Raw genomic sequence first — 425,511 nt, 5'->3', positions numbered from 1 at the left:
TCATCAGCGACTGGATCCAGTTCTACAACCATCGGCGCCCTCACCAGGCGCTGAAGATGAAAACACCCGCTGAAGCATTTGCTTTAGCGGCATGACCTGTGCAGGTTTCGGTGGGTCATTACACGAGCCGCAACGCATCCCGGAGAATCATGCAGCCACTGAACGCAGGCAGATCATCCATAGTCGGTCCGAAAAAGATCGTTCAGTACAGACTGCATTCCCGGCGGGTTGCCGTTTTCCATCACTTCACCCGATGTCAGGCCCTCACAGAGCTTGTCGCCCCCCCCCCGCAGCCATGCATCTGCCAGTTCGAGATTGTTGAGATAGAGAGGCTGGAGCAGCCTGAATATCGCCATCAGCATGTCCACATGTGAATGCCGTTAGTCCTGCTACCCGAGCAGGGCACCAATCACATTGTCCGGGACGTTCCATTTCGTGCGCGCACACGATGCCAGGTGCTCCCTCTCCGACGCACTGGACGGAAGATTCAGCTACGACGGTATGTCTGCATTGCTGATCATCGCCCTATTCCGACGTATCACGCCGATGAACCCTACTCCGCTTCGTTCTCAAATCTTGAGACAGCGCTATTGAAAAGTATCCATCGCGTATCTCAGAACGGCTCGGACATCTCCACCCTGAAGCAGAAACTCCCTGGGCGAAACTCCCCCGGCAAGATCCTCATTGGGCGTCACCCACCACGAAAGCACTTCCACGGCATCCATGCCCTGGGGAAGCGCACGTAGGACATCGCTCAAGTTTGGAACCTCCGCGCCGTGATCGAACTGCAGTGCCGGAATGCGAACTTGGCCGTTCGATGAGATGGCCAGCAGCGTTCCGGCTTCGACACGCCTGAGTACCTGCTCCGAATCGATCGCAAGCAAAGTTGCCGCTTCATCGATCGGGAGTGCTGTCCGGAACAGGTAAGCGACGACTTCCTGCGCCTGCCACCTCGCCGTTCTCGCGTCCTCATCCGCAGATGCATTCCGGACCATTCCGACAACGGCCAGCGTCCCCTGCTCCGCAAGCGTGAACTGACCCGCGTGAGGATTTGAATCCTCGGCGACAGGGAGGTTGATCCGTTCACGGGACTTCCCGTGTTCACTCTCGGTCAGTCCTGCCATTTCCAGCAGGACGTTGTTCCGCCGCTTTGAGCTCACGATCGCTCACCATCATCCTCAGCGTCCGATTTCACTCGGACCTGTCTGATCGCCCATGGCTCCGACTCGATCTCGAACATGCTCATGAGCTCGTCTTTCAGGTACGGACCAAAGTCGGGTGTCCCCATCAGCCGATAGATGTAAAGCCACCCCTCATCATCTTCGAGAACACGTAACTCCTGGTCCGGAACATTGCGCAACCGGAAGTGAAGCATCCGTTGAAAGTTCGGCATCTTGGACTGGGACATCAGTCTTTCTCCGCTGCAGGCGCGCTGCACCTCGCAGCACGCAGATCAATGAGATAGCTGTAAAGGTCGCCCCGCAACTGACCCGAGGACTGACGTCGTGACCGCCCTTCCCTCTCGCCTGTTGGCCCGGCGCCCTTCGGCGCACGCCCTCCTCGTTCTTAAAATGCACTTCCTCCTCAGTACGGGAAGGCATCCCGCAAGCAGCTCAACCGACGGTTGAGTCGCTTGGACAACTCATCAAGCGCACCCACGTCCTGCGTGGCGCGGTCTCCCTTGATCTGGCGAAGGGTCCAGTGTCGAAGGGCTTCCTCGTTGTTCCGGCATTTCGCATTGGCCAGCCAGCACACCAGATCGATGCCGCATGGATTGATCTGGAACTGCCGCATCAGCGTCGCGGCCAGCGCCACTGACCGCTGTTTCAGATCACGATCCTGGCGATCCTGTTGAATGAACGCAGCAACTTTGGCCTTAGACATGACTGTTCTCCTGGGAAGAAATGGACGTGTACTGATTTGCACTGGGCTGTGTCTGCAATGCGGCTGAAACCATGTGATCGAACGCGGATCCATCACGGCGCGTGAGGTTTGGAACAAATCGGCTGTAGACGCGAAACAGCATTTCGGTAGTGGTGTGGCCAAGCTGCCGGGCAATCCATTCCGGATTTTCTCCAGCACCCAGCCACAAGGTCGCGCAGGTGTGGCGCATCTGATACGGGCGTCGTGGCTTCAGGCCGAGGTGACGGAGCAACGGATTCCAGACTCGATTGACGAAGTTGTGGTTGTCGATCGGCAGTCCATTCCTGGAGCAGAAGACATAGGCACCGATCGCACGTGTTCGCGCTTCCATCCGCCTGAGGGCTTCGTACACCGGGTTGGACATTTGAATCTCGCGTTGCGAACCGTCCGTCTTGGTGTACTCCGTCCGACCTCTGACGAACGTTTCGCGAATGCGAATCTCGCGACGCTCAAAATCAATGTGTTCCCACCTCAGCCCGTTGGCTTCGCCGCTGCGCATGCCGGTAAAGAAGCGCACCGCGAGATAGTCCGAGTAGTCCGGTCGCACACGGCTGATCAGCAGGCGAACCTCGTCGATCGAGAAGGGTTCGATGTCGACACGCTGGACCTTGAGTCGCTTCACGGAAACCAGCGGATTGGCAATGCCATGCCGCAGGTTGGCCTCGTCGCAGATCATGCTCAGAATGCCCATGATCCGATTGACGGTGGCGGGCTTCCTGGCCTTGCCCCCTTCCCGCTCTGTTCCCGATGCGAGGCGGGCGCGCAATGCCATTACGCTGGAACGATCAATCTGTCCAAGGCGCTTGTCGCCAAGCGCAGGCAGGAGGTGCTTGTTCAGGATGCTTTCGACCGATTCGCGATAGCTGTGTCGCCACTCGACGCTTCTATCCCGCATCCAGTCGTCGACGAAATCCCGTAGCAGCGGTGTGCCATCGCTCAATCCGGGATCGGATTCGGCCTTGCTTGCTGAATCCAGATCCCTGAAGTGCTGGGCCATCGACGAATTCGGAAAATATTTTCCGTAGTCGAACGTACCCAGTGCGATGTCCTGCTCGATCTTCTTGAGCACGCCCTGAAGACGGTTGCGATTGGCAGGTGTATCGCCCAGTGCGGTCAGCTCGCGACAGCGAACGCCGCGATACCTGAAATCAAAAAAGAGCCGTCCCTGCCGAGTTCGAATACTAGCCATGGCACACCCCACCCGACGCCATGGGAATCATGCAGACGCGATCATCACGTCCTCCGATGTCCTCGCGAATCGCCTCCCAAATAAAGAGGATCTTTCTCCCTCCGAATGGACGGATGTAGTGCCGCCCCTCCAGCAGTACCGAGTCCTTCAGCCGCTCCCGAATCGTTCGCGGGTCGTACTTGATCCGTGCCGATAGCTCCTCGGTTGTCAGGTATGTCTGCTCTTGCATTTCGACGCCCTCCAAAACATGATTTCGACCTGGACGCATTTAAGTCGATCTTTTCGACTTGATGTCATCCTGAACGACATCCTACTCGTCAAAACGACGTTGTCAAGAACTTTTTGTCGTTCTGTTCGACTTTTTGGAGACTAAAGTGATTCGATGCCATCTATCTCGCATGATGGGCGAACGAAAACTGCGCGTAATAGACGTTTCGCGCATGACGGGCATTCACCGAAATATGGTGACGCTGCTCTATCGGGAGACTGCCACTCGCGTCGACATTGACGCACTCGATCGGCTGTGCCGCTTGTTCAACTGCACAGTTGGAGACTTACTCGAGTTCGTTAACGAACCCGATCAGAACTAATGCCCGCAGCTAAAGCTGCATGGTCAACACGGGCACGGGAAGCGAGGGTCAATTCTGCTTCGTTCGCAAATCACATGGGCACGGATGGGCACAGTTTGGGCACCAGATGGGCACCGGCGGATCACGCCTGACTTTCGTGTGCAGGTAAAATGTTGAGCGCCCATCATTGATGCAAGCAGTTGGTAGAGCGCAAGTGATTGAAACAAAAAGCCCCCGGCACATCGCTGTGCCGAGGGCGTCTTGTTTGAATTCTGGTGGACAGTACAGGGATTGAACCTGTGACCCCCGCCGTGTGAAAGCGATGCTCTACCGCTGAGCTAACTGTCCAGAAAACTTCCCCGATTCGGGGGGCGGAATGATAGTGAGGAGCCGCGCGTCCGTCAATCCGGCGGCCTCAGGCCCGGTCTGCCCCTGCGGCGCCGCCCGGACCGGCCGTTTCAGCCAGCCGGCGTTGCAGAAATCGCCGCTCCGGCGCCTGATGTGCCAGGGCCAGGGCCTGTGTCCAGGCCGCCCGTGCGTCGGCATGGTGACCGATGCGATGACACAGTTCGGCGCGGGCCGAATGGGCGAACAGATAGCCGTTCAACTCGCCGCGAGCGAGCAGCGCGTCGATCAGCGCGAGGCCTGCCTGCGGTCCGTCGCGCATGGCGACAGCAACGGCACGGTTGAGCTCGATCACCGGCGACGGCTCGATGCGCAGCAGCAGGTCATACAGGCCGACGATCTGCGGCCAGTCGGTCTCGGCGGCTGTCCTGGCTTCGGCGTGCACGGCGGCGATGGCCGCCTGCACCGTGTACGGCCCGAACCGGCGCGAACGCAGAGCGCGCTGCACCAGCGCCGAACCTTCGGCAATCTGCGCCTGATTCCACAAGCCGCGATCCTGATGCTCCAGCAAGACGACATCGCCGTCAGCGGTGCTGCGTGCGGCGCTGCGCGATTCCTGCAGCAGCATCAGTGCGAGCAGACCGGCCACTTCCGGATCAGGCAGCAGCTCCAGCAACAAACGTCCGATCCGGATCGCCTCGACCGACAGGTCCTGCCGTGTCACGGCGTGACCGGAAGACGCCGAGTAGCCTTCGTTGAACACCAGATAGATCACCCGCAGGACGCTGTCGAGGCGTTCGGGCAACTCGGCGCGATCGGGCACCGCATACGGAATGCGTGCATCGCGGATCTTGGCCTTGGCGCGCACGATGCGCTGGGCCAGGGTCGACGACGGCATCAGAAATGCCCGGGCGATCTCCTCGGTGGTCAGACCGCAGACCTCGCGCAGGGTCAGCGCGATCTGCGCGTCCGGCGTCAGCGCCGGATGGCAGCAGGTGAAGATCAGCCGCAGGCGGTCGTCCTCGACGCTGTCATCGTCTGCGGTGGCCGGATCACCGGCACTCAGGTCCATCTGATCGATCAGGTGCTGCTGCGAGGCATCGAAGCGCGCACGACGGCGGATGTTGTCGATGGCCTTGAAACGCCCTGCCGACACCAGCCACGCACGCGGATTCGACGGGATGCCGTCCCGCGGCCACTGCTCGATGGCGGCGGCGAAGGCATCGTGCAACGCTTCCTCGGCCAGCTCGAAATCGCCGAGCAGACGGATCAGTGTGGCGAGCACGCGGCGCGACTCGTTGCGGTAAACCGCCTCGGCCTGCCGGTGCGCCTCGCTTACGTCGCCCATCCCCTGCGTCCTGCTGCCGATGAGGACGCCGATTACGCCGTCTCGCGGTCGATAATTCAAGCCGCCGAGCCGGAGCTACAGATCGACCAGCCCCTTGAAACCGCCATAGATCATGCGCTTGGCATCGAACGGCATGCACTGGGGCTGCATCATGTCGCCAAGCCTCGGGTCCTGCATCACCCTGGCATTGACCTTGTCGCGGTGCGCGCGATTCCTGAACACGATGTAGGAGAACATCACCGTCTCGCCCGGCTTCAACTTGACGCTCTGCGGGAACGAGGTCCACTTGCCCGGCTTGACGTCATCCGCCACCGATTCAAAGAAGGCCAGCGCACCATGTTCGCGCCAGATCCTGCCGGCCTTGCGCGCCATACGCGTGTAATCCGGCAGCCGCTCCAGCGGCACCGGCACAATGAATCCATCCACATAGGCCATCGAAGGTCTCCGCTTGATTGAACGATAGGGGCGAGCTACATCTCGCGCATCGCGCGCTGCATGTCGTCGAATGTCAGGTCACGCTGATGCGTCGCCACCGACCAGTGATGTCCGAACGGATCGATGACGATGCCGTAGCGATCACCCCAGAACATGTCGGCGACCGGCATCATCACGGTGGCACCGGCGGCCACCGCCTGCGCCACCACCGCATCGACATCCTCGACGTACAGATGCACCGTCACCGGCGAGCCCTTCAGGGATAGCGGTCCGAGCGCACCGTGCTCGGGCATCTCGTCGACCAGCATCACCACCGAATCGCCGATCCGTACCGCGGCGTGCATCAGGCGCCCGTCCGGTGCCGGCAAGCGATGTAGTTCCTCGGCGCCAAAGGCCTTGGCGTAGAAGTCGATGGCGGCTGCTGCGCCGGCGCAGACCAGATGCGGCGTCACCGTGTGCATGCCTTCGGGCCGATAGTTCACTGTGCTCATGTCCTTGTCTCCGTTGAATGCGGTCTTACGGCTGTGTCGGCATCGCCGTCATGTCGACGTACGCCAATTCCCAGACGTGTCCATCGAGATCGCGGAACGCATGGCCGTACATGAAGCCGTGATCCTCGGGCTCGCGAAAGGTCGAACCGCCTGCGGCCAGCGCCTTGCGCACGAGTTCATCCACCTCGTTGCGGCTGTCGCAACTCAGGCACACCAGCACTTCAGTGCTTTGCCTGGCATCGCAAATGGGGCCCGGGGTGAATCCGGAAAATTTCTCGTGCGTCAGCAGCATCACGAAAATGCTGTCGGAGACGACCATGCACGCGGCGGTGGCGTCGGTGAACTGCGGATTGAAGGTGAAGCCGAGCTGCCCGAAGAAAGCCTTGGCCCTGTCCAGATCCCGGACCGGCAGATTGACGAAGATCTGTTTTGACATCGTGTCTCTCCAAATCAGCTGATGACTGTGTGCGCGGGACCGGCGCTCAGCGCTGACCGATCGCCTCCTGCATGTCGCGAAAACCCGCCGCGGCCTGTTGCACGTCGTCCGGAAATTCCTCGAACTCCTGGACCTGACGGATCTCAATGATTTCGTTGTCAGACGCCGGGCAGCGCTTGGCCCATTCGATCGCCTCCTCGCGCGAGTTCACGCGGATCATCCAGTAGCCGCCCAGCACTTCCTTGACCTCGGCGAACGGACCGTCGGTGACCACCGGCTTGCCACCCTTGAACGAAACCCGCGCGCCGGCGGACGGCGGATGCAGGCCGTCCAGGCTCACCAGCACGCCGGCCTGCTGCAACGCCTCGTTGTACTTCATCATCGCCGCCACAGCGTCGGCGTCCGGCATCGTTCCCGGTGCGGCGGTCTCATATCCCTTGGGGATCATCAGCATCATGAATCGCATGTCTGTACTCCGGATCAATGAGTGTTTGGCACCCGACTCGCGATGCGCCCGGCGGCGGTGCTGCAGCGCCTCCCCATATCGTCGAATCAGCACGCCGGAAATCGACATCGCATCACGCTAGTTCGGCATCATCGCCAGATACGGCTGCGCCTCCGCCAGCACGCGCGCGTACGACGGGCGCGCACTGAGGCGCTGCAGATACGCCGCGGCGATCGGATGGCTGTCGGCGAACGGCTGCACAACATTGGCGTAGTACAGGGCGGGCGCGGCCGCGCAGTCGGCCATGGTGAAGGTCTCGCCCATCACCCAGGTTCGACCGCGCATGTCGTGCTCGATCATGTCCAGCGCCGTGTACAGCTGGGCACGCGCCTGCGCCACCCCGAAGGCGTCGCCCTGCCCTTCCGGCCGCAGGCGGTCGGTGACGATCTTCTGCATCGGCGTATTCACGTACAGGTCAAAGAAGCGGTCGTACATGCGCATCTGCCGCGCCCCGCCGGGATCCTTGGGAATCAGCGGCGTCGGCCCGGGATAGTGCTGATGCAGGTACTCGATGATGATGCTGGCTTCGGGCACGACGTGATTGCGCGCCGCGTCGTGCAGCACCGGAAACTTGCCGATCGGCCACAGGGCCAGCAGCCGCGCACGCGATGCCGGGTCGGACAGATCGATGAACTCCGGCGTGAATGGCACCGCATTCTCGTACAGCGCGATCAGCGCCTTGTGGCAGAACGACGACAGCGGGTGGAAATACAGACTCAGGGACATCGGCTTCACTCCGGTTTACTCAGTGCAAAGGTCGCCTGCGGCGGGTTCAGCTGGGTGCGCCATAGCGGCTTTCGGCGCGCAGTGCGTCGGCCAGCGGACGCACTTCAATGCTGCCGAAGCGTGCCGACGGCCAGCGCCCCGCGATCTGGATCGCCTCGTTCAGATCGCGGGCCTCGATGATGAAAAACCCGCCCAGGGTCTCCTTGGTTTCGGTGTAGGGACCGTCCGTCGCGGACAGCCTGCCATTGCGGACGCGCACGGTCGTTGCCGTGCGCACGGACTCCAGCGGCGCCGACGCCTGATGGTGACCACTGCGCGTCAGCGCCTCGACGTACTCCAGCGTCTCCTCGCGCAGCGCCGCCCATTCCTCGGACGACAGCGCATCCAGAATCGCCTCATCCTCATAGGCCAGACAGATGTATTTCATACCTCGGAACTCCTGCTGCGTATCGATTGATACGCCTGGATGGATATCCCTGGTCGAACACGGCACGCTGATTTCGACAGCGGCGAGAAAACTCCCGCTCCCGCCTCAGGGCGCCAGCTGCCGGATCGGCCGTACCTCGATGCTGCCGACCCGTGCCGGTGGAATCTTCGCGGCGATCTTCAGCGCTTCGTCCAGATCCGCCGCCTCGATCAGATAGAAGCCGGCCAGCTGCTCCTTGGTTTCGGCAAACGGGCCATCGGTGATCGAGACCTTGCCGTCACGCACGCGCAACGTCGTCGCCGTCGCCACCGGCTGCAGCGCCTCGGCCGCAATCATCTGCCCGCTCGCACGCAGGGCGTCGCCGCAGGCCATGCATTCGGCATCGGGAAACCCTTCCAGCGCGCGTTCGTCGCTGTAGACCAGACACAGATATTTCATCATCGCCTCCACTGGGTCGTTGCACGAGCGTGTTGCCCGGACTTTGCCGCGGCTTTCAGGGCCACTCCCGCATTGTCGTTCGGCGGACGGGTAAATCGACATCCCACGTCCACTCATTGGACGGCGGTTTGGATACCATCCCGGCCCACAGATCGCCCCGACAGCGGGCGGCACCTAATGCGCCCTGGAGGAGACCCGGCGATGCAATTCAGATCATCTGTGGCGCTGGCCGCACTGGCACTGCTGTTGGCCGCCTGCGGCGGCAGCGACACGGGCGCAGAGAAAATGGCCCTGCGCGATGACGGCTGGGTCGGCGTCTGGGCGGCCGCGCCGTATGGCCCCTATCCGGCCGGTCCATTGTCCAGTGCGCTGCCGATCGACCCGCTGGGCTTCACCACCTATTTTCCGGACAACCAGGCCAGCGACCAGAGCTTCCGCATGGTCGTGCATCCGACCCGGGGCGGCAGCACGCTGCGCATCCGCCTGTCCAACCTGATGGGCACACAGCCGGTGCACTTTGAACCGGTGCGCATTGCCCGCCGCGCCGCCGGCCCGGCGCTGGTGCCGGGAACCGACACCGCCGTGCCGTTCGGCGGTGCCGACGGCGTGACCATCGCGCCGGGCGCCGAAGCCATCAGCGACGCCGTCGCGCTGTCGTTCGCCGACGGCGACGATCTGGCCATCAGCTTTCGCGTCGTCGGCAACAGCGGACCGATGACCTGGCATGCAGTGTCGTTCGGCCTGAACTACGTCAGCCTGCCGGGCGGCGGTGACGTCACCCTCGACCCGACCGGCGCGCAGTTCACGCAAGTCAGCGTCGGCTGGTTCTTCGTCAGCGGTGTCGATGTGCTGGCGCCCGAATCCGACGGCGCCATCGTCACGCTCGGCGACTCGATCACCGACGGCGCCTACGAGGTGCCCGAAACCAACACGCGCTGGCCCGACTTTCTGGCGCAGCGTCTGGACACTGCCGGCGTCGACATGGCGGTGCTGAACCAGGGCATCAACAGCAACACTGTGACCGAAGCCGCGGTGTTCGACGGCGAAGTGTTCAAGGGTCCGGCGGCTGAAGCGCGCTTCGACCGCGACGTGCTCGGCCGCTCCGGCGTGCGTGCGATCGTGATCTTCGAAGGCACCAATGATCTGACCTCCGGCATCAACGGCGACGCGGTGTATGCCGGGCTGCGCCGGCTTGCCGACCGCGCCCAGGCCGCTGGCCTGTGCGTGGTGATGGGCACGCTGATGCCGCGCGACGATCTGATCTTCGGCTGGGATCGCGCGACGATGGAAGCAGAGCGGCAGACCGTCAACGCACGGATCCGCGCCGATGCAAACCTTGAAGGCCTCGCCGACTTCGACGCCGTGATGAGCAATCCGATCGATCCGACGCGTCCCAACCCGCTGTACTACTCGCCGGACCTGCTGCACCCGACGTCGATCGGCTTCCAGGTCATGGCCAACGCCGTGCCGCTTGAAGCGCTGGTGCCGCCACCGCTCGGACGCTGCCCGCGCTGATCAGACCGCCGACCTATCAGGCCGCGCTTTCACGCAAACGCGAGGCAAGGCGGCTGGCAAAGCGTTCGGCCAGCGCGGTGATGGTCAGGCTCGGATTGACGCCGAGATTGGCCGCGACCACCGAGCCGTCCATCACGTACAGGCCCGGATAGCCGTGCACCTCGTGATCGCTGTCTATCACGCCATCCGCCGCACTGTGCCCCATCCGGCAGCCACCGAGAATGTGCGCGGTCACCGCCGTGCCGAACAGACTTTCCGGCGCCACGTTGTAGGCCTCGCCCCCGCAAGCCTGGGCCAGTGCCCGGGCTGCCGCGTTGGCCTCGGGGATATAAGTCGGCGCTTCGTGCCCCGGCACCGCCTGCGAGTACAGACCGCGACGGCCGAACGCAAGCCAGCGCCTGCCGAAGCGCAGCTGCAACTGGTTGTCCAGATGCTGCATCACCGTCAGCACACTGATGCGACGCGTCCAGTGGCGGCCGAACCAGTTGCGCCAGAGCGGTTGTTTCAGCCCGGCCCACAGCGTGCGCAGCGCGCGTCGCAGAGGGCGATCGTCGTCGACCAGGCGCGTCATGTACCAGCGCATGAAGTGGTAATTCTCGGGAAAGCGGTTCTGTGTGATGTGCGTGTGCGGATTCGGATAGAAATCCGACGACACCGCGATGCCGTCGCTCAGATCCCGCTGTGCATCCGGATGCAGCGCGGCGACGATCGCCTCGCTGTTGGTGCGCACGCCGTCGCCCAGCCGCGGTGACAACGCCGGCAGGCTGCGCGCGGCATCGCGCGCGCTGAACAGCAGACGCAGGGTGCCGACCACCCCGGCCGACAGCACCACCCGCCGCGCCCGCAACTCACGGCCCTGGCCGAAGCGCCAGGGATGCCGCACCCGCAGCGCATAGCCTCCACCGTGCAGCGGCCGCAGCCCGACCACCTGCTGCTCGGGCAGCACCCGCGCGCCATGGCGCTGTGCCAGATGCAGGTAGTTGTAGTCGAGGGAATTCTTCGAACCGTAAGCGCATCCAGTCAGGCAGCTGCCGCAGAACCGGCAGGTCGTCCGCTCCGGACCGTCTCCGCCGAAGAACGGATCGGGCACCCGTTGTCCGGGTAACTGGCCATCCCCGGCAAACAGGATGCCGACCGGCGTCGCGCCGAAGCTGTCCTCCGCGCCCATCGTTCTCGCGGTCTGCCGCAGCAGTTCGTCCATCTCGGTCAGACGCGGATTGCGCGCACGCCCGAGCATGCGCTTGGCCGTTTCGTAGTGCGGCTGCAGTTCGGCGTGCCAGTCGACGCCGAGCTGCGACCACGCAGGGTCCTGATAGAACGCCGGCTTGGGTTCGAGCAGCACGCTGGCCCAGACCAGCGAGCCGCCGCCGACGCCGACACCGCCGACCAGTCCGACGTGACGGAACAGCGTCTGCGCAAAGAATCCGCGCAGGCCCAGCGCGGGCATCCACAGCAGCTTGAACAGATTGCGTTTGGCCGCGGCGATCTGCTCGGGCCCGATGCGACGCCCCTGCTCCAGCACCAGGACCGACTGCCCTTGCTCCGCCAGTCTCAGTGCCGTGACGGCGCCGCCGAATCCGCTGCCGACAACGATGACGTCAGCGTCAAAGTGCGCGGTCATCAGGAACCCGGCGCAACAGGAAGGGCAGCCCCAAACGCCGCAGCAGCGGCAGACGGAACGTCATCATGCCGAGCAGGGTGTCATCGCCGAGCTGGCGGAATTCGTCTTCGACATAGCGCAGCGACAGCGGCGTCTCGTTGCCATAGGTCGCGACCACTGCCGGCAGACCGTCCAGCCTGGAGGGCTGCCGCACTTCACGCATCGGCACGATGCCCAAGACGCGGCCGTCGCGGCGCACCAGATTCTCGCCGTAGCCGGACGAATCGAAGCGCTTGCCGCACCAGCCGCGCAGCACCGACAGCGGCATGAACCACGACGCCAGCCGCGGCAGCCAGCGCGGCCCGACCAGCTCCGCGCTCCAGACACCGGCGAGTGCGGACGGCGGCGACAGCTGTGCAAACAGTGCGCGGGCGGAGGCCAGGGATTGATGCAGCCGGGGATCGAGTTCATGCATGGCGGCGGCAGTGTACGCAAGGCCTTTTGGTCAGGGGGATTACCCAAAAAACGACGATCCGGCTACCCTGCGCACCCTGCCATTCCGCCCGATCGCCTGGAGCCCCCCCATGAGTGCCGTCCGCCCGCTGATGCTCGCTATTCAGAACCGCGACGCCGAAGCCGCGCGCGCCGCGCTGGAGCGCGACGCCAGCCAGGCCACTGATCCGCTGCCCGGTGGACTGTCGCCGCTGATGTTCGCGCTGTACAACGGCGCACACGAGATCGTCGAACTGCTGAAGCCCTTTCGCGCACTGGACGTCTTCGAATGCGCCGCCAGCAATGATGCCTGGGGTCTGACGCGACACCTGGTCGATGACCCGGCGCTGCTGCAGGCGCACAGCGTCGATGGCTGGACACCGCTGCATCTGGCCGCGTTCTTCGGTGCGCGCGAAACGACGCTGACGCTGGTCGGGCTCGGCGCTGAGCTGGATGCCGTGTCAACCAACCCGATGGCCAATACCCCGATGCACGCGGCGATCGCCGGCGCCGCCGGAGAAAGTCTGGCGCCGCTGCTGATCGCGCTGGGGGCGGATGTGAGCTACGTCGGTGGCAGCGGCGTCAATGCGCTGCATCTGGCCGCTTCGCGTGGCTTCGAATCGCTGTGCAATCTGCTGACAGCCCGCGGCATCGACCGCACCCAGGTCACCGAAGATGGAAAGACCGCCGCAGAGATCGCGCGCGAGCGCGGCCACCTCGCGGTGGCGGCGTCGCTGGATCTGCTACCGGGCTGAGCCCGGCATCGCCACCGCGGTCGGACGCGCCTCTGGCAGCACCTGCGCGGTGCCGGAGGCGATCTCGACCCGCTCCAGATTCTGCTGCGCCAGCGCGTAATAGCTTGGCGACAGTGCGATGGCCTGCTGCAGGTACTGACGCGCGGCAGCCAGATCGCCCTTCATGTACAGCAAATAGCCGACGTTGTTGTAGGCCTGATACGGCTTCATCGTTTCGTTGAAGGCCTGCACGCCACCGCGATAGTCGCCCATGCGCACACGCGCCAGCGCCAGGTTGGACCACGCCACGGCATAGTCCGGATTGATGGCCAGCGCACGTTCGAAGGTCGAAGCCGCAGCGCGATAGTTTCCGGCGAGGTACATCGAGTAGCCGTAGTTGTTCAGCAAGCTCGCGTCGTTCGGCCGCTGCTGCATCGCGGCGCGATAGTACGTCTGCGCCTGCATCGGCAGATGTCCCAGATCCGACAACACACCCAGGCCCACCTGCGCACGCCAGCATCGCGCATCGGCCGCGACGGCCTGCTGCAGATAGCTGCGCGCCGCATCCGGCTGATGGCTCTTCAGCAGAATCAGACCGACGCCTTCGAGTGCGGGCGCCAGACGCGGATTGATCTTCAGCGCATCCTCGTACGCCTGCCGGGCAGCGGAGAGATCGCCCCGCTGCTCATGCAGCGCGCCAATGCTGGCGCGGATCTCCGCGCTGTCCGGACGGATGCGCAGCGCCTCGACGTAGTCGACCAGTGCGGCATCGACGTCGCCGTTGCGCACCGCCAGTTGCGCGCGCTCGATCAGCGGCTGCGCCTCGGCGGGATTCATCGGCTTGTCAGCCTTCGCATTGCGAGTCGCGTCCGTCGAATGGTCTGAATCCACACGATGCAGCGCGCAACCGCTGCTCAGCAGCATCAGACTCGCGGCAACAACGGCTGCGGAAAACTTGTTGAACGGATTCATGTCGATGTCCGGTTAGAAATCGGAAGCAGCGAGCGCGCGAATCGCGCCGATCACCGCGGGGCCGACGGCGATGATGAAAAAGGACGGAAAGATGCAGAAGCACAGCGGAAAGATCAGCTTGGTACCGACCATCGCCGCCTGCTCCTCCGCGCGCTGACTGCGCTTGTCGCGAAACTCGTCCGCATAGATGCGCAGAATTTCGGCAATCGGACTGCCAAAGCGCAGCGACTGCGACAGCAGCGACACCAGTCCCCGGATCTCGTCCAGCCCGGTACGCTCGGTCAGATTTTTCAGGGCCACGATGCGGTCGACGCCGCCACGGATCTCGGCATTGACCTGCTCCAGCTCCTGCGCCAGCAGCGGGCTGCTAAGACCCAACTGACGCGCCACACGTTGCAGCGCGCCATTCAGACCCAAACCCGCCTCGGTGCAGGACACCAGCAGATCCAGGGCATCCGGCAGGGCATTGAGCATCTCGTTGTGTCGTGTCGAGATGCGCGCATTCAGATACGCATTCGGCAGCATCATGCCAATAAAGGCGGCGAGGAAGCCGAACAGCGGCAGGTACACCCAGGGCAGATCGCGTTCGACCACCAGCCACACCACCAAGACCAGCGGAAACACCACGCCGAGCACCGCTTTCAGCGCGTAGAAGCCAATCGCCGCGATGTCCGAACGCATTCCGGCACGCAGCAGTTTCACGCGCAGCGTCTCACGCTCTTTCTCTTTCTTCGGCAGCAGATATGGCGCCAGCGGCCGCAGTACATTGCGCAGTCCCGACGCGCGACTGTTGTGGCCATGCGTCTCGACCTTGCCAAGCGCAGCCAGGCGCCGGCGCAATGGATCGCCGCGCATTCCCGCCAGACCGAAGACTGCACTCGCCGCGAGCATCACCACCACACCGACCACTGCAGCCAGTGCCCAGGTCATTGAACTCCCCGCAAGCCATTGGACCATGGTCGTCTCCCTCAGTAGCGCACGCGGATCACGCGGCGGATCCACAACACACCCACGCTCATGATCACCAGCGCCGCGACGATCATGCGTACCCCCGCCGGATCGTCCACCAGCAATGGCAGATAGTCAGGCGACGTGATCGCGAGCACCAATGCCAGCACGAACGGCATCAGCACCAGAATCCACGCCGACATGCGGCCCTCCGCGGTCAGAGTGCGCAAACGCCGCTGAAAACGCTGACGCTGGCGCAGCGTATACGCGACCCGATCAAAGATCTCGGCCATGTTGCCGCCGGTTTCGCGCTGCACCAGCACCGCGGTCACCATCGCCGACAGGCTGATGCTCGGCACACGCTCCAGCAGCGCCATGAAGCCGGACTTCACGCTCAGGCCATAGTTGATATCCGAAAAGGTGATGCCGAGCTCGGTCGCGACCGGATCACTCATCTCCTGCGACACCACCTTCAATGTCTCGTTGAACGGGTTGCCCGCGCGCAATGCCCGACTCATGACATCGAGCGCATCCGGCAGGTCGGCCTCGAACTGCTGCAGGCGCTGGTTACGGTCCCTCAGCAGCTTTGCGTACGGCAGCGGCAGCACCAGCAGAAACAGCACTGCACCCATCAGCGGTCGCCCGGCGAGCGTGAATCCCAGCCCCACCAGCAGCGCCAATACCAATGAAAGAAGCACCAGCCGATACGCCGGCGCCGGCCTGCCGGCCTGTTCGCACAAGGTTTCGACCCTGCGCATGCCCGGCAGACTTTCGAGCCAGAGCTCGAATGGATTGAGATCGCGCAGATACTGCTCGCGCAACAAGGACTGCGCCTTCTCGCCGTCAGCCTGGTTGACGCCAATGCGCTGCATGCGATCCCGCAGTTGCTGCTTGCGATCGCGTCCGGTGAATGCAGCCACGGCCAGGGTCGCTGCGAACACCGCAGTGAATGCAAGAACGGGAATCAGCCAGGGCATATGCGTCAGAGTCATGGCGCGTCTACAGTTTGCGATCCGGATCAAACATCGCCAGGTCGAGCTCCAGACCGCGGCGGCGCAGATGATCGTGAAAGTGCGGCACCAGGCCGGTGGCGACGAATGCGCCGACGACGTTGCCATCGGCATCCAGGCCCTCGCGCTCAAAGCGGAAGATTTCGGCCATGGTCACGATGTCGCCCTCCATGCCCTGGATTTCCTGCAGGCTGACCAATCGGCGACGACCATCCTCCATGCGTTCAAGCTGGATCACGATGTCGATCGCCGAGGCAATCTGTGAGCGTACTGCCTTGGTCGGCAGATCCACGCCGGCCATGGCGACCATGTTCTCGATACGGGACAGCGCGTCACGCGGGGTATTGGCGTGGATCGTCGTCAGCGAACCATCGTGCCCGGTGTTCATCGCCTGCAGCATGTCCAGCGCCTCACCGCCACGAACCTCGCCGACAATGATGCGATCCGGCCGCATGCGCAGCGCGTTGCGAACCAGATCGCGCTGGGTGACGTTGCCGCGACCTTCAATATTTGCGGGCCGGGTTTCCATGCGGCCGACATGCGGCTGACGCAGCTGCAGCTCGGCAGAGTCCTCGATCGTCAGAATGCGTTCGTTGGCGGGAATGAACCCTGACATCACATTCAGCATCGTGGTCTTGCCGGAACCGGTTCCGCCGGAGATCAGCACGTTGAGGCGACAGCGCACGATGCCTTCAAGCACGCGCGCGATCGGCTCGGTCAGCGTGCCGATGCGGATGAAATCCTCGATCGCCATGCGGTCACGCGCGAAGCGACGGATCGACAGCATTGCGCCATCCAGCGCCAGCGGCGGAATGATGGCATTGACGCGGGAACCGTCCGGCAGACGCGCATCCACCATTGGCGAGGCTTCGTCGATGCGGCGGCCAACCCGGGTGACGATGCGGTCAATGATCGTCATCAGATGGGCTTCGTCGCGAAAGCGCAGCGCCGTCGGCTCCAGCTTGCCACCACGTTCGACGAAGACCTTCTCCGGCCCGTTGACCAGAATGTCCGACACCGTCGGGTCCAGCAGCAATGGCTCCAGCGGACCCAGGCCCAGGATTTCATCCTCGATGCGCTGCGCCATCTGCTGGCGTACATGCACCGACAACGGCACCGACAAGTCAGTCATCATGCGCAGGGCTTGTTCACGAATCTCGCGACGCGCCGCCGCTTCATCGAGCAAACCCAGACGCGACAGCTCCAGCTGCTGCAGCAGAGCCTGATGAATACGCCGCAGCCATTCCTCCTCCTGCGGCGTCGGTATCCACGGTTCGATCGCGGCCGGAGCCGGCGGCGCCGTCGGACTGGCACCCGGCCTGACCGGCGCCGGGCGCATCGGAGCAGATTTGTTTCCGAATCCGAGCATGGTCGATTACCGCATGCCCAGCACGCGCTGCAAGGCGCGCTTGACCGGCCGCTCGGCCTGCCGCGGCGGCGCGTCCGCCGCAGCAACACCGGCGTCGACGCGCTCGGCAATCGCACACAGCGCGCGGGTCAGCGGTGCATTGCGCGCACCTTCGTACACCGGCACACCGAGGTTCTGCGCTTCGGTGGCGACGACAAAATCATTCGGAATCAGCACCAGATTCTGCGGGCGAACCGCCGCACGAATGTCGTCGGTGGTGATCGGGTTCTTCTCGACGTAGCGGTTGACCACCAGGGAAATGCGTTCCGGCGGCACCCCGACATAGCCCTGCAGCAGTTCGAACATGCGCTTGGTATCGCGCAGATGCGAGAAGCTCTGCTGGCTGACCACCAGCACGTTGTCGGCGGCGCCGAGCACCATGGTGGTCAGTGCATCGATCTGTCGAGGCAGATCGACCACCACATGCTGGTAGGTCTGCAACGCCAGACCGAGCAGGCGATGTACCGCCTCCACCGACACTTCGGATGGAATCGCCAGCTGATCCGAGATCGCACCCAGCACATGCAGGCCGCTCTCGTGCTTGGTCATGTACCCGGTCAGTGCCACCGGATCGAGCTGATCGACGGCGGCGATCGCATCGAACAAGGTGTCGCGGCTGTGCAGATCCAGCGACAACGGCAAGGCGCCGAACTGCAGATCCATATCGATCAGCGCGACGCTGCGCTGCTGATGCACAGTCAGGATGTGCGCCAGATTGCACGCCACAAACGAGCCGCCTGAGCCGCCCTTGGCGGTGATCACTGCGGTGAGCTTGCCGCCGGTACCGGGCGCGTGGCTGATGATGCGTTCACTGAGGACCTGGCGAATCGCACTGACTAACAGCTCTGATGTCAGCGGCGGCGACAGATAGTCGCGCGCGCCCAGTTGCATCGCACGCCGCATCGTCTGCGGATCGTTGGCGGGACCGATGACGATCAACGGCGTGTTGGCGCCGCGCAAATCCCAGTCGTTCAGCAACGCGCCGCCGCGATCACCGAGGTCAGCAATGACCAGATGCGCCGCGCTCTTGCCGTCGCCGAGCGGATCGATATGACCATCAATCACCACCTGCGTCCGCACATCCAGGTCGCGCTCGGCGGCGAGCATGGCGGACACCTGCTCGGCTGCGGCCAGGGTCGGCGCGGCCACCAGCACGATGGCTCTGTTGGATGCAGTCAGTTCGGATTGGGCGCTCATGAGCATCATTCCGCAACCTTGATTTTCATGGTCTGCTGCACGTCCTCGGGATTGCCGACGTATTCGCGATAGGTCTTGAGGACCGCCTCACTGTGCACGCCATCCAGCCCTGTCACCACCGGCGCCGGTGTGCGCGCCGCTTCAGGGTTGTAGGTCTGCGCCGAGATCATCTGGCGCACCGACTTGCCGAAATCGTCTTCAACCTTGGTCGGATCCGTCGAGGTCACACAGCCGCCGAGCAACAGCGCCGGCAGGCAGATCGCAGCAGGCAGGAATTTCAGGTTCATGGCAGTTCCTCGATCAGAAGTCGTGTCCGAAGCGAGCCGCTTCGGGGCCGCCCTTGGAGCTTTGAATCCGATGCGGCAGCAATGCGGCGCCTTCTTCCATGCGACCCATCAGGTAAAAGTCGCGATCGCTCGGCGGCACAAAGCTGTCGGTCGGCAAGCGCGGGCGACCACTGGCGATGGGTTGCGCCAGATGCGGCGTGACAAAGATCACCAGCTCGGTCTGGCCAGACAGAAATTCCTGGCTGCGGAACAGCGCACCGAGGCCCGGGATGTCGCCGAGGCCGGGCAGCTTGTCGACGAACTCACGAACGTTGTCGCTGATCAAGCCGGCAATGCCAATGGTCTGGCCGTCGCCCAGCTCGACCGTGCTCATCGCGCTGCGCTTGCTCAGCGAGGGAATCACGAAACTGCTGGTCGTGCCAGACGACGACAGCGCAACGTTGTTGTCCTGCGACAGTTCGCTGACGCTGACGTTAAGCTTGAGATTGATGCGTCCTGAATCCAGCACCACCGGTAGAAACTTCACGCCGACACCGAATTCCTTGAACTGGATCGTGACCGCGTTGTTGGAGCCGCCCTGCGGTACCGGAATCGGAAATTCGCCGCCGGACAGGAATTCAGCTTCCTGGCCATTGAGCGTGGTCAGCGTCGGCTCCGACAGAATCTTGGCCAGACCGTTGCGGCGCGAAATATCCAGCACCGCCTGCAGGAACAGATCGCCCTTCAGATAGTTCAGGAAGATACCGGCCGACTCGATCACCGGCATTGATGGATCAAACTTGTCCACCACCGGACCGATCGCCCCGGCAGAGCCATTGAGCGACCCCAGAATCGGCGTTTCGAGTCCGTCGGGATTCAGCGCGTTGGGAAAGCTCGCCCCGCCCTGCACCGCCCCGATACCGCCGTTGCGACCCAGATTGAAGATGTTGAAGTTGGCGTCCATGCGCTTGAGCACCGTGCGCGCCATTTCGGCCACGGTAATGTGCAACATCACCTGCTGCGCCCCGCCGACCTGCATCAGGTTGACCACCTTGCCCTTGTCGCAGTCCTGGCCTTCGCCGGTGCCGGGCAGCACTTTCTGGACCGAGCCACCTTCACTGGTCTCGGCCTTGATGCATTCCGGCAAAAAGCTTTCGGCCAATGCAATCGCCGCCTGCAGGCGCGCCATGTTGCCGACCTCTCCAGACAGGATGATGTTCTCCTGTGCCGATCGGACTTCGATCGGGTCGCCCGGCAGCAGCGCGTGCAGCTTGCTCTTCAGCGTATTGAGGTCATGCACGACCTCGATGTTGTAGACCGACAGCACGCGACCGTCCTTGCCCCACAGCATCAGATTGGTCGCGCCCAGCGCCTTGCCGACAATCTGCAGCTCGCGATCGCCCAGCACCACAATGTCGGCGACACCCGGATTGCCAACCGAAGCGCGCTTGGCCGGAGCGTTCAGGCTGACCGAAACCGACTTGTTCATCGGCACCGCCAGCTCGATCGCGGCGCCGGCAGCCCACGACGCCAACGGCGCCCACAGCAGTGCACAGGCCAGTGCCATCGATCCAAAGTGACGACGGCGGAATGAAATTTTCATGGACGGGAGCTCCTTATGCGCACTGCATCAGTTGCGGCTGTCGTCGACGCCGTCGACGCGAGTCCCGCGGATGACGGTCATTCCCGCCTCCTTGCGTGGGCGCACCGTCTTGGGCGTGGACTTCGACACCGGCGGCTGCACCATGGCCACCTCCGGCACCGATTCATCTTCGGGATTGCGCAGCGCCAGTTGCACGCTGCCTTCGATGGTCGCCTGCACCAGCACCTCCGCCTCGCTCGGATCGGTTTCCAGGGTCACCGCGCGCACCACCACCGGCTTGTCCTCAGCACCGGCCGATGCGGTCTGGTCCACAGCCAGTACCCGCAAGTTGTGCAGGATCGTTCGCGTCTGATACTCCTGCCGCTCGTTCTGCTTGGACGCCACTACGTCAACGCGACTGCCCGGCAGCAGGAAGCCGCCGACACCCACGACGTCATCCACGCGGACCGTCACCGCTCGCTTGTTGGGTCCGATCAGGCTTGCCATCAAGGGACTGGTGGCTGGGTCGGCAATGCGCTGCGCGAGGACCGGTTCGCCGGGAAAGATCTGGTACTTCGACACCATGCCGACAACCTGGTCGATCTGATTGAAGGCACCCTTCGGCACCGCATCCGCCGGCCAGCGCGCGGTGCGCAACTGCCCGGCATCAATGCGTTTGCCGAACGCCAGTTCCTGATCGGCAACGACGACTTCTGTGATGTCACGGCTCGCCTGCGCTTCGGCTGCGGCCATGCTCTGCCGTGCCCAGCGCTGTGCGAACATCGCCGCGGCGATGCCCAGCACCAGGGCTACGGCGAGAAAAATGAGGGAATTGCGCTTGTTGCTCATGAACCCTGCTCCCTGCTGCGCACTACGCCGTGACCGGCGTCGCGTGTGTGACGCGCCACAGCGCGACCGTCATGCAACCCATGGCAATGGCTGCGGCGTAGGGAAACCGCCGTGCTGCGGCGCTGTCCGCCGGCGCCGGCACCCAGACCCTGGCCATTGCGTAATCGAAAAACTGGCGTCCTGTAGCAAGTACGCCGCGACGCAGGCCGTCGCCGTGCAGCAGGATCGCGAACGCCATCACACCGCCGGCAATCAGAGACCAGCCGGTGGCCCAGGCCGCATCGACCGGACCCAGAAACGCACCAGCGGCCGCCATCAACTTGACGTCACCAGCCGCCATGCCGCCGCGCGCATAAAACGGCAGCAGCAATAGCAGCCCGACCGCGAGCCCCCCTAGCGACGAAGCAATGCCGGGGAGTCCGGCAGCAATGGCATTCAATGTCAGGGCCGCAACGATGCCGCCCAGAACAATGCCGTTGTCGATTCGATGCCAGCGCAGATCGCGCCAGACTGCCGCGATCAGCAGCAACGCCAGTGACCACTGCAGGATCGCATTGGCGGCGAACGTGGAGTCGAGGTCAGGCATCGTCAGTGCTTTTCTTATTGGTGTTGGCGATCGTGGCGCCCGGTGACCGGACCGTGGAATACGCCCCACGGTCCGATTCCGGCCAATGCCTTACTTATTCAGCTCGGTGTTGATGCCGGTGATCTTCTTGTCGACGGTGCCGCCCAGCAGCGCGAACGCCGCAACAACCGCAGCTGCGATCAAGCCGCCGGCGACCGCGTACTCAACGGTCGTGAGGCCTTCTTCATCACGCAGAAACCGCACAATGCTTTCCCGAATGGACATGGTGAATCTCCTAGAACCCTGCTCAGATGCTCAAACGAGAGGCCCATGCCGCCAACGCCAGAATCACCCCGCGTGGAATACGTCTATGGCCTGCTCTCTTCGGTTGCGACGCCGTCAGACATCAGTAGCGAACGGCGCCGTAAACCTTGCAGCCAAGTTAAGCGGCGGTTCAGAGAGCGTCAAGGGTATACCCTGTAGATATTAATGCCCAGCCATGGCTTTCCATGTAGTCGCGTTCGAAGATGTTCTTCGCCAACACAAGGACTTAGCGAAACAAGCGGACGATTGGCCGCAGAATCGCGTCATTGCAGGCGTGTGAAAGCTATGGCTATCATTCGCTCAGTCGAGGGTATACCCGGTATGACAAGCAACGGCACCATTCACATCATCGAGCCAGACGACGCACTCCGCGGCTCGCTGCAACAGTTCCTCTCCGCCATGGCACTGGAGACCCGGACCTATGCGCGCGCTGAGGATTTCGTTTCGCAAGACGGCAGTGCCGAACCGGGCTGCGTCGTCACCGAAGTGTTCTTGCCCGGCATGACCGGGCTGGAACTGCAGCAGCAGCTCAACGGTGCGGGCGAATCGATGCCGATCATCTTTGTGTCGGAATTTGCCGACGTCGATACGGCTGTGCGCGCAGTGCAGGCCGGAGCGGTCGGATTCCTGACCAAGCCTTTCTCGCGTCACGCCCTGCTGGAAAATGTGCGGGCCGCGCTGGAGCGCGATCAACTCCGCCGCCGCCGTGAGGCCGAGCGCAGCGTGGCGCTGGCGCACATTGACAGCCTCAGCACCCGCGAACGCGAACTGCTCGATTGCGTCATGCAAGGCATGAAGAACCGCGAAATCGCGGAAAAGCTCGGCCTGAACCTGAAGACCATCGAGATGCACCGCGGTCGCATGATGTCCAAGATGCACGCCGACAATCTGATCGACCTGATCAAGCACTACCAACTGGCCTATCCGGCGATGCTCGCCGATGGCAGCGCCATCGATCGGCGTACGCGCAACGCCTGAGCGTCACACTGTCGCGGACGCTGCGCAGCCGCCATAATGAAGCCTGACATTTGAGGCCCGGCGTCAATTCGACGCGGCGAATCGCTTCGGATTGAACATGGCGTCGATCGAACTCTCCACCGAAGATGCAGCGCTGATCGTGCTGGCCCTGGCATCCGACCGCTTCGGTGCCGCCGCGCAGCTGGACGTCGGCATCCTGCGCGAGCACTGGCGCAACCTGGGGCTGCGCGCCGACGATCTGATCCAGGGGATCGCCGCACTGGCTCGAGATGGTCGCGCAACGGCGCATAGCCGCGATCAAAATCCGTTCATTGCCCTGTCCGCCGATTGCGCCGATTCCCTGTGTCCCGATCAGGGGGTCTCTGGCCTGCCGCAGCGCCTGCGCGACATGCTGTCCGTCGCCGCTGAACGCGGCACCCAGCCGAGCGAAAACCAGTCCGGCGAGCGCCGCGACGGCTTCCGCTAGCCCGGCTCGAAAAGCCGGACATGCCGGGACCGACGTCCGGCATAGCGCAAATTCTCTATAGCGCAATACAGGGTTTACCCTGAAACTGACCGCTGTCGATCGTGGGCAACCCGTGTGCGGACCACGTTCCAGCGGAGTCGCTTCATGCAATCCAGAACTCAGCGCAAATGCGCAACACCCGTCCAGCGATGCCATCGTCGGGGCCGCGGACTGGTCGTGGTCGAACTGGCGATCCTGATGCCGGTGTTCATCCTGATGATCTTTGCCATGCTCGATTTCAGCCGCATGATGTTCACCAAGATCACCTTGCAGCACGCGATGCGCGAGGCCGGTCGCTTTGGCGTGACCGGCCGCAGCCTGCCGGATCCCAATCACCCGGAAACCCTGCAATCGCGGCTCGCCTCGATCAAGCAGGTCGTGCGCGAGAAGGCGATTGGCGTACAGGTCGATCCCAACGCCATCTACATTTCCAGTGTCAGCGGTGGCGCCAACAACGCGGGCGGCCCGGGCGACACTTTCACGCTTTCGCTGGACTACGAATTCCATTTCATCACGCCGTTTGTCGGCAAGTACTTCGACAACGGCGGCCACGCGTTCACGGTCAGCACGACGTTCCGCAATGAGCCATTCCCGCCGGGAGCCGAACTTTGAACGTGCCGGCGAAAACCCGGCGCCGGCATCGTGCGATGCGCGGCGTTGCTGTGGTGGAAATGGTGATGGTGTTGCCGATCCTGCTGGTGCTGATGTTCGGTGTCATCGACATCGGCCGTTCGATCCTGTCGCATCAGGTGCTGATCAATCTCAGCCGTGAGGCCGCCAATCTCACCTCGCGCGGCACCAGCCTGGATGATGCCATCGCGGCGATTCAGGTCTCCGCCGCACCATTGAACATCGAACGCGACGGTTATGTGCTGATCACCGAAGTACTGCGCGATGCGAGTGGCCGCCTCAGCATCGTGCAGCAACGCGCAGCCGGTGGCGAAGTGCACGCCAGCCGCATCGGCACCGGCGTCGGCAATACCGCTGTACTGCCACCGACCTCCACCGCCATTCCTCCGATCGGCCGCAACCTGTTTGCCGCAGAGGTGTTCTACCACTCGGAGCCGATCACCCCGCTCGGCAGCCTGGTCGACATCAACACCGGTGGCGTCTACTACGACGTCGCGTTCTTCTGAGGCGCGCCGCCATGCCTGCAAACCGATCCACTCCCAACCGACAACGCGGCGTCATCCTGGTGACGTTCCTGATCAGCGCCATCGCCATGCTGCTGTTCTTCGGTCTGGCCATCGACGTCGGCTTCCTCTACATGAGCCGCGCCGCACTCGCCAAGAGCGTCGACGCCGCCGCCTTGACCGGCGTGCGCAATCTGTCGGACGGCGACGCCACCGCGCGCGCGATCGCCGAGAGCGCGTTCGGAATGAACTACGCCGCATCCGGCATGACCACGCGCCAGTCGTCAGAACCCACGGTCAACGTCACCTTCAGCACCGACGAACTCGGCAACAAGCGCGTGGGCGTCGAAGCCAACGTCCTGCTGAATACCTATTTCATCCGTCTGCTGCCGCAATGGCAGACGATCAACGTCAAAGCCTACGCACAGGCCTCACGGGCGCGACTGGTCATGGGCATCGCCCTCGATCGCTCCGGCTCCATGAGCAGCAACGGTGGCGCAGCCGCGCTGCCGGGCGCGGTCACCACCTTCATCAACTACTTTGACGACGCCAACGACCGCGCCGCGCTTTCGAGCTACGCAGACCATGCACGGCTCGATGTGTCGATGCGCCATAACTTCAAGGCGCTGATTCGCACCGCTGCTAACAATCTGCGCTTCGGTGGCTGGACCTATTCGCACGGGGGTATCGACATTGCCCGAGACCAGATCGTCAATGCGCCGCTCGAACTCAACGAGAACGTCCTCAAGGTGCTGATCTTCTTCACCGACGGCTACGCCAATTCATTTCTGGGCGATGTCGAGTGCTCGACCAGGAACGTGTTCCGCAGTCTGGTACTGGTTCCCGGCAGTGGTGAATACGATTTTCGTGATCCATCCAGCGGCGACACCGTTCGCTGCAGGCGCGACCCGGCCACCTTCTATTCGCAGGAGTACGCGGCAAACCGCACGCGCAATAGCGGCAATGTCACTGCCGAAGGAAAATTCCGCGCCGAGCAGGCGGCCGCGCAGGCACGGGAGTCCGGAATCCTGGTTTTCGCCATCGGCCTGGGCAACAGCATCGATCGCGACTCGCTGCGCAAGATGGCCAATGATCCGGCCAGCGGCAGCTTCAATCCGGACCAGCCCGCCGGCGTCGCCGTCTTCGCACCCACGGCGGCGGACCTGGATACCGCGTTCCGTCAGATCGCCGCGAAGATCCTGTTGCGCCTGACGCAGTAGCGCGATCGGCTAGCCGCGGCGGCTTCGAAAGAAGGTGCGCAACAGCTGCGCACACTCGTCTTCGAGTACGCCCCCGCGCCAGAGCAGGCGATGGTTCAGCCGCGGCGCGGCGATAACGTCGTACACCGACGACACCGCGCCGGCCTTGGGGTCGTAGGCGCCGAACACCAACCGCGAAACGCGCGCATGCACGATAGCGCCGGCGCACATCACACAAGGCTCCAGCGTGACGTACAGCGTGGTATCGAGCACCCGGTAATTCTGATCCGCCGCCGCCGCGGCGCGCAGCGCAACGATCTCCGCATGCGCGCTGGGATCGTGCGTGCCGATCGGACGGTTCCAGCCCTCCCCCACGACGCGATCCCCGCGCACCACCACGGCACCGACCGGGACTTCACCCGCCGCCTCGGCGCGGTGCGCCAGCAGCATGGCATGCCGCATCCAGTACAGGTCGCGCGCCTGCGGATCGATGTCGTCAGTCCGGTCCATGCCCTCAGGAATCCAGATACCCGCGACGCCTCCTTGCCGGCAGCGACGCGCAAATGATTGTCGGAACGCGTTCGAGATCCATGATCGGAATGTCCCGCTTCACCGGTCCCCGAAAGCCGGCGCGCACGGTAGCAGAGTCGCCGCGCGCGGTCAGGCCGCAGACGCCTGCCGCCACCGTGAACCGCGTCAAACCCGGCGGTGCACCGCATCGCGCCATGAACGGACGGGCGTGATCAGATTCAGGCCCCGGAGCTTCCGTCAATCCCGGTGCGTCAGCAAATCAGCGACGGGCGGAAGCGGCTCATCCTTCATAGCGGGGTGTTCTGAAAAAGTTAACAGTGTTAGATTAACAGTGTCAATATTATTCCAGATGCATTGTCCAGCTCCGCTTGCGAAGGAACAGGTCGTGGCCAGAACACCGTATTCAGTGGGTGTGTGCAGTCAACGCCGGGAGGCGATCCTGGACCTCTGCACCCAGGCCATTACCCGCCACGGGTTCCGGATCGGGGGCATGGGCGGGTTTGTTTGGAATGGTCCGGTCCGTCCGGACCGGGGCGTGACGACGAGACCCTCACGCCAGTGGTGATTCAGACCTTGTGTGCTGGCAGGAAGATGACTTCCCCGGCAGATACCGCTGCGCACGGCCCGCTCATGGAGACGACACGATATGCATAAGCCATCGACTCGCCAGTACCCCATCCCCCAGCCCCGCAAAATCCCCTTCGAGTTTCCGGATGATCTGCAGCCGGTCTGGAAAGCACACGATCCGGAGTTCTGCGCCATGGTCAACGGGGCGTCGATCACCATGCCGTATCTCGAGCCGTTTCTGATCAAGACGGTGCGCGAGGCCACGGCCGATATGGACGACGGCTACGTCAAGGACTCGGGCCGTGCCTTCAACACCCAGGAGCAGTATCACTTCACGACCCACCGTCGCTTCAACGAGCTGCTCAAGGCCAAAGGCTATGCCGAACTGGCGGATATCGAGCAGGACCTGACGCGTCATTACGCCAAGCTCCAGCGCCAGTCGCTGCGCAAGCGGATGGCCTACACCGCCGGCTTCGAAGCCATGACCCTTGGGGTGACCAAATGGCTGATCGAACAGCGCGTTGATCTCTTCAGCGGTGCGGATACCCGCGTGGCGTCCTTCATCCTGTGGCACTTTGTGGAGGAGTCCGAGCACAAATGCGTTGCCCACGACGTCTATCAGACCCGATTCGGCGGCAGCATTGGCGCCTATTTCGTGCGCATGCTCGGCGTGTTCCATGGCTCCGGTGCGGTGGCGTGGTATTCCATGCGCGGCTACAAGACGATCCTCAAGAAGGATGGCCGCTGGCACAGCGTGCGCTCACGTCTGCGCCTGGCTCGCCGACTGTGGGGCTTTATCCGCTATGTCGCGCCCTATCTGCTGCGTGCCGCCCTGCCGGGGCATGACCCGCGCAACGAAAAAGAACTGCGCTGGGTCGAGGACTGGATCGCCGGGTACCGCCAGTGGCCGGAAGACCAGGTGCCGCTGCTCGACACGCGCCATCCCGACATTCCGGTGCCATTTCTGGCCCGCACGGCGTAGCACACCCCGTTTACGACAGGAGCACGCGCGGCATCTTTGCGGCGCGCAAAAACACGAGGAGAAAAAATGCGAAATCAATTGTGGGTCACAACCGCGGGCGGATTCACCGATCAGATCAACGGCAAGTTGCTGGTGCACTGCTTTGTGATGATGTTCCTGGGTTTTTTTGGCGGCTTCGCCTGGCTGATTTCACTCGCCGACAATGTGTTTCACATCCTGCCCCTGCCGCGGATGGAAATCCCGGTGCCGGATCAGAAGGAGCTGCTGCGCAACACGCATACCGGGCCGCTCATGAATGCGATGTACGTCATGATCGTGGTGCTGCTGGGTCCCATCCTCAAGTTCACCGCGCGTCAAGCCAAGTGGGTCTACTACGGCGCCATCGTCACACTGTGGGGGAATGCCGTGGGCTACTCCGCCGCGGTGTATGCACCGGAACGCGGTCTGCAGCCGATCGGGGACTGGCCCAATCTGCTGTCCTACGCATCCTTTTACGTCGCCGTCGTAGGGGTCACGACACTCACCGCGATCTGCTTGTTCAGCGCGGTGCGTCTGGCCAGAGTCCGGTCACTCGGGTAACAACCAGCTCCGGCACCGTCGCGCGCAACCGGATCGCCGGCCGGCATACAGGTGCGAGTCTCGCGGTCGGGCGCGATGCGGCGGGCGCGATGCCCGTGCGCTCGGGATGCGATGCATCCCGGCTCACGGGTGCCGTGAGGCCAGTGAGACAGGCTCGTCCGGTGACGAGGGTCTTATTCCCACTCTATTGTAAACAAGACATTTTTATCTTTTATATTCAATGGCTTATTTTCCTGCTAATTGGTAATACCATGAAAAATACCATGCTCAGAAAAGGCTTAACAATATTTTGAAAAATTGCCTACTGAGCGCTGCCGCACAGCTCCATAGGCCGCTTTCCTGGCTTTGCTTCCAGATGTATGCTCTTCTGCTCCTGCAGCTAATGGATCACCGCAAACAGGTTACTCGCCTGGGGATTCCCTTTCGACCCGAGCATCCGTATGAGACTCATGCTCGATTATTATTATTATAGAAGCCCCCATGAATAAATCGCTCATCATTTTCGGCATCGTCAACATAACCTCGGACAGTTTCTCCGATGGAGGCCGGTATCTGGCGCCAGACGCAGCCATTGCGCAGGCGCGTAAGCTGATGGCCGAGGGGGCAGATGTGATCGACCTCGGTCCGGCATCCAGCAATCCCGACGCCGCGCCTGTTTCGTCCGACACAGAAATCGCGCGTATCGCGCCGGTGCTGGACGCGCTCAAGGCAGATGGCATTCCCGTCTCGCTCGACAGTTATCAACCCGCGACGCAAGCCTATGCCTTGTCGCGTGGTGTGGCCTATCTCAATGATATTCGCGGTTTTCCAGACGCTGCGTTCTATCCGCAATTGGCGAAATCATCTGCCAAACTCGTCGTTATGCATTCGGTGCAAGACGGGCAGGCAGATCGGCGCGAGGCACCCGCTGGCGACATCATGGATCACATTGCGGCGTTCTTTGACGCGCGCATCGCGGCGCTGACGGGTGCCGGTATCAAACGCAACCGCCTTGTCCTTGATCCCGGCATGGGGTTTTTTCTGGGGGCTGCTCCCGAAACCTCGCTCTCGGTGCTGGCGCGGTTCGATGAATTGCGGCTGCGCTTCGATTTGCCGGTGCTTCTGTCTGTTTCGCGCAAATCCTTTCTGCGCGCGCTCACAGGCCGTGGTCCGGGGGATGTCGGGGCCGCGACACTCGCTGCAGAGCTTGCCGCCGCCGCAGGTGGAGCTGACTTCATCCGCACACACGAGCCGCGCCCCTTGCGCGACGGGCTGGCGGTATTGGCGGCGCTGAAAGAAACCGCAAGAATTCGTTAACTGCACATTCGGGATATTTCTCTATATTCGCGGTTCAGCAGGCATGTCCCCTTTGAGGGCGACCCGACGACAGGATAATCGACCTTATGGTGCGCAAATATTTCGGCACAGACGGTATTCGTGGCAAAGCCAACGAAGGCGCGATGACGGCGGAAACCGCCTTGCGCGTCGGCATGGCGGCTGGCCGTGTCTTTCGTCGCGGTGACCACCGCCATCGTGTCGTGATCGGCAAGGATACGCGCCTGTCGGGCTATATGCTTGAACCCGCGCTCACAGCCGGTTTCACCTCGATGGGCATGGACGTATTCCTTTTTGGCCCGCTGCCGACAACGTATAGGAAGAATAAACGCCCTTTTCACCCAAGTCCAACAGCTTTGGACCGCAGTTGACTCTTTCGACACCCCTGCGATGCAACCCAATCCGGCTGACGGGGAGCCAGCAACGCTGAAAATTTACCCTCCTCTTTCCCACTAGCGGCTCCTTTTCCGACAACCAGCACGGCGGATCCCTGCCGCGGCGCTGTGAACGCAGCATTTTGATTGGTATCGTTGGCCTTCAGGCTCGTCAGTCAAACAGACCCAGGAGCAGCTCAGCCGGTGGCGCCCGGCTTTCGGGTAACGCCCTGGTCCCGCTGGTTTCGGCTTTGTGCTTCAGGTGATCAAGGATCTGCTTGATCACTATAGGGTCTTCAATGCAGGCGATGACTTTCATGGCGCCGCCGCAGCCGCTGCAGGTCTCGATGTCGATATTGAAAACACGCTTGAGCCGTTGCGCCCATGTCATCGACGCTCGCCGTTGTGCTGGTGTTGCCGGTTCATCAGCCACCCTGACCTTGTTGCCCCTGCCCCGTTTTGCCGGCGTGACCAACGCCCGGTGCCGACTGTTGGGTGCGAACACCCCGTGGAAGCGGGTTAGGTTGACTCTGGGCTTCGGTACCAGGGCGGCCAGCCTTGCAATGAAATCCAATGGTTCGAAAATGACGTGCGTGGTGCCGTCCCGGTACGGCGTCTTGAGCTGGTAGCGCACGTTGCCGCCTCGTGTTAACGACAGCCGCTTCTCGGATACCGCCGGGCGGCTGATGTACCGGCACAGCCGTTCGAGCTTCTTGCGTTCATCGGCCCTGGCCGCCACGCCGGCGTGCAGGCTGGACCCGGCTACCTTGCCAATCCCGTCACCGAACGGATCACCACTGGTCGGCAGAGTTTGCAAAGTGAACACCTTTCGCCCCGCCTGTGAACCGACAGCGATACGGTAAGTGATCGAGTGCCCCAGCAGGGGTGTCATCGGGTCGTCATCCACCGCATCCGAGGCCAGATAGCTGTTTTCGACATCCCGTTCCAGCAGGCCTTGCCGTTCCAGATAGCGACCCACCCGGTGGGCGATGGTGTGCGTCAGCTGGGTGAGCTCTGGGCTGGTCGGCGCCTTGACCCAGCGGAAACGCGCTGAGCCGTGGGATTGCTCGACATACACACCGTCGAGAAACAGCATGTGGAAGTGAACATTCAGATTGAGCGCCGATCCAAAACGCTGGATCAGGGTGACCGCGCCCGTCTTGGCCACTTGGTGGGTATGGCCCGCTTTCTTGACCAGGTGCGTGGCAATGACGCGGTAAACGATGCCCAGCACCCACCCCATGATCTCGGGCCGGCTGGCAAACAGGAAACGCAGCTGAAACGGGAAGCTCAACACCCACTGACGCATGGGTTGTTCAGGCAGTACTTCATCAACCAGCAAGGCGGCACTTTCGGCCATCCGCCGCGCCCCACAGCTCGGGCAGAAACCGCGACGCTTACAGCTGAAAGCGACCAGGTGCTCGGCGTGGCAAGACTCGCAGCGAACCCGTAGAAAGCCATGCTCCAGCCGCCCGCATTGGAGAAATTCTTCAAATTCCCGTTGCACATAGCCCGGCAATTCCTTTCCCTGCTCTGCCATAAGCGCAGCGAATGCCGGGTAATACTCGTCAACGATCTGATAGAGAAGGGTTTGCTCGGGTCGGTGGCTCTGGTAACGACCAGTATCCCGATCCCGGCTGGCCGTCCTGGCCGCCACATGAGGCATGTTCCGCGTCCTTGCAATACTGTGTTTACATACAGTCTATCGCTTAGCGGAAAGTTCTTTTACCCTCAGCCGAAATGCCTGCCGTTGCTAGACATTGCCAGCCAGTGCCCGTCACTCCCACTCGATTGTAAACAAGCACACAAAACCCTTTAGTGACAACAATTTGCAAGAACTATCAGGCTCAGTGCCATGAAAAATACCATGACCAGATCATGAGGTTGAACACGGCTTGCGCCGGCAGCGTTCACGCTCCTGGTCGGCGATCTCGCCCGGCTGCAATGCTAGCTCAGCATCGGTCATGCGCTCCAGCACGTCGCGTAGGCGGATGGTGCAAGGAATGGGCGGCAGCTCGAACTCATAGCCGCCGGCGATCATTTCGGCCGCAATCTCCTCGGTGATGAAAAACGGCTCGTCGTCTTGGTTCGGCTTCTTCATGCCCTTTCCTCCTGGCGCTCATCCTGGCCGACAGCGGCCAGGGCATCGGCTTCCGTCAATGCGTCCTCCACGAACGCGCCGTGCTGCTTCGCTTCGGCCTGGCTGACCTCGGCCCATATCCGTTTCACCTGGGCCGCACTGTACCCGGCCAGCTCGGCGGTCTTGTTGATGCTGTAGCCGGACTTGCGCAGCGCGACAACTTGGGCGCGGCGCTTCGGATCAGCACGGCGGCCCTTGTACCGCCCGGCCTGGCGGGCCAACTCAATGCCTTGGCGCTGGCGTTCGCGCCTGTCCTCGTAGTCGTCGCGGGCCATCTGCAAGGCCAGGCGAAAAAGCATGATCTGCACGGCTTCCAGCACGATCTTGGCGACGCCCTGGGCCTCGGCCGCCAGGTCGGATAGATCGACCACGCCAGGGACGGCCAGGCGTGCGCCTTTGGCCTGTATCGAGGCCACCAGGCGCTCGGCCTCGGGCAAAGGTAGGCGGCTGATGCGGTCGATCTTCTCGGCAATGACCACCTCGCCGGGCTGTAGGTCGCCGATCATGCGCAGCAGCTCAGGCCGGTCGGCGCGTGCGCCGGATGCCTTCTCACGGTAGATGCCGGCGACGTAGTAGCCGGCGGCCTTCGCGGCCGTAGTGATCGCCTCTTGGCGTTCCAAGTCCTGCGCGTCGGTGCTGACGCGCAGATAGACCCGCGCCACCATCGGCGCGGCTACTGGCTTCGTCCTGCGCATACTTGCGGGCTCCTTTGGGCATACTCAAATGCACCCATCTTAAACTGGCAGGCCAATTTATCACATATCGATCTAAATGCGCCTAGCTCATTTTTACAGCTTAAATGAGCTATTGAGCACACTCCATATTTCGACTATTATTGAAACATGGAAACGATAAATGCTGTAGCCGCCCTGGCGGCCATCGCTCAAGAATCGCGCCTCGCGGTGTTCCGGCTTCTCGTCCAGGCCGGCCCCGCCGGCATGGCCGCCGGAAAAATCAGCGAAGCGGCCGGCATCCCGCCGTCTTCGCTATCCTTCCACCTGAAAGAGCTGGCACACGCCGGCATGGTCACGTCGCGGCAAGAAGGCCGATTTGTGATCTACGAGGCGAACTTTTCGACGGCCACTAACCTGGTGGCCTTTCTCACGGAAAACTGCTGCGGCGGCCAGGTGTGCAACCTGTCTTGCACCACGGAAGCCGGGAAGGTGTTGGCATGAGACTTCGCCATCTTTCCGACCCCGATTCTTTGCCCGCTTTGGACAAATCCTTTGCCATCGAGCGCCCGGCGCTCGGGCTGGCACCCGACGCCCCGCCGGTGCGTATCCTGCTGCTGTATGGCTCGCTGCGCGCCCGCTCGTTCTCACGGCTGGCCGTCGAGGAAGCGGCCCGGCTGCTGCAATTCTTTGGCGCAGAAACACGCATCTTCGACCCGTCCGATTTGCCGTTGCCCGATCAAGTGCAAAGCGACGATCACCCGGCCGTCAAGGAGCTGCGCGCCCTGTCCGAGTGGTCAGAGGGACAAGTCTGGTGCAGCCCGGAACGCCACGGTCAGATTACCAGTGTCATGAAGGCGCAGATTGACCATCTGCCGCTTGAAATGGCCGGCATCCGGCCGACCCAAGGCCGCACCCTGGCCGTGATGCAGGTATCCGGCGGCTCGCAGAGCTTCAACGCCGTGAACACCTTGCGTCTGCTCGGCCGCTGGATGCGAATGTTCACCATTCCGAACCAGTCGAGTATCGCCAAAGCGTTCCAAGAGTTCGACGCGGCGGGCCGCATGAAGCCCTCGCCGTACTACGACCGAATAGCCGATGTGATGGAAGAACTGGTGCGCTTCACGGCGCTGGTACGGCCGCACCGTGAAGCACTGACAGACCGCTATTCCGAACGGAAAGCGGCCGGCCACGTCATCGACGAGGCCACCGATCTTTCATCCATCGCCATTGCTCCCCAGCCACTACCAGAAAGCGAAACATCATGACCGAAAGAATCTATAACGTCCTCATCCTCTGCACCGGCAATTCGGCGCGCAGCATCATGGCCGAAGCTCTCATCAACACGATGGGGCAAGGGCGCTTCCGCGCCTACAGCGCCGGCAGTCACCCAACCGGCAAGGTCAATCCCTTCGCCGTCGAAAAGGTGGAGTCGGTGAATTACCCGACCGAGAATCTGCGCAGCAAGAGCTGGGACGAGTACGCCACGCCCGACGCACCGAAGATGGACTTCATCATCACCGTCTGCGACAACGCCGCCGGCGAAATGTGTCCGGTGTGGCCTGGTCAGCCGATCTCGGCGCATTGGGGATTTGAAGACCCGGCCGCCGTCGAAGGCACTGACGCCGAGAAGCGCCGGGCCTTCGAACAAACCTTCCGGCACATGATGAACCGCGTCCGCCTGTTCGTGAATCTGCCTCTCAAAATGCTTGACCAGACGGCCATCAAGCGCGAGCTGGCGAACATCGGCAAGACCGAGCAGGAAGCATGAGCGCCGGCGCACAGGCCATCGCCGCGAAGCCGCGCCAGGCCCCGATGAGCGGCTTCGAGCGTTACCTGACGCTGTGGGTGGCCCTGTGCATCGTCGCCGGTGTTGCGCTCGGCCAGGGCCTTCCTGACGTGTTCCAGGCCATAGGCCGCATGGAAGTGGCCCAGGTCAATTTGCCGGTGGGCCTGCTGATTTGGGTAATGATCGTCCCGATGCTGGTCAAGATCGACTTCGGGGCGCTGCACCAGGTCAAAGAGCATTGGCGCGGCATCGGCGTCACGCTGTTCGTGAATTGGGCCGTCAAGCCATTCTCGATGGCCCTGCTGGGGTGGCTGTTCATCCGACAAGTGTTCGCTCCGTTCCTGCCGGCCGATCAACTGGACAGCTACATCGCGGGCTTGATCTTGCTGGCCGCCGCGCCCTGCACGGCAATGGTGTTCGTGTGGAGCCGCCTTACCAACGGCGACCCGCTTTTCACGCTCTCGCAAGTGGCTCTGAACGACGCCATCATGATCGTGGCCTTCGCGCCCATCGTCGGCCTGCTGCTGGGCATGTCCTCGATCTCGGTGCCTTGGGACACGCTGCTGATTTCGGTCGTGCTCTACATCATCGTGCCGGTGATCCTGGCGCAGCTCTTGCGGCGGCATCTGCTCAAGCAAGGACAGGCCGCCTTTGAACGGGCCATGCAGAAGATCGGGCCGTGGTCGATGGCCGCGCTGCTGCTGACGTTGGTTCTACTGTTCGCCTTCCAGGGCGAGGCCATCATCCGGCAGCCGTTAGTGATCGCCATGCTAGCCGTGCCGATCTTGATTCAAGTGTTCTTCAATTCCGGGTTAGCCTACTGGCTGAACAAGCGGGCGGGGGAAAAGCACTCTGTCGCCTGTCCTTCGGCCCTGATCGGTGCCAGCAACTTCTTCGAGCTGGCCGTGGCGGCCGCCATCAGCTTGTTCGGTCTGCACTCCGGCGCTGCATTGGCAACCGTGGTCGGCGTCCTGGTCGAAGTGCCGGTGATGCTGCTGGTCGTGCGCGTGGTGAATCGCTCGAAGAGCTGGTACGAACGAGGTTGAACATGAGTAGGAAAAAACTGAGGAAATGATTGCAGATTGCCGCGCCGGCCGCTTCCTGGCGCATTCGATCACTGACCTGGAACACCTAGTATCCATGCTTGCTGAGGTCGCCCGATGACAGACCCAAAGAACCTAGAGAACAGGCTGCATGAGAAGGCCGACCCGGCCCGCGCCGTTTCCACTGGTCGGGTGCGCTACACACTGGCCGAACTACTGGCCGACGCGGAAGCATCCGGGGCTTACCCGCTGCCGCCGGAGGAACGCGAATGGATGGATGCGCCGTCTGTGGGTCGGGAATGGCCAAACAGTGAAGATTGAAAAAGGCGGCCAGTTCGAGTGGCCGCCCTTTCGTCATTAGCTGCACGCTTGGCGCAAGGCGTTCATTGCTTCTTGAAAATCAGCCTGTGTCGCCCGGCCCGTTTCAGCTTGGTAGTACACCACCATAAAAGCATTAGCGACGGCTTCGGCCAATGGCCCAAGGCTCCGCGCTTCCGCTTGGTTGATGTACTCCAAAGAAGAAAGAATAGCCGCTGCTTGATGCACTGCTTGCCCTGGTTCGATAATATGTTGTGTTGTCATAATTCACCTCTCCAGTAGGTGTTGATTGAAAGTGCCGGGCTGGTTGTGGCCAGCCCGGTGCGCCTACAGGTACAGCCCCGCCGCCTCCGCGAATGCTGACCGCTCATTCCTGCCGCCATTAACCTCAATACTTATCGGCTTAGTTTCGCTCTCTCTCATAGGGTCTGGCCGTGATACAAAAGCGGCTGTTTCTGTCTCTGCATCGACCTCGGTCGATTGATCACCCAGCGGCGAAATAAATACCTGGCTGACTTCTTCCCTTGGCGCTTCATCCAGGGCCGCCAATGCGGCCATGTATGTTGATGTCGTCATCGTGCTAACTCCTGACTTCGTTACTATCTGGGCCAGAATCGGCGCCCAAGCTATTGCCCTCGAACTGGCCAGATTGGCTTGCTTCTTTCGGCTCCATGCTTTCGCGTATCGAAGCAGCCAGTTTTCCGCCTGTGGTTTCGCTCACTCGCTCCTGGAATCCCTGCTTCACTTGAGAGCCGACACCCTTGGCTAACTCGGAGGCCGTGCCTGTGGCCAGCTTCGCGGCCTTGGCAAAGCCGCCACCGCTTGAGCTACTGCCGCTGTCACCAAAGCCAGCCGCTTGGGCGAATGGGCTACTGCCAGCAGTACCCGCTTCACCACCACCGTTTCCGCCACTGCTGACAACTGACCCCATGCTGGACATGTCACCGCCGGTTTCCATACTCGCTGATGCTTTCTGAAAAGCCGCTTGGAGTGCACTTGCACCTCCGGCTGCACCGGCTGCGGCACCCATAACCGCTTTACCTGCCAGGGCAGCGCCGCCAGTTGCCATACTGGCCGCCGTCACCGCCGCCCCAACTGCCGCACCCGCACCGAAGTTTCCAATTCCACCGGCTGCGCCAATACCACCACCAGACACAAGACCAGAAATCATCGGCGGAACTTTGTTGACCAAGAAAAGCAAGATGACCGATATAACCAACATCACGGCCAGTTCCTGGGATGCCATGTTCTCGCTGATTTGCGTGTAGTAGTGATTGATGAACTCTTTGCCAATCGCAACCAGAAGCACCATTGCCATAAGCTGTGCGGCCAGGCCCAGCACGGTCTTGTAGTAATTGATCGCCATGTCGGAAGTCCAACGACTTCCACCAAAGCCAAGGAAGAACACACCGGCATACAACAGAATCCAGGCTGATGCGAGCAACAGCAACAGGTTGACCGCAATCAACGCCAGGACAAACAAAACAGCCAGGGCCATTAGCTCCATGACCAGAGCAGTTGCCATCTGCCGCCATCCCAGCTCCGAGGTGGCCTGTACTGTGCGGTTGTATAACTCGAAACCAAGATCAAGGATGCTGGAGGGCCCAAGATTGCTATTGGAAAGTCCCCCCGCCTGCGCGCCCAGAGTTTGCAATGACTGAACAATCGTACCGGCGATATTCATGCCCTGGTTCGCATTCGTCAGCAACCACCAGAAAAAGCCGGTGAAGATCGTGAAGCGAACGAACTCCGCGAAGAACTCGCCAATGTCGGCCTTGCGCAAAGCCATCATGCCGAATGTCCAGACCATCGAAATCACAACCAGCGTCCAGAACAAACGCGATGCAGCGGACTCAATAGCTGGCCCCCATGTTGCGGCAGCATCATGAAAACGCTTGAGCACATCATTCATAACACCGCTGCTACTTAGCTCCTGCGCCATTGCAGGTTCAGCCAGCACCATTGTGGCGACCATCATCAAGCCACCTAGAGCAATTTTCTTTCTCATGGCGACCACCTCAATAATCATCTTTAGGGCTGGGCTTGAACTCCCACTGACGCATCTGCTTGGCCTTCTGGAATGCTCTGCATTCCTCGGTAAAGGCCTCTCGGTTCGCTTCGCTGCGCATTTCATTCAGTGCTGCCTGGAACGCATCGGGGGCACACGTCGCCGCATTTGGTTCGGGCATCCTTTCCTGTTCACATCCAGCCAACAACAGCAACGTAGCCGCGGTAGTAAAAAAGATTTTTTTCATCTCACCGCCTCCCTAGTAGTTGTCTGCCGGACTCGGGCGAAACGTCCAGGTACGCATTTGCTCGGCCCTGGCATCACCTCGCGCCTCGGCATCGAGTTCTGCTGCAATCCGGGCTGCCTCCGCGTTGTGTTGGGCGGTCAACATGGTGCGAATCTGCAAGAGCTGATTGGCCTGCTGGCTGGCGAGCTGGTTGGCGTAGCCGATGGCCTGTAGCTGGCCAGTTGCACCCTGGGCCGCGCCTTGCAGCCGCTCCAGGGTACGGGCGTCATCCTTCAAAGCCTTTTGCTGGTCGGCAACGGTCTGGAACAGGGCATCGTTGGCCTTCTTTTGCGACTCTGACGCCAGGCGGCGGTTCTCTTCCATCGCTGCCTTTTCGGCCGGCGTGCATCCGCCGCTGCCGTTGAAGCATGGCGAGCTGCGGTAATAGGCCACGTCCTGAAACTTGGCCAGGTAACGATCCAGGCTGCCTAGCTGGTTCTCGTAATAGGCCAGCGTGTTTTGCGCGGCAATCAGCCGGTTGATCGTAGTCTGCGCCTGATCCCAGATATACGCGGCTGGGGCCATCGTGTTCTGGAGCTGATTTTCGTACTGCTGCAACTGGGTCTGGTACTGCTCAATCTGCTTGAGCGTCTGCGCCACCGACTCGATGGCCGTCATGATGTTCTGGGCCAGGTTGCCGCCGTCGATGACGGGGATACCAGCTTGCACAGGGGCGGTGGTAGTGGTGATAAAGCCGGTTGCGAGTGCAACGGCTAGAGCGGTTTTTTTAGCCGCTAAAATTTTGGACTTCATGGTCGTACTCCGTCGATGAAAAGAAGGCATTGCCTTGACCAAGCGTTGTGCTTGTTCTCGGCAACGTTTCATCGAAGAGCTACGCCACTAGCTGATCGGTATTGCCCTTGGCGCTGAGGCCCGGACTTACAAACGTAAAACTACTCTGTTTTTTTATCGCTTTCGGACAAGCCAACTTCCCGGCCAATCTCTTCAAGCTCTAGCGGCTGTACTGCCGCCGTCAGTATTTCGCGTATTTCCGCGTCGGTGCTCCTATCGTTGAGCGCTGCTCGAACTTTCAACGCACGGTGCACCTCGGCGGGTAAATTCCTGATAAGCACATTTGCCATATCAATACCCTTTTGGTGTACCCGACAACCATGCTATCAAAGATATTAAAAATAGCAAGACCTATACTCTTGCAACCGGCGGTAGCCGATCAGCCCCGCAGGGCAGGATTCCCGTTGAGTGCCCCCGGCGCGAATAAGGGACAGTGAAGATAGATAACCGGCTTGCCGGTTAGCTAACTTCACCCATCCTGCCCGCATTTCACCCACTATTGAAAATCTAGCGCATATCGAACGTAAAGCGTTTTATCGTCAAACAAACACCGATTCTTGGCAACATAACCGTAATCGTCACCAAATCGGCCTGCAATCGACATAGTCGCTTCAAAATCGCTGCTCAATCGGCTTTAAATCGGAACCTAAAATGCCAACAATCGACACAAACCATTCGCCCCGATGGGGCGAGTTGGACGCCAAAAAAGAAGGGCATAACCCGCCCCTCAAGTGTCAATGAACACAAGAAATTTGCCTCCCCTCCCGTCATACCACTAAGGCGACGTATTGATACTTGAGGGGCAACCTTTCCTGATGTTGACACCTTCACGCAGGTTACTGGTTATGGGCGTCCAACACACACGGCTCATTCCTGCTTGGTAATAATAAGAATAATAATCTTCTTATTATTCTTACCGAACGAATGGGCACTGCTTAGCCATTTCACGTTTCGAGCCAAGGTTTCAGTACAGATAACTACAAGTGCACACAGCGGCCCTCCAGCACCGTTAGACGCAGATTCTGCTTCAGCTCATGGAATAAGGGACTCCGGGTTGTTTTCCCCTCTCACAAGGCGTTTCAGCGGCCACTGAAGCCGCCTTCTCTTCTTGGCGTTAAACCATCGGCCTATGGCCGATTGATAAAGCCCGCCAGGGCTTTATTGGCAAGGTCAGAACGCGCCCTCAAGGCGCGAGCTGCACCGCGCATGATGGATTATCTTTAGATAATCTTGGATGGATTTCCCAAACTGCCCGCAAAGCAGCGCACCGTCTGGGTTTTCCAAATTGGGACGGGGAACGTTACGACGGCAGAAGGGGAGCGTTACGACGGTAACAAGGGAACGTTACGACGGTAAACGGGTGCAGTTGCCGTGGGGCCAGGCCTCTTGATCTCCCATTTTCCCTTGGCGTATTCGTTCACTACCCAACCCACGGCGGCAAGTTCGGCCAGTGCCTTCCGGGCAGTCTGACGGCGTTTTTTCATAGCTTCGGCATTGGCTTCATCTGGCCAGACATAGCCGCAAAGCGTGTCCAGTTCCACGCGCCCGGATTTGCCGGGGTCGATCCAGCCGCATAGCCGTTGGTGCATCAGCCGTGCCGGATCAGTCTGTAGCACCCGCACTTCCGCCATGTCGATACGGGCATATGGACGATGCCCCAGGATCGCTTCGGCAATACGCGGATTCAGGGCAACCCATAGCCTGCCGTCCGTCTCGTCAAAAGCATGACTCATCAGGTGGAACGCGGCTTGCCGCCGTCCCTTCGTCACAAGGATGGTGACGTTCGACATGCGCAGCAGGCTGGCTTTGAGCGCCTTGATGTTGTCGCCGCTATCCGTCATGCCCGTTTCTGAGAGCAGTTTGGTCAGGCTCTCACGAACCACCAAGCCGTCTTGCTCAATGGCTTCGAAACGGGGTTCAAGGAATAGCCGTAGCTGTCGCCCCGTCTCACTGGTCGGTTCCGGGGTTAGCAAGATGCCGTTCGGGCCGCCAAGGGCCACGATGCCTTGCAAAAGACGCATATCATCGGCCCCGAGAGGTTCGAATCCGACGAAACGCATGGATTCGTCCTCGCCAAAGGTGTAGGTCACGTCCAGCTTGCAGCGTTTGCGATCGCCACGCTTGAGGCTGCGGAACAGGCCAGGTGCCAAACAGTGCGCGGGATCATGTCGGACGTGGGTCAGGTCATGCTTAGGCTTCTTCACGCTGTCTCCTTTTCACCTTGCACTGCCGCTCCAGTACAGCAGGCTTCAACACGCCGCCGTCGTGCCGTCTAAACCAGAGTTCTTGAAAAGGTGCGCCATAGTTGGCCTTGCTGACGCCAAAGCGGACAAAATACCCACGCTGACAATCATCGACCCCCAGTATCTCGGCCTCGCCTTGCGTCATGCCGGATAGGTACGATTGCCAACGGATGTTATCAACCAGTACGGACGATCCACGACTGGCCTGCTGTTGATCGCCCGACCCCATCATGGCTGCGCTTTTACTCGCGTGGTGCAGAAACACAATGGAGCAGCCTGTATCAGCGGCTATGGCCTCCATGTGCCCAACAACCTGCGCCATCGGCCCGCTAGCGTTCTCCTCCTCAATGTGGAAGCGCCGCAAAGTGTCCAAGATCATCAAGCGACGACCTTCAGCGGCTCGTTTGAGAGCATCGAACCAGCTAGCAGCCATGATGTTTGGGCATTTACCGATCAAGGGTTCAATGAGCAAACCATCAGCCACGGCTTGCCGTTCCGCTGCGCTGAGGTGTGCCCCAAGGGCGTGCAGACGATGGTGAATAGCGGCCGGTGGATCTTCAGCAGGCAGATAGACCACTTGCCCGGTGGGAAACTCGCCTATTTCAAGTAAATCAGGCCCGCCTGCAATCTGTGCAGCCAATTGAAGGGCCAACATGGATTTACCAGCCCCACCAGGCGACACAAGAGCACCAACAGTGCCAGCAACCATATTAGGCAGAACATAATCAATGGGTGGCGGCAATTCCGTGAAAGCCGCCATAAGATCAAGAGCCATATAACTAGCCCTCTATAGGGCCAGGTCGCGCAGCTTGATCACCCGATGATTTACGTGCCTCAATCCACTCTTCGACCTCTGACAAATCCCAGGCGACATTTCTACTGGTTAACGCGATACGGCGTGGAAAATCCCCTCGCTGCTCCAGGTTATAAATTGTTCGTGTCGAAAGCGGGATCATCTCCAGGAGCTTCTTCCTGTTGATGAGGGTCTTTATATTTTGCATGGGTCAATACCTCTCAAATGAATAGTTGCTATTCATCGAGTAGCTGCGCGAAGCAGCTAATCGGTAATTGACCTGCCCGATGCCAATGGCGGCCTTATTTATAAATTCACGGCATCAACTTCAATGCTATCAAAGATAGCAAAAACATCAACCCTTACTGCCTCCCGAAGTCCACTCATCAATCATATCGGCCCAATCCTGCAACATCGCCGCCCGCTGCTCGCGGTACTCAGCCTTGTTGTAGACAGCCCTCACGCCCTTCTGCTCGTGCGCCAGGCACTTCTCGATCCAGTCGGTGTTGTAGCCGGCCTCATGCAACAGCGTGCTGGCTGTGCGCCGCAAATCATGCGGTCCGAACTTGGTAAGTGACTTCCCATCTTTCTGCGCCGCCTTGTAAGTCAGCGTCAGCACCTGGTTAAGTGTGGCAGCGCTCATCGGCGCATCCGAGTCGTACCGTGATGGCAAAACGAAGTCGGAACCACCGGCAAAGGTTTTCATGGCAATGAAAATATCCAGAGCCTGCTGGGACAGAAATACCAGGTGCGGGTTACGGCGTTTCATCCGCTCCTTTGGAATCGTCCACAACGCTTCGCTGAAATTGATCTCGCTCCAGGTCGCATTGGTCAGCTCGCTCTTGCGCACCATCGTCAGCAATAACAGCTTGGCCGCCGCACGGTTTGTTGGGCTTGTGCCCACTCGCTCCATGTACTGGTACATCAGCCCAATTTCTTCTGGCGTCAACGCTCGGTCACGTGGCTCGAATCGAGCGATGCTTGTTGGGCGCACCAGTTCTGCCGGGTTTTCGACCTTCTGCCCACGCTCGATGGCCCAGCGAAATACCTGCAACACGATTTCACGCACATGAACGGCGGTGGCCGGTGCGCCTCGCTCAACAATGGCATCAGCCAGCGCCCGCAAGTCTTCGTGGGTGATCTCCACCAGCTTCTGATTGCTGAATTTCGGCTTCAGCTCACGCTCATAAACCGAGCGGCGCATATCGCGGGTGGAGTCGGCCATCTGGTAGCCACGCAGCCACTTCTCCGCCCAGGCACCGAACGTCTCTGCATCTTTCACCCGCGCCTTGTCTCGGGCTTTCTCCTTGGCCGGCGACTTGCCCGCCGCAACCATCTTCTTGGCGTCACCCAACAGCTCGCGGGCTTCGGCCAGGGTGATGCCACCGACACCATAACGCCCAAAGGTGATGGTCTCCTGCCGACCGTTGATTGAGTAGTTGTAACGGAACGAGATGGAGCCGGCTGGAGTCACTGCCACATAGAGACCTTCCCGGTCATTCACTTTGTAGAGTTTGTCCCTGGGCTTGAGATTGCGCAGCTTGGTATCGGTCAGCATGTACCTTGTCCTTCTTCGTCTCCGATACCATGCTGAAAAAATCTCGAATTTATCGTATTTTTTCTTACGAAACAGTAACTTATAGAATATTAATACCATGAACACACAAAAGAACGCAGCATGGTATCGGCATCAATCATGGCATCGCCAAACCATAATACCAGCTTTAATGCCATGCTCAAACGGTGCTTGGCGCTTCCTCCCGTTGCCAGATCGTGCCAAACACAAACAAAAAAAAGCCCGCAATTACGCGGGCTTAGCGGCATTTCATGCCATCAGGTGCCTGGCTGTGCCAGACGCGGAATCATTCCCACTCGATCGTCGCCGGCGGCTTGCCGGAGACGTCATAGACGACGCGGGAGACGCCGGGGATTTCGTTGACGATGCGCCGTGAGCAGACGTCCAGCAGCTCATAGGGAAGATGCGCCCACTGTGCGGTCATGAAGTCGATGGTCTGCACCGCGCGCAGCGCGATCACCGGTTCATAGCGGCGGCCGTCGCCGGTCACACCGACCGACTTCACCGGCAGGAACACGGCGAAGGCCTGACTGGTCTTGTCGTACCAGCCGGACTTGCGCAGCTCCTCGATGAAGATGTGGTCGGCCAGACGCAGTGTGTCGGCGGCGGCCTTGGTGACTTCGCCCAGAATGCGCACGCCCAGACCCGGACCCGGGAACGGATGACGATAGACCATCTCGCGCGGCAGACCGAGTTCGACACCGATCTCGCGCACTTCGTCCTTGAACAGTTCGCGCAGCGGCTCGACCAGCTGCATCTTCATGTGCTCGGGCAGACCGCCGACGTTGTGATGGCTCTTGATCACATGCGCCTTCTTGGTCTTGGCGCCGGCCGACTCGATGACATCCGGATAGATCGTGCCCTGCGCCAGGAAGTCGATGCCTTCGAGCTTGTTCGATTCCTGCTCGAACACTTCGACGAACAGGCGGCCGATGATCTTGCGCTTGGCCTCCGGGTCTGCCTCGCCTTGCAGTTCACTCAGGAAGCGCTCTTCGGCATTGACGCGGATGACCTTCACGCCGAGATGATCGGCGAAGATCTTCATGACCTGATCGCCTTCCTGATGCCGCAGCAGGCCGTGGTCAACGAACACGCAGGTCAGCTGATCGCCGATCGCGCGATGCAGCAGCGCGGCGACCACCGAGGAATCGACGCCGCCGGACAGGCCCAGCAGCACCTTGCGGTCACCGACCTGGGCGCGCACGCGTGCGATCGCATCCTCGATGATGTTGTCCGCGGTCCAGGCATTGCCGCAGCCGCAGATGTCGTGAACGAAGCGCGAATAGATGCGCTTGCCCTGAGTCGTATGGGTGACTTCCGGATGGAACTGCAGCGCGTAGTAGCCGCGATCCTCGTCGGCGATGCCGGCAATCGGCACGTCCTTGGTCGAGGCGATCAGCTTGAATCCGGCCGGCAGTTCAGTGACGTGATCGCCATGCGACATCCAGACGTCGAGCAGCCCGTGGCCCTCGTCGTTGACGCGGTCCTCAATGTCCTTCAGCAGCTTCGAGTGCCCGCGCGCACGAATCTCGGCGTAACCGAATTCCTTCACCGTGCCCGGCGCCACCGCACCGCCGAGTTGCGCGGCCATCGTCTGCATGCCGTAGCAGATGCCCAGCACCGGTACCTGCAGATCCCACACCGCCTGCGGCGCCCGCGGCGAACCGTCTTCGAGCACCGATTCGGGCCCGCCGGACAGGATCACACCGCTCGGCGCAAATGCGCGGAGTTCGGCGTCGTCCATGTCCCAGGGATGCAGTTCGCAATAGACCCCGAGTTCTCGCACCCGGCGCGCAATCAGCTGGGTGTACTGACTGCCGAAATCCAGGATCAGGATCTTGTCGGAATGGATGTTCTTCAAGCGTGTGGTTCCCAACTGAAAAGCCCCGGCGAACCGGGGCGGAGGCCAATCATTCGACGCGGTAGTTCGGCGCTTCCTTGGTGATCGTCACGTCGTGTACGTGCGACTCCTTGACGCCGGCCGAGGTGATCTTGACGAACTGGGTCTTGGTCCGCAGCTCTTCGATGCTCTTGCAGCCGGTGTAGCCCATGCTGGCACGCAGGCCGCCGACCATCTGATGCACGATCGCCGACATCGGACCCTTGTACGGCACGCGGCCTTCGATGCCTTCCGGCACCAGCTTCTCGACTTCCGAGGTGGTGTCCTGGAAGTAGCGGTCCTTGGAACCCTGCGCCATCGCACCCAGCGAGCCCATGCCGCGGTAGGACTTGTACGACCGGCCCTGATACAGCTCCACCTCGCCCGGCGCTTCTTCGGTACCGGCCAGCATCGAACCGACCATGACCACATAGGCCCCCGCTGCGAGCGCCTTGGAGAAGTCACCGGAATAGCGCACGCCGCCATCGGCGATCAGCGGCAGGCCCTTGGACTTGAGCGCCTCGGCCACCTGCATGACTGCGCTGATCTGCGGCACACCGACGCCGGCGACCACACGTGTGGTGCAGATCGACCCCGGGCCGATCCCGACCTTGACCGCATCCGCGCCGGCATCCGCCAGCGCCAGTGCCGCGTCGCCGGTGGCGATGTTGCCGCCGATGACCTGCAGTGCGTCACCGTACTGCTTCTTGATCTGCGCCACGCGCTGAATCACACCCAGCGAATGGCCATGCGCAGTGTCGACCACGACCACGTCCACTCCGGCTTCGACCAGCGCTGCGACGCGCTCGTCGGTATCCGCGCCGGTGCCCACCGCGGCACCCACGCGCAGCCTGCCCTTCTCGTCCTTGCAGGCGCTGGGAAAGTCGGTCGACTTCTGGATGTCCTTGACGGTGATCATGCCGCGCAGTTCAAAGCGGTCATTGATCACCAGCACCTTTTCGATGCGATGCTCGTGCAGCTTGGAAATGACTTCTTCCTTGGACGCGCCTTCCTTGACCGTGACCAGACGCGCCTTCGGCGTCATCACGCGCGACACCGGCTCGTCGTAGCGGGTCTCAAAACGCAGGTCGCGGCTGGTGACGATGCCGACCAGCGCCTTGCCGTCCACCACCGGCACGCCGGAAATGCGGTTGGCGCGAGTCAGCTTGAGCACTTCACCGACGGTCATCGTCGGCGGCACCGTGATCGGATCGACGATCACGCCGGATTCGTATTTCTTGACCTGGCGGACTTCCAGCGCCTGGCGCTCGGCCGACATGTTCTTGTGAATGATGCCGAGGCCGCCTTCCTGTGCCAGCGCGATCGCCAGCTTGGCCTCGGTCACCGTATCCATCGCCGCGGAAACCAGCGGAACGTTCAGGGTGATACGGCGGGTCAGCGCGGTGCGCAAATCAACCTGGCGAGGCAGAACATCCGAAAACGCCGGGAGGAGGAGTACGTCGTCGAAGGTCAGAGCTTCGGTCTGGATCCGCATGGCAGGTCCGGGAGGAGATGAAGCGGCTCATTATAGGCGATGACGGGGCGCTTGCGCCGCTCCGACCGTTCCGATTGGCGCGCAAACACCACCAATAGACACTAAGCTGTGCGCCCCCATGAGCCGACTTGCCGATCAAGCCGCCCCCACCGGCAACCGCACCGTTTACCAGGTCTCCGAACTGGCCGAGACCTTGCGCGCACTGATTGAAGGCGCGCTTCCGCGGGTCTGGGTCCAGGGCGAGATCTCCAATCTGTCGCGACCGGCGTCCGGACATTGGTATTTCACGCTAAAGGACGCCAATGCACAGTTGCGCAGCGCGATGTTCCGCAATACCAATTTCCATGTGCGTCCAGTGCCCAGCAACGGCGACCAGGTCCTGGTCCGCGCCCAGGTCAGTCTCTACACCGCCCGCGGCGACCTGCAGCTGATCTGCGAGCACATGGAACCGGCCGGCGAAGGTGCGCTGCTGCGCGCTTTCGAGGAGCTCAAGAAACGTCTGGCCGCCGAAGGCCTGTTCGCGCCCGAACTCAAGCGCCCGATTCCGGCCGTGCCGCGCGCCATCGGAATCATCACTTCGGCCACTGGCGCGGCGATCCAGGACATCACCAGCACGCTGGCGCGGCGCTTCCCGCTGGCCCCGGTCTATCTGTATCCGGTGCCGGTCCAGGGCAGCGAAGCGGCGCCGGCGATCGTGCGCGCACTGGCCGAACTGCCGCGGCGGGTTGCGGTGGACGTGATCCTGCTGGCGCGCGGCGGGGGCTCGCTAGAAGACCTGTGGGCGTTCAACGAGGAAACCGTCGCGCGCGCAATCCGCGCCTGCACAGTGCCGGTGGTCAGCGGCGTCGGTCACGAAACCGATACCACCATCGCCGATTACGTGGCGGACCTGCGCGCACCGACGCCCACCGGGGCGGCCGAGCGCATCAGCCCGGATATCGCCGACTGGCACCGCAACCTAGTGCAGCAACAGACCCGTGCGCAGGCTGCGCTGCAGCGGCGCCTGCGCAGCGATGCCGAACGCCTGCACGGTCTGCTGCAGCGCATGCATCATCAGCACCCGGAACGCCGACTGCAGGAACGCTCGCAACGCCTGGATGAATCGGCACAGCGCAGCGCGCAAGCGATCAGCAAGCTGTTGCGCGAACGCGAACGTCATCTGCAGCAGTTGCAGGCGCGCCTGCACGCCAGCGCGCCGGCAACCCGCCTGCAACTGCGCCGCGCCGAACTGGCCACGCTGCGGCATCGACTGCTAGCGGCCGGTCGCCGCCGCATCGAAACCGCTCGGGCGCAGTGGCAGCGTCAGCAATCGGCGCTCGATTCCCTGAGTCCGCGCGCCGTACTGGCACGCGGCTATTCAATCGCGCTCGATGCCGACGGCCGCGCGCTGACCGACACCGCGGGCCTGCAGCGCGGCGACGCACTGCGCGTGCTGCTGGCACGCGGCGCCGTCGATGCCACCGTGCAGCACACCGATCCCGATCAATCCCCTTCCATCAGCCGCGAGTCCTGACAATGGCCTGGCTACAACTGCGGGTTCAAACCGCACACCCGGAATTTGCCGACGAACTGCTGCTGGCGCATGGCGCCCAGGCGGTCAGCTTCATCGATGCCGAGGACAACCCGGTACTGGAGCCGGCGCCGGGCGAAACCCGGCTGTGGTCGCGCACGGTCACCATCGGCCTGTTCACGGACGACACCGATCTCAACCCGGTGATCACCGGTCTGCGCGAACTGCTGCCGGATGGCGCCGACGCCGCATTTGCCGACGAATTGATCGAGGACCAGGACTGGATCCGCATCTGGCTCAAGGACTGCCCGCCACTGAAATTCGGCGAACGCCTGTGGGTGGTGCCACACGAGAAAGCATCCGAAGTCACCCAGTCCGATGCCGTGCTGCTGCGCCTGGACCCCGGCCTGGCATTCGGCACCGGCACCCACCCCACCACTGCACTGTGCCTGGAATGGCTGGCGACGCAGGACCTCAGCGGCAAGACCGTGCTCGACTACGGCTGCGGCTCCGGTGTGCTGGCGATCGCCGCCCTGCTGCTTGGCGCTGAACGCGCGGTCTGTGTCGACATCGACCCGCAGGCACTGACCGCCACGCGCAGCAACGCCGCCGACAACGGCGTCGCCGACCGCGTCACCACACTGCTGCCGGCCGACTTCGTGCCGTTCCCCGCCGACATCGTTGTTGCCAATATTCTCGCCGGCCCACTGCTGCAACTGGCGCCGCTGCTGGCCAGCAGCATTACACCCGGCGGACGGCTGGCACTGGCCGGGCTGCTCGATCGGCACGCACAGGAAATCCGCGACGCCTACGACGCCTGGTTCGACTGTGATGACGATGTCTCGCGCGAAGGCTGGACCCGGATCAGCGCGCAATGCCGCATGCCGGCGCTGATCGCGCTGCACCGCTATGGCCCCTTGCTGGCATCGGCCGGGCAACCGCAGCCACTGCACTTCCCGGTGCTGGCGCAGGCCGGCTACACGGCGGTGATCAATCTGGCGATGCCGACGTCGCCGAATTATCTCGACGACGAAGCGCAACTGTGCGCGAACGCTGGCCTCAGCTACCACGCGATCCCGGTGCCGTTCGATGCGCCGACGCCGCAGCATGCACAGCAGTTTCTGGATCTGATGAAAACCCTGTCCGGGCAGAAAGTGCTGGTGCACTGCGCCCTGAATCTGCGCGCGTCCGCGTTCGTCTTTCTCCATCGCGTCCTGAACTTAGGCGACAGTGTGGAAGCAGCTCGCCAGGAGTTGCACACGATCTGGCAACCCGCCCCCGCATGGTCGAAGCTGATCGAAACCATGCTGGCAACGGACGCCAATTGAGTGTCACATCTCGCGCCCGGAAACGACTCAGGAAAATCCCTGCTTTTTCCGGCACCGGCTTGGGGGTATGATTGCCGCCCTTTTCGCCGAGCCGCCGCAGCGTTTGCGCGTGTTTGAGAACGAAACCCATGTCCTCCCTTCGATCTTCAGACATCAAACCCTTGGGCCATTCGGTTCAGGATTCTCTGGATGATTTCTTCCGCACGCTGAACGGGCACGCGCCGAAGAACCTCTACGACCTGTTCCTGGATCAGGTCGAGCCCCCCTTGCTGCTGGCGACCCTGCGCTATTGCTTCGGCAATCAGTCGCGCGCCGCTGAGATGCTGGGGCTGAACCGCGCCACGCTGCGCAAGAAACTCAAACAGCACAAGATCGATCCCGACACGCTCAAGCTCTGAAGCGTGATCGCAGCCGGCCTGCGACGGTGTCGCACCGGCATTAATTACTCTTTTCCTGACTGACTACGGACACTGCGGCCCATGAAAACTCCGGTCCGACGCGCACTCCTTTCTGTTTCCGACAAGGCCGGCATCGTCGAATTCGCGCAAGAACTGGCGCAGCGCGGCGTCGCCCTGCTCTCCACCGGCGGCACCTACAAACTGCTGCGCGACAGCGGCCTCGAAGTCACCGAGGTCAGCCGCCACACCGGCTTTCCCGAGATCATGGACGGCCGCGTCAAGACCCTGCACCCGAAGATTCATGGCGGCCTGCTCGGCCGGCGCGACATCGACGAAAGCGTGATGGCCGAGCACGGCATCGCGCCGATCGATCTGTTGGTGGTGAACCTGTATCCGTTCGAAGCCACGGTCGCCAAATCCGACTGCACGCGGGAAGACGCGATCGAGAACATCGACATCGGCGGTCCGGCGATGCTGCGCGCGGCCGCCAAGAATCATGCGTGGGTCAGCGTGCTGACCGACCCGGCGGACTATCCGCAGGTGCTGGCTGAAATCGACGCCGGCGGTGTCGAGCAGGCCACACGCGAACGCCTCGCGCTGAAAACCTACGCGCTGACCTCCCGCTACGACGCCGCAGTCTCGGCCTATCTGTCGAGCCTGCTCGACGATGGCACGCGCAGCGCCTTCCCTGGTGTGTTCGGCCTGCAGTTCGACAAGCAGCAGGATCTGCGCTACGGCGAGAACCCGCACCAGAACGCCGCGTTCTACCGCGAACGCAACGCCGAAACCGGCACGATTTCGGCGGCGAACCAGTTGCAGGGCAAGGAACTGTCGTACAACAACATCGCCGACGCCGACGCCGCGCTGGAATGCGTGAAGTCGTTCGATGCGCCGGCCTGCGTGATCGTCAAGCACGCAAACCCCTGCGGCGTCGCTGTGCGCAGCACGATCGGTGAAGCCTATGAACAAGCCTTCATCACCGATCCGACCTCGGCCTTCGGCGGCATCATTGCCTTCAACCGCGAACTCGACGGCGAGACCGCCAAGCGCATCGTCGAACGTCAGTTCGTCGAAGTCATCATTGCGCCGAGCATCAGCGCGGCCGCACGCAACGCCGTCGCCGCCAAGCAGAACGTACGCCTGCTCGAATGCGGCCAGTGGCCGGCACAGCGCGCGCGCAGTTTTGACTACAAGCGCGTCGCCGGCGGCCTGCTGGTGCAGGATGTCGACGCTGCCGTGGTGCAGGCGGGTGAACTCAAGGTCGTCAGCAAGCGCGCACCGACCGAAGCCGAACTGCGCGATCTGATCTTTGCCTGGCGCGTCGCCAAGTTCGTCAAATCCAACGCGATCGTCTACGCACGCAATGAAATGACCATTGGAGTCGGCGCCGGACAGATGAGTCGCGTGTATTCGGCCAAGATTGCCGGCATCAAGGCTGCCGACGAGAAGCTCGAAGTCCCGGGTTCGGTGATGGCCTCGGACGCGTTCTTCCCGTTCCGCGACGGCATCGACGCCGCCGCTGCGGCCGGCATCACTGCGGTGATCCAGCCCGGCGGCTCGATGCGCGATGCCGAAGTCATTGCCGCGGCCGATGAGGCCGGCATGGCAATGGTGTTCACCGGGATCCGTCACTTCCGGCACTAAGGGCTCGAGTCGCAGCAAAAAGCCCGCGCTGAAGCGCGGGCTTTTTTGTGTACGCAGCCCGGCCGCGGTTCAGCGCTTGCCGAGTCGGATGTCGCCACTGAAGCTGTGCAGATCGATCTGGCCCTTGCCGTCACCCAGCACGGCGTCGAACTTGCGCGTATCCCCGCTTTGGGGCCCGAACTCGCCGCCCAGCTCGCCGCTGAAAGTCTTCAAAGAGATCGAAGCGTTCGGCGTCTGCGCCAGACGGACGTTGATGTCGCCGGAGAGGGATTCGGCGCTTAGCTCACTGCGGCCGCCCAGCGCGCAGTCAACAATGATGTCACCGGACACCGCTTCAGCCGACACCGACTCGAACGGTCCGCCTGAAATTTTTACGTCGCCGGACACCGACTCGCTCTTGACGCTGCCACGCCCGCCCTCGACATTGATGTCACCGCTGACCGTGTGCAGCTCAGCGCGCTGCGAGGGTGCACGCAGGTTGATGTCGCCACTGACGGTTTCCAGTGAGATATCCCTGGATTCGACCTCGGCCTGCACTTCGCCACTGACGCTGCTGGCGTGCAGCTCGCCCTCGATCCCATTGATCCTCAGATCGGCGCTGACCGCTTCAAGCGTGACCGCCGCAGCGCGCGGAACATTGAGCTTCAGCAGCGTCTCCTCAACCCGATTGCGGTTGTTGCGCGGATAACGCACATAAATCTTGAGACTGCCGGCATCGCCGCTGATGTCGAGCTTCTCGACGTCGGCGCCGAGTTCGCCGGAGATCGAGACCTCCTTCTTGTCCCAGGCGCTGACAACAATTTCACCGGCGAGATTGTTGACGCTGACACGCCCGTCCGCCTGCAGCGGCCGGGTTTCATTGATCGGGGTGCCGGCCCAGGCCGGAGCCAGTACGGTGCCGGCAATCACTGCGGCAATGATCCAATCCAGTTTCAACATGGTTTTTGCTCCGAAATGCAGGCTCTAGATGGCCTGCTGCAATTGCTGGTGCAGCTCGCTGCGCTGTTCACGGACCGATGCCAGCAGGCGCTGCAGAGACGCCGACTCCGGATCGCTGTCCAGTGCGTAACGCAGCTGACGTTCCGCGTCCTTGACGATCGCCAGATTCGCCTTCAGCAGGGCTTTTTCCTGCGGCGCCACGACGCCGGCGACCCGCGCGACCACCGCCGGCGTCGCAGTCGAAACTGCCTCAGTCGCAGGCCGCTGCAACCAGATGCCGGCGGCCATGATTCCGGCAAACCCGGCTGCGGCCGCGTAGCCGAGCCAGTCGCCCAGCGACCGGCGACGTCGCAGCCGCGGCGCGATCGTCAGCCACAGATCGCGCTCCGGCGCTTGCGCCAGATCCAGCCGCTGCAGCGCCGCGATGACATCGTCGTCAGCGTCGGCCCGCGCGTCCGGCGGCGTCTGGGTCCTCATGCGAGCCACTCCTTCATCAATTTGCGTGCGCGATGCAGCTGCGCCTTGGACGTACCGACCGCGATGCCGGTCAGCGCCGCGATTTCCTCATGCCGATAGCCCTCGACGTCGTGCAGCATGATCACCGCGCGTGCACCTTTAGGCAGCCGCGCCAGTGCGCGTTCGACATCGAGCCGTTCTCCGCTCGATCGATGCGGATCGTGACCGGGCTCGTTGCCCGCCTGCTCGGCCAGATGGTCGTCAAAACTGACCCAGCGACGCAGCAGTCGATACTCGCCGAGCACCAGATTCACCGCCAGGCGATGCAGCCAGGTGCTGAACTGAGCTTCGCCACGAAAGCTGCCAAGCTTCTCCCAGGCCCGCACGAATACATCCTGCGTGTAGTGCTCGGCCTTGCCGCGATCACCGTCGACCAAACGCACGCACAAGCCAAAAACGCGGTCGACGTGGCGCCGGTACAACTGCTCGAACGCCGCCGCATCGCCGGCCACTGCCGCGCGAACCCAGTCCGCATCTGTCGGTTGCGCTGCCTGCGCGACATGTTCATTCGCCCGAGCTGACTGCACGCCGGTCCCCCTGCCGTCTGCCCATCCGCTGGTCCATGTCGGTGTGATCATCGCCGATATGACGCCCGACAGGCGAAAAGGGTTTGAACCGGCCGGTTTTTTGCCCACACGAGCCGGCTTCACCGCAGCCCCTTTGGCGTCCGCAACGGCCGCAGCCTTGCGGTCGGTCCGTGCATAATGGTCGACTCGACACCTGCCCGACCGGAGACCGTCCATGCAGCATGCGCTCAACGTCGCCAGCTCCGTGCTGACCAGCACCGCTGCACTGTGGCGCGGCACCGATGCGTTCCGGCCGGCACGGAAGCAGCCCGAACAGCCGCTCGCGCTGTACGAGTTCGAAGGCTGTCCATATTGCCGCATGCTGCGCTCGGCGCTGACCGAGCTGGATCTGGACGTGATGATCTATCCGTGCCCCAAGAACGGGACGCGCTTCCGCCCCAAGGTTGCAACCCTCGGTGGCAAGACCCAGTTCCCGTTTCTGCACGATCCGAATACCGGTGCGCGACTCTACGAATCGGCTGACATTGCCGAATATCTGGCGCGCACCTACGACGGGAAGCTCCGCGCCGAGCGCGCGCTACCGCATTCACTGAGCCTGCTCGGAAGCATGACTGCGAGCGCGACACGTCCGCACGCCGGCATGCGCGCACGGCCGTCACGCGCACCGGAGCAACCGCTGGAGCTGTACAGCTTCGAATCCAGTCCGTACTCGCGTCTGGTACGTGAAAAACTCTGCGAACTGGAACTGCCGTACCTGCTGCACAACACCGGCAAGGCACGCTGGAGCGACATGGGTCCGCCGCAGATGCGCGACCGCCTGTTCAAGGGCCCCAAGGACGGCAGCCGCAATCGCCGCGCACTGCTGGAGCGCACCGGACGGGTGCAGGTGCCCTATCTGATTGATCCGAATACCGGCAGCGAGATGTACGAGTCGGCCGCGATCATCGATTACCTGCAGCGCACCTACGCGCTGTAGCCGGTTGCTGCCGTGGGCTTCAGCGTCGACCCGCGACTCACGCCCGGTGCCGCGCTGCACCAGGCCGCACGGCGCGAACTGGACCTGGCGCTTGCGGGCCTGCGCGAACCATCGGCTGAAACAGTCCATCAGGCCCGCAAGAGCCTGAAGAAGCTGCGCGCGTGGCTGCGGCTGCTGCGCGGTGAACTCGCCACGCACTACGTGCTGCTGAACCGTCTGCTGCGCGATGCCGGACGCAGCCTGTCCGGGCAACGCGATGCCGTTGTTGCGCTGCAGACCTTGCGGCGCCTGCGTCTCGGGCGTCAGCTGACACAGCCGCAATACCACGCGCTGCGCAGCTTGCTGTCGCGCCAGATCGAAGCCAGCGACCTCAGTGCAGCAGCGTCGCGCTCACGTCAGCTGATGAAGGCGGCGCGGCTCTATCTCGATGACATTGACCTCGGCTCCCTGGATGCCGACAGCGGCGACCTCACGCTGCGGCGCCATCTGCGCAACCAGCATTCACGCTGCCGCCGTCAATTGCAGCGCGTCGGCGCACGCCCGCAGGCTGAACTGCTGCACAACTGGCGCAAGCAGGTGAAGTACCTCGGCTATCAACACGGCCTGCTGGCCCCGCGTCTGCGCGAAGCCGGCGCTGACGTTGGCGCGCTCAAGGCCCTGGGCGAGACCCTGGGCCTGCATCACGATTTTCATGCACTGGCGCAACGGCTGGAGCGCTGCGCGCAGCAACGCGACGCCGACCAGCTGGTTCTGCTGCGCTCACGCGAACTGATCCAGCAGCGCCTGTCCAGCCTGAGTGACACCGCATTGCGTCAGGGGCACGCGCTGTTCGACACCACGCCGAAACGATCGTCGACACACACTACCAGCGCCCACAGCAATCCCATGCACAACCGCACATGAGCCAAGCTGTCACCACCTGGTATCTGGAAATGCGCACGCGCGCGGCACTGCGCCGCGCCGACGTGCCGAGCCCCGCGCCGCTGATCCTGCGAGCGCAGCACGCGCAACCGGCCCTGAATCGTTTTCTGTACACCGCGGTCGGCGGACACTGGCACTGGCGCGACCGGCTCAGCTGGTCGCACGCGCGCTGGATGCGTTATCTCGATCGGCCGGAGGTACAGACCTGGGTGATGTATTGCGACGGCACGCCGGCCGGATACATCGAGCTTGAACGCCAGTACGACAACGACGTCGAGATCGCCTACTTCGGGTTGATGCCCGAGTTCACCGGACGCGGCCTCGGCGGACACCTGCTCAGCGTCGGGATCGATCGCGCCTGGTCGATGGGCGCGGTGCGTGTCTGGGTCCACACCTGCACGCTCGACGGACCGCACGCACTGGCCAACTATCAGGCGCGCGGCATGGAGCTGTATCACCAGGAGACGCGCCAGCTCGTCCTGCCGGTCAATACGGACGGACCCTGGCCGGGCTGGGACACCGAAGCAGCGGAATGAGCGCGCTGACCGAATCCTCAGGCTGGGCAATCTTCAGCGCGGTCGCTGCAGCACACGCGCTGGGCGTGATGTCGCCAGGTCCCGACTTCGCCATGGTGGTCCGGCAGTCGCTGGCACAAGGACGCGGCGCCGGCCTGTGGACCGCAGCCGGCATCGGCAGCGGCATTCTGTTTCACGTCAGCTACGGCTTGTTCGGCCTCAGCTGGCTGGTCCACAAGCTGCCGGGATCGATGCGCGTGATCGCCGTCGCTGGCGCGCTGTTCCTGTTGTGGATGGGCATTCAGGCGCTGCGCGCGGAGCCGCTGACAGCGCAGTCGGAAACCGCCGGCGGCACCCCACAACGCAGCAGCGCACAAAACTACTGGATCGGCCTGGCGACCAACGTACTCAATCCCAAGGCGACACTGTTCTTCGTTGCGCTGTTCACCGCGGTGATCAGCGGCCCCGTCAGCACTGATCTCAAACTGGCGCTGGCACTGTGGCTGCCGCTGACAACCTTCGGCTGGTTCGCGACCGTCGCATTGATGCTGTCGCATCCGGCCCTGCGTCGCGCACTGCGCGCGCACGCCCATCAACTCGATCACGCGATGGGCGTGATCCTGATCGCGCTCGGCACCATGGTCCTGATCGAAACACTGCGCAGTCTGTAGCTGCGCAGGCCGCGGCGGCGCTCGAGTTCAGGCGTTCTGCTGCAACCACTCCAGCCGCCGCTGCAGACGCTGCCGGCGTTCCGGCGCCAGGCCCGGCGTTTCAATCACACGCTGCATCTGTGCCGCACTCGGACGATGCAATGCACGCAGATCCCAGAACGCGCGCAGGCTGACCGGATCAGTGTTGCGTTCGACCAGCGTGATCGCATCACCGGCGCGAACCTGCCCGCGCTCGATCACGCGGTAGTACCAGCCGGCAATGCCCTCGCGCTCGATGAACTGCGCCATGCCGTCGACACCGTGGCGCGCGTCGATCTTCCAGCACGGCGAACGCGGCTGCCCCAGCTGCAGCAACACGGTCCCGGCGCGAAAAATGTCGCCGATACAGACTTCCGCCTCGTCCCAGGCATCCGTCGAAAAATTCTCGCCCATGCAGCCCGGTACCAGCTGCGCGGCAATGTCCGGAAACTGCGCGCGCAGACGCTCGAGATTGCGCGCCGGAAAATGATGCACCGCCTTTTCCAGCCCGCCATGAACGCGGAGATCCGCCTGCGTATCGCCGATCAATCCCTCCGGCCCAACATCCACAACCGTCGTCACCGGCTGCTTGAAGATCGCGGTCGGCCGTCCATCGTCCGGCATCGGCTGCACCCGGCCGAGATAGACGCTGTTGATGCATGTCGATTGCATGGCGGGAGTCTAAGGGTTCACCGCGGTGTCACGGACTGAGAGGCGCCTCGAAACCGGCATTGCGCGGCTGCGGCAGCGGTATCTGAGCGCGAGCCAAGTCGGCCGGCGCCATCTCCGCTGGCACGCCGACCAGACTGATCTGGTCGACATGGACCTCACCCTGACCGCGCTGCAAGGTCACTCCCAGCGCGATCGCCTCAGCATCAACGGGCACATCGAGAGTGACATCAACAGGCTGCCAGTCCTGTATGCCGGTCACGATCACTACCTGAGAATCAGTGCGATCTTGCGCGGCAACGACGTCAGCAGCGCCGGCGCGCAGCCACAGTTGCGCGTATCCCTGAACCAGATTCGGACGCAGCATGCCGCGCAGACGCAGACGCAGGCCGCGATACGGGGCAGCCGGCAATGTCTGGCGCAGTTCGATCCACCCCAGACCCGACCCTCCCTGCAGCAGCGCGGCTGCTCCGCCGGCATACGGTGCTGAAAGATCGACACCGACCCGGTTTTCACCCTCCGGCGACTGCGCAACGATCCACGCCGCAGGCGCGACCCAACGCTTCGTGTCGGCGCGATTCTCGTCCGTTTCCTCGCTCAGAACCGGTGCTGCGGCCGCATCCGCCATTTCGCTGCGTGACGCTGTCGTCAATGATTGCATCGCAACCGCAGGGGCAGCTTGTGCCGACGGCGTGGCGGCCCGTGCAGCAACAGCAGGCACCTCTCGATCAGGCGTTGACGGGAGCACCGAGGGCTCCGGCGCAGCGGCAATCTGCGCGGAACGCTTGAGGGATCGCTGCGGTGGCGGCATCTCCTTTGCCGGCGACTCGGCGGCGGCACCCAGCGCTGCACCAGCGTCGTCACTCGTCGTGGCACCTCCGCTGCGTTCGAATGCGTCCAGTGGCTGCTGCGGCGGCGCCGGAGCCATTGCGACCGACTCTTCATGCACGCGCGGCGCCTGCCGCGTGACGTTCCACGCCAGCGGCACACCGATCAGCAGCGTTGCCGCAAGCGCCAGCGGCAGCTGCCAGCGCGATGCGCGTCGACGACGCGGCGCCGCAGCCTGCGCCATCCGCAGCACCGCTCGGTCGAGCTCCGGCGGCGTGACTTCGCGCGATTCGTCACGGTAGCCACGACTCAGCGAAGAGACGCCCGCCAGATACTGCTGCAGCTGATCGTCGTCCGGCAGCTGCGGTGGCGATTGCTTACTCATCGAGCACCTCCCGCAATTTGGCCAGCGCGTAGCGCAGGCGGCTCTTGACGGTTTCACGACCGACGCCCTGGATCTGCGCAATCTGCTCCAGCGTCAGCTCGCGCTCTTCGCGCAACACGATGATCTCGCGCTGCTCCAACGGCAGAGCGTTCAATGCCGACAACACGCGGCCAACCGTCTGTTGGCGCTGAGCGATGGCTTCGGGCTGCAGCGTCGCATCCGCCGGCATCATGTCGTTCAACTCCGCGCCGGGCCGACTACGCCGGAAGTGATCCATCAAACGATTGTGTGCCAGCGCAAACAGCCAGGCACGAAACGGCGCGTCGGGACGGTAGCGCGCACGCGCATTCACCAGATTCCTCCACACGTCCTGAAACAGTTCGGAAGCGTCGGCCGCATCGACGTGGCGCAGGAAGTAGCGGTACAGCGCATCCTTGTGCCGGCGATACAGCGGCTCGAACGCTGCCGCATCGCCGGCGGCATAGGCCAGCATCAGTGATTCATCGGCTGGGTCCGGCGCTTCGGCAACGCCGGCACCCCAGTCCGCCTCAGCCGCAGTCGTCGGATTCACACCCGATCGCGCTCCCTGGTTTCACGGTGGTGGCATCCAGGCTGGCCGCGAGCTGCACCAGTTGCAGGAACTCGCCGCGCCAACCCTGATCATCGGACCCACGTGCGTTGCGCGCCAGCGCCAGCACGTCGTCGTATCCGAAGGATTCAGTGTAGCGTCCGCCGCGCAGCAGTTGGCCGAATCCAGCCACCGCCGCCGCGAAGCGGAAGTCGGCATCGGTGCGGTCGACACCGGCCAGCTGATCGCGCAAACGCAGTGGCCGTTCAATCAACTGGCTGCGATCTTCACCGGGACGCTTGTACCGCAGGCGCAGGAACGCCAGCTCGTCGGACACGGCTTCCGTCCCGGGCGTGGCGCCGTAGCGCAGCGGATCGACCTGCGTGCCTGCACTGCCAACCAGCGCGATCTCATACAGGGCAGTCACACTGTGCCCGGCGCCGATCTCGCCGGCATCCACCTTGTCGTTGTTGAAATCCTCGCGCGCCAGCGCACGGTTCTCGTAACCGATCAGGCGATACTCGGCCACCACCGCCGGATTGAATTCGATCTGGATCTTCACGTCCTGCGCAATCGTCTGCAGCATGGCTGCGCGCGAATGCACCAGCGCGCGACGCGCTTCTTCCAGACTGTCGATGTAGCTGTAGTTGCCGTTGCCGGCATCGGCCAGCTGCTCCATCAGCTGATCGTTGTAGTTGCCGCCGCCGAAGCCCAGGGTTGACAGCGCCACACCGGTCGCGCGCTTGCGCTCGGCCAGATCCTTGAGCTGTTCGAAGTTCACCGTGCCGACATTGAAGTCGCCGTCGGTCGCCAGCAGCACGCGATTGATTCCGCCGTCGATATGCGCCTGCTGTGCCAGCGCGTAAGCGGTTTCGATTCCTGCGGCACCGTTGGTACTGCCGCCGGCCTCGAGCTGGTCGATTGCGGCGATGATCTCGGCCTTCCGATTTCCCGGAGTCGGCGGCAACACCACACCGGACGCCCCGGCATACACCACCAGACTGATGCGGTCGCGCGCATCGAGCTGTTGGGTCAGCAGTTTCAGCGCCGACTTCGCCAGTGCCAGCTTGTCCGGTGACTGCATCGAACCGGAGACATCGACCAGGAACACCAGATTCGCCGGCGGCAATGCGCCCGACGGCTTCCAGCCCTGCACACCGATCCGCAGCAATCGCGTGTCGCGATTCCACGGCGTCGGCGCGAGCTGCGTATGCACCGCGAAAGGCGTCGCGCGATCGCTCGGCGGCGCATAGTCATATTCAAAGTAGTTGATCAGCTCTTCCACTCGCACCGCGTCCTGCGGCGGCAGCCGGCCCTCGCGCAACATGCGCCGCAGGTTGGCGTAGGCCCCGGTATCGACATCGATACTGAACGTGGACACCGGATGCTCCGCCGCGAGCAGCACGCCGGCATCGTCAAAATGCGCATAGGTTTCCCGGTCCTGCGACGGCATTGCGGCATACGCTGGCGCGAAGCCGCCGACCTGCTGCTTGGACAGCATCAGCGTCGGCGCGGCGCGCAGCGATTGCACTGCGGCGGCTCCAACCTCCGCCATCGCGTCCGTCATCTCCGCCGGCGCAGGGGCCGCAGCAGCGGTCGCTACATCCTCCTCTACAACGTTGCGCGCTTCACGCTCGGCCGGCGTCTGCGCGCAGGCGACTACGAGGACCGCGACGAGGGCGGCGTACGACATCTGCATTATTTTCATGGATCGCTCCGGTCAAAATTCGGTAGGGACAGGATCGATAACGCGGGCAACGCGCGAATGGGGTTAAATGTGGGCTCAACTTTTTCAATTCAGCGCCGCATCGCGCCGAACGCCGACGGAGTCCGCATGAGCAAGCCCTTCAAATCGGTCGAGTTTTTCAGCCACGGCACGACGATCCGGGGCGCCTGGTTTCCGGCCGCCGACAAGTCCCTGCTCAGCGCGCGCGGCACCCCCTGCGTGGTCATGGCGCATGGCCTCGGCGGAACCCGCGCAGCACGGCTGGACGCGTTTGCCGAGCGCTTCGCAGCCGCCGGCATGAACGTGCTGGTATTCGACTACCGCTGCTTCGGCGCCAGCGACGGCGAACCGCGCCAGCATCTGAACATCCGCGCACAGCTCGACGATTGGGCGGCCGCCATCGCCTACGCCCGTTCAGTCGATAGCGTCGACACCACGCGCATCGCGTTGTGGGGCAGTTCGTTCTCGGGCGGGCATGTCGTCACTGCGGCGGTCGAGGACGGCACGGTTGCAGCGATCAGCAGTCAGGGCCCGATGATGGACGGCCTGGCCGCGTTCACCAACCTGATCCGTTACGCCGGACTCGGCAATGCGCTGAAGCTCACCGCACACGCCGCCTGGGATGTATTCGGCACCATCGCCGGTCAGCGCCACCTGATCCCGATCGTGGGTAAACCCGGCGAACTTGCAGCGATGACCTCCAGCGACGCCGACGCCGGCTATCGTGCGATCGTGCCGGATGACTGGAGCGACCAGATCACTGCCTCGTGGATGCTGGAACTGCCGTTGTATCGGCCCCTGCTCAAAGCGGCGCACCTTCCATGTCCGGCGTTGATCTGCATCTGCCTGCGCGACTCGGTGGCCCCGGCCCAAGCCGCCGAAGCCGCCGCCGCCCGCGCGGGCGACAAAGCCGAGGTCAAACGCTACGACATCGGCCACTTCGACATCTATGTCGGCGACGGCTTCGAGCAGGCGGTCAGCGATCAGGTGGAGTTCTTTACCCGCGTGCTGAAACCGGCGGAGTGAAGGCAGCGCATCAAACCGGCTTGGCGATCGCCCGCCACAGCATCTCGAACAGGATGTTGGCCTGCTGGGTCAGCGGCTTCTTCATGCCACGCAACACATAGCTCTGACCGAGCCGGAACAGCACGCCAAAGATGTAGTCGAGCAGGATCTTTTCATCGACTTCGTCGGTCAACACGCCCTTGGAGCGACCTTCGCCCAGCACCTTGATGAAAGTTCCGAACAGCTCAGGGTTCTGGTACTCGCCCTGCTCACGCCAGGTATTGATGTAGACCGAGCTCATCACCAGCTGCACGATCTTGGGGTTCTTCTCGATGAAATCGAGCGCGACCCAGAACACTTTGCGCAGGCGTTCCTTGTAGTCCTCGATACCCTGCAGGTGATCGATCATGCGTTCGGCAAGCTTGCCGAGCCAGGTATCCAGGCTGGAAAACAGCAGCGCTTCCTTGCTGCCGTAGTACTTGTAGATCGTCTGCAAGGAGACGTTCGCGCCGCGCGCGATCTCGATCAGACCGACGCGGTGAAACTCGCGCTCGGCAAAGATATCCAGCACCGCCTGCTCGATCCGCACCCGCGTTTCGGGGTCGAGATGATGACGATCCACTGTTACCGATTCTGTCCTGCGCATGCATCCATCCCTATTTGTGTAATAACTGTTACTGCAAGTACCTCGACATCTTTCTGTAGTGCATTGACCGCTCGATCAAGCCTCACTTAAGCTCGGACCCGTGTTTGGTGCACCTGCAGGCACTCCGTCCCGCGAGCATCAATGCCATCGATGGCTGAATGGTAATTTACCTTACCAGCTGTCGCAAGTACTCCCAACTGACGAGGGCCCCATGGCCGAAGCATTCATCTACGACGCCGTGCGCACGCCGCGCGGCAAAGGCAAGAAAGACGGCAGCCTGCATCAGGTCACGCCGATCCATCTGGTAGCGACCTGCCTGAACGCGCTGCAGCAGCGCAATGGCCTGGACACCGCGTACGTCGACGATCTGGTGCTAGGCTGCGTGACGCCGGTCGGCGAACAGGGCGCAGATCTGGCGCGCATCGCCGTGCTGTATGCCGGCTGGGATGAATCGGTTGCCGGCGTGACGCAGTCGCGCTTCTGCGCGTCCGGCCTGGAATCGGTCAACCTGGCAGCGATGAAGGTTCTGTCCGGCTTCGAGGATCTGGTCGTCGGCGGCGGTGTCGAGAGCATGTCGCGCTGGCCGATGGGCAGCGACGGCGGCGCCTGGGCCATGGACCCGAAAGTCAACCAGATCACCGGCTTTGCGCCGCAGGGCATCGGCGCCGACACCATCGCCACGCTGGAAGGCTTTTCACGCCAGGACGTCGATACCTTTGCACTGCGCTCGCAGCAGCGCGCGGCGCGGGCCTGGGCCGAAGGCCGCTTCGGAAAATCGATCGTGCCGGTCAGGGATCTCAACGGTCTCACCGTGCTCGATCACGACGAATTCATCCGGGCGGATACCACGCTGGAAGGCCTGGCTCAGCTCAAACCTTCGTTCGAGCAGATGGGGCAGATGGCATTCGACGCCACGATCATGCGCAAGTACACGACGCTGGAGAAGATCAACCACGTGCACCACGCCGGCAACAGCTCCGGCATCGTCGACGGTGCCGCCGCGGTCCTGGTCGGCAACAAGAAAATCGGCAAGAAGCTAGGCCTGACGCCGCGGGCGCGCATCCGCGCCACGGCGGTCATGGGCTCGGAGCCGACGATCATGCTGACCGGCATCGGTCCCGCCTCGAAGAAGGCGCTGTCCAAGGCCGGCATGAGCGCCAGGGACATCGACCTGTTCGAGATCAACGAAGCCTTTGCTGCCGTGGTCATGCGCGCGGCTCGTGATCTTGAGATCGACATGGATCGGGTCAACGTCAACGGCGGCGCCATTGCGATGGGCCATCCGCTCGGCGCCACCGGCGCAATGATTCTCGGCACCGTGCTCGACGAACTCGAACGCACCGGCAAGCAGACCGGCCTGGTCTCGCTGTGCGTCGGCGGCGGCATGGGTATCGCCACCATCATCGAACGCGTCTAACGCCAACCGGGAACAAACATGACTGCAGTGCAATACAACAAGGACGCAGACGGCATCGTCACGCTGGTGCTGGACATGCCTGGCCGTTCGATGAACGTACTCAATGAGGAACTCACCGGCCCGTTCGGCGACGCGATCACTCAGATCGAAAACGATGCTTCGGTGACCGGCGTGATCCTGACCTCCGGCAAGAAGGAGTTTCTCGCCGGCGCGGACATCGAGAAGGTCTACGCGATGACCGATCCGCAGCAGGCCTTCGAGATGGCCGAAGCCTATAAGGCCTTCCTGCGCCGGCTGGAAAAATGCGGTCGCCCGGTGGTCGCGGCGCTCAATGGCACGGCGCTGGGCGGCGGCCTGGAACTCGCTCTGGCCTGCCACTACCGCGTCGCGATCAACGATCCGAAAACCAAGATCGGCCTGCCCGAGGTCAAGCTCGGCCTGCTGCCCGGCGGCGGCGGTACGCAGCGCCTGCCGCGTCTGATCGGCATCCAGGCGTCATTGCCGCTGATGCTCGAAGGCAAGGAGCTGAATCCGGAGAAAGCCAAGGCGGCCGGCATCATTCATGAACTGGCCAGCGACCACGACGACATGCTGGCCAAGGCGCGCGCCTGGATCGTCGCCAACCCGAAGGCGATGCAGCCGTGGGACGACAAGAAGTTCAAATGGCCTGGCGGTGATTCCAAGAGCCCCGCCAACGTACAGATGTGGGCGATTGCGCCGTCGATGGCCAGCGCCAAGAGCCAGGGCAACTATCCGGCGCTGACACACATCATGTCCTGTGTCTTCGAAGGCGGCATCACCGACTTCGAAACCGGCTGCCGCGTCGAGTCCCGCTACTTCGCCGCCTGCGTGGTATCGCAAGTGTCGAAGAACATGATCGGCACCCTGTGGTTCCAGCTGGGCGGCATCAACAAGGGCAGCTCGCGGCCGGACGGCATCGAGCGCTCGAAAGTCGGCAAGCTCGGCATCCTCGGCGCCGGCATGATGGGCGCCGGCATCGCCTATGCCGCAGCCAAAGTCGGCATCGAAACCGTACTGCTCGATACCAGCCAGGACAACGCCGACAAGGGCAAGGCCTATTCAGCCGCACTGCTCGACAAGCAGATCAAGCGCGGACGCATGACGGCGCAGGGCAAGGATGAGTTTCTGGCGAGGATCAAGGCCACGACCGACTACGCCGATCTGAAAGGCTGCGACCTGGTCATCGAAGCAGTATTCGAGGACCGCGGAATCAAGGCCGATGTCACACAGAAGGCCGAAGCCCTGTTGGGCAAGAACGCGATCTTCGCGTCCAATACCTCAACGCTGCCGATCACGGGGCTGGCGCAGGCCTCGGTGCGGCCGAGGAACTTCATCGGCCTGCATTTCTTCTCGCCGGTCGACAAGATGCCGCTGGTCGAGATCATCAAGGGCAAGAAGACTGCACCTGAAACGCTGGCACGCGCCTTCGACTTCGTGCAGCAGATCAAGAAGACCCCGATCGTGGTCAACGACGCGCGCGGCTTCTATACCTCGCGCTGCTTCGCGACCTACCCGATGGAAGGCATGACCCTGCTCGCCGAAGGCCAGCATCCGCGTGCCATCGAAATGGCTGGCCTGCAGGCGGGCATGCCGGTCGGTCCGCTGGCGGTGCAGGACGAGGTCTCGCTGTCACTGTCGATGCATGTACTCGAACAGACGCGCAAGGACTACGCCGCCGAAGGCAAGACGATGTCCGAGCACCCCGGTGTCGCCGTGGTCGAGAAGATGTGCAAGACGCTCGATCGTCCCGGCAAGAAGGCCGGCAAGGGCTTCTACGACTATCCCGCCGGCGGACAGAAGCACCTGTGGTCCGGACTGACCGAACAGTTTCCGCTCGCCGAGCAGCTGCCGCAGCAGGAGCTGATCGACCGCCTGATGTTTGCGCAGGCAAACGAAGCGGCGAAGTGTTACGAGGAAAAAGTGGTGGAGTCCGTCGCCGACACCAACATCGGCTCGATCTTTGGTTGGGGCTTCGCGCCGTTCCAGGGTGGCGCCCTGCAGTTCATCAATGCCTACGGCGTCGACAATTTCGTCAAGCGCTCGAAGGAGCTGGCGAAGCAATACGGCGAGCGCTTCAAGCCGGCACGCATCCTCGTGCGCATGGCGAAGGAAGGGAGCACATTCAATGCATAACAAGCTACTGGCGCAGGGCGCCTACATGACCGACGAGCTGCGGATGTTCCAGGACACCGCACGCCGCTTCATGGAAGCCGAGGTCGGGCCTCACGTCACACGCTGGGACGAGCAAGGCTGCGTCGATCGCGAACTATGGAACAAGGCCGGTGAGCTCGGGCTGCTGTGCCCGAGCATTCCCTCCGAGTATGGCGGTGGCGACGGCAATTTCGCGTTCGAGAAGATCCTGATCGAGGAACAGGCCAAGGTCGGCTGCAGCGCCTGGGGACTGTCTCTGCACAACGGCATCGTTGCGCACTACATCCTCAACTACGGCACCGAGGCCCAGAAAAAGGCGTGGCTGCCGAAGCTGGCGTCGGGCAAACTGGTCAGCGCGATTGCGATGACCGAGCCCGGCACAGGCTCCGATCTGCAGAGCGTGCGCACGACGGCCATTGCGGATGGTGACGACTACATCATCAACGGCCAGAAGGTGTTCATCACCAACGGCCAGCAGGCGGGCCTGATCATCGTCGTCGCCAAGACCAACCCGGAGGAGAAAGCCAAGGGGGTGTCGCTGATCGTGGTCGAGACCGACAAGGTCGACGGCTTCCGCCGCGGACGCAATCTGGAAAAGATCGGCATGCACGGCCAGGACACCTCGGAGCTGTTCTTCGAGAACGTGCGTGTGCCCAAATCCAATCTGCTTGGGCCGGGCGAAGGCATGGGCTTCGTGCAGCTGATGGAGCAGTTGCCGCAGGAGCGCCTGATCGTCGCCATTGCAGCGGTTGCGGCGATCGAACTGGCACTCGACATCACCACCACCTACGTCAAGGACCGCAAGGCGTTCGGCAAGCGCGTGATCGACTTCCAGAACACCCGCTTCCAGCTCGCCGAGGCGCGCACCGAGGCGACGCTCGGCCGCGTGCTGATCGAACGTTGCACCGAATTGTTGCTGGTCAAGAAACTCGATGCCGTCACTGCGGCCATGGCCAAGTACTGGACCACTGACAAACAGTTCGAGATCGCCGATCTGTGCCTGCAGCTGCATGGCGGCTACGGCTACATGGACGAGTATCCGATCTCGCGCCTGTGGCGGGATTCACGCGTCCAGCGGATCTACGGCGGCACCAACGAGATCATGAAAGAGTTGATCGGCCGCTTTCTCTAGTCAGTCATCACCGGGGCGACGCGCGAGCGTCGCCCCTTGCTGATGCCATCACGGCTTCGCGCAGGCCATGGCGGCCTGTCCCTTCCCTGAGCAAACACGACGTCGCGCCATCGCCGCACTGCGCCCAATGCCTGGCTCCGCATTCGCGTCGTCAACACGCATCTCGCGTCTGCCGCGCTTGGTGAACGCAGGACAGCCATCGGGACGGCAGGCGCACACGTTCAGTGCCGCGGGGTTCAGTGACGCAGGTGCTCCGCCCAGCGCTGAGCGAACAGAGGAATGCCGGTTGCCGGGACCGGGCGCGCGGCAACATAGCCCTGGGCAACGTCACAGCCCATATCCTCGAGCAGATGCCAGTCGACCCACGCTTCAACGCCCTCGGCGACGACATCCATGCGCAGACGTCGGCCGAGGTCAACGCTGGTTTCCAGAATCGAGCGCATGTCCTCATCACTGGACGCACCATTGACGAAAGAACGGTCGATCTTGAGCTCAGTGAATGGCAGGCGCTTGAGCCGCTTCAGGCTCGAATGTCCGGTGCCGTAATCATCGATCGACAGCTTGAAGCCTCGCAGGCGGAAGCGCGAAACAATGTGCAGAATCTCGGCACTGCCCATGACCTGACTCTCGGTCAGCTCCAGGGTAATGCGGTCGTTCGCTACGCCGGCACGCTGAGCCATCTCCTCAACGATGTCGGGAAGATCGAGCCGGCGGATCGCCAGGGTCGACATGTTGATCGCCATGCCGAGATCGAGGCCGCTGCGGTGCCAGATTCCCGCCTGGCTGATCGCCCGCTCCAGCACGCTCAGCGTCAGCTTGGTGATGCGCTGCGGGGATTCTTCAGCCAAGGGAATGAAGGCATCGGGCTCGATCACGCCATAAGCCGGGTGATGCATCCGCGCCAGGGCTTCTACGCCAGTGACGACGCGATCGGACAGGCGAATCTTGGGTTGGTAGTAGACATCGATGCGATCCGAGTGCAGGGCTTCATCCAGCTCCTCGCGCGTGATCATCAACGCCGGTCGCCGTGACGGAATCGCGCGCGCGCGACGAAAACGCTCGATCATCGCGGCGATCTGCGGCTGGCGGAACGGCTTGGAAATGGTGCCCAGCACCCGCAGACCGAGCTGCTCGGCCATATCCGCCACGGTCGCCATCAGCTTCGGATCCATGCCCGACAGCAGCACAATGCCGGCTTCCAGGCGACGCGTTGCCAGTCCCCGCATGGTTTCGACGCCGTCGACACCGGGCATTGCCAGATCACAGAACAACAGATCCACCGGCCATTCTGATTGTTCGATCCGCTGAAATGCCGAGACGCCGTCCTCCGCCTGCATCACCCGCCCGACGCCGAGGTCCTCCAGCATGGCGCTGACCAACTCGCGAATCGACGGGGAATCATCAACCACCAGAGCAGTCAGATCAGCATTGGTGGTTAGCATGGCGAAGCTCCAGGTAGACAAGCGATGACGTGCGGGCGCCTCACCACGGTGGGAACCCTGTCCGCACGGTAACGCCCGGACGCTGTGCCGTGACAGCGGTCAGCAGCGCGGGCGGGCATGGTTCGGCGTCGAACGGTGGACAAGCGGAGCAGACTCATCCGCACGCCGTTCACCGCCGCTCCAGTCCCTCGCCCCAGCTTCGGTACGACGACGGGCCTGACGCAGACTGCGCAAGTCTTCAAGATCTTCTTCTGCCGTGGGCAATCGGTAGGCCGCCGCCAGCAGACGCGCTGAGCCGGCTGCAGTCAGCACGACGTAGTTGCTGCCGTCGACCGGCTGCAGCGCCAACAGGCCGCGATGCAGCAGCAACCGCAGCGCATCACGGAAATCATCGTTGCGCAGGCCGGTCTGGTGCCACGCCTGCTCCAGCTCGTGCAACGAACGGCCTCGTTCAGGCACGGCCAATTTCGCGCTGCACAAGTCCAGCAACGCCCGCTCCAACGTCGTATCTGCCACCCGCATGGCGGTCTCTTTCTGGGTATCTGCAGATACAGCGGCCGCTGCCGTCAGATCTGAAGACCGCGGCAGACACAAAAAGGCCCCGGGCGAGCCAGTCGACCGGGGCCGGTATACCGCTTGTCGCTGACTAGAAAATCGAGCGGGTCAACGTCGTCGAAGCGTTCTTGCCGGAGGCGGCTGCGGTGATCGTGGTATTGCCGGGACTGCTTCCCGCTGTCGCCAGGCCTTTCGAACCATCCGCATTGGAGATCGTCGCAACGCTGGTGTTCGACGAACTCCAGATGGCGTCACGGGTGATGTCGAGGACCAAGGTGCTGCCGCCGTCGTCAAAATTGCCCGTCGCGGTGTACTGCAGCGTGTCACCGACTCCGAACGTCGCGTCGAGCGGCGAAACGGTGATCGACGTCAGGCCTCCGGGGATCACCGTCAGGCTCAGCGTTCCGGTCTTGCCGGCGTAATTGGCGACCACGGTGGTGGTTCCGGCGGTCACGCCCGCTGCGAGGCCCTTGTCGGTATCCGAATTGCCCACCGTCGCGGTTGCCGCACTCAGCGTGCTCCAGTCCACGTTCTGGGTGATGTCGATCTCCTGACCATCGCTGAACGCGCCAATCGCACGATGCTGCAGGTGGTAGCCGATCGCCACCTTGCGCTCGACCGAGGACTGCACCTCGATGCCCTGCAACACGGCCGCACTCACCGTCAGCGGCTGCGAACCGGACTTCATCGTGCCCGGATCCAGTGCCGTGATCGTGGCACTACCGGCCGCCTTGCCGAAGACCAAGCCCTTGCTCGTGCCACTGTTGCTGACCTCGGCAACCGCAGTATTGCTGCTGCTCCAGGTCACGGTATCGGTCAGATCCTGGGTCGTGCCATTCGAGTAATGTCCGGTCGCCGTCAGTTGGGTCGACAAACCCGCCGGCACGCTGGGATTGACCGGCGCAACGGTCACCGAATCAAGCACCGCCGCGGTTACCGTCAGGTCGGCCGTGTCGGAAATCGCCGCCGTTCCCGGCGCCGTCGCGGTGATCGTCACCACGCCCTCCCCGGTACCCGTCGCAAGTCCCGATTCGCCGGCAGCATTGCTGATCGTTGCGATCGTCTGATCTGCCGACGTCCACTGCACCAGCGAAGTCACATCACGCGAGCTGCCATCGGTGTAGGTCCCGGTCGCGGTGAACTGCGCGTTGCGACCGTTGGCCACACTCGTTGCCGCCGGAGCCACATCGATGCTGACCAGCTCTTCGGCGGTGACATTGAACGTCGCCGTACCTGAGACGTCGGTTGCCGTGTCGAGTGCGCGAATCGTGGCCGACCCGACTTCCAATGCTGTTGCCAGACCCTCACTGCCGCCGGCGTTGCTGACCTGCGCGACCCCGGTGGCACTGCTGCTCCAGGTCACAGAGGTGGTGATGTCCTGCACCGATCCATCGGTGAAGGTTCCCATCGCGGTGTACTGCTGCGTTTCGCCCTTCGGCGCCGTCGCCGTGGCCGGAGTCACTGCAATCGCCTGCACCACTGCCGCGGTGACCGTGACACTGGCGGAACCGCTGACCGCGTCACGCGTGGCAGTGATGTCGACCGGACCGCCGGGTGCAGCGGCCGTCACCACACCCTTTGATCCATCCGCATTGCTGACGCTGGCGGTCATGGAATCACTGCTGCTCCACGAGACCTGGGTGGTCAAATCCTGCGTCGTGCCGTCCGAGAACGTGCCCGTTGCAGTCAAAGCCCGGGTCAGTCCCTTGGGCAGGGTCACTGAAGCCGGAGTCACGCCGATCGCGGTCAGCGTGGCGTTGGTCACCGTCATCACGACCGTGGTGTACAACGAACCCGCCTGCGCACCGATCCCCACGATTCCAGGCGCGACGCCGGTGGCGACGCCTTCACTGCCGGCAACGTTGCTGATGGTTGCAATCGCGCTGTCGGAAGTGCTCCAGATCACGTCGCTGGTCACATCGCGGTGCGTGTTGTCGGAGAACAGGGCGGTCGCCGTGAACGGGCGATCAAATCCTGCGGCCAGCTTGCTGTCTGCCGGAGAAATCTGAATCGAGGTCATGACCGCGTCATTGACCGTGACCGTGGTGCTCCCGGTCATGCCATCGAAGCTTGCGGAAATGGTGGTTTCGCCGACCATCTTCGCTGCCGCGAGGCCCTTGGAGCCGTCGGCATTGCTGACATCCAGCACGTCGATGTCGCCGCTGACCCACGCGGCATCGTCGGTCAGATCCTGATTGCTGCCATCGGAGAACACACCAATCAGATTGAACTGCTGCGTGCTGCCGTTCGGAATCTCTGCATTCAGCGGCGTGATGTACACCTCTGTCAGCGCCACCGGCGTCACCGTCAGACCCGCCGAACTGTTTCGGCCCTGATAGCTCGCAGTGACCGTCGTCGTGCCCTGCGCAATCGCCGTTACGCGCCCACGCGTGCCCGCCGTGTTGCTGATCGTCGCCGCGCTGGAGTTCGAGGAAGTCCAGGTCGCCAACTCGGTGACATTCTGGGTGGACGAGTCGGAGAACAGGGCCGTCGCCGTGTATTGCAGCGTCGTGCCTTGTGCGGTCGTGGTCGATACCGGCGTCACCTCCAGCCGGGTGATCAGGACGCCCGAAACATTGACCACGGCGGTCGCGCTGAAGCCGGCAAACGAGGCGGTCACGGTAGTGCCGCCCGCGCTGACCCCGGTCACAACTCCGCGAGTGGATGCGGTGTTGGATACCGTGGCGACAGCAGGGTTACCGCTGATCCAATTGGCCTGTTCGGTGATATCCGCGAACGAGCCATCGGCGTAGTACAGCGTCGCGCTCAGCGCCTTGGTTGCGCCCGCCTCGATCGTCGAACTGACGGGCGTCACCGCAACATGATCGATATGGGCCGAATCGTTGCTGCTACTGCCACTGCTGCAGCCACTGACCAAGGTCAGCGCCGTCAGTCCCAGTACCCAGGCCTTGCCCAATGAAAAAAGCGCTGCTCGCATGGAATCCCCTCCAGAACCGCCCAATTTGAACGGATTAATCTCGCGAAGTGTACTCGACCTATCAGAAAACGAGCAGCCCGGCAGCCATTGAATTCAGTCTTGAAGCATTATCCCAGCAGCATTGCGGCCCGGGATTCCACTGACGCCGCCACCCGGGTGCGCGCCGGCGCCACAGAAGTACACGCCGGCGACCGGCGTGCGATAGTCGCTCCAGCCGGGCACCGGACGGAAGCCGAACAGCTGATGCAGGGGCATGGCGCCGTGGAAGATGTTGCCACCCGTGAGGGCAAAGCGACGTTCCAGATCCAGAGGCGACAGCACCTGCCGATGCAGCACTGCATCACGGAAGTTCGGCGCATAGGCGTCGACCGCATCGATGCAGCGATCGGCGAATGCGTCCTTGATCTCGTCCCAGTCAGCACCGGCCAGCTTGTAGGGTGCGTACTGAACAAACATCTGCACGATGTGATGCCCTGGCGGTGCCAGTGTGGTGTCGACCGAGGTCGGGATCGTCAACTCGATCACCGGATGACGTGACGGCAGACCACGGCGCGCGTCCTCATACGCGGTCTCGATGTATTCCAGGGTCGGGCTGATATGGATCGTGCCTCGATGCTGCGGGCCGACCGCATCCTTCCCGGGGCAGCAGCGGAAATCCGGCAGTTCGCTGAGCGCCAGATTGATCTTCATCGATGCACTGGAATAGTCGATTCGCGCAACCGCCTCGCAAAAGGCCGGCGGCAGCACCGCCCGATCGAGCAGCTGCGTGAATGTCACCTCCGGTGTCGCATTGGACGCGATCTGCGCAGCGCCAATGCGCTCACCCGAAGCCAGCCGCACGCCCGTTGCGCGCCCGCCCTCGGTCTCGATACCGACCACCGCACAGCCTGTCCGGATTCGGGCTCCAGCATCTTCCGCCGCCTGGCGCACTGCCGCGGTCAGTGCGCCCATGCCGCCCTCAACATAGCCCCAGACCCCACGCGCCCCACCCGCCGTACCCATGACATGGTGCAGCAGCACATAGCCGGTCCCTGCAGCCGAAGGCGGCGCCATCGCGCCGATGATGGCGTCCGTCGCCAAGGTCGCCTTCAGCACGTCGGACTCGAACCAGCGGTCCAGAATCGGCCGTGCGGGTCCACTGAGCAGTTCCAGCGCCGACGGCAGGTCTGCGCCCAGCCGCTTCAATGCACGATGAAAGCGCCAGCCACGACGCAGGTTGGCCCAGCGTTGCGACAGGCTGCGCTGACGAAAATCCGCGGGCAGTGGCAGCAAATCCGGCGGCACGTCGTCGAGCACCGTCTCCAGCGCCTCTGCGATGCGCGTCAGCCACGCCTCGTAGCGCGGGTACGCCGCCGCATCGGCGGCCGAAAACTTGCTGATTTCCCGTTGATTCAGTTCAGCGTCCGGTCCCAGCAACAGATACCCGTCACCCGCCCCCGGCAACGGCGTGAACGACGACGGATTGCGCCCCAGCACACGATAGCCGTAACGGGCCAGCTGCAGCTCGCGCTCGATCGCTGGCTGCAGTAGCGAGATCAGGTACGACGCGGTTGATGCCCGGTAGCCCGGCGCAATGGCTTCAGTGATCGCAGCGCCGCCAACCACATCGCTGCGCTCCAGCACCAGCACCTTGCGGCCAGCACGAGCCAGATAGGCGGCGCAGACCAGACCATTGTGCCCGGCCCCGACAATGATGCAGTCGTAGTCCTCGGGCCGCTGCGGCATCAGCGCGGAACGTCCGCCAGCGGCCAGCCGAGGCGACCGATCGCCGTCGCGGTCAGGCTGCCGAAGTACAGCGCATCGCCAAATGCCTCGACGCTGGTGATCGGCGCATACGCGCCGTCGCTGGCGTCCTGCAGGTTGGCGACAACCTTGCCATCGAGATCCAGCGCCAGGGCCCAGCCGTGCATCACCGGCCCCGGCTGCAACGCCTTGGGCAAGCGCGACACAATTTTGCGCAGCGCCGGACGCGGCAGCAGCTCATCCAGCATCGCGGTGCGCGGCGCGTAGATTGCCAGCCAGAAGCGATCGTGTCCGTCAAAATTGATGTTGTCCGGAAAGCCGGGCAGATTGTCGATGAAGATGTCCGAGGTTCCCGCCTTGTCGCCCTTGAGCCAGTAGCGGCGGACGCGGTAAGCCGAGGTCTCATTGACCAGCACGTAGGCATCATCCGGGCCGACCGCGACTCCATTTGCGAAGTACAGATCCTTCAGCAGGGTGGTCGTCTGCCCCGTATCGAAATCGTATTGCAGCAAGCGACCGTTGGCGCCGTGCTCGAGCACGTCATCCATGACCTCATGCACGCCGAAGCGCGACGAAGCATCGCTGAAGAAAACCTTGTGTCCGTTACGCTGCGCGTCGACGTCGTCGACGAAGCGGAACGGCACGCCATCAGACTCTGTCGAAAGAATGTGCTGATTGCCCTTGGCGCTGATCTGCAATAGTCCTTTGACCGCGTCCGCCACCAATACGCCGCCGCGCGGCCCGAACCCGATTCCGAGCGGACGCCCCCCGGTGTTCGCCAGCTCCAGCCCACCGCTGCCATCCCGGTTGAACATCATCACGCGGCCGTCATCGTAGCCCGCGTAAATGCGCCCTGCGGCGTCTATGGCGATCCCCTCTGGTCCGCGGCCGACGCCCCCAGCCAGCCGCTGCATCGGCTTGAGCGCCTCGTTATACGCATAGGTCGGACCACTCGGCAGCACCGACGGTGTCCACGCCTGCGGGGCAATCCGCGCCGGCCACAGCAGCAGATAGGCCACCATTGCAATTAACACCAACGCCAGAAACCCCAACAATCGCATCCGCCCACTCCTTATATATATAGATTCCGGCATCGACCGGGACTCGGCGCAAGACCGTCACATGGCATCCACAGTCGCAGCGGCCCCCTGCTTTCCCACTTATAATGCCAGCCCTGTCGCGACCGGCACATGATGCCCGGCCCACGACACCGGTGCGACGTCTGGGGGAGACGACGCAGCGCGCTTTTTTTTGCCAGATCCAATCGTAACGGGGGCATGCATGTCGCTTAAGAATCCGGTTGAAATGTTGCTGCACTGGGCGCAGGAACGTCCCAACCAAACCTGGCTGCATCAACCGGTAGATGGGGTCTGGAAGAAGTACAGCTGGGCGGAATGCGACGCGCAGGTGCGCTCGATGGCCACGGCACTGCGACAATTGGGCCTGCCGGATGGCGCACGCATCGCGATCTCCGGACGCAATACCGCGCACTGGTTCATGGCCGATCTGGCGATTGCCATGGCCGGCTATGTCAGTGTCGGGCTGTACCCGAAGCAGGCGGCGGACGCCGTGCGCTACATTCTCGAGCACAGCGAAACCAAGGCATTGTTTGTCGGACCGATGCCCGACGTCGATGAATTCATGGGCGCGTTGCCCCAAGGCATCACCACGATTGGCTTCCCGTACGCGGATGTCCCCGGATGCGACAAGCAATGGGACGATCTGGTGCGCGCCAGCGAGCCGTTTGCCGGCTACCAGGCGCCGGACCCGGACTCGCTGCACACACTGATCTACACCTCCGGCACCACCGGCCACCCCAAAGGCGTGATGATCACCGGCGCGAATATGATGTTCGCGACCCAAGGGCTCCTCAAGACCATGCCGGCGCAAGGCCAGGAGCGCTTCTTCTCGTATCTTCCGCTGGCACACGCCTTCGAACGCGGCGCACTGGAGCTGGCCTCGCTGTATCTGGGCGCCGAGGTGTTCTTCCTCGAAAACCTCGACAAGCTCGCAGAACAGCTCAAGGAAGTCGCACCGACACGCTTTTTCGGCGTCCCGCTGGTCTACAACCGCATTCAAGCCGGCATTCTGAAGAAGATGCCGCAGGCCAAGCTCGACCGCCTGCTGAGGATTCCGGTGCTGTCGACCTACGTCAAGAAGAAGATCCGCCAGGGTGCCGGCCTGCAGAACGCACGCTACCTGTTCGTCGGCGCCGCACCAATGCCGATTCCGCTGATGCAGTGGTTCGAGAAAGTCGGCATCACCGTGCTGCAGGGCTACGGCATGACCGAAAACAATATCTACGCGACGGCGAACCTGCCCGGCGCCAATCGCATCGGTTCCGTCGGTCGCGCGATGCCGGGCGCGGACATGCGGATCGCCGACGACGGCGAGATCCAGTACAAGCACCCGGCAGTGACACCCGGTTACTACAAGGACCCGGAGAAAACCGCCGAGCTGTTCACCGCCGACAGCTGGCTGCGCACCGGCGACAAGGGCCGCATCGACGAAGACGGCTATCTGTACATCACGGGCCGCACCAAGGACATCTTCAAGACCCTGAAGGGCAAATATGTCGCACCGGCACCGATCGAAGGCGCGCTGTCGCGCAATACCGATATCGATCAGCTGTGCTTCGTCGGCGCAGGCCTGAAGCAGCCAATCATGGTGGTCACGCTGTCTGCGGGCGGCATGACCAAGCCGCGTGAAGCAATCGAAGCCGAACTGAAGGCCGACATGGATGCCGTCAACGCATCGCTGGAGCCACACGAGCAGATCGCCAAGGTCATCGTGGCACGTGAGCCGTGGTCGATCGACAACGGCATCATGACGCCAACGATGAAGGTCAAGCGCAACGAAGTCGAGAAGAAATTCACCGCGCTGCTGGAACAGCACGCCAACGACTACAAGACCAAGGTCGTCTGGGAGTGAGCCCGGGATTTCAAGGATGGCCTGTGGCCATCCTTGCTGGGTGAACGGACGGGGTTGGTGCCCCGCCCAGAAGTCGAAGCAAAATGCCGCCTCCCAGGCCGCACTTTCATGTCCGCAACGCCTAGGTGAACACGATCGTCTTGTTGCCGTTGACGATGATGCGATCCTCGACGTGCCAACGCACCGCTCGCGCCAGCACCTGACGTTCGAGATCGCGCCCCAACTCGCGCAAGTCCGGGACTTCACGACGGTGGGACACACGCGCCGTGTCCTGCTCGATGATCGGTCCCTGGTCCAGATCCGCGGTGACGTAGTGCGCCGTCGCCCCGATCAGCTTGACGCCGCGATCATAGGCCTGGCGGTACGGATCCGCTCCGGCGAACGCTGGCAGAAACGAGTGATGGATATTGATGATGCGGCTCGGAAAGCGCTCGACAAAAGCCGGTGACAGGATGCGCATGTAGCGCGCCAGCACCAGAAAATCCGCTGACGATTCCAGCAATGCCAGCATCCGCTGCTCGGCATCCGCGTGTGTGGCGGCATCGATCGGCACGTGCTCGAAGCGCACGCCGAAGCGCTCGACCGCATCGCGCAAATCCGCATGATTCGAGATCACCAGCGGGATATCGACCGCCAGCTCCCCGCGCTGCCAGCGCCACAGCAATTCCATCAGGGCGTGGTCGTGTCGCGACACCAGAATGGCCATGCGCGGACGCTCGACCGCATAGCTGACGTGCCAGTTCATGCCGAAACCCTGGGCAACCGTCTGATCGAACGCTGCCGGCAGCACGTCACGCGGGACGTCCAGATGTGGCGTCTGGAACTCCAGCCGCATGAAGAAGCGCCCGCCCTCGGGATCGGTCGAATGCTGGTCCAGCTCGGTGATGTTGGCGCCGTGATCGAACAGAAAGCGCGTGACCGCGGCAACGATGCCCGGGCGGTCCGGACAGGCAATCAGCAGACGTGCGGTGGTATCAACTTCGACAGTCATGGGCTCGACATCAATCCTCGCGGTCGCGCTTTATACCGCTTCCGCGACGACTCCGCGATTCGGTCGCACACGCCCTACCCTTTGGGGTCGAGCAAAGCCTTGAGCGCCGCAGCCTCGGCCTCGAACCAGGGACCATTGGCCTTCAGGGTCTGCGCCACAACTTTTCGCGCGTCGCGATCACGCCCCAGCTGCTGTAATGCCTGCACCCGTTGCTCGGCGACCTTGAGGCGATTGATCCCGTACGCCTGCTTTGCCGCGCGTTCCAGATACGGCAACGCGGCTTCGGCAGCGCCGCGCGCCAGCAGACTGCGGCCGTAGCGGAACGGATAGACGTAGTCATCGGGATAGGCCTTGATCAGCTCGACCATCAGCGCATCGAGTTCATCAACGCTGCCGTAGCGTTCCAGATAGACCCGCAGGTTGTCAGCCAGATTGCGGTCAGACGCCAGGTTCTCGCCAACGCTGCGACGCGCCTGGTCAATAGCCCGTTTGAGCAATGCGTCGGCCGCGCCGGTATCTCCAATGGCCTGATACAGATCGACCGCGGTCAACACGATCGAGCGCTGATCGGCACAGGCTTTCGCCCCGAACACCCCGGATTCAACCAGCTGCGACATCGCCGCTCGCTGGTTCCGCAGCAGATCGCGTGAGTCGGACTGCTCACCGGCGCACGCCAGGTAGCGCTGCAACTCATACGGGCGTTCACAACCGAGATCGCCTGCCAACACCTCGGAGCCGTCAGCCAGACAGGCCCACGTGTCCTTGGCTGCGGCATCCTGGATCAGCTTGAGCCGGGCCAGGGTCAGGCGCACACCCGGATCCTGGTCCAGCTTTGCACGCAGTTCCGGTGTCAGCTCCGCATACCAGTCCAGCCCACCATCGGCATCCTGCCGGGCCAGAAAGGCCGCGAGCACCTTGTGCGCGGCGGCAGGCGCGGCTGCATCGCCGCGACGCGCTGCAAGCTTCAGCGCATCGACGCTGTCGCCATGATCCAGCAACGCCTTCAGCGTCGAATAGAAATCTGCGCGGGTCTGCTCGCCGAGGATGCGTCCGATTTCGCCGCCCTGAGCATCCAACACCAGATATGCCGGCAGCGCCTTGATATCCCACCGCGCCATCAATGCAGCGCCGTCCGGCGCATCGGCATCGGCTTCAATAACCACCGCACGTTTGCCGACCGCAGTCCATTCAGGGCCGGTCAATACATGGCTGGCCATGTAATAGCAGGAATAGCACCATGGGGCATGGAAATCGACGATGACCGCCGAACCCTGCACACCCGCACGGGCCAGTGCCGCCTGCAACGGATCAGCCGCAGATGAGGTGCCGGCCGCAGCAGCACCCTGTGTGACAACGGCAAGGGTCATCAACAAACAGCTGAGGAGGTTTCGCACTCAAGCTCCAGCGGCGGCAGTTGCGCCACTTCTTTGGGAGGCTTTGAATAGTACGCGATGCGCGCCACATAGGCCTCGCCTGTCGCAGGATCACGCAGATTCGAAATGCCGCGATATTCCAGCAGATCCCGTGTCTGCGGATCGTAAGTCAGCTCCAGTGGATCAATCAGCAGCCGGAACAGGGAGTCGAGCTCGACCTTGAAGCGGACAGCGTCGCGACCCTCGAAGCGAGTGTCGTCAATCCGGCGCGCGCGGAACTTGAACGCATCCAGACTGCCGGCGACCACCATGCGGAAATGCACTGTCTCGCCGCGCATCAAATCACCGAAGTGCGCAAGCAGGTAGCTGTGAAACCCGGAATCAGCCGTCATGTCCGCACCTTGCTCGAGCGGCTTCTGCTCCAGCTTTCCGCCGGCGCCGACTCGCCGCTGCATCTGGATCATGCTGCCGTTGTCGGTGATCGCCTCGACATACATTGGGCGCTGCAATGCCATCCGATAGACCGGAACGAACGTATCACCACTGAAGTCGAGCCGCTTGATGCCCAGCGAGCTGCCATCGGGTGCGTAATAACTGATCGTTCCCCCGACCCACTGATCGCCCTCGATGCGCTGGCGATGTACCTCGGTATACAGATAGCGGCCACTCTGCAGGTCATAGGCATAGCCGTAGAACGCCCGGACTTCAGTCTGCGCGGAACCGTCTGCAGCGGCGAGCATCGGGATCAGCGTCAATAGAACCAGTGCACGTCGAAGCCTCAGCATCACTTCAGCCTCCGCGGCTCGAACAGATAGTGGGCGACACCCCACTCGTTGCCGCCGGCGTAACCGAACAACTCGGCCACAGCCATGTAGAACATGCGCCAGCGCTGAAACCAGACGGTGGCATCGCGCTCGCCGTAGCCGCGCCGGAACACGTCCATGATGGCGTCGCGATTGGCATCCATCCCTGCCAGCCAGTGGTTTGCGGTGCGCTCGTAGTGCGTACCGCTGACCCACCACTGCTGCTGCAGTTTCAGATCATCCTGAAAATTCAACAGCAGATTCTCGCTCGGCATGGTGCCCCCGGTGAAAAAGTACTGGCTCATCCAGTCAGTCTGATTCTCCACCTGGAAATGGTAGGCCAGCAGCTTGTGCACGAAGATATGAACGAACAACTTGGCGTCCGGCTTCATCCAGCGCGCGATCTTGGCCAGCAGCAGGCCGTAGTTCTTCATGTGCTCGAACATTTCGATTGACAGCACGCGATCGAACTGGGCCTGATCGGCAGAGAACTCAAAATCGACGATATTGCCGGTGACGATCGACAGATTGCCCAGGCCACGTTCCGCAGCACGCGCGAGGATGTCGGCGCGTTGTCCATGGGAATTGGACAGACCGATCACCTGTGAATTCGGGTACCGTTCGGCCAGCCACAGCGACAGCGAACCCCACCCGCACCCGAGATCCAGCATGCGCTGGCCGTCGACCAGCCCCGCTCGTTCTGCGTAGAGCCGGAACATCAGTTCCTCGGCCTGCGCCAGGGTTTCGCGGCCGGTCGGATACAGCGCACAGGAGTACTTCAACCTCGGTCCGAGGTGCCGATGGAAGAACTCCGCCGGCACCTCATAGTGCTGGTCGTTGGCAGCGCCGGTTTCCACTGCAATCGGACTGGCGCGCAGTTCGGCCAGAAACTGATTGAAGCGCTGTGATCTGCGCTCCCCGTCACCGTTGTTCTCATCCCGCAGGCGCCGTTTCATCAGCTGCTGCATGCCCAGTCGGGCCAGACGATCGGGCACACGCCCGCGCTCACACCAGTCGATGAGATTCATCCAAACACTCCGCTATTTCGAATTGCGCGCCCGAAGACGGGCCGCGCCGTGGGATTAACCGGTCGGCGTCGCGGCGGTCAGCCGTGCCGTGGCGGCCATGGAATCAATGCGTTGGTCGTGCGCACATAGTCGGCGTAGCCGCGCTTGCGCTGAATCATTTCCGCTTCCAGCAGCGGCACCCCGGACAGTCGCATCAACAGAAACGCCATCACCGCGGGGGCCGCCAGCGAGATCCAGCCCCACGGCGCACCCCAGGCCAGCGGCACATACGCAAGCCAGTGCAGACACTCGAAGAAGTAGTTGGGATGCCGCGAATAGCGCCACAGTCCGCGCCGGCAAACACGTCCACTGTTCATGGGGTCGGCACGAAAACGGGCCATCTGCAGGTCAGCCACTGCCTCGCCGACCACAGCCAGCACCCAGATCGCGATCGCCGCCCCGAAAGCCGCTGCGGTGGGCAGGTCGGGACGAAACGCAACCGGCGCAAACGCTGCTGCCGACAACATCAGAGTGAACAGGTTCTGGAACTGAAAGAACCAGAACATGTTGCGATCGGCATGCATCCCCCAATCGGCGCGAAAGCGGGCGTAGCGCCAATCTTCCGGCTGCCGGTAATTACGGCGCCACAGATGCCATCCCAGTCGCAGACCCCAGACACCGCCCATCAACGCGAGCACCAGGCGCAGCTGGGGATCAGCGGTACCGAATCCGGCATAGACCAGCGCCAGAAAACCCAGTGTCCAGGCCCAGATGGCATCGACCAGACCGGCGTTGCGGCTGCGCAGCTGCCATCCCCACGCTGCCGATTTGGCAGCAACGGCAATGCAGGCGGTCAGCAGGAGTGTGTTTGAAAAAGTCATGGCATCGAGAAGTCCCAGATGCCTCACTATACGAAGCGGCCTGCACGCCGGATGCAGCAGCCGTACGTCCGCAAGGCCCCGGCCGCCGAACGGATGGGGCGGTACCGGCCCGGGGCTGCTCAGCGGGATATCAGACCGGCAATGCGCTGAGCGCTGTCCGAAAGGGCCTTGGCCCAGGGAAGTCCGACGATCTCGCGTCCGGTCTCGGCGTCGGTGAACGGCAGCCGCTCGCCGTCGCCAATGACATAGCGATAGTCCATCGTCACCTCGGTGCCGGCAGGCAGATCGCTCAGCGCAAAGATGAAGCCCAGGTGCCATTGCGCGGTCGGCCGGAACGAGTGGTTGACGTAGCACTCGTCCGACCACTCCGGCGTCAGCGAGAACTGGTCCTCGAACCAGCGCACGCTGGATTCGACTTCGATCGAATCCGGTGCGTACTGGCGCAGACGCGACTCCGACCACACCGTGTGCACATTGTCCGGCGCCACGATCACCGAACCGCGCGGGACCGGCTGATCAAGAAACAATCCTTTGCCCGCACCGGGAATCCGTGACGGTTCAATCTGATAGCGAGGCAGGATCATGCGTGAGTGAACCGGCGGCTCAGTGGCGGGTCAGGCTGTCGGGCTGCATCCGCGCAGCCAGGAACAATTCGTCCACGTCAGCACGGGTGAACTGGTACTCGCGACCGCAGAACTCGCAGGTCACGTCGACCTGGGCATGCTCTGCCAGATGCTCATTCAGCTCGTCCTCTCCCAGCGACAGCAACATCACCGCAATGCTCTTGCGGCTGCAGCGACACATCAGATTCACTGGTCGCGGCTCGTAGACGCGCAGCGCCTCCTCATGGAACAGCCGGCGCAGCAGGGTCTCGGCATCCACCGCCGCCAGCTCGGGCTCGCCCAGCGTGCCGAACAGGGCACAAACGTGATCCCAGTGATCCACACTGCTGTTCTTTTCACCCAGCGGCAGACGCTGCAGCACAATGCCGCGGATGCGACCGCCGTCGCTGGCCAGCAGCAGGCGTGACGGAATCTGCTCGGAGCGCTCGTAGTAGGCTTCCAGCGCCGACGCCAGGCTGTGTCCCTCGATGGCGACAGTGGCCTGATAATTCTGCTCGCCACGCTCCGGTTCCAGCAGCAAGCCCAGCAGACCGCCGTGCATCAGCTCTGCGAAATCTCCACTGGCATCGGCGTCCGCCTTGGCCATCGCGCGCACCTGCAGTCCGGCATCGATCTGCGCCACCAGCATCTTCAGCGCACGCTTGCCCTGAAACTGCAGGCTCATGCGCCCTTCGAACTTGGTATTGGCCGACAGCAGCGCCATCGCCGCCAGAGAGTGCGCCAGCAGGCGGCGCACGTCGGGTGGATACGGCCGCGCGCCCAGCATGTCCTCGACACCGCTGTCGAACTCGACAATGGCACCGCGAACCCCGAGCTCAGGCATCAGGAATTCATGCAGCGTGTTGGCCATGCTTCAGCCGGCAAGCTTGTCTTTGAGCAGACGATTGACCGCATCCGGGTTGGCCTTGCCGCCGCTGACGCGCATGACCTGGCCCACGAAGAAGCCGAACAGCTTGTCCTTGCCGCCGCGATAGTCAGCGAGCTGTTTGGGATTGGCTGCCATCACCTCGTCGATGACCTTGACGATCGCCGACTCGTCGGTGATCTGCACCAGTCCCTTGGCCTGGATGATTGCATCGGCATCGCCTTCGCCCGCAAGCATGGCCTCGAATACATCCTTGGCGATCTTGCCGGAAATGGTGCTATCGACAATGCGCGCGATCAGACCCGCCAGCTGCTCGGCACTGACCGGCGAGCTTTCAATGTCCTTGCCCAGCTTGTTCAGTGCGCCCAGCAAATCGGTGGTGACCCAGTTCGAGCAGGTCTTCGGGTCGGCGCCGGAAGCCTTGACCACGACTTCGTAGTAGTCGGCCAGCGCCTGCTCCCCGGTCAGGACGGTCGCGTCGTATTTCGGCAGCCCGAACTGCTCCATGAAGCGGTTGCGCTTGGCCTCCGGCAGCTCCGGCATCGTCGCACGCACGCGCGCGATATCGTCCTGTGTGACCACCACCGGCAACAGGTCCGGATCGGGGAAGTAGCGGTAATCGTTGGCGTCTTCCTTGGTCCGCATCGAGCGCGTTTCGCCGGTGCCCGGATCGAACAGCCGGGTTTCCTGCACGATGGTGCCGCCGGCCTCGATCACTTCGATCTGGCGCTCGATCTCGTATTCGATCGCCTTTTCAACATAACGGAACGAGTTGACGTTCTTGGTCTCGGTGCGGGTGCCGAACTTCTCGGTCCCGCGGCGACGCACCGAAACGTTGGCATCGCAGCGGAACGAACCTTCCTGCATGTTGCCGTCGCAGATGCCGAGATACACCACCAGCTGATGCAGCTTCTTCAGGTAGGCGACCGCTTCGGCGGCGGTGCGGATATCCGGCTCCGACACGATCTCGATCAACGGCGTGCCGGCGCGGTTGAGGTCGATGCCGCTGGTGCCGACGAAGCCTTCATGCATCGACTTGCCGGCGTCCTCTTCCATGTGTGCGCGGGTAATGCCGATGCGCTTCACCGAACCATCGCCGAGTTCGATGTCGAGATGGCCGTTACCGACGATCGGCAGCTCGTACTGCGAGATCTGATAGCCCTTGGGCAAATCCGGATAGAAGTAATGCTTGCGCGCGAAAACGCAGCGCTCGGCCACTTCGGCGTCCACCGACAGGCCGAACTTGATCGCCATCTGCAGCGCGGTGCCGTTAAGCACCGGCAGCACACCGGGCAGGCCCAGGGTCACCGCATCGGCCTGCGTGTTCGGCGCAGCGCCGTAGGTGGTCGAGGCGCCCGAGAAAATTTTCGTGTTGGTTCGCAGCTGGCAATGGACTTCGAGTCCGATCACCGCTTCCCATTCAGTATTGTGCGTCATGCTGTGCCGGGCCCCTGTTATGCGTAGCCGTGGGGACGTTGGGTGTGCCAGTCCGTTGCCTGCTGATACTGATGTGCAGCGTTCAGCAAACGTGCCTCGTCGAAGAAATTGCCCATCAGCTGCAGGCCGACCGGCAGGCCGTCGACGAATCCGCAGGACAGGCTCATCGCCGGAATGCCCGCAAGATTGGCGGCGATGGTGTAGATGTCGTTCAGGTACATCGACACCGGATCATCCGTCTTGGACCCGAGCTTGAACGCAATGTCCGTCGCGGTCGGTCCGAGAATCACGTCAACCGACGCGTAGGCGCGGCGGAAATCCTCGTAGATCAGCTTGCGGACTTTCTGCGCCTGCAGGTAGTAGGCATCGTAGTAGCCGTGACTCAGCACATAGGTGCCGATCATGATGCGACGCTGCACTTCGGCGCCGAAGCCTTCGCCGCGCGATCGCTTGTACAGCTGCTCCAGCGTCTTGACGCCGTCCGCACGGTGTCCGAAACGAACGCCGTCGTAGCGCGACAGGTTCGAGCTGGCCTCTGCCGGCGCCACGACATAGTAGGTCGGCACCGACAGCGGCGAGTTCGGCAGCGAGACTTCGGACACGACTGCCCCCAGCGCCTTGAACTGCTCGACCGCCGCCATCACGCGCTCGCGCACGCCGTCCGCCAGTCCTTCGGCGAAGTATTCCTTCGGCAGACCAATGCGCAGGCCCTTGATGGATTGGCCCAACCCACTGACCAGATCGTCGACCGGACGTTCGATGCTGGTGGAGTCCTTGGTATCGAAACCGGACATCGCCTGCAGCACATAGGCGGCATCCTCGGCGGTGCGCGCGACCACCCCCGCCTGATCGAGACTGGAGGCGAACGCGATCATGCCGAAGCGCGAAACCCGCCCGTAGGTCGGCTTGATGCCGGTCAGATTGGTCAGGGCAGCCGGTTGGCGGATCGATCCGCCAGTGTCTGTCGCCGTTGCCGCGGGCGCGAGGCCCGCCGCGACAGCCGCCACAGAGCCGCCAGACGAGCCGCCGGGCACGCGCTCAAGATCCCAGGGATTCTTGACCGGACCGTACCAGCTGGTTTCGTTGGACGAGCCCATGGCGAATTCGTCCATGTTGCACTTGCCCAGCATCACCATGCCGGCGCCGTCCGGAGCGTGCAGCTTGTCGACGATCGTCGCGTTATACGGCGCGACGAAACTGTCGAGCATCTTCGAGGCGCAGCTGGTACGCACGCCCTCGGTGCAGAAAATATCCTTCTGCGCCAAAGGAATACCCGTCAGCACGCCGGCATTGCCTGCAGCCAGTCGCGCGTCTGCCGCGTCCGCCTGCGCCAGCGCCACATCGGTGGTCACGGTGATGAAACTGTTGAGCGCCGGATCGAGGGACTCGATGCGGCCAAGATAATGCTGGGTCAGCTCGCGCGAAGAAAACTTCTTCGCCCGCAAACCCTCGGAAAGCTGCTTGATCGATAGCGTATGCATGGACATCACAGGTAATGATCAGGAGTGCAGTCGGCGCCGGCGGAGGAGGAGGACCGCCCCATCACCGGCCGGCTGCTCTATTCAATGACTTTGGGAACGATGTAGAGCCCGTCTTCCACCGCCGGAGCGATACTCTGGAAGACCTCGCGACGGTCGGATTCGGTCACCACATCCGGCCGCAGCCGCTGATGCATCTCCAGCGGGTGCGCCATCGGCTCGACCCCCGCCGTATCGGCACGCGTCAGCTGGCCCACCAGCTCAAGAATGCTGGAAAGCTGCTTGGCGTAGTGATCGGCCTGACCAGGCAGCATCTCCAGCCGGGCCAGGTGGGCAACTTGATTCAATTGTTCGATGCTCAGGCTCATGCGTGCGCTCTGGAGACTCTTTGTAGATCAATTATTTCAATGCCTTGGGGGCATGTATCGCGATGTAATGCCGGCACTTCCCCGATTTTGCGGGGCGCACATGCATCAATGCCTGCCCGGCCGGAAAAATCGTTTAAGATGTGCGGATGCACAATTCTAGCCCGAATGCTTGGCCTAGGGGGTCGCACTGCGATACAGGCCGGCATTCCAGGGTGAAATCTTGCTGACGTCTTCCATTCAAACTCAATAACTGCATCAGGCCCACCGCGATGTTCGACGCCGTTCGCCGTCTCTTTGTCAACGATCTTTCCATCGACCTCGGCACTGCCAACACTTTGGTGTATGTGCGCGATGAGGGCATCGTTCTGAACGAGCCTTCGGTCGTGGCCATCCGTATGGATGCCCGCGGCGCCAAGAAGGTTGAAGCTGTCGGTATCGAAGCCAAGCAAATGCTGGGCCGCACGCCGACCAACATCACCACCGTCCGCCCGCTGCGCGACGGCGTCATCGCCGACTACACCGTCACGGAGAAGATGCTGCAGCATTTCATCCGCAAGGTGCAGAAGGGCCGGATGATGCGCCCGATGACCCGCGTGGTCGTCTGCGTGCCCTACGGCTCGACCCAGGTTGAACGCCGCGCGATCCGCGAATCGGTCGAAAACGCTGGCGCGCGCAAGGTATGGGTCATTGAGGAGCCGATCGCCGCCGCACTGGGCGCCGGCATCCCGATCGGCGAGGCCCGCGGCTCGATGGTCGTCGACATCGGCGGCGGCACCTCGGAAGTGGCCGTGATCTCGCTTAATGGCATCGTCTACGCCGAATCCGTGCGCATCGGCGGCGACAAGTTCGACGAAGCCATCGTCAGCTACGTACGCCGTCAGTACAACATGCTGATCGGCGAAGCGACCGCCGAGCGCATCAAGATCCAGATCGGCACAGCGTTTCCGGGCCATGAAGTGCAGGAAATCGACGTCGTCGGCCGCCATCTGGCCGCCGGCGTTCCGCGCAACTTCACCATGAACTCCAACGAGATCCTGGATTCACTGCAGGAACCGCTGTCCGGCATCGTCAAGGCGGTCAAGCAGGCGCTGGAACGCACCCCGCCGGAACTGGGTTCCGACGTCGCCGAGCGTGGCATCGTCCTGACCGGCGGTGGCGCGCTGCTGCGCGACCTGGACAAGCTGATCTCCGAGGAAACCGGCCTGCCGGTCATCATCGCCGACGATCCGCTGACCTGTGTCGCCCGTGGCGGCGGCATGGTGCTCGACATGCTGGATCGGCAGTCCGATTTCTATAGCCTGGACTGATCTGAACACGGCACGCGCGCGGCCGGCCAGCCGCGCGTTGCCGCAGATCGCTGCGCCCCCTATCCTTTTGGCCACACCATAACGTAGCCAACCCAGCGCGCGATCTTGAACACGCTGCCCGAGACTTATCGCCGACCCCTATTCCCGCGCGGTCCGGGCCTGGGATTGAAGACGATTCTGCTGATCGTGGTATCGCTGGTGCTGATCTTCAACGACACCCGCGGCCCCGGACTGCAACCTGTGCGCTCGGCGCTGTCGGTGGTGCTGTCACCGCTGATCTGGCTGGCCAGCATGCCCAGCGACATGCTCAATGCCGCGGGTGACATCGCCACCCGTGAGACCCTCGAGCGCGAGAACCGCGAGCTCAAGGAAAGCCAGCTGCTGCTTGAGGCGCGGCTGCAGAAGTTCCAGGCTCTGGAAGCCGAAAACCGCCGTATCCGCGAACTTTTGGCGTCCGCCGCACGTATCGACGATGAAGTCCTGATTGCAGAAATCATTGCAATCAATCAGGACCCCTACCGCAGCCAGATCACGCTGAACAAGGGCGAACGCGACGGCGTGTATGCCGGGCAGGCACTGGTCGATGCGCATGGAGTACTCGGGCAGATCACTCGGGTGGGCCGCACTCGCTCGCAGGCGCTGTTGATCATTGACCCGGATCACGGCATCCCGGTCGAGATCAATCGCACTGGCATGCAGACCATCGCGGTCGGTGGCGGCACCGAACGCGGGCTGCGGCTGCCTTTCCTTGCCAGCAACGCCGATATCCAGGTGGGCGACCTTCTGGTGTCGTCATCGCTGGGCGGCCGCTTTCCCGCCGGGTATCCGGTCGGCACGGTCTACGATGTACGCCACGTCGCCGGCGAGCATTTCATGGAAGCCTATGCCTCTCCGGCGGCACACATGAATCAGGGGCGCCAGGCGCTGCTGGTCTGGAGCGAGAACCAGCGCTCGTCGGATGGCAACGTCGAGGTCGATGACAAGCCGGCGGAAACCGACCCCGATGCAGAAACTCCCGCCGCAGCCGGGACCGCGCCATGATCACAACCCGCGGACTGTACCTGGGATTCACTTTGAGTCTGCTGCTGGCGCTGATCTTCAGTCTGCTTGAGCTGCCGGATCTGCTGGCGGCAGCGCGACCGATGTGGGTGCCGCTGATGCTGGCCTACTGGGCCCTGCGCGAACCGCGCCTGTCGGCATTGTTCCCTGCGTTCATGCTCGGCATTGCGCTGGATGTGATGTTTGCCACGCCACTGGGCCAGCATGCGATGGGACTGGTCATCCTGGTCTATCTGGTCGAGCGCCTGCGTGGAATCTTCATCCTGTTCCCGCTGTGGCAGGCAACCTTTGCCCTGATTCCAGCCTGGGCTCTCTACAGTTTCCTGATGTTCTGGATCGACGGCGCCTCGCAACACCAGGCCTTCAGCTGGCTGCGCTGGCTGCCGGTGGTCTCAACCACGCTGTTCTGGCCTCTGCTGTTCAGCGTCATGGAGCTGATGCACCAGCAGCTCGACGATGAGTAGGCCCATCTGATGATCTTTGGCTCCCGCCGCCGTCGCGATGCGCTGAAGAACGTCCACGCCGAACGCGACACGTTCACCGGACGCGCCGTCGCTGCCGTCCTGTTCTGCATGGTCTGCATCGTGCTGCTGGTCATGCGCCTGGTCGACCTGCAGGTCGTAGAACACGCGTATTTCTCGACGCGCGCCGACGAAAACCGCATGCGCGTCACGCCGGTCGCCCCGGTACGCGGCCTGATCTACGACCGCAACGGTACCGTCCTGGCCCAGAATCAGCCGGCCTTCGTCCTTGAAATCACGCCCGAGCAAGTCAAGGACATGGATGCCCTGCTCGCACGTCTGGCGCGGATCGTGACGATCAGCGAAGCCGATATCGAGCGCTTCAAGGATCGCGCCCGCAAGACGCCGCGCTACCGCGGCGTCCCGCTGCGCAACAACCTGTCGATGGAAGAGGTCGCGCGCTACGAGATTCGCCGACACGAATTCCCGGGCGTCGAAGTCACGGCTGGACTGTCGCGCAACTACCCTCTTTCCACCAGCGCAGCGCATGTCGTCGGTTACGTCGGCGGCATCACCGAGGAGGAACTGCAGAAGGTTGAAGAGCGCGCCTACCAGGGGATCAATCAGATCGGCAAGGTCGGCGTCGAGAGAAGCCAGGAAGACGAACTGCGCGGCGCGCCGGGTGCCAAGATCATCGAGGCCAACGCCTACGGCCGGCCTTTGCGCGAACTCGATTACCGCCGTGGCTATCCTGGCCGCAACGCCTACCTGTCGCTGGACGCCAAGGTGCAGCTGGTCGCAGAAGAAGCCCTTGGAGAACTCAATGGCGCAGTCGTCGCGCTCGACCCGCGCAACGGCGAAGTCATCGCCCTGGTGAGCAAGCCCGGCTTTGATCCGCACTACTTCGTTGAAGGCATCAGCTCGGCAGACTACAAGACCCTGCTGAACGACCCTTCGCGACCGCTGTTCAATCGTGCTTTGCAGGGCACTTATCCACCCGGGTCCACGATCAAACCGGCGATGGCCCTGTCCGGACTCGAATTCAACGCCGTCGATTCACAGCATCGCGAATTCTGTCGCGGTCAGATGTCGCTGCCGGGCTCCAGCCGCAAGTACCGCTGCTGGAAACGCTCCGGGCACGGCTGGGTCGACATGCACACCGCCGTGATGCGCTCCTGCGATATCTACTTCTATCAGCTCGCCATGACCCTCGGCATCGATCGCATGCATGAGGCGATGACCGGCTTCGGGCTCGGACATCTGACCGGGATCGATCTGCCCCTGGAAAAGGCCGGCGTTTATCCGTCACGCGAGTGGAAACAACGCACACGCCGCGAAAACTGGTACCCGGGCGAAACACTCAGCGTCGGCATTGGCCAGGGATATACCAACGTGACCCCGCTGCAGCTCGCACAAATGACTGCGCGCATCGCGATGCGGGGACTGGGCTTCGTCCCGCACGTGCTGCATTCCACGGAGGATCCCATCACCAAGGAAGTGCGCACGATCGAATCCGAGTCCCTGCCGAAGGTTGTGCTGAAAAACGAGTCCGATTGGGAAACCGTGATCTCTGCAATGCAGGACGTCGTGCACACCCAGTCCGGTACCGCCTACAGGATCGGTCGTGACGCGCCGTACCGGATCGCCGCAAAAACCGGCACTGCCCAGGTTGTCGGCCTCAAGCAGGACGAAGCCGCGCCCAAGGAACACGAAATTCCACTGCGCTTCCGCGACCACGCACTGTTCATCGCCTTTGCCCCCGCAGAGGCGCCGACGATTGCCGTGGCGGTCATTGCCGAGCACGGCAGCCACGGTGGCTCCACGGCCGGCCCGGTTGCGCGCAAAGTGATGGATCAGTATCTGCTGGGGAAGGTTCTGTACGATGAGCCGGCACCCATCACGGTTCCCGCCCCGACCCCACGTCCCCGGGCAACACCCGGCCCCACGGAGAGCACGGAATGATTGCCGACCTGCTGCACTCGGGGCGCAAGCGCAAGCCCGAGCCCGGCATCAGCGACTGGCTGACCGCATGGCATATTGACCTGCCGTTGCTGTTTCTGCTGGTCGCTGTGGCCAGCATTGGCCTGGTCGTGCAGTACTCGGCTTCAGGTCACTCCATGGATGCAGTCTGGAGTCAGACCCAGCGTATCGCGCTCGGGCTGTTCGCGATGTTTGCGGTGGCGCAGGCGCCCCCCGATGTGTACCGCGCTGTGGCCCCGTGGGCCTATGCCCTGACCTGCGTTCTGCTGGTGCTGGTGCTGGTATTGGGCGATACCGCAAAAGGCGCTCAGCGCTGGCTCGACTTCGGCGTGTTGCGATTCCAGCCCTCCGAGCTGATGAAACTGGCGATGCCGATGACTGCCGCCGCCTTTCTGCACCATCGGCGCCTGCCCCCCAGCCTGTTCACGATCGGCCTGACCCTGATCATCATCGGTCTGCCTGCCGGCTTGATCATCGACCAGCCGGACCTCGGCACCGCCTTGCTGGTGCTCACCTCCGGAGGCTTTGCACTGTTCTTCGCCGGCCTGCAATGGCGCTGGATTCTGGGCAGCCTCGGTGCCGCAGCCGCCGCAGCGCCGCTGCTGTGGGAACGCCTTCACGACTATCAGCGCCAACGCATTCTGACCCTGCTGGATCCCGAGAGCGATCCGCTCGGCACCGGCTATCACATTACCCAGTCTAAGATCGCGATTGGCTCCGGCGGCATCTTCGGCAAGGGCTGGATGCACGGCACCCAGGCCAATCTCGATTTTCTGCCCGAGGCTCATACGGACTTCATCTTCGCCGTCTTCGCCGAGGAAATGGGACTGCTCAGCGTGCTGTTGCTGCTGACCTTGTACATGGCGATCGTCGGGCGCTGCCTGTGGATCGCCTTGCGCGCGCAGGACACTTTTCAGCGCCTGCTGTGCGGCAGCCTCGCACTGACTTTCTTCATCTACGTCTTCATCAATGTCGGCATGGTCATCGGGCTGCTACCCGTCGTGGGCGTGCCTCTGCCGCTGGTCAGTTACGGCGGCACCTCCGCGGTGTCATTGCTGGCCTGTTTCGGCATGATGATGTCGGTCCATACCCATCGGAAATTACTAACCAAATGAGGATTGCCCGACCGACCTGCGCCATGGGGCTGCTGACTGCAGCACTGTGCGCACCGGCATTCGCCGACTACAGCACAGCGCCGGAAACACCGGCGCTGCTGAAACGCCTGCAGCACGACTATGGCTTTTCCAAACAGGACCTGAATCAGGTCAAGGTCGCGCTGGCCGATGCCAAGCGGCTGCCACAGCTGGTCGAACGCGAGCAGAAGGCTCCGGAAAAAACCGAAACCTGGGATGTCTATGCACGCCGCATCGACGACAGTCGCGTTCAGCGCGGCACCGAGGTCCTGCAGGAGCTTCAATCGGCTTTTGCTCAGGCCGAAACCGAATACGGCGTGCCCCCCGCCGTGATTGCCGGCATTCTCGGGATTGAAACCCGTTACGGGCGCATTACCGGATCAGTGCGGGTCCTCGACTCGCTGGCGACGCAGGGCTTCGATCATCCCACCCGCAACCGCTTTTTCATGAGCGAGTTGGTCGAGTTTTTCGCATTCTGCCGTGACTTCGGCTATGACCCGAAATCTCCGCTGGGGTCCTATGCCGGAGCGATGGGCGCAGCACAGTTCATGCCCAGCAACTATCGCCGGCTGTCGGTGGATTTCGACGGCGACGGCAAACGTGATCTATGGTCGTTGCCGGATGCGATTGGTTCGATTGCACTCTATCTGACGCAGTACGACCCGGCACGGGCGTGGCGCCGTGGTGAACCCCTTGCAGTACCGGCGACACTGACCGTCGCGGCATTGCCTGCCGGCACCGAAATCAACGGCCGTCAGGTGCGTTACACCGCGGGCGAGCTGAAACAACTGGGGCTCACGCCGTCGGTGGAACTACCCGCCGAAACGCCGGTCGGAATCGTTCAACTGCCATTGCAGGATGGCAGCGTCGAATACTGGATCGGCTTGGCGAATTTCTATTCCGTGATGACTTACAACCCGCGGGTGTTTTACGGCATGGCCGTGACACAACTGGCTCAACGCATTGAACAGCGCGTCGCAACATTGCGCACCGAGGATCCGAACAGGTGAAAAGGCTGCGGTGGCGACCGCTGCTGGCATTGAGTGCCAGTATCGCCGCAAGTCTGGCAACTGCCTGCACAACACCGCAGCCGCGCGCTCCGGATTCCGGCGTGCGCACCGTCCCGGTGGCGCATACGACCAACGCCGGGCGTTATTCGATGCAGACCGACGCACCGCCCGAGAGCAGCGAAATTCCGGACGATGTCGCCTCGGTGCCCGACGCAGTGCCCCAGATCGAGCCGCGCTCGGCCAGCGGGAATTCCCCGATCTATGAAGTCTTCGGCAAGAAATACCGCGTGCTCGACTCTGCCAAGGACTTCAGCCAACGTGGAACGGCCTCCTGGTATGGAAAGAAATTCCACGGCCACCAAACCGCCAGCGGAGAGCCGTACGACATGTTCAAGATGACAGCGGCACACAAGTCGCTGCCGCTGCCGAGCTATGTTCGCGTGACCCGGGTCGACGACGGTCGCAGCATCGTCGTCCGCGTCAATGACCGCGGCCCGTTTCACTCGGGGCGCATCATTGATCTGTCCTATGCCGCAGCCTCCAAGCTCGACATGATCCAGCATGGACAGACACTGGTCGACATCGTCGCACTGACGCCGGAACCCGATGATGCTCCGCCCGCGATGCCCACCGGAATCGCTACGTCCGCTCCGTCTGCGCAAGCGCCGGCCGCACCGGAATGGTTACAGCTCGCGGTTTATGCGGATCCGATCAATGCGGTGGCAATGCGTGAACAGCTCAGTCAGAAAGGTGTCGACAACGCAAAAATCCTGACTGGCGAAGAGGACGGCGTAACCGTGCATCGCGTGGTCCTTGGACCGTTCCGCGATCGCGCCACGGCCGACGACGAGCGCAATCGCCTGCGCACTCGCGGCATCGGCGCGGTCCGGCTGGCGCAATAGAGCGCACTGCATGCGCTAGACTGCGCCACACCTGCACTGACGCGCCTGCACTGACGCGCCTGCACGTCAATCCCTGATTTCCCTTTCGATTCCCACTGAAATCGCAATGAAGTTTTTCACCACGATCCTGCCGCTGTTACTGCTTTCGCTGACTGCAACCGCAGCCGTACCCGAGCCACCGCAGCTCGAAGCCAAAAGCTACGTGTTGCTCGACTTTCAAAGCGGCCAGGTTCTCGCGCAGAGCAACGCGCACCAGCGTGTCGAGCCGGCCAGCATCACCAAGATCATGACTGCCTATGTGGCCTTCGACGAGTTGCGTCAGGGACACGTGTCAATGGACGATCAGGTCCTGATCAGCGAGAAAGCCTGGCGCACACCCGGATCACGCACCTTTGTCGAGGTCGGCAAACGCGTCGCCTTCAGTGACCTGCTGCATGGCAGCATCATCCAGTCCGGCAATGACGCCACCGTTGCGATTGCCGAGCACATCGCCGGCGACGAATCCGTCTTCGCCCAGCTGATGAATGAGCACGCATCCAAGCTCGGCATGAAGGACACCCATTACGTCAACGCCGACGGCCTGCCAGACCCGGATCACTACACCAGTGCCTATGACGTCGCCCTGCTATCGCAGGCGCTGATCCGAGATTTTCCGGAAGGCTACAAGCTGTTCAGCCAGCGGACGTTCACGTTCGGACATCGCAGCGAGATCACCCAGCACAATCGCAATCTGCTGCTGGACATGGACAGTTCGGCCGACGGCATCAAGACCGGACATACCGACAGCGCCGGCTACTGCCTGGCCGGATCGGCGATCCGCGACGGCCGCCGCCTGATCACCGCGGTGATGGGCACGGGCAGCACCCAGCAACGTGCGCAGGCGTCCAAGGCATTGCTGGACTACGGCTTCCGCTTCTTCGACACCGTGGCTCTGTTTGGACCCGACAAACCCGTCAATACCGTCCGCATCTGGAAAGGCGAAAGCGAGTCGCTCCCGGTCGGCGTCGCTGAGCCCTTGATGCTGTCACTGCCACGCGGCAGCGCCGACCAGCTCACAGTGACCCCGGTGATCGACGGCATCATCGTCGCTCCGGTCGCCGCAGGCCAGACCGTCGGCAAGGTGTCGGTTTCGCTGGACGGAGAGACACTGCGCACGGTGCCTCTGGTTGCCCTGCAGCCCATCGCCGAAGGCGGCCTGATGCAACGCCTGATTGACAGCGTTCGCCTGTGGATCGACAGCTGATTCCAGCGTCGTACTCGGGTCCGCCACCGGTCCTGCGGAATCTCGGAACGGTCGCCTACGCGGAAACGTTTGCGCGCATGCGCGCGCTGACCGACACCCGCGATGAACACACGGCCGACGAGATCTGGCTGCTGCAGCACCCGCCAGTGTTTACGCAAGGGCAGGCCGGCCGGGCCGAACACCTGCTCGCGCCGGGCGACATCCCGGTGGTGCAGTCGGACCGCGGCGGCCAGGTGACCTACCACGGCCCTGGGCAACTGGTCGTGTACTTCCTGCTGGATTTGCGCCGGCTCGGTTACGGCATCCGCAGTCTCGTTACCCATATCGAACAGTCGATGATCGACTTGCTCGGTGGCTACGGGATCAGTGCCTACGCGGATCCGCAGGCGCCGGGCGTTTACGTCGACGGCGCCGAGGGCCTGCCGGGCCGAGCCAAGATCGGCTCCCTGGGACTACGGGTCCGGCGCTGCTGCACTTATCACGGACTGTCGCTCAATGTGGCAATGGATCTGACCCCGTTCGAACGAATTAATCCCTGCGGGTACAGTGGCTTGCGGATGACTGACGTGGCACGGCTGGGCGGCCCCGCCGACATTGATCAGGTCGGCGCCGAACTCCGGCCGCTGCTGCTCAGACACCTGGGCTACCGCGTGTCCGATTCGACGGCGAGCGCAGTCAGCTCCGCATCCGGATCAGGTCACACTGCGTAACTCGGTTGCAAACAGTGTGTCGGCTACACTACGCGCACAACAAAATTCGAACCCGGCGCTTTTCCGCACCCCCATGAGCGGCGAACAAACTTCCGAAGACCTGCTGGTCAGCGTACGCGAGCTGAATTTCGGCTACGCCAACCGCGTCATTTACGACGGCATCAACGTCGATATCCGGCGTGGCAAGGTGACCGCAATCATGGGCCCGTCGGGTACCGGCAAGACCACACTGCTGCGTATCATCGGCGGCCAGTGGCACCCGAGTCATGGTCAAGTCCTGTTTGACGGTGTCGATGTGCACCGTGAAAGCCGTCGCGGCCTGTACCGCCTGCGACAGCGCATGGGCATGCTGTTTCAGAACGGCGCGCTGCTGACCGACCTAACCGTTTTCGAGAACGTCGCCTACCCGCTGCGCGAACACACCAAACTGCCCGATTCGATGATTCGCGACATCGTCCTGATGAAGCTCGAGGCGGTCGGCTTACGCGGAGCCCGCGATCTCTACCCCGAAGAGCTGTCGGGCGGCATGGCACGGCGCGTCGCGCTGGCACGCGCGATTGCGCTGGATCCGGACATGGTGATGTACGACGAACCCTTCACGGGCCAGGATCCGATCAGCATGGGCGTGCTGATGCGTCTGATCCGCTCACTGAATCAGTCCCTGGGCATTACAAGCATTGTCGTGTCGCATGATGTCGGCGAGGTGCTGTCGATCTCGGACTACGCCTATATCGTGTCCGCCGGCAAAGTGCTCGACCATGGCACGCCGGATCAGATCCGCAATTCCAAGTCGGAGTTGGTGCAGCAGTTCCTGCAAGGCAGACCGGACGGGCCAATCCCGTTCCACTACAAGGCCGAACCGCTCACCAGCGAGCTGATGGGAGACGCGCAATGACCGGCTCGATCGCAATCATCAGCAATCTGCTGTCAGGCCTCGGCCGCGCACAGTTCTTCCTGTTTAACATTCTTTCGGCAATCGGCCCGGCGCTGTTGCGTCCGCGCATCATCGTTCGGCAGATCTACATGATTGGCGTGCAGTCGCTGGTCATCATCGTGATCTCCGGCATGTTCATCGGCATGGTGCTGGCGCTGCAGATGGCGAACACACTGGACCGCTTCGGCGCTGAAGATTCGGTCGGCGTGATCGTGGCGCTCGCGGTTATCCGCGAGCTCGGCCCGGTCGTGGCAGGCCTGTTGTTCGCAGGACGCGCCGGCTCGGCACTGGCCGCCGAGATCGGACTGATGCGCGCAACTGACCAGCTCTCGGCAATGGAAATGATGGCGGTTGATCCCATGCGCCGCGTGGTTGCACCTCGATTCATCGCCGGACTGATCTCGCTGCCGTTGCTGACTGCGATTTTCTCACTCATGGCGATTGGCGTTGCCGGTGGCCACCTGATTGCGGTGGACCTGCTTGGGGGCGATTCCGGCACCTATTGGTCGCAAATCCACGCCAACGTCGAGCTCAGCGATCTGCGCCAGTGCTTTGTCAAAGCCGGCGTGTTCGGCATGGTCGTCAACTGGATCGCGATGTATCAGGGATACAACGCGCCGCCGACGTCCGAGGGCGTGTCAAACGCCACCACTTCAACCGTCGTTGTCTCGTCGCTGAGCATCCTCGCGCTGGACTTCGTTCTCACAGCATTCATGTTCAGTTAAGTCGAACAAGGTAGACATCGATCATGCAAACCAGATCATTGGAGATTCTCGTTGGCTTCTTTGTCTGTCTCGGCGTTGCCGCGGTGTTCGTCATGACCTTTCGTGTCGCAAGCCTGGATACGGTCGGTCGCGGCGAAGGCACCTACAGCGTCAGCGGCGTGTTCCAGAACATTGGCGGCCTCAAGGTCGGCGCATCGGTCACCATGGCCGGCGTCAAGATCGGCCGCGTGCGCGACATCGAAATCGACCCGTCTAGCTTCCAGGCCCGCGTGTCGATCGACATTTCCAAGCGCTACGACAAGATCCCGGAAGACACCAGTGCCAAGATCCTCACCGCCGGGTTGCTGGGCGACCAGTACATCGGGCTGGAACCGGGCGGCATGGACGACTACCTGGCTGACGGCTCGGAGCTGACGCTGACCCAGGGCGCACTGGTGCTTGAAAATCTGATCGGCCAGTTCGTCGCAGGGCAATCCGATTCCAAGGAAGACAAACTGGCAGAGGCCATTGGCCAGCTGGCCGATTCGCTGAAATCATCATCCGAGGCAAAGCAAGGAGCACACCCATGAACACAGCCATGCAACGATTTGCGCGGACGGCATTGTTTGCGGTGGCTGCGGTATTGAACACCGCTGGAGCTGCGTGGGCGATGGACACACCGGAAAAGGTGATTGAGTCCACCACCAGCACCATTCGGGAAGACATCTCGCATCACGTCGAGACCTACCAGACCGACAAGAACGCGTTCTACACCATGGTGGATGCGGCGATCGTGCCGCATTTCGATACCACCTACATTGCCAAAGTCATCCTTGGCGCACATCTGAAAGACGCCTCCGCCGAGCAAATCGGCCAGTTCGAACGTGCATTCAAGGACATGCTGGTACACAGCTATGCCGACAAGCTGCTGGAGTACTACGACAGCGTCGAAATCGAGGTCAAACCGGCACGCATCGATGGCACCGGAAAGAAGGCCAGCGTCGATACGACCATCGTCCGCAAGGATGGCAAACCTCCGATTCCGGTGACCTTTTCGATGCGCCTGGTCGACGGTTCCTGGAAAGTCTGGGATATCAAGGCGGAGAACATCTCGCTGGTCCTGAATTTCCGAACACAGCTCGACGGCGAGATCCGCAAGACCAGCGTTGCCGACGTCATTCAGCGCCTGACCGCCAATCAGTTATCGGTTTCCACCGATGCCGTCGCCGACCCGGCGACCACGCCGGGCTCATGATTTCAATTCACGGCAGCCTCAGCTTTGACACGGTGTCGCAGTGGTTGCCGCAAGCCGATGCCATCGTCACGGATGGCACGCTGGACCTGGCTGAAGTCAGTCAGTGCGACAGCGCCGGCGCAGCACTGCTGCTGGAGTTGGCGCGGCGTTCGAAACAACGTGGCAGCCCTCTGCAGTTGATCAACGCACCAAAGCAGCTGCACGATTTTGCGGTGTTCTTTGGAATCGATACCATGCTGGGACTGCCGTCACAGTAAGCAGCGACCGAACGGGGAGCTGGGGGAATCACATGAAGCAGTTCATGCAGGCGGGGGCTGTGTGTCTAGTTGGCGCGTTGCTTGCTGCCTGCGCCCACAATTCACCGTACGAACCGGCAGATCCGCTGGAAGTCGTCAATCGGCCGATTTTTGCCTTTAACCAGACGGCGGACAAATATGTGCTGCGTCCGGTCACCTTAGGCTATGTCGCGGTGGTGCCATCACCGGTGCGTGGCTCGGTCAGTAATTTCTTCGACAATCTGACCTACCCGACGGTCATCATCAACGACCTGTTGCAGGCCAAATTCGTCCAGTCGGGCAAAGACCTGACGCGGCTGCTTCTGAATACGACCTTCGGCCTCGCCGGCTTTTTCGATCCGGCGACAATGGTGGGGCTGCACAAGAACGACGAAGATCTTGGACAAACCCTGGGCCACTGGGGCGTCGGCGAAGGCTGGTATCTGATGCTGCCTCTGCTCGGCCCGAGCACCAATCGCGACCTGGTCGGCCTCGTTGGCGACAACTGGACCGGGCCACTGCAGTACGTGGAAGAACTCGATACCACCGACCGTATCGTTATTTTTGCGGCGCAGTCGGTCGATAATCGATCGCATCTGCTCGACCTCGACAGCCTGCTGGCGCAGCAGCTCGATCCGTATCTGTTTGTCCGTACCGCGTACTTGCAGTCGCGCCTCAACGATATCTACGACGGCAACGTCCCCGACGATCTGCTGGACCTGGGCCTGCCTGAATAGCCGAAACAGCAGCGTCCGTCAGCGCACCCACTTGCGTGCGTTGACGAACATCTGGAACCACGGCGTCTTGGCACCGCGCTGCTGCGGCCACCACGATCCAGCGACACCGTGCACGGTGCGTTCCGGATGAGGCATCAACACGGTAATGCGCCCATCGGCGTTGCATACCGACGTGACGCCTTCAGGCGAACCATTCGGGTTGTACGGATAGCGACTCGCCGGAGCACCGTCCGGGCCGAGATAGCGCATCGACAGCTGTCCGGCCGCACGTAGCACATCCAGATCGGCAACCGAATCAAATACCGCGCGGCCCTCGCCATGCGCGACAGCGATCGGCAGCTTCGAGCCTTGCATACCGGCAAAGAACAGCGATTTCGATTCGGTAATCTCGACCTGGGACCAGCGCGCTTCGAACTGCTCGCTGCGATTACGTCGGAATGTCGGCCAGTGCGCAGCCCCGGGAACAATTTCCTTCAATGCGGCAAACATCTGGCAGCCGTTGCAGACCCCGAGCGCAAAGCGGTCGTCGCGTGCGAGAAACTCGGCGACCGCGTCACGCGCCTGCGCGTGGAACAGAATGGTCTTGGCCCAGCCCTGCCCGGCGCCCAGCACATCGCCATACGAAAAACCGCCACAGGCGACCAAGCCGCTGAAGTCGCTCAGCTGCACCCGTCCGGCAAGGACATCGCTCATGTGCACATCGACCGACTCGAAGCCGGCCGCGTGGAACGCATAGGCCATCTCATACTGGCTGTTGACGCCCTGCTCACGCAGGATCGCCACCTTGGGCCGCCCGATCAGTGCCGGCGCGGAAACTTCAGCCGGATCGAAGCTCAACACGACCTGCAGACCGTGATTGTCGGCGGCTCCGATCGACTCGAACTCCTCCGCAGCGCATTCCGGATCATCACGCAGCGCCGCGATGCGGTGGCTGGTCTCGGCCCAGCGACGATGCAGCGCGCTGCGCGCCTCTGCATACAGGCGACGCGCACCGGCATCAATGCTCAGCTTATCCTCAGCGGTCACCGCACCGATGTCGTGCACCGGCACCCCCGCGGCGCGAGCTGCCGCCAGCACCTCTGATACATCATCCGCGCGAACCTGCAACACGGCACCGAGCTCTTCGGCGAACAGCGCCGCAACCGGATCGGGGCCGAGATCGGCAATCTGCAACGTAACACCGCAATGTCCAGCGAATGCCATCTCCGCAACCGTCACCAGCAATCCACCGTCGCTGCGATCGTGGTACGCCAGCACGCGGCCATCCTGATTCAGCGACTGGATCAGCGCGAAAGCCTGTTTGAGCTGTTGCGGATCGTCGAGATCCGGCGCACGGTCACCCACCTGTGCATACACCTGCGCGAGTGCCGAACCGCCGATGCGATTCCGCCCCGCTCCGAGGTCCAGCAGCAGCAGCCGGGTGTCACCGGCATCGGTACGCAGCTGCGGCGTCAGACTCATCCGCACATCCGCCACTGGCGCAAACGACGAGACAATCAGCGACAGCGGCGCCGTCTGCGCCTGTGCCGTCCCGTCCTGTGACCACACACTCTTCATCGACAGCGAATCCTTGCCCACCGGAATCGCAATGCCGAGTGCCGGGCACAGCTCGGCGCCGACAGCCTTGACCGTATCAAACAGGCGCGCATCTTCATCGCCCTGTCCGCACGCGGCCATCCAGTTGGCCGACAGCCGGATATCACCGATGCGGCCGATCCGCGCGGCCGCGATATTCATCACCGCCTCACCCACGGCCATGCGCCCGGACGCCGCCGCATCGATCAAGGCCAGCGGCGTGCGCTCGCCCATCGCCATGGCTTCACCGGTGATCGCCTCGAACCCCGTCGCGGTCACCGCACAGTCGGCCACCGGCACCTGCCACGGCCCTACCATCTGATCGCGCACGGTCAGGCCGCCCACCGTTCGATCGCCGATGGTGATCAGAAAGCTCTTTGACGCCACGCTCGGCAAAGCCAGCACACGCTGCACGGCTTCACGCAGGTCGATCTGCGCGGTATTCAGACCGTCGAATTGCTGCGGCGCACGCCGCGTTCGGCGTTGCATCCGCGGCGGCTTGCCGAGCAACACGGGCATCGGCATATCGACTGCACGGTTGCCGTCCAGAGCGTCCTCAACGATCAGCTGGCGTTCGGCGGTCGCGGTGCCAACCACTGCGTAGGGGCAGCGCTCGCGCGCGCACAGCGCCACGAAACGCTCGATGTCCTGTGGTGCGATCGCCAGCACATAGCGTTCCTGCGATTCGTTGCACCAGATCTCCATCGGCGACAGCGCGGGATCGGCACTATTGACCTCGCGCAGCTGGAAGCGCCCGCCTCGATCGTCAGCATCAACCAGTTCCGGCAGCGCGTTGGAAATCCCGCCGGCTCCGACGTCGTGAATCGACAGGATCGGATTGGCGTCGCCCATCGCCCAGCAGGCGTCCACCACTTCCTGACAGCGCCGCTCCAGTTCGGGATTGGCACGCTGTACGGACGCGAAATCCAGGGCTTCAGAGCTGGTGCCAGTCGCCATTGACGAGGCCGCACCGCCGCCCAGACCGATCAGCATCGCGGGGCCGCCCAGCACCACCAGCTGTGTGCCTTCGACCACCTCCAGCTTTTCGACATGCGGCGTACGGATGTTGCCGTAGCCGCCGGCGATCATGATCGGCTTGTGATAGCCACGATTGCGGCCATCCGGCGCGATCAGTTCGAAACTGCGGAAATAGCCGTTGAGATTCGGCCGACCGAATTCGTTGTTGTAGGCCGCAGCGCCGATCGGGCCCTCGAGCATGATCGACAGTGCCGATGCCATCCGCTGCGGGCGCCCACGCGAAACCAGCTCTGCCGTCTGCTCCCAGGGCTGCTCGAACCCGGGAATGCGAAGATTCGAGACGCTGAATCCGCTCAAACCGGCCTTGGGCTTGCCCCCGCGCCCCGTCGCAGCCTCATCGCGAATCTCGCCGCCGGCACCAGTGGCGGCGCCCGGATGCGGCGAGATACCCGTCGGATGGTTGTGCGTCTCGACCTTCATCAGGATCGCGACGTCTTCTTCGTGCGCGCGCCAGATGCGGTCGGCGTCCGGGAACCAGCGCATCGCCGACCAGCCTTCAATGACGGCTGCATTGTCCTTGTACGCCGACAGCACGCCCTGCGGCGCAGCGGCGTGTGTCATGCGAATCATGTCGAACAACGAATGCGGTTGAGCCTCGCCATCGACGGTAAATTCGGCGTTGAAGATTTTGTGCCGGCAGTGCTCGCTGTTGACCTGCGCGAACATCATCAGCTCTGCGTCGGTCGGGTTCGCGCCGGTACTGCTGTAGTGCGCTGCCAGATATGCGATTTCGTCCTCCGACAGCGCAAGCCCCCACTCGGTGTTGGCCGCGGCCAGTGCCGCAGCACCGCCGCCGAGCACATCCACCGTGCGCAGCGACCTGCGTGGCTGGGCATCAAAGATATGCTGCAGCGCTGCAACGTTGTCCAGCACCGATTCCATCATCGGATCATGCAGCAGCGCCAACGCCTCGGCCGGCAGTGCAGTCACTCCGTGGAGACGATAGGCACGGCCATGCTCGATCCGGCGCACGCCGTCGAGCCCGCAGACTCGGGCGATGTCGGTGGCTTTGCTCGACCATGGGGACGTCGTGCCCAGACGAGGGACTACATACAGCACCAGATCAGCCGCTTCGATTTCCGCCGGCCCGTCGCCCAACAGCTGGCGCAGTGCCGCTGTGTCAACGCCGTCCGCGTCGATCAGGAACAGATCGCTCTCGACTACCGACTGCAGATTCGGCGCGAAGCGGCGCAACTGCGCGAGCAGACGGGCGATACGGAATGCCGAGAGCGTTTCGGCACCGGGGAGCACGGTCAGAGCCATGAAGTTCCTTGGGTCGGCCCCCGCCAGCCGGGCAGATAGGGCCAGGTGACGGGATGTGGGTTCGCGAGCGCCCTATTTTCGCACGTCCGGGCCGAAAACCGTCAGACCAGTTCGCGCCATTGCAGTCCATCGGCCTGATCGGCACAGACCAGCCAGGGCGCGTCGCCTTCCAACGCAGAAACTACGGCCGCACGCGCAAGTTCAGGGGTATTGTTGGCCTCGGACAGGTGGGTCAGCACCAGATGCTGCAGCCGCCGGCGCGCCGCGGGACTGAGCAACTGCGCCGCCTGCTGATTGGACAGATGCCCGCGGTTGCCGCCAACCCGGCGCTTCAACGCATCAGGATAGGGACCGTCGCGCAGCATGACGGGGTCGTGATTGCATTCGAGCAACAGCGCGTCACAATCAGCCAGAACTTCGCGCACGTGGGCCGTGATGTGGCCCAGATCCGACAGCACGCCCAAGCTCAGAGAGCCCGCGCCCAGTCGGTACTGACAAGGCTCTCGGGCATCATGGGGCACCGGATACGGCTGCACCTCCAGTGCCCCGATGCGAAATGCCTGGTGCGGGCTGAAACGCAGACAGTGCGGAACCTGGGTATCCTTCCATGCCGCGTAAGTGCCGTGCGTCATCCACACCGGAATCCGATGCTTTCGCGCGAGCCGCCCAACACCGCTCAGATGATCGCCGTGCTCGTGCGTGACCAGAATCGCGTCCAGCGACGCAGCCTCCACCCCCAGCCTGGCGAGGCGCATTTCGGTTTCTGCCAGAGTAAAGCCGCAGTCGATCAACAGACGCGTGCCTCCGGCCTCGATCAGCGTCGCATTGCCTTTCGAGCCACTGCCCAGCATCGCAAATCGCATCAGGCTCCCACTTTCAGGCGCGCCGCCGTCGCATCACTGTTTTCCATCGCCACCAAAGGTGTAAAGCGGAAACGGCGTCACCTTTGAGCCGCTTTCGCTGCCGCCGACGATGCGTGCGGGGCCCTGCTTGCTGACCTCGTCGATCCGGATCACCGCATGGACTGGAACGTAGAAGCGTTCGACATTGGAAAATTCGTCCTTCAGCTTCTCTTCGCTGGTATCCACCACCACGGTGGTTTTTTCGCCAAATACGAGCTTGGCCACCTCGACAAAGCCGAGCATGCCGCCATGACTCACTTCGCGGGCATAAATCTCGTAAACCTGCCCCTGATTCATGAACGAAACACGATAGAGACGTTGCTTGGCAGCCATGTGCGTTGTTTGACCGGCAGAGCTATGGAGTGATGACGGCAGGCTCAAAGTGTATGCCATTGCGACAGGCGTCGAAGCACACACTAGCCCCTCCCGCGAATTCGTCCATCCCCCACCGAACCGGGCGAATCCTGAGGGCATTGGCCATCATGTGAGCCCTGAGCCAGCATGACTCAAACAAAAACGGGCCCGATGGGCCCGATTTCGTTTGTATGGCGGAGAGGGTGGGATTCGAACCCACGGTACGTTTGCACGTACGCCTGATTTCGAGTCAGGTACATTCGACCACTCTGCCACCTCTCCGTAAGACTCGAATACCGCAAAGACGCTGCGATATCGCATGCCCGGCAGCCCAGCACGCGGCGCATAGTGTAGCTGATGTGCATCGCAACAGCCTGCACAATACTCACTTCAGAACAACCGTTCGACCTGCCCGGAGCGTCGCTTGCGACAGCCAGAGCACGCGTTGAGGAAACCTGTTGTGCTAGCGTGCGGTCGATACGGCAGCCCGACCGGGCGCGAATTCTAAATGACCCGAACCGCGAAAACCAATACCGATGTAAATCCCGCGCCCAAAGCGCTGCGGATGGCTGCATTCGCGGTCATGGCCGCATGCATCACGGTGGTTTCGACCTGTTCCCCGAGACAGTCCCTCGTCGACGAAATCCGCGCGTCCGGCACGCTGAAAGTGGCCACGGTCAACAGCCCGACCACCTATTACCTCGGGCCGGATGGCGAACCGACCGGATTCGAATACGATCTGGTCTCCGAACTGGCGCAGCTGATCGGCGTCAAACTGGAGTTGGTTCTGGCATCGACGCCGCCCGAGGCCATCCAGATGGCACTCTCGGGGAAAGCGCAGATGGCTGCTGCCGGCATCGGGGTCAATCCGGAACGCAGCGCTGAAATCCGATTTGGCACCCCGCTGCACGAGGTGGTTCCGTTGCTGGTTTACCGCAACGGGACACCGAAGCCGAGTTCTCTGGGCGATCTGAAGGGAACGCTGGCCGTAGTCGATGGCGGCATTCACGCACAACGCCTGCGCGAACTGCGCACTGCCGAGTTCCCGAATCTAAGCTGGCAGGAAATTCCGGACGTCGAATCCGAGGAATTGCTGTTCCGGGTCTCCAGCGGCGACCTCGACTACACGATCGCCAATTCTGATTTGCTGGCAATCAACCAGCGCTACTACCCGAATCTGCGCGTCGCGTTTCAAGTCGCCGAGTCACAGCCCCTGGCCTGGGCATTTCCGGCCAATCGCGATGACAGCCTGTATCAGCTGGCCAACGAATATATTGGCCAACTGGAGAAGTCAGAACTTTCGCGCCTGCGCGACCGCTACTTCGGGCACATTGATCAGGTCGACAGCTACGGCGCGCTGACGCTAGCGAACGATGTCGAAAGCCGTTTGCCACGCTATCGGGCCCAGTTCGAGAAAGTCGCCGAGAAGGTCGGACTGGATTGGCGCCTGCTGGCCGCGATCGGCTACCAGGAATCCCACTGGGATCCTTCGGCCACCAGCCCGACCGGGGTGCGCGGCATCATGCAGCTGACGAATGCCACCGCCAGTCTGATGAAAATCGACAACCGCGACGATCCGGCACAAAGCATCAGCGGCGGTGCCCGCTATTTCCGCATGCTGCTTGACCAGCTTCCGCCCGAAGTGCGGGAACCCGATCGCACCTGGTTGGCTTTGGCTGCTTACAACATCGGTTACGGCCACCTGCTCGATGCCCGCACATTGGTCCGTCAACAGGGCGGCGACCCGGACCGATGGCTCGATATCCGAGAGCGGCTGCCTTTGTTGACGCAGAGCCGCTGGCATAGCAAGACGAAATACGGGTATGCGCGGGGTCACGAAGCCGTGACCTACGTCGGCAATGTCCGCACCTACTACGACATGCTGGTCTGGATGACCGGCGTGCCCGTGACGCCACCGCAGCCGGCGACCCCGGCGGTAGAGGCGCCGCAACAAAACGACACCAAGAACCCGCTGGGCATCGACTCCCCGATCCTCTGAGCTGGAATAAATGCGCGCCTGGATAGCGCGGGACCTCGGCTTCTACTGATCGGGCAGGCGCAACCGATCAACGATCTCGCCGTCACGCAGATGACGTTCGACGATTTCGTCGATGTCTTCCTCGTCGAGATAGCGATACCAGACACCCTGCGGATAAACCACGATGCAAGGCCCCAGCTCGCAACGATCAAGACAGCCGGACTGATTAATCCGCACCTTTCCGGCTCCGCTCAGCCCCAGTGCCTTGACCTTTTCCTTGGCGTAGCCCCGCAGCTCACTGGCTCCTTTGTCGTTACAGCACGTGCGTGCACCCGGCGCGCGCTGATTGCAGCAGAAGAACACGTGATGCTGGTAGTAGCTCATGGTTCAGTTCCTTGAGACGCTCATTTGCCGAAGCTGTAGGACAGATTCACCGCGGTAAAGGTGTCGGTCTTTTCATTCCCAGGCGGAACATCGCTGTTGTGATGCACCGTATACGACAGTACCGCGTACAGTTGGCCGACAATCGCCAGCTTCAGTTCCGAGAGAAATTCGACATAGGTGTTCGATTCACCCGACTCGGCCTTGAGTGACTGCCGAAACCGGCTGGTCTCAGACAACGCGAGCTGGTAGGCCGCCTTGCCCCGCACGATCGTGTCGTTCTGCCGTTCGCCGGTGTCATTCGCCTGGGTCTGACGCACACCAGCGCCAAACTCGACGTCCAGCTTGTGCGTCGGTCCCATCAACACATGGCGACCGTAACCTGCCGACTCAGACAAGCGTTCCCGCACGCCGCCGAACAAATCCTTTTCCCAGTCCACCGCTGCGAACAGATAGTCACGTGCAGTCACATCGCAGCTCAGCGTATCAGCCGCGGCATAGCGTTCAGCCGAGGTTTCGCCTTCATCGGTGGTGTACACACCGGAAGCGATCAGCGCGTTCTTCCACTGATCCCCGGCATAGTCGAGTCCGAACTTGCCGTTGAGCGACTCGGTCTGCGTATTTCCTGAACTGGCCAGATAGCCGAACTCCAGCTCCCCGGACCAGCCGGCATCGGCCGGCCCCACGCACAGCAGACCGCACAACAACAGCAACCGTCCCAGCACACCAATCTCCCTGAAGTCGAATCTAGAACTAGAGTTTTACGATGACGGGGCCCAATTCGATGCACCCTGCCGCGCTGCAATCAATCACAACGGTCAGTGCGCGGCATCGGCTGGGGCATCGGCGGCCAATGCCGCTCCTTCTTCACGGTGGCTTGCCTGCGTCTCCAGTCGCAGCATCATCAACTCGGCGAGCTGGGTCTGAATGAATTCACGCAAGCGCGCTTCCTCAGCTTCCTTGGCCAATACCTGCGCCGGCTGGAAGCTGTAGTCGCGGGTCAGCCGCAGCTCGTCAGGCCCTGCAAGAACTCGCCCGCCCGCGTAAGCGGCATAACGAACGCTGGTCACCAGCCGATACTCAAGCGCCTTGCCATCGATGCCGATCGACAGCACTTCTCGCCGCTCATTCAGGTCGCTCAGGCGAATGATCGTGGTGCCGGCGCCGGCACTCCCGCGGACCGTTGCCCCGCGACGCTGCAATATCGAACGCAGCGAGCTTTCAAGTGGCGGCGGCACCACCTGATAGGGCGTGATGACTTCAATATAAACATCGCGCAAGGTCTCGGGCAGCGGCCGTGTGCCCGCCAGACGAAATCCGCAGCCGCTCAAGAGCAGTGCAGCGAGACAACATGCGGCGAGACGGAGGCTCACGACGTCAGACCACGAAGTTGACGAGTTTGCCCGGAACCACGATCTGCTTGCGAACAGGCTGATCTCCGATGAATCGCTGGACATTCTCCTGCTGCATCGCAGCCGCAAGAATGTCCTCTTTGCTCGCGGCAACGGGCACCGTGATATTCGCGCGCAGCTTGCCGTTGACCTGCACCACCATCGCAATCTCGTCCTTCTCGAGTGCATTGCGATCAACCTGCGGCCAGGGCTGATCCAGCAGCGACTCGCCACCGCGCAGCGCCTGCCACAGCGCGTGGCAAACATGCGGCACGATCGGCTGCAGCATCAAGGTCACCGACTCCCACAGCTCCTGCAGCACGGCACGACCCTGTGGCGTGACGTCATCGAAGCGACTGGCGTCGTTCATCAACTCCATGATTGCCGCAATGGCGGTGTTGAACGTCTTGCGCCGTCCATAGTCATCGCTGACTTTGGCGATCGTCTCATGCAGCTTGCGCCGCAGCGCCTTCTGTTCGGGATTCAATGCACCCAGATCCAGCGCCACTGTGGCGCCACCCGTGACCTGTGTGTGGACGCCGCGCCACAGCCGCCGCAAGAATCGTGAAGCGCCATCGACCCCGTCATCGCGCCATTCCAGCGACGCATCCGGCGGCGCTGCAAACATCGCGAACAGGCGGACGGTATCGGCACCGTAGCGACTGATCAGAGCCTGCGGATCGACGCCGTTGTTCTTGGACTTCGACATCTTCTCGACGCCACCGATGACCACCGGCTGACCGTCGCTACGCAGCACGGCACTCAGCGGCTGGCCCTTGGCGTCGAGTTCCAGATCCACATCCGCCGGACTCAGCCAGAGCTTCTTCCCGGCCTCGTCTTCGCGATAGTAAGTCTCCTTGATCACCATGCCCTGGGTCAGCAGGTTGGTGAACGGCTCATCAGAACTGACCAGACCTTCGTCACGCATCAGCTTGTGGAAGAAGCGTGCGTACAGCAGATGCAGAATCGCGTGCTCGATCCCGCCGATGTACTGGTCCACCGGCAGCCAATAGTCGGCGCGCGCGTCAAGCATCTGCTCGGTGTTGTCCGGACAAGCGTAGCGCGCGAAATACCAGCTCGACTCCATGAAGGTGTCGAAGGTATCGGTCTCGCGCGTGGCCGGGCCGCCGCAGCACGGGCAGGTGGTCCGCGCCCAGTCCGGATCGGCCTTGATGGGTGATTTCACGCCGGTGAACTCGACATTCTCCGGCAACACCACCGGCAGCTGATCCTCCGGCACCGGCACCGAATCGCAACTGGGGCAATAGATCATCGGGATCGGACAGCCCCAATAGCGCTGACGCGACACACCCCAGTCGCGCAGGCGGAAATTCACCCGCCGCTGCCCCTTGCCATCGCGCTCGAACTGCTCGGCCAGCGCGTCGAAGGCCTCGCGGTAGCTCATGCCATCGAAGGCGCCTGAGTTGACGACCTTCATGTGCTGGTGCGTCTTGTCGGCGTACCAGTCCTGCCAAGCCGCGGGATCGTAGGTCTGACCTTCGATCGCGATCACCTGCTTGATCGGCAGGCCATACGCGTGAGCGAACGCAAAGTCACGCTCGTCATGCGCCGGCACTGCCATCACCGCACCGGTGCCGTACCCCATCAGGACAAAATTGGCCGCCCACACCGGCACCTTTTCGCCGGTGATCGGGTGGATCGCGGAAATGCCCAGGGCCATGCCCTTCTTTTCCGCCGTTTCCATTTCGGCCTCGGCGACGCCACTGCGCGCGGCATCCTTGAGGAACTCCGCCAATGCGGGGTTCCCGGCCGCCGCCTTCTGCGCCAGCGGATGCTCTGCCGCCACCGCAACATAGGTCACACCCATCAAGGTGTCGGGCCGCGTGGTAAAGACCGTCAACGGCTCGGACTCTCCCTCGACCGCAAACTGCAGCTCCAGACCTTCCGAGCGCCCGATCCAGTTGCGCTGCATGGTCTTGACCGCGTCCGGCCAGCCCTCGAGCCGGTCCAGATCGTCCAGCAACTCCTGCGCGTAGGCCGTGATCTTCAGGAACCATTGCGGGATTTCCTTGCGCTCGACCAGGGCGCCTGAGCGCCAGCCACGGCCATCGACCACCTGCTCATTGGCCAGCACGGTCTGATCAACCGGATCCCAGTTCACCACCGCGTTCTTGCGGTAGACCATCCCCTTCTTGAACAACCGCGTGAACAGCAGCTGCTCCCAGCGGTAGTATTCCGGCCGGCAGGTCGCCAGTTCACGTGACCAGTCATACGCCAATCCCAGCTGCTGCAGCTGGGTGCGCATGTAGTCCATGTTGGCGTAAGTCCACGTCGCCGGCTGCGTGTTATTCGCAATCGCCGCGTTTTCCGCCGGCAAGCCGAACGCATCGAAACCCATCGGCTGCAGCACGTTCTTGCCCAGCATGCGCTGGTAGCGGCTGATCACATCGCCGATCGTGTAGTTGCGCACGTGCCCCATATGCAGCTTGCCGCTGGGGTACGGGAACATCGCCAGGCAATAAAACTTCTCCCGCGACGAATCCTCCGTCACTTCAAAGGACTTGTTCTGGGACCAAAATGCCTGAACCGCCTGTTCGATCTCGGCGGGGGTGTACTGCTCTTGCATGGATACGCTGCGACCAAGGGCTTGATAAGTCGGCTAGTTTAGCAGCGTGAGCCACCAGTTCGATCACGCTGTCTGATATCCCCGAAGCCCCGCAGGTCTCCCCGCCGCGTGACCAAAACTGACATTTAGCGTCATCAACTGACAATAAAGTCACGGCTTCGGACATGCCGAATCAAGTTGTCCACATGGCAACTCATTGCTTTATCTAGGTTTGAAGCGGATTCCGCTCAGTGGCACAGCCCCTGCTGTAGGAATATACGCACAGGCACAATTCCTGCGGCGCCAATCGTCCACCTTCTGGAGAGTGTTCATGAAGAAGCAGCAAGGCTTTACCCTGATCGAACTGATGATCGTCGTCGCCATCATCGGCATTCTGGCCGCCATCGCGCTGCCGGCGTATCAGGATTACACGGTGCGCGCACGCGTCTCCGAGCTCGCCGTGATGGCGTCAGGTGCAAAAGCCACCATTGGTGAGAACATTGCAAATGGCGGCGGAACGATCGACGCCACCGCCTGCAACGGCGTCAATACTTTTTCGACTGCCACCAAGAATGCAGCCTCACTGGCATGCGCCAGTGGAGTGATTACGGTCACCGGCACAGCTGCCGCGAAAAGTGTTGTCCTAACCTACACACCTAGCACTGTCTCGGCAGGTATCGCATGGCTCTGCGAAGTTTCGGATGCTGCAAATAATAAGTATGTCCCGGCCGAGTGCCGTGTCTAAGATGATGCTTGGCAGTTACTCTGTCTAGCAGTTTGGACGCCGCCACTTTGGCGGCGTCTTCATTTGAGCCTGCGCGCACGGCATGACATTACATCAACGCACAACGCTGTTGTTACTTGTAGCGATATCCGCATATGCGCACTGGGCCCTAGCAAGCACAAGTTTTTCGATTCAACTGGATAGCACAAAAGCCGCAGGCTTTGCCTGGAATACCTTCGTCTCACAGCCACACGCCTTTATTGATTTCGGCTCGCAGATCATCTTTGCGCTTGCCCTGTATGGCGCGTATTTCTGGGTAATTGCACAACTTTCCCGCCCAAGCAATAGTTTTAACAGAAGTTCGACCCGCCCGGTTGCTCTCGTAATCGCAACCTGGACTGCGGTTAGTTGGCTGATCCTCAGGTGGAACCAGCTTTGGTTTCCTGGTTCAGTCTGGGCATGGGCAATTGAACCCATAACTCAACAAAATTCTGCGCTTGTACTCGATTTTGCATGCATAGTTTGGACGTCCTGGCGAATTGGGTTACGAACCCACGCATCTATTCGAACTATGCGGTGGCATCGGTCCATGCCATCAATGCGCGTCTCCCTTCTTATGATTATTGTTGTCGGCGCGACACTTTACGGAACTATAAGCGCGCGATTTTCAACACCCACACAAAGTGCATACGCCTCCCAGCGCAATCAGCCCAACGTCGTAGTCATCGGATTGGACTCACTACGCCGCGATGTCGCGCTGTCGGACGATCCGGTGCAGATGCCAACGCTGCAGAGGCTACGCCGTAATTCTTTTGTGCAAAGCAATGTTGTTTCACCGCTAGCACGCACATTCCCAGCATGGGTAACAATGCTGACTGGGAAGTCCGCCCGTGATTCAGGTATTCGAGGAAATCTCGTTACTGCAGGCAATGCAGGCAAAAGCAGCGTAGCGTGGAATTTCCGCCAGCATGGATACCGAACCATTTATGCAACGGACGAAACTAGATTCAGCAATATTGAAGAGAAGTTTGGCTTCGATCAGGTCGTTAGCCCGCTTCCGGGCGTGTCCGACTTCCTGCTAGGACAATTCGGAGACCAGCCACTGATCAATCTCGCGATTCAAGCGCCAGGAGCCGAATTCCTTTTCCCGTCGCTGGTTGGGAATCGGGCATTTTCCCAGGCATACCGACCCTCGCGATTTATTAGACGCCTGAAAGCGGCAATCGGACCGGCAGGGAATCGGCCAACGTTTATTGCGATACATCTGTGTCTCGCTCATTGGCCTTACCACTCCTCCATGGACGAGACTCCCGGAAGCTCGTACTACAACTCCACCAGGGTGTTGGATGATCAGCTGAATGAGCTCCATCAAGCTTTAGAGGTGCTGAACTATATCAACAAAAATACCATCGTCGTCTTGCTTGCTGATCATGGCGAAGGACTCCAGCCATCTAGTAATGGATCAAAAGTCCAACAAACGCTTTATGGAGCGCGGCACCCGGTCACACCGCAGATGGGCGGGCACGGAGGGACACTACTGGATGCAATTCAATGGCAGGTATTCTTCATGTTTAGCGGCCGGTCGGTCGCCGGAAAGATTCCACCTGGGCAGTCAGATCAACTACTCTCGCTACAGGATTTGCCGATAGCACTTGAAGCTCTTGCGGGAATTCCTATCCAAACAGCACTCGATGGAGTGACGCCAGATGTCGTCTTCAAAACGATAGGAACTAACAAGGCGCCTATAGGCAGAATTCGAACCGAGGTTGAAATCGAAACGGGCTTTACGCCAAAAGGATTTAATCTGACTCATCCAGACGGAGATGCTGCTCTACGAATTGCTGAGAGCACATACGATATTACTGAGGATGGCCGCCTGGAAATGAAGCAGACCGCGCTTCGACAAGCGACTAATCTGAAGGACTACGGCGTAACTGACGGACAGCGCGTACTTGCTCTAATGCGTAACGGTCCAGAACCTCAACTGGTCTTTGCAAATGGCCCCAATTGGGATGTCTATCCAGTCGACGTGAGACCTGCTGGCGTCGAGAACCCACCGCTGCTTGAGGCTGCCTGTAAGAATCCTGACATGCGCCCCCGAATTGAGGCATGGTGCGATTCGATGCCTTATTCAGCGCCGCCGGCCTTGCTGCGCGGCCAGATAGGCGCAGGTCAGCACGACAAGGGTTAGGGGTATCGCGTGGTAGAAAATTCCGTCGACCAATGCGTACACCAGCAGTGCCAGCAGCAATGCCGCAGCGGTCTTTTGCGAACTGAGCTCCGAATTACCGGCTAGCACCCCCAGTGCCTGCCTGCAAGATGTAGCCAAAACACCAACAATGGCCAATGTCCCCACGACGCCAAACTCAAGCAACCATTGAATGATGGCGCTGTGTGGCTGCACGATTCCGCCGTTGCCGGGCAAGTTTGCTGGAATTCCGAGCCGAAGTAACGCATCCGGCCCGTATCCAAAAAAAACTGCTGGGGTTGACTGCATCAGCCGTTCGAGGCTGCCGGTCCAGATGCCAATCCTTCCGGAAGAGATGTGATTTACCGATCCTGAAAGAGTTTGGTCAACTCGCATCGCCAGTCGGTCGGCATTGCCATCCAGCGTCGTCAGCAGGCATCCGAGCAAAAAGAACCCGAATGGAAGTAGATTCCGCCCCCCCCAGAACTCACGCTTGCTGGAGGCAACAAGCACAGCAACAAAAACAGCAAGAGCGAGCATGCCCCCACGCCCAGCCGACCAAGTAGTGAGATAGCCCAAAGCCAAAAATAATAGGGCAAACTGCCAGCGCGTCTTGGTCGGAGCAACAGAGCTGAAATAAATTGCCAGCGCTGTCACTGCAAATAGGTCGTAGCTGAGATGTCGAACATGCCGGTATATCGGTGTATGTCGAAAAATCCTTTGCCCGTCGGCTGTGTCGTCAAGCAGCCACCATGTCAGCCCGATCCATACCATCGCGACCACCAAAGCGACCGCCTTGGCGCGGAAAACCCACTCAAATCCCGTATCCTTCACTTGACGGAACCAGCCTACCGCTGCGGCTGCGAACAGAATAAGCACGAGATAGTCGCTGCTTCTGGGAATTGCCAGAAATGGCCCCTGGAAAAAGTGCCAAGATGCCATGCAGAGCATTGACGCAAACGCTGCGATACGCATGACCCTGAACGACCAAGCATGCTTAAGCTCTATCGCCGCTTCTGGCGCCATGACTAGCACAAATGCAAACTGCAGCGCAGCTGCAAAATCGTTTGTGCTTACGCTACCAAGCCAGACAGTTCCAATAACTGGCAAGACGACCGCCAGCCAGAGCAAACCGCTGGCAATGGTGATCCGAAGCGGCGCAGGCGATCGCCCCAATGCTGCGGCCTCCATTCCTAATGAATTCATTGATGGGCCTTCCAAGTGTCGCGCTTTCTATATATTTAATTCGCCACGTAGTACCAGTGCGCCGGAACCTGCGGAGCACCAATTCGCGAGAAAAAACATTTTTGACGTCCCTTCAGACTGACATCATCAGGGATAAAGACCCGAATTGACGCTTGCCCATGGCCTGCTTAGAGTCACCGTATACCTAGGCGTCAGGAACGCGTCAACAAACATGGCAACAGGACAGCAACCCGTCAATCCTTCGTTCCTTGGAGGCTTGGCACGACGTCTCGTCGCTGACAAGCTCCTCACAGAGGATCAGGCGCGCGACGTGCAGCAGAAGTCCCTCAAGGGCGGCAAGCCGTTGGTGTCCCTCCTGGTTGAATCCAAGATCGTCACACCAAGTGCCATCGCAGAGGCCGCAAGCCAGGAGTTTGGAGCACCCCTCATCGATTTGGGCGCAGTCGAGATCGATCCGGAAATCGCACGCCAGGTCAGCGAACGAGTCCTTCGCAAGGTCCACGCGCTTCCGATATTCCAGCGCGGAAAAAAGATCTATGTCGCAGTTTCCGATCCGACAAATTTACAGGCCCTGGACGAAATCAAATTTGCCACTGGGTGCCAGACTGAATCCGTTCTGGTCACCGAAGACAAGCTGATCCGGGCCATTGATGTCGCTGCAACCGCAGCGGAATCTCAGCAGATGGATCTCGGCGACGAGGATCTCGAGAACCTGGAAATTTCCGAAGGTGGCGAGGAAGGTGGCGGGCACGATGTTACTCGAGCGGATGCTGAAGATGCACCGATCATTCGTTATGTCAATAAAATCATGGTCGATGCCATCAATCAGGGAGCGTCTGATATTCACTTCGAGCCATATGAAAAGACATACCGCATCCGGTATCGGCGTGACGGCGAGCTGAAAACTATTGCCACGCCTCCAGTCAGCCAAGCCGGCCGCTTGGCTGCTCGCGTCAAAGTGATGTCGCGACTGGATCTCGCGGAACGGCGCGTCCCCCAGGACGGCCGAATCAAACTCTATATTTCCAAGACTCGCGCCATCGACTTCCGTGTAAGTTCCTGCCCGACGCTTTTCGGTGAAAAAATCGTCTGCCGTATTCTGGACCCGTCCAGCGCCAAGCTCGGAATTGATGCATTGGGCTACGAGCCTGAGCAGAAAGCGGAGTTCATGAAAGCCCTGGACCGCCCCCAAGGAATGATTCTGGTCACGGGACCGACCGGGTCAGGCAAGACCGTTTCGCTCTATACCGGGCTGAACATCCTGAATACCGAGGATGCGAATATTTCCACAGCCGAGGATCCGGCTGAAATTAACTTGCCAGGCATCAATCAGGTCAACGTCAATCCCAGGGTCGGACTCACCTTCGCAGCAGCGCTGAAAGCGTTCCTCCGCCAGGATCCTGACATCATCATGGTTGGCGAAATTCGCGACCTGGAAACAGCCGAAATTGCCATTAAAGCCGCTCAAACCGGCCATTTGGTCCTCTCGACCTTGCATACGAATGACGCCCCGCAGACGATTGTGCGTCTGATGAACATGGGCGTACCGGCATACAACATCGCTTCCACGCTGAGCCTGATCATCGCCCAGCGGTTGGCGCGCAAGTTGTGCAGCAGCTGCAAACGGCCGGCGAGCATTCCGAAAGCAGAGTTGATTAAACAAGGGTTTACCGAGGAAGAACTCTCTGCGTCGGATTTCACCATCTTTGAAGCGGTGGGCTGTGATCAGTGTGACAGCGGCTACAAAGGCCGCACAGGTATTTATCAGGTCATGCCATTTTCAGACGAAATGGGACGCATCATCATGGAAGGCGGCAGTGCCATCGAAATCGCGGACCAGGCCAAGAAGGAAGGTGTCGCCGATCTTCGACAGTCCGCACTGAAGAAAGTGCGCCACGGCGTCATTGATTTACTGCAGGCCAACGCCTGTACCATGGGCGAATAGTGCGGGCACCCTGAGGCATTGAACCAATGGCGACAGCAGCAACGGCGGCAGTCAAGGAATATACCTTCAAGTGGGAAGGTACGGATCGCAAGGGCAACCGCGTCAAGGGAACGTCTGGGGGGCCATCGGACCACTTCATCAAGATGCAGCTGCGCAAGCAGGGCATCAATCCGATTTCCGTTCGCAAGCAATCAACATTGCTCGCACCGAGAAAACGGAAGATCACTTCTGGTGATATCGCGATCTTCTTACGCCAAATGGCAACTATGATGGCGGCTGGAGTCCCCTTGGTTCAGTCGCTCGAAATCGTGGGGCGCGGCCATGAAAATCCCAGCATGGGTGAAATGATCATGGCGATCAAGGGCCACATCGAAGGAGGCGCCTCATTCACTGAAGCGCTGAAAAAATTTCCGCTCCATTTTGATGATCTCGTAGTAAATCTAGTTGATGCAGGAGAGAAGTCCGGAACATTGGAAGCGCTGCTCGACAAAATTGCGGTTTACAAAGAAAAGACGGAAGCCATCAAGAAAAAAGTTAAGAAAGCCATGACCTATCCCGCGGCAGTGATGGTCGTCGCCGTTATAGTAACGGGCATCTTGTTGTACTTTGTTGTGCCACAATTCAAAAGCTTGTTCGAAGGCTTTGGTGCCGATCTTCCGGCATTCACCCAAATGGTTGTGAGTCTTTCGGAGTTTGTTCAGAACAAGTGGTGGTTGGTGCTGCTCATCGTAGGCGGTGCGATTTTTGCGTTCCTTGAGTCGCACAAGCGATCAGCGACCTTCCGACGCTTTCTTGACCGGATAATGCTAAAAGTTCCAGTGGTCGGCGACATTCTTTATAAATCGGCAGTCGCCCGATTCGCACGCACTCTATCAACCATGTTCGCAGCGGGCGTCCCGCTTGTCGAAGCCATGGAGCCAGTAGCAAAGGCCGCAGGCAATATTGTATTTACCGATGCGATTTTGGTCATGCGCGACCAAGTATCAACTGGGCAACAGCTTCAATTGACCATGCAGCAATCCGGCCTGTTCCCGAATATGGCAACCCAAATGGTCGCCATTGGTGAAGAATCCGGATCTCTCGACGCGATGTGCGCAAAGGTGGCCGATTTTTACGAAGCCGAGGTCGACAACCTCGTCGATGCACTATCCAGCCTACTGGAGCCAATGATCATGGTAATTCTTGGCGTTCTTGTAGGCGGATTGGTCGTAGCAATGTACTTGCCAATCTTTAAGATCGGCCAAGCAATCTAAATAAGAAGGCGAAATTTGCCGGTATGACCTTACTTGACGGGCTGCGCGACAGCCCCGCCCTTCTGCTCGCCTGTACTGTCGTGTTGGGCTTGCTCGTCGGCAGCTTTCTGAATGTCGTGATCCTGCGGGTTCCACGCATGCTGGAGCAAAGCTGGCGCCGCGAAGCTCGGGAGATTCTGGAACTCGCTCCGGTCTCCGAGGAGCGCATTTCGTTGGTCCGACCGGCGTCGCGCTGCCCCTCGTGCTCGGCACCCATCAGGCCGTGGCAGAACGTTCCGATCATCAGCTGGATGCTGCTCCGCGGCCGCTGTGCCGCCTGCCGCGCGCCAATTTCAGTGCAATACCCGCTGGTGGAGGCTGCCTCAGGAGTGCTGGCAGGTCTCTGTGCGTGGCACTTCGGCTGGGGGCCCCAACTGGCTGCGGCGCTGATCATCACGTGGATGCTGCTGGCCTTGGCGTTGATCGATTTGCACACCCAGCTACTGCCCGATGACCTGACCTTGCCGCTGCTGTGGCTGGGCCTGGCCGCGAGCTTGGTTCCTGTATTCGTCGCGCCTGAAACCGCGATTATCGGTGCCATGGCCGGATATCTGAGTCTGTGGGCGGTATTCCACCTGTTCCGCCTGGTGACCGGCAAGGAAGGCATGGGCTACGGCGACTTCAAGCTGCTCGCCGCCCTCGGAGCCTGGCTGGGCTGGCAGGCGTTGCCGATGGTGATTCTGCTGTCATCACTGGTTGGGGCAACGATTGGCATCGGGCTGGTCGTTTTTCGTCGGCACGATCGGCAAGTACCGATCCCGTTTGGCCCCTATCTGGCAGCAGCGGGCTGGTTGGCCATGGTCTACGGCCAACAGATTCAGTCCGCATATTTCCGCGTCAGCGGCCTAGGCTGAGGCTGAGGCACAGACGGTGGCCACAATTCTGCGCGTTGGCCTTACCGGCGGCATCGCCAGTGGCAAGTCCACCGTACAGGACGAGTTCATTCAACTCGGCGTCCCGGTGCTGGACGCGGACCAGGTGGCCCGTGACGTCGTCGCCCCCGGAAAACCTGCTCTGGCGCAAATTGTGGCTGCTTTTGGCGCAGATATGCTGCTGAAGGACGGCTCACTGGATCGAGCACGCATGCGTCAACGCGTGTTTGCACACCCCGACGCGCGACGGCAACTCGAGTCCATCACCCATCCCGCAATTCGCCAACAGATGACCGCTTGGCTGGCGCAGCAGCAGGGCCCCTACTGCATCCTCAGCGTTGCCATCCTGGTGGAAGCCGGCATGCGTCCGCTGGTTGACCGCGTACTGGTGGTGGATGCCGATGAAGCGGTCCAGCTCCGGCGACTGTGCCAGCGCGACGGCATCGATGACAGCCTGGCCAGGCAGATGCTTGCCGCTCAAGCCTCGCGCCAGCAGCGTCTGGACGCGGCTGACGATGTGATCGTCAACAACACCGACCTCGCCACTCTGCGAGAAGCGGCGTCGACGCTGCACCAGTTTTACCTGCGCCTCGCGGCCGAGGGAGCGCCGAATGCGGCCGGCCTGCGATTGCCCATGTCCGTGATCTAAGTCACAATGTTTTTTTTCCACGTGGATGTCTGTGCGCTGTGCCGGAGGCCGGAGAATTCATCACCTTCGAGCAACCCCTAACGGAGCGGGTTCGCACCTTCTTGCGCCTCGAATTCCTGTTTGCGCAGCACCGTCACCACCGGCAGGACGCCAGCGAATTTGGCATTCGCGCAACGCTGAACACGCTGCTGGATACCCTCGTCGTACTGTCGCGATCGGATCTTAAGAATGACATCCTCAAAGAGCTGAGTGATCAGCATGCGCACTTGACGCGCCTGGCGGCCCGACCCGGCATTGATCAGCAGCGGCTGGACAGCATCCTGTCCGAAATCACCCGAACCCAGAATGGCCTGCAGCAGCTGGCAACGCAGTTTGCCGGCTCGCTACTGCGTGAAAGCGATTTCCTGACCGGCATTCTGAATCGCTCCGGCATCCCCGGCGGCACCTGCGGCTTCGACCTGGCGCACTACCATTACTGGCTTTCGCAGCCGCGCGAACGCGTGCACCGCGACCTTGACGCCTGGCACGCCGATGTTCAGCCGTTCGAGGACGCGATCAACCTGAATCTGCGCATGCTCCGCGCGAGCGTCGAAGCTCAGCCGGCAATCGCACGCAGCGGCATGTACGTAATCACCCCGCCCGGACCCTGCCAGCTGATCCGGGTCTTGGTTCCTTATGATGCCGGTGTATACCCAGAGATCAGCGCCGGCAAGCATCGCTGCACCGTACGCTTCATGGACGCCCGCGACGCCAATGCTCGCGCGCATCAGGCGATGCACGATATCGCATTCCGTATCCAGTTCTGCGCGCTGTAACCCGATGTCATCCTCGGCTGAACGATTGCGGATCGCCGCATGCCCTCAATGCGGTCAATCGACCCGACTGGACCCAAGCAATCGCTGGCGTCCGTTCTGCAGCGAGCGCTGCAAGCTGATTGACCTGGGTGCCTGGTTCAGCGAGCAGCGCAGCCTGCCGGCAGACGACGCACCGGATGCCCTGGACCCGGGCACCACTGACGACCGGAATTAACGCCCCGGCAGGGACCTGCGGTACCGCCCCGACTCAGCGCCAGTAAGCAGAAATCCCGGCCACGCCCTGCGCATAGGCCGAAAATGCCGCGGGCAGATCTGCCGACCCCACCCCGCCGATCGCGTAAACCGGCATCGGCACGCCAAAGGTTTCGCGCTCGAATCCTGTCCAGCCCAACGGCGGCGCCTTCGGATGGGTTTTCGTCACGCCGACGTTACCCAAAACCGCGGCATCGCAGCCCAGCTGCACGGCACGTTCCAGGTCGCGACGATGATGCGCGGAGGCAATGACCTTTAGCCCCTCAGTATTCAACGCCTCCGGCTGATACAACCGCGCCGCGGACAGGTGCAAGCCCCAAGCTCCAAGTTCAACCGCCATGCTCGCATCGCGATCCAGCACCAGGCGGACTTCCGTGCCGCGCAGGGCATCAGCCAGGCGCACGGCAACCTCCCGATAAGCTGCATCGTCAAGCGACGGCAGGCGCAGTCGCAGCAATGCGTCGCTCGGAAGTCGGGATATTCCGGACTGCAGCTGCGCCAGCGTCGCATCCGGCGGACTGAAAACGTACTGCTCCGGCAACTGCAGAGCCCGAACAATCGGCGCATCGGCGGCCAACAGCGGGTACTGCGTCAACGCCTCTGGTCGGCACCACGCGAACGCCTGCTGTTCGCGCCCGTGCGGCTCTCCGCGCCACGCCCCAACCTTCCAGACGTCAAGCAGCACGGTACGACTGGAGTAGGCGTGCTGGAGTCGCATCAATGGCCGAGCCGCCTCAACTTCGATACCCAGTTCCTCATGCAGCTCACGATCCAGTGCCGCCCGCGGACTTTCGCCCGCTTCAATCTTGCCGCCGGGAAACTCCCACAGTCCTGCGGCAATCTTGTCGGTCGGACGCTGTGCGATCAGCACCGCTCCGGAATCCGCCATTAGTACACCGCAGGCGACGGCGATGACCGCGTCCTTGGCCGGCGTCATGTGCGGTATTCGGCGTTGATCTTGACGTAGTCGTAGCTCAGGTCGCAGGTCCAGATCCGAGTTTGCGCATCACCGCGACCAAGCCTGATCGACACGGTGTATTCGGATTTGGCAAACACCGCCGCCCCCCGCGCCTCCGCGTAGGCCGGGTCCGGTTCACCGCCTCGGATCAGCGCAACATCATCGATATCGATATCGATGCGGCCCACATCCAGCTCAGGCACGCCGCTGCGTCCGACCGCCGCAAGTATGCGGCCCCAGTTGGCATCACCAGCGAATGCGGCCGTTTTGAACAACGGGGAATGCGCCAGGGTGTAGGCCACCATCCGGGCTTCAGCCTCGGAACCAGCACCTGAAACCTCGACGGTAATCAGCCGCGTTGCGCCCTCGCCATCACGGATCACCGCCTGTGCCAGTTCTATGCAAACCGCAGCGACGGCATCACAGATCAGCGGAAAATCCGCGTCGTCCTGCGCCAGCTCGCGACCGCCAACCGCTCCGGTAGAAAACAGGACGACACTGTCATTGGTCGAAGTGTCGCCATCCACGGTCACGCAATTGAACGACTGCGCCACCGCTGCTTGCAGGCACCGCTGGGTTGCCTCGGCACTCAAACGAGCATCGGTACCAATGAAAGCAAGCAAGGTCGCCATATCCGGACAGATCATGCCCGCACCCTTGGCAATGCCGGTCACGGTCACGGTTCCCGCCGCGGTCTGGACCTGACGACTCGCGCCCTTCATCACCGTATCGGTGGTCATGATCGCCTGGCCGGCAGCAATCCAGCCGTCTCCGACAAGGCCGGACTGAGCCCGCGGCATCGCTGCAGTCATGCGCTCGTCCGGCAGCGCTTGTCCGATCACCCCTGTCGAAAACGGCAACACTTGGCCGGCGTCGCAGTCCAGCGCCGCCGCTGCAGCCGCCAGACTGCGACGCGCCCGCAGCAGACCCTCCTGGCCTGTTCCTGCATTGGCGTTGCCAGAATTGATCAGCAGGCCGCGCACCGGGACCCCCGTGGCCAGAACTTCACGACAGATCTGTACCGGAGCGGCGCAAAAAGCGTTGCGCGTAAACACGCCGGCCACCTGCGTCCCTTGCACCAGCTCGATCAGCAGCATGTCCTTGCGACCCGGGCGCTTGATTGCAGCCTCGGCGACACCCAGTCGGGCGCCCGCGATCGGCAATAGGGTCGAAGGAGCTTGAAGATTGACGGCCATGGCTGCATTCCCGATTCAGGCAAAAAAGAAAGGCGCCCGGTAACCCCGGCGCCTTTTCTTATTCTGCGGTCTTCGCGCCCGCGGCACCAGTGCCGGGGCGATGAATCAGATCAACGCACCGTGACAGTGCTTGAATTTCTTACCGCTGCCGCAGGGACAGGGATCGTTGCGCCCAACCTTGGGCATGTCCCGAACGACGGTTTCCGGCCGGGGAGTTACAGCCGTAGCGGCCTCGAGACGGCGGCCGCCCGCAGCCTGTGCGCCACCACCTGCCTCAAAATCACCGGAAGAAACCTGCGCGTCCACTGCAGGCGCAGCCTCATGCTGCATGCGCATTTTTTGCTCCAACGCCTCGGCCTGACGCCGGCGCTGCTCCTCGACAGCACGCACTTCCTCTTCACTCTGGATGCGCACACGCGCCAGCAGCGCAGTAACGTCATGCTTGTAGCGCGACAGCATGTCGTTGAACATGGTGAAGGCTTCGCGCTTGAACTCCTGTTTCGGATCCTTCTGCGCATAACCACGCAGGTGAATACCCTGTCGCAGGTAATCCATCGCGGCCAGGTGTTCGCGCCAGAGATTGTCTAGGGTCTGCAGCATCGCGGCCTTCTCGAAATGCTCCAGCACCGCTGCGCCAGCCTGATCCTTCTTCTGCTGGTAGGCAGATTGCAGGGTCTCGATGATCCGCGCACGCAAGGATTTCTCGTTGAGATCGCCTTCCTTGTCCAGCCATTCACGGATCGGCAGGTCGAGCGCGAAGTCACGTTTAAGCGTGTCCTGCAGCCCGTCGACATTCCACATGTCTTCAATCGTCTGCGGCGGAATATAGGCATCAATAACTGCGTTGACGACGTCGGGACGAATGTCGTCGACCATCGAAGTCACGCGCTCGGCGCCCATGATTCCGTTGCGCAGCTCATAGATTGCCTTGCGCTGATCGTTGGCGACGTTGTCGAATTCCAGCAAGTGCTTGCGGATGTCGAAGTTGTGCGCCTCGACCTTGCGCTGAGCGGTTTCGATCGCACGCGTCACCCAGCGATGCTCTATCGCTTCGCCTTCCGCCATGCCCAGACGCTGCAGCATCGCCCGCATCCGCGGGGGCGTGAAGATGCGCATCAGGGTGTCATCCAGCGACAGGAAGAAACGCGACGCCCCGGGATCACCCTGACGCCCGGAACGTCCGCGCAGCTGGTTGTCGATACGCCGGGATTCGTGACGTTCCGAGCCGATCACATACAAGCCGCCAGCCTGCAGGACCTGATCGTGACGCTGCTGCCAGGCATCCCGCGCAGCATCCCGTGCCGCTGCCTCCTCGACCGGAATCGCCGCCAGCTCCGCCTCCAGGCTGCCGCCCAGCACGATATCGGTACCACGGCCAGCCATGTTGGTCGCGATCGTGACCGCTCCCGGACGCCCGGCCTGCGCCACGATGTCTGCCTCGCGCTCATGCTGCTTGGCGTTGAGAACCTCGTGAACAATGCCGGCCTTGGTCAACAGGGACGACAGCAGCTCGGAGGTCTCGATGCTTGCAGTACCGACCAGCACCGGCTGCTGCTTGGCATGAGCGTCCTTGATCTCGGAAATAACGGCCTCGAACTTCTCCTTGGCGGTCATGAACACCAAATCGCCGAAGTCCTTGCGCAGCATTTCGCGATTGGTCGGAATCACCACGACTTCCAAGCCGTAAATGCTCTGGAATTCGAATGCCTCGGTATCCGCAGTGCCTGTCATGCCGGACAGCTTTTCGTACAGCCGGAAATAGTTCTGGAACGTGATGCTCGCCAGCGTCTGGTTTTCCTGCTGGATCTGCACGCCTTCCTTGGCTTCGACCGCCTGATGCAGGCCATCGCTCCAGCGACGACCGGACATCATGCGCCCGGTGAACTCGTCGATGATGATGACCTGACCGCCGCGCACGATGTATTCGACGTCGCGCTTGTACAGATGATGCGCACGCAGCAGTGCGTTGAGGTGATGCAGCAGGATGACATTGGCCGCGTCGTAAAGGCTGTCTTCCTCGCCGAGCAGCTGCGCAGAACGCATCAGCTCCTCGACCTTCTCGTGCCCTTCTTCGGTCAGATGAACCTGCTTGGATTTTTCCTCCAGCGAAAAATCACCCGGGCCTTCCTCTTCCTGCTGCGGCACCAGCTTGGGAATCAGCGCGTTGATGCGGCGATACAGTTCCGGATCATCGTCCGCCGGACCGCTGATGATCAGCGGCGTGCGCGCCTCGTCGATCAGAATCGAGTCAACCTCGTCGACAATGGCGTAGAACGGCGGTCGCTGGACCTTGTCGTCCAGCGAAAACGCCATGTTATCGCGCAGATAGTCGAAACCCAGCTCGTTATTGGTGGCGTAAGTAATGTCGCAGGCGTAGGCCTCGCGCTTCTCGGCGCTGGTCTGTCCCGACACCACGACGCCGACCGTCAGTCCGAGGAAGCGGAAGATCCGCCCCATCCACTCGGAATCGCGTCGCGCCAGATAGTCGTTGACGGTAACAACATGCACGCCCTTCGCCGGCAGCGCATTCAGGTAGGCCGACAGGGTGGCAACCAGTGTCTTGCCCTCACCGGTGCGCATTTCGGCGATCTTGCCCTGATGCAGCACCGCCCCGCCGATGAGCTGGACATCAAAGTGGCGCATGTTGAGCACGCGCTTGCCCGCCTCGCGCACCAGGGCAAATGCCTCTGGCTGGAGCTGATCAAGAGTCTCACCCTTGGCCAGCCGCTCACGGAACAGACGCGTCTGATCGGCCAGCTCAGCATCGCTAAATCCCGCAAAGCGAGCCTCGTGTGCGCCCACATCGACGACAAGGCGATCAAGCCGCTTGAGAATACGCTTGTTGCGGCTCCCGAATACGCGAGCCAGCAGATTGTTAACCATAGGTATCGTCGGTAAAGCCGCGCTCGTTGACGCGGATGGGCGTGTGAACCGTCGTGTGCGGCGTATTATGCCTAACTGGGGACGGCTTCCGGCCCGTTCAAGTTCACGTTGAGCGCCACGGCCCGGCCGGAATCAGCGCGCCGCGTGAATGTACTGGTCCGGGTTGACCAGCGAGCCGTTGTACAGAACCTCGAAATGCACGTGCGGCCCGGTGGAACGTCCCGTCGATCCCATCAGGGCGATCCGTTGTCCCTTGGCAACCTTGTCGCCAATCTTCACCTTGATCGCCTTGTTGTGCCCGTAACGCGTCGTGTAGCCGTTGCCGTGATTGATTTCGACCAGGTTGCCGTAGCCATCATGGGAACCCGCCTCCGTCACGATTCCGGCGGCGACCGCCATCACATCGGATCCATCGCGACCCGCGAAATCGATACCCATGTGGCGCGTCAGACGTCCGGTGAACGGATCGGTCCGCACGCCGAACAGCGAGCTGATGAAGCCGCTGCGGATCGGCCAGCCGGACGGCCGGACCTGACGCTGCATCCGGCTGGATAGCAGGAGATCTTCCAAAACCCTCAACTGGCGTTCGCGGTCGGCGAGCTGGCGCTCGAAACCGTCCAGCGACGTGAAGACTGAGCTGACATCGCTATCAGCAAAAGCGACCGATTCGGGGCCACCAACTGGCGGATTCTGGTCGAAGTTGAATTCGCCCTCGTCCAGTCCGGCAATCTCGGTCAGGCGCTGACCCGCGGCGTCGAGACGCATCACATGGGCCTGAAGCTGGGCGATACGTCGCGCCAGTGCCGCCGAGTTCTGCTCGGCCTCGGAACGCGCGCTGGCGAGCGCCTCGCGCTGCTGCCGCACTTCCTGTGCCCAGTCGGCCACCAGCGATGAGGGCAGCGCGGTATTCTTGCTGCTCAGCAGCGGTACTGACTCGAAAAACTGACCGGCCTTGAAGGACACCGCCGCAATGGCGAAAACCACGGCAACCAGCGGCAACCACACGAAGACATGGCGCGGATTGAGCGCAAACTTCCAGGTGCGACCGCGTCGGTGGCTGACGACAATAATGTCCATATTTATACGCTTATGATCCCCGATCCACGTGAGCCTAGAAGCGTCAAGCAACTGCCGAGCCATGACCAACAGTCGATCGGCAGCCTGCTACGGCGGGCGCAGACTTTTGCGGACATCAACCGGACCCTGAGCGAATGGTGCTCTGAACCCTGGACCGACCACGTCAGACTGGCCAATGTGCGCGACGAAACCGCCGTGCTGTACGCCACAACCGCTGCGGCGCTGGTGCAGCTGCGCCACCGAAATCGTTCACTGCTTGCTTGGCTCAATGACCGTCACCATCTGCATTGCACCCGCATCGAGGCGAAGGTGCTTCCCCCAGCAACGGACATCTGACCGAGTTTACTGCCCGCATCCAGGTGACGCAAGGCAAGTGGCTGAAACTGCGCAATTTCCCGCTGGGCGGCTGCACCTGGGGTTCAAACCGCCGCTCAAGCTGCCGCCAGACTGCCCCTGACGAAGGTGATCGGCGCCGGCTGGTTCTCGTCCTCGAAGGTCACGATCTCGAACGCAGAGCGATCTTCCAGCACCGCCCGGACCAGCTTGTTGTTCAGGGCGTGTCCCGATTTGTAAGCGGTATATGCCCCAATTACCGGATGCCCGAGCAGATAGAGATCGCCGATCGCGTCCAGAATCTTGTGGCGGACAAACTCGTCTTCGTAGCGCAGGCCATCGTGATTGACGACCCGGTACTCGTCCAATGCCACCACGTTGTCCAGGCTTGCACCCAGACCCAGATTGGCGGCACGCAAGGTGTCGAGTTCGCGCATGAAACCAAAAGTCCGCGCGCGGCTGACCTCACGGACATAGGTCGCCGAGGAAAAATCGATGACCCGATTCTGCGCCGAGGCGCGAAACGCCGGATGCCGGAAATCGATGGAAAACGACAACCGGAACCCATCGAACGGCTCGAATCGCGCCCACTTGTCCCCTTCGGCCACCTGCACCGGCTGACGGATGCGGATGAAGCGCTTGGGCGCGTCCTGCTCGTGGATTCCGGCAGACTGGATCAGGAATACGAACGGCCCGGAACTGCCATCGAGAATCGGCACTTCAGGCGAGGACAATTCGACCAGACAGTTATCAATCCCCAGGCCGGCAAAGGCCGACATCAGGTGCTCGACCGTCATGATCTTGTCGCCGGCGTCGCTGACCAGCGTGCTGCACATCACCGCCTCGCGCAGCAGATGCGCCTGCGCAGGAACTTCAGCGTGCGGATTGAGATCGGTGCGCCGGAACACGATTCCAGTGTCCGGACCGGCGGGCAGCAGGGACATGTACACCTTGCGGCCAGAGTGCAGACCGATGCCGCTGGCGCGGACCGCCTGCTTGAGCGTGCGTTGTCGGATCATCGCGTATCAATTGGGGAAAAAAGTCGGGCGCAGCACGATGTGCACTGCGCCCAATTGACACGGAAGTCTAACACGGGTTTCTGAATTCGCCCTGAATCCCGAACCGGCGTTCAGGGCAAACCCGTTGCGTTGCGGAGGCCTGCGGAGGCCCCTTTAGTCCGCCTGGTTCCGCAGAAACGCGGGAATATTGATGATGTCTTCGTCCAGCAGCGGGAATGCCCCGCCATTGCCGCCGACGGCGACCTTGCGCTGCTGACGATGCACGGCTGGAATATCGAGACTCGGCGAACCCAGATTCGGCATCACCGGCATCTGCATCTCAGGCCGCACAAACTGTGCAACGCGCGGGTTCTGCTGCGCCATCTGCGGCGACTGCTGCTGTGAGTGCTTGTTGCCCGGCAGTCCGGTTGCCACCACCGTCACGCGCAGCACGCCATCCAGGTTCGGGTTCATCGACATGCCGCACTTGGCGTCGGCTTCATCGGAAGCAATCTCGGAAACACGCGAGTTGATGTACTCGAGCTCTTCCATCGTCAGCGACTCGTCGCAGGTCACGTTAACCAGCAAACCGCGTGCGCCGTGCAGCTCGATGTCATCCAGCAGCGGGCTCGACAGAGCCATTTCAACTGCTTTCTCGGCGCGGCTCTCACCGCTGGCCTCGCCGATACCCATCATCGACATGCCGCGGTTGGACATCACTGTGCGCACGTCCGCGAAGTCGACGTTGACCAAACCAGGACGCGTAATGAGGTCCGAAATGCCCTGCACTGCGTTCTGCAGCACGTCGTTGGCAGCCTTGAAACAGTTCAGCACGGTGATCTTGGTGCCCAGCACCAAGCCGAGCTTCTCGTTCGGGATCATGATCAGCGAATCGGTGTACTGACGCAGATCGTCGACACCCTTCATCGCCACCGCCATGCGCTTCTTGCCTTCGTGTGTGAACGGCTTGGTCACGACCGCGACGGTCAGGATGCCCAGTTCCTTGGCGATCTCGGCAATCACCGGCGCAGCGCCGGTACCGGTGCCGCCACCCATGCCCGCCGTAACGAATAGCAGGTCGGTGCCCTGGATCATCTCGCGGATGCGATCACGGTCTTCTTCGGCAGCCTGGCGCCCGACTTCCGGATTGGAGCCGGCACCCAGTCCGCGCGTGATCTCAACGCCGAGCTGAATCTGGTTAGTCGGCACGCAGCGTTCCAGATGATCCCGATCCGTGTTGGCACAGACGAAGTCGACACCTTCGATGCCCGCCTGCGACATCTGGTTGACGGTGTTGCACCCACCGCCGCCAACGCCGATCACGCGAATCACAGCGCGCTTACGTTGGCCGTCCTCTAATTCAAAAATCTCTCTTGCGTGTCCCATGTTCTTGCTCCTGCGCGTGAACGCGATTTCCGTGTGTGTCGTTTACCCGTCCGCAACAACTGCGTTGGTCGTGGCGTCAGGTGTTTTTTTATATCTACTAATCCGCAATCTTAGTGTGTTTAAAAACTGTGTAAATGTCAATAATTTAGTAATGAAATTGTTTAATAAAAAACAGCAGCTTGATACGCAAAATGTGTCGCGGCGCGGCGCTCAGAAACTGCCCCGGAACCAGTCGCCGACGCGCTGCGCCCAGTAGCCCATGCCTTGCGTCGGCGCCTTCGCGATTTGCGGCTTGGAGGAACGGCCATACAGCAGCAGGCCCACCGCTGTGGAGTACGCCGGGCTGCGCGTCACATCCTTGAGTCCGTCGACGTTGTGCGGCGTCCCCAGACGCACCGGAAGCTCGAAGATCTCCTCGGCCAGTTCAACCACACCGGGCATTTGCGCAGAACCGCCGGTCAGCACGACACCCCCAGCGATCAAGTCGTACCAATCGGAACGGTGCAGCTCCTTGCGAATGAAGCGGAACAGTTCCTCGTAGCGCGGCTTGATCACCTCCGCCAGGGTGAGACGAGACAGCCGCCGCGGCGGCTGATCACCAACGCCCTTGACTTCGATCTCGTCGTCGCCGGCCGCAAATTCCGGCAGTGCCACGCCGTACTTGACCTTGATCTCCTCCGCGTAGGGCGCCGGGGTGCGGAATGCCACACTGATGTCGTTGGTGACCTGATTGCCGGCGATCGGCAGCACAGCGGTATGCCGGATCGTGCCGCCCTTGAACACCGCAATATCCGAAGTACCGCCACCGATGTCGACCATGCACACACCAAGGTCGCGCTCATCTGGCAGCAGTGTCGCGTAGCTCGATGCCAGGTGCTGCAGGATCAGCTTGTCGACCTTGAGCCCGCAGGACTCGACGCATTTGTGAATGTTCTGCGCCGCCGAGATCGAACCCGTAACGATGTGCACCTTGGCTTCCAGGCGCACGCCGTGCATGCCGATCGGATCGTGAATGCCCTCACGGCCATCGACGACGAATTCCTGCGGGATCACATGCAAGATCTTCTGGTCGGCCGGGATTGCGATCGCGCGTGCCGCATCCATTACGCTGTCGACGTCACGTTCCGACACGCTGCCCGCACGCACCGGCGCGACGCCGGTCGAATTCAGGCTGCGGATGTGAGTCCCCGAGATTCCAACGAAGACCGACTGCGCACGGCAGTTCGCCATGTGCTCGGCATTCTCGACCGCGCGTTTGATCGCCTGAGTGGTCAGCTCGATATTGACCACATCGCCGCGATTCATGCCGCGCGAGACATGCTCACCGCGACCGACCACTTCTACCTGACCTTCCGGTGTGACCTGGCCGACTACCGCCACGCACTTGGATGTACCGATGTCGAGTCCGACCAGGAGATTGCGCTCCTCACGTCGTGCCATGTCTATTTCCCCTGTGTAGCGGAGGACGGCTCACGCCAGCCCACCGAAAAACCATTGGTGTAACGAAGATCCACATGCGCAACCTCGGGCAGTCGTTGCGACAAGGTCTGCAGCACGGGACCCAGCAGTGTTGGCAGTGACGCGGTCGGATCGCTGCGGCCGAAGCGCAGCTCGATGCCGGACACAGTGATGCCGGTCCAGTCACCGCGCGCATCCTGGTGCAGTCCGTTCAGCGCCAGCGGCGTATCGCCGAGTTGCGCCTGCATGCGGCGATACATCCCGATCACCTGCGATGCGGTTCCGGACGCCCCCGACAGCAGCGGCAAATCCGCCGGGACCTCTCGCTCGCCGGGATCGAAGACCTGGGCATCGAGGTCAAGCAGAGAATGCTCGCCCCAACGTGCAACCGGCTCGCGCTCCCAGACGTGCAGACGCACCGTCGCCGGCCAGGCGCGCTCCACCCGGACCCGTGCGATCCACGACAGCGCGGCCACCGCCGCGTGCACCTGATTCAGATCGACTTCGATGAATCGGGTATCCAGCAACGGCCGCACGACGGTATCGATGTCCTGTGGCCGCACGCGGTCCAGATGCCCTTCGATGCGCAGCTGCGACACCGTCTGCGTCCCGGTGACACGAAATACCGCCCAGCCGCCGAGACCAATCGCAAGCAGGGCGGCCGCGCCCAGCAGCATCCGCCCGAGACCATAACGATCGGTTGCCTCGCTGTCGCGGAAGTCGTCGGCAGTCATGGTCAGCGCGCTCACGCAGCCTCGCCCTGATCGCACAACGTGGTCTCGAGAATCGCCCAGCACAATGCGGCGTAGTCCATGCCCACTGCGCGTGCCGCCATCGGCACCAGACTGTGCGAGGTCATCCCGGGCACCGTGTTGACCTCGATCAGCCACGGCTGCTGCGCAGAATCAAGCATGAAATCGACACGACCCCAACCCTCGGCGCCGACGAGCTCGAAGGCCTGCAGACAAGTCTGCTGGATCTGCGCCTCCAGGCGCGGATCGAGACCCGCGGGACAGTGATAGCGCGTCGCGTCGGACAGATACTTGGCGTTGTAGTCGTAGAACTCGCCATCCGGTTCGATCCGGATCACCGGCAACGCAACGCCATCCAGCATTGAACAGGTGTACTCGCTGCCGTCGACAAAACGCTCTGCAATGACCGTGCGTCGCATACCCGATGCGCTGCGCGCGGCGTTCTCGAATGCAGCGACCGCAGTGTCGGCGTGCTTGACCTTGTTCACCCCGACGCTGGAGCCCTCTTCGGCGGGTTTGACGAAATAGGGGTAACCCAATCGCGAACCGGCAGCGCGGGCGTCATCGGCGGTATGCAGCACCATCCAGTCCGGCGTTGGCAGACCTTCGGCTTTCCACATGCGCTTGGTCCGCAGCTTGTCCATCGCCAGCGCGGATGCCAGCACGCCACTGCCGGTATACGGAATGTTCTGCAGATCCAGCACCGCCTGCACGGTGCCGTCTTCGCCGCCGGTACCATGCAACACATTGAACGCCCGGTCGAAGCCCAGCTCGCCCAGGCGCAGCACGGTGGCACGATCGGCATCGACCGCTTTCGCATCGACGCCAAGCGACTTCAATGCGTCGGTCACGCCCTGCCCGGACCACAACGAAACCTCGCGCTCCGATGACCAGCCGCCCATCAGCACGGCAACGCGCCCGAATGCAGCGGGATCGGTAACACGTCTACGCATGAACTGGTTCTCCAACGATACGAACCTCGGGGTGAAGCTCCACACCGGTCTGCAGCTGCACGGTGCGGCGAATGTGCTCGATCAATTGCTCGATGTCGGACGCGCGGGTTCCGACTTCGGCAATGATGAAATTGGCGTGCTGCGGGGATACTTCGGCACCGCCAACGCGGTGCCCTTTGAGGCCGCAGGATTCGATCAGGCGCGCAGCGTGATCACCGGGCGGATTGCGGAAGGTGCTGCCAGCACTGGGCTTGCCGACCGGCTGCGATGCCTTGCGCCGCGCCAGTGACTCACGGGTATAGCGCGCATGCTCACCATCAGGATCCTCGCTGACGCGCAGCCGCGCCGCCAGAAAGCCCAGCGCCTGCGACGGCATCTCGACGTGCCGATAGCCGTAGTGAAAGTCCGCTGCCGGCAACCACTGCGTGCTGCCGTCACGCCGCACCACTTCAGCCACTTCGACCTGAGCCCAGGTCTCGCCGCCCCAGGCGCCGGCATTCATTGCCAGAGCGCCGCCGACGCTGCCGGGAATTCCAGCCATGAAGCCCAGGCCGGCCTTGGCGTGCTGCTGCGCGAACTTTGCCAGCCGAGCGCAATGCACACCGGCCTCGGCGTAGATCATCGACTCCGATTCCAGCCGCAGTTCATCGACCGCGCCATGCAGTGCGATCACGGTGCCGCGCCAGCCCCCATCGCGCACCAGCAGGTTGCTGCCCAGCCCCAGCCAAAGCACCGGCTCGTCGGCCGGAAGCTGCTGCACAAATGCGATCAGGTCGGCACGATCCGCAGGCTCGAAATAGGTTGCCGCCGGTCCGCCGACGCGCCACGAGGTGTGACGCGACATCGGTTCGTCGTGGCGCAGCACACCGCGCGGCTTCAGATCTCGCGCCAGCGCGTTCATGGCTTTTCCGCCGCGGACTTGAGCAACAATGCCGGCAGGCTGCCGATATCGCCGGCACCCAGGGTCAGCAATACGTCACCGTCGGTCAGGATGCGCGCCAGCACCGCCGGCAGCTCGCCCACGCCGCCGGGCACGAACACCGGCTCGACCTGACCGCGTGCACGAATACCGCGTGCCAGTGCTCGCGCATCGGCCCCTTCGATCGGCTGTTCGCCCGCGGCGTAGACCTCACTCAGCACCAATGCGTCAGCCCCGCCCAGAACCGCGCAGAAATCGTCGAACAGATCGCGCGTACGGCTGTATCGATGCGGCTGGAACGCGACCACCAGCCGTCGGTCCGGATACGCCGAACGCATGGCCTGCAAGGTCGCCGCAATCTCGCGCGGGTGATGCCCGTAATCGTCGACCAACAGCGCAGTGCCACCGCTGACAGCAATGTCACCGTGCTGTTCGCAGCGGCGGCCAATACCCTGGAAGCCGCTGAGCGCGCGTTGCATCGCCTGGGCGTCGACGCCCAGCTCGCGCGCGATTGCTATCGCAACCAGCGCGTTCTGCACGTTGTGACGCCCCGGCAGATTCAGGTGAAAGGTTTCGCGAAAACCGTCGCTGCCAACGGCAACAAAATGCGCGCCACTTCCCTCCGGGCGCAGATCGATTGCCCGCAGATCAGCATCTTCGGAAAAGCCATACGTCAACACTGGGCGACCCACTTCCGGCAGCGTCTCGCGAATCACCGGATCGTCGATGCACATCACCACCAGACCGTAAAACGGCAGGCGGTGCAGGAACTCGACAAACGTTGCACGCAGCCGTCGAAAATCGCCGCCATAGGTTTCCAGATGGTCGGCATCGATGTTGGTCACTGCCGCCATCATCGGCATCAGATGCAGGAACGAGGCGTCGCTCTCATCCGCCTCTGCAACCAGATAGCCGCCAGCGCCGAGACGGGCGTTGGCGTCGGCTGATTTCAACTTGCCGCCGATCACATACGTCGGATCCAGGCCCCCTTCGGCCAGCACGCTGGCCACCAGACTGGTTGTCGTGGTTTTGCCGTGCGTGCCGGCAATCGCGATGCCGTAGCGAAAGCGCATCAGCTCCGCCAGCATTTCCGCACGTCGTACCACCGGAATCCGGTGTTCGTGCGCGAAAACCAGTTCCGGGTTGTCCGCCTTGACCGCGGTCGACACGACCACGACGTCGGCGCCGATCGCATTTTCGGCGCGATGGCCAAAATGAATGGTGGCGCCAAGAGCGCTCAGGCGCTGCGTCGCCGCGCCGTCCTTCAGATCGGTTCCGCTGACGACATAACCGAGATTGATCAGCACTTCGGCGATGCCGGCCATGCCGGAACCCCCGATGCCGAGCATGTGAATCCGGCGCACGCGGCGCATCGGCCGCGTCATCAGGGCTTCAAGTGTGTCGCTCATGCGCGTACTCCTTCAGCGCAGCGCAGGCAGGCATCGGCAATGCGCGCGGTGGCGTCGGGCCACGCCGTTCCCCGCGCCGCCTCGGCCATGCGCCGCAGTCGCTCGCGATCTCCCAGCAGCTCTCGCAGCTGACTCGCCAGCCGGGCCGGCGTCAGCTCGGATTCCTGGATCATGACCGCGGCGCCAGCGCCGACCAGGTAGGCGCCGTTGCGGGTCTGGTGGTCGTCGACCGCGTAGGGAAACGGCACCAGCACGCTGGCAACGCCCGCTGCACTGAGCTCGGCCACGGTTGACGCACCGGAGCGGCACACCACCAGATCAGCCCATGCCATCGCCGCCGGCATATCGTCGATGAAGGCGTCGATCTGCGCCTCGACACCGGACGCGCGATACGCCGCCTGCGCGACATCCAGCGTGCGCCCGGCCTGGTGTCGCACCAGCGGGCGTTCAACCGGCGCCAGCAATGCCAGTGCCTCGGGCACGCGTTCGTTTAAAGCCTTGGCGCCCTGACTGCCGCCGATGACCAGCACATGCGGTTCACCCGCGTGTGCCAGGCGTTGCTGTGGCTGCGGCAACGCACTGAAACCTTCGCGCACCGGATTGCCGACGGCCACGCCGCGCTCGAAGGTATTGGGGAACGCCTGCAGCACGCAGCGAGCGATCCGGCTGAGCAGGCGATTGGTCATGCCCGGTGCCGCGTTCTGTTCGTGAATCACCAATGGCGTGCGCAGCAGCCACGCCGCAACGCCGCCGGGACCGGCCGCAAAGCCACCCATGCCCAGCACCGCCTGCGGTCGTTGCCGCCGCAGCACCGCGGCGGCCTGCCATACCGCACGCAGCAGCAACAGCGGCGCGGTCAGCAGCTTGCGCACCCCCTTGCCACGGAGGCCGCTGACGCGGACGAATTCAATCGGGAAGCCGTGTGCCGGCACCACGCGCGCCTCGAAGCTGTCGGGCGCGCCCATCCACACGATCTGATGCCCTTGCGCACGCAGGTAGTCGGCGACGGCGAGCGCCGGATACACGTGTCCGCCGGTGCCACCCGCCATGATCAGAAGTTTCATGACGGATCCTCGGCAGACGTGACACCGAACGCTGCAGCGCGGTTTTCGTAGTCGACCCGCAACAGCAAACCGAGCATCGCGCAGACAGTCAGCAGCGACGAGCCGCCATAGCTGATCAGCGGCAAGGTCAGGCCCTTGGTCGGCAACAGGCCCATGTTGACGGCCATGTTGATCAGCGCCTGCAGACCGATCCATCCGCTCAAGCCGTAGCTCAGGTACGCCGCAAACAGGCGACCGTTGACCTCGGCGGTGCGTGCGATCGCGAAGCCGCGCCAGATGATCACGGCAAACAGCGCCATCAGGATGGCGATGCCGACCAGTCCCATTTCCTCGGCCAGAATGGCGAAGATGAAATCGGTGTGCATTTCCGGCAGATACAGCAGCTTCTGCACGCTGTTGCCAAGACCGACGCCAGCCCAGTCGCCGCGGCCCACCGCGATCAGCGATTGTGCAAGCTGCCAACCACCGTTCTCGACATCAGCCCAGGGATCAGTGAAGTTCAGCAGACGTCGCAGCCGATACGGCGCCGCAATCGCGATCAGGCCCAGGCCGACCAATGCCAGCAGCAGGACGCCGGCGTAGTAACCCAGCCGCGCGCCGCCCAGGAACAGCATCAAAAACACCACTCCAAGCAGGATCGCAGTCGCTCCGAAATCGGGCTCGGCCAGCAGCAATGCGCAGGGCAACAGCAGTGCCGCAACCGGCACGATCAGCCCCTTGGGGCTGTGCTGCAGCACCACCTGACGTCGCGTGATGTAGCCGGCGACGAACATGATCAGCGCCAGACGCACCGGCTCTGACGCCTGCAGACGGAATACGCCGAGATCGATCCAGCGTCGCGCGGCATTGACGGTCACACCGATGCCCGGAATCAGCACCATCACCAGCAGGAACAACGCAAAGAAGTACAGCCAGCGACTACTGCTCTGCCACTGCCGCATCGGCACGCAATACATCACCACACCCAAGGCGACGCCGAGGCCCACAAACAGCAGCTGCCGATAGAAAAAGTAGAACGGATCGCCGGTAATTTTCTCCGCCTGCGCGACCGACGCCGAGGCCACCATGATCAGCCCCCAAGCCAGCAGCGCTGCCGTCGCGCCGCACAGCCAGGCGTCGAGGCCGAAGCGCGCCTGCGGCATCGGCAAACGCAGATCCAGCTGACCGAGCTTGGGCAACTGCAGGCCGGGCAGATTCATGCAAGCGCTCCGACCATCGCGCGAAACTGATCGCCGCGGTCCACGTAACTGCGGAACTGGTCGAAGCTGGCGCAGGCCGGCGACAGCAGAACCTGGTCACGCGGCTGCGCCAGAGTTCGCGCGCGCGCCAACGCCGCTGACATATCCGGCTCACGGTAGATCGGCAATGCACCGAAAACATCCGATTCGATCCGTTCGGCGTCTTCTCCGAAGACGATCGCCGCACGGCCCTTGCCGGCTAGCGCCTCACGCAGCGGCGCAAACGACTGCCCCTTGCCCTGTCCTCCGCCCAGCCAGACGATTAGCGCCGGCAGGCCATTGAGCGCTGCCAGGGTCGAACCGACGTTGGTGCCCTTGGAGTCATTGAAATAGCGCACGCCGTCGAGTTCGCGCACAAACTCGCAGCGATGCGGAAGGCCTCGGAATTGCCGCAGCGCCTGCAGGCACGCCGCGCGCTCGATCCCGGCAGCCTCCGTCAGCGCCAGCGCGGCCAATGCGTTGCTTAGATTGTGCAGGCCGAAGATTCCCAGTTCGGAATCGTCCAGCGTGAAACTGCGTTCGGCGTCGGTCAGCGTGTAATCGCCGCCGTGCTGCAGCAATCCGTACTGCCGCGGCAGCAGCGGCATGTCGGTTCCGAAACTGAGCACGCGATGGCCAGCGGAAGGCGCCAGCATCGCCATCACCTGCGGATCATCGCGATTCACCACTGCGGTGTCGCAATGCTCGAAAATGCGGGCCTTGACCGCAGCGTAGTGCGCCATCGTGTGATGGCGATCGAGGTGATCCTGCGACAGATTCAGCACCGTCGCCGCAACGCAGTGCAGATGCTGGGTCGTCTCCAGCTGGAAGCTCGAAAGCTCCAGCACGTAGAGCTCGACGTCGTCGGCCAGCAGATCGAGCGCGGGCGTTCCGAGATTGCCGCCAACGGCCGTGCGCAACCCGGCCGCACGCGCCATTTCGCCGACCAGGGTGGTCACGGTCGACTTGCCATTGGAGCCCGTGATACCGATCACCGGTGCGCCCGCGGCGCGAGCAAACAGCTCGATATCGCCGACGATCTCGACACCCGCGTCTCGTAGCGCAGCCACAAACGGCTCATCCAGAGAAACGCCGGGAGACAGCACTGCCAGCTTGAACTGAGTCAGTGGCTGCGGTGCCGAGAAACTTCCGAGATGAAATTCAACTTCGGGAAATTGCGTGCGCAGCACATCGATTCCCGCTGGCGCCGCGCGCGAGTCGGTAACGACCAACTGCGCACCGCAAGCCGCAAGGTAACGCAATGCAGAGGTTCCGGACACGCCCAAGCCGACCACCAGCACGCGCTGGCCGTCATAACGACGACAATCGACGTTGGCGGAGTCAAGACTGGGCATGGCTGGCGTCATCAGCGGACTTTCAGCGAAGCCAGGCCGATCAGCACCAGGATCAATGTCACGATCCAGAAGCGCACGATGATCTTCGGTTCCGGCCAGCCCTTGAGCTCGTAGTGATGATGCAGCGGCGCCATGCGGAAGATGCGCTTGCCGCCGCTGTACTTGAAATACAACACCTGCAGCGCGACCGACAAAGTTTCGGCAACGAACACGCCGCCCATGATCGCCAGCACGATTTCCTGGCGCACGATCACCGCGACGACGCCAAGTGCGGCCCCGAGTGCCAGCGCACCGACATCACCCATGAATACCTGCGCCGGGTAGGCGTTGAACCACAGAAAGCCGAGACCGGCGCCGGCGATTGCGGTGCAGAAAATGGCCAGCTCACCCACACCGGCGATGTAGGGAATGCCGAGATACGCCGCGATCTTGACGTGTCCGCTCGCGTAGGCAAACACGCCCAGCGCCGACGCCACCATCACTGTCGGCATGATCGCCAGACCGTCGAGGCCGTCGGTCAGATTGACCGCATTGCTGGAGCCGACGATGACCAGATACGACCACGGAATGAAGAAGATGCCCAACGAAATCGCGATGTCCTTCACGAACGGCAGGATGACGGTGGTCTCGACCGGTTCCTTGGCCATCATGAAGATCAGGGTCGACACCCCGAAGCCGGCCAGTGACAGCCAGAAGTATTTCTTGCGTGCCGGCAGGCCCTTGGGGTTCTTCTGCTTGATCTTGATGTAGTCGTCGGCAAAGCCGACCGCACCGAACGCCACCGTCACCAGCAGCGCGAACCAGACGAAGCGGCTACCCAGATCGGCCCACAGCAACGTGGCGACGCTGATTGCGGACAGGATCAGCACGCCGCCCATCGTCGGCGTTCCGGTTTTCTTCAGATGCGTCGCCGGTCCGTCCTCGCGCACCGGCTGGCCGAACTTGAAACGATACAGGCGTTCGATCATCCACGGCCCGAATGCGAACGAGAAGGCCAGTGCGGTCAGAATGCCCAGCACGCTGCGCAAGGTCAGATAGGTCAGCACATTGAAGCCGCTGACGTATTGCTTCAGATACTCGGCGAGTGCGTAGAGCATCAGTGCGTGTCCCCGTAAACTTGTTCTGTCAGTGCTGCAACGACGCGTTCCATCTGTGCGGCACGCGATCCCTTGACCAACACCACCGTGTCGCTGCCCAGCTGCGTACGCAGCGTCGCGATCAGCGCGTCGATGGATTCAAAATAAATTCCGGCATCTCCGAAGCCCTGCACGGCATGGCGTGCCAGCTCGCCGTGTGCGTAGAGCTGGTCGATGCCGAGCGCGCGCGCCTGCTGCCCGGCTTCGTAATGCCGCTGCACCGCGTCGGCACCGACCTCAGCCATCGCGCCGAGCACCAGAACGCGCCGGCCCGGCAGGCTCGCCAGCAGCTCCATCGCGGCACGCAGGGACGTCGGATTGGCGTTGTAGCTGTCGTCGAGCAGACGACCGCCCTGTGCCAGCGCATGCCAATTCAGACGACCACGCGCCGCCTCGACCCGCGACAGGCCCTCGGCGATCTCCGTCGGATCCATTGCCAGTGCGACACCGCATGCAGCAGCGGCCAGCGCGTTCATGACGTTGTGCCGACCCGGCAGCGGCAGATGCACGGCAGCCTTGCCGGACGGCGTGCGCAAGGTGAAACGCGTTGCGTCGGCATCGCCGTGCAGATCCAGCGCCTGCACGTCTGCGGTATCGGACAGACCGAATCCGAGGACCGAAGCCTTCTGCGCCATCTGCCGCCAGAGCGGCGCATAGACGTCATCGACATTGATCACGGCAACGCCGCCGTTGAGCGCCGTGAACATCTCGCCCTTGGCCTTCGCCACCCCGTCGCGCGAGCCGAAGCCCTCGAGGTGTGCATCGCCGGCATGCGTAACCACGCCGACGTCCGGCCGGGCCAGCTCGCACAGCTGCGCGATCTCGCCGGCGTGATTGGCGCCCATCTCGATCACGGCGGTGCGATGCGACTCGCGCAGTGCCAGCAAGGTCAGCGGCACCCCGATGTGATTGTTCAGATTGCCCTGCGTCGCCAGCACCGGTCCGCGTGCCGCAAACACCGAAGCCAGCAGCTGCTTGGTCGTGGTCTTGCCATTGCTGCCAGTCACCGCCACCACAGGCATTGAAAAACGCTGACGCCAGCCGGCGGCCATCTGCTGCAGACCGAGCAGGGTGTCGTCGACACGCAGCTGCGGTATCGATGCATCAACCCAGTCAGAAACCAGCGCGGCCACGGCACCCGCCTGCAGCGCGCGCTCGACGAAGCCGTGGCCGTCATGATGCTCACCGCGCAAAGCGACGAACAGGTCACCCGCCGCAACCACGCGACTGTCGATGACGACACGCTCGAAGCGCACATCCTCGCCACGGCACTCGCCGCCGATCATCGCGCTCAATTCGGACAGACGCATCATGCCGTCAGCTCCGTTCCCAGCAGCTCGGCGACAAAGTGACGGTCACTGAAGGACCGCACCTCGGCTCCATAGGTTTGCGTCTGCTCGTGACCCTTGCCGGCAATCACAACGATGTCGCCCGCGTCTGCCGCGGCCACCGCGCGACGGATGGCGTCGGCGCGGTCATGCACGGTGGCAACCCGTTCGCGCTGGGCCGCGTCGATACCGGCGACGATCTGGGCAGCAATCTGTGCCGGATCTTCGCTGCGCGGGTTGTCGTCAGTGACGATGATCCGGTCAGCCAGCTCCGCCGCAACTGCACCCATCAGCGGACGCTTGCCGCGATCGCGATCACCGCCGCAGCCGAACACGCACAACAAGCGCTGCGGCGCATGCGCGCGCAGCGCGCGCAGGATCTGGCCGAGCGCCTCAGGCGTGTGTGCGTAGTCGACAACCACCAGCGGACCGGCTGCACCGCGGATGCCCTCGATGCGGCCCGGCACGGTGCGCAGCTGCTCGATCGCAGCCAAAGCGTCGGCGAGTGCGACTTTTCTGCTCAGCAGGACGCCCAGCACCGCCATCAGGTTGTAGGCATTGAAGCGTCCGAGCAGTCGGCTGCGCAGCTCGGCCTCCCCCCAGGAGGTGCGTAGCTGCAAACGCAGGCCGGCAGGATCCAGTTCGAGCGCATCGCCCAACACATAGGTGCCGTGTTTCGGCAACTCGCCGCCGAGCCCGTAATGCATCACCGGCACATTCAGTTCGTCGGCCCAACGCGCGCCGCAGGCATCGTCGCGATTGAGCACCGCAACTTCCAGTTCCGGACGCGCAAACAGCTGGCGCTTGGCAGCTGCGTAGTGCTCAACGGTGCCGTGATAATCCAGATGGTCGCGTGTGACGTTGGTCAGCACCGCAACATCGAACGCAACGCCGGACACGCGCTTCTGATCCAGGGCATGCGACGACACTTCCATCGCGCAAGACCGTGCTCCGGACGCCAGCGCTCGCGCCAGTTGCGACTGCAAGGTCACCGCGTCGGGGGTCGTGTGAGTAGCCTGATCAAGTTCACCGATCCGCCCGAACCCCAGTGTGCCGACGTAGGCGCATGGCAAGTTCAGTCGATCCAACGCCTGCGCCAGCAGGTACGCAGTCGAAGTCTTGCCGTCAGTGCCGGTAATCCCGACGCAGTACAGCTGCCGAGACGGCTCACCCAGGCAGCGCGACGCGATTTCGCCAACGCGCTCGGCCAGATGCGGAACCGCGACTTCGGGAATCTCTGTCTGCGGCGGTGCCCAGCCGGGAGCGGGCTCCCATGCCACCGCCACGGCGCCACGCTGCAACGCCTGGTCCAGATGGGCCAAGCCGTGCGTGCCACGACCACGGCACGCCAGAAACAGGTCGCCCGGCGACACTCGGCGTGAATCGACCGCAACGCCGGTCACCTCGACCTCTGGCGGCACCGGCACACCGTAGCCAGCGAGCAGTTGCGTCAACGACTGAAGATTGCGCCCGCTCATGTCTGCGGCCGTCCTGCGGTCGCAACCTGCGGCAATGCAACGGTCCGCGCTGCAGGTTCCGGCACGGTCGGAGCGTCGTCACCGGGCGGAATCTGCAGCAGACGCGCGGCGCCTTGCATGACACTGGCAAACACCGGCGCCGCGACCAGACCGCCGTAATAGCCGTCGGCGCTGGGCTCGTCGATCATCACCAGACCGACCAGGCGCGGATGCTCCACTGGCACCATACCGACAAACAGCGCCTGATGCTTGTTGCCGGCATAGCCACCCGTTTCAGCGACTTTGCGCACGGTTCCGGTCTTGCCGGCAACGCGGTAGCCGGCAACAGCCGCGCGCCGTGCCGTTCCGGTCGGCGCCACCACATGCTCCAGCATATGCCGCACGGCGCGCGCGGTATTGGCCGATACCGCGCGCTGCGGCGGCAATGTGCGACCGTCGCGAATCAGCTTCAGCTGCGACATCAGTCCATCGTTTGCGAGTGCCGCGTAGGCGCGCACCAGATGCAACGCATTCAACGAGAAGCCGTAGCCGTACGAAGCCGTCGCCGTAGCGATCTGGCCCCACTCTTTGAAATTGCGCAACACCGGGGTCGCCTCACCGGGAAAGCCGGTGTAGACCGGCTCGCCGAAACCGAAGCGCTGATAGCCGGACCAGACCGCTTCCGCGCCGATCGTCATGCCGATCTTCGCGGCACCCACATTGCTCGACTTGCTCAGTAGTGTGGTCAGGTCGACAACGCCCTGCGGATGCACGTCGCGCACCGTCAGCGCCCCGACCTTGAAGACGCCCGGGGTAGTGTCGATCAGGCTGCCTGGCTGGAATGCGCCCAGCTCGAGCGCCTGCGAGACCAGCAGCGGTTTGACCGTGGACCCCGGTTCGAACGAATCGACGATGGCGCGATTGCGCGTACCTTTGGACGCACGCTCCGCCGGATTGTTCGGGTTGAAGCCAGGCTGCGACGCGATCGCCAGAATCTCACCGGTGCTGCTGTCGGCAATGACGATGACGCCGCCCTTGGCCTTGTTCTTGGCCACCGCATTCTTCAGCTCGCGATAGGCCAGGTACTGCACGCGCAGATCGATCGTCAGCGCAACATCATCGCCCGGCTCTGCCTCGCGATATTCGCCGCTGTCCTCGACCACTCGGCCGGCGCGATCACGGATCACGCGGCGCTCGCCGGCATGACCGGCAAGCAGCGACTCCTGCGCTTTCTCGATCCCCTCCAGCCCATTGCCGTCACGACCACAGAAGCCGACCAGCTGGCCGGCGATTTCACCGGCGGGGTAGTAGCGCGCGTACGACGGTTCCGAAAAGACGCCCGGCGCCTTCAGCGACAGCACACGCTGCGCCTCAGCTGGCGACAGCGGGTCGCTGACGTACACGAAGCGGCGATCCTTGCGCGCGGTCAAATACTTGCTGAACTCACCGGGCTGACGGTTCAACAGCTTGGCCAGCGCGGTGACGTGCGCCGGCGACTCGAGCAGCGCCGACGGCACCACCCAGATCGATTCCACCGGCGCTGACAGCGCCAGCGGCTCGCCGCGTCGATCGACGATCGCGCCGCGATGCGCCGGAATCTCCATCGTGCGGATATGGCGCTTGTTGCCTTCGCCGGTCAGAAAATCGCGCTCCAGAATCTGCAGCTGAAACGCACGGCCGAGCACCACCACCGCACCCAGCGCCAGCAACCCCAGCACAGCGGCCGAGCGCCATGCACCGACTGGTGTGGCTGACCGATTGCGAACCGCAGTCATCGGTCCGCACTCACGATGACGTAGTCCGACGGCTCGGTCATACCGAGCTGTTCGGTCGCGATCTTCTCGACCCGATTGTTATGGGCCAGGGTCGCTTCCTCAAGCTGCAGCTGCGCCCACTCCATGTCGAGACGCTCATGCTCGTCACGCAGCGACTCCAGCTCCGACACCAGCGCGCGGTTCTCGTGCTTGGTGCGAATCACCACCAGCGCAGACGCGAACACGGCAGTGGCGAGCATCAACGGCACCATCAGTTCGCCGCGCTTCACAGCGGAGACTCCGCAAGCTTTTCGGCAATGCGCAGCACCGCGCTGCGCGAACGCGGATTCACGCCGCGTTCCTCGTCAGACGGAAACTGCTTGCCGAGCAGCTTCAGCTGCGGGTGATCGCTGCGCGCAACGTCCCGCAGCGTGCGCTTGACGATGCGATCTTCCAGCGAGTGAAAGCTGATCACGACCAGACGACCACCGGGCTGCAGCACCTCGATCGCCTGCGCCAGCGCATCGCGCAGCACATCCAGCTCCCGGTTGATGAAGATGCGGATCGCCTGGAAGCTGCGTGTCGCCGGGTGAATCTTGTGACTGCGCGGGCCTGGCACCGACGCAATCAGCTGCGCCAGTTGCGCCGTCGACGTCAGCGGCTGCGTCGCGCGCGATTCGACGATGCGACGCGCAATACGGCGGCTGTTGCGCTCCTCACCGTACTGATACAGCACGTCGGCAATCTCGACATCGTCCGCGCGCGCCAGCCACGCCGAAGCCGGCTCACCGGCCTGCGGATTCATTCGCATGTCCAGCGGGCCATCCTTGCCGAAACTGAAGCCGCGCTCGGCGGTATCCAGCTGCGGCGACGACACGCCCAGATCCATCAGAATGCCAGCGACCCGACCGTAGAATCCGGCGGACTTCGCAACGTCCCTGAGCTGGGCAAAATTGGCGTGGTGAATGCTGAAATTGGCGTCATTGGCAAACGCCGAGGCGGCGTACTCGATCGCTTCGGGGTCCTGATCGATTGCATGCAGCGTGCCGCGACCGCCGAGGGCGTCGAGAATGGCGCGACTGTGTCCGCCGCGACCAAAGGTGCAATCGACGTAGATCGCGTCCGCGGGCACATCCGCGTCGCCGAGGGCAAGGCCGGCGAGCGATTCTGCGAGCATCACCGGCCGATGGGCTGTCATGAGCGGATCAGACCCAACGGTGCAATCGATGGGCGCGGGGTCGAAAGCCATGTGCGCGCCTCACCGCTTGAGCGTCCGGAAAGCGTCTTCCAGCGACGCGAGCAGATCCGAGTTTTCGCCGAAGCGGGTTTCCCAGACGTCCTGCGGCCAGACATCAAAGCGCGAGTCCTGCCCCATCAGTACCACTGCACCGTCCAGGCGCGTGCGCTTGCGCAGCATGGGGGGCAACAGCACGCGACCCTGCTTATCCATTTCAGTCTCGACCGCGAACCCGACAAACACCTGCTTCAGCAGCTCGGCGGTATGCCGATCCTCCATCGCCTGGATGTCCTGAACGATGCGGAGGAACTCCGGTGCGGGGTAGATCTCGAGACAGGGATTCGGGCCTTTGGTGATGACCAGCTGCGCCCCGCATAGATCGGACAGCGGCTGACGAAAGCGCGCCGGAATAGCCAGGCGCCCCTTGTCATCGACCATCAATTGATGCGAGCCCGCGAACATAGTCGTTGTAGGGACAACTCCCCCACTCTCTCCCACTTTCCACCACACTGCGACGACTATACCCCACCGACCTCCCCCCCGCAAGCGCGTAAACGGGCAAAATCATTGGCAAAACAAAAGCTTATCAGCAAGCAGTGGGCTGTCTTATCTTCTTTATTAGAAACAGTAAATTAGCGCACAAACTTCAAGTGACCGAAGGCGGCATCCCAGGATTTCCGCACTTCGGGGCGGTCGCGTGTACGCAAGCTTGGGCGCTGCAGAGTCGAATTGTGATATTTAAATAAATAAAGATTTATTTAAAATCTAATTATCTCAAACCAACAACCGCACGGGCACAGACAAGCCTGCCGTCAGGGGGACAGCGCGTCATAGTGGAAGAAAATGGGGAGTCGGCCTGTAAGCCGGGTTCTGTGCAGGCACTTGCGTGCCTGCGGCAATCATTCCTCTAGGCGCGACGTCACCGTCACGCTCAAGCAACCTACCCGGAAGGCACGCGGGCCACGCGTCGTACACCCGAAGGTGCACACCTTCCCTATTTGGTCTTGCTCCAAGTGGGGTTTGCCGTGCCGCTCCCGTTGCCGGTCGCGCGGTGCGCTCTTACCGCACCGTTTCACCCTTACCACGCCCTCTGCCCTGCCTTACGGCGAAGCAAAGGCGTTCGGCGGTCTGTTCTCTGTTGCACTTTCCGTCGGCTCGCGCCGCCCAGGCGTTACCTGGCACTCTGCCCTGCGGAGCCCGGACTTTCCTCCACCGCTTGCGCGACAGCGATTGCCCGGCCGACTCCCGCAGCCATTATCGTTCATTTATTGCCGCACAGGGACCGCGCCGTAGCTTCCGTCCCTTGCTACAGTCTGCGCCCGCATTGGCCTGAACCGGAGTCTGCATGCCGTCCCAGGAAGTCCGCCTACGCAAACGGGTCAACGCCCCGATCGGCAGTGTGTTCGAGTTCTTCGCCGATCACGAGCGCTTCGCGACCTTGTTTGGTGCGCGCTGCCGCCGGATACGCGTGGGCGACGACGATCCCAACGGCCTGCACTCGGTCCGCAGCATGGGGCCTGGACCGCTGGCTTTCGAGGAAACCATTGTCGAATTCGAACCCATGCAGCGCATCGCCTATCAGATCACGCGCGGCAGCCCTTTGAAGAACCATATCGGCATCATCAACTTCACCGATGAAGGCAACAGCACCCTGATCGACTACGTGATCCGGTTCGACGGCAAGCTGCCCGGTGTCGGACCGCTGATCGCCCGCATCTTGGGTATGGCCTGGCGCCATCACGCGCCCAAGGCGCTGGCTCAGATTGAATCCTGAGGTTCCGATCGAGCGTGCGCGTCGTTTCACATACCTGTTCGAATACCGAGATCGTTTGCGCACTGGGCTGCGCTGACCTGCTGATTGCGGTCGACAACGATTCCGACTTTCCGCCGGAGGTTGTCGGCACGCTGCCGCAACTCGGTCGCGACCTGAATCTGGACATTGACGCCGTCTGCGCGCTCAAACCGGATCTGGTCCTGACCTCGCTGACCGTCCCCGGTCATGAACGAGTCGTCGCCGAGATCGCCGAGGCTGGACTGCCGCATCGCATCATCGATCCGCACAGCCTGGATGATGTGTTTGCCAGCATCCTCGAGATCGCCGAGGCGCTGGGCGTGCCCGAACGCGGCGCGGCGCTGGTGCAGCAGATGCAGACTGCGATGCCGCCCATCGCGGCCGCACCGAACGCACCCCGCATCCTGGTCGAGTGGTGGCCCAAACCGGTGATCGGGGCCGCACGCCAATCGTGGGTACACGATCTGATCGAACGTGCCGGCGGCCTCAACGCTCTGTCGGCGGTTCAGGCTCCGACCCTGTCCTGCGATCCGCAGCAGGCGCCCGGCTTCGCGGTCGACGCCGTGGCGATGTCCTGGTGCGGCGTGCAGGTGGAGAAATATCGCGCCGACGTGGTGCTGCAGCGTCCCGGCTGGCAGGACACCGGCGCCATCCGCCAGCGCCGGGTGCACGCCATCAGCGAAGCCTATCTGGGCCGCCCCGGACCGCGGCTGGTCGAGGGCTACCGCGCGCTGCGGTGGATCGTCGAATCGATCGGGTAGTGCCGGCTCAGCCGCGATCGCGCGCCGACTGCGCGTGGGCCTGCAGGCCCTCGGCGTCGGCAATGCACCCGGCAATCTGCGCCAGCGGGCGCGCACCGTCCGGCGTGCATTCGATCAGACTGCTGCGCTTCTGGAATTCGTAGACGCCCAGCGGATTGGAGAACCGCGCGGCGCGTGATGTGGGCAGCACGTGATTGGGCCCGGCGCAGTAGTCGCCGAAGGCTTCCGGCGTGTGGCGGCCGATGAAGATCGCACCGGCGTGACGGATCTTCGGCAGCAGCGCGCGCGCATCCTCGACGGCGAGCTCCAGATGCTCCGGCGCGATGCGATTGGATACCGCGCAGGCCTGATCCAGATCGGCCACGTGAATCAGGGCGCCACGTTCGCGGATCGAGGTACGCACAGTGGCCTCGCGCGGCAGTGTCTGCACGCGCGCGGCCATCGCCGCGGCGACGCGTTCAAGGAATTCCGCGTCCGGCGAGATCAGGATCGACTCGGAATCCTCGCCGTGCTCGGCCTGCGAGAACAGGTCCATCGCGATCCAGTCCGGATCGCTGTCGCCATCACTGATGACGACAATTTCCGAAGGCCCGGCGATCGAGTCGATGCCGACCTTGCCGAACACCGCACGCTTGGCCGCGGCCACATAGGCGTTGCCCGGACCGACGATCTTGTCCACGGCGGGAATCGTTGCGGTGCCGTAAGCCAGTGCCGCCACCGCCTGCGCGCCGCCGACGGTAAACACACGATCCACCTCGGCCAGATGCGCGGCCGCCAGCACCACCGGATTGAGCTCGCCGCCCGGCGCGGGCACCACCATGATGATTTCGTCAACGCCGGCGACGCGCGCCGGGATGGCGTTCATCAGCACCGATGACGGATACGCCGCCTTGCCGCCCGGCACATAGATGCCGACGCGCTCCAGCGGAGTGACCTGCTGACCGAGGCGGTTGCCCAGCGCATCGGTGAATTCGAAGCCGGCGAGCTTCTGGTGCTCGGCGTAAGCGCGGATACGCGTCGCCGCTTGTTCCAATGCATCGCGCAAACCCGAATCCAGCGCATCCCAGGCCGCCTGGCGCTGCGCCCGATCGATCTCCAGCTCGGTCGCCGCGGTGACGCTGCGACGATCGAAGCGGTTGGTCAATTCGACCAGCGCGCTATCGCCACGTGCGCGCACGTCGGCAACGATGGCATCGACCGCACTGACCACACCGGCATCGGCCTCGGGGGCACGGTCCAGCAGCGCATCAAGCTCGGCGTCGAAGCCGGGCGCCGCCGCGTCCAGCCGCCTCACCTCAATCATTTGCCCTTCCCCGGGCGCGTCTTTCCGGCCTGAACCCGCTCGGCGATCTGCGCGATCAGGGTCTGAATCGCGGCGTTCTTCATCTTCATCGCCGCCTTGTTGACCACCAGGCGTGAGGTCACCTGGCAGATGGTCTCGATCTCGACCAGACCATTGGCCTTCAAGGTGCTGCCAGTGGCGACCAGGTCCACGATCAGATCCGCCAGGCCGACCAGCGGCGCCAGCTCCATCGAGCCGTACAGCTTGATGATCTCGACCTGCTCGCCCTTGGCCGCAAAATGCCGGCGCGTGATCTCGGGATACTTGGTGGCGACGCGCAGGCGACGCACGCCGTCCGGGCGCGGGCCGTCCTTCTTCGCGGCGACCGACAGCCGGCACTGTGCGATGCCCAGATCCAGCGGCTCGTACAGTGCCGAACCGCCATGCTCCATCAGCACGTCCTTGCCGACCACGCCAAGATCGGCCGCACCGTACTCGACATAGGTCGGCACATCCGACGCGCGCACGATCAGCAGCGAGACGTCCTTGTTGCGCGATGGCACACGCAGTAGACGGTCGATGTCGCCGGCGGGGTCCATGCCCAGTGCTGCCAGCAGCGGCAGGGTTTCGTCGAAAATGCGTCCCTTGGACAGGGCGATGGTCAATGCGGTCATGACGATGGCGACAACAGGCTGTAGCGAGGAGCGCGCGATTGTAGCCGCCTGAGACTACCGCCGCTTGTCAGCGCGCCCTTCGGATTTTCCGTCACGGGCTGCCTCGGCCAGGCGCAGATAGATTGCCTTGCTGCGGCCATCGGCCAGTTTGCGCTCGTCGATTTCGAACAGGCCCAGCGCACCGACCAGTTCGCCGAGCTTCTTGTACCCGTAGTTGCGCGGGTCGAAATCCGGCGCCTGCTTGCTGATGTTGCTGCCCACTTCCCCCAGCTGCGCCCAGCCATCATCGTCGCTGGCGGCGCTCTGCGCTTCACGCAGCAGCCGCGCAAGCTTGTGGTCGCGGCGCAGGGTGGTGCGGTCCTTGGGGGTGGGCTTGCCGCCGTCGGCGACGTCCTCGCGCAGCACATCCAGATAGACGAACTTGTCGCAGGCCGAAACCAGCGACTGCGGCGTCTTGTGCTCCCCGAAACCGTAGACAATCTTGCCAGCCTGCCGCAGCCGCTGGGCCAGACCGGTGAAATCACTGTCGCTGGAGACCAGGCAGAAGCCATCGTAGATCCCGGTATACAGCAGATCCATCGCATCAATGATCATCGCGCCGTCGGTCGCGTTCTTGCCGGTGGTGTAGCCGAACTGCTGCACCGGCTGGATCGCCGACACCGTCAGCACATCCTTCCAGCCTTTAAGGTTCGGCTGGGTCCAGTCGCCGTAGGCGCGGCGCACGCTGGCCACGCCGTAGTTGGCAATCTCCTTCAGCAAGGCCTCCGAAATCGACGGCTGGGTGTTGTCGGCGTCGATCAGGACCGCAAGCTTGGCCATCTGCGTGTTCGTGGACATCGGTAGCTCCTGCGGTGAAATTCGAAAGTGCCGCGGATTCCAGCCTGCCGGATCAGCCGGCGACGCGCTCGATACGCGCGCCGAGCTGTGCAAACTTGGCCTCGATGCGCTCGTAGCCGCGATCCAGATGATAAATGCGCTCGACCGTGGTCTGCCCCTCGGCGGCCAGTCCGGCAGCGACCAGCGCGGCCGACGCGCGCAGATCGGTCGCCATCACCGGCGCGCCGGTCAGGCATTCGCAGCCGGTAACGATCGCCGTATGACCTTCGAGCTTGATCTGCGCGCCCATGCGCTGCAGCTCCAGCGCGTGCTGGAAACGGTTCTCGAAGATCGTCTCGGTGACGACGCCAGTGCCTTCGGCCACGCAATCCAGCGCCATCAACTGCGCCTGCATGTCGGTCGGAAAACCGGGATGCGGCATCGTGTGCACGTTCACCGACTTCGCACGCTGCCCGAGCATGTCGAGCTCAATGAAGTCCTCACCGGTGCGGATCTGCGCGCCGGCCTGCTGCAGCTTGACCAGCACCGCATCCAGCAGATTCGGATCGGTGTGGGTCACACGCACCTGCCCTCGCGTCATCGCCGCAGCGACCAGAAAGGTGCCGGTCTCGATGCGGTCCGGCAGCACCGTGTGCTGCGCGGCGTGAAGACGTTCAACCCCGTCGATAACGATGGTCGTGGTGCCGGCACCACGGATGCGGGCGCCCATCGCCATCAGGCAGCGCGCCAGATCGACCACTTCGGGTTCACGCGCGGCATTTTCCAGCACGGTCTGACCGTCGGCCAACGCCGCAGCCATCATCAGGTTCTCGGTGCCTGTGACCGTGACCGTGTCAAACATGATGTGGGCACCGCGCAAGCGCGACGCCTTAGCGTGGATGAAGCCGGACTCGACCTTGATCTCCGCCCCCATCGCCTCGAGACCCATCAGGTGCAGATTGACCGGGCGCGCACCGATCGCGCAGCCGCCAGGCAGCGACACCTGCGCCTCGCCGTAGCGGGCCAGCAACGGGCCCAGTACCAGAATCGACGCACGCATGGTCTTGACCAGTTCGTACGGCGCGATATGCGTGTTCAGGTTTGCGGCACAGGCCTCGACCTGATCACCGTTGCGCGTCACCTGCACGCCCATCTGCTCCAGCAGACGCAAGGTCGTGCGCACGTCCTGCAGCGCCGGCACATTGCTCAGGGCCAGCGTTTCCGGGCACAGAATCGCTGCGCACAGAATCGGCAAAGCCGCGTTCTTCGCACCGGAGGCGCGGACTTCACCGGCCAGACGGGCGCCGCCCGTGATCAGCAGTTTGTCCATGATCGGAAATCAGCTGGCGCGCGTGCGCAGACGCAACGCATGGATCTCGCGGCCCATGGTCTCGCCCAGCGTCGCGTAGACCATGCGATGCTGCGCCAGCATCGGCTTGCCGGCAAAGTCCGCGCAGATCACCTCGGCCTCGAAGTGCTGGCCATCATCGCCGTACACCGTGACCTGCGCATCGGGCAGGCCGGTCTGGATCATTGTCTGGATCTGTTCTTTAGTCATGTCACTTCTTGAGCTTGTAGCCGGTGATCAGCATGCGCAGACACACGGCCGATGACAACACGAAAAACCCCGCGCACCAGGCCAGGCTCAGCGCGATCGGCGCATCAGCCTGACCGAAGAAGCCATAGCGGAAGCCGTCGATCATGTAGAAAAACGGATTCAGGTGGCTGGCCTGATACCACAGCGTCGGCAGCGCGTGCACCGAATAGAACACGCCGGACAGGAACGACAACGGCACGATGAAGAAGTTGGTGAATGCGGCAATGTGATCGAACTTCTCGGCGACGATGCCGGCAATCAGGCCGATCACCGCCAGACTCGAGCCGGACAGCAGGAACACCGCCAGCAGCGCCCACGGGGCCTGAATCGGCAGCGAAACAAACGGCAGGGTCACCGCCAGCATCGCCATCGCGACCAGCGTCACCCGCAGCAAGGCTGCCAGCAGATAGGCGCCAAACCACTCGAACGGCCCCAGCGGCGCCATCTGCAGGAACACCAGATTGCCCATGATTTTGGACTGCACAATCGACGATGAGGTGTTGGCAAATGCGTTCTGGATTACCGCCATCATGACCAGGCCCGGCAGCAGGAACTGGGTGTAGCTGATGCCGTCGTAGGCCGAGGAGCGGTCCTTCATCGCCTGGGCGAACACCAGCAGATACAGAACGGTCGTGATCACCGGCGCGGTCACGGTCTGACCCAGCACCGACCAGAAGCGCTTGACCTCTTTTTTCAGCAGCGTGAGAAACCCGATCTGATCCGGACTCATGCGCCGGCCTCCTGCGGTCGCGCGTGCTCGCCGGTGAGCTCGACGAAGATGTCCTCCAGGTCCGGCTCGCGCGTCTGCACGTCCTCAATCGCGATACCGGCATCGCGCAGCGCGACAAAGACGCCGGCGATCGGGTGCTTGCCGGATTCCAGCTTCAGCTCGATCGCGCCATTGACCTCGCCGACAACCATCGGCCGCAGGCTTTCCGGCAAGACCGAACCGTCGGCCAGTTTCAACCGCAGAAACCGGAACGGATGGCGTGCCAGCAGTTGCGGCGTAGTCTCAATCACCTGCAGCGCGCCCTTGTCCAGGATCGCAATGCGCTCGCACAACTCCTGGGCCTCTTCCAGATAATGCGTGGTCAGCACCACGGTCGTACCCTGGCGGTGCAGCTCGGTGGTGAATTCCCACAGCGTGCGGCGCAGCTCAACGTCGACACCCGCGGTCGGCTCGTCGAGGATCACCACCGGCGGCCGATGCACCAGCGCCTGGGCGATCAGCACGCGACGTTTCATGCCCCCGGACAGCGCGCGCATTGAACTGCCGGCCTTCTCGCTCAGATCCAGCCGTTCCAGCATTTCGTCGATCCACGGCCAGGCTTCGCGGCCACAGCCGTAGTAACCGGCCTGAATCCGAAGCATGTCGCGCACCGTAAAGAATGGATCGAACACCAGTTCCTGCGGGACCACGCCGAGCTGCCGACGCGCCTGGCGAAACTGCAGCACGGTGTCGTAACCCATCACGCTGACCTGACCCGCGTCCATGCGCGTCAGACCCGCGATGATGCTGATCAGAGTGGATTTGCCGGCGCCATTGGGACCCAGCAACCCGAAAAACTCGCCCTGCCGGATCGAGAAATCGATCCCACGCAGAGCAGTCAGACGGCCGTAGGTTTTGCGGACACCGGCAATAGCGATGGCCGTTTGCATAGGCCGCGGATTATAGGGGCTTTCGATTTGGCCAGCTGGAACGAGATACCGACGACATGACACACGACTGCGCGCTGCTTTGGTTCCGCCGCGACCTGCGCCTGACGGACAATCCCGCCTTGCAAGCTGCGCTGGAGAGCGCCCGAACGGTCATTCCGGTCTACATTCACGACGACGACAGCCTCGACGCCTGGTCCACCGGCGCCGCCAGCCGCTGGTGGCTGCATCACAGCTTGGCCGCCCTGGCGGCCGATCTCGCGGCCCGTGGCAGCGCGCTGGTCATCCTGCAGGGCGATGCCTTGTCACAGCTGAACGCGCTGTCGGAACGGACTGGCGCCACCGCGGTGCTCTGGAACAGGTTGTACGAACCGGCTGCAATTGCGCGCGATCGCGCCATCAAGTCGGCGCTGCGCGCACAGGGCATCGACGTGCAAAGCTTTCAGGCCAATCTTTGGCACGAACCGGCACTGATCCGCACCGCGACCGGGGACCCCTACCGTGTCTTCACCCCGTTCTGGCGCAGGCTTTCGACACAGCTGCCGCTGCCATCGCCCATTCCGGCGCCTGCTCAAATCCCGTCGCCAACACAGCGACCCACCGGCGAACCGCTGGCCGCTCTCGGATTACTGCCCAGGATCGGCTGGGATCAGGGGTTTTATGCACACTGGACTCCCGGCGAGGCCGGTGCGCTGCATCGATTGCGGACATTCGCCGACACTGCACTGGCGGACTACCACCAGGGGCGCGACTATCCCGACCGCTCCTCGGTATCGCGACTGTCACCACATCTGCATTTCGGCGAACTGTCACCCCGGCAAATTCACGCCGCGGTACTGACCGAGCAGGCCGAGTCGCCCCACCTGGCGACCGACGCCGAACATTTCCTGCGCGAACTGGGCTGGCGCGAGTTTGCCCATCACCTGCTGTTTCACTTTCCGTACTCCCCTGATGCGCCCCTGCATGCGCGCTTCGCGGACTTCCCGTGGCGCCAGGGCGATGCGGCGGAGGCGGATCTGCACGCCTGGCAACAGGGTCGCACCGGCATTCCGATCGTCGACGCCGGCATGCGCGAGCTGTGGACCACCGGATGGATGCACAACCGTGTGCGCATGATCGTTGCCAGCGTCCTGACCAAGAACCTGCTGATCCCCTGGCAGGCGGGCGCACGCTGGTTCTGGGACACGCTGGTTGATGCCGATCTGGCCAGCAATACGCTGGGCTGGCAGTGGGTCGCCGGTTGCGGCGCCGATGCCGCGCCGTACTTCCGCATCTTCAATCCGGCGCTGCAGTCACAGAGATTCGACGCCGAGGGCCATTACATTGCGCGCTGGGTGCCGGAGCTGACCGCGCTGCCGGCCGCACAGCGGCACGCCCCGCCGACGGCACAGGCGCAGAAGCGGGGCTATCCGGCACCGATCGTCGATCTCCGCGCCAGCCGTGAACGCGCACTGGCGGCGTATGCGGCGCTGCGCCAGATCGCGGTTCCCGCATGAGGAACGCGGCGCGATACGTCAGCCCGCTGGCGCCGGAGGCAGCGCGCTTCCGCTAAGATTCCGCTCCCCCGGTCACCGGATCCCCCATGCTTCTGTCTGTCGCTGCCGTCGTTGCGGGTCTCGCCCTGCTGGTCTGGTCCGCCGACCGCTTCGTGCTGGGCGCGTCCGGCCTGGCCCGTGCCGCGGGCCTGTCCCCGCTGGTGATCGGCATGGTCGTGGTCGGCTTCGGTACGTCCAGCCCGGAGCTGGCGGTCTCGACGATGGCGTCGATCGAGGGCAACAGCGGCATCGCCTTGGGCAACGTAGTGGGCTCGAACATCGCCAACGTCGCACTGATCCTCGGCATCTGCGCCTTGATCCGACCGCTGGACGTGCAGTCCGGCATCCTGCGTCGCGAGCTGCCGATGGCGCTGGCGGCCAGTGTCGCCCTGCTGCTGATGGTGCTCGACGGAGCGCTGACACGCATCGACGGCCTGCTGCTGGCGTCAGGGCTGATCGCATTCCTGGTTTGGAGCGTGCGCGCGGCCCGGCGCGGCACTGCCGATCCCCTGGCCAGTGAAATGGCCGTGGAAGTCCCTCCGGCCATCAGCACCGGACGCGCGCTGCTCTGGATCGCGCTCGGCCTGCTAATGCTGGTCGCTTCGTCGCAGCTGCTGATCTGGGGCGCGGTCAACCTGGCGCGAATGATGGGCGTGTCCGACCTGGTGATCGGCCTGACCATCGTTGCCATCGGCACCAGCCTGCCGGAGCTGGCCGCCAGCGTCGCAGGGGTGCTGAAAAACGAGCACGACATTGCCATCGGCAACATCCTCGGCTCGAACCTGTTCAACATCCTGGCCATCCTGATCGCGCCAGCGCTGATCGTACCCGGCGCGATACCAGATCACATGCTGTTGTGGCGTGACATTCCGATCATGATCGCGACGATGCTGCTGCTTTTCGCCTCGGCCTCGGGGCTGCGCGGCCACCCACTGAAAGTCGAACGCGTCGACGGTGCGCTGCTGCTCGGCGTCTACATCGCCTACACCCTTATACTGCTGGCTTCCGCAGCCTCCGGCTAGAACCGGCTCGACATGGATCCAGAAAAACTCAAAGCCCTTGGGCGCCGTGCGCTGGAAATCGAACGCGACGCGCTGACCGCGCTGCTCGCCCGCGTTGACGACAGTTTCGTCCGCGCCTGCCAGATCATGCTCGGCTGCAAGGGTCGCATCGTCGTCACCGGCATGGGCAAATCCGGACATATCGGCGGCAAGCTGGCGGCGACGCTGGCCTCGACCGGCACCCCGGCGTTCTTCGTGCATCCCGGAGAAGCCAGCCACGGGGATCTCGGCATGATCACGCGCCAGGACGTCGTCCTCGCCATTTCGTACTCGGGTGAAACCGGAGAGCTCATCACCCTGCTGCCGCTGTTCAAACGCATGCGCGCGCCGATGATCGCGATGACCGGCAAGCCGCAGTCAACCCTGGCGCAGGCAGCTGACGTGCATGTCGACGTTTCGGTCGCACTGGAGGCCTGCCCTCTGAATCTGGCGCCGACCGCGAGCACCACCGCGACCTTGGCGATGGGCGATGCGCTGGCCGTCTCACTGCTTGAAGCCCGCGGCTTCACTCCTGAGGATTTCGCGCTGTCCCATCCAGGCGGCTCGCTGGGCCGACGTCTGCTGCTGAAGATTTCCGATGTGATGCACCGAGGGGAGCGCCTGCCGGTGGTCGCGCCTGAAACGCCATTGACCGCGGCGCTGCTCGAAATGACGCGCAAGGGCCTGGGCATGACCGCGGTGCTCGACAACGAGCGCAAGGTCATCGGCCTGTTCACCGACGGCGACCTGCGTCGCATCCTCGATCAGGGCATCGACGTGCGCACCGCTTCGATTGCCGATGTCATGACCGCGGGCGGCTACTCGATCACGTCGGACAAGCTGGCAGCCGAAGCCGTGGCCATGATGGAACAGCACAAGATCACGGCACTGCTGGTCAAGGATGCCGACCAGCATCTGGTCGGTATCGTGCACATGCACGATCTGCTACGCGCCGGAGTGGTGTGATGACGCGGCCCGACGAAGCCCAGATCCACGAGCGCGCGCAGGCCATCCGCTGCGTGTTCCTCGATATCGACGGCGTCCTCACCGACGGCAAGCTCTATATCGGACCGAACGGCGAAGAGACCAAGACCAACTACGTCCGCGACGGCTACGGCATCAAGCTGGCCCTCAAACAGGGACTGCACATCGCCGTCATCAGCGGACGCCCCTCCGAGTCGATGCGACAGCGACTGCAATGGCTGGGGATCGATCACATTGCGCTCGACACCGAAGACAAGGAGCCCGCGTATCTGCGCATTCGCACCGAACTGGGCCTGACCGATGCAGAGTGCGCGCACATCGGTGACGACGTGCCCGACCTGCCGCTGCTGCGGCGCGTGGGCCTGGCAATGACCGTCGCCGACGCCCACCCCAGCGCGCTCGAATGCGCGCACTGGGTCAGCCGCTACAGCGGCGGCCACGGCGCCGTGCGCGAAGCGATCGATCTGATCCTCGCGGCGCAGCAGCGCCTGCCGTACTGACGTGCCGCGCAACGTCGTCCTGCTGCCGGGCCTCGCCCTGATGTTGGCGCTGTCTGTGTGGCTGACACTGCGCAGCTTCCAGCCGCAGGAACTGGCGGAGCCGGAGGCAACCGTCCAGCGCCCCCGCTACCATCTCGAAGGCGCTGACTGGATGCGCTATGACGATACCGGCGCTGCATTGTTCGAAGTTACTGCGAACAGCGTCGACTATTTCGATGATGCCTCGATGCTGCTGCAAGCCGTGTCGGTGCGGCACCTCGGCGGCACTCAGGGCGCGTGGCTGTTGACCTCGGATCGCGGTAGCGTTCCGGCCGGTCAGAAGCGTCTGTTGCTGGAACCACAGGTCATCGTCGATGGTCAGGCGCCACAGCAGGATGACGTGACTTTGCACACGCCGCAGCTGTGGGTGAATTTTGACGCACGCACGATCAGCAGCCCGGCGGCCGTTCGCGCCGAAGCCCCGGGACGCAGCCTGGACGCCATCGGCATGCAGGCAGACTGGACAGGAGAACGCGTGGAATTTCTGGATCAAGTCGAGGTGCACCATGCGCCGCTGCAGTGACTGCATGCTAGGGCTGACGCTCGCCGTCACGCTGGCCGTAAGCGGAAGCGCCTGGGCGCAGTCCGGTTCTCGCGATGAGCTCAACGCGCTGCGCCCGACCGGCCCGGTCACGCTGACGGCCGATCGCGCCGAATGGGTGCAGGGTGGCACCGCGCAATACAGCGGAAACGTCTCGCTCAGCTCGGAAAACCTGCAACTGCGCGGCAGCAGCATGACCGTCATTCAGGGCGCGGGAAACAACTTCGAAGCACACATCACCGGCTCGCCGGCCCGCCTCAATCATCGCGGCACCGCCGGTGCCGAAGGCCTGACTGCGCAACCGGTCAGCGCGCAGGCGCAGCAGATCGACTACGACTCGCGCACCGGTGTCGTCCGTCTGACCGGTGGCGCCGAGTTGACACGTGGCGGCGATCAGATCAACGGCGAGCAGATCGACTACATCGTGGCACAGCGCCGGATTCGTGCTTCCGGCGGTGACAGCGGCCAGGTCCGCATTGTGATTCAACCACCGGAGCACGACGTCGCACCGGAAGCCGAGACCCCACCGATCCCGAGTCCGGACACCACGCCCCCGGCGAGCGATGACCGCGGAGAAACGCCGTGACATCCAGGCTGGTCGCAGAGAATCTGTTCAAGCGCTACAAGAAGCGCACCGTCGTGCGAGACGTGTCACTGAACCTTGAAGCCGGCGAAATCGTCGGCCTGCTTGGACCCAACGGCGCCGGCAAGACCACCTCGTTCTACATGATCGTCGGCCTGGTTGGCGCCGACAGCGGTCGCATCCTGCTGAACGACCGAGACATCACGGCGTTGCCGATGCACGCACGCGCCCGCCTCGGCATTGGTTATCTGCCCCAGGAAGCCAGCGTCTTCCGCAAGCTTTCAGTAGCCGACAACGTCATGGCGATCCTGGAACTGCGCGACGACCTCAAGAGCAGCCAGCGCAAGGTGGAACTGGACCGCCTGCTCGGCGAACTGCACATCACGCATATTCGCGAAGCCGAAGGCCAATCGCTTTCCGGCGGCGAGCGTCGGCGCGTCGAGATCGCCCGTGCGCTCGCGGCGAATCCGCATTTCATTCTGCTCGACGAACCCTTTGCCGGCGTTGATCCGATCGCCGTCGCCGACATTCAGGCCATCGTTTATCAACTGAGCGAGCGCGGCATCGGCGTTTTGATCACTGACCACAACGTGCGCGAGACCCTCGGCATCTGCAGCCGCGCCTACATCCTGGCTGAAGGTCAGGTCATTGCCGAAGGGGCGCCGGATGTCCTGCTGCAGAACGAGACCGTGCGCAAGGTCTACCTCGGCGAATCGTTCCACCTCTGAGCTTGCTTCAAGCGCAAGCACCGATCCCGAGCGGTGCAGGACTAATGATCGGTCACCTCGCCAGCAATACGTTCAGCTTGTTCCGCATTGCTGAAGCACCGCCGCGGGCAGCGCAGGGGTCCAGAGTCAGCAGTGATGCAAGCGACCGCGAGTGGCGGGGCATTTCACAGCGGATGCTGCGCCAGGAAGGCAAGGACCTCGTCGGCGAAGCGTTCGGGCTGTTCGCATTGCATGAAGTACCGCCATGAGCAGCGCGCAGGGCCCCCGCGTCAGCGGGGATGCAAGCGACCGCGAGTGGCGGGGCATTTCACAGCGGATGCTGCGCCAGGAAGGCGAGGACTTCGTTGGCGAAGCGTTCGGGTTGTTCGCATTGCATGAAATGCCCCGCCCCCTCGAAACGAACCGGCTCATAGTCCGCACCAAAACAATACGTCTGGTCTGCAAACAGCTCGGCACCCATGCAACCGTCCTCGGACCCGTAGATCACCTTTGCCGGAACGGGTAAAGGCTGTCGAATCAGCGACCAATTCAGCCGGCTGGCCAGCAGCCCTGGCAGCGCACGGTAATAAGCCAAGGCAGCAGCGAGGTGCGCGGGCTGTGACAGGGTTGCCTTCAGAGGCTCGAGATCAGCCTCGGTAAACGCCCAGCTCGGCGACCAACGCCGGATCAACTGCAGCAACCAGGCAAAGTCATCCGCGACGATGCGGCGCTCGGGGATTCCGCGCAGCTGGAAATAGGCGATGTAACGCGAACGGTTCAGCTGCTGCAGTGTCGGGCGCAACAGGAAATGATGCAGATGCGGAATGGCCCCGGTAACGACGGCAGGTACACGTTGCGGATCCATCGTCGCGGCGAAATACGTTGCGATCGCACCCCAGTCGTGGCCAACCAGTAGCGCGCGACGTTCACCCAGCGCGTCGATCAGGTGCAGCATGTCCTGTGCAATGGTCGTAATCCGGTAATCGCCGTCGCGCGCCAAGCCGCTGGGAGCATAGCCTGGCATGAACGGCGCGACCACGCGGTAGCCTGCTGCAGCAATCCGCTGCATCACCGGTACAAAACTGTATGCGGTGTCCGGGAAACCGTGCAGGCACAGCACCAGCGGCCCTTGGCCGTGCTCCAGATAGGCCAGCTCTATCCGACCCAGATCCATCCGCTGGATCGCTTCTTCCGTACTCATTGCTCACGCTCCGCTCGGCTGTGTCCCGGAGCGTGTTCGTTATCATGCCCCTCGCACTCAATATGGAGACTGTAATGGACTTTTCGCTGGACCGGATCGGTGAAGCCTCGCAATGGGTCGACCTCGCGTTGCCCCTGGGGGTACGACTGGTCTCTGCGCTTGCAATATTCGTTGTCGGCAAGTGGCTGGCCGGCCTGCTGGTGCGCTTGCTGCAGGGCGCGATGCGTCGCGGCAAGATTGACGAAACCCTGACGTCGTTCCTCGGCAACGTCGCTTATGGCGTCGCACTGGCCATTGTCGTGATTTCGGCACTGGGCCAGCTCGGGGTCAACACCACTTCCGCCGCGGCAGTCCTCGGTGGCGCCGCATTGGCGATCGGCCTGTCGTTGCAGGGACAGCTGTCGTCGCTGGCGGCCGGCGTGATGATCATCCTGTTCCGTCCATTCAAGGTCGGCGACGTTGTCGAGATCGGTGGCATCCTCGGCACCGTCGATGAGATCAAGATCATCCACTGCATCCTGAAGACGCCGGACAACCAGATCGTGGTGGTACCCAACTCCAGTGTGACCGGCAACACCATCACCAATTTCAGTGCGCTGCCGACGCGACGGATCGATTTGACGATCGGGATCGGTTACGGCTCGGACCTGCTCCAGGCCAAGCGGATCCTGGATCGCCTGCTGGCCGAAGAGAAGCGCATCCTGGCGCAGCCTGAGCGCAGCGTGCAGGTCAAGGAACTTGCCGACAGCTCGGTCAATTTTGCCGTACGCGGCTGGGTCAACAGCGGCGACTGGTGGGCGACGCGCTGCGATCTGACCGAGCGCATCAAACTCGCGTTCGACGCCGAAGGTATCGAGATTCCGTTCCCGCAGATGACCGTGCACCTGCCGACACCCCCGACTGGCGCCTGATCACCTTCCGCAAACGAGAACGCCCCCGCGGACGCGATGTCCGCGGGGGCGTCTGACGGCTTCAAGCGTCGATCAGGCCGGCTTGGCAGCGTAGGCGCGGCACCAGCCGCCCGAAGCAACCACCTTGCCCGGGAATGCGGCGCACGGCGCATGGCCGCCGCTTTCCTGCGCGGTCTGATACAGCGCGCACGAGTGGCATGCGCTGCCGGCCTTGTACGCTGCTTCCTTGGCCGAATTGATCTTGGTCGCGTCGATAACGTAACCCAGCGCCTGCGCGCTCGGATCGGTCTCCGACAGCGTTGCCGCGTCGGCAGCGGCAGCGGAACCGAGCTGCAGTGCCGGCAGCACCGCAAGACCGGTGGCAAAACCGCGCAGCAGTGCGCGACGGGACATGGTGTTCTGATTCATGGCTGGCCTCTTCTTCGATCAATGGCTGGCTAATGACGGCACTATACGCCGCCGGACCGAATCCTAACCTGATTCACATCAACGCCGCGTCACAAATCGGCACCCAAAGCGGGGAACTGGGGGGAGTATCTGACGAACGGCGCTTTGTCAGCGGGCACAGCCCTTCAGGTTCATCTGGCATTCAGGAACCGGGCGCCTCATCGGGCAATCCGAACTCTGTTCCAGAGCGTCGCGCTGATCAATCGAGAGAGATGTGCGGATCACGCCGACACGGTGCCCTGTACCGGGTACGCCCGGCACAGGTGGGTGCGGGAGGCGTGAAAAGCCTGCGCAGGGAAACGCTGCGCAGGACTCACCACGTTAGAACTTATCGCTGATCGCGCTTGGCTGCGGTGCGCGGATCACGCCGACACGGTGCCCTGTACCGGGCGCGCCCGGTACAGGTGGGTGCGGGAGGCGTGAAAAGCCTGCGCAGGGAAACGGTGCGCAGGACTCACCACGTTAGAACTTATCGCTGATCGCGCTTGGCCGAGGTGCGCAGGCGCAGCCCGTTCAGACGGATGAAGCCCTCGGCATCCTTCTGGTTGTAGGCGCCGCGATCGTCCTCGAAGGTCGACAGGGTCGCGTCGAACAGGGAATCGTCCGAGCGCCGTCCGGCGTTGTAGACGCTGCCCTTGAACAGCTTCAGACGCACCTCGCCATTGACCCGCTGCTGGGTGTCATCAATCAGAGCCTGCAGTGCCCGGCGTTCCGGAGAGAACCAGTAGCCGTTGTAGATCAGATGCGCATAGCGCGGCATCATCTCATCCTTCAGGTGAGCCTGTTCGCGATCAAGGCACAGGGACTCGATCGCCCGGTGGGCCTTCAGCAGAATGGTGCCTCCCGGTGTTTCGTAGCAGCCTCGCGACTTGATGCCGACGTAGCGGTTCTCGACGATGTCGAGCCTGCCGATGCCGTGACGGCCACCGAGTCGGTTCAGCGCGTCCAGCACGCCGAAAGGACTCAGCGGCTGGCCGTTGACGGCCACTGCGTCACCACGATCGAACGTGATCGTGACGATCTCAGCTTCGTCCGGCGCGTCTTCAGGGTTGGCCGTCAGGCGCCAGATGTCATCCGGCGGGCACCACCACGGATCCTCCAGGCCGCCCCCTTCATAGGAGATATGCAGCGCATTGGCGTCCATCGAGTACGGCGAGCCGCCGTCCTTCTTCTTGGCGATGGGAATGCCGTGCGTCTCGGCATAGGCCAGCAGCTTTTCGCGCGAGTTCAGGTCCCACTCGCGCCACGGCGCGATCACCTTGGCCTCGGGCCAGAGCGCGTATGCACCGAGCTCGAACCGGACCTGATCGTTGCCCTTGCCGGTGGCGCCATGGGCGATGGCATCACATCCGGTTTCCCGTGCGATGTCGACCAGGCGTTTGGCGATCAGCGGTCGAGCGATCGAAGTGCCAAGCAGATACTCGCCTTCATAGACGGCATTGGCGCGAAACATCGGGAACACGAAATCGCGCACGAATTCTTCGCGCAGGTCGTCAATGAAGATTTCCTTGACGCCAAACTGCTGCGCTTTCGGCCGCACCGAGTCGAGCTCCTCGCCCTGACCGATATCGGCGGTGAAGGTGACGACTTCGGCCTGATAGACATCCTGCAGCCACTTGAGAATGACCGAAGTATCCAGACCACCGGAATAGGCCAGCGCAATCTTGCGCACGGCCGAGCCCTGCTTGCTCATAGGTAAAACCCTGCGATTGGACGGTCGCGCCGACGATCGGCGCGGGGGGCGAGATTATATGTCCCGCGGTGCCGCTGCGGGGCCGCGAACCGACCCGGCGGGTGATTCCGGATATCCTATAACGCTACTACGACCCCGCGCTCATGGACTCTTCCGCACCCAAAACCAAAGTTGGTCACCGTTTCCGCGGCTTTCTGCCGGTGGTTGTCGACGTCGAAACCGGCGGATTCAATTCGCGCACCGACGCGCTGCTCGAGATCGCTGCGGTGATCCTCGGGGTGGAGGAGGACGGCACGCTGGTACGCCGACAGACCGTATTCGCGCACGTCGAACCGTTTCCCGGCGCCAACATCGAAGCGGCGGCGCTGGAGGTCAACGGCATCCGGATCGACAATCCACTGCGGCTGGCACTGCCCGAACGCGAGGCGCTGGATCACGTGTTCCGGCCAATTCGCAAAGCCGTGTCCGAAAACGGGTGTACACGCGCGATTCTGGTGGGGCACAACGCCCACTTCGATCTCGGCTTCGTGAATGCTGCGGTCGAGCGCACCGCGACCAAGCGCTGCCCGTTCCATCCGTTCAGCGTGTTCGACACGGCCACCCTGGCCGGCGCCGCACTGGGGCAGACGGTGCTGGCGCGCGCACTACAGGCCACCGGGCTGGGCTACGACGCGGAAGCGGCGCATTCGGCCATCTACGATGCCGAGAGCACGGCGGACCTCTATTGCCTGCTAGTCAATCGCATGCGCCCGCTTTACGACGAGTTCAGCCAGGCGCGCAACTCTCCCGCCGACCCCTGATCCCGAGCCGGCCATGCGCGCTTTGATCAAAGCCGTCATCGTTCTTGTGATTCTGCTCGGCGGCGTGGCGGGCACCCTGAGGTGGCAGTACGGCGGCGGCGGCGATTTTCCCGACCGCCATACGGGAGAACCGCGCCTTCCGGAATCCGCGCTGGAGGTCGTCGCAGAACTGCCAACGCCGCCGGGGAACATCGCGGTTTCCGCCGACGGGCGCGTGTTCGTCACGTTGCATCCGGAAGCACACCCAAAGTGGAGCGTGGTCGAGTTGGTCGACGGCCGCATGCAGCCCTGGCCTTCGGCCGAATTCCAGCAGGCCAACACCGCACCCCGGCACTTCCGCGACGTGCTGTCGCTGCGCATCGACCGCCAGAACCGCCTGTGGACCTTGGACAACGGCCAGCACGGCCTGCATCCCGCGCGTCTGCTGGCTTTCGATCTGACCCACGGCGAGGTCGTGCACGAGTTCGAATTTCCTCGCGAGATCGCCGGCCTCGGTTCGCACCTGAACGATTTTCAGGTATCGCCGGACGGCCAATGGGTCTACATCGCCGACGCCAGTTTTTTCGGCAAGCGCCCGGCATTGATCGTCTATGACGTTGCAGCACGCCATTCGCGGCGCCTGCTGGATCAGCATCCCGCGGTCCTGCCGGACCTGTACGTACCCACCGTCCAGGGTCGCCGGATGGAGCTGTTCGGCCTGATCGCCATTCGCCCTGGAGTGGATTCGATCGTACTGGACCGCGACGGCGAGTGGCTGTACTTCGCTCCGGTGACCGACCTGAATCTGTACCGAATCCGCACCGCGTCGCTGCGCGACCCGCGCATCGATGCCGCCACGCTGGCCGGCAGGGTTGAAGTGTTTGCGCCCAAGACCATGACCGACGGACTCACCATCGACAACGCCGGCACGATCTACCTGTCGGATCTGGAGCATTCGGCGATCGTCGAGCTGCGCCCGGACGGGTCGATGGCCACATTGCTGCAGAGCGAGCGCCTGCGCTGGCCTGACGGATTCAGCTTCGGTACAGATGGCTGGCTCTACATTAGTTGTTCGAGCCTGCAGCATGTGCTCGGCCAGCTACCGTCCTCGATTGCCGCACACGCCCCGTATCCGGTCTACCGCGTCCGGCTGGGCGTACAGGCTGTGCCCGGTCATTAATGCTTGGCGCAGTGCCCTGTAACAGAGGCATACTTGCTGTTCTGAAACTTGACTATTGCCCGACCTATCCACACCCATGCCGGCCATCCTGCGTCGCTTTTTCGTTCTTGCGGTCCTGCTGCTGGCGCTGCCAGCCCAGGCATTCGATCTCGACGATGTTGCCAAGAAAGCGTCCAAGCTGGCTGAAAAGCCGTATGAGAAGCCCGAGGTCAAGCTGCCGCCGACGCTGGCGAACCTGAACTACGATCAGTACCGTGATATCCGCTTCCGCCCTGATCATGCAATTTGGCGCGGCACGCGCATCCCGTTCGAGATCCAGCTGCTGCATCCCGGCCGCTACTACGACCGTGCGATCCGCCTCAACCTCGTCACCGCCGATGGCGTGAAGCCATTGCGCTATGACTCGCGCGACTTCGACTACGGCAAGAATCAGATCAATGTCGACGAGCTCAAGGATCTGGGCTTTGCCGGCTTCCGCGTGCACTACCCGCTAAACAGCGACGCCTACAAGGACGAGCTGATCGTATTCCAGGGCGCGAGCTATTTCCGCGCGCTGGGCAAAGGGCAGCGCTATGGCCTGTCGGCGCGCGGGCTGGCAGTGGACACCGGCGAACTCACCGGCGAAGAGTTTCCGTCGTTCACCGAGTTCTGGATCGAATGGCCACGCGCCGAAGATCACCAGTTGACGATCTATGCGCTGCTCGACTCCCAGCGCCTGACTGGCGCCTATCGCTTCAAGGTACGCCCGGGCGAGGACACCCGTGTCGAGGTCAGCTGCAAGCTGTTCTTCCGCAGCCAGGTCAACAAGATCGGCATCGGCGCGCTGACCAGCATGTTCATGTACGGCGAGAATCAGCCGGCGCCAGTCGAGGACTACCGTCCCGAAGTACACGACTCCGACGGTCTGCTGGTGCACACCGATCAGGAATGGGTTTGGCGCCCGCTGGTCAATCCGCGCCGCCTGCTGATCACCTCGTTCGGCACCACCAACCCGCGCGGTTTCGGACTGCTGCAGCGCGACCGCGATTTCGGACACTACGAAGATCTCGAAGCGCGCTACGAAACCCGTCCCAGTGCCTGGGTCGAACCCAAGGGTGAATGGGGCAAGGGCCGGGTCGAGCTGGTCATGATTCCGACCCCGGACGAAACCAACGACAACATCGTTGCCTATTGGGTACCGGAGCGCGCGCCACAGGCCGGCGACAGCGTCGCGTTTAACTACGACCTGTACTGGCAGCTGAATCCCGAACACCATCCGGATCTTGCACGTGCCGAACAGACCCGGCGCGGTCACGGCTGGGTCAAGGACGCCGACGATTCGCTACGCTTCCATATCGACTTCGCCGGCGGTCCTCTGACTGATCTGCCCGCCGACGCCAAAATTGTTCCCGGCGTCTGGATCGGCGACGGCGGTGAGCTGCTGGAACGCCAGGCCTACCGTAACGATGTCACCGGCGGCTGGCGCCTGAGCCTGCGGATCCGGCGCACGGACGAGTCCAAACCGCTTGAGATGCGCGCGGTGCTGACCGACGGCGAGCGCAACATCTCGGAAACCTGGGCATACGTCCTGCCCGCTGCATCGACGGCGCGCCGCCTTGGCGATCTCTGAGCGGACCCAGGCGGCAGCCAGCGAACCGAGGTTGGCGGCATACCTGGAACAGCTGGAACCCGACCCGCAAAGGCGCCAGAGCCTGCAGCATCAGGCTGCACAGGCAGCGGACCCCGCTCAGGTACCGTTTTCCGCCGTGCACCATGCACTGGCCGGCGAAAGCGACGGCAGCGACACCGATGCCGTTCGGCGTTCGGCCTCCGCGCGACTGCGCGCCTATGTGAGCGGCACTCCGCGCAAGGGCGATCACGGGCTGGACCGCTACATCGTCACCGACCGCCAGGGAGAGGTCCGTCTGGTCTCGACCCCGCCGTTGCAACGCGCGTCGATGAGTCCGGTGCCATGGAACAACAATCCCTTCAAGCGCCTGTGGCAGGCGCTGCGCCGGCGCGCGCTGGGCGTTCGCGGCCAGATGCATGCGCGTGAAGCGGCGGAAGTTGTGCCGTCGCAGGCGACGCCGTGGAAATTGACCGGCCGATTCCGCCGGGCGTTGCTGGTCCTGCTGATTCTGGCGCAGAGCTACGTCGCCACCTATTACATGTCGGCGATCCTGCCCTACCACGGGCAACACCCGCTGGAAATCACCATTCTGGTCATCTACGCAGTGCTGTTCGCGTGGATTTCCGCCGGTTTCTGGACCGCGGTGCTTGGTTTCTTCGTGCTCATGCGTGGCCGCGATCGTTACGCGATTTCGGCGAGCGCCGCGGCGGACACTGCGATCGATGCGAACGCGCGCACCGCGATCCTGGTGCCGATCTGCAACGAGGATGTCGTGCGCGTATTTGCCGGCGTCCGTGCGACCTGGGATTCGATCTGCCGTCAAGGCCTGCGCGACCGCTTTGATCTGTTCATTCTCAGCGACAGCTACAACGCCGATACTCGCGTGGCGGAAATCGATGCATGGCTGAACCTGTGCCGCGATGTCGACGGCTTCGGCCGCATCTTCTATCGCCGCCGCACCCACCGCATCAAACGCAAGTCCGGGAATATTGCCGACTGGTGCCGCCGCTGGGGCAGCGCCTATCGCTATATGGTGATCCTCGACGCCGACAGCGTGATGTCCGGTGATTGCCTGCAGCGTCTGGTGCAGCTGATGGAGGCGAATCCCGGCGCGGGCATCATCCAGACCGCGCCGCGCGCGGCCGGACGCGAAACCCTGTATTCACGCATTCAGCAATTCGCCACACGCGTGTACGGCCCGCTGTTTACCGCCGGCCTGCACTGCTGGCAGCTGGGCGAATCGCACTACTGGGGACACAACGCGATCATCCGCGTGGCGCCGTTCATGGAGCACTGCGCGCTGGGCCGCCTGCCCGGTCGCGGCGCCCTGTCCGGCGAAATCATGAGCCACGACTTCGTCGAGGCGGCACTGATGCGCCGTGCCGGCTGGGGCGTGTGGATCGCCTACGACCTGCCCGGCTCCTACGAGGAAATGCCGCCGACCCTGCTCGACGAACTCAAGCGCGACCAGCGCTGGTGCCAGGGCAATCTGCAGAATTTCCGGCTGTTCTTTGCCCAAGGCCTACACCCCGCACATCGCGCCGTGTTCATGACCGGCGTGATGGCCTACCTGTCGGCGCCGCTGTGGTTCCTGTTCCTGCTGCTGTCCACCGCGCTGATTGCAGTGTTCGCGGTCGGCGAACCGCAATACTTCACCGAACCCAACCAGCTGTTTCCGAACTGGCCGAGCTGGCATCCCGAATGGGCGATCCGCCTGTTTGGCGGCACCATGACCTTGCTGCTGCTGCCCAAGCTGCTGGCAATGCTGCTGATCGTGCTGAAGCCGGATCAGTGGCGGGGTTACGGTGGCGTCTTCAAACTCGCCGCCAGCACCGTGCTGGAAATGCTGTTCTCCGCTGCACTGGCACCGATCCGCATGCTGTTCCATACGCGCTACGTGCTGAGCGCAATGGCCGGGTTCTCGGTCAAATGGCAGTCGCCTCCACGCGAGGACGCGCAGACCTTGTGGCGCGACGCCCTGCGGCGTCACGGCGGCGGCACCGTGCTGGGTTTGTGCTGGTTGGGCGCGATCTACTGGCTCAACCCGGATTTCCTGTGGTGGCTGCTTCCCGTAGCCGGCAGCTTGGTATTGGCGATCCCGCTGTCGGTCTGGAGCTCACGGGTCAGGCTCGGTCGCGGCACCCGCGATGCGCGCCTGTTCCTGATTCCGGAAGAATCGATTCCACCGCGGGAACTGCGCTGGCTGCGCGCCGGCCTGCGTCGCGCAGCCCCCCCGCCCGCGTTCCACAGCGCGGTGGGTGATCCGGCGATCAATGCCCTGCTGTGCCTGTCCGAGCATCACCGCACGCGCCTTTCGACTGCGGCACGGACGCAGCGCAACTGGACCGTGGACGAGTCCGCTCGCCTGGCCCCGCGCGAGATTGATGAGATCTCACGCAACCGGCTACTGTCGGACCCGCACAGCATGGCGCGTTTCCATCTGCGGGCCTGGACCGATCCGTTGGCCGATCCCGGCTGGCGCGCGCGCTAAACAGCGCCCGGCGTCGCCGAAAACCCTGATAGCTTGGGAGGCGCGTGTCACACAAACGACACGCTGTCGTCATGTCGTGTTTACAGTGGCTTCATAGAGTGCGTGGCATCAGAACTGGAGTGTTCTCATGTCCGCACAGATGGATGGTGACCTGCCGCGTCGACCGCGTTTCGAAGTCGGCCTGGCACAAACGCCCGAGCAAATCCTGCAAACGCAGCAGCTGCGCTACCGCATTTTCGCTGGCGAACTCGGCGCGCAAATCGATGGCGGAATCCTGGGCATCGATCACGATCAATACGATCCGCACTGCCGCCACCTGACGGTGACAGAGCCGGACAGCGGCCGCGTGGTCGCCTGCACCCGCATCCTGACCGATGAGCGTGCACCCAAGGTTGGCGGCTTCTACTCGTCTGGCGAGTTCGATCTGGCGATGATCGACTCACTGCCGGGGCGCCTGATGGAAATCGGCCGCACCTGTGTCGATCCGGAATTCCGCAACGGCGCGGTGATCGCAACGCTGTGGCAGGGCATCGCTTCGTTCATCATCAACGAAGGCTTTGACTACCTGTTCGGCTGCGCCAGCATCGGGCTGGAGGACGGGGGTGCAGCGGCTCACGCGATCCTCGCGCAGATCCGCAGCAAGCATCTCGCGCCGGATTCGCAGCGCGTACGTCCGTACATTCCGCTGCCGGCCGCCGACAGCCGTCCGACCGAGAAGCCGCGCATGCCGCCGCTGCTCAAGGCCTACCTGAGCCTTGGCGCCAAGGCCTGCGGTGACGCCTACTGGGATCGCGAATTCAACTGCGCTGACGTTTTCATGCTGCTCAACGTAAGTGATCTGCACCCACGGTATGCGCGCCACTTCCTCGGCCGCCAGGGCGAATCGGCTCCTGCGATAACCGCAGGTCACGCCTGAGCTTGCCAGCGCCAACGCGGACGCACGCCGTGCCCCGGGTCATCATGGTCTGGATACGCAGCGCAAGACTGCTCGGCCACATCGTGGCCGGAGTGGTCGCCGCGACCGCGGTCAGAATCGATCCGACCCAGCGCCTGCATCCGGAGCCGGTGGCACGTTGGTGGTCGCGCAAGCTGCTGCGCATCCTTAATCTGCAACTGACGATCCACGGCCAGGCACTCAACGGGCCGCGCGTGACCGTTGCCAACCACATCTCGTGGCTGGACATCCCGTTGCTGGCCGCTGGCGGCGATTTCCGCTTCATCGCCAAATCTGAAATCCGCACGTGGCCGGTCGCGGGATGGCTCGCCGATGCGGCCGGGACCTTCTACATCCGCCGCGGCAAGGGCGGTGCGCGCCCGCTGCTGGAACGTCTGGTCCCACATCTGATCAACGGCGGCAGCGTGGTGCTGTTTCCGGAAGGCACGACCACGGCCGGCACCGACGTTCTGCCGTTCCACGCGCGCCTGTTCGCCGCAGCGGTCGAATCCGGCACCGACGTTCAACCGGTCGCCCTGCGCTACCTGCCCACCGCGGACGGGCGCTCTATCGCCCCGTTCATTGGTGACGATGACCTGTTCAGCCACATCCTGCGCCTGTTGCGCGAGCCGAAACTGCATGCGGAGCTGATCTACGGCGGCCCGATCGCCAGCGCGACTCTGGAACGCGACGAACTCGCCCGCGTCGCGCGCCAGCAGATCAGGCATTCACTGCAGCCAGGGCTCACCGAAGACTCCGTCCCGGCACAAACCGCGACCCGGCTCGCCGCCTGAAGCGCCATCGCAGACCGATTCGAACGAGATGCTGTGCTAACGTCACAGCATGAACGCGTACCGCCCTTTCCTGCTGACTCTGGCGCTGTGTGCACTGCATCCGGCACACGCGGCGCCGCCCCCCGAAGTACAGCCCTTCACCCAGTGCCGCAGCCTCTCCGGCGACGACGAACGCCTGATTTGCTACGACAACGCCGCAGCGGCCTGGAGCGAACCCGCTGCGGTCCCGGTGACGCCGTCGTCCCCAATGCCAATCGCGCAAACCGTCAGTCCGACACCGCAGGAGCCTGCGTCAGCGCCGCCCCCGGCGACGGCGCCTGCTCCGGCCGCCCCCATCGCGGATTTCGGCGCCGAATCACTGCCGAAGACCGGCGTGGACAGGGACAAGGCTCCTCCGGACGAGATCCACTCGCGCATCCTCGGTGAGTTTCGCGGCTGGGAGGCGAAAACCCGCTTCGAGCTCGAGAACGGACAGGTCTGGGAGTGCGTGAACTGCCGCTCGGTCTCCCTGCTGAAGCAGAATCCAGAAGTCACGATCCGGCGTGGGTTCATCAGCGGATACTGGCTCAAGATCGACGGTCTGAACACGCAGGCACCAGTACGCCGGATCAAGTAGCCGCGAAGGTGACACTCCGCTGCGCGTTACAATAGCCGGGCACCGACCTGGAACCCCCATGAGCACCTCGTCCGACCAGCCCGCCAGCACGCCTGCGCCTGCTCCCGCAGCAACCACCAAACCCGCAGGGATCAAACCCGTGATCCAGGGCGAGAAACTGCGCGGCGCCGACAAGATGGCGCGCATCCCGATCAAGATCGAACCGACGGTAACGCCGTTACGCAAGCCGGAATGGATTCGCGCCAAGTCCTCGGCGACGCCGGAGGTGGCCCGGATCAAGGCCGCGCTGCGCGAGAACAAGCTGCATACGGTGTGCGAGGAAGCCGCCTGCCCCAATCTGGGAGAGTGCTTCGGCAAGGGCACCGCAACGTTCATGATCATGGGCGACATCTGCACCCGGCGCTGTCCGTTCTGCGACGTCGGCCACGGCCGGCCCAATCCGCTGGACGCCGACGAACCGGTCAATCTCGCGCGCACGATCCGCGACATGCGGCTGCGTTACGTCGTCATCACCTCAGTCGATCGCGACGACCTGCCCGACGGCGGTGCCGCGCATTTCACCGCCTGCATTCGCGAATCCCGTGCGCTGTCTCCGAACCTGACGATCGAAGTGCTAGTGCCGGACTTCCGCGGTCGCATGGACCCGGCCTTGGCGATCTTCAAGGACACACCGCCGGACGTGTTCAACCACAATCTCGAAACCGTTCCGCGGTTGTACAAGCAGGCACGGCCGGGTTCGGATTACGAATGGAGTCTGGACCTGCTGGAGCGCTTCAAGGGCATGCATCCCGAAGTTCCGACCAAGTCCGGCCTGATGCTGGGCCTGGGCGAGGAAATCGAGGAGATCGAGCAGGTCATGCGCGATCTGCGCGCGCACCAGGTCAACATGCTGACTCTGGGACAGTACCTGCAGCCGTCCAAGCATCATCTGCCGGTCTCGCGGTACGTGCGGCCCGAGGAATTCGAGCGCCTGCGCGTGCTGGGCGAACAGATGGGCTTCTCGCACGTGGCCAGCGGGCCAATGGTGCGCTCCAGTTATCACGCCGATCAGCAGGCTCACGGCGTGCTGGCGCAGGCCTGAGTCGCCACCACGACGCTCAATGGCCGACGGCCCGCTCCCCGCTGCGGAATATCTGGAGCTGATCGCGCGCGCACCGCTGGTGTCGATCGACTTGATCGTGCGCGACACCGGAGGCCGGACACTGGTGGGGATGCGGCGTAACGCCCCAGCCAAAGGCTATTGGTTCGTCCCTGGCGGGGCGATCCGCAAGGGCGAAACCCTGGATCATGCTTTCGCCCGCATCTCCCATACCGAACTCGGGCAGTCGTTCGCGCGGCGCGACGCCGCCCTGCTCGGCGTCTACGATCATCTGTATGTCGACAACTTCATGGGCGTGCCCGGCATCGGCACCCACTACGTGGTCCTGGCACATACGCTGCAGATCACCACAGCGCTCGAACTGCCACGGAGTCAGCACAGCGAGTTCCGCTGGATGACGCCGCTGGAGCTGCGCGAACACCCGCAGGTTCACGCCAATACGCGCGCATATTTCGAGACGGTCTGAGCCCTCGAGACATCCCTGAAGACGGCGGCTGCGACGGACTCGACTCAGTCGCTTTCGATCGCGCCGAGCAGACGTTGATGAATGCCGCCGAAATCGCCGTTGGACATCACCAGCACCCGATCGCCCGGCTGTGCCTCTGCCGCCACCGCCGCGATCAGAGGTTCCAGCGCATCGAACACCTGCAGACGCGGACCGACACCGGACAGCGCTGCGTGCGCGTCCCACTTCAGATCCGGCCGCGCGTAGACGAAACATTGCTGCGCATGCGTCAGGCTTTGCGCCAGCTCGGCCGACTGCGTGCCCAGACGCATGGTGTTGGAGCGCGGCTCCAGCACCGCAAGGATGCGGCCATCACCGGCGGCGCGCAGCGCATCGATCGTCACCGCAATCGCGGTCGGATGATGCGCAAAGTCGTCATAGACCGTGATCCCGCGCGCCTGCCCGACCTGCTCCAGACGCCGGCGCACATTGCGAAAACCCTTGATCCCTTCGATCAACGCCGGGATCGATACGCCAACGTGATGCGCAGCGGCAAACGCCGCCAGCACGTTGGAGCGGTTATGCGCACCCAGCAGCGGCGAGTGCACCCGCCCCTGTGGCCGACCTTCGATCAACAGTTCAAAAGTCGCGCCGTCACTGTCGTCGATTGGCAGCGCCGACCAGCCGCGCGTATCGTCGAAAGTGCACTGCTCGCTCCAGCAGCCCTGCTCCAGCACCCGCGCCAGATTGGCATCTGCGCCATTGACGATCAGGCGGCCCTGCCCCGGAACGGTACGGATCAGATGATGGAACTGGCGCTCGATTGCGGCCAGATCCGGAAAGATATCGGCGTGGTCGTATTCGAGGTTGTTCAGAATCGCCGTCCGCGGCCGGTAGTGCACGAACTTTGAACGCTTGTCGAAGAACGCGGTGTCGTACTCGTCGGCCTCGATCACGAAGTACTTCGATGTTCCGAGCCGCGCCGAGATGCCGAAGTTCTGTGGCACGCCGCCGACCAGAAAACCCGGTTCCAGCCCGGCATGCTCCAGCAGCCACGCCAGAATCGAGGTCGTCGTGGTCTTGCCATGCGTGCCCGCCACCGCCAGCACGTGACGATCACGCAACACGTTCTCGGCCAGCCACTGCGGACCCGAGGTGTACGGCAGACCGGCATTGAGCACGTATTCCATCGCCGCATTGCCGCGGCTGACGACGTTGCCGACCACGACCATGTCCGGCGCCGGCTGCAGGTGCTCCGGCAGATAGCCCTGCATCACGGTGATGCCGAGGGCTTCGAGCTGGGTCGACATCGGCGGCCACGCTGCAGCATCGGAGCCAGTCACGCGATGCCCGGCTTCGCGCGCAATCGCAGCAATACCGGCCATGAAGGTGCCACAGACCCCCAGAATATGGATGTGCATCGTCCGCCTTAGCCCATGCCGAAGAGGGTGCCGGCCAGCGTGCCGGCGAAGGCCACGACGAACAGCACCACGAAGGCGATGATCAGCGCCACGATCACGCCCACCCAGAACGGCACGTTGGCCGCGTGACGGAAGATGTGCGCGGTCACCGCGAAATTCCAGAAATTCAGCAGGTTCATCAGCAGCACGACGGACTGCGGCAACTTCAGGGTGTCCGGCTGCTCCAGCAGCTCCGGATGTTCCGCAATCTGACGCAGCATCGGCGCGACCTGCGCAAACAACGGCAGCATCAGCAGCGTTAGCACTGTCGCCGTAGCCAGCAGCGCGTGGAAGGTCTGGCTGAAGCGCTCAGGCACGCCCCGCGCACGCAGGACCGAGCGCGTCACCAGCGCGGTACCGGCAACCATCGCCGCCGCCATGGCCACCGCGCTGGACAGCGGCAGCACCTGCACGAAGACCGCGACGTTGGCGCCAGCAGCCGCCAGCATCAGCGGCCAGGTCTGGCGGGGATCGAAGGGCAGGTCTTGCGGGCCGGCGCGAAAGCTGAGAATTCTCAGTGCGGCAATGAATATCTGCGCGAACATGGGGTCGTGATTCGGTGTGAGCGGCTATTCTAGGCGTTTTACCGGACCCACCGACGGGGCCCGACGGACACCTTCATGCCTGATTCCCCTGCAATTCCCCTGATCACTCAAACCGACACACTGCTGCGCACGATCGAAAACTGGTCGCAAGCGCCGTTTCTGGCCGTGGACACCGAGTTCGTCCGCGTCGACACCTACTACGCCCGTCTGTGCCTGATCCAGGTCCAGGCCGGTGAAACCACCGCGCTGATCGACACCACGGCCTTCGACGACCTGAGTCCGCTGCTCGACGTTCTGTACGCGCCGGATCAGATCAAGGTCTTTCATGCCCCCGGGCAGGATCTGGAAATCCTCAGTCATCTGCGCAAGGCCTGCCCGCAGCCGCTGTTCGACACGCAGATCGCTGCGACCCTGCTCGGCTTCGGCGATCAGCTGGGCTATGCCGGGCTGATCGAGCGCCGGCTCGGCATCACGCTGGACAAGAGTCTGTCGCGCACTGACTGGGCGCGCCGCCCGTTGCGCCCTGCCGAGCTGGCCTACGCCGCAGCCGACGTGATTCATCTGGCTGAAATCTATCCGGCACTGCAGGATGCTTTGGCTGAACGGGGGCGCCTGGCCTGGCTGGCCGAGGACTGCGCCCGTCTGTGCGATCCGGATCAGTACGTCACGAGGCCGGATGACGCCTGGCAGCGGCTCAAAGGCATCGCGCGGCTGAACGCCCGCGAACAGACCGTCGCAGCCGCACTGGCGACGTGGCGCGAAGCCGAAGCGCAGCAACGCAATCGCCCACGCAAGTGGATCGTCGACGACGACGTCATTTACATCCTGGCCCAGCGTCGACCGCAGACCCTCGCGCAGCTCGAAGCGCTGAATGCGCTGCCGCCAAAGTCACTGGCACGGCACGGTGAGGCCCTGATCGAACTGATCGCCCACGCCAGCGCACTGCCGGAGCGTCTGTACCAGCGCGAGGACGAACCGGATGCCACGCAAAAGGCTCTGCTGAAGCATCTGCAGGGCGCAGTACAGCAGGTCGCCGCCGAACTGGAAGTGCCGGCCAGCTTCCTGGCACCGCGCGCCGACCTGATGCGACTGGTGCGTCTGGGTACCGAAGCCGATGCCGGCGTTCTGAGCGGCTGGCGTCGCGAAGTCTGCGGTACGCAATTGCTGGCATCGCTGTGATCCGCTGCCTTGATGACACAAAAAAGCCCGCCGGATGGCGGGCTTTTTTATTCCAACCTGCTCTGGCTTTTTAGTTCAACGCAGCCGTGATCCGGCTGAAAATCTCATCCAGACCGCCGGTGCCCTGCACCGTGCGTGCCTTGCCCTGCTGCTCGTAGTACGCCAGCAGCGGATGGGTTTCGGCGTTGTAGACCGCAATCCGGTTACGAATCACGTCTTCCTTGTCGTCAGCGCGGCCTTCTTTCTGCGCGCGATCGAGCAGGCGATGAATGATCTCCTCATCATCAACCGCCAGATGAATCGCACGGTCGATCGGCGGCTGGCCGAGACGCTCCAGCATCGCATCCAGCACCTGTGCCTGCGCCGTGTTGCGCGGGAAACCATCGAGCACGAAGCCCTTCTGCGCATCCGGCTGACCGAGGCGCTCTTCAACGATGCCGATGACGATGTCATTGGCCACCAGTTCCCCTGCGTCCATCGTCGCCTTGGCCTTGCGACCGAGTTCAGTCCCTGCAGCCACGGCGGCGCGCAGCGCATCGCCCGTAGAAATCTTGGGAATGCCGAAATGCGCGACCAACTTTTCGCCCTGCGTGCCCTTGCCCGAGCCGGGCGCACCCAGCAATACCATTCTCATCGTGGGTAAACCTCTGTATTCGAAAGATTTTCGCGGACGACCGAAAGCCTCCCCAAGGCCGCGCGAGCGGCAAAAGTAACCGTGCCCGCAGGCGCGCGTCAATTCGCCCTTGGGCCCATGCGAGCGGGGCCGGCGGGCTCACGATGCGCGCCAGCTGACCCAGCTCAGTCATCCTGTCGCATCGATCACCTACACTGCCAGCACGATCCTTGCTTTAGTCGACGCATGCCACGCAACGCTTTCTATGCGCAGTCCGGCGGTGTTACCGCGGTCATCAATGCCTCCGCCCAGGGGGTGATCGAAACGGCACGCCGGTATTCCGATCACATCGGCACTGTCTACGCGGGCGACAACGGCATCCTCGGTGCGCTGCACGAACGCCTGATCGACACCTCGCAGGAATTGCCAGAGACGATCGCGAGTCTGCGTCATACGCCCGGCGGCGCCTTCGGCTCCTGCCGCTACGGTCTCAAGCCCTACGAAGAAAGCACCGCGCAATACGAGCGCCTGATCGAGGTCTTCAAGGCACACAACATCGGCTACTTCTTCTACAACGGTGGCGGCGGCTCTGCAGTGCAATGCGCGCAGATTTCGGAGCTTGGCCAGCGCATGGGCTATCCAATCCAGGCGATCCACATTCCCAAGACCATCGACAACGACCTGCCGGCGACCGACTGCTGTCCGGGTTTCGGTTCGGCCGCAAAGTACGCGGCCGTGTCGATCGCAGAGGCCGGACTGGATCTGCGCAGCATGGCACTGACCTCGACCAAGGTCTTCATCCTCGAAGTGATGGGGCGCAACGCCGGCTGGATCGCTGCAGCGTCGGGCCTCGCCAGCCGCGACAAGGACCATGCACCGCACCTGATTCTGTTTCCTGAAGTCGCTTTCGATCGTGACGGATTCCTTGCCCAGGTGCGCCACTACGTCGACACCTGCGGTTGCTGCACCGTGGTCGCCAGCGAAGGCCTGCGCAATCCCGACGGCAGTCTGCTGTCGGAAACCCGGCCGCTGCACGCAGACCACGGCCGGCCGCAGCTCGGCGGGCTGGCGCCCGCACTGGCAACGCTGGTGCGCAGCCTGCTCGGCTACAAGACGCACTACGCGGTCGCCGATTATCTAATGCGGTCTGCGCGGCACATTGCGTCGAAGACTGACGTCGAACAGTCGTACGCCGTCGGCAAGGCTGCGGTCGAGCTGGCACTGCAGGGCCATTCCGGCGTGATGGTCACCATCGAACGCACCAGCGAAGCACCCTACCGCTGGTGCACCGGCACGGTGCCGGTGGCCGAGGTCGCCGGCAAGGAACGCAAACTGCCGCGCGAGTACATCACCGAGGACGGCTACTACATTACCGACGCCGCACGCCGCTACCTGCAACCGCTGATCGAGGGTGAAGAGCACCCGCCATACATCGACGGCATTCCGGCCTACGCCCATTTGCGCCGCGTCCTGGCGCCGCAGCTGACCGACACGACTTACAACCCCGACCTTTGATCGACCCGGCGACTTCCGGATCCGGAAGCCGCTCGGAAGCACAGACCAAAGGAGACCTGTAGACGGACCGCAGTCGGGGTACAATCGCGGCCCCGCACGCACATGGATCGAGACTAGAACATGGGATTCGAAGCACTGGGCCCTGGTGACAAGGCCCCCAACGAGTTCATCGTTGTCATCGAAATTCCGGCCTATGGCCCGCCGGTCAAATATGAAGTCGACAAGGAAACCGGTCTGCTGACAGTCGACCGTTTCATGAACGTGTCGATGTGCTACCCGGCCAACTACGGCTACATTCCCAAGACCCTCGCCGGCGATGGCGATCCGGTCGACGTGCTGGTGCTGACCCCGCACCCGATCGTGGCGGGTTCCGTGATCAAGTGCCGCGCCGTGGCCGTGCTCGACACTGAGGACGAAGGCGGCACCGACGCCAAGCTGCTGGCCGTGCCGACCGACAAGGTCAGCAACGGCGCCTACGATCATCTGCGCGATCTGGCTGACGTGCCGGAGCGCCTGCAGAACGAGATCCGCCACTTCTACGAGCGCTACAAGGATCTCGAGAAGGGCAAGTGGGTCAAGGTATCCGGCTGGCGCGACGCCGCCGCCGCGCGCGGCGAAATCGAAGCCGGCATCAAGGCCTACAAGGGCTGATCCCCCGCTTCACGCGCTGTACCGCACGACGGCAGGCCCACACTGGTGCCTGCCGTCGTCGTTTGCGGCTCAGCCCAGATGTTGACGCACGTGCTCGGCGGCGACATAGCTGAACGCCATGATGGTGAAGCTCGGATCCACCGATACCGGAGTCGGAAACACCGAGCTGTCGGCCACGAACAGATTGTCGAAACCATGCACGCGGTGGCTGGAGTCGGTCACCGAGTCCTTGGCACTGCGTCCCATCACACAGCCCCCCGCCGGATGCGGCGCGGCCATGAACAGGCCTCCGGCGCGGATTTCCAGCTGATCGATCTTGTCGATATCCGCGGGTGAATTCAGCTGCAGCGCATCGGCACCGGCCACCATCAGCTTGCGTGCACCAACCGCGAATTGCAGCTGCGCCTGCTTCTTGATGGTGTCGCGCAGGATTGCCTGCGTCAGCGGACCGTACGGATAGTGGACCTTGGGCGTGCCGTCCTTGGCCAGACGCAATTCGCCGAGTTCGTCGGCGGGATCATCGATCCAGGCAATCGTGCCGCCGATCCGCGGCAGCTGCGACATCCACTGTCCGAGTTCGTCACCCATCACCGGCATCATCGAACCGAGCAGACCCGGCTGGATCTGGTTCGCCATCAACAGATAGCCGCCTTCGACATAGGCCCCGGCCTCGTCGAACTTCGCCAGGCGGAAATGCTCAACACCAAACGCGGCCGGAATGTTCCGCCACAGCACGATGTCCTCGTCATACAGTCCATGCACCATCGCCGTCGGGTTCATGCCGAACTGCTTGCCCAGCATCGGCAACTGCGATTGCAGTCCGTCCTGACGCATCAGGAAAGGCGCGCTGTAGTACCCCCCGGCGGCGAGTACAAACGCCTTCGCCTCGATCGTCAGCGCAATGTCGCTGACGCGGTTGCTGGGACGATGGACAACGCGTGCATGCAGTGCCTTGACCTTGCCGCCTTCCCACACCAGCTCGCGCGCCTCGACGTCGGCGTAAACCCGCGCGCCATGCGCGACTGCCTGCGGAATATGCGTGACCAGCTGCGACTGTTTGGCTCGGTACATGCAGCCCTGCATGCAGTGACCGGACTTGACGCAGCCCTTGCGCGCCTGCGGCACCGGATGACCTTCCCAGCCGAGCTGTTCGGCGCCCGCACGCAGCAGCTGGTTCATGCGGTTGTGGTATTCCTCGGTCGCCGGATGCACGTTCAGGGTCGCGGTGATCTCGTCCCAGGCCGGCGCCAGTGCCGCCGCATCATGCCCCGTGACACCGTAGCGATCGGCCCACAGCTGCAGACGATCGTCCGGTGTGCGGTAGCTGTCCGCCCAGTAGTGCACCGAGGCGCCACCAACGTTGTTGCCAGACAGCAGCAAGGTGCCGCCATCGGCCGAGGCGCGCATGCTGCGATCCGCCGATAGCTTGGCATTCATGCCCAGCTCGCTCTGATCGAAGGTCGACTCGGGGTAATACCCGCCGCGCTCCAGCACGACAACATCGTGCCCGGCCATCGCGAGTTGCCGCGCCAGCGTCGCGCCACCGCAACCCGAGCCGATGACGCAGACCTCGGCGCGGATCGTCTGCATCTGCGTCAGATCCGTCCACTGATAAATCCGTCCCGGCGTTGGCGCGCTCATGCCGACGCTCCGGTGTGCTCGGCATACCAGCGCCGCTGATCATCCATCCGCTCGGGCAAGCGTCCGAACGGCCCATCGTAACCGGTCGCGGCCCAGGTCTTCGGATGCGCGAAGTAGAAGAACTGCACGAGGATCTTGACGTTGCCACCGATCGCCCGCAGCAGCTCGACGCGGCTGCTGCACATCTGCTGCAGCAGCGCCTGGCGCGCGGAACGGTCCAGATGCGAGAACCGTCCGAAGTGACCGTACAACGGTGGCAGGTATTCGAGCACGCCCAGCGCCGCTTTCAGATCGTCGCGAATCGACGGCGAGACAAAGCTCAGCTCCTCGTCGAAACGGCGCATCACCTCAGCCTCGCGCGCGCTCGGAAATCCGCCGGCGGTGGGTGCCACCGCTTCGGCCACGGCTTCGAGTGTGCGCGCCTGCGCGGCCGACAGCGCCAGCAGTGGCCGGCCATCCGGCCCCGGTGCGTCGTGGGCGCTGCAGGCGCCCAAGGCAAAACTGCCGCCCACCGCAGTCGGCACCAGCGCGAGTGCGCGCACCACGCGGCGCCGCGCCAGTCCCCAGCCATCCAGTTCGGAAAATGCCGGCACCCCGGCAGTCTGCTGCTCCATTCCCTGCTCTCCCATCGGAATCCGCACGCCACGTCCGGCGAACGACCGGCCAGTCAATTTAGCGTACGCGTATAGTTATTTTCTTTGGCCGGCAATGCAAGCCCGTTCTCTCACTTCGATCACGGCAGCCATTTGACGCTGATCGAGCAATTGCACAGGCTTGCGAGCCGTCGCCTTCACCCTGATGACGGTCGCCCGCCTCCACTCAAAACCAATATCACCGCCGTGAAGCCCGCTGCGCCGCGACGTCACCAGACCCAGATTCCGCGCTTCATCGGCGTCGGCCTGGCCTCCACCGCGGTGCATTACGCGGTGCTGACGACGGCGGTCGAGTTCGGCGGCTGGTGGCCGACGCCGGCCACGGCCATTGGCTTCATCGCTGGCGCGATCGTCAACTATCTGCTGAATCGCTCCCTGACATTCCACAGTGCACGCGCGCATCGCCAGGGGCTGCCGCGCTTCGCAATCATGTTCGCGATCGGCTGGACGCTGAACACGCTGCTGGTGTGGTGGCTGGCACCGCGGCTATGGCACTACCTGCTCGCGCAGATCATCGCGACCGGCGTGGTGCTGGTGTTCAACTATCTGACGCTGAACTTCTGGGTGTTTCGCGCCGAGCGCGATCCGACGCCACCGCAACGCTGACCGACTTGGTCAGATCGCCTCAGGCCACAGCCACGCCGCACCGCGCACACCGCTGCTGTCGCCGTGCATGGCCGGCACCAGCCGCGTTTCGATTCGATCGGAGAACACCCACGGCGCCCAGCGCTGCGGCACATTCCGATAAATGCGCTGCACCCGCGACAGACCACCGCCTACGACGATCACATCCGGATCCAGCAGATTGATCACCGTTGAAAACGCGCGCGCCAGGCGATCCTCCCAGCGCTGAAGGCTGGCTTCGCAGGCGTCATCCCCGGCGCTGGCGCGCGCAACGATGTCCTCCCCCTTGAGCAGTTCACCGGTCACGCGCTGGTGATCCAGTGCCAGCCCCGGACCGCAGCAATACACTTCGATCGTGCCGTGACGTCCGTCCCAGCCCAGCGGCCCCGGCACCTCGTCCCACTCCGGGCGCGGCCACGGCATCGGATTGTGACCCCACTCGCCCGCGATCGCGTTCGGGCCGGACAGCAGGCGCCCATCGACGACGATACCGCCGCCGACCCCGGTACCGAGAATTGCGCCGAACACGCAACGTGCGCCGGCGGCGGCACCATCACTGGCTTCGGACAGGGTCAGACAATCCGCATCATTGGCAATGCGCACCCGAGGACCCAGACGCGCGGTCAGATCCTCCAGCAGCGGCTGCCCGTTGAGGCAGGTCGAATTGCAGTTTTTCATGCGACCGTTGACCTTGGAGCGCGCGCCCGGCGTGCCGGCGCCAACCGTCAGCCCGGTGCAGCCGACGTCCTGCTCCAGCGCCGTCACCAACTCAACGATCGTCGACAGCGCCGCCTGATAGTCGTCCGGCGGCGTCGGCACTCGGCGTCGCGCCAGAATCTGCGAATCGGCATCCAACACCACGCCTTCGATCTTGGTGCCGCCGAGGTCGATTCCGATTCGCATGTGTCCGAATTCCCGTGCCGTTCACCGACGCAGAAACGGTCTGCGCCAGCATTCCTGGGGAGCTTAGCGTGGTCACCGCGAACGGCAAATGACGGCGGCATCGGGTCGGGTCACCCGATGCCGCCGCCCGCGTCGCTTACTCGCCGTAGCGATCCTGCGTGATCTCGACCGCCTGCTGGAACGTCGGGCGATTAATCCAGTGGATCGGCGGGACCGGCAACAAGCTGAACGAGGTGTGCTCGACCGCATCGTAGTCCTCGACCACGGCGCCATCGGAACCCTTGGCGTTCGGAATCTGACTGCCGTCCCAGTTGGCCCTGTTGGACAAGCCGCCAAGATCGCTCAACGCCTCGTCCAGCGCCGTCAGCACGGCCGTGCGGCAGTCAGCGAGAACTCCGGTGCCGGCGCACTTGAGCGCGCGATAGGTTTCGTGATCAGGCTTGTCGAGCACGGTCTGCAGCATGCGGATCATGTGCTGGAACCAACCCTCCTGGAACGCCGATCCCTGGGCACGCGGTGCGTCATAGCGACTCGTCAGCGTCGAGACACCGGACGCCGCGATGTCCGACAGCTGCGGCGTGACCGTCTCCATCAGATGCTGATACCAGGCATCCATCAGCACTACCTGCGCACGGAAGTCGTAGACGCCGTCGGCATCACGGTCGCGGCGCATCGAGCCCAGTCCCGGCGTGTCGGAGATCCAGTTGTTCGAACCCGCCGCCATCCACTGCGTCATCAGCACCACGACCTGGGCCTGATCCGCGGTGAGGCTGTCCTGCTCCATCAGCTCGATCAGCATCGGCAGCAGATCCTGTCCGCGCAGATCGGTGTAGGCCGCGTCACCCATGATTTCGATCATCGTCGCCAGCGTGTGCTTGCGACCCGACGCCTTGAATGCCTTCAGACGCTCGGACAGCATGCGCACGCGATGCGTCGGCCCATAGGTGCCGTTGCTGTCGGCCGCCCACCAACCACGCGCGCCGCTGTTGTTCCAGTTCGCCAGATAACCCTGCGGCGGATTGGTGTCCTGAATGTGCGACGCCAGCGACAGGAAGCCCGGCCATTCGAAGTAGCCCGGATTCGAGCTGCTTTGCGCTTCCGGGTAGGCGCGGCTGGGGAATGGCTTGCCGTCGGCATTGCCGTCACCGCCATAGATGTCGAAGAACGCCGTCGACAGGTTCTGATCCACCACCCACTCGAAGTTGCCATCACCCCAGACCGGCAGTTCCGGATGCTGACCCGGATTGCGCTTGGGATAGAGGCCGGACTGGATGTAGGCAATATCCTTGCGATCGGCATACAGCCAATTGAAGGTCGCGGTCATGCTGTTGAACAGCTGCTTGAAGCGCGTGTGCGTCATCGGCGCGCCCGTCGTCGTCAGCAGCGCAAACGGCGCTGCGGTGTCGACATCGGCAAAGAAGGTCGAACGCTGCGTCGAGATCGCAACCGGCTCGCCGTTGACCGTCGCGGTGCCGAATACCGGACCGTAGTGCGTGCGCAGCACGTAACGCTTGACCGTCTCCGGGAAAGGCTGGCCGCCGAGCGCCACGCTGGCGACGGTTGGTTGCGCGGTCCATTCGTCAACGCGCCTGTAGAAGCGCACGCAGTGCCCCTTGAACAGATAGCCGTCGGCGTCGGGGAAACCGTCGTCGTTGCCATCCAGCCGCGACGCCGGACTGCCGTCCATGTTGCACATCGTCGACACCCGGGTATCGGTGAAGTCCGAGCCCGCGGAGGTCGGACTCCAGGCGAAGTCGAGACCATGCCCGATGACGATGTACGGCAGATTGACGGTCGAAATGCCGCGCGCGGCAAGTTCAAACTCGGTATCGCCGCGCGACACCACGGCCGCTTCCCACAGCAACTGCGGATTGAAGTAGCCGGTCTGTGGTCCCGCGACAATGATCGGGTGACCCGACTGCGTCTGATCCGCGGCCGCAGCAATGAAGTTCGATGTCGTCAGCGGCATGCCCAGACGATTCAGCAAGGCATGCAGGCTGCCCCCGGGATTGTCCGACAGCACCAGCGCCTTGGGTTGCTCACGCTTGAACGGCACCACCGTCGCGTCGGCCGGTTCGTTCATCGCGCTGATCCACGACAGGCGTCCAAGCAGATTCAGCCCCCCGGACTTGGCAGTAGCCCCCAGACCGCCACCCGGCTCTCCCGGAATCGGCGCTTCCAACGGCAAGCCAGCCCCGTGCGTCTGCAGGGTGAAGCCCGTAAAGCTGCCGGCATCCCAGATCGCAACGCCAGCCGGCAGAGTCTGCGGACAGCTTTCGTCGACCGACGGTGGCGACTGTGTGGCGAAATTTCCGGACGCCGTCACCGGCGTATCGGCAGTCGTGGCATGGCGCAGATCACGCCACAGCTCGCAGGCTCCCTGAGCGATCTGCGTCGAGCCCGGCCCCAGTGTGGGATCAAGCTTCTGCAGCAACTTCAGATTGACGGCTTCACCACCGCCGCCAAAGCCCAGCGCGGACTGGATCAGCACTGCGTTGGCAACGATGTCGTTGACTGTAAACGGCGCGGGCGGGAACTTGGTCAGATCCAGCCCCAGCGCCAGGGTCGCGTACTCCGGGGGCGTCTCCAGCGCACCGGCGCCGAGCAGAGTGTCGATGTAGGCGTTCATGCCCGCGACGAACGTCTGCGTGTCGCTCAGGAACAGCGGCCCGAGGACTGGCCCCATCTTCGCCACGGCCGCCTGGACGATCTGCGTCAGCTCGTCCTCGCTATAACCGGCCGGCGCACCAAATTCCAGGTCCAACTCATAAGTCGTGTCAGAGGGTCCGAGCATTTCCGATGCACGGCCACGGCCCACCTTGCGCAGCAGATCGAACAGCCACAGGCGATCCTGCGCAGCGGCGAAGCCGAGGCCGAACTGTGCGGCCGTGCGGTCCTCACCGTCCACGTACGGCACGCCCCAGCCGTCGCGGCGGATGATCACGGTCTTGCCGTTGGGCGCGGTCAGTTCGCGCTTGGACACCGCGTCGGCATCGGACAAGGTCAGCGGCGCCGCCTTGAAGTAGTTGCAGGCCTGATCCGACTGCTTCTCGTGCTCGTCGATATTCTTCGGCGGCGTGCAGGCATCCGACTTCAGACCCTGCTTTGCGTAGGCGAGATTGCCGTACATGTCGAGCTGGTCGCGGAAGTTGGCCGGATAGCGGGCCACCGGCACGCCCGGCACCGGCGCACCAAGACCGCCGGCGGAATTCCCGTTCGAGCCCGGTGGCACGATCGCCATGAAGGTATTGCCGGCGATGTCCCCCGGACCGACCGTGCCGCCACCCCCGCCGTCACTGACGTCCGGAGCGGTACTGCTGCCGCAGGCGCACAGTGCGCCGGCCACGAAAATCAGACCCGCAAGTCTCCACCCACGCTTCTCATCCATTGCTTTTCTCCCCCGGCTCGTGCCCGGATGTCTGGATGGCGTCGCTGTCGCCACGCCAATATAGTTCGCGCCATTGTGAACGCGATCGTGAACATTGATCCAGTCCAGCCGGCCCCAGAACCGGAATCGGAGCCGGTGGTCGTACGCGTCCATGCGCTCGGCACCGACGCGCTGCGGGCGATGTTCGCCGAGCACGGTCTGACGCTGCACACGGTCGCCGACGACGAAGAAATCCCTGGCAGCTACTGGGGTGAAACCGAGGCAGGCCTGGTCGGCAGCACGCTGTATGTGCGTGACGACACGCCGGTGCATTCTGTGTTGCACGAAGGCTGCCACTGGCTGTGCATGGACGCCGCGCGGCGTCAGTCAGTGCATACCGACGCCAACGGCGATCAGGACGAGGAGATGGCCGTGTGCTGCCTGCAGGCGCTGCTGGCGGACCGCATTGCCGGTTACTCGCGCGCGCAGTTGTTCATCGACATGGATGCCTGGGGCTACGGCTTCGTACTCGGCAGCGCCGCCGCGTGGTTCGCGCAGGAGGGCTCTGAATCGATGGTCTGGTTGCGCAACCACGGCATGATCGACGCCGCACAGCAGTTGCTCGGCCCGCGCGTCGGCTGACGCGAGCCGGGGGAAACCCCGGACGACGAATCCGGCAAGCGCCGTTACAATCCGGCCGTCATGCGCCGGACGCTGCCGAAATTGCTGCTGCTGACATTGGCCCTGTTCATGGGCCAGTGGCTGCAGGCTGTGCACGATGTTACGCACCCGACGCTGGCCACCGACGTGCATTGCCAGATCTGCATGCACGCACCCGGCATCGACGGTGGCGCAGTGGGCAGCCGGCCGGTCGCACTGGCACCGCCAGCGACCCATGAAGCCCCGGTCGCGGGGGAATTCGTTTTGCCGCAGAACCTGCGGCGCACTACACCCCACAATCGCGGGCCGCCCGCCACCTTCGTCTGATTTTTCGCACCCACCCGCCGGCGCCATGAAGGCGTAGGCATCTGTGCATTTTTCATACGAGGTTTCCTATTCATGGATCGCATATCCATTCTTGCGCGTGGCGCGGCGCTTGCCGTGTTCGCGCCGCTGTGTGTCCCGGCGCAGGCCGCAACCGGCAACGTCTTCAACCCCAAGATCAGCCTGATTCTCAGCGGGCAGTACGCCCACTACAGCAACGACGCCGAAGCCGAGATGCCCGGCGTGGTGCTCGGCCCCGAAACCGAGTTCAAGACCAGCGGCTTCTCGCTGGGCGAAAGCGAACTGGTGATGGAATCCAACATTGACGACCGCTTTCATGGCTGGGCCACGGTCGCCTTCGAGAACGAAGGTGGCGAAACCGTGGTGGCGGTCGAAGAGGCGTACATCAACACGCTGTCCCTGCCCTACGGCCTGGCGGTGAAACTCGGCCGTTTCTATTCGGACGTCGGCTACCAGAACCACCAGCATCCGCATGCCTGGGAATTTGCCGATGCGCCACTGGTGTATCGCACCTTCCTGGCCAACCAGCTCGGCGACGACGGTGCGCAGGTGCGCTGGCTGGCCCCGACCGATGTATTCCTCGAATTCGGCACCGAGCTGCTGCGCGGCGACGGCTTCCCCGCGGGCGGCGACCAGCGCGACGGCATCGAAGCCTGGACCGCGTTCACCCACATCGGTGGTGACGTCGGCAGCGGCGGCTCCTGGCGCGTCGGCTTGTGGCACTTCGACGGCAATGCCGTCGACCGTCGCAGCGGTGAGGACGTCGAAACCGGCTTTACCGGTGACAGCCGCATCGACGGCATCGATCTGGTCTACAAATGGGCGCCGGACGGCAATCCGCTGGTGCGCAATCTGGTGCTCCAGGCCGAGGCGATGCGCCGCAGCGAAAAGGGCACCGTGGTCTACGACCCGGACGGCAGCGGCGACACCAGCGCCTACGACGGCGACCAGTTCGGCTGGTACGTGCAGGGCGTCTACCAGTTCATGCCGCGCTGGCGCGTGGGTCTGCGCTACGACCGCCTGAGCGCCAGCAACAGCGTGGCCAATCCCGTCGCGGACACCTCGCTGGCGTTGCTGGCCGACGACGCCAGCACCCCGCAGCGCTACTCGGCAATGGTCGACTTCTCCAACAGCGAGTTCTCGCGCTTCCGTATCCAGTACAACCGCGACGAATCGCGGCCGGACGGCGAGGACGCGGACAACCAGTTCATCGTGCAGTACATCGTCAGCATGGGCGCCCATCCGGCGCACCAGTTCTAAGGAAGACCCGCCATGATGAAAACCATTTCAGGTGCATTCGCCGCCGTCCTGCTGCTGCTCACGCAGCCAGCTGCGGCGCAGCTCAAGGTCTTTGCCTGTGAAGCCGAATGGGCCGCGCTGGCCAGCGCGCTCGGCGGCGACAACGTCGACGTCTATGCCGCCACCACCGCGCTGCAGGACGTGCACAAGATCCAGCCACGCCCGAGCCTGATCGCGAAGTACCGCAAGGCCGATCTGCTGGTCTGCACCGGTGCCGAACTGGAACTTGGCTGGCTGCCGCAGCTGATCGAGAAGGGCAACAACGCCCAGCTCAATCCGGGAGCGCCGGGCAACTTCGAGGCCAGCCGCTACGTCACGATGCTGGAGATTCCGGCCAAGATCGATCGCGCCCAGGGCGACGTCCACCCCTACGGCAATCCGCATATCCAGACCGATCCCCGCAACATCGGCAAGGTCGCCAAGCCGCTGGCCGACAAGCTCGCGGAGCTGGACCCCGCGCACGCCGCCGACTACGCCCGGCGCTACCAGGACTTCAACACGCGCTGGACCGCCGCGGTCGACAAGTGGACCGCCGCGGCCGCGCCGCTGAAGGGCGTGCCGGTGATCAGCGGACACAAGGCCTGGGCCTATCTGTATGACTGGCTCGGCATCCGCGAGGTCGCCACGCTCGAAGCCAAGCCCGGCATTCCGCCCAGCGGCGCGCATCTGCAGGAACTGCTCGGCGGCCTGAAGACGCAGCCGGCAAAGATGATCGTCTACGCCGCCTACCAGGATCACAAGCCGATCGAATGGATGGCCGAGCACAGCGGACTGCCCACGGCGGAACTGCCGTTCTCGCCCGGGGGCGCCAAGGGCACCGACAACGATCTGTTCGCGACCTTTGACGTCACGGTCCAGCGCCTGCTCGACGCCGCCAAGCAGAGCCCGCAGTCGTGAGTCTGTCGGACTTCGCTTTTGACTGGTCACTGATGGGCCCGCCGCTGCTGGCGGGCCTGTTGGTCGCCTCCACCCACGTGCTGCTGGGTCGGCGCGTGCTCGAACGCGGCATCATCTTCATCGACCTGACCATCGCCCAGGTCGCCGCGCTCGGCGCCATCGCCGCGACCATGCTGGCCGGCGACGAACACGCCAGCTGGAGCACCCAGATCGCCGCCGGCGCCGCCGCGCTGGTGGCCGCTGCGCTGCTGACCTGGACCGAGCATCATTTCCGCAGCCTGCAGGAAGCACTGATTGGCAGCCTCTACGTGTTCTCCGCCTGCGTGGCGCTGCTGATGCTCTCGCACAACCCGCACGGCGCCGAACACATGCAGGAACTGCTGGCCGGACAGATCCTGTGGGTCAGCTACGCGCAACTGCAGCCGGTCGCCCTGCTCTACGCCGGCGTGCTGGTGGTGTGGCTGCTGTGGGCGCGCCAGCGTCCGCGCGTGTTCTATTTCCTGTTCGCCATTGTCGTCACTGCCTCGGTGCAGCTGGTCGGCGTCTATCTGGTGTTCGCCACGCTGATCCTGCCGGCCATCGCCACCTCCGGCATGAGCGAACGACGCGGATTGCCCACCGGCTACCTCGTCGCCGCCGCCGGCTACGGCCTGGGCCTGTGGCTGTCCGTGCCCTTCGATCTGCCGGCTGGTCCGCTGATCGTCTGCATGCTGGTGACGCTGGCGGTCGCGAGTCTGCTGCTACGCCGCAGGCGCGGCTGATCCTCGCCCAATCCCCTTCGTGTCTTTCGGATCGAGTCGGCCTGCGGCGCAGGCCGACTCCAGATCGCGCACAGTCGCAGGACGCCCCACGGCGCGCTAAGCTCCACGCATCAGAACGACAGGGGGTATCGAGATGCTGCTGCTGACACTGGGTCTATTGCTGTGGGCCGTTGTTCACCTGAGCAAGGCCGTGACGCCGAACGTTCGCGCGGGCGTGATCGCCAGCATTGGCGAGTGGCCGTACAAAGGCCTGTTCGCATTACTGATCATTGGCTCGCTGGTCCTGATCGTGATGGGCTGGAAGTCCACGCCGCCGACCGCGCTGTGGAATCCGCCAGTGTGGATGCGCCACGTCACCATGCTGTTGATGCCGTTCGCGGTGATCCTGTTCATCAGCGCGCGTGCACCCACCGACATCAAGCAGTTCATCCGTCACCCGCAGCTGACCGGCGTCAAGCTGTGGGCCTTCGCGCACCTGCTGTCCAACGGTGAAATGCGCTCGGTGATCCTGTTCGCCGGACTGCTCGCCTGGGGCGTGCTGGAAGTCATCTTCATCAACCGCGGCAACCCGGAATGGAAAAAGCCGGCACCGGTCGGTGCACTGAAGACCGCCATCGCCGCGATCATTGGTCTGGTGCTGACCGGCGCGCTGGTCTGGGGGCATCCGTACTTTTCGGGGATGCCGTTGATGAAATAGAAAATAATATGGGCGTGGAACCTTAATCACTAAAGGTTCTTGCTCAAAAAAAGTCACCCAGGGAGACCAGATATATGACGACTAGAAGAATTGGACTCTTATCAGCGTGGGTTTCTGCATTTCTGCAGTTCGGTGCTTCCCAAGGCTTGATCGAACAGGGAGAAAATCCCGCAATCATTTGGTCCTTTGCAGGTCTGACAGTCGTTGCAGCTGCCTGTCTAACCAAAACACGTCGGCGCTTCTACGAAGCTCGTCTATTCTTCCTTATTTCCGCATCAATGCTACTTCTCGAAGCGCTGATTGCTTTCGGAAAATGGATATCAGTTGGGCAAGAGATCGCAGCGTTTATTCCTCTGCTGATCTCCTCAGTAATCGCCGCAATTTTCGCTATCGTGTTGATCTTCAGCGTTCGAGCCTCCGAAATGGCTAGCTATGCCAGTGACGGGGCAATGTTAGGAACACTGAGAGGATGGCTTTACATCGTCTTGGCGGTAATTGCTGGAATGTTCCTGAACGGCATTGTTACAGCAGCCATTTCTTTACTTCGTGTCTAACCGACGCCCCACCCCGCTAAACTGTTCTTGTGCCGTCCGAATATAAGCTTTAGCAGAACTCCCTCCGGACAATTCACATCCTTAGTTACTGCCCATGACGAACGGAATCTGGAAGGATAGCCTCGTCACACTGATCGACCTTATCGATACAAAAAGCATTGCCGAAGAGGGCAATGCTCGTGCTACGACACTGATGCGAAAGCTGCATTCTTTAGTGCAGAGAGAAATGGCGGTGAGCATGCGCTTACATTCTCACGCGTACTGCTGGAACGATTCAGCCTTGCTTCTTGCGCATTTGGACAGGTCCACTCAGACATCTCGAAGTGCGCTAAATGAGATATCCGCACTGAAGAAGAAAATCGATCTGAAGGTTGGACGAACCTATGCAATCTGTATCAAGGGGCGCACGTTTCCAGATAAGAACCTCCACGACTCATCGTCAGAAAATTCGGCAGATGAGCATGCAAGATGTGTTGTAATTAAAGCCTCAAGCTATGCAATGGGAAATTGCTATCGCGTGGAGGAACGCGCTAGAAGAAAGAAGCTTTGCGCAGATTGGTACATCGACTGTCGCGTTGCCAAATCAATTCCGACCAGAGCAATGCAGTACTTCTACGTCGACATGCTTCCTTCTCGGAAAAGGCGCCGAGTATATATGGCCAATGGTTATCTTCATCCCGAACCACGCAACTCGTGAAACACAGTCTGTGACTTACGCCCTGTGATACGGATGATTTGCCAGCAGACTCCACGCGCGAAACAACTGCTCGGCGACGAACACGCGCACCAGCGCGTGCGGCAGCGTGAGCTTCGATAGCGCCCACTTGCGATCGGCCCGCTGCAGCACTTCTGCAGAGTGACCGTCCGGGCCGCCGATCAGCAGACAGGTATCGCGCCCCGACTGCATCCAGTTCTGCAGTTCACCCGCCCACTGCGTGCTGTCGAGCTGCTGGCCGTGTTCGTCCAGCGCGATGACGAAGCTGTCACGCGGTAGCGCTTTCAGGATCTTCTCGCCTTCCTGCTGCTTGGCGCGGGCGATGTCGGTGTTCTTGCCGCGTTGCGCCGGCGCAATCTCGATCAGCTCCAGCCGGCATTCGTGCGGCAGACGCCCGGCGTACTCCTTGTAGCCGGTCTCCACCCAGGCCGGCATCCGCGTGCCGACGGCGATCAGATGAATCTTCATGGTGTTGCTACCTGCCCCCGCTCCGCCCAGTGTCTGAAATCCGAGTATAGGCAAGCGCGCCGCGGCACTGACGCAGCTCCGCACATCGTCACTGATTGATCCAGATCATTGCGTCGATGCGGATGGCGCCCGGATGTCCGTTTCGATCAACTTGGCTTCCGTTTCGCGCATGGTGACACCCGGATTACGGGAGGAGCATCGCTGCATGAAGACGCAGACGAGGAGACCTGCGATGACGAATGCAGATGCGCTGATGCAGGAGTCGCCTTCAACAGGCGACGGGGATGCGCTGCCGATTGAAGCGGTGCTGGACGAGGTCAGGCGCTTTGGCAGTCACGCGCTGGAGCCCGCCGTCGCCCGCCACGAACATCGCCTGGGGCCCGAGCGCCTCACTGCCCTGCGCACGACATCCAGCGAGTTCGGACTGCTCTGTCCTTCCGCGGACGAAGCCAGCGGACTCGGGCTATGGGAGGCGGTGGAGCGGAACGATGGACGGCGACTGTCGACTGCGGCCTTGCGCATGCTCGCGCAGGTCAACATGGGTTTCGCGTGGCAGCTACACCAGTTCGCGCTGTCGGGACACTTCGAGCGCCATGTGGGTTTTGCCTCAACCGCGCTGAATCTGGTTGCGCTGCAAGGCCGTTACGGTCTGGCGCGTCATGCACTGGCGCGGTATCTGACGGCCACGGCCGGCCCCGACGATCTGATCATGCTGCGCGACTATTTCGACACCACCACGGCGCCGGGCGTGCTGCTGCACGCCGCCGAGGACTGGGCGGGTGTCTGGCTACCGGAACTCGATAGCGCATCGGTACTGCAGTGGGGCCTGTGGCCACGCGAGCGCCTGGTGGTCGAGACCCATCGTCACAGTCACGGTCTGGATGAGTTGTGCAGTTTCGTGGTGTGCCGCCGCGGTGAAGCTCAGGCCGCGCACCGCACGCAGCTCGACATCGCGACCAGCCGCAGGCTGCTGACCACACTGCTGACACTCAATGCCATGGGCCAACTCGCCACTGGACTGGGCGGGCTCGACCATGCGCATCGGCTCGCGGCGGACTACGCCGCGACGCGACGCCAGGGGGGTGGCGTCATTGCCCGACATGCGGCGGTGCAGCTGCTGCTGAGCCGGGCACGGCAGATTCAGCAGCTGACGTCACACAGTCTGGAGGCGTGCTGCGCCTGCGCCCCGGACTCCGCGCAGACATTGGCCATGCTCTATCAGACCCGCGCAACGCTGCAGCCCGAACTCTGCCGCGCCACCAGCGATGCGCTGCAGGTGTTCGGCGGCATGGGCTACATGCGCGACACCGGTCTGGAAAAAATCCTGCGTGACCAGAACACGCTGCGCGTCATTCACGGCACGCCGATCGAACTGCAGCTGGCAGCGACCGCACTAGAGGAGGACACACCATGACGGGACTTCGCGATTCCGCATTGCCGCATCTGGACGGCCATCTCGCCAGCAGCGATCCGCTGTCGCCATTTGCCGCGTTTCACACGCTCGGCGCAGTGCCTCGCCGGCTGGTGAGTTACGACGCAGTCGATCAGTGGGAGGTCGAAACACGACGTCTGCCACCATCACTGCAGAAACTGCGCCGCAATGCGCGCCAGTTCGCCGAGCAGGCGCTGCGTCCGCTGGCGCTGGAGACCGACCTGGCGCCCCACGCCGAACCCGGACACCTCTCGCCGCAACTGCAGCAGCTGATCTCGAGGACCGGACGGGCCGGCCTGCTCAGCGACATGCTGCCGGCGCCACTGGGGTCCGGCGCAACATCCCGCTTCCGTCATCCGATCGTGCTGCAGCAGTGCCTCCGCGTGGAGGAACTGTCACGCGTCTGCGGCGGCCTGATGCTACTGCTGTCGGCCAACGTGCTGGGCGCGATGCCGATTCTGCTATCCGGCGACACGTCGGCGATCCGCCGTTTCCTGCTGCCGGTGTTCCGCGCGCAACAACGCGGCGAGGCCAAGCTGTTTGCGTTCGCGATTACCGAGCCCGGCGCAGGCTCGGATGCCGAGGACGGACACGGCGCACGTCACTACCGGCCGGGAGTCGTCGCACGCCGCGACACCGGGGGCTGGCGTCTGTCGGGCCGCAAGGTGTTCATCAGCGGCGGCGACGTCGCCGATACGCTGACCGTCTTCGCGGCGCTCGAAGGCGAAGGCATGGAGTCCTGGACCTGCTTCGTGGTCCGCCGCGGCATGCCCGGCTTCCGTCCGGTGCGTAACGAGCTGAAGATGGGAATGCGTGCGTCGACCGCGTCCGAACTGGAGTTCGACAACGTCTTCGTTCCCGACGATCACATCGTCGGCGGTCTGCGGCAGGGCTGGGCACTGAATCGGGCAACGCTGAATCTGTCGCGGATGCCGGTTGGCGCCCTGGCAGTCGGCTTCGCACAGGGTGCGACCGACATCGCCTTCGACTTTGCCACGCGCACGCGTCTGGGCGGCAAGGCGCTGATCCAGTTTCAGGAGGTTCAGCTGCAGCTGGCGCAGATGCTGGCCGAGACCTCGACCGCGCGTGCACTGATCTGGCAGAGCGCCAATGCCTGGACTCCGCGTCAGGCGACATCGTCGATCTGCAAGTTCCAGGCAACCGATACCGCGGTGCGGGTCGCCGATATGGCGATGGACCTGCTCGGCAACCATGCCCTGCTGCATGCCAACGGTGCCGAAAAGGTCTTTCGTGATGCCCGCCTGACGCAGATTTTCGAAGGCACCAATCAGATCAACCGCCTGGCGGTGATCGAGGATTTTCAGGACGCGTTGCTGGCACGCGCCAGCGACCCGGCCACCGTCTGATTCAAACCCCGGATTCAAGAATCGCTCTTGAGAGGAGAAGCACGATGAACGCCAAACACAACGACCCTTTCTTTCAGGTTCCACAGCAGAGCCAGGCCACCAGCGCGGGACCGGCCAAGCTGCCGATCCTGTATTTCGACGCCACCGAAGCGCAGGCGTACTTCCTGTGTGATCGCGATAAAGTCGAGCAGACACTCAAAGGCACCGGCCTCTCGCCGGGACTGGTGATCGGCAGCAAAGCCGTCGTCGGCCTGGTGTTCTTCGAGTACCGGGACACCAGCATCGGACCGTATAACGAAGTCGGATTGGCCGTTCCGGTATTGCAGCAGCCGCATCACGCCACGGTCTGGACCTGGCGCGAACCGCTGACGAGCGTTGCCGATCCACACCGCAACCTGGCCTTCCATGTCCTGCATCTGCCGGTGACGACGCAGGCCGCCAACGCGGCCGGACGCGAACTGTGGGGCCTGCCGAAATTCGTCACCGAGATTCCATTCAACTGCAGCCGCAGCCACTTCAACAGCTCGGTGCTCGACCCAGGCGACGGCTCGGAAATTGTCACGCTATTCGGCAAGCCAGGCCTCGGCATGCCTGTGCCGACACTTGATCTGCTGCTGTTTTCGAGCGTCGGGGATAAGCACTTGCGGACCAGCGTGAACGCCCGCGGCCACACCCGCGGCCTGCTGCCGGGTTCGGTGCGCCTGCATATCGGGGCTTCGAAACACCCGATGGCGACCACCTTGCGCACGCTCGGGCTGCAGGATGCCAGCCCGGCAATGCTGGCGTTCACCCCGGACTTTCAGTCACGCCTCAATGCGGGGATCGCCGAGAAAGGCCGCAGCAGCACGGTTCCCGCAAACAAACCGGCGCGCGCATAGCGCGCCGACTCAGGGGATGAAGTGATGCAGCCGCGCTGAGATCAGCGCGGCTTCTTCGCAGCCGCTTTACGCGGTGCCGCGCTACGCGCAGCGGTCTTCTTCGCCGGCGCCTTTCTGACAGCAGCCTTTTTGACGGCCGCCTTCTTGGCGGCAGGCCGTGAAGCGGTGGTGCTGCGGCCGGCCGTTTTCTTGGCGGGCGCACGCTTGGCCGCAGGTTTGGCCGCAGGTTTGGCCGCCGGCGACTTCCTGGCCGCAGTCTTCTTTGCCGCAGGCTTTTTCGCCGACGCCGCCTTGCGCGGTGCAGGCTTGGACAGCCCCCCGCCCATCGCGGACGATTTCTTGCTGGAAGCCGGCTTGCGCACCGGCGCTTCCGACTCGATCGGCTCACGCGGCGACCACAGCTTTTCGAGCTGGTAGAACGCGCGCGCCTGCAGCTGCATCACATGCACGACGACGCCGCCGAGGTCCACCAGGACCCACTCGCCGGCATCCGTGCCTTCCATGCCCATCGGCCGGAAGCCCGCCTTCTTGGCATCTTCGACCACATTCTGGGCCAGGGCTTTGACATGGCGGTTGGAGGTGCCGGTGCAGACGATCATCGTGTCGGTGACGGTGGTCAGCTCCTGCACATCGAGCACCTTGATGTCCTGACCCTTGAGGTCTTCCAGCGCAGTCAGTGCAATCTGTGCCAACTTGGTCAGCTTAGTGTGTCGTGGCATCGTCATCCTGGGTCAGTGCCGCGACGTCTGCCGCGGTCATGGTGTTGAGTATCGCATCGGGCACCAGCCCGCGCACTGAGTGTCCGCTTTTGAGCAGACGCCGGATACGCGTGGACGAGATGTCCAGCAGCGGCAGTTCAAACTGGTACCAGTGCCCCGCAATCGCGGCGTGCAGCTCGGAAACATCGTAGGCGCGACGGCGCGCCAACAGCTTGCGCGTCTCGCGCGACGGCTCCAGGGTCGAACCCGGGCGCGAAAACACCACCAGGTGTCCCAGTTCCAGCAGCTGCTCCCAGCGGCTCCAGGTGTGCAGATGCGCAAAAGCGTCCGCACCCATCAGCAGCAGCAGCGCAACCTGCGGGTATTCCTCGCGCAGCTCGATCAGCGTATCCACCGTAAACGAAGGACCGTCGCGCATGATCTCGCGCTCGTCGGCAATCAGGCCACGCTCGCGGCGCACCGCCTGTTTGATCCATTCGAGCCGCCGCAACGGCGTTACGTGCGAGTCTGGCCGATGCACCGGCTGCGCGGTCGGAATCAGGTGGACTTCATTCAACTGCAGGCGCTCACGCGCCTCGATCGCCAGGCGCAGATGGCCGTTGTGAAACGGTGCGAACGCACCGCCGAAGATGCCTATCGCTTTCATGGGGTATTCATGGCGTGTTCAAGGCGCATTCAAGGCGTCGGCTCGTAATGCGGCCGGTCGTGGCAGACCGCTTCGATGTTGTGGCCGTCCGGGTCGAGCACGAACGCGCCGTAGTAGTTGCGGTGATAGTGCGGACGCAGCCCCGGCGCGCCATTGTCACGCCCTCCCGCCGCGATCGCGGCCTGATGGAAGGCGTCGACCTGCGCGTGATCGGCGGCGCGGAATGCGACATGCACCGGCGGAATGTTGGGTGTGCCGGCATGGATCCAGAACTCGGGCTTCGGCGGAACACCAAAGCCGGCCATGTCCTGCGTGCCGCTGACTGCGGCCGTCAGTTCCATCAGCAGGTCCATGCCCAGCGGCGCCAGCGCAGCGCGGTAGAACGCTTTGCTGCGTTCAAAGTCGCTGACGACGACGCCGGTATGGTCGATCATCCGCGCAAAAGATCAGCGCACATTGCCGTCACCCAGCACGACCCATTTGACCGTGGTCAGACCTTCAAGACCGACTGGCCCACGCGCGTGGAACTTGTCGGTGCTGATGCCGATTTCGGCGCCCAGGCCGTACTCATAGCCGTCGGCGAAACGCGTCGAGGCATTGACCATCACCGAACTCGAATCAACTTCGCGCAGAAAGCGGCGCAGGGTGCTGTAGTTTTCGGTAACGATCGCATCGGTGTGATGCGAGCCGTAGGTTTCGATGTGATCGATCGCCTGATCCAGCCCGTCGACCACACGGATCGCCAGAATCGGCGCCAGGTATTCGGTATGCCAGTCTTCTTCGGTCGCCTGGCGGGCATCCGGCAAAATCCTGCGGGTGCGCTCACAGCCCCGCAACTCAACGCCGGCTTCGACGTAGATCTGCCCCAGCTGCGGCAGCACCCGGTCGGCAATGGCCTGATCGACCAGCAGCGTTTCCATCGTGTTGCAGGTGCCGTAGCGCTGGGTCTTGGCGTTGACCGCAATCGCCACCGCCTTGTCGATGTCCGCGGCGGCATCAATGTAGACATGACAGATGCCATCCAGATGCTTGATCACCGGCACGCGCGCGGCTTCGGACACGGCCGCGACCAGCCCCTTGCCGCCGCGCGGGATCACGACGTCGACGAATTCGGGCATCGCGACCAGCTCGCCCACAGCGCGGCGGTCGGTGATGTCGAGCACCTGCACCGCATCGCGCGGCAGGCCGGCGTCGGTCAGCGCGCGCTCGATGCAGCGTGCAATCGCCAGATTCGAACGCAGCGCCTCTGAACCTCCGCGCAGGATCGCGGCATTGCCGGACTTCAGGCACAGCGCCGCCGCATCGGCAGTGACGTTGGGCCGGGATTCGTAAATGATGCCGACCACACCCATCGACACGCGCATGCGGCCGACCTGGATGCCGGAGGGGCGCTGCTTCAGCTCGAACACCTCGCCGACCGGGTCGGGCAAGCCGGCGATCTGACGCACGCCGTCGGCCATCGCGACGATACGATCCGGCGTCAGTTCCAACCGGTCCAGCAGCGCCTCGTCCAGCTTGCCGGACCTGCCGTCGCGCATGTCCGCGGCGTTGGCTTCAAGGATCGCGTCGGAGGCATCGATCAGGATCTGCGCCAGCGCAAACAGCGCGGCATTCTTCTGCCCGGTTTCGGCTCGTGCCATCGCGCGCGCTGCGGCGCGGGCGCGACGACCCCGATCCTGCATGTAGGCAGCAATCGATCCATCAGAGCCGGTGGCCTTCGCCTTGCTCGCCTTGTTGCTGGAACTGGAACTCATCTAACTCTTTTAGCCCTTGCGCAAAGCCGCCCCGCTGGCGGCAAGAATCAATGTTAGCAATTCTTCCCAGGCAGCCGCCTCCCGGCCGGTCTTGACCATCTGGTCGATCTGCGCCGCACGCTGCAGCCAGCCCAGCGCGGCACCAGGCCGGGTGCGTGGAATCGCCTTCAGGTACTTGGCCTGCTGGAAACGACGGATGCCGGCCGCATCGCAGGCCGCGGCTGCATCCCGCGTCTGCACATAGCTCATCGACGCCTTGACCAGCAGACGCAGGCTCCACATCAGCGCCCCCAGAATTTCGAGCACGCCGACGCCCTCCTCGCGCAGCCGGCCGAGACTGCGGACCGCACCGGCCGCGTCGCCGTCGAGCACGCGGTCGTTCAGATCGAACGCTTCATACCGCGCGCTGTCCGCAACCGCATGCGCCAACGCCTCGACCGAAACGGTCTGCCCCGGAAACAGCAAGGCCAGCTTGGCGATGTCCTGCGCCGCCGCGAGCAGATTGCCCTCGGTCCGTTCCGCCAGCAGCTTGACCGCGTCGGCATCGGCGCTGACGCCCGCGGCGCCGAGGCGCTTCTGCAGCCACGGCAGGAACTCGGCGGATTTGACCGGCCAGGCGTAAACGCATTCACCGGCGGACTCGAGCGCCTTGAACCAGGCGGCGTCGCGCTGACGCGAATCCAGCGCCCCGCAGACCACCAGCAGCAACACGTCCTGCGGCGCATGTGCGGCCAGCTGCTGCAGGGTCTTGCGGCCGGCGTCGTCGGGACCGGCGGCCATCCGCACCTCGACGATACGGCGACTGGCGAACAGCGACATGCTCGCGCAGCTGTCGATCACGCGCTGCCACTCGAAGCCGCGCTCGACATCGAGAATTTCACGCTCGTCGTAGCCGGCCTTGCGCGCAGCCGCGCGGATCGCATCGAGGGTTTCCTGGATCAGCAGCGGTTCTTCGCCCGCGACCAGGTAGATCGGAGCAATACCCTTGGCCAGGCGGCTGGAAATTTGATCGGGCTTGATCGGCACGGGGGCGGAAAGAGACGGTTGGCGGCGGGCAGGCGTCAAGGCACCGCGGTCGCGGCATTGTAGCGGCTAGAATGTATGCCCATGAACCGCCAGCTCACCCCCGCCGACCGTCTGCTGTCCACGCTCAATCGCGGCCTGTCGCTGCTGGCCGAGCGCGGTAGCGGCACCGGTCGCAGCAATCCCGGCAAAACCCAGGCGGAAGCCGGCGACGCCGACGACGCCAGCCGCCGCCACATCGCCGGGCTGATGCGAATCAATCACGCCGGCGAAGTGGCGGCGCAGGCGCTGTATCACGGCCAGGCGCTGGTCGCGCGCAACCCGCAGACACGCCAACAGCTGCTGGCTGCGGCGCGCGAGGAACACGATCACCTGCGCTGGTGCGAGGAACGTCTGCACGAGCTCAACGACGCGCCAAGCCGGCTGCAACCGCTGTGGTATGCCGGCTCGTTTGCGATCGGCGCCGCGGCAGGCCTGGCCGGCGATCGCTGGAGCCTCGGCTTCATCGACGAGACCGAGCGTCAGGTGTCCGAACATCTGGGGGAACATCTGCAGCAGCTGCCGGAACAGGATCAACGCAGCCGCGCGATTCTGGAGCAGATGCGCCGCGACGAAGAACGCCATGGCCGCGAAGCGCGCGAAGCCGGCGGCCAGCCACTGCCGGCACCGGTCAAGGGCCTGATGCGGCAGGTGGCGCGGGTGATGAAGTTCGGCGCCTACCGCATCTGAGCGCGGGCGGCCGACGGGACTCGTCCTCAATCAACCCTCGGGCGCGTGTTACGAAGCCACGCTGCCCCAGTCCACTGCCGAGTAGCGAGGCATCCGCACGGTCATGACGGCTTCAGCGGGCGAAGCTGACAGGGCCTCAGGAATGCCCGGTACAGGCGTGGCGTTCCGCCTGCACCGTGACGTGCCCCACCTGATAGCGCTGCTTGACCCAGACGTTGATCTCGCGGATCACCGCGTCCTCGTCCGCACCCGGTGCCAGCACCGCATGCAGTGTCATGACCTTGCGATCCGGCGTCAGCATCCAGTGATGTACGTGGTGCACGTCGGACACGCCGGCAACGTCAGCCGAAAGCCCGCTGGCCAACGCCGCGGCGTCGAATCCTTCCGGACTGCCTTCCAGCAACACATGGGCTGACTCGCGGACGAGACGCCACGCGGTGCGCAGAATCAGTAATGCGACGACCACCGACAGCAACGGGTCGACCGGCGTCCAGTTGGTCAGCAGGATCACTCCGGCGGCGACAATGGCGGCCGCCGAGCCCAGCAGATCGCCGAGCACATGCAGGAACGCCGCACGCACATTCAGGTCGTGATGGTGTCCGCCTTGCAACACGAAAAACGCGGCGATATTGACCGCCAGGCCGGCGCAGGCGACGCCAAGCATCAGCCCCCCCTGAATCTGCGGCGGTGCCAGCAGGCGCTGCGCCGCCTCGATCGTGATCCAGGCCGCAATCAGCAGCAGCGCCAGGCCGTTGACGAAAGCCGCCAGCACCTGGGCGCGGTGGTAGCCGTACGAGCGGCGCGCATCGGCCGGGCGCGCCGCCTGTACCTGGGCCCAGACCGCCAGCGCCAGCGCCCCCGCGTCCGTCAGCATGTGTCCTGCATCAGCCAGCAGCGCCAGCGACCCGGACCACAGTCCGCCAACGACCTCGACCACCATGAACCCGGCCGTCAGGGCCAGCGCAACCTTCAGGCGCGCAGCACTGCCATGCGCATCGTGCGCATGGTGATGGGAATGATCGTGATCGTGGTGGTGCGTGGACATGCGTCGGTCTGGCGGCGGCCGGAGCCGCAGAAACGGCAGGATACCGCGGCTCCAGCCCGCAATTCACATGCCGGGGCGGCGCAGCGAAACTATCCCTGCATGTTCTTGCCGTAATAGATCTCGAGAATCTCGCGGTTGACGCGCTCCCGAATCTTCTTGGCCTCTCGCGGCGGCAGCTCGGACGCACCTTCACCGAACAGGTAGGTATCCAGGTCCAGTTCCTTCAGGCGCATCTTGGTGTGGAACATGAACTCCTGATAGACGTTGACGTCGATCATCTGATACCGATCCTTGAAGTCCGCCGAAACGAAATCCTGGATCGACTCGACCGAATGATCGATGAAGTGCTTCATGCCGCGTACATTGCGGGTGAAGCCACGCACGCGATAGTCCATCACCACAATGTCCGACTCGAATGACTTGATCAGATAGTTCAAGGCGTTCAGCGGCGAAATCTTGCCGCAGGTGGAGACATCGATGTCCGCACGGAACGTCGAAATTCCCGCATCGGGGTGCGTTTCCGGATAGGTGTGGACCGTGATGTGCGACTTGTCGAGGTGCGCAACCACCGATTCCTTCTTCTTCGTCGGCTTCGGCGTCGGCAGGCCATCGAGATGACCTTCCGAGATCAGCATCGTCACCGAGGCGCCCTGCGGATCGTAATCCTGGCGCGCAACGTTGAGGATGTTGGCGCCGATGATACGGGCCACTTCCGTCAGGATCGCGGTCAGGCGCTCGGCGTTGTAAGCCTCGTCGATGTACTCGATGTACTCCTGCTGGTGCTCCCGCGAGCGCGCATAGCAGATGTCATAGATATTGAACGACAGCGACTTCGTCAGATTGTTGAAGCCCAGCAGCTTCAACTTCGGATTATTTGTGGGCTTGGGCTTGGCCTTGGCCAATGCAGTGCTCCGGTAGAAACTCATCGACGCGCCGAAGGCGCGCATTCCCTGTCAGCAAGCCGCGCATTATGCGATAAATCGATTACGATCAGGTGAATTCCCCGCCATGCCGGCTCCCGTCGCAGCTCAGGCTGCCGCGCGGATCTCGTAGCTGTGCCGGATGTTCACGCCGCCGCGCCCCAGCATGATCGACGCCGAGCAGTATTTCTCGGCCGATAGCTCCACCGCACGGCGTACGTGATTTTCCGCCAGATCGCGTCCGATCACGACGAAATGCATGCGGATTTCGGTGAACACCTTGGGCTCGGTCTCGGCCCGGTCGGCCTCGAGTTCGACCCAGCAGTCGACAACCTGCTGGCGCGACTTCTTCAGAATCAGTGTGACATCGACCGACGAACAGGCCCCGACACCCATCAGCAGCAGTTCCATCGGACGCGGGCCGAGATTGCGACCGCCGATTTCGGGGGGGCCGTCGACGACCAGCGCATGGCCACTGCCGCTCTCGGCGACGAAGCTGGCATTTTCTGACCACTTCACACGCGCTTTCACTGGGTATCTCCGGGCTTGCCGACAGGATGGATGTGCTATTTTCGGCCAAATCGTCAACCAATCCAATTCGGCGACTATGGCCATGCAGATGACTCAGGCCGTGCACGATTACATCGCACTGGCCCACAAACGCAGCTATCCGCCCAAGCACACCATTATTCATGAAGGCGACGACCCGCAGTCGCTGTACATGATTCTGGAGGGGTCGGTCAGCATCCTGCTCGAAGACGACGACGGCCGGGAGATCGTGCTGGCATATCTGGGGCCCGGCGAATTCTTCGGCGAAATGTGCCTGTTCCCGGCGCCGAAGACGCGAACCGCCATCGTGCGCACACGCAAACCCACGCTGGTTGCCGAAGTCGGCTACGAAGCCTTTCACGGCTTCGCGCGTTCCAACCCGGACATCATGTTCGAGCTGGCCGGCCAGCTGGCCACCCGCTTGCGCGATACCACGCGCCGCCTCGGTGACCTCGCGTTTCTGGATGTTGCCGGCCGCATGGCGCACATCCTGCTTGAATTGATCAGCAAGCCTGACGCCGTGGTCCATCCACGCGGGACGATGATCAAGACCAGTCGGCAAGAACTGGCACGTCTGGTCGGTTGCTCGCGTGAAATGGCCGGCCGCGTGCTGAAGAAGCTCGAAGAGGACGGCATGCTGTATTCGCAGGGCCGCAGCATTCTGGTCTTCGGCGCCGCCGGCAAGAGCCGCTAGCGCGCATCCCAAGCTTCCGCCCGCCGCCGCCGTCGACAATCTACTGCAGCAGGGTCCGCAGCGCTGCGCCCGGACTGTCCTGCCGCATCAAGGATTCGCCGATCAGGAAACGGTGCACCCCGGCGCTGCGCATTCGCGCGATGTCGTCTGCCGTGCCGATGCCGCTTTCCGTCACGACCTCAAGACCTTCTGGAATCCGCGCCAGCAGATCCAGCGTGGTTTCCAGCCGCGTCTCGAACGTGCGCAGGTTGCGGTTGTTGATGCCCAGCAGCCAGCCATCACCGAGATCGGCGGACAACACCTGGTCCAGCTCCTCAGCGTCGTGAACTTCGACCAGGACATCCAGCTGCCACGCGCGCGCGCAGGCATAGAGCGTCTTCAGCTGCTCGGTGCTCAGCGCCGCGGCAATCAACAGCACACAGTCGGCGCCGATCGCACGCGCCTCGACCACCTGCGCTTCGTCGATCAGGAAGTCCTTGCGGATCGCCGGCAGACCGCAGGCCAGACGCGCCTGCACCAGGAAAGCGTTGTGCCCCTGGAAAAAAGATTCATCGGTCAGCACCGACAGGCAGGCGGCACCTGCGGCCGCGTATTCACGCGCGATCCACGCCGGATCGAAGTCCGCACGGATCAGCCCCTTGCTCGGCGAGGCGCGCTTGATCTCGGCGATGACACCGGCGCGACCGGACGCGACCTTGTCATTGATCGACGCGACGAAGCCCCGCACCGGATCAGCCGCGCGCGCCAGTTCCTCCAGCGTGCTGCGGCAATAACGCCGGTTCAGCAGTGCGATCTCCTCGCGCTTGCGCAGCAGAATCTTCTCAAGCACATCGGCAGCCATCACGCCACTCCCTGCATGCTGCGGGTGGCGGCGACGTACTCATCGAGTTTGCGCCGCGCAGCACCGCTGGCCAGAGCGGCACGGGCCTGCTCGATACCTTCACCGATCATGGGCGCGAGGCCGGCGACGTACAGGGCAGCGCCGGCATTGAGCGCCACGATGTCCCGCGCCACGCCATTGACGTTGTCCAGCGCCTCGAGCACGCGCTGACGCGACTCCGTCGCATCGGCAACGCGCAGGTTCTGGCTACCCGCCATCGACAGACCGAAATCCTCCGGATGGATCTCGTATTCGAGGATCCGGCCGTCGCGCAGTTCACCAACCATGGTCGCGCCACCCAGCGTGATCTCGTCCATGCCGTCCTTGCCCCAGACCACCATCGCACGCTGACTGCCGAGACGCTCCAGCACGCGGATCTGGATGCCGACCAGGTCCAGATGGAACACCCCCATCAGAATGTTCGGCGCATCGGCCGGATTGGTCAGCGGACCAAGAATGTTGAAGATCGTGCGCACACCCATCTCGCGACGCACCGGCGCGACTGCCTTCATTGCCGGATGGTGGTTCGGCGCAAACATGAACCCGATGCCGCAGGCCTCAATGCACGCGGCCACCTGTTCGGGCTGCAGATCGATCTGCGCGCCAAAGGCCTCCAGCACATCGGCACTGCCGGACTTGCTCGAAACGCTGCGGTTGCCGTGCTTGGCCACGCGCGCGCCAGCGGCGGCGGCAACGAACATCGATGCGGTCGAGATGTTGAAGCTGTGCGTGCCGTCGCCGCCAGTGCCGACGATGTCAACCAGATGCTCGCGCGTGGCATCGGCCAGCGTGACCTTGCGTGCAAACTCGCGCATCACCCGCGCTGCGCCGGTGATCTCGCCGATGGTTTCCTTCTTGACGCGCAGACCTGTCAGGATGGCCGCCATCATCACCGGCGACACTTCGCCGCGCATGATCTGCCGCATCAGCTCGATCATCTCGTCATGAAAAATCTCGCGATGATCAATCGTGCGCTGCAGCGCTTCCTGTGGCGTGATCGGCATCAGTAGCTCTCCAGAAAATTCTTCAGCAGCGCGTGGCCATGCTCGGTCAGGATCGACTCCGGATGAAACTGCACGCCCTCGATCGGCAGCGTCTTGTGACGCATGCCCATGATCTCGTCGACACCACCGGCGGCATCGGCAGTCCATGCCGTGATTTCAAAGCAGTCCGGCAAGTCTTCCTTGGCCACGATCAGCGAGTGATAGCGCGTCGCGGTATACGGCGACGGCAGCCCGCGGAACACGCCACCACCACGATGGTGTACCTGACTGACCTTGCCGTGCATGACTTCACGCGCGCGCTTGACGGTGCCTCCGAACGCCTGCCCGATCGACTGATGGCCGAGACAGACGCCAAAAATCGGAAACTGTCCCTGCAGGCGATCGATCAGTTCCAGGCAGATGCCGGCCTCGTTGGGTGTGCACGGCCCCGGCGACAGCACAATATGGCGCGGCTTCAATGCCGCAACTTCATCGACGCTGATCTGGTCATTGCGGAACACGCGCACGTCCGCGCCCAGCTCGCCGAAATACTGCACCAGGTTGTAGGTGAAGCTGTCGTAATTGTCGATCATCAACAGCATGGCCTAGCCCTCCGTCACGCTGGCTTGCGCCTGCGCAGCCGCACGAAGCATTGCCTTGGCTTTGTTCATCGTTTCTTCCCACTCGGCCTGCGGATCGGAGTCGGCGACGATGCCGCCGCCGGCCTGCACATGGATTTTTCCGTCCTTGATCACGGCCGTGCGGATCGCAATGGCCATGTCCATGTTGCCGTCCCAGCCCAGGTAACCAACCGCGCCGCCGTAGATGCCGCGTTTGACCGGCTCAAGCTCGTCGATGATCTCCATTGCCCGCACCTTCGGCGCACCTGACAGCGTGCCGGCGGGAAACGTCGCCGCCAGCGCATCCAGGGCATCGAGGCCCGGCTTCAGCGCACCGGTGACGTTGGAAACGATGTGCATGACGTGGCTGTAGCGCTCGACCGTCATCTTTTCGGTCAGGCGCACGCTGCCGATTTCGGAGACGCGGCCGACATCATTGCGACCGAGGTCGATCAGCATCAGATGCTCGGCAATCTCCTTGGGATCCGCGAGCAGTTCGCGCTCCAGCGCCTGATCTTCTTCCGGCGTTGCTCCGCGCCGACGCGTGCCAGCGATGGGCCGCACGTTGATCTCACTGTCCTGCATGTTCACCAGGATCTCCGGCGACGAGCCGACGACGTGGTGGTCACCGAGATCCATGTAATACAGATACGGCGATGGATTGAGTCGGCGAATGGCGCGGTACAGCTGCACCGGATCGGCCGAGAACGGCGCGGTCAGGCGCTGCGACGGCACCACCTGCATGACATCGCCCGCCGCCGTGTACGCCTTGATGCGCTCGACCGCCGCCTTGTAGCCGGCTTCACCCAGCCCCGACACGAATGGCAGCTCCGCATCGACCGACGCCAGCGGCGCGCGCGAGGCCACCAACGGCGCGGCCAGCAGGGACTCGATCTGGTCCAGACGCGACTGCGCGCGGCGCAGATCGGCGTCATCCGCCGGGTCCGCGTGCACTACCAGGGTCAGGGTCGCGCGCAGGGTATCGAACACCACCAGCTCGTCGGCCAGCATCAACAACACATCCGGCGTTCCAAGTGCATCCGGTTTGCGCGTTCCGGCCAGCTTGGGCTCGAAATAGCGCACGCAGTCGTAGCCGAAATAGCCGACCAGACCGCCAGAGAAACGCGGCAGGCCAGGCTCCGGACGCACCCGATAGCGAGCGGCATAGTCGCGAATCCATCCGATCGGATCGGCCGTTTCGGCGCGCTCGACGATCTCACCGTCGTGGCTGAGTTCGACGTTGTGGCCAACGACACGCAACACCTCGCGCGACGGCAGGCCAATGAAGGAATACCGCCCCCAGCGTTCACCGCCCTGCATCGATTCGAGCAGGAACGAAAACGGTCTCGGGGCGGCGCCCGGCGCCGAGGCGCGGGACAGCTTGAGGTAGGCTCCGACCGGCGTATCGAGGTCGCCGGGCAGTTCGCGCGTCAGCGCAATGCGGTTGTAGGCAGCGGTCATGATTGTGGCGATATCTGTGGCGCGCAGCGCGCGCAAAGGTGAACGAAATACAGCGGAAACGCTAGACAGCGTTCCGGTTCACCATCGCCAGTTTTCGCGCCCCATATGGCTGATGCTGGGGCACGCGGACGGTTCGATCATGACCTGCATGACCTTCAATCCGCCTTGGCAATCTGTTCGCGCATGGCTGCAATTGTAGCCGCGTAATCGGATTTGCCAAAGATTGCCGAACCGGCAACGAAGGTATCGGCTCCGGCTGCGGCAATTTCCCCGATGTTGTCGACCTTGACGCCACCGTCGATTTCGAGCCGGATCTCACGGCCGCTGGCATCGATCAGGGCGCGCGCCTCGCGCAGCTTTGCCAGCGCGGACGGCAGGAAGCTCTGCCCGCCGAAGCCCGGGTTGACCGACATCAGCAGCACCATGTCGATCTTGTCCATCACATATTTCAGGCAATCCAGCGGCGTCGCCGGATTGAACACCAGTCCGGTCTTGCAGCCGGCGTCCCTGATCGCCTGCAGGCTGCGGTCGATGTGTCGCGTCGCCTCCGGGTGGAAGGTAATGTAGCTGGCGCCGGCGGCGGCGAACTCGGCCGCCAGTGCATCAACCGGCTCGACCATCAAATGCACGTCGATCGGCGCCTGGATGCCGTACTTGCGCAGCGCGCTGCAGATCGCCGGCCCGAAGGTCAGGTTCGGCACGTAATGGTTGTCCATGACGTCGAAATGCACGATATCGGCGCCCGCGTCGAGCACGCGTGCGACGTCGTCGCCCAGACGGGCGAGATCCGCCGAAAGGATGCTGGGGGCAATCAGGGGCGTGAGCTTGGCCATCGGTCGGGTCTTCACAGGTCGAGCCAGGATGCGGCGGCGTGCATTATTCCAGATTCGCTGCGATACGACCCCCGGCCTTTACCACCCCCGGCCGCTTGTCCACAATGCCGCCTTTCGCGGCGCGTCCTGCCGCTGGAGCCGTGCATGCAAGCCCTTTTTGAATCGACCTTGACCAGCGTTCCCTTGTTGCACAAAGGCAAGGTGCGCGACATCTATGCGCTCGGCGACCGCCACATGTTGATTGTCACCAGCGATCGCCTGTCCGCCTTCGATGTGATCCTGCCACAGCCGATTCCCGGCAAGGGCGCGGTCCTGACCGCGGTCAGCAACTTCTGGATGGAGCGATTCAGCCGGATTCTGCCGAATCACCTCGCACCCGAAGTCGATCTGGCGCAGTACCTGACGCCGGCGGAGATGCAGCAGGTCGCGGGCCGCAGCAACGTCGTACGCAAGCTCAAGGCGCTCCCGATCGAAGCGGTCGCGCGCGGCTACCTGATCGGCAGCGGCTGGAAGGACTACCAGAAGACCGGCGCGGTCTGCGGCATCGCACTACCCTCCGGCCTGCGCCTTGCCGACCGGCTGCCGGCGCCGATCTTCACGCCGGCCGACAAGGCCCCGGTCGGCCAGCACGACGAGAACATCGACTTCGCCGAAGTCGAACGCCGCATCGGCGCCGATCTGGCCGCGCAGGTTCGTGACACAACACTGCGCCTGTATCGCGAAGCCGCCGAATTCGCCCTGGCCCGCGGCATCATCATTGCCGACACCAAGTTCGAGTTCGGCGTCGACGAAAAGGGCACCCTGCACCTGATCGACGAGGCACTGACCCCGGATTCTTCGCGCTTCTGGCCGGCCGAGACCTACCAGCCTGGCATCAGCCCACCCAGCTTCGACAAGCAGTTCATCCGCGACTACCTGGAAACGCTGGACTGGGACAAGAAAGCGCCCGGCCCGACGCTGCCGCAGGAGATCATCGACAAGAGCGCTGCGAAGTATCGCGAGGCCCAGCGGCTGCTGACCGGCGCCTGAGTTCGGAGTTGTGACCTTCTTCTCTGCGGTGGTGCTGCTGTTCCTGGTGATGGATCCGCTGGGCAACCTGCCGCTGTTCCTGTCAGCGTTGAAGCAAGTGCCACCGGAGCGTCAGCGCCGTGTGGTACTGCGCGAAATGCTGATCGCCCTGCTGGTCCTGATGCTTTTCCTGTTCCTCGGCGGCAGCCTGCTGCGCCTGCTGGGCTTGTCAGAACCCGCGCTGTCCGCCGCCGGCGGCATAATCCTGATGATCATCGCGCTGCGCATGGTGTTCCCGTCACGCGAGCATTCACTGGAGGAAGACGTTCCCAGCGAACCTTTCATCGTGCCGCTGGCGATCCCCTACGTTGCCGGTCCGTCATCGATGGCCACGGTGCTGCTGCTGATGAGCCGCGAGCCGGAGCGCTGGATGGAGTGGACCGGCGCGGTGCTGACCGCCTGGATCCTGTGCCTGCCGATCATGCTGTCGGCCACCAGCCTGAGCCGGCGCCTCGGCCAGCGTGGGCTGACTGCGATCGAACGCCTGATGGGACTGATCCTGGTCACGATTGCTGTCGAGATGCTGATGACCGGCGTTTCGCAGTGGTGGCAGCTGCACCGCTGATCGCAAGTCACCTCGGACGAGACGCGACTCGCCGCGCTGCTATGCTGCGGCATACCGCTAAAAATACGGGGGTTCGCATGACCGTTGCACTGTGGTGCGTCCTGGTAGCCGCACTGCTACATCTGCCGTTCACGCTGGCAGCCAAATGGAGTCGTCGCTTCGACAATGCGCGGCCGCGTGATTACATGGATCAGCTCGACGGCTGGCGCAAACGCGCGCACTGGAGCCAGCTGAACATGATCGAGGCGTTTCCGGTCTTTGCCGCCGCCGTGCTGACCGCGCACATCGTGGCGGGCCCGCAGCGCGCAGCCGACGGCCTCGCCATTGCATTCGTACTGCTGCGTCTGGCCTACGGCGTATGCTACGTCGCAGACCAGGCGACACTGCGCTCGTTAATGTGGATGGGGGCGCTGGGCTGCAGCGTTGGCCTGTTCATCGTTGCTGCCACTGCCTGAGGACACCCGACATGCAGATCAAGATCGAGATCGACGTCCGCCCGGATGAATTGCGCCGTTTCCTCGGCCTGCCGGATGTGGCCGGCCTGCAGGACGACGTCGTTGCATTCCTGCGCGACAAGATTGGCGCCGCTGGCGAGTTCGACGCCGGAGATTTCGTCAAGCACAACGTCGAAACCCTGCGCAGTAACCCGACCTGGCAGAAACTGGTGGGCAAGCTACGCATTGTCGAGGCGGTTGACGAAGTCGCCGCAGCAGCAATGGCTGCAACATCAGCGCCCAAGGCCGCGCCGGGCAAGGCGCGGGCACGCAAGACCGCAAAAACGAGCCGGCGACGTGCGAAGAAAACTGCTGAGTAAGCTGCCTGCGAAAGGCGCTCAGGCCGCCTGATCGGGAAGCTGTGCCGGCTGCGACAGATCGCGAATCAGCCCGCGCCACAAACGTCGGCGCACGTCGTGATCGCGCAGCAAGCGGTTGCGCGATTCCGGAAACAGATCCAGCTGATCGCGCAGCAGTTCACCGACGCCGCGCGCACGCCGGGCAACGCGCAGGCGTTCGCCCAGCTCGTTGACATGGCCGCGTGCCGCATCCGCTTCATGCAAAGCCAGTGTGGTGACACCACCGAACACGCGGTCGAGATGTATCTGGCGGATCTGCGCCGCCGGGCGGAATCGAGTCTTCATAGTCCAATCATCAACAAAAAGGGGCTGAAGGAATCCTCCCCCAGCCCCGTAGCCGTCATCGCGAGTGACGGCGGGAGTTCACAACTCCCCCAACAGTCGTGGCTTAGGCCGCGGCCTTGGCAACTTTCTTTGCAGCCTTACGCACGGTCTTCTTCGCAGCCTTGGTGGCCTTGGTGGCCTTGGCCTTCACCGTCGGCTTGCCGACGATGACCGAGCTGATGCTGCTGTAGCCGCCCTTGACAGTCTTGGCGAGCTGGTCACCGGTCTTGGTCACTGCGCTCAGCGACTCGGTGTAGGCGCCCACGACCGTGGTCTTGCCTTCCGGCAGATACGCGATCGGGTTGGCGGCAACAGCCTTGAAACCATCCGTCTTGGCCTTGGTGAAGCTGGCCTGGGCCAGATCGATCAGTTCCTTGCCGGCCGCAACCTGGGTCTGGACCAGGGTCTGCACGCCGTCAACAACGATGGCGTTAACCGCCTTCAGCGTCTCAAAGCCGGTTTCCAGAACTTCCTGGCCGCGCATGACCACCAGATCCGTACGCGACTTCACGTCGCCGACAATGCTCTGAACATCCATGATTCTCTCCGTTAACTACCTGATATGTAACCCGTTCAACCCCGAATGTTGCGTTGCAACATTTGCTGCATCGCATCATATTCGTGCGTCTGGAAGCTGTCAACGCGGTTCTCAGGTCAGGCGACAAACGGTCGCAGCGCATCGCAACGTCCGATTCGGCGTGCACATTCAGGCCACCCTGGCGAGCGATCTGTACCGGTTTGTGTATGCTCGCGCCCATGGGCGACTTGCTACAGCGAATTCGTGAACACCTCTGGGACAGCGCGGCAATCACCCGCTATCCGCAGCGTCTGATTGCCGTCGCGCGCTATCTGTTTGTGCTGTTGCGCGACCTGCTCGAAGGCCAGCTCAGCATGCGCGCGATGAGCCTGGTCTACACCACCCTGCTGTCGATCGTGCCGCTACTGGCACTGTCGTTCTCGGTACTCAAGGCACTTGGCGCGCACAATTCGCTCGAACCAGTGCTTCTGGAGTTCCTGCGACCACTCGGCCCCCAGGCCGAAACGCTGACCGCCAATATCATCGGATTTGTGGAAAACATCCGCGTCGGCCTGCTCGGCTCGGTCGGTGTCGCGTTGCTGATGTGGGCAGCCATCTCCCTGATCCAGAAGGTCGAGGCGGCCTTCAACTACATCTGGCGTATCGAGCGTCCACGCCCACTATCGCAACGCCTCGGCGAGTACTTTGCGGTGCTGACCGTAGGCCCGGTTGCGATCTTTCTGGCGTTGGGCGCAACCGCCAGCGTGTTGAACAGCGAAATCATGTCCCGCATCGCCGCGGTCGAGCCCCTGGGTCTGCTGATCTATATGGGAACCCGACTGCTGCCCTATGTGCTGATTGTTGGCGCATTCACCTTTCTGTACGGCTTCATGCCGAATACCCGCGTGCGTTGGTCTGCCGCCGCGGCCGGCGGCCTGGTCGCGGGCCTGCTGTGGCAGAGTGGAAGCGCGGCGTTTGCCTCCTTCGTCAGTTCGGCAACCAACTACAACGCGATCTATTCGGGCTTCGCGATCCTGATTTTCCTGCTCATCTGGCTGCACGTCGGCTGGCTGATCCTGCTGATCGGTTGCCAGCTGGCCTTTTATGTACAGCACCCCGAACACCTGAAACCGCAACGCACTCCCGCTTTGCTGTCACCCAGGGAGACCGAATTCCTTGCGCTGACGATCATGAGCCTGGTTGGCACCCGCTTCATTCGCGGCGAGTCCGGCCTGACCCAGGAACAGCTCAGCTTGAAACTGGACGCGGAACCCGAACACGTTGCGCGCGTGGTCGACGTTCTGGTTTATCACGGTCTGCTCGCCGAAGCCGGCCACGATCGCACCCAGCTGATTCCGGGCATCGATCTCGACTCAATTGAACTATCACGGCTGTGGCGTCTGGTTCGGGCCGGTCTGGGCGGACGTCCGGGCCTCCGCCTGCCGGCCGCAAGCCAGGTCAGCGAACTGCTGGACCAGAGCGAACTGGCATTCGAGGCACAAACCGGCTCGATGAGCCTCCGCCGCTGGCTTACGCAGGCGAATTCCAAACCCTGATCTGCCCGACACAAGGCGTGGCACGCCTATAATTGCCGCATTCCCAAGTCCAATCGCGAATCCGGGCCAACAGCCGGACGCGATCTTTGCAATCGGAGGAGAGTCCGAATGGAACGAGTCTGGCTGGCCGAATACCCGGCCGCGGTCCCGCATGACATCAATCCCGGCGCCTATGCATCGGTCGCCGAAGTGCTCGAGCGCACCTGTGCCGAGCATCGCGGGCAGATCGCCTATGAGTGTATGGGAGTAACCCTGAGTTATGACGACCTGGATCGCCTGAGTCAGGATTTCGCGTCCTACCTTCAAAACGTGCTCGGCTTTCACAAGGGCGACCGCGTCGCGCTGATGATGCCGAATCTGCTGCAGTACCCGGTCGCGCTGTTCGGCGTGCTGCGCGCTGGCATGACTGTCGTCAACGTCAATCCGCTATATACGCCCCGTGAGCTCGAGCATCAGCTGAAGGACAGCGGCGCGCGCGCGATCGTGATCGTCGAGAATTTCTGTCACACGCTGCAGCAGGTCATCCGCAAGACTCCGATCGAAAAGGTCATCACGACGCAGGTCGCCGATCTGGCGTCCTTTCCCAAGAGTCTGCTGATCAATGCAGCAGCCAAGTACGTCAAGAAGCTGGTCCCGAAGTGGGACATCCCGGGCGCGGTCCCGCTGCGCACGGCACTGGCACGCGGCAAGGCACAGCCTTATATGCGGATCGAGTTGAGCCACCGGGATCTCGCATTTCTGCAGTACACCGGCGGCACCACCGGACTGTCCAAGGGCGCAATGCTTTCGCACGGCAACGTGGTTGCGAATCTCGAGCAGATCTACGCCTGGATGAATCCGTTCATGCAGCGCGACAACGCGATCGTCATCACCGCACTGCCGCTGTATCACATCTTTGCGCTGGTGGTGAATTGCCTGCTGTTCGTAAAGCTCGGCGCCAAGAACGTACTGATCACCAACCCGCGCGACATGCCGGGCTTCGTCGCCGAACTCAAGCGCCATCCGTTCACCGCGATCACGGGCGTGAATACCCTGTTCAACGGCCTGCTGCATACGCCTGGATTCGACACCATCGATTTTTCAACGATGCAGCTGTCGATCGGCGGCGGCACCGCGGTTCAGCGCGCCGTCGCAGAAAAGTGGCAGCAGGTCACCGGCGTCGCACTCAGTGAAGGCTATGGCCTGACCGAATGCTCCCCGGTGGTCAGCTTCACGCCGCTGGACAAGCCGGAATGGAATGGCAGCATCGGCGTTCCCGTGCCGTCGACTCTGGTCAGCCTGCGCGACGACAACAATCAGGAAGTGCCGCTCGGCACGCCCGGCGAACTCTGCGTCAAGGGCCCGCAAGTGATGCAGGGCTATTGGCAGAAACCCAACGATGGCAGCACCTTCAGTGTTGACGGCTGGCTCAAGACCGGCGATATCGCCGTCATGGACGCCAAAGGCTACTTCACCATTGTCGACCGCAAGAAGGACATGATCCTGGTCTCGGGATTCAATGTCTTCCCCAACGAGATCGAGGCGGTCGTCGCGATGCACCCCGGCGTGCTCGAATGCGCCTGCGTCGGCATCCCTGACGAAAAGTCAGGCGAAGCCGCCAAGGTATTCGTCGTCAAGAAGGACCCGCAGCTGACCACCGAAGCACTGATGGCGTATTGCCGCGAGAATCTCACCGGCTACAAGGTGCCGCGCCACATCGTCTTCATCGATCAGCTGCCGAAGAGCAATGTCGGCAAGATCCTGCGCAAGGAACTGCGCGACGATGCCACCGCCAAGGCCTGATGCGGATGCGCATCGCGCCTGGCTGACCCGCGCGATCGAACTGGGCCGCAGCAATCTGGTCAGCGGCGACGGCGGCCCGTTCGGCGCCGTGATCGTGATGGATGGACAGGTCATCGGCGAAGGCCGCAATCAGGTTCTGCAGACGCATGACCCGACGGCGCATGCCGAAGTCATGGCTCTGCGCCAGGCCTGCACCCGGCTGGGACGGCACCAGCTACCGCAGGCGATTCTGTACAGCTCCTGCGAGCCCTGCCCGATGTGCCTGTCAGCCGCCTATTGGGCGCACATCCCACGCGTGTACTTTGCCGCGACGCGCGACGATGCGGCTGCCGCGGGTTTCATCGACGCCGAGCTGTACGCGCTGTTCGAACAACGCAAGCGCGCGACGATGGCGATCGAGCAGATCGACCTGCCCGAAGCACGCGCAGCGCTAAGCGCCTGGATCGACAGCCCGCTGCATCAGCCTTACTGAACGCGGATCGCTGCGGCAAACGCGCAGCGATCAGGTAGCGCGCATAAAATCAGGTCGCGTCAGGCAGCGTGATATTCATTTCCAGCACTTCGAGACCGTCCTCGCGCTGGACCTGAACATTCACGGCGCTGTCCGGAACCTGGACGTACTTACGCACCACCAGCAGCAGCTCTTCGCGCAACTTCGGCAGATACACCGGACCGTTGGCGCGACCTTCGCGCTGGTGCGCCACGACGACCTTGAGCCGGTCCTTGGCAATCGACGCGGTCTGCTTGGTGGGCGGCGCGCGGAATAATTTGAGCCAGTCCATCGCGCCCTCCTCAGGTCCCGAAGAGGCGACCGAAGAGCCCCTTCTTTTCAGCGGTCAGGAACCGATGCGGCCGGTCTTCGCCAAGGAAGCGCGAGACCAGATCGTCGTACGCTGCTGCCGCGTCAGTCTCCTTGGCGGTAATCACCGGCGCACCAGCATTGGACGAGGTCAGCACCGCCTGCGACTCCGGAATCACGCCGAGCAGCGGAATCGCCAGAATATCCTTGACGTCGTCGACCGAAAGCATCTCACCCTTGTCGACGCGCACCGGGTTGTAACGCGTCAGCACCAGATGCTCCTTGACCCGCCCCTCGCCCGCCTCGGCCTTGCGCGTCTTGCTCGACAGCAGCCCCAGCACGCGATCGGAATCTCGCACCGAGGACACTTCCGGGTTGGTCACCACCAACGCTTCATCGGCAAAGTACATCGCCAGATGCGCACCCTTCTCGATCCCGGCCGGAGAGTCGCAGACGACGTAATCGAACTCCTTGCCCAACTCGCCCAGCACGCGCTCGACACCTTCAGCGGTCAGCGCGTCCTTGTCACGCGTCTGACTGGCGGCAAGGATGTACAGATTGTCGAGCTGCTTGTCCTTGATCAAGGCCTGACGCAAGGTCGCTTCGCCATTGAGAACGTTGACGAAGTCGAACACAACGCGGCGCTCGCACCCCATGATCAGATCGAGATTGCGCAAGCCGACGTCAAAATCGATGACGGCGGTCCTGTGTCCGCGCATCGCAAGTCCGGTTGCAAACGAGGCACTCGTGGTGGTCTTGCCAACCCCACCCTTGCCTGAAGTGACTACCACAATCTTTGCCAAGGTACTGTCCCCTCAACGGCTCGCCCCACTCAGGAGCACAAAATGCGTTACTGCTGCGGGCCCGAGCCCGGCAGCCGCTCAATTCTCAGTTTGCCATCGACCAGAAGAACCTGCGCGGCCTTGCCACGCAATTCGCCCTGCATCTGCTCGGCCACGGCATAGACGCCGGCCACGGCGACCAGATCAGCTTCCAGCTTGCTGCAAAACACGCGCGCGGTGGTGTCACCCCGGGCGCCGGCGATCGCGCGGCCGCGCAGATGGCCGTAGACGTGGACACATCCGTCGGCGATCACCTCGGCACCAGCGCCGACCATGCTCAACACGATCAGGTCTCCATCGGTGGCATAGATCTGCTGCCCGGAGCGCACCGGCTCTGTGATGATCCGCGTCGGCTTGCGCACGGCGACTGCCGCCACCGGCTCCACAACCGTCGCTTCGGCGGCTGCAGCGGCTGCGGCACCCCGCTTGCCGCGTCCACCGGACTCTGCAGGCACCACGGCCAGTCCCCAGCTTTTCGCCGCTTCGGCCAACGGACCGTCGGCGACACCGATCGGCTGCATGCCGACCTCGCGCATTGCGGCGAGAATGCCGCCCAGCTCGCAGGCGTATTCGGACTCCAGCACCACCGGCATGCCGCGCACGGCCTGCGGCATCTGGCGCGCAAAATCCTGGAGCTGTGCACCGATCGCGGCGACGTCGGGGTCAAGGATGCGCGCACGTGTCAGTGACAGCATGCGACCCTTGAATTCAAGCGCTTTTTTCGGCGTCATGTTGGTGTTTTGTGGATGTGTGATTGTACATCCTTTTGACCCATTGCTCGTGAATCGCACTTCAACCCTGCCACTTTGGTGGTAGCGTGCTGTCAGCTTGTCGCGCATGGCGCGTGTTTTGCTTCGCGCTGTTTTACAAGACCACCGAGATCGGGAAAAAAGGCCCGCAACCATGGCCATTGACTGGCATCAGTATCGCTGCAAAGGGTATTTCGACGAGCTGTTCGAGGCCCCTGGAATTGCACGTCCGGCCGCACGGACGCTGGTGGAACATCTGGCACAGATGTCCGCTTCCGAACTATCCGAGCGGCGCATCGCTGCCGAACTGGCGATCAAGATCATGGGCGTCACGTTTACGGTCTACTCCGAAGGCCGCAACGTCGATCGTTCGTGGCCGTTCGACATCATTCCACGCACCATTGGCCGGGCGGAATGGGAACGTACCGAGCGTGGATTGCAGCAGCGCGCGACGGCCCTGAATCATTTCATTCAGGATATTTACGGCCCGCAGAAGATTGTCCGCGACAAGGTTTTTCCGGGAAGCCTGCTGAAGGAATCGGCCAATTTCAGAAAGCAGTGCATCGGCATGAAACCCCGCAACGGTGTTTGGGCCCACATCTGCGGCAGCGATCTGGTGCGCGATGGCGACGGCACCCTGTACGTGCTTGAAGACAATCTGCGCGTACCGTCCGGCGTCAGCTACATGGTGGAAAACCGGCTGGTAACCAAGCGCGTATTCCCCGAGCTGTTTCAGAACAGCACGATCCTGCCGGTCGACGATTACCCGGCTCAGCTTTACGACATGCTAGCCGCAATGTCGCCGCGCCCTGGCAATCGCCCGAGCATCGTGCTGCTGACCCCCGGCATCTTCAACTCAGCGTACTTCGAGCACTCCTGGCTGGCACAGCAGATGGGCATCGAGCTGGTGCAGGGTTCGGATCTATTCGTCGGCGATGACGATATCGTCTATATGCGCACGATCTATGGCCCTAAGCGGGTCGACGTGATTTATCGCCGCATCGACGACCTGTTCCTCGATCCCGAGGTCTTCCACAAGGACTCCATCCTCGGCGTTGCCGGACTGATGCGCGCCTGGCTGAAGAACAAGGTCGCTTTGGTCAATGCGCCTGGCGCCGGCGTCGCCGACGACAAGGTGGTCTACGCCTTCGTCCCGGAGATGATCCGTTATTACCTGGGGGAAGACGCGATCCTGCCCAACGTGCCGAGTTATCTGTGCATGCGCAAACGGGACCGCGATCATGTGCTGGCCAATCTCGACAAGTTGGTGGTCAAACCCGCCAACGAGTCGGGCGGCTACGGCATGATGATTGGACCGCGTGCGAGCAAGAAGGAACGTGAAAAATTTGCCGACCTGATCCAGGCCAACCCGCGCAATTACATGGCTCAGCCCACACTCTCGCTCTCAACTGCGCCCACTCTGGCCGACGGCGCCATCGAGCCGCGGCATCTGGACCTGCGCCCCTTCATCCTGTCGCGCGGCGACTCGGTCTACGTCACGACGGGCGGCCTGACCCGCGTGGCGATGACCAAAGGCTCGCTGGTGGTCAACAGCTCACAGGGCGGCGGCGCCAAGGACACCTGGATCGTCGATCTCGACGGCGAGCCGGAAGTATTGACCGTCAACACCCAGTCGCAGGCACAAAGCCAGACCGCACCGGCCGTCGCCAAGACACCGCGCAGCGCGCGCAAACGGAGGGCCGCCTGATGCTGTCCCGCGTTGCCGAAGACCTTTACTGGTTCGGTCGTTACATTCAACGCGCCGAAAACACCGCCCGCCTGATCGCGGTGCATTCCGACCTACTGCTGGATCTGCCCCGAAATGTGGATTTCAGCTGGTCCGTTCTGGTGCAGATCCTGGGCGTTGATGCTCAGTTCGAAGCCAGCTATGGCGACGACTACAGCGAGACCAATGTCGTCCGCTTCCTGATCATCGACGCCGAAAACCCCAGTTCGATTGCTAACTCGCTGAGGTCCGCGCGCGAGATCCTGCGCACGGTGCGCGAAGCGATGCCGCGGGACATCTGGGAGCATCTCAATGACTTGCATCTTCTGGTCCAGGATCGCGGCGACAAATTCCTGGGCCGCAGCAAGCGCCTGGAACTGCTCGGCAAGGTCGAAGATATGTCGCTGTTCATCTATGGGGTGCTGACTGCCGGGATGAGCCACGACGTTGGTTTTCAGTTCATGCGCATCGGCACCAATCTGGAGCAAGCCGACATGACAACGCGCATCGTTGATGTGCGCACCTCCGGCCTGATCCGACCGACAGCCGCCGATGAACAGCTGCGGCCGTTCCAGAACATCCAGTGGATGAGCGTGCTCAACTCTCTGGCGGCGTACCAGATGTATCGTCGTCATGAGCGCGCACGCGTCCGCGGCGCCGCGGTTTTGCGCTATCTGTCACAGGATCGCGAATTTCCGCGCTCGGTGATGTTCTGCCTGAACATGATTGCCAGCACCTTGCCGACGCTGCCGCCGAACCGCTCCCTGGAGCGCGTACTGCAGCGCACGCGCGCGCTGGTCAGCGACGCCAACCTGGAGAAACTGGCCGAGTCCGGCCTGCACGAATGGATCGACGAGATCCAGATCGGCCTGGCCAAGCTGAACGACGCGATCAGCGCCAGCTACTTCAAGGCTTAAGCCCAAGCACGCCGCGCCGGGGCAACCCGGCCGGCGCAGCTCGGGAGCTGCAATCAGTAGGATTGATCGTCCAGCAGGCTTTGCTGCGCTTCCGGCAGTTCCCACTCGAAGCGCGGCAGATTGCGGAAGGCATTGACCAGCTGCAGCCCCCAGGCTTCGCGCAGCTGCGCCAGTAATGGCGTATCCAGATCCAGCCGCAAAGTATGGGTGATGCGCAAGGCATCCCGAGGCAGAATCGCAACATCGATCGGCGGACCGACCGAAATATTCGATTTCATCGTCGAATCCAGCGACACCAACGCGCAACGCGCGGCATCTTCCAGCGACACCGGCGGCCGGATCACACGATCCAGAATCGGCTTGCCATACTTGCTCTCGCCAATCTGCAGATACGGCGTTTCCGGCGAAGTCGAGATGCAGTTGCCTTCCGGATAGATCAGATACAGACAGGGTTCTTCGCCCTGAATCTGGCCGCCCAGAATCAGCGTGGTACGCAAATCGAGCGTGCTGCCCACCTGCATCTGCGCCACGGTTTCACGCTGAGCCTTGACCGACAGCGAACCGAGATATTCCGCCGCATCGAACATATGCCGAACCTTGCGCAGGTTGGTCAGGGCATTGGGATCTTCAAGATCACGGCGCAGGTGGGCAATCACCGTTTGCGTCGTCGCCAGGTTGCCGGCCGACAGCACGACAAACACGCGCTCGCCAGGAAATTCAAATACGTGCAGCTTGTTATAGGTGCGCACATCATCGACGCCCGCGCTGGTGCGGGTATCGGCGGCGAATACCAGACCTTCGTTGACCTTGATGGCGACGCAGTAAGTCATGCGATGGTTGCTCGTACGGAAGGCTTAAAACACCCCCACCGGCGCGGCCGGCGGGATACGCGGCCGCGTAGTGTAGGGTCGCTTGGCCGCAACGTCACGACCAATTCGCGCACCGTGGCCCAAGCACAAGCTGTGCCGCGGGGGGCTGATTCGCAAGCTGGCAGCAGACCAGGCCTTTGAATCAGCCGACCAACGTCACGCCACGGCTTCACAGTGGTCGCCGCAAGTCCAAGGTGCATGGAAAGTCCGGATTGCTGCGCTCAGGCTGCACCGGCATCGGCCCCGGCGTGTGCCCGATCGGTTCGAACCGCGTCAACCGGCGCGCTTCGGCTTCGAAGGCATTGACCGGGAACGTATCGTAATTGCGACCCGCGGGGTGGGCGACGTGATAGGTACATCCGGCCAGCGCACGTCCGTTCCAGGTGTCGTACAGATCCAGCACCAGCGGCGAATGCACACCAATTGTCGGATGCAGGCACGAATGCGGTTGCCAAGCGCGGAAGCGGATGCCTGCAACGTATTCGCCTTGAATTCCAGTGGCCCGCAGGGGAAGCAAACGACCGTTGCAGGTCACCTTATGGCGATCCGGCGTCAGACCACTGACCTTGACCTGCAGACGCTCGACTGAGGAATCAACATAGCGGGTGGTGCCACCACCGCCAGCTTCCTCGCCGAGAACGATCCACGGCTCCAGCGCGTGGCGCAGCTCCAATTCCATACCCTCGTGGCGCAGCACGCCATGACACGGGAAACGGAACTCGAAATGAGGCGCAAACCACTCTGGGCGAAACGCGAACCCGGCCTGCTGCAAATCGGCAACAACCTCATTCAGATCCAGCCAGTTGTCATTGGGCAGCATCCAGCGATCATGTAGCTGCGTCCCCCAGCGCACCAACGGCCTTGTGTAAGGCGCACGCCAGAACCATGCGATCAATGCGCGCACCAGCAACTGCTGCACCAGACTCATGCGCGCATGCGGCGGCATTTCAAAACCGCGCAATTCGACCAGGCCGAGGCGGCCAGTCGGCGAGTCCGGCGAATACAGCTTGTCGATACAGAACTCGGCACGATGGGTGTTGCCGGTGAGATCGGTCAGCAGGTTGCGCAACACACGATCGACGATCCATGGCGGCATCGACTGGCCCATGGCCGGCAGCTGCGCCAAGGCCAGTTCGAGTTCGTAAATCTGGCTGTCGCGCGCCTCATCGACACGCGGATGCTGCGAGGTGGGCCCGATGAACAGACCCGAAAACAGATAGGACAGACTTGGGTGGTTCTGCCAATAGCGCAGCAGACTGCCCAGCACATCGGGACGCCGCAGGAACGGCGAATCTTCAGGGGTCGCCCCACCCAACACCACATGGTTGCCGCCACCGGTACCCACCGAACGACCGTCGACCAGAAACTTCTCAGTCGTCAGGCGACTTTGGCGAGCGATTTCGTAGACCGCCAGCGTGTTGTCACGCAATTCATTCCACGAACGCGACGGCTGCACATTGACTTCAATGACGCCGGGGTCCGGCGTGATCTTCAGCACTTCCAGCCGCGGATCCGACGGCGGAGAGTAGCCCTCGATCCGCACCGGCAAGCCGGTTTCCGCAGCAACATCCTCAACCGCAGCAACAAGATCGAGAAAATCCTCGGTGCGCGCGACCGGCGGCATGAAGACATTGATCCAGCCTTCGCGTGGCTCGACCGTGAGTGCCGTGCGCACGTTGGGTCCGTTCAGATAGGCACCCCGCTCGCGCGGCCTGGTCTGTCCCGCCTCGGGAATCTGATGCTTGGTCTGGACGGGCTCGCTGTTGCCGCTTCGGACCTGCAAATAGGGCTGACGCCGAGGGTCCGGAGCCGGCAGGTACGACGGCAGGGCGGACGGATCGCTCGGATAGGACACCGGTACCGCGTCGGGCGGCACGCTCGGCAGCGATTCCATTGGCAAGCGCAGGCCGATCGGAGAATCGCCCGGCAGCAGGAACAAACGGCCAGTGCGCAGCAACCAGCGCTCGCTCATCCAGCGCGCCTGTGACTGCCAGCGCTGAATCGGCAGTACATATCCACGCGGCGTCCCAAGGCCACGCTCGAACACCTGCAGCAGGCGCGCGCGCTCTTCCGCATCCGCCAGCCGACTGTCGCTCGGATCCAGATTGATCGGCAGCTTGCGCTCGCGCACCAGGTAATGCAGCGTGTCTTCGTAAGCCTCGCAAACATTGCGCGGATCCACATCCAGCCGCGCCACCAACCCCCGCATGAATTTGTCGGCATGCAGCAATCCCACCGGCTTCTTCGGGTCTGGTATCACTAGCGGCGTGCGCCACAGCGGTTGCTGGTCACGGCGCCAGTACAGAGAGTAGACCCAGCGCGGCAGCGATTCTCCCGGGTACCACTTGCCCTGTCCGTAGGTCAGCAGACCATTCGGTGCATAGTGGTCACGCAGCCGCACCAGCAGTTCCAGCGCGCGCTGCAATTTGTCCGGACCGACCGCGGCGGTGTTCCACTCCGCACCCTGCATATCGTCAGCGGAGATGAATGTCGGCTCACCACCCATGGTCAGGCGCACATCGTCAGCCTGCAGACGCTCATCAACCTGCAGCCCCAGCACATCGATGGCGTCCCACTGCGCATCGTCGTAGGGTTTGGTCACACGTGCGGATTCGACGATGCGTTGCACCGACATCTCATGTCCGAACGTGACCTCGCTGGCTTCGACCGCTCCACTGATCGGCGCAGCCGATGTCGGATCCGGCGTCGCACTGAGCGGAATATGCCCCTCGCCCGCAAACATTCCCGAGGTCGGATCCAGACCAATCCAGCCGGCCCCGGGCACATAGACCTCGGTCCAGGCATGCAGATCAGTGAAGTCGGATTCGGCCCCGGCCGGGCCTTCGAGCGGTTTGACGTCGGGCTTGAGCTGAATCAGGTAGCCGGACACGAAGCGAGCCGCCAGGCCCAGATTGCGCAGCACCTGCACCAGCAGCCAGGCCGTATCGCGACAGGAGCCGCTGCCGTTGGTCAGCGTTTCCTCGGGCGTCTGCACGCCCGGCTCCATGCGGATCAGATAACTGATCTGCTGCTGCAGGCGCAGATTCAGTTCCACCAGAAAATCGACCGTGCTCTCGGCGCTTTTCGGCACAGTCTGCATGAACGCCGCCAGTTGTGGCCCGATCGGTTGCGCGCGCAGATACGGCCCCAGATCCTCGCGCAAACCTTCCGGATAACTGAACGGAAACTGCGTGGCATCCGTCTCGACGAAAAAGTCGAACGGGTTGATCACCGCCAAATCGGCAACCAGATCCACCGTCACGTTGAACTCGGTGACTTTTTCCGGAAACACCACGCGTGCCTGCCAGTTGCCGAACGGATCCTGCTGCCAGTTGATGAAATGGGGGTCCGGCGAAATATGCAACGCGTAACTGAGCACTCGCGTGCGCGTATGCGGTGCCGGCCGCAGCCGGATCAACTGCGGCGACATCGACACGCGCCGGTCGTACCGGTAGGAGGTGAGGTGATGCAGTGCGACGTGGATCGACATGGGGAGCAATAACCGGCGTGGTGGTGCGTCATCTGGCAAAAGGCTTGCCATCGAAGCGCGGACGCCACTCTATACTCCATTTCTGTCCACAGCCCCTGCCAAGGATCACTCAGATATGACCGTTGCCGCCGCGCGCGCCAGCCGGCCGGATTTCGTCCGCATTCGCGGGTTGCGTTATCACGTCCGTCGCTGGGGCGATCCACAGCGTCCGATGCTGTTTCTCGGGCATGGTTGGCTCGATGTATCGGCTACATTTCAGGAGCTGGTGCAGCCGCTGCTCGACCTGTGCCAGGTTCTGGCGCCGGACTGGCGTGGATTCGGCCACACCCAATGGCCCCAGGACGGTTACTGGTTTCAGGACTACGTCGCCGACCTCGACGCCCTGTTGCAGCACTACAGCCCACAGCAGCCGGTTTGGCTGGCCGGGCACAGCATGGGTGCCCAGATCATGAGTCTGTACGCCGGACTGCGACCTCAGCGGATCAGCCGGCTGGTCTGCCTGGACGGACTGTTTCTGCCCGACATGCCTGCCGAACAGGCGCCGCGGCGATTCACTCGCTGGCTCGATCAGCAGCAAGGCAAAACCCGCTCCAAGACCTATCCATCGTTCGAATTCCTGGCCGAGCGCATTCGAATTCAACATCCGCGCCTGAGTCCGGAGCGGGCCAACTTCATTGCCCGATGCTGGGGCGCGCAGGACGGCAAGGGCCGCATCCGTCTGCTAGCCGACCCCCGACACCGCCTCGACATGCCGACCCTGTACAAATCGGCCGAGTCGATGGCGATCTGGCGACAGATCACCGCACCGACATTGTTCGTGGATGCCGCTGCTTCCAGTTTCGCCCAAGCGATCAGCGTCGATGAGCGCAGCGTGCGCCGCAGCTGCTTTCAACAACGTGAGGAGACCGCGATCGCTGACGCGGGGCACATGCTCCATTTTGATGCACCTGAAGCGACCGGCGCGGTGATCCGCACGTTTCTGGCCAAAGCGATGCCATGAACGCCCCGGAACAGACGACGGCGGTGCAATCTCCCGCGGCAGTGGCCGATGAATTCCTGTCCCGGAGCCTTGGCTGGGCTTCGAACGCCGGAGGCGGGCCCACGCTGCGAGGGCGCCGCTTCGATCGCCCCGGACCGACGCTGCACTTTGTTCACGGCAATGGCTTCTGCGGCGGCGTGTACTGGCCGTTTCTGCGTCAGCTGAACACACGCTACGGTCTGTTCTGTCACGACATCGAGGGACACGGCGCCAGCGACGCGCCCGCCCGGTTCTCCGGCGTGCGCAACGTGATCCGGCGGATAGAACCGATTATCCGCGAGCAGCAGCTGGATCGCGCCGCGCCATTGATCGGCATCGGGCATAGCTTTGGTGCGGCATTGACCTTGCGCGCAGCCGCCGCCAACCCGGGTCTGTTTCGTGCCCTGGTGCTGCTGGACCCCATTGTCATGCCGCCGGCGACCTGGTTCGGGATCAAGCTGCTGAGCGCATTCGGGCGCAATCCGATGTCGCGCGCTGCATTGCGCCGGCGCACCCGCTGGTCATCGGTCGACGAAGTACTCCAGCGCCTGCACGGCCGTGGCATCTACACAGGTTGGCGCGACGACGCCTTGCGCTGCTTTGCCGCGCACGCCACCCGCGATCTCGACGGCAAGCGCGAGTTGTGCTGCCCGCCGCGGATCGAAGCGAAGATTTTCGAATCTCCGGTGTACCCATGGCCGGCGTTCGCACAGATCGATTGTCCGGTCCTGCTGGTCTACGGCCGCAGCAGCTACGATTTCGTTCCTGTTTCGGCGCGGCGTGCGCATGGAATCAACCCCGCCATCGACGTGGTCGAGGTCGACGGTGGCCATTGCTTCATGCAGGAACACCCCGACACCTCGGCCACGCTGGTTCTGCAATGGCTGGCCGCACAGGACCTCAGCCCGGGTACCGCGCGCCCCTGAACCGTCGATCCCGCTGTCAACGGCCGTGCGACCATTTGTGTCCCTGCGGCATCTGAGTTGGCGATGAGCTCCGCATTCGACAGCCCGATCGACGACCAAACCCTCGCCCTGGCGCGTACCGGCGACGGGCGCGGCCAGGAAGCGATCTATCGTTGCTTCTCGCGCGCGGTGTTCACCCTTGCGCGGCGCATGACGCATTGTCCCGACGCCGCCGCCGACATCATGCAGAACACGTTTCTGCGCGCGTTCCGCTGTCTGCCGCAATACCGTGGCGACGCGCCGTTCGGACGCTGGCTCCGGTCGATCGCCGCAACCGAGTCACTGATGCACTTGCGCGCCGGTCGCAAAACGCTGTCGCTGTTCGAGACAGACAACCTCGAAGCCGGCGATGAACCTGCCATCGAAGATCTGTGCCAACTCGATCTCGAGAAGGCATTGTCCCTGATGCCTCCGGTTCCGCGCGCCGTGCTGTGGCTGTACCACGTTGAAGGCTACACCCACTTCGAGATCGCACAGATGTGCGGCAGGACGCCCAGCTTCTCCAAATCCCAGCTCTCGCGTGCGCATCAGCGCCTGCGCGAGCTGCTGCAGAACGATGTTCGCCAGGCTGCAGTGGCGACGGCACCGGAGGTGTCATGACTGAACTGAGTGAACGGCTGCGCGAGCTGCCGGAATTCGACCCACCAAGCGACGGCTGGACACGACTTGAGCGTGCGCTGCGTCCGCCTGCTCCGCGGCGCAGCCGCCGAAGGTGGCGTACCTGGGGTGGAAGCGTCGCACTCGCCGCCTCGCTACTGCTGGCCGTCGGCGTCTGGCACCAGACACCGCCGCAAGCTGGAAGCGGCGAGACAGCCCGGGACGTGCGCGCACTGATCGCAGAATCGCACCAGCTGGAACAGCGCCTGGATCAACTGCGACCTCAGGTCGTGGTCTGGAATGCCGCGCTGGCAGCAGGCTCAGAACGTCTCGAACAGGACCTTGCGCTGGTTGATCTGCAACTCAATTACGCCTCGACCGGCGATACCCGACAGCAGCTGTGGCGCAGCCGCGTTGCGCTGATGTCACGGCTGGTGCAGCTGCATGAAGGCGCAGAACTGCAGCCAACGCCGGCTGAAAAACCGCTTGCGGAGTGGACCCTATGACCGTGAACCTGATGCACCCACTGACACTGACCCTGGCGCTCGCCCTCGGCTTGAGCGTGCCTCCGAGCTGGGCGGGGCAAGACGCCGAAAGCGCCGCGACCCGCGCCGAACTTGAGCGCGCAACCGCCGAACTGCAGCGTGCCCAGGCTGAGCTGCAACGCGCCGCCGAAGAAATGAGCCGCGCGGTGCGCGAAGCCCACGCCGACAGCCCGAGCGCGTATGCCTTCGAGTTCCTGAGTAATCCAAACCGCGCAATGCTGGGCGTGATGATCGATGACGAAACCCAGGATCAGCGCGGCGGCATCCCGATCATCGGCGTCACCCCGGGCAGCGGGGCGGACAAGGCCGGCCTGAAGTCCGGCGATCTGCTGCTCAGCGCAAACGGGCAGTCGCTGGCATCGAGCACCGACAAGATCAGTCCTGCGCTCAAGCTGCACGACATCATGGCCACCTTGAAGCCGGGCGATACCGTCACCGTCGAATATGAGCGTGATCAACAACGGCGACATGCGGAAGTCGTGGCAACTCGCCCGGCGCTGGCGTTCGCGCCGCAGACACCTGTGGCCAGCTGGCACTGCGAAAAGGACTGCGACGTCCTGATCGCCCCGCAAGCGCCAATGCCACCGCAGGCTCCGATGCCGCCGCCCGCCCCGATCAGCGCACTGGGAGACCTGCAGTTGGCACGGCTGAGCAAAGACCTGCAGCCGTATTTCAAGACCGATGCCGGTGTTCTCGTCGTCAGCGCACCCCAAACCGGAAAACTCGGACTCAAGGACGGCGACGTCATCCGCAACATCAATGGTCGTGCGGTCGCTGATCCGATCTCCGCCTGGGACGCGCTGTCCGATATCGGAACGCAGAAGACCGTCCACCTGCAGGTCGTGCGCGCGGGCCACATGATCACGGTCGAAGGGATTGTGCCGTCGCAACCTCACCAGCACATCATCGTCAAACCACGCACCCCCTGACGCAGCGACTCTGGGGCCGCAATGATCTTCATCCCCACCCGCTGACACGTTGCAACCCGCACTGACGCCCGAACCCAAGGCGGGTCGGACGTTTTCCTACGTGCAGTTCAGTCCGAAAAAAGGGACGAACGTGGTATCTTTGAAGCCAAATACCGGCCCGTAACAACAGCCCGGTTCAAGCAAACAATCATTGATCTCTGTGACCTTTTCTGGGGAAGTTATGTACCGGACCCGTCTACGCTTGTCCTGCGCCACCGGCGCACTGCTCGCGCTCGCTGCCTCCAATGTTCACGCACTCAGTTTCGAGTTCGACGACGCTGGCGAAATCAGCGGGGTGCTGAATACGACGATGACCGCCGGCGCCGGCTGGCGCATGGAAAAGCAATCAGCCGAGCTGATCGGCAAGGCAAACCTCAATCCGGATGTCTGCACCCGCCAGTACCAGTCCTGTCAGGGCCTCTTTAGGGGACAGACCTATCCGACGGAGCATTTGGCCAGCGCTCCCGGAGCGGCAAGCATGCGCGCCGACGACGGTGATCTGAACTACAACGAAGGCGATATTTTCCAGGCACCGTTCAAGATCACGCAGGATTTCACCGTGACCTACGGTGACTTTGGCCTGTTTGCGAAGTGGCTGTATTTCTACGATTTCATCAACAACGACTTCACCGAGACGCACCCGAACCTGATTACGCCGGACAACGTGAATCAGGTCGGCTTTACCGACGATCCCGTGGCGAACCGTTACTGGACCAATGGCTTGCGCACCTACGGACCGGGCGCGCGCGTACGCAGTCAGCGTACCGACGGCGAGACACTGCGTCAGGCGGGCACCAACCTGCAGCTGCTTGATGCCAACATCTATGGCCGCCTGCCGTTCCTCGGTGAACGCGAACTGAGCTTCAAGATCGGCCGTCAGACAGTGAACTGGGGTGAATCCACGCTGCTGGCAGTCAATTCGGTCAACCAGGCCAACCCGGTCAACGCGAATAATCTTTACCGCGTCGGCTTCCAGGTCGAGGAAATCTTCACGCCGGTCGGCATGGTTTTCCTGAGCTCCGAGCCGTTCTACGGCGCAACGATTGAAGCCTACTATCAGTACGAATGGGCGCCGCTCGAGGCGCCGACACCCGGCACCTACTTCGGCTTTGCGGATCTGGGCACGAACAACCTCGGCAACAGTGTCAACCTCAGCTTCGGCGCCTCGCCTGACGACCCCGATCGCGCTTTCGTCGCCGAGCTGCCGCGCGACCAGATTGGCTATCTGGACAATCCGCTGACGCTGATCACCCCAACCTCCGGCACGCTGACGCGCTTGAAGGACTGGGAACCGAGTGATCAAGGACAGTACGGCCTGGCATTCAAGTACTACGCCGAAGAGCTGAACAACGGCACCGAGTTCGGCCTGTACTACATGAACTACCACTCGAAGCTGCCGTATATCAGCTTCTTCTCGGCGCAAGCGTCATGCGCACGCCGCGAGGGCAATTCACTGGGACTGGATGCACGCAACACCAGCGAATATCTGCGCGCCTGCCCCAACCTGCCGGTCCTCGCCAACACCGCAGCCAGCGGGCAATTGTTGCAGGACGCGCTGGTGCTTGGCCTGCAGCGTCCGGGAATCCTGGCCGACCTCGGCACCGACCTCGTCGGATTGCTAAGCCTGCTTGGCGGCAATCCGGACGAGCCGTACTCCAACGCAGTGCAGCTCGACGGCCCGATGCTGGTGTTCGAGTATCCGGAAAATCTGCACATGTTCGGCGCCAGCTTCAACACGACGCTGGGTGAATATTCGATTCAGGGCGAGGTCGCCTATCGCCCGAATGCACCGCTGCAGGTGGCGATCACTGATCTGGCCTTCGCGGCACTGGGCCCGACGCTGAGCCGCTGCCACGACGCCAGCATTGGTTGCTTCGGCACCACGGCGGGCTCCGGCTTCGATGAGAACGGCGACCGCACGATCTACGGCAGCAGCGATTTCGTCGACGCCAACGGCAACAACCCGTACACGGACACGATCAACCTGCTCGTCGGCCACGTGCCGGGCTCCGCGCGTTCGTTCCCAAGCTTCATCGTGCCGTATCGTGGCGGCACCGTCGGCGAGAATGCGCCGACCGACCTCAGCCAGCCGCTGAACTCCAAGAATCCCGGATACATCCGCGGCTACGAAGAGTTCGACACCTACCAGTTCAACTTCGGCTTCACGCGCGTCCTCGGGGCAACCGACCAGCCTTTCGGCGCCGACCAGATCCAGCTCGTTGGTGAATTCGGTGCAACCTGGGTGCCCGGCCTGCCCGCGCTGGACCAGCTGCAGATCGAGTCGCCGGGCGTCTTCTATCACGCCAGTGCCGGCGCGGACGGCTCGGGCGCCGATGGCTCGCAGCAGGCCTGCTCGACCAATCCATCCTGCTCGGTGGGCGGCGACGGCCTTCGCTTTAACCCGCATCAAGCTGATCTCGACGCCTTTGTCGACAAGCTGTCGTGGGGCTATCGCCTGATTGCGATCGTCAAGTACGAAGGCATCTGGGGACCGATCAGCATGCAGCCCTTCATCGTTTGGGCCCAGGATGTCAGCGGCACCGCACCCGGCCCTGGCGAAAACTTCGTGGAAGGCCGTAAACAGGCTCTGCTCAACATCGAAACCCGCTACCGCAGTGCGCTGTCGCTCACGCTCGGATACGGCTGGTTCGTTGGCGGCGGCGAAAACAATCTGTATAGCGATCGCGATTTCGCACAGGCTTTCGTGAAGTACCAGTTCTGAGGTCAAAAAACGTCGCGAAACGGCGCCTGACCCGCGCCGCTTCGCGCGTCAACCTGCATCCAACACTTGCTTAGTGTAAGTCAAGGCTTACAATCAATAGGGAAAGTACCCATTTGAACGACCGTTCGTCAAAAATCAGGCACCGTTTGTCGGCTAGTCGATTCTGGCGGGTGTAGGATCACAATGGCGATTGGTTTGAAGCCTTAACATTTCGTTGATGGCTTGAAAGGCGCGCCCATCGCTCACTCTTTGGGCAACAACAACAGCTGACTTGGGGATTGCAATGCATCATTTGAAAAAATTCGCCGCTGTAACCGGTGTTCTGCTGGCCGCGCCGATCGCGCACGCCGCAACCTCGACCGAGGTCTACGCCCCCAGCTACTTGAGCGTGCTGGGCATGTACACGTTTACCGATATCGACGGCCTGGCTGACAAGCCACGCCAGGACTACATCGACCATGGCGTCGGTGTGCACGTCCTGTACGGTTCTATGGGCGAAGACGGCACCGGTTGGGGCTACGAACTGGGTGGCGCCCATGAAATCTTCGAAACCGGCTCCGCCGTGGCGACCGACTTCTACCGCAGCTACCTGGACCTGAACCTGGTCTACTCGTTCGGCGACCGCAAGACCTTCACGCCGTTCTTCCTGATCGGTGGCGGCTTGGCCTACAACGACCAGCTGCCGGACGCCAACGACGATTGGTCCGGTCTGGCCAACGCCGGCCTGGGCTTCGTCAGCGCTCCGATCACCGATGCCGGCAAGATCCGCCTGCGCATGGAAGCCCGTTACCTGTACGACTGGTTCCAGGACGAGTACGAAGATGTCCGCGTCAGCGCCGGTATCGAAATCCCGCTGTTCCTCGAGCGCACGGTTGAAATTCCGGAGCTGGAAGAGCAGGTGAAGGTGGTTGAAGTGTCCACCGGACTGACCGACACCGACGGTGACGGCGTGGTGGACGAGAAGGACCAGTGCCCGGATACCCCGGCGGGTGATCGTGTCGACGGCAACGGCTGCACCCTGCCGCAGATCATCGAACTCAAGGGCGTGACTTTCGAGTTCAACAAGACGCGCCTGCGTCCGGACGCGCAGACCATTCTGGACTGGGCGGTCGAGATCCTGAAGAAGTATCCGGACATGCAGGTTGAAGTCGCCGGCCACACCGACAGCATCGGTTCCGACGAATACAACCAGAAGCTGTCCGAAGGTCGCGCCGAATCGGTTCGCGCCTACTTTGTCGAACATGGCGTGCCGGAGAGCCAGATGACCGTCAAGGGCTACGGGGAATCCGAGCCGCGTGACACCAACGACACCGAAGAAGGCCGCGAACTCAATCGTCGCGTCGAACTGCGGGTTCAGAACTAAGCCGATCCGTAGACTTGAATAGATAGGAATGAAAGGTATGAAACTCAAAGACATTCTCAAGAGCAGCTTGGTTGCCAGCGTTGCAGTCGCCGGCGCCATCAGCCTCGCGGCCTGCCGCGCCGACAGCGATGGCAGCGCCAACGGCGGTCCCAATGGCGACGGCACGGGTGCCGTAGTCAACACCCCGGAAAATGAAGGCGGCTTCCCGAACGACGGCGGCGCCAACGGCGGCACCGTTCCTGGCGGCAGCGTCACCGAAGGCAGTGACGTTTCGGCCGACGGCACCATTAACGATCCAGGTACACCGGTCGCCGGTGGGGACTCAGGGCACAGCTTCATTTGCACCGAGACAGCACAGTCGCGTTTTGGCGCAACGACCGTGATTGCGGCTAACGGCCTCCTCGGCGGCCCGTTGTCGGATCTGCTCAACATGCTGGGTGCTGACTCGGTCACGCAGCTGACCAACAGCGTCGCCGACAAGGACCTGACGATCGACAGCTACCTGGTCACCGGCTCCAGCTTCACGCTGACCGCCAGCCTGCTGCTGAACTCGATCGACTCTCTGGACCAGTTCGTGTTCCTGCCGCAGCAGCAGCCGGCCGGCAAGTACGCCGTGTTCGCGCTGTCCTTCCCGGCAGGCACCCTGAATCTGGACCTGCTGAAGTCGATCAAGGTGACCACCTACACCGGCACCGTTGCAGCACCAGTTGCGCAGGAAGCAGTGACGTTCGATCAGGTCCAGATCGGCCTGCTCGGAGACCTCTTGGGGAACCTCGTCGGTGACACCTACGCCTACGTCGGCGTCAAGACGCTGAAGCCGTACCGCTTTGCCAGCGTCTCGCTGTCGACCTTGCTGATCAGTGCCGACGTCGGCACCGCGATGAAGGCGCACGAGTTCTGCACGGACGGTACGCTGGTCGCGAATCCGGCCTGAACCGCGTCATAGCCTGTACCCGACACCCCGCTCCGGCGGGGTGTTTTTTTGTCTGCCGGTCTTGGAGCCAACCTGCCCATCGCAGTGTCTTCGCAAATGGACGCCGTTCAGAGTTTCTCTAGAATGGCGACACAGGAGACTTCTGCATGGGACGCCGCAACCAGCATTCACGTGAGCAGCAGCGCGAGATGGCGATCGCTGCCGCCGAACTGATCCTGGTGCGCGAGGGTTTTGCGGGCCTGTCAATGCGCAAGGTGGCTGACGCCATTGGTTATACCGTTGGCAGTCTGTACCTGATTTTCCAGAACCAGGACGATCTGCTGGCGACGATTAACGAGCGCACGACCGACGCGATCTACGGTCACCTGCGCGACGCTATCGAATGGCAATCCGAACCGCTGCCGCGGCTGCAGCAGCTCGGCGCGGCCTATATCGAATTTGCGCAGACCCACCCTGCCCGTTTCCGCATGCTGTTTGAACATCGCCTGCCGCCGGAGATGGAACCGCGCACCAGCAGCGAAACACGCATCCGCCGCATGTTCGAGCTGGTCGAATCCTGCGTCGCACCGCTAATGTCGGCGGCATCTCCGCAGCAATTGCGTCGCGCCGCAACGACGCTGTGGAGTGGCGTGCACGGCATCGCAAGCCTGGCCATCAGTGGCAAATTCAAATGGGCCGGCGACGCCGAGTTTCGCGGCTACTGCGACGACCTGATCGGCACCTATGTCGCCGGCCTTCAGCAGCGCTGAGAGACGAACAGGCTGCGCCTCAGGTTTCGACGCCGTAATCCTTCAGCAGCTTCTCGGTCCGCGCCTGCGCCAGCTTGTTGATCAGCTTGCTGGCCTCGAACTGATCACGCAGCGTCTTGGCCAGTGTGAATGTCGCTCCGGTCAGAAACAGCGTGCCCAAAGCCAGGTACGCGCGGATCCAGATCGGCACCTGCCCCATCATCAGCAAACCGAACAGCATGCCGCCGAGCGCGCAGGCGAATGAAGTTTTCACAAAAAAGACCCACGACGGCGAGTCCAGTCGGGTGCTCTCGTAAACGGAATCCATGGTTATTTCTCCATGTCAGGATTTCAACACCAATGCAACGCCCAGATCCAGCAACGCGCGTCCGCCGCGCAGCACCGCCTCCGGTTCAGCAACGACAACACACACGCTCACCAGCAGCAGCGTGGACAGCAGCAGTCGCACCCCGCCGTAGCCGCGGGGCCGGTGTCGACGAGGGGGAAAGTATTGATCGATGTTCATTTAATTGCCGCAAGCATTCAAGCCGACTCCTCACCCTGCAATCTCCGCTTCAATACCTCCAGCGCAGAGTCAACGTCCGCCTTCAGATTCGCCGCGGTTGCCGCCCGATCCAGCTGCTGATCGGCATCCATCAACTCCGACGCCGCCTCCATCGTGGCTTCCAGTCCGCCGGCGCGCTGCATCAGGCGCTCCATTTCACGACCGCGCGCCTGGCTGCGGCTGTAGTGATCACCCAGATGGCATGCGATCCCTGAGGCTTCGGCGGCAGTCTGGCTCGCACTGATCTGCGCCGCTCGCAGCCGTGTCTGTTCCAGCTCGCGGCGCAGCTGGTCCACCTGATGCCTGACGCGCTGTACCGAGCAACGCGCGCTTTCAATGGAGGTGTCCTGCGCCGCGCCCCGTGCTCGCGCCAACACCGCGCGCTCCAAAGCCACCCTTGCGTTGGGTTCATCCTCCGCTTTGAGCAGCACGGCTGCCTTGCGCTCCCAGGCATCCGCATCCGCGTCACATTGGCTGCGCTCCCTTTCCAGTCGCCGCTGCGCGGCCAATGCCGTAACCAGACTCGACTGCGCACGCTGCAGGTCTTCGGTCAGTTCTCGCAGCAGCTGCTGCGCCATTGCCTGAGGATTCTCCGCCTGGTCGAGGGCCTGATGTGCCTGTGCGTTGATCATCGTACGGATGCGTGTCATCAAATTCATTGTTTTCCTCCATCAATTGAACACCGCTCATTACAACTTTAAATGAACGGCGTTCATTGTCAAGCCCACCCGCGGAGTGAAATGGACTGTCATGCAATGTTCACGTTTTTGTCACATCCGGATCACGCCTGATGGGCAGTCTGAGTCGCGATGACAAAAGCTCAACACAGCAAGAGCAAGCCCCGCCGAACCACCGGAGCCGCACGGCGTGAGCAGGGCAAGACCCACTACCGCACGATCTGGATCTCCGATGTGCATCTGGGCACTGCCGGCTGTCAGGCGGCGCATCTGGTCGATTTCCTGAAGAACCACACCTGCGACAAGCTGTACCTGGTCGGCGACATCATCGATGGATGGAAACTGCGTTCCGGCTGGTATTGGCCGCAGGAGCACACCAACGTCGTGCGCAAGATCCTGACCAAGGCCAAGCGTGAAACGCAGGTGATCTACGTCACCGGCAACCATGACGAATTCCTGCGCAAGTTCGTCGACTACAAGCTCGAGATTGGCAACATCCGTCTGGTCAACGAGGACGTGCACGAAACCGCCGACGGTCGGCAGCTGCTGGTCGTGCATGGCGACTTCTTTGACGTGATCACCCGATATCATAAGTGGATCGCGATCGCCGGCGACGCCTTGTACGAAGGCACCATGCACTTCAACCTGTGGTTCAACCGCACCCGCGCAAAACTCGGGATGGGCTACTGGTCGCTGTCGGCTTTCGCCAAGCAGCACGTCAAGACCGCGGTCAACATCGTTTCAACGTTCGAAGATTCATTGGCACGTGAGTGCCGCCGGCGCGAACTCGATGGCGTGGTCTGCGGCCATATCCATCATGCCGAGGCGCGACCGATGCATGGCGTCACCTATTACAACTGTGGCGACTGGGTCGAATCCTGTACCGCGCTGGTCGAAGACATGAACGGGCGCATCGAGGTCGTGCGCTGGGTTGAACTCGATCACCTGAATCAGGATCGCAGCAGCAAGGTCACGCCACTGACCAAAGTGCGGACGCCATCGGCCGCCTGAACGCGGTCAGTTCCAGGTCTGCGTCTCCGGATCGGCCACGCGCCATAGATACCAGCTGGCAACCGTGCGATAGGGCGCCCATTTCTGCGTAATCTGCAAGGTACGCCGGTCCGAAAGTGCCCTGCCCTTGCCATAGAGCTGATTGACACCACGCCGCAGGCCAACGTCGTCCATCGCGAACAGGTCGAGACGATGCATCGCGAACATCAGGAACATTTCCGCGGTCCAGCGGCCGATGCCGGGTAATGCGTCCAGCGTCCGGATGGCACTTTCGTCGTCCATCCGCTTCAGCACGCGGAAATCCAGCGTGCCGCTGTCGGTCGCTTCAGCGAGATGACGAATCCACTTGACCTTGGACCATGAGAGCCCTGCCGCCCGCAGTGCCTCCGGCTCGGCCGCCAGCAACAGCTGCGGCTGCAACTGCCGGGACGCGCCCACCGTGCTCATGATCCGTGCCTGAATCGTATCCGCAGCGCGGCTCGACAGCTGCTGGCTGATGATCGAGGCACACAGGACGTGAAACGGGTCGCGCTTGCGCGTCGCCAGCCCGCAGGGGCCATAGCGTTCGATCAAACCACCCATCACCGGATCCGCCGCGCCCAGATGGGCTTCGGCACTGCGCAGCTGCTGATGGATGGTCGGCATGGCCCAGAATCGTCCAGTGCAAGACCCGTTGGCGGGCGGCGCTACAATGCCACAAACCCGACCGGACTCATCACGGTGCTGTTCACCTTCTTTTTCACCCTGCGTGCCGCCGGCCTCAAGCCCAGCCTCAGCGAATTCCTGATGCTGCTGGAGGCGCTGTCGCGTCATGTCGCGGTTTTCTCGCTCGACGACTTTTACCACCTGTCGCGTGCAACCCTGGTCAAGGACGAGTCGCAGTTCGATCGTTTTGACCGTGCTTTTGCCGCGTACTTCAAGGGCGTTGAAGCGGTCACCGGAGAGCTGTTCTCGGACATTCCGGCGGACTGGCTGAAGAAAATGACCGACCGCCATTTCACTGAAGAAGAGAAAAAGAAGATCGAAGCGCTGGGTGGCCTCGACAAGCTGATGGAAACACTCAAACAGCGCCTCGAAGAACAGAAGGAACGGCACCAGGGCGGCAACAAGTGGATCGGCACCGGCGGCACCTCCCCCTTCGGCAACGGCGGCTTTAATCCTGAAGGTGTGCGCATCGGCGGACAGGGCGGAAACCGGTCAGCGGTCAAGGTCTGGGAGAAGCGCGAATTCCGCAACCTCGATGACACCATCGAGCTCGGCACACGCAACATCAAGGTGGCGCTGCGGCGCCTGCGACGCTTCGCACGTGAAGGTGCTCCGGAGGTGCTGGACCTGGACGACACCATCAGCTCCACAGCGCGCAATGCCGGCTATCTGGATATCAAGATGGTGCCGGAGCGGCACAACGCGGTGAAGGTATTGCTGTTCCTGGACGTCGGCGGCTCGATGGACCCGCACGTCCGGGTCTGCGAAGAGCTGTTCTCCGCGTGCAAGACCGAGTTCAAGCACCTGGAGTATTTCTACTTCCATAACTTCGTCTACGAAACCGTGTGGAAGGACAACGCCCGCCGCCACGCTGAGAAGATTCCGCTGTTCGACGTCCTGCACAAATACACACCCGACTACAAGGTCATCTTCGTTGGCGATGCAACGATGAGTCCCTATGAGATTCTGCAATCGGGCGGCAGCGTCGAACACTGGAACGAAGAAGCCGGCGCGGTCTGGTTCAAGCGACTGGCGGATGTTTTCCCCCATCTGGTCTGGCTCAACCCTGAATCTGAATCGCACTGGGAATACACGCCGTCGATACAGGTGACGCAGGAGCTGTTGGGCAAGGAACGCATGTTCCCGATGACGCTGTCAGGCCTGGAGCAGGCAATGCGTCGGTTGACACGATAACGACAACAACGAGGAGAACGGGGATGAGCGGATTCAGCCTGCGCCACAGCGGCGCGATGGTGGTGTGCGTGTGCCTCCTGACTGGGTGCAATAGCAGCTCGCCCCCGTCCACCGCGACAGCACCGTCAGCTTCGGCCAAGTGCGACAGCATCGCCAGCGAGGCCTATGTGACCCGCACCGAGCTTGCGCAGGGCTCACTGGGCGCAGACGCGCAGATGATGTTGCGTTTCGTCCAGTTTACTGACGATCACATCCTCGATGACGACGGCGAAGCCATCAACGGCGCGTCGATCCTGGATCCGCTGGCACCGACCTTCGAAGCGGCGCAGCGTCTGCAGGAGGAGTATTCGGACGAAGCGCTCAACGACATGATCACGCAGGTCAACGACTGCAACTCGCGCTACCCGGCCGAATTCATGATCGTGACCGGCGACAGCGCCGATCTGACCACAGTCGCCGAAACCCGCCGCTTCATCGACAACCTCGACGGCCGCCACGACCAGCTCAGCGCGTTCGAAAGCGCCTGCATCGCCGCGCTCGGCGACGGCGCCAGCGATGCCCAGATCGCGCTGCAATGCACCCGTTTCACCGGGCGCGGTCTGGCCGACACGCAGACACCCGACCCCGATCCCAACGATCCGTCGTATCAGTTGATTTTGACCCGCAGCGCACAACAGTTGTTCGCCACTGAACAGGCGGCACTGAGCGGACGTGCCGCCGACGGCAGTGTCGATCCGTCCAGGGAAACGGCCACTCGCGCGCCCGGCATGCCCGAATCACTGCGCTGCGACGCCGGCCCCGGTTGCAGCAATGTCGCGCTGCAGATGCCGTGGTACGTCGCCTTCGGCAATCACGACGGCTATCTGCGCGGCACCATCGCGTTGACGCTGGGACTCAACGAAGTGTCCCAGATCACCGGCCGCCACTACATGTTCGACGCGCATGAATTCATCGATGAATTCTTTCAGGTACAGCCCGCGCCAGGCCCGGTCGGCCACGGCTTCAACTATGTCGACATCACGCGCCGCATCGACGACGATCCCCGCAACGATGGCTACTACGCGCTGGATGCCGGTAGCGGCCGCGTGCGCCTGATCGTGCTGAACACCATCATTGATGGCCTGGATCCGCGGATTCCGATTGATCTGCTGCGCAATCCATTCGCGCTGTCCGACGGCACGATCGATCGTGTGCAGTTCGAGTGGCTGCAGACTGAACTGGCGCAGTCCGCCGGGCGCGGACAACTGGCCATTGTCTTCTCGCATCATCCGGACCTGACCTTCGCAGACTTCGGCAGTTTCGCGCCACTGGTCCCGATCGACGTCACCGCAGCCGAGCTCGACGCCGAGCTGGCGTCATGGCCGCACCTGATCGCCTGGATCGCCGGACACACCCATCAGCACCGGATCCGTGCTTTCTCCGTTCACAATGAAATCGGCAGCAACGGCGTTGTCGAGACAGCCGTGACCTGCAAATTGCCTGGCGCCTGCAGCGGCTTCTGGCAGATTGAAACCGCGTCGCTGATCGACCACCCGCAGGAGCAGCGCCTGCTTGAAGTCTTCGACAATCGCGACGGCACCGGCACGGTGCGGGCATCAGTCCTGCAGCACCGCTTTGAACGAAGCAAGACTCTGGCCGCCGCTGACGACCGCTGTGCGCTGTACCTGACCGACCCCGCCGCGGTTGCAGCCGGCATCACCGAAGCCAATCTCGGAGCGCTATGCGCCCAGGGCGGCGTCCGCGAAGGCACGCCGCAGGATCGGAATGTCGATCTGATCTTTCGCATGCCGCAGTAAAAGTTAGGGTCCGGAGTTAGGCGCACCGGCTTGGCGCTGTGCTCTAGAATGCGCCTTCGCTAATGTTCGTCATCCATCGGGGGAGTTAACACAATGTCTGCAATTACTGCACTGATCGGGTTTACCGCCTGGACGCTTGCCATCGTATTTATCGTCCTCAACTGGCGTGTCATCGAAGTCCTGCGCGGCAAACCGGCAAACAGCTGGACACGTGGCGCAGCAATCGAGAGTCCGTCATTCGTCAAACGCGCGGAACATGCGCATCTGAACTGCCTGGAAAACCTGCCGGTGTTTGCCGTCATCGTGCTGGCCGCTCAGGCTCTGGGTAAAAGTGCCGTAGTCGATGCGGTCGCCTGCTGGGTACTCTACGCACGCATCGCCCAGAGCAGCGTGCATCTGATCGGCACGCAGCCGATGCTGGTCCTGGTGCGCGCAAGCCTGTATGGCATTCAAGTTGGACTGTTCGCTTACATGCTGTGGAGACTCGCCGCCTGATGAAGCCTTCGACTCGACGCCGCCTCCGGCGCTGGGCACTGTACGGGTTCAGCGCATTCGCGCTGTTCGTCCTGCTGTGCAATCGCTGGGTCATCAACAGCACCGATGCCTATGTATTCCGTAACTGGGCGTTGTTGCCGTTCAACGATGTCGGCGTGGTCCTGGGCACCAGCAAGTACCTGGAAAGCGGCAAACCGAGTCCCGAGTTCCGCGGCCGCATCAGTGCAGCCGCGGAGCTTTACAACGCTGGAAAGGTGCGTCACCTGATCGTCAGTGGCGCAAATCCGGATTCGACCTACAACGAGCCCCGCGCGATGTATCAGGCGCTGGTCAAATCCGGCATCCCGGAGTCCGCCATCACGATGGATTTCGCCGGTTTCCGTACGCTGGACTCAATCGTCAGGGCACAGGCGATCTTCGGCCTGTCACGCTTCACCGTGATCACGCAGAAGTACCACAGCTATCGCGCCCTGTTCGTCGGCCGCAAGCTGGGCATGAGCGTGGTGGCGTACGTGGCACCGGCAACGTCCGACGGTCAGGTCGGCGCGCGTCATCCGCTGCGAGAAGTCTTTGCGCGCGCCAAAGCAGTGCTGGATGTGTTCCTGCTGAAAACCGAACCCAAGTTTCTGGGGGAGCCGGAACCGATCCAGCTGACGCCGGAAGCCGAATCCACCTGAACCTGCTGCGGAGCCGGCGCGTGGGCCGGCTCCGGAAGCATCGGTCGATCAGAAGTTGTACTTCAGCACCACATCAACAAAGTCCCGGTCGGCCAGCAGGTTGCCTGCACCGCCGCCGAAATACATCGAGTATCCGGTCTCGGCGGTCCACGACTGCAGGTAGTGCACGACCATACGTGCCGAGACCTGCTTGCGGTTTTCAACAAAGTTGACGATCGGTGACGGCGTAACCCCAGCGACGTCGTGATCGAACTTGAGGGTCGGCTCCAGCCGCAGGAACCCGAACACGTTGTTGTAGCTGGCCCGCGCGGCGATCTTGTATCCCCACGAAAATGCCGTGGCATAGCCGCCGTTCTGCACCGGCACCGCGTAACCCAGCGCTGGCAGGGTCGACGCCGACACCAGCGCCGCAACAGCGGGATCGCCGGGGTTGTACGTGCCGGGACCGTCGTAGCGCAGCGTGCCTTCCGAAGGCAGATCGTGCACATAGACCGCGGCGGCTTCGGCCACCAGGATCAGCTGATCCCACCCGGTCCATTGCAGTGGTCCCATCAGGCGCGTCAGCCCCACATCCACCTGGCTGACGTCATGACGGCGCCAGCCGCGGATGTACTTGTTGCCCAGTGCCGACCCGAGCGGCAGGGCCGGACTCGGTGTGACCTGACTCGGCAAGCCGACGCCCGCCAGCAGAACCTCGACGTCATCGATCTGCAGCGGCTGATCCACCTTGTAGCTGTACTCGCCCTGCACCGACCAGTCGCCGACGACGGTATTGAAGGACAGGCCGTAGAGCTGGATGTCCTCGGGATATTCGAGGAAATAAGTCCCTGTCGTTGACGGAGCCGCATAGCTGTTCTTGGACGTACCACTGACCACCGGCAAGCGGCTGTGATAATTCATCGCATAAAGCGAAAGGTCCATGTCATTCAGCGCGGAAACCAGTGTGCTCAGCTTGACGCCGTACTGGCCGTCGCTGCCGGGCTCGCGGTTTGGAGCACGCGGAATCGTCGTGTTCGGATAATTCTCGGGAGGCAAGCCGAAGGTGATATTGGCGCGCTGTCCGCCGATCGTGGCGAAGTCATTGGTCGACAGATACGTGCCCGCAGCGTCAATCTCGGAATGCTGCCAATCGAATTGATAGAACGCCTCGGCCGAAAGGCCTTCCATCAGCGTCATCGAAAACCACGCCATCGCCGACGGGATGAAAATCTCATCGAGCTCTGCACCCGGGACCCGCGCCTGATTGGCATCGAGCACGATCATGCTGTTGATGCCGTTGAGGACGAACGTCGATTCGCCCCAGTTCACCACCTGACGCCCCAGCTTGAACGACAGATCGCGCCGGCCAACCGGCAGGCTGCCAAACACATAGGCATCCAGCAGATCGGCATCATTGCCGACCACATCGCGAACCCGATGGGTGCGCTCACGATAGACCGAGATCGGTACTTCAGAAGGACGGCCGGTTGGCGTCAGACCCACGCCGGGATCGATTGCACCGGGGACGTAATAGTTGTCCGCGTTGAACGGCTCGAAGTCGTTCAGGGTCTGGTTGAACACATAGTTGCCACGCATGAACAGCCCGAAGTCGCCCTTGGTCAGGGTCAGATCGGACGTCAGCTTGGCCGCCGAGGAAACAACGTCACCGGCGTCGAAAGCGAGATTGCCGTCGTCACCGTTAGTTGAATTGGCACGCCCACCGTTACCGATGCCCACCAGATCCGGATCACGCGATTCGACGCGCCATGCAGCGCCGAGCGTGAAGCGATTGTCCAGTCGGAAGTCGAGGTCACTGGCACCTGCGGTAGCGGAAGACGCCGCGAACGAAGCTGCAGCAATCGCTATCAGAGTTTTCTTTATCATGGTCCGGTCTCCTCAGTAAGCCGCCTGGGCCGGGCACGGATTGCCGATCTTCAGCACCGCGCCATTGGTGGCCAGGAACGTCGCGGTTTGCCCCTGCATTTCGCAGGTCGCATCCAATGACGCCGCTGGACTGAGAATCGAGCCATGATCCCCCTGATTGAAACGAACGATGTTGTTCCGTGCTGCCGCACCGGTGATCGTCTGCGCCGCTGCCGGCACATCCAGCCCGTCGGTTGCCGCCGGTCCGGGCAGATAGCCCAGACCCATGATGCGCGCCAGCGGATCGGTTCCCGAGAGGTAGCCGGACACGGTGATCCTGTCTGCACCGCGGCACTGCGTGCTGTCGGTCAGTGAACAATTCGGCACCACGGCGTCACCCCGGACTTCGATCATGTGGAGCGGGTGCAAACTCGCCGCAGCACTGGCGTAATTGATCGGATCAGCATCATCGACTGCGGTCTGTGCGAAACGCAGGAAGGTTTCAAAGTTGTCGTTGCCTTCGACGATGCTGCCACCGCTGGCTGCAGCCAGGCCCGCCGCAATACGGGGACCGAAGCTCGCCGAGCCATCCAGCAGCTTGGCGATACCGCCCCCTGGCATCGCCAGAGTCGCGGCGCCGATGGTGTCGTTCACGCCGAGCAGGGTTCCGCCCACGATGCCGCCGAGCGAGTGCCCCACGAGACGCACCGTATCTCCGTCCAGCGCTGCTCCGGTCGGGACATAGCCCGACTCCGTCGGCGCCAGGATCAATGCCGTCGACAGCGACGCATTGAGCGTGAACAGATCGGCCACCGCCTGCCGCAGATTGTCGCGGCTGGTCAGCAGACTGCTCAAATTGATGAAATGCGTGCCGGATGCATCGACCACGCCGTCGGCGGGCGGCGCCCCGGTGCTGTTGCTCACCAGATCCAGGTCGAAGGTGCGTTCCACCGTCCCCGGCACCCGCAGCGGGTCGTTCAACCCCACCCCATGCAGCGGCAGATCGATTGCGACAACCGCGAAGCCGGCTGCCGCCAGCGCAGGTGCCAGCGGCAGCATCTGTGAACGGTTGCCGGTAATGCCGTGCTGGAAGATGACGACCGGCCAGCCTCCCTCAGGCATCGTATGCCCGCTGTTGGCGTTGGGCAGCGTCACCAGCACCGGCACCGTCTGCGTCGCGCGCGCTAACGGCTGCGGGAAGCAGCCGGTCGTGCTCTGGCTGATGCCACCGGTTTGAGACAGCGCCACACACGGCACACCGACCGGCGCGTCACCATCGGCGACCACATTCGGATCGGCATGCCAGAAGGAGTTGAGTGGATTGTCCGGCGCGCCGTTGACGAGAAAATCACCGTCTTCTGCGGTTGCGCTCGCATCCGCAAGGTAATACGGCAGCTTGAGGCTGCCGACGTAAAGGTCCGCCACCGGCGGCAGTTGCGGGATCACGTCCTGCGTAGTCAGGCCGGTCGCGATCAGCTGCATCGGCTGCGCACTCGCCTGTGCCTGCAGACGCTCCAAGGTCTTGCCCACCGACTGCGTCGTGAACGGCCAGGCAATGACCAGCGCCTCATTGCTGATGCCCGCGGCGTTCAGGCCCGGCAGGATTCGCGCCTGGTACAGCTGGCGCACACCTTCCAGCGTTGCGCGCTGCGTCGAACTCAGCAAGGTCAAGGCTGGTTCACTGCGTGCCGCAAACTGCTCGTCGACCGACTGCGCCGACAACAGAACCCGAAACAGATCGGCCGGCTCAGTCGGCACGCCATCCAGCGAACGCACGGCGCGTGTGACCGCCACCAGATACGTCGTTGCCGGTGCCAGCGGTTTCAGCGGCTCGATCAAAAGACGTGTCCGCAGCAGGTTCAGCGGGATCCCGGTTGCCGGGTCAACGGCACTCGAAGACACCACCCGATAGTCGACCCCGGGGACCAGTGGCGCGAACGTCTTGGTGTTGATCACGATGACCGCACCTGGCGCATTGGCGGTATCGGTATCGATACCCCCGATGAAATCGGTGAACGCAGAGGCAACGGTCGAGAATCCATCGAGACGATTGGCATCGTCGACAAACGACGCCGAACTCCCGTTGGGAATGTTCAAGGTGCCGTCCGTGGTGCCGCCGAACAAACCGTCGTTCGGGAATGGAATCACTGCGCTGGCAGCGACCGGATCGAACAGGGAATACGCGGCGTCCGGGCTTGCCGCAAGACCACCGTCGCCGTTATCTGCCTTGTCGCACGCCGAGAGCGCGAACGCCACCAGCAACGGCGTTAGCCTGAGTACCCTCATGTCGGATCTCCTTGTCGCACCGATTCAGGACTCGCGTCCGTTAATCACCGATCTCCGCAGAGCCGGTCGCTTGTTATCGAATGCGTAGGAGTATTGCGCGTTGCAGAGGCAGGGCCAACGCCACAAGGCAACGAAATGTCGGTACTTGTGTACCGTTCATCGGAATGCTGCAGTGCGGTACCGCTATTGCCGCACTGCGGCGTCGTTCACCTCGAGTTCCCCCTGGAGCAGTTCGCGCAATTTCGGCAGCCACTGCTGATCCGCCACCAGCAGCGATAGCGGCATGCGTCGGCGTGCGACATCGTCAATCGTGCCGGCCATCTCGTTGCGGACTGCATGCACAGCTTCAGCGGCGACAAACGTCGCCGCTGGATGAATCCGCTGGGCCAGCTCGGGACGCTCGGCGATCAACCGCAGCAAGGTATCGATGCCAGTGCCATGCCGCAGACTGATCCAGCGCGCCGCCTCGGCGTCGACACCGGCCGCGACCAGCGAAGCAATGGCCTGCGGCTGCCAGCTTTCGAACAGGACGTCAGGCGCACCCGGCAGCGCGTGCAGATGCGTGACTGAAGCAGGCGGTTTCATGCCAAGCTCGTGATAAACCGCGTCGACGATCTCGATACTGTCACTGCGTGCCGTTGTGTACTTGCCGCCCACATGCATCAGCAATCCAGGCCGTGGCTGCACCACTTCGAATTCACGCGACAACGCGGACAGCGATGAATTTTGCGCATTCTGCAGCATGCGCACGCCCGCGAAGCTGCCAATCACATCGGCTTCGGTCCAGCCAAGCCCGGGCAGCGAGCGACGCACATTGTCGAGCAGATAACGAATCTCCTCCGTGCTGGGCTGTGCATCCGACGCCTGCTTGACCTCTTCCTCGGTGGTGCCGACCAGCGTGTGTCCGTACCAGGGAATCACGAAGAAGACGCGGCCGTCGTCCGCGGTCAGCAAAAACGCTTCCTTGCAACCCTCGATCGCCGGCAGGACCAGATGAGAGCCCTTGATCAGCTTGACCTTGGGCGCTGCCGCGCCGATCAACGTCGACGCCCACGGACCGGTGCAGTTGACCACAACCCGTGCACGCACCTCGAAACTGCTATTGCTCGCGACATCGTTCAGCACGGCACCGCAGACACGACCGTCCTGTTCGAGCATGCGCTCAGCACCCACCCGATTGACGCAGACCGCACCGTGCGCCTGCGCCGCTGCGGCGACGGTCAGCGTCATGCGGGCATCATCTTCCTGGCAGTCGCCATAGCGGAATCCGCTCACCAGGTCCTTGGCATCGAGGAACGGATAACGCGTCAACAACTCGCGCTGACGAAACCGGCGATGCGGAGGCACCGGCTGATTGCCGATCGCCAACACGTCATACAGCGTCAATCCCGCCGAAATCATCAGCGGACCGACCCGTGCGCTTTTCCACATCGGCAGCACGAAATTCAGCGGACGGACCAGGTGTGGCGCGATGCGAAACAGCGTACGCCGCTCCTTCAGTGAATGGCGCACCAGACCGAACTCGTAGTTCTCCAGGTAGCGCAAGCCGCCGTGGATCAGCTTGCTGGATGCCGACGAGGTTCCGGCACCCCAATCGGTCTTTTCCACCAAGGCGACCGACAAGCCGCGGCTGGCCGCGTCGTACGCGGTCCAGGCGCCATAAATGCCGCCGCCGATGATCAGTACGTCAAAGCTGCCGTCGCGCAGCGCCGCGATATCGCGTTTGAAGGGAAAAGCTTTCATACGGGAAGTGTCCGGGTTCCGGACCCCAGTTTCCAGTCGCGAAGGCCAATCTTCCGGAATCCGGACCTTCCGTCGCGCCTGCTATTTGTACACGGTCTCGATGTCGAAGTGGCCTTTGGGCTGGTGATGAAGATCAAGAAAGGCCTGCGCAATGCGCTGCGGATCGAACTTGGTGCCATGCTGCACGAAGCCGTGCACGGTCACGGTCGCCACATGAATGCCGTGGGACCCCAGATCCTGCGCCAGCGTATATGTCAGCGAGCGTAGCGCCGCCTTGTCCATCGACAGGGAGGCGTAGTCGGCCGCCGGCTCATAGGCGAAGCCGCCGCCAGTGAACAGAATCGTGCCGCGTTTGTTCGTGATCATCGCCGGTGCAACCGCTCGCGCAGCGATCAGCGCACCCACGACATTGGTGCGGAAGTTTGCGGTGACTCGCTCAATCGGCACCGACATCGGCCGTCCGATCTCGAAGGTCGCAACGTTGTACACCAGCACTTCAGGATCGCCGAGCTCGGCCCGCGCAGCATCCAGGCCGGCACGCAACGACGCTTCATCCCCGGCATCGGCAGCAAAAGCGCGTACTTTGCGCCCGCTCTTCTTGCTGATGGCTGCGCACAATGGCAGCAGACGCTCCGGCGTACGCGCCAGCATGGCGACATCGTAGCCGTCAGCGGCAAACGCGCTGGCAACCGCGTTGCCAATGCCGGGGCCAGCCCCGACGATCACACAGCTACGCTGCGCTCCCTCTGCAGATGAGCTCATGACGCTCCTTTCGATTTATTGATTTCCGGGCGTTTTGGGTCCGCCCGCCGGCATCATAATGCGGCCGAGCCGCGCTGGCAGATGTCGACAAAAAACGGCAGACTGAGATGTGCCCGTCCGAGGCACCTCCGTCTACGACCCACGCATGAACGACACTTCCAATCTGCTTGGACAGCTGCGTATTGATCGGGAACCGCAGACTCAGACCCCGCGCCGCTGGCCTTGGGTGCTAGCCGCAGTTCTGCTGCTGGCCGTGGCCGGGATCAGCGCGATGCTGCTGCTCGCTGCCCCGGCTGCCATCCCGATTGGCATTGCCACCGCACGGACTCTCGGCAGCGGCGCCGGCCAGGCCTCGGTGCTCGACGCCTCCGGCTACGTGATTGCGCGACGCCAGGCAACGGTATCGTCCAAAGTCACCGGCAAGGTGATCGAGGTTCGCGTCGAAGAAGGCCAGGCCGTGACCGAAGGCGAAGTACTGGCGCGTATCGATGACAGCAACGCGCGCGCGCAGCTGGCGCTTGCGCAGTCCCAGCTCGACGCCGCCAAAGCTCAGCTGACCGAGGTTCGAGTCCAGCTCGGGGAGGCGCAGCGTCAGCTGCAGCGCACCCGTGAGCTGTCGGCGCGCAAGCTGGTTTCGGAGCAAGCTCTGGACACGGCACAAGCCAATGTCGACGGCCTGGCTGCTCGCCTGCAATCGACCCAGGCCAACGTCACCGTGGCTGACCGCAGCCTTGAGGTACAGCAGCGCCAGCTCGACGACACGGTGGTTCGCGCGCCGTTTACCGGCGTCATCACGATCAAGAACGCACAGCCGGGCGAAATGATTTCACCCCTTTCCGCCGGTGGCGCCGGCACCCGGACCGGCATCGGCACACTGGTCGACATGGATTCCCTGGAAGTCGAAGTCGACGTCAACGAAAACTTCATCAACCGGGTGCAAGCTGGCCAACCGGTGACTGCGCGGCTCAACGCTTATCCGGACTGGCAGATCCCATCGCACGTGATCGCGGTGATTCCGACTGCGGATCGCAGCAAGGCAACGGTCAAGGTTCGCATCGGTTTTGACGTGCGCGACCCCCGGATCCTGCCGGAAATGGGCATCCGCGTGTCGTTCATGAACGAGCCCAGCCCTGCCGGCGAAGGCAGCACACCGAAGGGCGTGCTGGTGCCCGCCGATGCAGTACTCGATGGAGTGGTTTTTGTGGTCAACGGCGAACAGGTCGAACGCCGCGCGGTCCGAATTGCTGGAACGCACGCAGACGGCGTCATCGTCGAATCCGGCTTGCGCAGTGGCGAGCGCATCGCCACTGGCGACCTCAGCCGGCTCAGCGACGGCGCAAGGGTCACGATCAAGCAATAGCGGCATCGGCACGCGATCAATCGCTGCCTGACAACCTCCAAGGGGGAGAGCATGAGCGAAGCAATCGTCAGTCTGCGCGGCGTCAGCAAGGCGTACGTGCGCGGTAAGCAGAGCGTGGAGGTGCTGCAAAGCCTGGATCTGGACATCGACCGCGGCGACTTTGTCGCCTTGATGGGTCCCAGCGGTTCCGGCAAGACCACCTTGCTGAACCTGATCGGTGGTCTCGACCAGCCCAGCGCCGGCAGCATCAGCGTGTCCGGCCAGCGCATCGACCAACTGGGTCGCGGCGCCCTGGCCAAGTGGCGCGCGGCCAACGTCGGATTTGTATTCCAGTTCTACAACCTGCTGCCGATGCTGTCAGCCGAGCGCAACGTCGAATTGCCGCTGCTGCTGACGCGACTGTCCAAAGCGGAGCGGCACAAGCGCGTGGCCATCGCCCTGCAGGTCGTCGGTCTCGACGACCGCGCGCGCCACAAACCGGGCGAGCTGTCGGGCGGACAGCAGCAGCGTGTCGCCATCGCCCGCGCGATCGTCGCCGACCCGACCCTGTTGATCTGCGACGAACCCACCGGCGATCTGGACCGCAAGACCGCAGACGAAGTGTTGCGCCTGCTGCAGACCTTGAATCGCGACCATGGCAAGACCATCGTCATGGTTACACACGACCCCAAGGCCGCCGAGTACGCCACGCATCAGCGGCATCTCGACAAGGGTGCGCTGGTCGACGAACCGACGTCGGCCTGAGGTCGCAGCGATGAAGCACTTCCCGTTGATCTGGGCTTCGTTGTGGCGCAAACGCACGCGCACCATTCTGACCTTGCTCTCGATCGTCATCGCATTCCTGCTGTTCGGCCTGCTGCAGGGCGTCAATGCCGCCTTCAGTCGCGGCGTCGAAATGGCGAACGTGGATCGTTTGGTGGTGATCAACCGGATTGCACTGACGGAACAGCTGCCGTCGGCCTTCATGACGCAGATCGAATCCGTCCCCGGGGTCAAGGGCGTCGCCTACGCCACCTGGTTCGGTGCCTACTACCAGGAACAGAAGAATTTCATTTTTGCCGCTCCGGTCGACATTGACCGCTATCTGCAGGTTGTACCCGAAGTCACCGCAGCACCGGATCAGGTCGAGGCGATGAAGCGCACGCGCACCGGCGCACTGGTCGGTCTCGAAGCAATGCAGAAGTTCGGCTGGAAAGTCGGCGACAAGATCCCCCTGCATTCGACGATCTGGCCGCACGGCACGATCAACGATCTGGACTGGACCTTCGACATCGTCGGCACCTACGACTTCCCCAGCGACCGTAGCCAGACCATGGGGATGTTCTTCAATCACGACTACTTTGACGAGGCGCGTCTGTACGGCAAGGGGACCGTCGGCTGGTATCTGGTGCGGGTAAAGGACCCAACGCAGGCCGCCGAAGTGGCCAAGAACATTGATGCGCTGTTCGCCAACTCATCAAATGAAACCAAGACGCAGAGCGAGAAGGAATTCTCGCAGTCGTTCCTGAAACAGTTTGGCGACATCAACTTCATCGTCAACGCCATCATCGGCGCCGTGTTCTTCACGCTGCTGTTCCTGACCGGCAACACGATGATGCAGTCGGTCCGCGAGCGCATTCCCGAGCTGGCGATTCTGAAGACGCTCGGCTACACCGACCGTGGCGTGCTGACGCTGGTGCTGGCCGAGTCGCTGCTGCTGTGCGTGCTCGCGGCAGTCATCGGACTCGGCTTGGCGTGGCTGGCCTTCCCGGCGCTGAAGCCGTTCATCGGCGTCGCCACTTTGCCGACCTCAGTGATCATCACCGGCCTCGCCGCGGCCGCGCTGCTGGCCGCAATCGTCGGCTTGCCGCCGGGTCTGCGCGCACAGCGCCTGCAGATCGTCGACGCGCTGGCCGGACGCTGAGGAGACCCGCCCATGTTCCAACAAATCTTCGCTGTCACCGCAATGAGCCTGCGCGGACTGCCGTCACGCTTCGGCACCTCATCGGTCATCGTCATCGGCATCGCCGGCGTCGTCGCTGTCCTGGTTTCAGTGCTGGCAATGGGGCTGGGCTTCCAGAAGACCGTTGCCGGAACCGGGCGGCCGGATCGCGCCATCGTCTTGCGCGGTGGATCCAACGCCGAACTGTCGAGCGCGCTGACGCGTGAAAACGCCCAGACCATCCTCGACGCGGCCGGCGTGCTTCGCGACGCCGACGACAAGCCGATCGGCTCCGCCGAAGCGGTGGTCATCGTCAATCTGCCCACGGTCGCCGACGGCTCCGACGCCAACGTGACGCTACGGGGCGTTGGCCGCAACGCCTTCAAGCTGCGTCCGGAAGCACGTATCGTGGAAGGCCGCATGTTCGAACCGGCAGTCCGTGAGCTGATTGTCGGCCGATCGGCCCAACGTCAGTTCCGCGGTCTGTCGGTGGGCAGCACGATTGCATTCCGGGACAGCGACTGGACCGTGGTCGGCGTGTTCGAAAGCAACGCCGACACCCACGAATCGGAACTGATGGCAGACAGCGAAACAGTGCTGTCCGCGTATCGTCGCAACGGATTTCAGTCGGTCACGGTGATGCTGGATTCGGCCTCGGCCTTCGACGCTTACAAGGATGCGCTGACCACCAATCCGACCTTGACCGTCGACGTCAAACGCGAGCCGGAGTACTACGCGGAGCAGTCGAAGCAGCTGACCAAAGTGCTGAATTTCCTGGCCTACTTCGTCGGCGGCATCATGGCGATCGGCGCCATGTTCGGTGCGCTGAACACGATGTATTCGGCGGTATCGTCACGCTCCGTCGAGATCGCCACGTTACGGGCAATCGGCTTCTCGTCCGGACCGGTGGTGATTTCGGTGCTGGTCGAAGCGCTGTTGCTGGCGGCGTTGGGCGGCACCCTCGGCGCCGCACTGGCCTGGGTCGCGTTCAACGGCAATGTCGTCAATACGCTGGGACAGAACTTCAGTCAGATCGTGTTTCGCTTGAATGTGGATCCAGCGCTGATCGGACTCGGCATTCTCTGGGCGCTGGTGATCGGTTTCCTGGGCGGTCTGTTCCCGGCGCTGCGCGCTGCGCGCCTGCCGATCGTTGAAGCCCTGCGCGCTCAGTAACGACACCGATACGATCCCCGTTCGCACCGCTCAGGGCGCGAGCCGCAGCCACAGCACGGCCGCGATCAACGCCGCGCCGAATACGATGGCGCCGGCAATGATCCACGCTGCAGTCAATCCGGCGGGCGTCGCCGGACCGAGCACACGCGGGTTTTCCGACGCTGCTGCCTTGGTCATCGCTGGGCCCGTCGGCGGCGCAGTGTCGGGCGCTGGCGCAGTATCTGGCTCATTGATCGGGCGGGTCACTGGCTCCGACGAAACAGCAAAGATCCCGGTCGCGCCCAGGCGCGGCGAATGCTCGTCCAGCAGGTCAAGCGCCGCAAACAGGTCCGCACGCATGTCGTAGGCACTGCGATAGCGATCCGCCACGGCCAGCGCCAGCCCCTTGCGCAGAACACGCTCGAATCCGGCGTCGAATCCCAGCGGCTTGGCGATCGAATCCTGCCCGACACGATCCAGCGCAGCCGGCGGCGGTGCGCCGATGACCATGCGGTACAGGGTCGCCGCCACACTGTACAAGTCGGTCCATGGCCCCAGCGGCGACCCGCGCTGGTACTGCTCCAGCGGCGCATAGCCCTCGGACAACAGCACGGCGCCCGGGCCTTCGCCGTCGGCCGCCGCCCGGGCGGCGCCGAAATCCAGCAGGATCGTGCGCCCGCCCTGTGCCAGGTAGATGTTGTGCGGCTTGACGTCGCGGTGAACGATGCCGCGGTCATGCACAAACTGCAGACCATCGAGCACCGGCGCCAGCAGTTGCGCAGCCACATCCGGCGGCACCCGTCCGCCATCGAGGCTGGCGAGATAGTCGCCGAGGCTGACGCCCTCGTAGTAGTCCATCACCAGATAGGCGGTATCGTTGGCGCGAAAGAAATTGCGCACCCTCACGATGTTCGGGTGGTCGAACCGAGCGATGACCCGCGCCTCGTTCAGGAACTGCTCCAGTCCATCCTTGAACGCTGCTTCGTGCTCGGCCGCCAGCAGCACCACACCCTCACCCTGATCGGCGCGTTTTGCCAGCGAGCGCGGCAGGTATTCCTTGATCGCAACGCGCTGCTGGAGATGCACGTCCCAGGCGATATAGGTAATACCGAAACCGCCAGGCTGACCCAGCACCTTGCCGACCCGATATTGCCCGCCAATGACCACCCCATGGGGCAGATACAGCGGCGTTCGTGGCGCGGATTCGTCATAACCGCACTGCGGGCAGACCGCGAGTCCACTCTTGTTGACGAAGCAACCGGGGCAATGCTTCTGATAGGTCACGTCTCGATCCGAGGCGGTAGCGTTTGACACGCGGGAACCCGGCCATTGTATAAAGATGCCCAGACTGTGCACCGCGGGCCGCCGAGCGGTGGGCCCGTCACGACGCAAGAACGACACACGAGTATCCTTACCCCTGTCCGCCATTCTGCTTGAGCAGTCCATAGCGTCATGACGATTCCGCAAGATGACATTCGTACCGGCGCGTTGCTGCTGGCGGAGTTCACCGATTTGCGGCGCGCTTTCGTGACCGACGCAGCGCTCAACCCGGGCGAAGTGCAGGAATTGAGCGAACACGCCCGCGCGCTGTCGGTGCTTCCGCTGGAATTCACGGCCCGCCGCATGTTGCTGTTCTTTCCGCACGCGGAAAGCGCTCTGAAAATGGCGCACGCCATTCAGGTGCTGGCTTCGCACATCCGCGGCAAAGACCCCGAACGTCATTCACTGTCCGCGCGCGTGGTGCTCGGCTACGGCCCGATGAACATCGTCAACGGACGGGCACACAGCATCTGGACTCACCGCCTCACCGGAAACATCTCTCGCGCACCTGCGCATACCGTGGTTGCACTGCAGGCATTTGTCGATGCGCTCCCTGCAGGCACCCTGAGTGCCGACGCCCAGCGTCTGGGTCCGGATCTGGTGATGCTGCACCAGCCCTCCGTGGACGCTGTCGAAACCCAGATGGCGTCCCCCTTGATGGACCCAGGTGGTGTATTCACTGCCATCACCTTGCGCGTACATGGCCGCCCACAGGTGTTCCGCATTGCCGATTGCCCAATCCTTCTGGGGCGCGACAAGCACTGCGCGGTCCAGCTGACATCCGAGACCGCATCACGGACCCATGGCCGTATCGAATACGTGCACGGGAAATTCCAGTACGTGGATGACAGCCGCAACGGCACCTACGTACTCACCTCCTCAGGGGAAGAGGTGCGCCTCTCAAGGGATCGCGTCGTCCTGACCGGCGATGGCGCACTCAGCCCAGGCGCTCCGCTGGATCAGCAAACGGGTGAAGTCGTTCGATTCAGCTGCCACTCGTCGCGACTGGGCATGGCTGACGAATCGAAGCACGACGGCGACACCCATCGCTTGGGTTGAGGGCGCACACATGGCGACAAAATTTTCCCCCATGAATTTGCGCCATCGCTTCGTCGAGGCGGCGACGGCACGGTTTGCAGCCAACGTGCCCGACTTCGTCGCGCTGCATCAGCTTGTGGTCGATCAAGGCGGCACATTCCGCAATGATCATGGCGCCATCCGCACCGCCGATCCGCAGGTCCGCGCGCTGGTACTACGCGCCGCTCAAGTCCTCGGACTACAGCGCGAGCGCGAATATGCGTTTCCGGCGAAAAAGCTGGTCTCGTTCGACCTTCAGGTGATCGGCGAGGATGCGAGTCAGTTCAAGATTTTCGTCTCGCAGGTCGACCTCGCCGCCTTCCCGGACGATGTCGCGGCACAAATCCGCAACGATTGCGCCGAGCAGGCTCAGCATGTGGATCACGGCGCATTCATCGAGCGTATCGAGCGCTTTGAAACCGACGGCACCCTCAATGCGCCAGATGCCGACGCCTTCATCGAACACTTCGTGCACCGGCTGATGAACCGAAATGGCCCGCCGATGCTGCGAAGCACTTTGGAAGCGGTCGCCGCCGTCTCCGGTGAAGCCGCGAGTGCGCTGGCGCTCGGCCCGGACTTCAATCACGTGACCATCGACGTCCGCGCTGCCGGCTTCGGCGGCATTGAGGCGATGGCCACAGCGATGCTGGACCGTGGCTTTCGCTTGTTGCCCCAGATACAGGGCGCTCCCGGAACACAGCTGCGCCAAACCGCAACGATGGCCTCCACGATGGAGACTCCCGTCCGCGAAGCGGACGGGAGCACAGGCAGCGCCCCCACCGAAAAGCAGTTCGTGGAGATCATCGAACGCGGACAAGCGGTCGATGCAGACGGTCACCGGCTGTGGCAGCAGGACGGACAGCCGTTGATCTTTCGCAACTTCCTCGCCGCCAACGCCGTGAATATTTTCGATGCCGCTTCGACCAGGATCGCTACGGCCCACCAATGACGCCCGCTTCCTCAGAGTCCCGATTGACGTCGGAGCTGCAATCGCTGCTGGCGCGTCCAATCTGGTCGCAGCGATTTTCGCGGCGTCTGGAGCTGCGTTTTCGCCGCGATGCTGCTGAACGCTCGACCCGCCTGACCCGCGGCACCTTTACTCTGGCGCTGCTGATTCTTGCGGTGTACCTGCTGATCGACGGATTGACCGTGCAACGCCTGACAGATCCGGTCTTTGCGATTCTGGTCGCGGGAATCGGCGGCTCCCTGACCTTGATCGGCGCGGCGGGCAGCTACGTTCCGCACTGGCACCACAGCCTGATGCGCCTGCTGCCGTTCATCATGCTGGTCGTCAATCTGGCCATGGTGGCGGCTGCCGGCCGCTGCCTAACGCTGGGCCTGCCCCCGCCGACCGAGTTGCTGGTGCTGCAGCTGATCAACATCCAGCTGCTCAGCGGCATGTCATTTCGGACCACCTTTCCGGTCGCACTGACCACCACGGCAGCACTGATCCTGATCGAAATCATGAACGGATCCGGATCGATATCCAGCATCCAGGACATCAGTTTCGTGATCTTCGCACTGCTGACCTGCAGTCTCGGCAGCTTTCTGAGCGAGCAGGTGATGCGGCGCAGCTGGTTGCAAGGGCGCCTGCTCGATCATCTGGCCAACCATGACGAGCTCACCGGGCTGTATAACCGGCATGCGCTGATCCAGCGCGCCGAAGTGCTGATGCAAAAAGCCGCGCACGAACACTGCGCTGTCTCGGTCATCCTCTGCGACATCGACTTTTTCAAGCGGCTCAACGATCGTCGCGGACACTTGGCCGGAGACGAAGCCTTGCGCGACGTCAGCGAGGTCTTGCACCAAGCCGCGGCGCGACGCGGGACCGATATCGCTGCGCGCTGGGGAGGCGAAGAATTTCTGCTGGTGCTGTATGACTGCGACAGTGACGCCGCCGTTGCGCGCGCCGAAGCGGCGCGCCAGCACATCGAACGTCTGCTCATTCCCAATCCCGACGCTGCGAACGGCTATCTGACCATGAGCTTCGGATGCGCCGCGCAGGAAGCTGGCGCCGACCTTGCACTCAACGCCTTGGTGGGTGCCGCCGATACCGCGCTCTATCGCGCGAAGTCAGAAGGCCGCAACCGAACCTGCGTACAAGGCGTTGCCCAGCAGACAACTCAAACGCCGAGCCCGGACGCCATCAATTCGGCAATGCAGTAGCTCCCATGGGTTGGGAGACGAGCCCAGCACAGCCCAAGCTGGAGCGACACGCCACCACGCGTTCAGCCCGCGCCGTTTTTCTTCTTGTCCGCCTTTTCCGGTTCCGAAACCACAGGCGGTGTGCGCGGTGGCCAGAAGAAATCCTGGGGACGACTGAAGAAGCGGCGCAGCACAGCCATCCACAAGCCACTGGTGTTCCTCAATGACACACGCTGCGATCGCATTGCCACGAACAGCGCGAGACCGAAACTGACCAGAAGATTCAGAAAGCCAATCACCGTCACGCCACCAATACTGGTCGCGATGCTGCGCCAGCTCATGGCATCCCCCAGCGCAGCGATCGCATAGGCGCTGTTGGCCGAAGTGAAGGTCACATGCAGCGTATCAATCGGCAGACCGAATACGCGGCCCAGCGCCCCCACCGAACCCAGCATCAGGCCGAAAAACAGACTGCCCATCAAGCCGCCTAAATTGTTCTCGACATAGGTCGCGACACGTTCAGCAACCTTCTGGCCAAACGCCTTGCGCAGCCAGCGCAGCTGCGCCACACGCGCCGGAATCCGGTCGTACACCGCCTTGTTGTCGTAGTAGCCAGAGATCAATCCCGTCGCAAACAGACAGACTCCGGTCAGCGCCGCCCAGATCCAGACATGCGGACTCAGCGGATTGACGTCTTCCAGCAGGTGCGTCGCCTTCTCGGGACTCAGGTAATGCACACCGGTACGCAGCCAGATCACCTGCGCGATGTAGACCGCCAGCGGCACCACCACGATCAGATTTCCGAGCACCGCGACGAACTGGCTCCGGAAAGTCCGCATGACGATGTCGCTGAGCACATCCAGGCGCTTGGCCGCTCCGGCCGTCTCGATCGCCTGCGCGATGCTGTTGGCAGTCATCGCCGGCTGCTTGGTCGCCAGCGAAAAATGGAACACATACATCAGTACGAATGCCAGCGCATAGTTGGCGCTGTAGACAATCGCCTCACCAAACGGCGCGCGCTGCGGGTCGTACAGCCACAGCTTGGCCAGCGAAGCTGCCACCACCACCAGGCCCGCGCCCATTGCCGAACGGAACAGGTGAAAGTAGTCGCTGCGACCGCTGGTGATGTACTGCTCACCAGCCTTGCTGGCGTTCGAAACGATACGCGTCGCCAACAGATCGACCGTCTGACTCCACAGCTCGCGAATGCTGTTGCGGCGATTCTCCGCTCGCACCACCTGCTTGAAGAAACGCACACGCAGCTCGTTGAGCTCGTGTACTGGCCGGTCTTCCAGCAACTGCAAAAGCAGCTTCAGCCGTGCAATGTTCTGCGACAGTCGCGCCAGCAGCACGGTCAGGCTGACACTGGCGCCGCTCTTGGCCGCCTGCTTGCGTACCTTGCCCACGACCTCATCGCACTGGCCCAGCAGCACCAGCAAGTGCTTGTCGTCGAGTTCCGGTGCGCGCTTGTCATTGATCGCAGCCCGGCGCTCATCGATGAACTGGCGCAATTCGACGTTCTGCGTCAGGAACGGCGATTCGTAGCGCTCGATGGACGGGTGGTTGCGCACCAGCTCCGGCTCCAGACCCATCGACGCGATGCGATATGAAATCACCTGCAACGCCTCGAGGATCTGGAACGGCATGCGCCGGTCCTGACCGGCCACCTGCACCGCTCCGAAATCCAGCGCATCAAGCAATGCGACCCAGTCAGCCTCGGCGATGGCCTCCGCCCAGAGATAGTCGTCGCTGCGCGTAAACAACATCCGCACCACATCGCGCAGCTGCGCCGGGTCGAGCTCCGCCGGCAGCACGCTCAACGACAGGCGGCGCCAGAAACCGCCAACAAAATCCTCGTTAGCCAGAATTCCGGAGTCGCTGAGCAGGCGCAGCGGCTGCTTTTCTGCAGTCAGCCACAGCAGCGCATCGCGCAGGGTGGCGCGCGGCGCAGCATTTTCGCGCAAAACCTCGGTCAACAACTGCAGCCGCGCAGCGGCGACCTCGGCATCGGTAGCACGCCGTGGCCGCACCCATCCGACCAGCGCCACCAGGGCCGGAATACGCTGGCCATTCTCCGCTGCCTGCAGTCGTTCCAGTGCCGCATCCAGGCGCTTGCGGTCGCGACCCGCCTGGGTCACCGTTTTTGACCACCATGCGCGCAGATTCATACGCGCCCCCCGACAGACGTCCACGCGCTCTGTTGATGGACAGGGCATGCACGATGCTGCAGCCGCGAGAGACGGCCATTCGGATCAAAGGTCATTCGTCAGGAAGATGTGCTGGGAGGGACAAACACAGCGGGTTGCCTTTGTGTCATGAGCCGCGGTGCACCGCAAGTCTTGACCAGGACCGCCGGCTTGGCATGTGAATGTGATAATAAGTTGCATTAAATTCTTTTAAGTGTAAAAACAGCACGCATTATCAGACAGCAAGTCAGCATTGTGATTTTTTATTTATATATGTTTTTTCTTATGTCTTAAAAATAACATTCCTGCAACTGCGCCCTGGTTCGGGTCATCCCTGAAACCCGCAGCGATACAGGCTTTTCAGTGCAAAACCCCACCAGCATGCGGCGTTTGCCGGTGACCGCGTGCAAGTCACTGGAATCATTGGCAGAGGCGCACTGCACGCATAGTTATGCACAAGATTTCCAAGGGGAATTGCACCGCTTTGGACACAAGCGCTTGGGGTTGACTGGCCTTGGAACCACAAGATATGGTTGCCACACTGCCACGAGTCACCGCTACAGGTGTCCGTGGCTTCGCCATTTGCTCCGTTTCCACGCACTTTCCGGGGGGAGATCACATCTATGCAAACCCATTCCACAGCCGCACCGACCGAAGCCCGTCGACCGCCGGAGACCCCAACCTCAACGGTCGACGTGGCCGCTACCGCGCCGGGCGCGATCAAGGTGATCCGCCGCAACGGCAAGGTCACCAGCTTCGATGCGAGCAAGATCCAGATCGCCATGACCAAGGCGTATCTGGCGGTTGAAGGCGGCGCTTCGGCAGCTTCGGCTTCGGTCCGCAGCAAGATCGAAGAGCTGACCCAGCAGGTGGTGCAGGCGCTGACCCGCCACATGTCCGGCGGCGGCACCGTACACATCGAAGACATCCAGGATCAGGTGGAACTGGCGCTGATGCGCAACGGCGAACACAAGGTCGCCCGCGCTTACGTGCTGTACCGCGCTGAACAGACGCGCAAGCGCGAGGCCGAAGCGGCCGCGCAGCCCGCCAGCGCCAAGCCAACGCTTTCGATCACCCGCGATGACGGCACCGTGGTGGCACTGGACGAAGCGCGCATGCGCCGTCTCGTCACCGAGGCCTGCGACGGTCTGGGCGGCGTCAGCGTCGATGAAATCGTCACCGCCACGCTGCGCGACCTCTACGACGGCATGCCCGAAGCCGAGGTTTCACAGGCACTGACCCTGACTGCACGCGCCCGCATCGAAAAAGAACCGAATTACACCTACGTGTCGGCGCGCCTGCTGCTCGACGCGCTGCGCCACGAAGCGCTGAAGTTCCTCGGCATGTCCGAAACGCGCCCGACCTTCGAGGAAATGAAGGCGGTCTACCCGGACTACTTCCGCGAGTACATCCACAAGGCGGTGTCGCTGGAACTGATCGACCCCAAGCTCGCGCTGTACGACCTCGAAGCGTTGGGCAAGGCGCTGATCGCCGAGCGTGACGGCAAGTTCGACTACCTCGGCATGCAGACGCTGTACGACCGCTACTTCATCCACAGCAACAAGACCCGCTTCGAGCTGCCACAGGCGTTCTTCATGCGCGTGGCAATGGGTCTGGCGATGAACGAGATCGACCGCGAAGCGCGCGCGATCGAGTTCTACCAGCTGCTGTCCAGCTTCGACTTCATGAGCAGCACGCCGACGCTGTTCAACTCCGGCACCCTCAGACCACAACTTTCGAGCTGCTACCTGACCCAGGTGCCGGATGAGCTGCACGGCATCTTCGGCGCGATCCACGACAACGCGATGCTGTCCAAGTTTGCCGGCGGCCTCGGCAACGACTGGACACCGGTACGCGGCATGGGTGGCTGGATCAAGGGCACCAACGGCAAATCCAACGGCGTCGTGCCGTTCCTGAAGGTGGCCAACGACACCTGCGTCGCGGTCAACCAGGGTGGCAAGCGCAAGGGCGCGCTGTGCGCCTACCTGGAAACCTGGCACCGCGACATCGAGGAATTCCTCGAACTGCGCAAGAACACCGGCGACGACCGCCGCCGCACGCATGACATGAACACGGCCAACTGGGTGCCGGACCTGTTCATGAAGCGCGTGATGGAAGAAGGTCCGTGGACCTTGTTCTCGCCGGACGAAACGCCGGATCTGCATGACCTGATGGGTGAAGCGTTCGAGAAACGCTACGTCGAGTACGAGAAGCTGGCCGACGAAGGCCGCCTCAAGAACTTCAAGCGCATCCAGGCACTGACGCTGTGGCGCAAGATGCTCAGCATGCTGTTCGAGACCGGCCATCCTTGGGTCACGTTCAAGGATCCGTGCAATCTGCGTTCGCCGCAGCAGCACGTCGGCGTCGTGCACAGCTCCAACCTGTGCACCGAGATCACGCTGAACACCAAGGCCGGTCAGGAAATCGCCGTGTGCAACCTCGGCTCGATCAACCTGCCCGCACACCTCGATGCAAGCGGCGCGCTGGATCTGGTCAAGCTCGAGAAGACCGTCAATACCGCGATGCGCATGCTCGACAACGTCATCGAGTACAACTACTACTCGGTAGCGACTGCGCGTAACTCCAACCTGCGCCATCGTCCGGTCGGCATGGGCCTGATGGGCTTCAACGACGCGCTGTACAAGAAGCGTCTGGCGTATGAGTCCGACGAGGCGATCAAGTTCGCCGACGAGTCGATGGAAGCGATCAGCTACTACGCAATCAAGGCGTCCAGCGACCTTGCCGCCGAGCGCGGCAAGTACTCCAGTTTCGAAGGCTCGCTGTGGAGCCAGGGCATTCTGCCGATCGACTCGATCCAGATCCTCGCCAAGCAGCGCGGCCCGCAGTACCTGCAGCAGGACACTTCAGTGTCCGGCCGCTTCGACTGGGACGCCCTGCGTGAGCGCGTGAAGACCGTGGGTGTGCGCAACAGCAACACCATGGCGATCGCCCCGACCGCGACCATCGCCAACATCACCGGCGTGTCGCAGTCGATCGAGCCGACGTACCAGAACCTGTACGTCAAATCGAACCTGTCCGGCGAGTTCACCGTCGTCAACGAGTATCTGGTCAACGACCTCAAGCAGCTCGGTCTGTGGGACGAGGTCATGGCGCATGACCTCAAGTACTTCGACGGCAGCGTGCAGAGCATCGACCGCATCCCGGCCGAGATCAAGGCGATCTACAAGTGCGCCTTCGAGATCGACGCCAAGCGTCTGGTCGACGCCGGCAGCCGCCGCCAGAAGTGGATCGATCAGGCGCAGTCGCTGAATCTGTACATGAGTCAGCCCAACGGCAAGAAGCTGGACGAGCTGTACAAGCACGCCTGGACGTCCGGCCTGAAGACCACCTACTACCTGCGCACCATGGGCGCGACGCACGCCGAGAAATCGACGATCAGCGACACCCGCCTGAACAAGGTCGGCCAGTCCAGCAGCAGTGGCGTCAGCACAGCGCCGGCCGCCAAGGCCACGCCGGCAGTGGCCGCGACGGATGTCGGCAGTGCCAAGGTCTGCTCGATCCTCGATCCCGAATGCGAGGCCTGCCAGTAAGTTAATGAGGGGTGTCTCAAGGGGACTGCGGACGCTCGGCAACGGGCGTCCGCATTTTTTCTTCTGGAACCGCGGCTGTGCACAAAACTGTGGGCAAGCCTGTGGGCACCCCATCGCATAAGTGTGTGCGCAAGGCTGGGGACAGCCTTGGGAAAGCTTGCGCGCAGGGTTGGGGACAAGTCTGTGCACAGGCTGGGTGCGCAGCTGCGCAACGCCTGTGCGTAAGCGGGGCATAAGTGCGGCCGCTTTTACTACATGTAGTCATCCAACCGCACCAAATCTACTACAGGTAGTGTGAACCCCCTTGACTCCACCCCAGAGCAGGCGCAATCTTGAGCGCAGCGCTGTCGCAGTGAATACAGCGCCACGCGTCAGGGGGAAGCCAGCCGAAAAAAGATCGCGCCAGCAATCACTCAGCGACAGTTCTTCAGAGACTGCGCGAGCTGCTGACGGAGCCTCATCTGCGATTGGCACCAAATTCTGAAAACGACGCGTGCGCAAACGCGACACAGACACGAAACCGTCCGGCACAGGCCGGAGACAAGAACGGAGTAGACACATGCTGGAATGGGACGACGCACCAAGCACCACCACCCAGGCTCACCTCGCCGCAGCCGAGCCCGAGCTGCGCAAGCCGCATCCGGCGGTAGTCCAGCAGAGCGCGCACGGTGAAGTCGCCGGCGCGACCGGCCTCGAAGACCTGCAGATGGGCGCACGCCGCATCCAGGTCGACGACAAGAAGATCATCAACTGCCGCGCCGACCTCAACCAGCTCGTCCCGTTCAAGTACCGCTGGGCCTGGGACAAGTATCTCGACGCCTGCAACAACCACTGGATGCCGCAGGAAATCGGCATGTCCGCCGACATCGCCATGTGGCAGGACCCCAATGGCCTGACCGATGACGAGCGCACCATCATCAAGCGCAGCCTCGGCTTCTTCAGCACCGCGGACAGCCTCGTCGCCAACAATCTGGTGCTCGCGGTTTACCGCCACCTGACCAACCCCGAGTGCCGCCAGTACCTGCTGCGCCAGGCCTTCGAGGAAGCGCTGCACACGCACGCCTACCAGTACATCATCGAAAGCCTTGGCCTCGACGAAGCCGAAGTCTTCAACATGTACCGCGAAGTCCCGTCGATCCACGAGAAGGCCGCGTGGAGTCTGCAGTTCACGCAGTCGCTCTCCGACCCGGATTTCCACACCGGCACGCCGGAAGCCGACCGCCGCCTGCTGCGCGACCTGATCGCCTTCTACGTCGTGTTCGAAGGCATCTTCTTCTACGTCGGCTTCGTGCAGCTGCTCAGCTTCGGCCGCCGCAACAAGATGATGGGCGCCTCCGAGCAGATCCAGTACATCATGCGTGACGAATCCATGCACATGAACTTCGGCATCGACGTGATCAACCAGATCAAGTTCGAGAACCCGCATTTGTGGACCGCCGAGTTCCAGGAAGAAATCAAGCACATGCTGATGGAAGCCACGGAAATGGAAATCCGCTACGCGCATGACACCATGCCGCGCGGCGTCCTCGGCCTCAACGCCAGCCAGTTCAACGACTACCTCAAGTTCATCTGCAACCGCCGCTGCGCCCAGATCGGCCTGCAGCCGATCTACCCTGGCGCGGAAAACCCGTTCCCGTGGATGAGCGAAGTCATGGACCTGAAGAAGGAAAAGAACTTCTTCGAGACCCGCGTCACCGAGTACCAGACCGGCGGCGCACTCAGCTGGGATTGATTGCCGAAACGCAGATGGCAATCCTTGGTAACCCTATTTGGCCCGGATTCTTGCGAATCCGGGCCAAATCATTTCTACCTGAGTCCGGAGTAACCAACGAAGGCAGCCTAGATCGGAGCGCCTCGCCGCAGCCACACCCAGGCAATGTCCCGGCGATGCATCTGCGTCGTCGATTCATGAACAACCTCAACGAATCGAACCTTGCCTATCAGACCCACAACAGGCGCGGCCTCCGGCTCGTTACGCAATCGCTTCGCACGCATCACACGCCCGCGGAGACAACGTCCCAATGATCCTGCGTCGCATTGTTGAGCATGTGAAGAATCAGCACTGGACGGCGATCGTCATTGATTTCGTCATCGTCGTCGTCGGCGTCTTTATCGGCCTTCAGGCGCAGGACTGGGCCGTTGAGCGGGGGCGGCAGAAAAATGAGCATGAGTATCTCGACCGTCTGCATAGTGAAGTTGAGAAGCTGATCGAAACGCGTTCAATCTATGATCGAACTCGAACGAAATTCTCCCGCGCACTGATCAATGCCGTTGACCATCTCAACAGCAGTGATACAGATCAGGTGTTGTCGCTGGAGCACTGTGACGCCATCGTCGGATCCGCCCATACGACGGTGCCGCCCGCAGAACTCCCGACGGTGATCGAGCTACTGTCGACGGGCCGGCTCGATCAGCTCACCTCGACGCCGGTCCGCACAGCCATATTGAATTACATGCAAGATGCAGCACGGGCGCGCGATCTCACCACGGCGATCAGTCGCTCCGGCCACGATCTCGGACGAGCCTTCCCGCGCCTGATCACGCATCATCTCGGCCCGTCCCGTCTTGGGGTCGACTCGCTGTGGCTCAACCCCGAATGCGATACACGCGCCATGCGTGCAGACCGCGTTTTCCGAAACGAAGTCAGCGAGAACGCATATATGTACAGCGTCTACACCGAGCGCGCAGTACTGCCGGTCAGCCGACAGCTATCGGCATTGCACGATGTGCTGGACGCAGAAATCGGCATTCATCATTCGCCTGAAAAGGCTCCGATACCATGATCCTCTCGCGCGTCATCGAACATGTGAAAGCGCAGAATTGGACCGCGGTAATCCTCGACTTCGTCATCGTTGTCGTGGGCGTCTTCATCGGTATTCAGGTCTCGAACTGGAACGAGGCACGCGTAGATCGGGCCCGAGCGCAAGCTTTCCTTGAAAGGATCGCGACCGATCTCGACACTGACATCGCCACTTATCGCGATCGCCTTCAGTTCTGGGGAGAAGTCTACGACTACGGCGCGAAAGCGGCGGCTTATGCCGAAAGCGGCGATGCAGACGGCCTTTCCCAATGGCGATTGCTGGTCGCATATTTCCAGGCAAGCCAAGTTGCCGAGTTCTACCCCGCGAATTCAACCTACGAAGAACTGAAAAGCGCCGGCGAACTCGGCCTGATCGCCAACACAAAATTGCGTGACAGCCTCGCGAAATATTACCGGTCTGCGGCCAACCCGATCATTACGGAGCGACCCGCGTATCGCATGCACGTTCGCGGACTCATTCCGCTCTCAGTGCAATCCCATATCTGGAATCACTGCTACGCGGCCGATTCAGAGATACAACGCTTGCTCGATTGCGACTCACCGATCAGCGAGGCAGACGCGCGCAGCATTGTCGAAGCCATCAGTCAGGACAAATCACTGATGAACGAATTGCGTTACTGGGCTTCGACGATGGAAGTTGCATCAATGTTCGGGACGCACTCAGTCGCCTTGGCGGTGTCGCTGCGGCAAATCGTCAAGGTAGAACTTGGCGAAACCGAGAGCGCGCCATGATCTTCCGGCGCGCCATCTAGCCCGTGAAAAAGTAGTGCTGGACGGCGCATCGGTGGACTTCGCGATCGGAAAAATGCGGCAAAAGCACAGCGGGGTGGGCCACCAAGGTCCTGCAGGCAAGTGCTGCAAATTGAGACTCTGCCCCAGGCAGCGCCTGGGTTTTTCAGGATCGAATACTCGAATTCCCAAAAATAACTTCGACACGGCGAACAAAAGCGCGTATGGTGGCCCGGCAAGTATCAAGCAGTGTACTCAGCTGGTTAGGGCCGTTGTATGTTTTTGCGGCACGAATTCCCCGATGCGTTCCTTGACCGTTTGCACCTCTGCGGGCGGTATGCCCGTTTTTAAATTTTAAGGAATGCATCCATGAGCAATGTCTCCAGCGGTACCGTTAAGTGGTTCAACGACGCCAAGGGCTTCGGCTTCATTACGCCGGCCAATGGCGGAGAAGACCTCTTTGCCCACTTCAAGGAAATCGAAGGCGGCGGCTTCAAGTCGCTGGCCGAAGGTCAGCGCGTTGAATACGTCGAAGCCCGTGGCCCGAAGGGCATGCAGGCAACGAAGATTCGCCCGCTCGCCTAAACGGCACTCCGGCTGAATCAAAGGTCGCGGCTTCTTGGAAGCCGCGGCCTTTTTTGTTGCCGCAACGGTTTGATTGCTGGAGTCATCGGGGTTCCGCATCCCCACAACCATCCCGTATCGCTGTGATCAGTTGAACCCGCAGGCGTGTTCCGCGGAAACTGACCCGATTGGATACGTGAGTGAGCGAAAATTGATCGATATAAGAATCTGGGGGCGTGTGGCTGTTCTCTGTGCTGGTCTGCTGCTTTGCGGCCAGGCAGCGGCTTATGACGGCCTCACGAGCCAGCTGTCACATGTGGCAGGCGGTGCCGTCATGGCCGGCGAAATCACTATTTGGGCGGACAAGAAAAGTGCGTCCAAAGAGCGAAGCGCATGGATCGGTTTCGGGGCCAGCTCGTTATTGTTCGCAACCATAGAGCTCGGCCAGAGCAACTCCTATAGCAATCGGCTGGATGTTGCGTCGCATATGCTCGGCTCCGCCATGGGCGCTTTTGCCACGGAGAAGTGGATCCTGCGGCCTTTCGTGAAGCGCGAAAATTCGGCCCGACCCTATATGGGCGTAGAGACCGAGCTTCACTTCTAGGTCAGCTCGGAACGCATTGACCCCGCGCATCGCATGCGCCGAATGCCACATCCTGTCGCCGAATAACCTATCGCCGCGTCCGCCGGGCTCCCTAATATCGGGTGCTCACAGCCGGAAGACGAACGATGGACAGCAACACCATTCAGACGCACATCGTGCCGCGAACCGATCTGGACTTCGGTCTGGACGGCGACATCCCGCGCTATTGGCTGGACGGGCATCCGTTCAAGACGCGCTTTGTCGACGCACTGTCGATGACCTTCCCGATCGGCGAGCGCTTCTTCATCTCCAGCGTCCGCCGTTACCGCGACCAGATCACCGACCCGCAGCAGCTCGCCGAAGTGCGCGACTTCATGCGCCAGGAAGGCCAGCACGGCATCGTCCACAACCAGTGGAATGACCGCCTGCGCGAACAGGGGGTGCCGGTCGACGCCATCGAGCAGTTCTGCGACCGCTTCTTCAAATGGCAGCTGGGCAACCTGCCGCAGTCGTGGCCGCTGGTCTACACCGCGTCGGTGGAGCATCTGACCGCGATCATGGCCGACGCCGTGTTCGGCAACGCCAGCTTCCTGCAAGGTGCGGACGAGCGCATGCGCGCCGTGTTCGCCTGGCACGCCATCGAAGAATTCGAACACAAGGCCGTGGCCTTCGACGTCATGCAGAAGACCGCCAAGGTCGGCTACTTCACCCGCGTCGGCATCATGGCCGCCGCGGTCATCACCTTCCAGGTGCTCACGCTGCACTTCCTTGGAAAGGTGCTGAAGTCCGACGGCTTCAGCTTCGGCCAGCGCGCCAGGCTCTGGGCCAGCGGCATGTGGTGGCTGTACAAGCCGGTCGGCGGTGTGTTCTCCCGCATGGCACCGGCCGTGCTGCAGTACTTCAAGCCCGGCTTCCACCCCACGCACATCAAGGAGCCGGCGTGCTACCGCGTGTGGAACGAGTCCTACGAAAACAGCGGCGATCCGCTGCAGGCCAGCCGCTCCACGTTGCTCGCAGCCTGAGGCACCACCGCATCATCCTCCCCCCGAGGACAGCCCCGGGCGGGGTGTGGCAGAGTTTCTCTCCCTTCCGCCACACCCTGCCCCGGTGCTGACTCTCAACCCGCACGTCCTGTCCCTGTTCGCACGCGTCAGCGTGATCTGCGGGTTCAATCTCGATCAGGTGCTGCGCGAGGTCAACCCCAGCGGTTACGACACCGCCGACACCGCCACCTATCCGGATATCGACGTGCTCGTGCGCCTGCACGAGTCCGCCGTCGCGCATTCGACCCGAGCGCACTTCCCCTTCGTGCTCGGCAACTACTTCGCCTTCGACCAGGCGCCGGAGATCGACGCCTACCTCGCTTCGTGCACCTCGCTGCGACAGGTCCTGCCGCTGCTGGGCAACCTGCCGATCCTGCTGAACCCCGAGCTGCACGCCGACTACGCAATCGATCCCGAGACCGTCACCATCCGCTTCGAACTGCATGGTCGCGACGAGCGTCAGGGGTACGCCACCTACATGGAAGTAGTGATCGCCGTCGTCACGCGCCTGATTGAACAGATGATGGGACAGGCGCTGGACTTTGAAGTCTTCTTTCGCCACCAGCCGATGATTGCCGCCGCCGATTACCGCAGGCAGTACCACACTGATCCGGTGTTCGGCGCCGAGCATGACGGCATCCGCTTCCCCATCCGCTATCTGGATCTGGAGCTGCCGCACCGCTCCGCCACCCTGCACGCCAAGGCTCAGCTGAGACTCGAACGCCGCCTGCAGGAACTGCGCGCTGACAGCGGCCTTGCCCACACCATCGAAGTGCTGCTGTCCCAGAAACCCTCGATGTCGATCCGGGACGTCGCCGCCCGCCTGAAGATGGGCGAACGCAGCCTGCAACGCAGCCTCAAGGACGCCGGCACTTCGTTCATCGACATCCAGACCGCCGTCCGCAGCAGCGCCGCCAGGACCATGCTGATGGACCGCGCGCTGGACATCGACGCCATCGCCACCAAGCTCGGCTTCTCCGACCGCACCACCTTCACCCGCGCCTTCACCAAGTGGACCGGCGTCTCGCCGAGCCAATACCGACGCGAAGTCTTCAAATAAGCCGCTGACGCACCGCCCGATGCCGGCTGCGGCTCAATAAGTTGACGGTGTTAAGTTAATAAGATCAACTGAGCCCTCGCCAATAGCGGACTGCTCCGAAGCGGGACCGCATCTCGGGCGAAGAGGCGCACATAAAAAGCGAGGAGAACAATGGATCATTCCCCCACTGACACGCAGGACACCGCGGCCCGCGGCCGCCTGCGCCTGCTGATGCACGGCGCCCTCATCGCCATCATCGGCCTGCTGTCCGGCTTCGGTTTCGTCTTCGTGATCCTGGAAGCCATCAGCGTCTGGCCGATCACGATCGACGCGCACGCCGTCATCCCCGGCAGCGAACGCGGCTGGCGCGTCGCCCATGTGGCCGGCGTCATGAACGGACTGATGATGATGATCGCCGGCCTCGCCCTGCCGCACATCCACGCCACCCGCCGCGCCCAGGCCTGGATCGTCTGGGGCATGGTCTACACCGGCTGGGGCAACACCATCTTTTTCCACTGTGCCAATCTATCAAATAATAGAGGATTATCTGCCGGTATCACAAAGTACGGCGAAGCCGATTGGCTCGGCACCATCGGCTATCTGGTGGGCGCGAGCACGATTCCGTTCACGATTGCGGCGCTGGCGTTGATTGGGGTGTCCGCGCTGAGATTGTTAAGGAACCGGTAGACGCCTTCAAAAAGACATTCCACTAAATCAATCTCAGCGCGGATATACATCACACACTGGCTATAAGCCCCTAAGCAGGCGGTAGGTGTTTCAGCAATCGAGCAACTCCGTTTACAAGCTAGATCAAGGGAATCAATTGATCTAGTCGCGAGTAAGTCGATAGCGCACGCATCAGAACCGTTCTCCAATGGCTGTCTCCGTAAACTGTGGCACGGTCGTTTGCCAAGTTCTGAAGAAGCAGCGATGCACTTCCCCCCCCTGCCTGCAAGTGTGCTTTGCAGCCTGCGAGTACCTCTGCAATCTCTTCGTTGCCCTCTTCTGAAAATCGTTCAAGTAGCTTCAGGCGCTTATAGTGAGAGGTCAGCAGGCTCCATTTATTTCGGCGAAATCCTGACGGGCGTCGCAGCTCAAAACTTGCACCGACACCACGCATGTCGGCAGAACTCAAGAGCTGTACGAAAAGGTACTGCTCCTCAGGAATGCAATCGAAGTAGAGATGAAGGAACTGCCGCTCGCCGGATGTCGACAACCAGTCATCGTCCTTGATCGAATTGCACTGTGAACAGCACGGGATCAAATTTAAGGCCATCACCGCGTACTCGGGGAATCTAGCGGCGGGCATGTAGTGATCGAAGGTTTTCGGCAGCGTAACCCCACACATTGGGCAATACTTCAGTTGCCGCCTCGGCTGCAATTCCTTGATCTCTTTTTTCAATGCACGCAACGCATTCGTCGGACTGTCGTAACAGTGGCGTAAGGCATTCGCGGATGTGGCGCACCTCTGACTTCGACGAACAACTTCGAGATTCCGCGATGCAGCTTGCAGCGCATAAGAATCGTATTGCCGAACGATCGGTCTGTGAATTGACTCGAGCTCAACCCGAACGTCTGCTGACTTAGAATCCCTAATTCGAAGGTACCGTTCCACGTACGAAGGGGTATTGCTCAACGGCACGAGGCGCTTCATTCGTCTGCCTCGCGATTTACTTCAGAGGCACGCAGGTAAGCCAGAAGATATGCCTGCGCGTTTAGGCTTAGGCCGAGCGGGAATCGGCGCATGATCTCCTGCGCCGATTCGTTGCCGGCGAGCTTCTTAAGCGTGTCTCGGTACAAACTCTCGACCTCTATGGTCTCGAAAACATGCCTAGTCAACTCTGAAACGCTTTCTCCGAAACTTTCTACGCTCAGGGATTCCGCGGATGTCACGTCGCCCTCTCGCGTAAACACGATCACCCGTTCAGCAGGCACCTCTTGAATAACCACCGGTGAGTGCGTGGCTACGACAGCGTACGAATCGTACTTTTTAAGAATCGCTGTCATGACCATAAATAAGCTGGCGACAGCATTTGGATGAAGGTGAGTTTCCGGCTCATCGAATAGCACCAAAGAGTTCGGCTGTATCCAAGCCAATAGAGCTGTCACAAAGTGGGACAGAATTGCTTGTCCCGAGCTCAGGAGCGACAGCTGTCCTCCGCTCGGCGTGTTTGGAGAGATCTCGGCATCCAGGAGAGCGGTCAACGATTCGCTTTGGTCTCCAAGAATCCGCTGCATGTACTCAGTCCAGTCATCGTCTCTATCCATCTCGCGAATGCGTTCTTGATTGTTCTTATAAACATCGATTAACACCCTTTGAGAAAGCGTTCCTTTGTCACTGCGAATTCCGCAATAGACATAACTACTTCTTGGGTTAGCTGCTGGCCTTCTAAACTGGTCAAAGGCGCTGTAGGAAATGGCAACAACCCTTGTAAAAATTGGCCGTCCGTCGGGAAAGCGACTGTCTCGTTGCTTGACGGATTCTTCGGAGAGCCGATCAATCTGCGCGAGGTCCTCTCCTAGTCGCGCCAAGTACCTAGTCTTTCCAACGGCATTGCGCCCAATTATGGCGACAACTCGCCCGGGCACCTTGTCTTTTGGGTCAAATCTAAACTCTGCTTCGGTAGGCCCGGCAGCTCCCAGTATCGTTCCGGAATATCTGAACTTTGGAGAGTCTTCTGGCGTTTTTCCAACAACAAGCGTGGCACCGAAGCGCCTATTCGAATGGGCAACATTGAAGCGCATCAAGGCGTTTCTAAACGCCGAACTGGTCTCGAATGGGTGAGCCAATGCTGGTTGCCACGCGATGTCTCGTAGGGCCACCAAGACTTTAGGTGCTTCCGCACCACATATCGAGTGCAGCGTTTGGTAGTAATCCGACTCATGGCCCAAAGAGATGTAGTTGTCACCCAATTCTTGAAATATATCCTCTGGAAGTTGGGTCCTATGCTCTATGTCTTTCTCCCCCTTCTTGGCCTGTAGAATTTTTATCTCACCGATTTTATTCTCGATTCCAGAGGAATCGATATACGCAAGATTGAACTGCACCTTGTAGGTGTAGTCGTCCCAGTTATCAGTTGTGAGAACAAAAACGTCTGTCTCAGAGAGGCTCTCATTACGTTGCCTAACCTTGAAGCGAATGCGTTTTGCCATCGACTAATACTTCCATTCTTCTAAAATTAAATCGATAAAACTCTTAATCGGACACTTCCTGAATCAAATATTTGATGTGGAATGGTCAATTGCGCGAGCTCTGTCGACAGCAAGCCGGCACTCTTAAAATTAAATTCTCTCTCTAGACGAAGAGCAACGAGAGCAGCCACGCTGCTCGACCTGCATCAGAGTGAAAGAGGACGTCAATATAGAAGCACCACAAAACACACTTTTCGCCTAGCAGACCTACCGCCCCTGGAACAATGCAGACGATCCGGCTTGGAAAACGCAACTTCTGAACTCAAAATACCTAGGCCAACGAACTCACTTGGCCAATAGATTGCTTCAGGCGCAGCGAAAAATCCGACTCGCCAACCTGCGTCATCACCAACCGCTCCGTTGCCCGCGTCATGCCCACATAGAGCAAGCGCGCTTCATCCGATTCATCCTCGTTCTTCCCCGGCATTTCACAAATGCGGGGAATGAACGTCGCGCCGAATTCCAAGCCTTTGCTGCTATGCAACGTCACAACCTTCACTGAGGGCTCGCCTTCAAACAGCGTGCGCTTGTCGTCCTGATCCTTGGCAACGCGCACGGGAATTCCGCGCTTCTTGAGTTGATGACTGATCGCATCCATCTGGCGCTGTTTGCGACACAACACGCCGATGTCTGACAGCGAGCGCCCATGTGCGCGCTCATCTTCAATCTGGTCGGCGATCAGCCTCGCCTCTTCATAAGGACTGGCACAGCGGATCAGCTCCGGGATGGAGCCACGGCGCCCTGCGCTTTCTGGCGCGATGATCGGGGCGTTGTCTTCATCGGATTCCTGTGGGTTCAAAAGCTCTTCGGCGAAGGCCTTGGCAACCGACAGGATTTCCAGCGTGTTTCGGTAGTTGAGCTTGAGAATCGTGGTGCGGCCCTGTGCCTGAATGCCGACGCTGGCGAAGCTGAATTTGCGGCGCTGCTTCTTGGTGTAGATGGACTGCGCATCGTCATACAACACCAGCATGGCGTTACTGTCGGGGTCGATCATCTGCACGACGAGCTTGAACCACTCCGGTTCAAAGTCATGCCCCTCATCAATCAACACGGCGCCGTACTGCGCTCGGGGGATCTGGCCGATGTCGACGCCGTGAATTGTTTTCTCGACTAGCTCGGCGGTGTAGGCGCCGTAGTCACGATCGTACTTCGGCTTCTCCAGCTGGTAGGTGGTGAGCATGTCCTTGCACCAGTCATGGAAATTGCGCACGGACACATTCGCTGCGACACCTCGCTCGCTCAGCAGCTGTTGCAAGCGCGCCGCGAGCGTGACGTTGTAGCAGAGCACGAGAATCGGCTTGCTCAGGGTGCGGGCCAGCAGCAGACAGCGATAACCGAGAATCATCGTCTTGCCGGAGCCTGCAACACCGTGAATCACGCGATGCCCGGAGCCGAGTGATCGCGCCAGCAGCTCCTGCTGCATGTCCATCACCTTGATCAGGTCCGGGATCGCGATGGACTGCTTCTCACCCTGTTCGTCAAACAAACCGAACTGCCCGCTGTCCGACGAGATGCGCAGCTCGGGGAACAGATGCCAGCGCACGCGCTCGACCTGCGGCAGGCTGAGCTTGCAGGAGAAGACCTGCGTGAACATATCCCACAGCCGTTTCTGGAAACGTTCCGCATCCACCGACTCGGTCATCTCGTCCTGGCAGATGACATTTCCCGGCGGCAGCACCTCTCCCAGGTTTGTGGATTCAAACTGCTTGCGGGTGATGTTTGCCAGCACCACGCCCCAGCCATACGGCATGATCAGCTTGCCGGCATACGGTTGGCCTGCTGACCGACGCAGCGCCGGGTCGCGCTCCAGGGCCGTCGCCACTTCCAGCGCATAGACGCGCGCCTGGGTCATGGGGTTGACCTCGTTCACGAGGCCGCGATCCGTCAGCAACGTCGCGGTGCTGAGCGTGAGGCTCTGAATCGTATCGAGCTTCCAGTCCTTGACCTCCAGCACGACATAGCCACGGCTGGGATGAAAGACGACGAAATCCGGATGCAGCTGCTTGGGGCCGACCGGCACGTTGTACCAGACGCTGTAGTCGTCCTCGAGCTTCTGCAGAATGCGCTCGGCAAAACGCCTCTCACCGGACGTCATGCGTCCAGCACTGGCGCTCAACGATGGCAGCAACACCGCCATGTACCACTCCCTATGGTGATTTAGATCACCTTTGCTGGAGGTTTACTTGATCTGGGAAGGGCTGTAAATCAGCCATTGCAGAAAGCGCACTGGCTCGCTCGGGCGAAATATTGAAAGTCCGCTTGCAGCGGGGATAGTTGCTGCAGCCGAAGAAATCTGTGAATCGGCCGTTGCCATTTCGGCGCACCATCTTGATGTCGCAGTTCGGACAGGTTGGCGTGACGTAGTCACCGCGGGTGACGTGCTTCAGCAGTTCCTGTTGCGCCTCGAACGGCAGCGACAGGATCTGCACCAGCAGCTTGCCGCCATGGATCAGGCTCAGATGCTTTTCATCGGCAAAGTGCTGGGCATCCGGGGTGAAGCCGGACAAGCCGTAGAAGATTGCGAGCTGGGCGCCGAAGTGGTCCTTGGCGCCCCAGAGCGCACGCACGGCCTCGACCCCAACCGGCTTGGCAAACCAGGACTTGCACTGGATGACGGCAAAGACCTTGGTCGGGTCTCTGCGATCGCGGATGATCACATCGACACCGCCGTCGGCACCGGGTGCGGTCAGCTCGGCGGGATAGCCCTTGGCTTTCCAGAAGCCTTCGCACAGTTCTTCAAAGCGCTTCCATTCGAGCGCCCTGATCAATGCCAGCGACCATGCATTGGATGGTTCGTCGGCGCTGATTTCGTCTGCCGGTGCAGGCTGAGGCGTCTCGTTATTGACGCGTTCATCGTGGAAAACCGGCTCGGCGTATACGAACTCACGCCGATTCACGACCGTTCGCGGGGATACCGGCTCCAATCGCTCGGGGACGCGACTGCCACACAGACGGGTCATGACGGTAAGTGCCACATAGCCGAGAACCAGAGCCGCGGCCGAGAACCCGACCAGCCGTCCCAGTAGTTCCTGTGGCGGACCACCGGTTTTGAGGGCCAGCCAAGCCCCGAGCATGACGAATACGCCGAGCACGGCTTGCGCCGGCCCGTCGTCGTTTCTGCGACGTCTTCCTGCCATACATCCCTCCCGAGTCGCGTTATGTGTCCCGTTGCCGAGACTGCGATCTGATTCGGTTGTCCTTGCGCCGGATCGTACTCGAGCTGAGTCCAAAGAGGTAGGCAGCGCTGCGCGGGCTACAAGAGCCTGCACCATTTTCCTACGCAAGCGCTTGTCAGAACGAGGGGCATATGGCGCAGCGTGCGCCAGGCCTATCCGTTTAGCTGCGAAGCACCCGCACCTCGCGTTGCGGGAATGGAATCTCGATGCCGTTCTCTCTGAGGGCTTCGAAGATCATCAGCAGCAGATCGCCGCCGACGCGGTTGCGGCCATCGTCGACTCCTTCCATCCAGAACTCGACGAACATGTTGACGCCGGAGTCGCCGAAGCTGTCGATCTCGCAGTCGGGGCGCATCTCGATCGGCAGGTGATCGCCGCTGATGACCTGCGGGTGCTGTTTGACGGTTTCGCGAATCAGTTCGCACAGCTTGCGGATATCCGTGGAGTACGCAACCGAGAAGTCCACGCGGTAACGCTGCTGATGATCCTTGTGCGTCCAGTTGGTGAAGGCCTTGGTGATGAAGGTTTCGTTGGGCACCAGCACGTTCTTGCCGTCGAAGGTTTCCAGCGTGGTGTAGCGCAGCGTCAGCTCGCGCACGTAACCCGCCTGACCGTCTTCGATCTCGACGTAGTCGCCGACCGACAACGAGCGGTCGAACAGGATGATGATGCCGCTGATGAAGTTGGACGCGATCGACTGCAGCCCGAAACCGAGGCCGACACCGAGCGCGCCGCCGAACACGGCCAGCGCAGTCAGGTTGATGCCCATAACCTGCAACAGCAGCAGGCACACCAGCACCGAAACGCCGATCTGGAACAGCTTGGCGACGACTTCGCGCGTACGCAGGTCCAGCCGCTCCTGGCGACGGATCGCCTGCAGGCCGGCGCGGTTGGACACCCAGCCGATCCAGAACAGCAGCGAGCCGAACACCAGCACGCGCAGCACGCCCCCCGCGGTGAAGCGCAGACTGCCGACCTCCACCGCCATCGATTCGAGCACGGCAGTGATTGGGCTGAGCCAGCCCATCAGATGCAGGATCAGGATCGGCAGCCCGACGACATGCAGCGCCCACGCGGCGAAGCGGCCAACCTGCAGCACGCGAATGCCAAGCTCGAACAGCCACAGCATGGCCAGCACTACGGCGCCACGCAGCAACCACTGCTCACCCATCAAGGTCTTGCACGCAGCCGCAGCAACCATCAGCAGTAGTGCTGTCATCGCCGGCATCAACAACTTGTGGCTGCGCGCAACGAGCCGTCGCAGCCAGCTCGCGTCCGAGCCGAGTGCGGCGATGCGCGAGGACAGCATCCAGGCCAACAGCACGGCCGCCACAGCAGCGCCGAGCTGCATATAGGTCTCAGGCGCGTTGAATGCGCCCTGGACGGCTGCCAGGGCCTGATGGACTGTGTCTTCCAACGCGATGGGACTCATAGGGCTTGTGCGCGCCTGCGCCGCAAAGTGCTTTCAGCAGAGACTGCCCGCGGGATGCGCGCAAGTCCAGCCGCATGACGAAGCCAGAAGGCAGCCCCGTTGCCGAGAGACTGACTCGATTGCAGCCACTGGCGACGATGCGCCAACGCCACGCCCACCCGTCCTGGACTCGACGCGCGGGTCAGTCGTTGGCGCCGTCACTGAGGCGCACAACGGTTCCGGTATCCGCGGTGATCACGAGGACATAGCCCTGCCCGAGTTTGCCGGACACCGCCGTTCCGGAGACAACCCACAGATTGTCGCGACGGAACGCGAGAAATGGCGCCTGCTCAAAGGTCTCATCCTTGCCGTAGGTTTCGGTCCACACCTCGCGCGCTGTGCGCAATGCGGCCTTGCCCGTGTCGATGGCCCCACGCGGCACCTGCCCTTCAACCCGTTCGTCCGGCTGCACCTGTTCGAGATAGTGCCCGGCCCAGGCTTGCCACTCGGCCGCTGGCGCCGCATCGGCCGCGGTGCGCGGCGGCCGCGGCTTGCGCAGGTGCAGATCGTAAGGCTTGGGGTAGCTGGTCGGCAGCGGCACCGCCTTGTCACCCAGCAGCTTGTTCAGGGCCTGGCGCGCAGCCTTGGCAACGTCGATCGGCGTCGGCGGATTGGGCGGTCGCGTATAGACGATGTTCTGCTGGCCGTCGATGACGACGAACCACGGCGTGCGCGTGATCTCGTAACTGCGGATCAGCGGATCGCCATTGAGCAACAGTGGAAAACTGAGCCCGCGATCCTTCATCGCCTGCACCGGGTCGCCGTCACGCTCCTTGATGTTGATAGTCCAGACGTTCACACCCGCGTCGCGGTAGTCCTGCCAGATGTCCTGTACATAGGGCTGCAGCGCGCGGCTGAACGGACACCACGACGGCCAGAACAGCAGCACGGTCGGTTGGCCGTGTGCGTCAGCGGGATACGACACCGTCTCGCCCGTGGGCGTCTTCAGCGTCCATGCTGGCGCCCGGGTCGGCTCGGCCATCGCCAGCTGCGATGCGCCCAGGGCCAGCATCAGTGCGGCGAATCCGCGTGCGCACAATCGAATCATTGTTGGGGTCATCAGGTTTCAGAAAAATTTCTTGGCCATGCCGAGCATGCCGGCGACGCCGCCGGCCGATTCCAGCAGGCTGCCACCGCTGCTGAACTGATTGATCAGCTGCGGCAATGTTGCTGCCGATCCGGCGGCGGCTTGATCCGGGCCGATGCCGATCTGTTCAGCGAACGCGCCGACCTTGCCGTTGCCGAAGATCGACAGGATCTGCGCCGGATCAAGCGCGGCATTGGCGCCGTCGCCCAGCCACGATTTGACCAGGTTCTGCACATTACCGTTGCTCGACAGCTGCGCAACCAACGATGCGATATCGAGTTGGCCGCCCTTTTCGCCGATCAGCTGCATCAGCGCCTTGCCGATCACATCGAGATTGCCTTGGCCATCCAAGTAGTCCTGCAGCAGCTTGGCTCCGACTTGCCGCACGTCCATGGATATTCCTCCGGTTGGGTGCGCCATCGTAGTCAGCCGAAGCCGGTCCGTCGATGCAACACGACGCAGTCAGCACAGCGTTGCACCCGATCCGGAGAGGCCCGCCGAACCTTGAACTCTGTCACACGACAGTTCTTCCATCAGCGGATACTTTGCATCCGGCGCAGTTTCTGACATTCGATTGGCGCATCCAGGAGAAAGACATGCTTCGGAATCTTCTGTTCATCACCCTGCTGACATGGGCAGCGTCGGTCACCGTTGCGACAGCCGGCGAGGACATCGCCAAGGCCAAGGATCATCCGCTGCTGACGCGCTATCCCGACGCTTACATCACCGAGTACAGCAAGAACTACAACGCCGTCGATTTTTCCGTCGGCGCCGCGGGTCAGCCCACAATGGTCGAAACGATCGAGGGGGACACCACATCTCTGCGGTATTTCTATGAAAGCGTCGAAAAGCAACCCAGTCCGCTGCAGCTGATCCGCAATTATCAGAATGCGGTCAAGTCACTGGGCGGGGAAGTTCTGTTCGAACGCAGACCCACCGACACCGATGGCGGCGAAACCACGCTGAAGGTGACGACCAACGGCAAGGATTTCTGGATCAAGGTCCTGCCGGAAATCTACAGCTCGCCGACCCAGAGCTACCAGCTGATCGTCACCGAGGTTGCCGCCATGGCCCAGGTGGTGACGGCCAACGAGCTGCTGGACGAACTGAACAAGAACGGATTCATCACGCTGTACATCAACTTCGATACCGGCAAATCCGATCTGAAAGCGGATGGCCTGGCGACTGTGAAGGAGATCGCGACGATGCTGCGTTCCAGCCCGGCCATCAAGCTCAGCGTCGAAGGGCATACCGACAACGTCGGCAATGCGGCGGCCAATCAGACCCTGTCGCAGGCGCGTGCCACCAGCGTGATGAACGCGATCGTCGCTGCGGGGATCGATGCCAGCCGCCTCAGCGCAGCCGGCTATGGCCAGGAACGACCGGTGGCGGACAACCGCACCGAAGAGGGCCGCGCCAAGAACCGGCGCGTGGAGCTGGTCAAGCAGCCCTGAGGCGGCGACGCCTCAGGATTCCAGCACCCCGCCCTTGGCCATGGTCTGGGTGCCGACGATGATCATGCGCACCATCCGCACGAGCTGACGGCTGATCTCGCCGTGCTGCTCGCGCGGCAGGTCCATCGCAGTTGCGCCGATGGCGAAGACCAGCCGCGTGATTGCCTTGGCGGTCAGTGCCGGTTCGTACAGGCCGGTCTGATTCACCTTTGCCAGCCGGATCAGATCCACCCGTAGTTCGTCTTCGAAGAACTGCAGCTCGCGCTCAACCGCCTGCTTGAACGCATCCGAGCCAACCGTACCCTCACGCAGCAGGATGTGCAGCAGGTTCTGGTCGGCGCCGAGCTGCTCCATGAAGGTTTCGACCGAGCTGCGCACAACGCTGCGCTCGGTGGTCGCACGCTGGCGTGCGGCGCCGATGATCTCGCGCAGCGAGCGGCCGGCCAGATCGATCAGCGCGATCGCCAGTTCGTCGATGTCATGAAAATGCCGGTAGAAGCTGTTGGGTGCGATGCCGGCTTCGCGTGCGACTTCGCGCAGGCTCAGGGTCGAGACACTGCGATTCGGGCCCACCAGCTTGAGTGCGGCAGCGACGATGTCATCGCGTGTGATCACCGCCTTGCGCCCAGCCAGGGTGCGGGTGTCGGATGCTGAACGCGTGCGGGTAGGACTCACGGCAGAAGTAAAGAAGCATCCGGGCTGGGAAGATCGGTTGCAATCATACCGTCACAATTAATATACAGTTGTATAGACATTTGTGCAGACGGGCGTATACTGCCTTCATTGCGACTGTCAGAGACTGCTGTGACGACAACCCCCGGCGCCATGAGCCGCCTGCTGAAACCGTTGATTGCGCCGGATGTGTTCGATTTCTGGGCCTCACGGTTCAACCCGACCTGGTCGTGGGAACGGCCGCTGGCGCGCGTGATCGAACGCCGGCAGGAAGCGCGCGACAGCGTCACCCTGGTGTTGCAACCCAACCGCCATTTCACCGGCTTCAAGCCGGGCCAGCACATCAATGTGACGGCTGAGATCGATGGTGTCCGCGTCACCCGCAGTTACAGCCCCACCGGGATTCCGCGCGCCGATCGGCGCATCGCGCTGACGGTGAAGCGCATCGACGGCGGACGGATGAGCACGCAGCTGTGCGACCACACCCAGGTTGGCGACGTGCTGGAGCTGAGCCCGGCATTCGGCGAGATGACCTGGCCACAAGCGGCTGACGGCCGCTGGCTGCTGCTCGCCGCCGGTAGCGGCATCACGCCGCTGATGAGCCTGACCCGCGCCTGGGCCGCAGCGTCGATGCCCACCGAACTGACGCTGATCTACTGGGCGCGCACCGCAGCCGATCTCTGCTTTGCCGATGAACTGCGCGCACTGGCCGCACGCGAGCCGCGCTTCCATCTGCAGCTGGTGCTGACGCGCGAAACGGCATCGCTCGATGATGTCGCATGCACTGAACACGGCGCGCATCTGACCACCGAGTGGCTGCAACAGCAGGTACCCGGCCTGGAGCAGTCCCGCGTCTACGCCTGCGGGCCAGCCAGCTTTGTCGACGACGCCCGCCAGATCGCCGGCTCGCGCGCTGAACAGTTCCATGCCGAGGCATTCACGCTGCCGGCCGTGACCGACGACATCCATGGCACCGTGCGCGTCGAACTGCGCGCCACGGGCCGTACGCTGGAGCTGCCCGCAGGACAACCGCTGCTGAGCGCGCTCGAAGCACAGGGCATCCGTCCGGCCCATGGCTGCCGCATGGGCATCTGCAACACCTGCGCCTGCGGCAAGTTCGCCGGCACCACGCAGGATCTGAATACCGGTGAACGCCACAGCGAACCGACCGCCGCACTGCGCATCTGCATCAGCCGCGCCTGCAGCGACCTGACTCTCGATCTTTGATTCCGCACACCATGACCGATACCTCAATCAATCGTCCGCTGTCCGCCGAAGAGCTGGATCGCTTCGGCGCCGAGCTCGACGCGCTGCGTGCCCGCACTGTTGCCAAGATCGGTGCCGAGGACGCGCGCTACATCCGCCGCATCGTCAAGGCGGTGCGCTACACCGAAGTCGCCGGTCGCGGTCTGCTGTTCTTCGGACTGTTCCCGCCAGCGTGGATCCTCGGCACCCTGCTGCTGGGGCTGTCCAAGATCCTCGAGAACATGGAACTGGGCCACAACGTCATTCACGGTCAGTACGACTGGATGAACGATCCCACGCTCAACGGCAAGACCTACGAGTGGGACATCGTCGGCACCGCGGACAACTGGCGCAAGACGCACAACTACAAGCATCACACCTACACCAACATCCGCGGTCTGGACGACGACATCGGGTACGGCGTGCTGCGCATCTTCCCCGAGCAGAAGTGGAAGCCGATCTATCTGGCGCAGCCGCTGTTCGCAGTGATCTTCGCGCTGCTGTTCGAGTGGGGCGTGGCCATACAGGATCTGCGCCTGGGCCGCTGGATGCAGGGCAAGATGAGCGGCGCGCAGCTGCGCAAGGAGTTTGCCCCGGTCGGTCGCAAGATGCGGCGCCAGATCATCAAGGACTACGTCGTGTTTCCGCTGCTGGCCGGTCCGTTCTTCCTGCCGGTGCTGACCGGCAACGTCGTCGCCAACATCCTGCGCAGTCTGTGGACCTACACGGTGATCTTCTGCGGCCATTTCACCGCCGACGTCGAAACCTTCCCCAAGAGCGTGCTGCGCAATGAATCGCGCGGACACTGGTATCTGCGCCAGCTGCGCGGCTCATCCAATCTCAGTGGCGGACCGCTGCTGCACATCATGACCGGCAACCTGAGCCATCAGATCGAGCACCACATGTTCCCGGACATTCCGGCACGTCGCTATGCCGAGGTGGCGCCGGAAATCCGCGAGATCTGCGCACGCTACGGCCAGCGCTACAACACCGGCTCGCTGCCGAAACAGTTCGGTCAGGTGATCTGGCGCATCCTGCGTCACTCGCTGCCGAGTCGGCCGCGCGGTGATCGTGCGCTGACGCTCGATCCGCCACGCGATGTCGCTGCGGCCTGACCCTGAGTACAGCCGGGCCGCGCGCTAGACGCGCTCGCGCCCGGCGATGTCCTCGTTCCACAGTGCCGGCTGTTCGGCGATGAAGCGGCTCATCAGCTGCTGACACTGCGCATCTTCGAGCAGCACCACGTCGACGCCGTGCTCGCGCAGGAATTCGATGTTGCCGGGAAACGAACGGTCCTCGCCGACCACCACGCGCGGGATGCCGAACTGCACCACGGTGCCGGCGCACATCATGCACGGGCTCAAGGTGGTGTAGAGCGTGACATCGCGGTAGTGCGGCCGGCGTCCAACCTTACGAAAGCAGTCCATCTCGCCGTGCGCGGTCGGGTCGCCGTCCTGCACCCGACGGTTATGCCCCTCACCGATGATTTGACCGTCGGCGACCATCACCGCACCGATCGGCAGCCCGCCTTCCCGGTACGACTTCAGCGCCTGCGCGTACGCGGCCTGCATGAGCTTCGTATGGTCTGACGTACCGGGTGAATGTTCGGATGAAGTCATGGTGGCATTCTCCTGTTCGGTGCCTGCGCTGTCCGCAGCGTTTGCCTGTTGCTAGCGTAGCGCGACGCGCACGCGCGTGGCCCGGCGGCTATGCCGCCTGTGCCTGACGCAGGAATTTCTCACGCTCGGCGCGAATGCTCGCCTCGGCCAGCGCAGCTACCTGATCCGACGTCTTTCCGGCCGGATCGATCGCGGGTAGCACACTCCAGCTCAAGGTCTCGCCGACCGACATCGGAAAGGATCCGTAGCGGTTGAGTGTCCAGGTGTCGTGGATGTAGATCGGCACCACCCACGCGCTCGGTGCATTCTTCAGCAGGATCTTGACGCCAGCGGTCTGGAACGGTGCCAGCTCACCCGTCAGTGAGCGTGTTCCCTCAGGAAAGATCACCGCTGAGCTGCGTGTCTGCTCGATCAGCTTGCCGAGGCGGCCGATTTCCTTCAGCGCCTGCCGCGGGTCGTCGCGATCGATCAGCGCCGCGCCGCTGTGGCGCAGGTTGTAGGAGATGCTGGGGATACCGCGCGCCAGTTCGATCTTGGAGACGAAGCGCGGGGTGTGCCGGCGCAGAAACCAGTTGATGCCGGAGATATCCAGCTTGTTCTGGTGATTGGCGACGAAGATGATCGGGCGATCGGTCGGCAGCCGTTCGGAGAAATGCACGCGCGTTCGGGTGCCGAGCAACCACAGCGACAACACCAGCAGACCGCACAAGGCCGCGACCACGCGTTGCTGTGCCGGACCACCGAAGAGCTTGAGCGCGACGAACTGCAATCCGTGGAACAGGTACAGCAACAGCAGCCACACGACGAGAAAGATCGGCGTCAGCACACAGCCCAGCAGTTTTTTCATCGGGATGCGCCGCCGGCGCGAGTCAGTTCGGGGGAGAAGACAATCTGCCATTGTCACCGAACTGAACTTGCGGCGCTGTCAGTCGACACCGATCACACCGCGGCTTCCTTGCTGGAACGCGACTGGCGGATCACGTTGTGAACAAAGCGCAGCTTGTCCAGCACCGGCGACGCCAACACGAACGGATACAGATCGGGCTGACCCATGCTGCGATTGATACTGTTCATCGCATAGGTCAGCGGTAGCCAGGCCTGCACCAGGGCGTCGAAGTCCGACATGCGATAGGCGTCAAAATCCGCGCGTGTCGTCAGATCCGCCGAACGCCCGGCGCGCGGACGGATGCTGATGCCATACGCGTAAGCCGTTTCGAGCACGTCGACGATATGCAGGTAATGCGCCCAGGTCTCGGCCCAGTCTTCCCAGGGGTGGGAACTGGCGTAGGCACTGACGTACTGCGTTTGCCAGGGACCCGCAGCGCCGGCGTAGTAAGTGTCGAGCGCCTGCTCGTAGTCGGTTCGCTCGTCGCCGAAAAGATCGCGGAATGGCTGTACCCATTGCGAAGGGGCAACCAGCTGCGCCCAGTAGTAGTGTCCGACTTCGTGGCGGAAGTGGCCGAGCAAGGTGCGATAGGGCTCCGCCATGGTGGCGCGCTGGCGCTCACGTTCGGCATCGTCGGCTTCGGCAATGTTCAAGGTGACGATGCCGTTGAGGTGCCCGGTCATGACCGCCGGCCCTTCGCGGAATCGCGGGTTTGGATCGCCCAGGAACTCGAATGCCAGACCGCGCCAGGCGTCCTCGGCCTTGCTGTATAGCGGCAATTTCAGCTTCAACAAGCTGTAGACGAGCCGATGCTTCGCCGATTCAAGCTTGCGCCAACGATCCTGATTGCCGAATACCCGGAGGTCAGGAATGATCTGATTCAGTGAGCAGGCGCGACACAGATTCGCGTTGCCATCCGCGTCAACCAGCCAGTTGCATACCTGGACATTGGCGTTGGCGCAGAAGCGGTAGCGCTCGCTTGCACGCGGCGCACCCAGCGGTGACCAAACATTTCCACCCACCGGAACCAGCGTCTCCAGGCGCGCGGTGCGCTCCAGGAATCCTAGCGTGTGACCACAGCGCTCGCAGTGCGAGTTCTCGAAATAGAGCAACTGCCCGCAGTTCTGGCATTCAAACGTCTGAATCTCGTGTCTCCGGGAAGCGCGCCGGGCAGCTTAGGCAGCCCCCGGCAGGGGCGCAAGCCGCTGCCGCCGCGCGGGTCTGGCACCGGCCATGAACAAACGATCCAAACCTGCCGCGCTGGACTAGACTGGCCCCATACAAAAACCGGCTCTCCACCGGAGCATCGCTGATGAAGCCATCGATCCTGCTGTGTGTTGCCGCGCTGGGCCTGTGTGCCTGCGGCATTTCACCTCAGTACGAACCCGACATGCGTTCGGAAACGACCACGGTGATGTGCCACCAGCAGCGGCAGACGCTGGTCCTGTCGGACAAGGATGCATCCCAACATCTGGTACACGGCGATACCTACGGCGCCTGCAATTGATCGCAGACCGGACCGCCGCTACAGGCTGGTGATGACGTGCTTGAGCTTGGCCTGCACGTTTTCAGCAGCGACGTGCAGTTGCGGATTGTCGATCGACTGCATCGAAGCCACCGGATCGATCGCCGCCACTTCAGTCATGCCGCCGGCAACCTCCTGCACGATGACATTGCACGGCAACATCGCACCGACCTTGTCTTCAAGCTGCAGTGCCTCGTAGGCCAGCTTCGGATTGCAGGCTCCGAGGATCCGGTATTTTCGAAAGTCGACGCCGATCTTCTGCTTCAACGTACTGGTGACGTCAATCTCGGTGATGACGCCAAAGCCTTCGGCTTTCAGCGCCATCGTGACATGAGCAAGCGCATGCTCGAAGCTCATCGGCAGAATCTTGTTGAAGTAGTAGCTCATGGCGGACTCCGGCGGAACACCGACGCACCGGCGCCTGCTCCTTTTCGACCTTTATCAGCATGCTCCATCGATTGGCGACTGCATTGATACATGTCAGGAGGATGTGCGACCGCTCGCAGCGCGAGGGACGGGAGAGCCGGCAGTGAATCGCCGCCGGCTTACGCGAAAGCCGTGACGGATCGTGGCCCGATTGCAGCGGGCCATCGATATACCCCCGGGTGCTTGACCATCCCTCGCCTGCGCCCCATGCTCGCGCCCGCTTGCATCGCCGAAGGGGCGATGCCGATCTACGACTGCAAAGGAAGAGCCGCATGAATACGATCCCACCCTGCCCGAAATGCAAGATGGAAAACACCTATCCGGACGGCGAGCTGTTCATCTGCCCGGACTGCGGGTACGAATGGTCGGCGCAGGCAGTCGAAGCAGCCGAAGAGGAAGACGACAAATTGATCGTCAAGGACGCAAACGGCAATCTGCTGGCTGACGGGGATGACGTGACCCTGATCAAGGATCTCAAGCTCAAGGGCTCGTCGACGACGATCAAGGGCGGTACCAAGGTCAGGAACATTCGCCTGGTCTCCGGCGATCACGAGATCGACTGCAAGGTCGACGGCATGGGCTTGATGCTCAAGGCCTGTTTCGTCAAGAAGGCCTGAGGCAAAGACTGTCTGACTTCCCCACGCCATGCATGCATGGCGTGGGGCTCACGACTCGTCAAACGGATCGAACGGCAACAGCAGGTCCGGACCCTCGTTGCGCGGTGCATTGATACGGCGACTGATCTCCCAGGCACGCGCTTCAGTCACGACATGCGCGTGCAGCACATCGTCGACCCAGCGCGGCTCGGAATCCCCCGGTTGAATCCATAGTGTCCAGCCATCGGGGTGCAGGATCACCGGCATACGCTCATGCACCTTGCGCACGCTGTCGCTGGCGTCGCGCGTCAGGATCGCGCAGGTCACTACCGGCTCAGCGTCGGACGCTCCACGCCACTGCGACCACAGGCCAGCGAACATAAAGCCCTTGCCGTCCGGCAAGCTCAAGGCATGCGGGCGTTTGACCGGAACATCCTCCATCCATTCGTACCAGTGTGTGGCCGGAATCAGACAGCGCTGGCGGCGCCAGGCATCGCGCCACATCGGCTTGGTTGCAGCGTCTTCACTGCGGGCGTTGATCGTATTGAATTTCGGAGGTGTGGACTGACGCCACCAGTGCGGAATCAGCCCCCATCGGGCCAACGCGACGCGTGGGCCGCCGCCTTCGATATCGCGATAGATGATCGGCACCTGCGTGCTCGGCGCGATGTTGTAGCGCGACGCCAGACTCTGCAGCGTCTGCTCAACCTCGGGACCCAGGCGCTCGCCCACCGACGCCCAGGCCCGGGCATCCGTCGGTGCCATTGCGTATCGACCACACATCTGCCGATCATGCCCGAAATCGCCCTGCAACCGTGGCGAAAATCCGAGTGACTCCCGGCCGTGCAAGATGCGGCGCCACGCAGTAGGCTTTGAACTCTATCGCCGCACACGCGGACGCTGCCGAGTATTGATGAACCAGAAAAATGCCATTTCGCCGATCGAGGAAGAGACGCCCCACGCCGACCTCGAAAAGCGCGCAGAAGCCCTGCTGAAATCGCGCTTCATGGCCGAAGCACAAAGCGAGGCTGCAGCCGAGCGCATCGACGAAGAGCTGGACGACAAGCTCGCCTCGATTCGCAGCCATGACGGCGAGCGCTACACGCGCCTGCGCAAGCTGGCCAAGCAGGCCACAGAGCTATGGGCGCAGCGCGGCACTTTGAGCCGGCAGCAGCTGATCTATCTGACCGCAGCCCTGCTGTACTTCATCAGTCCGGTCGACGCCGTGCCCGACCTGATTCCAGGTCTTGGCTATATCGATGACATCGCGGTGCTGTCGGCAATCCTGACCTTCGTCGCGAAGGGGGTGCAGAGCGCGCGGCAGCGTCTCAGCGAAAAACGGCAGGAAGTGATCGAGGAAGTCACCGACACACTGGTGGTCAAGGGCCAGGCCGCGCTGCATCAGGTGGTGGACGAACGCGCCGACGAATTGTTTGCGCGCTTCGACAAAGCCTCGGCCGACGCCGTCGACAATTCAGTGACTACGCTGGTCGTCAGCCTGTGGGGCATGACCACTGCGGCGGCGGTTTCGCTGGCCTTGTCGATTCTGTTCGGCGGCTGGTCGGCCACCTGGATGGTTTATGTCGGCGTCTCCACTGCACTGGTGCTGGCGTGGAACATCGGCGTCGCCGTCGACTACATGCGCAACTACAGGCGCCTCAGCGGCGCCTGGCAGCAGCGCTTGCGTGCGATTGTCGCCACCAAGATTGCCTGGCGTCATGGCGTTGCGATCGGCGTGCCAGTCCTGGTCCTGCTGGGCCTGGCCGCGCTGCGTCTGGCGCTGGGCCACGCCTGAATACCCTGAATGCGGCAGTGCCCCGGGGTGAAAAGCGCATGCGCAGCCACTACGCTACGCGCCGTTTGATTCGAGCCGCTTGATGCAGATTGCCCTGGCACCCATGGAAGGACTGGTCGATAACGTCCTGCGCGACGTGCTGACCCAGGTCGGCGGCATCGATTGGTGCGTCAGCGAGTTCATCCGCGTCAGTGATCGCCTGCTACCCCCTCGCGTGTTCTATGCACTGGCTCCGGAACTGCAGGACGGCGCGAAAACCCGCGCAGGCACGCCCATGCGCATTCAGCTGCTGGGCTCTGACCCGCAATGCCTGGCCGAGAACGCCGCGCTGGCCTGCACACTCGGAGCGCCGGTGATCGATCTGAATTTCGGCTGCCCGGCCAAGACCGTCAACCGTTCGCGTGGCGGTGCGGTACTGCTGAACGAACCCGAATTGCTGTTTCGCATCGTGCAGGCGGTGCGCGCAGCCGTTCCTGCCGGGATTCCGGTGACGGCAAAGATGCGTCTGGGCTGCGACAGCCCCGAGGGTGCGCTCGACAGCGCTCGCGCATTGGTTGCGGGTGGCGCATCGGAACTGGTGGTACATGCACGGACCAAAGTCCAGGGCTACCAGCCGCCGGCGCATTGGGAATGGATTGCGCGCATCCGCGACGCGGTCGACGCCACCGTGATTGCCAACGGCGAAATCTGGAGCGTCGACGACTGGCGCCGCTGCCGCGAGGTCAGCGGCGCAGAACACTTCATGCTCGGCCGCGGACTGGTTGCACGCCCGGATCTGGCATTGCAGATTCGCGCGGCAGCAGAGAACCGCACGGCGCAGACGCTGAAGTGGGACGAGTTGCTGCCGCTGGTACAGGACTACTGGTGCCAGGTGCGTGCCAAAGTCATGCCGCGCTACGCGCCCGGACGCATCAAGCAATGGCTGCACGCTCTGACGCGCGGCTATCCACAGGCAGAAGCCCTGTTCGCAGACATTCGTCGCGAGCGCGAGTGTCCGCCGATCGATGCGCTGTTGGGACTGCAGTCGGCCCCCGCAGAGACTGGTGCCGGGAAGCGATCCAGCCCTGCTGCCTTTGCACGGCTGCACCGTTCATCACCTCCACCGCCAGCGGACACGCTCCGGCTCGCGTCCTGATCGCGACGCCGTCACAACTGAAACCCCTCGATGGTCGGCACAGCGCTTCTGCTGCAAGGCGCGCAGCGACGCGATTGGCTATCGTGCGCACTACACAGTGCGTGTGAACGGAGGACAACCATGCCGCAGGCAGACATCAACGGCCAAAAGATCTATTACGAAGATACCGGCGGCTCCGGGCTTCCCGTTGTGCTCGCGCACGGCTTTCTGATGGATCTGGAGATGTTCGCGCCCCAGGTCGCGGCGCTGGCGCCCGAATTTCGGGTGATTACCTGGGATGAACGCGGCTTCGGCAAGACCGAGTTCGACGGCCAGGCCTTCACGTACTGGGACTCGGCGCGCGACTGTCTGGCCTTGCTCGATCACCTGGGCATCGACCGTGCCGTCGTCGGCGGCATGTCGCAGGGCGGCTATCTGTCACTACGCGTTGCGCTGACCGCGCCCGAGCGTGTCCTCGGACTGGTGCTGATCGACACGCAGGCGACACCCGAGGATCCGGCCCTGGCCGGCGGCTATCAGCAGATGATCGATGCATGGGCCGCAATTGGTCCCACCGACGAGCTGGCACAGACCATTGCCAAGATCATCATCGACGACCCGCAGGAGAATGCGCGATGGATCGCAAAGTGGAAGTCGCGGCCGCATGCACTGATTCGTGAACCCGGAAACTGCCTGTTGCACCGGGACGACATCACCCCGCGTCTGCCGGAAATCAACTGTCCTGCGATGGTCGTTCACGGCACCGCCGACACGGCAATTTCACTGCCGCGAATGCGGATCATGGCGAACGCGCTGCGCGATTGCGAAGTGGTTGAAATCGAAGGCGCCGCTCACGCCTCGAATCTCACGCACCCCGAACCCGTGAACGCGGCACTGCTGCCGTTTCTACGCCGCATCGCCGCCGGCTCTGTCTGAGCCGGCAACAGTCGGCGCCACGATCAATTCGCGGCGACGACGCGATCACGTCCTTCGCGCTTGGCGCTGTACAGAGCGGCGTCCGCCTGTGCGATCAGGTCACGCGCAACCATGGTCTCGCTGGGGATCACGGTTGCGCAACCGATGCTGATGGTCACGATCGGAGCGACGCCGGAGTCAATATTGGGGATTGCCATCGCCCGGATCGCCTCGTTGAGGCGCTGCGCCACCCGCAGCGCATCTTCAAGCACCGTACCCGGCAGAATCATCGCGAACTCCTCGCCGCCATAGCGTGCGGCCATGTCCCAGTCGTTGCGCACCACGCTGCGGATGCGCTGGGCAATGCGCTTGAGACATTCATCGCCTTCAATGTGACCGTAACGATCGTTGAAGCGCTTGAAGAAATCCAGATCGGCCATCAGCATCGAAATCGGTGCATTGTCCTGGCGCGCGCGCTCGAACGCTGCAGCGAGCGACGCATCGAAATGACGTCGGTTTGGAATGCCGGTCAGGCCATCGATCTGCGCCAGCTCATTCAGGCGTTGTTCCAGCCGATGCTGATCGGTCTTGTCGCGAAAAATCGCTGCGTAGTGTGTCGCCACGCCGTCATCGTCGCGCAGCACGGAAACCGATACTTCCTGCGGATAGCGCTCACCATTGCGGCGCCTGCTCCAGATCTGGCCGTCCCAGCGGCCATTGCGCTGCAGATCCTGCAGAATCGAGCGGAACAGCCCGTGACTGTTTCGCGCTGAATACAGCATGCGCAGATTGCGGCCCACGGCCTGCTGGGCGGAATGCAGCGTGATGCGTTCAAACGCCGCATTAACCGACTCGATGATTCCGCGAGCGTCAGCCACCATGACGCCGTCCCCGGTGTTCGTCAGCACCGCCGCCGCCAGTTTGAGTCGTTGATCCGACAGGCGGCGGTGTGCCAGCTCGGCTTCGAGCGCATCGTTCAGCCCGGCCAATCTCTCGGCATTGCGCTGATGCCGGTAGGCACCAAACCACAGCAGACCGAACACACTAGACGCCAGCATCGCAATCGCCAGCGCCAAGCCGTAGTGCTGTCGTAGCGCCTGCTGCCAGTGTTCGGCACTGACGTCGATCCCCAGCACCGCAATCACGGCACCGGTTTGCGGATCGACAATGGGGGCCAGCGCGCTGACCCAGCGGCCCCAACGATCCTCGTACGGGTCTTCGACCACCGGAAGTGCGGATGCCATCACCCGCTGCAGACCCTCGATCTGATCGTCGTAGACCTGACCCGGCGGTGAGTAATCCGGCGAGGTCTCGGCTTCGGCATCGGCCAGAAAGATGAAGCGTCCTGCACCGGGGCGCATCAAATAGACGAAGCGCACTTGCGGATTGACGTCGCGAATGCGCTGCAGGCGCCGGCGCACATCCTGCAGAACCGCCCCCCCGATATCGCCGGCATTGCCGCCGAGCCGGTTGACCTGATCCGGATTGATGGATGCCGCGGCGGTGACCGCCACAATTTCAAGCTCACGCTGCTCCTGCAGGCGCGCAACCCGACCCACACCGTCGACGAACGCAGCCATGCCGCCGGCCACAACCAGCAGCATTACGGCGGGCCCCCATTGGACCCACAGACTGAACTTTGACTGCAATGGAATCGCGCGACCCCTACCAACCGCTGCCTCCATTCTACGGCGTGCGCACCGACGTTATGTGTCGGCGCGCGCGCTCGGGGCCCTACTGCGGCGGCGTGGTCGATGCCTTGCGGGTTGCGCCGCTGATGCTGTCCGGCTCGGAGCCGTCCAGACCGTGTTCGATGGCCACCGCACGCCGGATGGCGCTGTCCGTGATCGAGAACAGCAGCGAAATTTCGTTCAGCATTGCCGCACGGTAGCGCGCAATCACGGCACGACCGGCTTCGGTCTGCGCCGCGTCGGCATTGGCGTCCAAGCGCAGCTGGGCCGTGACGACCGCCGGCATATGTTTCTTCTTCCAGTCACCGAACAGCGCGTTCCACATCTCCAGCTCGGTCGACAGGATCTTTTCGCGCTGCAGCAGCAGTTTCTGATTGCTCGCTGCCACCGCCGCGTTCTGACACGGGTCCGGACACGGTTGCAGCTTCTTGGTGATGCCGATCTGGCGATCGCCCATGGCCTTCTTGACCCAGCGGGTGCGCTTGCCGAGCGCTGCGCGCGGATCATCCTTGCCACTATTGCTCGCCAGGTAGGCGTTGAACTCCCTGGCAATGTTCTGCACCGCGGGGGGCACGGACGCGTCGATCCCGATCGGTTCGATCGTCGGTGGCTTTTCGCCGCCGTTGAGTTCGATGATGGCAGCGCGTTCGTCGGCGATCTTCTGGGTAAACTCGACGTACGCAGGATCGACGATCTGCTCGCCCTGCATCGCATTCATGGCGCTGACGGCATCCTCAGGTGGCGGCGGCACCTGTGCCATCAGCTCGGTCAGATCGGCGGCATGCGCTGGCATGACCAGGGTGCACAGCACAGCGATCGCAGCCAGTGCAGTGCCGCGTTTCGGGGGGGTCATCGGCGTCGTCCTGTCAATGAATCGGCCGGCAAATAAACTCCGGGCGGTATCCGGCACGCAAAAATGGGACCACGCATCGTTCGCGGCCTGCGGGCGCAGTCCCGGATAGAATTCACGCCATGAACCTTTTCGTTTTTATCGGTGGCCTGATCGGCTTCACCATCGGCCGCTTTGGCGGAATGCTGGTCGGCGCATTTATCGGCTGGTTTATCGGCCAGTCTCTGCGGAGCTCATCGCTGACCAATACGCTGCGCCAGGCGCAGGCACAGTTCATGGAGTCGACGTTCGCGGTGATGGGGGCGGTCTGCAAGGCCGACGGCCGCGTTTCCACCGACGAAATCCGTATCGCCGAACAGTTGTTCGATCGCCTGCACCTCAGCGGGACCGCACGCGAGTCCGCCAAAGCGGCGTTCAACCGCGGCAAGGCCGATGGATTCAACGTCGATGCCGAAGTCGCACGCTTCGTGCAGATCACCCGCGGCCAGCCGGCGCTGCTACAAATGTTCCTGCAGATCCAGCTGTCAGCGCTGGCGGCCGACGGCATGGTCCACCCGGCCGAGCACGAGATGCTGCTGCGCATCGCGCGCGGACTCGGCGTGCCGGAGGCTGAAGTTCTGCGGCTGGAAGCCATGCTCGGTGGGCGCGGCGGTGCCAGTGCGTCGCCGACACAGAAGCTGGAAGCGGCGTATCGCGTTCTCGGCGTTGATGCTTCGGCGTCCGATGCCGAGCTGAAAAAGGCCTATCGCCAGCTGATGAGTCAGAACCACCCGGACAAGCTTGCCTCCAAGGGACTTCCGGATAGCATGCGTGAAATGGCCGAGCAGAAGACGCGCGAAATCACCGGCGCCTACGACACCATCAAGCAGGCGCGCGGTCTGCCCTGAACCCGGTTACGCGCAATTACCATGCGCGCGCGTACTGTTCCGGTGCAGGCAATGGACAGCCGAGCGCGACCGAGGCGTGATAAGGCCAGTACGGATCGCGCAGCAGCTCGCGCGCCAGCAGCACCAGATCAGCCTCTCCTGATTCAATGATCGATTGGGCCTGCTGCGCCTCGGTGATCAATCCGACCGCCGCCGTGGCGATGTCCGCCTCGTGGCGAATCCGTGCCGCGAACGGTACCTGGAATCCGGGCGCAACCGGAATCGCCGCATTGGGCAGCGAACCGCCCGAGGATACATCGATCAGATCGACCCCCAGGGGACGCAGCTGCCGCGCCAGCGCAACGCTGTCATCGACGGTCCAGCCGCCCGCGTCGGCCCAGTCTGTAGCCGAAATGCGAACCAGCAGCGGCAGGCGTTCCGGCCAGACCTCGCGTACTGCGGCCACGACCTCGCGCACGATGCGCGTACGGTTGTCGAAGGCACCACCGTAAGCATCGTCACGCTGGTTCGACAGCGGCGACAGAAACTGATGCAGCAGATATCCGTGCGCCGCATGGACTTCAGCCAACTGGAATCCCGCAGCGAGCGCGCGTTCCGCAGCGCTGCGGAACGCAGCCACAACGCCCGCAATACCGTCGAGCCCAAGGGCAGCGGGCACCGGATGTCCCGGCCGAAATGCCACGGCGCTGGGCGCACGCAGCGGCGACCAGCCGCCCTGCTCCGCGTCAACCGGCGCACCCCCGCGCCACGGCACGTCCGTGCTGGCCTTGCGTCCGGCATGCGCCAACTGCACACCCGGCACCGCACCGGCTTCAGTGATGAAGCGCGTGATCGGCACCCAGGCGTCGATCTGGGCGTCGCTGTACAAACCGGTGTCAGCTGGCGAAATGCGACCCTCGGCGGTCACCGAAGTCGCCTCGGAGATCACCAGCCCGGCGCCGCCGACAGCACGGCTGCCGAGGTGCACGAGATGCCAATGGTTCGGCACGCCGTCGACGGCGGAGTACTGGCACATCGGCGCCACACCAATGCGATTGCGCAGGGTGACGCCGCGCAGCTTGAGGGGATCGAACAGGTTCATCGCTGACAACCGGCTAAAAATTAAGATTGGGATCAGATCACTAGTGCGCTTCTAGCACCGTCTTGAGGGTCTGCAGATCGCGCTGCACCCAGCCGATGTCCCGCGCAAAATCCGCATCGCTCATCAACGGCTGTTTGAACAGGGTCAGGCACACCTCACTGCCGCTGGCGTTGGCGACCACGCGCAATGGCACGTACACACGCCCATCACCGGAGAACTCGATCGTGTGGTCAGCGACGCCCCAGTCGTTGGGCGCCGAAAAGTGAAGCCGTGCCGGGCCAGCGGGTGTCTGCGCATGCCACTGCCCGTCGACGCACTCCAGGGTATCGGCAAGACCGGAGGCCCACTGCGCAAAATTCTCCGGCTGTGCCAGATAGGCATAGGCCGTAGCGGGCGCGCACGCGATGCCGACGCTGAGGGTCTGCGCTGGCAGCGGAGCTCCGGCAGCCGGCGCGTTCACCGCGCGCCACCGCTGCGCAGCAGACCGGCCATGATCCCGGCGATGCGAAACACCGGCATGTCCTGATCGTCCGCCGCTCGCGCCAGATCGATTTCGATCGGCGCATAGCGTGGATTGGCCGCCTCGAGCGTGACGGTCGAACCCATGCGGCGATAGCGCTTCAAGGTAATGCGCTCGAAGCCACTGGCTCCGTCGGAGAGGCACGCCGCAATGATCTGGCCATTGCTGGCGTCCGGCTGCTGATGAATCGCAACCAGATCGCCAGGCTGGATATCAGCGTCGATCATCGAATCGCCGTCGACCCGATGCAGAAAATCGGCGCGCGGATGAAACAGCTCGGGGTCGATCTTCAACCAGTGTTCGGCGTGATCGGGCGCCGTGATCGGCGCGCCGGCAGCGATGCGCCCCAGCAACGGCAGGCCGTCAGGCGGCGCTTCGGGCGCCTTGAGCAGGCGGATACCCCGGGCATCGCTGGATGCCATTTCGATTTCGCCCTTTCGCACCAACGCCAGCAGATGATCGCGCGCGGCGTTCTGCGCAAATCCGAAGTGCTGCGCGATATCGCGCTGCGATGGCGGGTAGCCCTCCTCGCGCACCGAATCGCGGATGAAGGCGAGGATCTCAGCTTGTCTGGGCGTCAGCTCTGCCATGGCGCTTGCATCCCGTGATTGAAACGACTACTGTTCATATAACCAGTACGTGTCAGGTGAACAGTATTATGCGCCACACCGCTCCCGCAGGCCAGCGTCCCAACCGCCGCCGCAACCCTGCCGCCGCTGCCACCGCGCCGGCTCAGGACAACCGTTATCGCCGCGCACCCGTGCGCCGTCAGTCAGCCGCGGCCGCCGTCGCCATCCCCCGCGTCAGCACGACGCCGGTTGACGCGGTTTGGCCGGAATGGATCATCCCCGGTGCGATGGGCAGCGTGATGCTGATGATCAGCGTCTATCACCACTCCGCCCTGGTGGACGCGGTGCTGCGGCTGTTCTAACGCGGCGCGCAAAAAAATGGCCGACATATTGTCGGCCATGCGCGCAAACGGGAGTGGGTGTCGGCGGCGGGATGTCACCGCCTCGGCGCACCCGCTTCAGAACGCTTCAGGCTCAGCGCCATCCAGCGGCAAGCCCAACTGATCCGGACGCGCCCAGCCAATCGTGCCGGTGCTCAGCGCCAGAATCTGCTGACGCCAGGAGAACGGGCCGTCACCGCTGCCAATCAGCTTGAGGCCGGACAACACCAGGACCGGCTTGCACCGCAGATTCAGGTGCTGCGGCTTGACGTCGGCATCACGACGAAAGCATAGGCGCATGCCAATCGGCCACTGGCTGAGCGGACGGGTCGGAACAAGGATCTGTGTCGTATCGGACATGGCAACGCGAACCGGCATGGAGACGATTTCATTCTGGGTTGCTTCGGTGAGGTCGCGGTCCGGAGTCTTCGGGACATTGGGCGTAGTCCTGACGCTTTCATATTTGTAGGGATTTTCCTATATCGCCGCCGCAAGACAGGACCCGGTCTGCGGCGGTGGCCTTTTCCCCAGGTTCGCAAACCGGCTAGGCTGCAAGCGGATTTCCGCCGCCAGCCCCGTGCCCTTCCCCATGACTCTCTCGTTTCCGTTGCGTCGCAGCCTGCTGTTGCTCGGACTGTGCTGCACCACGCCGCTGCTGCACGCGCAAACCGCCGCAACCCCGGTCGAGGACACTCGCAGTGGCGCTGCGCTTCCGCGCTGGGAGGCGGGCATTGCCGGCGCCGCGTTTACGGTGCCGGACTATCCGGCGGCGGACGAATACCGCAGCCTGGCACTGCCGGCGCCGTACTTTGTCTACCGCGGTCGCGTGCTGCGTGCGGATGAAGAGGGCTCGCGCCTGCGTCGGCGTCTGGGCGCCAACCTTGAGCTGGATCTGAGCGGTGGCGGCGCCTTGTCTTCGGATTCCAGCGGCTCGGATGCCCGACGCGGCATGCCCGATCTGGGCTATCTGCTGGAACTGGGCCCGAATCTGCGCCTGACCTATCCGGGCCCGGCGCACGATTCTGCCGTGGTGGTCAATCTGCCGGTACGGGGCGTGATCTCGGTTGGCGACGGCGGATTGAACTGGCGCGGAGCGGTCCTGGCACCGGAGCTCGCCTACCGCGCGGATCGCTACCTCGACAGCCGTCTCGGCATCTGGCTGTCGTTGGCCACCGAATTCGGCAGCGGCGCGCTGCAGCGCTATTTCTACGAGGTTGCTCCGCGCTACGCCACCGTTGACCGTCCGGCGTACGATGCTGACGCCGGCTACCTCGGCAGTTCGCTGGGTCTGCGCGGTGCTTACACACTGACGCCGCGCTTGCGATTGTTCGCGTCGGTGCGCTACTACGCCTATTCCGGCGCTGCCAATCAGGACAGCCCCCTGTTCCGTCGCGATGACGGCTACACGGCTGCGATCGGCCTGTCCTGGACGGTGCTGCAGTCAAGCAAACGCGCAGTGGATATCGACCCATAGAGACTCTGCAGATGGCGGAACTGATCAATTTCAACAAGGCGCGCAAACGCAAGGCGCGCGAACAGGCCAAGCGTCAGGCAGCCGAGAATCGCGTGCGTTTCGGGCGCACCAAGGCGCAGAAGCTGCACGATGCCGAAGTTGAAGCAGAGGCACAGCGCCGCCTCGATGGCCTGCGCCGGGAACCACCCGCGGCGGCCGCCGCGGTGGACCCGAGCGCTCAGTCGTCAGCGGAACCCGACGCTGAGCCGCGCGGCTGAGCTTTGGCGTGTTTCGCCCTAGTGCGCGTCCCCGCGATTCAGACTGTCGACCTGTTCATTGAGCGTCAGAAAGTCGTACAGCAGGCCGATCAGAAACAGGCCACCGGTGCATAGATACAGCAGTCCGGTGATCCATTTACCCATATAGAAACGATGGGCGCCGAAGAGGCCAAGAAAGGTCAGCAGCAGCCACGCCACGGAGTAGTCGGTGTCGCCGGCCTGATAGCGGCGATCAGCGTCCCGGTCCATGCCGGGAATCAGGAACAGATCGACGATCCAGCCGATGAAGAACAGTCCCAGCGTGAAGAACCAGATCACGCCGGTGATCTGACGCCCGTAGTAGAAGCGGTGCGCACCGATGAATCCGAAGATCCACAGCAGGTATCCGATGACTTTGCTGTGCGTGTTGGACGTGTCGTTCATGGCTTCACCGGCAGGAAATTGCCCGCCATCAGACACAATTGCCTGCGCACTCGCAAGCGCGTGATGATCAAGCGGTCATTGCGCCGATAAAGTCATCGAACTCCTGCTGCACGCCGTCGAGTGAAAAGACATCGGTTTCCGGATCCATGCCGAGGCGTGCGAACGCCGGAACCGATGCCCGCTCGCAGCCGATGGTGCCCGCATCGTTCCGCGCGTCCAGCTGAAGAATCGCGATACTGACGATGTCGACATAGTCCGGCGCCGTGCCCAGATGCCGGCGTTGCAGATTCATGCACTGCAGCGGCACCTGCGCGATCGTGGCCGGAAAGCCCCATGCGTTCAGAATCAGCTGACCGGCACGCGGCTGCAAGGCCGTGATCGCGGCGTCGATACGTTCCGGCGCATTGCGCAGTGTTTCGGAGGGCTCGAGCAAGCGCACGATCGGCAGGATGCCGATCTGATGCAGCAATCCGGCGAGCAGCGCGACTTCCGGCTCCAGCGCGCCGTATCGCCGTGCCAGGCTCTGGCATAACGCTGCCACCTCGATGCTGCGGTTCCAGGTGTCGCGCAGTCGTTTCTGCAACACCGCCGACTCCGAACGGAACAGCTGCCGCACCGACAGGGCACTGACCAGATGCCGCGTCGCGTTGGTGCCGATGCGCATGATTGCCGTCGGCAACTGGTGAATCGTCGCATTGCAGCGAAACGCCGCGTTGTTAGCGTAACGAATGACCTGTGCCGCGATGCCGGGATCGTGGGCAAGCTCGCGTGCCAGGCAATGGGCGTCGACCTCGGGGTCCTCGGCCAGTTTTCCGATACGCAGCGCGATATCAGGCAGCGAGGGCAGATCCAGCGTGTTGTTCTGCAACTCCTGCCACAGCGCGTCCATCAGCTGTGCCGAATTTTCTATGGTTGTCACGGCGATCTCCGTCCGCAGCCGCCAAGACTTCAGAGTCCTGGCCGACTTGCTGCCACGCTGCGGCCAGAGCGGTTCAGCGTCAATAGGGCAGATTCACCGTTTTGATGTCGATCCGATGGGCGTGCCCTCCTCCGGCGTGAACGGCTTTCAACCCGCGTCGAGCGCGCCCCGGATCGCAGCCGCCTGGCGCTCCAGACGCCCGCGTCGCGCTGCAGTTTCACGCCGTGGCACCACGATCGTGGTGATGTGCCAGACCAGGCGCGTCAAGGTGTGCACCGTGTCGTTGCCGTAGCGCGGAATCACATGCAGATGAACATGCGGCACCGTCTGACTCGCGGCACGGCCGTCGTTCAGCAGAAAGTGCTGCGCCCGACTGCCGAGCCCCTGCCGCTGTGCCGCCGCAATACGCTGGCCGATACCCCAGAGGTGCTGGACAACAACCGGATCGAGCTCGTCCAGCGTTGCCACCGCCTGGATAGGCACCACCAGGGTGTGTCCCTGTGTGATCGGATTGATGTCCATGAACGCGACACACTGCGCATCGCGATAAACGAAGCTCGCTGGCAGCTCACCGGCAATGATGCGTTCGAAAATGGTCATGCCTGTCACTGTGACGACCCCGCAGCAGCAGCCACCGCACCGGCGCCTGCCGCAGCAGGCGCCGGTGCGGTGCGTTGAAGTCGTCTAGCCGCCCGCCTTGGCGCTGGTTTCGATATCCCGGTGCAGATCATGCGCGCGCTGCATCAGGTACTGGTGAACCGCCTCGACATCTTCGGGTTTGAGCAGATCCATGAACGAGGCCATCCCGCGCTGTGCGAAGGCACCGGCAAGGATGCCGTTGAATATCTGATGCTTTTCCGGCGTCAGGTAGCGCAGATCGGGAATCACGCCACCGCCGATCGCCTCGGAGCCGTGACACACCGCGCACAGGCCGTTGTACAGATAGCGCCCCTTGGCCAGCGTCGCGGCGTCGGCCTTCACCGGACCGGGCGCCGGCGGCAACACCGGCCTCGGCTTCGGCGGCGGCAGCGTGTCCTTGCCGCCGAGCTTGTAGGTCAGCACGCGCGCATCCGACTGCACCTTGGCATTCTGCGCGATGCCACCCAACACCAGCGGGAACGCACCACCCCATCCGGCCATGAAGGTCACATACTGCTCACCGTCGACCATGTAAGTCATCGGCGCAGCGACGACACCGGTATTGGCCGGCGATTCCCACAGCTTCTTGCCGGTGTCGGCCGCGTAGGCGATCACGCGCCCGTCGGCGCTGCCCTGGAACACCAGATTGCCGGCGGTACTCAGTGTGCCGCCGTTCCAGATGGTGACGTATTCCTGCGTCCACACCGGCTTGGCCGCAACCGGATCCCAGGCCACCAGCCGACCCTTGAACGAGTCCGCCGCCGCCTTGAGCTGGTCCGTCGCGGTGGGCAGTTCGAACGGCTGCGTACCGACATTGAACATCGCCTTGAACAGGTACTTTGCGTTGTCGTCCGGGGCGTACAGCGCAGCGCTTTCCTGTGCCGGGATGTAGACCAATCCAGTCTTGGGATTGAACGACATCGGATGCCAGTTATGCGCGCCCAGCGGACTGGGCATGACCACCTTGGCGCCGTTGGTCCAGTCGCCGTCCGCACTCTCAACCGGCCGGCCGGTTTTCATGTCGACGTGCGTCGCCCAGGTCGAGGGCGCGTACTTTTCCGCCGACAGCAGCTCACCGGTCTTGCGGTCGAGCACATAGAAGAACGCGTTCTTCGGCGCCTGCATCAGCACTTTGCGGACTTTTCCGCCAATCTTGAGGTCGGCCAGGATGATGTGCTGGGTGGCGGTGTAGTCCCAGGTATCCCCCGGCGTGGTCTGGTAATGCCAGACGTACTCGCCGGTGTCCGGACGCACCGCAAGAATCGACGACAGGAACAGATTGTCGCCCTTGCCTTCGCTGCGCAGCTTGCGGTTCCACATCGAGCCGTTACCGGTGCCGATGTAGAGCAGATCCAGCTCGGGATCGTAGGCCATCGAATCCCAGGCCGTGCCGCCGCCGCCCTGAACCCAGTACTGGTCGCCGAACCACGTCGGCCGTGCCAGCTTGGTCCACTGATCGTCAGGGCCGGCGTCGGGCGCACCGGGCACCGTGAAGAAGCGCCACACCTGCTTGCCGGTCTCGGCGTCATAAGCGCTCACATAGCCGCGCACGCCCATCTCGGCACCGCCGTTGCCGATGATGACCTTGCCTTTGACGATACGCGGCGCGCCAGTGATGGTGTACGCGCGATCATGATCAACCACCGTGTCGGTGGTCCACACCGGCTTGCCGGTGGCCGCGTCCAGCGCAATCAGGCGACCATCGTAGGCACCGACATAGACCTTGCCGTTCCACACCGCGACGCCGCGATTGGCCGGGCCGCAGCAGCCCTCGCGCGCCTTGATCTTCGGCACCTCGGGATCATAGGTCCACTTCAGCTTGCCGTTGCGAGCGTCGAAGGCGTAGACCACGCTGAACGCGCTGGTCGTATACATCACCCCGTCGACGACGATCGGCGTCGCCTCGGTGGTGCGATCGATCGGCAGCTTGTAACTCCACGCCAGACCGAGCTTGCCGACGTTCTTGTCGTTGATCTTGTCCAGCGGGCTGTAGCGCTGTTCGTCGTAAGTGCGCCCGGTGCTCATCCAGTTGCCCGGCTCGTGATCCGCTGCCCTGATTCGCGCAGCATTCACCGCAGGAGCGGGCTCGGGCACTGCGCCCGGCTGCGCCGCAAACGCCGGCATCAGGGTCAGCAGCAACGCCGTGCTGATGATCGCTCGCATTTCGTCTCTCCTCATCGTTCTTCGTGTCGGGGCGCTCTTGGATCGACGCCGCTCGGACGATACGCTGCACCAATCGAGCGGATTTGACCATATCCAAAGGTTGGGCTCTGGCCTGCAACGCTGGACAAGTTAGGGTTCGGCGCCCCCGCATGAGGCTGCGAGTCACAGGACGGAACGAAGACACGGCATGGAAGACTGGGTGTATCGAGCGCTGGCCAAATGGCCGAACGTTCCCGCGCTGTTCGGCTGGCTCAGCCTGGACCGCCGTGGGCGCTGGCGCATCCGTGACGAAGTGATCACGCGCCCACAGATCATCGACACCATCAACCCGAACTACGCACCCGACGAGCACGGCCGCTGGTATTTCCAGAATGGACCGCAGCGCGGCTACGTGTCGTTGGCATCCGCTCCGCTGGTACTACGCGTCGACGCCAACGGCCATCTGCATACGCACACCGGACGCGAGGTCGAGTACCCGACTGCAGCGTATCTGGATGAACAAGGCAGCGTGTTTGTGCAGACCGAACACGGCCCCAGTGCAGTTGATGACAACGATCTGGAGTGGGTTCTGCAACACCTCAGCGTCAACGGCCAGGCGATCGACGATGCGGCGCTGACGACTGCGCTGGCACAAACATCCGGGAGCACCACCGCCCTGCAACTTCAGCTCGGCCCATCGCTGATCAGGCTGCAGCGGCTCGACTTTGCAGAAATTCCCGACGTGCTCGGATTTATCCGAGAGCCACGCACCATAATTGAAGAAAAATAAATATTCACAACAACATAGGCGTATCTCACCCACATCCATCGGGTTCCTCGCCACCCGCACAACCTACCCCTTCGGGCGGGGGCGCAGGCCCCGGACGTGTGCAAAGCTCAAGCCGGCCGTAACCAATAAAGAACGTTCGGAGGAGACCGACCATGGATGGATCCAAGCGCACTGCCGCGTGGGGTATTGCCGTTGCCGCGCTGCTGGGTATCAGTTCCGCTTCCGCACAGGACGACTCGAGCGGGCTGATCATGCAGATCGGTCGCACGATCTACGTCGCGCCCATGCTGACCTTGACCGTGCCCGACGGCGCGCGTGAAACAAAGATTGGCAGCGGCGGCACCTTGGCGATCGGCACCCGCGTGTTCGACTGGGCGGCGATCGAAGCGGTGGCGCACTACAACAAGTACAACGACGACGCCGATTTCGTCTCCGGTGCGCCCACCGAAGTGGTTGGCTACGGCGGCAATCTGTTGCTGTTCCCTTTCAGCGGTACGCTGAAAAATGTGTTTGCCGTGGTTGGCGCGCAGGCGCTGGACGTGACCGACCACCCGGCAACCGTCGGCGGCGCGCCGACGCTCCTCGACTACACTTCGACCGCCTTTGAAGCCGGATTCGGTGCGCTGTCGCAGATCAATCTGTTCGGCTTCCCTGCCGCGGTTCGCTTCGAGCTGCGCTATCGGCTGGATGCGCACGACACTCAAGGACTGGGGGACGGAACGGAAGACGCGTTCTCGGACGGCATCATCAACCTGGGCCTGATGGTGCCGTTGTTCCCCCCCGCCGAGGAGCCACTGCCGCCACCTGAGCCGACACCGGTCGAGGTCGTTCCGGTGGCCGAACCGCCTCCGCCTGCAGACACCGATGGAGATGGCGTGACCGATGACCTCGACCAATGCCCTGACACGCCGACTGGCACCGCAGTCGATGCCATCGGCTGTGCGCTGCCGCCGCCCTGCGAAAGCCCCGCGCCGGGTGAACAGGCCGACCTGCGCGGCTGCAAGGCAGGCGACGTCATCGTGCTGCACGGCGTCACCTTCGAGTTCGACAAAGCCCGACTGACGGCCAACGCCAAGACGATCCTGGATCTGACCGCTGCCGCACTGGTGGCAGCACCGGAGATCAAGGTCGAGATCGGCGGACATACAGACGATAAAGGTGCGGACGCCTACAACCAGACGCTGTCGGAGCAACGCGCCCAGGCCGTGCTCGACTATCTGGCGGCCCAGGGCGTTGCACCCGAGCGCATGCACGCAGTCGGCTACGGCGAATCAAAGCCCGTCGCCGACAACGGCAGCGACGAGGGGCGCGAGCAGAATCGCCGGGTCGAGCTGACCGTCGAAAACTAGACTGCGACTCTGCCGCGGGTGCGCTCGCCCGCGGCAGAGTCGGCCCGGTTCACGCAGGGTTTCATGCAACTGTCGTCGAATCTCAACATGGGTTTGCGATGCTCGGGAATTCCCCTGCATCCTGATCCACAACGAGGTAGCGATGACGCCGTTCTCCCTTCGACTGAAACCGGCCGCCGCGCTGTTGGCCATGGCGCTCGCCGCCTGCAGCAATGATGACAACAGCGAGAAGTTCACATACCCGAGCAGCGGCGCCGCTCTGCCTTACAGCGTGCTGAAGACGCTGAGCAACGGCACTGAAATCCGCAACGGCGGCTTCGGTTCGGGCGCCACGGCACATCCGAGCAAAGCGGGACATTTCTACGCGATGACCGATCGCGGACCGAATACCGATTTCAGCGGCAGCGCAGGCGACGGCAAGAAATTCCCGGTTGCCGACTACACGCCGCGCATTGGCGAGTTCAAGCTGACGCGGGACGGCGACGTCGTCGAAGTCAAAGAGATTCTGCTGAAGGACCGCGAAGGCAATCCGATCAGCGGCCTGCCCAGCGAAACCTTCGGTGCCACCGGCGAAATTCCCTACGACGCCGACGGCAACCTGCTCGCCTACGATCCCTACGGTCTGGATTCCGAGGGCCTGGTGGCGCTGGCTGACGGTACCTTCTGGGTCAGCGACGAATACGGTCCGCACATCGTGCACTACGCAGCTGACGGCACCGAAATCGATCGCATCAATGCGTTCCCGGATGACCCCCGTACCAGCCTCAACCTGCCAGCCGAATTCGCCAACCGGCGCGCCAATCGCGGCATGGAAGGCCTGACAGTGACGCCGGACGGCAAGACCCTGGTCGGCATCATGCAGTCGACGATGTACAACCCCAACAAAACTGACGCTACCAACCGCACACTGACCCGTATTGTCACGATCAACCTCGAAACGGCAGCGATTGCTCAGTATCTGTATCGCCAGGAGGCCAGCAATCTGTCGAACTCCGAAATCGTCGCATTGACAGCAACGACATTCCTGGTCGACGAACGCGACGGCGGCTACGGTGGAGACGGCACCGCAACACGCAAGAACCTGTTCAAGATCGATCTGAGCAATGCAACCAATGTCGACACCAGCAACACGGCGCTAATCGACAGCGATGCCGAAATCACCGCCGATGCTGCCACGGGACTGCTGATCAACGGTCATGCCCTGGAAGGGACGGACTGGGACATGCTGACCGCCAAAGGCATTCAGCCGGTCGGCAAGACGCTGGTCTACGATGCACTGACTGGACTGGCTTACCCGCACGACAAGCTCGAAGGCCTGTGGCTGATCGACGCCACGCATCTGGGCATCGTCAACGACGACGACTTCGCTGTGATTCCGGATGAAAGCGGCGAGATCGTGCAGAAGGTGCTGCCCGGCAGCAATGCCGTCGACGCCAGCACACTGTACGTCGTCGAGCTGACAACGCCGTTGTTCTGATCGAGCAGTCTCGATCAGTCAGCACAGGGCGGCCATCGGCCGCCCTTTCTTGTTGTGCGGCACGTCCGCAGCGGCGAGCGATCGTGCATCATGCGCACAGCCGGCCACGATGAAGTCGGTGTCACCACCCGGAGGAGACGTGTCCGCAACCAAATCGCTGAGCCCGCTGGACTGGACCTTTCTAGCAGGCGAATCGCATGAATCGATGATGCACGTCGGCGCGCTGATGCACTTTGCGCCGCCGCCGCGCCCCAAACGCAATTTTCTGCGCGCACTGATGGACGAAGTGCGCACCGAGACTGTGGCCTATGCCCCGTGGAATCTGAAGCTGCGGCGCCCGGAGCATCCAGCGCACCCGCTGCAGGCGTGGATTGAGGACGATCTTTTCGACCCCGAGTATCACGTCCGGCGTTCCGCGCTGCCCGAGCCGGGAGATGAGCGTGAACTCGGAATTCTGGTGTCACGCCTGCACAGTCATGCGCTCGACTTTCACCGACCGCCGTGGGAAGTACACTTCATCGAAGGCCTTGAAGACGGCCGTTTCGCGATCTACTTCAAGGTGCATCACGCGCTGGTCGATGGCTATACCGGCATCAAACTGCTTTCGCACAGCCTCTCGTCGAAAGCCGATGACAAGAGCACCCCTATTTTCCACGCACGTCCACCGTCGCCACGCGGCGCGCGCGACGGCAATACTGCGCCGACGATGGAAGCCTTGCTGCATGCCGTGCGCGAGCAGCTCGGCGCAACGCGCAACATCGCCAAAGCCGTCCTGCACGTCGCCAAATCCGTGCAGCGCAAGGACCATCATTTGGTGGCGCCGATGCAGGCGCCCAAGTCGATCATCAATCAGCGCATCTCGCGCAGCCGGCGCTTCGCCACGCAACAGTTCAAAGTTGATCGGCTCAAGACCGTGGCCAAGGCGCACGGCGGCACCATCAATGACATCGTGCTGGCACTGTCTGCCGGCGCACTGCGTCGCCTGTTGCGGGAGCAGGATGCGCTGCCGGACCAGGCAATGACGGCGATGCTGCCGGTCAATATCCGGCCCAAGGACGACCCGGGCGGCGGCAACGCGGTGGGCGCCATCCTGGCGTCGCTGGCCACGGACATCGAGGATCCGGTCGAACGCTTCCACAGCATCATCGCATCCACCCGCAACGCCAAAGCCGAACTGCAGGGCATGACGCGCAACGCGATCATGCAGTACAGCGCGCTGCTGATGACCCCCCTGATTCTATCGCTGGTGCCCGCCGCGATCGGCCGCCTGCGGCCGGCGTTCAACGTGGTGATCTCAAACGTGCCGGGCCCTACGCAACCGTTGTACTTCCGCGGCTATCGGATGGAGTCCTATTACCCGCTGTCGATACCATTCAACGGCTACGGCGTGAACATTACCGTTGTCAGTTATCTGGACACCCTGAACTTCGGCTTCATCGGCTGTCGCGAAGCGCTGCCGCATCTGCAACGTCTGGCAGTCTACAGTCGCGAAACCCTGGAGGAACTGGAGGCTGCAACCGCCTGAGCCTGCCTCAGTTGGGCCCCATCACGATCGGGCGCACCGGGCCCATCGCGGCAATGATGCGATTGCAGTCGTGATAGCGAATGCGTGACTGCTCACAAGTGTCGTAGGCGGCTTCGATCAGCTGATTGAACTCACTGGTCGACAGCTGCAGTCCGGCGATGGCCTGCAGGGCCGGATCGTCACGGTCGATCGGACCGCCGAGCACCATCTTCAGCAGCAGCTCATTGAGGCCGGCGCGCTGCGCCTCGCTCATCGCGTCATAACGCCCGATCAGGCGGCTGTTCAGCGTCACCCGCTGCAGAACGCCGTCGACCCACACCTGCGCGCCGTGCTCGCCGCCAATCGAGCGCAGCGTCGTCGGCGACACGCCGTCAAACATCTGCCCCTCGGCGGTCGTGCCGGCGGCAAGTCCCTGATAGGTCGTCACCTCGTGAGCAGCCTGCGCGTTGGCGGCCAGGGCCTGTGTTCCCAGGCTCAGCGCGGCAGCGGCAACGAGAGATGACAGTGAAAATTTCATGTTCATTCGGAGCTCCTGTGCAGCAAGGACCATGCCCACGGCAACCGCAGGGGCTTTCGGCGACTGATGGAGATACGGCTACCGAACGCGCCCGGATGCAGTGTACGAAGTCGGCTCCGACGCCTCAATGCGAGCGTGCCGGCGCGGCGGACGGATGCTGCAATCAGACGATGTGCGGCGTGGGCGCCGCATCCATGCTCAAGGCCGAAACGAACCCGGAGCGAACCGCATGAGCTTGAGCCGCGAACAGGTGGAGTCCCGCGCCGAGGCACTGGCATCAGCCTTCGAGGAGGCGGCCAGACGCAACCAGTGGGCCTGGATCGCCGATGCGTTCTACGCCGAGCAGTGCACCTATCTGTGTGAGTACGGTGGCACCATGCGAGTCTTCGCCGCGAATCGCGACGAGATCCGCGCAACGCACTACGGTCGCGACATGCTCGTCGGATGGGAAGGTTGGAGTTTCCCGATCGAGCGCTACACCACGCACGGCAACCGGATCATCACGCACTGGTGGAATCGCGGTCCCGGTCGCCGCGCCGATGGCAGCTATTTCCAGACGCCTGGTGTTTCCTTCATCACCGTGGGCGACGACGGGATGTTCACTGATCAGCTGGATCTGTTCGACCTGGCGCACCAGATGCACCTGTGCGACGAGCTCGACGACACCGGGTTGCTATCGCCGCAGCTGAAGGAAAACTGGGTGATTCCGACCAAACGCCGTCTGATCGCGATGCTGAGCCGCAATCTGCCCGTTCAAAGCGCCTAAGCCGCGAGCAGCAGCGTCGTGCGCTCGTAGGCACCACGCAGATCCGGCATCTCAAGCACCTCGGCCTCCGGCCTTAGGCCGAGCTTTGCAATGGCCGGCACCCTTCCGGGATCCACCTCGGTCAATACACCTGCAGCATCGCCGCGCAACTGCAGCAACGAAACGCTGACGACATCGGCGTAGTCAGCAGGCCCATCGTGGTGCCGCAGGAAGTCGTTGGCGAGCACCGGCACCTCGACCAGCTCAGGGGGAAATTTCCACACTTTCAGCACAAAACGACCGACCGCCTGATGCATGTGAGCGATGGCCGTTTCAAGCTCTGCCTCGCTGCGCACCAGCTCCGGGTGATCGTCAACCAGCCGCACGATCGGCAAAACACCGACCAGGTGCACCAGCCCGGCCAGCATGGCCGTGTCAGGTTCCAGAATGGTCAGGCGCTCCGCCAGTACCCGACTCAGCGCGGCCACCTCGAGACTCTGCCGCCAGATCCGGCGCATGTAGGCTTTGAGTGCCGGAGATTTCGGATGAAACATCTGTTCGATCGCCATGCGGCTGACCAGCGCCCGCGTCAAGTTGAAGCCCAGCTTGGTGATCGCCCGCGTCAGGGATTCCGCTGGCGGCCCACTGCCGCTGACGGCGGCACTGTTGGCGACGCGCAACAGGCGCGCAGCCAACGCCGGATCCTTGCCGATCTCCGCCGCCAGCCGCGCAGCCGTAACGTCCTCACGCCGCACCAGCTCGCCCACCGTTGCCGCAGCTTCCGGCAGGCTGGGCAGAGTCAGACGACCCGCCGCCATCTCGGCCGCAATCCGGCTCATCAAGTTCCGCTCGACGCTCATCACCCGGTAATCCTCCGCCCCGGATCAGACCGCAAGACGGACCCTCTGCGCCATATCGGGGCGACCACGGCCGCAGCCCACCGGACCAGCGGTGTCCCTCAGACGGCGGGCCGCCTCCATCGCATCAGGGCCGCCACGCCCGTGGCGAGCAGCAACCAGGCGATGCCGCCCAACCCCAAACTGCCGCCCCCGCCGCCGCCACCGGCAGTGGGGGCAGGCGTTGCCGTCGGCGTGGGAGTGGGCGTCGGAGTCGGTGTGGGCGGCACTTCACAGGTATCCACCGCGGGCTGACCGCTGATCGAACCGGTCACGGTGGCGCCGCAGAACAGCATGATCGATCCGGCGTTGCTGAAGCTGCCGCTGTTCTCGATCGCGCCGTAACTGTCGATCAGCCCGGCTGCCGTGTTCTCGAAATTGCCGGACGCCAGATTGCGCAGCGTGCTGATCGCGTCATTGAGGATGTAGCCGCTGTTATGCACGCTGTTGGCACCGACGTTCTCGAGCACACCGCCCTGAACATTGCTGAGCGTTGCGCCGGCACCGATATTCAGCGTGCCGGTCGAAGTGTTGTTCAGGGCACCGAGATTGATCAACTGGCCGCAGTCGATCAGCGCGAGCAGGCCCGCGTTCGTCAGTCCGCCACTGTTGTTCAGAACGCCCGCCACACTCATCGTGCCGACACTTTCGAACACGCCCGCGTTGCTGAACTCCGCACCGGACACCTGCACCCAGCCGCCGGCATTGTCGATGGTTCCGTAATTGCTGACGATGCCGGCGACATTCACTTGCGCACCCGCTTCGATCACCAGCGTCCCTTCGATACGCAGCTGGCCGTTAACCGTGTAGGTACTGCCGGCAGCGACCGTCAAGGTGTCACCAAAGGCGATGACCTCGACCGCATCGGCGGCGACTTGCGCAGCCGGATCGGCTATTGCCGTCGCGCCCTGGGTCGCGAGCTCGAAGGTATAGGTGATCGGCTGACCGGTCGGTAGTGCGCCGTTGCTGCCGACTTCGCAGGTCACGACATTGCCCTGCTCAAACGGCACATAGTCGCCACTGCAGGTGGTTTCGACGTTGGAGAATCCCGCAACGGTCGCCGTTCCGGTTGCGCTGAACGTACCGCCGTCAGTCGTACCGGACACCGGCAGCCAGTCGACATTGCCGTCGAGCACGAATGCCCCGGAGACGCCGGCCTTCGGACGGACGCCGCCAAGCTTCGTGGATAGCGCCTTGCCGTCAACCCCTCGCGGGCGAGTCCCCTCGGGCTGCGTGACCTCCGCCTGCTCCGGCGGCGGCTGCACGCAGCACGCATGTCCGGCCGGATCGTCAACACTCACTTGGGAGATCAGAGAGGTCGTGGTCTTGGGCTGCCCGACGAAGCGCTGGCACATCATGAAACGCAGGGTACGGGACTGGCCATCCTGACGATTCATCTGCAGCGTACCGCTGCCGCCGGCGATCACCGCGGATGTCAGCACGCCTTCGGCACCGGTGCCTGCGGCATCATTGTTCTGGTTGAAGTCGGACGATTCGACCAGATAGCGGAAGGGCGTTGCACTGTCGACCCCCAGGATGCCGGCCGCGACGATGTTCACCGCATGCGCGCCCCCGTTCCATTGGTAGATCGCCTCGACATCCCCCTTGTTGTTCAGACAGTTGACGATATCGGGAATATTGGGGGACCCCATGAAGCTGGCTGTCGCGCTGCGATCACCTTTGGTGACCGTGACACTGCTGCGGGGGAACAGTGCCGGATTGCCGAACTCGGCCATCCAGAACATCGTCTCGACATCGTCCTGCAGGCCGTTATCGACCAGATACTCGAGCTTGCCGACGATGGCGTTGCGCTCCCACACGCCTCTTGCCCGCTCATCACGACGGTTGTTCGGATCCGGAACGCTGCGTCCCATCCGTTCCCCAAGATTGGCAACCAGCGAACCCTGACCGTCGGGACGACTCTCCCCTTCGAGCCCGGGCGTATGCGGGTGCGGCACCTCCAGATCGGTGGTGTTCTCAAGAAACTGCATACTGTTGGCCACCGACATCGGCACGCATTGATTGCGCGCGGCCTCGATGTTGGGCACGTTCTGCCGTGTGGATTCGATATTGCGCTTGGCTCCAGACACCAGACCCTGCTTGCGCGCCGACACCACGCCGCAAACCCGCATCATCGCATCCAGCGCCGCCGCATCGGCCGCCGGCGGCAGCGGCGCCGAGTCATCCTCCCCGGCGCCACCGATCGCAATTTCGATCGTTCCCACTGCAAACAGCACGGGGGTGCCGGCAGTGAAGTCGCTGATCGGATCGACAGACGCCTGTACATCGAAGCTCATCTGCGTGACATCGGTGCCCGCCGCAATGCCGAGATTCAGCTGCGTGGAGAATTGTTCGTACGGCGCCGTCTGGACCGAAAATATCGGGATATTTCGCACGACCCACTCGCCATCGCGGGCAATATTCAAGAATCCCTCCGACAGACCGGTTGCCGCACGCAGGCTCGGAAGATCGATCAGACACCACGCGGTTTCGGAGTCCGGACGTTCCGGTGCGTTGATAAAATCGGCCTGGCTGAAACTGACGCCCTGCTGCGGTTGGATCTGAACCGCCGCGCCTGCAATGGGGCTGATCAGCAGACTGCAGAAGATCAGAAAGTACGCGGAAAAATGTAAACGTGTTGTTAGCATGACTTCCCCCGGATCGCCGATTCGAAGACCGTACCGAGAAAACGCCACAAAACGCAACTTATTCGACCGCTACAGCACCGGGATCAGCCCTTGAACGTGGACAATCCGAAATCTCCAAAAGGCTCGTCGCGCTCCCGCACGGCCTGCTTGAAACCGGCCTGCATCGCCCGCTGCTGGAAGGCGTAACCCTCGGGGGTGTGGCGGGTGATGCCATCGAACACCGTGCCAAGCATCTGCGTCGTGTGCAGCCCTTGCGCCATCAGCGTCTGGTTCAGCAACAGCTTCATCATCATCAGCTGGTTGACCGGCATGCGCGCAATGCGTTCCAGCAGAATCTCGAAACGTGAATTCAGTTGATCCGGCGACGCGGATTCGATCGCCAGGCCCCACTCGACCGCCTCGCGACCATTCAGGCAATCCCCGGTGAACAACAGACGCTTGGCTTTCTCGATGCCGAGCCGATGCACCCAGATCGACGTCGTCGGCGATCCCCAGACGCGCGCTGGCGGATAGCCGATCTTGGCGTCTTCCGCGATCACCAGCAGATCGGAACACAGGGCCATGTCAGTGCCACCGGCGACACAGAATCCATGCACCTTGCACACCACCGGCTTGTTGGCGTGAAACAGGCTCATGAACCCTTTGACGTTGCGACTCATCATCGCGTAATCGGTCATCGCATCCCATTGACTGCCCGGGACGTGATTGCGCATCTGCACCCGCGGATCCAGGACCGAGCCGGGCGGTCGTGACGGATCGGGCTCACCGATCTGCAAGGCCTCGGCGCTCTCGACCAGGTCGTAGCCCCCGCAGAAGCCCGTGCCGTTTCCGGCCAGTGCAATGACGTGCACCGCGGGGTCGATGTCTGCCCGCTCGACGCAGGCAGCCAGCTCGCGTGGCATGTCCATGGTGATGCCGTTGCCGCGCTCCGGGCGGTTCAGCGTGATCCGTGCGATGCGCCCGGTGACCGCGTAGGTCAGCGTCTTGAGTGTGTCCATCGGAATGCTCCGCGTCGATGATCTTAGAAGTGGCCGTGGCGGCCGTCGCCACCCGAAAAGCGCGTGGCACCGGAAACTGTTTCGCCCGACGCCAGCGTCGAGAGGCCCTCGCGAAATTCGTTCGCGATCGCGTCGCTTTCGCTGAGACCCCATTGCGCGTAGGCACTGCGCCGATCGTTGCGCATGCACGTCTGCGGAAACGCGGCGATCTCCAATGCGAGTTTTTCAGCGGCATCCAACGCCTCTCCTGCCGGAACAATGCGATTGGCCAGACCCAGCTGCCAGGCCTCCTGCGCGTCGACCGGACGACCCGTGAGAATCAGGTCCATCGCGCGGCTCATACCGATCGCACGCGGCAGGCGCACGGTGCCACCGTCGATCAACGGCACGCCGAACCGTCGACAGAACACACCGAACACCGCTGATGCATCCGCCACTCGCAGATCGCACCACAATGCCAGCTCCAGACCGCCCGCGACGCAGTAGCCGGAGACCGCCGCGATCACCGGCTTGGACAGCTGCATCCGCGAGGGCCCCATTGGGCCGTCGCCCTGCGAGTCGATGCGGTTGGCGCGTGCGGCATCGCCACCGGCCACGGCTTTCAGATCCGCACCGGCACAGAAATGCCCGCCGGCACCGGTCAGGATCGCCACCTTCAGCTCGGCGTCACGCTCGAACGTGCGAAACGCCTCGGCCAGCGCGGCGGCAGTGGGGCCATCGACCGCATTGCGGACCTGCGGCCGGTTGATCGTGATGATGAACAGCGGCGCGCGGCGCTGCGTCAGTACCAGAGCTTCAGACATACATTGGCCCCTCAATCGGAAACGAATCCGGTTTGCGTTTGTCAGCCGGACATGGAACATTACACATAAATGCATAATCACGCACACCGTGTAACGTGATCACATGAAACCCAGGGCACGCAATCTGATTCTGGACCTGCTGCTGGCCAACGAAGGGCATGCCCTGAACGTGCGCGACCTGATCGGCGCCTGCGCTCTGTTCGAGGTCAGTGCCAATACAGTTCGCGTGGCACTGGTGCGCCTGTCAGCGGAAGGTCTGATCGAAGCGGTGGAACGCGGCAGTTACCAGCTCAGTGGCACAGCGCACCAGCTCGCGGACGATGTCGCCACCTGGCGCCACGCCGAACAACGTATCCGTCCCTGGAGCGGCGCCTATCTGGCAGTGCATTGCGGCGCACTCGGCCGTAGCGATCGCAGCGCGCTGCGCCGCCGTCACCGCGCACTGCAGATGCTGGGATTCCGCGAACTCGAGCGCGATCTGTTCGTACGTCCAGACAACATCGATGACAGTGTCACTACCGTGCGCAAACGATTGCATGCGCTGGGCCTGGACACCGACGCCTGCGTATTCGTCGCGACTGGATTCGATGCGGCACGCGAAGCGCGCATCCCGACGCTATGGGACGGCAGCGCATTGAGCGATCACTACCGGCGCCAGCGGGAACGACTCGAAGCCTGGATGCAGCGCGCACCATCGCTGGAGCCGGACGTCGCAGCGCGCGAGGCCTTTCTGATCGGCGGACAAGCCATTCGCGATGTGGTGTTTGACCCGTTGCTGCCTGAGCCGATGGTCGATACCGCGGCGCGCCACGCATTCGTTGAATCCGTCAGACGTTTCGACCGTTACGGCCACGCGATCTGGCAAAGCGCGCGCGAATACAGCGCGCAGATGAACACGCCGAAATCCTCCAGGCTTTCCACGCATTGATGACGACCGCCATGCCTCCGACCGCTTCTCACCCGTTTCCGGCATCCAGTACCACGACACGGCGACGTACAGCCGATCTGCTCAGCCGCGATGAGATCGCGGCACTGACCGAGCGCTCGAACTGGCGTGGCACCTGGGCCATCGCCTCAACCTGGTCTGTGATCGCAGCAGCGATGGCGCTGCTTGCCTACCAGCCGAATGCACTGACGTTCCTGATCGCGTTGCTGGTCATCGGTGGCCGTCAGCTGGCGCTGGCAATCCTCGAACACGAAGCGGCACACGGCACCCTTTTCCGTACGCGCTGGATGAACGCCGTGTTGGGTGACTGGCTGTGCGCGCGTCCGATCTGGCAGGACGTCGCCAAATACCGTACCCATCACATGCTTCATCACACTCACACCGGTACCGCCCAGGACAGTGACCGCTCGCTGATCGCGCCATTTCCGATTACACGTTCTGCTCTGGCACGCAAGCTTCTGCGCGATGTCACCGGACTGACCGGCTTGAAGGTTCTATACGGCCGCCTGCTGATGGACGCCGGCCTGATCCGATGGACCGTCGCCAGCGAAGTCGAATGGCTGCCGCGCAACGAACGTAGCAACCTGCAGATTGCCGGCGCTGCATTACGCAACATGATCCCGATGCTGATGACCAACGGCCTCCTGCTCGCGGCTCTCTCAGCGGCTGGCCACGCCTGGCTTTATGGCGTCTGGGTATTGGCCTACCTGACGACATTCACCTTGTTCGTGCGCATCCGCGCAATTGCCGAACACGCCTGCACTGAGAACTCACCCGACGTTCTGCGCAATACGCGCTCGACCCGCGCCGGCTGGCTCGCACGTCTGACGGTGGCGCCGATGTACGTGAATCTTCACCGGGAGCATCACCTGCTGGCGTCAGCACCATACTACCGGCTGCCGGCGCTGCATCGTCTGCTACGCGAACGCGATGCATTGCCGATGGCGCCAGGCTATCTGAGCGTGCTGCACACCGTCACTGAACCACGGACCGCTTGAACGGCACTGCGGCCCGCCTGACTATCCTCAGCACTCAGACGTCCACGGGACACGCACTATCCGGCGTGCTCCCCGTACACTGGTCTCGGAACAGTGGCTTTCGGATGTCGATGAACCAGCAGCGGACCAGCGGCACCTCATCAGCAGAAATCGGCGACGCCAGCCCAGCCTTGTCACTCGACGATGCGAAAGGTCTGGTACCGATGCTGCGCGCACTGGCCAGCAGCGGACTGGTGATCGGCCTGTACGACGCCAGCGACACACTGCGATATGCCAATGATGCGTTCGAGTCGCTGTTTCTGCGCGGCCTCGCCTTTCCGGTGAAATTTGCCGATATCCTGCGTCACGAACACGCCCATGGCTTCGGCGTCAAGGTTGACAGCGGCGACGTTGAGCGCTTCATCGCCGACGTTCTGCAGCGCAGGCGCTCGGTTCCCGAGCGCGGCTTCGAGGTCGACACGGCCGACGGCCGCTGGTTGTGGATGACCGAGATCACACTCGACGACGGCTGGTTCCTGTCGGTCGGCACCGACATTACCCAGCTCAAGCATCACGAACGCAGCCTGCGTCAGGCGCGCGATGCGGCGCTGCAGGAGTCCCTGACCGACGCCCTCACCGGCATGTCCAACCGCAGACACATGATGGGCCAGATCGACCAGGCACTGATCCAGCTGCAGAACACTGAACAGCCATTTTGTCTGGCATTGATCGACCTCGACCACTTCAAGCACATCAACGACCGGTTGGGGCACGACTGCGGCGACGCGGTACTGCAGCACTTCGCGGTGTACAGCCAGTATGGGTTGCGCCCGCAGGACTGCATTGGTCGTATCGGCGGCGAAGAGTTCCTGGTGCTGATGCACGGCATTGACCTGCTGCAGGCACTGGACGTGGTCGAGCGCCTGCGTACGCAAGTGCCCGCGGCGCCGCTGGCACACGCTGGGACTGCCGTGTCCTACACCTTTTCGGTCGGTCTGGCCGAAGCCCGACTTGATGAACCCGCGTCGACATTGATCCGCCGGGTCGATCGCGCGCTGTACGCAGCCAAGCGCGCCGGACGCAATCGCACTCAGCTGGCCGACAATTAGGCGCCTGTTCGGCGCGTGGCTTGGCTCTAGGTGCTAGGTCTGGTGACCTAAGACGGGAACTGCGATGCCTTCTATCTCAAAGGAGACCCTCTCCGTTGGCGTCGCGCACCTCGTGCCGAACAACCCTACGGCCGTTTCAGCAGCGGCCCGAGATTGCTCATGAGTTCGCGCGCGTCGAACGCAGTGGGTTGATCGGCAGACTTTGGACCGGAAAAGATCTGGATTTCAGCTGATGCGGAGTAGGCCGTCTTGTCGACCTGGGTGCTGCCGCCGAAACCGACGCTGACGCCTCCGTGGGACCCGAAGCTGAATCCGCCGAGGCCGATGCCGACCGTTGGCGAATTGGCGCTCTGGGTGCCTTCGGTCTGCGTGTTGAGAACGACAAAGTAATCGCCGTGCTGCGCTACGGTCAGTTCCGCCGCGCGGAACATCAGCGCGTTCTGCACCGCATCCAGAGACGTCGCCGCGTTGCCGCGAAAACTGACGCGGTATCGATTCGACTCCAGTTTCTGCTCGGTATAGCCGTAGCCGTCGCGCTGTTGCTGGTATGGCGTCGCGGTGGCGCATCCGCCGAGCACTCCGGCCAGCAATGCCAATAGCAGCGCTGACCGCGTCGCCCGCCTGCGCGGTGCGGCCATTCGACCGTACATTTCAGTCTGCCGACGCATCGCGTGCCCTGGCCAGCAGAGTGCGGATCTCACTCAGCTTGTCCTTGACTGCCGCCGCGTTGTCGGCGCCGAGACGGATCAGCAGTTTCTGCCCACAGGAGCGACGCTCCAGCGTCGGGTCCGCATACAGGAACATCACCTTGGGCTGAGTGAGCTCGATCGGCCCGTCTATCTGTGGCGTACTCAGCAGATGGTCGATGATCGCGATCACGCGATCGTTGAAATAGAGCCCGGGAAAGCCGAGCTGCTCATAGGCCTTCTGGAACAGGGGATAGTAACGCCGGTAGACCGCGACCAGCGTCGCGGTGTCGGCAGCCTGCATCGCCGAGACAAAAGCCTCGTAGCGGTCAGCATTGGCAGGATCAAGAGTAATGCGCTTGCCGCTGCGCTGCACGGCAAAGGCTTCCGGAATCGGCGGCACCGAGCGCACGCGCATCGGCACTGGCTCGGCGTCGAGGCTGTTGATCGTCGCCACCAGTCGCCGCACGATCTGCTGGGGAATCAGAAACGCCTCAACCGGCTGCTCGCCCAGGGCTTCAACGGCGGCGGCACGCAGTGCAGCGTCGCTGTCATCAAGGGCCGGCAGCGGTGCGCCCTGCGCGGACGATTCGTCGCCCAGTGGGTGTTCGACCGCGGGCAGTGACTGCTCCGGCAGTCCGTCCGTCTCTCCGGTATCCGCCAACGGCGCTTCAGTCATCGGCGGAGCGGCATAGTCACCGTCACCCGACGGCGGACTGCGCAACCACGCATAGCCCAACACCAACGCGATGAGCACTGCCGCCAGACCGATCCAATGTCCTGTTTTCATTTCGCCTTTCCGCTGCGACGTACATCCCTATACGCGCTTCAGCTGCACATGATAAGGATGGGACTGCGTTGACGCGCGGACGTTCCCCGCGGCCACGTTCATCCTCCAACAAATCGCTCGCACCCGCCACCTACTCCGCTCGGACGAGTCCCGGTTCTGGCAGCGTCTGTTACAAAGTCGGTCAATTAGCGAATTCGCTTCTCATAATTATATTCAGGCCACCGCTGGAGAGAACCCTTGACCACTGTCGCCCCTGCGCTTGCACACCGCGAAACACCCACTGTTCAAGGTTGGCCGCTGATCGGCAGCCTCCCCGGCATGGCCAAGGATCCAGCCAAGTTCTTTGTCGACTGCTATCGCAAGTACGGCCCGGTGTATCGCCTGAGCATTCTTGGCAACCAGTACGTCACCATCGCCGGAGTCGAAGCAGCCAATTTCCTCGGCACCCGCGAAGGCAAGGAGTGCCTGCGCTCTAAAGAATTCTGGGAAGGTCTGGTCAAGGAATATGGCGCGACCCGCACGCTGACCGGCGAAGACGGCGAAGGCCATAAAGAGCTGCGCGACATCATGCGCCGCGGCTACTCCAAGGAATCCATCAAGGGCCGCTACAACGAACTGGTCCAGATCACTGACCGGGTCATTCTGCGTGACTGGAAGGTCGGTGAGTCGGTTCCCGTTGTGCAGGCAATGCAGTACATGGTGGTTGATCAGCTTGGCACGATCCTGACCGGTGCAGCGCCCCTGGAGTATGTGAAGGACATCCGCACGACGATCCTTTACATCCTCAACGTACTGGTCACGCGCCAGCGGCCGAAAGTGCTGCTGAAGCGCCCCGAGTACAGGAAAGCCAAGGCACGCGTATTCGAACTTGGGCACAAGATGATCGAACAGGCACGGGCGCGCGTCGGCAAGGTCAAGGACGAAGACAAGAACCTGATCGACGACATCTTCGAAGCGCACGTGAAGACGCCGCATATCATGCCGGCGAGCGACCTGATCGTGACCCTGACCGGGCCCTATGTCGCCGGCCTGGACACTGTCGCCAACACCACCGCGGCAATCACCTACACCGTACTCAAGCATCCCGAGGTGAAACGGCGTGTGCTCGAAGAGGTCGATGCACTGTTCGCCAACGGCGAGATTTCCGAAGACGATCTGCTCAAGCGCCTGCCAGCGCTGCAGGGCGCGATCATGGAAACCATGCGCCTTTATCCGATCGCCGTCGCACAGATGCGCTGCGCGACCCGGGACTTCGTATTTGAAGGCCATCAGATCCGCAAAGGCGAGATGGTCTACATCGCGACCTCAGTGCCGCATTTCATGGACGAGTACTTCCCCAACGCCGACCAGTTCGACATCGACCGCTATGCCAAGCCCCGCGCCGAGCACATGCAGTCCGGCGCCTACTCGCCGTTCGGGCGTGGCCCGCACACCTGCCTGGGCAAGAGCCTGGCCGAGATCCAGATCGCGCTGTCAATGGCGCGCCTGTTCTACAAAGTAGACCTTGAGCTCGATCCGCCGGGCTACGTGCTGAAAACCAAGACCGCGCCGACGCCCGGCCCGGCGATGGACTTCAGAGTTCGCGTCAAAGGCTATCGCCACTGATTCTTGCGACTGGCGGACCAGTCCACTGAACCCATCGCAACAGCGACCGGCTCAGTGGACTGGCGACCAATATCGACAGTGTTCAAGCATCGCGCTTGATCGGCCGCCGCCGGGGTTGTGCCGCCTGTCGTCTCCACGTCCGTACCAGCAGGCCAGCAATAATCAGCAATGTTGCCGGAATGACGCGCAAGCCGGAGTCCAGACCGAACAGCGTCATCACGCCCACCAGTATGTAGACCACCGGCAAGGCGTCGTAGACGACCTTCGGAAATCGTTCACCTTGTTCAACTAGAATCGCCATTGCACCACCACTTGCCAGGCGCGGCGACCGTCCGGGCTTTGGCCGTCGCTGTCTATCCAGCTGCGCCGACCCAGCATCAGTTCGGCACTCCCGGGGATATCTGTCAGTCGATCTATGTCGAGAATCACCTGTGGATGCAGCTCTGCGCGACCGACGGTGTCGTCAAATCGAGGATCGGTCGCGCCGTACACCATGCTCAGGCCGGCGCCCGCCGTCACCGCGCTGCGCTCGTTGTGCGCGTCCGTGGCGCAGAGCTCCCAGCGCAATCCCTGATCAAGTTCGGGATCGCCGGGCTTGAGCCGAAGATACAAGCGTCCGGACGACGGCAGATCGATATCCATGCCGATCCCGCCCAGCAGGCTGCTCGGCTCGCTATAGACATAGCGTGTCTGCGTCCGCAGCAGTCCTGCGATCCGATCCAGCGCCGGCGCAATGCGCGGATCCGGACGCGTGACGTCAATGCGATATCCGGCATCGAAACCGACCCACTGCGCCGCAAGTCGTTCTATCGAGATCAGCGTACGAGTGACATGCCGCGGCAGGGGCGCTTCACCACCATCGTTCGCCGTGCTCAGGGCCGGATAGCTGCACCACAGCAGAACGCCGTACAACGCGCGGCGCAACCGGTTCGCCGGATCGCGTCGTCGTCGTTCCCGTCCGCCTGCCGCCATTGCAATCGCCCGCAGTCTTGCCCATAGCGGTTAACGGCCACGTCCGGCGTTTCTGCATAGATAATTCATACTAATCCGCGTGCGCGGAACACCAGGCATTCCCCGCCCTGAAAACGATCCGTCTGGGAACTACAGTCCGCTGGCGATCGGACGAGCGCCGCAGCGGCGCTCATTGCGGCAGCCCCAGATTTCCGGTCCGCCGGAACGGCCGGCGCGTCGCTGCATCTTGATGCCGCAAACCGGGCAGCTCGGCGTGTGGTAATCGTCCTGCGTCGCTTCCTTCAGCAAGGCCGCGCACTGCCGGGGTTCCAACTGCTGCAATTGCTCCAGCAACTGGCCGGCATCGATCAGCTTCAGATGCTTGCCCTCGGCAAAGCGCAAGGCATCTTCAGTGAACCCGGACACACTGTAGAAAATTGCCAAGGTCGCGCCGAAATGATTCCTGACGCCCCACAGGGCGCGCACGGCATCGATCGAGACCGGATGCGCGGTTGCCGCCTTGCACTGCATGACCGCAAACATTCGATCGGCGTTCTGCCGATCCTCGATCACCAGATTGACGCCGCCATCCGGCCCGGCGCCCGTCACACGCACCGGATAACCCTTGGCGCTCCAGAATCCGCCGCACAAAGCCTCGAAGCGTTTCCATTCCAGCTGCTGCAGCAACGCAATGGACCACACGTTCAACGGCGGACGCACAACGGGCGTCAGTGCCACCTCATCCGCCGGCGCGATCCGCAGCAGCGGCGGCTCGGAAGGATGCCGCGACAGGTCGGCTCCGCCGTCGATGCGCGGCTCGGGACCGAACATCCGCATCAGCAGACGCACGCCGGCACCAATGAGCACCAATACCAGCCCCCACAACAGCAGGCTCTGCAAGACCGCCATGGTGCCATCGGACCCGGCCGGGCGCAGAACCAGATAGGCCGAAAAAATGGCAGCCAGCCACAACAGCGGCCCCAGCCGACTTGTGCGGTGTCTGCTCGCCATATCTGCCTAGTGTCCCCTCAGAAAACCACAACCGGTCGTGGCGAACGCTTTATACCGGCTGGGAACCTCCAACGCCATGACCTGTAGCGTTTCAGCCCATCCGTTCGAGCACGGCGTCGAACTGGCTCGATTCGTAAAACCCGGACAGCTGCCGCCGCAGCATCGGTTCCAGCAGTTTCTTGCGCTTGAGCAGCTTGATCACATGCGGAAGATACCGCATGGCCTCGCCGCGCATATGGTCGCGCGTCACCCCGATTTCATCGAGCAATTCCGCCAGCGACGTATCCCCATAAATCTCAAACAGTACATCGATGGCCCGATCGATCATGGCCGAGTAGAACTTGGTGTTGCGCAATTCACGCCAGAACTCGTAGAAATCGACGAAAAGCTCCTCGAGATCGTCGCTGTTGATGTCTTCGCGCAGCTTCGACAGCGGCACGAACTTGTTGCGATCCCAGATTTCACGCGCCATCTTGCGCAACGCATCGTCGGTCAGATGCTTGAGCACAAATTCGGCGCTGCTGCGTGCCGTGGCTTCGACGCTGCGCGAAACGTATTTCTTCAGGCTGTCGTCAAGCGTGTCCTCCAGGCCCGGCGACGCCTTGTTCATCATGCTCTTGCCGAGCTTCATCATTGAACTGGCACCCGGAATGTTACGGGTCAGTTCACCACTGCGCGCCACATAGCCCTTGATGCCGTGATACAGCAGATCCGTCGCGAATGCGATATAGATCGGGCTCGACACCGCCTCGCGCACAAACTTCTCGCGCAGACTGCGCAGCTCCAGCAACTTTTCGATCGTCTGCTCGTAACGTGCATGCGTGACCAGATCCTTCGGCATGGTCTTGTCGTGGATCTCGTGCGCATACAGAGCGCGGGCAATTTCTGCGACCAGCTCAGGCAAGCCCCCAGCCGGCTCCATCTCCACCGCGAAGGTGCGCGCGGTGTCCTTGATCATTTTCGGCGTCACCGCGTCCTTGAGCTTGATCTTGGCGGCATCGGCCAGAGCGGCATCAATCTGAGCATCGACCAGCTCGCTCAGGGCGTCACCGCTGATCTGCTCCACCAGAAACGCGACATGTGCATCCAGCAGCGCCTTGGCAAGTGCGGACTGCGTTTTTTTTGTCATTGGAATCATTCGGTCGTCGGCTGAGTGCTGACGGTAGCCGCTTCAGCGCCTTGCTGCATTGACCGCAGAGACGCCGCCCAGGACCGGCGCTGCGCCGCCGCCTCGATTCAGTTGCGGCTCGGCGACGCCAGGATCACGCGAGCATCAATTGCGACCAGCCCCTGCGTAGCCGTCATCACCAACGGATTGATTTCAAGCTCGGCGATTTCCGGTAGCACGGTGACCAGCTCTGCGAGTCGCACGAGCACGGCCGCCAGTGCATCACGATCAACGCGCGGAAAGCCCCGAATCCCGTTGAGCAAGGCCTGAGCGCGAATCTCGCCGATCATCGCCAATGCGTCCTGATGGCTCAGCGGTACCAAGCGGAATGCAACGTCGCGATAAACCTCAACGAAGACGCCCCCGATCCCCACAATCAGCAGAGGACCAAAGTCGTGATCGCGGCGGGCGCCGACGATCAGCTCAGTGCCACTGATCTGTTGCTCGACGGCAAAACCGCGCAGGCTCGCGCCAGGCACCTTCTCCTTCACATTGTTTAATATTTCTTCACACTTGCGCCGTAACATTCCGGCGTCAGTGATGCCCAGTGCCACCGCACCGGCGTCGGTCTTGTGAATGACCTCGGGACTGACCAGTTTGAGCGCAACCGGGTAGCCAATGCGCTCGGCCATCGCCACCGCTTCATCGACATCGTGCGCGTGGCCCGCGGCGTTGTAATGGATTCCCGCCGACGTCAGCAGCGCGCGCGCCTGCGCCAGATCCAGCGCGCCGCCGCTTGCGGCCTGCAGCGGCGCAATCTGAGCACGCAGGCTTCCGACGTCCAGCGCCGCGGACGGTGGCGGAATGACGGAAGCGGACTGCGCACGCAACCAGCTGCCACGCCGCATCAGCGCTGCCATCGCGCCGACGGCGCGTTCGGGCGTGTCGAACTCCGGTATTCCGCGGCGATCGAGCAGGCGCGCCACCGTGGTCCCAGCCTGCCCGAGGAAACTCGACACGATCGGTTTGGCCGGCAGCGCAGCGCCACTGCAAACCGCCTGCACGATGGCCTGCGCCGCCTGCTCCGGATCGGTCATTGCCTGCACGGTGAGGATGACAATGATGCCGTCGACTTCCGGAGCCGCTCGCAGAATGCGCAAGGCCGCACCGAAGCGTTCGGCCGGTGCATCGCCGATGATGTCCACCGGGTTGCCGTGCGACCACACGGACGGCAACACCGCATCGAGCGCTGCGCGGGTTTCGTCCGACAACTGCGCCAGCTCCAATCCCTGCCGACTCGCCTCATCAGCCGCCAGCACACCGGGACCGCCGGCATTGGTCAGCACGGCCAGCCGCGAGCCGGGGGCCGGCGGCTGTGCCGCGAGCGCACGCGCCCACGCCATGAAGTCACCAATCGTTTGCGCCTGCAGCACGCCGGTCTGTGCAAACGCCGCGGCGTACGCGGCCTGCGATCCGGCGATGCTGCCGGTATGACTCGACGCCGCACGGGCACCCGCCGCAGAAACGCCACCCTTGAGTGCCACCACCGGCTTGACCCGCGCAACCTCGGCCATCGCTGCGAACATTGCACGCGAGTCTGCAAATGCCTCGACATAGAGTGCGATCGCGGTAGTCGCCCGATCCGAGCCCAGCCAGCGCAGCATCTGCGCATCGTCGACATCGGCCTTGTCCCCCAGCGACACTGCGGCCGACAGGCCGAAGCCTTCGCTTTGGGCATAGCTGACGATGCCGGACACCAGCGCGCCAGACTGGCTCAGCAATCCGATACCGCCGGCTGCAGGCATGGCCGCGGCAAAGCTTGCGTTCAGCGCCAGCACCGGCCGGATCACGCCCAGACAGTTCGGCCCGATGATGCGGATGCCCGCCGCACGCGCAGCCTGCAGCACCTGCTGCTGCAAGGCCGCGCCGTCGGCACCGGCTTCAGCAAACCCGGCCGAAATGATGATCGCCGCGCGCACGCCGCAAGCACCAGCCTGCTCAAGCAGCGCCGGCACTGCCGCCGGCGGGATGCAGACAACGATCAGATCAACCGGCGCGCCGATCTCGGCCAGACTGCGATAGGCGCCCAGGCCCAGAATCTCCCCGCCCTTGACGTTGACTGCGTAGACCGGTCCACCAAATGCCTGCGCTGCCGAGCCGCCACCCAACAGATTGCGCAGCACCGCATGGCCTACCGCTTCCGCGCGCGCGCTGGCGCCGATGACGGCAACTGATCGCGGGGCAAAAAATGCCTGCAGCGTTTCGGGAGCGTTCGGGTCAAAAGAATCCATGACAATCCTTGCCGGTGGGCGTCAGTACCAGCTCGCCTGCAGCGATGCCGTCACGCTGCGCAGCGGAATCTGCTGCGCGATATAGGTGTTCGAGTAGACACTGTGATCCATCACCAGATCGAGCGCGCGTTCATCGGTGAGATTGCTGCCGGCAACGATCAACGCCCAACGCCCGTCGCTGGCGCCAATCGAGATGCGACTGCCGAACAGCCAATAGCCGGACTGGAAGCTGTGCGGATCCAGGTCCGTCGCCGAGTACTGGTCACCACGATAGCTGGCGTCCACACCCCACTGCACCAGCAGGTCGCTGCTCACAGGAATGCTGACGACCGGCGACAATGACGCCGACAGATCCGGGGCGTTGGCCAGCGATTTGCCGCTGAGGTCCTGGCTGTCAGCGCCATCGGACTGCTGCTGCGCGGTCGGCGGCGCATTGGTATAGCGCAGATACTTGGCATCGCTGATGCCCAGCGACGCGTTGATCGACAGCCACTCCACCGGCGGCAACCAGCGCAGATCCATTTCCAGACCCTGCAGCCGTGCTTCTGCGGCGTTGCGCACCTGGTACGAGAAGCCGGTGAAATCGACAACCTGCAGATTGTCGATGTCGCTGCGATACAGCGTCGCGTTGACGGTCAGCGTGCCGTCTAGCAGGCGACTCTTGATACCGGCTTCCCAGCTCTGGGCACGCTCGGCTTCGAACTGCAGATTGTCGACCGTGTTGCCCTGGTCGTCCTGGGTGGTCTCTGTCTCCGCGGTGGCGTTGAAGCCGCCGCCCTTGTAGCCGCGAGTCCAGGTCGCGAACGTGGTGATGTCCCCGGTCCAGTCGTATTGCAGACCGAGTTTGGGCGAAACATCCGATTCACTGCGTTCGGGCCGGGCCTCATAGGGCTGCGCACCAACCACCTGTGCAACCAGGCCCAGGCCTTCGCTTCGCACATTGAACTGTGCGCGTTTGCGGTCATGCCCTGCGCGCAGACCGGCGATCGCCGACCAGCGCTCGGTGAAGTGCCACGTCATCTGCCCGAAAGCAGCGTAGCTGTCCGTCTGCTGCGAGAATCCACGCCGCAGGGCATCGTTGATCGCGAGGCTCGGCGGCTGCAGCAGGTCGTTGATGAAGCTGGAAGGTAGTCCCAAAGCATCAAAGCCGGCGCTGCTGGCGGCAAACGCCAGCAGATCATCGCCGGCCAGCGTATCCAGATGGCTGTCCATATCGGACCGCAGACCGTACAGGCCGATCACCAGCTGAACGTCGTGGCCAAGACCGAACAGCGAATCCGCGCCGGCCGCTGTACGCAGTTCGATCGAGTCCTGCGCGTAGTCGACGCCGAAGTCGGTGACGATGACATCGGCGGGGCTGACATCAATGTCGATGATCGTGCCCAGATCAAAACCGGCATGTCCGACTACGGCAGTGTGCGTGACATCGCGCAGTCCCAGCCAGTCACCGGCATCGTAGTCCGCACGCAGCCGCGACACGTCGGAACGCCGCTTGACGTATCCCGGCACATCAAAGGTCGTGTGCGCATCGCGCGGATTGTCCTCGGTACTAACGTCGTAGCGCTGCGCGAACGCCAGCGCGTTGGCGCTGGCGTCGTACAACTGCCATGGCGCGTAATCGACCGAAGTGTTGGAATGCTGTGTCGACGCGCGCAGGGTCCAGCGGTCGCCGGGCCGCGCCACCAGCTTGATGCGTCCGGCACTTTGCGTCAGCGTGCCCTCGGTACGACCCAGCGTACTGTTGTCGACGTCACCATCCTTGTCCCAGATCACGCCGGACAGACGCGCCGACACCGCGTCGCCGAACGGCACGCTGACCCCGGCTTCAATCCGCCGTTGATGCGGATCTCCGATCGACGCCAGCAGATTGCCGGTCAGAGCGTCGTCCGGTTCGGTCGATGCAAAGGTGATCACGCCCGCGATGGTGTTCTTGCCGAACAGGGTGCCCTGGCTGCCGCGCAGCACTTCGATGCGCTCGATGTCGAACAGCCCGTCCGGGATGAACTCGGGCCGGCCCAGCGCGAGATCGTCCATCACCAGCCCGACGGCGGGCTCGAAACCGACGTTGTCCGTTTCCGTCGCGAAGCCGCGAATGCCGATCACCGGCGCCTGCGGGTCGATATCGATCTCGACGTTCGACACCAGGTTTTCCAGCCCACCGGCATCGAAGGTCCCTGACTGCTTCAAGGTTTCGCCGTCCAGCGCGCTCACCGATACCGGCACGTCCTGGATGCTTTGTTCGGTTTTCTGCGCCGTTACCACGATTTCCTCAATCACGCGACCGGACGGCGGCGTCTGCATCCCGGGTGCGGGATCCTTGCGCAGAGGCACGACGGCGACAGTGTCCTCCAGCGTCGCGTCGGACTGACCGGCAGCACCCACTGTCGATTCCGCAGGTGCGGACTCGTTCGGCGTCAGGGCGGACGACGTATCCATGCCGGAAAACAGTTCATCCAGCTCGTCCTGCGCAAATGCGCCGAACGGCGTCAGCAGTAGAACCGCCAGAGAGATCGGCGCCAAACGCAGGCCGAAATGTCGATCAAAAGGGGACATCAAATGGTTTCTTTCAGATTCGGGCCGACACGCGAGCTTCAAAGCATGAACCGCGCCAGTGCTTCAAGGCCACGGATGGCGCCGATGGTAGCTCAGCAGTGAAGACACCGATGCGAAAGACCCCCCCACCTCACCGCGTCCGTCGATATAGGACAAACCCCTCAGGAAAGCTCAACGCGGTCATGCTAGCGTCGCGGCGGTCAAAACCGAGAATCAGGAGCATTCCATGTCCTTTGCCCGATGGCTGCCGATCCTACTGCTGTGTACCGCCTGTGCCGGCCCGGCGGTAGCGCCTGCCCCCGATGCCCCGAAAGCCGCAAACACCGGCACGGCTGAAACCTCGCAGGCGCAGCAGCTGTTCGCCGATTTCTGGCAGGAATATCTGGCACTGAATCCGATTGAGGCTACCTACGTCGGCGATCCGCGCTACAACGACCAGATGCCGAATTTCCTGGCCCCGGAGGAAATCGCACGACAGCATGCGTTCCACCAGAAGTGGCTGGATCGCGTCAGCGCACTGGATACGGCAACCCTCAGCCAGCAGGATCAGCTCAGCGTCGAGATCTTCAAGCATGACCGTCGCGAGTCGCTGGAAAGTGACGAATTCCCCGGCGAGCTGATCCCGATCAATCAGTTCTACAACATTGCCGGCCTGCTCGCGCAGCTCGGATCCGGAACCTCGGCGCAGCCGTTCGCGACCGTGCAGGACTACGACAACTGGCTCAAGCGCGTCGACGGCGTGCCGGCACTGTTCGAGCAGGCCATCGCCAACATGCGTGAAGGCGTGAAGAAAGGCGTCGTGCAACCGCGCATCCTGATGGAACGCTCGGTCGACCAGCTCGACGCGCTGATCGCAGACGACCCTACGCAGAGCCTGTTCTACAAGCCGGTCGCGAACATGCCCGAATCGTTCAGCGCCGCCGAACGTGAACGGCTGACCGCGGCGTATTCCGCGATGATCGACCGCCAGATCAATCCCAGCTACCGCCGCCTGCGCGACTACATCCGCAGTGAATATCTGCCGCGTGCGCGCAGCACCGCCGGCATGGGTGCACTGCCGATGGGCAAGGCCTGGTACGCGTACAACGTGCGCAGTGTCACCACCACCGACCTGACGCCGGAACAGATCCATCAGATCGGACTGGATGAGGTGGACCGCATCCACAAGGAAATGAAGAGCGTCATTGCGCAGGTCGGCTTCAAGGGCGATCTGCACGCGTTCTTCGAGTTCTTGAAGACCGACAAGCGCTTCGAGTTCGACAGCGAGGACGCACTGCTGGCCGCCTACAACAGCCTGCGCGAGCGCGTCGACGCCGGCGTGCCGACGCTGTTCTCGGTCACACCCAAGGCCGGTTTCGAGATCCGCCCGATCGAACCGTTCCGCGCCAAGTCCGCAGCGGGTGGTGAATACCAGTCGCCGAGCGAGGACGGCAGCCGCCCCGGCATCTTCTACGTCAACACCTACGACCTGCCGACGCGCAAGACCTGGGACATGGAAGATCTTTACCTGCACGAGGCGATTCCCGGCCACCACTTCCAGCTGGCGATCCAGCAGGAGCTGGAAGGGGTACCGGCGTTCCGCCGTTTTGGCGGCGTCACCGCCTTCGTCGAGGGCTGGGCGCTGTACACCGAATCGCTGGGCAAGGAACTGGGCGTGTACCAGGATCCGTACAGCTATTTCGGCTACCTGCAGAACGAGCTGTGGCGCGCGATCCGCCTGGTGGTCGATACCGGCCTGCACGCCAAGGGCTGGAGCCGCGAGCGGGTGATCGACTACATGCTGGCCAATTCCGCCCAGAGCAAGACCCAGTCGGTGGCCGAAGCCGAGCGCTACATGGCGATTCCCGGCCAGGCGTTGGCTTACAAGATCGGCGAACTGCGGATCAAGGCCCTGCGCATGAAAGCCGAAAAAGCACTGGGTGAGCGCTTCGACATCCGCGACTTCCATACCCAGGTGCTGAAGGACGGTGCCGTGCCGCTGGATATCCTTGAGCAGAAAATCGACCGCTGGATCGCCGAAAGATCGGCCAGCTGATCCGCGCCCGGCACCGATGAACGACCGAATTGACATCGGTGCCGGGCTGTCGCTGGCGGCTGACGAAGTCGAACTCAGCGCAATCCGCGCGCAGGGCGCCGGCGGTCAGAACGTCAACAAGACCTCCAACGCGATTCATCTGCGTTTCGACATCCCGCACTCATCATTGCCGGTGGATCATCAGCAGCGCCTGCTGGGGATGAAAGACCGCCGGATTGGCAGCGACGGTGTCCTGGTGATCAAGGCACAGCGTTTTCGCAGCCTCGAACAGAACCGCGCCGATGCGCTGGAGCGTTTGGTTGCGCTGATCCAGGCCGCCGGGCACATTCCCAAGGCACGCAAGGCAACCCGCCCCCCACGGTCGGCGCAGCGCAAGCGCGTCGACAGCAAAGTCCGGCACGGTCGGCTGAAATCGCTGCGCAGCTCCATCGACGACTGAGCCGCCATTGACCGGCATCAACGCCGCGCTTCCCGGACCGCGCGACACTGGCCGTCCAAACACACACAAGCGCACGATTCCATGACGATTGAAAAGCATGATCTGGTTCATGAATTCCCCGAGCTGCGGGACAAGATTCACGAGCTGAAAACAACGAACGCGCACTTTGCACGCCTGTTCGAGGAATACCACGACGCCGACCGCGAAGTCCGCCGGATGGAAGAAGAAATCGAAACGCCGTCGGACGACGTCGTCGAGCAAGCCAAGATGAAGCGTGTCCACCTGAAGGATCAGCTTTACGCGATGCTTACGCAGTAATCGCCGCTGCCTCGCGCGAGGGTTCGCGAGGCGATGTGGCCAACGTGCCCGGCGGCGCTTAGGCTAGCCGGGCATGCCTGCCTCCACCCCAGAATCCGCAGAATCCGGCCTCAGCGCCGGATCTTTGTTTACGTCCGCCGCCTACCTGCAACCGCTGGAGCGGCACGGTTGTGTCACGCCCGCCATCGGCTGGATCCCGACGCCCATCCGTCTGAACGATGGCGCCTGGGCGCCGTGCTATCGCAAGAGCCACTCCTGGGGCGAATTCGTATTCGATTTCCAGATCGCCCAGGCTTATCAGCAACAAGGCCTGGCCTATTACCCCAAGCTCGTCTGCTGCGTCCCGTTCACCCCGGTTCCTGGCCCACGCCTGATTGCGGCCACTGACACGGGGCGCCTGCAAATAGCCGATGCGTTCATGGATCAACTGCACGTACAGCAGGCATCCAGCGCCCATCTGTTGTACCTGCCCGCATCCGAGAGCCGGCTGCTGGCCGCACACGGCTGGCTGCAGCGGGCCCAGCTGCGTTACGTCTGGCACAACCGTGCATTCGCGGACTTTGACGCGTTTCTGGCTGTGCTGAATGCGCGGCGGCGCAAGAATATTCGCGCCGAGCGCCGCAAGCAGCTGGCGAGCGCGCTTGATATCCATTGGTGTGCCGGCGACACGCTTGATGACTCGCAGTGGAATACGGTTTATGCGCTATATGCGCGCACCTATGAGGTGCGTGGCCAGCGGCCGTATCTGAACCTCGCCTGCCTGCGTGACTGGGCCCGCAACTTCGGGGCCCGCATGCAGTTCTGTCTGGCACAGCACCGGGAACGGATCGTCGCCGCAGCCTTTTTCTTCGAAGATGGCGATACGCTGTTCGGCAGACACTGGGGTGCCGAAGCCGACATCGACGGGCTGCATTTCGAGCTGTGCTACTACCAGGGAATCGAACACGCGATTGCGCACGGACTGCAGCACTTCGACGCCGGCGTACAAGGTGAACACAAGATCCTGCGCGGCTTTGAGCCGGAGCTTGCACATTCAGCGCATCGCTTTGTCGATCCTCGCATGCACGCCGCGATCAGTCGCTATTTCGCCCAGGAACAAGCAGCCCTGCAGCACGAACTCGACGCGCTGGCACAACACACGCGACTGCACCAGGACAACGACGCGCCATCGACTTAGCGCCGATATTCGCGCAAGGTCGCCGTCAGCATCAGCAGCCCCATCAGCAGCAGCCAGGCTGCGAACCAGCGTTCTCCTGCAAACAAAGCCAGTACACCAAACAACGCAAAGGCCAGTGCCAGCGCCGTTTCCAGCTGCCGTGCCAGCGGCCAGTCGGCCACGCGAAAATGCAGGTGACGCCGGCGCACACCCATCACGGCCAGGACGAGGAAGCCCAGCACCGCAATCAGGGTCAGCAGTTCTGCCATGGGGCGAGAGCCTCAGTAGTGCGGCGGGATCTCGTCGAGCATGGATGTCTTGTTCGCGCCACCATCGGAAATCTGCAGTACGCGCTCACCCAATGAACGGCACAGACGCTGCAGATCGGATACCTGTGCCTGCAACTGCGTCACCATGGCGTTGAGCACGTGGATCGTCTCCTCCTGATAAGCCAGCTTGGTTTCGAGTTCGATCAGACGGTCTTCGTTCATCGCGCGCCAAGAGTCATGAGGCGCTCAAGCATAGCCTGCTGTCGCAGCGGCGTCCCCATCGGTTATCGTCAGGCGCCATTCATGCAATACCTTTACCGTATCGGCTACTGCCGAACCAACGGAGACTCCCCCCATGGCCCCCTCCCCACGACGCACCACCTTGGCCTGCCTGATCACACTCGCAGCAACCGCCGCTGTTTTCTCGGATACGGCCGCTGCCGCCAACAAACGCGCAAACGCTGCCGCTGAAACCGCCCGCAGCGCGCGTGAGTGCACCGCACTGGGCGATTTCTACTGGGAAATCGGCGACAAGAACGGTGTGCAAGCCTCCGGACAGATTGGCAGCGAGTACAGCGCCAGCACGGAAATGAAGATCGCCTCAGCATCGAAATGGGTCTGGGGCGCCTACGTGCTGGAGAAAATCGGCCGCAACGCCCGTCCCAGCGACGATCAGGTCGCGATGCTTGAGATGCGCTCGGGATATACCGCGTTCAATCCGGTGCGCTGCCTGCTGTCGCGCAGCGTCGGCGCCTGCATGGAAGCCCGCGGCAACGACGACAAGGAAAAAGCCAAGGTCGGCCGGTTCTCCTATGGGGGCGGCCACAGCCAGCGCCTCGCAGTATCGATGGGCCTCGGCAAGATGAGCGCCGAGCAGCTGACCGCCGAGGTCAAGGGCCGGCTCGGCGCCGAACTCGGCTTCAGCTACGACAAGCCGCAGCTGGCCGGCGGCATGCGTTCCAGCGCCAGCGACTACGCACAGTTCCTGCGCAAGATCATGAAGGGCCAGCTGCGCATGCACGATTATCTGGGCTACGACCCGGTCTGCACGTTGCCTGGTGTGTGCAAGAGTGCGGTGTCGAGCCCGGTCAAGGAAGCTTGGCACTACAGCCTGAATCACTGGGTCGAGGACGCACCGGGGACCGGCGACGGCAGCTTCAGCAGCCCCGGACTGATGGGTTTCTATCCGTGGATCTCGGCGGACAAACAGACCTACGGCATTCTTGCCCGGCAGAAGCTCTCGGCCAGCGCCTACTGGGACAGCGTCCAGTGCGGACGTGAAATCCGTAAAGCCTGGATGCAGAGCGGACGCTGAGCCACGTTGCACCGGAACAAAAAAGGGGGCGCGACGAACCCGTCGCGCCCCCCAGTATTTAAACCGCAGCCTTATTCGAGCATGTCACCCGGCGTCGGCGGCAGATGCGGCATGGTCTGTTCCGGGAACGGCCCGGACAACGACTCCAGGAAGGCGACGATGTCGGCCACCTCGGTATCCGGCAACTGCTTGCTCAGCTGCGTCACTGCCATCATGCGCACCGCCTCCGGCAGACTCTTGACCGCGCCGTTGTGCATGTAGGGTGCGGTGTAGGTCAGATTGCGCAGGGTGGGAACCCGCCACATATTCTGGTCCGCCGTCTTGCCGGTCACGGCCGCCTTGCCACCGTCATCCAGAACGCGGTACTGCGCAACCATCGGGCTATCCGGAAACACCGGGAACTTCATGAAGAAACCCGTGCCAGTGGGCAGGCTCGGTCCGCTGAAGTTCGCGCCCGAGTGACAGCCCACGCAGCCGGTATCGGCAAAAGCCTGCATGCCGCGCTGCTGCTGCGCCGTCAGTGCTTTCTTGTCGCCACGCACAAAGCGATCGTAAGCACTGTCCGGCGTGATCAGTGTGCGTTCGTACGCAGCGATCGCCTTGGCAATGGTATCGGCATCGATCGCCGACTTGGCACCGAACGCAGCATCGAAGTATGGACGATAGCCAGCGAGCTTCTGAATGCGCTCAACCGCCAGCCCCAGTTCGGGCATGCCCATTTCGATCGGATTGACGATCGGCCCCTTGGCCTGATCTTCCAGGCTTGCAGCGCGGCCATCCCAGAACTGCACGGACTGGAACGCGGCGTTCCATACGGTCGGCGCGTTGCGCCCGCCGATCTGGCCATGCACACCCACCGAGGTCGAACGGTGATCGTCTCCGCCTTCCATGACGTTGTGACAGGAGAAGCACGAGACCGTGCCAGTCGATGACAAACGCGGATCGAAGTACAGCATCTTGCCGAGTTCAACCTTGGCTGGCGTGGTCGGGTTGTCGGCAGGAGCCGGAGCCGTCTTCGGCAGCGCCTGCCAGTCGGCGGCCTGGACCGCAGGGGCCAGCAAGAGCCCTGCAACCAGTCCGCCAGCCAGCCACGACCGGGAACGCCGCTGTTCGAACATGGAATCTGATACCTGTTTTGTGTTCATCTGTGTTGATCCTGTTTTTGTGTGAGGGGACGACGCAGTCAGCACAGGCGCCGCGGTGGCGCACGCGGCGAATGCTGCACGTCCAGGGCCAGAACGAAACCCGAGGCAACGCTCAACTCGGACATCCACCACCGCGCCAGCGCCGCCACGCGGCTGGATGCGGATCCGGGCACTCGATCGAAAATCTGCGAGCTCACGTGACCGGTTGCCGCATACGGACCGCGACCGGACACCGGCACCATCGCTTCAGCGTCCATTGGACGCGGGTCATGCATGCTCGTAAACGTTGCGCGGGCACGTGGAGCCGGCAAAGAACGCAACACCGGCATGCCGATATGCAGGATCAACAGGCTCAATAGCACGCAGAAGCAGCAGCGCACGCCTCGTAGCGGCAACGCCGCAGGTCGTACACCACAGTTTCGACGCACCAGAGTCTTCATGACTTCACCTGCTGGCGTTGCCCCCAGGGACCGAAGCCTCCCTACCATACAGCCGGGAGTACCTTGAGGGAACCAGTGTGGCGCGGCACACGTCGCGGCAATGTCAATGCAAGCGCGCGCGCCCACCGGGCGGACGCGTTGATGAATGAAGTCGGAATTGGAGCTTTGGGGCGCGTCAGGCGCCCTCGGTCACCAGCGCAGCAGCACAGATCCCCAGGTCATGCCGCCACCGACGCCTTCCATCATCAGCAGCTGCCCCGGCTGGATGCGTCCGTCGCGCACAGCGCCATCCAGGGCGAGCGGGACCGATGCCGCCGAAGTGTTGCCGTGCCGGGCCACCGTGGTCACCACGCGCTCACGCGGAATGCCCATCTTGTCGGCCGTCGCATTGATGATGCGCAGATTGGCCTGATGCGGCACCAGCCAATCGACGTCGGCGCCGGTGAAGCCGTTGTGTTCCAAGGCTTCGCGCGAACACTCGTCGAGTACCCGCACGGCCAGTTTGAACACCGCCTGTCCATCCATTTCCAGGTATGGATTGCCGCGAATACGTCCCTCGGCGATGCCGCCACCGACACGGAGAATATGGCTGTAGCTGCCATCAGCGTGCAGATGAGACGAGTAGATGCCGGGCTCCTCCGACGGTTTCACGATCACCGCGCCCGCGCCGTCACCAAACAGCACGCAGGTACGACGGTCGTTCCAGTCGAGCAGGCGCGAGAACACTTCGGCACCGACCACCAGCGCGCAGCGATACGAACCACTGGCAACCATCTTGTCCGCGATTGAAAGTGCGTAGATGAAGCCGGTGCAGACGGCTTGCACATCAAACGCCGCGCCCTGCTTGACGCCGAGCTTGGCCTGCAGCAGACACGCCGTCGATGGAAACACCATGTCCGGCGTGGTCGTGGCCACGATAATCAGGTCAATCTCTGCGGGGCCAACCCCAGCGGCTTGCATCGCGCGCTGCGCCGCCGCCAGCGCCAGATCGCTGGTCAGCTCACCGTCGGCAGCAACGTGGCGCGCCTCAATTCCGGTGCGTGAAACAATCCATTCATCGCTGGTTTCGATGCGCGACTCCAGGTCGCGGTTGGTCACGATTTTTTCCGGCAGATAGCTGCCGGTGCCTATGATTTTTGAGTAGCCCATGGGCGAAGCTTAACCGAAGCCGCGACACCCAAATTGCAGGCAGAGCTCCAGGGCGAAGGCCCGGGGCCGCGCAGGATTTGGAGAACGAAGTGCTTCCGGGTCGGCAAAACGCATAAAACCGGACCCCACGTCAGCGATCGCAATCGGTGACGTGGGATCCGGCCGGGAGTGAAGCTGTTCCGCTGCGCTAGAAGTTCGAGACGAAGCGGATGTACGGCGTGCGCGATCCCGGCACGTCGTAGGTGGTCGGGTCGTAGCTGCTGGCAAATGACGAATACACCGGCGGCGGATCCTGGTCCAGCGCATTGATCACGCCAATGACCAGACGCGTATTCCAGTTCGGAACGTCATAAGACAGCTGCACGTCGTGATAGAACGTGGTCTTGATCTCGTTGAGGACACCGTAATCCGGGTGCACCGGCCCCGAACACAGTCCGTACTCATCCAGGGACAGAATCGGCGTCGGATTGCCACCGCCGGCGGCCGCACCCGGATCCTGGTAGCCGTCGTCACAGACTTCATAGACGTGATAGATGAAACGCGTGGTCCAGCTCGCCTCCCACGGTCCATTGGAATAGATCAGCTGCGCGTTCGCCTTGAAGCGCGGGATCGCGCCTTGCCCACCAAACTCGTACCCGACCAAGCCACTGCGCACATCCGGTCCGGACGAGGCCGGAACGATGGTGGTGTACTCGCTGACGTAGGATCCGTCGAGCATGACGCGGAAACTGCCCAGCTGATCCAGCCAGTCGGCGTGGATGCGCCAGTCGAGGTTGATGTCGACACCCGCCACTTCCAGCGCGGAGAAATTGACCGCACTGTTCTGGATGCTGGAAATCTCGCCGCTCGGCCCGCGCTGAACACGATCGCACAGCGCACGCTGATCCGGATCGGCGCGATAGCACAGCTCGAAGATCTGGTCGGTGCCGATAAACGAGATGAAGTCATCGAGCTGAATCTGATACCAGTCGACGGTGACGCTGAAGTCCTGGATGAAGTCAGGGCTGTAGACGAGACCCGCGGTGATCGAGGTCGCCGTTTCCGGATTCAGATCCGGATTACCGCCATAGATTGTCGGCAACTGGGCATTGGTCTGTGAGCTGGCCGCCCCGTCGGCGTCGCAATTTGCGGACACGTTCGGATCAGTGTCGCGCTCGCCCGACGCGCACGGATCATTGACTTCAGGGAAGCTGGTGACGGCACCGAGGTACAGCTCGGTGATCGACGGCGCACGGAACGCCTCTGACCAGGTCCCACGCAGCAGCAGGTTATCGAACATGCGCCATTCCAGCCCGACCTTGGAGCTGGTGTTCGAACCGATGTCGCCGTAATCCGAATAACGCGTCGCCAGACTCAGATCGAAGCTGTTGATCAGAGGCAGGTTGGCCAGAAGTGGAATGGCCAGCTCGATGTATGCCTCAAAGGCGTCATAGCTGCCATGCGTCGGGGCTGAGGCATTGGTGCTGGAAATGCCGGCAACCTTGGTCGCATCCGGTGTGCTCTCGAACGACTCGGTCCGCAGCTCGACACCGGTTGCCACGCCCAGCGCGCCCGGCAGCCAGTCGACGATTGGCAGGTTGGTCGAGGCGTTGCCGTAGAACAGACGCTGCTGCTGACGCGCGGTGTCATGCGCGGTATAGGCCACATAGCCCAGCATTTCCGGCGTAATCGTTCCCGGACCGCCGAACAGATCAAACGGAACGCAGCCCGCCGCTGACGGCGGTGCGCTGTTGACGTCATCCCCGGCGCAGTCGGCAAGCGGGCCGACGGCGCGCGCGAGGCGTTCCATGTTGATCAGACCGGCCTCGGTTGTGGCCAAGGTGCTTTCCGAATACGCCGCTCCCAGGTTCCAGTCGACCGACGAACTGTACAGACCAAATTGACCATCGAAGCCGCCGCCGACGCGGTAGGTCCCCACATCCTGCTCGAACTGGCGAGGTCCGAGTTCAACCATGCGACGCAGTACCGCGCCCAGACCGATCAGACCCGTGCCCGCATCGCCACGGCCGATATCCTGCGCGGTCGTCCCCGGAATGTAATACGGGCTCTGCGGGTTGGTCGGGTTGTACGGGTTGGTGGAATCGACGTATGCCAGCGAAAACGGCGCCGGCAGGGCATCGCCAACGCCCACGGGCGTCTCGGCCAGGCGCTGCGCTGACTTGCGCAGGTTGTACAAGGCTTCACTGGTAAAGCGGATGCCGCTGTCGAATTCGTGGGTCAGCTGGCCGAAGATGCTGTAACGCTCGCTCGGCGTCAGCAGATAGTTGATCGGCGCGTAGTTGTAGGCATCGACATTCTGATCAAAGCGCACGTAGTTGCCCGAAGGATCGGTGCCCTGACCCGGACGCCGCGCCAGATCGCAGATCGTCAGCGGCGAGCCGAACGGCAGGCTCAAGCCCGGATCGTCGATACCACCAACCCCGGGATCAGGCGCTCCAGCGGTACCGAAGGGATCGCTCAGGGCACCGCCAGCCACCGCGCCGGACAGGTCGTAGCAGGCGCTGGCCGGATCCGTCTGGCCGTTGGCGATGACGTTGCCGTTGATCGCGTTGGGCACAAACAGGATGCGCCCTTGCGGCGTGAATGAACTGCCGCGGCTGATGCCGGTGCCGTAGGTCGGCACGGAGGAGAGGTCCCGATCTCCAGCGAACAGTTCGCTCTGGTTCACATAGCTCAGATCCATGAACACGCCGGTGCTGCCATTGTTGGAGCCCGCGGCATAGCTGTAGGACTGCGTCAGGCCCTTGCCATCGTCGTAGACCTGCGCCTGCCCGCGCAGCTCGGCGCCGTCGAAGTCGCGGCGCGTCTTGATGTTGACCACGCCGGCGATCGCATCCGAGCCGTAGACCGCCGAAGCGCCGTCCTTGAGCACTTCAATGCTGTCGATGATCGAGATCGGAATGGTGTTGAGATCCACCGAGTTGGTGCGCAACTGACTCAATCCACCGACCCAGCGGCGGCCATTGACCAGCACCAGCACGCGGTTCGAACCCAGATTGCGCAGATCGATCTCAACCGCGCCGTCACCACCGTTATTGAATGCGGTATTCAGTGCCGCGCCAGCCTGCGGCAGGTTCTGCAGCAGATCACCGATCGAGGTCATGCCGGACCGCTCGATATCCTGACGGCTGATCAGCAACACCGGCTGCGCGGTCTCGTAGTCGGTGCGACGAATGCGCGATCCGGTCACCTCAATGGTTTCGAGTCGCGAACGATCCTCGGCAATGGCCGAATCCTCGCCATCGGCGCGCAAGGGCTCGACACCAATCGTCGACACCGCGGCATCTTCGCTTGCAGGCGATGGCTCGCCCTGTGGCTCGCCTTCATCCGAAGCGGACTCGGTCACGACCACAGCGCTGTCGGAAAGCTCGGCCGATTCCAACTCGTAGGTCGGCACGACTTCCGCCATGGCGTCATCCTGTGCATTCGCCGGCCCAGCCAGAAGAGCAGCAAGCATCCAGCTGGCGGGCAGCAGCCCGCGCGCAAGTTTCCCGTTCATCGCAACCCCTATCCCCGGAGCACGCCGCTGTCGGCCGCACTCATATTCATGTAATCCCTTTCCTACACTACTACGAGGCAATTGCTTTCGTCATCCGGGATTCCCCCCAGATGCGATGGACATGCCGGAGTCAGAGCCCGGAGAAATGCGAAAATCACTCGCCATCCGGTATGCGCCCGGCGGAATTCATTCCCGCCTGAAGCAGGCGCACCAACCGCGAGCCCCGAAACCGACATTTCCCCGATCCATTTCCACAACGGAGTCTGATGTGCTGTTGAGCGAGGTTCTGAACACCGTGCGGGGTGACTCCGGGCGCCACTCCGCCATCGTCGGCAACGACTGGCTCCAGGGCCGCACCCTGTTCGGAGGCTTGCAGGTTGCCCTGATCGTGCGCGCCTTGCGCGCATCGGCACCCGCGGAAGTTCCTTTGCGGGTCATCCAGGCCACCTTCATCGCACCCGTTCCTGCGGGAGAGGTCCAGATTCAAACCCGCTTGCTGCGCGTGGGCAAATCGGTGATGCACTGCGAAGGACGCATCGTCGCCGGGGATCAGACACTGTGTCTGGTGATGGCGATTTTCGGTCGCGGGCGGGATTCCAGCCTGCATCTGGCGCAGACGCTGCCGGTCGATCCGGATGCGAGTACAGCGCGCGAGATTCCGTATGTCGAGGGCATCACCCCGGCATTCACCAAGCATTACCGCATGCGCTGGATCGCTGGCGGCACACCGTTCACTGGTGCCACCGAGGCGAAAACGCGCGTCCTCGTGCGCAACCGGCAGCCACAGCCGCTGGACGAGTGCCATCTACTGGGCTATGCGGATGTGATTCCCAGTCCGGCGCTGTCGATGCTGCGGCGGCCGTCTCCGGCGAGTTCACTCACCTGGACTCTGGAGTTGTTCCGCCACAAGGACGATGATGACCCAAGTGCGGATTGGTGCATGGACGCTGAAGTCACCCAGGCAGCAGACGGCTATCTGGCACAGACCGCCGCGCTGTACGCCCCGGATGGCACGCTCGCGGCACTGAGCCGACAGTGTGTCGTCGCTTTTGGATAGGAGTCGCCGATGAACTTCCGTACAGGGATTTTTCCGTCGATGCTCGGCGCTGTTGCGATGCTGACATCGATGATGGGACACGCCGGCAGCGCGTCTCAGACCGGGGCGCAGATTGTGGAAAAGATCGTCGACTATCGCATGGGTGATCGCGAACACCGCGCCTACGTCTACTACGATGACAGCATCCGCTCCTCCCGTCCGCTGCTGTTAATGGTCCCGAACTGGCTGGGCACCACCGCAGCAAACCGTAGCCAGGCGGCACAGATCGCCGGGCGTGACTATGTGGTTTTCGTTGCCGACATGTACGGCCGCGACGCACAACCGGCAGACGCTGCCGCGGCGGGCCGCACAGTCCAGGCCCTCTATGGCGACCGAGCTGATCTGCGCCGACGGATTCTGGCCGCACACGAGCAAGCGCTGGCGTGGGCCGCCCAAGCTGCCGATATTGCAGATGTGCAGCGGTTTGCGGCGATCGGTTTCTGCTTTGGCGGCGCGACGGTTCTGGAGTTGGCGCGTACAGGCACTCCACTGTCCGCAGTGGTGTCATTCCACGGCAACCTGTCATTGCCGCCGAGCGAGGTCCCCGATCAACCGCTGCGCACCCGCATCCTGGCGCTGCACGGTGACGCGGATCCCTATGTGCCGCAGCCACAGGTCGATGCCTTTGTGGAAGAAATGCGCTCAGCGGGTGCCGACTGGCAACTGGTGCGTTTCGGCGGCGCAGTGCACTCGTTTACCGATCCCGACGCCAATACGCCAGGCAAGGCGCAATACAACCCCAAGGCAGCACATCGGGCCTACGCGATGATGCGCAACTTCCTTGCCGATGCCTTTGCGGGGCGCTGAAGCAGGATCACCGTGGCACCAGATCTTCTCGAATACCGGCCGTTTACACCGCCGGTTCAGTCACGCCACCGGCAGCAGCGTGCTCACCTTCACCGGCATCCCGGATAATTTCCACGCGACCTTCAACCGATTCTTCGATCCGGCGGTTCGCATCATCAGGGTCGAGTCGCGTCACATAGACTGCAACGGTCTGCGTCGCGAGGTTGTAGACCTCGCTAATGGTGTCGCCATTCTGCGCATCGACCCGATTGACGAAGAACACGGCAGGCCCCATGCGCACGATCTTCAGCGCCTCAGTGCCCTGATCCCCTTCGCGCGTACCGTTGAGCATGCGCCAGCGGGCCTTATCCTGCGCCACGAATTCCCGCTCGACGTACTCGCCGTCAGGCATGGCGTAGCGCAGCGTGGTCCCGACCAGCTGTCGCACCGGAACTTCGCTGACGCCGACGGTGCTGCCATCGGCCATGCGGACAAAGCTCAGCAAGGACACCAGCAACAGGACCAATCCGCCGCCCAGGCGCCGGATCCAGCGATGCTGTCGACGACCGAAATTTGTCGGCGTGGATGCGTTGGATGCGTTCATATTCGGATTCCATAGGATGCCGGCGGCCGATACGGCCGCTGGCAGGCACCATTGCCATGGTGGCGGATGGTCCACAGCATGCCCGGTTGGACCTGAATCCACGCTGTCCGTTCCCGGCCGGACCTCCCGACAGCCGCCTCCTCAGGCAAACGGATCCGAACCTGCCTCCTGACGCACGAACTCCTGCAGCGCTTCGACATGGTGTGGATACAGGCGACGCAGGTCGTCCTGAGACAGAAAATCGTGATCCTCTGGATCAAAGCCGGGCACCACCACTTCGCTGACCAAGGCGTGGGGCACTCCCGGCTGCAGACGACTGGCCTTCCAGCAACCACCAGGCACCTGAAGAAACAATGCTTGGTCCGGTTCGTATCCCAGAAGCTGCCGCTGCAATACGCCTTGCTCCGACAGCGTCAGGTATTCCACCGGCCCACCGTGCTGGAGGTAATGAAGTATCGTTGAACGATTACGGTGCATCACGCCAAGCGGGCAGGCGGCCGTCAGCAGATAGTGAATCGAGCTGAGCCGCGGCCTGGACTTCGAGCCCTGCGCAGTCACAACCGGATCGGTGTAGATCCGGCGAAAGTAGCCGCCCTCGGGATGCGGCTGCAGCGCCAGCCGCTCAATCCATACGCAGGGGTCGGCAATCGAGGCGGAGTCCGGCACAGGAGATTTCATCGGTGTTCGTGTCGCGAAGTCGTTGACCAGCTGGATAACACATCACATCGGGTGTGTCGTAAAACCTGACTGACCTGCATCATCGCCGCCCCGCTCAGCCTGAAAGAAAATGTCCGCCGCTGGACAGCGCTCGCGCAGGTCCGAACAATGCATGCCCCAGAGGCTGGAGATTCGCACGTGCATCAGGATCGTTTGAAACAGGATATCGCGCAGCTGCGCAGCGAGCTGAATCAGCTTGATGCCGATGCACCCGGGCGCGAGCGACTGCTGTCGCTGGTCGAGCGTATCGAAGCTGAACTGGGCGAGTCCTCACAGCGCACCGAGCCCCTGGTGGATGGACTCAGCAGTGCGATCACCGACTTTGAAGTCGAGCATCCGCGTGCGACTGAAATCCTGCAACGCATCGTTGCCAGTCTGAGTTCGATGGGAATCTGATCAGCGCCATGATCAGCGCTACTGGCGCAGCGACGACTTGCTGCTATGCTGCAGCTTCCTTCGCATAGGGAGACTGCTGACATGCCCGCTACCCCGTCGTTCGACGCCCAGATTCAGGCGTTCAAGAAGAAGCTCAACTCTGTCACTGCATCACGCAAAAAACAGGTTGCCTCGCTGCGCACCAAAGCAGCCGACGCAGCATTGCATTGGGTCATGTCGCATCAGAGCCGCGTGACTGCATTCAAGGGCGCGGTCAAAGGAACGCCGGTCGAGTCGGCCGTCGACAAACTGATCGACATCCTCAAGACCGAAGCCAAGCCAGCCAAAGCTGCGGCAAAGAAGCCGGCCAAAAAGGCGGCTCCGAAGCCTACGAAAAAGGCGGTCAAGAAAGTGGCAAAGAAGGCTGTGAAAAAAGCGGCCAAAGCTGCTGGCTGACACGCCGACCGAATGTAACGCGGCCGTCGTGCTGGATTGGCGACGGCCGCCTTGCGTGTGGTAACGATGTCGCGCGAATGACGCCGATGATCCAGATCATCGCTGTCGTTGTGTGCGCTGAACTACACCGGTCAGACATGACCACTGGCTGCATCATTTCCCTGGCACGCGCTGGAGACTGCGTTTGAGCCAAGTTTCCCTTCAGACGCGACTTCAGGCCCTGCTGAGCGGCAACAGCCCGGCCTCGATGCGTTTGCGCTGGCTGACCCTGGCGCTGGATATTGCGCTGGTCTTCTTCTTTCTGTTCACCACCTTTGTCGAACACGGCGATTGGCTGGTGGTTGCTGACTATGTGATCGGCAGTGTGTTGCTGATTGAGTGGTTGCTGCGCTTCTGGGCCGTCAGCGATCGGGTGGGATTCATCAGCCGTCCGATGACCGTTATTGACCTGGCGGTGATCCTGTCGCTGTTCGCGCCCTCGATCACCGAAAACTTCGTATTCCTCCGCGTACTGCGCGCGCTGCGGCTGCTGCGCTCCTACCACTTACTCAGGGAACTGCGCAGCCGGCATGCATTTTTCGCAAGTCACGAACAGGTCATCTTCAGCGCCACCAACCTGTTTGTGTTCATCTTCGTTGTCTCGGCGGCGGTCTACGCGCTGCAGGTCAGGGTCAACGACCAGATCAACGATTATGTCGACGCGCTGTATTTCACCGTGACGACATTGACGACCACCGGCTTCGGCGACATCGTCATGGTCGGCAGCTGGGGGCGTCTGCTGGCCGCATTGATCATGATCGTCGGCGTGTCGCTGTTCCTGCGTCTGATCCAGTCGATCTTCCGCCCCGCCAAGGTCGACTACGAGTGCCCGGACTGCGGACTGATGCGGCATGACCCCGACGCCGTGCACTGCAAGCACTGCGGCCGCATGCTGCATATCCGCAATAGCGGTGAAGACGGCTAGTCATGACCACGCTGAGGCTGTCCGAAGCCTTGCTCTCCGGCCCGTATTGGGCGGTGGTGCTGATCACTGCGCTGCTGGTCTCGGCAGCAGCCTATCTCCACTACGAGGTACTGGAGCGACTGAATTTTTCGATGCCGCACTGGAAGCTGCAGCCACGTCCGCGCATCCTTCTGATGATCGTCATCATTCTGGCGACCGACGTTGCCGAGATCTGGATTTTTGGCCTGGGCATATTTGCCACCACGCATGCTCCGCAGCTCGGCCATATCACCGGCGTCGATCAACTGCTGTTTCTGGACGCGGTGTACGTTTCCGCAACCACGTACACCACGGTCGGCTATGGCGACCTTGCACCGGTCGGAGCAATCCGACTGATCATGGGCACCGAAGCCTTGACCGGCTTTGTGCTGATCACCTGGTCGGCGTCGTTCACGTATCTCGAAATGCAGCGCTACTGGCGTCCACGCTGACAACGCGGCCTCAGGCCCGAACCGAGGGCCGGGCGTGATCCCGCTCCGCATGCTTCAGATGATGCAGGATCAGATGCTCGATCCGCGGCAACAGCGCGCGCGGCAGGTCATGTCCCATCCCCTCGATGATTTCCAGGTGCGCGCCCGGGATATGCCGTGCCAGATCGTGCGCCGCCGCCACCGGCACCAGTGGATCCTGCTTGCCATGAATAATCAGGGTCGGCGTTTTCAGCCGCTGAAGCTGCGGCACCCGACTCGGTGACGCCATGATTGCCGCAGTCTGCCGCGCCATCCCCTGGGGATGATGATTGCGGTCGAACTGACGTTCGACCTTGGCGCGCAGCTCGTCATCATGATCCCGGTAATCCGGACTGCCGATCAGCCGCCAGGTCTGGATGCCGTGAGCGATCAGACCTTCACGATCACGCCGCTCCGGACGCCGGATCAGGCGCATCTGCAGCTTCAGGCTGGCGCCAGGCACCTTGCGGCTGCCGCTGTTGGACATGATCGAAGTCAGACTGCGGACCCGCGAACCGTACTGCGTGGCGACCTGTTGCGCGATCATGCCACCCATCGAAACACCAATCAGGTGCGCTGTCTTCAGCTTGAGCGCATCCATCACTGCGACGGTATCCGCCGCCATCTCGGCCAGGGTGTAGGGCGCCTTCAGCGGCAACCCAAGCCGATAGGCCAAACCCATGCGCAACAGTTGGGGTTTGCCCAGGTGATCGAGCTTGCTGGACAGGCCGATGTCACGATTGTCAAAGCGCACCACGTGATAACCGCCGGCAGCCAGCGCTTCGCAGAAGCTGTCCGGCCACATCACCAGCTGGCCGCCCAGTCCCATGATCAGAACAATTGCGGGGCGCGTCGCATCGCCGAACGTCTCGTATGCGAATTCCAGCCCGCCCGCTCGTATCGTCGCCATGCCTGCCCTCGTGGTTATCCGGGCATTGTGGCACGCGCCGTCATGACGATTCAGCGCCGCATCGTGGCTGCGCGCCGTCGGCGCGGGCGCAACATGCCGGCCAGCTCCAGTTCAAAATCCGCAATCAGCGTCTCGGGATCGGGAATCAGCGCGATATCCGACGACACGCCGACGCTGACATGGCCGGCGTAGCTGAACAGACTGACGCCAATGCCGATATGACCGGTCTGCGGCGGCCAGAACACCACGCTGGTCAAGCGCGAGCCGGCAAAGCGCAATTCCTGCTGTGGTCCCGGCAGATTTGACACGACGGCTGCCGCCTTGTCCGCCAGCAGGTTCACCAAACGCTTCTCCAGCGCCAGCGGCATATGCCCGGCCGCACCCAGCCCGATCAGGGTTGCACGCGCCTCAGGCGAATGCTTCAGCGCCTGCGCGCGTTCGGTCACCAGACGCAGGCGCTCGTCCAGATCTTCCACGCCCAGGGGAAGATCGAGCAGAACCAGTCCGAACCGGTTTCCCAGTTCGCCGTCATTCTCTCCGCGCAGATTGACCGGAACCGAGATCCGCAGGTTGTGCCACTGCGCAGCGTCGGCGTGGGTCCGTCGCAGATAGCGGGTAAATGCGCCGGCCAGCGCACTGACGAAGACATCGTTGATCTTGATCGCGTGCCGGCGCGCATAGCGTTTGATCGGCGCGAACTCGATGCCCCGCGTCCAGGCAACCGCCCGCTGCCCGTTCAGCGGGCGCCGAAAGCAGGCCGGATTGTCGTCAGGCAGGCTCAGCACCCGGCCGGCGGCGGCCATTACTGCACGGCTCGTACGCAGCTGATCCACGATCTGCGCGGGATGCCGCAGATCCTCCCGAATCAATTGCTGCACGGATTCGAGCTGCCGATTGACCGTCTCCAGTCCGTCGATCAAGCGCGCCAGCGGGCCATGGTGCCGCGCCCCGCCAGTTGACTCCGCCGGCGCCAGCGCGTCGTCGGTACAGCTCATCAGGACCCGGATCAGTGCTATGCCATCGGCAACCGCATGATGCGCGCGGAACAGGACCGTGACCTGTCCCGACTTCCGCACAAAGAAAGTCATCCGCCACAACGGCATCGCGCGATCGAGCGCAGCCGCCAGCTCGCGGGCCACCGCGTGCCGCAGATCGTGCTCGGGGCTGTCTTCGTTGAGGTGGTAGATCCGCAGGTGATAGGCCACGGTCAGCGGGCCATCGTCGCGCCAGAACAGGCCGGTCTTATGGTCATCAGCACGCTGCGAAAATCGGCGGTAGCGCAACAAGCCTTCCAGCAGCCGCCGCGAGAGCTGCTCGATATCGTCGACGTCCGCCAGTTCCAGAATGGCGCTGACCACCATCGGATTGTGCGGCTCGTCCATTTCGAGCCACGCGCGATCGACAGCGGCCATGGGCTCGCCGTGAACGTCTTTCGTCATTGTGTCTGAACTCCTCCGGACGCCTCCGGCACCAAGCATATAGATACGCGCCAGCCTCTCCATAGGCGATGACGCAGATCATCTGTGCCACCCGTCCGCCCGAGGCCCCTGCCGGCAATCCTGAGTGCCGGGTATGCTGACCGCCATCAAATATGGGGGAGAACCACAATGCAGCTGCGGGACCATAGTGATTACGATCCAACCTGGATGACCAAACGCCGGGTCAAGGCACCGATCCCCGACCGCGCAGACGTCGCCATTGTCGGCGCAGGCCTGGGCGGTCTGACCGCGGGCGCCTATCTGGCCAAGGCTGGCGTGCGTGTCGCGGTGTTCGATCAGCACTACGTTGCCGGCGGCTGTTGCACACAGTTCTCGCGCGGCGGTCCGCGCAATCGCTACAACTTCGACATCGGACTGCACTACATCGGCGACTGCGGCGCAGACGGCAAGATTCCCGGCATTCTTGCCGGTCTGGGCATCCAGCTGGACTACGTGCCGATGGACGCCGACGGTTTCGATACGCTGGTCTTTCCCGATTTCCAGTTTCCGATCCCGGTCGGCCACGATGCCTTTCGCGAACGTTTTGTCAGCATGTTCCCGAAAGAGCGGCGGGGTATCGACCGTTACGTACGCTTTCTGCGTGAAGTCGATGCCCTGCTCGATCGCGTCGATCGCAACAAGGGGCGCATGTCCTGGGGCATCGCCTGGCATGCGATGACGCGCGGCCGTCTGGCCGGCAAGTATCAGCACGCCACATTGCAGGACCTGCTGGATTCGTGCAGCAACGATCCACAGGTCCGCGCAGTCATGGCCGGACAGAACGGCGACTACGGACTGCCGCCGAGCAAGGTCAGCGCCGCGCTGCACGCCGGACTGTCGAACCACTATTTCCGCGGCGCCTACTACCCTCACGGCGGCGGCCAGACGATTGCGGACCGATTGTCGCAGTACATCGAAGATCACGGCGGCAGCGTGCATCTGCGGCACGGCGTTGAGCAGATTTTGGTCGAAGATGGCCGCACCGTCGGCGTGCGCACGATGAGCCACCAGGGGGTAACCCACGAGCTGCGCGCAAACGCCGTGCTGTCCAATGCCGACCTGCGCGAAACCCTGGAGCGCCTGCTTCCCGCGGAAGCGGTCCCCGCGGAATGGCAACAGCGCAGCCGCAATTTCGAAATGGCGGCGGCGATCTTCATGACCTGCCTGGGCATCCGCCGCGATATGCGCGAACGCGGCATGAAGACCTCCAATTACTGGCAGTTCGATGGCTACGACTTCGAAAGCTTCTACGACACCGCGCACGACATGGTGCCGCGCGGCGCCTACATCACCAGTGCGACCCTGAAAGACCCGACCACGACGCACCATGCTCCCCCGGGCATCAGCAACGTCGAGGCGATGACGGTGCTGTCGGGTAAACCGGAACACTGGGGACTGGATCAGGGCAGCGCCGCAGACTGGGACTACAAGCGCAATCCGCGCTACCAGGAACTCAAGGCGCGTATTGAGGACGACATGATCGCCCGCGTTGACGCCCTGTTTCCGGGTTCGGCCGCCGCGGTGGTGTTCCGCGAATCGGCGTCACCGCTGTCGCATACGCGGTATACCCACGCCACCGACGGTACCGGCTATGGCCTGGCCGCGACACCGCAGCAGTTCTTCCAGCATCGTCCAGGGTATACCGGTCCACTGCCGGGATTGTTCTTCACCGGGGCGAGCACTCGCGCCGGGCACGGCGTGCTCGGCGCCATGCTGTCGGGACAACGCTGCGCACGCCGTATTGCCCGTGAACTGGACACCGCCATCCCGGCCGCATGAAGCAGCTGCTGTTGATCTTTCACAGCCAGACCGGGAGAACGCGGCGTCTGGCGGAAGCGGTGGCAACGGGCGTGGCCGAACTGGCAGACGATGTGGAGCTGCGCGTGCGCGAAGCCCGCGCAGCCACGCTCGACGACCTGCTATGGGCGCAGGGCCTGTTGCTCGGCACACCGGAAAATTTCGGTTATATGTCCGGCGCGCTGAAAGACTTCATGGATCGGACGTATTACCCAGCGGAAGGCAAGACCATTGGCCTGCCGTATGCGGTCTTCATCAGCTGCGAGAACGATGGCCGGGGCGCCGTCTCGGCCATCGAGCGCATTGCCACTGGCTATGGCTGGCGTCAGGTCGCCGCGGCATTGATCTGCCGCGGCGACATTACTTCAGACCATGAGGCCGAGGCTCACGAGCTCGGTCAGACGCTGGCTGCGGGGCTGGCGCTGGGACTGTTCTGAGCGCCCCGGATTGACGCCCTGGATCAGCGCCCGAAGTTGTAGCGCAAGCCCGCCTCGAAGCGATCATCGTCACCGGACTGCAGGGCCGCCTGGGCGTTCCAGTTCGGGGCAAAATTGAACAGTCCGGTCAGACGCAGCGAGGTATCGCTGTTATCGAACAGATTGGTATGACGGATCTCGGGGCTCAGCTCGAAATGCTGCGCGAACGACCAGCGCAGACCGGCACGCAGACCAAAGCCGGTATCGTCGTCATGTCCGTTATCCGCCTGTTCCAGGGTAGCGCCGCCGAATACGTCGAGGGCCCTGTCGATCGGCTGATGATAGATCGCACCCGCACTGAGCTGGTCGTAGTCACCGGTCGTGGCATATTCACCGATCAGTGCAACGTTGCGCGCGACCGAGCCGGAGACGCCCAGCCGAATGCCGTCGTCATTGACGCCATGGGTATCGCGCGACACATAACCGCCTTCGACATAGCTGTAGCTGTGCGCGGCAGCCAACGGCGCAAAGACCATTGCGGCCAAGCCGGCAGAAATCAGACTCAGCGTCGGGAATATTTTTTTCATTGTGAGTGTTCCTCGTAGCGCATCAGAGTGTGCGTGCACCAGTCTGACAGCCTGAGCTGACTGGAATCTGAATCGATCCCACATGGCACGTCGATTGCTCGGTGGCATAATGCATGAACCACCACCGATTCGCCCTATGTCTCGCAATATCGTTCTACGCCGTTCCCCGATTCACGGTAACGGCGTCTTCGCCGCCCGTGACCTGCCCAAAGGCAAGCGACTGATTCAATACCGCGGCGCCCTGCGTTCCCACGACGAAGTCGACCAATGCTATGGCGGCGACGCTGACAGTGGGCATACGTTCCTGTTCACGCTCAACGAACACTATGTGATTGACGGCAACGTCAACGGCAATGTCGCACGCTGGATCAACTACAGCTGCGAACCCAACTGCGAAGCCGTTCTGTATGAATCCGACGACGGTGATCCGGCCGAAGATCGCGTATTCATTGAGGCGATACGCGACATCCGCGCCGGTGAAGAGCTGACCTACGACTACGGGATCGTGCTTGAGGAGCGCCACACACCGCGGATGAAGAAGATCTGGGCGTGCCGCTGTGGCTCGGACAAATGCACCGGGACCATGCTCAAGTCCAAGCGCTGACGGCGCGTGAATTACCGCAGATCGAACAACGACAACGGCGGCATCCTGCCACTCAATTCAGTTTGATGGCGACCGTGGCAACGTGAACCGTTCGGGATGGCGCGGCGTCATCTGGCCGTAGAACTGCGCCATGCGTTGCAGGTCCGCATCCAGGTCGCCGCTAACCTCGATCGCCGGCCCAAAGCCGACACGACGCGACGCGTAGTCCATGAACCCCAGCGCAATCGGCACACGGGCCGCTTCGGCCATGCGATAGAAGCCACTCTTCCAGCGGTCGTTGTGCCCGCGCGTGCCTTCAGGGGCTACCACCAGAACCAGCCCCGGCGCCGAAGCGAACTGCTCGGCCACCTGCTGCACCATGCCGCCAGGCTTGCTGCGGTCGATACCGATCCCGCCCATCCAGCGCAGCATCGGACCCCAAGGGCCGGTAAACAGCGTGTGCTTGCCGACCCAGTGCAGATCCAGACCCATCGCGAACGTCGCAATCAGGAACAGGATGCCGTCCATGTTGGAGGTATGCGGCACGGCGGTGACAATGAATCGCGGACAGTCCGGCGGATTCCCCACCACGCGCCAGCCGAGGACCCGCAACAGACTGCGACCCAGCCAGCGAGAGAAGCGATTTCCGCGGCGCGGCACGCTTGGACCCAGGACGGTCGTGGCATCGGGAATCGCTGGCTGGTTCATGCAGATGCATCGGTTCTGGGCGCGCGAGTGTAGCGCCAGTCCCGATGCGGTGCAGGCTGCCCCAGCGGACCCGCGACACGCTCAGCGATTTTTGCGCAAAGCCGAAGCCTCGATCACGGCACCCACCAGTTCGGTCACGACGAACGCGCCCAGCACCAGCGGTGCCTGTGCGCACAGCAAAAAGAACAGGAACGCTGCCGCCACCGCAATGCGCCCGGCAATGTCTCCAATAACCATCGGCGCAAACACCGGATAGGCCGCCCGACACCCGTTCCACAATACGGCCAGGATGCCGGCGAGCACGATGAATATTGATGCCGTCTGGGGCATCGGCAATCCTTCCGCCGGATCGCCGAACCAGCCGAATCCTGACAGCAGACCCGCCACATATACATCTGCCAACCCCGGCACAGCCATTGGCAAGGTCACGATCAGATCGAATGTGGCAACAACGCGCACGCGGGTCGGCTGGGCAACGCGCATTCTCGGGACTCCGGCATATTCGGCTCCATCGTCGCCGGCACCTGCGTGCCGTGCAAGCACCGTTGTCTGACTCAGCCTTCGGACTCTCCGAGCACTTCCGCTTCCAGACCGTAGCCGACGCCATAGACACTGCGAATCGGATCCCGTTCGTCAAAGCGCTCACGCAGCTTGCGCCGGAGGTTCTTCACATGCCCATCGATATTGCGCTCGTAACCCTCGAAGTCCGTACCCTTGGCACGCTCCAGCAGATGCGCCCGGGACCAGACGCGGCGCGGTTGTTCCAGCATCGCCTGCAGCACCGCGAATTCAATCGGCGTCAGCGTCAGATCCACGCCATTGATCTGCACGGTGTGGCTGAGCAGATCCATCTGCACCGATCCCACCAGCAGATACGAACGCCCAGCACCGCTGTGCGAGCGGATTCGACGCAGGATTGCCCTGGCCCGCGCCACGATTTCGCGCGGACTGAAGGGCTTGCAGACATAGTCATCGGCGCCCAGCTCCAGTCCCAGCAGGCGGTCGATTTCGTCAACCCGTGCCGTGAGCATCAGAATTGCGGGATCAGGACCACGCGCGCGCAATGCGCGACACACCTCCAGTCCATCCTTGCCCGGCAGCTGCAGATCGAGCACCACCAGATCGGGCGGATCCTGCGCTACCTGCGCCTCGACCTGGTCACCGCGATACAGCACCGCAACGCGAAACCCCGCGTGCTGAAAATAGTCGCGCAGCAGATGCGCAATCTTTTCCTCGTCTTCGACGATCAGCACGCTCGTGGTCATGCCGGATTCACCGGCAAGATGATCCGCACACACAGGCCTCCCAGCTCCGAGCGACTGGCTTCGATACTGCCGCCATGGGCCTCGACAATCGAACGGCAGATCGCCAGTCCGAGGCCACTGCCCCCGCGCGCACGCGCAACGTCGGCACGGAACAGTCGATCGAACAGCTTTGGCAGCAGTGCCTCCGGCACGCCGGGACCGGCATCACAGACACTGATTTCGATCCCGGATCCACGTCGACACGCGCGGAGGGCAACCGGACCCGGCTGTGCGTGACGTAGCGCGTTTTCCAGCAGATTTGCGAGCACCTGCTCGATGCGCTGCAAATCGATAGCGGCAGTCAGCGCGTCGTCATCCTCGACTGCAATCTCCAGCACGTAACCCGCATCAGCGTAACGGCCCGCAAAGCGCTGTCCCGTATCACGCACCAGCGCGGCGATGTCGTTTGGCTCACGATGCAGTGCCAGCCCCCCGGACTCGGCGCTCGACAACAGGTGCAGATCCTCGACCAGAGCGGTCAGGCGCAACGATTCCTGGTGCAGTGAGCGGACATTGGCATTGTCGGCAGGTCGCACGCCATCGATCACGGCTTCCAGCTCTCCGCGTAACACCGCCAGCGGCGTGCGCAGTTCGTGCGCAATGTCGGCCAGCCACTGGCGCTGACGCGCATCGAAGCGTTCGAGCGCCTCGGCCAGGTGATTGAACCCCTGCGCCAGCCGGCCCAGTTCATCGCCGCTGTTGACCGGCAGGCGGGTGGTGAAGCGCCGCTGCGCCAGCGCCGAAACGCCGTCAGACAGCGTGTGGATCGGACGCAGGATCATCACGGTAATCAGGCCGGCAAACAATGCCGCCAGTGGGACGGCCGCCAGCGCGACCAGCACCGCGGCACGGGTCTGCCGCTGCGAGAATCGTGCATCGTCGACACCGGCAGGGCTCTGCGGCAGCGGCGGGTGCACCACGTAGCCGATCGTCCGGTCATCGAGCTCGATCGGTTCGCGCAATGGCTCACCAGGCGAAGGGTATGGACGCTCCTGGCCGATGATCGCGCGACCCTCGCCATCCACGACGCGCAGTGGGGCCCTTCCCTGCGGTCCCACCGGCGGCGCCGCCGCGCGAGGCGGCGGCCCATTCGCATCGCGTTGTTGCCGCGCGGCGCGACGCCCCTCACGGAACACCTCGCGTGCGGCAGCGATCAGCGTATCGCCGCTGGCAACGCCCTCGGCAATGCGTTCGGCAAGTTCGCGCATCTGCGCGCGCTGCTGCAACTCGACATATTCGGAAAAGCTGTGCGCTGTGTGCGCACGCTGGATCGCCAGCGCCCCGCTGACCAGCAGCAGGGCGGCACAGACCTGCACAACGAACAGCTTCCAGAACAAGGGCGAGCGCATGCGTCCATGATAGTGGCGTGACTCCCCCCGGGCGCGGCTGTGCAGACAGATTCCGCGATTTCTACACGGTTTTCCCACAATTCAGGATTACCGTGCTGACGTCGTCCAACGCCGCCACACGGTGCTGGCGCTGCCCCCCGAATGGAGAATGATATGTACCCAGTTAGACGCTCACTCGGCCTCGTTGCCGCATTGATGCTGGCCGGATCCGCGACCTGCGCGCTTGCCGCTGACGACGCGGCGCCAGCCAAACGCCACCGTCCACCCTCTCTCGAAGGCGCAATCATGCGCAATGCCGTGCTGGAGGCGCTTTCACAGAAAACCGGCCAATCCGTCACCGCGCTCAGCGAACTGATGGACACCAGCGATCCGCGTACCACACCGATTTATGAATCGCTCAAGCTCGATCGCGCGGCAATGCGCGAAGTCCACGAACAGGCGCGCAAGAATGTGGTGGCCAAGGCATTGCAGTCGGGAATGATCACCCCGGATCAGGCCACCGAACTGGACGCCGACTGGGTGCCACGCGTCGGTCCGCGCTTCAATGGCCGTCAGGACCGCCCGGACCTCCCGGAACGGCCGAAACGTGCGGACCGTCCGATGCGGGATCAGTAGTTCAATCCAGCGGCGGCGGGCCCTGGGCTCAGGCCGCCGCCGCTGACGTCGTCGGCTCCAGCGTGTATGCGTCCGGGTCCAGAGTGCGCGTGCTGCGCCGGTACTCGAAGGTAAAGCCCGGCCAATTGTTGGTGTTCTTGCCGTCCGCCGTCTTGTACCAGCTGCTGCAACCCTGATCCCAGACGGTATGCTTGATGCGCTCCTGCAGCGCACGGTTGAAGCGCTGCTGCACCTGCGGCTTGACGTCCAGCCAGCGCATGCCGGCACGCAGCTTCTCAAGCGCCTGCATCACGTAGCCGATCTGGCTTTCGAGCATGTACACGATCGAGCTGTGACCAAGATTGGTGTTCGGGCCGTAAAGCATGAACAGGTTCGGGAAGCCCGAGACCGCCATGCCGAGATACGCCTCCGCGCCGCCCCGCCAGGCTTCATTCAGTTCCACGCCGCCAAGCCCGCGGATCTGCATCGGCGCCAGAAAGTCGGTTGCCTGGAACCCGGTGCCGTAAATCAGCACATCGGCCGCATGTTCCCGGCCGTCGCGCGTGCGGATGCCCCGCGGCGTCACACGTTCGATGGCTTCGGTCACGACCTCGACGTTGGGCCGCGCCAACGCCTCGAACCAGTCGTTGGAAATCAGCACCCGCTTGCAGCCAATCGGGTAGTCCGGCTCCAGACGCTGCCGCAGTGCCGGATCGTGAATATTGCGCTGCAGATACTTGTGAAAGCGCCAGCGGTACGGCTTCAGCAACCCGGAGAACCGCGTAAACGCGAGGGCACGGACCTCATGCGTCCAGTACTGCGCGATACGATCCATCCGCTGCACTGCGGGCAGGTGCGAATACAGCTGCTTCTCAATGACTGAATAGCGCCGGTCCGGCTTCGGCATCACATACGGTGCTGTGCGCTGATACAGATCCAGATGCCCAACCTGCTTCGCGATCTGCGGCACGAACTGGATCGCGCTGGCGCCGCTACCGATCACTGCGACACGTTTGCCGCGCAGATCGACGTCATGGTCCCAGCGCGCGGAATGAAAGCGCGGACCGGCGAAATCATCCAGGCCTTCAACCTTGGGATAGGCCGGTCGGTTCAGCTGGCCGCAGGCGGATACCAGCATGCGCGCCTCGAACACCCGATCATCGGTACTGCGCACAGTCCAGACACCGCGTTCCGCATCGAACGCCGCGGACGCGACCTCGGTACCGAAACGGATGTGAGAGCGCAGTCCGTACTTGTCCGCGCAGTGCCGCAGGTAGTCGTAGATCTCCGGCTGTGGCGCAAACTTGCGCGACCAGTCGGTCTTCGGCTCGAACGAAAACGAGTACAGATGCGACGGCACGTCACAAGCCGCGCCCGGGTAGTGATTGTCACGCCAGCAGCCGCCGACCTCGTGCGCCTTCTCCAGCAGGATGAAGTCGTCGATGCCTTCCTGCTTGAGCCGGATCGCCATGCCGAGCCCGCCAAAGCCGGTCCCGATAATGCAGACCATTGCCGTGTGTTTTTTCATGTTCCCGCACCTGTTTCGGTTTGTTTGCGCCTGCGCCACACGCACCGCCGCCTCCGATGGCCCGGTGCAATGAGGCGCAAGCCTAGCGGTCGCACGTCGATGAAACGATGGCTCTTCGGGACAGAAATTTGATACTTTCGGACATCGCCATATTCCGCTCACATGAAAGCCGCCTGGGATTTCCGCCGTAGCATCGTCAGTGCACGCCTGCTGGCCGAACTGGCCGCCGAATACGGCGTGCCGCTGGACACCGTGCTGCGGAACACTGGAATTACTGCGGACCAGCTACGCGCACCCACGGCGGAAGTCGAAGCGCGGCAGGAACTGCAGCTGATCCGCAATGTGGTTCAGGCCCTGCCCGCGGTGCCGACCTTGGGCCTGATTGCCGGCACGCGCTATCACCTGACGACCTACGGCATCTGGGGCTTTGCACTGACCTCCAGTCCCAACTTCCGCAGCGCGGTCAATGTCGCACTGCGTTACCTGCATCTGACTTACACCTTCAACCGCATGCTGCTGGAGCAGGACGCGGAGGAAACACGGCTGGTGCTGGACGATCATGAGATTCCGGACGATGTGCGTCGCTTCTGCGTCGAACGCGATGCCGCTGCGACACTGACCATCCAGCGTGAACTGGTCGGACACGCGGCGCCGCTGCGCAGCCTGCAGCTGCGGTTTCCGCGACCCTCGTATGCCGACAGCATCACCCGGCTGTTCGGCATCGAGGCGCAGTACGACGCCGCTCGAAACGTCGCGAGCTTCGAACCCGACGTCCTCGATCAGCCGCTTCTGCAGGCCAACGCGATCACCGCCGAGCTGTGCGAAGCGCAATGCCGCAAGCTGCTCAGCGAGCGCCGCAGCCGCGACGGCGTTGCCGGAAAGGTGCGCGATCGCCTGCTGCATCGCCCCGGACAGATGCCGGACATGGAAACGATCGCCGCCGAGCTGCATGTCACCACCCGCACCTTGCGCCGCAAATTGCTCGACGAGGGCAGCAGCTTCCGCGCTCTGGTCGACGAAGTGCGCGAAGCGCTGGCCGAGGAGCTTCTGCGTACCGCAGGACTGTCGATCGAGGACATCGCGGCGCGGCTCGGTTACGCCGAGACCTCCAGCTTCATCCACGCCTTCAAGCGCTGGAAAGGACAGGCGCCCAGTGTCTATCGGGCACACAGCGCAGCGCGGCCGGCCGCAAAGACCTCGTGAGTCCGGCGCGAACGGCGTTGCTGACGCTGCTGGCGATGCTCGCTTTCGCGGGCAATTCGCTGTTGTGTCGTGCCGCACTGAAACACACCGCAATCGACGCCACCAGCTTCACCAGCGTGCGTCTGATCTCCGGCGCGCTGGCGTTGTGGCTGCTCCTGCGCTGGCGCGACGCTGCAGCACGCAGCGGTGGCAGCTGGGGCTCTGCCGCCGCGTTGTTTGCGTACGCCGCATTGCTGTCCTACGCCTACATCGGCCTCGACACCGGCGTCGGCGCATTACTGCTGTTTGGCGCCGTACAGACAACGATGATCGGCACGGCCTTGCGGCGCGGCGAACGCCTGCACATTCAGCAGACACTGGGCCTGCTGCTCGCCGTTGCTGGCCTGATCGGCCTGGTGCTGCCCGGGCTGACGCGCCCGCCACTGGGCCATGCTGCGCTGATGCTGGCGTCGGGCGCGGCCTGGGGCGTGTATTCGCTGCGCGCCCGCGGCACCGGCGATCCAACGCTGGCGACCGCAGGCAATTTTCTGCGCACGGTCCCAATGGCAGTCCTGTTGAGCTCCGTGATGTTCAGGCAGGTCCAGTTTGATCCCACCGGCGCCCTCTATGCTACGGTGTCCGGCGCAATAACCTCCGGCCTGGGTTACGCACTGTGGTACGCAGCATTGCCGGGGCTGCGCACCACCAGTGCTGCCACAGTGCAACTCAGCGTTCCGGTGCTGGCATCGATCGGCGGCATCGTGCTGCTCGGCGAGGCGCTGACCCCGCGTCTGTTGCTGACTTCGATCGCGATTCTCGGGGGCATTGCCCTGGTGATCCGCCCGCGCGCAAAAGCTGCGGCTTAGAGACCGCGCAGAAAACCGTAGAACAGGATCGCAAAGCCACCGATCTCACCGGCGATAAGCGCCGCCATATAGCCACCGATCAAGACTCCGGACACCTGCCCCCGTCCAAGCACATGCGGCCGGCGCAGCTGATTGTCGGTATCGCGCAGCACCCCGTGCACGATGTACGTCACGATCGCCGAAGCAAAGAACAGCAGCGGCACGGCGACGACCCACAGCGTGACGCTCGCCGACAACGGCGAGTACGGCACGAACTCGCGCAGCAGTAATGCCGAGAACGCATACATCAGGCTGGCCCGGTGTGTGATATCGATGTAGACGGGCGCCTGAGCCTGCTCCGAGGTCATGATCGCGCGGTACTTCCACACCCCGCTCAGCAGGCCGGACAGGAAGAACACCCCCGCACCCAGCAAACAGAAATCCGCAGCGTTCATCGCGCCCCCTTGGTTGCTTCATGGTGCCTTGCGGCAGACAGACCCGCGGCGCGTCCGCGACTGCGGTAGTACGCCTTGCCGCACAGATTCTGCTGATGCCAGTACGCGTGCAGAAACAGCGGCAACTGCGGAATCCAGTAGCGGTCTTCCAGCGGCACCCGCGGCGCATGTGCACCGAGTTCGATCTCGGCCACCACCACCCCCGGCCCTTCGGCGGTCTGGCGCTGCGCCAGGACATGACCGTCGGCATCGACGATCTGGGTACAGCCGACGTACTCGGTGTCGTAGGGTGCCGACCAGGGTAGCCCCGGCGCCAGCATGAAGCCGGTACTGAAACGCCCGCAATGGGACGCCTGCAGCACCGGCGCGCCGAGCCGCCGTGCAAACTCCGCCGGCGCATTTTCAGCCAGATAGCGGTTGTACTGCCCCAGTGCCGCCAGTCCGCGGTCAACCGGCGAACCCCAGTTCGACGGCATCGTCCACCAATGCGTGCCGGTCACCGCGACATCGATACGGCCCAACATCCGCCGCACCGTCTGCGTGCGAATCAACTCCCAACACACCGCCACACCGACGCCGCCGAGGCCGGTTTCAAATACGCCGTCGTCGTGCCCCGGGCCGTAGAACGCGTTTTCCCACATCGTCGGCAGATCCTTGTCATGGCAGTGGATCGTGCCGTCGGGTTCGACGAAGTGATAGCGGTTGTAGATCTCGCCGCCTTCGGCGATCAGCATCGAAGCACCGAGCCGGCAGTGATGCCGTGCCGCCAGGCGCCGCAGCAGATCGACCGCAATATTATCGACCGGCAGCACCGCATCATGAGCACGCGGATCGAACGGCAGCCGCGAGGTGCAGAACTCCGGGATCGCGATCAGCTTGGCACCGCGCGCGGCAACCTCGTCAACCAGCCGCTCGATGCGCTCGAGATTGGTCGCGACGTTGCCGACCTCGGCTTCGAGTTGAATCGCACCCGCCAGCAACCGGCGCGATGAATTCGGCGGCGCGGGGGGTGAAGTGGATTTCATCATCAAAGCATCCCGATTCAGGTGTCAAACGCCAATCCTCGACGATTCCAGGCGGCGGCGCCATCACACCCAGCGTCAATCAATACGCCCTATCACTTGCAGTCGATGTCCGAAGCCGAATCGGACTAGCATGGCGTCATACCCGCAGTCAGGAGTGCGCAAATGTCCGACCACGTCTACAAGAAGGTGGAAATTGTCGGTTCGTCCAGGAATGGCATTGAGGATGCCATCGACAATGCCCTGCGCGAGTGCGCGCGATCGGTCCAGCACATGGAGTGGTTCGAGGTCATCGACACCCGCGGCCATATCGTCGACGGCAAGGTCGCGCATTATCAGGTCACGCTGAAAGTCGGCTTCCGGGTCGAGACCGCCTGAGCCAGGGAGCGACCATGCAGTGGTTCGGACTGTTCGTTCTATTCAACGTTCTGCTGCTGACGCTGTTGGCCATGAACGTCTCGCGCCTGCGCCTACAGGAGCGCGTCGCCAACGGTGACGGCGGCCTGATCTCGCTGAAGAAGGCGATCCGCGCACATCTGAATGGAGTTGAACACGTTGTTGTCTATGCGCTGGTCATCCTGGCGCTGAGTCTGTTGCGGGCCTCGCCGACACTGCAGGCCGTGCTGGTCATCGGTTTTTCGCTGGCGCGCGTGCTTCATGCCTATGGCATGTTGGCGGTGGCATTCAATGCGCGCCGGATCGGCGCCGGCGCGACCTATCTGTTCGAACTGTTCGGCCTGGCGACCTTGGCCGCGACGCTGTTGACCGGCTGATGCAGCGCGCCCCAGACGAAAGACGAACCGGGCCGCCTGGAATCGCGCTGCGCCGTAACACCCGCGAGGCTTAAGCCTGATTTAAGACTCGGCGCCTATCGTCGCCTCCGTAAAGTCATCACGGAGCTGCGAAATGACACGAATCCGAGTGCTTGCGGGCCTTCTGGCCGCGATGCTGGCAGGCACGGCAATGGCCGCGCCGCCAGCGACCCTGCTGCCCCCGCTGGAATCCCAGGCACGGCAGGACGACCCGGCATTTGCTGGCTTCTCGGCCGAACGCGGCGGCCGCTTCTTCGCCGACAAGCACGGCGGGAAGTGGAGCTGTGCGTCCTGCCACACCCCTGACCCGCGCAATGACGGTCGCCATGCCGCCACCGGCAGACCCATCGCCGCGCTGGCGCCCTCCGCCAATCCACAACGACTGACCGATCCGGCCAAGGTCGACAAATGGTTCCGCCGCAACTGCCGTGACGTCGTCGCACGTGAATGCAGTGCCGCTGAGAAGGGCGACGTCATCACTTACCTGTTGTCGCTGCAATGAGGGCCTTGACCATGCTGATTCGATTTTCCCGTCTTGCACTGCTGTCAGCCGGTCTGTGCGCCGTATCGATCGGCACCGCCGCAGCCGAGCAGAAACAGTTCCCCGTCGACCCCACCTGGCAGGCTGAATGCGGCAGCTGCCACGTCGCCTATCCGCCGCAACTGTTGCCGGCGGCATCATGGGATCGCATCTTCGCGACGCTGGGCGATCACTTCGGCAGCGACGCCACGCTCGATCCGGCTGTCGCGGCCGACCTGTTGCGCTACGCGCAGACGCATGCCGGCCGCGCAGCGAATCCGGCGCCGCTGCGCATCACCGAAACCCGTTGGTTCCGTCATGAACACGATGAAGTTCCGATGGCGACCTGGCAACGCAAGGCGATCGGATCGCCAGCCAATTGTGCGGCCTGCCATCGCCAGGCCGACACCGGCGATTTCAGCGAACGCGGCATCCGCATTCCCCGTTAGAATTTATTGATAGGAGCAACGCCATGAGCGCGATTCCAAGTTCCAAACCTCAATCCTCATCGAGCCCCGGCCAGACGATGCGCATCCTCGTCTGGGATGTGCCGACCCGCGTCTTTCACTGGCTGCTGGCGCTGAGCTTTGCCGGCGCCTATATCACAGCCGAGTCCGAGTCCTGGGCACTGACGCACGCAACACTGGGCTACACCTTTGCCGGCCTGATTCTGTTCCGGCTGGTCTGGGGCGTCGTCGGCACGCGTCACGCACGTTTCAGCGACTTCGCCTTCGGGCCGCGTAGTGTGATGCGTTACCTGCGCAGCCTGCTGTCATCGAAGCCCGAGCATCATGTCGGCCACAACCCGGCCGGCAGTTGGGCGATCTACGCGATTCTGCTTGGCGGGCTGGCCATCGGCCTCAGCGGCTACGCCCTGTACAACGACATCGGCGGCGAAGCCTTTGAAGAGGTGCATGAGTTCTTCGGCAACGCGGTGCTGCTCGTCGTCATCGTGCACATCCTCGGCGTCGTGGTCAGCAGCCTGCTGCATCGCGAGAACCTGCCGCGCAGCATGGTCGATGGCTACAAGCAGGGTGAGTCGGCGCAGGCCATACGCGGACCACGCTGGATCGTGGGCGCGGCCCTGGCCGCCGCAGTGTTCGGCTTCTGGCTCAATGTCAACGGCGTTCGTGACACGCTGGTCGGAGCGCCGGTCGAGCAGCTTGCGGACGCCCAGTCGACGGGGCAGGCTGGCGACCATGATGAAGACGACGACTGAGCCCGGATGCGCATCCTGATCGTCGAAGACGACGCGCTGCTGGGGGACGGCCTGCAGGCCGGCCTTCGGCAGCGCGGTTTCGACGCGGATTGGGTGCGCGACGGTAGCGCCGCCCTGCTGGCAGTACGCAGCGAATCCTATGCAGCGACGGTGCTCGATCTGGGGCTGCCCGGCATCGACGGCATGGAAGTGCTGAGCCAGCTGCGCGCGCAGCGCAGCGCCGTCCCGGTGCTGATCCTGACCGCGCGCGATGCCATCGACGACCGCATCCGCGGCCTGGATGGCGGCGCCGACGACTACGTGCTCAAACCGGTCGACATTGATGAGCTCGCAGCGCGCCTGCGCGCACTGGTGCGGCGGGCACATGGCGAAGCGCAACCCGAGCTGCGCAATGGCGAGCTCGTGCTGAATCCAGCGACACACACGGTGCATTTTCGCGGGCAGCCGGTGGAACTCGGCGCACGCGAATTCGCCCTGCTGCACGAGCTGCTCCTCGGCGCCGGCCGGGTACTGACGCGGGAACAGCTCGAGAGCCGGCTGTACGGCTGGGGCGACGAAGTCGAGAGCAACGCGATCGAAGTCCACATCCATCATCTGCGGCGCAAACTCGAACCCGAAGTCATTCGCACAGTGCGTGGCGTCGGGTATCTGATGCCGCGCGCCGACTGAGACCTGCACGTGCGATCGATCCGCGGACGTCTGTTGCTGTCTCTGCTCGGCGCCGCGGCGTTGATCTGGGCCGTGACTGCAGTGCTGGCCTATCGCGACGCGCTGCATGAAGTGGACGAGTTGCTCGACGCGCATCTGGCACAGGCCGCAACCCTGCTGATTGCCCAGAGTGGCGAACTTGATGAGCTCGATACCGACCATACGTCACTGCTGCACAAGTACAGCCGGCGCGTCGCATTCCAGGTCTGGGAACACGGAACCGAACTGCGCCTGCATTCCCTCAACGCGCCGGATCGTCGCTTGTCGAAAAGCGATGACGGCTTTTCCGACAGCCGCATCGATGGCGTGCGCTGGCGCGTATTCTCGGTCTGGAACGACGATCTGCTGATTCAGGTGGCCGAGGAGAGCCGCGCGCGTTCCTCGATCGCTCGTGGCGTCGGCCGCAATCTGATCCTGCCGATCATTCTCGGCTTGCCGATCCTCGGACTGCTGATTGCCTGGAGCGTGCGCGGCAGCCTGCGGCCCTTGTTGCAGCTATCGCAGGACGTCGGCCGGCGCGCGCCGGATCATCTCGAACCGATCGGCACCCGTGACGACATGCCCACCGAGCTGCGCCCCCTGGTTGACCGACTCAATACGCTGCTGGGGCAGCTTTCGAACTCGCTGGAGTCGGAGCGCCGCTTCACTGCCGACGCCGCGCATGAGCTGCGTACGCCGATCGCCGCGCTGAAGATCCAGGCGCAGGTCGTGCGTGATGCGATCGACGACGCCACACGCCGACACGCGCTGGATCAGGTCCTGCTGGGCTGCGATCGCGCCGCACGTCTGATCGAACAGCTGCTGACACTCGGGCGCCTGCAGCCTTCGCACCTGGACAGCCGCGCCAACCCGGTCTCACTGCGCACGCTCGCGGCGGGAGTCGTTGCCGAAATGGCGCCGGCCGCGCTGCAGCGTCAGGTCGAGCTGTCACTGGACGCGGAAGACTGTGTGGTCGACGGGTATCCCGCCCTGCTGGCGATCCTGCTGCGCAACCTGATCGACAATGCCGTGCGCTATGGCGCCGACGGCGCGCAGGTGAACGTACGCGTCGGCGTCATCGACGGCGCACCTCAGCTTCAGGTCATCGATCACGGCCCAGGCGTCGCCGCCGCCGACCGCGCACGACTCGGACAGCGCTTCCAGCGCCTGGGACGGGCCGACACCGGCGGCACCGGGCTGGGACTGTCGATCGTAAGGCGCATCGCCGACCTGCACCGGGCAGAACTGCGTTTCACCTCGGCCGAATCAGGCGGCACCGGGCTGTGTGTCAGTCTGCGTTTCACGGCGTCCAGCCCCGGCACGCAGACAACAAAAAACCCCGGCATATAGCCGGGGTCTTGTTACCGCGCGTCGTCGCTTAGAGCGGACGGATCGCTGCGGCCTGCATGCCCTTCGGGCCGCGGCGCGTTTCGAACTGCACCTTCTGGCCTTCGGTCAGGGTCTTGAAGCCCGTGCCCTGAATTTCACGGAAATGCGCGAAGAGATCTTCGCCGCCGCCTTCCGGAGTGATGAAGCCAAAGCCCTTGGCTTCGTTGAACCACTTAACGGTGCCAGTAGAAATATTCGACATAACTAACTTCCTTAACTTGAAAACAACAAAAATTACGAGCTGCCCGCCCGCTAGGGGTGCAAGCGATCAAGAAAGGTAGCCGGGGAACTTACACAGCACCGTCTGCTGAAAATTGACGGGTAAGAAAAACCGCGGAAAACACACTGCTTGAAACGACTGCGGGCGGCACTGTACACACTTGCCCCAGCGGTGTCGACTCGGTGAACTACCGTTTGTCGCCGCGTTTTCAAGGATTTGTCGCAGTTCACCGCCCGACCGCCAGGCCCGATTGCAGGCAGCCATGCCCCAGCCCGGCACAAGCTTCGGGCGCCGCGGCGCACCGCTGGCGGTCGCTGATCCTGGGATCCGGCGGACCCAGGGCTCAGCTGCGACCGACCTCGTGCAGCTTCTGCTGCAGGCTCATGCGGTCAAGCTTGTCGAACGGCAGCTCGGCAAACAGATCAATACGCCGGCGCAACGCGATCAGCGCCTGGTGGAACGCCAGCCGCTGGGCTGACTCGTCGCTGGTCACCGCAGCAGGATCCGGCAGTCCCCAGTGCGCAGTCGCCGGATGGCCCGGCCAGACCGGACAGGTCTCATTGGCGGCGTTGTCACAGACGGTGAAGATAAAATCCATGCTCGGCGCACCATCGGCCGCGAATTCATCCCAACTCTTGCTGTGCAGGCCCGCGGTGGGCAAGCCGGCATCCTGCAACATCTGCAACGCCATCGGGTGCACCTCGCCCTTGGGCTGACTGCCGGCACTGAAGCCCCGGAACTTGCCGACATGGCCGGGCACATTGTTGATCAGGGCTTCTGCCAGGATGGACCGCGCCGAATTGCCGGTGCACAGGAACAGCACGTTATAGGGATGGTGACTCATCATTTTTCTCATCAGCACGGCCGTGGCCGGACACAGGGTTTCGAATTGAGTCGTTGCGCGAATCTCTGCTGGCGCCTCGTCACGCGCAACCGGCAGAAAGCCGAACCGCGCGAAATAGTCTGCCGCCGTCGTCGTCAGCAGGTACAGCGCTTTGTATCCATCGATCCGCGCGCGCCGCTGCGCCGCCTCGATCAAGGCAGCCCCGACACCCCCTCCGCGCAGTGACTCAACCACGACCAGCGATCGCAGCAGCGCGACCGAGCCGCAAGGCTCGACGCCGACCGTGGCAACCAGACGCCCACCTTCACGCAGCACCATGAAACCTTGCGGTCGCAGCGCTTCGATATCGTCCACCGGCAGTCCGGCCGTACTGAGCAGCTGGCAGATATCGGACAGATCGGACGCGGTCGCCGCTTGTATGTTCATCGCATGGTGGTCAGCCGCAAATTCCGCGACTTTGCTGTACCCGTGCTGCAGGACGATGACGGCATCATTCGCCCGTCCCGCTCGCCGGACTTGTATGTTTGTCGATCACGACGCCGGTCACGATATTTCGATCGTTATGGAAATATAGGTCGGCGTCAAGCATTGCGGACTCGGCACACGGGGACGCTTTGCTATCATCGCCGCCCCCTGTCGATTGCCGCGCCTGCGGCGACCGACCCGTGCCGCCGCCAGCGCGGCCATTCGCTTGCCTCAACGACGCGTCCAGACACCATGTGGTTCAAGAACCTCACGATTTACCGGCTCCCCGAAGGCTGGAGCCGCACCGCCGCCGAGATCGAGACAACCCTGACCGAGTTTCCGCTGAAGCCCTGTGTCGGCCAGGCGCTGCAAACCCGTGGCTGGGTGCCGATCAACGACGCCGGGCAGATGGCTTATGGCCAGGAAAAACAAGTACTGATCGCGCTGGGCACCGAAGAAAAATTGCTGCCGGCGTCGGTGGTCAACCAGACTGCGGACGAAAAGATTCGCGCGCTGGAACAGCAGAAGGGCTTCAAGATCGGGCGCAAGCACAAGCGCGAGATCAAGGAACAGATTCAGGCTGAGCTGCTGCCGCGCGCATTCTCACGGCGCCGCGTGACCTTGGGCTGGCTCGACTTTTCCGGAGGATGGCTGGTGGTCGACACCTCGACGCCCAGCCGGGCCGACGATTTCACCCAGGCGCTGCGCGATGCCCTGGGCGAACTGCCGGCAACTCCGATGCAGTCGGAACCGTCGATGGGCGCACTGCTCACGCAGTGGCTGTCGTCGATGCAGGCGCCGGGCGCATTCGACCTCGACGACGAGTGCGAGCTCACGTCCACCGACGAAAACAAGTCGACGGTGCGTTATCTGCATCACGCACTCGACGGCAAGGACATCGCCAATCACCTGTCGCACGGTAAAGTGGTGACGCGCCTGTCACTGACCTGGAACGGGCGCATCAGTTTGCTGATCAACGACAAGCTGCAGGTCAAACGGCTGAAATTCCTCGACATCGAACGCGTGCGAGAGGAACAGGACGGCCTTGATGCCGAAGCGGAGTTCGAAGCCAATTTCACACTGATGAGTGGCGAGTACAGCGCCCTGCTGAAAGATCTGGCGACCGCGATCAACGCTCCGCGTGACTGAGGCACGTGACGCCGCACCGCGCGCAGTGGCCTCAATTGTCCATGTTGATTCCAATCTCGGCGTCGGAAGTCAGCGAGCCTTCCGAGTTTGCCGTATACGCCCGGATTGAAACATTGCCTCCGAGCAACTCTGCCGGCGTGACCAAGCCGGCATCGGTCGTACCAGTGGTCACCGATGCCAGTTCACTGTCAAGACTGCTCCAGCTGACGCTGCGACGAACAGGGCGCTCGTAGCCATCATCGAACATCCCGTAAGCCTGCAACTGCAACGTATCCGGATAGCTGAGCAACGCTGTCGATGGCGAAACCCGCAGCGATCGCAACTTCAGGTCGGCAAAGGAATACACCCGGGTCAACACCGACAGATTCAATGGCTCGTATCGCAGGCGAAACTGCGACGGCATGCCTTCCTTGTAACCGTTTACGGTCAGATATTGACCGACACCAATGGCCGCGTCGTCCTCAGCGCCGACAACCTGTTCGATCTCAAGCTGCGCAGACAGATCCTGATTTGGCGCACTGGTGTCGTCGAAAACCGCGGCAACCCTGACTTCATCTGTGATTGCCAGCGGCAAAGCCAGATCCTTTGACTGTTCGTAGCTGATCTGCAGCTCACGCACCGCACCGAGTTGCAGCGTACGGCTGACGCTGCGCTCGCAGGTAAACAGTCTCGCCTCCAGTACAAACGGTTGGTCGAGAGGATCGGACACGGCTTTCACCATCGAACCGGATAGATCAGCAGGCGCCCCGATAGTTGCCAATGACCATATCGCGCTGCTGGTCAGATCGTATTCTTCATCCCCCTCGGCAAACGTCACATACAGCGCAAACGTCACCGAAGACGAAGGCGCCATCCGCGTCAACTCTGGCGTCATGCGCAATCCGCTGATCGGACGCGCACTGACGCTGAATGACGCGCTCAAGCCGATGTAGTCGGCGCGGATCACCGCTGATCCCGGGCCACGCACAATCACGGTCCCGGCGGGAAATACCGTGCCCGATCCTGGTTCGGCCTCAATATCGCCGTTGCTCACGTCAATCACGCCGGGATTGCTAGAACGCCACCGAGCCCGAGAGCTGATATCGCTATCCTCGCTATCGGCCGCGCTGCCGCTGAAATGTGCGTTCGCGGCAAGTGCGAATGCGGCACATTCGAAGGTCTGATACTCCTGTTTCGAATCACCATAGGAAATTGAAATGCGCGTCGGCGCCGCACCGCTACCGACACCATCGCATGCGACGACAGTAGCGGCGAGGATCAGCGCCGCGCCCGCAAACCAGCACGCGCGCAAGCTGGAAATCATCAGTCGTCTGCGCAGTCACACACCGGAAACATCATCAGACGATTGTTGCTACGATCGCTGACATAGAGCACACCGTTGTGAACGTAGACACCTGACGGCCCGCTCAGGGTTCGCGCACTGGGGCTGTCGTCGGCGGAGCTGTCCTGATCGTCGTCGTTTGCGGTATTGGTTGAGAAGTTGTCGTACGCCTGTCCGTAGACCGCACTGGCCTGTGTCCCGTTTTCAATCGGAAACGAATCAAACTCGACGACGCGATTGTTCCCGGAGTCGGCGACGAAGATGCTTGTGCCATCGGACGAAATGCCGAAAGGTGTTCGCAGGGTTGACGCCGAGGTGCCTGCCGTCGAACGGCTGAACGCGGACTGTCCGATAACGTAGTCTGCCTTGCGGGCAATGCTCTGGGGAAACAAGGCCCAGTACAGCACACGGTTGTTTCCGGTATCACTGACCAGCAGACGAAAGCCGTCACTCCAAAGGCCGGCCGGACGATTCATTTCGTCAGCTTCGTCATCGTTGCCATAGCTGGTGAAATCCGGCTGTCCCAGGACCAGATCGGCTGCCGTACCGTTGCTTGTGGGCACCGCGCTCCAGATCAGTACGCGGTTGTTGTTCTGGTCCGCCACAACCAGTCGGCCGTTGGCGACAATTGCCGCGACCGGGTACGCCAGTCTCGTCGCGGTTGTTGCGGAGTTCGAGGTATCGAAATCGTCCTGACCGACAACGACATCCGGTGGCGTATTCGACGCCGTCGGCACAGCGTTCCAGATCAGCACACGGTTGTTTCCGGAATCGGCAACAACCATATATCCACCACCGATGAATACTGCACCCGGGAATGCCATGTGATCGCGTCCGGTCCCCGCTGTATTGGTCTGCATTGATGCCTGCCCGAAAACCAGGTCGGCAGCCGTACCAAGGTCGGCCGGAACACTGCTGTAGCCAAGAACGCGGTTATTGGAGGTATCAGCGACGAACAGCATTGTGCCGTCCGTTGCGACATTGCCCAATGGCTGCGACAAAGTGTCCGCAGCGACACTGCCGCCACGGTTCGGACTGGACGCGGCGAAACTGCCCTGCCCGACCACGTTGAACGCCTCAATCAGTTCGACCTTGTCACTGCTGCTGCCGCTACCGCCGCAGGCGTTCAGCATCAGACTCACGGCAAGCAGTGCCGACACTACGACGACGCCCCGAAACACTGCGGACGCCTGCACAGACCGGCGTGCCGGACCGTCGAAAAAGATCATGTATGAGTGCTCCTCAATCGCCACGTCGGATGCAGCGCGAGTTTGCGCTGTCAATGCCGTGGAGCTTGCCGAAGCGTGGAGCCTCTGTCTGAATCGAGATGTAACGAAGCGTTAATCCGTGTGTCGTATCGGAATGCGCAATTCGATGACAAAGCGCTGCTCACGCTCGCGCGGCACCATTTTCAGTTCGCCGCCGTGCATATCGGCAACGCGCCGCACGATCGCCAATCCCAGTCCGGCACCACCGTCACTGCGTTCGACACTCCCGCGTGCGAACGGCTGCAACAGGCGCTCCCAATCGGCGACCGCGATACCAGCCCCGGCGTCTTCGACCTGCAGGCAGGCACAACCGTCGGCGATAAAGGTACGCACTACCACCGGCTCGGCCCCATGCGTCCGCGCGTTGTCGACCAGGTTGCGCAATGCCCGCCGCAGCGCCGAGCTGCGCACCTGCAACGGCGTCGCTGCCGCCAGCTGCAGGCTCAGGCCTGCATCAGCGTCCGGGCGCAGCACCGAACGCACCAGATCGTCAAGACTGACCCGACTCAGCGGTTCGTCGCGACCGTCACGCGCGAAGTCGATGAACTGGCCGACGATATGATCAATCTCGCGCACATCGTGCAGGGTATCGTCCCAGCGCTCGCCATCAATTGCGCGCAGCTCCAGCGCGGCCTGGATTCGCGCCAGTGGCGATCTCAGATCATGCGACAGCCCTGCCAGCATCAGATCGCGCTCCTGCAGATTGGAGCGCAACTGCTGGCCGAGACGGCCCAGCGCGACACCGATCCGGCGCAGCTCGGTTGGGCCCGAGAATGCCCAGGCCGGCGGTACCGCCCCCTGCTCGATATCGCCAATTGCCTGCTGTACGGCACGGAACGGACGACGCAGCAGCATTGAAGCCACCCCAATCGCCAGACCCACCACCAGTGCCGAACTGATCAGATTGACGACCATGAAATGGCGTCGAATCGGAGACAGCTGCGGCCCGCCGAAGCGGAACAGCTGCCCCTGCGGACCGCCATGCGGCGGCATGCGCAAAGACGGTTGTGTGTCAGAACCGCCCCCTAGGGAAGGGCCGCGAGCGCCCCATTCCTCCAGCGGAATGCAGGGATGATCCGGCGACGGCACACCATCGGAGCAGGGCACCAGACGCACCGTGAAATCCGGCGGCGGCGACCAACGCAGCAGCACAGAGGTCGCCAACGGGACCAGCAACAGTGCAGCGGCCACCAGCAGTCCGATCAGCCAGCGCAGACTCATTGGTGCTCCTTGTGGTGGCGCAATTTTGGCGTCGGTGCACTCATGCCGGTACGTCGGGCACAAACATGTAGCCGCGGCCCCAGACGGTCTGGATATAACGCGGCGATGACGGGTCGGGCTCCAGCAGCTGCCGCAGTCTTGAAACCAGAATGTCGACGCTGCGCGAGAACGAGTCGTTGCGGCGGCCGCTGGACAGGCGCATCAATTCATCCCGATTGAGCACGCGCCGGCTGTTGCGCACCAGTACTTCAAGCAGCTGGTATTCGCCGGTGGTGATCCGCACCGGTTCGCCATCACGGCGCAGGGTGCGCGCCCACAGGTCCAGTTCGAACGGGCCGATCCGCAGGTGCTGCACATCACCCGCGGCAGGACGTTCGGGATTCCCGATGCGCCGCAGCACGGTGAAGATGCGGGCGACCAGTTCGCGCAGATTGCACGGCTTGGCCAGATAGTCGTCGGCCCCGACTTCGAGCCCGACGATGCGGTCGACATCGTCGCCCTTGGCCGACAGGATGATGATCGGCACCGTCACGCTGGCCTCGCGCAGACGCCGGCACACCGAGATGCCGTCGTCGTCCGGCAGCATCAGGTCGAGCACGACCAGATCATAGTGTTCGCGCTGCAGGCAGCGCAGCGCATGCGCCGCAGTTGGCGCGCCATCGGATTCAATGCCGTGGCGCGCCAGATATTCAGCCAGCATCTGACGCAACCGCGCATCGTCGTCTACCAGCAAAACCTTCGCTTTCATATCGACCGGACTCTCAGGGGAACGCCGCCCTCATCGGGGCGTACGGTGAGTGTGACTCAAACAAACACAGACCCGTTCCATCTGGAAACAGATTGAAACAAACGCGGACACGCCGGAAAGGACTGCCGGCATCGATCCCCCTAGAGTCCGCAAACGTTTTCATATCGCAACCGACCATGTCTGCCGCCGCAGCTTCCCCCATCTTCTTTTTCCGCTATCTGCAAATGGGTCTGATTGCCATAGCGACAGGGTTACTGTTGGGCGCCTGTCAGGGTGAACTGGTGGTCGATCTGGGCACGAGCGACACCGACGCAGTCGAGCAGGCTGTGCTGGCAGTCCCGTCGATTGACCTCCTGAGCAGCAGCGGCAACGTGGTCAATCTCGACACGGACCACACTGCAAGCTTCAATCTGCTGAACTACAGCGAAGGCGACACCTTGCGGCTGATTTCCGCCGACACCGATGACGACGACGACTTCATCGGCATCCGGCCACGTGTCGACGACACCGATGCCTACGTGCTGACCGCCGACGGCGACCGCATTCCGATCGACGTCTTTACTCAGGGCGATTACGCCACCCTGTCGTTCTCGCTAGACGATACCCACTCGGTCGCACTGGCGATGCACTTGGAGCTGCGCTTTTCATTGATCGACCGCGTTGACAGTCTCGGCGTCTACCAGTTGCTGCCGGTGGTGCGGGTGGTCGATGCGGACAGCGCCGGCACGATCGAAGGCACGCTCGCCGACGCCACGATCGAGGACGACGACTGCCATGCCGACCGCACGCTCGGCACCGGCGTGGCGATCTATCTATACGCGGGCAGCGGCATCACGCCGACCGACTACGTCGACAACGGCGCGGTGGTTTCCAGCACGCTCCCGATCGGCTCAGCCAGTGCCCGCCACGACGACAGCTCGGGCGACTGGAGCTACCGTTTCGACGACGTCGCCCCCGGCACTTATACGCTGGCGCTGACCTGCGAGGCCGACGCCGAGGACCCGACCGCAAGCGACGGCCTCAACTTCATCGCCAGCGCGGACGCCACCGTGGAAACCGCCGAGACCACCGCAGTCGACTTCTGAGGCCTGCATTCACCTCGAAGAGAACCACCGACATGCGCTCAAACATGCGCAAGGTGAATGTCACGGGATTCATGGCATTGATTTGTATGATGCCCTGAGCCCGGCTACCGTGTGCGCCGACCTCCTCTCCGGACATCCGCACATGGCATGCCGCACGACTGCCACCGCTGCCCCGTTGCCTCGAGCGCCGTTCTGAAATGGGCGCGATCTATCTGGTCCGTCATGGCCAGGCCTCGTTCGGCGCGGCCGACTACGACGCCCTGTCCGAACGGGGCATCGAACAGAGTCGCGTGCTCGGCGCCGCGCTGAAGCCGCGCATCCCGTCGGTCGATCTGTGTCTCTGTGGCGGCATGCGTCGCCACCGGCAGACCGCCGAAGGCGCATTGCAGGCCATGGGCCTGCCGCTGCAGTGGAACGACGACGACGCCTGGCGCGAGTACGACCATGTCGCGGTGCTGGCGGCGTACCGGCCGCAGTGGGCAGACCAGACCCTGATGCGCGCTGAACTTGCGCGCCTGCCCAATCCGCACCAAGCGTTCCAGACTGCGTTCGCCGCCGCGGTCGAGCGCTGGGTCAGCGGGCTGTACAACGACGACTACCCGGAAAGCTGGGCCGGTTTCTGCGCGCGGGTCGACGGCGCACTACGGGGACTGCGCGAACGCCTGGGCAAGTCGCAGACCGCGCTGGTGTTCACCTCCGGCGGCGTCATCTCCTCTGTGGCGCAGCACCTGCTGCACCTGAACGACACGCACACCTACCAGCTGAACTGGACGATGGCCAACGCCAGCGTCACCAAGCTGATCTACTCGGAGCGCAGCCTGTACCTGTCCACGCTCAACGAGCACGCGCATTTCGAAGGCGCGCTCAGCCATCTGATCACCTATCGGTAACCCTGACATGCGCAAGAACATCCTGATCACCGGCGCCAGTTCCGGCCTCGGTCGCGGCATGGCCCGCGAGTTCGCCGCCCGCGGCTGCAATCTGGCGCTGTGCGCCCGCCGGACCGAGCGCCTGGAGGAGCTGAAGGCCGAACTCACCGCGGCGCATCCGAACATCCACGTCGCCATCCGCGCGCTGGACGTGATGGACTACGATCAGGTGTTCGACGTCTTCAAGTCGTTCCGGGACGAACTCGGCACGCTGGATCGCGTGATCGTCAACGCCGGCATGGGCAAGGGCGCACCGATCGGCACCGGCTATTTCTACGCCAACCGCCAGACCGCCGAAACCAATTTCGTCGCCGCGCTGGCGCAGTGCGAAGCCGCGGTCGAAATCTTCCGCGAGCAGAATGCCGGCCACCTGGTGACGATCTCGTCGATGAGCGCGATGCGCGGCATGCCGAGGGCGCTGACGGTCTACGCCGCAACCAAGGCCGGCCTCGCCACGCTGACCGAAGGCATCCGCGCCGAGCTGATGAAAACGCCGATCAAGGTCAGCACGATCTTTCCCGGCTACATCCGCTCCGAAATCAACGAACGCGTGAAGAAGACGCCATTCATGGTCGACACTGAAACCGGCTGCCGCGCGCTGGTTGCGGCGATCGAACGCGAACCGGCCACCGCCTGTGTGCCGCGCTGGCCGTGGACTGCGATCGGGGTGCTGATGCGGAATCTGCCACTGAAAACCGTCGCCAAGATGGGCTGAGCCGGAAACGACCATGACGATGAACTGGATGATCTACGGCGCCAACGGCTACACCGGCGAACTGATTGCGCGCGAAGCCGTGCAGCGCGGCCTCAATCCAGTGCTCGCCGGCCGCAGCCGCGACAAGCTCGAACCACTGGCGCGCGAGCTGAACCTGGAATCACGCAGCTTCGGCCTGAACGATCCGGCCGACATTGCGAAAGGACTCGACGGCATTAATCTGGTGTTGCACTGCGCCGGTCCGTTCTCGGCCACCAGCGCGCCGATGATCGAAGGCTGTCTGAAAGCCAGGGCGCACTACCTCGACATCACCGGCGAGATCGCCGTGTTCGAGCATGCGCAGCGCCAGCACGCGCGGGCCGAATCCGCGGGTGTGGTGCTGTGCCCCGGCGTTGGCTTCGACGTGATTCCGACCGACTGTGTCGCCGCCGCGCTCAAAGCTGCACTTCCGGACGCAACGCATCTGGCGCTGGGCTTCGACTCGCGCTCGGGCTTTTCGCCAGGCACGGCCAAGACCTCGGTCGAGGGCCTGGCGCAGGGCTGCAAGATCCGTCGCGACGGCTCGATCATCACGGTGCCGCTGGCACACGCCGTCCGCAAGATCGACTTCGGCGACGGCGACGGCGACGGCGACGGCGACGGCGAGAAGCTTGCGATGACGATCCCCTGGGGCGACGTCTCCACCGCCTATTACTCGACCGGCATTCCGAACATCGAAGTGTTCATTCCCGGCTCGCCCGGCATGATCCGCAACGCCCGTCGCGCCAACCATCTGCGCTGGCTGCTCGGTCTCGACTTCGTTCAGAAGCAGTTGAAGAAGCGCATCGAGAAGAGCGTCAAGGGACCGGACGCAGCGACCCGCGAGCAGCTGCCGACGTTCGTCTGGGGCGAGGTGCGCAACGCCCGCGGTGAAACGCGTACGGCACGCATCCGCACCGCCAACGGCTACAGCCTGACAATCACCGGCGCGCTCGCCGTGGTGGACCACCTGATGCGGCATCGCCCGGCGGGCGGCAGCTATACTCCGTCCAAGCTCGTCGGCGCCGACCTCGTCACCCGCCTGCCCGGCTCAGGCGCGCTGCAGATTGATTGAACGTGCCGACCGGCGGTGGCGTTTGCCGGGACGACGTGTGGTTGTGACCGCCCGCCGCTGATCTGCGGCAATTCGCTGCAACCGCCGCTGCATTAGCATGCGCTCACAGCATCTGTAGACATGGACTGTGAACACACGCTGGCTCCGCAACCCACCGAACCCGCTATGCACGCTGGCCCTGGCCTGGATCGGCCTGACGGCGGCATCGACTGCAGCGGCCCAGGCGACGACGCCTGCACCCGTTTCTGAACCCCTGCCGAAGGTGTCGGCTGCAACTGCGCGCAGCTGGATCGTCGAAATGAAATCGGCGCCGCGCGGTCCGTTCTCGCGCCTGCGCTGGTTCTGTGCCGATGGCGCCGTGCTTGAACCCAGTGCCTACAACTGCGCTGATCACGGTGGCGGCGTACAGCACGGCGAGTGGACCGAGCGCACCCAGCAGCTGCGGGCGGCCGGCTACCCCATCGCCAACGTACTGGCCGATCTCAAGCCCACGGACTTCACTGGCCCCGACGCGCCGCCGGAACGGCTCAGCACGATCCTGCTGGAAAAGTTCCTGATCGCCTTCGATGACGGCTGGATCCTGCGACAGGCGCGCTTCTATCGTGGCGCGTTCCAGGAATACAACGAACGCGACAGTGCCAGCGCGATCCTGCTGGCGCTGCTCGGCGATCCGCACTGGCGCCAGCAATTCCTGATGCTGCGTGAAACCGCGCGCCTGCTGCCGCACGGCGCCGACAGCGCGGTGCTGACCGAAATGCGCGGGCTAGCGACGTCGATCGCCGCTCGCGACCCGCGCTTCGACGGCCTGCGCTCGAAGATCCACCTGGCGCCGGACGTCGATGACGCCCAGCGCGTGCTCGACTACGCCCACAGCGCTCAGTCGCGACCCGAGCTGCAAGCCGAATACCAGCAGCTGGCGCAGACGATCACCACGGCCTACACCCGCAAGCCCCTTTCGACCGCACTGCGCTCGCTGGCGGCTCGCACCCGTCCACCGGATCTGGCGCGGCAGCTGCGTGCAATGGGTACTGCGCTCGACGCCGAACCCGGGCATGAACAGCAGCTGCGCATCGCCGCCGATGCATTGGCCCTAATCCGCAGTCACCTGCTCGAACTCGGCCTGCCCAGCGTGCGCCTGATCGCGCTGGATGCCAGCCTGCAGGCCGGCGTCAACGCCTTCAGCGACAGCCGCCAGCTGCTCGATGCGGTGCCGCGCGCAAGTCGCGCCCACCTGCTTGACTGGCTCGACAGCGCATCGCAGGCCATGTACGGCATGGGCCTGCTGAGCTTTCGCGAACTCGGCGAACTATCGCAGGCCCTGGAGGCACTCGCCCGCAGCGAGGCTAGTGTCGGCGACTATCGGCGCCAGCTGCAGATACTCGAACGCGCGCCGGCGTGGGCAGCGCGACGGCTCGACTACCACTTCGGCGACGCAATCGAACGTTTCGAACCGATCGAACCGCTGGCGTCGATGTTCGTGCCTGACCGCCTGCGCGGTAGTGTGATGCTGTTCTATTCGTCGGTGGTCGAGTTGCTGGCGCGCGACGCCGATCAACTCGGCGGCACCGAACGCCTGTTGTTCGGGCGCAGCGTCGGCGGCGATCTGCGCCGTCTCAATCCGGGTCTGGCCCGTGGCGTGCTGATGACCCCGGAGGACCTGCGCCAGCCGAACGCCGATCCGTCCCACGCCATCGTGCTGGTGCCGGAAACCACCGCCGACCTGCCGGCCGTCGCCGGCATCCTCACGGCCAACGAAGGCAATGCGCTGTCGCACGTGCAGCTGCTGGCGCGCAATCTCGGAATTCCCAATGTCGTGGTCGGTCCGGCGGTGCTGGAAGAACTGCAGCGCGCACGTGGCCACGGGATCGTCGTCGCCGCCAGCCATGCCGGCGTAGTGCATATCGAACGCGACGGTCCGCAGTGGGACGCGATCTTCGGCTCCGCGACCGCTGCAGTGCCGTCGACAACCATCACCGTGGACCTGGACAAGCTGGATCTCAGAAGCCGGGAGCCGATCCCGACCCGCCAGCTGCGTTCGACCGATGCGGGCCGCATCGTCGGGCCCAAGGCCGCAGGCGTCGGCGAGCTGACGCAGGCGTTTCCGGATCATGTTTCCCCCGGCCTGGCGATTCCGTTCGGCGAATTTCGCGCGCTGCTGGATCAACCACTGAAGACCGGCACGACGGCACCGTCGATGTTCGACTGGATGCGTGCACAGTACGCCGAGCTGGCCCAGCTGAAGACCGCCGCGCCGCAGCGGTATCCGCAGCAGCTGGCCGAGTTCCTGGCGTTCGTGCGGCACTGGATCGCCCAGGCCCCGCTGGATCCGGCCTTCCTGGCGCGTCTGCATTCGGCGATGCAGGACACGTTCGGGGAAGACGGTAGCTACGGCGTGTTCGTGCGCAGCGACACCAACGTCGAGGATCTGCCGGGCTTCACTGGTGCCGGACTCAACAAGACCGTGCCGAATGTGGTCGGCTTCGACGCCATCGTTGCTGCGATCCGCACGGTCTGGGCGTCGCCGTTCAGCGAGCGAGCGTTCAGCTGGCGACAAAGCCTGATGGATCACCCCGAACACGTCTACGCCTCGGTGCTGCTGCACCGCAGCGTGCCTTCGGAAAAGTCGGGCGTGCTGGTCACCGCCGACATCGACACGGGCGACCGCGGCACGCTGACCGTGGTCACCAGCCCCGGCGTCGGCGGCGGCGTCGACGGCCAGGCCGCTGAAGCGCTGCGCATCAATATCAACAACAACGTCGTACATCTGCTGTCTTCATCCAGCGCGCGCACCCAGCGCATCCTCCCGGCCGGCGGTGGTATCAAGATGACCCGAGCCGATGCGCCGGAATACCTGCTGCACAGCAATGAGATCGCACAGCTGATCGGACTGGCACGCGCACTGCCGCGACAGATGCCCCAGCTGATCGACAGCAGCGGTCAGCCGGCGCCAGCCGATGTCGAATTCGGCTTCGTTGACAGCCGGCTGATGCTGTTCCAGATCAGACCGTTCCTGCAGAACCGTGCCGCTGCACGCAGTCAGACGCTGCTCGAGCTCGACGCCGCACTGTCGGCGGCGTCGACCCAACGCGTGAACATGATGCTGCCCCCGCTGAGCGAACTGCCATGACGCACGTGGCGCGGATACGCCCGGCCCTGGTCCTGCTCTGCGCGGCGCTGCCGTCGCTGCTGCAAGCCTACCCGCTGGACGATTACGCGCGCACGGGCATCCGCCGGCTCGACTATGCCGCCCAGGTCGAATCCGGTGAGATTCCAGGACGGCGACTGCAACCCGGGCAATACCTTCCATCCCGTGCAATCGCGCCGCGCTGGACCGCATCGGACGGTTCACGATTGCCCGCGCCAGATCCTGAATTCAGCCGCAAACTGGGCTTGCTGCTGGATGCCAATGCTCGCCCGAACTACGGCATTGCCGTCCTCGACCTGAGCGATCCGGACCATCCACGGTATGGCACGCACAACGCCGACATACGCGCCAACATCGGCAGCGTCGGAAAAATCATGGTCGCGCTGGCGCTGTTCCAGCAACTGGCCGACCTGTATCCGGACGACATCGCGGCGCGTGAACGGGTACTGCGCGAAACCCGCATCACCGCTGATATCTTCAGTCAGTACGACCACCATCATGTCGTGTTCTGGAATCCGGAGACACGCAAGCGCCAGAGCCGATCGATCCGGATCGGGGATCGGGGCAGTCTGTGGGAATACCTCGACTGGATGCTGTCGGCCAGCTCCAATTCCGCCGCAGGCATGGTGCAGAAAGAACTGATCGCGCTGCGCCATTTCGGCCGCGCCTATCCGCCCGGCACGGAACAGGAAGCGGCATTCTTCGCCGACACCCCGCGCGCGCAACTCGGCGAGATCATGCGCACGACGATGGACAGCGCGACAACGCGCAACGGCCTGGATCCGGAACAGCTGCGTCAGGGCAGCTTCTTCACCCGCTCGGGCAATCAGCGCATTCCGACGACGTCGAGCTACGGCACGCCGCAGGCCCTGGTCGAGTACCTGTTCCGGCTCGAGGCCGGCACCCTGGTCGATCCCTACAGCAGCGCCGAGATCAAGCGCCTGCTGTACATGACCCAGCGCCGCATCCGCTATGCCTCGCATCCGGCGCTCAACGATGCGGCGGTGTACTTCAAATCCGGTTCGTTCTTCCAGTGCCTGAAGCCGGGCAGCTGCGCCAAGTACAAGGGCGACAAGACCAACCGCCTGGCATCGATCGCGATCGTCGAATCGCCGGCGGGTGCGCCGCGGATTCACTATCTGGTCGCGGTGATGTCCAACGTGCTCTACGTGAACTCGGCGGTGGCGCATCAGACGCTGGCTATGCGCATTCACCGTCTGATCGAAAAACTGCACCCGCAATCCGAGGTCGAGACGCAGGTGCCCGAGCAAGCTTATCCTCAGGTCCCGGTCGACGACACCGATGACGCCAACTCGAATGGCCCTGAACAATGACTGAGAAGCCGATGGCGACCCACCGCCTGCTGCGTCATCCGGGACTCCGTTCGGGCCTGCTGTTCCTGAACTTCTTCCTGATCATCCTGGCCTATTACCAGGTCAAGCCGGCCAGTCGCTCGCTGTTCCTGGAATACGCCAGCGCCGCGCAACTGCCGTACCTGTGGACCGGCAGCGCTGCGTTGCTGATCGCCCTGATGCCGATGTACCAGCGCATGGTGCGGCGCTACAGCCGCCTGCATCTGGTGCTCGGCACCTGCGGCGTGATCGCCCTGCTGCTGATCGTGTTCCGGCTGTTGATGGTGCATCCGAGCGCCGCGGTCGCGATCGGTTTCTATCTGCTGGTCGACGTCTTCAGCGTGATTCTGGTCGAACAATTCTGGAGCCTCACCGACAGCGTGTTCCGCAGTTCGGACGGCAAGCGCTGGTATGGCCTGATCGCCAGTGGCGGCCTGGTCGGTGGCCTGGCCGGCGGCACCGTCGCCAGTGCGCTGATCCGGCTGACGCCATTGCAGACGCCGGACCTGCTGCTGGTCGCGGCGGCACTGCTGGTACTGATGATGGTGATGCTCAACGGACTGTCGCGCTTCGGCCTGTATGAACGCGGCGAACCCGAGGCACACCCCGAGGCCGAACCTGTGAGCGCCAGCCACGGCAGTGCCGCCGAAGCCTGGCGCACACTGCGCGGCAGCCGCTATCTGATGCTGATCGCGCTGATCCTGCTGTTGTCACAGGTGTGTGAACCGATCGTCGAATACCAGTTCCTGCATCTGGTGGAGCGCAGTTATACCGAGGCCGATGCGCGCACCGCATTCCTGTCGACGTTCCTGAGCGTGCTCAACGCCGTGGCACTGATGGTGAACCTGATCGTGACACCGATCGTGCACCGCGGCTTCGGCGCCATTGCCGGCTTGATGGTGCAACCCGTGGTCCTGGGGGCCGCGGCGATGCTGTTCACCATCCGCCAGCAGCTGTGGATTGCCGGCACGATGAAGATCGCCGATCGCGCCCTGTCATACTCGATCAACCGCGCGTCACGCGAGCTGCTGTACATCCCGACTGACGCAGCAACGATCTTCCGCGCCAAGGCCTGGATCGACATGGTCGGTTATCGCAGCTTCAAGATCATCGGCAACGTCGTGATCCTGCTACTGACGCAGTGGCTGGCGTGGCCGGTCAGCGACGCCGGGCTCAGCTGGGTCGTGGTCGCACTCTGTGCGGGCTGGATCTACGCCGTGTGGGCAATCCGCAACGACTATCTGCGCCTGAACGCTGCCGCTGCCGAGACGCCCCCGGCAACGGCAACCTGACTCAGGTTTTCTGATTCGCCGCCCGGGCCGCGACGCGAACCGGACGGCCGAACACGATGTCGTCCATCGCAACGATCAGCTCGCTCATCCAGGCTCCGCCATTCGGATCGTCAGCCAACCCAACCGCGATGTAACGGCGGCCGTCGCGCTCAACGATCGCGCTGTCGGCGTGATAGCTGCGCCACGAGCCGGACTTGCGGAAGATCTTCGAATCCGGATGGGTCTTCTCGAGACCGGCGACGAATTTGTGATGAATCTCCGGCGAACCCATGATTTCCTTCATCTGCCGGCTGGCTTCCGGCGAGACCAGACGCCCGGTTTCCAACAGATAGTAGAAGCGCGCCACCTGATATGCCGTGGCGCCATGCGAAATGTTATGCAGCGGATCGCGCTGGCTCGCACCACCGGCGCTGTACGGCTTGCCAACCCACAAACCACCTCCCAACGCGGGGTCATACAGCCGGTAGCGCGGCGATTGCAGCACCCCGGCCAGATACTGTGTGCCGACCTTCTGAAGCATGTCCGTCGCGGCAGCGTTGGACGACTTCCGGATCATCTGCTTGAGTTCGTCGATCGCCGCCGTATCGAGGGTCAGACCGCGTTCAGCCGCTTTCTGGAACGCACCCAGCAGGATCGCGATCTTCGGCAGACTTGCCGCATAAACCATTTTGTCGCCATTGACCTGTGCCATCCGTGGACGCTCTGGGTCAGTGATGTCGACCAGAGCAACGGCAAGCCGGCCGTTGCGCGCCGCGCGATCCAGCTGCAAGGCCTGCAGCGAACGCTCAAGCGCGGCCTGCATGTCCCCATTCAGGGCCGCCCGCAAAGCCGCGTAGGTCCCATGACCGGAGACCGATGCCGATGGTCGTGCAGTCGAGGTGCGGGTCAGATTGCCGTCGGCTGACATCACCGGCGTCGTCAACGCAGCCAAGCCGGCGCCCAGCATCACGCCACGCAGACTGCGGAAGGATTTCTTTGCCGCGGAACGCAGCTTTCGCTTCTTGCTCAATTCTCAGCCCTCTATGTTCAAGGGATCTGCGTCGAAGCGCCCGACGATCGCAGCACATCCAAAACCATTCACGCCGGTCTTTCGCCGACTGTGTCGTTTACCTGAAATGAAACCGACATTCCATATTCAAAATATAGCACCCGATTCCCGCCCTGCGCCGTAGCACCAGCCGAAGCAGCGTTCGTGCCATCTCAAAAGGATCGCAACCAACCCCCGCCTTTCAAATACGGCGAATGACAATGACCCCTATCCACCTAAGAGTCCTTCCGTGGTGCCAGAGTTCCGCAGATCGTATTGAGACACGTCGCCCGTCCGAACGCCCCTCACCACCGGTCCGGCCAGCCCTGACAGGGCAACCGTGACCGCGGCGGTGCCCCGAACATGCCACTCCCGCGGATAAACGGCAGAAGCGGGCGCGATGACCCGATAATTTGACGACTTGCGCAACGTTCCGGAACTGCACATGCTTTAGCCGTGAGCACGATCGAACATCACAGCGACGTCGAGCATCTTGCCGAAAGGACCAGCTTGAACGCTGCCGACTATTTCGACGCGCAGCTACATGCCGCCGTTGATCTGGCGCTAAAGCACTGGCCGCTGCTGCGGGAAATCGCCACACGTGACACAGCGTCCACGCCCCCTTCCCCACCGCCCCCTCCGCAATGAGCACGACCGAAGCCCGTCTGACACTCGGTATTCGGCGGCTTCCGATGGCCGTCGGGGCGATCCATCCCGGTCAGCTGTATGCGCTGGCGTGTGAAACCCCGGACCTCGCCTGCCCGCTGATCAGCGGCCTGATCGACGATGCGCGCGAACAACTTCAGCGCGTCACTGTCGTGCTTGGTGCCCGCTCACGCGCATGGCAGTCGGCGCTGGAACGCCGCGGCGCCGGTACGGCCAGCGAGCGTGAACGCCTGATCATCCTGGGGCACCAACCGCCGCCGCTACGTGATGGCGCGCGCAACAATACGATCCGTTTGATCGATGAACTCGATTTCTTCGGTGCGGCCGGCAGTGTCCTGATCCTCACCGACCCCGAAGATCTGCTGTCCAGCGATGACGCCGGATTGCGTCGGCAGCTGCGCTGGCTGCGCGACTGGGCGGCGGAAACCCTCACCGCCGTGGTGATGGTGTTCAACGACCTGGAAGCGCACAGCCGGATCGAACGGCTGCGCCAGGCCGGAGCCGGTTTCGTCGGGGTCGCCAATCTGGGTGAATACAGCGGAGATCTGGCCCTGCGCCTGGAGCTGTGGCATGGCATGCCATCGGCACATGACTATCTTCTGCGCGAAACACCGGATCACGCTTTTGAGCTGCGACCGGAACTGCCGGCAAGGCACTTCACTGAACCCGCGCAGCTGGAAGGGGCCAAGGACCGGGATCAGGTTTACATCACACGCGAAACCGCGCTGCAGGATCCACGCCCGCCGTCGGACTGGACCGTCGTCGATGAGCCCGAAGATCTGCTGAAGCGCGCCGACGCACTCGTGGCGTGCACCTGCTTTCTGGAAGCAGGCCCGCCGGAACGTTTTCGCAGCCTTGCTCTGCTGGTTTGCGCTTTGCGTCGTCAGGTGGGCTCGGGCGTCAAGATCGTGATTCGTGATCACACGCAACGGCTGCGCACCGTGCAGAAGCTGATCCTGCAACGCATGGGAGCCAATGTCGTGGTCAGCGCCACGTATGGGCCGACCCAGCTGGTGACGGTGTTCGAAGCCTTGCGTGATCAGCTGTTCCTGAAGCCCCTGCCCGACGACCCCGAAGCCGCGCTGGACGCGCTGGAGCCTCCTGCCTCGCTCGGCTTTCTGTCACTCGACGCCTTTGGCAAGCAGTGTCAGCAGAGCCTGAACAAAGCCGAGGCCAGCGGCATCGAATGCGCAATGGTGCGCTTGTTCCTGCTGCCGGATGTCCGCATGGACGAGGCAATCAGCCTATGCCGGACGCGCCGCGGCGGCGACGTTTTCACCGTCGACAATCGCAGCCTGTATGTATTCCTGTACGGCTGCTGGGAACACGACGTCGCGATGACACTGGCACGTCTGTTTGCACGTCCGATCGCCGAATTGTTCGTCGGCCACGTTCAGCACACCGATCCCTCGGCGATCCGCCGCGCATTGGCCGAACTGGAAGCGCGTGGCGCTCATCTGAACCTTCCGGACTTCACATCGGCAAGCAGCGTTGCGATGGCGCTGGATCTGAGTGAAGCGGATGAGCCGACCGCCGGAGATTCTGCAGCGCCCCAGCCAGTACGGAAAATCACAGCGGTATCGATGCCGCTACTGCCCGCGCAGAGCGAGGGCATGCCCGCATGACCGCCGCCATCACCCTCGCCCTGCTCTTGCTCAGCGCCTTGTTTGGCATCCTGGCCACCACGATTGCGCTGGCCCTGCTGCGCCCTGTGACCCTGCGTTTGCGCTGGCGCCGACTACGACGTGCCCTGGGCTTCGGCGCGCAGTGGCATCCGCAGCTGCTGCAGTCATTGCAGGCCAACCCGACCCGTACCGATCGCCCGGCTGGTCCGCGCGAAGTCGTCGTGGATCCTGAACCATGAAAGTCATCGCCATGGTGTCCTGCCTCGGTGGCAGCGGCCGAACCACCTTGACCGCGGCGCTGGCCAGCGCATTTGCACGGCGTGGACGGCCGGTGCTGGCGCTGGACCTCGATCCGGCAGACCTGTTGCCGACATACCTGGGCGCAACGGCGCCACACGACTCCGGCCTGCACGCCAGTCTGGTCGACACGTCAGGTGCAACCGCACTGAACGCCATACAGAATTCCGACGGCATCCGCATCCTCTCGGTCGGGAATACGGCTTTTCCATCGGCCCCGGCCATCTTGCGCGAACATCCTTCACGCCTGCGCGACATCCTGCGCCGACTCGGGCTGCAGGACGACACCGTAGTGCTCATCGACACGCCGCGTCAGCCCAGCGTCTATGCCGATCAGGCTCAGGCCGCCGCCGATCTGAGCGTGCAGCTCTGGCGCGCCGACGTGGCGTCCTATGCGCGGCTCGCAGCGACACTGCCGACACCCGATCGCACGCTGCATTTGATCAACCAGATGGATCCGACGCGACGCCTGCAATCCGATCTGCACGCGTTGCTGCGAGCGCGGTTGGGGTCACAGCTACTCGCGCCGATTCACCGCGATGAGGCGCTGTGCGAGTCCATCGCCGCGAATCAGAATCCCTTTGAATACGCGCCACGCAGCCGCGCGATAATGGACCTCGAGATGCTCGCCGAGCGTCTGTTGCAGGCACTGACGAGTACTGTCGTCCCGGCGCGTGTCGATGCCTGAAGCCGACGCCAAGACTTCGCGCGGCATGCTGTCACAACGCCTGGGGGTGAGCGATCCGCACCGGCTGTCCCAGTGGCTCTGGCGCCTGTTCGTCCTGCCTGCGGAGCAACGTCGGCCATTACCTCTGCTGCTGGAGCTGATCTGGCTACGTCTGCGCGTAGTCCTGATCCGCGAGCTCGGCGTGCGTAAACCAGACAGTCCTCGTGACTGGATCGCCGCATGTCTGCTGTTGCGCCCGGCAAGCCCGGATGCTCCCACCGAAGCCTGGCACGCACCACTGATTGAACTCCTGCAGCCGCTCTGGTTCGTACTGAAGTTGATGTGGTGGCCGATGCAGCGCCTGTCGGCACGACTCGACCGTGTCGACTACGGCCCGGCGGACCGCCGTCTCGAATCCTTCGCTCGACTGACCACCGAACGTTATCCGCTGATCGGCTACTTGATGGTCATCAGCGTCACGCTGCTACTGGCGGTGTGCGCAACAACACCGCTGTCGCCGGGCGCACAGTTCGCACTCCTGATTCTGATGTGGGGCACGACCTTGCTGTTGCGCCGGCTTCCGGGCAAGGTGCCGACGCTGATCATGGTCGGTTTTTCGCTGGTCGCGTCATCCCGTTACATCTGGTGGCGCCTGACCGAAACCCTGGATCTGCAGCCCGGCGCGGAAATGGTCATGGGCATCGGTCTGGTGCTGGCGGAGTGCTACACCTGGCTGGTCCTGATTCTGCGCTACGTGCAGGACGCGTGGGCCCTGAAGCGCCCGGTCGCACCGCTACCGCCGACGCCGCAGACCTGGCCCAGTGTCGACGTCTTTATCACCACCTACGACGAAGCGCTCAGCGTCATCAAGCCGACTGTACTGGCGGCACTCAGTCTCGACTGGCCCAAGGACAAGCTCAACGTCTGCATCCTCGACGACGGTCGCCGCGAGGAACTGCGTCGCTTCGCCGAAAGCGTGGGCGCGCAGTACATCATCCGCAGCAACAATTTTCACGCCAAGGCCGGCAATCTGAATCACGCCCTGAGCATGACGCGCGGTGATCTGGTGGCTGTATTCGACTGCGATCACATCCCGGTGCGCTCCTTCCTGCAGACCACCGTCGGCTGGTTCCTGCGCGACCCAAAATGCGCGCTGGTGCAGACGCCGCATCACTTCTTCTCGCCCGACCCGTTCGAGCGCAACCTCGGGACCTTTGGCCGCGTCCCCAACGAAAGCGCCTTGTTCTATGGCGTGATCCAGGACGGCAACGATCTCTGGAATGCGACGTTCTTCTGCGGGTCCTGCGCGGTCCTCAAACGCTCTGCGCTGGAACATATCGGCGGGTTTGCCGTCGAGACCCTGACCGAGGACGCGCACACGGCCCTACGGCTGCACCGGCACGGCTACACCAGTGCCTATGTCAGGCTGACCCAGGCCGCGGGTCTGGCCACCGAAACCCTGCCCAGCCACATCAAGCAGCGCATGCGCTGGGCACGCGGCATGGCGCAGATGTTCCGCATCGACAATCCGCTGTTCGGTCGTGGACTGACGTTGCTGCAACGCATCTGCTATGCGAATTCGATGATTCACTTCTTCAACGGACTGCCGCGGCTGGTGTTCCTCAGCGCACCGCTGGGCTATCTGTTCTTCGAATATCACATCATCAATGCCTGGGCCACGACCATTGCGGTCTACGTGCTTCCTCATCTGATTCAGGCGGAACTGGTGGGCTCGCGCATCCAGGGGCACTACCGTCATTCGTTCTGGGCCGAAGCCTACGAATCGGTGCTGGCGTGGTATATCGCGGTGCCCGCGATGATGGCACTGATCAATCCACGGGCTGGCCGCTTCAATATCACCGCCAAAGGCGGTTTGATCGAGCACGGTTATTTCGACTGGAAGATCTCGATCCCTTATATCGTGCTGACCGTTCTCAACAGCGCCGGATTCATCGTCGGCGTGGGTCGCCTGCTGTTCTGGAACACGCACGAGATCGGTACAGTGCTGATGAATTTGGCATGGACCGCATACAACATCCTGATGCTCGGCGCCGCGCTCGGCGTCGCTGCGGAATCACGTCAGGTGCGCGTCGCGCATCGCGTACCGCTGCGCATTCCGGCAACGCTGTATTTCGATGACGGCCGCGCCGTGGTCTGCACGACCAGTGACTACTCGACGCGGGGTCTCGGCATTTCCCTCGATGCGCCGCTGGCAGCCTCGATCGAGGCACCGGTCAAGATCGCGCTGTCGCGCGGCGACCGCGAATTTGTGTTCCAGACCACCATCACCTCGCTGACCGATACGCGCGCAGGCCTGCGATTCGAGCGCCTGAGCCTGGACGACGAACGTCACCTGATCGAATGCACCTTTGCCCGCGCCGACGCCTGGCTCGACGCCGGCGCCGACACCCCGCAGGACCGGCCGCTGGCCAGCCTCGGTGAAATCATCCGCTTTGGTGCGCTGGGATACGGCCATCTGCTCAGCAGCGCGTTCGCGTTGCTGAGCACGCGGCTTTATCGCCTGCGACGCCGCACCCCACTCACTGCGACCGCCTGAGCACCGAATACGCACATGGGCCTCTGGAGCTACTACTTCTTCGCCAAACTGTTCCTGTACTTCACCCGGTACATCGACTTTCACGTCTGGCTGAATCTCGGCTTTGCGGTGGCGCTGGTCGTGCCGCTGACTCGACGCAGCCTGCGCATCGCGCGGCAGATCATCGCGGTCCCGGCCGGCATCGCGTTGCTGTATCACGACGCGTGGATGCCACCTGCAGCGCAGGCCTTGTCGAAGTTGCCACTGCTGCTGAGTTTCGACGCGATGTATCTGCTCGAATTGCTCGGGCGTTTCGTCGACGTACGCACCCTGCTGATCCTGATCCTGATCTTTCTGATCTACACCTTGCTGAACCGCAAGCTGCGCATGTCCAGCTTTGCGATCCTGGGTATTCTGCTGGTGCCCCTGGTCACTCTGGTACAGACATCGGTGACCGCACTGACCACGCCCACGGCAGTGCCCGCGGCAACGACCACTACTACCACGCAGACGCTTCCCAGCACACCCGAGGCATTGGACGCCGCGCTGCAGAACTTTTACACCTCCGAGGCAAAACGCCGGGTGCAGTTTTCGCAAGTGCGGCAGGGCGATGCGCCCTTTGACATCGTGCTGCTGCACACCTGTTCGCTGGCCTGGGACGACATCGACTTCGTCGGCCTGCGTGAGCATCCGCTGCTGAAGCGCTTCAATGTGATGTTCAATCACTTCAACTCGGCAGCCAGCTACAGCGGTCCGGCCGCGATCCGGGTACTGCGTGCACCCTGCGGCCAGCAGAAACATTCCACGCTGTACAACGAAGCCGATGCCAGCTGCCTGTTGATGCGGCAACTGCAGCAGTCCGGCTTCTCGCCGGAATGGGAGATGAACCACGATGGCGCCTTCGGCGGTTTCGCCGATCAGGTCCGTGCCAACCTCGGAGTCGATGCCCAGTACCGCGAAGACCGCGATGCCGAAGTGATACAGCGTGCCTTCGACGGTTCGCCGGTCTATGACGACTATGACGTGCTGTCGCACTGGTGGACCCAGCGCGAACAATCGGCGGAGCCTCGCGTCGCGCTGTACTACAGCGGCGTCAGCCTGCATGACGGCAACCGCGCCATCGGCAATCGCCCCAGCTCGAACAAGGACTACTACAAGCAACGCCTGACGCGCTATCTCGACGATCTGGAGCGTTTCATCCAGCTGATTGAGCAGTCCCATCGGCGTGCCGTGGTGGTGCTGGTTCCGGAGCATGGCGCCGCCGTGCGCGGCGACCGCATGCAGATTTCCGGCCTGCGTGAAATTCCGACACCGGCCATCACCCATGTTCCGCTGGGGATTGCACTGATCGGCCCGGAATTCACCCCGGATCCGCAGCCCCTGACAGTCGACCAGCCCAGTAGTTTCCTGGCCCTGGCACAGCTGCTTTCCAACGTCATCGGCAACGATCCATTCTCGCCGTCACGCCCGCCACTGAGCGACTACGTTACTGCCCTGCCGCAAACGCAGTTTGTGTCGGAAAACGAGAACACCGTGATCATGCAGGTCGGCGATCGCTTCATGATGCGCACACCGGATGGCAGCTGGACGGAGTACGACTCGACGCAACGCTGAGGGCGACCACGCCCCTTCGGCTGACGCCGTGCGACTAGAAGTCGGAGTACAGTGCAGGCGCTCTCGGGGGCCGCTCGGGCTGACTGCGCGGCGTGAACTCCCGTCGCACATAGACACCGAAGGATTCCGGCTCGTAGTAATCGGAACGATCGATCTGTGCACGTGCACCCAGGAACCATTCCGGCGTCAGGCCATATTCAATCGCACCTTGCGCTGACAGGCCGACACCATCACCCCCACCGGCGCGATACACCGGCGCGCTGAAATTTCCCGGGGCATCAGGCTGCGCCTGCGCCGCAGCCTGCAACGCAGGGTCGGTCGGATACACCAGCGCCGCATCCTCGCGACTGGACGAGTAAGTCACAGCGCCCCGCAGGACGTAGCTGAGCTGATCCGCACGACCGCGCAAATCCAGCGGCAGCGAAACCGAGACATAGCGCTGCGGGCTGTAATACCCCCCATGCCCGAAACTGTAATAGCGCTGATTCTCGTCGTAGTGCCAGTAGTTCAGGGTCAGACCTGCTGACAGTTCCCAATCCGCCCCGCCGACAATACGGTGATCCGCAGCCAGCCGCGCGCCGGCATAACGATTGTCGAGAACGTTACGCCCCTGCAACCAGCGATACTCCAGACTGCCGCTGAAACTGTAGTCCGCCTCATAACGCCCGGCGCGCACACCGACGCCAGTAGAACGCACGCCACCCCAGGTTTCTCCGCTGACCGGATCGACGATGCCCGCATAGGACAGCAGACTGCTGGTCACCGGCCGGCGTGACACATCCAGCGCCAGATCGAGGCGGCCGACATCGAAGTACAGCTGCGCCCCTCCGACCACATCCTCGACTTCAAATCCCAGCGGAGTTGAACCAATGTCAATGCGCAGCCGATCGGACCGGTAACCGACGCCAACGGCAACACCGCGATCCTCAACCGCATAGCCCGCCGGGAACTGATTCACCGCACTGGGGCCCGCCGCGTAGACCGTGCCGAAGCCACCCGCCGCGTCATAGTCCGCGGGCAGTGTGCCGGCCGAAAGATCGACGCCATCGGCAAGCGCGAACCAGTGGCTGCGGGCGTTGATGGTGAAGCGGGCTTCGACCGGAACGATGACAGCGTTGAGCTTCGATACGCCATCGCTGCCGGGTTTGTGCATTGCATCGAAGCCGGCAGCGATCCAGCCCCGGTTCGCAGAGGCAATGCGTTCTGCCTGGCCGCGGTACTCCGCAGCACGAGTCGCACTGGCTTCGTCACCGCGCGCGACCAGCAGATCCGCGGACTGACGGAATGCGGAAACCGCCGCGTCCGAACGGCCGCGCGCACGTGCCAGTTCTGCGGACGCCGCGACAATTTCGGGATCATTCGGATACCGCTGCAACTGGGTATTGATGACCCGCTGCGCGCCGGCATAGTCGTCCAGACCATAGCGACGCCAGAACAGCAGCTGGCGATAACCGCGGTCGTCGTCGCCGAGTTGCGCCTCGATCTGATCGAGTTGTGCGATCGCCGCGGCACGCTGCCCGAGCTGCGCCAGCGCTCCGGCATAGTCGAAGCGCAGACCAATATCGTCCGGGGCGTCATCGAGCAGGCGCATGTACAGCGCCACGGCATCACGCGGCCGCCCACGCTCAACCAGCAGATCGGCCCGCAAGTGCTGCAGCGACGCAGACTGCGGCGTCTGCTGGAGCGCGGCTTCGACCCGGGCCAGCGCCTGCCGGGTCTGCCCGGCATCACGCAATTGTTCAATCGCCAGGCGCTCGGCCCGCTGCTGCAGCTGCGCATACTCCTGCGTCTGCTCCGGGGTCATCGCCGTACCGCTGCCCAGCGCTGCCAGCAGGGCTTCCAACGCCTCGCGCTCGGGTACCTCGGCATACAGACGACCCAGTGCCAACTGCAGGTCGACCCGATCTTTGGCCCCAACCCCCGATGCCCCGCTCAGCAGAGCATAGGCACGCTGCCGCTGTCCGGCCGCAACCCATGCACGCGCCACCACCAACAGCTGCTGAGGATTCCGTCGCGCCAGCGTCTGTGCGCGCATCAGCACCTGATCCGCCTGATCCTGGTGTTGCGCATCGCGCAATTCCACAGCCTGATCCAGCAGGGCCGGAATCTGCAGTTCCCCAAGCATGCGATTCATGCTGTCGGAGCGCTGAGCCGGAGGGATCGCCTGCAGCGCGTCCAAGGCCGCCTGATGATCATCAAGCAATGAGAGATACAAAGCCTGCGCATAGCGCGCGTCGGCCTTGTTCGCCGCCGCAATCACGCCGTCATTCATCAACGACCGGCCGCGCTCGGCCAGTCCCAGCCGCCGATACAGGCGTGCGAGGTCATAGCGCAACCACGCATCGCCCGGATTCAGCTGCAGCGCCGCTTCAAAGTCGCGCAAGGCTGCTCCGGTCTGGTCGTTATCGAGCGCACGCTGCGCACGTACCGCCAGCACCTTGGCGCGGATCTCCGGCGAATCGTCGGTGCCCGCAGTAACCAGCGCGTCGTACATGCGACCCTGGGCGGCAAGCAGGCCCACCAATCCGCTGCGCATCGCCGTACTGTCCGGCTCGATATCCAGTGCCTCGCGGTAGCGTACTTCGGCCACCGTCGGATCGAGCACACCCAATGCCTGCATCGCATCCCCGGCGGCATACAGGCGACCATCCCAGGCCAATAGCGCCAGCTCCAGCTGCAACTGGGCACGCGACCAGTCGCCCTGGCCTTCGGCAATCACGCCAAGGCGCCACCAGTGCAACCCCAGGGCCTGCTCACGCAGATGCTGAACGCGACGACGTCCATCGACATCACGCGGCAGGCTCTGCAAGCGCGCCAACGGCCATGCCTGCAGCGAATCGCCGACAACCACGTTCTCCCGGAGACGCGCTGCAGACGTCGGCACCGATCCCGGATCAAGCGCGCGCAAGCGCTGATCCAGTTCGCGATGTGCGCTGCCGATGCGCTGACGCAGTGCGGCATCGTCGATGCGGCCCAGGTCCGGCGCCGCGAGAAAGCGGCGATTGCGTTGCAACTGCCGCTGGCGCGCAAGCGCCTGCGCATCGTCCGGACGCGCTCCCGTCTGCGACGAAACCGCTGCACTCGGGCTTGGCTGGTTCGCCAGCGCAGTCGCCGCAGCGTCGGTCGTCACGTCCTGCTCACGACTCAGTGCTTTGAGCATCTCGACACCCTGCGCGCGCGTCTGCGGCTGACGCAGCAGATGCCGCGCCAGCGCCAGGCGATAGCGCGGGTTCTCCGGGTCCTGCCGCACCAGCGCTTCGAACCCGTCGCGCGCCACGGCCCAGGACGCATCATCCTTCGCGACCACCTGGAAATATTCGAGACCCAGATCAAACCCGGGTGGCCCCTCCGGGAACAGTTCGCGCAACAACATCATTGCCTGACCGAACTGCTGGATTTCCAACAGACGCCGTATCGAAGCCATGCGCATACGGTCCTGCGTCGCAACGCGATAGGCAATCTGCAACTGCTGGGTTTCGAATGTCTGCGGAAACTGCACCTGCATCTGCGCCAGCACGTCGGCCGCGTGCTTGAGCTGATCGGCGCGTACATCGAGCAACCCGATCCGCAACTGCGCCAAGGCGCTATCCGCCTGCGTCAAGCGCGCTTTCTGCAGGGTTTGCAGCGCAAGATCGTAACGCCCGCTGGTTTCCCACAGCCGCGCACTGCGCAGCAGCTCGGATACCGCGGCATCGGCCGCGGTCACGATCGCCGGCATCAGCGCAGCGCCATGAACGCCCAGGACCAGCAGCACCACCCCCAAGCGACGCCGACTCAGCATGGGCGACTCCATGCCGGCAGCAGATCGCCGGCAGCATCAAATTGATAATGCTGCCCTGCGCCCAGACCGAACAGGCTCAGCACCGCGTCGTAATAGCCGCTGAACTGCGGACCACGCTGCTGCTGGATCTGCCGCTGCAGTCGCGCCGCTGCATCAGCTTCCGCCGACGCTTTCAGAAACGGGACCAGTGCCGCGGAAAACCCAACCGGGCCATCGCCCGAAACGACCCCACTGGCGGTGTCGATCGACGCCGGCGGCAGTGCGCGCGTGCGCAGCAATACCGCCATCGGCGCGAAGTGCCGCAACAATGCGGCGCGATCCTGCGCCTTTACCGACATCAACCCCAGCCACAGATACACACGGATGGCGTCATAGCTGCCGACACCAGCGGTCGCTTCGTCGACAACAAAACCGTGATCGCCGCGGTAAGCAACCCAGTCCGGCGCAAAACCCCTGGGGGCACTGCCAACGAGCAACCGCAACGCACTGTCGTGTAATGCGCGCCAATCGTGCTCGGGCTGATGCCGCGCCAGCGCCGACAACAGCATCGGCGGCAGATAACTCGGATTCAGCCGCCACAGATCGTCCTGCGGCTGGAATCCGAACGGTGCGGGCAGCAAGGTCAGCCCGAGCTCCGGCAACGTCGCGGTTTCGCGCGCGAACACCCGGGCGCCGATCACCGCCGCCAGCGTGCGGTAGTACGGCTGCTGCCACAGGCGCCCGGCCTGATCCAGCGTATAGACCAGCCAGACATCGGCATCCGATGCCGAGTTGGCGTCGATCACACCCCAACTGCCGTCAGCACGACGACCCCAATGCCATGCCGGCAAGGCCTGGGTCAGATCGCCGTCCGCCAGATTGTTTTCAGTCCAGCGCAGCAACTGCTCGAACGTCGCGCGGTCGTTCGCCACCAGCGCAAAGAACAGGGCATACGCCTGCCCCTCGGACACGGTGCGCGCATCCGTGCGCGACGGATCGATCACGCGGCCATCCGCACTCAGGTATTGCAGCTTGAACCGCCGCCAGTCGGTCCACGCGCCGTCGCAACGCGGCGCCTGCGCGGATGGCGCCGCGCCGGCGTTGCCCAACAGCAACGACACTACGGCGATCATCACCGCCGCAACGCCGGACCGGCGGCGACGCCGGTCGCGATTCATTGCGGCAGGCGTCGCGCCGCGGATCGGCGCAGAGCCCCGTAGAGCCAGAAGGCGAACAGGATGCCGGCAAGCATGCCGAGCAGCACCACCGCCAGCGGCACCTGCGAGATATAGAACCACAGCCACATCCACCAGCTGAGTTCACCGACGTGATAAACCGGTTCGGACTCGAAGCTGACCACCTGGTCGCCACGGACCACGGCGGTATCACCCCGCACCATGCGCACACGACCGTCATCCTCAAGCACGTCGGCGATCACCGATTCGCCGCCGGGCTGCGTCGCCATCAGCGCAATCACCGTGCGCTTGCTCTTGAGTGGCGACTCAAACCCGACCAGCGCCGCCAGCGCGCCCTTGCTCGACAGCCGCACCGAAGCCTCCGGCGCCGGTCCGGCGTGCAGCCGCAGCGGGTCCATCGGCAGACCGGTCTTCGGATCAAGTACCGTCGCCTGCCGCTGGCCTTGATCGAACACCAGCTTCGGCGCGTGCTGCCACTTCGCCAGCAACTCCTCTTCACCCGATCCATTGACCATCAGCAGATCGCGATCCGCAACGCTGTCGACCTGTGTGCGATTGACCAGTGCGTAACGGATCGCCGGAACTCCGGTGATCCGCCCCAGGCGCCCGAGCATGAACAACATCGTCTCGATCTCGCCCGCCTGCGGCTGCGGCGAGATCAGCAGCGCGGTCTCGGCCAGATCGCCGTATTTGGCGAACGGGAATCCGGCATTGGCGAACAGCGCCAGATTAGGCATCGCCGTGTAATGCGCGAAGCCGGAGAAATCCAGCGTCGAATCCGGATCGATCGCACCGCGTGAAGGATCGTAGGCGGTATCGCGGCACCAGCCACGCTTCTGATATTCGATCAGGAACTGGAACTGCAGCTGGTTGCGCGAGCCGATCTGCAGCGATGGAATCACCAGCGACTTTTCGTCATGCGCCAGACCGTCGTCGAATAGCGGCACCAGCAGCTTGCCGACAACCTGATCATCGCTTTCGGCCGGATGCAGATGGAACGCCTTCAGCAGTTGATCATTGATTTTGACCATCAGCATCGAGTTGTCGCGTTCGACCGGCGGCGTGTAGCGATACTTGATATCCAGCGGCACGCCTTCGCGGTTCCAGGTCAGCAGATCCGGCGGTACCTGCAGATTGATCCGCACCGGCGCCGCAACGTAGCCGCTGGCCTGCAGTGCCTGCGGGTCCTGCACCAGCTCGCCCAGTTTCACGGGACGGTCGGTACGCACCCAGTTCGGCGTATCGAACAGTCCGCGGGCTGGGCCGTAGTCAATGTTTTCAACCGTGGCGGAGTGACCTGAAATCACGTACTGCCCCAGTACCAGAGCATCGGCAGCCAGCTTGAGCTGGGCGTCGTCACGGCCCTGGATCAGCAACAGCTTGACGCCGGGTTTTGCCGGATGCTCGATCACCGAAATCGTCGGCGCATCGACGGGCGGCACGGTTTTCAGATCCAGGCCCTGCGGGCGCTGCTCACCGGAGAGGAATACGACGGCGTTGCGCTCCGGCAGGGAGTCGATGCTGACCGGAAAACGTGCGCTGCGATAAGCCGCCAGCGCACCGAACCACGAGGCGACCACACCGGCGCTGCGCAGTGTTTCCTGTGACGCGCCCTGCGGCAGCACCACCGGCAGCTCAAGACGCCGGTTGTCACGCGCATCGAAGAACGGCGCCGGCAGCAGCGCCAGTTCATCGCCCAGCGCCAGCGGGCGCAGATTCAGTTCCAGCGTGCTCTGCTCGCTGATCGATGCCCACAGACTCGAATGCACCGGATCCTCGCATTCCCAGCTGTAGTGCCCGATCAGATCGAAACGCAGATTGTTGTAGTCAACGAACAGGCGTGGATCGAGCGTGATATCGCGCGTCACTTCATGCCCGGCCTCTTCCTTGGTCATCGGCAGCGCCGCGACCACCTGATTGTTCATCAGCACCCGCAGATGCGACAGCTCAGGAATCAAAGCCGGCGAATAGCTGTAGCGCAGATGCAAGGTTGCCGAGCTGACCACTTCATCGAGGCGCACGCCGAATGGCAGATTCATCACGCCCTCGACACCGCGCAGCTGCACCGGCCCGTACCAGCCCATGTCCTGAAAATCGAGCGTGCGCGACTGCAGCGGTGGCGGCACCGCCTCCGGCGTGAGCTCAGTATCGGCTGCCCACGCCGACAGCTGGATCAGTGCGGCAAGCAAACTTCCCCAAATGCGAGCGTGCCATTGGCGCATGATGGTTTCCCTTATGTCGACGTTCTACTGTGGCAGCTTACCGTCGCACTCAGAGACACGCCATGACCTGATGTCGATCAAACATCCCATCGCAGCCACATCATCCCACCGTCGGTCGGACGATACCCGGTCATCACACCCGCGCCCCGGCGGATTGACAGTCACTCACGATTCAATCACTGTATATTTCTACAGTATTGGATCGCGCCATGGACCCGCTGACATCGCGGCAGACCGAAATCCTTGATTTCATCCGCAGACAGATTGCCGAACAGGGCCTGCCGCCGACACGCGCAGAGATCGTCAACGCGTTCGGCTTCCGCTCGCTGACCGCGGCGGACGATCATCTGCGTGCGCTGGCGCGCAAGGGCGCGATCGAGCTGCGCCCCGGCGCCTCGCGCGGCATCCGCCTGCTCGACGAGCCGACGCTGGCCGCGGCGGCCAATGACGAGGACAGCCTGCCGCTGGTCGGCAAGGTCGCCGCCGGCGTGCCGATCACCGCGATCGAGCAGATCGAATCCTGGTACCGCCTCGACCGTCATCTGTTCCACCCGCAACCGGACTTCCTGCTGCGGGTGCAGGGCTGGTCGATGCGCGACGCCGGCATCCTGCCGGGCGACCTGCTCGCAGTGCAGCGCACCGCTATCGCCGAGAACGGCCAGATCGTCGTCGCCCGCCTCGGCGACGAAGTCACGGTCAAGCGCTTCCAGCGCCGCGGCGAGCAGGTGCAGCTGCTGCCGGCCAATCCGGACTTCACGCCGATCCGCATCGACCTGCGCCGGGAGGAGCTGGCCATCGAAGGCCGCGCCGTCGGCCTGCTGCGCACCGGCGGCTTCGTGCTGGCATGACCCCGGCAACACAGACGCAAGCGGCGCTGCCGCTGCAGGCGTTGCTGCGCGATCGCCGCCTGTGGCGCGGCGACAGCGTCGCGCCCGTGCGCGCGCAGGCCAGCGAACATCCCGCGCTGGATGCGGTCCTGCCCGGACAAGGCTGGCCGCTGGGCGCGCTCAGCGAAATCCTCTACGCCCGCAGCGGCGTCGGCGAGCTGTCACTGGTCCTGCCGCTGCTGCGCCAGCTGACCCGGGCCGGCACGCCGGTGGCGATGATCCGCCCGGCGCATCTGCCCTATGCGCCGGCCCTGGCCGCCGCCGGCGTGGCCTTGCCGCAGCTGCTGGTGGTGACGCCGCAGACCGACACCGACGCCCTGTGGTCGGCCGAACAACTGCTGCACGCCGGCGCCGGCGCAGTGCTGCTGTGGCTGGAGCGGATCGAACTGACCGCATCACGCCGCCTGCAACTGGCCGCCGAAGCCGGCGACGGCATCGCGCTGCTGCTGCGGCCGGCGACACCGGCGAACCTGGCGCAGGGCGGCATCGCCGCGCTGCGCCTGCAGATCGAACGCCGTCACGGCCAATCGCAGGTACAGGTGCTCAAATGCCGCGGCATGCGCCCGCCCGGACGCTACGCACTGAGCGCGTGACGATCCCATGCTCTGGCTCTGTCTTTCATTCCCGCAGCTGCCGGCGGAGGCTCAGGGCCTCCGCGATCCGCTGGATGTCATCACCGACAGCCGCAGCGCGCAACGCTGGCTGATCACCGCCAGTGAAGGATGCGCGCCCGGCATGGCGCTGGCCGACGCCTTGGCCCTGCGCCCGGCGCTGCGCGCGCATCCGCGCAAACTCAATGCCGAACGCGCGCTGCTGAAAAGCCTCGCGCATTGGATCTACCGCTACGGCAGTCCGGTGCATCTGCAGATCGACGATCCGGCCGAACCCGGCCGCGCGCCGCGCTATCTGCTGTGGGTCGAGATCGGCGCCAGCGAACGCCTGTTCGGCGGCCTCGACGCGCTGCTGACAGCGATCCGCAACGACCTCGCCGAGCTGCAGCCGGTCGCCCGCCTGGCAATCGCGCCGACGCGCGGCGGTGCCGCCCTGCTGACACTGGAAGACAACCCGGCACCGGTCTACGGGCTCGACGCACTGGAGACCCGGCTGAGCGCGTTGCCCAGCGCATGGCTGCCGTGGCCGCAGGCACAACTGGACGCGCTGCACGGCGTCGGCCTGCGCCGCATCGGCGATCTGTTCGAACTGCCGCGCGCAGCCTTTGCACGCCGCTTCGGGGTCGAACGCCTGCGTGCGCTGGACCGGCTGCGCGGACTGCAACCAGACCCGGCGCCGGCGATCGTGCCGCCCCCGGTCTTCCGGCGCCGCTTCGAACTGCCCGGCGAAATCGAATCCACCGAAAGTTTATTGTTCCCGCTGCGGCGCCTGACGCAGGAGCTGCAGGCCTGGCTGCGCAGCCGCGACGTCGGCGTGCGCAGCATCGAACTGCAGTTCGAGCATGCCAACCGTCAGCGCTCGGTGATGCGCCTGCGCTTTCTGAGCGCGCATCGCGACGGCCAGCGCATCTTTACCGCGCTGCGCGAACGCCTCGAACGCCAGGCGCCGGCAGCCGCGGTGCGCGCACTGCTGCTGAAAGCCGAGGACCTGGCCACCGCCGCGCTCGGTCAGGGCAATCTGTTCGACGCCGCCACCGACACCCAGCAGCAGTGGACCGAGACCGTCGAGCGGCTGCTGGCACGCCTCGGCGAGTCAGCGCTGTGGAGCCCGGTGCTGCACGAGGATCATCGCCCCGAGCGCGCGATGGCGCGCGCCACCCCCGGCGCCAGCGGCAGAACGCCGGCCACCGTCGCGCAGCGGCGCCCGCTGTGGCTGCTGCCGACGCCGGTGCCGCTCCCGCGCGCACCGCAGGTCGCCGGCGAGCCCGAACGCATCGAGGCGGGCTGGTGGGATGCCGGCGATCTGCGTCGCGATTACTACACTGCAGAGATGGGCGCCGAAATGGGCACCGAGGTCGGCGCCATCGGACATGACGCACGCGCCTGGGTGTTCCGCGATCACATCGACCAGCGCTGGTATCTGCATGGATGGTGGGCATGAGCCATGTATGCAGAGCTGCATGCCCTGTCCGCCTTCAGTTTCCAGCGCGGCGCCTCGCTGCCGCCGGAGCTGGTCGAGCGCGCCGCTGAACTCGGCTACCGCGCACTCGCGCTGACCGACGAGTGTTCGATGGCCGGCGCCGTGCGCGCCTGGCAGGCCGGCCGCGACTGCGGCCTGCCGGTCATCGCCGGCAGCGAGTTCACCCTCCACGATGGCCCCAAACTCGTCCTGCTCGCCGAAACCCAGCGCGGCTACGCCGGCATCTGCGGGGCGATCACGCGCGGCCGCCGCGCGGCCATCAAGGGTCGGTACAACCTGCAGCGCCGCGATCTGGACGCCCCCATCCCGGAGGTCTGTGCGCTGTGGATTCCCCGCGGCCCCGGTGACGTCGAGGAACTCGCGTGGTTGCGCGAGCGCTATGCCGGCCGCCTGTGGATCGCGGTCGAGCTGCATCGCGACGGTCGCGACGCCGAGCAGTTGCAGCGCCTGCAGGCCCTGTCCCAACGCTTCGCCGTTCCGCGGGTCGCCAGCGGCGATGTGCACATGCACGTGCGTGCGCGCCGCGCATTGCAGGACGTGCTGACGGCCCTGCGTCATCATCAGCCGGTCGCGCGCTGCGGACATCGCCTGTTCGCCAATGGCGAGCGCCACCTGCGCACGCTGCAGGATCTGCAGGCGCTGTATCCGCCCGCGCTGTTGCGTGAAACGCTGCACATCGCCGAGCGCTGCGCGTTCCGGCTCGGCACGCTGAAGTACGACTACCCGCGCGAGATCGTGCCGGCGGGACACACCCTGCAAAGCTGGCTGCGCGCACTGGTCGAACAGCACATCCCCGAGCGCTGGCCACAGGGCTGTCCGCCGGAGGTGCGCGCACTGATCGAGAAGGAACTCACGCTGATCACGCAGAAGCGCTACGAGGCCTTCTTCCTGACCGTCTACGACATCGTCCTATACGCGCGGAAACAGAACATCCTGTGCCAGGGCCGCGGCAGCGCCGCCAACTCGGTGGTCTGTTACACCCTGGGCATCACCGCGGTGGATCCGGGCTTCACCGATCTGCTGTTCGAGCGCTTCGTCTCCAACGAACGCGACGAGCCGCCGGACATCGACGTCGACTTCGAGCACGAGCGTCGCGAAGAGGTCATCCAGTACGTCTACGACAAGTACGGCCGCGAGCGCGCGGCGATCGCCGCCACGGTGATCCGCTACCGACCACGTTCGGCGCTACGCGACGTCGGCCGCGCGCTCGACATCAGCGCGGAGGTCATCGACCGCGTCGCCAAGTCGTTGGCCTGGTGGGACGACCCGGACGGCCTGCCCGAACGCCTGCGCAGCATCGGCGTCGATCCGAAGGCCCGCGCAATCCGGCTGTGGCTGCGTCTGGCGCGCGACCTGCTGGAGTTCCCGCGACATCTGTCGCAGCACGTCGGCGGCTTCGTGATCTCCGACGCGCCGCTGTCCGAACTCGTCCCGGTCGAGAACGCGGCAATGCCGGATCGCACGATCATCCAGTGGGACAAGGACGACCTCGAAGCGCTCGGTCTGCTGAAAGTCGACGTGCTGGCGCTGGGCATGCTCAGCGCACTGCGCCGGACCTTCGAGCACCTGCGCACCTTCGACGGTACCGCGCTCGATCTGCAGCGGATTCCGACAGACGACGCGGCGACCTACGCCATGATCGGCCGTGCCGAAACCCTCGGCGTGTTCCAGATCGAATCGCGGGCGCAGATGTCGATGCTGCCGCGGCTGAGGCCCGAGAACCTCTACGACCTGACCGTGCAGGTCGCGATCGTGCGCCCGGGACCGATCGAAGGCGACATGGTGCATCCCTACCTGCGCCGGCGCGCCGGGCTCGAGGCGGTCGACTATCCGCCACGCCTGAAAAGCGTGCTCGGCCGCACCTATGGCGTGCCGATCTTCCAGGAACAGGTGATGCGCATCGCCATGGTCGCCGCCGGCTTCTCCGCCGACGAGGCCGACCAGGTGCGCCGCTCGATGGCAGCGTGGAAACGCTCCGGCGGCCTGGAGAAATTCGAACGCAAGCTCAAGGACGGCATGGCAGCGCGCGGCTATGACGCCGACTTCGCCGAACGCATCTACAAGCAGATCCTCGGCTTCGGCAGCTACGGCTTTCCGGAAAGCCATGCGGCCAGCTTCGCCCTGCTCGCCTACGCCTCGGCTTGGCTCAAGTGTCACCATCCGGCCGCGTTCCTCTGTGGCCTGATCAACAGCCAGCCGATGGGCTTCTATCCGGTGTCGATGCTGGTCGGCGAGGCCCGAAGACTCGGGGTCAAGGTCGGCGCGGTCGATGTGCGCGCCAGCCACTGGGACTGCGCGCTGGTGCCGGATCGGCAACAGCGACCGGCGATCCGGCTCGGGCTACGACTGGTTTCCGGCTTCAACGTGCATGCCGGCCTGCGGCTGGCCGATGCGCGACGCACACGGCCCTTCGACAGCGTCGAGGATCTGGCGCGGCGCACACAGCTCAATGCCCGCGAACTCGAAGCGCTGGCCGCCGCCGACGCGCTGCGCGGACTCGCCGGTCATCGCTATCACGCCCGCTGGCAGACGCGTGGACACGCACGCCTTGACGGCCTGCTGCAAGACGCCGCGCTGCCGGACGACCCGGTGCAGTTGACGACGCCGGCCGAAGGTGAAGAGATTCTCGCCGACTACCGCAGCACCGGCCTGTCCCTGCGCCGGCATCCCTCCGCCTTGCTGCGCGAGCGACTCGAACGCCACCACGTCGTGCCCAATGCGCAGCTGCAGCAGATCGACAATGGCCAACCAGTGCGGGTCGCCGGCATCGTGATGTTCCGCCAGCGACCTGGCACCGCGAAGGGCACGATGTTCATGACCCTGGAAGACGACACCGGCATCGTCAACCTGATCATCTGGCCCCGACTGATCGAGCGTCAGCGTGACATCATCGTCGGCGCCGGTTTCGTGCTGGTGCGCGGCAAACTGCAACGCGAGCAGGGCGTGACGCATGTGCTGGCCGAAGCTTTCGCCGACCGCTCACACTGGCTCGCCGGTCTGCCACATCTGTCACGCGATTTCCGCTGAGCCACGACACCGCCCGGCGGCGCGTGATCACTCGCGATACTTGGCGATCACAGCCTCCAGCGCTCCGCTGCCCTTGCGGGCCTGCAGCGCCGCATCGAGCTTGTCCATCGTCGAAGCATCGAGCCCGGCCTTGGAATACATCAGCGACACTTCACCGCTGGTGATCTCCTGCGGATGCTGCACGATCTGCTGATCCCAGCCCTTGCGCCGCATTACGGCGGCGGCGACAAAGGGATCGTCCAGCAGCGCATCGATCTCACCGGCGACCAGACGCGTGTAGTTCAGCTCGACCAGCGGCGCCGTCACGAACGCAGCGGCCGTTGCCTCGTCAAGGATCAGCTGGGTTGCCACCGGCCCGTAGTAGTAGCCGTCCGTCACGCCGATATGGCGGCCGGTCTGCGTCAGTTGCGTCAGCGTCTTCGGCGCCAGCGCCTCGGCATCGTCCTTGCGCGTAAACAGCGCAAAGGTTTCATGCCGGTACGACGGCGAAAATCGCGCATAGGCCTGACGTTCGGCGGTCGGCGTCGCGCCCATCAGAATGTCGACAGTGCCGTCGCGAACCTGGGCCAGCAGGTCCTGCCAACTACCGCGCACGAAGGACACGCCGCAATCTGCGTCCGCCGCCAGCTGTCTGATGATTTCCACATCCATGCCGCTGACCGCGCCGCCGGCATCCTCATACTGGTATGGCTCCCAGGGATCCCAGCCGACGTTGAGCATGCATGCCGCCTGCGCTGGCGGCGACACCGCGGCCACCGGGGTTTCGGACGATGACGGCTGGCAGGCCGCCAGCACCAGAGACACACCACCGAACAACAACCGTGCTGTACGCATTCTTCTGAGTCTCCTCGAGAGCCCGATGGTGTCGCGGGATCGGCGCGCAGTATGCGCCGCGCAGCAGGGGCACGCGCGCGTGCCCCTGCCCGCACAGATGCGCCAGCGCGACAAAGGGTTGCAATGCCCTGCGCCAGCTCCGTTCCACTTTGCGACAATGCCGGCGATGACGACCCCGACCACCACCACCGACGACGCGACGCCGCCGATGCGCGACGGCGTCGGCGCCAGCACGGTGTGGCTGCCTGCCGGCGATTGGCCGTCACCGCTGGCGTTTCTGTCAGCACGCTTTCCGGCCATCGATACCGGTCAATGGCGCTCGCGGTTTGAACGCGGGCTGGTCTGCGACGCCAGCGGCGCGCCCCTCGACGCCGACGCCCCCTACACCGCAGGTCAGCATCTGTACTACTTCCGCGAACTGCCGCCGGAGCCCCGGATTCCATTCGACGCCGAGGTGCTGCACCGCGACGAACATCTGCTGGTCGCGGACAAGCCGCATTTTCTGCCGGTCCTGCCTTCGGGCCGCTTTCTGCAGCAGACCCTGCTGGTGCGCCTGCGCCGGGAGCTGAACCTGCCCGAGCTGACCCCGCTGCACCGCATCGATCGCGGCACTGCCGGGCTGGTGATCTTCTCGGTCAATCGCCACAGCCGCGGACGCTACCAGCAGCTGTTCGCCACCCGCGCCATCGAGAAAGGCTATCTGGCACTGGCGCCGGCAATACACGGTGTCGAGCTGCCGCTGACGCGACGCAGCCGTCTGGTGCGAGGAGAACCCTTCTTCCGCAGCTGCGAAACCGAGGGCCCGGCCAACAGCGAGACGGTGATCGAGTCCGCCACGGCACATGGCACACTGCAGTGCTACCGGCTGCGCCCGGTCACCGGCAAGAAACACCAGTTGCGGGTGCATATGGCCGCACTCGGCGCCCCCATTGCCAATGATCCGATGTACCCCGTGGTGCAGCAGACGGACGTCGAGACCTATGACCGCCCGTTGAAATTGCTGGCACACTCGATCGCCTTCATTGACCCCCTGAGTCAGCGCGCGCTGCGGTTCACCAGCCGCCGCACGCTGTAGAGAGAATGTTTCTGATGCCCGTCACTCCACCTTCGCTGTCGTCCACCACGATCGTCAACGCCGACCATCCTGAGGTGATCGCTTTCGCCCACGCCCATCGCGGCAGCGCAGCGGATCCACGCAGCCAGGCGGTCTCGCTGTATTACGCCGTACGCGACAGCATCCGCTACGACCCCTATGAGCTGGATCTGACACCTCAGGGCCTCAGCGCCAGCCGTGTGCTGCAGACCGGCCGGGGCTGGTGTGTCACCAAGTCGGTTCTGCTGGCTGCCGTGTGTCGCGTCGTCAGCATCCCGGCACGCCTGGGCTTCGCCGACGTGCGTAATCACCTGTCGACCGAACGCCTGCGCCAGACCATGAAGACCGATGTGTTCTACTGGCACGGCTATACCGCGATCCAGCTCGACGGCCAATGGCTGAAGGCAACCCCGGCCTTCAATATCGAGTTATGCGACCGCTTCGGCATGTTGCCGCTGGAGTTCGACGGCACGGCCGATTCGATCTATCACCCGTTCGACCGCGCCGGCAACCGGCACATGGAATACCTGAATCTGCGCGGCGAGCATGACGACGTACCGCTGGCCGACATGCGCGCCACATTTGCCGAGCATTACGCCCACATGAGCCGCCTGGGCGACGCCGATTTCGACGCCGACGTCGCACTCGAAACGGCCTCCTAGGGCCATTCCGGCGACAGCGATCCGTTCGCTCGGGGGCCTCTAGCGCAGCGAGCCCGGACAGGATCAGAATGGCGCGGCATGCAGGAGCATGTGCCAGGGTCAGTGCCTATGTTGCATATCGCGCATCATGTCCGCGCCAGTGCGATCGCGGGAGTGGGCTTGTTCTCGTCCGAGTTCGTGCCGGCAGGCAGCGTCATCTATACCTGCGATCCGCGTACGACCCGGATCATTGCTGATGCCGAAATCGCGTCGTACCCGCTGCAGGTCCGCGACAGCATCCTGCGCTACTGCTATCGGGGCCGTGGCATTCACCGCCTCAGCGGTGCCTACTATTTCTGCATCGACGATGCGCGCTTCTTCAATCACAGCGACACGCCGAACTGTCTGTGGCAGGAAGACCGCGAGTGCTATATCGCGGTCGGAGACATCGCTGCCGGCACCGAGCTGACCTGCGATTACTTCGATTTCAACGAACCCGAAGATATTCCCTATCTGCGCGCGCCGCGCGTCGCGGCCTGAGCCCTACAGCAGATATGGAATGACGGCCTTGCGCTGCACCGGATAGTCGGGAAATTTTTCGCGATACCAGCGGTGATTGGTCAGCGCGCGTGGCAGCAGATTGGCCAGTGTCCACAGCAGGAACGCAAGGCCACCCCACGACCATGTCGCAATCGCCCATCCACTCCAGATCAGGAACTCGCCGAAGTAGTTCGGACAGCTGATCCGTTCGTACAACCAGCCGCGCGGAATCTTGTAGCCGGTTTCGCCGGGCCTGCGCAGCGCGGCCAGCATCGCGTCGGCCTTGCGGTTGATGCGATAGCCGACGACGAAGAGCAACGCGCCGATAACGAAGCGCGGATCGGTGAGCCAGCTTGCCGGATAGCCGTGGCCGATGCCGTCCCACGACAGAATCGCCGCATTCAGGAACGAAACCATCAGGTTGGTGACGACAGCGATCACCGGAATTGAAACCGGTGTGGTATCGCCCGGCCGCACCTTGATCCGGAACGGAAAGATGAAACTGCGCTGGAAGTAGTGCGCCTGCCACATCGCGAACAGAATCAGCGGCGCCCACTGCAGCGCGTGGGCGCCGGCGAAGAAGATTGCCGCGAAGCCCAGTGACGATGGCGCTTCCATGATGACCCAGGACCAGCGCGTCGGGATGCCCGGCCCCCACCACTTGCTGTGTCCCTGCTTGTGGCGTCCGTAGGCGGCGGGCAGCAGCATCAGCACGCCAAACACGACCGGCGACGACAGCAGGATCGCCCACAGCGTCCACTCGTACCACTGCGCCGGCGTCATTGTTGTCATCTGCTGGATCCGCGCGGGAAGTCCGCCGAGACTAGTGCAGCGGGTTGCGCCGGGCAATGCCGGCGCAACGCCGGGTCAATGCGCGGCAGCGGCCCCTTTGGCACGCGTGGTCGCCGACTGCATCAGCTTGTCGGTCCAGGCAATTCCGACCGCCGAGACGATGAAGGTCAGGTGGATGATGGTCTGCCACATCACGCCTTCGGCGGTGATCGTGGTGCACTTGACCCCGGCCTCGACGGTTGCACACAGCGGCAGCCCCCCGATCGAGCCGGCCTCGATGAAGGTCTTCAGCAGATGGATCGACGAGATGCCGATGATCGCCATGGCCAGTTTGACCTTGAGCACCGAGGCGTTGACGTGACTGAGCCACTCCGGCTGATCCGGATGACCTTCCAGCCCCAGCCGCGAGACGAAGGTCTCGTAGCCGCCGACGATGACCATCACCAGCAGGTTCGAGATCATCACCACGTCGATCAGCGCCAGCACGATCAGCATGACTTCCTGCTCGCCCAGCGCGAATGCGCCGTGGGTCAGGTGCAACAGCTCCTTGACGAACAGGATGACGTAGACCGCCTGCGCCACGATCAGGCCCAGATACAGCGGCAGCTGCATCCAGCGCGATGAGAAAATGACGGATGGCAGGGGACCCAGCGACTTCGGCGTTTGCAGCGACATGGATGGGCGACTCGAATGATGTGAGGTAACGGAGCGGGATTCTAGCGAAGTTCCCCATTCGCCCGCGTGACACCCGGCGCTTTGCCACCCAACGCTATCCCGATTCGCGCAGCACCGCTCAGCCCACCGGCGGCTGACGCCCGGCAAACAGGCTCTGCACCTTGTCCGCCCCCAACTGCAGCACCAAGGTGGAAGTGGCGACGAAGCGCGTGGCGGTCATCTTCCAGGCGCCATCGATTTTGCGGTACTCGTCTTCGTAATAGCCGCCAAGCTGGGTCACGGTCCCGGCCTGTGTGTTGATCAAGCCGTACTGCAGACTCCAGGTCCCGCGTGCCCGGCTGGCATCCAGCACCTCAATCTGCGGGTTGGCGCCGTGATGCATCTCGACCATATGGTCATGGCAGCCGATTTCCCTGAACACCTGCACCAGCGCGTCAGCGCTCGTGAAGGTCCCGATGACACCGTAGTCGATCTGAACCTCGCCATCGGCGAAGCAGGCGCGCATGCCGGCGGTATCCTTGCGGTCGCAGCTGAACAGATAGCGCGCCTTCAGTGTACGAATCGCCTCGGCGTCTTCCAGCGCCTGCAGTCTTGCTTCGATGCGGCTGATATCCACGTCATTTCCCCCGATCAGTCTGTAGCTTCGAGCTGCAGTTGACCGCAGCACCACGACGACCGAATCCCCCGTTCGGCGTATGTCGGCTACTGCAAACAGATGACGCCGCAGCCCGATCACAGCGCTAATTTCGTCTTCTGAAGAGGTCCGCACGACGGAACCTCCGAGTTGCTGGGGGAAAAGACCACGGAAGGTCGCGAGATGGCAGTCAATGAACGGCCGTCCGAACACAGTGCGTAAGGATGGGGATCCACAGATGACTTGGCGCAAACTGCTGCCCCCGCTGGCGCTGCTGCTGGCTGCAGGGGCGATCGGCCTGCTGGCGTTTCTGGCGCAGCGCACCCAGGCGGTCGACAACACATTGCATCTTCAGCGACTCCATCAGATCCGCGTCGTCGATGCGCTCGATGTGGGCCTGAACCGCGCCGTGACACAGGTCGGCGTCAGCACCATGGTCAACGTCACCAACGACCGCGCAACGACCACCGCGCAACTGGGCGACGCACTCAACGCGCTGGAGCAGGGCCCCACCTCGCTGCGGGGACTCAGTCCTGCACTGGACCAGGCGCTCGACACCTTCCTCGACACCGTCGAATCCAAATTCGAGCTCGCCTTCGATTTCGAGGCCCGCAACATCCTGGTCAACCAGCGCCTGATCGCGGGCATCGACGCGGTGCCCGTGATGGCTGACGCGGTGCTCGCGGCTGCAGACACGGCGACGCACGACATGGTCGCCGGCCTGCTGCGTCAGCTCCGCACCGAGGTGAACACCTTTGGCGTCGTCCAGACCCCGGTCAACGAAGACCGCATTCATGCGTTGCTGACCCAGCTCGACGCGCTCGCGCCCGGACAGTCGGAAGCATTCGTTGGTGCGCTGCGTTCACTGCGTGCGCGCAGTGCCGACGTCATTGCCGACAAGCAGGAACTGGTCGGGCGTCTGGGCAACTTTCTGGCGCGCCCGACCGCGCCGCAGCTGCACGCGGTCGAACAGGCGTACATGGACTGGCACGGCACGCAGGTCGCGGTCGCCAATCAGTATCGATCGTGGCTGGCCGCTTATGCGGCAATCCTGCTGCTGGTACTGGCGTGGCTGGGCCTGCGTCTGCGTCGCAGCTATCGCGACCTGGATCGCGCCAATGCAGAGCTGTCGCACGCCAACGAACATCTGGAGGAACAAGTCGATGCGCGCACTCATGACCTCCAGGCAGCGCTCAAGGAACTGCAGGCATCACAGGCGCAGCTGATCCAGTCGGAGAAGATGGCATCGCTGGGCCAGATGGTGGCCGGCGTCGCCCACGAGATCAACACACCGCTGGGCTATGCGCGCAGCAACGCCGAGATCGTGCGCACCTCGCTGGCCGACATCCGCAGCCTGGTCGACGCGCAGAGCCGCGCATTGAATCTGCTGACGCAGGACGATGCCAGCGACGACGACATCGCGCAGTCCGTTGCGGCCGCACAGGGCATCGCCGAATCGATTGGCGCCTCCGAGCTGGTGGATGAACTCGACACCCTGCTCGGCGATACCGATCACGGCCTGGCACAGATCTCCGATCTGGTCGGCAGCCTCAAGGACTTTTCCCGCGTCGACCGCTCGCGCACGGATCTGTTCGACGTCAACGACGGCCTCGAGGCAGCACTGAAGATCTGCCACAACCAGCTCAAGCATCGCATCGAAGTGGTGAAGTCCTACGCCCAGCTGCCGGCCATCGAGTGCTCGCCATCGCAGCTGAACCAGGTCTTCCTGAATCTGTTCAACAACGCCGCGCAGGCCATCGAAGGCGAAGGCAAGCTGTACATCCATACCGCGCCCGGCCCGCGCGGCGTCGCGATCCGCATTCTGGATACCGGCAGCGGCATGGCCGAGGACGTCCGCGCCCGCATCTTCGAACCATTCTTCACCACCAAGCCGGTGGGTAAAGGCACCGGACTGGGACTGTCGATCGTGTTCCGCATCATCGAAGACCACGGCGGACACATTGATGTGCGCTCGACCCCCGGCAAGGGCAGCGAATTCGCGATTCATCTGCCGCTGAAGCAGGCGCGTCCCGAAACGCCGCCGGCCACCGAAGCCCTCGCCGCCTGAGACCGCGCATGAACGAAACCGCCGAACCCACTGCCCGCGCCCGCGTTCTGTTCGTCGACGATGAGCCGCGTGTGCTGACGACGATGCGCATGCTGTTCCGCAACCGCTACGAGCTGCATTTTTCGGAAAGCGGCGCAAAGGCCCTGGACTTTCTGCGCTCGACCCCGGTCGACGTCATCGTCAGCGATCAGCGCATGCCAGGCATGACTGGCATCGAACTGTTGCGCGCTGCACGCGAACTCAATCCGGATGCCATGCGCATCCTGCTGACCGGCTATTCGGATCTGAACGCAATCATCGGCTCGATCAACGAAGGCGAGATCTTCCGCTTCGTCAACAAGCCGTGGTCGAACGAAGACCTGACGCAGACCGTCGCTCGCGCGGTGACGGCGGCACGCGCCAGTGCCGACGCCACACGCGCCGGCGACACCACACCGACTTCGCTCGGCGCGGAGCCAGGCATTCTGGTGGTCGATGACGACCCCCGCGTGCCGGCACAGATCCAGTCCATCCTCGGCGACGCAATCCGCGTGCTCAGCGCCACCAGCATGGACGATGCGGTATCAACGCTTGAACGCGAGCGCATCGGCGTCGTCGTGTCGGACACACGTGTACAGGACCAGGCGGTGATCGGCCTGATCAGCACGCTGAAACAGCATCATCCCGAACTGGTCTCGGTGATCCTGACCGAGCGTGCCGATGCCGGCACAGCGATTGATTTGATCAATCAGGGACAGATCTATCGCTTCATCACCAAACCGCTGCACGAAAGTCAGTGCAAGATCACGGTGTCCTCGGCGTTGCGTCAGCATCAGCGCCTGAGTCAGGCGCCGCAACTGCTGCAGCGCTACGAGGTCGTCGCCGCACCCGAACCGGCCCCGGCCTCAACGACAGGCCGCTTGATGGATCGGATCCGTTCGTTGCGCAGCGTCGTCAAACGACTGATGTAGGGCACCAAAACCCCCTCATGCAAACAGATGAAGCGGTGACGGCACGGCCTGCTTAAGGTCATGACCTTAACTCAAGGCGCAGCACCCGCGCAGACGGGAGGAGACCGGCATGAGCCAGAACAAGGATATCGACGACGCCGTTGTCAGCGGCCAGGCCTGGGAAGCATTCTGTGATCGCCTGAAACAGGCCGGACAGCAGATTCTGCGCGCCGAAGCGCCGGATACCCCGCTGGATCGGGCCGAAGGCTATCGCTATCTGACGCGCCTGCTGCGCATCGGTCTGGAAATGCATCTGGAGTTTGCCGATCCGGACTTCCCGGGCTTCTTCGCGCCGTCGCACGAAACCGGCAAGATCGGCGCCGACAACCCGGACAATCTGTACCTGATGGGACGCCTCAACGGGTGCAACGAGTACATCATCCGTGGCCAGCGCGGCACGGTGCCGTATCTCAGCTTTGGCACGCAGAAGGGCGGCTACGAAACCAACGGCAAGATGGAACAGACTGGTTTCCTTGATGCCCGCGACCTCGAGCTTGATGCCGACGGCAACTTTGAGGTCGTGCTGAGCCAGACCCCACGGCCGCGCAACTGGGTTCGCCTTGAACCCGAATCCAACGCAGTGATCGTGCGCCAGACCTTTCTTGACCGCAAAGCCGAGCGTCCGGCGCAAATGAGCATCGCGCGCCTGGGTAGCGACGCTGCGCCACAGCCCCTGTCGACCGAACGCCTGATGACCGGCCTGACGCGCACCGCAGACTTCGTCGAAGGCACCGCACGCCTGTTCGCCAACTGGGCACAGAGCTATCTGCCGCACAGCAATGCGTTGCCACCGTCGGATCAAGCACTGTGCCAGTCGGTCGGCGGCGATCCGAACATCGTCTACTACCACTCGCACTGGCGCCTGGCGCCGGATGAAGCGCTGGTCATCCATGTGCCGCGGGTCCCGGAATGCCGCTTCTGGAATCTGCAGATCAACAACTACTGGATGGAATCGCTGGATTACCGGTATCACCGCATCTGCCTGAACCAGCACTCCGCCCGCCTCGACACCGACGGCGGCGTCACGATGGTGCTGGCGCATACCGACCCGGGACATCCGAACTGGCTGCAGACAGCCGGCCATGACAGCGGCACGATGTGCCTGCGCTGGGTGGGGGCCGACGTTCAGGTCGACCCACTCACCCAGATCATCAAGCTGAACGATCTCGAACAAACCCTCTCGACCAAGGCACTCGCCGCATGAGCACACCCGCGCGATTCGAACCCGCAGCCCTGATGCAGGAAGCCCGCGACAAGACCGGGCTCAACGACTTCGGCGACCCGGCATTTCTCGAAGGCCTGGAAAAGTTCTGCAGCGCACTGGAATCCGACGCCAATCTCTCCGACTTCGGACGCGGACTGCTGCACCAGAAGTTCATCGAGCTGTTGAGCAACCGGCTCGGCATTGAAGACTGGTATCGCCGTCATCCCGAGATCGAAGACGAGGTGATCGAAGCGCCACTGGTCATCGTCGGCCTGCCGCGCACCGGCACGACTCTGCTGCAGCGCATTCTGGCCTGCGATCCGCAGTTCTACTCGATGCAGTGGTGGGAAACACGCTACCCGGTGCCGTTCGCCGGGGAATCGCTGCAAGATCCCGAGCAGCGCATCGGCCAGGCCCGCGCCGAGGTCAAGATCATGATCGAGGCGATGCCCAAGCTGCTGACGATCCATCCGATGGATGCCGATCAGGCCGACGAGGAAGTCGTGCTGATGGAGCATTCGTTCATCGCCGCGATGAACACTTATGCCTACATCCCCAGCTACATGAATTGGCTGGCGCAGACCGACGAACGCCCGGCCTATACCTATCTGAAGCGGATGATGAAGTTCCTGCAGTGGCAGAAACGCCAGCGCGGGATCGTTGGCCAGCGCTGGGTACTGAAGGCGCCGCACCATCTGCTGCGCATGCACCTGCTGCTGGAGCTGTTCCCCGGCGTCAAGGTGATCCAGACCCACCGCGATCCGATCGACACCATTCCGTCGATCGCCAGCTTCCTGCATACGCTGTGGGCAATCTACGGCGCCGATGCTCGCAAGGAAGCCGCCGGCGAGGAATGGAATGCGCTGATGGCGCGCGCCCTCAAGCACACGATGGCCGTGCGCGAACAGGCACCGGATCAGTTCTTCGACGTTCAGTTCATCGACACGGTCAAGCGTCCGTTCGAGATCGTACGTGAGATCTACGCCTTTGCCGGCCTGACGCTGACGCCGGAAACCGAAGCCGCGATGCACCGCTGGATGGAGGCCAACCGTCGCGACGACCGCGGCTCGCATGAATACACGATGCAGGAGTACGGCCTCAGCGAAGCGCAGATCAAACGTGATTTTGCCGAGTACCGCGCGCGCTACGTCGAACCCTATCTGCGCTGAACCATTCGGATACTGGAAGGAGAATCCTATGCTGCTGCAGGACAAAGTGGTCATCGTTTCGGGTATCGGACCGGGTCTCGGCATCAAGCTGGCCATTGAAGCCGCGCGCGAAGGCGCCAAGGCGGTCGCGGTCGCCGCGCGCAGCGCCGAGAAGCTGGACGAGGCCGAAGCCCGCATCCGCGCACTGGGCGGCAACACCCAGGTGCTCAAATGCGTCACCGACATCACCGACCGCCAGCAATGCGAAGCGCTGGCCGGGCAAACCGCTGAGCGTTTCGGCCGCATCGACGCGCTGGTCAACAGTGCGTTCTTTCATGGCGCGATGGACTATGTCTCCAGCGCCGATCTCGACAGCTGGAACGCCGTGCTCGGCACCAACCTGCTCGGCACCCTGAAGCTGACGCAGTCCGTTCTGCCGCAGATGAAAAAGCAGGGCGGCGGCGCAATCGTGATGATCAACACCATGGCCGCACGTCAGGTGCCACCGCTGGGCGAGGCCGGCTACGCAGCCTCCAAGGCCGCACTGGCCAACTCGGTGAAGTATCTGGCCAAGGAAGTCGGTGGCGACAACATCCGCGTCAACTCGGTCCACATGGGCTGGATGTGGGGCGCCCCGGTGCAGGGTTACGTCACCTGGCAGGCCGGCGAACTCGGCGTGCCCGAGGAGCAGCTCAAGCAGCAGATTGCCTCGGGCATCCCGCTGGGCCGAATTCCGACGGACGATGAATGCGCGCGCGCAGCATTGTTCCTGGTTTCGGACTACGCCAGCGCCGTCACCGGTGCCGCGCTGGACGCCAATGGCGGCGCCTACATGCCCTGATCAGCATGCATTGAAGAAGTGCGCGACGACGACGGGGGCGCAACCGTCTGTCCCGCCCGAACGGCCGCCGGTGAACCCGGTGGCCGTTTTTGCATGCGCGCCTGCTTGAATGGCGTCTGAGCCGATGTCGTCGTTTTGGGAAATGACGCAGCTCGGCTGGGGACCAAAAGGGACAAGGGGCGCACCCATGCAGACGATGACGCTGTTTTTCGGGCTGATGTTGCTGGTCGCGGCAGCCATGCTGTATCTGGCCTTCGGATCCTGGTCATCGCCGCGCACAGGCGCGCGCGCACGACGGCAATCCACAAGTCCATCGCAGCAAGAACCAGGGGTGTCCTGGCTGCTGGGATCACCGCTGGGTGAAATGCTGCGCAATCGCAGAATTGATGTCTGGACATTTCTGGCCGCAACGCCCGGCGCACAAATCGAGTCTGCGGTGGCCAACTGCCTGCGCTGTCCGTTTTCCGGCCGCTGCGACCGCCCCGAAAGCCGTCGCGCAGCGAGCACGCCGCCATCGTTCTGCCTGAATCGCGATGCGATCCTGCGCGCCCTTCATTTGCGCTGAGCAGTCAACCGCTGCCGCGGACTACTCGTAGCGATAGATCAGATCAATGCCGATGGTGCGCGGATCACCCCAGATCACCGCACGGTCAGCCTGCGGCAGGTTGTCGATCGCAGTCAGCTCGTATTCCTTGTCGAGCAGGTTCTTGCCCCACAACGCGACGTCCAGCGAACCCTTGTTGCCGAAGCGGATGCCGTTGGCCATCAGCCGCGCGTTGAGCATCCCGTAACCGTCAATCGCGGTGAGGCCGCGCCGCGCCTCAGTAATGACGAAGCCGGTGCGATCACCGATGTAATTCCAGCTCGCATACGCGCGCAGATCGCCCCAGCCGAGTCGAGCGACGGTCCAGTCGGCAAACAGCACACCGGAGTGCGGCGGCGCTGCGATGAAGGGATAAAGATTGGCAACGTTGTTGCCGTTGATGTCGATGACTTCCAACACCTCGGCATCCAGATAGGCGTACTGGAAGCCGAGCATCAGATTCTCGGCTGGAATAAACGCGCCTTCGAGCTCGAGACCGGTCATCCGTGCCTTGCCGGCGTTGCGCGCCTTGGTATCGGAGATCGTGCCGGAGATCATGAAGTTGGTCTGCATGTCGCTGTAGTCGCTGTAGAACGCTGCGGCATTGAGGCGCAACGCACGCTGCAGCCACTCGCTCTTCAACCCGAGCTCCCAGGACTTCACGCGCTCCGGCTTGAACCCCTCGACAAATCCGAACCCGTAGTTGGTCCCATCAGACGCCGCCCCCGAGTCGCCCGAGATCTGCGGATCGCGCAGATTGAAGCCGCCGCTCTTGTACGCCGTGGAATACGACAGGTACGTCGTCGCCATGTCGGTGATGTCGAACTGGATGTTCGCCGACGGCGAAAAATCGTCGTATTCACTGTGGGCCTCGACGCCGACAAAGTCATCCGGCCCACCGACCGCTGCGGACGGCACCGGAACCGCGGCCAGACTCGCATCGGCCAAGCGCACTTCGACGTACTGGCGCTGGATGAAGTCCTTGATCGCGTAACGCTTGTCATGCGATGCACGCAGGCCGATGGTGAAATTCAGGCGGCGGTCGAACAGCTGCGGCCGGAAGCTGAGCTGACTATAGGCCGCGTAGGCCTCGTTCTCGATGCCGTAGAGGTAGTCCCAGTAGGCAGACAGTCGCGGCAACACATTGTCCTGCAGCTGACCGCGCAGTTCCGCCGGTAGCAGGCCGAGAACGACATCGGCCTGCTGAGGATCGATTGTTGCGCTCTGGATGTGATGTATCGGTCCACCATCCTCGCCGCCCTCCTCGGTGAAGTAGTAAAGCCCGGCGATATAGCTCAGGCGATCATCCCAGAGGCTGCCGCTGAGCTGCAGCTCGTGCGACCACTGGGACTGGAACGTGGTGGGAATCACCAGGGGCGTCGGTTCGCCGTTGTTGACCATGCGCGCTGCTGCGCTGTCGTAGACGTTGAGATCAATGCGATACCCGGTGTCGCCGCCACCACCGCTGAGATCGGGATACTGCGAATCCTCGAGCTTGCGGTAGGCCCCGATGTACTTCAGCTCGAAACCATCGAACTGCTGCGCCAAAGTCAGTGTATGGCCGCTGACCTTGGCAGTGGACGCCTCCATCGGCGCACCGGAAGCCAGCGCATCCAGGCGGTGACGCGAGTACACGGAATTGGCAACCGCATAGGGCTTGAAGTACTCCGCCAGACCGTGATTGGTCTCAGGCAGCAGCACGCCCTGGAACATGTAGTTCACATACTCCAGATCGGTGTAGTCGTAACCATAGTCGACAGTCAGTGAATCCGTCGGCAGCCAGCGCGTGTCGAAACGCAGCCCCAAGGCCTTGCGATCACCGAAGTCCTCGCCCTCGCCGGTGTTGTCGACGAAGCCGTCGCTGGTCCGCGCCAGAAACGCAAATTTCACCGCCAGCTCATCCGATAGCGGCACGTTGAACGAGCTCTTGCCAACCCACAGGTTGCGTTCGCCGATGGTGATCTTGTGATTCATGCTGAACGCTGACGGGTCGGGCCGCTTGGTGATGATGTTCACCGCCCCGCCGGTGGAGTTGCGTCCGTACAGCACGCCCTGCGGACCCCGCAGCACTTCCATGCGTTCGATGTCGGCAAGGTCCAGTGCCAGACCCACCGAGCGCGCGAGATAGACGCCGTCGATGTAAATGCCCACCGCAGGGTCTTGCGTGACCTGCGAGTCAGTGATGCCGACGCCGCGAATGGTGATGCGCAGGGTCGTGTTCGACAGCGGGTGCGGCTCAACCACCATGCTCGGCACATTCGAGCCCAGATCCTCGAGCCCTCCAATGCCGCGCAACTCCATCTTCTCGGAGCCGAAGGCTTCAATCGAAATCGGCGTGTCCTGCAGCGACGACGCCTTCTTCTGTGCGGTAACGATGATCTCTTCGAGCTGTCGCCCACGTTCCGGCTTGTGCACCGGTTCAGCCACTTCGGGCTCTGCCTGCGGCACCGGAATGACAGCGGCATAGACTTCAGGCGCGTCCGGCATCGCGGCGTCGCCAGCGTCAGGCGCGCTGGATGACTCAGCCGCGGCTTGTACCGGTGCCGAATCATCCTGCGACTGCACGGATTCGTTCGGTTTGCCTCCCTGCGTCGCGTCCCCCTGCGCCGCCGTGGCATCGCTGTCCTGCCACAGAAAATCCAGATCATCCTGCGCCGAGACCGGCGTATGCACGACGGCAGCCAACGCCACGAACAGCGCGTGTTGAGCCAGCTTCATTGTTCTCTCTCCAGCATCTCTCGCGCGGCGCTACGATGGCGCTCGCGTCAAATAAGCGTGCGCGAGTCGCGCACGCTTGCCCTCATCTGATCAATGACGCCCTTCTTGAGACCTGCCGCTTAGAACAAGCACGCGTTAGTGCGCACCATGGACTGCCCCCTAGCCCACCTGCGTATCCTTTGCCCAGAGCACATCCGCACCGCGTTCGTCGACAACACCGAGCAGCCGGTTCAGCGTGGTTTTGAGAATGGCCGCATCCGCGGTACCGAGGCGCTCGAGTACTTGGGACTCGACCGCCTTGGCCGCTGAAATCAACCGGATCGCGGCTTCGCGACCACTGTCGGTCAATTCAAAACCCTCCGGAGTGCGGCGCGCGAATCCCCGTTCGACCAGACCATCGACCGCGCGCAGCCGCCGCTCGTCGAGCACTCCCGCCATGCCTTCGGCAATCTGGCCTTCCGTCAGCAACGGCCGTAGTGTCAACGTGGACAGGACATAGAACTCCATGTCGTCCAGACCTTCCTTTTCCAGGAAGGGACGAATCTGCGCAAAGAAGCGGAAATGACTACGCCCCAGCAGATAGCCCAGGAAGTCCTCGCCGAAACTGCCTGCCAGATGCGCGCTGCGCGGCTTTTGCCCGGGCGGGTCGCGGCGTGTGGCATGGGCATACTTGCCGCCGTGAAAAACCAGCGGCGCTGCTTCGTCGCGTGCGAAACGCAGGACTTCGCCGATGAAGATCAGATGATCGCCCCCCTGGTACTGCGACGCCGTCCGGCATTCGAAACGCGCCGCACAACCGCGCAGCAGCGGCACGCCGCCGAGACCCTCCTCGGTATCCAGTCCCGAAAACTTGTCCTCGCCGCGACGCGCGAAACGGCCGGAAAGATCTTCCTGATCCGATCCGAGCACGTGCACCGCCCAATGCTCGGCGCTGCGGAAAGCGTCGAAGCTCCCGGCATTGTTGGCCAGACTCCACAGCACCAGCGGCGGATCGAGCGACACCGAATTGAAGCTGTTGGCGGTCAGCCCCAAAGGGGTGCCATCCGCCGCGCGCGTGGTGATGATCGTTACCCCGGTGGCAAAGCTCCCGAGCGCCTTGCGGAACTCCATGGGATCAAACGACTCGGGAGTGGAACGGTTGCTCATGCTTTTGGGATCGTTGCAGTTCGCCGGGTGGCGAGTGAATGGCCTTACAGGTTGTATTTGATCGACAGACTGACGTAGTCGCGGTCTGCGACCGGGTTCGTCGGAATCGGACTGTCACGCATCGTGGCGCGCGGATTGCCGAGGAACCAGTTGTAGCTCACGGCCAATTCCAGATTCTGCAGATACTGCGCGGTCACGCTCAGCCCGATGCGCTTGTCGCCCTCGCCAAACAGGGCGCCGAAGGTTCCGGCGGTCGAAGCGTATCCATTGGCGGCGTGCGCAAACGCGATTGGCGTACCGATATCCCAGCCCGGCAGCACGTTGCGGCCCTTGGGCAGCATCAGCAGCTGATAGGCCCAGGCGTTGCGGTCGTAGAACAACTCGGTGCCATCGCCACGCGGAACCTGCCCGTTGAACTCGGGGATCGGATCAACCTTGTCGACGTACAGATACGCGGCTTCGCTGACAATGACGAATTCGTCATAGAAGAGAAACTTCGGATTCGACACGTACAGGCTGGAAATATTCGCCTGATAGGTATTGGCACGGGTGAACACCGGGCTCAATACGCCGGAGATATCCGCGGCCGCAGATACATCGACGCCATCGCGATAGATGAACTCACCCGCGACATTCAAACCCAGCAAGGTCGTCGAGTAGCTCATCGCCATCATTTCGATGTCGCCGAAATACTTGATGTTGTAGCTGACCGGAACCGCCTGGTTGATCACGCCGGTGGTGACCGGGGTATCACCGATGTAGCCGATTTCGGCAAAGCCGAAGTTCAGGTTCACCGTCGGATTGTGGTTGTGATAGCGCAGATAGTAGGCACCGATGCTGGTGTCCGTGGTGATCTGGCTCTTCAAGCCAACTCCCCACTGGCCCTCGCTATCCGGACGGATGTCGGCTTCGCGCGGTACGTTGATTGTCCGCGGCGCGTTCAGCACGGTCCCGCCGACACCGTTGCCCAAGGTACACAGGAAGCTGAAGTCCGCAACACCCGGCACACTCAGCAGTCCGGGGCACTCTTCGGCGTAGGCCGGATTGCCCGATCCGTACGCGAATTCAGCCCCGGGGCCCACCACATCCGCCACCGAGAAGAAATCACCCACCGGAAACACTTCCGTCGGCTGGTAATCAAACTGGTAATAGCCCAGCAGCGACAGCTTGTAGCCCAGGGCCAGCTGGAATGAGACCTGGTTGACCGGCAGCAGGATCTCCTTGATCTCGGCACCTGGCACAAAAGCCTTGGTCGCGTCATTGGGCGCCTGCGCACTGACGATGCCGGGGAAGAACAGACTTTCGCCCCAGGCCACCAGATGCTTGCCCAGACGGACGTTCATTGCGATCGAATCGGTCAGATAGAAGTCCGCGTAGGCATAGGCCTCGAGCATGCGCGAGCGCTCGCCGTTGTAGTACTTGGCGCCCTCGGTGAATTCGTTGTTATCGCCAGTGGTCTTGTTGACCGTGTCCGGCGAATCATTGTCGTTGGTCTGGTGAAACACCCAGTCATAGAAGCCTGAGCCGCTGGCGAGAAACCCGTAGTTGTCCTTGTGCAGGTTCAGCTGCCAGAACGCACTGAGCCGGTTGTTGATCGGCGCCCAGCGATCGAAGTTGCGATCGCCGTCGTCGAGGTTGATCGTGGTCGGTAAGCCGGTGTGCGAAAAGCCCACAAGGCGCACGTCGCCCCCACCCGGAGGAAAGACTTCCGACTGAAACGGATCAACTGGCCCATTGATCAGCGCCTGCGCCTGATCCTGTGTGCGCACCGCGAGCGCATACGTCGTGGTCACCTTGTAGTCCGCATCAATATCGAACGGCAGATCCATCGAACCTGCCTGCGCAACGATCGGCGTTGCCGCGATCAGCGACAGTCCAACAGCGGCGCGCGCGTGCCATGCACGCCCCCCAAAAGCACGACCGCAATTCAAAGCTATCCCCCGCACGCCCGCCATGGTGTGTCTCCTCCATCTCTATCGTTATCGGTATCCCGCATCCGAAAACGTAGTGGGAGTTGCGACCGCGAGCCTCACCCGAACTGACTAGGGGTGCTTCAGGCATGGCTTTCCGGCCCCTTGGGCGGAACAAATTACAGGTTGTATTTGAGGGTAAATGCCACGTAGTCGCGGTCCGCGTAAGGTCGGTCGGTAAAATCAGGCTTGCCCAGGAAGACGTTGTAGCTGATGCCCACCTGCAGGCTCTGCAGCCGGGTGAAGTTGAAGCCGATGCTGGTGCGCCGGTCGCCTTCCCCCATCAGCGATCCCAGCCCGGAGATCAGCGAAGAGTGACCGCTGCCAATCGCAGCGTAGGTCACCGGAATCTGCAGATCCCAGCCGCTGAACACGTTCTTGCGATCGATCAGGCCGAGGATCGAATAACCCCACGCATCTCGCG

The 425,511-nt window shown here is 62.9% G+C and carries 416 protein-coding genes, 2 tRNA genes, 1 other RNA gene and 2 pseudogenes (1 of these 421 running past the window's edge); 204 read left to right on the top strand and 217 right to left on the bottom strand.

Translation table 11 applies throughout. The features are described 5' to 3' along the window. The first annotated feature begins 2 nt into the window (after window positions 1–2). Window positions 3–95 (top strand): integrase core domain-containing protein, encoded by a 93-nt coding sequence (locus E4T66_RS03475; protein WP_282706985.1) that lies wholly within the window; start codon window positions 3–5, stop codon window positions 93–95. A gap of 78 nt (window positions 96–173) precedes the next feature. On the opposite strand, the gene E4T66_RS03470 is transcribed toward E4T66_RS03475, so the two are convergent. The 6 genes from E4T66_RS03470 to E4T66_RS03445 form a co-directional block, all read right to left on the bottom strand. Beyond that, entirely contained in the window at window positions 174–368 is a 195-nt protein-coding gene (locus E4T66_RS03470; RefSeq protein WP_136847473.1) for a hypothetical protein, read from the bottom strand. Between the two features lie 219 nt (window positions 369–587). Then, window positions 588–1,160, bottom strand: a complete 573-nt coding sequence (locus tag E4T66_RS03465; RefSeq protein ID WP_136847472.1) for a hypothetical protein — start codon at window positions 1,158–1,160, stop codon at window positions 588–590. Then, window positions 1,157–1,408, bottom strand: a complete 252-nt coding sequence (locus tag E4T66_RS03460) for a hypothetical protein (RefSeq protein ID WP_136847471.1) — start codon at window positions 1,406–1,408, stop codon at window positions 1,157–1,159. The genes E4T66_RS03465 and E4T66_RS03460 overlap by 4 nt, the downstream gene beginning before the upstream one ends. 176 nt (window positions 1,409–1,584) lie before the next feature. Then, the gene (locus E4T66_RS03455) at window positions 1,585–1,884 is read right to left on the bottom strand and encodes a hypothetical protein (RefSeq protein WP_136847470.1); all 300 of its coding nucleotides are present in this window, start codon (window positions 1,882–1,884) and stop codon (window positions 1,585–1,587) included. Then, window positions 1,877–3,112, bottom strand: coding sequence for an Arm DNA-binding domain-containing protein (locus E4T66_RS03450; RefSeq protein WP_136847469.1), 1,236 nt, complete (start codon window positions 3,110–3,112; stop codon window positions 1,877–1,879). The genes E4T66_RS03455 and E4T66_RS03450 overlap by 8 nt, the downstream gene beginning before the upstream one ends. Beyond that, window positions 3,105–3,341 carry a hypothetical protein gene (locus tag E4T66_RS03445; protein ID WP_136847468.1) on the bottom strand — a complete coding sequence of 79 codons (237 nt, stop codon included), beginning with the start codon at window positions 3,339–3,341 and terminating at the stop codon, window positions 3,105–3,107. Before E4T66_RS03445 ends, E4T66_RS03450 begins: the two co-directional genes overlap by 8 nt. Before the next feature lie 169 nt (window positions 3,342–3,510). Here E4T66_RS03445 and E4T66_RS03440 point away from each other — a divergent pair, with 169 nt between their 5' ends. After that, window positions 3,511–3,702: a helix-turn-helix domain-containing protein gene (locus tag E4T66_RS03440; RefSeq protein ID WP_282706981.1), complete on the top strand. Its 192-nt coding sequence runs from the start codon at window positions 3,511–3,513 to the stop codon at window positions 3,700–3,702. Window positions 3,703–3,954: 252 nt separating this feature from the next. On the opposite strand, the gene E4T66_RS03435 is transcribed toward E4T66_RS03440, so the two are convergent. The 9 genes from E4T66_RS03435 to E4T66_RS03395 form a co-directional block, all read right to left on the bottom strand. Continuing rightward, a tRNA-Val gene (locus tag E4T66_RS03435) sits at window positions 3,955–4,029 on the bottom strand. A gap of 67 nt (window positions 4,030–4,096) precedes the next feature. Next, a complete protein-coding gene (locus tag E4T66_RS03430; protein ID WP_136847466.1) occupies window positions 4,097–5,374 on the bottom strand; it encodes an RNA polymerase sigma factor in 1,278 nt (425 codons plus the stop codon). Between the two features lie 75 nt (window positions 5,375–5,449). Next, on the bottom strand, window positions 5,450–5,809 hold the full coding sequence (locus E4T66_RS03425; protein WP_136847465.1) for a DUF1428 domain-containing protein: 360 nt from the start codon (window positions 5,807–5,809) through the stop codon (window positions 5,450–5,452). 35 nt (window positions 5,810–5,844) lie between these two features. Beyond that, window positions 5,845–6,300 carry a VOC family protein gene (locus E4T66_RS03420; protein ID WP_136847464.1) on the bottom strand — a complete coding sequence of 152 codons (456 nt, stop codon included), beginning with the start codon at window positions 6,298–6,300 and terminating at the stop codon, window positions 5,845–5,847. 25 nt (window positions 6,301–6,325) lie between these two features. Further along, entirely contained in the window at window positions 6,326–6,736 is a 411-nt protein-coding gene (locus E4T66_RS03415; RefSeq protein ID WP_136847463.1) for a VOC family protein, read from the bottom strand. 46 nt (window positions 6,737–6,782) lie between these two features. Continuing rightward, complete coding sequence (locus tag E4T66_RS03410; protein ID WP_136847462.1) at window positions 6,783–7,202, bottom strand: YciI family protein; 420 nt, start codon at window positions 7,200–7,202, stop codon at window positions 6,783–6,785. A 117-nt stretch (window positions 7,203–7,319) separates the two neighbouring features. Next, a complete protein-coding gene (locus E4T66_RS03405) occupies window positions 7,320–7,967 on the bottom strand; it encodes a glutathione S-transferase family protein (RefSeq protein ID WP_136847461.1) in 648 nt (215 codons plus the stop codon). Window positions 7,968–8,013: 46 nt separating this feature from the next. Then, the gene (locus tag E4T66_RS03400; protein ID WP_136847460.1) at window positions 8,014–8,394 is read right to left on the bottom strand and encodes a YciI family protein; all 381 of its coding nucleotides are present in this window, start codon (window positions 8,392–8,394) and stop codon (window positions 8,014–8,016) included. A 105-nt stretch (window positions 8,395–8,499) separates the two neighbouring features. Then, window positions 8,500–8,832: a YciI family protein gene (locus E4T66_RS03395; protein ID WP_136847459.1), complete on the bottom strand. Its 333-nt coding sequence runs from the start codon at window positions 8,830–8,832 to the stop codon at window positions 8,500–8,502. A 201-nt stretch (window positions 8,833–9,033) separates the two neighbouring features. On the opposite strand from E4T66_RS03395, the gene E4T66_RS03390 reads away from it, so the two are divergent. Then, window positions 9,034–10,347, top strand: a complete 1,314-nt coding sequence (locus tag E4T66_RS03390; protein WP_169577453.1) for a GDSL-type esterase/lipase family protein — start codon at window positions 9,034–9,036, stop codon at window positions 10,345–10,347. A gap of 16 nt (window positions 10,348–10,363) precedes the next feature. On the opposite strand, the gene E4T66_RS03385 is transcribed toward E4T66_RS03390, so the two are convergent. Further along, window positions 10,364–11,968 carry an FAD-dependent oxidoreductase gene (locus E4T66_RS03385; RefSeq protein ID WP_136847457.1) on the bottom strand — a complete coding sequence of 535 codons (1,605 nt, stop codon included), beginning with the start codon at window positions 11,966–11,968 and terminating at the stop codon, window positions 10,364–10,366. Then, a complete protein-coding gene (locus E4T66_RS03380; RefSeq protein ID WP_136847456.1) occupies window positions 11,952–12,422 on the bottom strand; it encodes a hypothetical protein in 471 nt (156 codons plus the stop codon). The genes E4T66_RS03385 and E4T66_RS03380 overlap by 17 nt, the downstream gene beginning before the upstream one ends. A gap of 109 nt (window positions 12,423–12,531) precedes the next feature. Here E4T66_RS03380 and E4T66_RS03375 point away from each other — a divergent pair, with 109 nt between their 5' ends. Continuing rightward, entirely contained in the window at window positions 12,532–13,194 is a 663-nt protein-coding gene (locus E4T66_RS03375; protein WP_169577452.1) for an ankyrin repeat domain-containing protein, read from the top strand. On the opposite strand, the gene E4T66_RS03370 is transcribed toward E4T66_RS03375, so the two are convergent. From E4T66_RS03370 to E4T66_RS03325, 10 genes are all read right to left on the bottom strand, one after another. Next, window positions 13,183–14,145: a tetratricopeptide repeat protein gene (locus tag E4T66_RS03370; RefSeq protein WP_136847454.1), complete on the bottom strand. Its 963-nt coding sequence runs from the start codon at window positions 14,143–14,145 to the stop codon at window positions 13,183–13,185. The two genes, E4T66_RS03375 and E4T66_RS03370, sit on opposite strands and share 12 nt — an antisense overlap. Before the next feature lie 12 nt (window positions 14,146–14,157). Then, window positions 14,158–15,102, bottom strand: a complete 945-nt coding sequence (locus E4T66_RS03365; protein ID WP_136847453.1) for a type II secretion system F family protein — start codon at window positions 15,100–15,102, stop codon at window positions 14,158–14,160. An 11-nt stretch (window positions 15,103–15,113) separates the two neighbouring features. Then, on the bottom strand, window positions 15,114–16,085 hold the full coding sequence (locus tag E4T66_RS03360) for a type II secretion system F family protein (RefSeq protein ID WP_136847452.1): 972 nt from the start codon (window positions 16,083–16,085) through the stop codon (window positions 15,114–15,116). A gap of 7 nt (window positions 16,086–16,092) precedes the next feature. Beyond that, window positions 16,093–17,472, bottom strand: a complete 1,380-nt coding sequence (locus tag E4T66_RS03355) for a CpaF family protein (RefSeq protein ID WP_136847451.1) — start codon at window positions 17,470–17,472, stop codon at window positions 16,093–16,095. Window positions 17,473–17,478: 6 nt separating this feature from the next. Next, window positions 17,479–18,708 (bottom strand): AAA family ATPase, encoded by a 1,230-nt coding sequence (locus tag E4T66_RS03350; protein ID WP_169577451.1) that lies wholly within the window; start codon window positions 18,706–18,708, stop codon window positions 17,479–17,481. A 5-nt stretch (window positions 18,709–18,713) separates the two neighbouring features. Beyond that, complete coding sequence (locus E4T66_RS03345) at window positions 18,714–18,995, bottom strand: hypothetical protein (RefSeq protein WP_136847449.1); 282 nt, start codon at window positions 18,993–18,995, stop codon at window positions 18,714–18,716. Window positions 18,996–19,008: 13 nt separating this feature from the next. After that, window positions 19,009–20,577, bottom strand: coding sequence for a type II and III secretion system protein family protein (locus tag E4T66_RS03340; protein WP_211242736.1), 1,569 nt, complete (start codon window positions 20,575–20,577; stop codon window positions 19,009–19,011). Between the two features lie 27 nt (window positions 20,578–20,604). Further along, window positions 20,605–21,405 (bottom strand): Flp pilus assembly protein CpaB, encoded by an 801-nt coding sequence (gene cpaB, locus E4T66_RS03335; protein ID WP_136847448.1) that lies wholly within the window; start codon window positions 21,403–21,405, stop codon window positions 20,605–20,607. 22 nt (window positions 21,406–21,427) lie between these two features. Beyond that, complete coding sequence (locus E4T66_RS03330) at window positions 21,428–21,991, bottom strand: A24 family peptidase (protein WP_136847447.1); 564 nt, start codon at window positions 21,989–21,991, stop codon at window positions 21,428–21,430. Window positions 21,992–22,081: 90 nt separating this feature from the next. After that, a complete protein-coding gene (locus tag E4T66_RS03325) occupies window positions 22,082–22,255 on the bottom strand; it encodes a Flp family type IVb pilin (protein ID WP_136847446.1) in 174 nt (57 codons plus the stop codon). A gap of 360 nt (window positions 22,256–22,615) precedes the next feature. Here E4T66_RS03325 and E4T66_RS03320 point away from each other — a divergent pair, with 360 nt between their 5' ends. From E4T66_RS03320 to E4T66_RS03300, 5 genes are all read left to right on the top strand, one after another. Further along, window positions 22,616–23,272, top strand: coding sequence for a response regulator transcription factor (locus tag E4T66_RS03320; protein WP_169577450.1), 657 nt, complete (start codon window positions 22,616–22,618; stop codon window positions 23,270–23,272). A gap of 97 nt (window positions 23,273–23,369) precedes the next feature. Beyond that, window positions 23,370–23,738 carry a hypothetical protein gene (locus tag E4T66_RS03315; RefSeq protein WP_136847444.1) on the top strand — a complete coding sequence of 123 codons (369 nt, stop codon included), beginning with the start codon at window positions 23,370–23,372 and terminating at the stop codon, window positions 23,736–23,738. A 144-nt stretch (window positions 23,739–23,882) separates the two neighbouring features. Next, complete coding sequence (locus E4T66_RS03310; RefSeq protein WP_136847443.1) at window positions 23,883–24,389, top strand: TadE/TadG family type IV pilus assembly protein; 507 nt, start codon at window positions 23,883–23,885, stop codon at window positions 24,387–24,389. A gap of 2 nt (window positions 24,390–24,391) precedes the next feature. Next, entirely contained in the window at window positions 24,392–24,913 is a 522-nt protein-coding gene (locus E4T66_RS03305; protein ID WP_136847442.1) for a TadE/TadG family type IV pilus assembly protein, read from the top strand. An 11-nt stretch (window positions 24,914–24,924) separates the two neighbouring features. Continuing rightward, complete coding sequence (locus E4T66_RS03300) at window positions 24,925–26,130, top strand: vWA domain-containing protein (protein WP_136847441.1); 1,206 nt, start codon at window positions 24,925–24,927, stop codon at window positions 26,128–26,130. A 9-nt stretch (window positions 26,131–26,139) separates the two neighbouring features. Here the strand turns inward: E4T66_RS03300 and tadA are convergent, their stop codons facing one another. Then, on the bottom strand, window positions 26,140–26,619 hold the full coding sequence (gene tadA / locus E4T66_RS03295; protein WP_136847440.1) for a tRNA adenosine(34) deaminase TadA: 480 nt from the start codon (window positions 26,617–26,619) through the stop codon (window positions 26,140–26,142). Window positions 26,620–27,286: 667 nt separating this feature from the next. On the opposite strand from tadA, the gene E4T66_RS03290 reads away from it, so the two are divergent. From E4T66_RS03290 to E4T66_RS03270, 4 genes and pseudogenes are all read left to right on the top strand, one after another. Then, window positions 27,287–28,189 (top strand): metal-dependent hydrolase, encoded by a 903-nt coding sequence (locus E4T66_RS03290; RefSeq protein ID WP_136847439.1) that lies wholly within the window; start codon window positions 27,287–27,289, stop codon window positions 28,187–28,189. Between the two features lie 66 nt (window positions 28,190–28,255). Next, window positions 28,256–28,768: a hypothetical protein gene (locus E4T66_RS03285; protein ID WP_136847438.1), complete on the top strand. Its 513-nt coding sequence runs from the start codon at window positions 28,256–28,258 to the stop codon at window positions 28,766–28,768. 480 nt (window positions 28,769–29,248) lie between these two features. Next, entirely contained in the window at window positions 29,249–30,064 is an 816-nt protein-coding gene (sul2, locus tag E4T66_RS03275) for a sulfonamide-resistant dihydropteroate synthase Sul2 (RefSeq protein WP_001043260.1), read from the top strand. Between the two features lie 86 nt (window positions 30,065–30,150). Beyond that, window positions 30,151–30,393, top strand: a pseudogene (locus tag E4T66_RS03270) (phosphoglucosamine mutase); the annotation flags it as partial. A gap of 235 nt (window positions 30,394–30,628) precedes the next feature. Here the strand turns inward: E4T66_RS03270 and E4T66_RS03260 are convergent. From E4T66_RS03260 to E4T66_RS03250, 3 genes are all read right to left on the bottom strand, one after another. After that, window positions 30,629–32,122: an IS91-like element ISCR2 family transposase gene (locus E4T66_RS03260; protein WP_001120888.1), complete on the bottom strand. Its 1,494-nt coding sequence runs from the start codon at window positions 32,120–32,122 to the stop codon at window positions 30,629–30,631. 210 nt (window positions 32,123–32,332) lie between these two features. Further along, entirely contained in the window at window positions 32,333–32,557 is a 225-nt protein-coding gene (locus E4T66_RS03255; protein WP_000743213.1) for a hypothetical protein, read from the bottom strand. Then, the gene (locus E4T66_RS03250; RefSeq protein WP_001366550.1) at window positions 32,554–33,291 is read right to left on the bottom strand and encodes a recombinase family protein; all 738 of its coding nucleotides are present in this window, start codon (window positions 33,289–33,291) and stop codon (window positions 32,554–32,556) included. The genes E4T66_RS03255 and E4T66_RS03250 overlap by 4 nt, the downstream gene beginning before the upstream one ends. Window positions 33,292–33,438: 147 nt before the next feature. Here E4T66_RS03250 and E4T66_RS03245 point away from each other — a divergent pair, with 147 nt between their 5' ends. The 5 genes from E4T66_RS03245 (at window position 33,439) to E4T66_RS03225 (ending at window position 36,420) form a co-directional block, all read left to right on the top strand. Continuing rightward, a complete protein-coding gene (locus E4T66_RS03245; RefSeq protein WP_000447876.1) occupies window positions 33,439–33,771 on the top strand; it encodes an ArsR/SmtB family transcription factor in 333 nt (110 codons plus the stop codon). After that, window positions 33,768–34,535 (top strand): arsenical resistance protein ArsH, encoded by a 768-nt coding sequence (arsH, locus tag E4T66_RS03240; protein ID WP_001239389.1) that lies wholly within the window; start codon window positions 33,768–33,770, stop codon window positions 34,533–34,535. The genes E4T66_RS03245 and arsH overlap by 4 nt, the downstream gene beginning before the upstream one ends. Next, window positions 34,532–35,038, top strand: coding sequence for an arsenate reductase ArsC (locus tag E4T66_RS03235; protein ID WP_000140066.1), 507 nt, complete (start codon window positions 34,532–34,534; stop codon window positions 35,036–35,038). Before arsH ends, E4T66_RS03235 begins: the two co-directional genes overlap by 4 nt. After that, complete coding sequence (arsB, locus tag E4T66_RS03230; protein WP_001272375.1) at window positions 35,035–36,102, top strand: ACR3 family arsenite efflux transporter; 1,068 nt, start codon at window positions 35,035–35,037, stop codon at window positions 36,100–36,102. Before E4T66_RS03235 ends, arsB begins: the two co-directional genes overlap by 4 nt. Window positions 36,103–36,216: 114 nt before the next feature. Beyond that, window positions 36,217–36,420, top strand: a complete 204-nt coding sequence (locus E4T66_RS03225; protein ID WP_000131871.1) for a hypothetical protein — start codon at window positions 36,217–36,219, stop codon at window positions 36,418–36,420. Window positions 36,421–36,456: 36 nt separating this feature from the next. On the opposite strand, the gene E4T66_RS03220 is transcribed toward E4T66_RS03225, so the two are convergent. The 12 genes from E4T66_RS03220 to guaB form a co-directional block, all read right to left on the bottom strand. Beyond that, window positions 36,457–36,681: a type I toxin-antitoxin system ptaRNA1 family toxin gene (locus E4T66_RS03220; RefSeq protein ID WP_000211355.1), complete on the bottom strand. Its 225-nt coding sequence runs from the start codon at window positions 36,679–36,681 to the stop codon at window positions 36,457–36,459. A 63-nt stretch (window positions 36,682–36,744) separates the two neighbouring features. Further along, the gene (locus E4T66_RS03215; protein ID WP_000213809.1) at window positions 36,745–36,993 is read right to left on the bottom strand and encodes a hypothetical protein; all 249 of its coding nucleotides are present in this window, start codon (window positions 36,991–36,993) and stop codon (window positions 36,745–36,747) included. Between the two features lie 4 nt (window positions 36,994–36,997). Next, window positions 36,998–38,425 (bottom strand): P-type conjugative transfer protein TrbL, encoded by a 1,428-nt coding sequence (trbL, locus tag E4T66_RS03210; RefSeq protein WP_001405816.1) that lies wholly within the window; start codon window positions 38,423–38,425, stop codon window positions 36,998–37,000. Window positions 38,426–38,435: 10 nt separating this feature from the next. Continuing rightward, window positions 38,436–38,672, bottom strand: coding sequence for an entry exclusion lipoprotein TrbK (gene trbK, locus E4T66_RS03205; protein WP_000718002.1), 237 nt, complete (start codon window positions 38,670–38,672; stop codon window positions 38,436–38,438). Window positions 38,673–38,684: 12 nt separating this feature from the next. Next, window positions 38,685–39,464, bottom strand: a complete 780-nt coding sequence (gene trbJ / locus E4T66_RS03200) for a P-type conjugative transfer protein TrbJ (RefSeq protein WP_000836966.1) — start codon at window positions 39,462–39,464, stop codon at window positions 38,685–38,687. Window positions 39,465–39,604: 140 nt separating this feature from the next. Further along, on the bottom strand, window positions 39,605–39,793 hold the full coding sequence (locus tag E4T66_RS03195; RefSeq protein ID WP_000024442.1) for a FitA-like ribbon-helix-helix domain-containing protein: 189 nt from the start codon (window positions 39,791–39,793) through the stop codon (window positions 39,605–39,607). Window positions 39,794–40,825: 1,032 nt separating this feature from the next. Further along, the gene (gene repC / locus E4T66_RS03190; protein WP_000743064.1) at window positions 40,826–41,707 is read right to left on the bottom strand and encodes a replication protein C, IncQ-type; all 882 of its coding nucleotides are present in this window, start codon (window positions 41,705–41,707) and stop codon (window positions 40,826–40,828) included. After that, complete coding sequence (locus tag E4T66_RS03185; protein ID WP_001162384.1) at window positions 41,694–42,521, bottom strand: helicase RepA family protein; 828 nt, start codon at window positions 42,519–42,521, stop codon at window positions 41,694–41,696. The genes repC and E4T66_RS03185 overlap by 14 nt, the downstream gene beginning before the upstream one ends. 4 nt (window positions 42,522–42,525) lie before the next feature. Then, window positions 42,526–42,747: a helix-turn-helix transcriptional regulator gene (locus E4T66_RS03180; protein ID WP_001179606.1), complete on the bottom strand. Its 222-nt coding sequence runs from the start codon at window positions 42,745–42,747 to the stop codon at window positions 42,526–42,528. Between the two features lie 147 nt (window positions 42,748–42,894). Next, window positions 42,895–44,097 carry a tyrosine-type recombinase/integrase gene (locus E4T66_RS03175; RefSeq protein ID WP_000954590.1) on the bottom strand — a complete coding sequence of 401 codons (1,203 nt, stop codon included), beginning with the start codon at window positions 44,095–44,097 and terminating at the stop codon, window positions 42,895–42,897. 304 nt (window positions 44,098–44,401) lie between these two features. Further along, the gene (guaA, locus tag E4T66_RS03170; RefSeq protein ID WP_136847437.1) at window positions 44,402–45,976 is read right to left on the bottom strand and encodes a glutamine-hydrolyzing GMP synthase; all 1,575 of its coding nucleotides are present in this window, start codon (window positions 45,974–45,976) and stop codon (window positions 44,402–44,404) included. 49 nt (window positions 45,977–46,025) lie between these two features. Further along, window positions 46,026–47,489, bottom strand: a complete 1,464-nt coding sequence (gene guaB, locus E4T66_RS03165; RefSeq protein ID WP_136847436.1) for an IMP dehydrogenase — start codon at window positions 47,487–47,489, stop codon at window positions 46,026–46,028. Window positions 47,490–47,607: 118 nt separating this feature from the next. Between guaB and xseA the strand changes: the two genes are divergently transcribed. The 4 genes and pseudogenes from xseA (at window position 47,608) to purH (ending at window position 52,369) form a co-directional block, all read left to right on the top strand. Continuing rightward, the gene (xseA, locus tag E4T66_RS03160) at window positions 47,608–49,002 is read left to right on the top strand and encodes an exodeoxyribonuclease VII large subunit (RefSeq protein WP_136847435.1); all 1,395 of its coding nucleotides are present in this window, start codon (window positions 47,608–47,610) and stop codon (window positions 49,000–49,002) included. 2 nt (window positions 49,003–49,004) lie between these two features. Then, a pseudogene (gene prmA / locus E4T66_RS03155) lies at window positions 49,005–49,874 on the top strand (50S ribosomal protein L11 methyltransferase); the annotation flags it as partial. A gap of 581 nt (window positions 49,875–50,455) precedes the next feature. Further along, window positions 50,456–50,725, top strand: coding sequence for a helix-turn-helix domain-containing protein (locus tag E4T66_RS03150; protein WP_136847433.1), 270 nt, complete (start codon window positions 50,456–50,458; stop codon window positions 50,723–50,725). A gap of 81 nt (window positions 50,726–50,806) precedes the next feature. After that, window positions 50,807–52,369 (top strand): bifunctional phosphoribosylaminoimidazolecarboxamide formyltransferase/IMP cyclohydrolase, encoded by a 1,563-nt coding sequence (gene purH / locus E4T66_RS03145; RefSeq protein ID WP_136847432.1) that lies wholly within the window; start codon window positions 50,807–50,809, stop codon window positions 52,367–52,369. A gap of 69 nt (window positions 52,370–52,438) precedes the next feature. On the opposite strand, the gene E4T66_RS03140 is transcribed toward purH, so the two are convergent. From E4T66_RS03140 to E4T66_RS03130, 3 genes are read right to left on the bottom strand one after another with little or no spacing between them, the layout of a single operon-like run. Next, complete coding sequence (locus tag E4T66_RS03140) at window positions 52,439–53,308, bottom strand: DUF4097 family beta strand repeat-containing protein (protein ID WP_136847431.1); 870 nt, start codon at window positions 53,306–53,308, stop codon at window positions 52,439–52,441. Between the two features lie 24 nt (window positions 53,309–53,332). Continuing rightward, window positions 53,333–53,785 carry a hypothetical protein gene (locus E4T66_RS03135; protein WP_136847430.1) on the bottom strand — a complete coding sequence of 151 codons (453 nt, stop codon included), beginning with the start codon at window positions 53,783–53,785 and terminating at the stop codon, window positions 53,333–53,335. Further along, window positions 53,782–54,351: an RNA polymerase sigma factor gene (locus E4T66_RS03130; RefSeq protein WP_248679382.1), complete on the bottom strand. Its 570-nt coding sequence runs from the start codon at window positions 54,349–54,351 to the stop codon at window positions 53,782–53,784. The genes E4T66_RS03135 and E4T66_RS03130 overlap by 4 nt, the downstream gene beginning before the upstream one ends. 214 nt (window positions 54,352–54,565) lie before the next feature. On the opposite strand from E4T66_RS03130, the gene E4T66_RS03125 reads away from it, so the two are divergent. The 4 genes from E4T66_RS03125 to E4T66_RS03110 are packed head-to-tail and all read left to right on the top strand — an operon-like array spanning window position 54,566 to window position 57,434. Further along, the gene (locus E4T66_RS03125) at window positions 54,566–55,327 is read left to right on the top strand and encodes a glutathione S-transferase N-terminal domain-containing protein (RefSeq protein ID WP_136847428.1); all 762 of its coding nucleotides are present in this window, start codon (window positions 54,566–54,568) and stop codon (window positions 55,325–55,327) included. Window positions 55,328–55,339: 12 nt separating this feature from the next. Next, window positions 55,340–56,230 (top strand): CHAD domain-containing protein, encoded by an 891-nt coding sequence (locus E4T66_RS03120; RefSeq protein ID WP_136847427.1) that lies wholly within the window; start codon window positions 55,340–55,342, stop codon window positions 56,228–56,230. Next, window positions 56,227–56,784 (top strand): GNAT family N-acetyltransferase, encoded by a 558-nt coding sequence (locus E4T66_RS03115; RefSeq protein ID WP_136847426.1) that lies wholly within the window; start codon window positions 56,227–56,229, stop codon window positions 56,782–56,784. The genes E4T66_RS03120 and E4T66_RS03115 overlap by 4 nt, the downstream gene beginning before the upstream one ends. Next, entirely contained in the window at window positions 56,781–57,434 is a 654-nt protein-coding gene (locus E4T66_RS03110; protein WP_136847425.1) for a LysE family translocator, read from the top strand. Before E4T66_RS03115 ends, E4T66_RS03110 begins: the two co-directional genes overlap by 4 nt. A gap of 27 nt (window positions 57,435–57,461) precedes the next feature. Here E4T66_RS03110 and E4T66_RS03105 read toward each other — a convergent pair whose 3' ends face one another. The 4 genes from E4T66_RS03105 to E4T66_RS03090 are packed head-to-tail and all read right to left on the bottom strand — an operon-like array spanning window position 57,462 to window position 61,601. Further along, entirely contained in the window at window positions 57,462–58,124 is a 663-nt protein-coding gene (locus tag E4T66_RS03105) for an MOSC domain-containing protein (RefSeq protein ID WP_136847424.1), read from the bottom strand. 28 nt (window positions 58,125–58,152) lie between these two features. Further along, complete coding sequence (locus tag E4T66_RS03100; protein ID WP_136847423.1) at window positions 58,153–59,334, bottom strand: hypothetical protein; 1,182 nt, start codon at window positions 59,332–59,334, stop codon at window positions 58,153–58,155. Beyond that, the gene (locus tag E4T66_RS03095; RefSeq protein WP_211242735.1) at window positions 59,327–59,905 is read right to left on the bottom strand and encodes a sigma-70 family RNA polymerase sigma factor; all 579 of its coding nucleotides are present in this window, start codon (window positions 59,903–59,905) and stop codon (window positions 59,327–59,329) included. The genes E4T66_RS03100 and E4T66_RS03095 overlap by 8 nt, the downstream gene beginning before the upstream one ends. Further along, window positions 59,883–61,601, bottom strand: a complete 1,719-nt coding sequence (locus tag E4T66_RS03090) for a vWA domain-containing protein (protein ID WP_136847525.1) — start codon at window positions 61,599–61,601, stop codon at window positions 59,883–59,885. The genes E4T66_RS03095 and E4T66_RS03090 overlap by 23 nt, the downstream gene beginning before the upstream one ends. A 135-nt stretch (window positions 61,602–61,736) precedes the next feature. Between E4T66_RS03090 and E4T66_RS03085 the strand changes: the two genes are divergently transcribed. Beyond that, window positions 61,737–62,654 carry an alpha/beta hydrolase gene (locus tag E4T66_RS03085; RefSeq protein WP_136847422.1) on the top strand — a complete coding sequence of 306 codons (918 nt, stop codon included), beginning with the start codon at window positions 61,737–61,739 and terminating at the stop codon, window positions 62,652–62,654. 10 nt (window positions 62,655–62,664) lie between these two features. On the opposite strand, the gene E4T66_RS03080 is transcribed toward E4T66_RS03085, so the two are convergent. After that, window positions 62,665–63,279, bottom strand: a complete 615-nt coding sequence (locus tag E4T66_RS03080; RefSeq protein ID WP_136847421.1) for a TetR/AcrR family transcriptional regulator — start codon at window positions 63,277–63,279, stop codon at window positions 62,665–62,667. A gap of 211 nt (window positions 63,280–63,490) precedes the next feature. Between E4T66_RS03080 and E4T66_RS03075 the strand changes: the two genes are divergently transcribed. The 3 genes from E4T66_RS03075 to E4T66_RS03065 are packed head-to-tail and all read left to right on the top strand — an operon-like array spanning window position 63,491 to window position 68,000. After that, window positions 63,491–64,696: an acetyl-CoA C-acetyltransferase gene (locus tag E4T66_RS03075; protein WP_136847420.1), complete on the top strand. Its 1,206-nt coding sequence runs from the start codon at window positions 63,491–63,493 to the stop codon at window positions 64,694–64,696. An 18-nt stretch (window positions 64,697–64,714) separates the two neighbouring features. Then, complete coding sequence (locus tag E4T66_RS03070) at window positions 64,715–66,850, top strand: 3-hydroxyacyl-CoA dehydrogenase NAD-binding domain-containing protein (protein ID WP_136847419.1); 2,136 nt, start codon at window positions 64,715–64,717, stop codon at window positions 66,848–66,850. Window positions 66,851–66,875: 25 nt separating this feature from the next. Next, the gene (locus E4T66_RS03065; protein WP_136847524.1) at window positions 66,876–68,000 is read left to right on the top strand and encodes an acyl-CoA dehydrogenase family protein; all 1,125 of its coding nucleotides are present in this window, start codon (window positions 66,876–66,878) and stop codon (window positions 67,998–68,000) included. A 236-nt stretch (window positions 68,001–68,236) separates the two neighbouring features. Here the strand turns inward: E4T66_RS03065 and E4T66_RS03060 are convergent, their stop codons facing one another. The 5 genes from E4T66_RS03060 to E4T66_RS03040 all read right to left on the bottom strand — a co-directional run bounded on the left by E4T66_RS03060 (window position 68,237) and on the right by E4T66_RS03040 (window position 75,739). After that, the gene (locus E4T66_RS03060; RefSeq protein ID WP_136847418.1) at window positions 68,237–69,442 is read right to left on the bottom strand and encodes an EAL domain-containing response regulator; all 1,206 of its coding nucleotides are present in this window, start codon (window positions 69,440–69,442) and stop codon (window positions 68,237–68,239) included. Between the two features lie 99 nt (window positions 69,443–69,541). Next, entirely contained in the window at window positions 69,542–69,901 is a 360-nt protein-coding gene (locus E4T66_RS03055) for a hypothetical protein (protein WP_136847417.1), read from the bottom strand. 187 nt (window positions 69,902–70,088) lie between these two features. Further along, window positions 70,089–72,935 (bottom strand): beta strand repeat-containing protein, encoded by a 2,847-nt coding sequence (locus E4T66_RS03050; protein ID WP_136847416.1) that lies wholly within the window; start codon window positions 72,933–72,935, stop codon window positions 70,089–70,091. Between the two features lie 93 nt (window positions 72,936–73,028). Further along, window positions 73,029–74,660, bottom strand: a complete 1,632-nt coding sequence (locus E4T66_RS03045; protein WP_136847415.1) for a phytoene desaturase family protein — start codon at window positions 74,658–74,660, stop codon at window positions 73,029–73,031. Next, window positions 74,660–75,739: an SMP-30/gluconolactonase/LRE family protein gene (locus E4T66_RS03040; protein ID WP_136847414.1), complete on the bottom strand. Its 1,080-nt coding sequence runs from the start codon at window positions 75,737–75,739 to the stop codon at window positions 74,660–74,662. Before E4T66_RS03040 ends, E4T66_RS03045 begins: the two co-directional genes overlap by 1 nt. Before the next feature lie 220 nt (window positions 75,740–75,959). On the opposite strand from E4T66_RS03040, the gene E4T66_RS03035 reads away from it, so the two are divergent. Further along, window positions 75,960–77,609 carry an AMP-binding protein gene (locus tag E4T66_RS03035; RefSeq protein ID WP_136847413.1) on the top strand — a complete coding sequence of 550 codons (1,650 nt, stop codon included), beginning with the start codon at window positions 75,960–75,962 and terminating at the stop codon, window positions 77,607–77,609. Window positions 77,610–77,730: 121 nt separating this feature from the next. Here the strand turns inward: E4T66_RS03035 and purU are convergent, their stop codons facing one another. The 10 genes from purU to gatC form a co-directional block, all read right to left on the bottom strand. Beyond that, entirely contained in the window at window positions 77,731–78,600 is an 870-nt protein-coding gene (purU, locus tag E4T66_RS03030; RefSeq protein WP_136847412.1) for a formyltetrahydrofolate deformylase, read from the bottom strand. 74 nt (window positions 78,601–78,674) lie between these two features. Beyond that, on the bottom strand, window positions 78,675–79,967 hold the full coding sequence (locus tag E4T66_RS03025; protein WP_136847411.1) for a thioredoxin family protein: 1,293 nt from the start codon (window positions 79,965–79,967) through the stop codon (window positions 78,675–78,677). Then, window positions 79,967–80,758 (bottom strand): hypothetical protein, encoded by a 792-nt coding sequence (locus E4T66_RS03020; protein ID WP_136847410.1) that lies wholly within the window; start codon window positions 80,756–80,758, stop codon window positions 79,967–79,969. Before E4T66_RS03020 ends, E4T66_RS03025 begins: the two co-directional genes overlap by 1 nt. Continuing rightward, on the bottom strand, window positions 80,758–81,804 hold the full coding sequence (locus E4T66_RS03015; RefSeq protein ID WP_136847409.1) for an SAM-dependent methyltransferase: 1,047 nt from the start codon (window positions 81,802–81,804) through the stop codon (window positions 80,758–80,760). Before E4T66_RS03015 ends, E4T66_RS03020 begins: the two co-directional genes overlap by 1 nt. Window positions 81,805–81,881: 77 nt before the next feature. Beyond that, complete coding sequence (locus E4T66_RS03010; protein ID WP_136847408.1) at window positions 81,882–82,664, bottom strand: DUF1295 domain-containing protein; 783 nt, start codon at window positions 82,662–82,664, stop codon at window positions 81,882–81,884. Window positions 82,665–82,783: 119 nt separating this feature from the next. Next, window positions 82,784–83,248, bottom strand: coding sequence for an SET domain-containing protein-lysine N-methyltransferase (locus E4T66_RS03005; protein ID WP_136847407.1), 465 nt, complete (start codon window positions 83,246–83,248; stop codon window positions 82,784–82,786). Between the two features lie 19 nt (window positions 83,249–83,267). Then, entirely contained in the window at window positions 83,268–84,137 is an 870-nt protein-coding gene (gene hslO / locus E4T66_RS03000; RefSeq protein ID WP_136847406.1) for an Hsp33 family molecular chaperone HslO, read from the bottom strand. 3 nt (window positions 84,138–84,140) lie between these two features. Beyond that, a complete protein-coding gene (gene gatB, locus E4T66_RS02995; RefSeq protein ID WP_136847405.1) occupies window positions 84,141–85,589 on the bottom strand; it encodes an Asp-tRNA(Asn)/Glu-tRNA(Gln) amidotransferase subunit GatB in 1,449 nt (482 codons plus the stop codon). Window positions 85,590–85,606: 17 nt separating this feature from the next. Then, window positions 85,607–87,070 carry an Asp-tRNA(Asn)/Glu-tRNA(Gln) amidotransferase subunit GatA gene (gene gatA / locus E4T66_RS02990; protein WP_211242733.1) on the bottom strand — a complete coding sequence of 488 codons (1,464 nt, stop codon included), beginning with the start codon at window positions 87,068–87,070 and terminating at the stop codon, window positions 85,607–85,609. A gap of 77 nt (window positions 87,071–87,147) precedes the next feature. Continuing rightward, window positions 87,148–87,435, bottom strand: coding sequence for an Asp-tRNA(Asn)/Glu-tRNA(Gln) amidotransferase subunit GatC (gene gatC, locus E4T66_RS02985; RefSeq protein ID WP_136847403.1), 288 nt, complete (start codon window positions 87,433–87,435; stop codon window positions 87,148–87,150). Window positions 87,436–87,704: 269 nt separating this feature from the next. Here gatC and E4T66_RS02980 point away from each other — a divergent pair, with 269 nt between their 5' ends. From E4T66_RS02980 to E4T66_RS02910, 15 genes are all read left to right on the top strand, one after another. Continuing rightward, entirely contained in the window at window positions 87,705–88,742 is a 1,038-nt protein-coding gene (locus E4T66_RS02980) for a rod shape-determining protein (protein ID WP_136847402.1), read from the top strand. 105 nt (window positions 88,743–88,847) lie between these two features. After that, on the top strand, window positions 88,848–89,783 hold the full coding sequence (gene mreC / locus E4T66_RS02975) for a rod shape-determining protein MreC (protein ID WP_211242732.1): 936 nt from the start codon (window positions 88,848–88,850) through the stop codon (window positions 89,781–89,783). After that, entirely contained in the window at window positions 89,780–90,265 is a 486-nt protein-coding gene (mreD, locus tag E4T66_RS02970) for a rod shape-determining protein MreD (protein WP_136847400.1), read from the top strand. The genes mreC and mreD overlap by 4 nt, the downstream gene beginning before the upstream one ends. 9 nt (window positions 90,266–90,274) lie before the next feature. Beyond that, window positions 90,275–92,224, top strand: a complete 1,950-nt coding sequence (gene mrdA, locus E4T66_RS02965; protein WP_169577448.1) for a penicillin-binding protein 2 — start codon at window positions 90,275–90,277, stop codon at window positions 92,222–92,224. Next, complete coding sequence (gene rodA / locus E4T66_RS02960) at window positions 92,221–93,357, top strand: rod shape-determining protein RodA (RefSeq protein ID WP_136847398.1); 1,137 nt, start codon at window positions 92,221–92,223, stop codon at window positions 93,355–93,357. The genes mrdA and rodA overlap by 4 nt, the downstream gene beginning before the upstream one ends. Then, the gene (locus E4T66_RS02955) at window positions 93,354–94,385 is read left to right on the top strand and encodes a lytic murein transglycosylase (protein ID WP_136847397.1); all 1,032 of its coding nucleotides are present in this window, start codon (window positions 93,354–93,356) and stop codon (window positions 94,383–94,385) included. The genes rodA and E4T66_RS02955 overlap by 4 nt, the downstream gene beginning before the upstream one ends. Further along, entirely contained in the window at window positions 94,382–95,287 is a 906-nt protein-coding gene (locus E4T66_RS02950; RefSeq protein WP_136847396.1) for a septal ring lytic transglycosylase RlpA family protein, read from the top strand. Before E4T66_RS02955 ends, E4T66_RS02950 begins: the two co-directional genes overlap by 4 nt. A 106-nt stretch (window positions 95,288–95,393) precedes the next feature. Then, on the top strand, window positions 95,394–96,530 hold the full coding sequence (locus E4T66_RS02945; RefSeq protein ID WP_136847395.1) for a D-alanyl-D-alanine carboxypeptidase family protein: 1,137 nt from the start codon (window positions 95,394–95,396) through the stop codon (window positions 96,528–96,530). Beyond that, window positions 96,515–97,240, top strand: a complete 726-nt coding sequence (gene lipB, locus E4T66_RS02940; RefSeq protein ID WP_441347690.1) for a lipoyl(octanoyl) transferase LipB — start codon at window positions 96,515–96,517, stop codon at window positions 97,238–97,240. Before E4T66_RS02945 ends, lipB begins: the two co-directional genes overlap by 16 nt. A gap of 73 nt (window positions 97,241–97,313) precedes the next feature. After that, window positions 97,314–98,135 (top strand): ABC transporter ATP-binding protein, encoded by an 822-nt coding sequence (locus tag E4T66_RS02935; protein ID WP_136847394.1) that lies wholly within the window; start codon window positions 97,314–97,316, stop codon window positions 98,133–98,135. Next, entirely contained in the window at window positions 98,132–98,899 is a 768-nt protein-coding gene (mlaE, locus tag E4T66_RS02930; RefSeq protein WP_136847393.1) for a lipid asymmetry maintenance ABC transporter permease subunit MlaE, read from the top strand. The genes E4T66_RS02935 and mlaE overlap by 4 nt, the downstream gene beginning before the upstream one ends. A 23-nt stretch (window positions 98,900–98,922) precedes the next feature. Then, window positions 98,923–99,468 carry an outer membrane lipid asymmetry maintenance protein MlaD gene (mlaD, locus tag E4T66_RS02925; RefSeq protein ID WP_211242731.1) on the top strand — a complete coding sequence of 182 codons (546 nt, stop codon included), beginning with the start codon at window positions 98,923–98,925 and terminating at the stop codon, window positions 99,466–99,468. Further along, window positions 99,465–100,133, top strand: coding sequence for an MlaC/ttg2D family ABC transporter substrate-binding protein (locus E4T66_RS02920; protein WP_136847391.1), 669 nt, complete (start codon window positions 99,465–99,467; stop codon window positions 100,131–100,133). Before mlaD ends, E4T66_RS02920 begins: the two co-directional genes overlap by 4 nt. Then, window positions 100,130–100,390 (top strand): STAS domain-containing protein, encoded by a 261-nt coding sequence (locus E4T66_RS02915; protein WP_136847390.1) that lies wholly within the window; start codon window positions 100,130–100,132, stop codon window positions 100,388–100,390. The genes E4T66_RS02920 and E4T66_RS02915 overlap by 4 nt, the downstream gene beginning before the upstream one ends. 32 nt (window positions 100,391–100,422) lie before the next feature. Then, on the top strand, window positions 100,423–101,145 hold the full coding sequence (locus E4T66_RS02910) for an MlaA family lipoprotein (protein WP_248679378.1): 723 nt from the start codon (window positions 100,423–100,425) through the stop codon (window positions 101,143–101,145). Window positions 101,146–101,163: 18 nt separating this feature from the next. Here the strand turns inward: E4T66_RS02910 and purL are convergent, their stop codons facing one another. From purL to E4T66_RS02890, 4 genes are all read right to left on the bottom strand, one after another. After that, window positions 101,164–105,021 carry a phosphoribosylformylglycinamidine synthase gene (gene purL / locus E4T66_RS02905; protein ID WP_136847389.1) on the bottom strand — a complete coding sequence of 1,286 codons (3,858 nt, stop codon included), beginning with the start codon at window positions 105,019–105,021 and terminating at the stop codon, window positions 101,164–101,166. Between the two features lie 101 nt (window positions 105,022–105,122). Then, a complete protein-coding gene (locus E4T66_RS02900) occupies window positions 105,123–105,884 on the bottom strand; it encodes an MBL fold metallo-hydrolase (protein ID WP_136847388.1) in 762 nt (253 codons plus the stop codon). 33 nt (window positions 105,885–105,917) lie between these two features. Next, complete coding sequence (locus E4T66_RS02895; protein ID WP_136847387.1) at window positions 105,918–106,256, bottom strand: DUF1820 family protein; 339 nt, start codon at window positions 106,254–106,256, stop codon at window positions 105,918–105,920. A 213-nt stretch (window positions 106,257–106,469) separates the two neighbouring features. Next, window positions 106,470–106,559: transfer RNA gene (locus E4T66_RS02890), tRNA-Ser, on the bottom strand. A 226-nt stretch (window positions 106,560–106,785) separates the two neighbouring features. On the opposite strand from E4T66_RS02890, the gene mltF reads away from it, so the two are divergent. Next, window positions 106,786–108,276, top strand: coding sequence for a membrane-bound lytic murein transglycosylase MltF (gene mltF / locus E4T66_RS02885; protein ID WP_136847386.1), 1,491 nt, complete (start codon window positions 106,786–106,788; stop codon window positions 108,274–108,276). Window positions 108,277–108,318: 42 nt separating this feature from the next. Here the strand turns inward: mltF and E4T66_RS02880 are convergent, their stop codons facing one another. The 4 genes from E4T66_RS02880 to leuS all read right to left on the bottom strand — a co-directional run bounded on the left by E4T66_RS02880 (window position 108,319) and on the right by leuS (window position 112,614). Then, complete coding sequence (locus E4T66_RS02880) at window positions 108,319–108,639, bottom strand: (2Fe-2S) ferredoxin domain-containing protein (protein WP_136847385.1); 321 nt, start codon at window positions 108,637–108,639, stop codon at window positions 108,319–108,321. A gap of 20 nt (window positions 108,640–108,659) precedes the next feature. Next, window positions 108,660–109,361 carry a DUF481 domain-containing protein gene (locus tag E4T66_RS02875; protein WP_248679374.1) on the bottom strand — a complete coding sequence of 234 codons (702 nt, stop codon included), beginning with the start codon at window positions 109,359–109,361 and terminating at the stop codon, window positions 108,660–108,662. Window positions 109,362–109,454: 93 nt separating this feature from the next. Beyond that, window positions 109,455–110,009 carry an LPS-assembly lipoprotein LptE gene (locus tag E4T66_RS02870; RefSeq protein ID WP_248679371.1) on the bottom strand — a complete coding sequence of 185 codons (555 nt, stop codon included), beginning with the start codon at window positions 110,007–110,009 and terminating at the stop codon, window positions 109,455–109,457. A 4-nt stretch (window positions 110,010–110,013) separates the two neighbouring features. After that, window positions 110,014–112,614, bottom strand: a complete 2,601-nt coding sequence (gene leuS, locus E4T66_RS02865) for a leucine--tRNA ligase (RefSeq protein ID WP_136847383.1) — start codon at window positions 112,612–112,614, stop codon at window positions 110,014–110,016. A 310-nt stretch (window positions 112,615–112,924) separates the two neighbouring features. On the opposite strand from leuS, the gene E4T66_RS02860 reads away from it, so the two are divergent. Together E4T66_RS02860 and E4T66_RS02855 are read left to right on the top strand one after the other, a co-directional pair. Beyond that, window positions 112,925–113,338 carry a pilin gene (locus E4T66_RS02860; protein WP_136847382.1) on the top strand — a complete coding sequence of 138 codons (414 nt, stop codon included), beginning with the start codon at window positions 112,925–112,927 and terminating at the stop codon, window positions 113,336–113,338. Between the two features lie 82 nt (window positions 113,339–113,420). Next, the gene (locus tag E4T66_RS02855) at window positions 113,421–115,508 is read left to right on the top strand and encodes a sulfatase-like hydrolase/transferase (protein ID WP_136847381.1); all 2,088 of its coding nucleotides are present in this window, start codon (window positions 113,421–113,423) and stop codon (window positions 115,506–115,508) included. Here the strand turns inward: E4T66_RS02855 and E4T66_RS02850 are convergent. Then, window positions 115,449–116,696: an O-antigen ligase family protein gene (locus E4T66_RS02850; RefSeq protein WP_211242730.1), complete on the bottom strand. Its 1,248-nt coding sequence runs from the start codon at window positions 116,694–116,696 to the stop codon at window positions 115,449–115,451. The two genes, E4T66_RS02855 and E4T66_RS02850, sit on opposite strands and share 60 nt — an antisense overlap. A gap of 226 nt (window positions 116,697–116,922) precedes the next feature. Here E4T66_RS02850 and pilB point away from each other — a divergent pair, with 226 nt between their 5' ends. From pilB to E4T66_RS02820, 6 genes are read left to right on the top strand one after another with little or no spacing between them, the layout of a single operon-like run. Beyond that, a complete protein-coding gene (gene pilB / locus E4T66_RS02845) occupies window positions 116,923–118,656 on the top strand; it encodes a type IV-A pilus assembly ATPase PilB (protein ID WP_136847379.1) in 1,734 nt (577 codons plus the stop codon). Window positions 118,657–118,682: 26 nt separating this feature from the next. Next, the gene (locus E4T66_RS02840; protein WP_136847378.1) at window positions 118,683–119,909 is read left to right on the top strand and encodes a type II secretion system F family protein; all 1,227 of its coding nucleotides are present in this window, start codon (window positions 118,683–118,685) and stop codon (window positions 119,907–119,909) included. A gap of 23 nt (window positions 119,910–119,932) precedes the next feature. Then, entirely contained in the window at window positions 119,933–120,802 is an 870-nt protein-coding gene (locus E4T66_RS02835) for a prepilin peptidase (protein WP_136847377.1), read from the top strand. 16 nt (window positions 120,803–120,818) lie between these two features. Then, window positions 120,819–121,469, top strand: coding sequence for a dephospho-CoA kinase (gene coaE / locus E4T66_RS02830; protein ID WP_211242729.1), 651 nt, complete (start codon window positions 120,819–120,821; stop codon window positions 121,467–121,469). Between the two features lie 38 nt (window positions 121,470–121,507). Continuing rightward, window positions 121,508–122,284 (top strand): cell division protein ZapD, encoded by a 777-nt coding sequence (zapD, locus tag E4T66_RS02825; RefSeq protein ID WP_136847376.1) that lies wholly within the window; start codon window positions 121,508–121,510, stop codon window positions 122,282–122,284. Further along, window positions 122,223–122,498, top strand: a complete 276-nt coding sequence (locus E4T66_RS02820; protein WP_441347689.1) for a DNA gyrase inhibitor YacG — start codon at window positions 122,223–122,225, stop codon at window positions 122,496–122,498. The genes zapD and E4T66_RS02820 overlap by 62 nt, the downstream gene beginning before the upstream one ends. Window positions 122,499–122,531: 33 nt before the next feature. On the opposite strand, the gene E4T66_RS02815 is transcribed toward E4T66_RS02820, so the two are convergent. The 4 genes from E4T66_RS02815 to E4T66_RS02800 all read right to left on the bottom strand — a co-directional run bounded on the left by E4T66_RS02815 (window position 122,532) and on the right by E4T66_RS02800 (window position 128,650). After that, window positions 122,532–123,473: a Nudix family hydrolase gene (locus E4T66_RS02815; protein WP_136847374.1), complete on the bottom strand. Its 942-nt coding sequence runs from the start codon at window positions 123,471–123,473 to the stop codon at window positions 122,532–122,534. Then, on the bottom strand, window positions 123,470–124,690 hold the full coding sequence (gene argJ / locus E4T66_RS02810; protein ID WP_136847373.1) for a bifunctional glutamate N-acetyltransferase/amino-acid acetyltransferase ArgJ: 1,221 nt from the start codon (window positions 124,688–124,690) through the stop codon (window positions 123,470–123,472). Before argJ ends, E4T66_RS02815 begins: the two co-directional genes overlap by 4 nt. Window positions 124,691–124,795: 105 nt before the next feature. Continuing rightward, window positions 124,796–127,573 (bottom strand): preprotein translocase subunit SecA, encoded by a 2,778-nt coding sequence (gene secA / locus E4T66_RS02805; protein ID WP_136847372.1) that lies wholly within the window; start codon window positions 127,571–127,573, stop codon window positions 124,796–124,798. 132 nt (window positions 127,574–127,705) lie between these two features. Further along, window positions 127,706–128,650, bottom strand: a complete 945-nt coding sequence (locus tag E4T66_RS02800) for a M23 family metallopeptidase (protein WP_136847371.1) — start codon at window positions 128,648–128,650, stop codon at window positions 127,706–127,708. On the opposite strand from E4T66_RS02800, the gene E4T66_RS02795 reads away from it, so the two are divergent. Then, window positions 128,627–128,986 carry a DciA family protein gene (locus E4T66_RS02795; RefSeq protein WP_169577447.1) on the top strand — a complete coding sequence of 120 codons (360 nt, stop codon included), beginning with the start codon at window positions 128,627–128,629 and terminating at the stop codon, window positions 128,984–128,986. The genes E4T66_RS02800 and E4T66_RS02795 overlap by 24 nt on opposite strands. A 95-nt stretch (window positions 128,987–129,081) precedes the next feature. Here the strand turns inward: E4T66_RS02795 and lpxC are convergent, their stop codons facing one another. From lpxC to rnpB, 18 genes are all read right to left on the bottom strand, one after another. Beyond that, entirely contained in the window at window positions 129,082–130,002 is a 921-nt protein-coding gene (gene lpxC / locus E4T66_RS02790; RefSeq protein WP_136847369.1) for a UDP-3-O-acyl-N-acetylglucosamine deacetylase, read from the bottom strand. A gap of 153 nt (window positions 130,003–130,155) precedes the next feature. After that, window positions 130,156–131,367: a cell division protein FtsZ gene (gene ftsZ / locus E4T66_RS02785; RefSeq protein WP_136847368.1), complete on the bottom strand. Its 1,212-nt coding sequence runs from the start codon at window positions 131,365–131,367 to the stop codon at window positions 130,156–130,158. 210 nt (window positions 131,368–131,577) lie between these two features. Then, window positions 131,578–132,807 (bottom strand): cell division protein FtsA, encoded by a 1,230-nt coding sequence (gene ftsA / locus E4T66_RS02780; protein WP_136847367.1) that lies wholly within the window; start codon window positions 132,805–132,807, stop codon window positions 131,578–131,580. A gap of 2 nt (window positions 132,808–132,809) precedes the next feature. Next, the gene (locus E4T66_RS02775) at window positions 132,810–133,574 is read right to left on the bottom strand and encodes a cell division protein FtsQ/DivIB (RefSeq protein ID WP_136847366.1); all 765 of its coding nucleotides are present in this window, start codon (window positions 133,572–133,574) and stop codon (window positions 132,810–132,812) included. Then, on the bottom strand, window positions 133,571–134,530 hold the full coding sequence (locus E4T66_RS02770) for a D-alanine--D-alanine ligase (protein WP_136847365.1): 960 nt from the start codon (window positions 134,528–134,530) through the stop codon (window positions 133,571–133,573). The genes E4T66_RS02775 and E4T66_RS02770 overlap by 4 nt, the downstream gene beginning before the upstream one ends. Further along, window positions 134,523–135,431 (bottom strand): UDP-N-acetylmuramate dehydrogenase, encoded by a 909-nt coding sequence (murB, locus tag E4T66_RS02765; protein ID WP_136847364.1) that lies wholly within the window; start codon window positions 135,429–135,431, stop codon window positions 134,523–134,525. The genes E4T66_RS02770 and murB overlap by 8 nt, the downstream gene beginning before the upstream one ends. Continuing rightward, a complete protein-coding gene (murC, locus tag E4T66_RS02760) occupies window positions 135,428–136,858 on the bottom strand; it encodes a UDP-N-acetylmuramate--L-alanine ligase (protein ID WP_136847363.1) in 1,431 nt (476 codons plus the stop codon). The genes murB and murC overlap by 4 nt, the downstream gene beginning before the upstream one ends. Continuing rightward, entirely contained in the window at window positions 136,855–137,922 is a 1,068-nt protein-coding gene (gene murG / locus E4T66_RS02755) for an undecaprenyldiphospho-muramoylpentapeptide beta-N-acetylglucosaminyltransferase (RefSeq protein ID WP_136847362.1), read from the bottom strand. Before murG ends, murC begins: the two co-directional genes overlap by 4 nt. Next, on the bottom strand, window positions 137,919–139,121 hold the full coding sequence (gene ftsW / locus E4T66_RS02750) for a putative lipid II flippase FtsW (RefSeq protein WP_248679367.1): 1,203 nt from the start codon (window positions 139,119–139,121) through the stop codon (window positions 137,919–137,921). Before ftsW ends, murG begins: the two co-directional genes overlap by 4 nt. Continuing rightward, the gene (murD, locus tag E4T66_RS02745; protein ID WP_136847361.1) at window positions 139,118–140,494 is read right to left on the bottom strand and encodes a UDP-N-acetylmuramoyl-L-alanine--D-glutamate ligase; all 1,377 of its coding nucleotides are present in this window, start codon (window positions 140,492–140,494) and stop codon (window positions 139,118–139,120) included. The genes ftsW and murD overlap by 4 nt, the downstream gene beginning before the upstream one ends. 11 nt (window positions 140,495–140,505) lie before the next feature. Next, a complete protein-coding gene (mraY, locus tag E4T66_RS02740; RefSeq protein ID WP_136847360.1) occupies window positions 140,506–141,591 on the bottom strand; it encodes a phospho-N-acetylmuramoyl-pentapeptide-transferase in 1,086 nt (361 codons plus the stop codon). Next, on the bottom strand, window positions 141,591–142,943 hold the full coding sequence (locus E4T66_RS02735; RefSeq protein ID WP_248679365.1) for a UDP-N-acetylmuramoyl-tripeptide--D-alanyl-D-alanine ligase: 1,353 nt from the start codon (window positions 142,941–142,943) through the stop codon (window positions 141,591–141,593). The genes mraY and E4T66_RS02735 overlap by 1 nt, the downstream gene beginning before the upstream one ends. Beyond that, complete coding sequence (locus tag E4T66_RS02730) at window positions 142,940–144,436, bottom strand: UDP-N-acetylmuramoyl-L-alanyl-D-glutamate--2,6-diaminopimelate ligase (protein ID WP_136847359.1); 1,497 nt, start codon at window positions 144,434–144,436, stop codon at window positions 142,940–142,942. Before E4T66_RS02730 ends, E4T66_RS02735 begins: the two co-directional genes overlap by 4 nt. Continuing rightward, entirely contained in the window at window positions 144,433–146,190 is a 1,758-nt protein-coding gene (locus E4T66_RS02725; RefSeq protein WP_136847358.1) for a peptidoglycan D,D-transpeptidase FtsI family protein, read from the bottom strand. Before E4T66_RS02725 ends, E4T66_RS02730 begins: the two co-directional genes overlap by 4 nt. Beyond that, window positions 146,187–146,459 carry a cell division protein FtsL gene (gene ftsL, locus E4T66_RS02720; RefSeq protein WP_136847357.1) on the bottom strand — a complete coding sequence of 91 codons (273 nt, stop codon included), beginning with the start codon at window positions 146,457–146,459 and terminating at the stop codon, window positions 146,187–146,189. The genes E4T66_RS02725 and ftsL overlap by 4 nt, the downstream gene beginning before the upstream one ends. Further along, entirely contained in the window at window positions 146,456–147,367 is a 912-nt protein-coding gene (gene rsmH / locus E4T66_RS02715) for a 16S rRNA (cytosine(1402)-N(4))-methyltransferase RsmH (RefSeq protein WP_136847356.1), read from the bottom strand. Before rsmH ends, ftsL begins: the two co-directional genes overlap by 4 nt. Window positions 147,368–147,427: 60 nt before the next feature. Next, entirely contained in the window at window positions 147,428–147,868 is a 441-nt protein-coding gene (gene mraZ / locus E4T66_RS02710; protein ID WP_136847355.1) for a division/cell wall cluster transcriptional repressor MraZ, read from the bottom strand. A 381-nt stretch (window positions 147,869–148,249) separates the two neighbouring features. Then, window positions 148,250–148,652, bottom strand: an RNA gene (gene rnpB / locus E4T66_RS02705) — RNase P RNA component class A. Window positions 148,653–148,751: 99 nt separating this feature from the next. On the opposite strand from rnpB, the gene E4T66_RS02700 reads away from it, so the two are divergent. Further along, on the top strand, window positions 148,752–149,180 hold the full coding sequence (locus E4T66_RS02700) for an SRPBCC family protein (protein WP_136847354.1): 429 nt from the start codon (window positions 148,752–148,754) through the stop codon (window positions 149,178–149,180). Between the two features lie 14 nt (window positions 149,181–149,194). Beyond that, complete coding sequence (locus tag E4T66_RS02695; protein ID WP_136847353.1) at window positions 149,195–149,959, top strand: ABC transporter substrate-binding protein; 765 nt, start codon at window positions 149,195–149,197, stop codon at window positions 149,957–149,959. Window positions 149,960–149,966: 7 nt separating this feature from the next. On the opposite strand, the gene hisD is transcribed toward E4T66_RS02695, so the two are convergent. From hisD to E4T66_RS02660, 7 genes are read right to left on the bottom strand one after another with little or no spacing between them, the layout of a single operon-like run. After that, window positions 149,967–151,262, bottom strand: coding sequence for a histidinol dehydrogenase (hisD, locus tag E4T66_RS02690; RefSeq protein WP_136847352.1), 1,296 nt, complete (start codon window positions 151,260–151,262; stop codon window positions 149,967–149,969). Beyond that, window positions 151,259–151,915, bottom strand: coding sequence for an ATP phosphoribosyltransferase (gene hisG / locus E4T66_RS02685; protein WP_136847351.1), 657 nt, complete (start codon window positions 151,913–151,915; stop codon window positions 151,259–151,261). The genes hisD and hisG overlap by 4 nt, the downstream gene beginning before the upstream one ends. A gap of 54 nt (window positions 151,916–151,969) precedes the next feature. Continuing rightward, window positions 151,970–152,752: an NYN domain-containing protein gene (locus E4T66_RS02680; RefSeq protein ID WP_136847350.1), complete on the bottom strand. Its 783-nt coding sequence runs from the start codon at window positions 152,750–152,752 to the stop codon at window positions 151,970–151,972. Window positions 152,753–152,804: 52 nt separating this feature from the next. Then, entirely contained in the window at window positions 152,805–154,061 is a 1,257-nt protein-coding gene (gene murA / locus E4T66_RS02675) for a UDP-N-acetylglucosamine 1-carboxyvinyltransferase (RefSeq protein ID WP_136847349.1), read from the bottom strand. Window positions 154,062–154,070: 9 nt separating this feature from the next. Further along, the gene (locus E4T66_RS02670; protein WP_136847348.1) at window positions 154,071–154,289 is read right to left on the bottom strand and encodes a BolA family protein; all 219 of its coding nucleotides are present in this window, start codon (window positions 154,287–154,289) and stop codon (window positions 154,071–154,073) included. Between the two features lies 1 nt (window position 154,290). Then, complete coding sequence (locus E4T66_RS02665; protein ID WP_136847347.1) at window positions 154,291–155,058, bottom strand: ABC transporter permease; 768 nt, start codon at window positions 155,056–155,058, stop codon at window positions 154,291–154,293. Then, on the bottom strand, window positions 155,055–155,987 hold the full coding sequence (locus tag E4T66_RS02660; protein ID WP_136847346.1) for an ABC transporter ATP-binding protein: 933 nt from the start codon (window positions 155,985–155,987) through the stop codon (window positions 155,055–155,057). The genes E4T66_RS02665 and E4T66_RS02660 overlap by 4 nt, the downstream gene beginning before the upstream one ends. 56 nt (window positions 155,988–156,043) lie before the next feature. Here E4T66_RS02660 and E4T66_RS02655 point away from each other — a divergent pair, with 56 nt between their 5' ends. The 8 genes from E4T66_RS02655 to E4T66_RS02620 all read left to right on the top strand — a co-directional run bounded on the left by E4T66_RS02655 (window position 156,044) and on the right by E4T66_RS02620 (window position 162,182). Beyond that, window positions 156,044–157,480 carry a cryptochrome/photolyase family protein gene (locus E4T66_RS02655; protein WP_136847345.1) on the top strand — a complete coding sequence of 479 codons (1,437 nt, stop codon included), beginning with the start codon at window positions 156,044–156,046 and terminating at the stop codon, window positions 157,478–157,480. 86 nt (window positions 157,481–157,566) lie between these two features. Then, the gene (locus E4T66_RS02650; RefSeq protein WP_136847344.1) at window positions 157,567–158,541 is read left to right on the top strand and encodes a calcium/sodium antiporter; all 975 of its coding nucleotides are present in this window, start codon (window positions 157,567–157,569) and stop codon (window positions 158,539–158,541) included. A gap of 12 nt (window positions 158,542–158,553) precedes the next feature. Further along, window positions 158,554–159,525 (top strand): KpsF/GutQ family sugar-phosphate isomerase, encoded by a 972-nt coding sequence (locus tag E4T66_RS02645; protein WP_136847343.1) that lies wholly within the window; start codon window positions 158,554–158,556, stop codon window positions 159,523–159,525. Continuing rightward, window positions 159,525–160,043, top strand: a complete 519-nt coding sequence (locus E4T66_RS02640) for a KdsC family phosphatase (RefSeq protein WP_136847342.1) — start codon at window positions 159,525–159,527, stop codon at window positions 160,041–160,043. The genes E4T66_RS02645 and E4T66_RS02640 overlap by 1 nt, the downstream gene beginning before the upstream one ends. 1 nt (window position 160,044) lies before the next feature. After that, a complete protein-coding gene (lptC, locus tag E4T66_RS02635; protein WP_136847341.1) occupies window positions 160,045–160,605 on the top strand; it encodes an LPS export ABC transporter periplasmic protein LptC in 561 nt (186 codons plus the stop codon). A gap of 4 nt (window positions 160,606–160,609) precedes the next feature. Further along, a complete protein-coding gene (lptA, locus tag E4T66_RS02630; RefSeq protein ID WP_169577445.1) occupies window positions 160,610–161,209 on the top strand; it encodes a lipopolysaccharide transport periplasmic protein LptA in 600 nt (199 codons plus the stop codon). Continuing rightward, a complete protein-coding gene (lptB, locus tag E4T66_RS02625; protein WP_136847339.1) occupies window positions 161,206–161,934 on the top strand; it encodes an LPS export ABC transporter ATP-binding protein in 729 nt (242 codons plus the stop codon). Before lptA ends, lptB begins: the two co-directional genes overlap by 4 nt. A gap of 44 nt (window positions 161,935–161,978) precedes the next feature. Next, window positions 161,979–162,182 carry a hypothetical protein gene (locus E4T66_RS02620; protein ID WP_136847338.1) on the top strand — a complete coding sequence of 68 codons (204 nt, stop codon included), beginning with the start codon at window positions 161,979–161,981 and terminating at the stop codon, window positions 162,180–162,182. Window positions 162,183–162,241: 59 nt separating this feature from the next. On the opposite strand, the gene E4T66_RS02615 is transcribed toward E4T66_RS02620, so the two are convergent. Continuing rightward, window positions 162,242–163,114: an alpha/beta fold hydrolase gene (locus E4T66_RS02615; protein ID WP_136847337.1), complete on the bottom strand. Its 873-nt coding sequence runs from the start codon at window positions 163,112–163,114 to the stop codon at window positions 162,242–162,244. 74 nt (window positions 163,115–163,188) lie between these two features. Here E4T66_RS02615 and E4T66_RS02610 point away from each other — a divergent pair, with 74 nt between their 5' ends. Continuing rightward, entirely contained in the window at window positions 163,189–164,025 is an 837-nt protein-coding gene (locus E4T66_RS02610; RefSeq protein ID WP_136847336.1) for a mechanosensitive ion channel family protein, read from the top strand. A gap of 72 nt (window positions 164,026–164,097) precedes the next feature. Here E4T66_RS02610 and E4T66_RS02605 read toward each other — a convergent pair whose 3' ends face one another. Further along, window positions 164,098–164,433, bottom strand: coding sequence for a high-potential iron-sulfur protein (locus tag E4T66_RS02605; protein ID WP_136847335.1), 336 nt, complete (start codon window positions 164,431–164,433; stop codon window positions 164,098–164,100). Between the two features lie 508 nt (window positions 164,434–164,941). Beyond that, a complete protein-coding gene (locus tag E4T66_RS02600) occupies window positions 164,942–166,165 on the bottom strand; it encodes an argininosuccinate synthase (protein ID WP_136847334.1) in 1,224 nt (407 codons plus the stop codon). Between the two features lie 143 nt (window positions 166,166–166,308). On the opposite strand from E4T66_RS02600, the gene rnt reads away from it, so the two are divergent. From rnt to E4T66_RS02555, 9 genes are all read left to right on the top strand, one after another. Continuing rightward, the gene (gene rnt, locus E4T66_RS02595; protein WP_136847333.1) at window positions 166,309–166,965 is read left to right on the top strand and encodes a ribonuclease T; all 657 of its coding nucleotides are present in this window, start codon (window positions 166,309–166,311) and stop codon (window positions 166,963–166,965) included. A gap of 13 nt (window positions 166,966–166,978) precedes the next feature. Beyond that, on the top strand, window positions 166,979–168,124 hold the full coding sequence (locus tag E4T66_RS02590) for an L-dopachrome tautomerase-related protein (protein WP_136847332.1): 1,146 nt from the start codon (window positions 166,979–166,981) through the stop codon (window positions 168,122–168,124). A 76-nt stretch (window positions 168,125–168,200) separates the two neighbouring features. Continuing rightward, complete coding sequence (locus tag E4T66_RS02585; RefSeq protein WP_136847517.1) at window positions 168,201–169,733, top strand: glucan biosynthesis protein G; 1,533 nt, start codon at window positions 168,201–168,203, stop codon at window positions 169,731–169,733. Next, window positions 169,720–172,224, top strand: coding sequence for a glucans biosynthesis glucosyltransferase MdoH (gene mdoH / locus E4T66_RS02580; protein ID WP_211242728.1), 2,505 nt, complete (start codon window positions 169,720–169,722; stop codon window positions 172,222–172,224). Before E4T66_RS02585 ends, mdoH begins: the two co-directional genes overlap by 14 nt. Before the next feature lie 127 nt (window positions 172,225–172,351). Continuing rightward, window positions 172,352–173,140, top strand: a complete 789-nt coding sequence (locus E4T66_RS02575; RefSeq protein ID WP_136847330.1) for a GNAT family N-acetyltransferase — start codon at window positions 172,352–172,354, stop codon at window positions 173,138–173,140. Between the two features lie 29 nt (window positions 173,141–173,169). Further along, the gene (locus E4T66_RS02570; RefSeq protein ID WP_136847329.1) at window positions 173,170–173,952 is read left to right on the top strand and encodes a lysophospholipid acyltransferase family protein; all 783 of its coding nucleotides are present in this window, start codon (window positions 173,170–173,172) and stop codon (window positions 173,950–173,952) included. 49 nt (window positions 173,953–174,001) lie between these two features. Then, the gene (locus E4T66_RS02565) at window positions 174,002–174,568 is read left to right on the top strand and encodes a hypothetical protein (protein WP_136847328.1); all 567 of its coding nucleotides are present in this window, start codon (window positions 174,002–174,004) and stop codon (window positions 174,566–174,568) included. A gap of 58 nt (window positions 174,569–174,626) precedes the next feature. Next, window positions 174,627–175,649, top strand: a complete 1,023-nt coding sequence (gene lipA, locus E4T66_RS02560) for a lipoyl synthase (RefSeq protein WP_136847327.1) — start codon at window positions 174,627–174,629, stop codon at window positions 175,647–175,649. Window positions 175,650–175,668: 19 nt separating this feature from the next. Next, window positions 175,669–176,133, top strand: coding sequence for a GDP-mannose mannosyl hydrolase (locus tag E4T66_RS02555; RefSeq protein WP_136847326.1), 465 nt, complete (start codon window positions 175,669–175,671; stop codon window positions 176,131–176,133). Window positions 176,134–176,177: 44 nt separating this feature from the next. Here E4T66_RS02555 and mpl read toward each other — a convergent pair whose 3' ends face one another. Further along, window positions 176,178–177,533: a UDP-N-acetylmuramate:L-alanyl-gamma-D-glutamyl-meso-diaminopimelate ligase gene (gene mpl, locus E4T66_RS02550; RefSeq protein ID WP_136847325.1), complete on the bottom strand. Its 1,356-nt coding sequence runs from the start codon at window positions 177,531–177,533 to the stop codon at window positions 176,178–176,180. A gap of 8 nt (window positions 177,534–177,541) precedes the next feature. Then, window positions 177,542–178,117, bottom strand: coding sequence for a hypothetical protein (locus E4T66_RS02545; RefSeq protein WP_136847324.1), 576 nt, complete (start codon window positions 178,115–178,117; stop codon window positions 177,542–177,544). Between the two features lie 75 nt (window positions 178,118–178,192). Between E4T66_RS02545 and rnd the strand changes: the two genes are divergently transcribed. Then, window positions 178,193–179,296 (top strand): ribonuclease D, encoded by a 1,104-nt coding sequence (gene rnd / locus E4T66_RS02540; RefSeq protein ID WP_136847323.1) that lies wholly within the window; start codon window positions 178,193–178,195, stop codon window positions 179,294–179,296. A gap of 70 nt (window positions 179,297–179,366) precedes the next feature. On the opposite strand, the gene E4T66_RS02535 is transcribed toward rnd, so the two are convergent. Continuing rightward, on the bottom strand, window positions 179,367–179,930 hold the full coding sequence (locus E4T66_RS02535; RefSeq protein ID WP_136847322.1) for an adenylate kinase: 564 nt from the start codon (window positions 179,928–179,930) through the stop codon (window positions 179,367–179,369). 225 nt (window positions 179,931–180,155) lie between these two features. On the opposite strand from E4T66_RS02535, the gene E4T66_RS02530 reads away from it, so the two are divergent. Both E4T66_RS02530 and ppa read left to right on the top strand, forming a co-directional pair. Beyond that, entirely contained in the window at window positions 180,156–181,424 is a 1,269-nt protein-coding gene (locus E4T66_RS02530) for a 6-phosphofructokinase (RefSeq protein WP_136847321.1), read from the top strand. A gap of 120 nt (window positions 181,425–181,544) precedes the next feature. Further along, window positions 181,545–182,075: an inorganic diphosphatase gene (gene ppa / locus E4T66_RS02525; RefSeq protein WP_136847320.1), complete on the top strand. Its 531-nt coding sequence runs from the start codon at window positions 181,545–181,547 to the stop codon at window positions 182,073–182,075. A 69-nt stretch (window positions 182,076–182,144) separates the two neighbouring features. Here the strand turns inward: ppa and E4T66_RS02520 are convergent, their stop codons facing one another. Both E4T66_RS02520 and E4T66_RS02515 read right to left on the bottom strand, forming a co-directional pair. Next, window positions 182,145–183,716 carry an FAD-dependent oxidoreductase gene (locus E4T66_RS02520; RefSeq protein ID WP_136847319.1) on the bottom strand — a complete coding sequence of 524 codons (1,572 nt, stop codon included), beginning with the start codon at window positions 183,714–183,716 and terminating at the stop codon, window positions 182,145–182,147. Next, window positions 183,713–184,330 carry a hypothetical protein gene (locus E4T66_RS02515; protein WP_136847318.1) on the bottom strand — a complete coding sequence of 206 codons (618 nt, stop codon included), beginning with the start codon at window positions 184,328–184,330 and terminating at the stop codon, window positions 183,713–183,715. Before E4T66_RS02515 ends, E4T66_RS02520 begins: the two co-directional genes overlap by 4 nt. A 225-nt stretch (window positions 184,331–184,555) precedes the next feature. Between E4T66_RS02515 and E4T66_RS02510 the strand changes: the two genes are divergently transcribed. Continuing rightward, window positions 184,556–184,975, top strand: a complete 420-nt coding sequence (locus tag E4T66_RS02510) for a GtrA family protein (protein WP_169577444.1) — start codon at window positions 184,556–184,558, stop codon at window positions 184,973–184,975. 9 nt (window positions 184,976–184,984) lie between these two features. On the opposite strand, the gene E4T66_RS02505 is transcribed toward E4T66_RS02510, so the two are convergent. Next, the gene (locus tag E4T66_RS02505; protein WP_136847316.1) at window positions 184,985–185,896 is read right to left on the bottom strand and encodes an ROK family protein; all 912 of its coding nucleotides are present in this window, start codon (window positions 185,894–185,896) and stop codon (window positions 184,985–184,987) included. Window positions 185,897–186,032: 136 nt separating this feature from the next. Then, window positions 186,033–189,284, bottom strand: coding sequence for a penicillin acylase family protein (locus E4T66_RS02500; protein WP_169577443.1), 3,252 nt, complete (start codon window positions 189,282–189,284; stop codon window positions 186,033–186,035). 87 nt (window positions 189,285–189,371) lie between these two features. Between E4T66_RS02500 and E4T66_RS02495 the strand changes: the two genes are divergently transcribed. The 8 genes from E4T66_RS02495 to E4T66_RS02460 all read left to right on the top strand — a co-directional run bounded on the left by E4T66_RS02495 (window position 189,372) and on the right by E4T66_RS02460 (window position 195,173). Beyond that, window positions 189,372–189,905 (top strand): hypothetical protein, encoded by a 534-nt coding sequence (locus tag E4T66_RS02495; RefSeq protein WP_248679363.1) that lies wholly within the window; start codon window positions 189,372–189,374, stop codon window positions 189,903–189,905. A gap of 60 nt (window positions 189,906–189,965) precedes the next feature. After that, on the top strand, window positions 189,966–190,250 hold the full coding sequence (locus E4T66_RS02490; protein WP_136847313.1) for a hypothetical protein: 285 nt from the start codon (window positions 189,966–189,968) through the stop codon (window positions 190,248–190,250). A gap of 72 nt (window positions 190,251–190,322) precedes the next feature. After that, complete coding sequence (locus E4T66_RS02485; RefSeq protein WP_136847312.1) at window positions 190,323–191,528, top strand: TonB-dependent receptor; 1,206 nt, start codon at window positions 190,323–190,325, stop codon at window positions 191,526–191,528. A gap of 12 nt (window positions 191,529–191,540) precedes the next feature. Further along, entirely contained in the window at window positions 191,541–192,464 is a 924-nt protein-coding gene (locus E4T66_RS02480; RefSeq protein WP_211242727.1) for a metal ABC transporter substrate-binding protein, read from the top strand. After that, complete coding sequence (locus E4T66_RS02475; RefSeq protein WP_211242726.1) at window positions 192,461–193,225, top strand: metal ABC transporter permease; 765 nt, start codon at window positions 192,461–192,463, stop codon at window positions 193,223–193,225. Before E4T66_RS02480 ends, E4T66_RS02475 begins: the two co-directional genes overlap by 4 nt. Before the next feature lie 133 nt (window positions 193,226–193,358). Then, the gene (locus tag E4T66_RS02470; protein WP_136847310.1) at window positions 193,359–193,922 is read left to right on the top strand and encodes an NnrU family protein; all 564 of its coding nucleotides are present in this window, start codon (window positions 193,359–193,361) and stop codon (window positions 193,920–193,922) included. Between the two features lie 74 nt (window positions 193,923–193,996). Continuing rightward, complete coding sequence (locus E4T66_RS02465) at window positions 193,997–194,476, top strand: hypothetical protein (RefSeq protein ID WP_136847309.1); 480 nt, start codon at window positions 193,997–193,999, stop codon at window positions 194,474–194,476. A 94-nt stretch (window positions 194,477–194,570) separates the two neighbouring features. Then, window positions 194,571–195,173 carry a hypothetical protein gene (locus E4T66_RS02460; protein WP_136847308.1) on the top strand — a complete coding sequence of 201 codons (603 nt, stop codon included), beginning with the start codon at window positions 194,571–194,573 and terminating at the stop codon, window positions 195,171–195,173. 15 nt (window positions 195,174–195,188) lie between these two features. Here the strand turns inward: E4T66_RS02460 and rlmH are convergent, their stop codons facing one another. Next, the gene (gene rlmH, locus E4T66_RS02455; RefSeq protein ID WP_136847307.1) at window positions 195,189–195,659 is read right to left on the bottom strand and encodes a 23S rRNA (pseudouridine(1915)-N(3))-methyltransferase RlmH; all 471 of its coding nucleotides are present in this window, start codon (window positions 195,657–195,659) and stop codon (window positions 195,189–195,191) included. Window positions 195,660–195,891: 232 nt separating this feature from the next. Between rlmH and E4T66_RS02450 the strand changes: the two genes are divergently transcribed. Genes E4T66_RS02450 through E4T66_RS02440 form a run of 3 tightly spaced genes read left to right on the top strand, consistent with a single transcriptional unit; the run spans window position 195,892 to window position 199,336 of the window. Next, window positions 195,892–197,073 (top strand): acyl-CoA dehydrogenase family protein, encoded by a 1,182-nt coding sequence (locus E4T66_RS02450; protein ID WP_169577442.1) that lies wholly within the window; start codon window positions 195,892–195,894, stop codon window positions 197,071–197,073. Beyond that, window positions 197,070–198,458 carry an acyl-CoA dehydrogenase family protein gene (locus tag E4T66_RS02445; RefSeq protein WP_136847305.1) on the top strand — a complete coding sequence of 463 codons (1,389 nt, stop codon included), beginning with the start codon at window positions 197,070–197,072 and terminating at the stop codon, window positions 198,456–198,458. Before E4T66_RS02450 ends, E4T66_RS02445 begins: the two co-directional genes overlap by 4 nt. Window positions 198,459–198,502: 44 nt before the next feature. Next, window positions 198,503–199,336 (top strand): acetoacetate decarboxylase family protein, encoded by an 834-nt coding sequence (locus tag E4T66_RS02440; RefSeq protein ID WP_136847304.1) that lies wholly within the window; start codon window positions 198,503–198,505, stop codon window positions 199,334–199,336. Window positions 199,337–199,377: 41 nt separating this feature from the next. On the opposite strand, the gene rsfS is transcribed toward E4T66_RS02440, so the two are convergent. Genes rsfS through holA form a run of 5 tightly spaced genes read right to left on the bottom strand, consistent with a single transcriptional unit; the run spans window position 199,378 to window position 203,481 of the window. Further along, window positions 199,378–200,055, bottom strand: coding sequence for a ribosome silencing factor (rsfS, locus tag E4T66_RS21830; RefSeq protein WP_169577441.1), 678 nt, complete (start codon window positions 200,053–200,055; stop codon window positions 199,378–199,380). Further along, window positions 200,039–200,701, bottom strand: coding sequence for a nicotinate-nucleotide adenylyltransferase (gene nadD / locus E4T66_RS02430; protein ID WP_136847302.1), 663 nt, complete (start codon window positions 200,699–200,701; stop codon window positions 200,039–200,041). Before nadD ends, rsfS begins: the two co-directional genes overlap by 17 nt. Before the next feature lie 29 nt (window positions 200,702–200,730). After that, window positions 200,731–201,135, bottom strand: a complete 405-nt coding sequence (locus tag E4T66_RS02425; protein ID WP_136847301.1) for a VOC family protein — start codon at window positions 201,133–201,135, stop codon at window positions 200,731–200,733. 12 nt (window positions 201,136–201,147) lie between these two features. After that, the gene (locus tag E4T66_RS02420; protein WP_136847300.1) at window positions 201,148–202,455 is read right to left on the bottom strand and encodes a glutamate-5-semialdehyde dehydrogenase; all 1,308 of its coding nucleotides are present in this window, start codon (window positions 202,453–202,455) and stop codon (window positions 201,148–201,150) included. A 9-nt stretch (window positions 202,456–202,464) separates the two neighbouring features. Beyond that, a complete protein-coding gene (holA, locus tag E4T66_RS02415) occupies window positions 202,465–203,481 on the bottom strand; it encodes a DNA polymerase III subunit delta (protein WP_136847299.1) in 1,017 nt (338 codons plus the stop codon). A 75-nt stretch (window positions 203,482–203,556) separates the two neighbouring features. On the opposite strand from holA, the gene coq7 reads away from it, so the two are divergent. Continuing rightward, window positions 203,557–204,207, top strand: coding sequence for a 2-polyprenyl-3-methyl-6-methoxy-1,4-benzoquinone monooxygenase (coq7, locus tag E4T66_RS02410; RefSeq protein ID WP_136847298.1), 651 nt, complete (start codon window positions 203,557–203,559; stop codon window positions 204,205–204,207). Between the two features lie 136 nt (window positions 204,208–204,343). On the opposite strand, the gene E4T66_RS02405 is transcribed toward coq7, so the two are convergent. The 3 genes from E4T66_RS02405 to E4T66_RS02395 all read right to left on the bottom strand — a co-directional run bounded on the left by E4T66_RS02405 (window position 204,344) and on the right by E4T66_RS02395 (window position 206,703). Further along, on the bottom strand, window positions 204,344–205,252 hold the full coding sequence (locus tag E4T66_RS02405) for a cation diffusion facilitator family transporter (protein ID WP_136847297.1): 909 nt from the start codon (window positions 205,250–205,252) through the stop codon (window positions 204,344–204,346). Between the two features lie 89 nt (window positions 205,253–205,341). Then, window positions 205,342–206,178, bottom strand: a complete 837-nt coding sequence (speD, locus tag E4T66_RS02400) for an adenosylmethionine decarboxylase (RefSeq protein WP_136847296.1) — start codon at window positions 206,176–206,178, stop codon at window positions 205,342–205,344. Window positions 206,179–206,280: 102 nt separating this feature from the next. Then, window positions 206,281–206,703, bottom strand: coding sequence for an OsmC family protein (locus E4T66_RS02395; RefSeq protein ID WP_136847295.1), 423 nt, complete (start codon window positions 206,701–206,703; stop codon window positions 206,281–206,283). Window positions 206,704–206,785: 82 nt separating this feature from the next. On the opposite strand from E4T66_RS02395, the gene crp reads away from it, so the two are divergent. Continuing rightward, a complete protein-coding gene (gene crp / locus E4T66_RS02390) occupies window positions 206,786–207,415 on the top strand; it encodes a cAMP-activated global transcriptional regulator CRP (protein ID WP_211242725.1) in 630 nt (209 codons plus the stop codon). 40 nt (window positions 207,416–207,455) lie between these two features. Here the strand turns inward: crp and trpC are convergent, their stop codons facing one another. The 5 genes from trpC to rpe form a co-directional block, all read right to left on the bottom strand. Then, window positions 207,456–208,256 carry an indole-3-glycerol phosphate synthase TrpC gene (trpC, locus tag E4T66_RS02385; RefSeq protein WP_136847293.1) on the bottom strand — a complete coding sequence of 267 codons (801 nt, stop codon included), beginning with the start codon at window positions 208,254–208,256 and terminating at the stop codon, window positions 207,456–207,458. Then, window positions 208,256–209,299 (bottom strand): anthranilate phosphoribosyltransferase, encoded by a 1,044-nt coding sequence (trpD, locus tag E4T66_RS02380; protein WP_136847292.1) that lies wholly within the window; start codon window positions 209,297–209,299, stop codon window positions 208,256–208,258. The genes trpC and trpD overlap by 1 nt, the downstream gene beginning before the upstream one ends. Further along, window positions 209,299–209,880: an anthranilate synthase component II gene (locus E4T66_RS02375; protein ID WP_136847291.1), complete on the bottom strand. Its 582-nt coding sequence runs from the start codon at window positions 209,878–209,880 to the stop codon at window positions 209,299–209,301. Before E4T66_RS02375 ends, trpD begins: the two co-directional genes overlap by 1 nt. A 3-nt stretch (window positions 209,881–209,883) precedes the next feature. Then, window positions 209,884–211,359, bottom strand: coding sequence for an anthranilate synthase component I (trpE, locus tag E4T66_RS02370; protein WP_136847290.1), 1,476 nt, complete (start codon window positions 211,357–211,359; stop codon window positions 209,884–209,886). A gap of 155 nt (window positions 211,360–211,514) precedes the next feature. Further along, the gene (gene rpe / locus E4T66_RS02365) at window positions 211,515–212,192 is read right to left on the bottom strand and encodes a ribulose-phosphate 3-epimerase (protein ID WP_136847289.1); all 678 of its coding nucleotides are present in this window, start codon (window positions 212,190–212,192) and stop codon (window positions 211,515–211,517) included. Window positions 212,193–212,336: 144 nt separating this feature from the next. Here rpe and E4T66_RS02360 point away from each other — a divergent pair, with 144 nt between their 5' ends. From E4T66_RS02360 to E4T66_RS02345, 4 genes are all read left to right on the top strand, one after another. Continuing rightward, window positions 212,337–213,221 carry a phosphoribosylaminoimidazolesuccinocarboxamide synthase gene (locus E4T66_RS02360; protein WP_136847288.1) on the top strand — a complete coding sequence of 295 codons (885 nt, stop codon included), beginning with the start codon at window positions 212,337–212,339 and terminating at the stop codon, window positions 213,219–213,221. 10 nt (window positions 213,222–213,231) lie between these two features. Further along, the gene (locus E4T66_RS02355; RefSeq protein WP_136847287.1) at window positions 213,232–213,825 is read left to right on the top strand and encodes a MarC family protein; all 594 of its coding nucleotides are present in this window, start codon (window positions 213,232–213,234) and stop codon (window positions 213,823–213,825) included. 77 nt (window positions 213,826–213,902) lie between these two features. Beyond that, window positions 213,903–214,280 (top strand): MAPEG family protein, encoded by a 378-nt coding sequence (locus E4T66_RS02350; protein WP_136847286.1) that lies wholly within the window; start codon window positions 213,903–213,905, stop codon window positions 214,278–214,280. A gap of 11 nt (window positions 214,281–214,291) precedes the next feature. Then, window positions 214,292–214,639, top strand: coding sequence for a hypothetical protein (locus E4T66_RS02345; protein ID WP_136847285.1), 348 nt, complete (start codon window positions 214,292–214,294; stop codon window positions 214,637–214,639). An 18-nt stretch (window positions 214,640–214,657) separates the two neighbouring features. Here E4T66_RS02345 and E4T66_RS02340 read toward each other — a convergent pair whose 3' ends face one another. Together E4T66_RS02340 and E4T66_RS02335 are read right to left on the bottom strand one after the other, a co-directional pair. After that, the gene (locus E4T66_RS02340) at window positions 214,658–214,963 is read right to left on the bottom strand and encodes a hypothetical protein (RefSeq protein ID WP_136847284.1); all 306 of its coding nucleotides are present in this window, start codon (window positions 214,961–214,963) and stop codon (window positions 214,658–214,660) included. Window positions 214,964–215,066: 103 nt separating this feature from the next. Continuing rightward, the gene (locus tag E4T66_RS02335) at window positions 215,067–215,540 is read right to left on the bottom strand and encodes a phasin family protein (protein ID WP_136847283.1); all 474 of its coding nucleotides are present in this window, start codon (window positions 215,538–215,540) and stop codon (window positions 215,067–215,069) included. Window positions 215,541–215,758: 218 nt separating this feature from the next. Between E4T66_RS02335 and E4T66_RS02330 the strand changes: the two genes are divergently transcribed. The 3 genes from E4T66_RS02330 to E4T66_RS02320 all read left to right on the top strand — a co-directional run bounded on the left by E4T66_RS02330 (window position 215,759) and on the right by E4T66_RS02320 (window position 219,329). Then, a complete protein-coding gene (locus E4T66_RS02330; RefSeq protein ID WP_136847282.1) occupies window positions 215,759–217,075 on the top strand; it encodes a YihY/virulence factor BrkB family protein in 1,317 nt (438 codons plus the stop codon). A gap of 108 nt (window positions 217,076–217,183) precedes the next feature. Then, window positions 217,184–218,857, top strand: a complete 1,674-nt coding sequence (locus E4T66_RS02325; protein WP_136847281.1) for an AMP-binding protein — start codon at window positions 217,184–217,186, stop codon at window positions 218,855–218,857. Next, window positions 218,838–219,329, top strand: a complete 492-nt coding sequence (locus E4T66_RS02320; RefSeq protein ID WP_136847280.1) for a nucleoside deaminase — start codon at window positions 218,838–218,840, stop codon at window positions 219,327–219,329. Before E4T66_RS02325 ends, E4T66_RS02320 begins: the two co-directional genes overlap by 20 nt. Before the next feature lie 49 nt (window positions 219,330–219,378). Here the strand turns inward: E4T66_RS02320 and minE are convergent, their stop codons facing one another. From minE to minC, 3 genes are read right to left on the bottom strand one after another with little or no spacing between them, the layout of a single operon-like run. Further along, a complete protein-coding gene (gene minE, locus E4T66_RS02315) occupies window positions 219,379–219,639 on the bottom strand; it encodes a cell division topological specificity factor MinE (RefSeq protein WP_136847279.1) in 261 nt (86 codons plus the stop codon). Between the two features lie 10 nt (window positions 219,640–219,649). Beyond that, window positions 219,650–220,459, bottom strand: a complete 810-nt coding sequence (gene minD, locus E4T66_RS02310; RefSeq protein ID WP_136847278.1) for a septum site-determining protein MinD — start codon at window positions 220,457–220,459, stop codon at window positions 219,650–219,652. Between the two features lie 47 nt (window positions 220,460–220,506). Further along, complete coding sequence (gene minC, locus E4T66_RS02305; protein WP_136847277.1) at window positions 220,507–221,229, bottom strand: septum site-determining protein MinC; 723 nt, start codon at window positions 221,227–221,229, stop codon at window positions 220,507–220,509. A gap of 172 nt (window positions 221,230–221,401) precedes the next feature. Here minC and E4T66_RS02300 point away from each other — a divergent pair, with 172 nt between their 5' ends. Together E4T66_RS02300 and E4T66_RS02295 are read left to right on the top strand one after the other, a co-directional pair. Continuing rightward, window positions 221,402–222,955, top strand: a complete 1,554-nt coding sequence (locus E4T66_RS02300) for a circularly permuted type 2 ATP-grasp protein (protein ID WP_136847276.1) — start codon at window positions 221,402–221,404, stop codon at window positions 222,953–222,955. Beyond that, on the top strand, window positions 222,955–223,890 hold the full coding sequence (locus E4T66_RS02295) for an alpha-E domain-containing protein (RefSeq protein WP_136847275.1): 936 nt from the start codon (window positions 222,955–222,957) through the stop codon (window positions 223,888–223,890). The genes E4T66_RS02300 and E4T66_RS02295 overlap by 1 nt, the downstream gene beginning before the upstream one ends. 53 nt (window positions 223,891–223,943) lie before the next feature. On the opposite strand, the gene E4T66_RS02290 is transcribed toward E4T66_RS02295, so the two are convergent. Both E4T66_RS02290 and E4T66_RS02285 read right to left on the bottom strand, forming a co-directional pair. Then, window positions 223,944–224,720 carry a proteasome-type protease gene (locus E4T66_RS02290; RefSeq protein ID WP_136847274.1) on the bottom strand — a complete coding sequence of 259 codons (777 nt, stop codon included), beginning with the start codon at window positions 224,718–224,720 and terminating at the stop codon, window positions 223,944–223,946. A gap of 208 nt (window positions 224,721–224,928) precedes the next feature. Next, window positions 224,929–228,249 carry a transglutaminase family protein gene (locus tag E4T66_RS02285; protein WP_136847273.1) on the bottom strand — a complete coding sequence of 1,107 codons (3,321 nt, stop codon included), beginning with the start codon at window positions 228,247–228,249 and terminating at the stop codon, window positions 224,929–224,931. Window positions 228,250–228,364: 115 nt separating this feature from the next. Here E4T66_RS02285 and E4T66_RS02280 point away from each other — a divergent pair, with 115 nt between their 5' ends. The 9 genes from E4T66_RS02280 to E4T66_RS02240 all read left to right on the top strand — a co-directional run bounded on the left by E4T66_RS02280 (window position 228,365) and on the right by E4T66_RS02240 (window position 238,110). Further along, entirely contained in the window at window positions 228,365–229,249 is an 885-nt protein-coding gene (locus E4T66_RS02280) for an alpha/beta fold hydrolase (RefSeq protein WP_136847272.1), read from the top strand. Beyond that, window positions 229,246–230,193: an alpha/beta fold hydrolase gene (locus E4T66_RS02275; protein WP_136847271.1), complete on the top strand. Its 948-nt coding sequence runs from the start codon at window positions 229,246–229,248 to the stop codon at window positions 230,191–230,193. Before E4T66_RS02280 ends, E4T66_RS02275 begins: the two co-directional genes overlap by 4 nt. Window positions 230,194–230,256: 63 nt before the next feature. Next, complete coding sequence (locus tag E4T66_RS02270) at window positions 230,257–230,832, top strand: RNA polymerase sigma factor (protein WP_136847270.1); 576 nt, start codon at window positions 230,257–230,259, stop codon at window positions 230,830–230,832. Next, the gene (locus E4T66_RS02265; RefSeq protein ID WP_136847269.1) at window positions 230,829–231,335 is read left to right on the top strand and encodes a hypothetical protein; all 507 of its coding nucleotides are present in this window, start codon (window positions 230,829–230,831) and stop codon (window positions 231,333–231,335) included. Before E4T66_RS02270 ends, E4T66_RS02265 begins: the two co-directional genes overlap by 4 nt. Then, window positions 231,332–232,303, top strand: a complete 972-nt coding sequence (locus E4T66_RS02260) for a PDZ domain-containing protein (protein WP_136847268.1) — start codon at window positions 231,332–231,334, stop codon at window positions 232,301–232,303. The genes E4T66_RS02265 and E4T66_RS02260 overlap by 4 nt, the downstream gene beginning before the upstream one ends. A gap of 220 nt (window positions 232,304–232,523) precedes the next feature. After that, complete coding sequence (locus E4T66_RS02255) at window positions 232,524–235,064, top strand: DUF1302 domain-containing protein (protein WP_136847267.1); 2,541 nt, start codon at window positions 232,524–232,526, stop codon at window positions 235,062–235,064. A 283-nt stretch (window positions 235,065–235,347) separates the two neighbouring features. Beyond that, window positions 235,348–236,427: an OmpA family protein gene (locus tag E4T66_RS02250; protein ID WP_136847266.1), complete on the top strand. Its 1,080-nt coding sequence runs from the start codon at window positions 235,348–235,350 to the stop codon at window positions 236,425–236,427. A 37-nt stretch (window positions 236,428–236,464) separates the two neighbouring features. Further along, a complete protein-coding gene (locus tag E4T66_RS02245; protein WP_136847265.1) occupies window positions 236,465–237,361 on the top strand; it encodes a hypothetical protein in 897 nt (298 codons plus the stop codon). A gap of 146 nt (window positions 237,362–237,507) precedes the next feature. After that, window positions 237,508–238,110 (top strand): TetR/AcrR family transcriptional regulator, encoded by a 603-nt coding sequence (locus E4T66_RS02240; protein WP_136847264.1) that lies wholly within the window; start codon window positions 237,508–237,510, stop codon window positions 238,108–238,110. Window positions 238,111–238,129: 19 nt separating this feature from the next. Here the strand turns inward: E4T66_RS02240 and E4T66_RS02235 are convergent, their stop codons facing one another. From E4T66_RS02235 to E4T66_RS02225, 3 genes are read right to left on the bottom strand one after another with little or no spacing between them, the layout of a single operon-like run. Beyond that, window positions 238,130–238,417, bottom strand: coding sequence for a YiaA/YiaB family inner membrane protein (locus tag E4T66_RS02235; RefSeq protein ID WP_136847263.1), 288 nt, complete (start codon window positions 238,415–238,417; stop codon window positions 238,130–238,132). A gap of 15 nt (window positions 238,418–238,432) precedes the next feature. Then, window positions 238,433–238,615, bottom strand: coding sequence for a hypothetical protein (locus E4T66_RS02230; RefSeq protein WP_136847262.1), 183 nt, complete (start codon window positions 238,613–238,615; stop codon window positions 238,433–238,435). A gap of 17 nt (window positions 238,616–238,632) precedes the next feature. Continuing rightward, complete coding sequence (locus E4T66_RS02225) at window positions 238,633–239,313, bottom strand: PspA/IM30 family protein (RefSeq protein ID WP_136847261.1); 681 nt, start codon at window positions 239,311–239,313, stop codon at window positions 238,633–238,635. Between the two features lie 150 nt (window positions 239,314–239,463). Between E4T66_RS02225 and E4T66_RS02220 the strand changes: the two genes are divergently transcribed. After that, window positions 239,464–240,342: a UDP-2,3-diacylglucosamine diphosphatase gene (locus E4T66_RS02220; RefSeq protein WP_136847260.1), complete on the top strand. Its 879-nt coding sequence runs from the start codon at window positions 239,464–239,466 to the stop codon at window positions 240,340–240,342. 6 nt (window positions 240,343–240,348) lie between these two features. Here E4T66_RS02220 and E4T66_RS02215 read toward each other — a convergent pair whose 3' ends face one another. Continuing rightward, entirely contained in the window at window positions 240,349–240,987 is a 639-nt protein-coding gene (locus tag E4T66_RS02215; RefSeq protein ID WP_136847259.1) for a DNA-3-methyladenine glycosylase family protein, read from the bottom strand. A gap of 75 nt (window positions 240,988–241,062) precedes the next feature. Between E4T66_RS02215 and E4T66_RS02210 the strand changes: the two genes are divergently transcribed. From E4T66_RS02210 to E4T66_RS02195, 4 genes are all read left to right on the top strand, one after another. Continuing rightward, entirely contained in the window at window positions 241,063–242,241 is a 1,179-nt protein-coding gene (locus E4T66_RS02210) for a vWA domain-containing protein (RefSeq protein WP_136847258.1), read from the top strand. A 23-nt stretch (window positions 242,242–242,264) separates the two neighbouring features. Continuing rightward, a complete protein-coding gene (locus E4T66_RS02205) occupies window positions 242,265–244,037 on the top strand; it encodes a metallophosphoesterase family protein (protein ID WP_136847257.1) in 1,773 nt (590 codons plus the stop codon). 93 nt (window positions 244,038–244,130) lie between these two features. Further along, on the top strand, window positions 244,131–244,532 hold the full coding sequence (locus E4T66_RS02200; protein ID WP_248679359.1) for an MAPEG family protein: 402 nt from the start codon (window positions 244,131–244,133) through the stop codon (window positions 244,530–244,532). After that, window positions 244,532–245,209: a SanA/YdcF family protein gene (locus E4T66_RS02195; protein ID WP_136847256.1), complete on the top strand. Its 678-nt coding sequence runs from the start codon at window positions 244,532–244,534 to the stop codon at window positions 245,207–245,209. The genes E4T66_RS02200 and E4T66_RS02195 overlap by 1 nt, the downstream gene beginning before the upstream one ends. Window positions 245,210–245,257: 48 nt before the next feature. Here the strand turns inward: E4T66_RS02195 and E4T66_RS02190 are convergent, their stop codons facing one another. The 4 genes from E4T66_RS02190 to E4T66_RS02175 all read right to left on the bottom strand — a co-directional run bounded on the left by E4T66_RS02190 (window position 245,258) and on the right by E4T66_RS02175 (window position 251,842). Continuing rightward, the gene (locus tag E4T66_RS02190) at window positions 245,258–247,072 is read right to left on the bottom strand and encodes a DUF1302 domain-containing protein (protein WP_136847255.1); all 1,815 of its coding nucleotides are present in this window, start codon (window positions 247,070–247,072) and stop codon (window positions 245,258–245,260) included. A gap of 12 nt (window positions 247,073–247,084) precedes the next feature. Next, window positions 247,085–249,337, bottom strand: coding sequence for an alpha/beta fold hydrolase (locus E4T66_RS02185; RefSeq protein WP_136847254.1), 2,253 nt, complete (start codon window positions 249,335–249,337; stop codon window positions 247,085–247,087). Between the two features lie 183 nt (window positions 249,338–249,520). Next, window positions 249,521–251,080 carry a glycerol-3-phosphate dehydrogenase/oxidase gene (locus E4T66_RS02180; protein WP_136847253.1) on the bottom strand — a complete coding sequence of 520 codons (1,560 nt, stop codon included), beginning with the start codon at window positions 251,078–251,080 and terminating at the stop codon, window positions 249,521–249,523. 81 nt (window positions 251,081–251,161) lie between these two features. Continuing rightward, window positions 251,162–251,842 carry an SDR family NAD(P)-dependent oxidoreductase gene (locus E4T66_RS02175; RefSeq protein ID WP_136847252.1) on the bottom strand — a complete coding sequence of 227 codons (681 nt, stop codon included), beginning with the start codon at window positions 251,840–251,842 and terminating at the stop codon, window positions 251,162–251,164. A 145-nt stretch (window positions 251,843–251,987) separates the two neighbouring features. Between E4T66_RS02175 and E4T66_RS02170 the strand changes: the two genes are divergently transcribed. The 4 genes from E4T66_RS02170 to E4T66_RS02155 are packed head-to-tail and all read left to right on the top strand — an operon-like array spanning window position 251,988 to window position 256,296. Continuing rightward, window positions 251,988–253,202, top strand: coding sequence for an efflux RND transporter periplasmic adaptor subunit (locus E4T66_RS02170; RefSeq protein WP_136847251.1), 1,215 nt, complete (start codon window positions 251,988–251,990; stop codon window positions 253,200–253,202). Window positions 253,203–253,253: 51 nt separating this feature from the next. Next, a complete protein-coding gene (locus tag E4T66_RS02165) occupies window positions 253,254–253,946 on the top strand; it encodes an ABC transporter ATP-binding protein (RefSeq protein WP_136847250.1) in 693 nt (230 codons plus the stop codon). 10 nt (window positions 253,947–253,956) lie between these two features. Beyond that, complete coding sequence (locus E4T66_RS02160; protein ID WP_136847249.1) at window positions 253,957–255,105, top strand: ABC transporter permease; 1,149 nt, start codon at window positions 253,957–253,959, stop codon at window positions 255,103–255,105. Window positions 255,106–255,117: 12 nt separating this feature from the next. Further along, complete coding sequence (locus tag E4T66_RS02155; RefSeq protein ID WP_136847248.1) at window positions 255,118–256,296, top strand: ABC transporter permease; 1,179 nt, start codon at window positions 255,118–255,120, stop codon at window positions 256,294–256,296. Between the two features lie 30 nt (window positions 256,297–256,326). Here the strand turns inward: E4T66_RS02155 and E4T66_RS02150 are convergent, their stop codons facing one another. After that, window positions 256,327–257,559: a serine/threonine protein kinase gene (locus E4T66_RS02150; RefSeq protein ID WP_169577440.1), complete on the bottom strand. Its 1,233-nt coding sequence runs from the start codon at window positions 257,557–257,559 to the stop codon at window positions 256,327–256,329. A 168-nt stretch (window positions 257,560–257,727) separates the two neighbouring features. On the opposite strand from E4T66_RS02150, the gene E4T66_RS02145 reads away from it, so the two are divergent. The 3 genes from E4T66_RS02145 to E4T66_RS02135 are packed head-to-tail and all read left to right on the top strand — an operon-like array spanning window position 257,728 to window position 260,838. Continuing rightward, entirely contained in the window at window positions 257,728–258,654 is a 927-nt protein-coding gene (locus E4T66_RS02145; protein ID WP_136847246.1) for an FHA domain-containing protein, read from the top strand. A gap of 10 nt (window positions 258,655–258,664) precedes the next feature. After that, complete coding sequence (locus E4T66_RS02140; RefSeq protein WP_136847245.1) at window positions 258,665–259,621, top strand: 2-oxoadipate dioxygenase/decarboxylase family protein; 957 nt, start codon at window positions 258,665–258,667, stop codon at window positions 259,619–259,621. Continuing rightward, a complete protein-coding gene (locus E4T66_RS02135; RefSeq protein WP_136847244.1) occupies window positions 259,618–260,838 on the top strand; it encodes a GGDEF domain-containing protein in 1,221 nt (406 codons plus the stop codon). Before E4T66_RS02140 ends, E4T66_RS02135 begins: the two co-directional genes overlap by 4 nt. Window positions 260,839–260,900: 62 nt before the next feature. Here E4T66_RS02135 and E4T66_RS02130 read toward each other — a convergent pair whose 3' ends face one another. Further along, complete coding sequence (locus E4T66_RS02130; protein ID WP_136847243.1) at window positions 260,901–262,985, bottom strand: site-specific recombinase; 2,085 nt, start codon at window positions 262,983–262,985, stop codon at window positions 260,901–260,903. Between the two features lie 641 nt (window positions 262,986–263,626). On the opposite strand from E4T66_RS02130, the gene E4T66_RS02125 reads away from it, so the two are divergent. The 9 genes from E4T66_RS02125 (at window position 263,627) to E4T66_RS02085 (ending at window position 274,020) form a co-directional block, all read left to right on the top strand. Further along, window positions 263,627–266,554 (top strand): ribonucleoside-diphosphate reductase subunit alpha, encoded by a 2,928-nt coding sequence (locus E4T66_RS02125; protein ID WP_136847242.1) that lies wholly within the window; start codon window positions 263,627–263,629, stop codon window positions 266,552–266,554. Between the two features lie 559 nt (window positions 266,555–267,113). Further along, window positions 267,114–268,286 (top strand): ribonucleotide-diphosphate reductase subunit beta, encoded by a 1,173-nt coding sequence (locus tag E4T66_RS02120; RefSeq protein WP_136847241.1) that lies wholly within the window; start codon window positions 267,114–267,116, stop codon window positions 268,284–268,286. Between the two features lie 289 nt (window positions 268,287–268,575). After that, complete coding sequence (locus E4T66_RS02115; RefSeq protein ID WP_136847240.1) at window positions 268,576–269,337, top strand: hypothetical protein; 762 nt, start codon at window positions 268,576–268,578, stop codon at window positions 269,335–269,337. Continuing rightward, window positions 269,334–270,107 carry a DUF6090 family protein gene (locus tag E4T66_RS02110; protein WP_136847239.1) on the top strand — a complete coding sequence of 258 codons (774 nt, stop codon included), beginning with the start codon at window positions 269,334–269,336 and terminating at the stop codon, window positions 270,105–270,107. Before E4T66_RS02115 ends, E4T66_RS02110 begins: the two co-directional genes overlap by 4 nt. 366 nt (window positions 270,108–270,473) lie before the next feature. Then, window positions 270,474–270,689: a cold-shock protein gene (locus tag E4T66_RS02105; protein WP_136847238.1), complete on the top strand. Its 216-nt coding sequence runs from the start codon at window positions 270,474–270,476 to the stop codon at window positions 270,687–270,689. Between the two features lie 175 nt (window positions 270,690–270,864). Continuing rightward, the gene (locus E4T66_RS02100; RefSeq protein ID WP_136847237.1) at window positions 270,865–271,272 is read left to right on the top strand and encodes a hypothetical protein; all 408 of its coding nucleotides are present in this window, start codon (window positions 270,865–270,867) and stop codon (window positions 271,270–271,272) included. Window positions 271,273–271,397: 125 nt separating this feature from the next. Next, the gene (locus E4T66_RS02095; RefSeq protein WP_136847236.1) at window positions 271,398–272,273 is read left to right on the top strand and encodes a metal-dependent hydrolase; all 876 of its coding nucleotides are present in this window, start codon (window positions 271,398–271,400) and stop codon (window positions 272,271–272,273) included. An 85-nt stretch (window positions 272,274–272,358) separates the two neighbouring features. Next, window positions 272,359–273,354 carry a helix-turn-helix transcriptional regulator gene (locus E4T66_RS02090; protein ID WP_169577438.1) on the top strand — a complete coding sequence of 332 codons (996 nt, stop codon included), beginning with the start codon at window positions 272,359–272,361 and terminating at the stop codon, window positions 273,352–273,354. Between the two features lie 150 nt (window positions 273,355–273,504). Beyond that, entirely contained in the window at window positions 273,505–274,020 is a 516-nt protein-coding gene (locus E4T66_RS02085) for a hypothetical protein (protein WP_136847234.1), read from the top strand. A 118-nt stretch (window positions 274,021–274,138) separates the two neighbouring features. Here E4T66_RS02085 and E4T66_RS02080 read toward each other — a convergent pair whose 3' ends face one another. The 7 genes from E4T66_RS02080 to E4T66_RS02050 form a co-directional block, all read right to left on the bottom strand. Beyond that, the gene (locus E4T66_RS02080; RefSeq protein ID WP_136847233.1) at window positions 274,139–274,735 is read right to left on the bottom strand and encodes an HNH endonuclease; all 597 of its coding nucleotides are present in this window, start codon (window positions 274,733–274,735) and stop codon (window positions 274,139–274,141) included. A 248-nt stretch (window positions 274,736–274,983) separates the two neighbouring features. Continuing rightward, on the bottom strand, window positions 274,984–276,486 hold the full coding sequence (locus tag E4T66_RS02075; RefSeq protein WP_136847232.1) for an AAA family ATPase: 1,503 nt from the start codon (window positions 276,484–276,486) through the stop codon (window positions 274,984–274,986). A 310-nt stretch (window positions 276,487–276,796) separates the two neighbouring features. Next, entirely contained in the window at window positions 276,797–278,662 is a 1,866-nt protein-coding gene (locus tag E4T66_RS02070) for a DEAD/DEAH box helicase (RefSeq protein ID WP_136847231.1), read from the bottom strand. Between the two features lie 25 nt (window positions 278,663–278,687). Beyond that, window positions 278,688–279,797 carry a restriction endonuclease gene (locus E4T66_RS02065; protein WP_136847230.1) on the bottom strand — a complete coding sequence of 370 codons (1,110 nt, stop codon included), beginning with the start codon at window positions 279,795–279,797 and terminating at the stop codon, window positions 278,688–278,690. Between the two features lie 64 nt (window positions 279,798–279,861). Then, window positions 279,862–281,118 carry a mechanosensitive ion channel family protein gene (locus tag E4T66_RS02060; protein WP_211242724.1) on the bottom strand — a complete coding sequence of 419 codons (1,257 nt, stop codon included), beginning with the start codon at window positions 281,116–281,118 and terminating at the stop codon, window positions 279,862–279,864. 196 nt (window positions 281,119–281,314) lie between these two features. After that, a complete protein-coding gene (locus tag E4T66_RS02055) occupies window positions 281,315–282,232 on the bottom strand; it encodes an NTF2 fold immunity protein (RefSeq protein ID WP_136847228.1) in 918 nt (305 codons plus the stop codon). Window positions 282,233–282,238: 6 nt separating this feature from the next. Continuing rightward, on the bottom strand, window positions 282,239–282,652 hold the full coding sequence (locus E4T66_RS02050; protein WP_136847227.1) for a YidB family protein: 414 nt from the start codon (window positions 282,650–282,652) through the stop codon (window positions 282,239–282,241). 203 nt (window positions 282,653–282,855) lie between these two features. On the opposite strand from E4T66_RS02050, the gene E4T66_RS02045 reads away from it, so the two are divergent. After that, entirely contained in the window at window positions 282,856–283,713 is an 858-nt protein-coding gene (locus E4T66_RS02045) for an OmpA family protein (RefSeq protein ID WP_169577437.1), read from the top strand. Window positions 283,714–283,725: 12 nt separating this feature from the next. On the opposite strand, the gene fabR is transcribed toward E4T66_RS02045, so the two are convergent. After that, window positions 283,726–284,346: an HTH-type transcriptional repressor FabR gene (gene fabR, locus E4T66_RS02040; RefSeq protein ID WP_136847514.1), complete on the bottom strand. Its 621-nt coding sequence runs from the start codon at window positions 284,344–284,346 to the stop codon at window positions 283,726–283,728. Between the two features lie 150 nt (window positions 284,347–284,496). Here fabR and E4T66_RS02035 point away from each other — a divergent pair, with 150 nt between their 5' ends. Together E4T66_RS02035 and E4T66_RS02030 are read left to right on the top strand one after the other, a co-directional pair. Next, window positions 284,497–285,612 (top strand): ferredoxin reductase, encoded by a 1,116-nt coding sequence (locus E4T66_RS02035; RefSeq protein WP_441347688.1) that lies wholly within the window; start codon window positions 284,497–284,499, stop codon window positions 285,610–285,612. An 11-nt stretch (window positions 285,613–285,623) separates the two neighbouring features. Further along, window positions 285,624–286,745, top strand: a complete 1,122-nt coding sequence (locus E4T66_RS02030) for a fatty acid desaturase family protein (protein ID WP_136847225.1) — start codon at window positions 285,624–285,626, stop codon at window positions 286,743–286,745. 24 nt (window positions 286,746–286,769) lie between these two features. Here the strand turns inward: E4T66_RS02030 and E4T66_RS02025 are convergent, their stop codons facing one another. The 3 genes from E4T66_RS02025 to E4T66_RS02015 form a co-directional block, all read right to left on the bottom strand. After that, on the bottom strand, window positions 286,770–287,249 hold the full coding sequence (locus tag E4T66_RS02025; protein ID WP_211242721.1) for a nucleoside deaminase: 480 nt from the start codon (window positions 287,247–287,249) through the stop codon (window positions 286,770–286,772). Window positions 287,250–287,337: 88 nt separating this feature from the next. Continuing rightward, on the bottom strand, window positions 287,338–288,096 hold the full coding sequence (locus E4T66_RS02020) for a lysophospholipid acyltransferase family protein (RefSeq protein WP_136847224.1): 759 nt from the start codon (window positions 288,094–288,096) through the stop codon (window positions 287,338–287,340). Window positions 288,097–288,188: 92 nt separating this feature from the next. After that, window positions 288,189–289,280 (bottom strand): zinc-binding metallopeptidase family protein, encoded by a 1,092-nt coding sequence (locus E4T66_RS02015; RefSeq protein ID WP_136847223.1) that lies wholly within the window; start codon window positions 289,278–289,280, stop codon window positions 288,189–288,191. 167 nt (window positions 289,281–289,447) lie between these two features. Here E4T66_RS02015 and E4T66_RS02010 point away from each other — a divergent pair, with 167 nt between their 5' ends. After that, window positions 289,448–289,642, top strand: coding sequence for a hypothetical protein (locus E4T66_RS02010; protein ID WP_136847222.1), 195 nt, complete (start codon window positions 289,448–289,450; stop codon window positions 289,640–289,642). 18 nt (window positions 289,643–289,660) lie between these two features. Here E4T66_RS02010 and E4T66_RS02005 read toward each other — a convergent pair whose 3' ends face one another. Next, window positions 289,661–290,047, bottom strand: coding sequence for a DUF302 domain-containing protein (locus E4T66_RS02005; RefSeq protein ID WP_136847221.1), 387 nt, complete (start codon window positions 290,045–290,047; stop codon window positions 289,661–289,663). A gap of 311 nt (window positions 290,048–290,358) precedes the next feature. Here E4T66_RS02005 and E4T66_RS02000 point away from each other — a divergent pair, with 311 nt between their 5' ends. Next, window positions 290,359–290,703 carry a zinc ribbon domain-containing protein YjdM gene (locus E4T66_RS02000; protein WP_136847220.1) on the top strand — a complete coding sequence of 115 codons (345 nt, stop codon included), beginning with the start codon at window positions 290,359–290,361 and terminating at the stop codon, window positions 290,701–290,703. A gap of 48 nt (window positions 290,704–290,751) precedes the next feature. Here the strand turns inward: E4T66_RS02000 and E4T66_RS01995 are convergent, their stop codons facing one another. Beyond that, complete coding sequence (locus E4T66_RS01995) at window positions 290,752–291,465, bottom strand: SOS response-associated peptidase (protein ID WP_136847219.1); 714 nt, start codon at window positions 291,463–291,465, stop codon at window positions 290,752–290,754. Window positions 291,466–291,595: 130 nt separating this feature from the next. Between E4T66_RS01995 and E4T66_RS01990 the strand changes: the two genes are divergently transcribed. From E4T66_RS01990 to E4T66_RS01980, 3 genes are all read left to right on the top strand, one after another. Beyond that, a complete protein-coding gene (locus tag E4T66_RS01990; protein WP_211242719.1) occupies window positions 291,596–292,477 on the top strand; it encodes a YkvA family protein in 882 nt (293 codons plus the stop codon). An 82-nt stretch (window positions 292,478–292,559) separates the two neighbouring features. Then, on the top strand, window positions 292,560–293,612 hold the full coding sequence (locus tag E4T66_RS01985) for a tRNA dihydrouridine synthase (protein ID WP_136847218.1): 1,053 nt from the start codon (window positions 292,560–292,562) through the stop codon (window positions 293,610–293,612). A gap of 120 nt (window positions 293,613–293,732) precedes the next feature. Further along, window positions 293,733–294,527 (top strand): alpha/beta fold hydrolase, encoded by a 795-nt coding sequence (locus E4T66_RS01980; RefSeq protein ID WP_136847217.1) that lies wholly within the window; start codon window positions 293,733–293,735, stop codon window positions 294,525–294,527. A gap of 23 nt (window positions 294,528–294,550) precedes the next feature. Here the strand turns inward: E4T66_RS01980 and E4T66_RS01975 are convergent, their stop codons facing one another. Together E4T66_RS01975 and E4T66_RS01970 are read right to left on the bottom strand one after the other, a co-directional pair. Continuing rightward, window positions 294,551–296,110: a sensor domain-containing diguanylate cyclase gene (locus E4T66_RS01975; protein WP_169577435.1), complete on the bottom strand. Its 1,560-nt coding sequence runs from the start codon at window positions 296,108–296,110 to the stop codon at window positions 294,551–294,553. Between the two features lie 130 nt (window positions 296,111–296,240). Then, window positions 296,241–297,050, bottom strand: a complete 810-nt coding sequence (locus E4T66_RS01970) for a hypothetical protein (RefSeq protein WP_136847215.1) — start codon at window positions 297,048–297,050, stop codon at window positions 296,241–296,243. A gap of 119 nt (window positions 297,051–297,169) precedes the next feature. Here E4T66_RS01970 and djlA point away from each other — a divergent pair, with 119 nt between their 5' ends. After that, on the top strand, window positions 297,170–297,934 hold the full coding sequence (djlA, locus tag E4T66_RS01965) for a co-chaperone DjlA (RefSeq protein WP_136847214.1): 765 nt from the start codon (window positions 297,170–297,172) through the stop codon (window positions 297,932–297,934). Between the two features lie 16 nt (window positions 297,935–297,950). On the opposite strand, the gene E4T66_RS01960 is transcribed toward djlA, so the two are convergent. The 3 genes from E4T66_RS01960 to lexA (E4T66_RS01950) are packed head-to-tail and all read right to left on the bottom strand — an operon-like array spanning window position 297,951 to window position 300,125. Further along, window positions 297,951–299,015, bottom strand: a complete 1,065-nt coding sequence (locus E4T66_RS01960; protein WP_136847213.1) for an NADH:flavin oxidoreductase/NADH oxidase — start codon at window positions 299,013–299,015, stop codon at window positions 297,951–297,953. Window positions 299,016–299,055: 40 nt separating this feature from the next. Continuing rightward, complete coding sequence (locus tag E4T66_RS01955; protein WP_248679357.1) at window positions 299,056–299,475, bottom strand: SRPBCC family protein; 420 nt, start codon at window positions 299,473–299,475, stop codon at window positions 299,056–299,058. Continuing rightward, complete coding sequence (gene lexA, locus E4T66_RS01950) at window positions 299,472–300,125, bottom strand: transcriptional repressor LexA (RefSeq protein WP_136847212.1); 654 nt, start codon at window positions 300,123–300,125, stop codon at window positions 299,472–299,474. The genes E4T66_RS01955 and lexA (E4T66_RS01950) overlap by 4 nt, the downstream gene beginning before the upstream one ends. 68 nt (window positions 300,126–300,193) lie before the next feature. Between lexA (E4T66_RS01950) and E4T66_RS01945 the strand changes: the two genes are divergently transcribed. Then, window positions 300,194–300,466 carry a hypothetical protein gene (locus E4T66_RS01945; RefSeq protein WP_136847211.1) on the top strand — a complete coding sequence of 91 codons (273 nt, stop codon included), beginning with the start codon at window positions 300,194–300,196 and terminating at the stop codon, window positions 300,464–300,466. Between the two features lie 96 nt (window positions 300,467–300,562). Here the strand turns inward: E4T66_RS01945 and E4T66_RS01940 are convergent, their stop codons facing one another. Next, window positions 300,563–300,862: a hypothetical protein gene (locus E4T66_RS01940; RefSeq protein ID WP_136847210.1), complete on the bottom strand. Its 300-nt coding sequence runs from the start codon at window positions 300,860–300,862 to the stop codon at window positions 300,563–300,565. Between the two features lie 211 nt (window positions 300,863–301,073). On the opposite strand from E4T66_RS01940, the gene E4T66_RS01935 reads away from it, so the two are divergent. Together E4T66_RS01935 and E4T66_RS01930 are read left to right on the top strand one after the other, a co-directional pair. Continuing rightward, on the top strand, window positions 301,074–301,958 hold the full coding sequence (locus E4T66_RS01935; RefSeq protein WP_136847209.1) for a MipA/OmpV family protein: 885 nt from the start codon (window positions 301,074–301,076) through the stop codon (window positions 301,956–301,958). A gap of 11 nt (window positions 301,959–301,969) precedes the next feature. Next, window positions 301,970–302,215, top strand: coding sequence for a DUF4169 family protein (locus E4T66_RS01930; protein WP_136847208.1), 246 nt, complete (start codon window positions 301,970–301,972; stop codon window positions 302,213–302,215). Between the two features lie 18 nt (window positions 302,216–302,233). Here the strand turns inward: E4T66_RS01930 and E4T66_RS01925 are convergent, their stop codons facing one another. The 4 genes from E4T66_RS01925 to E4T66_RS01910 all read right to left on the bottom strand — a co-directional run bounded on the left by E4T66_RS01925 (window position 302,234) and on the right by E4T66_RS01910 (window position 306,359). After that, complete coding sequence (locus E4T66_RS01925; RefSeq protein ID WP_136847207.1) at window positions 302,234–302,638, bottom strand: NINE protein; 405 nt, start codon at window positions 302,636–302,638, stop codon at window positions 302,234–302,236. A 67-nt stretch (window positions 302,639–302,705) separates the two neighbouring features. After that, a complete protein-coding gene (locus E4T66_RS01920; RefSeq protein WP_136847206.1) occupies window positions 302,706–303,557 on the bottom strand; it encodes an HDOD domain-containing protein in 852 nt (283 codons plus the stop codon). 147 nt (window positions 303,558–303,704) lie between these two features. After that, window positions 303,705–304,157, bottom strand: a complete 453-nt coding sequence (locus tag E4T66_RS01915; RefSeq protein WP_136847205.1) for an HIT family protein — start codon at window positions 304,155–304,157, stop codon at window positions 303,705–303,707. Window positions 304,158–304,241: 84 nt separating this feature from the next. Then, a complete protein-coding gene (locus E4T66_RS01910) occupies window positions 304,242–306,359 on the bottom strand; it encodes a PQQ-dependent dehydrogenase, methanol/ethanol family (protein WP_136847204.1) in 2,118 nt (705 codons plus the stop codon). Window positions 306,360–306,546: 187 nt separating this feature from the next. On the opposite strand from E4T66_RS01910, the gene E4T66_RS01905 reads away from it, so the two are divergent. The 4 genes from E4T66_RS01905 to E4T66_RS01890 all read left to right on the top strand — a co-directional run bounded on the left by E4T66_RS01905 (window position 306,547) and on the right by E4T66_RS01890 (window position 311,479). Beyond that, window positions 306,547–307,128 (top strand): DUF2946 family protein, encoded by a 582-nt coding sequence (locus E4T66_RS01905; protein ID WP_136847203.1) that lies wholly within the window; start codon window positions 306,547–306,549, stop codon window positions 307,126–307,128. Between the two features lie 152 nt (window positions 307,129–307,280). Beyond that, a complete protein-coding gene (locus E4T66_RS01900; RefSeq protein ID WP_136847202.1) occupies window positions 307,281–308,477 on the top strand; it encodes an OmpA family protein in 1,197 nt (398 codons plus the stop codon). A 142-nt stretch (window positions 308,478–308,619) separates the two neighbouring features. Continuing rightward, window positions 308,620–309,954 carry an esterase-like activity of phytase family protein gene (locus E4T66_RS01895; protein ID WP_136847201.1) on the top strand — a complete coding sequence of 445 codons (1,335 nt, stop codon included), beginning with the start codon at window positions 308,620–308,622 and terminating at the stop codon, window positions 309,952–309,954. A gap of 139 nt (window positions 309,955–310,093) precedes the next feature. Continuing rightward, window positions 310,094–311,479: a WS/DGAT/MGAT family O-acyltransferase gene (locus E4T66_RS01890; RefSeq protein ID WP_211242716.1), complete on the top strand. Its 1,386-nt coding sequence runs from the start codon at window positions 310,094–310,096 to the stop codon at window positions 311,477–311,479. 7 nt (window positions 311,480–311,486) lie between these two features. Here E4T66_RS01890 and E4T66_RS01885 read toward each other — a convergent pair whose 3' ends face one another. Further along, complete coding sequence (locus tag E4T66_RS01885) at window positions 311,487–312,002, bottom strand: globin family protein (RefSeq protein WP_136847199.1); 516 nt, start codon at window positions 312,000–312,002, stop codon at window positions 311,487–311,489. 223 nt (window positions 312,003–312,225) lie between these two features. Here E4T66_RS01885 and E4T66_RS01880 point away from each other — a divergent pair, with 223 nt between their 5' ends. Further along, window positions 312,226–312,762 carry a nuclear transport factor 2 family protein gene (locus E4T66_RS01880; protein WP_136847198.1) on the top strand — a complete coding sequence of 179 codons (537 nt, stop codon included), beginning with the start codon at window positions 312,226–312,228 and terminating at the stop codon, window positions 312,760–312,762. On the opposite strand, the gene E4T66_RS01875 is transcribed toward E4T66_RS01880, so the two are convergent. From E4T66_RS01875 to E4T66_RS01860, 4 genes are all read right to left on the bottom strand, one after another. After that, on the bottom strand, window positions 312,759–313,580 hold the full coding sequence (locus tag E4T66_RS01875) for an HDOD domain-containing protein (RefSeq protein WP_169577434.1): 822 nt from the start codon (window positions 313,578–313,580) through the stop codon (window positions 312,759–312,761). The genes E4T66_RS01880 and E4T66_RS01875 overlap by 4 nt on opposite strands. Before the next feature lie 119 nt (window positions 313,581–313,699). Continuing rightward, on the bottom strand, window positions 313,700–316,285 hold the full coding sequence (locus E4T66_RS01870; RefSeq protein WP_136847196.1) for an autotransporter outer membrane beta-barrel domain-containing protein: 2,586 nt from the start codon (window positions 316,283–316,285) through the stop codon (window positions 313,700–313,702). 83 nt (window positions 316,286–316,368) lie between these two features. Next, window positions 316,369–317,283 (bottom strand): crotonase/enoyl-CoA hydratase family protein, encoded by a 915-nt coding sequence (locus E4T66_RS01865; protein WP_136847195.1) that lies wholly within the window; start codon window positions 317,281–317,283, stop codon window positions 316,369–316,371. Between the two features lie 23 nt (window positions 317,284–317,306). Then, a complete protein-coding gene (locus tag E4T66_RS01860; protein ID WP_136847194.1) occupies window positions 317,307–318,086 on the bottom strand; it encodes a crotonase/enoyl-CoA hydratase family protein in 780 nt (259 codons plus the stop codon). A gap of 103 nt (window positions 318,087–318,189) precedes the next feature. Between E4T66_RS01860 and E4T66_RS01855 the strand changes: the two genes are divergently transcribed. From E4T66_RS01855 to E4T66_RS01845, 3 genes are all read left to right on the top strand, one after another. Then, window positions 318,190–319,014 carry a PaaX family transcriptional regulator C-terminal domain-containing protein gene (locus E4T66_RS01855; protein ID WP_136847193.1) on the top strand — a complete coding sequence of 275 codons (825 nt, stop codon included), beginning with the start codon at window positions 318,190–318,192 and terminating at the stop codon, window positions 319,012–319,014. A gap of 11 nt (window positions 319,015–319,025) precedes the next feature. Next, on the top strand, window positions 319,026–320,030 hold the full coding sequence (locus E4T66_RS01850) for a fatty acid desaturase family protein (RefSeq protein WP_136847192.1): 1,005 nt from the start codon (window positions 319,026–319,028) through the stop codon (window positions 320,028–320,030). A 104-nt stretch (window positions 320,031–320,134) separates the two neighbouring features. Continuing rightward, entirely contained in the window at window positions 320,135–321,118 is a 984-nt protein-coding gene (locus E4T66_RS01845) for a GGDEF domain-containing protein (protein WP_136847191.1), read from the top strand. A 125-nt stretch (window positions 321,119–321,243) separates the two neighbouring features. Here E4T66_RS01845 and E4T66_RS01840 read toward each other — a convergent pair whose 3' ends face one another. Both E4T66_RS01840 and E4T66_RS01835 read right to left on the bottom strand, forming a co-directional pair. Further along, a complete protein-coding gene (locus E4T66_RS01840) occupies window positions 321,244–321,768 on the bottom strand; it encodes a CC0125/CC1285 family lipoprotein (RefSeq protein WP_248679355.1) in 525 nt (174 codons plus the stop codon). A gap of 1 nt (window position 321,769) precedes the next feature. Then, on the bottom strand, window positions 321,770–322,594 hold the full coding sequence (locus E4T66_RS01835) for a DUF3014 domain-containing protein (protein ID WP_136847190.1): 825 nt from the start codon (window positions 322,592–322,594) through the stop codon (window positions 321,770–321,772). Between the two features lie 237 nt (window positions 322,595–322,831). Here E4T66_RS01835 and E4T66_RS01830 point away from each other — a divergent pair, with 237 nt between their 5' ends. Next, window positions 322,832–324,199, top strand: a complete 1,368-nt coding sequence (locus E4T66_RS01830; protein WP_136847189.1) for a cytochrome P450 — start codon at window positions 322,832–322,834, stop codon at window positions 324,197–324,199. 82 nt (window positions 324,200–324,281) lie between these two features. Here the strand turns inward: E4T66_RS01830 and E4T66_RS01825 are convergent, their stop codons facing one another. From E4T66_RS01825 to E4T66_RS01800, 6 genes are all read right to left on the bottom strand, one after another. Continuing rightward, entirely contained in the window at window positions 324,282–324,500 is a 219-nt protein-coding gene (locus tag E4T66_RS01825; protein WP_136847188.1) for a hypothetical protein, read from the bottom strand. After that, window positions 324,488–325,123 (bottom strand): hypothetical protein, encoded by a 636-nt coding sequence (locus E4T66_RS01820; RefSeq protein WP_136847187.1) that lies wholly within the window; start codon window positions 325,121–325,123, stop codon window positions 324,488–324,490. Before E4T66_RS01820 ends, E4T66_RS01825 begins: the two co-directional genes overlap by 13 nt. A 177-nt stretch (window positions 325,124–325,300) precedes the next feature. Continuing rightward, window positions 325,301–326,161, bottom strand: a complete 861-nt coding sequence (locus tag E4T66_RS01815) for a restriction endonuclease (RefSeq protein ID WP_136847186.1) — start codon at window positions 326,159–326,161, stop codon at window positions 325,301–325,303. A 91-nt stretch (window positions 326,162–326,252) separates the two neighbouring features. Next, complete coding sequence (locus E4T66_RS01810) at window positions 326,253–327,290, bottom strand: hypothetical protein (protein ID WP_136847185.1); 1,038 nt, start codon at window positions 327,288–327,290, stop codon at window positions 326,253–326,255. Between the two features lie 107 nt (window positions 327,291–327,397). Next, window positions 327,398–329,560, bottom strand: a complete 2,163-nt coding sequence (locus E4T66_RS01805; protein WP_136847184.1) for an acetate--CoA ligase family protein — start codon at window positions 329,558–329,560, stop codon at window positions 327,398–327,400. A 21-nt stretch (window positions 329,561–329,581) separates the two neighbouring features. Beyond that, complete coding sequence (locus E4T66_RS01800; protein ID WP_136847183.1) at window positions 329,582–332,113, bottom strand: TonB-dependent receptor; 2,532 nt, start codon at window positions 332,111–332,113, stop codon at window positions 329,582–329,584. Between the two features lie 226 nt (window positions 332,114–332,339). Between E4T66_RS01800 and E4T66_RS01795 the strand changes: the two genes are divergently transcribed. The 4 genes from E4T66_RS01795 to E4T66_RS01780 all read left to right on the top strand — a co-directional run bounded on the left by E4T66_RS01795 (window position 332,340) and on the right by E4T66_RS01780 (window position 336,082). Then, complete coding sequence (locus tag E4T66_RS01795; RefSeq protein WP_136847182.1) at window positions 332,340–334,148, top strand: DUF885 domain-containing protein; 1,809 nt, start codon at window positions 332,340–332,342, stop codon at window positions 334,146–334,148. A gap of 16 nt (window positions 334,149–334,164) precedes the next feature. Continuing rightward, complete coding sequence (arfB, locus tag E4T66_RS01790; protein WP_136847181.1) at window positions 334,165–334,587, top strand: alternative ribosome rescue aminoacyl-tRNA hydrolase ArfB; 423 nt, start codon at window positions 334,165–334,167, stop codon at window positions 334,585–334,587. Window positions 334,588–334,668: 81 nt separating this feature from the next. Next, the gene (locus tag E4T66_RS01785; protein ID WP_136847180.1) at window positions 334,669–334,905 is read left to right on the top strand and encodes a YdcH family protein; all 237 of its coding nucleotides are present in this window, start codon (window positions 334,669–334,671) and stop codon (window positions 334,903–334,905) included. A 73-nt stretch (window positions 334,906–334,978) separates the two neighbouring features. Further along, window positions 334,979–336,082 (top strand): GNAT family N-acetyltransferase, encoded by a 1,104-nt coding sequence (locus E4T66_RS01780; RefSeq protein ID WP_136847179.1) that lies wholly within the window; start codon window positions 334,979–334,981, stop codon window positions 336,080–336,082. Here the strand turns inward: E4T66_RS01780 and E4T66_RS01775 are convergent. Both E4T66_RS01775 and E4T66_RS01770 read right to left on the bottom strand, forming a co-directional pair. Continuing rightward, the gene (locus E4T66_RS01775; RefSeq protein WP_136847178.1) at window positions 336,079–336,330 is read right to left on the bottom strand and encodes a hypothetical protein; all 252 of its coding nucleotides are present in this window, start codon (window positions 336,328–336,330) and stop codon (window positions 336,079–336,081) included. The genes E4T66_RS01780 and E4T66_RS01775 overlap by 4 nt on opposite strands. A 12-nt stretch (window positions 336,331–336,342) precedes the next feature. Then, on the bottom strand, window positions 336,343–336,552 hold the full coding sequence (locus tag E4T66_RS01770; RefSeq protein WP_136847177.1) for a SlyX family protein: 210 nt from the start codon (window positions 336,550–336,552) through the stop codon (window positions 336,343–336,345). Window positions 336,553–336,685: 133 nt separating this feature from the next. Between E4T66_RS01770 and E4T66_RS01765 the strand changes: the two genes are divergently transcribed. Then, entirely contained in the window at window positions 336,686–337,645 is a 960-nt protein-coding gene (locus E4T66_RS01765; RefSeq protein ID WP_136847176.1) for a hypothetical protein, read from the top strand. 71 nt (window positions 337,646–337,716) lie between these two features. On the opposite strand, the gene E4T66_RS01760 is transcribed toward E4T66_RS01765, so the two are convergent. The 4 genes from E4T66_RS01760 to E4T66_RS01745 form a co-directional block, all read right to left on the bottom strand. Further along, complete coding sequence (locus tag E4T66_RS01760) at window positions 337,717–338,763, bottom strand: cytochrome-c peroxidase (protein ID WP_136847508.1); 1,047 nt, start codon at window positions 338,761–338,763, stop codon at window positions 337,717–337,719. Window positions 338,764–338,828: 65 nt separating this feature from the next. Next, the gene (locus E4T66_RS01755) at window positions 338,829–339,230 is read right to left on the bottom strand and encodes a hypothetical protein (RefSeq protein WP_136847175.1); all 402 of its coding nucleotides are present in this window, start codon (window positions 339,228–339,230) and stop codon (window positions 338,829–338,831) included. Window positions 339,231–339,419: 189 nt separating this feature from the next. Further along, on the bottom strand, window positions 339,420–340,379 hold the full coding sequence (locus E4T66_RS01750) for a beta-ketoacyl-ACP synthase III (protein WP_136847174.1): 960 nt from the start codon (window positions 340,377–340,379) through the stop codon (window positions 339,420–339,422). Between the two features lie 187 nt (window positions 340,380–340,566). Then, window positions 340,567–343,878: a TonB-dependent receptor plug domain-containing protein gene (locus E4T66_RS01745; protein ID WP_136847173.1), complete on the bottom strand. Its 3,312-nt coding sequence runs from the start codon at window positions 343,876–343,878 to the stop codon at window positions 340,567–340,569. 268 nt (window positions 343,879–344,146) lie between these two features. Between E4T66_RS01745 and E4T66_RS01740 the strand changes: the two genes are divergently transcribed. Both E4T66_RS01740 and E4T66_RS01735 read left to right on the top strand, forming a co-directional pair. Further along, window positions 344,147–344,935: an acyl-CoA thioesterase gene (locus tag E4T66_RS01740; RefSeq protein WP_211242714.1), complete on the top strand. Its 789-nt coding sequence runs from the start codon at window positions 344,147–344,149 to the stop codon at window positions 344,933–344,935. Window positions 344,936–344,944: 9 nt separating this feature from the next. Continuing rightward, window positions 344,945–345,781 (top strand): dienelactone hydrolase family protein, encoded by an 837-nt coding sequence (locus tag E4T66_RS01735; RefSeq protein ID WP_169577431.1) that lies wholly within the window; start codon window positions 344,945–344,947, stop codon window positions 345,779–345,781. A 43-nt stretch (window positions 345,782–345,824) separates the two neighbouring features. On the opposite strand, the gene E4T66_RS01730 is transcribed toward E4T66_RS01735, so the two are convergent. Next, window positions 345,825–346,364 carry a MoaF N-terminal domain-containing protein gene (locus E4T66_RS01730; RefSeq protein WP_136847171.1) on the bottom strand — a complete coding sequence of 180 codons (540 nt, stop codon included), beginning with the start codon at window positions 346,362–346,364 and terminating at the stop codon, window positions 345,825–345,827. Between the two features lie 141 nt (window positions 346,365–346,505). Beyond that, window positions 346,506–347,042, bottom strand: a complete 537-nt coding sequence (locus tag E4T66_RS01725; protein WP_136847170.1) for a cupin domain-containing protein — start codon at window positions 347,040–347,042, stop codon at window positions 346,506–346,508. A 177-nt stretch (window positions 347,043–347,219) separates the two neighbouring features. On the opposite strand from E4T66_RS01725, the gene E4T66_RS01720 reads away from it, so the two are divergent. From E4T66_RS01720 to E4T66_RS01705, 4 genes are all read left to right on the top strand, one after another. After that, complete coding sequence (locus E4T66_RS01720) at window positions 347,220–347,477, top strand: DUF4404 family protein (RefSeq protein WP_169577430.1); 258 nt, start codon at window positions 347,220–347,222, stop codon at window positions 347,475–347,477. An 81-nt stretch (window positions 347,478–347,558) separates the two neighbouring features. Continuing rightward, the gene (locus tag E4T66_RS21515) at window positions 347,559–347,912 is read left to right on the top strand and encodes a hypothetical protein (protein WP_211242713.1); all 354 of its coding nucleotides are present in this window, start codon (window positions 347,559–347,561) and stop codon (window positions 347,910–347,912) included. 184 nt (window positions 347,913–348,096) lie between these two features. Beyond that, window positions 348,097–348,876, top strand: a complete 780-nt coding sequence (locus E4T66_RS01710) for a potassium channel family protein (protein WP_211242712.1) — start codon at window positions 348,097–348,099, stop codon at window positions 348,874–348,876. A gap of 2 nt (window positions 348,877–348,878) precedes the next feature. After that, complete coding sequence (locus E4T66_RS01705) at window positions 348,879–349,346, top strand: potassium channel family protein (protein WP_136847168.1); 468 nt, start codon at window positions 348,879–348,881, stop codon at window positions 349,344–349,346. 10 nt (window positions 349,347–349,356) lie between these two features. Here the strand turns inward: E4T66_RS01705 and E4T66_RS01700 are convergent, their stop codons facing one another. Next, window positions 349,357–350,274: an alpha/beta fold hydrolase gene (locus tag E4T66_RS01700; RefSeq protein WP_136847167.1), complete on the bottom strand. Its 918-nt coding sequence runs from the start codon at window positions 350,272–350,274 to the stop codon at window positions 349,357–349,359. Window positions 350,275–350,324: 50 nt separating this feature from the next. Then, window positions 350,325–351,713, bottom strand: a complete 1,389-nt coding sequence (locus E4T66_RS01695; RefSeq protein ID WP_169577429.1) for a WS/DGAT domain-containing protein — start codon at window positions 351,711–351,713, stop codon at window positions 350,325–350,327. 207 nt (window positions 351,714–351,920) lie between these two features. Between E4T66_RS01695 and E4T66_RS01690 the strand changes: the two genes are divergently transcribed. Next, window positions 351,921–353,531, top strand: coding sequence for a phytoene desaturase family protein (locus E4T66_RS01690; protein WP_169577428.1), 1,611 nt, complete (start codon window positions 351,921–351,923; stop codon window positions 353,529–353,531). Then, window positions 353,528–353,986 carry a flavodoxin family protein gene (locus E4T66_RS01685; RefSeq protein ID WP_136847164.1) on the top strand — a complete coding sequence of 153 codons (459 nt, stop codon included), beginning with the start codon at window positions 353,528–353,530 and terminating at the stop codon, window positions 353,984–353,986. The genes E4T66_RS01690 and E4T66_RS01685 overlap by 4 nt, the downstream gene beginning before the upstream one ends. 23 nt (window positions 353,987–354,009) lie before the next feature. Here E4T66_RS01685 and E4T66_RS01680 read toward each other — a convergent pair whose 3' ends face one another. Further along, entirely contained in the window at window positions 354,010–354,552 is a 543-nt protein-coding gene (locus E4T66_RS01680; protein ID WP_136847163.1) for an outer membrane beta-barrel protein, read from the bottom strand. Window positions 354,553–354,688: 136 nt separating this feature from the next. Here E4T66_RS01680 and E4T66_RS01675 point away from each other — a divergent pair, with 136 nt between their 5' ends. Beyond that, complete coding sequence (locus tag E4T66_RS01675) at window positions 354,689–355,156, top strand: SET domain-containing protein (protein WP_136847162.1); 468 nt, start codon at window positions 354,689–354,691, stop codon at window positions 355,154–355,156. 57 nt (window positions 355,157–355,213) lie between these two features. Here E4T66_RS01675 and E4T66_RS01670 read toward each other — a convergent pair whose 3' ends face one another. The 4 genes from E4T66_RS01670 to E4T66_RS01655 form a co-directional block, all read right to left on the bottom strand. After that, window positions 355,214–355,843, bottom strand: coding sequence for a lysophospholipid acyltransferase family protein (locus E4T66_RS01670; RefSeq protein WP_136847161.1), 630 nt, complete (start codon window positions 355,841–355,843; stop codon window positions 355,214–355,216). A gap of 81 nt (window positions 355,844–355,924) precedes the next feature. After that, the gene (locus tag E4T66_RS01665; RefSeq protein WP_136847160.1) at window positions 355,925–356,326 is read right to left on the bottom strand and encodes a hypothetical protein; all 402 of its coding nucleotides are present in this window, start codon (window positions 356,324–356,326) and stop codon (window positions 355,925–355,927) included. A gap of 71 nt (window positions 356,327–356,397) precedes the next feature. Continuing rightward, window positions 356,398–357,108 (bottom strand): response regulator transcription factor, encoded by a 711-nt coding sequence (locus tag E4T66_RS01660; protein ID WP_136847159.1) that lies wholly within the window; start codon window positions 357,106–357,108, stop codon window positions 356,398–356,400. Beyond that, window positions 357,105–358,496, bottom strand: a complete 1,392-nt coding sequence (locus E4T66_RS01655; protein WP_136847158.1) for an ATP-binding protein — start codon at window positions 358,494–358,496, stop codon at window positions 357,105–357,107. The genes E4T66_RS01660 and E4T66_RS01655 overlap by 4 nt, the downstream gene beginning before the upstream one ends. Window positions 358,497–358,649: 153 nt before the next feature. Between E4T66_RS01655 and E4T66_RS01650 the strand changes: the two genes are divergently transcribed. Then, window positions 358,650–359,111: a hypothetical protein gene (locus E4T66_RS01650; protein ID WP_136847157.1), complete on the top strand. Its 462-nt coding sequence runs from the start codon at window positions 358,650–358,652 to the stop codon at window positions 359,109–359,111. A gap of 28 nt (window positions 359,112–359,139) precedes the next feature. On the opposite strand, the gene E4T66_RS01645 is transcribed toward E4T66_RS01650, so the two are convergent. After that, the gene (locus tag E4T66_RS01645) at window positions 359,140–360,618 is read right to left on the bottom strand and encodes a flavin-containing monooxygenase (RefSeq protein WP_136847156.1); all 1,479 of its coding nucleotides are present in this window, start codon (window positions 360,616–360,618) and stop codon (window positions 359,140–359,142) included. A gap of 162 nt (window positions 360,619–360,780) precedes the next feature. Here E4T66_RS01645 and E4T66_RS01640 point away from each other — a divergent pair, with 162 nt between their 5' ends. Both E4T66_RS01640 and E4T66_RS01635 read left to right on the top strand, forming a co-directional pair. After that, entirely contained in the window at window positions 360,781–361,821 is a 1,041-nt protein-coding gene (locus E4T66_RS01640; protein WP_136847155.1) for an AraC family transcriptional regulator, read from the top strand. Further along, a complete protein-coding gene (locus E4T66_RS01635; protein ID WP_211242711.1) occupies window positions 361,818–362,666 on the top strand; it encodes a DMT family transporter in 849 nt (282 codons plus the stop codon). The genes E4T66_RS01640 and E4T66_RS01635 overlap by 4 nt, the downstream gene beginning before the upstream one ends. On the opposite strand, the gene E4T66_RS01630 is transcribed toward E4T66_RS01635, so the two are convergent. Together E4T66_RS01630 and E4T66_RS01625 are read right to left on the bottom strand one after the other, a co-directional pair. Then, on the bottom strand, window positions 362,663–363,100 hold the full coding sequence (locus E4T66_RS01630; RefSeq protein WP_136847154.1) for a hypothetical protein: 438 nt from the start codon (window positions 363,098–363,100) through the stop codon (window positions 362,663–362,665). The genes E4T66_RS01635 and E4T66_RS01630 overlap by 4 nt on opposite strands. After that, entirely contained in the window at window positions 363,097–364,125 is a 1,029-nt protein-coding gene (locus E4T66_RS01625) for a carbon-nitrogen hydrolase family protein (RefSeq protein WP_136847504.1), read from the bottom strand. The genes E4T66_RS01630 and E4T66_RS01625 overlap by 4 nt, the downstream gene beginning before the upstream one ends. Window positions 364,126–364,287: 162 nt before the next feature. Here E4T66_RS01625 and E4T66_RS01620 point away from each other — a divergent pair, with 162 nt between their 5' ends. From E4T66_RS01620 to E4T66_RS01590, 7 genes are all read left to right on the top strand, one after another. Then, the gene (locus tag E4T66_RS01620) at window positions 364,288–364,500 is read left to right on the top strand and encodes a dodecin (protein ID WP_136847153.1); all 213 of its coding nucleotides are present in this window, start codon (window positions 364,288–364,290) and stop codon (window positions 364,498–364,500) included. A gap of 14 nt (window positions 364,501–364,514) precedes the next feature. After that, a complete protein-coding gene (locus tag E4T66_RS01615) occupies window positions 364,515–364,895 on the top strand; it encodes an MAPEG family protein (RefSeq protein WP_136847152.1) in 381 nt (126 codons plus the stop codon). Between the two features lie 133 nt (window positions 364,896–365,028). Beyond that, window positions 365,029–365,436, top strand: a complete 408-nt coding sequence (locus tag E4T66_RS01610) for a DUF1924 domain-containing protein (protein WP_136847151.1) — start codon at window positions 365,029–365,031, stop codon at window positions 365,434–365,436. An 11-nt stretch (window positions 365,437–365,447) separates the two neighbouring features. Beyond that, a complete protein-coding gene (locus E4T66_RS01605) occupies window positions 365,448–365,903 on the top strand; it encodes a diheme cytochrome c (protein WP_211242710.1) in 456 nt (151 codons plus the stop codon). A 23-nt stretch (window positions 365,904–365,926) separates the two neighbouring features. Beyond that, window positions 365,927–366,673, top strand: coding sequence for a cytochrome b/b6 domain-containing protein (locus tag E4T66_RS01600; RefSeq protein ID WP_211242709.1), 747 nt, complete (start codon window positions 365,927–365,929; stop codon window positions 366,671–366,673). Between the two features lie 6 nt (window positions 366,674–366,679). Continuing rightward, complete coding sequence (locus E4T66_RS01595; RefSeq protein ID WP_136847149.1) at window positions 366,680–367,342, top strand: response regulator; 663 nt, start codon at window positions 366,680–366,682, stop codon at window positions 367,340–367,342. 9 nt (window positions 367,343–367,351) lie between these two features. Next, window positions 367,352–368,710 carry an ATP-binding protein gene (locus tag E4T66_RS01590; RefSeq protein WP_136847148.1) on the top strand — a complete coding sequence of 453 codons (1,359 nt, stop codon included), beginning with the start codon at window positions 367,352–367,354 and terminating at the stop codon, window positions 368,708–368,710. Between the two features lie 28 nt (window positions 368,711–368,738). Here the strand turns inward: E4T66_RS01590 and E4T66_RS01585 are convergent, their stop codons facing one another. Both E4T66_RS01585 and arsN2 read right to left on the bottom strand, forming a co-directional pair. Beyond that, window positions 368,739–368,942: a cold-shock protein gene (locus tag E4T66_RS01585; RefSeq protein WP_367396742.1), complete on the bottom strand. Its 204-nt coding sequence runs from the start codon at window positions 368,940–368,942 to the stop codon at window positions 368,739–368,741. Window positions 368,943–369,312: 370 nt separating this feature from the next. Next, on the bottom strand, window positions 369,313–370,239 hold the full coding sequence (arsN2, locus tag E4T66_RS21825) for an arsenic resistance N-acetyltransferase ArsN2 (protein WP_136847146.1): 927 nt from the start codon (window positions 370,237–370,239) through the stop codon (window positions 369,313–369,315). Between the two features lie 291 nt (window positions 370,240–370,530). On the opposite strand from arsN2, the gene E4T66_RS01575 reads away from it, so the two are divergent. Next, on the top strand, window positions 370,531–371,427 hold the full coding sequence (locus tag E4T66_RS01575) for a recombination-associated protein RdgC (RefSeq protein ID WP_136847145.1): 897 nt from the start codon (window positions 370,531–370,533) through the stop codon (window positions 371,425–371,427). 31 nt (window positions 371,428–371,458) lie between these two features. On the opposite strand, the gene E4T66_RS01570 is transcribed toward E4T66_RS01575, so the two are convergent. The 4 genes from E4T66_RS01570 to E4T66_RS01555 form a co-directional block, all read right to left on the bottom strand. Beyond that, the gene (locus E4T66_RS01570; protein ID WP_136847144.1) at window positions 371,459–372,730 is read right to left on the bottom strand and encodes a hypothetical protein; all 1,272 of its coding nucleotides are present in this window, start codon (window positions 372,728–372,730) and stop codon (window positions 371,459–371,461) included. Continuing rightward, the gene (locus E4T66_RS01565; RefSeq protein WP_136847143.1) at window positions 372,730–373,977 is read right to left on the bottom strand and encodes an NHL repeat-containing protein; all 1,248 of its coding nucleotides are present in this window, start codon (window positions 373,975–373,977) and stop codon (window positions 372,730–372,732) included. The genes E4T66_RS01570 and E4T66_RS01565 overlap by 1 nt, the downstream gene beginning before the upstream one ends. A 111-nt stretch (window positions 373,978–374,088) precedes the next feature. Beyond that, window positions 374,089–375,237: an ATP-binding protein gene (locus E4T66_RS01560; RefSeq protein WP_136847142.1), complete on the bottom strand. Its 1,149-nt coding sequence runs from the start codon at window positions 375,235–375,237 to the stop codon at window positions 374,089–374,091. A 40-nt stretch (window positions 375,238–375,277) separates the two neighbouring features. Next, complete coding sequence (locus E4T66_RS01555; RefSeq protein ID WP_136847141.1) at window positions 375,278–375,985, bottom strand: response regulator; 708 nt, start codon at window positions 375,983–375,985, stop codon at window positions 375,278–375,280. A 176-nt stretch (window positions 375,986–376,161) separates the two neighbouring features. On the opposite strand from E4T66_RS01555, the gene E4T66_RS01550 reads away from it, so the two are divergent. From E4T66_RS01550 to E4T66_RS01520, 7 genes are all read left to right on the top strand, one after another. Continuing rightward, window positions 376,162–377,070, top strand: coding sequence for a hypothetical protein (locus E4T66_RS01550; RefSeq protein WP_136847140.1), 909 nt, complete (start codon window positions 376,162–376,164; stop codon window positions 377,068–377,070). Window positions 377,071–377,267: 197 nt separating this feature from the next. Next, entirely contained in the window at window positions 377,268–377,960 is a 693-nt protein-coding gene (locus E4T66_RS01545; protein WP_136847139.1) for a histidine phosphatase family protein, read from the top strand. A gap of 7 nt (window positions 377,961–377,967) precedes the next feature. Further along, window positions 377,968–378,714, top strand: coding sequence for an SDR family oxidoreductase (locus E4T66_RS01540; protein WP_136847138.1), 747 nt, complete (start codon window positions 377,968–377,970; stop codon window positions 378,712–378,714). Window positions 378,715–378,733: 19 nt separating this feature from the next. Next, window positions 378,734–379,807 carry a saccharopine dehydrogenase family protein gene (locus E4T66_RS01535; protein WP_136847502.1) on the top strand — a complete coding sequence of 358 codons (1,074 nt, stop codon included), beginning with the start codon at window positions 378,734–378,736 and terminating at the stop codon, window positions 379,805–379,807. 127 nt (window positions 379,808–379,934) lie between these two features. After that, entirely contained in the window at window positions 379,935–382,934 is a 3,000-nt protein-coding gene (locus tag E4T66_RS01530) for a PEP/pyruvate-binding domain-containing protein (RefSeq protein WP_136847137.1), read from the top strand. Continuing rightward, complete coding sequence (locus E4T66_RS01525) at window positions 382,931–384,286, top strand: serine hydrolase (RefSeq protein ID WP_211242708.1); 1,356 nt, start codon at window positions 382,931–382,933, stop codon at window positions 384,284–384,286. The genes E4T66_RS01530 and E4T66_RS01525 overlap by 4 nt, the downstream gene beginning before the upstream one ends. Then, the gene (locus E4T66_RS01520; protein WP_211242707.1) at window positions 384,283–385,596 is read left to right on the top strand and encodes an NTP/NDP exchange transporter; all 1,314 of its coding nucleotides are present in this window, start codon (window positions 384,283–384,285) and stop codon (window positions 385,594–385,596) included. Before E4T66_RS01525 ends, E4T66_RS01520 begins: the two co-directional genes overlap by 4 nt. 1 nt (window position 385,597) lies before the next feature. On the opposite strand, the gene E4T66_RS01515 is transcribed toward E4T66_RS01520, so the two are convergent. Further along, window positions 385,598–386,605: a serine hydrolase gene (locus tag E4T66_RS01515; protein ID WP_248679349.1), complete on the bottom strand. Its 1,008-nt coding sequence runs from the start codon at window positions 386,603–386,605 to the stop codon at window positions 385,598–385,600. Between the two features lie 474 nt (window positions 386,606–387,079). Here E4T66_RS01515 and E4T66_RS21510 point away from each other — a divergent pair, with 474 nt between their 5' ends. From E4T66_RS21510 to bcsG, 6 genes are read left to right on the top strand one after another with little or no spacing between them, the layout of a single operon-like run. Then, the gene (locus E4T66_RS21510) at window positions 387,080–387,271 is read left to right on the top strand and encodes a hypothetical protein (protein ID WP_211242706.1); all 192 of its coding nucleotides are present in this window, start codon (window positions 387,080–387,082) and stop codon (window positions 387,269–387,271) included. Then, window positions 387,268–388,914 (top strand): BcsE family c-di-GMP-binding protein, encoded by a 1,647-nt coding sequence (locus E4T66_RS01510; protein ID WP_136847135.1) that lies wholly within the window; start codon window positions 387,268–387,270, stop codon window positions 388,912–388,914. The genes E4T66_RS21510 and E4T66_RS01510 overlap by 4 nt, the downstream gene beginning before the upstream one ends. Continuing rightward, a complete protein-coding gene (locus tag E4T66_RS01505; protein ID WP_136847134.1) occupies window positions 388,911–389,153 on the top strand; it encodes a hypothetical protein in 243 nt (80 codons plus the stop codon). Before E4T66_RS01510 ends, E4T66_RS01505 begins: the two co-directional genes overlap by 4 nt. After that, complete coding sequence (gene bcsQ, locus E4T66_RS01500; RefSeq protein ID WP_136847133.1) at window positions 389,150–389,899, top strand: cellulose biosynthesis protein BcsQ; 750 nt, start codon at window positions 389,150–389,152, stop codon at window positions 389,897–389,899. Before E4T66_RS01505 ends, bcsQ begins: the two co-directional genes overlap by 4 nt. After that, window positions 389,892–392,435 (top strand): UDP-forming cellulose synthase catalytic subunit, encoded by a 2,544-nt coding sequence (gene bcsA / locus E4T66_RS01495; protein WP_136847132.1) that lies wholly within the window; start codon window positions 389,892–389,894, stop codon window positions 392,433–392,435. The genes bcsQ and bcsA overlap by 8 nt, the downstream gene beginning before the upstream one ends. Before the next feature lie 15 nt (window positions 392,436–392,450). Beyond that, window positions 392,451–394,028, top strand: a complete 1,578-nt coding sequence (gene bcsG / locus E4T66_RS01490) for a cellulose biosynthesis protein BcsG (RefSeq protein WP_136847131.1) — start codon at window positions 392,451–392,453, stop codon at window positions 394,026–394,028. A 34-nt stretch (window positions 394,029–394,062) separates the two neighbouring features. Here bcsG and E4T66_RS01485 read toward each other — a convergent pair whose 3' ends face one another. Genes E4T66_RS01485 through bcsB form a run of 3 tightly spaced genes read right to left on the bottom strand, consistent with a single transcriptional unit; the run spans window position 394,063 to window position 401,206 of the window. Then, window positions 394,063–397,809 carry a cellulose biosynthesis protein BcsC gene (locus E4T66_RS01485; RefSeq protein WP_169577427.1) on the bottom strand — a complete coding sequence of 1,249 codons (3,747 nt, stop codon included), beginning with the start codon at window positions 397,807–397,809 and terminating at the stop codon, window positions 394,063–394,065. Next, window positions 397,803–398,966 carry a cellulose synthase complex periplasmic endoglucanase BcsZ gene (gene bcsZ / locus E4T66_RS01480; protein WP_211242705.1) on the bottom strand — a complete coding sequence of 388 codons (1,164 nt, stop codon included), beginning with the start codon at window positions 398,964–398,966 and terminating at the stop codon, window positions 397,803–397,805. Before bcsZ ends, E4T66_RS01485 begins: the two co-directional genes overlap by 7 nt. Beyond that, window positions 398,963–401,206: a cellulose biosynthesis cyclic di-GMP-binding regulatory protein BcsB gene (gene bcsB / locus E4T66_RS01475; RefSeq protein ID WP_136847129.1), complete on the bottom strand. Its 2,244-nt coding sequence runs from the start codon at window positions 401,204–401,206 to the stop codon at window positions 398,963–398,965. The genes bcsZ and bcsB overlap by 4 nt, the downstream gene beginning before the upstream one ends. A 209-nt stretch (window positions 401,207–401,415) precedes the next feature. Between bcsB and lexA (E4T66_RS01470) the strand changes: the two genes are divergently transcribed. Genes lexA (E4T66_RS01470) through E4T66_RS01455 form a run of 4 tightly spaced genes read left to right on the top strand, consistent with a single transcriptional unit; the run spans window position 401,416 to window position 407,211 of the window. Next, window positions 401,416–402,054: a transcriptional repressor LexA gene (gene lexA / locus E4T66_RS01470; RefSeq protein WP_136847128.1), complete on the top strand. Its 639-nt coding sequence runs from the start codon at window positions 401,416–401,418 to the stop codon at window positions 402,052–402,054. Beyond that, the gene (imuA, locus tag E4T66_RS01465) at window positions 402,051–402,686 is read left to right on the top strand and encodes a translesion DNA synthesis-associated protein ImuA (protein WP_136847127.1); all 636 of its coding nucleotides are present in this window, start codon (window positions 402,051–402,053) and stop codon (window positions 402,684–402,686) included. Before lexA (E4T66_RS01470) ends, imuA begins: the two co-directional genes overlap by 4 nt. Before the next feature lie 7 nt (window positions 402,687–402,693). Beyond that, on the top strand, window positions 402,694–404,145 hold the full coding sequence (locus E4T66_RS01460) for a Y-family DNA polymerase (RefSeq protein ID WP_136847126.1): 1,452 nt from the start codon (window positions 402,694–402,696) through the stop codon (window positions 404,143–404,145). 3 nt (window positions 404,146–404,148) lie between these two features. Continuing rightward, the gene (locus E4T66_RS01455) at window positions 404,149–407,211 is read left to right on the top strand and encodes an error-prone DNA polymerase (RefSeq protein WP_136847125.1); all 3,063 of its coding nucleotides are present in this window, start codon (window positions 404,149–404,151) and stop codon (window positions 407,209–407,211) included. A gap of 27 nt (window positions 407,212–407,238) precedes the next feature. Here the strand turns inward: E4T66_RS01455 and E4T66_RS01450 are convergent, their stop codons facing one another. Then, window positions 407,239–408,045 carry a substrate-binding periplasmic protein gene (locus E4T66_RS01450; protein ID WP_169577426.1) on the bottom strand — a complete coding sequence of 269 codons (807 nt, stop codon included), beginning with the start codon at window positions 408,043–408,045 and terminating at the stop codon, window positions 407,239–407,241. A gap of 166 nt (window positions 408,046–408,211) precedes the next feature. Between E4T66_RS01450 and E4T66_RS01445 the strand changes: the two genes are divergently transcribed. The 3 genes from E4T66_RS01445 (at window position 408,212) to E4T66_RS01435 (ending at window position 410,319) form a co-directional block, all read left to right on the top strand. After that, complete coding sequence (locus E4T66_RS01445; RefSeq protein ID WP_136847123.1) at window positions 408,212–409,120, top strand: pseudouridine synthase; 909 nt, start codon at window positions 408,212–408,214, stop codon at window positions 409,118–409,120. Window positions 409,121–409,134: 14 nt separating this feature from the next. After that, window positions 409,135–409,800, top strand: a complete 666-nt coding sequence (locus tag E4T66_RS01440) for a transglutaminase-like domain-containing protein (protein ID WP_211242704.1) — start codon at window positions 409,135–409,137, stop codon at window positions 409,798–409,800. Between the two features lie 108 nt (window positions 409,801–409,908). Next, complete coding sequence (locus tag E4T66_RS01435; RefSeq protein ID WP_169577425.1) at window positions 409,909–410,319, top strand: SET domain-containing protein; 411 nt, start codon at window positions 409,909–409,911, stop codon at window positions 410,317–410,319. A gap of 3 nt (window positions 410,320–410,322) precedes the next feature. Here E4T66_RS01435 and E4T66_RS01430 read toward each other — a convergent pair whose 3' ends face one another. The 3 genes from E4T66_RS01430 to E4T66_RS01420 form a co-directional block, all read right to left on the bottom strand. Continuing rightward, window positions 410,323–411,111 (bottom strand): DUF1295 domain-containing protein, encoded by a 789-nt coding sequence (locus tag E4T66_RS01430; protein WP_136847120.1) that lies wholly within the window; start codon window positions 411,109–411,111, stop codon window positions 410,323–410,325. 75 nt (window positions 411,112–411,186) lie between these two features. Beyond that, a complete protein-coding gene (locus E4T66_RS01425; RefSeq protein WP_136847119.1) occupies window positions 411,187–411,786 on the bottom strand; it encodes a TIGR00645 family protein in 600 nt (199 codons plus the stop codon). Window positions 411,787–411,904: 118 nt separating this feature from the next. Next, window positions 411,905–412,402: a nuclear transport factor 2 family protein gene (locus E4T66_RS01420; protein WP_136847118.1), complete on the bottom strand. Its 498-nt coding sequence runs from the start codon at window positions 412,400–412,402 to the stop codon at window positions 411,905–411,907. 256 nt (window positions 412,403–412,658) lie between these two features. On the opposite strand from E4T66_RS01420, the gene E4T66_RS01415 reads away from it, so the two are divergent. From E4T66_RS01415 to E4T66_RS21505, 6 genes are all read left to right on the top strand, one after another. Beyond that, on the top strand, window positions 412,659–414,488 hold the full coding sequence (locus E4T66_RS01415) for a DAHL domain-containing protein (RefSeq protein WP_169577424.1): 1,830 nt from the start codon (window positions 412,659–412,661) through the stop codon (window positions 414,486–414,488). Window positions 414,489–414,496: 8 nt separating this feature from the next. Next, entirely contained in the window at window positions 414,497–415,438 is a 942-nt protein-coding gene (locus E4T66_RS01410) for a response regulator (RefSeq protein ID WP_136847116.1), read from the top strand. A gap of 109 nt (window positions 415,439–415,547) precedes the next feature. Continuing rightward, window positions 415,548–416,681: a DUF1214 domain-containing protein gene (locus E4T66_RS01405; protein WP_136847115.1), complete on the top strand. Its 1,134-nt coding sequence runs from the start codon at window positions 415,548–415,550 to the stop codon at window positions 416,679–416,681. Then, entirely contained in the window at window positions 416,678–417,850 is a 1,173-nt protein-coding gene (locus tag E4T66_RS01400) for a sulfotransferase family protein (protein WP_136847114.1), read from the top strand. The genes E4T66_RS01405 and E4T66_RS01400 overlap by 4 nt, the downstream gene beginning before the upstream one ends. Window positions 417,851–417,878: 28 nt before the next feature. After that, complete coding sequence (locus tag E4T66_RS01395; RefSeq protein WP_136847113.1) at window positions 417,879–418,670, top strand: SDR family oxidoreductase; 792 nt, start codon at window positions 417,879–417,881, stop codon at window positions 418,668–418,670. 187 nt (window positions 418,671–418,857) lie between these two features. Then, window positions 418,858–419,235 (top strand): DUF6455 family protein, encoded by a 378-nt coding sequence (locus E4T66_RS21505; protein WP_211242703.1) that lies wholly within the window; start codon window positions 418,858–418,860, stop codon window positions 419,233–419,235. A gap of 21 nt (window positions 419,236–419,256) precedes the next feature. Here E4T66_RS21505 and E4T66_RS01380 read toward each other — a convergent pair whose 3' ends face one another. The 4 genes from E4T66_RS01380 to E4T66_RS01365 form a co-directional block, all read right to left on the bottom strand. Beyond that, window positions 419,257–421,971, bottom strand: coding sequence for a TonB-dependent receptor (locus E4T66_RS01380; protein ID WP_282706980.1), 2,715 nt, complete (start codon window positions 421,969–421,971; stop codon window positions 419,257–419,259). Window positions 421,972–422,130: 159 nt separating this feature from the next. Beyond that, window positions 422,131–423,117, bottom strand: a complete 987-nt coding sequence (locus E4T66_RS01375; protein WP_136847110.1) for a flavin reductase — start codon at window positions 423,115–423,117, stop codon at window positions 422,131–422,133. A gap of 44 nt (window positions 423,118–423,161) precedes the next feature. Further along, window positions 423,162–425,072, bottom strand: a complete 1,911-nt coding sequence (locus E4T66_RS01370; RefSeq protein WP_136847109.1) for a DUF1302 domain-containing protein — start codon at window positions 425,070–425,072, stop codon at window positions 423,162–423,164. A gap of 134 nt (window positions 425,073–425,206) precedes the next feature. Then, window positions 425,207–425,511: the final stretch of a DUF1302 domain-containing protein gene (locus E4T66_RS01365; RefSeq protein WP_169577423.1), read on the bottom strand. 1,576 nt of this gene lie beyond the right edge of the window; only the last 305 of its 1,881 coding nucleotides appear in the window; its start codon lies beyond the right edge, outside the window — the gene reads right to left on this strand; it ends in the stop codon at window positions 425,207–425,209.

This window comes from Sinimarinibacterium arenosum (genome assembly GCF_005047655.1).
Taxonomy (GTDB): Bacteria; Pseudomonadota; Gammaproteobacteria; order Nevskiales; family Nevskiaceae; genus Solimonas.
The sequence above is the reverse complement of the archived record's forward strand: the minus strand, read 5'-3'. Positions and strand labels throughout refer to the sequence as shown.

Bases quoted from the DNA above. Each gene is read 5' to 3' on its own strand.
- E4T66_RS03460 (WP_136847471.1), bottom strand. From the start codon at position 1,408: ATGTCCCAGTCCAAGATGCCGAACTTTCAACGGATGCTTCACTTCCGG.
- E4T66_RS03455 (WP_136847470.1), bottom strand. From the start codon at position 1,884: ATGTCTAAGGCCAAAGTTGCTGCGTTCATTCAACAGGATCGCCAGGAT.
- E4T66_RS03450 (WP_136847469.1), bottom strand. From the start codon at position 3,112: ATGGCTAGTATTCGAACTCGGCAGGGACGGCTCTTTTTTGATTTCAGG.
- E4T66_RS03445 (WP_136847468.1), bottom strand. From the start codon at position 3,341: ATGCAAGAGCAGACATACCTGACAACCGAGGAGCTATCGGCACGGATC.
- E4T66_RS03440 (WP_282706981.1), top strand. From the start codon at position 3,511: ATGATGGGCGAACGAAAACTGCGCGTAATAGACGTTTCGCGCATGACG.
- E4T66_RS03430 (WP_136847466.1), bottom strand. From the start codon at position 5,374: ATGGGCGACGTAAGCGAGGCGCACCGGCAGGCCGAGGCGGTTTACCGC.
- E4T66_RS03425 (WP_136847465.1), bottom strand. From the start codon at position 5,809: ATGGCCTATGTGGATGGATTCATTGTGCCGGTGCCGCTGGAGCGGCTG.
- E4T66_RS03420 (WP_136847464.1), bottom strand. From the start codon at position 6,300: ATGAGCACAGTGAACTATCGGCCCGAAGGCATGCACACGGTGACGCCG.
- E4T66_RS03415 (WP_136847463.1), bottom strand. From the start codon at position 6,736: ATGTCAAAACAGATCTTCGTCAATCTGCCGGTCCGGGATCTGGACAGG.
- E4T66_RS03410 (WP_136847462.1), bottom strand. From the start codon at position 7,202: ATGCGATTCATGATGCTGATGATCCCCAAGGGATATGAGACCGCCGCA.
- E4T66_RS03405 (WP_136847461.1), bottom strand. From the start codon at position 7,967: ATGTCCCTGAGTCTGTATTTCCACCCGCTGTCGTCGTTCTGCCACAAG.
- E4T66_RS03400 (WP_136847460.1), bottom strand. From the start codon at position 8,394: ATGAAATACATCTGTCTGGCCTATGAGGATGAGGCGATTCTGGATGCG.
- E4T66_RS03395 (WP_136847459.1), bottom strand. From the start codon at position 8,832: ATGAAATATCTGTGTCTGGTCTACAGCGACGAACGCGCGCTGGAAGGG.
- E4T66_RS03390 (WP_169577453.1), top strand. From the start codon at position 9,034: ATGCAATTCAGATCATCTGTGGCGCTGGCCGCACTGGCACTGCTGTTG.
- E4T66_RS03385 (WP_136847457.1), bottom strand. From the start codon at position 11,968: ATGACCGCGCACTTTGACGCTGACGTCATCGTTGTCGGCAGCGGATTC.
- E4T66_RS03380 (WP_136847456.1), bottom strand. From the start codon at position 12,422: ATGCATGAACTCGATCCCCGGCTGCATCAATCCCTGGCCTCCGCCCGC.
- E4T66_RS03375 (WP_169577452.1), top strand. From the start codon at position 12,532: ATGAGTGCCGTCCGCCCGCTGATGCTCGCTATTCAGAACCGCGACGCC.
- E4T66_RS03370 (WP_136847454.1), bottom strand. From the start codon at position 14,145: ATGAATCCGTTCAACAAGTTTTCCGCAGCCGTTGTTGCCGCGAGTCTG.
- E4T66_RS03365 (WP_136847453.1), bottom strand. From the start codon at position 15,102: ATGGTCCAATGGCTTGCGGGGAGTTCAATGACCTGGGCACTGGCTGCA.
- E4T66_RS03360 (WP_136847452.1), bottom strand. From the start codon at position 16,085: ATGACTCTGACGCATATGCCCTGGCTGATTCCCGTTCTTGCATTCACT.
- E4T66_RS03355 (WP_136847451.1), bottom strand. From the start codon at position 17,472: ATGCTCGGATTCGGAAACAAATCTGCTCCGATGCGCCCGGCGCCGGTC.
- E4T66_RS03350 (WP_169577451.1), bottom strand. From the start codon at position 18,708: ATGAGCGCCCAATCCGAACTGACTGCATCCAACAGAGCCATCGTGCTG.
- E4T66_RS03345 (WP_136847449.1), bottom strand. From the start codon at position 18,995: ATGAACCTGAAATTCCTGCCTGCTGCGATCTGCCTGCCGGCGCTGTTG.
- E4T66_RS03340 (WP_211242736.1), bottom strand. From the start codon at position 20,577: ATGAAAATTTCATTCCGCCGTCGTCACTTTGGATCGATGGCACTGGCC.
- cpaB (WP_136847448.1), bottom strand. From the start codon at position 21,405: ATGAGCAACAAGCGCAATTCCCTCATTTTTCTCGCCGTAGCCCTGGTG.
- E4T66_RS03330 (WP_136847447.1), bottom strand. From the start codon at position 21,991: ATGCCTGACCTCGACTCCACGTTCGCCGCCAATGCGATCCTGCAGTGG.
- E4T66_RS03325 (WP_136847446.1), bottom strand. From the start codon at position 22,255: ATGTCCATTCGGGAAAGCATTGTGCGGTTTCTGCGTGATGAAGAAGGC.
- E4T66_RS03320 (WP_169577450.1), top strand. From the start codon at position 22,616: ATGACAAGCAACGGCACCATTCACATCATCGAGCCAGACGACGCACTC.
- E4T66_RS03315 (WP_136847444.1), top strand. From the start codon at position 23,370: ATGGCGTCGATCGAACTCTCCACCGAAGATGCAGCGCTGATCGTGCTG.
- E4T66_RS03310 (WP_136847443.1), top strand. From the start codon at position 23,883: ATGCAATCCAGAACTCAGCGCAAATGCGCAACACCCGTCCAGCGATGC.
- E4T66_RS03300 (WP_136847441.1), top strand. From the start codon at position 24,925: ATGCCTGCAAACCGATCCACTCCCAACCGACAACGCGGCGTCATCCTG.
- tadA (WP_136847440.1), bottom strand. From the start codon at position 26,619: ATGGACCGGACTGACGACATCGATCCGCAGGCGCGCGACCTGTACTGG.
- E4T66_RS03290 (WP_136847439.1), top strand. From the start codon at position 27,287: ATGCATAAGCCATCGACTCGCCAGTACCCCATCCCCCAGCCCCGCAAA.
- E4T66_RS03285 (WP_136847438.1), top strand. From the start codon at position 28,256: ATGCGAAATCAATTGTGGGTCACAACCGCGGGCGGATTCACCGATCAG.
- sul2 (WP_001043260.1), top strand. From the start codon at position 29,249: ATGAATAAATCGCTCATCATTTTCGGCATCGTCAACATAACCTCGGAC.
- E4T66_RS03260 (WP_001120888.1), bottom strand. From the start codon at position 32,122: ATGCCTCATGTGGCGGCCAGGACGGCCAGCCGGGATCGGGATACTGGT.
- E4T66_RS03255 (WP_000743213.1), bottom strand. From the start codon at position 32,557: ATGAAGAAGCCGAACCAAGACGACGAGCCGTTTTTCATCACCGAGGAG.
- E4T66_RS03250 (WP_001366550.1), bottom strand. From the start codon at position 33,291: ATGCGCAGGACGAAGCCAGTAGCCGCGCCGATGGTGGCGCGGGTCTAT.
- E4T66_RS03245 (WP_000447876.1), top strand. From the start codon at position 33,439: ATGGAAACGATAAATGCTGTAGCCGCCCTGGCGGCCATCGCTCAAGAA.
- arsH (WP_001239389.1), top strand. From the start codon at position 33,768: ATGAGACTTCGCCATCTTTCCGACCCCGATTCTTTGCCCGCTTTGGAC.
- E4T66_RS03235 (WP_000140066.1), top strand. From the start codon at position 34,532: ATGACCGAAAGAATCTATAACGTCCTCATCCTCTGCACCGGCAATTCG.
- arsB (WP_001272375.1), top strand. From the start codon at position 35,035: ATGAGCGCCGGCGCACAGGCCATCGCCGCGAAGCCGCGCCAGGCCCCG.
- E4T66_RS03225 (WP_000131871.1), top strand. From the start codon at position 36,217: ATGACAGACCCAAAGAACCTAGAGAACAGGCTGCATGAGAAGGCCGAC.
- E4T66_RS03220 (WP_000211355.1), bottom strand. From the start codon at position 36,681: ATGACAACACAACATATTATCGAACCAGGGCAAGCAGTGCATCAAGCA.
- E4T66_RS03215 (WP_000213809.1), bottom strand. From the start codon at position 36,993: ATGACGACATCAACATACATGGCCGCATTGGCGGCCCTGGATGAAGCG.
- trbL (WP_001405816.1), bottom strand. From the start codon at position 38,425: ATGAGAAAGAAAATTGCTCTAGGTGGCTTGATGATGGTCGCCACAATG.
- trbK (WP_000718002.1), bottom strand. From the start codon at position 38,672: ATGAAAAAAATCTTTTTTACTACCGCGGCTACGTTGCTGTTGTTGGCT.
- trbJ (WP_000836966.1), bottom strand. From the start codon at position 39,464: ATGAAGTCCAAAATTTTAGCGGCTAAAAAAACCGCTCTAGCCGTTGCA.
- E4T66_RS03195 (WP_000024442.1), bottom strand. From the start codon at position 39,793: ATGGCAAATGTGCTTATCAGGAATTTACCCGCCGAGGTGCACCGTGCG.
- E4T66_RS03185 (WP_001162384.1), bottom strand. From the start codon at position 42,521: ATGGCTCTTGATCTTATGGCGGCTTTCACGGAATTGCCGCCACCCATT.
- E4T66_RS03180 (WP_001179606.1), bottom strand. From the start codon at position 42,747: ATGCAAAATATAAAGACCCTCATCAACAGGAAGAAGCTCCTGGAGATG.
- E4T66_RS03175 (WP_000954590.1), bottom strand. From the start codon at position 44,097: ATGCTGACCGATACCAAGCTGCGCAATCTCAAGCCCAGGGACAAACTC.
- guaB (WP_136847436.1), bottom strand. From the start codon at position 47,489: ATGCGGATCCAGACCGAAGCTCTGACCTTCGACGACGTACTCCTCCTC.
- xseA (WP_136847435.1), top strand. From the start codon at position 47,608: ATGAGCCGACTTGCCGATCAAGCCGCCCCCACCGGCAACCGCACCGTT.
- E4T66_RS03150 (WP_136847433.1), top strand. From the start codon at position 50,456: ATGTCCTCCCTTCGATCTTCAGACATCAAACCCTTGGGCCATTCGGTT.
- purH (WP_136847432.1), top strand. From the start codon at position 50,807: ATGAAAACTCCGGTCCGACGCGCACTCCTTTCTGTTTCCGACAAGGCC.
- E4T66_RS03140 (WP_136847431.1), bottom strand. From the start codon at position 53,308: ATGTTGAAACTGGATTGGATCATTGCCGCAGTGATTGCCGGCACCGTA.
- E4T66_RS03135 (WP_136847430.1), bottom strand. From the start codon at position 53,785: ATGAGGACCCAGACGCCGCCGGACGCGCGGGCCGACGCTGACGACGAT.
- E4T66_RS03125 (WP_136847428.1), top strand. From the start codon at position 54,566: ATGCAGCATGCGCTCAACGTCGCCAGCTCCGTGCTGACCAGCACCGCT.
- E4T66_RS03115 (WP_136847426.1), top strand. From the start codon at position 56,227: ATGAGCCAAGCTGTCACCACCTGGTATCTGGAAATGCGCACGCGCGCG.
- E4T66_RS03110 (WP_136847425.1), top strand. From the start codon at position 56,781: ATGAGCGCGCTGACCGAATCCTCAGGCTGGGCAATCTTCAGCGCGGTC.
- E4T66_RS03105 (WP_136847424.1), bottom strand. From the start codon at position 58,124: ATGCAATCGACATGCATCAACAGCGTCTATCTCGGCCGGGTGCAGCCG.
- E4T66_RS03100 (WP_136847423.1), bottom strand. From the start codon at position 59,334: ATGAGTAAGCAATCGCCACCGCAGCTGCCGGACGACGATCAGCTGCAG.
- E4T66_RS03090 (WP_136847525.1), bottom strand. From the start codon at position 61,601: ATGCAGATGTCGTACGCCGCCCTCGTCGCGGTCCTCGTAGTCGCCTGC.
- E4T66_RS03085 (WP_136847422.1), top strand. From the start codon at position 61,737: ATGAGCAAGCCCTTCAAATCGGTCGAGTTTTTCAGCCACGGCACGACG.
- E4T66_RS03080 (WP_136847421.1), bottom strand. From the start codon at position 63,279: ATGCGCAGGACAGAATCGGTAACAGTGGATCGTCATCATCTCGACCCC.
- E4T66_RS03075 (WP_136847420.1), top strand. From the start codon at position 63,491: ATGGCCGAAGCATTCATCTACGACGCCGTGCGCACGCCGCGCGGCAAA.
- E4T66_RS03070 (WP_136847419.1), top strand. From the start codon at position 64,715: ATGACTGCAGTGCAATACAACAAGGACGCAGACGGCATCGTCACGCTG.
- E4T66_RS03065 (WP_136847524.1), top strand. From the start codon at position 66,876: ATGACCGACGAGCTGCGGATGTTCCAGGACACCGCACGCCGCTTCATG.
- E4T66_RS03060 (WP_136847418.1), bottom strand. From the start codon at position 69,442: ATGCTAACCACCAATGCTGATCTGACTGCTCTGGTGGTTGATGATTCC.
- E4T66_RS03050 (WP_136847416.1), bottom strand. From the start codon at position 72,935: ATGCGAGCAGCGCTTTTTTCATTGGGCAAGGCCTGGGTACTGGGACTG.
- E4T66_RS03045 (WP_136847415.1), bottom strand. From the start codon at position 74,660: ATGCCGCAGCGGCCCGAGGACTACGACTGCATCATTGTCGGGGCCGGG.
- E4T66_RS03040 (WP_136847414.1), bottom strand. From the start codon at position 75,739: ATGCGATTGTTGGGGTTTCTGGCGTTGGTGTTAATTGCAATGGTGGCC.
- E4T66_RS03035 (WP_136847413.1), top strand. From the start codon at position 75,960: ATGTCGCTTAAGAATCCGGTTGAAATGTTGCTGCACTGGGCGCAGGAA.
- purU (WP_136847412.1), bottom strand. From the start codon at position 78,600: ATGACTGTCGAAGTTGATACCACCGCACGTCTGCTGATTGCCTGTCCG.
- E4T66_RS03025 (WP_136847411.1), bottom strand. From the start codon at position 79,967: ATGACCCTTGCCGTTGTCACACAGGGTGCTGCTGCGGCCGGCACCTCA.
- E4T66_RS03020 (WP_136847410.1), bottom strand. From the start codon at position 80,758: ATGCTGAGGCTTCGACGTGCACTGGTTCTATTGACGCTGATCCCGATG.
- E4T66_RS03015 (WP_136847409.1), bottom strand. From the start codon at position 81,804: ATGAATCTCATCGACTGGTGTGAGCGCGGGCGTGTGCCCGATCGTCTG.
- E4T66_RS03010 (WP_136847408.1), bottom strand. From the start codon at position 82,664: ATGACTTTTTCAAACACACTCCTGCTGACCGCCTGCATTGCCGTTGCT.
- E4T66_RS03005 (WP_136847407.1), bottom strand. From the start codon at position 83,248: ATGATCCTGCCTCGCTATCAGATTGAACCGTCACGGATTCCCGGTGCG.
- hslO (WP_136847406.1), bottom strand. From the start codon at position 84,137: ATGGCCAACACGCTGCATGAATTCCTGATGCCTGAGCTCGGGGTTCGC.
- gatB (WP_136847405.1), bottom strand. From the start codon at position 85,589: ATGACGCACAATACTGAATGGGAAGCGGTGATCGGACTCGAAGTCCAT.
- gatA (WP_211242733.1), bottom strand. From the start codon at position 87,070: ATGCATACGCTATCGATCAAGCAGCTTTCCGAGGGTTTGCGGGCGAAG.
- gatC (WP_136847403.1), bottom strand. From the start codon at position 87,435: ATGAGCCTGAGCATCGAACAATTGAATCAAGTTGCCCACCTGGCCCGG.
- E4T66_RS02980 (WP_136847402.1), top strand. From the start codon at position 87,705: ATGTTCGACGCCGTTCGCCGTCTCTTTGTCAACGATCTTTCCATCGAC.
- mreD (WP_136847400.1), top strand. From the start codon at position 89,780: ATGATCACAACCCGCGGACTGTACCTGGGATTCACTTTGAGTCTGCTG.
- mrdA (WP_169577448.1), top strand. From the start codon at position 90,275: ATGATCTTTGGCTCCCGCCGCCGTCGCGATGCGCTGAAGAACGTCCAC.
- rodA (WP_136847398.1), top strand. From the start codon at position 92,221: ATGATTGCCGACCTGCTGCACTCGGGGCGCAAGCGCAAGCCCGAGCCC.
- E4T66_RS02955 (WP_136847397.1), top strand. From the start codon at position 93,354: ATGAGGATTGCCCGACCGACCTGCGCCATGGGGCTGCTGACTGCAGCA.
- E4T66_RS02945 (WP_136847395.1), top strand. From the start codon at position 95,394: ATGAAGTTTTTCACCACGATCCTGCCGCTGTTACTGCTTTCGCTGACT.
- E4T66_RS02935 (WP_136847394.1), top strand. From the start codon at position 97,314: ATGAGCGGCGAACAAACTTCCGAAGACCTGCTGGTCAGCGTACGCGAG.
- mlaE (WP_136847393.1), top strand. From the start codon at position 98,132: ATGACCGGCTCGATCGCAATCATCAGCAATCTGCTGTCAGGCCTCGGC.
- mlaD (WP_211242731.1), top strand. From the start codon at position 98,923: ATGCAAACCAGATCATTGGAGATTCTCGTTGGCTTCTTTGTCTGTCTC.
- E4T66_RS02920 (WP_136847391.1), top strand. From the start codon at position 99,465: ATGAACACAGCCATGCAACGATTTGCGCGGACGGCATTGTTTGCGGTG.
- E4T66_RS02915 (WP_136847390.1), top strand. From the start codon at position 100,130: ATGATTTCAATTCACGGCAGCCTCAGCTTTGACACGGTGTCGCAGTGG.
- E4T66_RS02910 (WP_248679378.1), top strand. From the start codon at position 100,423: ATGAAGCAGTTCATGCAGGCGGGGGCTGTGTGTCTAGTTGGCGCGTTG.
- purL (WP_136847389.1), bottom strand. From the start codon at position 105,021: ATGGCTCTGACCGTGCTCCCCGGTGCCGAAACGCTCTCGGCATTCCGT.
- E4T66_RS02900 (WP_136847388.1), bottom strand. From the start codon at position 105,884: ATGCGATTTGCGATGCTGGGCAGTGGCTCGAAAGGCAATGCGACGCTG.
- E4T66_RS02895 (WP_136847387.1), bottom strand. From the start codon at position 106,256: ATGGCTGCCAAGCAACGTCTCTATCGTGTTTCGTTCATGAATCAGGGG.
- mltF (WP_136847386.1), top strand. From the start codon at position 106,786: ATGACCCGAACCGCGAAAACCAATACCGATGTAAATCCCGCGCCCAAA.
- E4T66_RS02880 (WP_136847385.1), bottom strand. From the start codon at position 108,639: ATGAGCTACTACCAGCATCACGTGTTCTTCTGCTGCAATCAGCGCGCG.
- leuS (WP_136847383.1), bottom strand. From the start codon at position 112,614: ATGCAAGAGCAGTACACCCCCGCCGAGATCGAACAGGCGGTTCAGGCA.
- E4T66_RS02860 (WP_136847382.1), top strand. From the start codon at position 112,925: ATGAAGAAGCAGCAAGGCTTTACCCTGATCGAACTGATGATCGTCGTC.
- E4T66_RS02855 (WP_136847381.1), top strand. From the start codon at position 113,421: ATGACATTACATCAACGCACAACGCTGTTGTTACTTGTAGCGATATCC.
- E4T66_RS02850 (WP_211242730.1), bottom strand. From the start codon at position 116,696: ATGGAGGCCGCAGCATTGGGGCGATCGCCTGCGCCGCTTCGGATCACC.
- pilB (WP_136847379.1), top strand. From the start codon at position 116,923: ATGGCAACAGGACAGCAACCCGTCAATCCTTCGTTCCTTGGAGGCTTG.
- E4T66_RS02840 (WP_136847378.1), top strand. From the start codon at position 118,683: ATGGCGACAGCAGCAACGGCGGCAGTCAAGGAATATACCTTCAAGTGG.
- E4T66_RS02835 (WP_136847377.1), top strand. From the start codon at position 119,933: ATGACCTTACTTGACGGGCTGCGCGACAGCCCCGCCCTTCTGCTCGCC.
- E4T66_RS02820 (WP_441347689.1), top strand. From the start codon at position 122,223: ATGCTCGCGCGCATCAGGCGATGCACGATATCGCATTCCGTATCCAGT.
- E4T66_RS02815 (WP_136847374.1), bottom strand. From the start codon at position 123,473: ATGACGCCGGCCAAGGACGCGGTCATCGCCGTCGCCTGCGGTGTACTA.
- argJ (WP_136847373.1), bottom strand. From the start codon at position 124,690: ATGGCCGTCAATCTTCAAGCTCCTTCGACCCTATTGCCGATCGCGGGC.
- secA (WP_136847372.1), bottom strand. From the start codon at position 127,573: ATGGTTAACAATCTGCTGGCTCGCGTATTCGGGAGCCGCAACAAGCGT.
- E4T66_RS02800 (WP_136847371.1), bottom strand. From the start codon at position 128,650: ATGGACATTATTGTCGTCAGCCACCGACGCGGTCGCACCTGGAAGTTT.
- lpxC (WP_136847369.1), bottom strand. From the start codon at position 130,002: ATGATCCGACAACGCACGCTCAAGCAGGCGGTCCGCGCCAGCGGCATC.
- ftsZ (WP_136847368.1), bottom strand. From the start codon at position 131,367: ATGGGACACGCAAGAGAGATTTTTGAATTAGAGGACGGCCAACGTAAG.
- ftsA (WP_136847367.1), bottom strand. From the start codon at position 132,807: ATGGCACGACGTGAGGAGCGCAATCTCCTGGTCGGACTCGACATCGGT.
- E4T66_RS02770 (WP_136847365.1), bottom strand. From the start codon at position 134,530: ATGCGTAGACGTGTTACCGATCCCGCTGCATTCGGGCGCGTTGCCGTG.
- murB (WP_136847364.1), bottom strand. From the start codon at position 135,431: ATGAACGCGCTGGCGCGAGATCTGAAGCCGCGCGGTGTGCTGCGCCAC.
- murC (WP_136847363.1), bottom strand. From the start codon at position 136,858: ATGAGCGACACACTTGAAGCCCTGATGACGCGGCCGATGCGCCGCGTG.
- murG (WP_136847362.1), bottom strand. From the start codon at position 137,922: ATGAAACTTCTGATCATGGCGGGTGGCACCGGCGGACACGTGTATCCG.
- ftsW (WP_248679367.1), bottom strand. From the start codon at position 139,121: ATGAATCTGCCCGGCCTGCAGTTGCCCAAGCTCGGTCAGCTGGATCTG.
- murD (WP_136847361.1), bottom strand. From the start codon at position 140,494: ATGCCCAGTCTTGACTCCGCCAACGTCGATTGTCGTCGTTATGACGGC.
- mraY (WP_136847360.1), bottom strand. From the start codon at position 141,591: ATGCTCTACGCACTCGCCGAGTATCTGAAGCAATACGTCAGCGGCTTC.
- E4T66_RS02735 (WP_248679365.1), bottom strand. From the start codon at position 142,943: ATGATGCGTCTGTCCGAATTGAGCGCGATGATCGGCGGCGAGTGCCGT.
- E4T66_RS02730 (WP_136847359.1), bottom strand. From the start codon at position 144,436: ATGAGCGGGCGCAATCTTCAGTCGTTGACGCAACTGCTCGCTGGCTAC.
- E4T66_RS02725 (WP_136847358.1), bottom strand. From the start codon at position 146,190: ATGACTGCGGTTCGCAATCGGTCAGCCACACCAGTCGGTGCATGGCGC.
- rsmH (WP_136847356.1), bottom strand. From the start codon at position 147,367: ATGACAGCCCATCGGCCGGTGATGCTCGCAGAATCGCTCGCCGGCCTT.
- mraZ (WP_136847355.1), bottom strand. From the start codon at position 147,868: ATGTTCGCGGGCTCGCATCAATTGATGGTCGATGACAAGGGGCGCCTG.
- E4T66_RS02700 (WP_136847354.1), top strand. From the start codon at position 148,752: ATGCCGTCCCAGGAAGTCCGCCTACGCAAACGGGTCAACGCCCCGATC.
- hisD (WP_136847352.1), bottom strand. From the start codon at position 151,262: ATGATTGAGGTGAGGCGGCTGGACGCGGCGGCGCCCGGCTTCGACGCC.
- hisG (WP_136847351.1), bottom strand. From the start codon at position 151,915: ATGACCGCATTGACCATCGCCCTGTCCAAGGGACGCATTTTCGACGAA.
- E4T66_RS02680 (WP_136847350.1), bottom strand. From the start codon at position 152,752: ATGTCCACGAACACGCAGATGGCCAAGCTTGCGGTCCTGATCGACGCC.
- murA (WP_136847349.1), bottom strand. From the start codon at position 154,061: ATGGACAAACTGCTGATCACGGGCGGCGCCCGTCTGGCCGGTGAAGTC.
- E4T66_RS02670 (WP_136847348.1), bottom strand. From the start codon at position 154,289: ATGACTAAAGAACAGATCCAGACAATGATCCAGACCGGCCTGCCCGAT.
- E4T66_RS02665 (WP_136847347.1), bottom strand. From the start codon at position 155,058: ATGAGTCCGGATCAGATCGGGTTTCTCACGCTGCTGAAAAAAGAGGTC.
- E4T66_RS02660 (WP_136847346.1), bottom strand. From the start codon at position 155,987: ATGCAAACGGCCATCGCTATTGCCGGTGTCCGCAAAACCTACGGCCGT.
- E4T66_RS02655 (WP_136847345.1), top strand. From the start codon at position 156,044: ATGACACACGACTGCGCGCTGCTTTGGTTCCGCCGCGACCTGCGCCTG.
- E4T66_RS02650 (WP_136847344.1), top strand. From the start codon at position 157,567: ATGCTTCTGTCTGTCGCTGCCGTCGTTGCGGGTCTCGCCCTGCTGGTC.
- E4T66_RS02645 (WP_136847343.1), top strand. From the start codon at position 158,554: ATGGATCCAGAAAAACTCAAAGCCCTTGGGCGCCGTGCGCTGGAAATC.
- E4T66_RS02640 (WP_136847342.1), top strand. From the start codon at position 159,525: ATGACGCGGCCCGACGAAGCCCAGATCCACGAGCGCGCGCAGGCCATC.
- lptA (WP_169577445.1), top strand. From the start codon at position 160,610: ATGCTAGGGCTGACGCTCGCCGTCACGCTGGCCGTAAGCGGAAGCGCC.
- E4T66_RS02620 (WP_136847338.1), top strand. From the start codon at position 161,979: ATGATCGGTCACCTCGCCAGCAATACGTTCAGCTTGTTCCGCATTGCT.
- E4T66_RS02615 (WP_136847337.1), bottom strand. From the start codon at position 163,114: ATGAGTACGGAAGAAGCGATCCAGCGGATGGATCTGGGTCGGATAGAG.
- E4T66_RS02610 (WP_136847336.1), top strand. From the start codon at position 163,189: ATGGACTTTTCGCTGGACCGGATCGGTGAAGCCTCGCAATGGGTCGAC.
- E4T66_RS02605 (WP_136847335.1), bottom strand. From the start codon at position 164,433: ATGAATCAGAACACCATGTCCCGTCGCGCACTGCTGCGCGGTTTTGCC.
- E4T66_RS02600 (WP_136847334.1), bottom strand. From the start codon at position 166,165: ATGAGCAAGCAGGGCTCGGCCGTGCGCAAGATTGCGCTGGCCTATTCC.
- rnt (WP_136847333.1), top strand. From the start codon at position 166,309: ATGGACTCTTCCGCACCCAAAACCAAAGTTGGTCACCGTTTCCGCGGC.
- E4T66_RS02590 (WP_136847332.1), top strand. From the start codon at position 166,979: ATGCGCGCTTTGATCAAAGCCGTCATCGTTCTTGTGATTCTGCTCGGC.
- E4T66_RS02585 (WP_136847517.1), top strand. From the start codon at position 168,201: ATGCCGGCCATCCTGCGTCGCTTTTTCGTTCTTGCGGTCCTGCTGCTG.
- E4T66_RS02575 (WP_136847330.1), top strand. From the start codon at position 172,352: ATGTCCGCACAGATGGATGGTGACCTGCCGCGTCGACCGCGTTTCGAA.
- E4T66_RS02565 (WP_136847328.1), top strand. From the start codon at position 174,002: ATGAACGCGTACCGCCCTTTCCTGCTGACTCTGGCGCTGTGTGCACTG.
- lipA (WP_136847327.1), top strand. From the start codon at position 174,627: ATGAGCACCTCGTCCGACCAGCCCGCCAGCACGCCTGCGCCTGCTCCC.
- E4T66_RS02555 (WP_136847326.1), top strand. From the start codon at position 175,669: ATGGCCGACGGCCCGCTCCCCGCTGCGGAATATCTGGAGCTGATCGCG.
- mpl (WP_136847325.1), bottom strand. From the start codon at position 177,533: ATGCACATCCATATTCTGGGGGTCTGTGGCACCTTCATGGCCGGTATT.
- E4T66_RS02545 (WP_136847324.1), bottom strand. From the start codon at position 178,117: ATGTTCGCGCAGATATTCATTGCCGCACTGAGAATTCTCAGCTTTCGC.
- rnd (WP_136847323.1), top strand. From the start codon at position 178,193: ATGCCTGATTCCCCTGCAATTCCCCTGATCACTCAAACCGACACACTG.
- E4T66_RS02535 (WP_136847322.1), bottom strand. From the start codon at position 179,930: ATGAGAATGGTATTGCTGGGTGCGCCCGGCTCGGGCAAGGGCACGCAG.
- E4T66_RS02530 (WP_136847321.1), top strand. From the start codon at position 180,156: ATGCCACGCAACGCTTTCTATGCGCAGTCCGGCGGTGTTACCGCGGTC.
- ppa (WP_136847320.1), top strand. From the start codon at position 181,545: ATGGGATTCGAAGCACTGGGCCCTGGTGACAAGGCCCCCAACGAGTTC.
- E4T66_RS02520 (WP_136847319.1), bottom strand. From the start codon at position 183,716: ATGAGCGCGCCAACGCCGGGACGGATTTATCAGTGGACGGATCTGACG.
- E4T66_RS02515 (WP_136847318.1), bottom strand. From the start codon at position 184,330: ATGGAGCAGCAGACTGCCGGGGTGCCGGCATTTTCCGAACTGGATGGC.
- E4T66_RS02505 (WP_136847316.1), bottom strand. From the start codon at position 185,896: ATGCGAATCGGAATCGACCTCGGCGGCACCAAGATCGAAGGCGTGGTG.
- E4T66_RS02500 (WP_169577443.1), bottom strand. From the start codon at position 189,284: ATGGATGAGAAGCGTGGGTGGAGACTTGCGGGTCTGATTTTCGTGGCC.
- E4T66_RS02490 (WP_136847313.1), top strand. From the start codon at position 189,966: ATGCGCCGGACGCTGCCGAAATTGCTGCTGCTGACATTGGCCCTGTTC.
- E4T66_RS02485 (WP_136847312.1), top strand. From the start codon at position 190,323: ATGGATCGCATATCCATTCTTGCGCGTGGCGCGGCGCTTGCCGTGTTC.
- E4T66_RS02480 (WP_211242727.1), top strand. From the start codon at position 191,541: ATGATGAAAACCATTTCAGGTGCATTCGCCGCCGTCCTGCTGCTGCTC.
- E4T66_RS02470 (WP_136847310.1), top strand. From the start codon at position 193,359: ATGCTGCTGCTGACACTGGGTCTATTGCTGTGGGCCGTTGTTCACCTG.
- E4T66_RS02465 (WP_136847309.1), top strand. From the start codon at position 193,997: ATGACGACTAGAAGAATTGGACTCTTATCAGCGTGGGTTTCTGCATTT.
- E4T66_RS02460 (WP_136847308.1), top strand. From the start codon at position 194,571: ATGACGAACGGAATCTGGAAGGATAGCCTCGTCACACTGATCGACCTT.
- rlmH (WP_136847307.1), bottom strand. From the start codon at position 195,659: ATGAAGATTCATCTGATCGCCGTCGGCACGCGGATGCCGGCCTGGGTG.
- E4T66_RS02450 (WP_169577442.1), top strand. From the start codon at position 195,892: ATGACGAATGCAGATGCGCTGATGCAGGAGTCGCCTTCAACAGGCGAC.
- E4T66_RS02445 (WP_136847305.1), top strand. From the start codon at position 197,070: ATGACGGGACTTCGCGATTCCGCATTGCCGCATCTGGACGGCCATCTC.
- E4T66_RS02440 (WP_136847304.1), top strand. From the start codon at position 198,503: ATGAACGCCAAACACAACGACCCTTTCTTTCAGGTTCCACAGCAGAGC.
- rsfS (WP_169577441.1), bottom strand. From the start codon at position 200,055: ATGCCACGACACACTAAGCTGACCAAGTTGGCACAGATTGCACTGACT.
- nadD (WP_136847302.1), bottom strand. From the start codon at position 200,701: ATGAAAGCGATAGGCATCTTCGGCGGTGCGTTCGCACCGTTTCACAAC.
- E4T66_RS02425 (WP_136847301.1), bottom strand. From the start codon at position 201,135: ATGATCGACCATACCGGCGTCGTCGTCAGCGACTTTGAACGCAGCAAA.
- E4T66_RS02420 (WP_136847300.1), bottom strand. From the start codon at position 202,455: ATGAGTTCCAGTTCCAGCAACAAGGCGAGCAAGGCGAAGGCCACCGGC.
- coq7 (WP_136847298.1), top strand. From the start codon at position 203,557: ATGCCCATGAACCGCCAGCTCACCCCCGCCGACCGTCTGCTGTCCACG.
- E4T66_RS02405 (WP_136847297.1), bottom strand. From the start codon at position 205,252: ATGTCCACGCACCACCACGATCACGATCATTCCCATCACCATGCGCAC.
- speD (WP_136847296.1), bottom strand. From the start codon at position 206,178: ATGAGTTTCTACCGGAGCACTGCATTGGCCAAGGCCAAGCCCAAGCCC.
- crp (WP_211242725.1), top strand. From the start codon at position 206,786: ATGCAGATGACTCAGGCCGTGCACGATTACATCGCACTGGCCCACAAA.
- trpC (WP_136847293.1), bottom strand. From the start codon at position 208,256: ATGGCTGCCGATGTGCTTGAGAAGATTCTGCTGCGCAAGCGCGAGGAG.
- trpD (WP_136847292.1), bottom strand. From the start codon at position 209,299: ATGCCGATCACGCCACAGGAAGCGCTGCAGCGCACGATTGATCATCGC.
- E4T66_RS02375 (WP_136847291.1), bottom strand. From the start codon at position 209,880: ATGCTGTTGATGATCGACAATTACGACAGCTTCACCTACAACCTGGTG.
- trpE (WP_136847290.1), bottom strand. From the start codon at position 211,359: ATGACCGCTGCCTACAACCGCATTGCGCTGACGCGCGAACTGCCCGGC.
- rpe (WP_136847289.1), bottom strand. From the start codon at position 212,192: ATGGCCAAGCTCACGCCCCTGATTGCCCCCAGCATCCTTTCGGCGGAT.
- E4T66_RS02360 (WP_136847288.1), top strand. From the start codon at position 212,337: ATGCAAGCCCTTTTTGAATCGACCTTGACCAGCGTTCCCTTGTTGCAC.
- E4T66_RS02350 (WP_136847286.1), top strand. From the start codon at position 213,903: ATGACCGTTGCACTGTGGTGCGTCCTGGTAGCCGCACTGCTACATCTG.
- E4T66_RS02345 (WP_136847285.1), top strand. From the start codon at position 214,292: ATGCAGATCAAGATCGAGATCGACGTCCGCCCGGATGAATTGCGCCGT.
- E4T66_RS02340 (WP_136847284.1), bottom strand. From the start codon at position 214,963: ATGAAGACTCGATTCCGCCCGGCGGCGCAGATCCGCCAGATACATCTC.
- E4T66_RS02335 (WP_136847283.1), bottom strand. From the start codon at position 215,540: ATGGATGTTCAGAGCATTGTCGGCGACGTGAAGTCGCGTACGGATCTG.
- E4T66_RS02330 (WP_136847282.1), top strand. From the start codon at position 215,759: ATGGGCGACTTGCTACAGCGAATTCGTGAACACCTCTGGGACAGCGCG.
- E4T66_RS02325 (WP_136847281.1), top strand. From the start codon at position 217,184: ATGGAACGAGTCTGGCTGGCCGAATACCCGGCCGCGGTCCCGCATGAC.
- E4T66_RS02320 (WP_136847280.1), top strand. From the start codon at position 218,838: ATGCCACCGCCAAGGCCTGATGCGGATGCGCATCGCGCCTGGCTGACC.
- minE (WP_136847279.1), bottom strand. From the start codon at position 219,639: ATGGACTGGCTCAAATTATTCCGCGCGCCGCCCACCAAGCAGACCGCG.
- minC (WP_136847277.1), bottom strand. From the start codon at position 221,229: ATGACGCCGAAAAAAGCGCTTGAATTCAAGGGTCGCATGCTGTCACTG.
- E4T66_RS02300 (WP_136847276.1), top strand. From the start codon at position 221,402: ATGGCCATTGACTGGCATCAGTATCGCTGCAAAGGGTATTTCGACGAG.
- E4T66_RS02295 (WP_136847275.1), top strand. From the start codon at position 222,955: ATGCTGTCCCGCGTTGCCGAAGACCTTTACTGGTTCGGTCGTTACATT.
- E4T66_RS02290 (WP_136847274.1), bottom strand. From the start codon at position 224,720: ATGACTTACTGCGTCGCCATCAAGGTCAACGAAGGTCTGGTATTCGCC.
- E4T66_RS02285 (WP_136847273.1), bottom strand. From the start codon at position 228,249: ATGTCGATCCACGTCGCACTGCATCACCTCACCTCCTACCGGTACGAC.
- E4T66_RS02280 (WP_136847272.1), top strand. From the start codon at position 228,365: ATGACCGTTGCCGCCGCGCGCGCCAGCCGGCCGGATTTCGTCCGCATT.
- E4T66_RS02275 (WP_136847271.1), top strand. From the start codon at position 229,246: ATGAACGCCCCGGAACAGACGACGGCGGTGCAATCTCCCGCGGCAGTG.
- E4T66_RS02270 (WP_136847270.1), top strand. From the start codon at position 230,257: ATGAGCTCCGCATTCGACAGCCCGATCGACGACCAAACCCTCGCCCTG.
- E4T66_RS02265 (WP_136847269.1), top strand. From the start codon at position 230,829: ATGACTGAACTGAGTGAACGGCTGCGCGAGCTGCCGGAATTCGACCCA.
- E4T66_RS02260 (WP_136847268.1), top strand. From the start codon at position 231,332: ATGACCGTGAACCTGATGCACCCACTGACACTGACCCTGGCGCTCGCC.
- E4T66_RS02255 (WP_136847267.1), top strand. From the start codon at position 232,524: ATGTACCGGACCCGTCTACGCTTGTCCTGCGCCACCGGCGCACTGCTC.
- E4T66_RS02250 (WP_136847266.1), top strand. From the start codon at position 235,348: ATGCATCATTTGAAAAAATTCGCCGCTGTAACCGGTGTTCTGCTGGCC.
- E4T66_RS02245 (WP_136847265.1), top strand. From the start codon at position 236,465: ATGAAACTCAAAGACATTCTCAAGAGCAGCTTGGTTGCCAGCGTTGCA.
- E4T66_RS02240 (WP_136847264.1), top strand. From the start codon at position 237,508: ATGGGACGCCGCAACCAGCATTCACGTGAGCAGCAGCGCGAGATGGCG.
- E4T66_RS02235 (WP_136847263.1), bottom strand. From the start codon at position 238,417: ATGGATTCCGTTTACGAGAGCACCCGACTGGACTCGCCGTCGTGGGTC.
- E4T66_RS02230 (WP_136847262.1), bottom strand. From the start codon at position 238,615: ATGAACATCGATCAATACTTTCCCCCTCGTCGACACCGGCCCCGCGGC.
- E4T66_RS02225 (WP_136847261.1), bottom strand. From the start codon at position 239,313: ATGAATTTGATGACACGCATCCGTACGATGATCAACGCACAGGCACAT.
- E4T66_RS02220 (WP_136847260.1), top strand. From the start codon at position 239,464: ATGACAAAAGCTCAACACAGCAAGAGCAAGCCCCGCCGAACCACCGGA.
- E4T66_RS02215 (WP_136847259.1), bottom strand. From the start codon at position 240,987: ATGCCGACCATCCATCAGCAGCTGCGCAGTGCCGAAGCCCATCTGGGC.
- E4T66_RS02205 (WP_136847257.1), top strand. From the start codon at position 242,265: ATGAGCGGATTCAGCCTGCGCCACAGCGGCGCGATGGTGGTGTGCGTG.
- E4T66_RS02200 (WP_248679359.1), top strand. From the start codon at position 244,131: ATGTCTGCAATTACTGCACTGATCGGGTTTACCGCCTGGACGCTTGCC.
- E4T66_RS02195 (WP_136847256.1), top strand. From the start codon at position 244,532: ATGAAGCCTTCGACTCGACGCCGCCTCCGGCGCTGGGCACTGTACGGG.
- E4T66_RS02190 (WP_136847255.1), bottom strand. From the start codon at position 247,072: ATGATAAAGAAAACTCTGATAGCGATTGCTGCAGCTTCGTTCGCGGCG.
- E4T66_RS02185 (WP_136847254.1), bottom strand. From the start codon at position 249,337: ATGAGGGTACTCAGGCTAACGCCGTTGCTGGTGGCGTTCGCGCTCTCG.
- E4T66_RS02180 (WP_136847253.1), bottom strand. From the start codon at position 251,080: ATGAAAGCTTTTCCCTTCAAACGCGATATCGCGGCGCTGCGCGACGGC.
- E4T66_RS02175 (WP_136847252.1), bottom strand. From the start codon at position 251,842: ATGAGCTCATCTGCAGAGGGAGCGCAGCGTAGCTGTGTGATCGTCGGG.
- E4T66_RS02170 (WP_136847251.1), top strand. From the start codon at position 251,988: ATGAACGACACTTCCAATCTGCTTGGACAGCTGCGTATTGATCGGGAA.
- E4T66_RS02165 (WP_136847250.1), top strand. From the start codon at position 253,254: ATGAGCGAAGCAATCGTCAGTCTGCGCGGCGTCAGCAAGGCGTACGTG.
- E4T66_RS02160 (WP_136847249.1), top strand. From the start codon at position 253,957: ATGAAGCACTTCCCGTTGATCTGGGCTTCGTTGTGGCGCAAACGCACG.
- E4T66_RS02155 (WP_136847248.1), top strand. From the start codon at position 255,118: ATGTTCCAACAAATCTTCGCTGTCACCGCAATGAGCCTGCGCGGACTG.
- E4T66_RS02145 (WP_136847246.1), top strand. From the start codon at position 257,728: ATGACGATTCCGCAAGATGACATTCGTACCGGCGCGTTGCTGCTGGCG.
- E4T66_RS02140 (WP_136847245.1), top strand. From the start codon at position 258,665: ATGGCGACAAAATTTTCCCCCATGAATTTGCGCCATCGCTTCGTCGAG.
- E4T66_RS02135 (WP_136847244.1), top strand. From the start codon at position 259,618: ATGACGCCCGCTTCCTCAGAGTCCCGATTGACGTCGGAGCTGCAATCG.
- E4T66_RS02130 (WP_136847243.1), bottom strand. From the start codon at position 262,985: ATGAATCTGCGCGCATGGTGGTCAAAAACGGTGACCCAGGCGGGTCGC.
- E4T66_RS02125 (WP_136847242.1), top strand. From the start codon at position 263,627: ATGCAAACCCATTCCACAGCCGCACCGACCGAAGCCCGTCGACCGCCG.
- E4T66_RS02120 (WP_136847241.1), top strand. From the start codon at position 267,114: ATGCTGGAATGGGACGACGCACCAAGCACCACCACCCAGGCTCACCTC.
- E4T66_RS02115 (WP_136847240.1), top strand. From the start codon at position 268,576: ATGATCCTGCGTCGCATTGTTGAGCATGTGAAGAATCAGCACTGGACG.
- E4T66_RS02110 (WP_136847239.1), top strand. From the start codon at position 269,334: ATGATCCTCTCGCGCGTCATCGAACATGTGAAAGCGCAGAATTGGACC.
- E4T66_RS02105 (WP_136847238.1), top strand. From the start codon at position 270,474: ATGAGCAATGTCTCCAGCGGTACCGTTAAGTGGTTCAACGACGCCAAG.
- E4T66_RS02095 (WP_136847236.1), top strand. From the start codon at position 271,398: ATGGACAGCAACACCATTCAGACGCACATCGTGCCGCGAACCGATCTG.
- E4T66_RS02085 (WP_136847234.1), top strand. From the start codon at position 273,505: ATGGATCATTCCCCCACTGACACGCAGGACACCGCGGCCCGCGGCCGC.
- E4T66_RS02075 (WP_136847232.1), bottom strand. From the start codon at position 276,486: ATGGCAAAACGCATTCGCTTCAAGGTTAGGCAACGTAATGAGAGCCTC.
- E4T66_RS02070 (WP_136847231.1), bottom strand. From the start codon at position 278,662: ATGGCGGTGTTGCTGCCATCGTTGAGCGCCAGTGCTGGACGCATGACG.
- E4T66_RS02065 (WP_136847230.1), bottom strand. From the start codon at position 279,797: ATGGTGCAGGCTCTTGTAGCCCGCGCAGCGCTGCCTACCTCTTTGGAC.
- E4T66_RS02055 (WP_136847228.1), bottom strand. From the start codon at position 282,232: ATGACCCCAACAATGATTCGATTGTGCGCACGCGGATTCGCCGCACTG.
- E4T66_RS02050 (WP_136847227.1), bottom strand. From the start codon at position 282,652: ATGGACGTGCGGCAAGTCGGAGCCAAGCTGCTGCAGGACTACTTGGAT.
- E4T66_RS02045 (WP_169577437.1), top strand. From the start codon at position 282,856: ATGCTTCGGAATCTTCTGTTCATCACCCTGCTGACATGGGCAGCGTCG.
- E4T66_RS02030 (WP_136847225.1), top strand. From the start codon at position 285,624: ATGACCGATACCTCAATCAATCGTCCGCTGTCCGCCGAAGAGCTGGAT.
- E4T66_RS02025 (WP_211242721.1), bottom strand. From the start codon at position 287,249: ATGACTTCATCCGAACATTCACCCGGTACGTCAGACCATACGAAGCTC.
- E4T66_RS02020 (WP_136847224.1), bottom strand. From the start codon at position 288,096: ATGAAAAAACTGCTGGGCTGTGTGCTGACGCCGATCTTTCTCGTCGTG.
- E4T66_RS02010 (WP_136847222.1), top strand. From the start codon at position 289,448: ATGAAGCCATCGATCCTGCTGTGTGTTGCCGCGCTGGGCCTGTGTGCC.
- E4T66_RS02005 (WP_136847221.1), bottom strand. From the start codon at position 290,047: ATGAGCTACTACTTCAACAAGATTCTGCCGATGAGCTTCGAGCATGCG.
- E4T66_RS02000 (WP_136847220.1), top strand. From the start codon at position 290,359: ATGAATACGATCCCACCCTGCCCGAAATGCAAGATGGAAAACACCTAT.
- E4T66_RS01995 (WP_136847219.1), bottom strand. From the start codon at position 291,465: ATGTGTGGTCGATACGCAATGGCACCGACGGATGCCCGGGCCTGGGCG.
- E4T66_RS01990 (WP_211242719.1), top strand. From the start codon at position 291,596: ATGAACCAGAAAAATGCCATTTCGCCGATCGAGGAAGAGACGCCCCAC.
- E4T66_RS01985 (WP_136847218.1), top strand. From the start codon at position 292,560: ATGCAGATTGCCCTGGCACCCATGGAAGGACTGGTCGATAACGTCCTG.
- E4T66_RS01980 (WP_136847217.1), top strand. From the start codon at position 293,733: ATGCCGCAGGCAGACATCAACGGCCAAAAGATCTATTACGAAGATACC.
- E4T66_RS01975 (WP_169577435.1), bottom strand. From the start codon at position 296,110: ATGCTGCTGGTTGTGGCCGGCGGCATGGCTGCGTTCGTCGACGGTGTG.
- E4T66_RS01970 (WP_136847215.1), bottom strand. From the start codon at position 297,050: ATGACCCCCCCGAAACGCGGCACTGCACTGGCTGCGATCGCTGTGCTG.
- djlA (WP_136847214.1), top strand. From the start codon at position 297,170: ATGAACCTTTTCGTTTTTATCGGTGGCCTGATCGGCTTCACCATCGGC.
- E4T66_RS01960 (WP_136847213.1), bottom strand. From the start codon at position 299,015: ATGAACCTGTTCGATCCCCTCAAGCTGCGCGGCGTCACCCTGCGCAAT.
- lexA (WP_136847212.1), bottom strand. From the start codon at position 300,125: ATGGCAGAGCTGACGCCCAGACAAGCTGAGATCCTCGCCTTCATCCGC.
- E4T66_RS01945 (WP_136847211.1), top strand. From the start codon at position 300,194: ATGCGCCACACCGCTCCCGCAGGCCAGCGTCCCAACCGCCGCCGCAAC.
- E4T66_RS01940 (WP_136847210.1), bottom strand. From the start codon at position 300,862: ATGCCGGTTCGCGTTGCCATGTCCGATACGACACAGATCCTTGTTCCG.
- E4T66_RS01935 (WP_136847209.1), top strand. From the start codon at position 301,074: ATGACTCTCTCGTTTCCGTTGCGTCGCAGCCTGCTGTTGCTCGGACTG.
- E4T66_RS01930 (WP_136847208.1), top strand. From the start codon at position 301,970: ATGGCGGAACTGATCAATTTCAACAAGGCGCGCAAACGCAAGGCGCGC.
- E4T66_RS01925 (WP_136847207.1), bottom strand. From the start codon at position 302,638: ATGAACGACACGTCCAACACGCACAGCAAAGTCATCGGATACCTGCTG.
- E4T66_RS01915 (WP_136847205.1), bottom strand. From the start codon at position 304,157: ATGACCATTTTCGAACGCATCATTGCCGGTGAGCTGCCAGCGAGCTTC.
- E4T66_RS01910 (WP_136847204.1), bottom strand. From the start codon at position 306,359: ATGCGAGCGATCATCAGCACGGCGTTGCTGCTGACCCTGATGCCGGCG.
- E4T66_RS01905 (WP_136847203.1), top strand. From the start codon at position 306,547: ATGGAAGACTGGGTGTATCGAGCGCTGGCCAAATGGCCGAACGTTCCC.
- E4T66_RS01900 (WP_136847202.1), top strand. From the start codon at position 307,281: ATGGATGGATCCAAGCGCACTGCCGCGTGGGGTATTGCCGTTGCCGCG.
- E4T66_RS01895 (WP_136847201.1), top strand. From the start codon at position 308,620: ATGACGCCGTTCTCCCTTCGACTGAAACCGGCCGCCGCGCTGTTGGCC.
- E4T66_RS01885 (WP_136847199.1), bottom strand. From the start codon at position 312,002: ATGAACATGAAATTTTCACTGTCATCTCTCGTTGCCGCTGCCGCGCTG.
- E4T66_RS01880 (WP_136847198.1), top strand. From the start codon at position 312,226: ATGAGCTTGAGCCGCGAACAGGTGGAGTCCCGCGCCGAGGCACTGGCA.
- E4T66_RS01875 (WP_169577434.1), bottom strand. From the start codon at position 313,580: ATGAGCCGGATTGCGGCCGAGATGGCGGCGGGTCGTCTGACTCTGCCC.
- E4T66_RS01870 (WP_136847196.1), bottom strand. From the start codon at position 316,285: ATGCTAACAACACGTTTACATTTTTCCGCGTACTTTCTGATCTTCTGC.
- E4T66_RS01865 (WP_136847195.1), bottom strand. From the start codon at position 317,283: ATGGACACACTCAAGACGCTGACCTACGCGGTCACCGGGCGCATCGCA.
- E4T66_RS01860 (WP_136847194.1), bottom strand. From the start codon at position 318,086: ATGTCTGAAGCTCTGGTACTGACGCAGCGCCGCGCGCCGCTGTTCATC.
- E4T66_RS01855 (WP_136847193.1), top strand. From the start codon at position 318,190: ATGAAACCCAGGGCACGCAATCTGATTCTGGACCTGCTGCTGGCCAAC.
- E4T66_RS01850 (WP_136847192.1), top strand. From the start codon at position 319,026: ATGCCTCCGACCGCTTCTCACCCGTTTCCGGCATCCAGTACCACGACA.
- E4T66_RS01845 (WP_136847191.1), top strand. From the start codon at position 320,135: ATGTCGATGAACCAGCAGCGGACCAGCGGCACCTCATCAGCAGAAATC.
- E4T66_RS01840 (WP_248679355.1), bottom strand. From the start codon at position 321,768: ATGTACGGTCGAATGGCCGCACCGCGCAGGCGGGCGACGCGGTCAGCG.
- E4T66_RS01835 (WP_136847190.1), bottom strand. From the start codon at position 322,594: ATGAAAACAGGACATTGGATCGGTCTGGCGGCAGTGCTCATCGCGTTG.
- E4T66_RS01825 (WP_136847188.1), bottom strand. From the start codon at position 324,500: ATGGCGATTCTAGTTGAACAAGGTGAACGATTTCCGAAGGTCGTCTAC.
- E4T66_RS01815 (WP_136847186.1), bottom strand. From the start codon at position 326,161: ATGGCGAGCAGACACCGCACAAGTCGGCTGGGGCCGCTGTTGTGGCTG.
- E4T66_RS01810 (WP_136847185.1), bottom strand. From the start codon at position 327,290: ATGACAAAAAAAACGCAGTCCGCACTTGCCAAGGCGCTGCTGGATGCA.
- E4T66_RS01805 (WP_136847184.1), bottom strand. From the start codon at position 329,560: ATGGATTCTTTTGACCCGAACGCTCCCGAAACGCTGCAGGCATTTTTT.
- E4T66_RS01800 (WP_136847183.1), bottom strand. From the start codon at position 332,113: ATGTCCCCTTTTGATCGACATTTCGGCCTGCGTTTGGCGCCGATCTCT.
- E4T66_RS01795 (WP_136847182.1), top strand. From the start codon at position 332,340: ATGTCCTTTGCCCGATGGCTGCCGATCCTACTGCTGTGTACCGCCTGT.
- arfB (WP_136847181.1), top strand. From the start codon at position 334,165: ATGAACGACCGAATTGACATCGGTGCCGGGCTGTCGCTGGCGGCTGAC.
- E4T66_RS01785 (WP_136847180.1), top strand. From the start codon at position 334,669: ATGACGATTGAAAAGCATGATCTGGTTCATGAATTCCCCGAGCTGCGG.
- E4T66_RS01780 (WP_136847179.1), top strand. From the start codon at position 334,979: ATGCCTGCCTCCACCCCAGAATCCGCAGAATCCGGCCTCAGCGCCGGA.
- E4T66_RS01775 (WP_136847178.1), bottom strand. From the start codon at position 336,330: ATGGCAGAACTGCTGACCCTGATTGCGGTGCTGGGCTTCCTCGTCCTG.
- E4T66_RS01770 (WP_136847177.1), bottom strand. From the start codon at position 336,552: ATGAACGAAGACCGTCTGATCGAACTCGAAACCAAGCTGGCTTATCAG.
- E4T66_RS01765 (WP_136847176.1), top strand. From the start codon at position 336,686: ATGGCCCCCTCCCCACGACGCACCACCTTGGCCTGCCTGATCACACTC.
- E4T66_RS01760 (WP_136847508.1), bottom strand. From the start codon at position 338,763: ATGTTCGAACAGCGGCGTTCCCGGTCGTGGCTGGCTGGCGGACTGGTT.
- E4T66_RS01755 (WP_136847175.1), bottom strand. From the start codon at position 339,230: ATGAAGACTCTGGTGCGTCGAAACTGTGGTGTACGACCTGCGGCGTTG.
- E4T66_RS01750 (WP_136847174.1), bottom strand. From the start codon at position 340,379: ATGGGCTACTCAAAAATCATAGGCACCGGCAGCTATCTGCCGGAAAAA.
- E4T66_RS01745 (WP_136847173.1), bottom strand. From the start codon at position 343,878: ATGAACGGGAAACTTGCGCGCGGGCTGCTGCCCGCCAGCTGGATGCTT.
- E4T66_RS01735 (WP_169577431.1), top strand. From the start codon at position 344,945: ATGAACTTCCGTACAGGGATTTTTCCGTCGATGCTCGGCGCTGTTGCG.
- E4T66_RS01730 (WP_136847171.1), bottom strand. From the start codon at position 346,364: ATGAACGCATCCAACGCATCCACGCCGACAAATTTCGGTCGTCGACAG.
- E4T66_RS01725 (WP_136847170.1), bottom strand. From the start codon at position 347,042: ATGAAATCTCCTGTGCCGGACTCCGCCTCGATTGCCGACCCCTGCGTA.
- E4T66_RS21515 (WP_211242713.1), top strand. From the start codon at position 347,559: ATGCCCGCTACCCCGTCGTTCGACGCCCAGATTCAGGCGTTCAAGAAG.
- E4T66_RS01705 (WP_136847168.1), top strand. From the start codon at position 348,879: ATGACCACGCTGAGGCTGTCCGAAGCCTTGCTCTCCGGCCCGTATTGG.
- E4T66_RS01700 (WP_136847167.1), bottom strand. From the start codon at position 350,274: ATGGCGACGATACGAGCGGGCGGGCTGGAATTCGCATACGAGACGTTC.
- E4T66_RS01695 (WP_169577429.1), bottom strand. From the start codon at position 351,713: ATGACGAAAGACGTTCACGGCGAGCCCATGGCCGCTGTCGATCGCGCG.
- E4T66_RS01690 (WP_169577428.1), top strand. From the start codon at position 351,921: ATGACCAAACGCCGGGTCAAGGCACCGATCCCCGACCGCGCAGACGTC.
- E4T66_RS01685 (WP_136847164.1), top strand. From the start codon at position 353,528: ATGAAGCAGCTGCTGTTGATCTTTCACAGCCAGACCGGGAGAACGCGG.
- E4T66_RS01680 (WP_136847163.1), bottom strand. From the start codon at position 354,552: ATGAAAAAAATATTCCCGACGCTGAGTCTGATTTCTGCCGGCTTGGCC.
- E4T66_RS01675 (WP_136847162.1), top strand. From the start codon at position 354,689: ATGTCTCGCAATATCGTTCTACGCCGTTCCCCGATTCACGGTAACGGC.
- E4T66_RS01670 (WP_136847161.1), bottom strand. From the start codon at position 355,843: ATGAACCAGCCAGCGATTCCCGATGCCACGACCGTCCTGGGTCCAAGC.
- E4T66_RS01665 (WP_136847160.1), bottom strand. From the start codon at position 356,326: ATGCGCGTTGCCCAGCCGACCCGCGTGCGCGTTGTTGCCACATTCGAT.
- E4T66_RS01660 (WP_136847159.1), bottom strand. From the start codon at position 357,108: ATGACCACGAGCGTGCTGATCGTCGAAGACGAGGAAAAGATTGCGCAT.
- E4T66_RS01655 (WP_136847158.1), bottom strand. From the start codon at position 358,496: ATGCGCTCGCCCTTGTTCTGGAAGCTGTTCGTTGTGCAGGTCTGTGCC.
- E4T66_RS01650 (WP_136847157.1), top strand. From the start codon at position 358,650: ATGTACCCAGTTAGACGCTCACTCGGCCTCGTTGCCGCATTGATGCTG.
- E4T66_RS01645 (WP_136847156.1), bottom strand. From the start codon at position 360,618: ATGAAAAAACACACGGCAATGGTCTGCATTATCGGGACCGGCTTTGGC.
- E4T66_RS01640 (WP_136847155.1), top strand. From the start codon at position 360,781: ATGAAAGCCGCCTGGGATTTCCGCCGTAGCATCGTCAGTGCACGCCTG.
- E4T66_RS01630 (WP_136847154.1), bottom strand. From the start codon at position 363,100: ATGAACGCTGCGGATTTCTGTTTGCTGGGTGCGGGGGTGTTCTTCCTG.
- E4T66_RS01625 (WP_136847504.1), bottom strand. From the start codon at position 364,125: ATGAAATCCACTTCACCCCCCGCGCCGCCGAATTCATCGCGCCGGTTG.
- E4T66_RS01620 (WP_136847153.1), top strand. From the start codon at position 364,288: ATGTCCGACCACGTCTACAAGAAGGTGGAAATTGTCGGTTCGTCCAGG.
- E4T66_RS01615 (WP_136847152.1), top strand. From the start codon at position 364,515: ATGCAGTGGTTCGGACTGTTCGTTCTATTCAACGTTCTGCTGCTGACG.
- E4T66_RS01610 (WP_136847151.1), top strand. From the start codon at position 365,029: ATGACACGAATCCGAGTGCTTGCGGGCCTTCTGGCCGCGATGCTGGCA.
- E4T66_RS01605 (WP_211242710.1), top strand. From the start codon at position 365,448: ATGCTGATTCGATTTTCCCGTCTTGCACTGCTGTCAGCCGGTCTGTGC.
- E4T66_RS01600 (WP_211242709.1), top strand. From the start codon at position 365,927: ATGAGCGCGATTCCAAGTTCCAAACCTCAATCCTCATCGAGCCCCGGC.
- E4T66_RS01595 (WP_136847149.1), top strand. From the start codon at position 366,680: ATGCGCATCCTGATCGTCGAAGACGACGCGCTGCTGGGGGACGGCCTG.
- arsN2 (WP_136847146.1), bottom strand. From the start codon at position 370,239: ATGAACATACAAGCGGCGACCGCGTCCGATCTGTCCGATATCTGCCAG.
- E4T66_RS01575 (WP_136847145.1), top strand. From the start codon at position 370,531: ATGTGGTTCAAGAACCTCACGATTTACCGGCTCCCCGAAGGCTGGAGC.
- E4T66_RS01570 (WP_136847144.1), bottom strand. From the start codon at position 372,730: ATGATTTCCAGCTTGCGCGCGTGCTGGTTTGCGGGCGCGGCGCTGATC.
- E4T66_RS01565 (WP_136847143.1), bottom strand. From the start codon at position 373,977: ATGATCTTTTTCGACGGTCCGGCACGCCGGTCTGTGCAGGCGTCCGCA.
- E4T66_RS01560 (WP_136847142.1), bottom strand. From the start codon at position 375,237: ATGAGTCTGCGCTGGCTGATCGGACTGCTGGTGGCCGCTGCACTGTTG.
- E4T66_RS01555 (WP_136847141.1), bottom strand. From the start codon at position 375,985: ATGAAAGCGAAGGTTTTGCTGGTAGACGACGATGCGCGGTTGCGTCAG.
- E4T66_RS01550 (WP_136847140.1), top strand. From the start codon at position 376,162: ATGTCTGCCGCCGCAGCTTCCCCCATCTTCTTTTTCCGCTATCTGCAA.
- E4T66_RS01545 (WP_136847139.1), top strand. From the start codon at position 377,268: ATGGGCGCGATCTATCTGGTCCGTCATGGCCAGGCCTCGTTCGGCGCG.
- E4T66_RS01540 (WP_136847138.1), top strand. From the start codon at position 377,968: ATGCGCAAGAACATCCTGATCACCGGCGCCAGTTCCGGCCTCGGTCGC.
- E4T66_RS01535 (WP_136847502.1), top strand. From the start codon at position 378,734: ATGAACTGGATGATCTACGGCGCCAACGGCTACACCGGCGAACTGATT.
- E4T66_RS01525 (WP_211242708.1), top strand. From the start codon at position 382,931: ATGACGCACGTGGCGCGGATACGCCCGGCCCTGGTCCTGCTCTGCGCG.
- E4T66_RS01520 (WP_211242707.1), top strand. From the start codon at position 384,283: ATGACTGAGAAGCCGATGGCGACCCACCGCCTGCTGCGTCATCCGGGA.
- E4T66_RS01510 (WP_136847135.1), top strand. From the start codon at position 387,268: ATGAGCACGACCGAAGCCCGTCTGACACTCGGTATTCGGCGGCTTCCG.
- E4T66_RS01505 (WP_136847134.1), top strand. From the start codon at position 388,911: ATGACCGCCGCCATCACCCTCGCCCTGCTCTTGCTCAGCGCCTTGTTT.
- bcsQ (WP_136847133.1), top strand. From the start codon at position 389,150: ATGAAAGTCATCGCCATGGTGTCCTGCCTCGGTGGCAGCGGCCGAACC.
- bcsA (WP_136847132.1), top strand. From the start codon at position 389,892: ATGCCTGAAGCCGACGCCAAGACTTCGCGCGGCATGCTGTCACAACGC.
- bcsG (WP_136847131.1), top strand. From the start codon at position 392,451: ATGGGCCTCTGGAGCTACTACTTCTTCGCCAAACTGTTCCTGTACTTC.
- E4T66_RS01485 (WP_169577427.1), bottom strand. From the start codon at position 397,809: ATGCTGAGTCGGCGTCGCTTGGGGGTGGTGCTGCTGGTCCTGGGCGTT.
- bcsZ (WP_211242705.1), bottom strand. From the start codon at position 398,966: ATGAATCGCGACCGGCGTCGCCGCCGGTCCGGCGTTGCGGCGGTGATG.
- bcsB (WP_136847129.1), bottom strand. From the start codon at position 401,206: ATGCGCCAATGGCACGCTCGCATTTGGGGAAGTTTGCTTGCCGCACTG.
- lexA (WP_136847128.1), top strand. From the start codon at position 401,416: ATGGACCCGCTGACATCGCGGCAGACCGAAATCCTTGATTTCATCCGC.
- imuA (WP_136847127.1), top strand. From the start codon at position 402,051: ATGACCCCGGCAACACAGACGCAAGCGGCGCTGCCGCTGCAGGCGTTG.
- E4T66_RS01460 (WP_136847126.1), top strand. From the start codon at position 402,694: ATGCTCTGGCTCTGTCTTTCATTCCCGCAGCTGCCGGCGGAGGCTCAG.
- E4T66_RS01455 (WP_136847125.1), top strand. From the start codon at position 404,149: ATGTATGCAGAGCTGCATGCCCTGTCCGCCTTCAGTTTCCAGCGCGGC.
- E4T66_RS01450 (WP_169577426.1), bottom strand. From the start codon at position 408,045: ATGCGTACAGCACGGTTGTTGTTCGGTGGTGTGTCTCTGGTGCTGGCG.
- E4T66_RS01445 (WP_136847123.1), top strand. From the start codon at position 408,212: ATGACGACCCCGACCACCACCACCGACGACGCGACGCCGCCGATGCGC.
- E4T66_RS01440 (WP_211242704.1), top strand. From the start codon at position 409,135: ATGCCCGTCACTCCACCTTCGCTGTCGTCCACCACGATCGTCAACGCC.
- E4T66_RS01435 (WP_169577425.1), top strand. From the start codon at position 409,909: ATGTTGCATATCGCGCATCATGTCCGCGCCAGTGCGATCGCGGGAGTG.
- E4T66_RS01430 (WP_136847120.1), bottom strand. From the start codon at position 411,111: ATGACAACAATGACGCCGGCGCAGTGGTACGAGTGGACGCTGTGGGCG.
- E4T66_RS01425 (WP_136847119.1), bottom strand. From the start codon at position 411,786: ATGTCGCTGCAAACGCCGAAGTCGCTGGGTCCCCTGCCATCCGTCATT.
- E4T66_RS01415 (WP_169577424.1), top strand. From the start codon at position 412,659: ATGACTTGGCGCAAACTGCTGCCCCCGCTGGCGCTGCTGCTGGCTGCA.
- E4T66_RS01410 (WP_136847116.1), top strand. From the start codon at position 414,497: ATGAACGAAACCGCCGAACCCACTGCCCGCGCCCGCGTTCTGTTCGTC.
- E4T66_RS01405 (WP_136847115.1), top strand. From the start codon at position 415,548: ATGAGCCAGAACAAGGATATCGACGACGCCGTTGTCAGCGGCCAGGCC.
- E4T66_RS01400 (WP_136847114.1), top strand. From the start codon at position 416,678: ATGAGCACACCCGCGCGATTCGAACCCGCAGCCCTGATGCAGGAAGCC.
- E4T66_RS01395 (WP_136847113.1), top strand. From the start codon at position 417,879: ATGCTGCTGCAGGACAAAGTGGTCATCGTTTCGGGTATCGGACCGGGT.
- E4T66_RS21505 (WP_211242703.1), top strand. From the start codon at position 418,858: ATGCAGACGATGACGCTGTTTTTCGGGCTGATGTTGCTGGTCGCGGCA.
- E4T66_RS01380 (WP_282706980.1), bottom strand. From the start codon at position 421,971: ATGAAGCTGGCTCAACACGCGCTGTTCGTGGCGTTGGCTGCCGTCGTG.
- E4T66_RS01375 (WP_136847110.1), bottom strand. From the start codon at position 423,117: ATGAGCAACCGTTCCACTCCCGAGTCGTTTGATCCCATGGAGTTCCGC.
- E4T66_RS01370 (WP_136847109.1), bottom strand. From the start codon at position 425,072: ATGGCGGGCGTGCGGGGGATAGCTTTGAATTGCGGTCGTGCTTTTGGG.